The organism is Saccharothrix stipae (assembly GCF_054781895.1).
This window is the reverse complement of the sequence record NZ_BAAGTN010000017.1, coordinates 168,828-622,102: the sequence shown is the minus strand read 5'-3', so window position 1 is coordinate 622,102 and position 453,275 is coordinate 168,828. Positions and strand designations below refer to the sequence as shown.

Sequence of the window (453,275 nt, the reverse complement as noted above, 5' to 3'; positions counted from 1 at the left end):
CAAGGTCCTCGTCATCGACCTCGACCCGCAGGGCAACGCGAGCACCGCGCTGGCCGTCGAGCACCGCTCCGGCACGCCGTCGGTGTACGAGGTGCTGATCGGTGAGATCTCCGTCGCCGAGGCGGCTCAGGTCAGCAACCAGTCCCCCAACCTGTACTGCGTGCCCGCCACGATCGACCTGGCGGGCGCGGAGATCGAGTTGGTCTCGATGGTCGCTCGCGAGTCGCGGTTGAAGGAGGCGCTCAGCCCCGAGGCGCTGGACCCGATCCAGCCCGACTACGTGTTCATCGACTGCCCGCCGTCGCTCGGCCTGCTGACCGTCAACGCGATGGTCGCCGCGCAGGAAGTGCTGATCCCGATCCAGTGCGAGTACTACGCGCTGGAAGGTCTGGGGCAGCTGCTGCGCAACATCGAACTGGTGCAGGCGCACCTGAACCCGACGCTGAACGTGTCCACCATCCTGCTCACCATGTACGACGGCCGCACGAAGCTGGCCGACCAGGTGACCAGCGAGGTGCGCGGTCACTTCGGCGACACGGTCCTCAAAACGGTGATCCCGCGCAGCGTGAAGGTCTCCGAGGCACCAGGATTCGGTCAGACGGTGCTCACCTACGATCCCGGCTCACGGGGCGCGATGAGCTACCTCGACGCGGCACGGGAGATCGCCGAGTTCGGCGCGGAGATGGGGTCGGCATGACGGAACAGCGCAAGGGTGGCCTCGGCCGCGGGCTCGCGGCCCTGATCCCCAGCGGCCCGCCTCCGGGCACACCGGCGGCGTCGCCGGCCCGGTCGGTGGCCAACGGGTCGTCCGCCCCTGCGCCCTCCTCCTCGGCGCCGACCGGGGAGGTGGCCGGCGCGGTGTACCAGGAGCTGCCGGTCAACTCGATCCGCACGAACTCCAAGCAGCCGCGCCAGGTCTTCGACGAGGAAGCGCTGCGGGAGCTGGAGCACTCGATCCGCGAGTTCGGGCTGATGCAGCCGATCGTGGTGCGCGCGATCGGGCCCGACCTCTACGAGCTCGTCATGGGCGAGCGGCGGTGGCGGGCGACCCAGCTGGCGGGGCTGAAGACGATCCCGGCCATCGTGCGGCACACCGCCGACGACGTGATGCTGCGCGACGCGCTGCTGGAGAACATCCACCGCGTCCAGCTGAACCCGTTGGAAGAGGCGTCGGCCTACCAGCAGCTGCTGGAGGAGTTCGGCGTGACGCACGAGGAGCTGGCCGACCGGATCGGGCGCAGCCGGCCCGTGGTCACCAACACGATCCGGTTGTTGAAGCTGCCGCTGCCCGTGCAGCGGCGGGTGGCCGCGGGCGTGCTGTCGGCCGGTCACGCGCGCGCGTTGCTGGGGATCGAGGATCCCGGCGTGCAGGAGGAGCTGGCCACCCGGATCGTCGCGGAGGGGATGTCGGTCCGGGCGACCGAGGAAGCGGTGACGCTGGCCAAGGGCGCCGAGCCGGCGAAGGCGAAGGCCGCCCGGCGCAAGCCGATCCAGGCGCCCGGCCTGCAGGAGCTGGCGGAGCGGCTGTCGGACAACTTCGACACCCGGGTGAAGGTCGAACTGGGGCAGCGGAAGGGCCGGATCGTGGTCGAGTTCGGGTCGGTGGACGACCTCGAACGGATCATCCAGCTCATGTCGCCGGAAGCGGCGCAGCGAGGACGCGCGGCGGAGTAGCGGCGGCGTCGACCACCTGACGTCCCAGCGGACGCACGTGGTCGACGCCCGGCTAGCGGTTCACGGTCGCCCAGACGATCCCGGTCACGGTCACGCGCTTGCGGTCCGCGCCCGGATCGGGCATCTCGTCCACGCGGAGCAGCCCGCGCCGGCCGCTGACGGCGCGCAGGCACACGAAGCTGCCCTTCCGCACCTGCTGCCACGTCAGCGAGCCGGCCCAGTCGGCCTGGTCCCGGCAGCGCTCGAAGCTCTTCGGCTCGCCCTCGCCGACCAACGCGAAGCCGGTGCCGTCCCGGCCGATGATCCCGGACTCGCTGAAGGAGATGTCGCTGCGGGTGCCGTCCGCCGAACCACCCCACCCGCTGGACGTGCCCCACCGGTGGTGGGAGTCGAAGATCAACCCGTACCGGTCGAGCTCGATCTCGGCCACGCCGCTGCTGTAGACCTCCTCGCGCGAGGGCGCGAACTCGCCGAGTCCCGCCGCGGTCGTCGTGGCGGGCCCCGCCGAGGTGGTCGTGCTGGAGGTGGTGGACCCGGTCGTTGTGGTCGTCGCGCTCGGCGTCGGACCGACCGAGGAGCGGAGGGCGTCGAGCTGCCGGTCCCGCTCCCCCACCGCCAGCACCGCGTACCAGGTGACCAGACCGAGGCTCGCCGCGGTCAGCGCCGCGAACACCGGGTCCAGCCGGCCGCGGGCGAACGCCACCACCCCGCGCCACAGGAGCGCGGACAGGCTCGCCAGCAACACGGCGAGCACGAGCTTGCGACCCAGGTCCCCGGCCGGCAGCAGGAACGCCGCCACGCTGAAAGCCGCGCCGAAGATCCCCGCGAACGTCACCAAACCGGCCGTCACGTTGGGCCGCGAACGGTCGCTGTCGTCCGTTTCCACCCCGCACCACCGCCGCTCCGGCCGCTTGATGACCACGATAGCGATGAGCCCCAAAAATCGGACAAATGGGATTCGTTTTGCCCGCAAGGGATCACCCCGGGGTCTTATGTCACGGTGACGATAACGGCCCGTGTCCAATTGGACACGGGCCGTTATCGTTCAGTGAGAGGGTCTAACGGGATACCGCTCGCTCGACGAGGCCGGCGTAGATCTCGCCGAGGGACTTGCCGGCGGCCTCGACGGCCATCGGCAGCAGCGAGGTCTCGGTCAAGCCGGGCGAGACGTTCACTTCGAGGAAGTGGACCGTGCCGTCCGCGGCGACGATCGCGTCGGTGCGCGACACGTCCCGCAGACCGAGGAGGCGGTGGGCGGAGACGGCGAGCTCGCCGACCGCCTGCGCGGCCTTCTCGTCCAGGCGGGCCGGGGCGTGGAAGTCCGTGAGGCCCGCCGTGTACCGGGCGGTGTAGTCGTAGACGCCGTTCTCCGGGACGATCTCGACCGGCGGCAGGGCGTACGGCCCGTCCGGCCCGTCGACCACGGCCACGGCGACCTCGACCCCCTCGACGAACCGCTCGGCGAGCACGGTGTCGCCGTACGCCAGGCAGCCGACCATCGCGGTCGGCAGTTCGGCCGCGTCCCGCACGACCTGGGCGCCCAGTGCCGAGCCGCCCTGGTCCGGCTTGAGCATCAGCGGCAGGCCCAGCCGATCGACCATGGCGTCCAGCACCGGTTGGGCGCCCAGCTCGCGGAACGTGGCGTGGGGCAGCACGGCCCACTCGGGGGTGGTCAGGCCGGCCCGGGCCAGCTCGCCCTTGGCGGTCGGCTTGTCCCAGGCACGGCGGCAGGCACGCGAGTCGGTGCCGACGAACGGGACGCCCATCAGCTCCAGGATCGTCTGCACCGACCCGTTCTCACCCTCGCCGCCGTGCAGCGCGACCACGACGGCGTCCGGCCGGTGTTCCTTGAGACGGGTGAGCAGGTTGCCGTCGGCGTCCCACTCCTCCACGACCAGACCGACCCCGCGCAACGCCGCGGACAGCCTGCGACCGGATCGCAAGGACACCTCCCGCTCGTGCGAAAGGCCCCCGGACAGGACTGCGACCCAGCGGTTGGACAACTCTCTACTCCTGATCAAGCGGTGTCGGGCGACGGGCTGTTCGTGCCCGAGAACGGGTTACCCGTGACGGCGCGGCCCACGGTGGGACCGAACGTCTCGTGCAGCTCGATCTCGTCCTTGACGACGTTCGCGAGCCGCCGCACGCCCTCGCGGATGCGTTCGGGCGTCGGGTAGCAGTACGAGATGCGCAGCTGTCGGCTGCCGAGGCCGTCGGCGTAGAAGCCGGTGCCCGAGGCGTACGCGACGCGCTGGGTGATCGCCCGCGGGAGCATCGCCTTCGTGTCGATGCCCTCGGGCACGGTCACCCAGACGTAGAAGCCGCCGTTCGGCTTGTTCCACGTGGAACCAACCGGCATGTGCTGTTCGAGCGCGGAGATCGCCGCGTCACGGCGTTCCTGGTAGGCCTCGCGGTAGGTCTTGATCTGGCCCTTCCAGTCGTGCGTGGTCAGGTACCGCGACACGATCAGCTGGTTGAGCGTCGGCGGGCACAGGGTCGCGGACTCGGCGGCCAGCACGAGCTTCTCGCGCACCGCGTGCGGCGCGAGGACCCAGCCGACGCGCAGGCCGGCGGCGAAGGTCTTGGAGAACGAGCCCAGGTAGACCACGTTGTCCGGGTCGGTCGACCGCAGCGCCGGGTAGGTGACGCCGTCGAAGCCCAGCAGGCCGTACGGGTTGTCCTCGACCACGAGGATGCCGTGGGTGCGGCAGATGTCGAGGACCTCGGCCCGGCGCTGGACGGCGAGCGTCACGCCGGCCGGGTTGTGGAAGTTCGGGATCGTGTAGAGGAACTTGATGCGCCTGCCGGACCGCTCGACGGCGGCGACGGCCTCGCGCAGCGCCTCCGGCATGAGGCCGTCGGCGTCCATGCCCACGTGCACGACCTGGGCCTGGTAGGCGGTGAAGGAGCCCAGCGCGCCCACGTAGGACGGGCCCTCGGCCAGCACGACGTCACCGGGGTCGCAGAAGATCCGGGTGACCATGTCCAGGCCCATCTGGGAGCCGACGGTCACCACGACGTCGTCCGGGTGGGCGTTGATGCCCTCCAGCGCCATGACGTCGCAGATCTGCTCACGCAGCTCGGGCACGCCGTGCGCGCTGCCGTACTGGAGCGCGACGAGGCCTTCCGTGGCCACCACATCGGCCACTTCCGCGCTGAGGGAGTCCAGCGGCAGTGCTGCCAGGTGGGGCATCCCTCCCGCCAGGGACACCACCTCAGGCCTGCTCGCCACCGCGAAGAGCGCCCGGATCTCCGATGCCGTCATGCCCGCCGTGCGCGCCGCGTACCGGCGCAGGTGGGGGTCGAGGCTTCTGGCTCCCTGCTTGGGAGGCTGTCCGGGTAGGTTCACGGGAAACTCCGTAGGTGGGGCGTTACCGGCGGGTTTGTTCCCGCCCGAGTGTAACGGCCGTCCCGTTCGGGGCATCTGCCTTCCGGGCGGGGGTCACATCCGCCTATCCTCGTGGGGGGACGTGTTCGGGGGCTTGGAGGTCGGGGTGTCGCGTCGTGTCGTGGGCGTCACCTTGGACAACCTGGAGAACCTCTCCAAGCACACTCGGACCTGCGTGTTCTGGGAGCTCGCGCCGCACCTGAAGGAGCAGGCCGAGGAGTTCGGGGACACCGAGTTCGAGAAGGAGGCCTGGGTCTCCAGCGTGCTGTTGGAGTGGGGTTCCTGCGGTCGGATCATCTACGCCGACGGGATTCCCGCCGGCTCGGTGTTCTACGCACCGCCCGCGGCCGTGCCGAGGTCGTTGGCGTTCCCCACCTCCCCCGCCAGCCCCGACGCCGTGTTGATGACCGGCCTCGAGGTGCTGCCGGAGTTCCGCGGTGGCGGTCTGGGCCGGGTGCTCGTGCAGACGGTGGCCAAGGACCTCACCCGGCGCGGGGTCAAGGCGATCGAGGCGTTCGGCGACAACCGGCCGGAGGTCGACGGGCCGAGCTGCGTCACGCCGGCCGACTTCCTTCTCCAAGTGGGCTTCAAGACCGTGCGCCCGCACCCCCGCTGGCCGCGGTTGCGGCTTGAGCTGCGCAGCGCGTCCTCCTGGAAGGAAGACGTGGAGGCGGCGCTGGAGCGGTTGCTCAGCTCGGTGACCGTGTCCACGGCGGCAGCGGCCGAGCCCAGTCTCAAGCCTGTCTGACACCCGCTTCGACCTGCGGGTTCTTCACTGCGGGTTGACATGCAGGTATTTGCCTGCATAACGTGCGGTGTGGACAAGGTGTTCAAAGCCCTGGCCGACGAGACGCGCCGCTTCCTGCTGGACCGGCTGCACGAGGAGAACGGCCAGACCCTCGGCGAGCTGTGCGCGCGGCTGGGCATGACCCGGCAGTCCGTCACCCAGCACCTGGCCGTGCTGGAGGCGGCGAACCTGGTCACCACCGTGCGCCGCGGTCGGGAGAAGCTCCACTACCTCAACCCGGTGCCGCTGCACGAGGTGCAGGAGCGGTGGATCGACAAGTTCGAGCGGCCGCGGCTGCGGCTGCTCAGCGACGTGAAACGACGAGCGGAGGAACCGGTGAAGCCGGAGTTCGTGTACGTGACGTACATCGAGAGCACGCCCGAACGGGTGTGGCAGGCCCTGACCGACGCCGAGGTGACGGCCGAGTACTGGGGCCACCGCAACGTGTCGGACTGGCAGGTCGGGTCCACCTGGGCGCACCGGCGCACGGACGGGTCGGACGTCGACGACGTGGTGGGCCACGTCGTCGAGGCCGAGCCGCCGAGCCGCCTGGTGACCACGTGGGCCGACCCGGCCGAGCCGTCGGTGACGTCGACCGTGACGTTCCGGATCGAGGCCTACGGCGAGATCGTGCGGCTGACCGTCACGCACACCGGCCTGGCCGACGAGGCCGACCGCGCGGGTGCGGCGTCGGGCTGGGCGGCCGTGCTGTCGAACCTGAAGTCGTTGCTGGAGACCGGTCACGTGCTGCCGGGCATCCCGTGGGAGATGCCGGCCCGCTAGTAGCGGTCGACGTCGCAGCTCTCCAGCGTGCCGCCCTGGAACAGGTCGAGCGCCTGCTCGCTGACCACGAGCTGCCCCTGGTCGGTGACGCCGAGGTCGTCGACGCCCGCCTGGCCGGTCACCTCCAGCCAGTGGAAGGTCGGCAGCTCCGTGCCCTCCAGCATCTCCTGCGCCTCGTCGGAGAGGGTCACCGTGGCGCGCCGGATGCGGAACGCGTCCAGGCCGCTGTCGACCAGCGTGTCGGCCAGGTCGTCCGTGACCAGGTACACCGGGAACGCTTCGACCAGGTCGTCACCCGACCAGTCGGTGATCTCGTAGTGCACCGCTTCGATGCGCGGTGGGTGCGCCGCGGCGTCGATCACCGTGCCCTCGCCCAACACACCGGCGACCTCGGGTTCGAGGCGGTAGAACTCCATCGTGCTCCTCACCGGGCGGCGCCGGCCAATAAGATCGACTCGTGGACGTGGGGGTGGAGATCCAGGGCAAAATACTCGCGATCATCGAGGGATCGCGGGACTTCGAGAAGATTCGCACACTGCTCGACGGGTGGCAGGCCGAGGGCATCCCGCGCGGGCACCTGGTGGACGAGCTCACCGACCTGATGCTGGACCTGCGGGCCCAGAACCGCGCGGACGACGAGGACGCCGTCGCCGAGGTGCTGGACGTGCTGACGGGCTGGTAGGCCCCGTCCCGGCTCCGCGACGGGGCCGGGACGGCCGCCGGTGTCGGCGAGCTAGCGGATCTTGCCGGTGGCGACCTCGTGCCGCAGCAGGTCGTCCATGGTGAACGTGCCGGTCGGCTGGTCGTCCTTGCCCAGCAGGTACAGGCGCTTCACCGCGACCAGGATGCCCTCGGCCACGACGTCGCGGAACGACGGGTTCGCCAGCCGCTGCCGGTCGCCCGCGTTGGTCAGGTAGCCGACCTCGACCCGGACCGCCGTGCAGCGGGTCATCCGCAGCATGTCCCACGTCTTGGGGTGCGTGCGGCAGTCCAGCATCCCGGTCCGCGCCACGATCTCCCGCTGGATGAACCCGGCCAGCGCCTCGCCGACCGTGGACGACGTGCCGTTGCCCGTGCCGAAGTGGAACGTCGCCACACCGCTGGCCAGCGGTGACGCGTTGCGGTCGGCGTGCAGCGAGAGGATCAGGTCGGCGCCCGCCTCGTTGGCGAAGCGCGCCCGCTCACCCTCGTCCGGGTTGTGGTTCGGCCCGCGCGTGAGCAGGGCCTCCATGCCGGTGGCGGCCATCTTGCCCTCGAGCAGCCTGGCCAGGTCGAGCATGACGTCGGCCTCGGACACGCCGTCGACCACGACGCCGCGGTCCGCGCCACCGTGACCGGGGTCGATGATGATCCGCTTGCCGGACAGCCGCGGCCCGGCCCGGCGGACCCGCTCCTGCTCGCGCAGGAACACCGGCCGCCCGCCGCGCACCTTGGGCTGCAACTGGCGCAGCGCGCGGACCGTGTCCGGACCGCACATGCCGTCGACGATCAAGCCGTAGTCGCGCTGGAAGCTCCGCAACGCCAGTTCGGTCTGCTGACCGAACTCGCCGTTGGCCCGCCCGGCGTCGTAACCCAGCTCCAGCAGGCGCTCCTGCAACGCGGACACGTCGTCACCGGTCACCGGCTGCGCGATGAGGAACGCGAGCGGGCGGTCGCCGAGTCGGTAGGTCGCGTCGCGCAGCGCGCGGTACGTGGCCGGGCCGACGATGCCGTCGGTGATGAGACCCCGCTGCTGCTGGAACGCGCGCACAGCGTGCTCGACCGGCAGGTCGAACACCTGGGACGGCTGCGGATCGGACAGCAGACCGAGCTTCGTCAGCGTTGCCCTGACCTCGGCGACGTCCGGACCGAAGTCCCCGCGGCGGAGTAGCAGCATGCACCCCTCGCTCACTCAGGCGCCGACATCCGTCGACGCGACCTTGACGCCCTATTGTGCCTTGCTCCGGCCGACACCACGGACGGGGCTACTGCGAGTGGTCACGAGTCCACAAACGGGTGACCCGTCCGTCTCTGCGGAAGACGGACGGGTCACCCGTTCAGGTTGCGCTCAGAGCACGTCGGACAGGTCCTTGAGCAGCGCGGCCTTCGGCTTGGCGCCGACGATCTGCTTCACCGGCTTCCCGCCCTGGAACAGGATCATGGTGGGCACGGACATGATCTGGTAGTCCCGCGCGATCGACGGGTTCGCGTCGATGTCGAGCTTCGCGACGGTGATCTTCTCGGAGTGCTCGGCGGCGATCTCCTCGAGCACCGGGGCGACCATCTTGCACGGGCCGCACCAGGTGGCCCAGAAGTCGACCAGCACCGGCTTCTCGCTGGTGAGGACGTCGTCGGTGAAGGTCTGCGCGGACGTGACCACGGTGGAGCCTGCCATGTTGTATCTCCCTTGCGGAAAGTGGGTTCAGCTGGTGGAGACGGGCTCGCCGTAACCGCCGCCGACGTGCTCGGCGGAGACGGCGGCCTCCGTGGTCCCGTGCTCGGCGAGCCAGCGCTCCGCGTCGATCGCGGCGGCGCAGCCCGAACCGGCGGCGGTGATCGCCTGGCGGTAGGTGTGGTCGACGAGGTCGCCCGCGGCGAACACGCCGTCCACGTTCGTGTGGGTGGTCCGGCCGACGACCTGGACGTAGCCCTCGCCGTCCACCTCGACCTGACCCTTGACCAGTTCGCTGCGCGGGTCGTGGCCGATGGCGACGAAGAAGCCGGTGAACGGGTGCTCGGTCACCTCACCGGTGCGGGTGTCGCGGGTCTTCACCCCGGACACCGAACCCGAGGCCTGGCCCAGCACCTCGACCACCTCGGCGTTGAGCAGCCACCTGATCTTCTCGTTGTTCCGCGCGCGCTCCAGCATGATCTTGGAGGCGCGGAACTCCTCGCGGCGGTGGATGATCGTGACGGTCCGGGCGAACTTGGTCAGGAACGTCGCCTCCTCCATCGCCGAGTCGCCGCCGCCGATCACCGCGATGTCCTGGTCGCGGAAGAAGAAGCCGTCGCAGGTGGCGCAGGCCGACACACCGCGACCGAGCAGCTCCTGCTCGCCGGGGACGTGCAGGTAGCGCGCCGCCGCGCCCATCGCGAGCACGACCGCGCGGGCGGCGTACCGGGTGCCGTTCGCGGTGACGTACTTCACCGGGCCGTCGAGCTCCAGGGCGTCGACGTCCTCCGCGCGCAGCTCGGCGCCGAAGCGCTTGGCCTGCTCCCGCATCTGCTCCATGAGGTCGGGGCCCATGATGCCGTCGCGGAAACCGGGGTAGTTCTCGACTTCGGTCGTGGTCATCAGCGCGCCGCCGTACTGCGAGCCCTCGAACACCAGCGGTTCGAGCTGGGCACGCGCCGCGTAGACCGCCGCGGTGTACCCGGCGGGCCCCGATCCCACGACGATCAGGTTCCGAACGTCCGACACCCTCGACCTCCGTTAGTCGCTCCCGGACCTGGATCACCCGGCCCGGCTCTTCGCACAACGGATCGTAGGGTGCGGTAATTCCGCGCGTTCGCGGTGAGTTCGGCTACACGGCGCGGCTACGGCTCGATGGTGCTGTTCGCCAGCACGCCGTCGGGGTTGTCCGGGCCGCAGGTCTGGGGGTCGACCACCACGATGCGGTACGCGCCGGGCGTGCCGCCGGGCAGGATCGCCATCACGGCGGGCTTGTCGTCCAACGTGATGGGGCTGACACCGAGGGGCTTGCCCGCCGTGATGTTCGCGCCGCGCAGGCAGTCGGCCAGCTGGTCCTGGTTCTCCAGCGGGCCGTAGTTCTGCGCCTTGAGCACGTCGCCGAACACCGGGCCGAAGTTCTCGCCGCGCACCGCGGGCATCTTGTCGCTACCGGGCGGCAACGCGGTCGCGCTGACCGGCGTGTTCGTGGTCTTGTCCTGCTGCGCCACGCCACCGTCGCCCGCGGTGTTGTCCCGGGGGATCGCCACCACCGCGACGCCGACGGCGACCGCGGCCGCCGCGAGCAGCCCCGCGCCCCAGCCGAGTCGCTTGGCGCGGCGCGCCTTGGCCTGCGCGAAGTCGATCACCGGGGCGGTCGGTCGCGCCTCGTCGGCGAGGGCCGCGTCGATCCGCTCGGCCACGTGGCGCGGCATCGGGATCGGCGGCAGGTCGCGCAGGTCGTCGAGCGTCGCGTCGAGGGCGGCGAGGATCTCGCGGGCCTCGGGGTCGTTCTCGACCAGCGGCCGCAGCTCGGCCTCGGTCCGCGGGTCCAGAGCCCCCGCGTGCAGATCAGCCAGCAGGTCGACGGACCACGGCGGCCCTGAACGCCGCGCATTGCCGGTCATCGTTCCTCCAACTGACGTCCCTGTTGCACCTGCACATCGTTCACTGGGACGTTCGCATCTGCACTCTGGTTCCGGAGGTGTCCCAGAACTTTGGCGAGCTTGGCCCGCCCGCGGGCGCACCTGGACTTGACGGTGCCCTCCGCGATGCCCAGGAGCTGCGCCGTCTCGGCCACCGAGTAGCCCTCCACGTCGACCAGCACGATCGGGGCGCGCTGCTCCTCGGGCAGCTCGTTGAGGGCGGCCTGGACCACCAGGCGGGTCTCGCGCTCGGCCATCGCGTCGCGGGGCGCCACCGGCTCGCCGGGGCCCGCCTCGGGCAGGGGGACGGTCGGCCTGGTCTGACGCCTGCGCATCCGGTCGAGGCAGGCGTTGACGACTATTCGGTGCAGCCAGGTGGTGACCTGCGACTCGGCCCGGAAGCTCGCCGCCGCGCGGAAGGCCGAGATGAACGCCTCCTGCAACGCGTCCGCGGCTTCTTCCGGATCGCGCAGCGTGCGCAGCGCGACGGCCCACATGCGATCCCGGTGCCTGCGCACGAGCTCGGAGAAGGCGTGCGGGTCACCCGCGGCGTGCGCCGCGATGAGGTCTGCGTCCGAGCTGGCTGCGGCGGTCACGCCGGGAGCCTATCGGGCTCGGGCAACCCCACTGCTCTTCCCCTGTACGGGCGAGTGCCGACGCTCCGGCACTCGCCCGCCGCGACCGCGCGTCACAAGTTCACCCATTCGACGAGCTGGACGACGACGCCGTTCGGGTCGGTCACCTGGAACAGGCGCTCACCCCACGGTTCCTCGCGCAGCGGCATGGTGATCTCGACGCCCGCCGCGCGCAGCCGGTCGTGCTCGGCGGTCAGGTCGGCGACCGTGAAGGCGACGATCAGCCCGGCGGCGTGCTGGTCGCGGAAGCCCTCGGGCAGCACCTCGGTGCCCCGGCGCAGCAGCACCAGGTCGACCGCGTCCTCGTGGCCCAGCGACGCGAACCCGTCGGCCGCCATCTGCTCGGTGTAGCCGAAGTGGGTGGTGAAGAAGGTGCTGGACGCGGTGACGTCGTCGACGTTGAGCGACAGCGTGGACTTGGTGATCAAGCGGTCTCCTCGGAGCGGGGTCGGGTGGAGCGGGGTCGAGCAGCGACGTTCTTGCTACGAGTGCAATTATACATTCGTACTACCTAACGTCAAGAGGAAGTTTGCCACCGACGTAAAACTCTGCCAGGGTGGCGCCATGACCAGCACGAATACCGGCCTGCGCGAGCAGAAGAAGCAGGAGACCCGGCAGGCGATCTCCGACCACGCCACCCGGTTGTTCATCGAGCGCGGGTTCGAGGAGACGACGATCGCCGACATCGCCGAGGCGGCGCGGGTGGCCAAGAAGACCGTCACCAACTACTTCGCGCGCAAGGAGGACCTGGCCCTCGACCAGCACGAGGAGTTCACCGCCGGCCTCGCCCGCACGGTCGCCGCCCGGGCCGTCGGCGAATCGGCGCTGGCCGCGCTGCGCAGGGCGTTCCTGGAGGCCGCGGCCGCGCACGACCCGGTGATCGGGTTCTCCGGCCTGCCGTTCGCCCGGATGGTCGTGGACAGCCCCACCCTCACCGCGCGCCTGCGCGAACTGCACGAGGCGCGCGAGGAAGCCCTGGCCGCCGCCCTCGCCGCCGAGACCGCCGCCGAGCCCGACGACATCACGCCCGGGGCGGTCGCCACCCAACTCGGGGGCGCGCACCGGCTGCTGTTCGGCGAAGTGCTGCGGCTGACCGTGCAGGGGCTCGACAACGCCACCATCGCGGCCACCGTCACGCGGTCCGCGCACCGCGTCTTCGACCTGCTCGAACCGGCGCTGGGCGGCTACGCGACCCGCGCCTGAGGGCTACTGCGCGCGGGTGTAGACCAGTTCGGCGATCTCGGAGCGGTTGTTCTTGCCGCTGCCGGTGAGCTTGGTGATCCACACCAGCAGGTGCTGGGTCGGCTCGTGGTCGCCCAGCTGGATCTGGGTCTGCCCGGCCGACAGGGTCGCGTTCGCGATGACCTTCGTCTCCTCCAGCGGCGCGCCGGCGGCACCCGCGACGCGGATCTCCACCACCGTGCCCTCGCTGGGCGAGGTGATCGTCACCGACGACAGCTTCACCGGCTCCGCGAACCCCGCCATCAGCCCGATGCCCGGCTTGAGCGCCGGGAACGGCTGGAAGTAGTTCTCCGTCTGCCACACCGTGGTCGGGTTGTTGTCGGCCGCGCGGCTGGCCCGGTTGGCGTTGTCGGGCTGGTTGGTCACGTCGTACACGCCGACGGACGCGGGCTGCACGGGACCGGCGGGCTGGGGCGCGGGCGGCGCGGGTTGGCCGCTCTGCCCCGGCGCGGTGGACTGGCCGATCACCACCGTCGGCCCGCCGCCGCGCGACGGCTCGTCGCTGAAGAAGCTCACGATCTGCACGCCGAGCCAGACGACCACGGCCAGCGTGGCCACCGCGAGCACGGTCACGCTGATCATCAGCTTGTGCTTGCGGTCCTTGTCGCGGACCGGGCGCTGCGTGGTCCACACCGCGCCGTCGTCCGCCGCGTCGTCCTGGACCGGCTGGATCAGCGCGGTCTGCGCCTCGGACCGGGAGATCTGGTCCAGCACCTGGAGGATCGCGGCACTGGTCCGGATGCCGCCGACGCTGGTGTCCTCCAGGCTGCGCACCGCGACCGACGACAGCTCGTGCGGCACGTAGGGGTGCAGCGTGCTCGGCGCGAGCACCGCGCCGTCCGGACCCGTGGGCGCGGCGGGCACGCCGTCCGGACCGTTGGGCAGCGCCCACTTCCCGGTGAGCAGCAGGTACAGGATCGCGCCGAGGCCCTTGACGTCGTCACGGGCGATCGCGTCGGGCCGCGGACCGGGGAACGCCAGCCGCAGCCTGCCGTCCGACGTCACCCGGATGCGCTGCGGGTGGTCCGCGCCGAGCACGAGACCGGCGTGGTGCGCGCCCTCGATCGCCGCGCCGAGCGGCTCCAGCAACCGAGTCGCCGCACCCGCCGGCAGCGGGCCCTCGGCGATCAGGTCGAGCAGGTCGGTGCCCTGGGTCCACTCGGCCACGATCACGCCGAGGATGCCCTCGTCGGGCCGGATCCCGGCCCCGGGTGTCAACACGTCGATCACCCGGGACACGCCCGGGTGGGTGAAGCTGGAGGCGTGCATCGCGCGTTCGGCGGTCCGCTTGGCCCGCGCCGCGGCGGCGTGGTCGGCCGGGTTGCCCACCAGCACGGTCAGCGCCACGTCCCGGTTGAGCTGCCCGTCCCTGGCCCGCCACAGGTGCGCGTCGCACCGCCGGTCGACCCCGGACCGCGCCAGCAGCCGGTACCGGCCGTCGCCGATCACCCCGCCGGGCACCAGCGAGGTGTTCTGGATCGGACCGCTGCTCACGGGGCCGAGGGTACGTGACCGGGTCGGGTCAGAGGGGTCATCGGCGACCCACCAAACGACTGATCTTGCCGATCGCGGGCTTCACTTCCGGTACCCGGAACAGGGCGAGCAGCAGGAAGCTCAGCGGTAGCCCGACGATCGCCTGGATCACCACCTCGACCCAGGCACCCGCCACGCGGGACTCGATTCCCAGCACGCGGACGGCGAGCCACGCCAGGCCGGTCGCCGCCGCGAAGGCGATCGCGGACGCCACGACGGTGAGGCAGATCGTCCACGCCGTGTAACCGGTGCGCAGCCGGCCGAGCCTGATCCGCAGCCACAGCTGACCCACCAGGGCGCCGACCACGAAGCTCAGCGACATCGCGACCGACACGCCGACCGCCAGCTTGTCCGGCGGCGCGATCGCCAGGAACCCGTACAGCAGCGCGATCCGCACCGCCACGATGATCCCCTGGATGATCGTCGGCGTCCGCGCGTCCTTCAACGCGTAGAACACCCTCAGCTGCAACAACGTGATCGCGTACGGCACCAGGCCGAACGCCGACAGCGCCAGCGCCGTGCCGATCTCCTCGCCGCCACCGACGTCGGACTTGCCGAACGAGAACAGCGCCAGGCCGATCGAGACGCCGGAGACCGTCATCAACGCGCTGAACGGCATCAGCAGGATCGACGACATCCGGTTGCCGAACGCCAGGTCGCCGACCAGCGCGCCGGTGTCGTGCGCGGCCGCCGCGCGGCTCATCTTCGGCATCAGCGCGGTCAGCAGCGACACGCCGAGCACCCCGTACGGCACCTGCGCGATCAGCCACTGCATGTTGTAGACGGTGATCGCGCCGCGGTCGTGCGTGGCGACCTTGGTCAGCACGACCATGCTGACGAAGCCGAGCGCCACGTACAGCAGCACCCAGAACGCCAGGCCGCCGAACTCCGACAGCCGCCGGTCCCAGCCCCACCGCCAGCGGAACCGGAACCCGGTCCGCCGCAGCGCGGGCACCAGCACCGAGGCCTGCAACGCCACGCCCAGCATCGTGCCGAGGCCGAGGACCAGCAGCTTCGGCTGGCCCATCCGCACCGGGTCGAGCGAGATCTCCCCCGGCATCAGCCAGTACACGACCAGGGTGGCGATCACCACGACGTTGTTCAGCACGGGCGCCCAGGTGGGCAGGCCGAACACGTGCCGGGTGTTGAGGATCGCGCCGATCAGCGCGGACAGCCCGTAGAACACGATGCCCGGCAGCACCAGGTACGCGAACGCGGTGACCAGCTCGGGCTTGGCGTCGGACGAGTCGATGAACAACGCCGTCAGCAGCGGCGCGCACGCGATCGCGATGATCGTGCCGATGCCGAGGATCACCGCCGACATGGTGATCATCCACTGGGCGTAGGACTCGCCGCGGTCGCCGTCCTCCTTCTCGGCGCGCACCAGCAGCGGGATCGCCACGCTGGTCAGCACGCCGCCGAGCAGCAGCTCGTTGATCATCGTCGGCAACGTCGTGGCGACCTGGTAAGAGTCGTTGAGCACGTCGACGCCGACGATCGCGATCAGCAGCAGCTTGGACAGCAGCCCGGAGGCGCGGCTGACGATCGTGGCGACGGCCATCGAGCCGCTGGCGCGCGCCAGCGACGGGCCTGGGGGCTGCTCCTGCGTCACCGTGGTTGTTCCGCTCAACTCGTGCTCGACCTCTCCGGCGGCGTGACCCCGCTCGCGTCGTCCGGCACCTGTGCCGTGGCGGCCCGCGTGGCCCGCACCCGACGGTAGATGCGGCGGGCCGACAGCAGCACCAGCGCGGCCGCGGCCAGGCCGGTGATGACCACGGTGATCGTCCCGTACGCCGAGGACGACACCTCCAACCGGGCCCGTTCGCCCAGCTCCACGCCGCTGGTGGTGACCAGGCGGATGTGCACCGGGAACCGCCCGGACCGCTGCACCTCGACCGGCACCCGCACCAGGCGGTCGCCGCGCGCGGGCAGCTCGACGTCGGCCAGCTCCTTGGCCACGATGCCCGGCGTGTCCTCGATCACGATCCGCACCGTGATCCGCACGTCGAGCCGGTTCTTGATCGACAGCGGGATCGGGCTGTCGCCGGAGCCGAGCAGGATCGGGCTGTTCGGCTCGGTCACCGTGACCTGGCCCTGCAACCCGTCGATCTGCTCACGGCCGACCGCGAGCGCGGCGCGCGCCCCGTCCTCGTTGCCGCGCCACGCGCCGGACACCGCGCGCAGCAGGGTCATCCGCAGGGGGTCGATCAGGTCGCGCGGCTCGGCGGACTCCGCGTCCGGCTGGCTCATCGACTCCGACAGCTGCTGCAACCGCCGCCACGAGTCCGCCACCGACGCGGTGACCGCGGGCGGCACCTCGCGCGCGCCCGCCTCGACCGGGTAGCTCAGCGCGGCCGTCTGCTCCGGCGGGGCCGCCACCAGCGACTCCAGCGCGACCGGGGCCGCGAACCCCCCGGCGACCAGGGACTTCGTCGTGCGCAGCAGCATGTCGACCTCGCCGGTCGGCGCGTTCCACCGGCGCGGCGGCGCGATGACCACGTGCTGGCCGGTGTTCTGGAACCCGGCCCGGAACGTCAGCGCGGCCAGCGCGTTCTGCACCGACACCGGGCGGGTCTCGCTCGGCGTGGTGACGCCCGCGACCGGCCGCGTCGCCGCCGTGCCCTGAAGCGCGTCGGACACCATGCCGTCGATGCGCACGGCCGTGACCGGCTTGCCGTCGGCCACGTCGAACCGGACCGGTCCCGTGCCGGGGGTGCCCGCCACGGCCGACTGGTCGAGCACGAGGGAAGTGACGCCCTGCCCGGTCAGCGCCGCCAGCGTCTGCTGGTCGAGCACGCCGTCCTCGGGCCAGGTCAGGCCCTGGGTCGGCTGCACGCGGAGGATGTCGCGGATCACCTCGGCGCCGTCGAGCGCGAGGTCGCCGAGGCCGCTCAGCTCGGCGCGGGACAGCGCCACCAGGTCGGCGTCCGCGTCCGGCAGCGCGATCACGCACCGACCGGCGACCAGCAGGCGCAACCGGTCCAGCCACAGCTCGGCCCCGCTGCGGCCCTTGCCCGCGCCCTGGCCGCGCACCTCGTAGCCCTGGGCCATCGCGGCGACCGTGCGCAGCAGGTCGGGGTCGACGGCCAGGCACACGCCACCGGCCAGCGGGCTCGCCAACGCCGATTCGTAGGCCATGAGCAGCCCGTACAGCCGACCGCCCATGGACACCGAGCCCGCCAGCTCGTCGTCGGTCAGCACGGTCGGGTTCGCGGTGACGATGCGCGGCCGGTCGGCCAGTGGCCACAGCAGGGTGAGCTTGGCGGGGTTCGCGGGCGGGGTCGGCGCCTGCCCGCCGGGCATCGCGAGCACCGGCAGCAGGGTGCTCAACGCGGCCAGCCGGGCCCGCCCGCCGTACGCGGGCACGCCGTTGATGTTGGCCAGGATCGGGTAGATCCCCGGTTCGGTGATCCGCAGCGAGGTGGGGTCGGTGCCGCGCAGGGGGACGGTGAGCCGGAACGGCTTCGACTCGTTCTGCTCCAGGCGGTCGGTGACCGGGGTGAAGTTCGGTTGCACGAACTCCGCGTCGGTCGGCTCCCGCAACGCCTTGCGGACCTCGTCCTCGCTGGTCAGCGGCTGTCCGCGTTCCAGGCGCAGCTCGATGTCCTCCAGCGCCCGGTCGCCGACGTTGACGACCTTGCCGGAGATGGTGATCGAGTCGGGCCCGTCGGAGGTGATCACCCGCGGTGTCATCTCCTCGACGTCCAGGCGCAGCCACACCTGCGACTGCTGGCCGGGCTGGCTGGACAGCGCCCTGGTCGCCCAGACCTGGGTCGCGGGCGCCGGTCGGACGGGCAGTCGCCCGCTGTCGACGGGTGCCGCGGGGGCCGCGGACGCGGACGTCACGACCAGGACCCCCGCCGCCGCTAGTGCGGACAGCAGCCGTTTCACGCCGACTCCGCTCCGTCCGTCTGGTACTCGGAGAGCAGTTCGGCGGCTCGGCGCACCAGTCGCCGCTCGTCCGCGTAGGCGAGCCGGTCGTCCAGTTCGCCAAGGGGCACCCACGCCACCTCGGTGACCTCCACGTCTTCGTCGGAAAGCTCGCCCCCCACCGCTTCCAGCAGGAAGTGGTGGACGGTCTTGTGCACCCGCCGGTCCTCGGCGACGAACCAGTAGTCGATCGAGCCGAGCGGGCGCAGGACCCTGCTATGAATACCCGTCTCCTCGGCGACCTCGCGCACCGCGGTCTGTTCCGCGGTCTCACCGGCCTCGATGTGACCCTTGGGCAACGACCACAGCAGCCGGCCGCGGCGGTCGAGCCGCCCGATGATCGCGGCGACGTGCTGCTCGAAGTCCAGCACCAGTCCGCCCGCCGACGTCTCGTCGACGGTCTTCAGCCGCCGACCGCGACGCCGGTTCCGGCGCCTCGGCTTGGGACCGCCGGAGCGACCGGACGACTGGGGCATGCCCTGATGGTAGTGGCGACCAGCGATTACGGGACGTGACAGCGGGGTTGCCGGAAGTGATCAACAGCGACCGGCCCCTGTGGACAACTCGTTCGGGTCGCACCGCGCCGACCAGTAGGCTGGCTCCTCGTGTCCGTACCGATCGCCTCCGCCGCCACTTCTCTCGGGCAGGACGATGCCGTGGTGGAACTGCTGAGCGCACTCCCCGTCGCCGACGAGCTGGCCGCCCGCTTCACCGCGGCCGGTCATCGGCTGTACCTCGTCGGCGGCAGCGTGCGGGACGCCATGCTCGGCCGGCTGTCCGGCGACCTCGACTTCACCACCGACGCGCGGCCGCCGCAGGTCATGGCGCTGCTCAAGGGCTGGGCGGACGCGATCTGGGACACCGGCATCGCCTTCGGCACCGTCGGGGCGACCAAGTACGGGCAGACCGTCGAGGTCACCACGTTCCGCGCGGACAGCTACGACGGCGTGACGCGCAACCCCGAGGTGACCTTCGGCGACAGCATCGAGGGCGACCTGGTCCGGCGCGACTTCACCGTCAACGCGATGGCCTACGACGTGGTCGACCGGCGGCTCGTCGACCCGACCGGCGGGCGCGAGGCGCTGCGGACCGGGGTCCTGGACACCCCGGCGACCCCGCAGGAGTCGTTCTCCGACGACCCGCTGCGGATGCTGCGCGCGGCCCGGTTCACGTCCCAGCTCGGCTTCACCGTCGCGCCCCGCGTGCGCGAGGCCATGGCGGCCATGTCCGGCGAGCTGAGCCGCATCACCGCCGAACGGGTGCAGGCGGAGCTGTCCAAGCTGCTCACCGGCGCGCACCCGCGAGCCGGGGTCGAGCTGATGGTCGAGGCCAGGCTCGCCGACGTGGTGCTGCCCGAGCTGCCCGCGATGAAGCTGGAGATCGACGAGCACCACCAGCACAAAGACGTGTTCCACCACTCGCTGGTCGTGCTCGACCAGGCCATCGACCTGGAGGAGACCCCGGAACCGGACCTCGTGCTGCGGCTGGCGGCGCTGCTGCACGACATCGGCAAGCCGGACACCCGGCGGTTCGAGGAGGGCGGCGGGGTGTCGTTCCACCACCACGAGGTGGTCGGGGCGAAGATGGTCCGCAAGCGTTTGCGCGCCCTCAAGTACGCCAAGGAGATCGTCGAGGACGTCGCCCAGCTCGTGTACCTCCACCTGCGCTTCCACGGTTACGGCAGCGGCGAGTGGACCGACTCGGCGGTGCGCCGCTACGTCACCGACGCGGGCGACCTGCTGCCCCGCCTGCACAAGCTGGTCCGCGCCGACTGCACCACCCGCAACCGGCGCAAGGCCAACGCCCTCCAGCGCACGTACGACGACCTCGAGCGCCGCATCGAGCGGATCGCCGCCGAGGAGGACCTCAAGCGGGTCCGGCCGGACCTCGACGGCAACGAGATCATGCGGCTGCTGGGCGTGCCGCCCGGGCCGGTGGTCGGCCGGGCGTGGCAGTTCCTCAAGGAGCTGCGCCTGGACCGGGGTCCGCTCGAGCACGACGAGGCGGTCGCCGAGCTGCTCGAATGGGCCCGCGCGGAGGGCGTCGAGCCACCGCGTGACTGACACCAAGTGACCAATCTGGTGCTGTGGGCTTGGCCAGTGACACGCGGTTGCGGGACCATGACTGTGTGCGTCGAACGCGCACTGGGGGTGGTGTCGTATGAACGCTTGGGGATTGTCCGAGGGGGGCGCCCGGGCACAGGGGTTGGACGTGCTGTCGGACCGGCAGCGGGCCGTGCTCCGCTGCCTGGCCAGGGGGCTCGCGGACCACGAGATAGCGCGGGTGCTGGCGTTGAGCCAGCACCAGGTGGGGGCGGTGGTGTCGGAGATCCTGCGTGCGCTGAACCTGCGCGACCGAATGGCCGCCGTGGTCTACGCGCACGAGACGGGGATCATCCGCCTGCCCCTGCCGCGGTGACATGGCCGCTGCTCCGCAGACGGCGGCTCGGTCGCCTCGACGCGACCTTGCGGGGTGGTCAGGAGGTTTTCGAGCGCTTGATGAGCAGCAGGTAACCGAGCAGACCGAGCAGGTAGGCGGCCGTCGCGGCCAGCACGAGACCCGGCGCCCGTCCGTCCAGCGGGACGACGGCCGCCGCGGCGGTGACGGCTGCCACCTGCGTGACGTTGAACAGCGTGTCGTACAGGGCGAACACCCGGCCGCGGACCTCGTCGCCGATGTCGCCCTGCACGGCCGCGTCCACGCACAGCTTCACCACCTGGCCCGCGAACGTGAGCACGAACGACGCGGCCAGGATGGTGGGCAGCAGCATGGGCAGGCCCAGGCCGAGCTGGGTGGCCGCGGCCAGCAGCAGCGCGGCGCAGACCGTGCCGCGCCGGCCGAGCAGGTCCACGACCCGGTCGGTCACCAGGCCCGCGAGCAGGATGCCCGCGCCGCCGGCGACCGCGACCTCGCCGAGCCCCGCCATACCCGCCTTGAACGGCCCGTAGTCGGTGAACGAGTTGCGCATCAGCAGCAACGTCAGCAGCAACGACGCCCCGAACGCGGCCCGGTGCGCGAGCAGCGCCAGCAGGGCGGCGGCCACGCCGGGCGCGCGCCACGCGGCCCGCGCGCCGTCCAGCAGGCCCATGGCGACCGCCGTGAGCGTCCGGTTGGGCTCGTCCACCTCGTCGGGTCCCAGGGCACCACGCGCGAAGCGGGAGGCCAGGAACGCGGCGCCCAGCGACCCCGCGACGGCGAACGTCGTGGTCCACGCCGAACCGCCGTCACCGGAGCCCAGCACCGACCGCAGCCCCACCGCGCACCCCGCGCCGAGCACGGCGGTCAGCGCGCCGAGCGTGGTGACGAACGCGTTCGCCTCCACCAGGTGGTCGTCGTCGACCACGTGCGGCAGGGACGCGGACAGGCCGGAGCCGACGAACCGGCTGACACCGGTGACGAACAGCGCCGAGGCGTACAGCGGCACGCCGCCGAGCCCGAGCCCGACGGCCGTCGCGGTGAGCAGGATGAACACGGCGCGCGTGAGGTTCGCCACCACCAGCACCCGGCGGCGGTCCCACCGGTCCAGCAGGGCGCCCGCGAACGGTCCGATCACCGAGTACGGGAGCAGCAGCACGGCGAACCCGGCCGCGACGGCGAGCGGGTCGGTGTGGCGCTCGGGGTTGAACAGGACCGCGCCGGCCAGACCGGCCTGGAACAGGCCGTCGCCCCACTGGGCCGCCAGCCTGGATGCCAGCAACCTGCGGAAGTCCGCCACCGCGAGGAGTTTCCGGACACCGAGGTGGTGCTTCGCCGCGGTGGAGCCGGCCGTGGTCACGGGGTGAGCCTATGCCTCCTGGCGCGTCAACCACGAAGGCCGGACCCGCGTGGGGTCCGGCCTCCCTGGTGCCAGGCGCCCGGTCGCCTCTCGGCGGGTGGCACTACGCGGCTCCAGCCGGACGGTATTCCGCGTAGGCGTTTCAGTGGGCCCGGGGGACTCGATGGCGCCTGACGTTCCTTGCAACGAACACGGTAACCCGGATGTTCCGGCGCGGCGGACGTGCCGCTGTCGCCTGGGACACGCGCGTTGTCTGGGATCATGCGTGGTGTGCGCCCTGATGCCGACGTCGAACCGGGTTCCCTGCTGGTCGCGGCACCGAGCCTGACCGACCCCAACTTCCGCCGGACGGTGGTGTACGTCATCGACCACCGCGACGAAGGCAGCCTCGGCGTCGTGCTGAACCGGCCGAGCGAGGTCGCCGTCCACGACGTGCTGCCCGCCTGGGGCCCGCACGTGAGCCGACCGCAGGCGGTCTACATCGGTGGGCCGGTGGAGCAGAAGACGGCGCTGTGCCTGGCCGCGCTGCGCACCGGCGAGGACCTCGCGTCGCTCGAAGGGGTGGTCGGCGTGCACGGCCCGGTGGCCCTGGTCGACCTGGACGCGGACCCGGACGCGCTGGTGGCGAAGGTGCGCGGGATGCGCGTGTTCGCGGGCTACTCGGGCTGGGGCGAGGGCCAGCTGGGCAACGAGGTCGGCCGCGGCGACTGGATCGTGGTGAAGGGCCTGCCCGACGACGTCATGACGCCGCCGAACGTCGACCTGTGGGGACGGGTGCTGCGCCGGCAGGGGATGCCGACGGCGCTGCTGGCCACCTTCCCCACCGACATCCGCCGGAACTAGCCCCGAACCGGCCTCAGGCCCGGGTCAGCACGCCGCATCCGCCGCCCGCGCCGGAGCACGCGCACCCGCCGCAGCCGGCGGGTTCCGGCTCGGGCAGGGCGTCGGCGGCCCGGTGGCCGAGCACGCCGCCGGCGCTCGCGACGACCACGCTGCCGACCAGCCCGACCAGGCCGATGACCAGCGTCAACGCCGGGTTCACCGCCGCCGCGACGGCCGCGACGAGGGCGATCGCGCCCGCCGTCACGTTGGGCACGCCGGCGATCTTGTTGGCCAGCGCGAACGTCTCGTCGTCGCGCAGCGTGGCCTTGGTGCGCACGCCGAAGAAGCGGTTGCGGTGCAGGCGGCCCCGCACGCCGAGGAAGCCGACCGTCGCGAACGCGACCCCGATCAGACCCAGCACCACAGGCAGCACGATGTTCACCCTGACGAGGGTAGGCCCGTCTTTCGATCTTGGTCGAACCACCCCGGCTTCACCCGAAGGTGTCCTTACGGGGCTCGTTGCCGGTCGAGAAGCTCAAGGTCATGAGAATCCGATCACTCCTGGCCGCGTTGGGCGTCGTCGCCGCGCTCGTCCCGGCCGCGCCCGCCGCCGCGGTGCCCGGCGTCCGCTTCCTCGGCCAGACCACCCTGCCGAACGCCGTGCAGTTCGAGGGCACCACGGTCGGCGGCCTGTCCGGCGTCGACCGCGACCCGACCACCGGCGGGTACGTCCTGATCAGCGACGACCGCTCGTACACCACCCCGGCCCGCTTCTACACCGCCGACCTGACCGTCGACGAGACCGGCGTGCACGACGTCCGGATCACCGGCACGCGCGCCCTGCGCCACGCCGACGGCGGCACCTACTCGCCACCGGCGCTGGACGACGGCCGCACCGTCGACCCCGAGGACATCCGGGTCGACCCGGTGACCGGCGACTTCTGGTGGAGCCAGGAGGGCGAGCGGCCCAGGACCGCCGGGCCGGTCGTGGTCCAGCCCTCCATCCAGCGGGCCGACCGCGACGGCGGCTACGTGAGCAGCCTGCCGCTGCCCTCGAACTACGCCTACACGGCCGACCGCGGCCCGCGCCGCAACCTCGCCCTGGAGGCGATCGCGTTCTCCCCCGACGGCGTGCTGCTCACCAGCGTGGTCGAGGGGCCGCTCCTTCAGGACGGCGACGTGCCGACCGCCGACCGGGGCGCGCTCACCCGCCTCACCGTGCAGACCCGCGACGGCGTGGTCGTGCGCCAGCACGCCTACCCGCTGGAACCGCTGTTCGCCGAGCCCGAGCCCGGCCCGTGGGGTCCGGACACCGGCGTGCCCGCGATCCTCGCCGACCCGAAGGTGCCCGGCCGCTACTACGCGCTCGAACGCAGCTGGGTGCCCGGCGCGGACTACAAGGTGCGCCTCTTCCAGGTCGACATCGCGGGCGCGACGGACGTGCGCGACCAGGACGTGCTCGCCGACGACGTGCGCCCGGTCCGCAAGAGGCAGCTGGCCGACCTGCACGACTTCCCGCTGCCCGTGATCGACAACGTCGAGGGCCTGACCTGGGGCCCGCGCCTGCCCTCCGGGGAACGCACCTTGCTGCTGGTCAGCGACGACAACTTCGCGGCCGAGGAGTTCACCCGGTTCATCGCGCTTGCGCTGCGCTGATACCGTTGACGACATGAGCAAGGCCCGCCTGCTCCTTAGCTAGCCGCGCAGACCTCGACAGCCAGGTCCGCGCGGCAACCCCTCATGCCCTTCCGGGCTGGGGGGTTTCGTCATGTCAGGGGCAGGTACCGATGGAGAGGGACATCCCGATGAGCACCGACGCGGCGGACGCGACGCCCGCCTACCGCTACACCGCCGAGCTGGCCGGCGAGATCGAGCGGCGCTGGCAGCGGCACTGGGAGGAGCAGGGCACCTTCCACGCGCCCAACCCCGTCGGGCCGCTCAAGGGCGACGTGCCCGCCGACAAGCTGTTCGTGCAGGACATGTTCCCGTACCCGTCGGGCGCCGGCCTGCACGTCGGCCACCCGCTGGGCTTCATCGGCACCGACGTGTTCGCCCGGTACCACCGGATGAACGGCCGCAACGTGCTGCACACGATGGGCTTCGACGCGTTCGGCCTGCCCGCCGAGCAGTACGCCGTGCAGACCGGGCAGCACCCGCGCAAGACCACCGAGGACAACATCCAGACCTACCTGCGGCAGATCCGCAGGCTGGGCCTGGGCCACGACGAGCGCCGCCGGATCTCGACCATCGACCCGGACTACTACAAGTGGACCCAGTGGATCTTCCTGCAGATCTTCAACTCCTGGTACGACCCGGCGGCGGGCCGGGCCAGGCCCATCGCCGAGCTGGAGGCGCAGTTCGCCTCGGGTGAGCGGGCCACGCCGGACCGGCCGTGGGCGGAGCTGACCCGGCCCGAGCGGGAGAAGCTGCTGGGGCAGCACCGCCTGGTGTACCTGTCCGAGGCGCCGGTGAACTGGTGCCCCGGGCTGGGCACCGTGCTGGCCAACGAGGAGGTCACCGCGGACGGCCGCAGCGAGCGCGGCAACTTCCCGGTGTTCCGGCGCTCGCTGCGCCAGTGGATGATGCGGATCACCGCGTACTCCGACCGGCTGATCGACGACCTGGACCGGCTGGACTGGCCGGACAAGATCAAGGCGATGCAGCGCAACTGGATCGGGCGCTCGCACGGCGCCCGGGTCAAGTTCGCCGTGGCCGGGCACGACGGCGTCGACATCGAGGTGTTCACCACCCGGCCGGACACGCTGTTCGGCGCGACGTACATGGTGCTGGCGCCCGAGCACCCGCTGGTGGACGTGATCGCGTCGACCGAGCAGGCCGACACGATCGCGGCCTACCGCGCCGAGGTGTCCCGCAAGTCCGAACTGGACCGGCAGGAGAACAAGGACAAGACCGGCGTCTTCACCGGCGCGCACGCCACGAACCCGGTCAACGGCGCGCGGATCCCGGTGTACGTGGCCGACTACGTGCTGATGGGGTACGGCACCGGCGCGATCATGGCGGTGCCGGGCCAGGACCAGCGCGACTGGGACTTCGCCAAGACGTTCGACCTGCCGATCATCCGGACCGTGCGGCCGCCCGCGGACTTCGACGGCGAGGCGTACACCGGCACCGGCCCGGCGGTGAACTCCAGCCACGAGAGCAGCGTCAGCCTGGACGGCCTGGACGTCGACGAGGCCAAGAAGAAGATCATCGCCTGGCTGGAGGAGCAGCGGCGGGGCGAGGGCACCGTGCAGTTCAAGCTGCGCGACTGGCTGTTCTCCCGGCAGCGGTACTGGGGCGAGCCGTTCCCGATCGTCTACGACTCCGAGGGCACGCCGATCGCGGTGCCGGAGTCGATGCTGCCGATCGAGCTGCCCGATGTGGACGACTACTCGCCGCGCACGTTCGACCCGGAGGACGCGGACTCCGAGCCGTCGCCGCCGCTGTCGCGCGCCGACGACTGGGTCACCGTCGAGCTGGACCTGGGCGACGGGCCGAAGCAGTACCGGCGCGAGACCAACACCATGCCCAACTGGGCGGGCTCGTGCTGGTACCAGCTGCGGTACGTGGACCCGACCGAGCAGGACCGGTTCGTCGACGCGGAGAACGAGCGGTACTGGCTGGGCCCGCGCCCGGCCGAGCACGGCACGTCCGACCCCGGCGGTGTGGACCTGTACATCGGCGGCGTGGAGCACGCGGTGCTGCACCTGCTGTACGCGCGGTTCTGGCAGAAGGTGCTGTTCGACCTGGGTCACGTGTCCGGCGACGAGCCGTACCGGCGGCTGTTCAACCAGGGCTACATCGAGGCGTACGCGTACCGCGACTCGCGCGGTGCCCCCGTGCCCGCCGAGCAGGTGGAGGAGCGCGACGGCAAGTACTTCTTCGAGGGCGAGGAGGTGCGCCGCGAGTACGGCAAGATGGGCAAGAGCCTGAAGAACGTCGTCACGCCGGACGAGATGTGCGAGAAGTACGGCGCGGACACGTTCCGGCTGTACGAGATGTCGATGGGCCCGATGGACGTCTCGCGGCCGTGGGCGACCAAGGACGTCGTCGGCGCGCAGCGGTTCCTGCAGCGGTTGTGGCGCAACCTGGTCGACGAGACCACGGGCGAGCCGCGGGTGGTCGACGTCGACCCGGGCGAGGACGCCCTGCGGCTGCTGCACAAGACGATCGCGGGCGTGCACGACGACTTCGCGAACCTGCGCTACAACACGGCGGGCGCGAAGCTGATCGAGCTGAACAACCACGTCACCAAGCACTTCCCGGGCGGTGCGCCCCGCGCGCTGGCCGAGCCGATGGTGCTGATGCTGGCGCCGCTGAGCCCGCACGTCGCCGAGGAGCTGTGGTCGAAGCTGGGCCACACCGAGTCGCTGGCGCACGGCCCGTTCCCGGCGGCGGAGGAGAAGTACCTGGTCGAGGACACCGTGGAGTACCCGATCCAGGTCAACGGCAAGGTGAAGGCGCGGGTGGTCGTGCCCGCGTCGGCGTCGGCGGACCAGGTCGAGGCGGCGGCGCTGGCCGACGAGAAGGTGGCCGAGCTGCTGAACGGCGGCACGCCGCGCAAGGTGATCGTGGTGCCCGGCCGGCTGGTCAACGTGGTGCTGTAGCGAGGTTCACGGACGGGGCAACTGGGCGGCCACTTCGGTCATCGCGTCGAGCAGGTCCGGCTCGACGTGCCCGGTTGCCGGTTCGGACTCGGCGATGGTGATCGTGTTCCCCCTGGTCTCCGACCAGTAGTGGCGGGCGGTGAAGCGGATGTCCGCCATGCCCAGCAGGGAGCTGCCGAGCGGTCTCACGTCGCCGGTGCCGTAGACGTCGATGAGCCGTTCGAACCGCTTGGTCCGGGCGCGGTCGCCGAAGGACACCCACACCACCGACACGACGGCGGCGTTGCCCGCACCGTCGTCGGTCGCGAAGATCCAACGGTCGAGCGCCGTGCACGGTGTGTGCAGGAAGAACTCGCGGACCTGGCCGAACGAGTTCGACAGGCACTCCAGGTCCTGCTTGACCACCTTCTGGCGGATGCGCGTGCCCAGTCGGTTCAACGCGCCGTCGGCGTCACCGTCGCGCGCGTTCTTCTTGCTGTCCGCCTTGCGCGCGTTGAGCCCGGGTGTCGACCCGCTGGTCGCCGTGCTCGTGGACAACGCCGCTTCACCGGCGACACCGGCCGCGCCCGCCAGGGCCACCACGGCCGCCGCGCCGCCTTTGCCTGCTCCTTTGGCGGAACCGCCACCAGCGCCACCGATCCTACGTGCCATGCCGCCTCCTGGTCGTCCCGGCTGATGGGGATCGACCATGCAAGCGTGCGGTGGCGGGCGGTGTCGCGGATATCGGCCAGTACCGCTCGAAAGGTCCAGCGATCTTCCGCAATAGTGCTGCTCGTCGCGCGATGGGGCCCGGATTAGGGCCGGGGCAGTTGGGCGGCCACTTCGGTCATCGCGTCGAGCAGGTCCGGCTCGACGTGCCCGGTTGCCGGTTCGGACTCGGCGATGGTGATCGTGGTGTCCCTGGTCTCCGACCAGTAGTGCGCGGCGGTGAACTGGACGTCCGGCAGGCCGACGACCGCACCGCCCAGCGGTCGCACGTCGCCGGAGCCCGCGACGTCGATCACCCGGTCGAACTGCCGGGCCTGGTTGCGCCCCGGGAAGGTCACCCACACCACGGAGACCAGCGCGGCGTTGCCCGCCTGGTCGCCGACGGCCAGGAGCATGCGGTCGAGCGAGGTGCACGGCGTCCGGGCGAGGAAGTCCCGCACCTGGCCGAACGAGTTGCCCAGGCAGTCGAGCTCCTGCTTGAGCGCCTGCCTGCTGATCCCGACACCCAGGTGGCCCATCGCGCCTTCGGCGTCACCACCGCGTGCCGCGCGCTTCGCATCCCACTTGCGCACGCCGATGCTCTCCACCGGGGCCGCGCCGCCACCGCCGCTCGCGCCCGAGTTCAGCGCCGCGCCACCGGCCCCACCCGCGCCCGCGAGGACCACGAGCACGGCGGCCACCAACGCCACGCCGCCGGATCCCTTGTCGGAACTCTTCCGTGCCACCATCCCCCCGCCCCGAGACGTTCTCGCCGTGCGGCCCACCCATGCAACCCGCCCGAGCGCCGGTGGTTGCGGCGCGAACGCGAAAAGCGCTCGAACGGCCCATCAGGTATGCCCGGAAGTCGCACTTCACCGTTGCGCAGGGTTCGCCCGCCCGGGCGGCCGCCGTCACGGACGCGACAGGTGGCGGAACCCCATCTCGCCCAGGATCTGCGCCAGCATCGAGTCGAACATGGGCTCCGGGTTCGACACCGCGAACGGGAAGCGGCCGAAGACCTCCAGGGCCACGTGACCGTAGATGCGGACCCACGACTGCGTGATGTGGTAGACCGCGCCGAGCGGCAGCACGTGCTCGTCCACCACGACGCCGCGGTCGGTCACGGTGGCCAGCAGGACCTGCTGGAACGCGGTCAGGTCGGCGTGCAGCTCCGCCGGCACGTCCTGGTCGCCGAGGTCGTCGGGCAGCGGGTGGCTCGCGATCAACCGGCCCGCGACTTCGAGGAACACCCGGCCGAACTGGTCGCCCACCTGGCCGCGGTCGTCGGTCGGGGCGCACGAGCCGAGCGTGTCCTCGGTGGAGGCGAACACCAGCGTGAACTCCTGCGGGTGCGCGAGCGCCCAGCGGCGGAAGCCGCGGCACACCGCGTAGACCTGCGCGCTGACGTCGTCCTCGGCGATGCCGGTCAGGTCGGCGTCGAGTTCGGCGGCCAGGTCGGTGCAGATGTCGTCGGCGAGCCTGCGGAGCAGGTCCTCGCGCGAGTCGTAGTACCGGTAGAGGGCCGGAGCCGTGATACCGACCTCACGTGCGATGGCACGCAGAGTGACGGCGTCGCGGCCGTGCTCCACGAGTAGGGCACGCGCCTGCCGCCGGATATCACGCTCGGTCTCGGCACGGAGCCGTTCCCGGCGCGTGGCCTCGGTCATATTCACCCAATCAGGTTGTAAACGGTGTTCACCGGGGTATAGTTTCGCGACAAGTAGTGAACGGTGTTTACGGAGTTGACGCCATTCACGCAACGGTAACCCATCTGCCTTGGAGGACGCGTGTTCGCGAAGTGGGGGTCGTTGGCGTACCGCCGCAGGTGGGTGGTGTTGATCGCGACGGTGGCACTGGCGGTGGTCGGCGGCATCTGGGGACTGGGCGTGTTCGACCGGCTCAGCCAGGGCGGCTACGAAGCGCCGACGAGCGAGGCCGCGCGGGCCAACCAGGTCGCGCAGGACGCGTTCGGCCGCCAGGGCGGAGACGTCCTGGCGGTCTACGACACCACCGATCCGGCCCAGCTCCAGCGGATCTCCGCGGAGCTCGCCGATCTCCCGACCGACGCCGTGCTGAGGGTGCTGCCGCCGGTGCCGTCGCCGGAGAGCGGCAAGTCGCTCGTCGTGATCACGCTGCGCTCGGGTGACAACAACACCCAGCTCAAGCAGTACGAGCAGATCGCCGACCGGCTCCAGGTCGACGGGCTCGAGACGCAGGTCGGCGGCCTGGTGCCGACCCAGAAGGCGATCAACGACATGTCCGCCTCCGACCTGACCAAGGCCGAGGCCGTCTCGCTGCCGATCGTGCTCGTCCTGCTCATCATCATCTTCGGCGGCCTGGTCGCCGCGTCGCTGCCGGTGGTGGTCGGCGGCCTGGCGATCGCGGGATCGCTCGGCGTGCTGCACGCCGTCTCGCTGGTCGCCGAGGTGAACTCGTTCGCGGTCAACGTGGCCAGCCTGCTCGGCCTCGGCATGGCGATCGACTACGGGCTGTTCATGGTCGGCCGGTTCCGCGAAGAGCTGGCCGAGGGCCGTGCCACGCCGGACGCCGTGCGCCGGACCGTCATGTCGGCGGGCCGCACCGTGCTGTTCTCCGCGACGCTGCTGGTGATCGCGCTCGCCGGGTTGTTGCTGTTCCCCCAGGGCTTCCTGAAGTCCCTGAGCTACGGCGGCATGTCCGCGGTGGCGATCGCGGCGATCGTGTCGCTGACCCTGCTGCCCGCGCTGCTGGCCGTCCTCGGCCACCGCGTGGACAAGCTCGCCATGCCGTGGCGCAAGAAGAAGGCGGCGTCGGAGGGCGGCTGGCGCAGGCTGGCCGGCCGCGTGATGAAGCGGCCGGTGCTGTTCGCGCTGCCGATCGTGCTGGTGCTGCTCGCGCTCGGCTCGCCGTTCCTGGGCGTGAAGTTCGGCGAGGTCACCGAGAAGGTGCTGCCCGAGGGCAACCCGGCCCGCGTCGCCGCCGAGACGGTGAACAACGACTTCGCCGCGCTGTCCAACGCCGGCTTCAAGATCGTGATCACCGGCGACCCGTCGCCCGCCGACGTGCAGCGGTTCGTCGGCGAGGTCGGCGCGGTGCCCGGTGTCGGCGAGGCGCAGGTCGCGGCGGAGCCCGCCGACGGCGTGTGGCTGGTCAACGCCGGACTGGACCAGGACGCGTTGAGCGACGAGTCCAAGCAGGCGCTGCGGGACGTGCGCGCGTTGGCCGGCCCCGGTGACGAGGTGCTCGTCGGCGGCAGCACGGCGATGGTGACCGACAGCCTCGACGCCATCGGCGAGAAGCTGCCGCTGATGGTCGTGCTGCTGGTCGGCGCGACGTTCGTGCTGATGTTCCTGGCGTTCGGGTCCGTGCTGCTGCCGATCAAGGCCGTGGTGATGAGCGCGCTGAGCCTGTCGGCCACGTTCGGCGTGCTGGTGTGGGTGTTCCAGGACGGGCACGGCGCGTCGCTGCTCGGCGTCACGCCCGCGCCGCTGGAGTCCGGGATCGTGGTGCTGATGGCGGCCATGGTCTTCGGGCTGTCCACCGACTACGAGGTGTTCCTGCTGTCCCGGATGGTCGAGGCGCGTGGCCGCGGCGCGTCCACCGAGGAAGCGGTGACGGCGGGCCTGGCCAAGACCGGGCGCGTGATCACCGCGGCGGCGCTGCTGCTGATCGTGGTGACCGGCGCGTTCGCGTTCTCGCAGATCACGATGATGCGGTTCGTCGGCGTCGGCATGATCCTGGCTCTTGCCCTGGACGCCACGGTGGTGCGGATGCTGCTCGTGCCCGCGGTGATGAAGCTGCTCGGCGACGCCGTGTGGTGGGCTCCGGGGCCGCTGCGGCGGATCCAGGAGCGGATGGCGATCCACGACGAGGCGCCGGAGGACGACACCGCCGCCGCGGACCGGGCCAAGGTGACGCAGCCGGTCTAGGACGGCTAGGACAGGTCGACCGGTTCGAACGCGATGGCCGTGGCCGTGAAGCCGCGGCCATCGCCTTCCAGACCGCTCAGCTGGAACGTGCTCAGCACCCTGTTGTCCGCGCTGTCCAGCACGGTCGCGGTGTTGCCGCCGGACAGGAACACGCGGCGGTCGCCGGGCGCGACGGCCAGCGTCTTCGCCCGGAACCGCAACGTCTTCGCGGCCCGGGTCGCGGTGTCGACCACGGCGACCCGGCGGTTCAGCGCGACGTAGACCCGCCGTCCGTCAGGGGTGACCGCGATGCTGCCTGCGCCCTTGCCCACCGGCGTCGACCAGCGGACCTCGTCGGTGCGCGGGTCGATCATGGAGACGGTCCCCCGGCCCTCGCCGAGGTCGAGCGAGCTGACGTAGACCGCGCCGCCGTCCGGGCTCATCGCGACGTGCTGCGGCATGCCGCCGACGGTGATCGTGGTCTTCGGGCTGGCGGTCTCGGTGTCGAGCACGCTCACCGTGCCGTCCTGGGCGTTGGCCACGTAGAGCCGGCGGCCGTCGGGCGTGACCGCGATGCCCTGCGGCTGACCACCGGCCTTGATCGCGGCGATCAGGCGGAACGACGCCGGGTCCACCACCGCCACCGCGCCGCCGCCGGTGACGTAGAGGCGCTTGCCGTCCGGGCGCAGCACGGCCTGCGCCAGCTGCGCGCGGACGTGGATGCGGCCGACGACCTTGCCCGCCACCGGGTCGACCGCCGTGATGACGCCCGCCCAGCCGTTGACCACGTACACCCGGTGGCCGCCCGGCCCGACCGCCGCACCCGTGGTCCAGGCGCCGGTGTTCGCGCTCGCCACGACCCGGCCGTCGGAGGTGTCGAGCACCTGCACCCGCCCGCCGTGCGCGACCACGTACGCCTTGGGCGCTGGGGTGCCGGCCACCGTGACGACGTGCGAGTGCTCCTGCCCCGCGGCGGAGATCGCGGCGGCGACGAGGACAGCGGCGGTGCCCAGGGCCGCAGTGCGGCGTCGTCCCCACATGGCTGGATGGGAACACCGCGATGCGGTCGGGTGCCACCTTCGTCCTACGGACGAGTGCCTTTTGTGCCGGACCGGGTGACGGTGGCTCGGCTGACGGCGGTCTCGGCCCGGGGTGCCGCCCGCGGCGGCGGGACGGGCGGCATCGGCGGCGATGCGCCCGGCGCCGGTCGCTCGGGGGGCGAAACGACCGACGCCGGACTCCTGCCGGTGCCGGAGCACCGGTGGTCGAACCCCGACGACGTAGACCTCTACACCAGGTTGACGCAGTCCGCTGCGTTTTGGATCCCGAGAGCTACGAATCAGCCGAAATTCGTCGAGTTGCCACCAGCTTGGCGTAACGGGTGCCCGCCGTCAGGAGGACGAGGCCCGCGCCGATGAACGCGAGCACGCGCGCGATCCCGTCCAGCGCGGCCATGTCGAACAGCAGCAACTTCGCCACCGCCGCTCCGACCAGCACCAATCCGGCCACCCGCAGGGACTTCCGGTCGATGCCGCGCACCAGCAGCACCAGTGCGGCGACCGTCCACGACACCGTCACGATCGAGTGACCGAAGAGGAATCCGGTCACGTCCTGCGACACCAGCAGCGCACCGCACAACACGACCCCGGCCGCCGCGTACAGCAGCACGACGCCCGTCAAGATCCACGGGAACGGGTGCCTGCCCAGGACGCCCACGCTGGTGGCCGCCCAGGGCAGCACGACCATGAGGACACCGAGGACCAGCGCGGTCAGCATGCCGGACACCAGGAAACCAGTGGTCTCCACCCGCCACGGCTGGTCGAGCAGCAGCCGCGGCGGCACGGCCTGGGCGACGGTCAGCAGGAACCCGATGGCGCCGAACACCACCGACCCGAGCAGCGGACCGCGTGACGCGAGGACCTTGGCCAGGAACGCCAGCAACAACGCTTCGGCCAGCACCGCCGCCGCGCGCGTGCTGCCGTCCAGGGCCAGCGCCGTCGCCTGGAACAACGCGAACACGCCGACCGCGCCGACCGCCGCGCTGAAGTTCTTCGGCAACGAGCGCCGCCCGGCCGCCCACAGCGCGAGCATCATCACCGCGACCGCACCCGCCACGCCGGCGGCGAGGTCGAGGTCGAGGACCGCGGTGGTGAGCAGCGCGGGCATCGGCGAGCCGACGGCGAGGGCGAGCGCGGTGACGTCACCGGGCCGGGCCCTGACCGCGAGCACCGCGGTGGCCACGCCGATCACGGCGGCCAGCAGGGCGAGCCCGGCCAACGTGCGCTGGTCGGTGCGCCCGATCACCAGGACCGCGGCGATCAGCGGCGGCACGCCCGCGGTGACCGCGAGCCACGGCCAGTCGCGCTTGAGGTGCACCGGACTGGCCGCGATCTTCAGGACCAGCAGGAACGCGACGAGCAGCGGCGTGAAGCCTTGGGTGAGCACTGGTGCGCACAGGGCGCAGGCCGCCACCACGCCGATGGCCAGGACGGCCGAGTCCCAGCGCAGCGCGAGCAGCAGACCGCCGCCCGCGATGAGCAGCCCGGCGGCGAGACCGCCGCCCTCGGGCAGGTACTCGTAGATCGAGGTGGCCGCGATGACGTCCAGGTAGAGCACGGCGATGCCGGTGGCCGCGAGGGCGAACGCGCCGGTGCGGCCGGCCGGGGTGCGGTGCAGCCACAGGCCGAGCCCCACCAGCACCCCGCCCAGCGCGGCGCCGCCGAGGACGCGGGGCAGCGGGCCGAGGTAGCCGCGTTGCACGGCCAGCACGAGGAGCAGCACGACACCGAGCAACGTGACCGCGCCGCCGACCCAGGCGAGGAACTTGCTCCCCGCGCCGTCCCGGCCGAGGCGGTCGAAGAGGGTGGGGCCGGGCGGCGGCGGGGGTGCGGGCGACCAGTAGGGCGTGGGCGCACCCCAACCCTGACCGGTCCGGGGCGGCGGTTGCGCGGCCGGGCCGGTGGGCTGACCCGGGCCGTACGGCGGCGGAGAACCCGGGTGGAACACGGGTCCGCGCGCCGCGGTGGGCGCGGGGGCCTGCGGTACCGGGCTGGTCGGTGGGGCGGCGGTGTGCGGAGCCGGACCGGTCGGCTGGGCCTCGGCCCGGTCCTCGACGTGCTGCCGCGGCGTGGGTGCGCTCGGCTCACCGGCGGAGCCGACGGTCGCCGTGCTGGTGGCGGCTGTGCTGGTGGCCGCCGTGTTGGTGACAGCTGTGCTGGTCACCGGCGGTGTGGGTGCCGTGGCCACCGTCGACGCGCTGCCGACCCGGTGGAGTTCCAGTCCCACCGCCTCCAAGCGGCGGCCCAGGTGGCCCAGTTCGTCGGCCAGCCTCGTCAGGGGATCCTGCCCAGTCCCGGTCATGTGACCAGCGTCGCCCTGATCGGGTGTATCCGGAATCCGTACCACTACTCAGGCCGGGTACCGAACTGGTCACGCCGCCCGCCGCACCAGGGCCTGGCAGAGTTCCCCCGTGACTGTTCTCGTGCTCGGATCGGCCAACGCGGACCTCGTCGTGTCGGTGCCACGCCGCCCCGCCGGCGGTGAGACGGTGCTCGGCGGCGACACGGTCGTCCTGCCCGGCGGCAAGGGCGCCAACACCGCCGTCGCCGCCGCCCGGCTCGGCGCGCCGGTCGCGCTCGTCGGCGCGGTCGGCGCGGACCAGTACGGGGAACTGCTGCTGGGCTCGCTGTCGTCATCGGGTGTGCGGACCGACTTCGTCCGCACGTCGTCCCGCCCCACCGGCCTGGCGTACATCACCGTGACGCCGGACGGCGAGAACTCGATCGTCGTCGCCCCCGGCGCGAACTCCGACGTCGGCACGTCCGATGTGGACGCGATCACCTGGGACGACGTGTCGGTGCTGGTCTGTTCGCTGGAGGTGCCGGTGTCGACGGTGGCCCACGCGGTGCAGGCGGCCGCCGCCCGGGGCGTGCGGGCGGTGCTGAACCTGTCGCCGGTGGTCGAGGTGCCGGCTCGGACGCTGGCCCGGCTCGACCCGCTGATCGTGAACGAGCACGAGGCCGCGTCGCTGGCGCCGTCGTTCGAGGGGTTGCTGGAGTTGGGCCCGAAGTCGGCCGTGGTCACGTTGGGCGCGCGCGGCGCGGCCGTCGTCACGGCCTCCGGCGTGGTGGAGGTGGGCGCGCCCGAGGTGTCCGTGGTGGACACCACCGGCGCCGGGGACGCGTTCGCGGGCGCGTTGGCGTTCGGCCTGTCGACCGGCTCGTCGCTGGTGGAGGCCGCCGGGTTCGCCGCCCGCGTGGCCGCGGTGTCGGTGACGTCGGCGGGTGCGCAACCGTCGTACCCGACCCTGGAGCAGGTGCGGGCGGGTGAGCAAGCACCGGGGTAGCGGGTTCGGGTCCGGTGGCGTTGGCTTGTCCTCACGTCCCGCCGACCCGAAGGGGTATGGTCTAGACCATGTCGAGTGCGCGGCTGAGCGGTGTCGGGGTGAGTTCCGGTCGGGCTTCCGGTCCGGTGGTCCGGGTGGCCGAGCCCTTGGGTGAACCACCGGCCGGACCCGCGCCCGCGGACCCGGCCGCCGAGGCCGCGCGGATCAGGCCCGCCGCGCAGGTGGTCGTGGCGTGGTTGCGGGAACGGGCCGCCGCCACCAGCGGCGAGGCGAAGGACGTGCTGGAGACGACCGCGGCGATGGCGGCCGACCCGGCGTTGCTGTCCCAGGCCGAGAAGCTCGTGACGTCGGAGTCCTTGCCCGCCGCGCGGGCCGTGCACCAAGCCGCCGGCGGGTTCATCTCCGCCCTCGAAGCAGCCGGCGGGTACATGGCCGAACGCGCCCGCGACGTGCGCGACGTGCGGGACCGGCTGGTCGCCGAGCTGCTCGGCGTGGCCGCACCGGGCGTGCCGTCGCTGGCCTCGCCGTCGGTCCTGGTGGCCCGCGACCTCGCGCCCGCCGACACCGCCGGGCTGGACCCGGCCAAGGTGCTCGCGCTGGTCACCGAGGAGGGCGGCCCGACCTCGCACACCGCGATCCTGGCCAGGTCGCTCGGCATCCCGGCCGTGGTCGCGTGCCGCGGCGTCCTGGACCTCGACGCGCCCGCCCTGCTCGTGGACGGCGACACCGGCGTGGTGCAGGCCTCCGACGGCACGGTCCGCGCGGCCCACGTCGCCGGGCGGGCGGAGTGGAACGGCGTCGGCGCGCTGCGGGACGGGTACCGGGTGAAGGTGCTCGGCAACGTCGGCTCGCCCGCCGACGCGGCCGCCGCGGCCGCCGGTGGTGCGGAGGGCGTCGGCCTGTTCCGGACCGAGTTCTGCTTCCTGTCCGCGTCGTCGGAGCCCTCGGTCGACGAGCAGCGCGAGGCCTACGCGGCGGTGCTCGCGCCGTTCGCGGGCAAGCCCGTGGTGGTGCGCACCCTGGACGCGGGCGCGGACAAGCCGCTGCCGTTCCTGGCGCCCGAGCCGGAGCCGAACCCGGCGTTGGGCGTGCGCGGCCTGCGGGTCGCCTTCGACCGCCCCGACGTGCTGGAACGCCAGCTCGAAGCGATCGCCCTGGCCGCCGCCGACACCGACGCCGAGGTGTCGGTGATGGCGCCCATGGTCGCCACCGCCGCCGAGGCCGCGTGGTTCGTGGAACGGGCGCGTGCGGCCGGGCTCCGGCGCGCGGGCGTGATGATCGAGATCCCGGCCGCGGCGCTGGTCGCCCGCGAGATCCTGGCCGTGGTCGACTTCGTCTCCATCGGCACCAACGACCTGGCCCAGTACGTGTTCGCGGCGGACCGGCAGGTCGGCGCGGTGGCCGCGCTCAACGACCCGTGGCAACCCGCCCTGCTGCGGTTGATCGAGCTGGTCGGCGAGGCGGGCACGGCCCTGGGCAAGCCGGTGGGCGTCTGCGGCGAGGCCGCCGCCGACCCGCTGCTGGCGTGCGTGCTGACCGGGTTGGGCGTGACGAGCCTGTCGATGAACCACACCGCGCTGGCGGGCGTCGGCGCGAAACTGGCCTCCACCAGCTTCGACCTGTGCCAACTGTCCGCCCGCGGCGCGGTGGCCGCAGCGGACCCGGCCTCCGCCAAGCTGGCCGCCCGAGCGCCGCTGCATTGAATTGCCGCTGCTCCGCAGACGGCGGCGAGGTCGCCTGGAAGTCGCGAACGAGCGACGCGACCTCGCGTGGTGGCCCAGTTGAACCGCGGTCAAGCCACGGCGTCCAGCAGGGCGTCGCGCACCAACCTGATCAGCGGGTGGTCCTCGCTGCCCGCGCGCACCGCCGCGACCACCCGCCGCAACGGTGCGGTGCCGCGCACCGGTACGCCCGGGACGGCGTTGCGCGGGACCAAGGCCACGCCGGCGCCTGCTTGGACCAGGGCGCCGATGGCCCGGAAGTCGTCGGACGTGTGCGTGATCCGCGGCGCGAAGCCGGCGTGCTCGCAGGCCAGTTGCACCACGTCCCGCACGGGGTTGCCGGGCAGCGTCACCACCCAGTCGTCGGCCGCGAGGTCGGCCAGGTCGACGTCCACCGCACCGGCCAACGGGTGCGTGGGCGGCAGGAGCACGTCGAACGGCTCTGTGTAGAGCGGGAACCGGGTCAGCCGCCGGTCGTCGGTGCGCAGCCGGTACTCCTCGGTGATCGCCAGGTCGATCTCGCCGTCGAGCAGCAGCGGCACGCTGGCGTGCCCCTCCACGTCGCGCACCCGCAGCGTCACGCCCGGCGCGGACACCCGCAGCGCCGCCAGCGCGGGCGCCACCACCTGCGTGATCGCCGACGCGAAGCTGCCCACCTCGACCCGCCCGGTGGTGCCCGACGTGAAAGCGGCCAACGTCGCCTGCGCCCGCTCCAGCTCCGCGGCCACCGCGTTGGCGTGCCGGACCAGCAGCTCACCGGCCGCGGTCAACGACACCCGCCGTCCGCGCCGCCGCAGCAGCGGGTGCCCCACCTCCGACTCCAGGGCGGCCAGCTGCTGCGACACCGCCGAGGGCGTGAGGTGCAGCGCCTGCGCCGCCGCCGTCACGGTGCCGTGGTCGGCGAGCGCGCGCAGCACCCGCAACCGTCGTGGGTCGATCACCGGGACAGGTCGGGTCACATCCGGGCGCGGGCCGCCACGAACGCGTCCACCGCGCGGTGCACGTCCTCGGTCGAGTGCGCCGCCGACATCTGCGTGCGGATCCGCGCCTTGCCGTGCGGCACGACGGGGTAGGAGAAGCCGATCACGTAGATGCCCTGCTCCAGCAGCAGGTCGGCCATCCGGGACGCCTCCGCCGCGTCACCGATCATCACCGGGATGATCGGGTGCTCGCCCGGCAGCAGGTCGAAGCCCGCCTCGGTCATCCGCGAGCGGAACAGCGCGGTGTTCTCGCGCAGCCTGGTCAGCAGCTCGCCGGACGAGCTGAGCAGGTCCAGCGCGGCGATCGCGGCGGCGGTGATCGACGGCGCCAGCGAGTTGGAGAACAGGTACGGCCGCGACCGCTGCCGCAGCATCTCCACGATCTCCGCCCGCCCGGACGTGTAGCCGCCGGAAGCGCCGCCCAGCGCCTTGCCGAGCGTGCCGGTGACGATGTCCACCCGGTCCTGCACGCCGAACAGCTCCGGCGTGCCGCGCCCGTTCGGCCCGGTGAAGCCGACCGCGTGCGAGTCGTCCACCATGACCAGCGCGTCGTACCGCTCGGCCAGGTCGCAGATCTCGTCCAGCGGCGCCAGGTAGCCGTCCATGGAGAACACGCCGTCGGTCGCGACCAGCCGGTACCGGGCGTCGGCGGCGTCCTTGAGCTGCCGCTCCAGGTCGTCCATGTCCCGGTTGCGGTACCGGTACCGGCGCGCCTTCGACAGCCGGACGCCGTCGATGATCGACGCGTGGTTCAACTCGTCGGAGATGATCGCGTCGTCCGCGCCGAGCAGGGTCTCGAACAGGCCGCCGTTGGCGTCGAAGCACGAGCTGTACAGGATCGTGTCCTCGGTGCCCAGGAACGCCGACAGCCGGGCCTCCAGCTCCTTGTGCGGCTCCTGCGTGCCGCAGATGAACCGCACCGACGCCATGCCGAAGCCCCACCGGTCCAACGCCTCGTGGGCCGCCTCGACCAGCCGCGGGTGGTCGGCCAGGCCCAGGTAGTTGTTGGCGCAGAAGTTCAGCACCTCGGCGCCCGCGCCCACCCGGACCGCGGCGTTCTGCGGTGTGCCGAGCACCCGTTCGGCCTTGTAGAGCCCGGCCGCGCGGATCTCGTCCAGGCCGGTCCGCAGGTCCTCGCGCATCGCGCCGTACATCAGTGAGCTCCCGTCCAGTCGAGGATGACCTTCCCGCACTTGCCCCCGCGCGCCGTCGCGAACGCCTCGTCGAATGCCGTGTAGGCGAACCGGTGCGTGATCACCGGCGTCAGGTCGAGGCCGCGTTGCAGCAGCACGGACATCGAGTACCAGGTCTCGAACATCTCGCGGCCGTAGATGCCCTTGATGTGCAGCATCTTCAGCACGACGCTGCCGAAGTCGATTGCGAAGTCCTCGGCCGGCAGCCCGAGCACCGCGATCCGGCCGCCGTGGGCCATGTTGCCGATCATCTCCTGCAACGCGATCGGCTTGCCGGACATCTCCATGCCCACGTCGAAGCCCTCCGACATGCCCAGCTCGGACTGGGCCTCGGAGATCGTCCGCTCGGCGACGTTGAGCGCGAGGTCGACGCCGACCTTGCGGGCCAGGTCCAGCCGGTGCTCGCTGACGTCGGTGATCACCACGTTGCGCGCGCCCGCGTGCTTGGCCACGGCCGCCGCCATGATCCCGATCGGGCCCGCGCCGGTGATCAGCACGTCCTCGCCGATGACCGGGAACGACAGCGCGGTGTGCACGGCGTTGCCGAACGGGTCGAAGATCGCCGCCACGTCCAGGTCGACGGGTGCGCGGTGCACCCACGCGTTCTCCTCCGGCAGCACCACGTACTGCGCGAACGCCCCGTCGCTGTGCACGCCCAGGCCGCGCGTGTTGGCGCACAGGTGCCGCCGACCCGCCTTGCAGTTGCGGCACGTGCCGCAGACCAGGTGCCCCTCGCCGCTGACCAGGTCACCGACGTGCACACCGGTCACCGACCCGCCCGTCTCCACCACCTCGCCGACGAACTCGTGCCCGAGCACGAGCGGCGCGTGGATGTTGTGCGCGGCCCACTCGTCCCACGAGTCGATGTGCAGGTCCGTGCCGCAGATGCCGGTGCGCAGCACGCGCACGACCACGTCACCGGGGCCGGGGGTGGGGTCCGGGACGTCGGTCAACGACAGACCCGGCCCGGCGGTCGCCTTGACCAGTGCCTTCATGCGGGCGAGTGTGCCCCCGCCCCTTTGTGCAGTCCATCAGGACTTTCTGAATTCACTCGTAAGTTCAGCTTCACTGGCGATGTTGCGCACCATGCCGCCGAACACCAGCCCGTGGAACGGCCACACCAGCCACCAGTACACGTGCCCGGCCAACCCCCGCGGCACGAACACCGCGCGTTGCCGGTAGGTGGACCCACCGCCCTCCGCCGCCGCGACGCGCAGCTCCAGCCACGCCAGACCGGGCACCCGCATCTCCGCGCGCAACCGCAGCAGCCGTCCCCGGTCGAGCTCCTCCACCCGCCAGAAGTCGAGCGCCTCGCCGACCTGCAACCGCCGCGGATCACGCCGCCCGCGCCGCAGCCCGACCCCGCCGACCAGCCGGTCCAGCCACCCGCGCGCCGCCCAGGCCGGCGGGAACGAGTACCAGCCGTGCTCGCCGCCGATGCCCTCCACGACCTGCCACAGCCGTTCCGGCGAGGCGCCGGTCCGCCGTTCCCGCACGTCGACGTACGACGAGCCGCCCGACCAGTCGGGGTCGGTCGGCAGCGGGTCGGCGGGCGCGCCCGGCACCGACGCCCCCGACCAGCGGGTCTCCACCTCCGCGTCGCGGACCTTCGCCAGCGCCAGCCGCACCGCCCGGTCGTACCCGGTGTTCTCGCCCGGCAGGTACGCCTCGACGTCGTGCTCCCGGCACACCACCTCGTGCACCAACGACTCGATCAACGGCGACGCGATCGAGCGCGGCACGGGCGTGACCAGGTTGACCCAGTGCGCGGACAGGTGGGGCGTGAGCAGGGGCACCGGCAGCACGCGCCGCCGCCGCAGCCCGGCCACCCGCGCGTACCGGTGCATCATCTCCAGGTAGGTCAGCACGTCCGGGCCGCCGATGTCGAACGCCCGGTTCAGCTCGGCCGGCAGCCGCACCGCGTCGACCAGGTACCGCAGCACGTCGCGCACCGCGATCGGCTGGACCCGGTTGCGCACCCAGCGCGGCGTGACCATGACCGGCAGCCGCTCGGTGAGGTAGCGCAGCATCTCGAAGCTCGCCGAACCGGACCCGATGATCACCGCCGCCTGGAGCACCGCGGCGGGCACCGCGCTGCGCAGGAACACGTCCCCGACCTCCTTGCGCGAGGCCAGGTGGGGCGACAGCGCCGCGCCCGCCGGGTGCAGCCCGCCCAGGTAGACGATCCGCTGGACGCCCGCGTCCTCCGCGGCGCGCGCCGTGTGCTCGGCCGCCCGCCGGTCCGCGTCGGCGAAGTCGGGGTCGCTCAGCGAGTGGACCAGGTAGTGCACCACGTCGACGCCGCGCATCGCCGCGTCCAGCGACGCCGGGTCGAGCACGTCGCCGCGGACCACCTCGACCTGCCCGGCCCACGGCACGTCGCGCAGCTTGCGCGGATCGCGGACCAGGCACCTGACCCGGTGACCGGCCGCGACCAACCGGGGCACGAGCCGTCCGCCGAGGTAGCCGGTCGCTCCGGTGACGAGGCAGTGCACACCACGATCCTCGTCGGCCGGGTGGCGTCCCGCACGACGGAGCCCGTCACGCGTGCCGCAGCCAGCGGGCCTTCTTCATCTTGATCTCCACGTTGCCCGCGCGCACGTGACCGTGCACCACGAAGTGCGGCCGCCCGTGCGCGCCCGTGCCCACCTTGTCCTTCAGGTTGCTCGCGGCCAGCTCGACGCCCTCGGCGTTGACCGTCGCACCCTCCGGCAGCACCAGCTTCACCGACCCGGCGGTCACGTCCAGCTCGATGTCGACCACCGCGTGCGGGATGGAGGCCTGGCGGAAGTCCAGGTCCGCCGACCCCATCCGGTTGCGCACGACCAGCTGCCGCGGCACCGTCCAGTTGCCCTTGCGGTTGACCGTCGACATGGTGGCCTTCAGCTCCTGCCGGTCCTGCGGCACGGCCAGGACCTGCTCGTTGTGCACCATGCCGGGCAGGTCCATCAGCACCGCGTTGAGCTCGCCGCGGGTGCGTGCGGCCAGGGCCGTGTCGGTCCGCTCGGTGAACTCGTCCAGCGTGATCAGCCCCCGGCCGATCGCCTTCTGCAACAGGCCGACGACGTGCTCCCGCTCGGCGTCGGACACCCGGAAGTCCTTGGGGTCGGTCATGGCTCAGCCCTCCGGTTCGACGTCGAGCCCGTGCTCGATCGCGTAGCGCGCCAGCTCGACGCGGTTGTGCAGCTGGAGCTTGCGCAGGGTGGACTGCACGTGGTTCTCCACCGTGCGGTGCGAGATGACGAGCCGGTTGGCGATCTGCCGCGCCGTCAGCCCCTTGGCCACCAGCCGCAGCACCTCGGTCTCCCGCTCGGTGAGCTGCGGCTTGTCCTCGTCCGGCGTGGCGGCCATCCGCCGGTACTCGCCGAGCACCAACCCCGCGAGCCCCGCGGTGAACACCGCGTCACCGGCCGCGGTCCGGTTCACCGCCTCCACCAGCTCCTCGGCCGACGCCGACTTCACCAGGTAGCCGGACGCGCCCGCCTTCACCGCCTCCAGCACGTCGCTGTGCTCGCCGCTCGCGGACAGCACGAGCACCCGGGTGCCCTCCAGCGCCCCGGTGATCAGGGTGGTCGCCTCCACACCCGTCGTCTCGCCGAGGTTGAGGTCCATCAGCACCACGTCGGGCCGCACCGCGCGGGCGATCCGCACCGCCGAGGCGGCGTCACCGGCGGTCGCGACCACCTTGAAACCGCGCTCGGACAGGTCGCGCGCGACACCGTCGCGCCACAGGGGGTGGTCGTCCACCACCATCACGGAAACGCTCATCGGAAAACCCGCACCTCCCATTCGGTGCCCTCCCCCGGCCCCGTTTGCAGCTCAAGGGTGCCACGCAGGGCTTCCACCCGACCCCGGATGGACTGGGCGACGCCCATCCGGCCCTCCGCCTCGGCGGAGGCGAGCCGGCCCTCGGGGATGCCGGGACCGTCGTCGCGCACGCTGATCACGACCTCCTCGCCGAGGTCCTCGACCAGCACCCACGCCCGCGCCTGCGCGCCCGCGTGCTTGTCCACGTTGGACAGCGCCTCGCGCACGACGGCGGTGAGCTCGAACGCCGTCGCGGCCGGCAGCATCACCTGCGTGGCCGGCGTGGACACCTGGAACCGGGACGTGGCGAGCAGCTGCATCGCGGGTCGCAGGTCCGCGTCACCGTCCACGGTGGACTCCGTCGGCGCGGCGGCCACCAGCGACCGCAGCGCGACCTCCTGCTCGCCCGCCAGCTCGGCGAGCTCGGCCGCCTCGCCGCCGAGCTCCGTGCCGCGCTTGCGCACCCGCGCCAGCACTTGCAGCACACCGTCGTGGATCGACCGCGCGAGCCGCTCGCGCTCCGCCGTGGCCGCCTCGGTCCGCAACGCCTGCGCCAGCCGCACCGCCGACCGGCGCGCCGTGGACGACGCCATGCCGACGACGAAGCCCGCGCCCGACAGCAGCACCACGTCCCGCACCAGGTCGACGGTGAGCTCCACGCGGTTGAGGTAGGTGCTCAACCCGACGATGAACCCGGCCACCGCGCCCGCCACCTGCCCGCCGAGCGCGCCCGCCGCCACCGCGGGCCCGCACGCCCAGATCGTGGTGATCAGCGGGACGTTGTACAGGAACTGGGCATCGGTCATGATCAGCGGCGACAGCGACATCAGCCCGCACGCCACGACCAGGTCCGCCACCACGATCCAGGTGCGCCGCCCGTTCTCCCGGCTGTAGGCCTGGATGGTGAACGCCGACCAGAGGGCCATCGCGGCGATGGTCGCCCAGGCCAGCCACGGCCGCTCGTAGTCGTCGTGCTGGTCGATCGCGTTGCCCAGGGCGAACAGGAACGTCACTACCCGTAGCGCTACCGTTCCCCGCCAGAGGTGGGCGACGGGGTCCTCCATCACCGATGTGCCCTGGTCGGCTGGCTTCGTCTGCACGGCGTGCTCCCTTCACGCCCAATCTTGCCGTGTCGGAGTGGCGTGGCTAACCCCCAGGTGGCCGTCTGTTCCGATACCGACACATGTGGAAGGCTGGCGGGGAGTCACCGAGCGTGATCTCGCGGAGTCTGATTCTCTCCGGGGGTGAAGATCACGCCCGAAGGCCGTGGCGAGGGAGGGCCGACCGTGCGCCACTGGCCATTGTGGACGTTGCGGCGCTCCGCGCTGGCCTACTGGCTGCTCGTCGAGGTGCTCGCACTGGCCGTCGTGGTCTACGCGATCGTGACGTCGCCGCAGCCCACACCGGGTCAGATCGGCCGGTTCGCGGCCATCGCGGGCACCGCGGGCGCGGTGATCATCGGCAGCTCGATCTACAGCCACCGGGTCGGCGAGGCCGCGCGCAACCCGTGGGCCGCGCACCTGTGCTACCTCACCGCGGGCCTGGTCGGCCTGCCCTGCAACCTGCTCGTGCTGCTGCTCTTCGGCCCCGCGCTGCACGGCGTGCTCACCCAGCGCCCCGAGTCGCACCGCTGGGTGTTCACCCTGTCCGCGACGACGTTGGCGGTGTTCGCCACCCGCTTCGCCATCGGCTGGGCCGAGCCGAGCACCGACCTGGCGGTCATGGTGCTCGGCGCGACCGTGCTGCTGGTGCTCCGGGCGGGCCTGATCGCGCTCGGCCTGAAGCTGCGCAGCCCGCGCGCGCCGGGCGAGGAGGTCGTCGGCGAGCCGATCGACGTGGTGCTGGGCGTCGTCGCGGTGAGCATCGGTGGCCTCATGGGCTTCGTCGCCGTCGCCACCCCGGTGCACGCGTTGATGGCCGGACCGCCGTTGGCGCTGCTGGAGCGCGCCGCCCAGCTGCCGCAGTGGCGGCGTTCCGCGCAACGCGACGCCAAGACCGGTCTGGCCAACGCGGTGCACTGGGACGGCCGGGCCCGCTACGAGCTGTCGAAGGCCCGGGTGCGCAACCGGCCGGTGGCCGTGATGCTGCTCGACCTCGACCACTTCAAGCGGGTCAACGACGAGGTCGGCCACCTGGCGGGCGACTCGGCGCTGAGCGCGGTCGCCCTGCTGCTGACCAGCACCGTCCGGCGCGGCGACCTGGTCGGCCGCTTCGGCGGCGAGGAGTTCGTCGTGCTCCTGCCCGACGCCGAACCGGCCGTCGCCCGCGCGGTGGCCCAACGCGTGCGGCACGCGGTGGCCGACCTGGCCGTGCCCACCGTCGGCACGGACGGTCGCGAGCACCTGCTCACCGGCCTCACCGTGAGCATCGGCGTGGCGACCACCAGCAGGTTCGGCTACGAGCTGCCCGACCTGCTGGTGGCGGCCGACTCCGCGCTCCTCGCGGCCAAGGGCTACGGCCGCAACCTGGTCGAGATGGCCTGACCCCGCCGCCCGACCCCGCCGCCTGATCCCTACTGGCGGCCGCTGTGCCCCGCGGTCGGCCCCTCGGTGTCGTCGATGTCCTCCACCCGGTCCCCGCCCGTGTCGACCGGACCGCTCTCCTGCGGCTCCAGCACGTCGACGTCACGCGGCTCGACGCCCTTGTCCGACTCCGAGAGCAACGACCTGATCCCCGAGTTCAGCACCGCCAGCAGCGGCACGGACAGCAGCGCGCCCGCGATGCCCGCGACGACCAGGCCGGTGGTGATCGCCAGCACCACGGCCAACGGGTGCAGCTTCACCGCACGTCCCAGCAGCAGCGGCTGGAGCACGTGGCTCTCCAGCTGCATCACGCCGATGAGCACGGCCAGGATGATCAGCGCCTCCACCGGCCCGTTGGCCACCAGCGCCACCAGCACCGCCACCGCGCCGGTGATCACCGCGCCCACGATCGGGATGAACGCGCCGAGGAACACCAGCGCCGACAGCGGCACCACCAGTGGCACGTCCACGATCCACAGGCCGATGCCGACGCCGACCGCGTCCACCACGGCCACCAGCGCGGTCGCCCGCACGTACGACACGAGCGAGGCGAACCCGCGCCGTCCCGCGACGTCGGCCCGGCCGCGCACGTCGTGCGGCACGATCCGGATCACGAACCGCCAGATCGCGTCGCCGTCGTGCAGGAAGAAGATGAGCGTGAACAGCGCGAGGATCAGCCCGGTCAGCAGCTCGCCGACGGTGGCCGCCGTGGTGAGCGCGCCCGAGGTGATCTCGGCCTGGTTCTCCTTGACCGTCTCCAACACCCGGTCGAGGTACTGCTGGAGCTGGAGGTCGCTCAGGTGCAGCGGCCCGTCCTTGAGCCAGTCCTGGATGGTGTCCAGGCTCGCGCTGACCTGCTCCTGCAACTGCGGCAGGCCCTTGGAGAACTCGGTGATCACGAACGTGAGCACGCCGCCGACGATCGCGATGCCGCCGACCAGCACCACGCCCGTGGCCAGCCCGCGCGGGATGCCCGCCCTGGTCAGCTGCGACACCGCGGGCGACAGCAGCGCGGCCAGCAGCAGCGCCACCCCGGCCGGGATGACGATCGTGGCCAGGAACCCGACCACCTGGAACACCACGTAGAGGGCGGCGACCACGGCCACGAACCGCCAGCTCAACGCGGCCGACACGCGCAGCAGTCCCGGCACCCGGTCGCCGATCTTCGATTCCGTCCCCGTCACGCCGATCACGGTAGTCCGCCGCGGCCGCGCGAGGGGGCGGGTCGAACCCGCCCGGCACCCGGTCCGGGCATGTCGAACCCCACGTTTCGGATTGCCGCAAAGCCTGGCGCGGCCGGGGCCGCGGGTGATCGGATCGGCGGGTGACCGCCGAGACCGCCGAGGACGCCGTCCGCGCCGCGTTCGCCGAGGGGCGCCTGCTGCGGTTCGACCCGAGGGCGCCCAAGGGGGAGCGCACGGTCCGCGGCGAACTGCTGTCGTCGTTGCTCACCGGCGGCGCGCGGACCGGCGCGTTGCGGTTGGTCGGCGCGAACGTCGTCGGCTCGTTCGCGCTCGAAGGCGCACGGGTCGAGCACGTCGTCGACTTCCTGGACTGCTCCTTCGAACGGCCGCCGGACCTGCGCATGGCCCGCCTGGTCGGCCTGCGGATGCGCGGCTGCAAGGTGCCCGGCCTGTGGGGCCGCAACCTGCGCGTCGGCAGCGACCTGGTGCTGGAGGCCGGTTTCACCAGCGACGGCGTGGTCGACCTGACCGACGCCTCGGTCGACGGTACGTTCCGGCTGGCGGGCGCGGTGCTGCGGAGCAAGGGCGGCGACCACGCCCTGCTCGCCGCCCGCATCCGCCTGTCGGGTTCCCTCCAGGCCATCGCGGTGCGCGCGGGCGGCGAGGTGCGGCTGCGCGGCGCGAACGTCGGCGGCAACGTGCACCTCGGTGGCGCGCGCCTGCTCAACGCGGGCCAGAACGCGCTCGACGCCACCGGCGTCACCATCGCGGGCACCCTGTTCTGCGACGCCGAGGGCGGCCGGTTCACCGCCGAGGGCCGCATCCTGCTCGACGGCGCGCGGATCGGCGGCAGCGTGGTGTTCTCCGGCGCCCGCCTGCACGCCAGCGTGGTCGACCGCCCGGTCCTGGTGATCCCGCGCGGCACCGCCGACGAGGCCGCCGCGCTCGTGGCCGACCGGATGAGGGTGGAGGGCAACGTGGAGCTGGACGACGGCTTCACCTCCTCGGGCACGGTGCGCCTGCCCAACGCCGAGGTCGGCGGTTACCTGCGGCTGTCCGGCGCGGTGATCGGCCGCCGCGACGCCGTGCGGGAGCCCGCGGACCAGGCCGGCGAGGTCGTCCAGCGCATCCCGGTCGCCCTGCACGCCGACGGCATCCAGGTGCGCGGCGACCTCGAAGCCCGCGGCGCGGTCAACGGCGGACACCACGACGACGGCGAACGCGGTGCGGCGTTGACGGCCTACGGCCAAGTGCGCCTGGTGGACGCGCACGTGGGGGGAAGCGCGTCCCTGTCCGGCGTCCGGCTGCACGGTCCAGGCATCGACGTGCTGTTCGCCGACCGGCTGCGGGTCGGCGGCACCTTGTTCCTCCGCGGCCTGCGCGCCCACGGCTCGCTGCGCCTGCAGAACGCCGAGATCGGCTCGACCCTCGACTGCTCCGGCGCGTCCCTGCTCGCGCCGCGCCGCCGTCCGGACGGCACGCTGAAGCCGTCGCTGGACGCCCGCGTGGCGGGGGTCGGCAAGGACCTCCTGTGCAGCCACGGCTTCACCGCCGAGGGCGGCGTGCGGATCCGGCTGGCCGAGGTCGGCAAGATGGCCACGTTCGCCGGCGCCCGGCTGGGCGGTCCGGGCAGCGACATCGCGCTGAACGCCTACGGGCTCACCGTGAGCCAGCTCGTGCTGCGGCTGTCCGAGGACCGGATCCCGGTCGGTCGGGTCGTGCTCACCAGGGTCGGCGCGGCGACCGTGATGGACGGGCCGGGGCTGTGGGCCGCCACCGGCGGGGTGGACGTCGAGGACTTCACGTTCCGCTCGATCTCGTCCACGCCGCACGTCGACGTGCGGACCCGGCTGCGCTGGCTGCGCGAGGTGCAGCCGGACTTCGCGCCCGGGCCGTACGAGCAGCTGGCCGCGGTCTACCGCGACGGCGGCGAGGAGGAGTTGGCGCAGCGCGTGCAGCTGGAGAAGCAGCGCCGGCGCTACTCGGAGCTCGGCGTCGCGGGCCGGGTGTGGGGCTTCCTGCAGCGCTGGACGGTCGGCTACGGCTACCGGCCGTGGCTCGCGATCGCCTGGCTCACCGCGTTCTGGTTGTTCGGCGCGATCTGGTTCCTCGGCCACGAGATGCCGAAGCTCAACGAGGACGAGTCGCCGTCCTGGAACGCGTGGCTGCTGTCGATGGACCTGCTGATCCCGATCGTGGACCTCGGCCAGGACGGCAAGTGGCGGTTCGGCGGCGCCTCGCAGTGGATTTCCAGCACGCTGATCGCGGTCGGCTGGATCCTGGCGTCCACGGCCGCCGCCGGTGCGGCCCGCGTGCTCAAGCGGATCTGATTACCCGCTGTCATGCCCGAAAACACAGGGTGTTCGTCACACGATCCGGCGAACCAGGTGTGGAACGGGTGCGCACCCGCCTCGCCTGCTGGCACTCTCACGTCGTCGGCTTGATCACTTCGGTCACCTCGCCGGCGGATCCCAGTGCTTTCGGCGGAGGTAGCAGCGATGTCGTGCGTTGACCAGCGGGTGGGAACGGGGGCGAGCCGCGTTCGGCGGCTGCTCTCCCGTGCCCTGCTGGTCGTCGGCGGCACGCTGGCCGGCACCGCCGCGGCCTGGGCGCTGTCCACCGCAGCCGCGTCCGCGCAGGCCCCGATCGACCGCGACGCGGTCACCGAGGTCACGCGAGGTGTGCCGCAGGGCTCCCTCGCCCAGCACGCGACGCGGGAGTCGGTCGACGGCGCGTTGGCCCCGGTCGGCCAAGCCGTGCAGGACCTCGACTCGGCGCTGCGCACCCCGCGGGTGCCCGAGCCGAGCCCGCCCGACCTGCGCCGGGTCGCGGACGACATCCGCGGCACCGTCGGGGGCGTGCGCACCTGGTTCCAGCACCGCTCGTCCGAGCAGTCGTCCGTCGGCGTGACCGTCGGCGGCGTCGTGGCGCAGCGCGTCACCGAGACCACCCCGGCCGCCACCGCCGTGCCGGTCACCGCCGGCACCCCGGTGGTGCAAGGGGTGTTCGGCAAGCTCAGCCGGACGTGGCTGGACGCGCCGGGGCAGCCGATCACCGCGCTGCCCGGCACCGGCGGTCGCTCCCTGCCGGGAGACCCGTCCGGACTCCCGTCGATGCCGTTCGCGCCGCTCGGCGCGCCGGCCCACTGCTCCTGCGGTGGCGACGGCTCCGGTTCCTCCGGCGGCGGCAACGGCCCGTTCACGGCCGTCACCGCCGACCACATCGACGCCGCGGTGGCCCGGGCGCTGTTCGCCACCACCGAGCGGAACGTCGTCACGCCGGGCAAGCAGCCCGGCATCACGCCCGACTGACCTCAGCGCGCGGTCCGCGGCAGCTCATCGGTGAGCTGACCCGGTAATCGACCGTCGCGCCGCTTCGCGTGCGCTCTCCCACCGGTCGAGATGCCGCGCTACCCCACCCCTCTCAACCGGGTGGTCGTCGTCTCCGACGCGGGTTGCCGCGTCCGACCACCCTTCACCTCCCGCAAGGGAAACCAAAAGAAGGAGAACCCATGCAAACCTGGGCCAAGCGCGGTCTCCAGACCGCACTTGTCACGGGTGGTTTGCTGATGCTCGGCACGGGCATCGCTTCAGCCCAGGAGAACGTCAACCCCGACGCGAAACCGAACCCGCTCGACGCGAAGGTGCGCGTCCCGGTCGCCGTCGACCACAACAACCTGGGCACCCTCGCCGGCAACCACCAGCTGCCGGCGATCAACCAGGAGATCGGCACGCCGAGCGCGGCGGACCTCCCCGTCCGCGACGTCGCCGTCCCGGCCAACCCGCTGGTGCGCACCGCCCACGAGCGGCTGACCGGCGTCGACGCCACCAGCGCCACCCGCGGCAACACCGCCGACGCCGACGTCGTCGTGCCGGTCAGCGTCTGCGGCAACGCGGTCGCGGCGGGCGGCGACGCCTACAGCGACGGCGTGTGCACCCACTCCGCCACCAGCGCGGGCACCATCAGGACCGACGGCTCGTACGGCCCGCTGGCGGGCAACGTCGCGCACGGCGCCGCCGCCATCTCGCCCCAGGTCAACGGCAACGCGATCGCCGCCCTGGCCAACGCCGAGACCCGCACCACCTCCCGGCAGCGCGCGATCGCGGGCGACAACGTCAAGACCTCGGGCCGGGACGGCTCGCTGTCGGGCAACATCGCCGCCGTGCAGGGCGCCCTGCCGGTCCAGGTGACCAACAACGCGGTCGCCGCGGGCGGCAACTCCTACAGCGACGCCAGGTCGTCCAACGACGCGCAGGCCGCCGGCTCGCTGGACACCACCGGCGACCGCAGCACCGCGGGCGGCAACGTCCTCGGCGCGCCGGTCGCCCCGGTCGTCGCGGTCACCGGCAACGGCGTCGGCGCGGTGGGCAACGCGGACACGGCCACCGAGAACCGGGCGTCCTCCGACGCGGGCACCACCCACCGCGACCGGACCGACCTCCCGATGTGGTCGGCCACCTCCGGCAACGACGGCACCCTCGCGGGCAACGTGGTCCAGCCGGCGTTCGCCGGCCCCGTCGCCGCGGGCGACAACGCCCTGGCGGGCGGCGGCAACGCGCGCGTCGCCAACGCGATGGCCCACGACGCCGAGGCCGGTGGCAACAGCTTCACCTCCGGCCAGGACTCGGTGCTGTCCGGCAACTACGCCGACACCCCGCTCGCCCTGCCGGTGTCCGGCGCGGGCAACTCGCTCTCCGGCGTGGGCAACACCTCCGCCTCGCACGTGAACAGGGCCGGCGCGGTCGCGGGCGGCGACACGTTCACCAACGGCGACCGGTCCGTGCTGTCGGCGAACTCGGCGAACCTGCCGCCCGCCGGCGCGGCCGACCTGTGCGGCAACGGCCTGACCGGCGGTGGCATCGCCGAGGCCGACTGCCACAACGACGTCACCGCGGACGCCGGTGGCTACAACGGCACGACCGGCAACGACGCGGTCGGCTCCGGCAACGTCGGCCAGGTCCCGCTCGGCGCGCCCGCCGAGGCGTTCGGCAACGGCGTCGGCGCGGCGGGCACCCCCACCGGCCGGGCCACCGAGAACAAGACGGTCCGCTCCGGCCGGGTCGCGACCAGCGTCGACGACAACGGCACGGTGTCCAGCAACGTCGTGTCCGCACCGACCGCCCTGGGCGGCCAGGTGTTCGGCAACTCGGGCGGCGCGGTCGCCAACCCGACCTCGCAGACCGACAGCGACACCGAGATCGACCTCGGCAACCCGCCGCGCGCCAACGGCAAGCACGGCTCGGTCTCGGGCAACATCGTGCACCTCCCCACCTCGAACCCGGCCCAGGTCTTCGGCGACTCCGTGGTCGCGGTCGGCAACGGCTCGTCGGACACCACCAGCAAGCTCGACTCCCGCGCCGGCGGCTCGGCCATCACCACCGGCGACGAGGGTTCGCTGTCGGGCAACGTGCTGTCGGTGCCCGAGGCGTCCTCGCCGCAGGTGTTCGGCAGCGCGATCGGCGCGGGCAGCAACGTCGAGTCGGAGAGCCGCAACCAGTTCGGCTCGCACTCCGGCGGCGACGTGCAGACCTCCGGTGACGACGCGTCGTTCTCGGGCAACGGCATCGGCGCCCAGCCGTCGATCCCGTTGCAGGTGTTCGGCGACGCCGTCACCGCGGCCGGCAACGGCCAGTCCCAGACCGACAACAAGACCGGCCTGATCGCCGGTGGCGAGCACCTGACGTCGGCCGAGGACAGCTCGTGGTCGGGCAACCTGCTCACCGCGCCCGCCGGCGTCACGCCGTCGGTGCACGGTGACGCCGTCACCGTGGGCGGTCTCGCGGACGCGGCGACCGCCAGCCGGTCGCAGAGCCAGTCCGGTGGCGTGACCACCTCCACCGGCCGCGGCCCGGTGACCGCGTACGACCTGGAGGTGCCGACCGAGGCGTTCGCCCGCGTGTTCGGCATCCCGATCGACGTGCTGGGCACCGCCACCGCGACCGCGCAGGACCGCAACGACGTGCGGACCGGCGAGGACAAGGGCCACGGGCCGAAGGTCCCCGAAGGCGGCCGCGGCATCCAGCTGCCGGCCGGGGTGGACAGCCTGATGCGGGCGACGGAACTGCCGAACCTGGACGTCCTGGCCCTGCTGCGCAACTCCACCGTGCCGGTGGGCATGCCGGGTCTGGACGAGCTGCGCGGTCTGCCGATCCACGGCCTGCGCCAGGTCCGGACGCCGGCGGGTGACCTGCTGGCCAAGGCGCCGGTGCCGAACCTGCCCGCGCCGAAGCTCGCCGCGCCGAAGCTGGCCGCGCCCGACCTGGACGCGCCCGACCTCGACGCCCCGGACCTGGACGCCCCGGACTCCCCGAACGCCCCGGACCTGGACGCGCCGGACCTCGACGCCCCGGACCTGGGCGCGGCGAAGCCCGACTACCCCAGGGCTGAGCTGCCGACCGAGCAGCTGCCGATCACGTTGCCGGTCAGCCAGTTGCCGCTCAGCCAGTTGCCCACGGAGCAGCTGCCGGTGCTGCCCGCCCTCGCGGCGCTCCCGTACCTCGCCGAGCACCTGCCCCGCGTCGGCCAGGAGAAGCTTGAGGCCCTCGGCCAGGCCCGGCACCGGCTGCCCCGCCAGCTGGCCGACTCGGTCCGCGCCGCCAACAAGTCGTTGCCGCTGGTGACGCCGCTGTCCCGCACGGTGCGGCGCGGCGCGTCCGACGAGCGCTCGTTCGGCGGCACCCTGCCGCTGACCGGTGACCTCGTCACCACGCAGGGCCTCCCGGTGGACACCCTGCCGCTGCCCGGCCTGCCCACCCTGCCCACCGACGTCACCCCGGCCGGTCGCAGCCTGCCCGTCGCGGCACCGGCGGCGTTGCCGTTCGTCCTGCCGGTGCCCGGCGTGGCCCAGCCCCGCAGCGAGTCCTCGATGGTGCCGCCGCTGTCGCTGAGCGGGATGAACGTCAACCCCGTGCAGGGTGGCGCCGGCCCGGCCCGGTTCACCGAGGACCAGGCGCCCGCCCTGGCGGACATGGACGCGCGCAGCCTGTTCAACGCGCTCGAAGACACCACCGTGATGCCCCGCATCTGATCCACCGATCCACACCCCCCCGCGACCAGGCCCCCGGCACACCAGTGCCGGGGGCCCGGTCCCGTTCGGGGTCAACGGCGCAGGCGCTCCTCCACGTGGGCGATCACCGAGTGCAGCGGCGCCTCACCGTCGCTGGTCACCCAGCACACCCGCACCCCCGTGCGCACCCGCTCGCCGCCGAGCCGCACCGCCCGCCCGGCCAGCTCGCGCACCCGTGCCGCGACCGCCTCGCCGCTGCCGTCCGGGTGCTCCGCGATGACGGCGAACGAGTCGCCGCCGTACCGACCCACCGTGTAGTCCGCCCGTAAACCCTGCCGCAGCCGCTTCGCCAGCACGGCCAGCAGTTCGTCGCCGCGCTGGAAGCCGTAGGCCGCGTTCACCGCCGCCATCCGGTGCACGTCCGCCAGCACCAGCGACGCCAACGTGCCCCGCGTGCGCGCCCGGATCAACGCCTGGTCGAGGCGGTCCAGCACCAACGCCCGCCCCGGCAAGCCGGTCAGCGCGTCGAGCAGCCCGGCGCTGTGCGGCACGTCGGCCTGCACGGGCCGCAGCAGCACCAGCACCTGACCGCGCACCGCGATCGGGTGGTACTCGGCCCACACCCTGGTGTGCGGCAACACCATCGGGATGGTCAGCGGCTCCCCGGTGCGCAGCACCTGCCCGGCCAGCTCCGCGCACCCGGGCAGCGGCGCGCCGGAATCGTCGCGGGCCTGGGCGTCACCGAGCAGCGCGGACGCCATCGGGTTCGCCGCGAGCACCAGACCGTGCTCGTCCTGGAGCACGACCCCGACCGGCAGTTCCGAGACGAGCTCGTCCCACACCGCACGGGAAGCCGTCGTCCGTGCGGCACTCATCGGACGGGTACGCATAGGACTCGTGCCTTCCGCTGAGGCAGGGCCTGTCCGTGAAGAGCCTCCCCGCAGGTAACGGGCTTTTCAATAGCCCTGACGCCACCCGGTCCGGTGATCTTTGGCCGGCGGTGTAACGCCCAGCCCGGCGAGCATCCCGGCGAAGTCCTCCTCGGACACGATCGGCACCCGGTAGGCCCGCGCCCGCCGTGCCTTGACCGACAGCGAGAACGGGTCGGCGGCGACGACCACGCGGGTCGACCTGGTCACGTACCCCTGGCTGACCAGCCCGACCGACGCGGCCCGGTCGATCCACTCCTCGCGCGGCGAGTCCATCCGGCCGGTGAACACCACCCGGTCGCCGCGCGCCAACGTCACCGGATCCGACCGCCGCCGCACCGGCGTGGCCGCGCCGCGCCGCACCTCGGCCACGTCGCCGTCCAGCGACAACCGCGGCACGGGCACGGCCTCCGGCACGCCGGAACCCAGGTAGTGGGCGAACAACCGGGCCGTGGCGCGGGCGTCGTGCAACGCGGAGTGCGCCGACTCGGGCACCACCCCGGCCGCCTCGCAGCACGCCCGCAACGACCGCCCGGCGCGGTCGGGCAGGTAGCGGTCGGCGAGCCGCATCGTGCACAGCCCCGTCAGCGGCAGGTCCACCCCGGCGCGGGCGAACTCGGCGGTCAGGAACCGGGCGTCGAACGACAGGTTGTGCGCGACGACCACCCGGTCGGCCAGCCGTGCCGCCACCGCGCCCGCGGCCTGCGCGAACGTCGGCGCGTCCCACACGTCGGCCGCGCGGATCCGGTGCACGTGCTGCGGTCCGAGGTCGCGACCGGGGTTGAGCAGCGTGCACCACTCGTCGGTCACCCGGCCCGCGGCGTCCAACCCGACGACGGCCACCTCGACGATCCGATCCGAACCGCGCGCGGCGAACCCGGTCGTCTCCACGTCGACCACGGCGTACCCCATGATCGACGAACCTTACCGATCATGGTCAGGCCCGCAGCGCCCGGAGCACCAGATCCACGACCACGTCGGCGAACTCGCCCGTCAACGGCGCCGTGCGCAGGAACCACCGCTGGTAGACCGGCCCCAGCAACAACTCCACCGCCGCCGGCACGTCGACGTCGACCCGCACGTCCCCCAACCGCTGCGCGGACCGCAACCGCTCCTCCAACGCCACCCGGCGCGGCATCAGCAGCAACGTCACCAGGTCCGTGCGCGCCTCGTGCACCAGCACCCGGCACACCTGGTCGAACCGCCGCTCCGCCAACTCGTCGGCCGCGGCCCGCAACTCGCGCTTGAGGTCGACCGCCAGCACACCGCTGGGCAACGCGTCCGGCTCGGCCGGCCCGAACTCCAGGATGGCGTCGAACAACAGCGGCCCCTTCGACGGCCACCACCGGTAGATCGTCTGCTTGCCCACCCCGGCCCGGGCCGCGACCGCCTCGATGGTCAACCGCGAGTAGCCGAGCGCCTCGACCAACTCCATCGCGGCCATGAGGATCGCCCGCCTCGAACGGTCGCTGCGCCGCGCCGCGTCGGGTGGCATCTTCCGATGGTATGCGCACCTTCTGCGGTGCGGGAATGACTCACAACCGGACAAACCGGTGGCTCTCCGTCACCAGTACCGGTGCTGCTTCCCGTCGGTGTCGGTGATGAAGACGACCGCGTCGGCGCCGCTCAGGTCGGCCCGGGTCAGCGGGAGGTGGCCGAGCACGATCGGCTCGCCCGTGCCGAGTGACGGCGGAAGCGCGGCGCGCAGGGCCGGTGCCGGGAACAGCGCGCGTCGGGTGGTCGCCTCGGCCAGCACGTGCTGGAGGGTGCCCGGATCGGAGCCGAGGCAGGCGTCGGTCGCCAGGAACAGGTAGCGCTCGCCGAGGCGGAGCGCGACCATCGCGCCGGCGCTGCCCCACGTCACGTCGTCCGCGCCGGGCCGCAGGTGGGTGTTGTGCGCGAACACCAGGCAGGGACCGCGTTGCTGCTCCTGGTCGACGATCGCGAGCAGGTTCTCCGCCATCATCTCGCTGCGCACGCTGGACAACGTCGAGATGCGATCGGTCCCGGCGCCGGCCATGGCCGCGTGGTAGCGCAACAAGCCCTGGGCGGTGCGCGCGTGCGCGGCGGCGTGGGCGTGGCCGGTCGGATCGGTGGAGCGCAGGCCGGGTGCCGCGCGGCGCAGTGCGCTCGCCAGGTCGTCCGCGACGACGCGCAGGCCCCGAGCGCGGTCGGAGTCGCCGATGGACGCGGCCGGGTCGTACATGGCCGCCGGGTTCGTCCAGTCCGCCTCCGCGCCGAGCAGCGCGTCGAGATCGCGGACGGAGTCCGGTCGCAGCGCGGCGGGCAGGTGGTCGACGACCGAGAACAGCGCGTGTCGCGGGCTCGGCGCACCGGAGTACTCCACCGGCGCGTCGAAGCCGTAGAAGTGGACCCGGTCCTGCGGCGGCCGGCCGGCGTTGTGCTCGCGGAGCCACTCGACCAGCTCGCGGTTGCCCGGCACGGCGCCGAACCCGTGGCTGAAACCGGTGGCGAGCACCGCGTCGAGCTCCGTGGTCGCACCGTTGACGTAGTCGTCGACCGCGGCCGCGGCGAAGAAGTCGATCTCCAGCGCGATCGACCGGTACCCCCGGTCGACCAGGTGGCCGAGCAGCTCGTTGCGCAGCAACGGGAACGCCTCGACCCCGTGCGCCGGCTCGCCGAGGGCGAGCAGGGCGGGTGGCTCGGACCGCGCGGCGAGCAGCTCGTCGAACGCCCGGCCCAGGCCGGTCGGGCCGTCGAGTTCGCGGCCGAGCCCGCGCAGCGATGCGGTAGTGGACACAAGCACCCCTTCCAGGTGAACCTGCGCTCGACGCTATCGTTGAAGGTTCGTATGAGACTTCTGCGACGCTGAGCTGGGTGTTCCCGGCTGAAGCCTCAACCGGAGGTGCGCGCTGCGGCCCATCGACCTCGCCCGTGAGCACGGGTTGTCCGCCCAGGCGATCCGCAACTACGACGACGCCGGCGTCCTGCCGCCGACCGAGCGCGGCCGGACCGGCTACCGGAACTACACGCCCCTGCACGCGCAAGCCCTGCGCGCCTTCCTCGCGTTGCGCGCCGGCCACGGGCACCAGCCGGCGACGGAGATCATGCGTGCGGTCAACCGGGGCGACACCGAGTCCGCCTACCGGCTCGTCGACGCCGCGCACGTCGCCCTGCTCGCCGAACGCGACACCCGCACCGAGGTCGCGACGGCCCTCGGCGGCCTGTCCACCACCGCACCCACCCCGGTGCCCGGCCGACCGCTGACCGTGGGCGAGCTCGCGCGCCGGGTCGGCGTGCACCCGGCGACGCTGCGCACCTGGGAGGCCGAGGGCATCCTGCACCCCGACCGCGACCGGGCGACGGGGTACCGCCACTACGGACCCGAGTGCGTGCGCGACGCCGAGATCGCCCGGCAGCTGCGCCGCGGCGGTTACCCGTTGCGGCAGGTCGCGCGGTTCGTGGCGGCGCTGCGCGAGGCGGGCGGCGCGGACGCGTTGAGCGCCTTCCTCGACTCGTGGCAGGACCGGCTGAGCACGCGCAGCCGTGCCCTCCTCGGCGGCGCGGCCCAGCTCGACGGCTACCTCACCCTGCTCGACCAGGGCCGCCGGTGACGGTGCCGGCTCACGCCCGTCACGACGTCCGGTGTCGCCGATCCCTCTTAAAGTCTCCGCATGCGCGCCGACCGGTTGGTCTCACTGGTTCTGCTGCTGCGCCAGCGCGGCAGGCTGTCCGCGACCGCGTTGGCCCGCGAGCTGGAGGTGTCCACCCGCACCGTGCTGCGCGACATCGAGGCGCTGTCCGCAGCCGGCGTCCCGGTCTACGCCGAACGCGGCCGGCACGGCGGTTTCGCGTTGCAGCCCGGTTTCCGGACCGAGCTCACCGGGCTGAACCACGACGAGGCCCTCGCCCTGCTGGTCGCCGGCTCACGGCGCGGCGCGCAGGCGTTCGGCCTCGGCTCGGCGCTCGCCTCGGCCATGCTCAAGGTGGTCGACGCGCTGCCGGAGAGCCACCGGGACACCGCGGCCGGCGTGGCCGAGCGGTTGCTCATCGACCCGGAGACCGACCTCCTCTCGCGCCGGCCGGTCGCCGAGGAGGTACCCGACCCCGTGGCGGCCGAGGTGCGGCGCGCGGTGTTCGCCGGGCACAAGCTGCGCATCCACTACGCGGCGGTGGACCAGACCCCGAAGTGGCGCACGGTCGACCCGATCGGCCTGGTCACCGTGCGCGAGCAGGGCTACCTGCTGGCCACGCGGTCCGGTGCGGACCGCACCTACCGGCTGTCCCGGATCCTGGCCGCCGAGGAGCTCGCCGAACCCGCGCAGCGACCGGACCGGGTCGACCTGGACCGGGCCTGGCAGGAACGCGCCACGCGGTTCCGCGCCGGCGACGACCAGGTCACCGTGCTGGTCCGGGTGCACCCGGCTCGGCGGGAGGACCTGGTGGGCACCGCGGTGGCCGTCCTCGCCGAGGAGGCCGACGCGGACGGCCGGCTGCGGCTGGAGGTGACCTTCCAGGACCCGCGGCACGCCGAGTGGGCGCTGTGGCAGCTCTCCACGAACGCGGAAGCCCTGGCCCCGCAGTGGCTGCGCACCGCCCTGCGCGACCGCGCCGCCGCCGTCGCCACCCGCTACGAAGTGCCTTCCTGAGCGTCGAAGGCGGCCGGGTCAGCCCTGGGCCAGGTCGGCGAAGCGGCTGTAGTGGAGTTGGTGGGCGACGGTGATGGTGGCCGTCGGGCCGGCCCGGTGCTTGGCGATGATCAGGTCCGCCTCGCCCGCCCGCGGGTCGTCGCGCTCCCAGGCGTCCGGGCGGTTGATGAGGATCACCATGTCGGCGTCCTGCTCCAGGGAGCCGGACTCACGCAGGTCGGACAGCTGCGGGCGCTTGTCGGTCCGCTGTTCCGGGCCTCGGTTGAGCTGGCTGATCGCGATCACCGGCACCTCGAGCTCCTTGGCGATCAACTTCAGGTTCCGGGAGAACTCCGAGACCTCCTGCTGACGGGACTCGGTGCGCTTGCCCGACGACATCAGCTGGAGGTAGTCGACCACCACCAGCCGCAGGTCGTGGCGCTGCTTCAACCGCCTCGCCTTGGCCCGGATCTCCATCATGGTCAGGTTCGGCGAGTCGTCCACGAACAGCGGCGCCTCGCTGATCTCGCTCATCCGCCGTGCCAGCCGGGTCCAGTCGTCGTCGCTCATCCGCCCACCGCGCATGTCGCCGAGCCGGATCCGCGCCTCGGCCGACAGCATGCGCATCACGATCTCGGTGCGCGACATCTCCAGCGAGAAGATGGCGCTGGTCAACCCGTGCTTCACCGAGCACGACCTGGCGAAGTCCAGGCCCAGCGTGGAGTTGTGGGTCGGGATCATCGACCGTCCGGCGAGGTACAGGTGGTCGGGGTTGTCCACCTCGACGCAGCGGACCGGCACGCTCGGGACCGGCCGGACGTCGACGATGTACCGCGACCCCGTCCGGGTCGTGTTCGCGGCGCGCCGCCGTTCCTTCAACACCAGCCGCTTGCGGTCCAAGCCGAAGACGTCGTCGTCCGTGCCGAAGGTCAAGGTGTAGGCGATGGACGTCTGCTCATTTCGCCCCCGAGCCGGCTTGGTGCTGAACGAGCACCGGTAGCCGAGGCTCACGACCAGTTCGCGAACGTCTTCGGCGAGGCGTCGGTTGGTCACCGCGAACTGCACAGACCCGCCGGCGGTCACCGTGCCGTCCGTGTCGAGCAGACCGGCGAGCAGTGCGCGTCGTTGGGCGATCGACGCCCGGAGGTAGACCGCCGGTATGTGCTTGTCATCCAGCACGCCCAGGCCGCGCAGGAGCGCCTGAACGGTCCCGTGGCAGTCCTGGCACCGCCGCAGGCCGCACGACGGTCCACCGCAGTCCGGGCAGGTCGGGGCCGGTACCCGGACGGACGTGAAGCGGGACCTGCCACCGCAGCTGCGGCCGCACGTCTTGACCTGAGAGGTCTTCGGCGTGAAAGCGACACCGCAGACGACGCACTCGCGGATCTCCGGGGCATCCGCCACAGGCAGCTTGATGCTGTGGAGCAGCCCGCTCTGCGGCACCACGTCGTAGCCCTCGGCCTCGATGTTCCACACGATCTCGGGATCGGCGGTGGTGATCCTCGCGCCGGCGGAATGACCGTCACCGAGCCACGCGCCGAGCGTGTACGGACCGATCGGCAACGCCGCGTCGGGCAGGTCCAGTGCGCGGGTGTTGACCACCGAGTGGTTCAACCGCCGGTCGGCCGTCTCGCAGCGCAGGGTCTCGGCGATGTCGCGGGTGGTGCGGATGACGCCGACCGCGCGCTGTTTCCGTGCCGAGGCCGCCTGCGCCGATCGGCGTGAAGCCCGGGTTTCGGTGAGCCACTGGTGCTCCGCGTCGGCCACGAGCACCGAGCCGTCGGAGAACTCGACCTCGTAGCACGGCCTGCCGAGCATCACGTCGGTCGCGGCCACCACGGTCGTAGGCCGGCCGTCGGCGCCGATGAGCCGGTCGCCGACGGCGACCTCGCCCATGGTCGTCCACCCGGTGGACGTGGCGAGCGGTGTGTCCAACGCGAGCGCCTTGCCGACACCCGGTCGGGCCGCGACGATGATCATCTGGCCGGGGTGCAGGCCGTTGGTCAGCTCGTCCAGGTCCGCGAAGCCGGTGGGGATGCCCAGCGACGAGCCGCCGCGCGAGGCGATGGCGTCGATCTCGTCCATGGTCGGCTGGAGCAGCTCCTCCAGCACCACGTAGTCCTCGGTGGTGCGGCGCTCGGTGACCTCGTAGATCGCCGCCTGCGCCCGGTCGACCACCTCGTCCACGTCGGCGCCCTCGGCGCCGTTGTACCCGAGCTGGACGATCCGCGTGCCCGCCTCGACCAACCGCCGCAGCACCGCCTTCTCCGCCACGATCTCGGCGTAGTAGGAGGCGTTGGCGGCCGTCGGCACGGTCGCGATCAGGGTGTGCAGGTACGGCGCGCCGCCGACGCGCAGCAGCTCGCCCCGGCGTTCCAGCTCGGCGGACACCGTGATCGGGTCGGCCGGCTCACCCCGCCCGTACAGGTCGAGGACGCAGTCGTACACGGCCTGGTGCGCGGGCCGGTAGAAGTCGTTGGGCGCCAGGACCTCGACCACGTCGGCGATCGCGTCCTTGCTCAGCAGCATCCCGCCCAGCACCGACTGCTCGGCGGCGAGGTCCTGCGGCGGCTGCCGTTCGAAGCCGGGCTCTGCCATGCCCCGGTCGTCCACCAGCGCCACCGTGAGCTCACCCCAATCTGCTGCCGTGCGGATGTTGTACCTCGTGGGTCCGACAATTTCCGCCAAGCCACGCCCCGCGATCACGCGACGCTAGAGCCACCTGGATGGCGTAGGCAAACGAACCTGTGGACAACTCGGTGGACAGCCTGGGGATGGCCGCGCCCAGCTGACCACAGGCTCGGGCAAACCTGTGGACAACCTGGGTACAAATCGGGTCCAGACAAAAGTTCGCGCAGCTCAACCCCTGTGGATAACTTTGTGGAAAAGTCGTGCGTCACAACCCCGGCGTGTCGCGTGTAACCGGCGGCACGGCGTGTCGCGGACAACGTGTCACAAGAGTTGTCCACAGCCGGACGTGCGAAAGCGCCGCCCGACCAGAACACCTGGTCGAACGGCGCTTCCGGGTGGTTCAGCTCGCGTTCGCGACCTCGACGGACAGCGACACGGTGACCTCCGGGTGGAGCCGGACGTTCACCGAGTGCTTGCCGAGGGTCTTGATGTGACCCGCGATCTCGACGGCCCGCTTGTCCAGCGTGGGGCCGCCGGCCGCACGCACGGCCGACACCACGTCGGACGAGGTGACGGAGCCGAAGAGCTTCTTCGAGCCGGCCGCGGCCTTGGCCTTCAGCGTCACGGAGCCGAGGCCTTCGAGCGAGGCCTTGATCTCCTTGGCGTGGTCCAGGTCGCGGACCCGGCGGGTGTCCTGCGCCCGGCGGATGACCTCGACCTGCTTGGCCGCGCCCTTGGTGGCGATGATCGCCAGGCCGCGGGGCAGCAGGTAGTTGCGGCCGTAGCCGTCCTTGACCTCGACGATGTCGCCGGGGCCGCCGAGGCCGGTCACGTCAGCGGTGAGGATGAGCTTCACGATGCCGTCCCCCTTCTCAGCGAGCGGTCGAGGTGTAGGGCAGCAGCGCCATCTCGCGGGCGTTCTTGACGGCGACCGCGACGTCGCGCTGGTGCTGGGAGCAGTTGCCGGTGACCCGGCGGGCGCGGATCTTGCCCCGGTCCGAGATGTACTTCCGGAGCAGGGTGGTGTCCTTGTAGTCGATGAGGTTGGCGTTCTTGTCCTTGCAGAACGCGCAGACCTTCTTCTTGGGCTTGCGCACAGGCGGCTTGGCCATGTGTGGACTCCTGGTATTACGCAGTGAAGTGTGGAGTGGACCGGTGCCGGTCTAGAAGGGTGGCTCGTCGGCGAAGCCGCCACCGGAGCCGGCCGGGGGCGCGGAGCCCCACGGGTCGTCGGCCGGGGCGCCGCCGCCGCCGCCGCGAGACTGACCGCCGCCGCCGAAGCCGCCGCCGCCGTCTCCACGGCTCACCTTGTTGACCTTCGCGGTCGCGTAGCGCAGCGAGGGGCCGATCTCGTCGACCTCAAGCTCGATGACGGTGCGCTTCTCGCCTTCCTTCGTCTCGAAGGAACGCTGGCGCAGCCGCCCGCTCACGAGCACGCGCGAACCGCGGGTGAGGGACTCGGCCACGTTCTCCGCGACCTGCCGCCACACGTTGCACCGCAGGAACAGCGCCTCCCCGTCCTTCCACTCACCGCTCGCCTTGTCGAACGTGCGGGGGGTGGACGCCACGGTGAAGCTCGCCACCGCGGCGCCGGACTGGGTGAAGCGGAGTTCGGGATCGGCGGTCAGGTTCCCGACCACCGTGATCGTCGTCTCGCCTGCCATGTTCCGGTGGCTCCTAGGCCTTGGCCTTGGCGGCTGCCTTGGCGGCGATGCGCGCGGCGGTCTTCGCGGCCTTGGCGGGCTCGCGGCGGATGACCTTCGTCCGCAGCACCGTCTCCTGGAGGCCCAGCTGGCGGTCCAGTTCCTTCACCGCTTCGGGGGTCGAGATCAGGTCGAGGACGGCGTAGATGCCCTCGGGGTTCTTGTTGATCTCGAAGCTCAGTCGGCGCTTGCCCCACACCTCGACCTTCTCCACGTTGCCACCCGTGGTGCGGATGACGTTGAGGAACGTGTCAAGGGACGGCGCGATCGTGCGCTCGTCGAGACTGGGGTCGAGGATGACCATCACTTCGTAATGACGCATGAAGACCACTCACCTCCTGTGGACTCGGCGGCCACGGACGTTCCGTGGCAGGAGGGTCGTCGCGTCAGCAACCCGTGGAGGGTAACAGGCGTGCGGGGCGCGGCCCGCGGCGGCCCGTCGGCCCAGGCCGGAGCACTCGGGTCGGGGTGCCTGGGTCAGGTGCTCGCTCGGGTCAGGCGACCGCTCGGCGCAGCACCCAGGTGCGCACGAGCGCGCCCGTCACGCACGACAGCAGCAGCACGGCCAGCAGCAGCGGGAACGCCACGCCACCGCCCATCCGGCCGGTGCCGGGCAGCGCCTGGGCGCGGCCCGCGGTCTGCACGCCGCCGGTGTCGTCCGCGCCGGGCAACCCGTAACCGGACCGGTTGCCGTTCAGGCCGCCGCCGTAGCGCACACCGGGCGACGGCGCGTACTGGCCGGGCACGGCGAACGGCAGGGAGCCGTAGCTGAACAGCGGCACGCGGCCGAAGTTGCCGCCCCACGGGTTCGCGCTGTACAGGGGCACGTCCAGCCCGCCGACGCCGCCGACGGGGTGCTGGACCGGCGTCTGACCGGCCGGGGTGCCGCCGGGCTGCGAGGTGCCGGGGTTGCCCGGGGTGCCGCCGGGCTTGCCGGTCTGCGGCGGCGGGTTCGGCGACGGCTGCCCGCCCGGCAGACCCGGCAGGCCGGGCAGCTGCCCGGTCGCCTGCTGCGAGGCGTCCGCGATCGCCTTCGACCCGTCCTGGACGGGCGCGGCGGCGTTGTTGACGCCCTGCACGGTGACACCGCACAGCTTGGTCAGCTCGGTGCGCACGCCCGTGGCGAGGGTGACGATGATCGGTCCGAGCAACGGCAGCTTGGCCAGCTCGGCGTTGACCTTGTTCGCGATCTCGCCGCCGGTGATGACGCCCGAGCCGGTGGGGATGGCGCCGATCGGGATGGGCGGCAGGGCCGAGAACGCCTGGCGGAACGGGTCCGCGAGCGGCGGCCCGAGCAGCGGGATCGCGCGGATCAGCTGCACCACCGGGTCGAGCACCGCGGCCGGGCTCAACGCCACCGGCGTGCCCGGCACACCCTGCACGGTCGTCGCGCAGCTACCCACCACGACGGGTTCGGCGGCCACCGCCGAACCGGAACCCGCGGCGGCGCCGGCCGTGCCGACCGCGAGCACGACGACCGCCGCGCCCACCAGTCGAGTGAGCCGGATCCGCATGTGGGCCTCCAGGGCGTGCCGCGTGCGTTTCGCGTTTCCTACTTACAAGTAACGAGCCTAAGTGCTCATGGTGACGCGAGTCATCCCCCTTGATGACAATTTTGCTATCGGCGGCCGTCGGCAGGACGTTGCAGCGCCCGACTACCCTGCACAGTCATGCGCATCGGGGCCCACGTCCGCGACGACGACCCGCTCGGCGCCGCCGTCGAACGCGGTGCCGACGTGGTCCAGTTCTTCCTCGCCGACCCGCAGGGGTGGAAGGCGCCCAAGCCGCACCCCCAGACCGATGGGTTGCTGGCCTCTGACCTGGACGTTTTCATCCACGCGCCGTACCTGGCCAACGTCGCGTCGCTCAACAACCGCATCCGGATCCCGTCGCGCAAGATCGTGCTCCAGCACGCCGAGGCGGCGGCGAAGGTCGGCGCCAAGGGCCTGATCGTGCACGGCGGGCACGTCACCAAGGGCGAGGACCCGAACGAGGGCATCGCGAACTGGCGGAAGATGTTCGAGCGGCAGGCCGACGGCGGAGGCTTCGCGGTCCCGATCCTGATCGAGAACACCGCGGGCGGCGAGAACGCCATGGCCCGCACGTTCGACATGCTCGGCAGGCTGTGGGACGCGGTCGGCGAGTTCGACGCCGGGTTCTGCCTGGACACCTGCCACGCGTTCGCCTCCGGCGAGGACCTGGTCGGCATCGTGGACCGGGTCAAGGCGATCACCGGGCGCGTCGACCTGGTCCACCTCAACAGCTCGCGCGACGAGTTCGGCTCCTCGCGCGACCGGCACGCCAACATCGCGTCCGGCAAGATCGACCCCGAGCAGCTGGTCGCGGTGGCTGCCGCCGCGGGCTCGCCGGTGCTGGTCGAGACACCGGACGAAGGGCAAGCGGAGGACATCGCGTTCCTCCGCGAGCACCTGGGCCGATGAGCGTGACACGGGAGGTGGTGGCCGTGCCGGAGCGCGCGGACGCCGGGTCGCGGTTGCCGCGGTTCGGTCGGGTCGCGCTCGCCGCGGTCGTCCTCCTGTGCGGGCTGACGATGTTCGTCGGCTTCCTCAACAAGGACCGCTGCACCGGGCCGGAGTTCGACCAGTGGGGCCGCAGCGCGCCCGACTACGAGGCGCGCAACAAGGCCGAGGTCTGCTACTCCGACATCCAGCACCTGTGGATCGGCCGTGACGTGGACCGGCACGTGTTCCCGTACGTGCACGGCAGCATCAACAGCAAGGGCGTGCTGGTCGGCGGCGTGGTCGAGTACCCGGTGCTGACCGGGCTGATGATCTGGGCCGGTGCGATCTTCGCCCAGACCGACGCGGCGTTCCTGCTGTTCTCGGCGTTGCTGATGGCGCCGTTCGGGCTGGCCACCGGGTGGTTGCTCGGCAAGCTCAGCCGGTGGCGCGCGCTGATCTGGGCGCTCGGCCCGCCGATGGTGCTCTACGCGTTCCACAACTGGGACCTGCCGGTCGTGTTCTGCGCGGTGGCGGCGGTGTACGTGGTGCACCGGGGCTGGGGGCGGCGCGAGCGGCCCTTGGTTGACCGCGCCGTGGTCGCGTCGGTGCTGCTGGGCATCGGGTTCGCGTTCAAGATCTACCCGGCGATCTTCGTGCTGCCGCTGTGCCTGTACGTGCTGACCGGTGGTCCGGGCGGGCGGTCGTTGCCGCGCGGTGCCCGGTACGACGTCGCGGGCGCGGTGAAGGTCGCGTTGGCGTCCGTGGTGACGGTGGTGCTGATCAACCTGCCGTTCGTGGTGGCCGGGCTGGAGGGCTGGAAGGCGTCGTTCGCGTTCCAGGGCCTGCGGCGGGTCGACATCACCACGAACTCGGTCTGGTTCTGGTCGATGCGGCCGTTCATGCCCGACGACACGATGCAGTCGCTGGTCGGCGTGCTGTCGCCGGTCGGGATCCTGGTCTCGTTCGGGCTGGCGTGCTGGCTCGGGTGGCGGCGGTTCCAGCGCGAGGGCAGCTACCCGTGGGTGCCGGTGTCGGCCGCGATGCTGTGCGGCTTCCTGCTGCTGCACAAGGTGCACTCGCCGCAGTACACGCTGTGGCTGGTGCCGATGTTCGTGCTGCTGCGGGTGAACTGGGGTTGGGTGGCGGCCTACTTCGCGGCGGACTTCGCCATGGGCGTGGGCATCTTCCGCTGGTACTACGCGATCGAGTTCGGCGAGCCGTCGGGCATCTACGACGGGTTCTCGGCGCAGGCCGTGGTGATCGGCGTGTGGGGCCGGGCCGCCCTGCTGGTGGCGTTGTTCCTGGTGTTCCTGAAGTCGGAGGTCACCTTCACCGACCGCAAGTTCTCCCGCCGCCGACGGCCCGCGCCCACGACCACCGCCTAGCCGGCCCGGGAGCCGGCGCCGACGGCGGCGTCGGCACCGGCGTCGGGGCGTCGCTTGAACCGCCACGCGAACCGGTCCGGCGCGCCGTCGACCACGCCGCCGCACGGGTCGTCGTCACCGGCCTGGCGCACCTTGTCCAGCTCCGGCCGGTAGATCTCGCGCACGATCATCGCGCACAGCACGATCACCGCGACGTCCCGCGCCACCACCGCGCCGAGGAACCAGTCGATGGGCAGCCCCTTGTTGTCCTCACCGAGGTAGAAGAACATCCGCGGCGCCCAGACCAGCGCGTCCACCGCCATCCACGCCAGCAGCGGCTTCCACCGCGGCAGCGCCAGCACCGCCAGCGGCACCAGCCACAGCGAGTACTGCGGGCTCCACACCTTGTTCGTCAGCAGGAACGCGGCCACCACGAGGAACGCCAGCTGCGCGAACCGGGGCCGCCGCGGCGCGGACATGGTCACGAACCCGATCGCCGCGCAGCACACCAGGAACAGCACCGCGCTTACCGTGTTCAACACCTCGGGCGCCTGCCCGTGCAGCAGCCCCGGGTCGAAGCCCTGCCACCCGGTCCACTGCGCGACCACGTTGTAGAGCGAGTCCGGGTCGACCCCGCGCTCGGTGTTCAGCCGGAAGAACTCACGCCACCCGTCGGGGTACAGCCACGCGATCGGCGCGTTCACCAGCGCCCACGTCGCCAGCGTCGCGCCCAGCGTGGTGAACCCGGCCCGCAGCCGGTTCGACCGCCAGCACAGCAGCAGCAACGGTCCCAGCAGGAACAGCGGGTAGAGCTTGGCCGCGCCGCCCAACCCCAGCAGCACGCCCGCCAGCACGGGGTTCTTGCGCGCCCACGCGAGCATGCCCGCCGTGGCGAACGCCGTGGCCAGCGTGTCGAAGTTGGTGAACGCGTGCACGATCACCAGGGGCGACACCGCCACCAGCACCGCGTCGTACGGTCGTCGCCTGGCCAGCTGCGCCACCGCGTACGCGGTCACCAGCCAGGCCAGCGCCAGCCACAGCGCGGTGATGTTGAAGTACACGATCACCGTCATGGGGTTCGGCAGCCACCCGGACGCGGCGATCGCCGTCCAGCCCTGCGCCATGCGCGCGTTGAGCAGCTGGAACATGCCCGTCAGCACGGGGTACTCCATGTACCGCACGTGCGCCGTCGGCTTGCCCTCGTCGTCCACCCACGACGTCTTGTAGGGGAACGTGTCCGGCTTGTCCAACCGCTCCGCCGTGTACAGCGGCACGGTGTCGGAGTAGCACATCGCGGTGAACTGCTTGCTGCCCCGCCAGTCGAGCTGCACCACGCCGTTGTCGTCCACGTACTGCTGGATGCACGGCGACTTCTGGAACCACGACAGCGCCAGCGTGACGACCGCGAACAGCAGCACCACGCGCAGCGGCGTCCAGAACCACTGCCTGCCGACCGACGCGTGCCGGCCGACCGGACCGCCCAGCGGCTTGCTCGCCGTCCGGGCCAGCGGTTCGGTCCAGGTCGGGTTGACCCGCTCGTCGGGGCCGAGCGAGACGGTGTCGTCGGCGTTCACCTGCGGGTCGTCGGTGTTCGCCGCAGGGCTGTCGGCGTTCGCCTGCGAGTGCTGCGAAGGGCTGGCCACGGGGACGGATGCTACGGGCACTGGTCAACAGCGGTTGTGAGGTCCGCCCATGTCCCGCCGCCGGCTTCGGGCCCGCGAACGGCGGAGGGCCCGAACCGGCGTGCTGCCGGGTCGGGCCCTCCGCGTGGCTACGGTGCTAACCCGTCGGTGGTGAGCCGCCGTTGCCGATGCCCGGATCGGGCGCGTTCTCGTCCGTCGACGTGGTGGTCGTGGGCGGGCAGGCGATGCCCACGCACGGCCGGGGCGTGCGAGTCGTCGAGCTGGGCTGGGTCCGGGTCGTCGTCGGGTCGGTCGTCGTCGTCCGGTTGTCCTCGTCGCGCTTGTTCGTGGTCGTCGTCGTGGTCGTCGTGGTCGTCGGCGCGGGGTTGTCGAACTGGTTGAGCTTGCGCGGCTTCGGGAACGGCTCCGGGGGCGTGCCCGCCAGGGCCTTGTCCATGAACCGCTTCCAGACCTGACCGGGCAGGCCACCACCGAAGACCGGGTTGCCCTTGGCGTCCTTCAACGCCACGTTGCCCTCGTCGCGACCCACCCACACCGACGCGGACAGCGACGGCGTGTAGCCGACCATCCAGGCCTTCGAGTTCTGGCTGGCGTCGTCGGGGAGCTCGTGCGTGCCGGTCTTGCCCGCGCACTCGCGACCCGCGCACGGGATCTTCGAGTACGTGAGGACGGGCTTGAGCGACTCGGTGACGTTGTCGGCGATGTCCTGGTTCTTCTGCGGGTCCGGGTCGAACGCCGGCCGGGACACGTCGACGTGCTGGTAGACCGCCTTGCCCTCGGCGTTGGTGATCTTCGAGATGAAGAACGGCTCGTGGTAGGTGCCGCGCGCGGCGAACGTGGCGTAGGCCGACGCCATGTCGAACGGCCGGACCTGCGCCTCACCACCGCCGATCGCGATACCGACGTTGGGCGGTCCGCCGTTCTCGCCGACCAGCAGGTCCTTCTTCTGGCCCTGGACCTCGACCGTCGGCGGGATGCCCGCGGCGATGGCGGCGTCGGCGACCGGCTTGGTGCCGATCTCGATCACCATCTCGTAGAACACGGTGTTCAGCGACATCCGCATCGCCTCGCGGATGGGGCACTTCTCACCGCACGTGTTGCCCGAGTCCGAGGCGTTGCGGATGGTGATGTTGGTGCCGCCGAGCTTGAACGTCTTCGGCGAGCGGCCGTCGTAGGTCGAGCCGAGGCCCTTGCCCGCCTTCAGCGCGGCCACCAGGTCGAACGGCTTGAACGACGACCCGGCTTCCTGGAGCGTGTTGGTCGCGTAGTCCAGGCCCGTGCCGTCCGCGCCGGCGTAGTACGCCCGCACCGCACCCGACTGCGGGTCGATCGCGGTGAGCGACGACCTCAGCTCCTTGGGCTGCGGGCCCATGATGTCGGCCACCGCCTCCTCGGCCGCCTGCTGCTTCGGCGGCTCGATGGTGGTGTGCACGGTCACGCCGACCTTCTGCGCCTTCTCGACGTCCCACTCGACCTTGGCCATCTCCTGGAGGACCTGCTCGCGGATGTGCAGGCGGGTCCCGCTCAGGCCGGACTGGTCGGCCTGCTCGACGGGCGTCGGGAACGGCGTGGTCTCGCGGTAGCTCTGGTCGATCCACTTGTACTCGAGCATCTGGTTCATCACGTAGGTCCAGCGCTCTTCCCGGTACGCCTGCTGCTCCGAGCGGCTCGGGTTCTGCACCATGCCCGCGAGCAGGGCGGCCTGCGCGTGGGTCAGGTCCTTCAGCTCGTTCACGCCGAAGTAGGCCTTCGCCGCGGTCTTGATGCCGTAGGCGCCCCGGCCGAAGTACACCGTGTTCAAGTACGCGGTCAGGATGTCTTCCTTGTCCTGCTGCTGCGACATCTTGTACGCGGTGACGGCTTCGGTGAACTTGCGGGTCAACGTCATGTCGGCCTGGTCGGTGGCTTCCTTGACGTACTGCTGGGTGAGGCCGGAGCCACCGCTCTGCTCGCCCTTGAGCTGGTACCAGCCCGCGCGGGCGATGGCGGTCAGGTCGAAGCCGACGTTCGTCATGAACGTCGGGTCCTCCGCGCCGAACACCGCGTGCTTGATCGAGTCCGGCAGGTCCTCGTACTTGACCATGCTGCGGTTCGCGTCGCCCGGGGCGTACTTGGTCATCTCGGTGCCGTCGGCGTAGAGGATCGTGATCGCCTTGCCCTGCGAGGCCGCGACGGCCTCGGGGTTCGGCACCTCCACCACCTGGTAGGCGATGGCGAACGCGACGACGGGCGCCAGCAGCATCAGCCCGAGGGCCACGTAGGTGGTCCGGCGCACGCGGCGCCACACCTTCTTGCGACGCACGGCGCGGGCCTCCTCCTCGGTCAGCTCCTCGTCGTACTCGTCGTCGTAGAACGGTTCGAGCTCGACCTCGTCCTCGCGGTGCGTGAGCAGCTCGGGCTCGCGGGGCGTGGTCTGGTACACGGGCGGCAGCAGGTCGGTCGGCTCCTCGCCGGGACGCCGCTGGGCGCCGGCCGGGCCCGCGGGGCCGCCGGGACCTCCGGGTCGGCGCGGACCGCCGGGACCGGCTACCGGGGGACGGCCGCCGGGCGGCACCGGGCCTCCGGGTCGGCGCACGCCGCCGGGAGGAGTGTTCGGACGCTGCGGCGGGCCGCCGGGCACGCTGCCCGCGACACCGAGGCCGTCGAGGCTGCCCGGACCGCCGGGACGCGGGCCGGGACCGGCCGGGGGCGGGCCGCCGGGCCTGCCGTTCGGCACGGGACCCGCGGGTCCGCCCGGACCACCGGGTCCGGCCGGCCTGCGTGGCGGCTGCCCACCTCGCGGCAGGCCGCCGGGCGGGGTGCCGCCGGACTGCGGGATGCCTCCCGGCGGCGTCCCCGGGCGGGAGAACCCGCCCGGTGGGGTGCCGTGCCGGGGGCCGTCGCCGGGAGCGCGCGCGAAACCACCTGGTGGGGTGTTCGGACGCTCCGGCTGATCCCCGGCGCCGTGACGTGGTGGGTGCCCGCCGCCGTCCGGGTCCTCCCCGGTCGGCCACTGCGGCTCCCCGCCACGATGCCTGTCGTCATGCTGGTCGTTCACGAAATGGCCTCCCAGACCGGCGTGCCCTTGCACGCGGTTCGGTGGTCGTACGCCGCTGCTCCTCGCCGGAGCGGCGCCCGTGGCCGGAGCAGGTTCACTCCGCCGCGGTCCTCCTGCGCGGCTTGCGAGAGTTCAGGCCACGCGTTCCCAGGACGTATGACTGCACCAGGTGGTTCCAACTACATGTGCGGCAAACCTCGACCACGTACACGGTGAACTCCTCGAAGAGGGTCGCCATGCGGGCCAGCTCATCGACGGTGCGCGCGGATCCGGCCGCGTGCTTGAGCTCGTCGCCGTAGACCCAGGACACGAGGGTCAGCGGTTCCTTGCGGCAGACCGGGCAGGTCACCTCGCTCGGCCGGCCGTGGAACTTCGCGGCCCGCAGCAGGTACGGGCTCGCGTCGCAGACCTCCATCGTGCCCACTCGGCCCGCGTAGACCTCCGCCAGCAGCGCACGGCGCTGCAAGGCGTAGTCCACGACCTGGCGTTGGGTCGACACGACGACCAGAGTACGTGCCGCCCCAAGCCCACCGATGGGCCGTTCAGGGCAGTGGGCCGAAGGCAGGGGTGGTTGTGTGCCACGCGACACGGCATAGGCGTGCGCGGATGTATCGCACCGATATACTCAGCTCACCCATCGGCGCTCACCTGAGCGAGGAGGTGCTACGTGCTGGAGTTCGCGGTCCTCGGCCTGCTGCACGAAGCGCCCATGCACGGCTACGAGCTGCGCAAGCGCTTGCACGAGTTGCTGGGGGCGTTCCGCGCGTTCTCCTACGGGACGCTGTACCCCACGTTGCGCAAGCTGCAACGCGGCGGCCTCATCGTCGAGGAAGTGCCCGAGGAGGACTCGGCCCGCTGGGCCCGCCGGGCGCGCAAGGTCTACAAGCTCACCGCCGAGGGCAAGGAGAGGTTCGCCGAACTGCTGGTCAACGCGGGTCCGCAGACGTGGGACGACGACTCGTTCGGCGTCCACCTGGCGTTCTTCTCCCGGACGCCCGCCGAGATCAGGATGCGCATCCTGGAAGGCCGCCGGCGGCGGGTCGAGGAGCGCCGCGAAGGGCTGCGCACCTCATTATCGGCCACCAGCGAGCGCATCGACCGGTACACCCGGGAGCTGCACCGGCTCGGGCTGGAGAGCACCGAGCGCGAAGTGCGGTGGTTGAACGAGCTGATCGCCCATGAGCAGGCCGAACAGCGCGAGCGGGACCAATAACCCCCCGAATACGAGCACGGAAGAAACAAGGAGGACTCGGCATGGGCGACAACCGCCGCACCGTTCGAGTGGCCATTGTCGGGGTCGGCAACTGCGCGGCGTCGCTGGTGCAGGGCGTCCACTACTACCGCGATGCCGACCCGAGCACCCGCGTGCCCGGTCTGATGCACGTCCGGTTCGGTGACTACCACGTGCGCGACATCGAGTTCGTCGCCGCGTTCGACGTGGACGCCAAGAAGGTCGGCGCGGACCTGTCCGAGGCCATCGGGGCGAGCGAGAACAACACGATCAAGATCGCCGACGTGCCGCCGCTCGGCGTCACCGTGCAGCGCGGGCACACGCTCGACGGTCTCGGCAAGTTCTACCGGGAGACCATCGAGGAGTCCGACGAGCAGCCGGTGGACGTGGTGCGGGCGCTGCGCGACGCCGAGGCCGACGTGCTGGTGTCGTACCTGCCGGTCGGCTCGGAGGAGGCGGACCGCTTCTACGCGCAGGCCGCCATCGACGCCGGTGTGGCGTTCGTCAACGCCCTGCCCGTCTTCATCGCCTCCGACCCGGAGTGGGCGGAGAAGTTCCGCGCGGCGGGCGTGCCGATCGTCGGCGACGACATCAAGTCGCAGGTCGGCGCCACCATCACGCACCGCGTGCTGGCCAAGCTGTTCGAGGACCGCGGCGTGCAGCTCGACCGCACCATGCAGCTCAACGTGGGCGGGAACATGGACTTCCTGAACATGAAGGAGCTGGAGCGGCTGGAGTCCAAGAAGGTCTCCAAGACGCAGGCGGTGACCTCGCAGGTCGACCGCGACCTCGGCAAGCGCAACGTGCACATCGGCCCGTCCGACTACGTGGCGTGGCTGGACGACCGCAAGTGGGCGTACGTGCGGCTGGAGGGCCGGGCGTTCGGCGACGTGCCGCTGAACCTGGAGTACAAGCTGGAGGTGTGGGACTCGCCGAACTCGGCGGGGATCATCATCGACGCGGTGCGTGCGGCGAAGATCGCGCTGGACCGGGGGATCGGCGGCCCGATCCTGTCCGCCTCGTCGTACTTCATGAAGTCGCCGCCCGTGCAGTACTCGGACTCCGAGGCGCACGAGGCGGTCGAGGCGTTCATCCGCGGCGACGTCGAGCGCTGACACCCGCGCCCCCGCACCCGGCCCGTGCTCGCGCCGGGTGCGGGGGCGTGCTCAGCGCTTGGAGAGCCGCAGCGACTGCCACGACCCGTCGGCGGTCCACCCGCCGTCCACCGGCAGGGCGACGCCGTTGACGAACCCGCTGCGGGCCGGGTCGGCCAGGAAGGCGACGGCCTGGGCGATGTCGTCGGGCGTCGCGAACCGGCCCATCGGCACGTGGTCGGTGATGTCGCCGTCACCGTAGTGCCCGCCCGCCTGCGACTCGACGTCCATCTCGGTCTTCACCCAGCCGGGGCACACCGCGTTGACCCGGACCCCGCGCCCGCCCCACTCCACGGCGAGCGTGCGCGTCATCCCGATCAACCCGTGCTTGGTGGTGTTGTAGGCGGCCCGGTCCGCGACCCCGCGCAGCCCGGCCACGGACGCGATGTTGACCACCGCCCCCCGGCCGCGCGCCAGCATCGACCGCCCCAACGCCTGCGTGAGCAGGAACGGCCCGGTGAGGTTCACCGCCAGCATCCGGTGCCACAACTCCGGTGACGTGTCCTCGAACGGCGCGATCCCCGCGATCCCGGCGTTGTTGACCAGCACGTCCACCCGCTCCCCGACCCGTTCGGCCACCCTGGCCACGTCGTCGGGCGACGACACGTCCCCGACCACCCCGCCGTCGGTCTCCACGAGGTCGAACCCGACGACCTCGTACCCGTCCTCCCGCAACACCTCGACCACCCGCGCCCCGATCCCCTGCGCCGCACCGGTGACCACCGCAACTCGTCGCTCCATGGGCCCAACGCTAGGGCGTGGGCAGCGCCGCGGGCAGGTCCGAGAGCTCGCGCAACACGGTGACGTGCGCCAACACCGCCGGGTCCGGGGGGAAGTGGGGGTTCGGCACGGCGTAGACGGTCATGCCCGCGGCCAGGGCGGCGCGCAGGCCGTTGGTCGAGTCCTCGACCGCCGCGCTGCGGGTGGGGTCGGCGCCCAGCTTCGAGGTGGCCAGCAGGTACACGTCCGGCGCGGGCTTGCCGGCTCCCGCCTGCTCGCTGGAGACGGCCACCCGGACCACGTCGGTCAGGTCGGTCGCGGCGAGGAACGACTTGATCAGCACCGGCGGGGACGAGCTGGCGATGGCCACCGGGTAGTGGGACGCCACCTCGCGCACGACGTCCACCGCGCCCGGCAGCACGGGCGGGCCTTCGGCGTAGCGCTCGGCCATCTCGCCGATCACGCCGGCCGCCGCCCGCGCCGGGGTCAGCCGCACGCCCACCTCGGCCACCAGGTACGCCGCCCACTCGGGCGTGCTCATGCCCTGCATCGCCCGGGTCGCGGCGGGCGGCCACGTGCCGCCGTGCCGGGCGGCGAAGGCCTGCCGCACCTCGTCCCACATCCGCTCGGAGTCCACCAGCACGCCGTCGAGGTCGAACACCACCGAGTCCACACCCCCGACCGTAGTGCTCATCGCCGTCTTCGCCCGCCCGGTCGCCGTCCGCGACCGCACGACCACACGGGGTGCGAGCAGGGGATTGCGAGTGGGTGACGATCGAGGTGTTCGCCTCGCGTTCACCTCGAAGTCCGCTGTCGGAGGAGTTGCCCTCTTACGGTCGCCCGGTTCCCACTGAGCGATATCGGAGGTCCGCGTGTCCTCATCCACCGATCGGGGGCGGCGCCTGCTGCCCCTGCTGCCCAACCACCCCCTCGGGCGTTCGGCGATCACCTGCAAGTACCGCTGCGGCGACGCGTGCGCGCACGAGGCGCCCAACACGTCCGGCAACGCCTACTTCGGTGACGTCGTCGGCGAGGTCGTGCGTCGGCGCGGCCTGCTGAAGGCGGGCGCCGTCCTGGCCGTCGCGGGCGCGGGTGTCGGGCTGGTCGGTGCCGGCAGCGCCGCCGCGAAGCCCGAGGTCGAGATCGACCTCGACCTGGGCGGCGGGCGGCGCCGGGACGGCCTGAACTTCGCCGCCGTCGCGCCCAACACCGAGGACCGCGTCGTCACGCCCGAGGGCTACGAGCAGGGCGTCGTGCTGCGCTGGGGCGACCCGGTGGTGCCCGGCGCGCCCGCGTTCGACTTCGACCGCCAGAGCCCGGCGGCGCAGGCGAAGCAGTTCGGCTACAACTGTGACTTCGTCGGCCTGGTGCCGGTCGGCAGGCACGACCAGTGGGTGCTCGTGGCCAACCACGAGTACACCTCCGAGGAGTTCCTGTTCAAGAACTGGGACGCGGCCAACCCCACCCGTGAGCAGACCGAGATCGCCTGGGCCGCGCACGGCATGTCGGTCGTGCTGGTCGAGCGGGACCGGCGCAGCGGCAAGCTCGTGCCCAAGGTGGACCGGCGCTACAACCGGCGCGTCACCGCGACCACGGAGTTCAAGGTCACCGGCCCGGCGGCGGGTTCGGCGCACCTCAAGACCTCGGCCGACCCGACCGGCACGAAGGTGCTGGGCACGCTCAACAACTGCGCCGGCGGCGTCACCCCGTGGGGCACGATCCTGTCCGGCGAGGAGAACTTCAACCAGTACTTCGCCAACGCGGGCTCGGTCACCGACCCGGTGGCCAAGGCGCGGCTCGCCCGCTACGGCCTGTCCGGCGCGGCGTCCACCCGCAAGTGGGAGCGGTTCGACAAGCGGTTCGACGTGGCCCAGGAGCCCAACGAGGTCAACCGGTTCGGCTGGGTCGTCGAGATCGACCCGCTCGACCCGGACTCGACCCCGGTCAAGCACACCGCGCTGGGCCGATTCAAGCACGAGGGCGCGAACGTGATCATCGCCCGCGACGGCCGCGTGGTCGCGTACATGGGTGACGACGAGCGCTTCGACTACATGTACAAGTTCGTTTCCGACGAGAAGTTCAAGCCGGGCAACAGCAAGCACGCCCGCGAGCACAACAAGAAGCTGCTCGACAAGGGCACGCTCTACGTCGCCCGCTTCACCGGCGACAGCCCGGCCGCCGAGATCGACGGCACCGGCAAGCTGCCCGCCGACGGCGAGTTCGACGGCTCGGGCGAGTGGATCAGGCTGGCCGCCGGCGACCGGTCGTTCGTGCCCGGCTTCACCGCCGAGGAGGTCTACGTCTTCACCCGGCTCGCGGCGGACGCCGTCAGCCCGACCAAGATGGACCGCCCCGAGGACGTCGAGCCGAACCCGCGCAACCGCCGGGTGTACGCGGCGCTGACCAACAACACCGACCGCGGCAAGGCGGGCAAGGAAGGCGCGACCGAGCCGAACCCGCGGCTGAACAACCGGCACGGGCACGTGCTGGAGCTGGAGGAGCGCCGCGGCGACAACACCGCCACGTCGTTCTCCTGGAAGCTGCTGCTGGTGTGCGGCGACCCGACCTCGCCCGACACGTACTTCGGCGGCTACGACAAGACCCAGGTCTCGCCGATCTCGTGCCCGGACAACGTCGCGTTCGACGCGCGGGGCAACCTGTGGATCTCCACCGACGGCAACGCCCTGAAGTCCAACGACGGCCTGTTCGCGGTGCCGGTCGAGGGCCCGTACCGCGGCCGGGTGAAGCAGTTCCTCACCGTGCCGAAGGGCGCCGAGACGTGCGGCCCGGTCGTCGAGGACGACTTCGTGCTCGTGGCCGTGCAGCACCCCGGCGAGATCGACGGCGCGTCGGCCGGGAACCCGCTGTCGCACTGGCCGGACGGCGGCACCTCCCAGCCCCGCCCGTCCGTGGTCGCGGTGTGGAAGAAGGACAAGGGCCGCATCTGCGGCTGATCCCGAGGTGGGGGGCTCGCGCCGAGCGCCGGGCCCCCCACTCACCCCCGCGCGTGTCCCGAACGTGGGACACGCGCGGTTAGGGTTCGGGCATGAGTCGACCCGTTGCCCTGATCACGGGGGCGTCGCGCGGTATCGGTGCGGCGGTCGCCCGTGCCCTCGCCCCCACGCACGACCTGGTGCTCGGTGGTCGGGACGAGGGCGCGTTGGCCGAGCTGGCCGGGTCGTTGGGGTCCGCCCGCCCTTGGCCGGTGGAGCTGACCGACGCCGACGCCCTGGCCGCCGCCGTCGCCCGCCTCACCCGGCTGGACGTCCTCGTGCACAGCGCCGGCATCGCCGAACTCGGCCCGCTCGCCGAGGCGACCGCGGACGTCTGGCGCCGCACCCTCGACCTCAACGTCGTCGCCGTCGCCGAGCTCACCCGGCTGGCGCTGCCCCTCCTGCGCGCCGCGCGCGGCCACGTGGTGCTGATCAACTCCGGCGCGGGCCTGCGGGTCAACCCCGACTGGGGCGTCTACGCGGCGAGCAAGTTCGCCCTCCGCGCCTTCGGCGACGCCCTGCGCGCCGAGGAGGAGGACCTCCGCGTCACGTCCGTCCACCCGGGACGCGTCGACACCGACATGCAGCGCGGCGTCCGGGACCAGGAGAACGGCGACTACCAGCCGCACCTGTACCTGCACCCGGACTCCGTCGCCCGCGCCGTCGCCACCGCCGTGCACGCGGGCGACGACGCCCACTTCACCGAGATCGTCGTCCGACCCCGGCCGCGCACCGGCTGACTACCGCAGCCGGGCGGCCACCTCGCGCACGCCGGCCTGCGCCGCTTGCCGGTCCACGTTCGTGGTCTCGCCGTCGGCCACCACCTGCTTGCCCGCCACCCACACGTCCTTGACCCGCCGCGTGCCCGACGCCCACACCAGGTTCGCCAGCACCTGCTCGTCCGGCGCGTCCAGCCCGGTGGCGAACGCCGGGTCGTCCACGTCCACGTGCACGACGTCGCCCCACCGGCCCGGCTCCAACGCGCCCAGGTCGTCCCGGCCCAACGCCGCCGCCCCACCGCGCGTGGCCAGCAGCAACGCGTCCGCCGCACGCATCGCCGTCGCGTCCCGCGTGGTCACCCGGGCGAGCAGGGCGGCCAGCCTGGCCTCCTCGAACAGGTCCAGGTCGTCGTTGGACGCCGGCCCGTCGGTGCCCAACCCGACCGCGACCCCCGCGTCCAGGTAGGACCGCAGCGGCGCGATGCCGGACGCCAGCTTGGTGTTCGAACCGGGGCAGTGCGCGATCCCCACCCCGTGCTTGGCGTAGATGGCCACGTCCTCCGGCGACAGGTGCACCGAGTGCGCCGACAGCACCCGCCCGCCCAGCACGCCGGCCTGCTCCAGCAGCCGCGGCACGGAGCCGTGCGAGGCCCGCTGCTCCAGGTCCTCCTCCTCCGACTCCGCCACGTGCACCTGCACCAGCGCACCGCGGTCACGCGCCTCGCCGGCGATCTCGCCCAGCGCCTGCGGCGTCAGGATGTACGCCGAGTGCGGCCCGTAGCTCAGCTCGATCCGCTCGTCCGGCCCGAACCGCAGCCCGTCGGCGTCGATCCACCGGGTGATCTCGTCGGTCATCGGCCGCCACGGCATCCCGGGCAGGTCCATGATCGCCGCACCGAACAGCACCCGGGACCCGGCGGCCAGCACCGCGTCCGCGAGCTGCTCGCCGTGGAAGTACATCTCCGCGCTGGTCGTCACGCCGTTGCGGAGCATCTCCACCGCGCCGAGCAGCATGCCGACCCGGATGTCCTCGGGCTTCATCTTCGCCTCGGCGGGCCACATCGCCTCGCGCAGCCAGCGCAGCAGCGGCAGGTCACCGCCCAGCCCGCGCAGCAGCACCATCGGGCTGTGCGCGTGGGTGTTCACCAGACCGGGCAGCAGGATCCCGCTCAACCGGCGGACCTCGCCGGTGAACTCCGGCGCGTCGGCCTCCGCGCCGACGTGCGTGACGCGCCCGTCGACGACGTCGACCACGGCGTCGCGCAGGACGGTGCAGGCGGGATCGCAGGGCAGGACGACGGGGGCGTGCAGGCGCAGCGACATGCCCCCGATCCTGCCGCACCCGATCGAGCGACACACAACGTGTCGGCGCACGCGTCGGGTCGTAACCCGAACAGTGGGTTTGACCTTCTTGGGCGGTGTTCACCCGCCAGGTGGACGTAATCTCCGAAAAGTTGGAAGAGGTGGTCGTCCCCCTGATCCGGCGAAGGAGTGGCAGTGGCTCGTGGCGGTGTAGGTGGTCGGTGCGGCGAGCGGCGCGGCAAGGGCCAGCCCGCGGTGGACGTCCTGCGGTCGGAGGCTGATTTCTCCGACCCGGGCCTGTCGCGGGAACGTCGTTGGCTCGCGTTGTTCCTGTTGGTGCACCTGGTGGATGAACACGGCCGGATGGGCACCGCGTACCGGCGGGTGCTCCGGCGGGCGGCGCGCACGCCCGGGCACTGGGCCCAAGGCCGGTCGTTGGGCGCGGTCCGGGCCGAGGTGACGCGCTGGATCGGCGTGCACGCGAAGGCCGACAGCGTGCCGCCGTGGGAGCGGCTGGCCGACCTGATCCACGCCGCCGTGCCGGTGCGGCACGTGCCCGACGTGCTCGCGACCGCGCGCCACCTGCACGGCCTGGTCACCGGGGAGGCGACCGACGCACCGCGGCCGAGCTGGTTGGACCCGGCCGTCGAGGACGTCACCACCGCGTTGATCGGCGGCCCGGAGTGGGCGCGCAAGCACGGCCTGCCCGTGCCCCGGAGCGCGCCGCAGATCGTGCCGGAGCCCGCGTGCGGGATCGCGCCGGCCGGCACACCGGTCGAGGTGCCGCGGCCCGGCACACCCGCCGACGAGGACCCCGCCGACGAGGGCCCGTCCCGGGACCGCGAGTCGAGCGCGTACGAGATGCTGTGGGCGGTGGTCCGGGTGCACCGCGACGCGGAGGCGCGGATCGCCCAGCTGGAGCACCAGGTCCGCCGGCTGCACGAGGAGAACGCCCGGCTCACCGGCGACGTCACCACCTGGCTCGGCGACTACCGGCCGAGCATCCCGGACCAGGACCGCGGCCCCCGCCCGCGCCGGCCGGTGACCGATCGCCACCTCTCGCTGGAGGACCCGGCACCGACCTTCACCTACCCGCTGCCCGCCGAGCTGCCCGCGACGCACCCCACCGCGGGCTGACCGGCGCGACACCCCACGGCGGGCCGGCCCGACCCGTCACCGCGTGACGGGCAGGGCGGCCCGCACCTCCCAACCGCCGTCGGCGCGCCGGCCCGCGCTGAACTCGCCGCCCAGCAGCTCGACCCGCTCGCGCATGCCCACCAACCCGTAGCCACCGGACCCGCCGACCGGCGCCGCCTTCCGCGCCCGCCCGTCGTCGGCCACCAGCACGTGCACCACGCCGTCGGACACCGACACCGAGACGTCCACCGAGGACGCGCCCTCGGCGTGCTTGCGGGCGTTGGTCAACGACTCCTGCACCAACCGCAGCACCGAGCGGCCCAACGACGGCGGCACGGGCGCCGGCAGGTCGACCCGCAGCCGCACCGGCTGACCGGACCGCTCCACCACCTCGCGCACGTCGTCGGCGAGGTCGCTGGACGCGGTCGGCGCGTCGGCCTCGGTGTCGCGCAGCGTCCCCACCAGGCGGCGCATCTCGGCCAACGCCTCGTCGCCGCTGCGCACGATGATCGGCAACGCCTCACCCGCGGCCGACGGCACGGCCTGCGCCGCCCGCGCGTGCACCACCATCCCGGTCACGTAGTGCGCGACCACGTCGTGCAGCTCGCGCGCCAGCGCCATGCGCTCGGCGTGCTGCGCCGCCGCGACCTCGGCCCGCACGGCGGTCGCGCGTTCCCGGTCGCGGGCGCGGAAGTACAACCCGGTGCCGACCGACAGCGCGAGCAGCACCGCGCCGCCGACCACCTGCTGCCACGGGCCGGGCCCCTGGTAGCCGTCCGGCCAGTACCGCGACCAGTAGTCCGGCCGCACCGCCCCGGTGCCCGCGGCCACCGCGACGAGCACGACCACCGCCACCGCCGCGCGCACGAGCGGCGCCTGCCGCACGACCACCGCGGTGATCGCCATCACCGCCGCGGTCTCGGAGACCACCAGACCGCTGATGGCCGGCACCTTGGGCGCGACGTCCAGCACCCGCAGCACCACCGACGAGGCGGCCACCGCCGTGGCGGCGCTCAGCGCGGCGTCGAACGGGCGCCGGGGCGCGAGCACGGCCAGCGCGCACACCACCGCCGTGCCGGGCAACTGCCACCAGCCGGCCTCGCCGAGCACCTCGCCGCCGAGGAAGAAGAGCAGGGCGCACGCCAGCGGCCACTGGCGGCGCAGCAGGGTCCGCCACCCGAGGTGAGTGCTCTCCACGGGATCCCACCGTAGGTCCTCGGGGTGGACGGCGCGTCCGACCCCGGTCGGGTGGGTCATCCACCGCGAGGCTGACCCGAACGCGTGCCGAAACACACCAGTGGCCGATGTCGGATGACGAATTGCGGGGTGACTCTTGAGTGGTGAGTCGGGGAACGGAGGAACACCATGTTCGGAGTGGTCGCTACTTGGGCGGGTGCCTTGTTGGGCCTGCTGGTGCTGGTCCTGATGGCGTTGTCCGGCGTGCTGGTTGATTCCCAGCGCTGATCGGGGTTGTCCCCGGGTCAGCCCCGGGCGCCTTCGACGCGCCGCCGGAGCAGTTCGGCGAGTCGTCCGGGTGAATGGGGTTGGGTCGTTTCCTCGGGGGCGGGGGAAAAGCGGGCCGGGCCGCCCGCGCGGGCGCGGCGGGCGGCCGACGGGTCGAGGCGGAACGCGGGTCGGTTGCCGGAGTGGCGTTGGCGCGAGCGCAGCCACGACAACCGGTGCAGCGATTCGGCGTGGTGGTCGGTGATGGTCACCGCGGCGAGGTCGAAGGAGTGCAGCACGGCCCGGTTGAGCTCCACCACGGCGCGGTCGCGCCACAGCGAGCGCTCGGTGGACGTGTCCAGGCCGAGGGCCTCGGCGACGGGGCGGGCGGCGCCGTAGGCGTTCTCGTCGGCCAGGCTCCTGGCGCCGATCTCGGAGCCGACGAACCACGAGTTGAACGGCGCGGCGGGGTAGGTGACGCCGCCGATGACCAGCCGCATGTTGGTGATCACGGGCACCGCGTGCCAGCGCAGGCCGAGTCGGCCGAACCAGGGCAGCTCGGGGTGTTCGAGGACCACCTCGTGCACCACGTCCGGTGGCACGGTGAACAGCTGCACGCCCTCGTGCGCGGTCTCCACCACCAGCGGCAGCAGGTCGAAGCGGCCGGGTGGTGCGGGCGGTCGCCAGCCCATGCCCTGCACCGCGTCGGTGAACTCCCGGTAGCGGCGGTCGCCGGTGCCGTCGCCGTGGCCCGCGTACCGGACCAGCTGCTCGTTCCAGATGCAGGGCCCGGGCGCGTCGGGCGCGTCCGGCGCGAACACCGTGACCAGCGGGCGGATCTCGCCGCCGTTGGTGGCCAGCCGCAGGTGCTCGACGCACTCGCCGGCCACGGCGGCGGCGTTGCGGAACCCGCGCAGGTCGCGCACCTTGAGCCGGCGCCACGGCACGCCGCTGGTGCACCAGCCGGAGTCGCGCAGCGCGATCCGCGCGCCGTAGGCCAGTTCGTGGGTCGTGTGGCGGTAGGTGCCGGTCTCGGCGACCTCCTCGCGGACCCGGGCCAGGCGCGGTCCGACGGGGCCTGCCTCGGGGTGGGCGATGTGGAACATGCGGAGGAACCCCTCCGCCGCGTCCACGTCGAACGTTATCGTTTCGTTGTCCATTGCGGTCACGGCCGGTAACCGTAGTTGCGAACCCGTGTCACACGTCACTGCCAGACGGGGCACATCGGGTGATCGACAAATCCCACCCGATCCGGTGACGAAACCACAGGCAGTCGCCGCGTCGTCCGCTCGGTCCCGTGACTTTATGACACGGTCAGGTGAGTTCGACCCGCTCGAACATCAGGTCGTGGCTGATCCGCTCCTCCTCGACCGCCCGCTGCTCGAACTTGGTCACCGGCCGCCAGTCCGGCCGCGGCGCCCACCCGTCGTGCCGGTTGCGCAGCAGCGGCTCGGCCGAGCACACCTGGAGCATCTGCTCGGCGTACTCCTCCCAGTCGGTGGCCAGGTGCAGCGTGCCGCCGGGCCGCAGCCGCGACGCGACGAGGTGCACGAACTCCGGCTGCACGAGGCGGCGCTTGTGGTGCTTCTTCTTGGGCCACGGGTCGGGGAAGTAGATCCGCACCTCGGCGAGCGAGCCGGGTTCGACGTGCTCGGTGAGCAGGTCGACCGCGTCACCGCGCAGGACCCGCAGGTTGGTCACGTCGAGCGCCTCGGCGCGCAGCAGCAGCTGCGCCAGGCCGGGCTTGTAGACCTCGACGGCCACGTAGTTGACGTCGGGCGCGGCGGCGACCAGCAGGGAGGTGGTCTCACCCATCCCGGAGCCGATCTCCAGCACCACCGGCGCGTCGCGCCCGAACCACTCGTCGAAGCGCGCGGGACCGGCCGGGAGCGCCTTGACCTCGTGGCCCAAGCGCTCCCAGTGGCGGTCCCATGCGCGCTGCTGCCCCACGGTCATCCGTTCGCCGCGTTGGACGTAGCTGACGACGGATCGGTGGTGCGGCGGTCGCTGGTGGCTGGACGTCACGGGCGTACAGCCTAGGTGGTGCGCTAAGCGATGTTCTCCAGGTCCTCGATCTGACGACGCAGCTCGGCGGGGGTGTACTCGATCGGTTGGCGCTGACCGTGGCCCCGGTGCGCGGGGAGCAGGTCCACGAAACCGGGGTGCCGGTCGGTGAACTGCACGGTGGTCGGCTCGGCGGGGCCGTACACGCCGCTCTCGGACGGCACGAACTCCCAGTAGCCGACCTCGCCCTCGGTCGCCCACGGGACGAACACCCAACCCGGTCGGCTGCCCAGCAACCGGGTCACCTCGTCCTCCAGGGCGAACGCCGCCGCGCGCGAGGCGATCCTGCCCCGGTCGAGGGCCCTCAGCCACCAGGGTGCCGGTGCGTCTGGGCCCACCGCGCGGAAGAGCGCGAGCACTTGCTGTTCGTCGGCCCGGTGGATCCAGGCGCGACGGGTCTGCGCGGGTGAGTCGGCGACACCGACCCCTCCCGCGGCTTCGATCGCGTGCGACCATTCCAACGCCAACATCGGTTCGACGCGAAGGGCGTGGTCGCGTTGACTGGGCAGGCTCTTGCCGAGCGGCTCATTGGACCGGGCCGACGTGTGATCGGCGTTCAGGTCCGGATCAAGCACCGTCACGGGTTCACCTCCGGGGGGTTCCTTGACGGGGGACATCCGAATTCGCGTGCGGGCAGGCGCCCACCTCACGATTCGCGCTTTCCATCTGACCCGGTTCAGATGCGCTTGTCATGGGGCTGTGCCGGAGTTCACGACGTCTTAACGAACGGCTTACTCCGACTGCCCGAATCGAGAAGTGTGAAACATGATTGCCTTGGAATATTTGTGATCCCGAGCACAGGGGGAATTCGGTGACGGGGAGAGCGGTTGTCGCCGCGATCTTGATCGCGATGGTCGTGCCGGGCACCGCTCGCGCGCAGACGATCGAGGAGCAGCAGTGGCACCTCGGCGCGTTGGGGGTCCAGGCCGCGCACGCCACCAGCCGCGGGGACGGCGTGGTCGTCGCGGTGGTCGACTCCGGCGTGGACGACACCCGCCCGGACCTCGCGGGCGCGTTGCTGCCCGGCACGGGCTTCGGCTCGGCGAGCGGCACGGACGGCACCGAGGACAACGACGGCCACGGCACCGCGATGGCCACCTTGATCGCCGGCCGGGCGGTGGACGGCGGTGCCCTGGGCGTGGCGCCCGGCGCGAAGATCCTGCCGATCTCGGTCGGCGCGGACGGCGACAAGTTCACCACCGCGTCCGTCGCCGAGGGCGTGACCTGGGCCGTCGACCAGGGCGCCGACGTGATCAACCTGTCCCTGACCTCGCTGGCGACGCTCACCCCGGACCTGCTGCGGGCGGTCAACCACGCGTTCGACAACGACGCCGTGGTGGTCGCCGGCACCGGCAACGACGGCGATGCGCACGTGGGCGCGCCCGCCAACATCAAGGGCGTCATCGCCGTCTCCGGCACGATCCAGGGCAACGGGCCGTGGCCGGAGTCCAACACCGGCCCGGAGACCGTGCTCGCCGCGCCCGCGCAGCGCATCGTCACCGCCGTGCCGCTGAAGGTCGTGGACACCGGCTACGCCGAGGTGGACGGCACGAGCGCGGCGACCGCGCTGGTCTCGGGCGTGGCGGCGCTGGTGCGCGCCCGCTACCCGGAGCTGGACGCGGGCAACGTGGTGAACCGGCTGATCACCACCGCGACCGACCTCACCGCGCCGGGCCGCGACGACGTGACCGGGTTCGGCCAGGTCGATCCGGTCGCCGCGCTGACCGCCGACGTGCCGCGGGTGGAGCGCAACCCGCTCGCGCCACCGCCGCGCACCTCGTCGGCCGCACCGCCGCCGACGTCGGCCGAGAGCCTGCCCGCGCCGCCGACCGACGAGGAGGGCGGCACGCGGCTGCTGGTCGCGTTCGGCGGTCTGACCGCGGCCGGGGTCGTGGTGACCGCGGTGAGCCTGCTGCTGGCCCGGCGCGGCCGAATCCGCCGGGCGCCCGCGCCGGTCATCACCGAAATACCGCCACCGTCCGACGACTTCTGGCGCAACGACCGGTTCTGACCGGTCGGCGATCCGTTTCCCGGTCCGGTCAGTCGGTCGCGTGGTATTCCACGGATTCCTTCGTGAGTTGCATGAAGGCCTCCTCCAACGAGCCCAGTTGCGGGCTCAACTCGTGCAGCGTGATGCCGTTCGACGCGGCCAGCTCGCCGATGAACGCGGGCTCCACCCCGTGCACGACCAGCGCGCCGTCGGCCGCCGCGGCCTCGGCGATGCGGGCGCGGCCGTCCAGCAGCTCGCGCAGCTTCTCCAGCTGCGGCGAGCGGACGCGCACGGTGTCCTCCGTGGCGTCCTTGATGAACTGCGCGGTGCTGGTCTGCGAGATGAGCTTGCCGCGCCCGATCACGATGAGGTCCTGCGCGGTCTGCGCCATCTCCGAGAGCAGGTGGCTGGAGACGAACACGGTGCGCCCGTCGTCGGCCAGCCGGTGCATGAACTGGCGGATCCAGAGGATGCCCTCCGGGTCCAGGCCGTTGACCGGCTCGTCGAACATCAGCACCTTGGGGTCGCCCAGCAACGCGCCCGCGATGCCGAGGCGCTGGGACATGCCCAGCGAGAAGCCGCCCGCGCGGCGCTTGGCGACCTGGGTGAGGCCGACCATGTCCAGCACCTCGTCCACCCGTTTGGTGGGGATCCGGTTGGACCGGGCCAGCCACTGCAGGTGGGCCCGCGCGGAGCGGTTGGGGTGCACCCACTTGGCGTCCAGCAGCGCCCCGACGACCCGCAGCGGCTGGTGCAGGGACCGGTAGTCCTGGCCGTCGATGGTGACGCGGCCGCGGGTGGGCGCGTCCAGGCCCAGGATCATGCGCATGGTGGTCGACTTGCCCGCGCCGTTGGGGCCGAGGAAGCCGGTGACCCGGCCCGCCTGGACGGTGAACGACAGGTCGTCCACGGCCACGGTCTTGCCGTAGTGCTTGGTGAGGCCGGTCGCTTCGATCATGACATCTCCCGTCCGATCAAACGCTTGTGGCGAAACCTAGGGCAGAGGAGCCCGGGCCACCCCCCGAACGGTGACCCGAGCTCCTCCCTCTCCCCCGTTGTCCGCGCGCCGACCCCCGACGCCGGCGCCGCGGACGTCCGCGTTACGCGTCCCGCCGCTTCACCACGACGAGCGAGATGACGTAGATCGCGAGCGCGATGCCGGCGAAGTACGCGAGCGAACCCCACGGGCTCAGCTCACCGATCGCGGGCGGCCCGGCGCCCTCCGGGATCGAGCTCGGGTCCGGGTCGCCGAAGATGAACTTGCTGGCCACGGTGAACGGCATCCACTTCTGGATGTCGTCGCCGATGTTCGGGATGAACCCGACCACGCTCTCCACGACCAGCGCGAACACCAGGATGATCGACACCGCGCCCGCGGTCTGCCGCACCAGCGCGCCGACGCCCAGGGCGAGCAGCGCGCCCGCCGCGAAGACGAGGCCGACGCCGGCGATGTGCCGCCAGTCGTTGGCGGTGGTCAGCGCGAGCTGCGAGTTGTCGTCCGCGAGCACCCAGCTCAGGCCCCACGACCCGAACGCCGAGGCGAGGCCGACCAGGGCCGACAGCAGCACCACCACGACCGCCTTGGCGATCATCGGCGAGATGCGGTCCGGCACGGCCTGGAACGTCGACTTGATGGTGCCGAAGCGGTACTCGGTGGTGACCGCGAGCGCGGCCATCACCATGACCACGTAGAGCCCGAACGTGTGGGTGAACACCGCGCCCAGCACGGGCATCGGCGAGTCGCTCCAGTTGGCCGCGATGATCGCGGTGATGCCGACGGTCAACCCGAGCGCCAGCAACATGCACCACCACGGCGAGCGGGTGGTGAAGAGCTTGATCCGTTCAACGGCGAGCAGAGTCATCGGTGGTCACTTCCCCGTCTCGGCGAGTTCGGCGTGGTACTCCACAGAATCGCCGGTGAGCTGCATGAATGCCTGTTCGAGCGAACCGCGCTGGGGGCTCAGCTCGTGCAGCACCACGCCGCTGCCCGCCGCGATGTCCCCGATCTCGTCGCTGCTCGCGCCCGACACGGTGAGCGAGCCGTCGGAGTCCTCACGGACCGTGAAGCCCTTGTCGATGAGCATCGCACCCAGCTTGTCCGCGTGCGGGCTGCGCACCCGGACGGTGTTCTCGGTCGACCGCTCCACGAACTCGGTGGTGCTGGACTGCGAGATGAGCTTGCCGCGCCCGATGACCACGAGGTCCTGGGCGGTCACCGCCATCTCCGACAGCAGGTGGCTCGACACCAGCACGGTGCGGCCCTCGGCGGCCAGGTTCTGCATGAACTTGCGGATCCAGAGGATGCCCTCCGGGTCCAGGCCGTTGACCGGCTCGTCGAACAGCAGCACCTTCGGGTCGCCCAGCAGGGCGCCCGCGATGCCGAGGCGCTGCGACATGCCCAGGGAGAAGCCCCCGGCGCGGCGCTTGGCGACCTTGGCCAGGCCGACCATGTCCAGCACCTCGTCCACCCGGCGGTCGGGCAGGCCGTTGGACTTGGCCAGCCACTGCAGGTGCGCCCGCGCGGAGCGGTTGGGGTGCACCCACTTGGCGTCCAGCAGCGCCCCGACGACCCGCAGCGGGCGGTCCAGCTGCGCGTACGGCTTGCCGTCGATCAGCACCTTGCCGCCGGTCGGCCGGTCGAGGCCGAGGATCATGCGCATGGTGGTCGACTTGCCCGCGCCGTTGGGGCCGAGGAAGCCGGTGACCCGACCGGGCTCGACGGTGAAGGACAGGTTGTCCACCGCCAGCGTCTTCCCGTAGCGCTTGGTGAGGCCGATAGCCTCGATCATGGTTTCTCCCCTGGACGACACATCCCCCGGACTGCGGTGAACCTTGCCCGATCCAGGGGGTTCGCACATCGGTCTGTAGTTGACTCGTCGGTGCGACTTCAGTCTTATCGTTGCCGATACCTCGGTCGTAGTAATCCGTGCTCACCCTGAGTTGTCCCCTAGGCCGTTGCCGGCTCGTTCTCAGGGATGGCTCGTTCCGAGGGTGGGACGGGCGAGGTGGCTACGCGGCGAAGTACCGGTCCAGCACGGCCGCCGCGCCGTCGTCCAGGATCGTCCCCGTGACCGCGTCCGCGACCTGCTGCACGGCGACCGGCGCCTGACCCATGGCGACGCCGTGCGCGGCCCACCGGAGCATCTCCACGTCGTTGGAGCCGTCACCGATGGCCAGGGTGTCCTGTTCGGACACCCCGAGCGCGCTCCGCAACGCCTCCAGCGCCGCCCCCTTGGTCACGCCGGGGGGCGAGAGCGTCAGCCACGGCTCGGTGTGGTCGCACGACGCCGTCACGTCGGGCAGCTCCACGTCCAGCATCCGCAGCGCGAGCTCCTCGGGCGTGCGGCCGACCCAGCGCACGACCAGCCGGGACGTCGGGGTGTCCACCAGCTCCTGGTACGACACCTCCCGCACCTCGCCCCACAGGTCACCGTCCGGGAACCGGCCGAACGACAGGTTCCCCACGCCGGTCAGCTCGACGGCGAACACCGCGTCGGGCAGCAGGGCGCGCAACCGGTCCACCGAGGGTCCCGGGTCGAACTCGACCTTCCGGACGACCTCTCGGGTGGTGGTGTCCCACCAGACCGCGCCGTTGGAGCAGATCGCCGTGGTGCCGCGCAGGTCGAGGTCGTCGACGATCGGCCGGGTGCCGACCAGGCTGCGGCCGGTGGACAGGACTACGCGGGCGCCATGGTCGACGGCCCGGTTGATGGCCGCGCGCACGGCGGGCGCCACGTCCTCACGGCCGACCGGGGTGATCGTGCCGTCGATGTCCAGGGCGATGAGGCTCGGTCTCCAGGTCACTGTCATCACCCTACTGGGCGACGATTAATGAACCGTGGTTCAATAACGGGGTGGCACGACCGAAGACGATCACGGACGAGCGGTTGCTGACCGCGGCGGCGGAGGTGATCGCCCGGCGCGGACCGGGGTTCACCGTCGCCGACGTGGCCGAGCGGGCGGGCGTCTCGGTGGGCACGGTGGCGGGGCGGTTCGGCTCGAAGAGCGGCCTGCTCCAGGCCCTGACCAGGCAGACCAGCGACGACAACGTGCGCCGGATGCGGGCGGCGGCGGCCGGGGCGGCGGACCCGGTGGACGGGCTGCGGGCGGCGCTGCTGACCTGGTTCGAGGGCGTGGTCGACCCGGCCGAGGCGCAGAACCACCTGGCGCAGCTCGGCGTCGACCTGATCGACCCGCGGCTGCGGGCGTTGCTCGCCGACCTGTACGCGACGACCGAGCAGACCGTGCTGGAGCTCACCCGACAGGTGGATCTCCCGCACGGCCCCCCACCGGAACGCGCGGCGCGGGTGCTCACCGGGTTGCTCCACGGCGTGTCGATGGACTGGTCGATCCGGCCTCGCGGGGAGCTGGCCGACCGGCTGGCGCAGGACGTGGACGCGGTGTTGGACGCGTGGAGAGGGAGACGATGAAGGCGTTGGACGGCAAGGTCGCGGCGGTCACGGGCGCGACGCGCGGAGCGGGACGTGCCATCGCGGTCGAGTTGGGCGCGGCGGGCGCGACGGTGTTCGTCGGCGGCCGGTCGACCAGGGAGCAGAGGTCGCCGATCGGCCGGGACGAGACGATCGAGGAGACGGCGGAGCTCGTCACGGCCGCGGGTGGCCGCGGTGTCGCGGTGCGGTGCGACTTCACCGTGCCGGCGGACGTGGACGCGTTCCGCGCCCGCATCGAGTCCGAAGTGGACGGGCGGTTGGACGTCCTGGTGGACGACGTGTGGGGCGGCGAGGCCGACACCGAGTTCAAGGTGTTCTGGGAGCAGGACCTGGACCGGCAGCTGCGGATGTGGCGCAACAGCGTGGAGGCGCACTTCGTCACGCTGCACCGCCTGCTGCCGCTGTTGATCCGCACGCCGGGCGGGCTGCTGGTCGAGGTCACCGACGGCGACAGCGACGACTTCTACAGCGAGTCGCTGGCCTACGACTCGGTGAAGGTCGCGATCCGCCGGATCGGCACGGTGATGGCGAAGGAGCTGGCGGCGTTCGGCGGCACGTCGGTCTCGGTGACGCCGGGGTTCCTGCGGTCGGAGCAGATGCTGGAGCACTTCGGCGTGACCGAGGGGAGCTGGCGCGACGCGGTCGCCAAGGAGCCGCACTTCGCGATGTCGGAGACGCCGCACTACGTGGGCCGCGCGGTGGCGGCGTTGGCCGCCGACCCGGACCGCCACCGGTTCACCGGCAAGGCGCTCGCGTCGTGGACCCTGATGCGGGAGTACGGCTTCACCGACCTGGACGGTTCGCGGCCGGACTGGGGCCGCTGGTACGAGGAGGTCTTCAAGCCGGGCGTCGACCCGACCACGGCGGACCCGTCGCGGTACCGCTGACCCGCGGGGCGTCCGGCCCGGCCAGGCGCCACCCGGCGAGACCGCCACCTGGCGAGACCGTCGCCGGGTCAGACGTCGCCGGGTCAGACGTCGCCGGGTCGGACGAGCCCCGTCTCGTAGGCCAGCACCACGGCCTGCACGCGGTCGCGCAGTTCCAGCTTCGCCAGGATGCGCCCCACGTGCGTCTTCACCGTCGCCTCGGACAGGAACAGCTTCCGCGCGATCTCGGTGTTCGACAGGCCCTTGGCGATCAGCACCAGCACCTCGCGCTCCCGCTCGGTCAACGCCTCCAGCACCGCCGCGTCCCGCAGCTCGCCGCCGCCCTCGCCGAGGAACCGGCTCAGCAGCCGCTTGGTCACCGAAGGCGACACCACCGCGTCGCCGCTGGCCACCGCCCGCAACGCGGACACCAGATCACCCGGTGGGGTGTCCTTCAGCAGGAACCCGGACGCGCCGTTGCGCAACGCCGACAACGCGTACTCGTCCAGGTCGAACGTGGTCATCACGAGCACCTTCGCGGTGCCCGCCTCGGCGATCCGCTTGGTCGCCTCGACCCCGTCGAGCACGGGCATGCGCACGTCCATCAGCACCACGTCGGGCCGCAGCCGTTCGGCCAGCTGCACGGCGTCGAGCCCGTTGGCCGCCTCACCGACCACGTCGACGTCCTCTTGCGCGCCGAGCACCATCCGGAAGCCCATGCGCATGAGCTCCTGGTCGTCCACGAGTAGTACGCGGATCACGCTGCCACCTTTTCCCTAGACGACCGGCACCCTATGACGGGACGAGCGGGAGCACGGCGCGGACCCGCCACCCGCCGCCGGGGTTGGGGCCCGCCTCGATCGCGCCACCGAGCACGCCGGCGCGTTCACGCATGCCGATCAGGCCGTTCCCGCCGGACACCGCGACCAGGTCGTGCGGCGTGCCGAAACCGTCGTCGGTCACCTCCACCTCCACGTGCTCGCCCGCCCGGGTGACGCGGACGGTCGCCGCGGCGCCCGAACCCGCGTGCTTCAACGTGTTCGTCAACGCCTCCTGCACGATCCGGTAGATGCCCAGGCCCAGGCCCGCGGGCAGCGCGTCGAGGTCGCCCAGCGTCTCCAGCCGCACCGGCAACCCGGCGGCCCGGCAGTTCTCGGCCAGCTCGTGCAGGTCGCCCGCGTCGGGCTGGGGCACCCACTGGGTGCCGGACTGGTCCTCCGACCGCAGCACGCCCAGCAGCCGCCGCAGCTCGGTCAACGCCTGCCTGCCGGTGTCGGCGATGGTCCGCACCGCGGCCTCGGCCAGGTCCGGGTTGGTCTTGATCGCGTAGCTCGCGCCGTCGGCCTGCACCACCATCACGCTCACCGCGTGCGCGACCACGTCGTGCAGCTCGCGCGCGATCCGCGACCGCTCCTCGCCCACCGCGATCCGCGCCTGCTGGTCGCGCTCGGTCTCCAGCAGCTTGAGCCGCTGCTCCAGCTCCCGGTTGTAGGCGCGGCGGGCGCCGACGAACTCGCCCATCGCCCAGCTGAACCCGAAGATCACCGCGATCACGAACACGATGAACGCGGCCTCGACGCCCGCGCCCATGGGCCACAGCGCCCACACGAACGTGCCGACGGCCAGCCAGATCGCGTACAGCAGGGCCTGCCGCCTGCCGACGTACGCGATGATCGTGTACAGCGCGATGGCCAGCGCGAAGTCCGCGAACCGGATCGGCAGCCCGGTCTCCAGGTCGCCGTGGGTGAGCAGCTGGAGGGCCCCGCCGAACAGGATCACGTAGGACGAGCCAAGCGGGTGCTTGCGGCGGAACCCGACCGGCACGATCATCATCGCGCCCACGAACAGCAGGGTGGGCACCGGCACGGCAGCCTCGTTGGCCGCCAGCACCCCGAGCTCGAACACGAGCAGCACCCCGGCCATCAGGGAATCCCCGAAGACCGGGTGCGCTCGCATCCACAGGCTCAGTCGCCGCACGTGACCAGGTTAGATACCGGTCGAAGCGCCGCGCGTCGCGCCACGGGTTGACCCCCGCTAATCCTCAAGGCGGATGAAAACCGCCCCGGTCGCGACCGCCTACCGAGTGGTCTTGATCTGCGTCGGGTCGACCTGGTCCTCGACCCTCGGCGCGGGCGCGCCGTGCACCGGCGGGACCGGCTGCGCCAGGTGTGCCGACGGCGCCGGCTGGGTGGGCTGGACCGACTCCACCGGCTCGACGCGCGTCTGCGCCGGCACGGCTCGCTGCTGCTCGTACTGGCGGTGGTCCTCGGACATCTCGTCGGCCAGCTGCTGCTGGAGCTGCCGGTCGCGGATGCGGCCGAGGATCATCATGGTCACCGCGTGCACCAGCGCCAGGACCAGGAGCATGACGCCCAGCTTCACCACGACGTCCTTGACCGGGTCGCCGGTGTTCACCGAGACGATCGACACGATGGCGAGCAGCCCGAGGACCACGAGGTGGAACAGCACCGTCGCCAGGCGGGTCATCGACCTGGCCGCCTCGGGGTCGCCGTACGCGCGGCTCATGTACCCCTTGCCGCTGCGATAGATCAGTTGGCCGTCGATCAGCACCAGCACCACGCCGAGCAGCAGGAACACCGCATATCCCTGTTCCATGGCGGACCTCCCTCGTCGGTCGCGGAAATACCCCGGTCGCCGCGTTCGCAAACCGCGCGTCACCCCCACGTGGCACGATCTCCGGCGTGACGACGCAGGCCCAGCAGCTCGCCGGTCCGCTCTCGGCGGCGGTCGCGAACCTCTGCGTCGGTCTGCAACCCCAGGTGTCCCCGTCGACCGCGGCGGGGTTGCGGGAAGTGCTGCGGCGGCTGTCCGCGCCGTTGCAGGTCGCCGTCGCGGGCCGGATCAAGTCCGGCAAGTCGACGCTGGTCAACGCGTTGATCGGACGTCGCGTCGCGCCGACGGACGTGGGCGAGTGCACCCGGCTGGTGACCCGCTTCCAGTACGGCACGGTGGACCGGATCGAGGTGGTGTTCACCGACGGCCGCAAGCAGGTGCTGCCGTTCGAGGCGAACGGCTCGATCCCGCCGGACCTGGGCGTGGACGTCGACCGGGTGTCGCACATCGAGGCCTACCTGACCAACGCGGTGCTGCGCGACCTGACCGTGATCGACACCCCCGGCCTGGGGTCGCTCGACGCGGCGTCGGTGGCGCGCACCGAGGCGTTGCTGGGCGCGGTGTCCGGCGCCGACGGCTTGGACCCGGTCTCGCGCAACGCGGTGGCCGGCGCGGAGGCCGTGCTCTACGTCGTCACGCAAGGCGTGCGCGCGGACGACCAGCAGGCGCTGGCCGCGTTCACCGCCGCCACCGCGAGCCGCGAGGCGGGCCCGGTGAACGCGATCGCGGTGCTGAACAAGGCCGACACGATCGCCGCCGAGACCGTGGAGGGCGCCGACGGCGACACGTGGCGGGCCGCCGTGCTGCTCGCCGAACGCCAGGCGCTCACCCTCAAGCCCCGGGTCGCGGACGTGCTGCCGGTGATCGGCCTGGTCGCCGAGTCGACCGAGACCGGCGGCTTCACCTCGGCCGACGCGGACGCGCTGCGCAAGCTGGCGGAGCTGGACGACGCGACCCGCGAGACCATGCTGATCTCCGCCGACCTGTTCGTGAGCTGGGAGTGCGACGTGCCGGTCGGCACCCGCACCCGGCTGCTGGAGAAGCTGGACCTCTACGGCGTCCGCAAGGCGCTCGAAGCGATGGACGCCGAACCGAACATCACTGCGGGCGCGCTGCGCCGCAGGCTGCTCGACTCCTCGGGGCTCGACGGCGTGCGGGCCAAGCTCAACGCGGTGTTCCGGTCGCGGGCCGACGGCATCAAGGCCGCCGCCGGGCTGGCGTCGGTGACCGCGCTGGCCGCCGCCTCCGGCGACCCGAACGAGCGGCAACGCGTGCACGACGCCATCGAGGTGCTGCTGGCCAAGCCCGAGGCGCACCAGCTGCGGCTGCTGGAGGCGTTGACCCTGGTCGCGTCCGGCGCCGTGGCCATGCCGAACGACCTGGTGGAAGAGGTGCTGCGGTTCGGCAGCTCGCCGGACGTGGCCGAGCAGCTCGGCCTGCGCGGCCGCCCGCCGCAGGAGCTGATGGCCTACGCGCTGGAACGGGCGGGCTGGTGGCGCTCCTTCGCCTCGTTCGGCGCCACGCCGGCGCAGAGCCGGGTGGCGCACGTGGTGCACCGGGCGTACTTCCTGATCTGGCAACAACTGCGGGGACGGCGATGAGCGGAACGGAACAGGGCGGCGCGGCGTCCGAGCACGCTGTGGAGACCCACCCAGGCGAGATCACGCTGGAGACCACCATCGCCGACGAGCTGCTCGACCAGGCGTTGGCCGAGCGGCGCGCTCTCGTGCAGCTCTGCCTGTACGCGCTGGACCGCGCCCGCAGCGCCGGTGTGGTGGAACGGCTCGAAGAGGGCTTGGCGGCCATCGGCGTGACCGCGTTGCGGCCCGACGGGGAGCGGTTCGACCCGTCGCGGCACGAGGCGGGCGGCACCGTGCCGACGCCGGACGCGTCGCTGGACGGCGTGGTCGCCGAGACCGAGGTGGTCGGCTTCACCGACCGCGGCCGGACGCTGCGCGCGCCGATCGTCACCGTCTACACCGCGCGCTGAGGGACCGATGAGCACCCTGCCCCAGACGGTCCGCCAGACCAGGGAGAAGCTGACGAACCTGGTGCGGGCGCTGGACCCGTCGGCCGCGTCGTTCGTGGAGACCCGTCGGGCCGGTCCCGCGTCGGTCGTGGTCGTCGGCGAGACGAACCGGGGCAAGAGCTCGCTGGTCAACGCCCTGCTGGCGACGCCGGGCCTCTCGCCGGTGGACGCCGAGGTGGCGACCGCGACCTACCTGGTGTTCCGGCACGGCGCGGAGTGGTCGGCCCGCGCCTGCTACGCCGGGTCGATGTCGCCGGTGCCGTTCGACCGGTCCGAGATCGTGAACTGGGTGTCGGCGGCGCACGAGCTGCCCGAGGGGATGCTGCCGCCGCGCTACGTCGAGGTCGAAGCGCCGATCCCGCTGCTGGAACGACTGTCCGTGGTGGACACGCCGGGCGTGGGCGGCCTCGACTCCGTGCACGGCGAGCTGGCCGCCGAGGCCGCCGCGACCGCGACCGCGCTGCTGTTCGTGGTCGACGCCTCGGCCCCGTTCACCCGCGGTGAGCTGGACTTCCTGCGCACGGTCGGCGAACGCGTCGAGACCGTGGTGTTCGCGCTGACCAAGGTCGACCAGTACCGGGGCTGGCGGCAGGTGCTCGAGGCCGACCAGGCGCTGCTGGCCGAGCACGCGCCGCGGTTCCGCGGCGCGGTGTTCCACCCGGTGTCGTCGCGGATGTTCGAGCTGGCGGCCAAGGCGCCGAACCCGGACGCGGCGGCGATGCTGCGCGAGCGGTCCGGGATCGGGGCGTTGCAGGAGGCGTTGCAGGAGCTGGTGGTCGGCCGGGCGGCGATGCTCGGCGAGGCCAACGGGCTGCGGGCGCTGGCGACCGTGCTGGACGAGTTGATCGCGCGCAACGAGGCGGACAAGCGCGCGCTGTCGTCGGGCGAGGAGGAAGCCGAGACGTTGCGCGAACGGCGGGACGAGCTGAACTCGCAACGCCGTTCGTCCACGCGCAGCTGGCAGGTGCGGCTGCGCGGCGAGGTGCAGCGCGCGCGGGTGGAGGGCGCGCACGAGGTCAGCCGCCAGATGCGGGACGTGCAGACGTGGTTCCGCACGGCCATCGACGCGGCTGACCGCGACCGGTTGGCGACGTTGCCGCACGAGGTCGACACGGCGTTGCAGGTGGTGTCCGGTCGGATCAGCGCCGGGCTGGCCGTGCGGCTGTCCCGCGTCGCCGACTCGGCGTTGGCGGACCTGTTCTCGCCCGAGGAGCTGGCCGTGATCCGCGGTCAGTTCGCGCGCGGCGTGACGCCGCCGGTCGTGCTGCGGCCACCGGAGAAGCGCGCGCCGACCGCCGAGGACAAGCTGCTGGTGTTCATGGGCGTGTCCGGCGGGTTGGGCGCGGGCCGGCTGGCCGCGTTGCCGCTGGCCGGGCTCGGGGTGGCCGCGCTGAACCCGATCGTGCTGCCGGTGACCATCGCGCTGGGGTTGGGCGCGGGCTGGTGGATGGCCCGCACGCGCAAGCACTCGGCCGACAAGCAGCACCTCAAGCAGTGGCTGTCGGACGCCATCGCGGACGCCCGGTCCACCGTGGACCAGCTGGTGGCCGAGCAGTTGATCGAGGCGGAGCAGCAGCTGTCGCTGGCGTTGGACGACGCGCTGGGCAAGCGGGTGGACGCGATCGAGGCCGAGCTGCGCGAGGTCGACAAGGCGCTGCGGATGGAGGCAGGCGAGCGCGCCAGGGCGCTGCAATCGGTGACCCGCCGGCTGGCCGAGCTCACCGCGGGCCGGACGAAGGTGGACGAGCTGCTGGCCCGGATCAGGGCCGTGCGCGACCGCCTTTGATTTTAATAACAATCCGTGACTGACGAGCTATTCTTGAGGTAAGTACGGCAGGTCACTCGAACGGCCTAAGATTGACACCGTTCGTGCAGGTGAGAGCCTTGTTGTGGGTGCAATTTAACGCGGTGTTGCCTAATTCTCCCTCCTTGTGGCGATTCCTGTGGCGATCCACTTAACAGGTGCTTGACCATTTCGACACGGTGGTCGTCGTCCTCGGGTTCGCCTCGGGGCTGGGTCGTGCGCCGACGGTGGCGGCGGAGCAGCAGGCGAGCGCGCACCCGCCGGCCCAGCCGGCGTCGCCGGACCACGTGACCGGCACGGCCGAGCCGGTCCCCGTGATCCGGGTCGGACAGCCGCAGCACCAGGGCACCGTCGTGCCGCGCCCGAACCCGACCCACCCCTCGCCCACGCACCCGGGCCACCCCGGCGGCGACCACCCGGACCCGACCCACCCGCCGACCACGCCACCGCCGACCACCACGCCCCCGCCCAAGCCGCCGTGCGACGTGGACGCGATCAGCGCCCTGCTGACGCGGCTCGGCGCGCTGGTCGAGGGGCTGCCGGTGGTGTCCGACCTGACCGCCGCGCTGCCGGTGCCGGGCGATGGCGGGCTGGTCGGCGGTCTGACGGGCGTGCTCGGCGGCCTGCTCGGCGGCGTGGTGCCCGCCGGTGGCCCGGCCGGCGCGGCGGTGATCGGTGTCGGTGGCCTGCCCGACCTCTCCGGGGTGGCGGGCACGGCGACGTCGACCGGCGCGCTGCCCGTCGCCGGCACCAGCAACGCCGAGCTCAACGGCCTGCTCGGCGATCGCTGCGGCCTGCTCGTCCAGCCGGCCGACGGTCGGGTCGTCGGGTTGCTGAGCACGCCGTGAGCCTCGCGCTGGCGGCCGGCGACGCCGCGAAGTCGTGGTTCACCCTGGCCCGGATCGTCGACTACACCGGCACCGTCCTGTTCTTCGGCGGCGCGGCGTTCCTGGCGTTCCTCTGGCCCGCCGGCGCGAACGAGCGCCGCCCGGCCCGCCTGCTCCTCGCCGCCTGGCTGCTCGGCCTGCTCGGCACCGTCGCCGGTCTGCTCATGGAGGCCGCCTGGATCGGCCAGGTCGCACCGGCGCAGGTCGACCTGAGCGTCGTCCTGCCGGTCCTCGACATCCCGTTCGGCCGGGTGTGGGTGGCTCGCGGCCTGTTGTGGGTGCTGGCGGGCGTCGTGCTCGCGGACCTGCTGCGCCGCGGCGAGCACGCCGTGACGTCGCTGCCCTGGCGGGTCGGCGCGGGCGCGGTCGCGTTCGGGGTGCTGCGGACCAGCGGCATGACCGGCCACGCCCCCGACCTCGGCTGGTGGGCGCAGGTGGCCGTGCTGGTGCACCTCGCCGCGATCTGCCTGTGGGTCGGCGGGCTGGCGCTGCTGCTGCTCGGCGTCCTGCCGCGCCGGGACCCGGCGACGCTGGCCGAGGTCGTGCCGCGCTACTCCAAGCTCGCCCTCGGCTCGGTGTCCGCGCTGGTCGTCGCCGGGGGCGTGCTCGCCTGGCGGCTCAACGGGTGGCGCTTCGACACCGACTACGCCCGGATCCTGGTGATCAAGCTCGGCCTGTTCGGCGTGCTGCTCGCCGCGGGCCTGTTCAGCAAGAGGTGGGTGGACCGCCGCCTCGCCGCCAACGCACCCGCCGGCGCAACCGCCAACGCCGCCACCTCCGTCGCGCCGTTCGCCCGCTCGGTCGCCTTGGAGACCGTGCTCGCGATCGCCGTCATCGGCGCGACGGGCTTCCTCGTCACCGCCAGCCCTGGCCGGTGATCCGAATGGAGAAGGAGTCCAGAGTGGACAGTACGGAACCCCGGCGGGGCGGTCGGTTCGCCCTCGTGACGGCCGTCCTCGGCATAGCCGGGGCGGTGTTCAGCCTGGCCGCGGTCAGCACCTCGGCGCCGACCGCCACACCGGTCGGCCAGGTCGACCTGGCCGCCCAAGCGGGCCACCACGCGGCGGCGGCGCAAGCCCCGGCGGCGGCCGCCGCCAAGTCGGTGACCATCTCCGGCTACGCCTACAGCCCCGCGACGCTCACCGTGACCGTCGGCGACACCGTGACCTGGACCAACCAGGACACCGCGCCGCACAACGTGGTGGTCACCTCCGGCCCGGAGAAGTTCACCTCGCCCACCCTGCAGAAGGGCCAGTCCTACACGTTCACGTTCACCAAGGCGGGCAGCTACCAGTACTACTGCTCGCTGCACCCGGACATGAAGGCCTCGGTCACGGTCACAGGCGGCGCCACCACGACCACCGCGCCGCCCGTCACGACCACACCGCCCACCACCGGTCACCCGACCACCCACCCGACCACGACGACCACGGCGCCGCCGACCGGTGAACCGCCCACGTCGTGCGTCCCCAAGGAGGCCCTGGAGCCGTTCATCGCGCACCTGAAGGCCGCCCACCTGGAGAGGTCGCCGTTGCAGCAGGTGACCGACGCGCTGGCGTTCGACCAGTACGTCAAGTCGCACACGGTGCTGCTGGGCCAGATGCTCGACCCGGCCCTCAACAGCTCGCTCAGCGCCGACGTGCTCGCGCCGCTCCTCGCCCACGTGAAGGCGGCGCACCTGGAGACCTCGCCGCTCCAGCAGGTCGACGACGCGCTGGCGTTCGACCAGTACATCAAGTCCCACACGGTGATGTTGGAACAGATGCTCGACCCGGTGTTCGCGCAAGCGACCTGCTGATCAGCCGGCGACCCGGTCGACGACGCCCGGGTCGCCCCGCTCCTGGGAGACCACCTCATGCGCGTCCTGCTCGTCGCCGTGTTCCTGCTGGTCCTCGGGTCGCCGGCCGCCGCGGCCGGTGCCGGTGCCGGTGCCGCCCAAGGCCACCACGTCCCCATTTCCCAATACGCCTACCAGCCCGGCGACCTGACCGTGCGCGTCGGCGAGGCCGTCACCTGGACCAACCACGACCAGGCGCCGCACGACGTGCTGTCATCCGCCGGGCCTGCGGTGCTCCGGTCACCGCTGCTGTCCCAGGGGCAGTCGTGGAGCTTCACGTTCACCCTGCCGGGCACGTACGACTACTACTGCTCGGTGCACCCGGACATGCGCGCCCGCGTCACCGTGCTGCCCGAGGAGACCACGACGACCCCGCCGCCCGCGGTCGACCAACCACCCGCCGCGGTCGCGGTCCCCCCGGCTCACGACACCGCACCGGCCACCGCCGTGCCCACGACCACGTCCGCCGCCCCGGTGCAGGTCGTGGCCGCCGCCCCGCCGCCGGCCAACGGCCTGGAACCCATGCTCCTGCTGGCCGGCCTGGTCGCCGCCGTGACGACGTTCTGCCTGCTCCTGATCGGTGCCCGGCCGGAGGGGCGGTGACGGGGTTCCGCAGCGGAACCGAACGGGCATAACGTGAGTCCTACCGGTACGGAACGCAGGAGGGTGGGACACAGGTGTACATCGACGAGACAGGCGCGGCCGACGGCGAGCTGAAGGTCACGGTCGGCGACGAGGAGTACACCGCCGAGGCGACCTACGACCTCGACCAGGACGGTGTCGAGGAGAGCGCGGTCGTGGAGACCGACGACGGTGGTCACCTCGCGTTCAGCGACACCGACGGCGACGGCCAGGCCGACCTGATGAGCACGTTCGACGCGGACGGCGAGCTCGTCGCCCAGGCCGAGTTCGACGAGGACTCCGGCGAGTGGATCGCCGCGGAGCCGACGGACGACCGCGACCAGCGGACGAACACCAACGCCGGCACGGCCATCGTGGTCGACATGGAGGACGGCGCCGACCAGAACGTCGGGCCCGCCACCGAGGACACCGACGGCGACGGCCGCGCCGACACGGCGGTCGTGAAGGACGAGGACGGCGACACCTGGCTCTTCACCGACGCCGACGGCGACGGCACCGCCGACCTGGCCACCGAGATCACCCAGGACGGCGAGGTCACGGTGTCGAGGCACACCGGTGACGACGAGTGGACCGAGGTCGAGCACGGGCGCATCGGCGAGGACGGCAAGTACACGCCGGACAGCGACGAGGCCTGGTCCGACGAGAAGGTGACCGTGTCGGGCGTGGTCCGCATCGACTCCGTCACCGGCCAGTGGATCAGCCCGAATTAGCGCGAGCCTGTCGAACGGCGTCCACAGGTGGTGGACGCAGGTGATCCGCCTGCCTACCTCCTGCTGGGCCAGATCATGTGCTCCGGATCCCACCAGAGCGCATAGAAGCGTGTGCCTTCACGGAAGCCGTACAGCCGACCCTGGCCGCTGATCCGCAGCCTGCTGATCTCGTCACGATCGTCGTACGTCAGCTCTTCCAAGCGCTTGCGGGCGTCTTTGTTGGGCAGGTCGGCAATCGCGTAGTCCTTGCCGGGTTCTTCGCCCTGGTTGAACGCTTCGCGGACCGTCATGCTCTCGAAGCCCTGGATGCGGCCGAGCAGGTGCCGGTGGTGGGCCTGGCTGATCTTCGTCAGGCACCAGGGACCGTCGAGGTCGATCCTGCTGAACAGCACGACCAGCTTGCCTTCCGGCTCCGAAGGCGTGAACGCTCGGCGCGGTTGCTTGTCGGTCGGGATGCCGCGTGCCTGAGTGGATCGCGGACGTTGCCGGGAATCAGCAGGGAGAGTGTCGGTCCTGGCCCGCGGTTGGCCCTTCCGGCCCACTCTCAGACTTCCTCGGCGGAGGTGCTGGTCAGGCTGTCGTAGTACTCGAACATGTCACTCTGATAGATGATGGCGCTGCCGCGCTCGCCATCGGTCAACCTCTCACGCTTGCGCGCGTTCTGCCACGGGTCCTCGCGGTGCGTCAGCTCACTCAGCCAGTTCGCCGGCTTGTCGCCGTAGGACCCAAGGACGATGTCGATCGTCTGGCGCTCGGTCTCGGTGAGCTTGGACGGATCGCCACCCAGGGCTTCGTCACGACCCAGCTGCCACCGCTGCCGGTGGTGCTTGTACAGCTCGCGCACCACGGGGCCGTTGGCCCACGCCTCGATGTCCTCGTCGAACAGCGGCTGCTCGTCCCAGACGAGGTGCCAGGCTTGGCTGTAGTAGACGAGCTTCTGGAGCTTCATGGCCGTCATCGGTCCCTTGCGGGACAGGATGTAGGCGGCCACATCCAAGACCTTCGCCACGACTCACCTCCCCTTCACCACCTGACGCGTCTGTCCGGGCATGCCGAACGTTACACATGCCGCCTGACTTGCCCGAGCAGCTCAAGCCGTTCGAACATCGAGTCGAACACAGTGCTAATTCTAGCCGCTGAGCTGCTCAAACGCTGCCCCTGAGTGGGTGTACCACCATGCCAGGCAGCAGCCCGATTTTGATCACACCACTCGATGGTGTGAAGCACCTTCGTCGGACGCGCGGCTGTTGGGTCTACGGCCCTGAGCGAGACCGGTGAGGAACGAGCCCCAGGAACGTGAGGTGAATCGGAAGCGCGGCCCATCGGGGTTCTTCGAGTCCCGGACCCGGACGAAGGCCGGCGTCATCCGCACCTCGACGCACCCGTTGCTGCCGCCAGAGCTGTAGCTGCTCTTGAACCACCCGGTGTCGCGCTCCACGACGTGACTCCTCACAACATCCCGATCAGCAGGGCGCGGGTGTCGTCGGCGCTGAGCGCCAACTCCTCGACACGGCCGATGGTCCGCCGCATCGGCGAGGACGGCAAGTACACGCCGAACAGCGACGAGGCCTCACCGGGCAGTGGATCAGCCCGAACCGATCCCGGAACCGACCTGAGCCAAGAACGCCTGCCACCCACGGGCCGCGAACACCAACCGCGGCCCTTCGGCGTTCTTCGAGTCCCGCACGCCGACCTCGGTCTCGGTGAACCGCACCTCGACACACCCGTTGCTGCCCGCTGTGCTCCGACTGCTCTTGAACCACCCGGTGTCGCGCTCCACGACGTGACTCCTCACAACATCCCGATCAGCAGGGCGCGGGTGTCGTCGGCGCTGAGCGCCAACTCCTCGACACGGCCGATGATCCGCCGCATCGGATCGGTGTCCGCCGGTTGATCGTAGTAGGTGTAAGGCCCGTGCAGCACCGACGCGAACGCGACAGGCGTGCTCTCCGCGAAGTCCAGGACCATCAGACCGCCGCCCAGCGCCGGGTTGTCGGGCACCGCGTTCGGCACCACCCGGACGCTGATCCGGGGATGCTGCTCGATCATCTGGAGCAGGTGGAGCACCTGTCCCCGCATCACCGACGGACCGCCGACCACGTGGTGCAAGGTGTCCTCCGTGAAGAGCAGCTTGATCGCGCGCGGGGCCGAGGCCGCCAACAACTGCCGCTGCTGCTGCAGGCGGAATTCGATGCGGTCGGCGGTCTCCTGCTCCGATGTCTCCCAGAAGATCGAGTCGGCGCTGCCCAGGAGGGCCCGAATGTAGTCAGGCGACTGGGCCAGGCCGGGCACCACACCGCACTCGTACCAGCTGACCACCGCCGCCGAGGCTTGCAGGTCGGTGAGCCGCTGGAAGGGTTGCGGCAGGTTGTCGACATATCCCCGCCGCTTCTGCCGCTTCCGGCTCACCGCCCCCAGCGCGAGGACGGTCTCCCGCTCCGACCCGTGGACGCCGTAGAAGTCGAGCAACCGGCCCAACTCCTCGACGCTCAGCGTCCCCTTGGCGTGCTCGATCTGGCTGATCCGGCCGGTGCTGAGACCGAGGGCCTCGGCCGCCTGCTGCTGCGACTTGTCCGCTGTCTCGCGCAGCCGGGCGAGGGCCGCGCCGAGTTGGAGGCGCTCGACCGTCTGCTGTGCCATGCCCACGGCGTCATCACCTTCACCCGATTGGGAGCCCGCTCTAAGCCTCGCAATAGGCTAGCTTGAGGCTTGCACTTGGCGTGTTCGATCACATACAACCAGCTAGGAGGCCGGCGTGGCGCAGAGGGTGATCCGCAAGGAGCGGGAGCGGCGGGAGTGGTTGCTCCGGTGCCAGACCGACCGGGGTGAGGCGGCCGTGTGCACGATCAACGTCAACAACGGGGTGGTCGAACTGCTCGGCCCGGAGGACAAGTTCTGCTTCCAGCTCGAAGACACCTCGATCGCGGACTTCCGGGCCGCCTTCGACGCGGCCATCGCCCGGGCCGAGGCGGACCTGACCGCAAATCCGGGTGCGGAGGTCGTGCGCCTGTCGCGATGATGGCCGCGTGGTCATCCGCCCGCTGACGGCCGACGACATCGGCACCGTGGTGGAGTTCTCGCTGCGCGCGTGGGCTCCGGTGTTCGACTCGTTCCGCGCCGTCCTGGGCGTTCCGATCTACACCGCGCTGTTCCCGGACTGGGAGTCGACGCAGGCCCGAGCCGTCGAGGACGTCTGCCGGGACGACGCGACAGCCGTGTGGGTGGCCGACCGGCTCGACCGCGTCGTGGGTTTCGTCGCGGTCCGGGTGGGCGACGGCGAGATCCACATGCTGGCCGTCGACCCCGACCACCAGCGGCAGGGCATCGGCTCCGCCCTGACCGACTTCGCCGTCGAGCGACTGCGCGAAGCGGGCGTCGCGCTGGCCGTCGTCGGCACGGGTGGCGACCCCGGCCACGCGCCCGCCCGCCGCACCTACGAACGCGCGGGCTTCACCCCGTTCCCCCAGGTCCAGTACTACAAGCGGCTCGACGGCGGGAATCCGTTGGGGCACAAGTAGAAGAGCCGTTCAAACTCCTTTCTGAAACGGTCGAGAAATTCGGGCATTTCGTCGCAGTAATTCTTGCGCCGTCCCCTGAGAGCGATCTCACAGCGCCACGTCGTGTACACCTGATCGTGTGGCGATCGACGCACCCGGCCGCCCTTGCATTCCGCCGACTAAAGCCCAGGTCACAGGCGGATTTGTGGTGATCGGGTGCTGAATCGATTCCAGAATCGGTTTTGTGAGCCAGCCGACAGGCCAGATGTGCGTTACCCGGGATTAACCCGGCTAACCTCCGTCTATCCCCTTAAACGGCACGCCCTCCACCGGGCGGGCGGAGCCATTCGCGAGGACGTCCCACCAGGACAACGGCGTCCACCGTGGGCTGGCGCTCAGCTAGGAGACGAGACGAGATGACGGCAGTGACCATTCCCGGTCTCGACCAAGCACCGACCAACCACGCGCGCCTGGTGTCCTGGGTGCATGAGGTCGCCGAGCTGACCTGCCCCGATGAAGTGGTGTGGGCCGACGGCTCCCAGGACGAGTGGAACCGGCTCACCGCCAAACTCGTGGACGCGGGCACCTTCGTTCCGCTGAAGAAGAAACCCAACTCGTTCTGGGCGGCGTCGGATCCCACCGATGTGGCGCGGGTCGAGGAGCGCACCTTCATCTGTTCGGTGGACCCGCAGGACGCGGGCCCCACGAACAACTGGATGGATCCCGCCGAGATGAAGGCGATCATGACCGAGCTGTACCGCGGGTGCATGCGCGGTCGGACGATGTACGTGATCCCCTTCTGCATGGGTCCGCTCGACGCCGAGAAGCCGATGCTGGGCGTGGAGATCACCGACTCCGAGTACGTCGTCGTCTCGATGCACATCATGACCCGCATGGGCACGAAGGCGCTGAAGCGATTCGGTGACGACACCGACTTCGTCCAGGCGCTGCACTCGATCGGCGCGCCGTTGGAGCCGGGCCAGGCCGACGTGCCGTGGCCCTGCAACGACACCAAGTACATCACCCAGTTCCCCGAGGAGCGGACGATCTGGTCGTTCGGCTCGGGCTACGGCGGCAACGCGCTGCTGGGCAAGAAGTGCTACTCGCTGCGCATCGCCTCGGTGATGGCGCGCGACGAGGGCTGGCTGGCCGAGCACATGCTGATCCTCAAGCTCACCTCGCCGGAGCAGAAGGCCTACTACATCGCGGCGGCGTTCCCCAGCGCGTGCGGCAAGACCAACCTCGCCATGCTGGAGCCGACCATCCCGGGTTGGAAGGTCGAGACCCTGGGCGACGACATCGCGTGGATGCGGTTCGGCAAGGACGGCCGGCTCTACGCGGTCAACCCGGAGAACGGCTTCTTCGGCGTCGCCCCCGGCACCGACTACCACACCAACCCCAACGCGATGCGCACCATCGAGAAGGGGAACTCGCTGTTCACCAACGTCGCGCTGACCGACGACGGCGACGTGTGGTGGGAGGGCATGGGCGAGCCGCCCGCGCACCTGACCTCGTGGAAGAAGCAGGACTGGACGCCCGGCGGCGACGAGCTGTCGTCGCACCCGAACTCGCGCTACTGCACGCCGATCGACCAGTGCGACATCAAGGCGCCCGAGTGGGACGACCCGAACGGCGTGCCGATCTCGGCGATCTTCTTCGGCGGCCGCCGCGCCACCACCGTCCCGCTGATCACCGAGTCGCGCGACTGGCAGCACGGCGTGTTCATGGGCGCGACCCTGTCCAGCGAGACGACCGCCGCGGCCGTCGGCAAGACCGGCGTCGTGCGCCGCGACCCGATGGCGATGCTGCCGTTCATCGGCTACCACGCCGGTGACTACTTCCAGCACTGGATCGACACCGGCAAGTCGGCCGACGCGGACAAGCTGCCGAAGATCTTCTACGTGAACTGGTTCCGCCGGGGCGACGACAAGCGGTTCCTGTGGCCCGGGTTCGGCGAGAACTCGCGCGTGCTGAAGTGGGCCGTCGAGCGCATCGAGGGCAAGGCCGCCGCGGTGGAGACGCCGATCGGGCACGTGCCGACCGCGGCCGAGCTGGACCTGTCCGGGTTGGACGCGTCGCGCGAGGACGTCGAGGCGGCGCTGGAGTTCGACGCGGACGAGTGGCGGGCCGAGATCCCGATGATCGAGGAGTGGTTCGCCAAGATCGGCGAGAAGGTGCCGACCTCGCTGCGCGACGAGCTGGAGGCGCTGAAGCTCCGCCTCGGCTGAGCCCTCAGCTCCTTGACCCCCCAGGCGGGAGACCCGGTGGCCAACGGCGTCCACCGGGTCTCTTTTTGGTTGCTCCCGGTGACATCCGGCTCGTCCGGAGGTACTACGGAGGTGTGAGCCAATCGGACGATTTTCTCGGCGGGCTGCACTACGACCGCCCGCGTGAGAGCGCACCTGGCACGGGAGTCGTGCGGTACCTCCCGACGGGTGACGCGGTGGAGCCCGTGCGAAGACGGGTATCACCTTGGTGGCACGTGGCCGGCGTCCTGCTCGGGGCGATCGGTGCCGCGGCCGCGGTGTTCGTCACGGCGTTCGCCCTCGACCTCCTCGCGGACGGTGCGCGGGTCGAGGGTCTGCTGGCGCTGGGAGTGGTGGGACTGCTGGTGGGTCTGGTGTGCGTGGGGAAGCTGTCCCCAGCCGCACCGCTGACCGTGGGGCTGGCCGCCCTCGCCGGTTCGGTGCTGTACGAACTTTCCGTCCTCCCGTTCTTGCCGGTGCTCAGGACCATGTTCGAGAGCGGGATCCCGGTCGTGTTGGGGGTGTTGCTGGTGTTGCTCTCGGGACGGCGGGAGTAGTTGTCCACAGGTTGTGGATGGAACTGTGCACAGCCTGTGGGTCAGTTGGGGAGGGGGTTCTTCCCGAGGCCCCACAGCCTGCCGGTGAACGGCCGGGTGGCTTCGGCGTAGCAGACCGCCGACGTGTAGCCCTCGGACCACGCCTGGCTGCCGAACGCGCGCCACGACGCGAAGACGTCCTCGCGTTGTGCGCCGACGTAGTTCGTGACGGCCTTGGCGCAGTGCTCGGCCGCCTTGGCGTTCACCTGGTCCAGCGACGGGGCGGGCTCCTGCGGACCGCCCAGCGCCAGCACGCCCGGCACGGCCTCGGCCTTGTGCGGCTGGTCGCAGGTGGTGATCCCGGCGTCGCGCGCCTGCCCCGGTGACGCGGTCGCGCACAGCTGCACGGTGCCGAACCCGGCCGCTTTGAGCAGGTCCTTGGCGCTGCCCTGGCGCCGCGCCCGGCTGCCGTCCGGCTTCAGCTCCACCACCGTGCACACGTGCCAGCGGTCGCCCTTCGCCCACCCGTCGCGGCTCGGCCAGTACGCGTGGGCCTGCAAGCGGGTGGCGTCGTGGTCGGGGCTGCCGAGGTAGGCGGTGAGCGCGGTGCGGCACGCCGGCAGGGCGGCCCGGCGCAGGTCGCGGTCGTTCGGGTACGCGTCGCCGAGACCGTCGAGCACGCCGATCGCGGTCACCTCGGCTTCGTGCTCGGCCGCGCAGTCGAGGACTTCCAGGCCGGTGTTCGTGCACTGACCGGCCTTGGGCAACTGGTCGGCGGACGGGGTGAGGGAGGGGCGGACGACCTCGCCGTCCGGCACGCCCTCCACCCGGGCCGTGCAGGCGGCGAGCGACAGCGCGGCCAGTGCCACCACCGCCGCCCGCCAGCCCCTCACGCGGTCAGATTACTGACACCAGGGCGACCACCTGGTCGACGATCGCCCGGCGGTCCCGTTCGAAGGCCGCGTCGGTGAGCGCGGTCGGGTCGGCGGGCTGGCCGAGCACCGGCGTGTGCAGGTGACCGCCCGCGGTCGTGGTGGCACCCAGCCCGAGCCTGACCCGGTTGGCCCGGTACATCGACTCGTTGGACAGGTAGTCGCCACCGCTCCCACTGGCCGCCGCCGCGCCCGGCGTCGGCTCGTCCACGCGGCAGTCGGGCACCCCCGTGCCGGGCGTGGTGCCGACCGGCCACTCGCAGAACTCCCGGTTGTAGCGCACCGGGAACGGCGTGGTCCCGGCCGCGACCATGCGCTGGTGCGGCAGGGTGGTCTCGATGAACTCGTGCGCGGGCTGCGGCCACCCCGCCGCGTCCGGCACGACACCGAGTGCCGACACGTCGTTGTTGTCGCCGAACCCGCCACGCCACCGCGCGGCCCACCGCTCGACGTCGAACTGGCCCGGCCTGCCCTGGCTGACCGTGACCAGCGCGGCGGGTCGTGACCGCAACGCCGTGCCGTAGAACCGCTCCACGATCCCCTGGTCGAACGCGCCCCACAGCACCGGCAGCACGGCGGCCTCCACCACCACCGGCCCGGACGGGGTGTCGAGCACCCGGCCGTCGAGCTGCAACGCCGCCGCGCCCGCCGGGTTGCTGCGCCGCACGGAGGTGCCGCTGAGCTGGAACGGGTCGAACCCGGTGACCGCGATCCGCCGAACCCCGTCACCGGTGCCCTGGTCGTCCACGCCGCGCGACGCGCGGTCGAACGACTCGACCAACCGCGCCCGGTCCGCCGCGCCGAGCCGCCACCCCGAGGGCTGCCACTGCCGCAGCGCCTTGGTCGCGAGCAGGCGGGCCCAGTACAGCGGCCGGTCGTCGTAGCGGTCCCAGGCCTGCGGCGACCGCGCCCGCAGCACCGCCGCCCGCCACAGGTCCGTGCCGGCGGTGCGGGTGAACTGGAGGGCCTGCGTGCGGGAGATCGGCTCGCACAGGCGGGCGGTGAACCGGCTGACGTCGTCCTCGAACCCGCCCGACCGGACCAGTTCGGGCCCGACCTCGGGGCCGGTCGGCGTGAGCCGGTCGTCCAACCGCTGCTCTTCCACGGTGGTGGGGGCGTTCGGGTCGAAGCACGGTGCGGGCTGCGCGTGCGCGATGCCCGGCAGGGTGAGGAGGGACAGACCGAGTGTGAGAGTCATCACTGCACGGAGTCGTCTGGTCACCCACAGATGCTCCCGGACCGGCATCGGGTGCAGGAACCCGCCGAACGGCCCCCACGGATTCACCCATCAGGCTTTTCACCCAATCGGGCACGCAGTAGCCGGTCGGCTTGCGAGTATGAGTCCCGCTCACCGGCGTCGCACGCGTCGCCGCAGATCGGGAAGTCGTCGGAGGTCCTGCCGTGTCGGCCGAGTTCGACCAGCTCGTCGCCCAGTTCGAACAGTTCCAGGCCAAACTGCACCGGGTCGACCAGCAGGTCGCCGGCATCGACCAGATGCAACAGGAACTGGCCACGATGGAGGTGGTCGCCACCTCACCCGACCGTGCGGTGACCGTCGTCGCCGGCCCGTCCGGGGCGATCAAGGACATCCGGCTGACCGACCAGGCCATGCGCCGGCCGCCGCACGCGCTGGCCGCCGCGCTGATGGGAACGCTGCGGCAGGCCGTCGCCGAGGCGGCGCGCCGTCAGGCGGGGATCGTGGAGAACGCGCTCGGCGACGACCTGCACCTCACCGACCAGGTGCTGGAGACCCAGGCCCAGCTGTTCGGCGTCACGCCGCAGGAGCTGCGCGCCATGACCGAGCAGGCGGCCCAGAACCAGCCGCCTGCCATCCCGCCCCACACCGCCCAGCCACCCACCGCCCCGCCCTACGCCGGCCCACCGCCGATGGCCCCGCCGCCTCCCGGGACGGGCCCGAACCGGGTGCCACCCGCCCCGCCGACCCGCCCCGCCCCACCGGCCCCGCCGCGCCGCCCGGAGCCCGAGGAACCCGACGACTTCTCACAACGTCGGTTCCTCCGTGACGACGACCAACCGAAGCCGCCCCCGCGCACGGGGCCGACGCAGAACCAGGACGGCCGCTTCTTGAACCTCTTCGACGACGAGGACCGGTGAGCACGCGATGAGCGGCGGATTCGACGTCAACCCGGACCAGTTGAGGGACTTCGCGGGCAAGCTCGACGGCCACCGCGGCACCGCCGGCGAGATCGCGGGCCTGGTGGCCAAGGCCGACGTGTCGAACAAGTCGTGGGGCGTGGTCGGCCTGTTCGTCAAGGACGACTACACGCGGATGCTCGGCGACCTCAACGACCTGTTCCAGGCCTTGCAGGACGGCCTGCAGTCGGGCGCGGACAAGTTCAACGGCGCGGCGCAGGACTACGACGAGCAGGAACAAGCCGTGAAGGACCTGCTCAACGGCCTGCAAGTCGAGCTGGACAACCAGTAGGGGCGGGGTACCCACCATGGCGGAAGTGAAGACCACGGCCGGCGGCGTCGAGATCACCGTCGGCGAGAAGGACACCAGCCAGAAGATGGCGGAGGCCGCCCCCTTCTACGGCAACTACCTCAAGACCGCGGAAGCGCTGGGCAAGGCCCAGAAAGATGGCGGCGCCGAGGTGACCGGCCTGGCCTCCGAGGCGACGGGGTTGATCGGGGCGCTCGGCACCTCCGCGTACGGCATCGCGACCGACCCGATCGGCTGGTTGGTCGGGCAAGGGCTGAACTTCCTGATCAGCGTCGTGCAGCCGCTTGAGGACGCGATCCACTTCGTCAGCGGCGACGGTCCCGCGCTGGCGCAGGCGGCGGAGAACTTCAACGCCATCGGCAAGGGCGTGGCCGACCTGCGGCAGAAGTTCGACGAGGACTTGCAGAACTCGGTGACCAACTGGGGCGGTCCCGCCTCGGAGGCGGCCGGCACGAAGCTGGGCGAGTTCGCGAGCGGCATCGACGGCGTCGCCGGACAGGCCGGCGAGCTGGCGCAGATGCTCCAGATCTCCAGCATGATCATGACCATCGTCGAGGACTTCATCAAGGCGATCCTCACCGAGCTGATCACCTGGCTGGTCATGATCTGGATCCCCGCCCTGGCGGCGGCCATCCCCAGCTTCGGCGCCTCTACGGCCGCCGCCGGCGCCGCGACCGGCGTGCGCGTCGCCACCACGGGCAGCCGGGTGGCCCGGATCGTGGCCAAGCTCAAGCAGTTCCTGACCAAGATCCTGGACTTCCTGCGCAACCTGGCCAAGCGGGTCGGCAACGTCAAGACCGCCTTCCGGCGCTCCATGGCCAACAAGCAGATCAGCCACGCGGCCGCGCAGGCCATGAGGGACGCCAAGCTCCCGGGCAGCAATTCGCCCATCGTGAAGCTGTGGGGCGACAAGGGCATGCTCGGCAGCCGGATGCAGGACGGGTTCGGCAAGTCCATGGGTACCGCCGCCATCGACGCCGCACGATCGCAACTCGGTGTCGGCGGCGGTGCGAACGCCGGTGTCGACAAGCCGATCCGCAACTACGGGGCCGGCCAGAAGGCGGCCGACTACGACGAGACCGGGGCTGATCAGTCCAAGCAGCAGACCGAGGGGTACCTGGACATCTGATGGAGTACCTCCTCGATCTCGCTCCCCTCATCGCGATCATGCTCGCGCTGGTCGGCCTCCTGGTCTGGTGGAGGTGGCGCGGCAACCGCAAGGAGGAGCGGCAGCACGCCGAGTCGCTGGCCGCGCTCGCCGCAAGCCTCGGCGGGCGGGTGGTCGGCCCCGACGAGGCCCGCGCGTGGTCGGCGGAACTCCTGCCACCACTGCAGGGTGAGGCCGAAGGCCTGGTCAACCGGGCCGGCACGGTGCGGCGACCCCGCTTCGAGACCGCGCTGGACTTCCGGCGGGGCAACTGGTCGGTGAGGGTGGGCGAGGCGTCGATCAGGAAGCAGGTGGCGACCGCCGGTACGACCACCATCCACCAGCACCGGATCGACGTGGCCGCCTCGATCCCGGCACCGATGAAGATCAGTCGCCGGATCCACGTGGACTTCCGAGGTCGCCCGTTGGCGCCGGATCGCGCCGGGGCTGCCGGGCCTGCCGCGGAGGTGCCGGTGACGGTGGAGCGCGAGCAGCGGCAGTGGCTGCAAGCCAGGTTGCCGGAGCCGATGGACCGGGAGTTCACCGTGTTCACCACCGACCCGGCCGCCGCGGCGCGGGCGTTCACCCCCCAGGCCGTCGAGTGGCTGCTCGGCCAGGCGGGTGCCAACCCCTTCCAGAGCGCGATGCCCCTCGTCCTGACCTTCGAGGCGGGCTTGGTCTACGCCACGGCGCCCCAGCGGATCGACCCGGCCCAGGTCATGGCGAAGGTCGACGTGATCCTCGGGTTGCTCGAACGGATGGGCGTGGCGCCGGCCGCCCCGCCCCGCTGACCCGACCTCACGCGCTCAGCCGGTCCACCCCACCGGCGAACGGTCCCAGCGGCACGCCCGCGTCGGTCAGCGCCGACCGCACCGCGCGGGCGATCGCCACCGCACCTGGGCTGTCGCCGTGCACGCAGATCGAGTCCACCGGCATCCGCAGCACCCGCCCGTCCACCGCCCGCACCCGACCCTCGGTCGCCAACCCCACGCACCGCGCCGCGATCTCACCGGGGTCGTGCAGCACCGCGCCCGGCCGCCGCCGGTCGACCAACGTGCCCACCGCCGTGTACGCCCGGTCCGCGAACGCCTCGTACCGGACCGGCAGCCCGGCGACCTCGGCCCGCTTCAACCACACCGCGCCCGGCAGCCCGAGCACCGGCAGCGCCGGGTCGTACGCCCGCACCGCGTCGACCACCGCGTCGGCCTGCGCCTCATGGAAGACCAGCGCGTTGTAGAGCGCGCCGTGCGGCTTGACGTACCCCACCCGTGTCCCCGCGGAGCGCGCGCACGCGTCCAGCCCGCCGAGCTGGTAGAGCACCTCGGCGGTCAGCGTCTCCGGCGGCACGTCGACGAACCGCCTGCCGAAGCCGTGCAGGTCCCGGTAGCCGACGTGCGCGCCGACGGCCACACCCCGGGCCGCCGCCCGCTCGCACGTCCGCCGCATCGTCTCCGGATCACCCGCGTGGAACCCGCAGGCCACGTTCGCGCTGGTCACCACATCGAGAAGGACCTGGTCGTCACCCAGGACCCAGCGACCGAAACCCTCGCCCAGATCCGCGTTGAGGTCCACGAGCCCTCCCCTCACCTGTCGTTCAATGTAAGGATTGTTCAACGATCCTTCAATACTCCATTTGACTTGTCGGGCATTAGACTCGCTCCATGACGACCGCCCAGGCCGACGGCTGGCTGAACGCCCTCGCGAAGGACCGCGGTGACCTGGACCGCTCCAGCACGGCCGAGCGGGTGGCGGACAAGCTGCGCACCAGGGTCCTCGACGGTGACATCAAGCCGGGCCAGCAGCTCAACGAGAAGGCCCTGGGCGAGGCCCTGCGGGTGTCCCGCAACACGCTGCGCGAGGCGTTCCGCCTGCTCACCCACGAACGCCTGCTCGTGCACGAGTACAGCAAGGGCGTGTTCGTCCGCCGCCCGGACGTGCCCGACATCGTGGACCTCTACGCCGCCCGCCGGGTCATCGAGTGCGGCGCGGTCCGCCGCTGGCCGGACGCGGGCGACCACGCCCAACGCGCGGTGCGCGACGCCGTCGACCTCGGCCTGGCCTTCCGGGAGACGGGCGACTGGACCGGCGTCGGCACCGCGAACGTCAAGTTCCACCAGGCCATCACCGCGCTGGCGGGCAGCGCCCGGCTGGACGAGGAGATGAAGCGGCTGCTGGCCGAGGTGCGCCTGGCGTTCCACGTGATGGGCGACCCGGAGGAGTTCCACCGCGACTACCTGCCGCTGAACCAGTCCATCGTGGACCGCCTCGACGCGGGCGAGGTGGGGCCGGCCGAACAAGCCCTGCTCACCTACTTCGACCGCGCGGAGAAGCACTTGGTCACCGGCCTGCGCGCGCAGCGGTAGTTGGTCACGATCCAACTACGTCATTCGTCGGTAACCCACCTGACATGGTGACTACTGTCCTCCCTCCGGCCTAGCATCGCGCGACACCGCGTCACCGCGACACCGCATCACCGGGCTGCCGTACGGAGGGGCACATGTCGTCTGCTCGAAAATCCAGCCTCCGCTGGAGCAACTGGAACCTGCTGCTGCTGGTTCCGCTGCTCATGCTCGTCACGCCGTGGTTCAACACCGACGAGCCGCGGGTGCTGGGGCTGCCGTTCTTCTACTGGTACCAGTTCGCCTGGGTGCCGGTGGGTGTGCTCTGCGTGGGCCTGGTCTACGTCAAGACCAAGGACGAACCCGTCGTCAAGGGCAAGCCGGACCTGCTCGGCGTGGACGACCTGGATGAGGGGGCCAAGTAATGCAGTGGACCGAGTTGGTCGTGTTCAGCGCGCTGTTCCTGCTGGTCACCGTCCTGGGCTTCGTCGCGGCGAAGTGGAAGGCCGGCGACACCCTGGAGCACCTGGACGAGTGGGGCCTCGGCGGCCGCAAGTTCGGTTCCTGGATCACCTGGTTCCTGGTCGGCGGTGACCTGTACACCGCGTACACGTTCGTCGCCGTGCCCGCGCTGGTCTTCGGCGCCGGCGCGATGGGCTTCTTCGCGCTGCCCTACACGGTGATCCTGTACCCGATCGTGTTCCTGCCGCTGGTGCGCATGTGGTCGGTGTCGCGCGTGCACGGGTACGTGACGCCGGCGGACTTCGTCCGCGGTCGGTACGGGTCGCACTGGCTCGCGCTGCTGGTCGCGATCACCGGCATCATCGCCACCATGCCCTACATCGCGTTGCAGCTCGTCGGCCTGGAGGCCGTGCTGCGCACGATGGGGCTCAACGGCTCCGGCATCCTCGGCCACCTGCCGCTGTTCATCGCGTTCGTGATCCTCGCGCTCTACACCTACCAGTCGGGCCTGCGCGCGCCCGCGCTGATCGCGTTCGTCAAGGACACGTTGATCTACATCGTGATCCTCGTCGCGGTGATCTACCTGCCGTCGAAGTTCGGCGGCTGGGGCGCGATCTTCGACACCGCCCAGGCGAAGTACGCCGCGACCGAGAGCAAGGCCGACGGGATCGTCCTCACCGGCAACAACCAGCTCCAGTACGCCACGCTGGCGCTGGGCTCGGCGTTGGCGCTGTTCCTGTACCCGCACTCGCTGACCGGCATCCTGGCCTCGCGCGGGCGCAACGTGATCAAGCGCAACATGGTCGCGCTGCCCGCGTACTCGCTGCTGCTGGGCCTGCTGGCGATGCTCGGCTTCGTCGCGATCACCGCGGGCGTCAAGCCGATCACCAACCAGGCCACCGGCAAGGCGGACAACAACACCATCGTGCCGGTGCTGTTCGGCCAGGAGTTCCCGGGCTGGTTCGCCGGTGTCGCGTTCGCGGCCATCGCGATCGGCGCCCTGGTGCCCGCCGCGATCATGTCGATCGCGGCGGCGAACCTGTGGACACGCAACATCTACAAGGAGTACCTGAAGAAGGACGCCACGCCCAAGCAGGAGGCCAAGCAGGCCAAGCTCGCGTCCCTGGTGGTGAAGTTCGGCGCGGTCGCGTTCATCGTGTTCATCAACCCGGAGTACGCCATCGACCTCCAGCTCATCGGCGGCGTGATGATCCTGCAGACGCTGCCGGCCGTGGCGATCGCGCTCTACACCCGCTGGTTCCACGTGTACGGCCTGATCGCCGGGTGGATCGCCGGCATGGGCTACGGCATGTACCTGCTCTACAACATCGCCAACCCGGCCGCGGGCAAGGCGCACTTCGGCGGGGCCGCGTTGCCGCTGGACAAGCTGTCGCTGCTCGGCTGGCACCCGTTCGCCGGCTCCACCGTGCAGATCTACGTCGGCGCGGTCGCCGTCGTGGCGAACCTGGTGGTCACCGTCGTCGTGACGCTGATCGCGAAGCGGTTGCGGGTGTTCAACGGCACCGACGAGACGCAGGGCGACGACTACCACGTGGACGAGGACAGCGACCGGGTCAAGCCCATCGCCGTCCACTAGCCGGCTACCGGGTGCGCGGCCTTCAGCCGAGCACCAACCGAGCGGCGCCGACGAGTCCCGCCTGGCCACCCAGCCGGGCGGGCTCCACGCGCAGGGAGCTCAGGTAGGACAGCCCGCAGTGGTCGGCGACGGTCCGGCGGATCGGGTCGAACAGCAGGTCACCGGCCTGCGCCACACCGCCGCCGACCACCGCGAGGTCCAGGTCCACCACCGCGGCCGTCGCCGCGATCGCCAGCCCGACCGCTCTCCCGGCCCGTTCGAACGCGGCCTTCGGGATCTCCTCACCCGTGCCGGCCGCGGCCGCCAGGTGCGCCGCGTCCGCCCCGTCCGGCCCCTGCCAGCCCTGCCGGCGCGCCCACGCCACCAGCCGCGGCCCGCCGGCCACCGTCTCCGCGCACCCGCGCCCACCGCACGGGCAGGGCTCGCCGTCCGGCTCGACCACCACGTGCCCGATGTGCCCGGCGTTGCCGGTCCGCCCGCCGAACGGCCGCCCGCCGAGCACCAGCCCACCGCCCACGCCGGTGCTCACCACCAGCCCGAGCACGAACCGGCTGCCCTGCCCCGCACCGAGCCAGTGCTCGCCCAACGCCATGCACGGCCCGTCGCCCGCCAACTCCACCGGCACACCGGGCAACAACGCCGACACCCGCTCGCGCAACGGGAAGCCACGCCACCCGCCGATGTTGATCGGGCTGACCGTGCCCGCGTCGACGTCCACCGGCCCGGCCGAGGCGATGCCGACCCCGGCCACGCCCTCGCCCTGCGCCACCTGCTCGACCACGGACGCCACCGCGCCCCAGACCTCTTCCGCCGACCCGGCCGGCGTCGCCACCCGGACCGCCCGCCGCACCGCGCCACCGCGGTCCACCAACGCACCGGCGATCTTGGTCCCGCCGACGTCGAGTGCGAGCACCAGATCAGTCACGGCGCAACCCTAAGTCACCGCTTCAACGTTCGGGTGACGCCCGCCGCCACCGTGGTGGCCAGCACCCACCCCATGACGATCATCCCGGACGCGATCCACTGCGACTCGTCCGGCGTGTGCCAGCGGTTCTTGTTGCCGAAGTCCACGATCGGCACCACCAGGTCGATGGTGAACAGCCACGGGTTCCAGGTCAGGTGGTCCTGCTCGTTGATCTCGGACAGCTCGGGCCCGGCGGCGAAGTAGGCGCTGCCCAGCAGCCACGTCACCACCAGCCACGCCAACGCGCGGGCCGGGCGGTAGCCGTAGCCGACCATCGCGCGTTGCAGCCAGCTCCACAGCAGCACCAGCGGCCGCAGCCAGCGGCGGCCCTCGGCGACCGCCCGGTACCGCAGCCGCTGCTTCTCCACCAGCACGGTGGCCGCGTGCTCGTCGTTGCCGCCCGCCCGGAGCATCTCGGCGAACTGGTCGTACGGCCCGGGCCGGTAGCTGCGCCGCATGGCCTGCCGCAGCCAGCGCAGCCGCCGGTCGATCTCGCCGTCGTCACGCAGGTCGATCGGGTGGCGCAGCGAGTCGTAGCGGAACTCCTCCAGGTCGATCCGGCCGGTCGCGCCCCAGAACTGCTCGTTGTCGTCCAACACCGTGCAGCGCACCTGGCGCAGCGTCACGTCGCCGCGCGGCGGGCTGACCGTCGTCACCACCAGCTCCTGCACCTGCATGCCCAGCAGGTTCAACGCGTGCGCGTCGAGCTTGTCGCCGAGCACCGCGCCCTCGAACGTGGCCATCCGGCCGACCTGCGCCCGGCGTGCGCGCACGCCGCCGTGCGCGACGAACTCCTTCGCGCCACGCGCGCAGATCAGGTCGCGCCCGATGACCGCACCGCCGACGTCCAGCGACGGCTTGCCCGCCGGCTGGTGCCGGTAGCGGCCCGGCCGGGTGATCCGGCTGCCGCGCAGGTCGAGGTTCGCGCCCACGTGCACACCGCGCAGCTCCAACCCGCCGGTCACCTCGACCTCGCGGGCGGCGAGGTTGCTGCCGATCCTGGACCGGTTGCCCAGCACGGCGTCCGCGCGCGGGTTGTCCAGGGTGGACCCGTCGAGGATGACGCTGCCCTTGGCCTGGAAGTCGACCATGCGCAGCTGGCCGCGCACCCGCGCCTGCCGGCCGATGATGTCACCGCCCACGGTCGTGCCGTCCAGGTGCAGCGCGCGCCCGAACCCCGTCGGCTCGGCGGTGTCGGTGGCCAGCGCGCGCCCGAAGCCGGTGGGCTCGCCGTCGGGTGCGCCCATGGCGTCGAACGCGCCACCGGACAGCGACAGCGTGCCGCCGATCGCGGCGTTGACCATGCGCACCGTGCCCGCGCTGGTGAAACCCCGGTCCAGCTGCACGTCGCCGTCCACCGTGATCCGGTCGAACACGAGCGTGGCGTCGGGGTCGGAGTGCGGGTCCAACGCGTCGTCGTCGGCCCGGCCGTCGGCGGCGGTCGCGCCGCGCAGCGTCAACGCCGAGTCGACCCGCGCGCCCGCGAGCAGCACGGTGCCGTGCACCTCGCAGCCGTTCATCAGCAGGTTGCCGCCCACGTGCAGGCCGGTGCCGTTGAACGCGTGGCCCAGCGGGTTGGTCAGCAGCCCACCGCTGACGTTGCAGTACCCGCCGACGTGCGCGCCCGCCATCCGCAGCTCGCCGGTGACCCGCACCCGCTGCGCCAGCAACCCGCCCGCCAGCTTCAACCGGTCGGCGTGCAACGCGATGCCGCCCGGCGCCCGCAAGTCGCTGTCCCGCAACGTCAACGACCCGGCCACGTCGGCGTCGACCAGGTCCACCAGGCCCTCGACCCTGCTGCCCGCCAGCGAGACCTCGTTGGCGCTGCTCAGGTTCCGCGCCGACAGGCCGGGCAGCCGGCAGTCCGCGAACTCGATCCCGGCCAGCTTGCCCTGCCGCAGGTCCGGCGGTTCCTCGAACCGGCAGCGCACGAACTCCAGCAGGTACGGGAACTCCACCGCGCGCAGGTCGAGCGCGCCGGTCAGGAACTTGTCCGCCACCCGCACCACCGGCGGCATCCCGGCCCGCCGCCGCGGTAACCGCCACGTCCCGTCCGGCTCGCCCAGCCCGCGCAGCACGTCGGCCGCGGCCATCCGGGCGGAGCGCGGCGGGCTGGGGTCGAACACGTCCAGCCGCCGCGCCCCCACCTCGGTCATGGGGGATGACAATAAGGGCACCGGCCGACACCCGTGACGGGTTCGGCCCACCGGGGTCGGATGCCGCCGAAGCTCGGGTGGCACCGAGGCTCAGGCGCCGCCCGGGTCAGGTGCTGCTGGGCCCTTGGTGCGTCGGGTCGAGCACGCGGGCCAGGAAGGACTGCGTGCGCTCGTGCTGCGGCGCGCCGATGACCTGCTCGGCGGGCCCCTCCTCGACCACGTACCCGCCGTCCATGAACAGCACCCGGTCGGCCACCTCGCGGGCGAACTGCATCTCGTGCGTCACCACGAGCATCGTCATGCCCTCGTCGGCCAACTGCCGCATCACCCCGAGCACGTCGCCGACGAGCTCCGGGTCCAGCGCCGAGGTCGGCTCGTCGAACAGCATCACGTCCGGGTCCATCGACAGCGCCCGGGCGATCGCCACCCGCTGCTGCTGACCGCCGGAGAGCTGACCGGGCATCGCGTTGACCTTGTCCGACAGCCCGACCCGCTCCAGGTTGCGCAGCGCGACTTCCTGCGCCTGCTTCGCGTCCCGCTTGAGCACCTTGCGCTGCGCGACCGTGAGGTTGTTCAGCACGTTGAGGTGCGAGAACAGGTTGAACGACTGGAACACCATGCCGATGCGGGTGCGCGCGGCGTCGATGTCCACGTCCGGGTCGGTCAGCTCGGTGCCGTTGACCACGATCCGGCCGCCGGTCGGCTCCTCCAACAGGTTCACGCAGCGCAGCAGCGTGGACTTGCCCGAGCCGGACGGCCCGATGATGCACACGACATCACCGCGGTTCACCCGCACGTCGATGCCCTTGAGCACGTCCAGCGTGCCGAACGACTTCTTCAACCCGGTGATCTCGACCGCCAGGTCGCTCGTCACGCCATCCACGCCCACCACGTCGTCGACGCTCACGCGGACACCCCCAACCCGGTCGATTCCGGCGTGCTGATCTTCTTGCCGCCGGTGCGCCGCTCCAGGTGCCGCGACAGGTGGCCGAGCGGCAGCGTGATCAGCAGGTAGCACAGGCCGACCACCAGGATCGGGGTCAGCGACGGCGACCGGCTCAGCGTCTCGCGGCCGAACTTGGTCAGCTCGTACTGGTCGCGGGCCAGGCCGATGATGTAGATCAGCGACGAGTCCTTGGTGAGCAGGATCAGCTCGTTGGTCAGCGGCGGCAGGATGATCCGGAACGCCTGCGGGATCACCACGGTCAGCAGCGTGCGGCCCTGCGACATGCCCAGCGACCGGGCCGCCTCGATCTGGCCCTTCGGCACCGCCTGGATGCCCGCGCGGATCGTCTCGGCCATGTACGCGGCGCCGACGATGCCCAGCGCCAGCATCACCGTCGAGTAGATGTCGAACTGCAGCCCGAACGCCAGCGGCACGCCGAAGCTCAGCGCGATGAACACCAGCAGCGCCGGCACACCGCGGAAGAACTCGATGTAGATCGTCGCCAGCCACCGGTACGGCGCGACCGGGGACAGCTTCATCAGCGCCAGCACCAGGCCGAGGGCCAGGCCGAACGCGAAGCCGAGGGCGGTGTAGACGAGCGTGTTCTTCAACGCCACGGTGATGGCGTTGGGGAACATCTCCGCGGCGATCTCGAGGTTGAAGAAGCTGCGTTGGATCTCGTTCCAGTCGGCGACGACGGCCAGCAGGACGGCGACCACGACCAGCAGCGCGTACTGGGAGAGGCGGAACGCCTTGGCCCGTTGTCGCTTGGAGAGTGCCATGTGGGTTACCTCGTGGGTGGGGTGGACAAGGCGCGGGGCCGGTGCTCGACGAACACCGGCCCCGCGGTCAGCCGCTTACTTCGACTCCGGCTTCTTGCCGAACCACTTCTCGTAGATCTCGTCGTACTTGCCGCTGTCCTTGGCCTTCTTGAGGACCTCGTCGACCTTGGCCTTGAGGGCGGTGTTGCCCTTCTTCAGGCCGATGCCGTACTTCTCCTGCGTGTCGAACTCCGCGACCACGGCGGTGTCCGGGAACTCCTTGACGTAGTCCAGCAGCACGCCGTTGTCGTTGATGGCCGCGTCCACCGCGCCGGTGCGCACGGCGGTCTCCATCAACGGCAGGTCCTCGAACTGCACGACCGTGTAGCCGTACTTCGCCGCGTTCTCGTTGGCGTAGATCTCGCCGGTGGTCTCCAGCTGCACGCCGATCTTCTTGTCCTTGAGGTTCTCCAGGGACTTGACCGGCGAGTCCTTCTTGACCAGCAGCGCCTGCGAGGCGTCGAAGTAGGGCTCGGAGAAGTCGATGACCTCGGCGCGGTCCGGCTTGATCGTCATGCCGGCCGCGGCCAGGTCGCACTTGCCGGTGTTGAAGACCTCGCCGGAGGTGATGGTCTCGAACGGGGTGTCGAAGATCTCCTGGGTGACGCCCAGTTCCTTGGCCACCAGATCGACCAGGTCGACGTCGAAGCCGACCGTCTTGTCGCCCTCGGAGAACTGGAAGGGCTTGTAGGACAGGTGGGTGCAGGTGACCAGCTTGCCGCTCTGGACCAGGGTGATGCCCGACCCGCTGTCCTGCGAGCCGGTGTTGACCTTGGTCGCGCACGCCGTCATCGTGGCCGCCAAGGCGAGCACGGGGAACAGGGCGAGCGCAGCGTGCCTGGTACGACGGGCCACGGCGTCACTCCTCGTAACTGTGTCGGTCGAGTGTTCGGCATACTGCCACTTGGGTGACGCGGTGCACAGCACGCGGGTGTTACAGAACGTCTGTGCGCATGAATCTTGCGTCACAAGGTGCGTATAACCGCAAATTGTTCAGCCATTTGGCCTTAATCACACAATTGATTCACCCAGAGCGCCTGTTTGGCGACGATCCGTCAACAGGCTCGCGACCAGCGCGGTCCACCCGGTCTGGTGCGTCGCGCCCAGGCCCTCGCCGGTGTCGCCGTCGAAGTACTCGCTGAAGGTGACGTGCTCGCGCCACAGCGGCGAGTCGGTCGACTCGATGCGCTTGCCGTCCGCGGGCCGGCGCCCGTCGTGGTCGGGCAGGAACAGCGTCACCAGCCGTCCGACCAGCTCGTCCGCCGCCCGACCCGCGGTCACGTGCCGCTGGCTGCGGGTGGGAAGTTCCACGTGGAACCGACCGCCGTGGAACTCCTCGATCGTGCGCAGGGCCTCCACCAGCAGGGCGTTGGTCGGGAACCACACCGGGCCGCGCCAGTTCGAGTTGCCGCCGAACATCGGCGTGCGCGACTCGCCCGGCTCGTAGCCCATCCGGTGCTCCTGGTCGGCGACCTGCACCTCCAGGCCCTCCCGGTGCGCCGCGGACAGGCTGCGGATGCCGTGCGGGGAGAGGAACTCGCCCTCGTCCAGCATCCGGCTCAGCACCAGCCGCAGCTTGCGCTCGTCCAGCAGGCTGAGCAGGGCGCCGCCGCCGCTGCGGCTGAGGAACTGCTGCAACTCCGGTCGACGGGACAGCAGGTGCTCCAACCGCCGGCTGAACTCCGGCAGCTCCTCGAACACCCACGGCTCCAGCACCGCGCACGCCAGCACCGGGATCAGGCCCACCATCGACCGCACCCGCACCGGCTTGGACTCCACGTGGCCGTCCGGCAGCCGCCGGGTGACCGCGTCGTAGCAGAAGCCGTCCGTCTCGTCCCAGATGCCGCGCCCGCCGGAACCGAACTGCGTGGACGCCTCGGCGATGCTCAGGAAGTGCTCCACGAACTTCGTGGCCACGTCCTCGTAGGACTCGTCGTGCCGCGCCAGCTCCAGCGCGATCTGCATCAGGTGCAGGCTGTAGGCCGCCATCCAGGACGTGGCGTCGGACTGCTCCAGCCGCCACTGGCCCAGCATCGGCTCCGACCGGTTCACCGGGCCGATGTTGTCCATGCCGAGGAAGCCGCCCTCGAACAGGTAGCTGCCGTCGGCGTCCTTGCGGTTGACCCACCAGGAGAAGTTCAGCAGCAGCTTGTGGAAGATCTTGGCCAGGAACTTGCGGTCCTTGACCTCCTCGGACCGGTAGACCTGCAGCGCCGCCCACGCGTGCACCGGCGGGTTGACGTCGCCGAACTCCCACTCGTAGGCGGGCAGCTGGCCGTTGGGGTGCATCAGCCACTCCCGGCACAGCAGGAGCAGCTGCTCCTTGGCGAAGGCCGGGTCGACCTTCGCGAACGGCACGGTGTGGAACGCGAGGTCCCACGCGGCGAACCAGGGGTACTCCCACTCGTCCGGCATGGAGATCACGTCGGCCACGTCGAAGTGGCGCCAGTGGGCGTTGCGGGCGTGCATGTTCTTGCGCGACTTGGGCGCGGCGGGCTGCGCCGGGTCGCCGTCCAGCCACTCCGCGGTGCGGAAGCGGTAGTGCTGCTTGGTCCACATCAGGCCGGCCAACGCGCGCCGCACGATCGCGGCCCGCTTGGGGTCCAGGTCGGTGTGGTGGAACTCGTCGGCCTCGGCCCGGCGCTGGTCGACGGTGTCCTGGAAGCTCGGCCCGAACGCGTCGAGGTGCCCGTCGCCCTCCACCAGCCGCAGCCGCACGGTGACCGACTCGCCCGGCTCGACCGGGTCGAACGAGTACCAGGCGGCGACCTTCGTGCCGGGCTCGCCGGTGTCGTCCGGCCCGACGACCTGGCACGCCCGCGAGTCCTGGCCGATGACGTACCGGTCGATGCCGTCCTTGGTGTAGCGGGTCGGGTTGCGCTCGGTGCCGAACAGCTCGACCTCGTTGGTCTCGTTGTCGGTGACCAGGAGCGTCGGCGTGCCCTCGACGTGCAGCGTGTAGCGGCCCAGCGCGCCGTGCTCGGCGGTGATCCGGCGCCAGCCGTCCCTGGTGCAGGCGCGCAGGCTCGGCTTGCGGTCGTCACGGCCCCACGCCCACGTGTTGCGGAACCAGAACTGGGGCAGCAGGTGCAGCGGCGCCGGGTCCGGGCCGTGGTTGGTGGCGGTCAGCTCGACGCAGATGTCCCTGGGGCCCGCCTTGGCGTAGCTGATCCGGACGTCGAAGAACCGGTTCTCGTCCAGGGCGCCGGTGTCGGACAGCTCCGGCTCGCGCTCGTTGCGGCCGGCGCGCCGGGCCATCTCGCGCAGCTCGGCGTAGGGGAACTCACCCTGCGGGTACCGGTAGACGACCTGCATCCACGAGTGCGTCGGCGTGCCGTCGGTGACCCACCAGTGCTCCTTGACGTCCTCGCCGTGGTTGCCCTCGTTGTTGGTGAGCCCGAAGTAGCGCTCCTTGAGGATCGGGTCGCGGCCGTTCCAGAGCGCGACGCCGAGGTTGAGGAAGCCGTGCACGTCGCAGATGCCCGCGATGCCGTCCTCGCCCCACCGGTAGGCACGTGAGCGGGCGTGGTCGAAGGGGAAGGACGTCCACGCGTCCCCACCCGCCGAGTAGTCCTCGCGAACCGTCCCCCACTGGCGTCCGGCCAGGTAGGGGCCCCAGAGACGCCAGGGTGCGGTCGGGGAGTCCGACTCCGCCAACCGCGTCCGCTCGGCTTGCCGGCTGTGCTCGTTCACTCGGCCAGTGTGCGGCATCGGTTCAGTAAACCGGTTACCGACGAGTTAGGTCACAGTCCTGACCGGTGTTTGCGAACCCTGTCCGTGGGGTGTCATCGTCACTCTCCGTGGAGTACGGCTTACCTGCCTGGTACAGCGGCGAGGACCGACCCGAGCGGGTCCGGGAACGCGCCGTCGCGGACGCCCTGGAGCGGCCGGAGGTGACGCGGGCGGTGGCCGAAGGGCTCGTGACGCGAGCGGACCTGCTCACCGCGTTGGGCGGGACGGAGACCGCGGTGCTGGCCGCGGCGGGCCAGGCGGAGCAGCGGTACCGGACCGAGCGGCCCGGCTGGTGGGCACTGTTCGAGGTGAACGCGCCGATCGGGCGGTGGGTGCTCCTCGTCGCGCCGGTGCTGGGCCTCGCGTCCCTCGGCTTGTTCATCACCTCCTTGCTCCACGTGCACCGGGACTGGGTGCTCACCGCCGCCGTGGGCGGGGTGGTGCTCGCGGTCCTGGTCGACGTGGTCATGGTGCTGAGCTGGTCCAAGGGCGGATTCAGCCGCCGGTTCGCGATCACCTGGCTGTGGTGCGGAGGGCTGCTGCCCGTGTTCGGTTGGGAGCCGCTGTTCGGGTCCTTGGCCGCGAGTTGGCAGGTGGCGGGGCTGATCGGCGTGTTCGCGGTGCTGCTGTCGGCCGTCTGGACAGTCCGCACGCTGTTCGACGGCTTCACGTACTCGGGCGAGAGCGAGGTGGCGCGCGCCGCGCTCCGGGCGTGGGAGGACCGCGTCGTGGTCGACGGTGTGCTGCCGGTGCTCTACAGCGTCTTGAACGAGGCGTTGCCGCCCGTGCACTCCACCACGCTCACGGCGCGGGAGGCGTTCGCCGTCGTCCGGGCCGACCCGCTGCGGATGCACGTGCCGACGCCGGCGGGCGCCGCGCTGGCCGGGTTGGTCGACCGGCTCGACGGCGGCAGCTTCGCCGTGGCCGGGCCGCGTGGCGCGGGCAAGACGAACCTGCTCCGGGCGTTCTGCGGCGGTCGGTACCGGGTCGCGGACGGTGCGCCCGACCTGGCCGTGCTGGTGTCCGCGCCGGTGGACTACGTGCCGCAGGAGTTCGTCGTGCACCTGTTCGCGGAGGTGTGCGAGGCGGTGATCGCCCGGTTCGGGTCGCGCGACCCGTTGGCGTCCGCCGCGCGGGAGCACCTGGCGGTGCTGAACTACGTGCGCAGTCGCACCGACGAGGTCAGCGGCAAGGGCGGGTTCAAGGGCTTCGAGCTGGCCGGCAAGCGCGCGGTGACCCTGACCGGCCGCGCGCTGACCTACCCGGAGGTGGTCAAGCGCTTCCGGGTGTTCCTCGGCCGGATCGCCGCCGAGCAGGCCACCGAGCGTGAGCTCCGACCCGGCCGGGTGATCATCGGCATCGACGAGCTCGACCGCGTCGGCACCGGCGAGCCCGCGCGGCGGCTGCTCAACGAGATCAAGGCGATCCTCGACGTCCAGGGCTGCTACTACCTGGTGTCGGTGTCCACCGAGGCGCAGCACGACTTCGAGCTGTCCGGCATCGGCCTGCGCAGCGTGTTCGACAGCTCGTTCGACGAGGTGCTCCGGGTCGACTACCTGGACTTCGGCTACGCCCGCAAGCTGCTGCGCCGCTACGTCCTGGACCTGTCCGAGCAGTTCCACGCGCTGGCCTACGTGTTCTCCGGCGGCCTGGCCCGCCAGCTGGTCCGCACCGCGCGCGCCATCGTGGAACTGGGCCGTGACCAGCCGGGACGTGAGCTGACCGACGTGGTCGAAGCCCTCGCGACCGCCGAGCTGACCCGTGCCTGCCAGGCCACCGCCGACGCCCTGACCGCCGCGGACGACCGAGACGGCGTCACCGACCTGCTCCGGCTGCTCGACGAACGCCCGGCCACCGACCTCAAGACCTACGGCGAAGCCGTCCGCGCCGCGTACCAGGGCCGTTCCGAGCGCGTGCGCCAACTCCGCGACGCGGTGGCCGCCCGCGTCCACTTCCTCGCCACGGTCACCGACACCTTCACCGCCGAGCTCACCGAAGCCCGCATGGCCGTGCTGGACTTCGACGACCTGGCCCGGGCCCGCCGCTACGCCGGCACGAACCCGGACGCGGGCCTGTCGCTGCTGCGCGACCTCGACCGCAGGTGGGGCGGGTAGCGCGGTGGCCGGGCTCCCCGACCACCGCCCCGCCTCCCGCTAACGCCGGGCGTGCGCGTCCAGCACCACGGCCACGGCCTCGGTGACCCGGGCCGCGTGGGCCAGGTGCAGCCACTCGTCGGGCACGTGGCAGTTGGAGTCCGGCCCGACCGCGCCCGTGACCAGGAACTGGGCCTGCGGGTACGCCTCGTGCAGCAGGCCCATGAACGGGATCGAGCCGCCCAGCGCCACCGTCCGCCACGGCGCGCCGAACACGTCCTCGCCGATCCGGTCCACCGTCTCGCGCAGCCACGGCGCGAGCTCCGGCGCGTTCCACCCGTCGGCGAACTCGACGCGGGACAGCTCCACCGAGGCCCCGTAGGGCACGTCGGTCGTCAACGTCCGCCGCACCGCGTCCATGGCGGCCTCGGAGTCGGCCGTCGGCGGCAGCCGGAAGCTCAGCACCAGCGTCGTGAACGGCCGCAGCACGTTGCCCGCGTCGTCCGGCGCGGGCAGCCCGGACGCGCCGGTGACCGACAGCGTCGGCCGCCACCCGGCGTTGAGCGCGAGCTCGACCTCGTCGGCGCCCATCGGCTGCGTCCCCGCCGCCCACGGCACGCTGCCGACCAGCACACCGGGCGTGCTGGACACCGCGTCGCGCACCTCCGCCACCCGGTCCTCCGGGATGTCGACGTGCATCTCGCGCACCAGCACCTCGCCGGTCGTGGAGTCCTCCAGCCGGTCGAGCAGCTGCCGGGCGATCCGGAACGACGACGGCACGATCCCGCTCGCCATCCCCGAGTGCAGCCCGCTCTCCAGCACCCGCACGGTCATCGCGACCTGCACCAACCCGCGCAGCGAGGTGGTCAGCCACATCCGGTCGTAGTCGTTGCCGCCCGAGTCCAGGCACACCACCAGCGACACGTCGCCCAGTCGCGGCCGCAGGTGCTCCAGGTAGGCGGGCAGGTCCGGGCTGCCGGACTCCTCACCGGTCTCCAGCAGCACCACGCACCGCGAGTGCGTGCCGCCCGCGTGCCGGACGGCCTCGATCGCGGCGATCGCCGCGTAGCCCGAGTAGCCGTCGTCGGCCGCGCCGCGACCGTAGAGCCGCCCGTCGCGCACGACCGGGGTCCACGGACCGAGCCCGTCGCCCCAACCGCCGACCGGCGGCTGCTTGTCCAGGTGTCCGTACATCAACACCGTGTCGGACGTGGGTGCGGTGCCGGGCACGTCGACCAGCAGCACCGGCGTGCGGTCGGGCAGCTCGACGACCTCGACGGTCGTGCCGGGCAGGTCGCGGTCGGCGAGCCAGGCGCGCACGTGCTCCACGGCGCCGGCCAGGTGCCCGTGCGCGGCCCACGCGGGGTCGAAGACGGGGGAGATCGCGGGGATCGCGACCAAGGCGGACAGGCTCGGGAGGATGTCGTCGTCCCAGAGCCCGCGAACGGTACGGGTCAGCGCTGAACGGTCCACCCCACGATCCTGTCACGGCGGCGACCCGCGACGTTCCGCCCGAACGGCGCCGTCCCGGCCCGCGCCGGCGGGTTTCGCTTGGTGGAAATGGTCGGTACGGCCGATGGTCGGTAGTCCATCCAACGCAGCGGGGCCGACGTGGGCCGTTCGGTCCACCCGGCGTGTCCACCGCCCTACGGAAGGTGGTTAACGAACGGTAACCGGGACGCCGGTGTTCGTCATCCGAACGTTCTACTCGGACTGCCGAAGATTGGCCGTCCAACCGTTACCGCACGTCAGACGGCTGTACCGGAGATTACAAACTGGGACAGGGCTCACCATGCCGGGTGACGCCATGTCAGGATGTGGATGAGAACACCGTCAGCGCCGACGGTTGCCCGACCCCCACACCCCGGGGGCGACAGCGACCGGCGGTGCAGCCGCGAGGATCGCCACAAGCGACCGGGCGGCCTCGTAGACGAGGAGACAAGGCGCATGTCGTCCCCCGAAGAATGGACGCACCCAGGGCCGGATGCCGCGCCGGCCACTGCTGCCACACCGACAGCGGAACAGGTGATCGCAGGCTTGCGAGCGACAGACGAGGGCGGCGCCGACCTGGTGCAGCTGCTCACCCCCGAGGGCGAGCGCGTCCAGCACCCGGATTTCGACATCGACATCACGGCCGAGGAGCTGCGCGGGCTGTACCGCGACATGGTCCTGGTCCGCCGGGTGGACCGCGAGGCCAACGCGCTGCAGCGCAAGGGCCAGCTGGGCATCTGGGTGCCGCTGCTCGGTCAGGAGGCCGCGCAGATCGGCGCGGGTCGGGCCATGCGGCCGGAGGACATGGCGTTCCCGAGCTACCGCGAGCACGGCATCGCGTGGACGCGCGGCGTCAAGCCGACCGACCTGCTCGGCATCTTCCGCGGCACCGACAACGGCACGTGGGACCCGGTCGCGACCCGGTTCCACCCGTACACGATCGTCATCGGCAACCAGGTGCTCAACGCCGCCGGTTACGCGATGGGGCAGAAGTTCGACGGCAAGGTCGGCGACTCCGACGGCGAGGCCACCATCTGCTTCTTCGGCGACGGCGCGACCAGCCAGGGCGACGTGCACGAGGGCTTCGTGTGGGCCGCGGTCTACGACGCGCCGCTGGTGTTCTTCTGCCAGAACAACCAGTGGGCCATCTCCGAGCCCACCGAGCGCCAGTCCCGCCTCCCGCTCTACCAGCGGGCGCGCGGCTACGGCTTCCCCGGCATCCGGGTCGACGGCAACGACGTGCTGGCCACCCTCGCGGTCACCCGCTGGGCGCTGGAGGAGTGCCGCCAGGGCAACGGCCCGATCCTGATCGAGGCGTTCACCTACCGGATGGACGCGCACACCACCTCCGACGACCCGTCGCGCTACCGGCTGTCCGACGAGCTGGAGCTGTGGAAGCTGAAGGACCCGATCGAGCGGGTCAAGGTGCACCTGGTCAAGCAGCAGTGGGCCGACCAGGCGTTCTTCGACTCGATCGAGGACGAGGCCGAGCAGATCGCGATCGAGCTGCGCGACTACTGCGTCACCCTGCCCGACCCGCCGGCCGGGCGGATCTTCAGCGAGGTCTACGCCGAGGGCAACCCCGTCCTGGAGGCGCAACGCGACGAGTTCCTGGCCTACCACGCCGGGTTCGCCGGAGGTGAGCACTGATGGCCGCTCCGACCATGGACCGCCCCACGTCCGCCGGGCCCGCCGCGGTGCAGACGCTGACCATCGCGAAGGCGTTGAACAACGGCCTGCGCGCGTCGATGGAGGCCAACCCCAAGGTCATCGTGATGGGTGAGGACGTCGGCAAGCTCGGCGGCGTCTTCCGGATCACCGACGGCCTGCAGAAGGACTTCGGCGAGCAGCGGGTGCTGGACACCCCGCTGGCCGAGTCCGGCATCATCGGCACCGCCGTCGGCCTCGCGATCCGCGGCTACCGGCCGGTGTGCGAGATCCAGTTCGACGGCTTCATCTTCCCCGGCTTCGACCAGATCGTGTCGCAGGTCGCCAAGCTGCACTTCCGCACCCAGGGCCGGCTCAAGGTGCCCATGGTGATCCGGGTGCCGTTCGGCGGCGGCATCGGCGCGGTCGAGCACCACTCCGAGTCGCCCGAGTCGTACTTCGCGCACACCGCCGGCCTCAAGGTCGTCGCGTGCTCGAACCCGGCCGACGCGTACTGGATGATCCAGCAGGCGATCGACTGCGACGACCCGGTGCTGTTCTTCGAGCCGAAGCGGCGCTACTACGAGAAGGGCGAGGTCGACACGACCGCCGCGCCCGGACCGCTGTTCGCCTCGCGCACGCTGCGCACCGGCTCGGACGTCACGCTCGTGGCGTACGGGCCGATGGTGCGCACGTCCCTGGAAGCCGCCGCGGCGGCCGAGGAGGAGGGGCGGTCGCTGGAGGTCATCGACCTGCGCACGCTGTCCCCGCTCGACCTCGCGCCCGTGTACGAGTCGGTGCGGCGCACCGGCCGGCTGGTCGTGGTGAGCGAGGCGCCCAGCGAGGCCTCCATCTCCGGCGAGATCGCGGCCAAGGTGCAGCAGGAGTGCTTCTACTCCCTCCAGGCGCCGGTGCTGCGGGTGACCGGGTTCGACACCCCGTACCCGCCGTCGAAGTTGGAGGAGGAGTTCCTCCCCGACCTCGACCGGGTGCTGCACGCCGTCGACCGCTCGCTGGCCTGGTAAGGGGATAGCTGTGCCGCAGTTCAAGCAGTTCCCCATGCCCGACACGGCAGAGGGGCTGACCGAGGCCGAGATCCTCACCTGGCACGTCGCGCCGGGTGACGCGGTGAAGGTCAACCAGGTCATCGTCGAGATCGAGACGGCCAAGGCGGCCGTCGAGCTGCCGTGCCCGTGGGACGGCGTGGTGACCGAGCTGCTGGCCGAGGTGGGCCAGACGGTCGAGGTCGGCGTCCCGATCATCACGATCGACGTGGACCCGGGCGGCTCGGCCCCGGCCGCCACGCCCGCGCCGGCGTCCGCGTCCGCGTCGAACGGCAAGATCGGCGAGGAGATGCCAGGCGGGCGGATCGCCACGTTGGTGGGCTACGGCCCGCGGGCCGGCGCGGCGAAGCGCCGTCAGCGCAAGGACGCCCCGGCCCCCGTGGCCGCCGCTCCGGTCTCCGCGCCTGCGGTCCCGGCCGCTCCGGTGTCCGCGCCGGCACCGGCTCCCGCGGTCGCGGAACCGGCGTCGACCCCGGCCGGCGGTTACGTGCCGCTGGCCAAGCCGCCGGTGCGCAAGCTGGCGAAGGACCTGGGTGTCGACCTGTTCGCGCTGTCGGGCTCCGGCCCGGGTGGCGTGATCACGCGGGAGGACGTCGAGCGGGCCGTGGCGCCCGCGCCCGCCGCGCCGTCCGTCGTGGACAGCGGGTCGCGGGAGCGGCGCGTGCCGATCAAGGGCGTCCGCAAGGCGACCGCGCAGGCCATGGTGGACAGCGCGTTCACCGCACCGCACGTCACGGAGTTCCTGACCGTGGACGTGACGCCGATGATGGAGCTGCGGGCGCGCCTGAAGAACGCGCCGGGGTTCCGCGACGTCAAGCTCACGCCGCTGGCGTTCGCCGCCAAGGCGGTCGTCCTGGCCGCCCGCCGCACCCCCGACGTCAACGCGACGTGGGACGCGGCGGCGCAGGAGATCGTCTACAAGGACTACGTGCACCTGGGCATCGCGGCCGCGACGCCGCGCGGCCTGGTGGTCCCGAAGGTCCGCGACGCCGACCGGATGTCGTTGCGCGAGCTGGCCGTGGCGTTGGACGAGCTCGCCACGACCGCACGTGAGGGCAAGACGACGCCCGCCGACATGGTGAACGGCACGATCACCATCACCAACGTCGGCGTGTTCGGCGTCGACACGGGCACCCCGATCATCAACCCGGGCGAGTCGGCGATCCTCGCGTTCGGCGCGATCCGGGACATGCCCTGGGTGGTGGACGGCCAGGTCGTGCCGCGCAAGGTGTGCCAGCTGGCGCTCAGCTTCGACCACCGCGTGGTCGACGGCCAGCAGGGTTCGCAGTTCCTGGCCGACGTCGGCGCGCTGCTCGCCGATCCCGGCGTGGCGATGACGTACTAGCCCGGTGGACGCCGGGAGCCCTCACCGGCTCCCGGCGTCGCCGATCCTGTTCAGCAGCTCCACCACGTGCGACGGCTGCGTGCCGGCCAACTCGACCGCGCAGTCGGTGAACTCCGCGTCGATCAGCCGGAGGTCGGCGTCCCACAGGCGGCTGCCGTCGAACCGGAACCGGCACTGCTCCGCCTCCACCGCGCGCAGCCCCACGACGGACCTCGTCCGGGCGGAGAGCACGTTCACCATCGACAGGTCCACGGTCGACCGGCTCAACTCGGCGCCGTCGAGCGCGATGGTCACGGACCGGCCGACGAGTCTGCGGAAGGTGAGGGTGGTGCCGCGCAGGACCGCGCCCGTCAGGTCGACCGTGCTGCTCCTGAGATCCGACGTCGAGAAGTCGACCGAGCCGCCGGTGAACTCGGCCTCGCTGAAGTCCAGCGTGGCGGACCGGGCCTTGATCTCTTCGAACGAGGTGACCGCCGCGACGAACCTGGCCCTGCGGAAGCTGACGTTCCCGGCGAACCGGCAGTTGGCGAAGTCGGTGCGCTCGCCGCGGAAGACGGCCTTGTCGAAGGTGAAGGAGCCGTTGAACGACCGCCGTGACAGGTCGAGGTCTTCGAACTCGACGCCGCGGAAGTCCATCCGCACCACTCCGGCCGGCCAGGTCTGGACGCGGTCGAGCAGGGTGGTGATGATCTCCTGCCTGACCTCGCGCTCCGTGCGGTCCGCCTCGGGGTAGGGCGTGCGCAGGTAACCGCACATCACGTCCACACAGATCTGGCGCTGCTCCGGCCAGTCGTCGGCCAGGCCGGCCATCGCGTACACCCCCGCCAGGCGGACCGCGAAGTTCTCGTGACCGAGCTGCTCGGCGGCCTTCCCGTAGCGCTCGTTGAAGAACTTCGTGCGTTCCCGCTCCTCTTGCAGGGTGGCGATGACGTGCGCGGCCTCCGACACCTGCTGCTTGCGGTATCCCACGGCCAAGGCCACGACCGCGCCCAGCCCGCCCACCACGGCCAAGCCGATCTTCAGCAGGTCCAGCAGCTCCGCGGTGGTGAAGCTGGTGGAAGCGGGCAGCGCCGGCCTGCCGAGCAGCCGGTAGAGCCCGTACCCGGTGGCCGCGGCGAGCAGCACGGCCAGCAGCACCCACTTGACCAGCGCCCACGCCATCGGCCCCTTGGCACCGGAGGGCAGGCGTTGGCCGGCCGGGACGACCTCGTCCAGCGTCGGCTTTTCCGCGCGTGACAGGCGGACGGCGAGTCTTGCCGCCAGCCATAGGCCGAGGAGCACGAGGAACGCCAGCCCGGCCGGCAGGTAAGGGGTCACGGAAGGCGGCACGTCGCGCCATCCTGCCCGACGATGGCGTTAATCGGTTGAAGTTCCAGTGACTGGAGAGTTCAGGGTGGTCCCCGTGACGCACTACTCGATCGGCGAACTGGCGCGGATGACCGGGCTGTCCACGCGGACGATCCGGTTCTACTCCGACTCCGGTGTGATCCCCGTGGCGGGGCGCACGGCGGGCGGGTTCCGCACCTACGACGTCGACGGGTTGGCGCGGCTGAAGCTCGTGCGGACCCTGCGCGAACTGGGCGTCGACCTGCCCACGGCGCAACGGGTGCTGGCGCGGGAGGTGTCCGTGGCCGAGGTGGCCCGGACGCACGCGGAAGCCATCGACGCGCAGATGCGCACGCTCCGGTTGCGCCGGGCCGTGCTGCGGGTCGTGGCACGGAACGGGGAGGTGGAGATGGTGCACGAGTTCGCGCGGCTGTCGGAGGGGGAGCGCCAGGCGATCCTCGACGACTTCTTCGACGACGTGTTCGGCGGGTTCGACATGGACCCGGCGTTCCTGGAACGGATGCGGTCGGTCCGGGTGGACCTGCCGGACGACCCGTCGCCGGAGCAGTTGGAGGCGTGGATCGAGCTGGTGAACCTGGTGCGCGACCCGGACTTCCGGGCGTCGGTCCGGCGGATGTCGCAGCGGCACCAGGAGATGCGGGCGGAAGGTGCCGACATGGCGCCGTCCTCGCCGGCGCAGCTGGAGGCGTTCCACTACGCGATCGGACAGGCCCGCGAGGCGTTGGACGCGGGCGTCGACCCGCGGTCACCCGAGGCGGCGGCGGTCGTGGCCCGGATCAACGACAGGTGGTCGTCCGCCCTGGACGTCCCCGTGGGCCCCGAGCTGTCCCGCCGACTGGAGGAGTTCGGCGATCCCAGGGCCGAGCGCTACTGGCAGCTGATCGCCAAGATCAACGGCTGGGAGCCGCAGGTGCCCGACACCACCGCAGAGCGGGCGTGGCTGGTCGAAGCGGGCCGCTGACCGTCACTCCCACACCAGGCAGAACGGGTGGCCGGCGGGATCGGCGAACACCCACCACACGTCGTTGGAGTCGTCCAACAACGTGGCGCCCAACCGGAGGACCTCGGCCTTGGCCACGCCGAGGTCCTCCACCCCGACGTCCAGGTGGAACTGCTGCGGCTTGGCCGGATCGGGCCACTCGGGCGCCAAGTACTCAACGGCCCGCTGAAAGCCCAGCACGATCGACTCGGTGTGCAACGTCGACCAGTTCTCGTCCAACGACCACCGCCGATCGGCCCGATCGACCTCACCACCGAGGAGCCCCCGGTAGAACTCGGCGAGCACCTTGGGCTCCGGACAATCAAGCACCACGCACTGCAACACCCCAACCATCCACCGAGCCTAACCGCGCCGAAAGCAGTGGACGGGGTCTTCCGCGTCCCGAAGACCCCGCCCGGACCCAGGCGAACCTGGGACGTCACCTCACCTGATGTACATGCCCGAAATGGCCCTGGCCACGACCAACCGCTGGATCTCCGACGTCCCCTCGAAGATGGTGAAGATCTTCGCGTCGCGGTGCATCCGCTCGACCGGGTGCTCGCGCGTGTACCCCGCCCCACCCAGGATGTGGATCGCACGCTCCGTCGCCCACACCGAGACCTCGCCGGCCTTGAGCTTCGACATCGACCCCTCGCCCGCCGTGAACGGGACGTTGTTGCGGCCCATCCAGGCGGCCCGCCAGACCAGCAGGCGGGCGGCGTCGATCTCCATCTTCATGTTCGCCAGGTCGAAGGCGATGGACTGGTTCTCGATGATCTTCCGGCCGAACGCCGAGCGGTCCTTCGCGTACTCCAGCGAGTACTCGTAAGCCGCACGCGCGACGCCCACGGCCATCGCGCCGACGGTCGGGCGGGTCGTCTCGAACGTCGCCATCGCCGCCTGACCACCGGCCTTCTGCCCCTCCCGGGCACGGGCGAGCCTGGCGTCCAGCCGCTCCTTGCCACCCAGCAGGCACCGACCCGGCACGCGCACGTCGTCCAGGAACACGTCCGCCGTGTGCGACGCCCGCATCCCGTGCTTCTTGATCTTCCCCGGCGACGACAGCCCGCGCGTGCCCGGCGGCACGACGAAACCGGCCTGGCCGCGGGCGCCCAGGGAGGAGTCAACGACCGCCGTCACGACGTGCACGTTGGCGATACCGCCATTGGTCGCCCACGCCTTCTGCCCGTTGATCACCCACTCGTCCGTGGCCTCGTCGTACACGGCCCGCGTCCGGTACCCCGCCACGTCCGACCCCGCCTGCGGCTCGGACGCGCAGAACGCCGCCAGCTTCGGGTCGTCCTCGGTGCCGAAGCACTCCGGCACCCACTCGGCCAACTGCTCCGGCTCGCCGGAGGCGAAGATGCCCGCCGCCGCCAGACCGGTGCCCATCAACGCCAACGCGATCCCGGCGTCACCCCAGAACAGCTCCTCGGTGGCGATCGGCAGCGACAACCCGATGGGGTCGGCGAACCAGGTCGCCAGCGACTCGAACCCGTACAGGCCGATCTTCGCCGCCTCCTGGATCACCGGCCACGGCGTCTCCTCGCGCTCGTCCCACTCCGCGGCCGCGGGCCGGATCACGTCCTTCGCGAAGCCGTGCACCCACTCGCGCAGGTCAAGCTGGTCCTCGTTGAGCTCCAGCGAAAAACCGCCCATGGTCCCCTCACGCCTTCGGAATGTTGAACAGGCTCATGAACCCCGCCGCGAAGCCGAGGTCGCCCTTGACCTTCAGCTTGCCGGTCATGAACAGCACCGGGGCCGACGCGTTGCCGGTCGCGAGTTTCAGGAACTCCACCGGTCCCAACGTGACAACGGCCCTGGGGTCACGGGTGGCGGCCTTGTCGATCGTGCACTCGGCGTTCTCGATGATCGCCTCGTACACGTCGTCGCCGTCGAACCCGCCGGTGAGCCGGAAGTGCACGACGGCGCGCGTGGCGCCCGCGCGGTCGCTGCGGAAGTGCACCTCCATGCGCCGGAACACCTCGTCGAGCACGCGTTCGCGCAGGCCGGGCCGGGACGTCACGGCCTCGATCTGGTCCTTGGCCGCGCGCGAGATGATCCGCGCGAAGTTCTGCGGGTCCATCTTGGCCAGGTCGAGGTCGGCGCCGCCGTCGGCCAGCGCGCCCAGCGCGCCCAGCAGGTCGGCGAACTCGTCCTTGCCGAGCTTCTTCGGGTCGATGCCGCGCGCGATGACGTCGATGTCGACGTCGTTGAGCGCCGGATCGGCCGGATCGACCTGCTTGAGCGTTGAGATCAGCTCTTGGGGGCTGAGCTTCGCGATCGCCTCGGTGGTGAGGTCGATGGTCATGTGGCACCTCCGCTACCTACTACACGGTAAGCCTACTGGCGAGTAGGTAAGGCGGCAAGGGGCTCAGAGTAATCTTGTGCCAGCCATCCAGGGGGTGCGATGCACGCAGAGCAACCGGTTCGCTCGGGTCGGGCCAAGAGGCTGCCACGCGCGGTGCGCGAGCGGCAGATCATGGACGCCGCCGTCGACGTCTTCTCGCGCTTGGGCTTCCACGCCGCGTCCATGGACGAGATCTCGGAGGTCGCGGGCATCTCCAAGCCGATGCTGTACGCCTACCTCGGTTCGAAGGAGGAGCTGTTCGCCACCTGCATCCGCCGCGAGGCGACCCGGATGATGGAGGCGATCGCGGACGGCGTCGAGGCCGAGGAGCCGCCGGACGTCCAGCTGTGGAGCGGACTCCGGGCGTTCTTCGGGTTCGTCGGCGAGAACCGCGCCAGCTGGCAGGTCCTGCACCGGCAGGCCTCGTCCCAGGGCGGGCCGTTCGCGGCGGAGCTGGCCGACATGCGCGGCCGGGCGATCAGCCTGGTGGCGGCGCTGCTGGTGCACTCGTCGGACTTCACCAACGTGCCGCGGGCCGGTGAGAAGGAGGCCGAGTCGCTGGCCGCCGCCCTGGTCGGCGCGGGCGAGTCGCTGGCCGACTGGTGGCTCGACAACCCCGAGGAGCCGGCCGGCGTCGTCGCCGCCCGGCTCATGAACCTGGTGTGGATGGGTTTCGGGGACCTGGTGGCGGGCGACGTGTGGCACCCGCCGTCCCGCAGGTCCGACCGCGGCCGGGAGGGGGACGGGACGGCCTAGGCCAGCGCGCCCTTGAGCACGGCGACGGCCTGGCCGATCGCGGCCTCGGCGGCGTGGGTCTCGCGCAGCGCGTCGAGCATCACGAAGTCGTGGATGACGCCCTGGTAGCGCACCGCGGTCACCGGCACGCCCGCCTCGCGCAGCTTGTTCGCGTACGCCTCGCCCTCGTCGCGCAGCACGTCGGCCTCGGCGGTGATCACCAACGCCGGCGGCAGCCCGGTGAGCTGCTCCACCGACGCCCGCAGCGGTGAGGCGGTGATCTCCGCGCGCTGCGCCTCGTCGGTCGTGTACTGGTCCCAGAACCACTGCATCGCGTCACGCCGCAGGAAGTAGCCCTCGGCGAACTCCCGGTACGACGGCGTGTCGAACGACGCGTCCGTCACCGGGTAGAACAGCACCTGCTGCGTGAACGCCACGTCGCCGCGCTCCTTGGCCAGCAGCGTCAGCGCCGCGGACATGTTGCCGCCGACGGAGTCGCCCGCCACGGCCAGGCGCGACGCGTCGAGTCCGCGCGCGGCGCCCTCGGTGACGATCCACCGCGCCACGGCGTAGCTCTCCTCCAGCGCCACCGGGTAGCGCGCCTCGGGCGAGAGGCTGTAGTCGGGGAACACCACGGCCGCGCCGACGCCGACGGCCAGCTCGCGGACCAGCCGGTCGTGCGTCTTGGCGTTGCCGAACACCCAGCCCGCACCGTGCACGTACAGGATCACGGGCAGCGTGCCGGTCGCGCCGGCCGGGCGCACGACCCGGACGGGCACCTCGCCCACCGTCACCCACTCCTCGTCGACCTCGGGCTTGAACACCTCGCCGGACTGCACGTCGTCCACGGCCAAGCGGCCCTCGACCGGGCCCAGGTCGAACAGGTACGGCGGGTTGGCGGTCGCGGCGGCGAACTCGGCGGCGGCCGGTTCCAGGACGGTCATCTCGGGCTCCTCGATGTCGTGCGGTCGATCCGGACGACACAAAACATAGCCCGCGATTACATCGTGCACAATCTAAATGGGCGCAGGTGTATCGTGGGCTCGATCACAAGTGGACGGAGGACGGCCATGCGGGACTTCAGCCTGGACCTGGACGACCAGCTCTGCTTCGCGCTCTACGCGGCCTCGCGGGCCGTCACCGCGCGGTACCGGCCGTTGCTGGACGACCTCGGCCTGACCTACCCGCAGTACCTGGTGCTGCTGGTGCTGTGGGAACGCGGCCCGGTCCCGGTCAAGGACGTCGCCGCCGCGCTCCAACTCGACTACGGCACGCTCTCACCGCTGCTCAAGCGCCTGGAGGCGGCGGGTCTCATCCGCCGCGAACGCCGTCCCGACGACGAGCGGTCGGTCCGGCTGGTGCTCACCGAAGCGGGCGACGAGCTGCGTGGCCGCGCCAAGGACGTGCCGCCCGCGATGGGCGAGGCGATGAACCTCAGCGAGTCCGACACCGCACGGCTGCGCGCCCTGCTCCGCACGTTGGCCGACAACGTCAGCCGCTGATCACGCCCTCCAGGTGCGGGCGACCCGACCACAGCGCGAACCGCCACCCGTCTTCGGTGCGCGAGGACGAGAAGTCGACCTCACCCGGCAGCAGGATGGGCGCCTTGAACCGCACGTCGACCTCGTACGCGTCGGGCAGCCTGCCCTCGAACGCGGCCAGGCACCGGGCCTTGGACCACATCCCGTGCGCGATGGCCCGGGGGAAGCCGAACAGCTTGGCGGCCAACGGGTTGAGGTGGATGGGGTTGCGGTCGCCGGACGCGTCCGCGTACCGCCGGCCGAGGTCGCCGGGCAGTCGCCACCGGGCCGTCGGCGCGGGCGGGTCGGCGCGCGACGCCCGTTCTCCCGACCCCGCACCCTCCCGGCGCAGATAAGTCGACACGTCGACCCACACCTCCTCGCCGTCCACCGACACCGCGGTCACCACGTCGAACTGCCGCCCGCGCTCGTGCGGTCGCAGGTTCGCCGCCGCCACGTGCAGCGACAGCGGTTCGGACGCCCACACCGGCCGGTGCTGCCGGATCCGGTTGGCCACGTGCACCAGGCCGGGCAGCGGGAACGGGAACCCGGGCCCGGTCATCAGCCGGATCTGCGACCCGAACCCGAGCACGTGCGGGTAGGTGATCGGCAGCTCGTCGCGCACGCCGAACCCGCAGACCTCGGCGTACCGGGCCAGGTGCCGTGGATCGACGGTCACCTCGGCGTCCAAGGAGGACGGGGGCAGCTCGCCACCGCGCCGGGTGAACGCGGTCAGCGCGGCCTTGGCGTAGAGCAGGGTCAGGTTCGCCATCACGCCCCCAGCAGGCTCTGCCCGCACACCCGCACGACGTTGCCGTTCACGCCGGCCGACGCGGGGTGCGCGAGCCACGCGATCGCCTCGGCGACGTCCACCGGCAGGCCGCCCTGCGACATGCTGTTCATCCGCCGACCCGCCTCGCGGATGAACAGGGGCACGGCGGCGGTCATCCTGGTCTCGATGAAGCCCGGCGCGACCGCGTTCACCGTGGCGCGGCCCGCGACCTGCCGCGACCGCGCGTCGACCATGCCGATCACGCCCGCCTTGGTGGTGGCGTAGTTGGTCTGGCCGACGTTGCCCGCGATGCCCGCGATGGACGACACGCCGATGATCCGCCCGTTGGGCCGCAACGCGTCCGCGGCCAGCAGCGCGTCGTTGACCCGTTCCTGGGACGCCAGGTTCACCGCGACCACCGCGTCCCACCGGCCCGCGTCCATCCGACCGAGCGTGCGGTCGCGGGTGATGCCCGCGTTGTGCACCACGACGTCGACGCCGCCGTGCCGCTGGGCGAGGTGCTCGACGATCCGCGCGGGCGCGTCGGGCGCGGTGATGTCGAGTTGGAGCGCGGACCCGCCCACCCGGTTGGCCACCGCGGACAGCTCGTCGCCCTGCGCGGGCACGTCCAGGCACACCGCGGTCGCGCCGTCCCGCCCCAGCACCTCGGCGATCGCCGCACCGATGCCCCGCGCCGCGCCCGTGACCAGCGCGACCTTCCCGGCCAGCGGCCGCTCCCAGTCCCGCGGCGCCTCGACCTCGGCCGGACCGATCCGCACCACCTGCCCTGACACGTACGCCGAGCGCCCGGACAGCAGGAACCGCACGGTCGACTCGATCGCGTCCTCGCCACCGGGCTCGACGTACACCAACTGCGCCGTGCCGCCCCGCTTGAGCTCCTTGCCGACGCTGCGCGTGAAGCCCTCCAGCGCGCGCTGCGCGACCTGCGACTCGGCCAGTTCGGGCGGCGTGCCGAACACGACCACCCGGCCGGACGGCCCGAGCGACCGGATCACCGGCTGGAAGAACTCGTACAGCTCGCGCAACCGCTCGACCGCGTCGATGCCGGACGCGTCGAACACCAGCGCGCCGTACCTCTCGCCGTGTGCCGCGCCCTCGCGCGTCGCGTCGCGGGCGGGAGCCGACTCCAGTCCCATCGACTTCACCGCCGCGCCGACGGGTTCGACCAGCCGACCGCCCCCGCCGATCAGCACGGGCCCGTCGAGCGGGGGTTGTCCGGGTGAGTGGCGGCGCAGCGGGTACGGGTCGGGCAGGCCGAGCTTGCCGACGACGAACCGCCCGAGGCCGGACCTGGCGAACGACTGGTATCGATCCATGCGCACCATCACACTCCCTACTCGCTAGTAAGTCTACTGATGAGTAGGTAACATTGGCGTCGACCTGCCCACCGGCCACGGCCCCACCCTGGAGGACGACATGGCGCGAGTAGCCATCCTCGGCGGCAACCGCATCCCGTTCGCCCGCTCGAACGGCCCCTACGCCACGGCATCGAACCAGGACATGTTCACCGCCACCCTGGACGGCCTGGTCAGCCGGTTCGGCCTCCAGGGCGAACGGCTCGGCGAGGTGGTCGCGGGCGCGGTGCTCAAGCACAGCCGCGACTTCAACCTCGTCCGCGAGGCCGTGCTGGGCAGCAGGCTGTCCGCCGAGACGCCTGCCTACGACATGCAGCAGGCGTGCGGCACCGGCCTGCAGGCCGTGTTCGCGGTGGCGAACAAGATCGCGCTCGGCCAGATCGAGGTGGGCGTGGCCGGCGGCGTGGACACCACCAGCGACGCGCCGATCGGCGTGCACGAGGACCTGCGCGGCGTGCTGCTGGAGTTCAACCGGGCGCGCACCGCCGGCGCGAAGCTCAAGGCGGCGCTGAAGCTGCGGCCCAAGCACGTGGTGCCGGACATCCCGCGCAACGGCGAGCCGCGCACCGGCCTGTCCATGGGCGAGCACGCGGCGATCACCGCGCGCGAGTGGGACGTCGCCCGCGAGGACCAGGACGAGCTGGCCGCCGCCAGCCACCGCAACCTCGCCGCCGCGTACGAGCGGGGCTTCTTCGACGACCTGGTCACCCCCTACCTGGGGCTGGCGCGGGACCAGAACCTGCGGCCGGACTCGTCGGCGGAGAAGCTGGCGACGCTCAAGCCGGTGTTCGGCCGGGGCGAGGGCGCGACGATGACCGCGGGCAACTCCACGCCGCTCAGCGACGGCGCGTCGGCCGTGCTGCTGGCGTCCGAGCAGTGGGCCGCGGCGCGGAACCTGCCGGTGCTGGCCTACCTGACGTTCACCGAGACGGCGGCGGTGGACTACGTGCACGGCGGCGAGGGCCTGCTGATGGCGCCCGCGTACGCGGTGCCGCGGATGCTCGCGCGTGCCGGGCTGGGGTTGTCGGACTTCGACTTCTACGAGATCCACGAGGCGTTCGCGTCTCAGGTGCTGGCGACGTTGAAGGCGTGGGAGGACGAGGACTTCGGCAAGGGCAGGCTCGGGCTGGACGGCCCGCTCGGCGCGATCGACCGGTCGAAGCTGAACGTCAACGGCTCGTCGCTGGCCGCCGGGCACCCGTTCGCGGCCACGGGCGCGCGGATCGTGGCCACGGCGGCGAAGCTGCTGGCGGAGAAGGGCGCAGGTCGCGCGCTGATCTCGATCTGTGCGGCGGGTGGTCAGGGAGTTACGGCGATCGTGGAGCGATAACGTGATCATTAGGCCGAACGGGTGTTGTAGGTAACACAACGCGTTCCCATTCCGTTTCCAATGCATGAACCACTCACGGCTCTTCGCCGCAGTCGTGCTTGTGGCGGCGTCTTGTGCTGCCTGCGGGGACACCTCCCGTGAAACCACCACCGTGCGCATCGGGGTCACCGCGTCGGCCAACGAGCCGCGGGTCGCGCTCACGTCGACCGTCGTCGACCGGCTGTCGGCCGCGGTCGAGCAGGGCGTGACCCGGGTGGTCGTGTACCGGCAGGGCGAGGCGTCCGGGAGCGCGTACTCGGACGAGGACTTCACCGTCCGGGACGGCAACGAGGTCGAGGGTGACGCGGCGTTGCGCGAGCTGGGCTTCGAGCAGAACCTGAACCGGCTCACGGGTCAGCTCAGCCAGCTCGGCGGCACCAGCCGGGACCTCGACCCGCTGTCCGTGCTGGCCGACATGGCCGCCGCGGCGGGACCGGCGGTGCTGGTGCTGCACAGCAGCGGGTTGCAGACCACCGACCCGCTCGACCTCACCCGGCTCGGCCTCGACCTCGACGTCGCCGCGGTGGTGGCCGCGGTGCCGGACGACGCCGTGCCCGAGCTGACCGGCAAGGACGTGATCTTCTCCGGGCTCGGCCAGGTGGCCGGTGACCAGCCGCCGCTGCCGGCGGGCGCCCGGGAGGCGTTGGTCGAGCTGTGGCTGGGCGTCTGCGCGAAGTTCGGCGCGAACAGCTGCGCGCACGACACCGACACGGTGCCCGGTGGCGCGTCGATCAGTCGCGCCGACGTGCCGGTCGTGGACGTCGGCGAGGTCGTGCACGAGGACGCGCTGGTGCACGTGCCCAACTCGATGCTGTTCAAGGCCGGGAGCGATGAGCTCGCGGCAGGTGCGCGCGAGGTGTTGCAGGAGGTGGCGAAGAAGTTCGACGGCCGCACGACCGCGCGCGTCGTCGCCCGCACGGCCAGCTCGACGTCCGCGGAGGCGGCGATCGACCTGACCCGGCGGCGCGGTCAGCGGGTGGTGTCGGCGCTGGTGGAGCTCGGCGTGAGCCGGTCGGCGTTCACCGAGGTGGTCGGCGCGGGCTTCACCTCGCCCCTCGCCGTCGACCTCGACGACGCGGGCGACCTGATCCCGGCCGCCGCCGCCCGCAACCGCTCCGTCGTGGTCGAACTGGCCGAACCGAAATCCCCCAGCTAACCCGAGAGTCCTACCTCCACCCCTCGTGAGTCCTACCTCCAGAACGCGCGTGTCCTACGTTCAGGACGCGCGTGTCCTACGTTTGCGTACCCCGAGTTCAACGCTCAGAACGCGCGCGGGCGTCAGTCGAGGAGCGTCCACGAGGCCGTGCAGCGGACCGTGACCACGATCTGCTGCGCCTCCAGGTTGAGCTGGTCCATCTGCGGCGGCACGCCGGGCGCGCCGCCGTAGCCGGCCGCCATCGACCGGTGCGACTCGGCCGCCCAGGCCTCGGCGTCACCGTCGGTCAGCCGCTGGAGCGGTCCCAGCCGGGCACCCAGCGCCTCGGCGTACCCCTCGGCACGCCGGCGCGCGTCCCGCACGGCCTCGCGCTGCGCCTCCCGAACGGCGTCCGCGTCGTCCCGGAGCTGCCACGTGGGCCCGTTCAGCCACGTCGGCTCGGCCGTCACGAGCGCGCCGAGCAGGTCGTCCAGGCCCGTGACGTCGTCGACCCGCACCACGTAGTTCTGCATGGCACGGCTGCCGGAACGGCGCTTGCCGTCCCAGTTGTCGTGCACGTTGAGCTGCCGCGACCGCACCTCGACGCCCGGCCGCTCGAACGCGGGCTCCACCGCGGCGACCCGCGCGGTCAGCCGGTCCACCGCCTCGTTGCGCGTCGAGCCCGTCGTCTCGAAGCTCACCTGCACCTCGGCGCGGTCGGCGGTCCGCTCGACCTTGCCGACGCCCTTCGTCACCACCTCAGCCATGACCTGACGCTACCGCCCATGTCACTCGATAGCGCTATCTAGATCAGAAGCTAGATTCACGAATACCGGACGACACGGTCCGAGTATTGGATCGGCCGTAGACACCTCGATACCGTCCGAGGATGGACCCGGTGCGCAACCCGTTCGCCCCCGGCGCGGGCCAACGGCCACCTGAGCTGGCGGGCCGCGACAAGGAGCTGGGCGCGTTCGACGTGGTGCTCGAACGGGTGGCGCGCGGCCGGCCGGAACGCAGCCTCGTGCTCACCGGGCTGCGCGGCGTGGGCAAGACCGTGCTGCTGGGCGAGCTGCGGTCGATGGCGATGAAGCGCGGTTGGGGCGCCGGGAAGATCGAGGCACGGCCCGAGGCCGGGTTGCGCCGCCCGCTGTCGGCCGCGTTGCACCGGGCGATCCGCGACCTGGCCGTGCGGCACCGCGCGCCGGACCGGGTCGAGGCCGTGCTCGGTGTGCTGAAGGCGTTCGCGCTGCGGGCCAACCCCGAGGACGCGAAGCTGCGCGACCGGTGGCAGCCGGGCATCGACGTGCCCGCGGCGGTCGGCCGGGCGGACTCCGGTGACATCGAGATCGACCTGGTGGAGCTGTTCACCGAGGTCGCGGAGCTGGCGCAGGACGTCGGCACGGGTGTCGCGCTGCTGATCGACGAGATGCAGGACGTGCCGGCGGACGACATCTCGGCGTTGTGCGCGGCGTGCCACGAGCTGTCGCAGTCGGGCGCGCCGCTGGTCGTGGTTGGCGCCGGGCTGCCGCACCTGCCCGCCGTGCTGTCGGCGTCGAAGTCGTACTCGGAGCGGCTGTTCCGGTACGTGCGGATCGACCGGCTCTCGCGGCAGGACGCGGACCGCGCGGTGCTGGCGCCGGTCGACCGCGAGGAGGCGGGCATCGAGCCCGAGGCATTGGACGCGCTGTTCGACGCCTCCGGCGGTTACCCGTACTTCATCCAGGCCTACGGCAAGGCGGCGTGGGACGCGGCGCCCGCCGACCCGATCACCGCGATGGACGTGGCGGTGGCCGCGCCGGAGGCGGACGCGGAGCTGGCGGTCGGCTTCTTCGGCTCGCGGTACGAACGGGCGACGCCGGCCGAGCGGGAGTACCTGCGGGCGATGGCGGAGCTGACCGACGGCAAGGACGCGGGCGTGAACACCGCGCAGGTGGCCGACCACCTGGGGCGCAAGCCGTCGTCGCTCTCGCCGGCCAGGGACAGCCTGATCAAGAAGGGGCTCGTGTACTCGGCGGAACGCGGGCAGATCGCGTTCACCGTGCCGCACTTCGGCCGGTTCCTGCTCGGTCGCGAGGACTGATCTGCTGGCTGACCTGGGGTTATCCGGTCGCTTCGGTCGCATTGGGTGGTCTAGCGTGCACGCTAGAGAGTGGGCCGGTGCGCGTCCGGTCAAGCAGGTGTACGTCAGGCGAATCGTCGGGGTCTATGGCGTTACAGCCGATGATTCGTCGGCGTGTGTGGCACCTCACCGGATAATCGGGTGCAATCGCGCTCGCGTGGGTGCATACTTGAGGCACACACCGAGGAACACCTTTGAGAGGGATGAACCCCCGATGAACTTCACTGCGAAGCTCCGCGCTCGTCGTGTCGAGGCTCGCAACCGCAAGGCTGTCGCCCGCGCGATCGACATGGCGCCCACCCCGGCCATGCGCTACGAGCTGATGGCGATCGCCCAGGCCCAGGGGACCAACCTCCGTTAAGGAGGGCCTCCTCCGGCGCGCGTGACGACCACCCGATCGACACCGGGTGCGCGCCCCGTCGTCCGCGCTCTGGCGAAGGGGGAAACGACGAAGCCCTGCCGCACCTCCCGCGCGGCAGGGCTTCGTCATATCAAACCGTGATCTACGTCACACCCTTCGGGGGATGTAACAGTCCCCGATCGTGTGTCGATGTTCCAGATGACCCCGCGGTGCTGTCGGACCCCCGACCTGGCAGCACCGCGGGGTTTCCCATGTCCGGCTACTTGGCCGTGGCCGAGCCGTTCCAGGTGTCGTCCGGCGTTCTGCGGGCGCGCCTGATCATCACTATCTCCCCCTGCGTGTTCATGTCTGTCCCCCAATGGACCACTCCATGGTGCCATCGGGGGACGACAGTTTCATGAGGGTTTGCTGAGAGCATGGATCGGTGACGCTGCCCCTCCTCGTCGTGGACGCGGCCAACGTCGTCGGCTCCGTCCCGGACGGCTGGTGGCGCGACCGCGCCGGCGCCGCCGCCCGCCTGCGTGACGACCTCGTCGACGTGGCCGAACACGGCCTGCCCGCCCTCGCCGGCCCCCTGGAAGTGGTCCTCGTGGTCGAGGGCAGGGCGCGTCACGTCGAGTCGGTCCTCGGCGTCCGCGTGGTCTCCGCCACCGGCTCCGGCGACGACGCGATCGTGGACGTCGTCCGCGCCAACCCACCGGACCGCCCGTGCACCGTGATCACCGCCGACCGCGCCCTGCGCGCCCGCGTGCAAGCCCTGAACGCCACCGTCCTGGGCCCCCGCACCGTCCGCCGGCCCCGTTGACCCCAGTCGTCCCAGTTGGTGGACAGCGAAATACCGGCGCGTGGGACTCGTGTTCACTTCGGACGTGACGACCGCACAACGACGCCGTGCCCGTGTCCGCGCCCCCGAACTGGTGGGCCGGGGCTGGCTGAACACCGGCGGGCAGGAGATCGGGCTCAAGGACCTGCGCGGCAAGGTGGTGCTGCTCGACTTCTGGTCCTTCTGCTGCATCAACTGCCTGCACGTCCTCGACGAGCTGCGCCCCCTCGAAGCCGAGTTCGCCGACGTCCTGGTCACCATCGGCGTGCACTCGCCCAAGTTCGTCCACGAGGCGGAGCCCGCGGCCCTCGAAGCGGCCGTCGAGCGGTACCAGGTCGAGCACCCCGTGCTGGACGACCCCGAGCTGACGACGTGGCAGAACTACGCGGTCAAGGCGTGGCCCACGCTCGTCCTGGTCGACCCCGAGGGTTACGTCGTGCACGTCGCCGCCGGCGAGGGCCACCTCGACGCGCTGCGCCAGGTCGTGTCCGAGATCGTCACCGAGCACGACGCCAAGGGCACCCTGCACCGCGGCGACGGCCCGTACGTCGCGCCGCCGCCCCGCGAGACCGAACTCCGCTTCCCCGCCAAGGCCGTCCTGACCGCGAACGGCACCCTGCTGGTCAGCGACTCCGCCCACCACGGCCTGGTCGAGCTCGAACCCGACGGCGAGACCGTGATCAGGCGCATCGGCACCGGCATCCGCGGTCGCCGCGACGGCCTCGAACCCACCTTCTCCGAACCCGCCGGCATCGCGCTCCTGCCCGACGACGTCGCCGCCGAGGTCGGCTACCACGCCGTCGTCGCCGACACCGTCAACCACCTCCTGCGCGGCCTGAACCTGGACACCGGCGAGGTCACCACCGTCGCCGGCACCGGCGAGCAGTGGCGCGACGGTGACACCGACGGCCCCGCCGACGTGATCCACCTCACCAGCCCGTGGGACGTCGCCTGGTGGGAGCCGGCGCGGGGCGTCGCCATCGCGATGGCGGGCAACCACACGCTCGGCCTGTTCAAGCCCCTGGAACGGCGCGTCGAACGGCTGGCCGGCACCACCGTCGAAGGCCTGCACGACGGACCGGCGCACGAGGCGTTCTTCGCCCAGACCTCGGGCCTGGCCGCCGACGGCGACCGGCTCTGGCTGGTCGACTCGGAGACCTCGGCGCTGCGCCGCCTCGACGCCGACCGCACCGTGCACACCGCCGTCGGCAAGGGCCTGTTCGACTTCGGCCACCGCGACGGCCCGGCCGACCAGGCGCTGCTGCAGCACCCGCTCGGCGTGACCGTCCTGCCCGGCGGCCAGGTCGTCGTCTGCGACACCTACAACGGCGCCATCCGCCGCTACGACCCGGCCACCGGCGAGGTGTCCACTTTGGCCACCGACATCGCCGAGCCGTCCGACGCGGTCCTGGTCGACGGCGAGCTGGTCGTCGTCGCCTCCGCCGCGCACCGCCTGGAACGCCCCGTCGCACCCGGCGCGCGGCTGGTCGACGGCGAGGCGCACCAGGTGCGCAGGCCGCCGTCGGTGATCGCGTCGGGCGAGGTCGAGCTCGCCGTCGTGTTCACCCCGCCGACCGGCCAGAAGCTGGACGACCGGTTCGGCCCGTCCACCCGCCTGGAGATCACCAGCTCACCGCCCGGGCTGCTGGCGGCGGGCGCGGGCGTCGGCACGGACCTGGTGCGCTCGCTGCGCGTCGCCGAGGGCTTCACCGAAGGCGTCCTGCACGTCGTGGCGCAGGCCGCGAGCTGCACGGACGACCCGACCGTCGAGCACCCGGTGTGCAAACTGGCCCGCCAGGACTGGGGCGTGCCGGTCCGCGTGGTAAGGGACGGGCCGCGGCGGCTACCCCTGATGATGGGTGGCCTCGACGAAGGCATCTAGACTCTGCTGGTGCCCGATGTCAAGCTTGAGATCCAGATGCTGCACGACCGCGTGATGGTGCGGATCTCGCCGGAGGACGGCGAACGTCGCAGCAGCGGTGGCATCGTGATCCCGGCGACCGCCCAGATGGCGAAGCGCCTGGCCTGGGGAGACGTGCTCGGGGTCGGTACGAACGTGCGGCACGTGAAGGTCGGCGACCGGGTGCTGTTCAACCCGGAGGACCAGTTCGAGGTCGAGGTGCAGGGCAGCACCTACCTCGTCATGCGCGAACGGGACGTGCACGCGACCGCGACCGAGCGGACGGAGCACGGGACCGGGCTCTACCTGTGACAACTGCGGTGAGACCGGGGCACTGCCCAACCGTGATCGACGTGTGACGACCGTCGGGTAAGCAGTCCCAGGACCTTGCGAGAGGCAAGAGGGGGAGCGGTGCCGGAGAACCAGCGACCGGAGTACGACGCTGAGCGGACCAAGGCCATGGAGCCGGTCCGCCCGTCGGGCACCGCTTCGGAACGGACGACCAAGATCACCGCGGGGTCGGTGCAGGAGGCCGCGTGGCCGCAGGAGGAGCCGGACAACGAGCCGGACGCCTCGGCCACGGTGCGTAATGTGACGCCCCCTTCGGGTGTCCCCGACAACGCGGCGGCCTCCCCGAGCGTCTCTCACGACGTGACGCAGCACCCGACGCGCAACGCGCAGCACAACCCGCCGGGCAGGGGCGCGGACGCCACCCAGGCGATCACGCCGTCCGGTGACCCGACGCGCGCCCTGCCCCAGCCGCCCCCCGCGGCCGAGCGGACCCAGATGATCACCACGCCGGCCGGCGGGTTCACCCGGCCGTCGTCGCCGTCGGAGGCCACCACGGTCTTCTCCGCGCCGGTGTCCGCACCCCCGTCTCCCGGCCAGGAGCCGGAGGCCACCGTCTACGGCCCGGTGATGGTCGACGGCGACACCGAGGCCGACGAGGCCGACACCCGCCGCAAGCGCCTGCGCAAGGGCGGCCTGATCGCCGCCGCCGTGCTCGGCGTGCTGGTCGTCCTCTACGGCCTGGACCTGCTCATTTCCGGCGGCAACGTGCCGCGCGGCGTGACCGTCGCGGGCGTGGACGTCGGCGGCATGAGCCACCCCGAGGCCGAGCAGAAGCTGCGCGACGAGATCGGTCCCCGCCTGGCCGCGCCGGTGAAGGCGCGCGCGGGCGACGTGGAGACCCAGGTCGACCCCAAGGCGGCTGGCCTGGAGCTGGACTGGACCGCCACGCTGGAGCGCGCGGGCAGCCAGCCGCTGTCCCCGATCACTCGCGTCACCTCCTTCTTCACCGCCCGCGAGGTCGGCTTCGCCACCCGCAGCGACGAGGCCAAGCTCGCCGCCGCCCTGGAGGGCCTGCGCGCCGAGACCGACCACGAGCCCGCCGAGGGCGGCATCCGGTTCGAGGGCGCCACCCCGATCGCGGTCGACCCCAGGCAGGGCCAGAAGCTGGACGTGCCCGCCGCCACGGACAAGCTGCTGGCCGGCTGGGCCGACGGCGGCACGGTCGAGCTGCCGGTGGCCACCACCCCGGTCAAGACGACCAAGGAGAGCGTGCAGAAGGCGCTCGAAGAGGTCGCCAAGCCCGCCACCTCCGCGCCGCTGATCATCCAGGGCGAGGGCAAGGACGCGACGCTCACGCCCGAGCAGCTGGCCACCGTGCTGGTGTTCGAGCCCGCCGAGGACGGCAGCCTGACCGCGAAGGTCGACAACGGCAAGGTCGTCGAGCACGCCGGTCCGCAGCTGAAGGACACGGAGAAGGAGGGCAAGGACGCCCAGATCGTGTTCGAGGGCGGCCGGCCCGTGGTGAAGGAGTCGGTGGACGGTCTCGGCATCGACTGGGACAAGTCCCTGGCCACCGCGCTCGACGTGCTCAAGCGCGACAACGAGCGCGCGATCAAGGCCGAGTACAAGCACACGCCCGCCAAGGTGACCACCGAGCAGGCGAACAAGATGGGCATCAAGGAGATCATCGGCGAGTTCTCCACCGGTGGCTTCGTGGCCACGTCCGGCACGAACATCCGCGTGGTGGCCGAGAAGGTCAACGGCGCGATCGTGAAGCCGGGCGAGACGTTCAGCCTCAACGGCCACACCGGCCCCCGCGGCACCGCGCAGGGCTACGTCGAGGCGGGCATCATCGAGGACGGCATCCCCGGCAAGGCGGTCGGCGGCGGCATCTCGCAGTTCGCCACCACGCTCTACAACGCCGCCTACCACGCGGGCATGAAGGACGCCGGGCACAAGGAGCACAGCTACTGGATCTCGCGCTACCCGAAGGGTCGCGAGGCCACCGTGTTCATGGACGGCGCCGGCAACAGCCTGATCGACATCAAGTTCACCAACCCGGACGACACCGGCGTGGCGATCCAGACGATCTGGACCCCGTCCTCGATCAAGATCGTGCTGTGGGGCACCAAGAACTACGACGTGACCGGGTCCACCAGCGCCGAGTTCAACCCCACCCAGCCGCAGGAGCGCAAGGTCAACAAGCCGGGTTGCCAGCCGAGCAACGGCGCGCCCGGGTTCTCGGTCACCGACACGCGCACCATCACCGACCGCCGCACCGGGCAGTCGCGCCAGGAGAGCCGAACGGTCCGGTACGACCCGCAGTTCAAGATCGTCTGCGAGCCGCCACCGGGCGGTTGAGCCCGCGGTCCACGGTTGGTGGTGGCCACGACTGGGTATCACCCATTCGTGGCTACCACCGGGCAAGAGGTGCGAAGACATCCCGCCGTGCAGGTTCTCGGGCGCGCCGGGATGGTCTGTTACGGGCTCGTCCACGTGCTCTTGGCGGCGTTGACGGCGCAAGTGGTCCTCGGTGACACCGGGGAGCGGACCGACCAGAAGGGCGCGGTCTCCACCCTGGCCCAGACCGCGGTCGGGCCGGTCCTGCTGTGGGTGCTGGCGATCGGCCTGTTCGCGTTCGCGGTCTGGCAGCTGACCATGGCCGCCGGCGGGTACGGGTGGGTGACCAAGAAGCGCAAGCGCGTCTACCGCCGGTGCGGCTCGGTCGGCCGCGCCATCACCGGCACGGTCATCGGCATCGCGGCGATCAACTACGCGACCGGCACGTCCCAGAAGAGCGGCACCGAGCAGTCCCAGACGTGGACCGCCCGCGTGCTGGCGCTGCCGTTCGGCCAGATCCTCGTCGGGCTGGTGGCGGCGTTCGTCATCGGTCTCGGCGTCATGGTGGCGCGCAAGGGCATCAAGCGGTCCTTCGAGGACGACCTGAACATGTCCGAGCTGCCCGCCGGCACCCGGATCTGGGTGGAGCGGCTGGGTCGGATCGGCTGGATCGGCAAGGGCGCGTCGTACGTGCTCATCGGCATCCTGGTCGCGTTCGCCGCGATCAACGCCGATCCGTCCGAGTCGGGCGGGATGGACAAGGCGCTGCACACGCTCGCCGCGCAGCCGTACGGCATCTTCGCGCTGGCGATCATCGCGGTCGGCTTCCTGGGCTTCGGCGCGTACTGCTTCGCCGCCGCCAAGGCGCACAAGGGCTGACCCGCGCGGTGCCGCACGGCGTCGCCCCGAACGCAAAAGCAGGGGTCCCCGCCAAGGGGACCCCTGCTTTTATTCTGCCCGAAGGGTCTGACAATTCCGGGTCGTGCGTGCGGTCAGGACCGAGGTCCGGGTCGTGCGTGCGGTCAGAACGAGGCCTCGTCGACGTCCATCAGGGCGTTGTCGGTGGCCTCGGTGATCTTGCGGCGGGCGGTCAGCTCCGGCAGCACGGACTTGGCGAAGAACGACGCCACCGCGACCTTGCCCTCGTAGAACGCCTTGTCCTTGGCCGAGACCTGGCCGTCCAGCTTGGCCAGCGCCACCTCGGCCTGGCGCAGCAGCAGCCAGCCGACCAGCACGTCGCCCGCCGTCATCAGCAGCCGGACGGTGTTCTGGCCGACCTTGTACAGGTTGCGGACGTCCTCCTGCGAGCTGGTCAGGAAGCCGACCAGGGCGCCGAGCATGCCCTGGAGGTCTTCGAGCGCCCGCTTGAGCAGCGCCCGCTCCTCCTTGAGGCGACCGTTGCCGCCCTCGTTGTCCAGGAACGCCTGGATCTCACCGTTGATGAAGCCCAGCCCCTGGCCCTTGTCGCGGATGATCTTCCGGAAGAAGAAGTCGAGCGACTGGATGGCCGTGGTGCCCTCGTACAGCGAGTCGATCTTCGAGTCCCGGATGTACTGCTCGATCGGGTACTCCTGCAGGAAGCCGGAGCCGCCCAGCGTCTGCAACGACTGCGCCAGCTGCTCGTACGCCCGCTCGGAACCGACGCCCTTGACGATCGGCAGCAGCAGGTCGTTGACCTTCTCCGCCAGCTCCTTGTCCGGGCCGCCCATCGCGATCTTGTCCTGCTGCGTGGCGGTGTACAGGTAGACCGCGCGCAGCCCCTCGGCGTAGGCCTTCTGCAGCATCAGGCTGCGGCGCACGTCCGGGTGGTGGGTGATGGTGACGCGCGGCGCGGTCTTGTCCGTCATCCGGGTCAGGTCGGCGCTCTGCACCCGCTCCTTGGCGTAGGCCAGGGCGTTGAGGTAGCCGGTCGACAGGGTGCCGATGGCCTTCGTGCCGACCATCATCCGGGCGTACTCGATGACCTGGAACATCTGCGCGATGCCGTCGTGCACCTCGCCGAGCAGCCAGCCCTTGGCCGGGACGCCGTGCTGGCCGAACGTCAGCTCGCACGTGGTGGACACCTTGAGGCCCATCTTGTGCTCGACGTTGGTGACGAAGGCGCCGTTGCGCTCGCCGGTCGACTCACCGGTCTCCGGGTCGAAGTGCCACTTCGGCACGAGGAACAGCGACAGGCCCTTGGTGCCCGCCTTCGGCTCGATGCCGGGGCCCTCGGGGCGCGCCAGCACCAGGTGCATGATGTTCTCGGTCATGTCCTGGTCGGCGGAGGTGATGAACCGCTTCACGCCGTCGATGTGCCAGGTGCCGTCGTCCTGCCGGGTGGCCTTGGTGCGGCCCGCGCCCACGTCGGACCCGGCGTCCGGCTCGGTCAGCACCATGGTGGCGCCCCAGCCGCGCTCGATCATGATCTCGGCCCAGCGCTGCTGCTGCTCGGTGCCGTTGCGGTAGACGACCGAGGCGAAGTTCGGACCGGCCAGGTACATGTAGATGGCCGGGTTCGCGCCCAGGATCAGCTCGGAGGCCGCCCACTGGACCGACGGCGGGATGCCGAAGCCGCCCAGCTCGTTCGGCAGCGACAGGCGGTACCACTCGCCGTCCCAGATGGCCTGGTAGGACTTCTTGAACGAGTCCGGCAGCGTGGCCGAGTGGGTCTTCGGGTCGAAGACCGGGGGGTTGCGGTCGGCGTCGGCGAAGGACTCCGCCAGCGGCCCGACGGCCAGGTTGTTCAGCTCGGCAAGCACGCCGCGCGCGGTGTCCTCGTCGGACTGCTCGAACGGCCCCGTGCCGAGGTGGTCCTGCACGTTGAAGACCTCGAACAGGTTGAATTCGAGGTCCCGGACGTTGCTCTTGTAGTGACCCATCTCGTCGCTCACTCCATGCTGGTCGGGGCGGTCCCCTACTGACCGGTAACAACAGGGTATTACCTGTCAGTAACCTCGGCAAGGCCGCGCACGGGGTTGTGGCGAATCAGACGGGTGGCGTGAGCTCGGCCGGCACCCCTCCGGTCAGACCGGTCGCACCATGCCGCCGGACAGCAGGCCCGCCTGGTAGGCCAGCGACACCGCGTGCGTCCGGTCGCGGGCGCGGAGCTTGCGCAGGATGTTCTTCACGTGCGTGCGCACGGTCTCCACCGAGACGTACAGCTCGTTGGCCACCGCCTGGTTCTCCATGCCGTCCGCGATGAGCTGGAGCACCTCGTACTCCCGGCGCGACAGCGACCGGCGGCTGCCCGCCTCGGCGGTCGGCGTGAAACCGGCCGCCAGCGGTGCGAGGGTCGGGTCCAGGTACATCCGCTCGGCGTGCGTGCGCGCGACGGCCCGCAGCACGTCACAGATCTCCCCCTCCCGCGGCACCATCCCCCGCACGCCCGCGGCCAACGCCGAGCGCACGAACTTCGCCGTCCGGTGCGGCTCGCGGACCAGGGACACCACGGCCAGCGCCGGGTCGCCGGCGGTGAGCAGCGTGGCCAGGTGTCCCTGCGGGTCGAGCAGGGAGTCCACCAGCAGCACGTCGGGTCGCAGTCGTTCGTGCAGCCGCACGGCCGTGTGCAGGTGCCCGGTGGCGCCCAGCCAGTGCATGGCGGGCGTGCGCCGGACCACGGCGGCCATCCCCTCGCGGAACAGCGGCACGGGGTCCACCAGCGCGACCCCCGGGCCGGGGGCGGGGGCGCGCCCATCACCGCCTGGTGTGGGCGGACGCGTGTCGAGGCCGGTTCGCATACGGGTGCGACCACCTCGGCGACCAGCCATGACGCGGATTTCGCGAACTAGTTTCCGAACAAACGCGATCCAACCTCGGTCATGTATGTGAACAACAGTCACGAATGTGACTCAATGCCCCCGCGCGGCCTTCCGCGAGCCGCAACGGGCTCGTAAGACGTACGTCACACACCCATGTGGAAAGCCGCGCACCGCCGCCGCCCGAACACGCGCTGCCACCCGTGGGCCGGACACTCGTGGAGGCCTCATGGAAACCCTCGACTGGATCGTCGTCGGTGGGTACTTCTTCGTGATGGTGGCGATCGGCTACTGGTCACGCGGGCGGATCAAGAACATCGCGGACTTCTTCACCGCGGGCGGCCGGATGCCCTGGTGGCTGTCCGGCATCTCGCACCACATGTCCGGTTACAGCGCCGTCATGTTCGTGGCCTTCGCCGCCGAGGCCTACCGCCTCGGGCTGACCGTCTACATCTGGTGGGCCCTGACGATCGGTGTCGGTGTCGGCATCGGCGCGTTCCTGTGGGCGGGCACGTGGAACCGGCTGCGCTCCAAGCACGGCGTCAAGTCGCCGCTGGAGTACCTGGCCCGCCGCTACGACGTGCCGACCCAGCAGGTCATGGCGTGGGCGGGCGCGGCGCTGAAGGTCGTGGACATCGCGGCCAAGTGGGTCGCGGTCTCGCTGCTGCTCCAGGGCTTCGCGGGGGTGCCGATCTGGCTCGGCATCACGATCGTCGGCGCCGTCACGATGGTCTACTCGGTGCTGGGCGGCCTGTGGGCCGACGCGCTGACCGACTTCGGCCAGTTCATCATCCAGGGCGCGGCGGGCATCGCCATGTTCGTCGCGGTGGCCGCGCACTTCGGCGGCATCGACTTCATGTGGACGATCTGGGACGAGCTGCCCGAGTCGCACTCCGAGCCGCTGTCCGGCAACTACACGTTGATCTTCTTCATGGCGCTGTTCCTGATCAAGACGCTGGAGTACAACGGCGGCATGTGGAACCTGGCGCAGCGCTACATGGCCGCGCCGTCCGGGGCCGCGGCCAAGCGGTCCGCCCTGCTGTCCAGCGCGCTGTGGCTGGTGTGGCCGCTGGTGCTGTTCTTCCCGATGTGGGCCGCGCCGCTGATCGTGCCGGGCATGGGTGCCAACGCCGAGCAGGCGTACGTCGAGATGGGCAAGCTCATGCTGCCCGCGGGCATGATCGGCCTGGTGCTGGCCGGCTTCTTCTCGCACACCATGGCGATGGTGTCCTCCGACGCCAACGTGATCTCCGCGGTCATCACCCGGGACATGCTGCCCCGGCTGTGGAAGGGCGTGCGGCGGTTCAGCGAGCCCGCGCAGCTGCAACTGGCGCGAATCACCACGTTCCTGTTCATCGGGCTGAGCATGACGATCGCGTTGACCGCGGACACCAAGGGTTTCGTGCTCAAGGTCGTGATCGCCCTGGTGGCGGCCACGATGGGCCCGATCGCGATCCCGCTGATGCTCGGCATGCTGCCGTGGTTCAAGAAGGTCGGCCCGACCGCCGCGATGAGCTCGGTCGTCGGCGGCCTCGGCACGTGGGCCGTGCTGTACGTGATGCAGCTGAACAAGGTGGAGTTCGTCACCCAGGCGGTGATCGTGTCCTGGCCGCTGCTGGTGTCGCTGGTGCTCTACCTGGTGGTCGGCCTGGTGCTCAAGCCGGAGCCGTCGGCGGACCGGGAGGAGCTCGTCGACTCGCTGCGCTCCGACCCCGACGAGGAGAAGGTCGCCGCCCGCGCCTGAACCGCGTGCGGGGTGGGTCGTCACCGCCGTGCGGGCGCCTTCGTGCGCCCGCACGGCGGACGAGGTGTAGTGTGTGTACTAATGATTAGTGCACAAAACATCGAGGACCCGCTGGCCCTGGAACGGCAGGTCTGCTTCGCGTTGTCCATCGCGTCCAGGAACGTGATCGCCGTCTACCGGCCGCTGTTGGAGCCGATGGGGCTGACCCACCCGCAGTACCTGGTGATGCTCGCCCTGTGGGGCAGTGCGCCGTTGTCGGTCAAGGAGCTGAGCCGCATGCTGGCGTTGGAGCCCGCGACCCTGTCGCCGCTGCTCAAGCGGCTGGAGGCGATCGGGTACGTGACGCGGTCGCGGGACGCGGCGGACGAGCGGATGCTCGCCGTCACGCTCACGGAGAGCGGTGCGGCGCTGCGCGAGCGGGCGTTGGCCATCCCGCCCGCGGTGGTGGAGCGGCTGGGCATGTCGCTGGACGAGCTGCGCGACCTGCACGCCGTGCTGACCGGGTTGATCTCCGCGACGGAGCGGAAGTGAAGCCCGCCGTGCCGTTGCGGGTCTGGTACCTGCTCGGCGGCCGGTTGCCCCAGCGGCACCGGGAGTGGGTGTTCCGGCAGGCGACCAAGCCGTCGTGGCTGGCTTGGTTCACCGTGCGGATGTTCCTGCAGGTGCTGCCGTTGACGGTGGTGATCACGCTGGCGTTGGTGCTCGGCCTGGGCTCGCCGTTGCCGCTGGCGATCGCGTGCGGGTCGTTGGGGCTGGTGGTGGGCGTGTACTTCGGCGTGTCGTACGCGATCGAGAGCACCGACCACCGGATGACGAAGTACGGCTACCCGGCCGGCGCGGCGGCGGCCGTGCGCAAGGAGCGGACGCGGCGGGACCAGGAGCGGTACGAGCGGGTGTGGCGCTCGACCGAAAACCAGGCCTGAGACCGCGGCCCGGTGGCCTAGCGTCCGGTGGCGTGGAGTGGCAGAGGGCGGTGGCGGCAGCGTTCGGGCTCGGTGACGTGGTCGAGCCGTGGACACCGGTGGCGGGCGGGCGTTCGCACCTGGTGTGGCGCCTGCGCACGATGCGGGGCACGTGGGCGGTCAAGCGGCTGAACCGGTCGCGCGAGGACTGGTGGCTGCGGGACTACCTGGTGTCCGCGGAGGTCCAACTCGACGCCTGGGCACGCGGTTTCCCCATGCCACGTCCGGTGCACCCGCTCGAACCGGCCGCGCCGCTGCTGGCCGACGTGCGGGTGGGCGACGAGGTGGCGAGCTACCTGGTGCACGAGTGGCACGACGGCGGCCCGGTGACGTCGGACGTGTCCGCGTGGGTCGGCCGGGTCCTGGCCTCGCTGCACCGGCTGCCCGCCGAAACGGCGCCCGGCTACCCGCCGCACCCCGTCGAGGAGTGGCGGGAGTGGTTGGACGAGGCCCCGAACGACTTCACCGACGCCGTCCGCGGCTACCTGCCCGACATCGCCGAGGCCGGGGTGATCGCGGCGCGGACCGACGGCCTGACGCCGGTCGCCACGCACCGGGACGTGAAGCCGGACAACGTCCTGGAGACCCCCGGCGGCCCGTTGCTGCTGGACTGGGACGGCGCGGGGCCGGACCACGCGGAGTGGGAGCTGACCCGCGCGGCGCTGCACTTCAGCCGGCTCGGCGAGGACCGCGCCGCGTTCGACGCCGTGATCGGGTCGTACGAGGCCGCGGGCGGTCGGCGACCTCCGGCGTCACCGACGTCGTTCGCCGGCCTGCTGCGCGTCTACCTCGGTGGCGCGGCGTGGATGGTGTGGCGCGCGCTGGGCCACCGCCCGGTCACCGAACCCGAACGTGCGGCCGCGCACACCCACGCGCTGGAACTGCTGTCCGACCTGCGCACGTCCCTGAACCGCCTGGACGGGTGGGTCGACCGCCTGCGTTGACCGAACGGCCCCCACCCGGCTTCGGGTGAGGGCCGTTCGGTCGCACGTCCCGCTACGGCAGGGACTCGCAGGCCACGCCGTCGTTGTCGGCGTCGAGCTGCGCGACGTCGCCGTAGTACGGGTAGTACCGGTCGAACCACGCCTGCGCGTCGCGCTGGTAGCGGAAGTCCGAGCAGTCCACGCTGTTGCCGGGGTTCGCGGGCGCTCCGCCGCCGCCTCCGACGACCTCCGGCCACGGGCTGCCGGCGGCGACCCACTCGTGGTAGCTGACGGCCCGGTGGAACGGGATGCCCTGGTAGTAGATCGTCGCGGTGCCGGCGTACTTGTAGAAGCGGTCGCCCGCGATCCGCTGCACGACCCGCGGCGTCGGGAACGCCTGCGCGCTCCACTCGCCGTAGCCGATCGAGTAACCGGCACCGGTCGCCAGGTTGGACATCCGCATGATGTTCGACGCCCACGAGAGCTTCAGGAAACCCTCGTTGGAACGCCGGTCGAAGTTCCGGAAACCGGAAGCGGCCCACTCGTCGTAGGTGAGCTTGTGGTGCAGCCGGTCCTCGCCCTCGACGAAGATCTCACTGGCCGTGCCCCACTGGTAGTAGTAGCTGCCCTTGATCCACCCCGCGGTGCGCGGGTACGGACTGCCGGACGCCCGCCACTGGGCCTCGGTGAGCCGGTCCCAGTCCCACGTCGAGTCCGGGTTCCCCCAGAACGTGACCGCGTAGATGGTGGGCGACCAGGCGTACTTGACGTAGTCCGTCGGCGACGGTGCGGGCTGCGGGAAGCCGGCGCTGGACCACTCGTCGTAGCTGATGCCGCGGGCGACGCCGTTGTCGACGCGCCACACCGTCGGGTCGAACGGCTGCTTGTAGTACCCGTTGGCCACCGCCGCGTTGGCAGGCGCCGCGACCGCGACCGCCAGCCCCAACGCCAAGCCGGCACCCATCAACGCCGCCGCCACCCGTGTGCTCAGTTTCACTGACCCGCCTTCCGTCCCACCCCGAACCTGATGTTGGTGGGACTGTCGGCACCCGCCGCCAGTCGTTACGCAGAGGAGTCGAGATCGGCCGTAGTTAACTCGTTTGGCCGAAAGAATCGGGCATTTCAATGAGCATCCGTCACTAAACGTGCAACGTCACCGGCCACCCCCGGCGACCGCCCTCGGCCCGGACGCGACGAAGGCCCAGGTCAACCGGAGCTGACCTGGGCCATCGGGACGGGTTGCACGGCGTTCGCCTCGCCGGATCCGTTGAGGCAGTCTCTAGGGAACCAGATCGGCCAGGTCGATCGGCACGGGAACAGGGCCCGGCAGCGCGGTCCGGGTGTCACCGCCACTTGGAGGCGCGGGTGTGCGGTCCCGGTAACTGCCACCTACCAGCTCGTAGGCGCGTACTGCGGCAGCTCGACGGACGGCGTGCATCTCCACCGTCCACAAGTAGGGCACACCAGCGATGGCGTACCCGGCGACCTTGGTCTCCCGCTCGTGCGCACTGTTTCCCGGTGACCAGACTTCGACAGCCAGCACCAGAGCTGACGCGGGGAAGCTGGTTGTCGTGGGAGGCGTGTTGAGCAGAGCGACGTCCGGGATCAACGCGGTGCGGATGGCGGTGGACATCTCGACACCCACTCCGGTCACCGCGTGCAGCCGGTCGTTCCCCTCCGCCGCACGCCAGAGGGCACGGTAGAGAGCGCCCAAGGCGTACCGGTGGGGACCGCCGGGTGGAGGAGACACGTGGTAGTAACCCCAGATCAACTCAAGCCGCGACCCTGACCTCGGCGCGACGAAGGCCCAGGTCAACCGGAGCTGACCTGGGCCTTCGTCGACGAGCGGGTGACGGGAATCGAACCCGCCTCTACAGCTTGGGAAGCTGTCGTTCTACCAATGAACTACACCCGCGTGTTGCGTGCCCGATCATACACATAGGCTGTGGCCGTGCTGCTAAGTGACCGTGATCTGCGCAAAGAGGTCGAGTCCGGCCGGTTGGTGCTGGAGCCGTTCGACGACGTCATGGTGCAGCCGTCCAGCATCGACGTCCGGCTGGACCGGTTCTTCCGCGTCTTCAACAACACCCGCTACACCCACATCGACCCGGCCATGCAGCAGGACGACCTGACCTCCCTGGTCGAGCCGGCCGACGAAGAGCCGTTCGTGCTGCACCCCGGCGAGTTCGTGCTCGGCTCCACCTTCGAGCTCGTCACCCTGCCCGACGACCTGGCGGGCCGGCTGGAGGGCAAGTCGTCGCTGGGCCGCCTCGGCCTGCTCACCCACTCCACGGCGGGCTTCATCGACCCCGGCTTCTCCGGCCACATCACGCTGGAGCTGTCGAACGTCGCGAACCTGCCCATCACGCTCTGGCCCGGCATGAAGATCGGCCAGCTCTGCCTGTTCCGGCTCAGCAGCTCGGCCGAGCACCCGTACGGCTCGACCCAGGCGGGCTCCCGCTACCAGGGCCAGCGCGGCCCGACGCCGTCCCGCGCCTACCTCAACTTCCACCGCACCGACACCAAGCGCTAGAGCTTCACGTCCCCGTACCTGGCCAGCACCCGCGACCGCAGCTCCGGGTCGTTGCGCGGCACGGGCTCCAGGAACACCTCGTCCAGCTCGGCGTGCGCGGCGCGCAGCTCGGCGTCGATCCGCACGCACGCCCGCTCCAGCTCGGCCGCGCCCAACGCGTCGTCGAAGTCGAGCCGCGCGCACACCAGCACCCGGTCCGTGCCGACCGCCATCGTCAGCAGGTCCACCACCTGCTCGACCTCCGGCGCCTCCCGCAGCGCCGTCCACACCGCCCGCACCAGCACCGGGTCGGCCTGCCTGCCGATCAGCAGCCCCCGGTTGGTCGACGCCAACGTGTACGCGACGACCGCGAGCAGCACGCCGATCGCCAACGACGCCACGCCGTCCCACACCGACGACCCGGTCAGGTGGTGCAGCCCGAGCCCGCCGAACGCGAGCAGCAGCCCGACCAGCGCGGCCGAGTCCTCCAGGAACACCGTCTTCACCGTCGGGTCGTCCGACACCCGCAGGAACGCGAGCACCGACCGCCCCTCGGCCCGCGCCTCCCGCCGCACCTGCCGCGCGGCCTGCGTCCACGACACCGACTCCAGCGCGAACGCGATGGCCAGCACCACGTACCCGACGACGGGGCTGCCCTGCTCCTGCGGCGCGCCGAACACCGTGCGGAAGCCCTCGTACAACGCGAACACCGCGCCGGACACGAAGATCGACACGGCGGCGAGCAGCGACCAGAAGTACCGGTCCTTGCCGTACCCGAACGGGTGCCTGCGGTCCGCGGGACGTGCCGACCGGCGCAACGCGGTCAGCAGCAGGGCCTCGGTGAACGTGTCGGCGACCGAGTGCGCCGCCTCCGCCATCATCGCCGCCGACCCGGTGATCACCCCGGCGATCGCCTTCATCACCGCGATGGCGAGGTTCACCGCCAGGGCCAGCAGGACGGTGAGCGTGCTGTCGCCGCCCTTCGCCTGCCCGCCCTGCGACCGCTCAGCTGCCATGCCCCGACGTTAGGCCGGACCGGCATGATCCGCTCGACGTGACCCCGGTCACGAAACGATCATGGACCCGGTGGCGACGACGAAGTGACACATTCCGTCTTCGGGGGGACTTTCAGGTGCGAACCTTGACAGGTCGGCTCACGGCCGTCATCGCGGTCGTGGGTGCGGCGGCACTGGCCGGCCCGCTCGCGGTGGCACAGGACGACACCGTCACGCTGGAAGGCCTGGTGTGGTTCGACCGCGACGCCGACGGCGTGGTCGACGCGGGGGAGCCGCCGCTGGTCAACCGCCTTCCCGTGGAGGTCTACAACGCCTCGACCAAGGCGTTCCTCGGCGAGTACCGCACCGACGCGAACGGCCGCTACAAGGCCGTCGACCTGCCCGACGTCCCGCTCGCCATCTACAACCGCAACGCCGGGATCTTCGAGGCGACGACCCCGGCGACGTTCAACCCCGTCAGCGGCGGTGGCACGTTCGACTTCGGCGTGCGCGGCGGGACCGTGCGCGGCTTCTCGTTCTTCGACCTCGACCGCGACGGCGTGCGGCAGACGCACGAGCCGGACGTGCCGGGCGCGCCGACGGTGCGGCTGGTCCACGGCATCGTCGACGTGGCGCCCGCGACGCGCGGCGTGGGGGGCGAGTACGAGTTCACCGACGTGCCGGTCGGCTCGGACGTGTCGATCGTGGCCGACAACGCGCCGGAGCTGAAGCTGGCGCCGCCGGTGACCGAGCACGACATCGACCCGGCGACGCGGCAGAAGAAGATCGTGGTGCGTGCCGGTGAGGCGACGCGCGTGGACGTCCGGTACACGTACCTGGACGCCGACTTCGTGGCCGGCGCACCGCGCCTGGAGCCCGCGCGGGACGCCTACCGCGTGGGTGACGTCGTCACGCTGGTCGTGCCGGTGACCAACCGGGGCGAGGCGTCGGACAACCCGGCGATGGTGGTGTTCGGGGCGACGCCGGAGTTCCTCTCGGCGAACGACCTCGTCAAGGTGATCTCGCCCGGCCAGGAGTTCAGCCTGCACCACCCGATCGCGGTCGGCGAGACCGTCGACGTGCGCTTGACCTACCGGCTGGACGACCCGGAGTTCGACCAGTTCCACCTGCTGATCCGGCCGTTCTCGGCGTTGGGGCACAAGGAGACCAACTTCGGGGACAACCACGCGAAGGTGCCGCTGAAGTACACGACCGGGGAGCAGACGACGACCACGTCCCCGACCGCGACCACGACAACCGCGACGACGACCACGACCACCACTGCGGCCGTGGCGCAGGTGGCGGGCGGCAGCAGCGGGTTGGCGAGCACGGGTGCGTCGCCGTTGTCGTTCCTGGCGGTCGGCGTGCTGCTGCTCGGTGCGGGCGCGTTGACCTTCTTGGCGGCACGCAGGCGTCGTCGCGCCTGACCCGAACGGAGCACCGCTGCCGTTAGCCTGCGGCATGGGCATTTTGGTGCACGTACTGCTGACGGCGGTGGCGGTCTGGATCGCCACGGTCATCCCGGGCATCGACCTGGAACAGGGCGCGTCGACGCCCGCGAAGATCGGCACGCTGATCGGCGTCGCCCTGCTCTTCGGCCTGGTCAACGCGGTCGTCAAGCCGCTGGTGAAGTTCTTCGGCTGCCTGTTCTACCTGGTCACGCTCGGTCTGATCGGCCTGGTGGTGAACGCCCTGCTGTTCTGGCTCACCGGCTGGCTGGCGGGCGAGCTCGGCCTGCCGTTCGACGTCACCGGCTTCTGGCCCGCGTTCTGGGGCGCGATCATCGTCGCCCTGACGAGCTGGGTCCTGAACCTCGTCTACGACCGCGTCACCGACTGAGGGACGACGACGCCCCCCGGTCCACACCGGACCGAGGGGCGTTCGTCCACACCCGACTAGTTCGAGGCGGCCTTGTCCTCGTCCGGCAGGGGGGTGCCGGTCGGCTTCTCGTCCGTCGGGATGTCGCCGCGCTCCGACGCCAAGCCCCGGCGCACGGACGTCAGCAGCAGCTGCGCCACGTCCACGACCTCGACGTGCGAACCCGCCGCGCCCTCGTTCTGCCGCGCCGTCACGCCGTCGGTCAGCATCACCCGGCAGAACGGGCAACCCGTCGCGATCTTCGACGGCGCCGTGCCCAGCGCCTCGTCCACCCGGTCGAGGTTGATGCGCTTGCCGATCCGCTCCTCCATCCACATGCGAGCGCCACCGGCGCCGCAGCACATGGAGCGCTCCTCGTGGCGCGGCATCTCGCGCAGCGTCGCGCCCGACGCGCCGACCAGCTCACGCGGCGCCTCGTAGACCTTGTTGTGCCGACCCAGGTAGCACGGGTCGTGGTAGGTGACGTCCTCCGCGACCTCGGCCACCGGCACCAGCCTGCGCTCGCGCACCAGCTTGTTGAGCAGCTGCGTGTGGTGCACGACCTCGAACTGGCCGCCCACCTGCGGGTACTCGTTGGCCAACGTGTTGAAGCAGTGCGCGCACGTGACCACGATCTTGCGCTGACCGGCGGGCCGGCCGTCGAACACGGTGTTGAGCACCTCGACGTTCTGCTGCGCCAGCATCTGGAACAGGAACTCGTTGCCCGCGCGCCGCGCCGGGTCGCCGGTGCAGGTCTCCTCCGGCCCGAGCACGGTGTACTTGACGTCCGCGGTGTGCAGGAGCTCGGCCACCGCCCGCGTGGTCTTCTTGGCCCGGTCCTCGAACGCGCCCGCGCAGCCGACCCAGAACAGGTACTCGGCGTCACCCAGCTCGCCGTCGAACACCGGCACCTCGAAGTCGAGGCCCTCGGTCCAGCTCAAGCGGTCCTTGGCGTTCTGGCCCCAGGGGTTGCCCTTGTTCTCCAGGTTCTTGAACATGCCGCCCAGCTCGGACGGGAAGTTCGACTCGATCAGCACCTGGTAGCGGCGCATGTCGACGATGTGGTCGACGTGCTCGATGTCCACCGGGCACTGCTCGACGCACGCGCCGCACGTGGTGCACGACCACAGCACCTCGGGGTCGATCACGCCGAGCTCGTCCGCGCCGCCGACCAGCGGCCGCTCGGACTCGGCCATCGCCAGCACGTCGACGGACTCCAGCCGCTTCTTGTAGTCCTCGTACTTGTCCTCGGTCAGCCCGACCTCGTCACCGGCCATGTCCCGCGAACCGCCGGCCAGCAGGTACGGCGCCTTGGCGAACGCGTGGTCGCGCAGCTGCGTGATGACGAGCTTGGGCGACAGCGGCTTGCCGGTGTTCCAGGCGGGGCACTGGGACTGGCAGCGGCCGCACTCGGTGCAGGTGCTGAAGTCCAGCCAGCCCTTCCAGGAGAAGTCCTCGACCTTGCCGACGCCGAACACGTCCGTGTCGGGGTCGGCCTCCTCCAGGTCGAGCACCTTGCCGCCGCTCATCATCGGCTTCAACGCGCCGAGCGCGACGCCGCCGTCGTCCTCGCGCTTGAAGTAGATGTTGAAGAACGCGCTGAACCGGTGCCAGGCGACGCCCATGGTGAGGTTCTTCGACACCACGATCAGCCAGACCATGCCGGACAGCAGCTTGGTGATCGCCATGATCGAGACCCAGTCCGGGCTCGCGGGCAGGATGTTCGACAGCGGCGCGGTGACGAACGACGTCCACAGCGGCGGGTCCTCCAGGCCGGAGGCCTGCTTGAACGCCTTCACGCCGAGGATGCCGAGACCCTCGATGACCACGACCGCTTCCACGAAGTACGCGGCCTTGAAGTCGGAGCCCGCGAACCTCGACACCCGGTCGGCGCGGCGCGGGTGGTTGAGCTGGCGGATGACCGCCAACGCCACGCCGCCGGCCACGGTGCCGATGCCGAGCAGCTCGACCAGCAGCGACCACAGCGACCAGGTGCCGATCACCGGCCAGTGGAAACCGGGGTAGAAGACCTCGCCGTAGGCCTCGAACAGCACCGCGGAGCCGATGAGGAAGCCCCACATCACCATCCAGTGCCAGGGCGCGACCTTGCGGAACTTGGCCATCCGGGTGTGCGCGACGAACTCGACGACCAACGTCCGCAGGCGTGGTCCGAACGGCCCGTTGCGGGTCGCGTCCGGCTGGCCGAGACGGATGATCTTGATCATCCGCAGGACACCGGCGACGAACAGACCCCAGGCGAACACGCTGACGGCGACGCCGATGGCGCCGAGGGTGAGCTGGAGGGCTCCCATTGTGGTGGCGGCCTTTCTACGTCCGTTCTCCTGGCTGGGCAGCCTACGCCCGATTACTGGCCGGTAACCACTTGGACGTGGTCGATCACATAGAGCCGGTAGACTAGTGGAACAGACGTTCAACTTGTCGGGGGGTCGCCCGTGCTCGTGTACCTGGTGTTGGCCGTGGCGATCATCGGCGAGGTCACCGCCACCGTGTTCCTCAAGTTGTCCGAGGGGTTCAGCAAGCCGATCCCGTCGGCCGTGGTCATCGTGGGGTACGTGGTCGCGTTCGGCGCGTTGAGCAAGGTGCTGCAACTGGGCATGCCGATCGGCGTGGCGTACGCGATCTGGTGCGCCTTCGGGATCGCGGCGGTCGCGGGCATCGGGGTGGTGCTGTTCGGCGAGCCGCTGAACGCCACGATGGTGGTCGGGCTCGTGCTCGTGGTCGCGGGCGTGGTGGCCATCGAGGTCGGCAGCGGTGCCGGCGCCTGACGGCAGGCGGGCCCGCGGCGACCGGCGTCGGCGGGCGATCCTGGAGGCGACGCTTCGGGTCGTGGAGCGCGACGGCGTGGCGGGGGTGAGCCACCGGTCCGTGGCGCGCGAGGCGGACGTGCCGACGACGTCGACCACCTACTACTACGCGACGTTGGACGAGCTGCTGATCGCGACGCTCACGTGGTCGGCCGACCAGATGGCCGCGAGCTTCCGCGAGGTGCCCCTGACGCCCGCGGCGGTGGCCCGGTTCATCGCCGACGCCGCCGGCGAGCACCGGGGGCGCACGCTCGCCGAGTACGAGCTGTACCTGTTGGCGGCACGCCGGCCGGAACTGCGGCCGGCGGCGCGGCGGTGGATCTCGCTCATGGCCGAGGTCGCCGGCCCGTGGGACCCGGTGGCGCTGCGGGCCGTCCTGGCGGGCCTCGACGGGCTGCTGATCCAGGCCCTGATCGCGGATTTCCCCCCAATGGCGGAGGATTTGGAGCCGGTCGTGTCCCTTCTGATGCCCGGCGGATGACCTTCGCGCGGGACACTGGTGGCATGAGGTTCGCCGGTCGTGAGTCGTGGCAGGTGTCGCACGGGACGAATCAGACGGTCAACACCGCGCTGTTCGTCCGCGACACGCTCGCGCTCTCGGTCGAGACCGTGCCCGAGCTGCCCGGGCTCGACCCCTCGGTGCCGGTCGTGGTGCCGCCGGGGGTCGACCGCGCCGGTGCGGCCGAGGAGTGGCTCGGCTGGTGGGCCGACGTGCTCGATCACGCCCGCGCCGAACCGCCCGTCGGCGCGCCCGGTGGCACACCCGCCGACCCGGCCGGGTCGTCGTTGCAGGTCAGGCCCGCGCTCCGGGCGGCCGTGCTGGCGCTGCGCCAGGCGGCGGCGGAGTACGACCAGCGCTACGTCACCTCCCGCGGCGCGTTGCCGATCGGCGAGGTGGTGCGCGGCGTCGAGGGGCGGATCGGGCGGTACGTGCGGCCGTTCCGGCTGGTGATCACCGAGGTGCCGGTGCAGGGCATGGTGTGGGAGCGGATGACCGACACGCACGTCATCGCCTCGCAGCGCTTCCTGGTCGACCCGGCCCGCTCCGCCCCGGCCCTGCGCGCCGTGGTCGAGTCCCTGGCCTGACCGGCTCGCCCCCGCCGACCGCCCCGCTGACCGATCGCCTCGCCCCGCTGACCGATCGCTGACGGCGGGGGTAGGGACAGCCCCCGTATCGGGTCGGGGGCCTTCCTGGTGGGCCGGTCGGTCCAGTACCCCTAACTTGAACGTCGACAACCTTGACGTCCGAGGGGGCAGTGGTGGTTAAGCGGATCGCGTTGGTGGCCGGCGTGGCGGTGGCCGCGGCACTGGCGCTCTCGTCGTGCGTGCGGCTCGTGCAGAACGGCTTCGACGACCAGCACTCGGTCTCCGACCAGGTGGCCGAGATCCGACTCCAGAACGGCTCCGGCAACGTCGTGGTCCGCAGCCGCGAAGGCGCCGCGGAGACCGAGATCCGCCGGCGCGTCGAGTACCCGAAAGACGCCGACAAGCCCAGCGGCGTGTCCCACCGCATGGAGGGCTCCACCCTCGTCCTCGACGGCTGCGGCAACCGCTGCTCGGTGAACTACGAGGTCACCGTCCCGTCCAAGGACGTCCGGATCACCGGCGAGAACTCCTCCGGCGACGTCCGCCTCGAAGGCGTCGCCAGCGTCGAGGTCGAGGTCGGCTCGGGCGACACGACCGTCCGCGACGTGGCCGGCGTGGTGCGCGTCGACAACAGCTCGGGCGACCTGACCGTGGCCGACGTCGGCGGCGACTTCACCGGCAAGGTCGGCTCGGGCAGCACCAAGCTGTCGAACATGGGTGGCACGGTCACCATCGACAGCACCTCCGGTGACGTGTCCGTGCAGCTGACCACCGTGACGTCGGTGCGCGCGGACGTGGGCAGCGGCAGCCTGACCGTCGACGTCCCGCAGGGCATGTACAAGGTCAACGTCGAGGCGGGCAGCGGCGACAAGGACATCAACGTCAAGAACGACCCGAACGCCGCCGCCGAGCTGGTCCTGCACGCGGGCAGCGGCGACGTGACCGTGCGCGCCGTCTAGGCGTTCTGCTCGTACGCCGCCACCAGCAACGCCTCCACCTCACCGTCGAGCTCGTCGGCCCCGGTCAGCGACACCTTGTGCGTCGACTGACCGGGGCCGCCCGGCGTCAACCGGTCGCTGTCGGGCACCTCGGTGAACCGCAGGCCCAGGTCGACCCGCGACGCCAACGCCTGGACGGCCGCGAACTGCCGGCCCCGCACGAACGGCACGTAGGTCGCCCGCCCCTCGGCCCGCACGTCCTCGCCCAGCCCGAAGACCAGGGTGGCGACGCGGTCGAACAGCGGGCGCAACGCCTCCTTGCGCCCCGAGTACTGCGACTCGACGTACTCCGCGAACGTCGGCTCGGTCCACCCGGCCCGCCGCGCCGCCGCGTCCGCGATCGTCCACTGCGAGTTCTGCCTCACCCCGTGCACGTCGCGCAGCCACGCCCGGACGGCCTTCCGGTCCACCGGGTCGAGCGAGCTCGCCTCGACCAGCGCGACCCATTCCTCCAGCGTGCGGCCGGTGCGGGCGCGCATGGACGCGGTGATGGCGGACATCATGTCGGCGGGTGACTCCATCCCACGAGTGTCCCGGATCACCCCCGGCCGGGAACACCCGAACGGCCCCGTCCGTTGGACGAGGCAGAAAGATTGAGCCTGGTGGACTCAAGTCCGCCGACGCCGGCTAAACTTGAGCCGGTCCCGCTCAACGCGGGGCTCTCACACACGCACTACCAGGAGGAATCCAATGGCGCGAGCGGTCGGCATCGACCTGGGGACGACCAACTCCGTCGTCGCGGTTCTCGAAGGTGGCGAGCCGACGGTGATCGCCAACTCCGAGGGGTCGCGCACCACCCCGTCCATCGTGGCCTTCGCCAAGAACGGCGAGGTGCTCACCGGTCAGCCCGCCAAGAACCAGGCGGTGACCAACGTCGACCGGACCATCCGGTCCGTCAAGCGCCACATCGGCACGGACTGGAAGACGCCGGACGTCGACGGCAAGGCCTACACGCCGCAGGAGATCAGCGCGCGCGTGCTGATGAAGCTCAAGCGCGACGCCGAGGCCTACCTGGGCGAGGAGATCACCGACGCGGTGATCACCGTCCCCGCCTACTTCGAGGACGCCCAGCGCCAGGCCACCAAGGAGGCCGGCCAGATCGCGGGCCTCAACGTGCTGCGCATCGTCAACGAGCCCACCTCCGCCGCCCTGGCCTACGGCCTGGACAAGGGCGACAAGGAGCAGACCATCCTGGTCTTCGACCTCGGTGGCGGCACGTTCGACGTCTCGCTGCTGGAGCTCGCCGAGGGCGTGGTCGAGGTCAAGGCCACCTCCGGTGACAACCACCTCGGTGGCGACGACTGGGACCAGCGCATCGTCGACTGGCTGGTCGAGCGGTTCAAGCAGACCAACGGCATCGACCTGACCAAGGACAAGATGGCGTTGCAGCGCATCCGCGAGGCGGCGGAGAAGGCGAAGATCGAGCTGTCCAGCTCGAACAACGCCTCCATCAACCTGCCCTACATCACCGTGGACGCGGACAAGAACCCGCTGTTCATGGACGAGACGCTGTCGCGCGCCGAGTTCCAGCGCATCACCAACGACCTGCTGGAGCGCACCCGCGCGCCGTTCAACAACGTGATCAAGGACGCCGGCACCAGCGTCGGCGACATCGACCACGTGGTGCTGGTCGGCGGTTCCACCCGCATGCCCGCGGTGGCCGAGCTGGTCAAGGAGCTGACCGGCGGCCGTGAGCCGAACAAGGGCGTGAACCCGGACGAGGTCGTCGCGGTCGGCGCGGCGCTGCAGGCCGGTGTGCTGAAGGGCGAGGTCAAGGACGTCCTGCTGCTCGACGTCACCCCGCTGTCCCTGGGCATCGAGACCAAGGGCGGCGTGATGACCAAGCTCATCGAGCGCAACACCACGATCCCGACCAAGCGCTCGGAGATCTTCACCACCGCCGACGACAACCAGCCGTCCGTGCAGATCCAGGTCTTCCAGGGTGAGCGCGAGTTCGCCCGGGACAACAAGAAGCTCGGCATGTTCGAGCTGACCGGCCTGCCGCCCGCGCCGCGCGGCGTCCCGCAGATCGAGGTCACCTTCGACATCGACGCGAACGGCATCGTGCACGTGTCCGCCAAGGACATGGGCACGGGCAAGGAGCAGCGGATGACGATCACCGGTGGCTCCGCGCTGCCGAAGGACGACATCGAGCGGATGATCAAGGACGCCGAGGCGCACGCGGAGGAGGACAAGCGCCGCCGCGACGAGGCCGAGGTCCGCAACCAGGCCGAGACGCTCGTCTACCAGACGGAGAAGGTCCTCAAGGAGAACGAGGACAAGATCCCGGCCGAGGTCAAGGAGAAGGTCACCGCGGCCGTCGCCGAGACCACCGAGGCGCTCAAGGGCGAGGACATCGCCAAGATCCGCACCGCGGTGGAGAAGCTGGCCACGGAGTCCCAGGCCATCGGCCAGTCCCTGTACGCCAACGCACCCACGGCCGACGCCGCGGGCGCCACCGGTGGCACGACCCCCGGTGACGCGCCGAAGGCCGACGACGTCGTGGACGCGGAGATCGTCGACGAGGACGAGAAGAAGTGACCAGGCCCGAGGAGCAGCCCCACGTGGTGGTGCGGGACCGCAGGCGCATCGACCCGGACACGGGTCAGGTGCGGCAGACCCCGGCGGACGAGACCCCTGTCGACGAGAACGGGCCGGCCGAGGCGTCGCGGGCCGACGCCCCGGTCGAGCCGGACGCCGGTTCGGTCGACCCGGCCGGTGTGCCCGAGGCCGGTTCGGAGGGCGGCGGCAAGCACGCCCTGCCCGAGCCGCCGGACGAGCCGCCGGCCGTGGCCGTCGACCCGTCGGTCGAGCTGAAGGCGCAGCTGGACGAGCGGACCGCCGACCTCCAGCGGTTGACCGCGGAGTACGCCAACTACCGCAAGCGGGTCGACCGCGACCGGGAACTGGTGATCACCACGGCCAAGGCGCAGGTGGCCGGCGAGCTGCTCGGCGTGCTCGACGACATCGAGCGGGCCGGCGCGCACGGCGACCTCACCGGTGCGTTCAAGGCGGTGGCCGACAAGCTGGTCGGCGCCCTGCACGGCACCGGCCTGGAGGCGTTCGGGCACGAGGGCGAGGAGTTCGACCCGTCCGTCCACGAGGCCGTGCAGCACAGCACGTCGCCGGACGTCAGCGGGCCGACCGTCACCGCCGTGCTGCGTCGCGGCTACCGGTACGGCGAGCGCGTGCTGCGGCCCGCGCTGGTCGCGGTGACCGACCACGAGCCGGCCGCCGAGCCGCCCGTCGTCGAGCAGTCGGTCCCAGCAGGGACGGCCGACGAGGCCGTCGAGAAGCCGGTGGAAGAGCAGCAGCAGGACTGAGGAAGGGGGCGGCGTCCGTTGAGCGCTCGCGACTGGATCGAGAAGGACTTCTACCGCGAGCTGGGCGTCACCTCCGACGCCTCGGCCGACGAGATCAAGAAGGCGTACCGGAAGTTGGCGCGGGAACTGCACCCCGACGCCAACCCCGGTGACGCCAAGGCCGAGGCGCGGTTCAAGGCGGTGTCCGAGGCGTACGGCGTGCTGTCGGACACCGCCAAGCGCAAGCAGTACGACGAGGCCCGCCGCCTCTTCTCCGGTGGCGGCGGGTTCCCCGGCGGTTTCGGCGCCGGCGGCGGGTTCGACGTGGGCGACCTGTTCGGCCGCCAGGGCGGCGCGCAGCCCGGCGGCATGGGCGGGCTCGGCGACCTGCTCGGCGGGCTGTTCAACCGCCGGGCCGGCGCGTCGACGTCGGCGACCAGGCCGCGGCGCGGCGAGGACGTCGAGACCGACGTCCGGATCGACTTCACCGAGGCCGTGAAGGGCGCGACCGTGCCCATGCGGCTGTCCAGCCCGGCGTCCTGCGGCACGTGCGCGGGTTCCGGCGCGCGCCCCGGGACGTCACCGCGGACGTGCACGAACTGCGGCGGCGCCGGCCTGGTGACGCGCAGCCAGGGCGCGTTCGCGTTCTCCGAGCCGTGCGCGGACTGCCGCGGCACCGGGCGGATCGTGGACGACCCGTGCCCCGAGTGCGGCGGCGACGGCGTGAGCACGAAGACCCGGACGCTGACCATCCGCATCCCGCCCGGGGTGGACGACGGCCAGCGGATCAGGCTGGCCGGGCAGGGTGAGCCGGGGCGCAACAACGGGCCCGCCGGCGACCTGTTCGTGCGCGTGCACGTCAACCCGCACGCGCTCTTCGGCCGGTCGGGCAACGACCTGACCGTGACCGTGCCGGTGACCTTCCCCGAGCTGGCGCTCGGCACGACGTTGACCGTGCCGACCCTCGAGGGCAAGGTGACGTTGAAGGTGCCCGCGGGCACGGCCAGCGGCCGGGTGCTGCGGGCCAAGGGCAAGGGCATCGCCAAGCGGGACGGCCAGGTCGGCGACCTGCTCATCACGCTGAACGTGGCCGTGCCGAACAACATGGACGCCGCTGCTCGGGAGGCGTTGGAGAACTACGCGTCGGCGACGGCGAAGCACGACCCGCGCGCGGAGCTCAACGCCCTTGTGGAGAAGAGGTCGGTGTGAGCTTCCCGTTCCCGCCCGGCACCGACGAGGACACGCCGTTCTTCGTCATCTCCGTGGCGGCCCAGCTGTCCGGTCTGCACGCGCAGACGCTCCGGGCCTACGACCGGCTGGGTCTCGTGTCGCCCGGCCGCACCTCCGGCGGCGGGCGCCGGTACTCGATGCGCGACATCGTGCTGCTGCGGGAGGTGCAACGCCTCTCGCAGGAGGAGGGCGTGAACCTCGCGGGCATCAAGCGCATCATCGAGCTGGAGAACGAGGTCGGCGCGCTGCGCGCCAAGGTGCAGGAGCTGAGCGAGCAGGTCGCCTCCGCCATGGCCGCGGCCGAGCACGCCGCCGCGTCGGTGCACGCGTCGTACCGCCGCGACCTGGTGCCGGTGCGCCACGAGACGGCCCTGGTCGTCTGGAAACCGAACCCGAAGCGCTGAGGACGTGCCGCCGGGCCGCTGTGTAGCTCAATAGGGTGATCATGGCCGGAAAATGTACGGAAACACTGTTCCCGTACCTCGGTTAGGAACGAGGAACCCCGCGACCACCACCCGCCCCCGACCCCCGGATCACGACCGCCCACCACGCCCCCCGACGCCGACCCCGACCCCTTGACCCGAACGACGCACACTCGACCGGCCGACCCGCGCCAGACTGGACCCCGTGGACTACGTCTTCGTGCACGGCACCACCCAGTCGCCGGCCGCCTGGCGCCCGGTCGAGGACCTGCTCCGCCGACGCGGCCACCGCACCGTGGCCGTCGACCTGCCCACCGACCGCCCCGAGCTGCGCGCCGTCGACTACGCCGCGATCGCCCGCGCCCAAGCGGGCGACGCGCTGGCCCCGGTCCTGGTGGGCCACTCCGGCGCCGGCCTGCTGATGCCCGCCATCGCGCGCGCCGTCGGCGCGTCCCACCTGGCCTGGATCGCCGCGATGATCCCCGGCCCGGTCCCGCTGGCCGACGAGCTCGCGGTCGACACGGGCGAGATGTTCAACCCCGAGTGGCGATCGCTCACCGAGCCCCCCACCGCGGACCCCGTGGTGGCCTCGTACTTCCTGTTCCACGACTGCGACCTGGCGGGTGTGCGCGCGGGTCTGCGGACGCTGCGCCTGTTCTACCCCGCCGCGACGTACCGCGAGGTGCACGAGCTGCCGGACCTGCCGTCGACCTACGTCCTGCCGCGCGACGACCGCACGCTGCGGCCGTCGTGGATGCGCCGCGCCGCGCGCGAACGGCTCGGGGTCGAGGCGATCGAGGTCGACGGCGGGCACTGCCCGCAGACCAGCCGGCCGGAGACGCTGGCGGCCGTGCTGGGCGCGGCCCGGCCAGGGCCGCCGTGACGCACGCGGACCGCCGCGAGCGCTGAGGCCCGCAGAACGTGAAGAATTTTCGGAAAGTGACTCAGTCCAGCGTGAACGGGTCGTACCTGATCCGGTCGAGCGGGGTGCCGGCGACCAGCATCCGCGACACGGTCGCCCGGATCATGGACGGCGAGCCGCACACCAGCACGTCCCGGTCCTCCCACGCCCCGTAGCGGGTGACCACGTCCGCCAAGGTGCCCTGCTCGATCCCGCGCGCACCGGGGTCGGACTCCAGCACCGGCACCACGGTCAGCCACGGGTTCGTCATGGCGAACCGCTGGAGGTTGTCCAGGTCGTACAGGTCCTCGCGGGTCCGCCCACCCATGAACAGGTGCACGCGCGGGTTCTCGCCCCACTGCGCCATCTCGTCGATGATCGCGTGCATGGGGGCGACACCGGTCCCGCCGGCGACCATCAGCACGTCCCGCCCGGACTTGCGGTCGACGCTGAGCCGACCCATCGGCGGGCCGATGCGCCACACGTCACCGGGCTGGGTGTGGCCGACGATCGACCGGCTGACCCACCCGCCCTCGACCGACCGGATGTGGAACTCGATGATCCCGTCGTCACGCGGCGCGTTCGCGGGCGAGTAGTACCGCCACAGCCGCGCGCGCTGCGGCGTCTCGACGCTGACGTACTGCCCGGCGCGGTACCCGACGGGGTGGTCGGGTTGCAGCCGCACGACCGCGAGGTCCCAGCTCACCCGCTGGTGGTCCAGCACGGTGGCGTGCCAGTAGGCGGGGCCGTCGTCGGCCGCCGCAGCCTCCTGCATGGCCCGCGCCATGATCGTGTACGCCTCGGCCCACGCCATCTCGACCTGGGGCGTCCACGCGGGCCCGGCGAACTTCTTCACCGCCGCCAGCAACGCCATGCCGACGGACTCGTAGTGCACGTTGACCACGCCGAACTTGCGGTGGTCGCGCCCGAGTTGGCGCAGGAACGGGATCAGGTCGTCCGGTCTGTCCACCATCTGGACGACGTGGACGAGGGCGCGCAGCAGTCGGCTGCGCTGGACCTCCATGTTCGCGGGGAACATCTCGCGGGTCGCCGGCGCGAGGCTGAAGAGCATGCCGTAGAAGAACTTGGCTACCTCTTCGGCGCGCGACTCCACCACCGCGAAGCTCTCCCGGATCATCCGCACCATAGCGGTGACACCAGGAGGAGGTTCTCGGTGTGGCGGGCTCGGGATGGGGCTCAACACGGCGTTCGCAGTCATGGTCCGGGCGCAGTCTCCACGTTTCTGGCGGCGCCAGCAAGGGCGCTACGTCCTCGTCAAGCTTCCATCCCCGACGAGGGGACACTAACCCGCCAACTGGCCGATCGACTCCTTGATGCCACCTTCGAGTGCAGTGCGATTACGGACGGTTGCTCAGCGCTCCCGCAAACGAGTGGACATTCCCTTCCACGTATACCGAACTCGGTGCTTGTGGCCCACCGCCAGACGCGCATCCCCTCACGGGATGTGGGCCACGCCGCACGTCAACCGACCCGTCCGGGTCCGCCGCCACGCCCGGCGGCGGACCTCCGGACCACGTTTCACCCCAGTGGCGGCCGGCAGACCGCACCGGTGCGGTGGGCCGCAGTCGCCTGTGGATTCCGACCTGCGGATTGTGGACAACTCGGGTGCCGGTGTGGACAACCGGCTGCGACATGTGGGTGACGTGCGTCAGGGCTGGGCGGACCGCTCGGCTGCGCTGCGTTCAACGCAGAACTCGTTGCCCTCGGGATCGGCCAGCACGACCCAGCCCTTGCCGTCGGGGCGGCGCATGTCCGACACGAGCGCGGCGCCGATCCCGAGCAGCCGTTCGACTTCGGCGTCCCGCGTGGTGTCGGGTTGCAGGTCGAGGTGGACCCGGTTCTTCACCGACTTGCCCTCGGGCACCTGGATGAACAGCAGGCCCGGCCCTTCGGGCAGCGCGACCAGTGCTTCGGGGTCGCCGGGTGCGTCGTCGTCGGAGATCGGCCGTCCGGTCACCCGGCTCCAGAAGCCGGCCAGCTCGTAGGCGTCCTGGCAGTCGATGGTGATGTGGTGCACGAGTGAGGTCATCCGCTGATCGTCGCGGCGGGGCCGATCGGGCGCACCCGAGTTTCGCCCGGGTGGCCCACGCCACACCGGTTCGACTAGGTTGAGCGGAACAGGCTCAACTTTTCTGACGTTGAGTCGGATGACGGCTGGTTGCGACGAGCCGGCCCTTGCGCTGGAACACCCGACCGAGGTGAGGAATGGACGCTTTCAACCCGACCACGAAGACGCAACAGGCCGTGTCGGCCGCCGTGCAGGCGGCGACCATCGCGGGCAACCCCGACGTCGGCCCGGTCCACCTCCTCGGCGCCCTCCTGGCCCAGGGCGACGGCCTGACCGCGCCCCTGCTCGCCGCCGTGGGCGCGGACCCGAAGCAGGTGCACAAGGAGCTGGACCAGCTGGCCAGGGCGCTGCCCGCGGCCAGCGGGTCGTCCGTGTCGGCGCCCCAGTTCTCCCGCGACGCGGTCCGCGTGCTGAGCAAGGCGCAGGAGCTGGCCACCGAGATGGGTGACGAGTACGTCTCCACCGAGCACCTGCTGGTCGGCCTCGCCCACCACGGCGGCCAGGTCGCCGACCTGCTCCGCCGGCACGGCGCGAACCCCGAGGCGCTCAGGGAGGCGTTCGGCAAGGTGCGCGGCTCGGCGCGGGTCACCAGCCCCGACCCCGAGGGCACCTACCAGGCGTTGGAGAAGTACGGCGTCGACCTGACCGAACGCGCCCGCAAGGGCGAGCTGGACCCGGTCATCGGCCGCAACACCGAGATCCGCCGCGTGGTGCAGGTGCTGTCGCGCCGCACGAAGAACAACCCGGTCCTGATCGGCGAGCCCGGCGTGGGCAAGACCGCCATCGTGGAGGGCCTGGCCCAGCGCATCGTGGCCGGTGACGTGCCCGAGAGCCTGCGGGGCAAGAAGGTCGTCGCGCTCGACCTCGGCGCGATGGTCGCGGGCGCGAAGTACCGCGGCGAGTTCGAGGAGCGGCTCAAGGCCGTGCTGAAGGAGATCACCGACTCCGCCGGCCAGGTCATCACGTTCATCGACGAGCTGCACACGATCGTCGGCGCGGGCGCGACCGGCGAGTCCGCCATGGACGCGGGCAACATGATCAAGCCGATGCTGGCCCGCGGCGAGCTGCGCATGGTCGGCGCGACCACGCTGGACGAGTACCGCGAGCACATCGAGAAGGACGCCGCCCTGGAGCGCCGCTTCCAGCAGGTCTTCGTCGGCGAGCCGTCGGTCGAGGACACGATCGGCATCCTGCGCGGCCTCAAGGACCGCTACGAGGTGCACCACGGCGTGCGCATCACCGACGCCGCCCTGGTCGCCGCCGCCACCCTGTCCGACCGGTACATCACCGCCCGCTTCCTCCCGGACAAGGCCATCGACCTGGTGGACGAGTCCGCGTCCCGGCTGCGCATGGAGATCGACTCCCGGCCGGTCGAGATCGACGAGGTCGAGCGCGCGGTGCGCCGGCTGGAGATCGAGGAGATGGCGCTGGCCAAGGAGTCGGACCCGGCCTCGGTGGAACGCCTGGCCGCGCTGCGCGCCGAGTTGGCCGAGCAGCGCGAGACCCTGGCCGGGCTGACCGCGCGCTGGCAGAACGAGAAGGGTTCGATCGAGAAGGTCCGCGACCTCAAGGAGCAGCTGGAGCAGCTGCGCGGCGAGTCGGAGCGGGCCGAGCGGGACGGTGACCTGGGCCGGGCCGCGGAGCTGCGGTACGGGCGCATCCCGGCGTTGGAGAAGGAGCTGGAGGCGGCGACCCGCACCACGCAGGACGCCGCCGTGATGCTGAAGGAGGAGGTCGGCCCGGACGACGTGGCCGACGTGGTGTCCGCGTGGACGGGCATCCCGGCCGGTCGGCTGCTCGAAGGCGAGACGGCGAAGCTGCTGCGCATGGAGGACGAGCTGGCCAAGCGCGTGGTGGGCCAGGCGGAGGCGGTCCGGGTGGTCTCGGACGCCGTTCGGCGCACCCGCGCGGGCGTGGCGGACCCGGACCGGCCGACCGGCTCGTTCCTGTTCCTCGGGCCGACCGGCGTCGGCAAGACGGAGCTGGCCAAGGCGCTGGCGGAGTTCCTGTTCGACGACGAGCGGGCGATGATCCGGATCGACATGAGCGAGTACTCCGAGAAGCACTCGGTGGCCAGGCTCGTCGGCGCGCCCCCCGGCTACGTCGGCTACGACCAGGGCGGGCAGCTGACCGAGTCGGTCCGCCGCCGGCCGTACTCGGTGGTGCTGCTGGACGAGGTCGAAAAAGCTCACCCGGACGTGTTCGACGTGCTGTTGCAGGTGCTGGACGACGGCAGGCTCACCGACGGCCAGGGCCGCACGGTCGACTTCCGCAACACCATCCTGGTGCTGACCTCGAACCTCGGCTCGCACGTCATCGCGGACGCCACCCTGGACGAGCGGCAGCGCGACGACGCCGTCATGTCGATCGTGCGGACGCACTTCAAGCCGGAGTTCCTCAACCGGCTGGACGACGTGGTGGTGTTCCACTCGCTGGCCACCGAGGAGCTCACCTCCATCGTGGACATCCAGGTGGACCGGCTCGCCCGGCGCCTCGCGCAGCGGCGGCTGGTCCTGGACGTCACCCCGGCCGCCCGCGAGTGGCTCGCGCTCAACGGCTTCGACCCGGTCTACGGCGCCCGTCCGCTGCGCCGGCTGGTGCAGTCGTCCATCGGCGACCAGCTGGCCAAGGAGCTGCTGGCGGGCGAGGTGCGCGACGGGGACACGGTCAAGGTGGAGGTCCTGGACGACAACTCGGGCCTGATCGTCGGCCGGTCCTGAGCCCGCAGGGGTCCCCCCGACCGGGGGACCCCTGATCTTCACTCTGCCGGCGAGCACCGACACCGGGCGGGTGGCCGGGCCGTGCCTGTGGACAAGGCCGGGGCCTGTGGATAAGTCCAAGTCGGGGCGCCGTGACGGGGCGCGACGGCCGCCGTGACCGACCCGCGCCCCCACCCGCGATCCGGGTAACAGCTTGATCCGTTCGCGCGAACCACGCCCCAAGTGATCTTCGTTTGTTCCCCGCCGCCCGCTACTCTCGCACCGTGGGCATACCGGCGTGGGTCTGGTTCACCGTCGCCGCGGTAGCGGGCGTCGCGGGGTTCGCCCTGCTCGCGACCGACCGGGCACAACGAACCGCGCGTAACCGCGAACGCCGCCGCTGGGCGGCGCTGCGCGGCTGGCAGTTCGAGGAGACCGACCACGTGCTGCCCACCCGCTGGGAGAGCGGCGCGATCGCCTACTACGGCACCGGCGTGGCCAAGGACGTGGTGGCGGGCTCGACCTTCACCGCCGACGGCCGCCGCCAGGTCTACGTGCTCGACCACGAGACCAGCGGCAAGGTCAACTCCGTGCTGGTCGGCGTGCGCTGCCGGCGGGCGTTGTCCGTGGTCATCGAGCTGTGGCTGCCCAGCGTGCCGTTCCAACGCGACCAGATGCCCGACCTGCTCGGCCCGGTCGGCTCGCGCTACGCGTTCGTCAGCGAACTGCCCGCCGCGCGCAAGCTCATCACCCCCGACCTGGTCGACGCCGCCGAGGAGATCGGCGCGGACGTCACCGTGGTCTGGCTGGAGGACGACTGGGTGCTGGCCGCCGCACCGCCGAACTCCACCCCGGCCCGCCTGGAACGGCTGCTGCGCGACCTCGGCGAACTGGCCGACGTGATCGACCCGTTCGAGGCCGACCCCGAGTCCGACACCGGTGGCGAGGTCCACCGCCCGCAGTTCGGGCGCAAGCAGTGACGCCGCCGACCGCGCTGGTGACCGGCGCGTCGTCCGGCATCGGCGCCGCGTTCGCCCGCCGGCTCGCCGCCGAGGGCCACGACCTGGTGCTCGTCGCCCGCGACGAGCGGCGGCTGGAGGAGACGGCGGCCAAGCTGCGCGCCGCGCACGGCATCACCGCCGAGGTGCTGCCCGCCGACCTGGCCACCGACGAGGGCCGCGACCGGGTCGCCGACTTCCTGGCCGCACGCGAGGTCGACCTGCTGGTCAACAACGCGGGCTTCGCCATCTCGGCCGAGTTCTTCACCGCCGAACCGGCCGACCTGCAGTCCCAGTTGGACGTGAACGTGACCAGCGTGCTGAGGCTGACCCGCGCGGCGCTGCCCGGCATGGTGGCGCGCGGGCGCGGCGCGGTGGTCAACGTGTCCAGCGTGGCCGGTTTCCTGCCCGGGCGCGGCACCACCTACAGCGCGGACAAGGCGTGGGTGACCGCGTTCTCCGAGGGCATGGCGATGGCCACGGCGGGCACGGGCGTGCGCGTGCTGGCGTTGTGCCCCGGCTTCGTGCGCACCGAGTTCCACCAGCGGGCGAGGATCGACATGTCCAAGACGCCCGACGTGCTCTACCTCGACGCCGACCGGGTGGTGCACGACTGCCTCGCCGACCTGCGCGCGGGCAAGGCGCTCTCGGTGCCGGGCGCGCAGTACAAGGCCATCACGTTGTTCGCCCGCCTGGTTCCGCGCGCGCTGGTCCGGCGGATAGCCTCCCGCGCGGCGGGTGGACGAGGTCGCACGTAAGAGCAGGGAACCCGAACCCGCTCCGGTCCGTCCCACTCCACTAGTTGGAACAGGGAGGAACCGTCCATGGGCGAGCAGTTCAGAGTGGAGCCCCCGGAGCTCCGCGGGTACGGCGAGTTGCTGACGCGCAACGCGCAGCACTTCATGACGATCAAGGACCACGCGATCACCAAGGGTGGCGACACCTCGGGGTTCACCGGTCTGCTCTCGCTGTTGCAGCCCATCGTCACCGGCGTGGCGTCCCTGTACGGGGAGACCCTCGACTTCGCGAACCAGATGATGGTCAAGGAGGCGGAGAGCCTGAACAAGGCCGCCGACATGTACGAGAAGAACGAGGAGATGGTGATGGGCATCCTCGACCGGGTGCTCGCCCAGCTGCACGCCGTGGCCGAGGCCCCGTCGCTCGGGGGTGGCGGCCGATGACCGCGTACGCGGACGTCGAGGACCCGTCGGTCGCGCTGAGCGCCGCCGCGGAGGACCGACCCGGTCGGCAGACGACCAAGGAGCTCATCGAGAAGGCCGGCTGGAAGATCCAGGGCGTCAACTGGATCTACGAGAAGGTCACCGGCGAGAACCTGCTGGACGCGCTGATCAAGCCGCTGCTCGGCGACTTCGAGAAGATCGACGAGAACGCCAACGCGTGGGACCGGGTCGCCAAGGCGCTGGACTCCGTGCGGCACAACGTGGACGCGGGCGCCGAGCAGCTGTCGTCGCACTGGGACGGTGACGCGGCCAAGGCGTTCGAGACGCGCATGGGCACCATGTGGGTGATCGCCATCGAGGCGGACTCGCAGATCGCGCGGATCATCGGCAACAAGTTCCGGTCGACGGCCAGCACCTGCCGCACCGCGTGCGGCCTGGCGTTGACGCTGCTGGACATGCTGGTCGGCAAGCTGATGGAAGCCGCGATGACGGCGTGGATCCCGGTCGTCGGCTGGGGTCGTGCGGTGTGGATGGTCTACGACGCGATCCAGATCGTGGACGCCATCCGCAAGATCATCATTTCCATCCAGACGCTGATCGAGGGCGTCCAGGGCATGATCGACGGCATCGTCGCCATGGGCACCGCGCTGTCCAAGCTCAAGGACGTGCGCGACGTCAGCGACCTGCTCGACGTGGTCGACGGGTACCAGGACGGCAAGGAGAAGTTCGACAACGGCCTGTCCGCGGCGAAGTCCGGTGCGCTCGGTGTCGGCTTGGGCGCCTACGGCCTCGGCAAGGCGGGGGTCGCCGCGAACGGCCGCTACACCCAGCCGCCGCCGACAGCGCCGACACCGCCGCCCGCACCGGCCCCGGCCGCCTCGGGTTCGGGTGGGGGTGGCGGGCAGTGACGTTCCCGTACGACAAGGCGCGGCTCGACGCGCTGGTCGCCGACGTGGACAAGCGCATGGCCGACGTCGAGCAGACCACGCGTGCGGCGAGCCAGGTGCAGCTGCGGTCGCGCGGGTTGACGCAGGCCGACTTCGCCGAGATCTCGCGGTTCGCCAACAGCCCAGGCGCGCCCCGGGAGCTGAAGGAGCTGGCGCGGCGGGTGGATTCGGGCGAGATGTCCTGGGAGGACATCGCGTCCGGGCGCGCGGTCGACGACGAGGGCGTGCAGCGGGCGTTGCAGACCGGTGTGCCGGACCTGCAGCGCGCGTACACGGCGATCCAGGAGGGCAACGACCCGGAGGACGTCATCTCCGCGGGGTCGCCGAAGCCCGGCGGTCGTGGTCCCGATGACGACGACGAGCCGAACAAGTTCACCGAGGACGCCTGGTAGGCGATTCGGCACGCGGTCAGGTCCGGCCACGGCGGTCCCCGCCGGGTTGTCACCGAGTTGTCCACAGGCCCGGACGTTGTCCACAGGCCCGGACCTGACCACCCCGATCCGTCGGACCGTTGGGGCAGAATAAAAGCAGGGGTCCCCTTGGCGGGGACGCCTGCGCAGCCCTGAATCCTTGGCTTGGGACGCCGTCGGCGGCGCGGTGTTGCGGCGAGGTCGCGCGGTAGCGCCGCGGTCAGGTCAACGTGGGGAAGTCGAACGCGCCGCCGCTGGTGTGGTTCGTCCCGACCCCGCGCACCACGTCGTACGCGACGGCCGCGGCGATCACCAGCGAGCGCACCGGGTCCGGTGTGCCCGGTCGGATGGTCAGCACGTCCCGCCGCACCCGTCGCCCGTCCCGCTTCGCGATCGTGCCCGGGCTGAACGACGCCACCTCGTGCAGCAGGCACAGCCGCTGCCCACCCGCGTCGAGCAGCCCGTACGCGCCACGCCCCTCGTGCCGCACCGAGCCGACCACGGCGCCGTTCGGCCACGTCACCCGCGTCGGCGGCTTGCCCGCTCCCTTGCGGATCAGCAGCAGCTGCTGCCCCCGGTCGGCCAGGACCAGGTCGAACGTGGTGCGCCCGGAGAACGCCGTGGCGCGCAACAACTTCCGCAACGGCCCGACGAACCCGCGCTCGGACACCGCGGCGACCGGCGCGCCGTGCCCGTCGTAGACGTCGTTGCGATACCGGGTGCCCAGCAGGTGGCGCAGCGCGCCCCAGGGCTGCTCGATGACCAAGGTGTCGGTACCGGGAAGGGTCACGGTGTGCCAGCGTACGGCGCGATGTGACACTCTTGGGACCCGTGGGAACAGATGTGGTCATCGACGCCGCGGCCAAGGCCGAGCTGGCGCGGTTGGTGAGCGAGTTGGCCGTGGTGCACGGCAAGGTGACGCTGGCGTCCGGCGCCGAGGCCGACTACTACGTCGACCTGCGCCGCGCGACGTTGCACCACGCCGCCGCGCCGCTGATCGGCAGGCTGCTCCGGCAGCTCACCGCCGACTGGGACTACGTCGCCGCGGGCGGGCTGACGTTGGGCGCCGACCCGGTGGCGTGCGCGATGCTGCACGCCGCGGCGGGCGCCGGTCAGGTGCTCGACGCGTTCGTGGTGCGCAAGGCCACCAAGCAGCACGGCCTGCAACGCCGGATCGAGGGCATCGAGGTCGCGGGCCGGCGGGTGCTGGCGGTCGAGGACACGTCCACCACGGGTGGCAGCGTGCTGGAGGCCGTCAACGCCCTCCGCGAGGGCGGCGCCACGGTGATCGGCGTCGTGACCGTCGTGGACCGCGGCACGGGCGCGCGCGAGGTGATCGAGGCGGCCGGGCTGCCGTACCGGTACCTGCTCGACCTCGCCGACCTGGGTCTGGCGTGACATGGTCTCGCTGATCCTGCTGCTGGTGATCGTGGCGATCCTCGGTGTCGGGGTGGCCGTGGGGTTGTCGCGCCGCAAGCGCAACCCGTTCACGAACCAGCAGTTCGTGAGCCAGTGGGAGCAGCAGATGCGCGCCCTGGAGGCCGCGCTGGGTTGGCGGTTCGTCGCCGAGGACCAGGGCTTCCAGGAACGGGTGCCGCAGATCGGCCGGATGCTGGAGGCCGACCGGAGCCGGGTCAAGTTCCAGCTCGTCGGCCACTGGCGCGGTGTGCCGGTGCTGGCGGTCGAGGTCGTCTTCCGCGCGGACAACGTGGTGACCTCGGAGTACCGCACCTACGCGGTGGTGGTCGTGCCGCGCCCGATGCCGGGGCCGTGGGTGCTGATCAGCCCGCGCAACGACAGCGTGTGGGGCCTGTTCGAGCAGTTCGTGGAGACCGGCGACCCGGTGTTCGACAGCCGCTACGAGGTGCGCCGCCGCAACCCCGCGTTCGCAACGGCGCTGTTTGGCTCGGGCCTCACGCAGGCTCTCCTGCAGGACCCGCGGGCGAACGGCGTCGCGATCGCGTTCGACGAGCACAACCTCGCCGCCGCCGTGCCCGGCCCGCTGCTCCAGGCGCCGCTGGCGCACCTGGCCGACCTGCTGCTGGACGTGGCGGGCCGGGTGCCGTGGCAGGCCCTGCCCCGGGGCTGACCGCGCCGGCGGGATCGGGCCCGCGGGATCGGACCGACGGCGAAATCCACGGGCGGGTGATCGCCGGTCGGCCTAGGCTGGTCGCAGGGAGGTCGCTATGGTCGCGCGCGCGTTCGCCGAGCTCGTCATGGTGGTGCACTTCGGCGTCTTGATCTTCCTCGTGGTCGGGGGTTTCCTGGCCTGGCGGTGGCCGAGGGTGCTGTACTTCCACCTCGCGATGGCCACCTGGGGCCTGCTGATCGTCCTGTTCCCCCTCGCCTGCCCGCTGACGTGGCTGGAGAACGAACTCCGCGCCGCCGCCGGCCGCCCGCGACTCCAGACCGGCTTCATCGACACCTACATCGACGGCGTCCTCTACCCGGACTCCGCGGCACGCCTAGTGCAGGTCTTCGTCGCACTCGTCGTAGTCGCCTCCTGGACCGGCTACTACCTCAAACGCCGCGATGAACAGACCTCACCGACACGCACGGAAGCTTGTCGCTGAATCGGTCCAACGGCGTGTTCGGCTGTTCGAGCTACACCTCCCCCGAATGTCATTCCCGAGTCCTACCCTGCGGGCGAGGGGGTGACGTGGTGGACTGGTTCCGTCGTCGAAGGAAAGCGTGGAGCGCCGACCTCTGCTCAAGTCTCCTGGCGTATTACTGCGACTTGATCGAGATGGAACGCGGGCAGCGCTGGAGCGTGCGGGCGTGGTCGCAGGAGGTTCACGTCAGTGAGAACGGCGACGTGAACCAGCGGATAGGTTTCACCGTCGTGGCCGAGTGCGATCGGCTGGACTTCGTGAGCCTGTACGACCGGGTGAACTGGGACTGGCCCGAGAAATACCGGGACAGGGTGCGCGTCGAGGTCCGCACGCCCGAACGGCACGGCGTCGGCGGCACGCGCCTGGACGTCACCCATCGCTGGATCCGCAAAGGTCAGATCAAGGCGTTCGTCCACTTCGACCGGCCGATCTTCCGCGGTGAGGAATTCACGTTGGTCGTCGACGTGTTCTGGCCGGAGAAGTGCTTGCCCTTCGTGCGCGGTGACGGGCCGGACAGCTTTCTCGTGTCGTTCAGCGAGATCACGCACGTGGTCGAATTCCGGATCGTGCTGCCGAAGCAGTGGGCGGTGAATTTCGAGCACCTCGGCCTCACGCCCGGTCGGGACGATTACGTCTTGACCGCATCCGTGAACCGGGAAGGGCGCATGGTCGCCTCCCTCACCGTGCGGGACCTGCCCGGCTACCGGAAGGTCGGCGTGAAGCTCGACACGCCGTCGGCAATGGCGTGACTAGGATCGCCACGGTCTTTCCAACGCCGGGGGTGACGTGGTCCAGCGAGTGGTCCTCGAAGGGTTTCACGCGGTCAAGCACGCGGTTCGGTTCGGGGCCGTGGTGGAGCCGGTGGTGGTGTTGGACCGGGAGAAGGCGGTCGGGTTGGCGAGGTCGCACGCGCCCGACCTGGTGGAGGTCTTCGAGCGCCGGGCCGAGGTGGTGGGCGCGGCGCGGTTCGAGCAGGTGATCGGGCGGTCGCACCCGACGGGGGTCGGCGGGTTGGCCGAACGGCCCGCGGTCGACCTGGCGGCGGTGTCGCGGAGCGCGCCGCTGGTGCTGCTGGACAACCCGCGCAACCTGGGCAACTTCGGCGCGGTGATCCGGGTGGCCGCCGGGCTCGGTGCCGGCGGGGTCGTGTCGCTGGGCGACGTCGACCCCTGGCACCCGAACGTGCTGCGCGGCAGTGCGGGTCTGCACTTCGCGCTGCCGGTCGGGCGATTGAACGGCATCGACGACGTCCGCGGCACGGTCATCGCCTTCGACGCCGACGGGCAGGACCTGCGGGACGTGCGGATCGCCGACGACGCCGTGCTCGCCTTCGGCTCGGAACGGCACGGGCTGTCGCCCGACCTGCGGGAACGGGCCGACCTGGTCGTCTCGCTGCCCATGCGGCCGATGGTCTCCAGCTACAACCTGACCACCAGCGTGGCCATGGGCCTGTACCACTGGGAGTTGTTCCGACAAGCTTCTTGAACGGTTCAGTGGGCACCCTGGTGAGGTGACCACGCCCAAGCTGCTCTCCGCGCGCGCCGGTGTCGCCGAACGCGCGGTCGAGTCCCGGCACCTGCGCCGGGTCTGGGGAGTGCCGGGCACGGCCCTCGGCGCGGCCGCCTGGCCGCTCGACTGGCCCGGCCGGCTGCACGTCCGGTTCGGCTACTGGTGGCAGGCGCACCTGCTCGACTGCGTCCTCGACGCCCAGCTCCGCTCACCCCGGGACGCCCGCCTGGCGCTGCTCAAGCGGCTCGTGCGCGGCATCCGGGTGCGCAACCTGGTCGGCTGGACCAACGACTACTACGACGACGTGGCGTGGCTCGGGCTGGCCCTGCTGCGCGCCCAGCGGGAAGCCGGGATCGCCAAGCCGAAGGCCATCGCCGCCATCGCCGACCGGCTGCGCGCCGGCTGGACCGACCACGGCGGCGGCGGGATCTGGTGGCGGCGCAACGACGACTTCAAGAACGTCCCGGCCAACGGCCCGGCCGCGATCCTGTTCGCCAGGCTCGGCGAGCGGGCAGACCTCGGCCGCGCCCGGTCCATCGTGGACTGGATCGAGGACAGCCTGGTCGACCCGGACACCGGGTTGGCGTGGGACGGGCTGCACGTCCACCCGGACGGCTCGGTCCGCGAGGTCGAGAAGAACTTCTACACCTACTGCCAGGGCGTGCTGCTCGGCGCGTGCGTGGAGCTGGATTCCGCGCGCTACCGCGACAAGGCGGCGCGGGTCGTGGCCGCCGTCGACAAGCACCTCGCCACCGACGGCGTGCTGCGCGGGCACGGCGGCGGTGACGGCGGCCTGTTCGGCGGCATCCTCACCCGGTACCTGGCGCAGGCCGCGCTGCGGCTGGACCGGCCGGAGGCGGCGCGCGCGGCGGACATCGTGTTCAGCTCGGCGAACGCGGTGTGGGCGAACCGGACCGCGGTGGTCAGCGGGCCGCTGTTCGGTCCGGAGTGGACGCGGCAGGCGGTCAAGCCGTCCGGCCGCGAGCCGGAGCGCGACCTGTCCGTCCAACTGGGCGGGTGGATGGCGTTGGAGGCCGCCGCCCTGTTGGAGCGCAACGGGATCCCGCCGCCGCGGACCTGAAATCCCGGCAGGACGACGTCAGTGGCAGCCGCAGGACCCGCGGTGCCGCAGCACCGGGGGCAGCCGGATCGTCTCCGGCGGCCGGGTCGGGTCCTCGATGCGGGACAGCAGCAGCCGCACCGCCGTGCGGCCGATCTCCTCGACCGGCTGCGCCATCGCGGTCAGCGGCGGGTCGACCAGCTCGGCCCACTCCACCTCGTCGTAGGTCACCAGCGCCAGGTCCGACCCGATCCGCACGCCACGCGCCCGCGCCGTGCGCAGCACGTCCACCAGCACCTGGTGGTCGTTCACCACGACGCCGGTGACCTGGCCGAGCAGCGGGTCCAACGACGGCCGCACCAGGTCCTCGTCCCACGCCAACCCCGCCCGACCGAGGCCGAGCCGGTAGCCGAGCACGCGTTCGTCGGTGGTCGCCAGGCCCGGCTGGCCGGACACCAGCCCGATCCGCCGGTGCCCCAGCTCCGCCAGGTGCCGGACCAGGGTGGAGGTGGCCTGCACGTTCTCCGGGCCGACCTGGTCCACGTCCTGCGCCACGGTGAGCCGGTCCACCAGCACCGTCGGCACGCCGAGCCGGCGCAGCTCGGGCGACGCGGCCGAGCCGGACGTCGGCGTGAGCAGCACCCCGTCCACCCGCCGCGAGCGCAGCATCCGCACCGCCGCCTGCTCGGACTCGGCGGTGTCGCGGGTGTCGATGAGCACCAGCGTGTAGCCGGCCCGGGTGGCCTCGCCCTCGATCGCCGCGATCAGCTCGGCGAAGTACGGGTGCGAGACCAGCGACACGGCGAGCCCGAGGGACTTCGTGCCGCCCGTGACCAGCGAACGCGCGATGGCGTCACCGGTGTAGCCGGTCTCCTCGATCGCCTTGAGCACACGCTCCTTGGTGGCCGGTGCGACCGGCCTGGTCTCGTTGATCACGTGTGAGACCGTGGTGATGGAGACGCCGGCGAGACTGGCGACCTCCCGCATGGTGACCATGGACTCGTCCCCGTTCGGGCTTGCGCAAGCGATTGCGGGGGACTCTACCTGCTAGGAGTGACGTGCCGTGGCTTCGGTGCTGTGTGTCGGGCTGACGACCGTGGACGTGAGCCAGCGGGTGGCCGAGTTCCCCGAGCCGGGGCAGAAGGTGCAGTCGCTCGGCGTGCACCTGGCGCCCGGCGGTCCGGCCGCGAACGCGGCGCGCGCGGTGGCGGCGCTGGGGCACCGGGCGGTGCTGCTGACCGCGTTGGGCGGCGAGCTCGGCGAGTTCGCCGCGTCCCGGCTGCACCCCGTGGAGGTGCACTCGGTCGGGGCGGGCGGGCCGGCGCTGAGCATGGTCGCGGTGCGCGAGCGCGACGGCGAGCGGACCGTGATCTCGCGCAACGCGGTCGGCTTCGAGGTGGCCGCCGAGGTGGACCCGGCGCTGGTCGAGGCGGCGGACGTGGTCCTGGTGGACGGCCACCTCGGTCCGTCGGCACTGGCGGCCGCACGGCACGCGAAACGCGCCGGTGTGCCCGTGGTGCTGGACGCGGGCAGTTGGAAACCCGTGCTGCACGACCTGCTGCCGCTCGTGGACGTCGCCGCGTGCTCGGCCGCGTTCGAGCTGTCCGAGGCCGAGGTGCACGCCCGCGGCGTGCCGCTGGTCATCCGCACGCACGGCCCGCGTCCCGTCACGTGGTCGTCCGGTGGTGTCACGGGCTCCCGACAGGTACCTGTTGTCGAGGTGCGCGACACCAACGGCGCGGGCGACGTGTGGCACGGTGCGCTGGCGGTCGCGGTTGCCGACGGGCTGGCGGTGGACGACGCCGTCCGGTGGGCGAACGAGGTCGCCGCGGTGCGCGTGCGCCACACCGCGTGGGACTGGGTGGAGGAGCTGGGACGGTGGCGGGACAGCGGGTGAAGTTCGACGAGCTGGTCGACCGGGCGCGGTTGCTGGTGGACACCGGCGAGCGCAGGCTGCTCGGCATCGGCGGCGCGCCGGGCTCGGGCAAGTCGACGCTGGCGCGCCGACTGGTCGACGCGCTGGGCGACGACGCCGCGCTGGTCGGCATGGACGGCTTCCACCTGGCCCAGCAGGAGCTGGCGCGCCTGGGCATCGCCGACCGCAAGGGCGCGCCGGACACGTTCGACGTCCCCGGCTACGTGGACCTGCTCGGCCGGTTGAAGGCGCGCGGGCCCGACGTGGTGTACGCGCCGGAGTTCCGCCGCGAGATCGAGGAGCCGGTCGCGTGCGCGGTGCCGGTCGACCCGTCCGTGCCGCTGGTCGTCACCGAGGGCAACTACCTGCTGCTCCAGTACGACAAGTGGAAGCGCGTGCGGGTGGTGCTGGACGAGGCGTGGTTCCTCGCGATCGACGAGGACCTCCGGGTGGCGCGGCTGATCGACCGGCACGTCCGGTACGGCCGGTCGGTCGAGGACGCGCGCGAACGCGTGCTGCACGGCACGGACCACGTGAACGCGCTCATGGTGAACGCGTCCCAGTCCGCCGCCGACCTGCTGATCACCGAGGTGCTGTGACCGCCGTCACGGTGCTGCGGTGACCTCTTCGTCCACCGGCTTGCGCATCTCCTGCCGGTACCGGATCAGGCCGTAGGCCGTGCCGCCGACGAAGAACGCGATGCTGAGGATCACCGCCGCCGTCTCCAGCCACGGCACGGCGGTCAGCAGGCCCGCGCCGTAGTAGCCGGCCAGCACCAGCGTCGGCACCCACGCGATCGCGCCGATGGTCGTGGCGAGCATGAACCGCTTCGGGTCCATCCGCGCCGCGCCCGCGATCATCGGCGCCAGCGTGCGCACCCACGGGATCCAGCGAGCCAGCACGATCGCCCAGAAGCCTCGTCGGTCGAGGAAGTCGCGGGCCTTGGCGAGGTTCTGCTTGTTGAGCACCTTGCCGCCGCGGCGGGCCAGCAGACGCGTGCCGGTGTGCCTGCCGATGTAGTAGCCGATCTGGTTGCCGACGACGGCCACGACCAGCGCGACCCCCGACAGCAGCCAGGCGGACAGCTCGGCCTCGTGCGACGCGAGCACCACACCGGCGGCGAACAGCAACGAGTCGCCGGGCAGGAACAAGCCGAAGATGAACGCGCACTCGAAGAAGATGAAGCTCAGCGTGATCAGCCACACGGCCAACGGGCCTGCGGAATCGAGCTGAACGAATGCGACAGCCTCGGACGATGCGGACAACACCACGAGATGCAGCCTACGTGGGACCGCGGCGTCGCCTGGGCGACATGGGGATAACGCCTTGCCGAAGCCTGGGCGTCGTCGCGGTTCGCGCACGTCCGGGCACGTGGTGCAGCGATCTTGCGCAATCTGCGCGCCGGCGTCGGCGGCTACGGCATTCCGCAACCCCGGACAGCCAGGTCGGTCCGGGCGCGAGGAGGCCCCCGCGGGCACGTTGCCCGCGGGGGCCCCTCACCGAGTCCGGCTCAGGCGGGCAGGACGGAGATGGCGTCCACCTGGACCCAGCTCTCACCGCCCGGACCCCAGTAGCCGACGAAGACGGTCATCTCCCCGTTCGGGCCGGGGTTGAACGGGATCTCGACCAGCCGGTACTGGACGTGGTTCGCGGCGGTGAAGTGGCGCTCGGTGTGCGGTGCCGCACCGGTGCCGGCGCGGACCCCGAAGAAGCCGCCGGTGACGTTGCCACTGGTCCGGACCCACCCGCGCAGCACGTGCACGCGGTGCGGCTGGACGGGGACGACCTGGGTGATGGCGTTCCAGGTGCGGCCGGCCGACCAGAGGAACCCGTTCTTGCGGCCCGACTGCTGCAACCCGAGGTTGATGTCGACGCCCTTCGGGTCCGGGCCCTCGGCGCGCCACGGCGCGGACAGGCCGCGGGTGGGCTGGCCCTCGAAACCGCCGTCGAGGACCTTGTCGACGCGGGCGGTGAACGGCCGGTTCTCGCCGGTGAACCGGACCAGCGGCGTGCCGGACGCCTCGTACAGCGTCGTCGAGGTGCCGGCCGGGCGGACGGCCAACCGGTCGACGTTCCAGTTGTCGCCGCCGAGACCGCCGCCGAACGTGGTCGTCAGTGTGACTCCGGTCACGTCACCGATGGGGTAGGCCATCGGCAGCTGCAACAGGACCACTTGGTCGTAGTGGTTGATCCAGCGCGCGCTGCGGTTGATGTTCGGGATGACCACCGGGTCGTGCGAGCGGAAGTGGACGGTGGCGTTGACGTTGTCCTGCCCGCCGCGCAGGTCGTCGCCGCCGGTGCGCACGTGGAGCTGCAACTGGGTGGTCCGGTCGCCGCTCGGCGGCACCACGTCCGGGAAGGCGGGCGGCGTCGCGGCCCGGTACCTGCGGTCCACGAAGTAGGTCTGCCAGGTCTTCTCCGGGTGCTCCAGGTACTGGTAGGAGGTGGTCGCCGGGCGCGGGACCATGGTGATGACCTCGTTGGGGAAGTTCGGGTCGTACACGAAGATCTTCAGGTCCTCCTTGAACGCGCCCAGGTCACCGGTGTAGCGGCCCATGTCGTAGCCGATCGCGACGACCTGGTGGTGCGGCTGGAGCCCGCCGTTGCCGTTCTTGAACAACCCGAGCGGCGCGGGCCGGCCGGCGTCGATCTCGCGGCGCAGCTCCTCCAACCGGCCGCCGTTGAAGCCCTGCAGGCCCCAGTTGAAGAATTCCGTCGTGCGCCAGCCGAACGGGTTGGCGATCAGTTCCAGCCACTTGTCGGCGTTGTCCTTCAGCGACGTTTCCTGGCGTTGGTAGATGTAGTTATAGAGGGGCGACCCGGTCGCGGGGAGGGTGTCCTGCCGGGGCGGCCGCTTGCCGGTGAAGAAGTGGTCGAGCGCCGCGTAGGACATGCCGCCGCACAGGCCGCCGAAGCGCCAGTCGGGCAGACCCACGTTCTGGAACGGCGTGGTCTGGAACTGGTTGGCGAACTGGAAGCCGTGCACCCGCGGGTCGAACGACGTCATCCGCGCGGTGCCCGGTGCGGCGGACGCGGGCGGTGCGAGGAGCGCCGCCAGCAGGGTGGTCAACAGCAGCAGGACGGCGGCGGCGACGCCGGGGCGTCGGTGCCTGGCCTTCGGGTTCATGCTCGCTCCGATCGGGGCGTTGGGACGTTGCCCGACCAGTCGTACGGCGGCGGGAATTGATCAGGAAGACGTGCCGGGAAGCCCTGGTCAACCAATCAAGTGGCGAGGTGTTTCCGCAGGTGGGCGGGTTGGTGCGGGTCATCTGGGTGAATGACCGGGCGTTCGCGGACCCGGCTCGGTCGGGTGCCACTAATCTGCCGGTCGGTCGGGCGAGAGGAGTGCGATGAGCAGCCGCGCGGTCGGTCGTCCGGAGGAGCCGCTCGACCCGGAGGCGGGGCCGGTGCAGGCGTTCGCCCACGAGCTGCGGGCGTTGCGCAAGGAGTCCGGGCTGACCTACCGCGCGATGGTGCCGCTGGCCAACTACTCGTACGCGGCGTTGCAGGCGGCCACGGCCGGGAAGGCGTTGCCGACCTGGGAGGTCACCAAGGCGTTCGTCTCGGCCTGCGGTGGGGACGTCGTGGGGTGGCGGGAGAAGTGGGAACGGGCGTCGAGCCCGCGTTCTCCGGAACCGCCGCAAGAGGGACCGCCGGAAGAGGAACTGTCGGCAGGGGAATCGTTGGCAGAGGAATCCCCGCAGGAGGTGCAACCGGGGCCGGAGCCGGTGGTTTTCGAGGCCACCGAGGAGCCGGCCGGAGGCAGGCGGCGGGTGCTCGTGATTTCCGCGGTGGTGGCGGTGGTGGTCGGCATCGTGCTCGTTTCCTCGCAAGTGGCCGGGAATCCGCGGGCGAGGCCCACGGTCACGGTGACCACCGGTGCGACCGCCATGCCGTTACCGGCGACGTTCGGTTCCTCGGCCGCGTCGAGCACCGCTCCCACGTCGGACGAGGCGCCGTCGTCGCAACCGAGCCGCCCGACCGTGCCGACGGGAGCCGGGCAACCGCCGGCGACCACGGGAACACCCGGGACGACGCGGACCACCACGCCCACGACGGACAAGCCGGATCCCGGCGAGAACCCCGGCCGGTTCGACGGCGTCCAGGAGCAGCGCACCGTCGAGCTGGTCCGGCAGCAGGGCTACAACTGGGTGGACATCGAGTACTGGCGGCACGACGCGGACACGCCCGGCGAGCTCCAGATCGACGCGTCGGGCGTCTTCACGGCCTACGGGGCGCGGCTCGCGGTCATCCCCGAGAGCACGCCGCCCGACCGCGCCCGGTGCGCCCGGATCACCGAGTGGCGCGACCGCGTGGAGTTCGCGGAGCTGCACGTCGGCAGCCTGCTCTGCGCGCGCAGCAAGCTCGGCCGCTACGCGTCACTCGAAGTGCGCTCGCTGCCCTCGGCCGGCGGCTCGTTCATCTTCTACGGGATCACGTGGCACTGACCCTGCTCCTGAGTCCGCGAAACGGTTAGCGTGGAGCGATGGAGGCTCTGCTCGCCGAACTCCGGTCCGCCGTCGGCGCCGACGCGGTGCTGACCGACGTCGACGTCACCGCGAGCTACCAGCGCGACATGATGCCGCTGGCGCCCTACGGGCAGCCGTTGGCGGTGGTGCTGCCGACGTCGACCGAACAGGTGCAGGCGGTCGTGCGGGCCTGTGCGGCGGCGCGGACGCCGATCGTGCCGCGCGGCGCGGGCAGCGGGCTGTCGGGCGCGGCGAACGCGATCGACGGCTGCGTGGTGCTGGTGACCACCAAGATGAACGCCATCGTGGAGATCGACCCGGACAACCGGCTGGCCGTGGTCGAGCCCGGGGTGGTGAACCTCGACCTGCGCGGCGCGGTGGAGAAGCACGGGCTGTTCTACCCGCCGGACCCGTCCAGCTACGACTGGTGCACGATCGGCGGGAACCTGTCCACCAACGCGGGCGGGCTGTGCTGCGTGAAGTACGGCGTGACCACGGACTCGGTGCTCGGGCTCGACGTGGTGCTCGCGGACGGCGAGCTGCTGCGGACCGGTCGGCGCACGGTCAAGGGCGTGGCCGGGTACGACCTGACCAAGCTGTTCGTCGGCAGCGAGGGCACGCTCGGCGTGATCACCCGCGCGACCCTGGCGCTGCGGCCGCTGCCGCAGGCGCCCGCCACGCTGGTGGCCGCGTTCACCAGCACGGCGGCCGCGGGCGTGGCGGTGAGCCGGGTGGTGACCGAGGGCATCGTGCCGTCGTTGATGGAGATCATGGACCGCACCTCCATCCGGGCGGTCGAGCAGTACCTGAAGACCGACCTGAACGCCGGCGCGGCGCTGCTGCTGTGCCAGTCCGACTCGGGTGGTGAGGCGGGACGGCGGGAGCTGGCCGCGATCGAGCAGGCGTGCGTGGCGGCGGGCGCCGAGCTCGTCTACGCGACCGAGGACCTGGGCGAGGGCCGTGACCTGCTCACCGCGCGGCGGTCCGTGCTGCCCGCGCTGGAGCTCTACGGCGCGTGGCTGACCGACGACGTGTGCGTGCCGCGGACGAAGGTCGCGGACCTGATCGCCGGGTGCGAGCGGATCAGCGTGTCGGTTGGGCTGCGGATCGCCGTGGTCGGGCACGCCGGTGACGGCAACATGCACCCGACGATCGTCTACGACCCGGCATCGGCGGACGAGTTCGCGGCGGCGCGCCGGGCGTTCGACGAGATCCTGGAGCTTGGCCTGGCGCTGGGCGGCACGGTCACCGGCGAGCACGGCATCGGCAAGATCAAGCGCGAGTGGCTGGCCCGGGAGATCGGACCGGTGGGCCTGCGGGTCCACCGCGAGATCAAGCGCGCGCTGGACCCACAGAACCTGTTCAACCCGGGCTCAATGTTTAGCGTTTGATTGCCGCTGCTCCGCAGACGGCGGCTCGGTCGCCCGGAAGTCGGTCGTCCGGCACCCATCCCGCGACGATCGAAAAGCGTGATCGCCGCAGGATGGGCACCGGACGACCGACGCGACCTCGCAGGGTCGGTGCGGCCGAGGCAGACGACCGACGGCGATCTCGCGGGGGTGGTGCTCAGTCGACGCGGCGGATCTGCTGGGTCTCGTCCATCCGGTCGTCCACGAAGTCGATGACCTCGGTGATGTCGGCCGCCTCCTGGGCGAGCAGCGACTTCTTCTCCCGCCGCGCCTTGATGATCTCGATGACGATCGGCACGACCGAGATCAGCACGATCAGGATCAGGATCATTTCCAGGTTGTCGCGCACGAACTGGATCTGGCCGAGGAAGTAGCCCAGCACCGTGAGGCCCGCGGCCCACGCGATGCCGCCGATCAGGGAGTACGTGAAGTACTTGCGCGGGTCCATCCGGCCCACGCCCGCCATCGCGGTGATGAACGTGCGCACGATCGGCACGAACCTCGCCATCACGATCGCGCGGGCGCCGTACTTGTCGAAGAACTCGTGCGTCTTGTCGACGTACTCCTTCTTGAAGATCTTCGACTCGGGCTTGTTGAACAGCGCGGGTCCGGCCCGGTAGCCGATCCAGTAGCCGACCACGTTGCCCGCCAACGCGCAGACCGTGAGCAGCAGGCACACCAGCCACAGCGGGTACTCCAGCAGCCCCGAGGCCACGAACAGGCCCGCGGTGAACAGCAGGGAGTCGCCGGGCAGGAAGAAGCCGACCAGCAGACCGCACTCCGCGAAGACGATGAAGCACAGCCCGACCAGCATGTAGGGCCCGAGTCCTTGCAGCAGGACCTGCGGGTCGAGCCATTCGGGGCCGAGGGCGAGCGTGGAGGTGGGGGCGACCGTCACGGCGCCCACGGTACAGGCACTACCTGAGCGTCATGACCGCCACGACCGTGCCGGCGGCCAGCCCGAGCAGCACGGCGAGCAGCAGCACCCACCCCGCGCCCAGCGACGGGCGGGCCCGCCGCGCGGGCACGGGGGCGTGCGCCCCGGTGCTGGTGGCCTGGGCGCGCAACGCGTCGGCCACCAGCTTCTCGTGGTCTTCGGGCACCCGGTCAGTCCCTCGTCAGATTGCCTGCTCCGGCAGAGGCTACCCACGCGCCCCGGCACATCACCTCGCGCGGCCTCAGCTCGGTGTCCAGCACCACGACGTCGGCGGCGAGACCGGCGCGCAGTTCACCCGTGCGGTCCTGCAGGCCGAGCAGCCGGGCGGGACGGGTGGACGTGGCGTGCACGGCTTCGGTCACGGTCAGGCCGCACGACTGCACCGCGTTGCGGAACGCGGCGTCCATGGTCAGCGTGCTGCCCGCGAGGGACGCGCCGCCGGCGAGCGTCGGCACGCCGTCCACCACCCGCACTTCGAGGCCGCCCACGTCGTAGACGCCGTCGCCGACGCCCGCCGCCGCGATCGCGTCGGTGACCAGGACGGTCCGGTGCACGCCCGCGTGCCGCGCGGCGAGGCGGACCGCCGTGGGGTGCAGGTGCACCAGGTCGCAGATCAGCTCGACGGTGACGCGTTCGTCGTCCAGCAGGGCGCCGATCGGGCCCGGCTCGCGGTGGTGCAGCGGGCGCATCCCGTTGAACAGGTGCGTGGCGACGGTCGCGCCCGCCTCGACCGCCGGGCGGATCTGCGCCTCGGTCGCGTCGGTGTGGCCGATCGCGGCCAGCACGTCGTTGTCCACGAGGTGGCGGACCGCGTCCACGCCGTGCTCCAACTCCGGCGCGACGGTGATCATGCGGACCGCGCCGTCGCCCGCGTCGAGCAGCTTGTCGATCGAGCCCCGGTCGGGCGGGCGGAGGATGGCCGGGTCGTGCGCGCCGCAGCGCGCGGCGGACAGGAACGGGCCCTCCAGGTGGATGCCCGCGACGACGTCGTCCCGCACGAGCTCGGTCAGGGCCTTGACCTGATCGGCCAGTTCCGGGACCGGCCTGGACACCAGGCTCGCCAGCAGCGTGGTGGTGCCGTGCCTGCGGTGCGCGTTCGCCGCCTTGATCACCCGGATCGGGTCGGCGCTGGTGAACGCCTCACCGCCGCCGCCGTGGCAGTGGATGTCCACGAAGCCCGGCACCAGCCAACCACCGCCCACGTCCCTGGTCGGGCCGTCCGGCGGCGCCCCCTCGCCGACGGCCGCGATCAGCCCGTCCCGCACCGCGACCCACCCCTGTTCGAGCACCCCGTCGGGCGTGACGACCCGACCACCGGTCAGGGTCACGTCCACGGGTCCACCCCACGTGCTCATCTGTCCTCCAGCATGTCGATGGCCAGCAGCGCGGCCCCGAGGCACCCGGCCTCGTCGCCCAACGCCGCCAACCGCAGTTCCGGGCGTCGCTGGAACGTGATCAGCTCGTCCAGTCGTCCGCCCAGCGGATCCGTCAGCTCCGGACCCGCCAGTGCCAGGCCACCGCCCAGCACCACGGCTTGCGGACCCAGCAGTGCCGCTATCAGCAGGATGCCCCTCGCGAGCGCGTCCACCGCCTCCCGCCACACCTCGGCCGCGTCGGGATCACCCTCGGTGAGCAGCCTCGCCACCTCCGCCGCGCCGTCGACGTGGCGGTTCGCGCGCTCGGTGTAGCGGCGGGCGATCGCGGCGCTGCTCGCCCGCGCTTCCACGCACCCCGTCTGGCCGCAGCCGCACGGGTCGCCGTGGCCCACGTCCACGTGCCCGACCTCGCCCGGCGCGGCCGAGACCCGGCCGTCCAGGACGAGGGCCGCGGCGATGCCGGTGCCGATCGGCATGATCACCGCGTCGGTCAGGCCGCGGGCGTTGCCCTGGCGCAGTTCGGCCAGGCCACCGGCCCGGACGTCGTGGCCGAACGCGGTGCGCAGGCCCGTGGCGGCTTCGACCCGGGTGCGGAACGGGTAGTCGGCCCAGCGGAGGTTCGCGGAGTACACACCGGTGCCGGTCACCTCGTCCACGATGCCCGGGACGACGAGCCCGATCGCGTCGACCGGGTGCGCCGAGGCGGCGCGCAACTCCTCGACCAGCGCGGCCACGTCCTCGACCACGGCGTCCCCACCGGGCCTGGTCGGCCGCCGCAGCCGCGTCACCGCCCGCACCCCGCCGGGACCGCCGCCGACCAGGGCCGCCTTGGTCCCGGTTCCGCCGACGTCGACGGCTATCACGTGTCTTGTGCGCGCCACGAGGACCGATACTGCGGCATCCGACCGCCATTGGTCTATACCAAGTCTCGGATTGGGCAGCTCCGCTGTGGCCGCGCGCGTGCCCGGGCCGTGCCGGAGCACCGCTGGAGCCCTGCCGGGGCGCTGCCGGATCCCTGTTCATCCGCGCGGCCCGAGTTGTCCACAGGCTGCGGCCGGCGAGGCGTTTCTGTCGGTGTGTGGTGGCAGGATCAAGAACAGGGATCCCCTGGGCGGGGACCCCTGCGAAGCGAACGCCGGTGGGTGGTGGCCGGTGGATGAGCGGCTAGTTGCCGGCCATGATCTTCTGCAGGGCGTCCAGCGCACGGCTGGCGGTGCTCTTCACCGTGCCCTTGCTGATGCCGGTGGCCTCGGCGATCTCGGCCTCCGAGAGGTCGCCGTAGTACCGCAGCACGAGCACCTCGCGCTGCCTCGGCGGCAGCTGGGACAGTGCCGCCACCACCGCCTGGTGCTCGGCGGTCAGCATGGCCAGGCTCTCCGCCGACCTCGCGTTGGCCACGTGCGGAGGGGTGTAGTCGCGGGCCGTCTTGCGTCGACGCAGCACGCTGCGCGAGCCGTTGACCACGGCGGTCCGCAGGTAGCCGACGGCGGCCTGAGCGTCCCGCAGGTTCTTCCAGTTGCGGTGCAGGCCGGTGAACGCCTCCTGCACCACGTCCTCGGCCGTGGCGGGCTCGTCGACCAGCAGCAGCGCCAGCCGGACCAACCGCATGCGGTGCTGGCGGTAGAGGTCCTCCAGGGTCAGCGGGCCGGTCGGGGCCGGTGCCGCGCCGTCCTGGATCCGCAGGTTCGTCAGCGTGTCCTGCACACGCGCGATGCCGCCGCTGTTCCGATCGGGACCGACCACGGAAATGACGTTACCTCCTCACCGGGTAGCTTCGGCGCGGCGCTGCACAACGGAGGTGGGGATTCGATGGCCCGGTTCGCGGTCGAGTTGGAGTTCGGGGACAACCAGGACGAGCGGATGGCGGTCCGGCCCGCGCACCGCGAGTACCTGGCGACGCTGGTGGAGCGGGGTGCGCTGCTCGTGTCCGGTCCCTACGCCGACCAGTCCGGCGCCCTGCTGGTCTACGAGGTCGCCGACGAGGCCGAGTTGCGAGAGGTCCTCGCCGCCGACCCGTACACGCGCGCCGGCGTGGTGGCCGGGACGCGCGTGCACGAGTGGCAGACGTTGACGGGCGTCTGGGTCTAGCGCTTCTTGGCGGCGGCCGTCCCGCCCGGTCCGACCAGGCCGGACAGGTCGTTCGCGGCCATCTCGCGGTCGGCCGCGGGCACCGACCCGGGTGCCTGCCGGTCGACGACCTTCGGGGTGAACGCGCGGAAGACCTTCAGGCCGCCGACCCACCCCGGCACGTGCACGGCCTTGGACCGCCGGGTGATCGCGCGGACCACCGCCTTGCCGACGTCGGAGACCGGGTACTTCTTGCCCGCCAGGCCCGGCATGCTGCGGCGCAGCGGGCCGAAGACCGGGTGCTCGTCGGCGCTCTCGACCATGTCGGTGGAGATCCACGAGAAGTACGCCACACCGACGTCCACGCCCAGGTGCCGCACCTCGGCGCGCAGGCTGTCCGCGAACGCCTCGCAGCCCGCCTTCGCGGCGGAGTAGGCGGCGTTGCCCGGGATGTGCACGATCGCCGCCAGCGACGACACGACCAGGCAGTAGCCCCGGCTCGCGATCAGGTGCGGCAGGCACGTCCGGACCGTGCGCCACACGCCGAGCAGGTTGACCTCGATGACCCGTTCGAACGCGGCGGGGTCCATCGACCGGATGAAGCCGGTGGCGGCGATGCCCGCGTTGGCCACGACCACGTCGATGCCGCCGTAGTGGTCGACCACGCCCTCGACCGCGGCCTCCAGCGCCTCCCAGTCGGTGACGTCGGCCTCCCACGCCCGGCCGCCGCACTGCTCGGCGACCTCCCGCAGCTGCTCACCCTCCAGGCCGACCAGTGCCAGCCGCGCGCCCTTCGCCGCCAGGCGCCGCGCCACCTCGGCGCCGATGCCCCTCGCCGCGCCTGTGATCAGGACAACCTTGCCCGCAACGTCCACGGTGACCTCCTCAGCCGGTCGGAGCCAGGAGGTCACCGTAACGCAACTTACCGCGAGTAAGCTACTGGAGAGTTAAACTCGACTGGCGTCGGTCAGGGCCGCCACCTCGTCCGCCTTGAGCTCCAGCCGCAGGGCTGGGAGCAGGTCGGCCAACTGCGCCGCGGTGCGGGCCGACGCGATCGGCGCGGCCACCGTCGGCTGCTCCGCCAGCCACGCCAGGGCGACCGCCGCCTGGGTGGTGTCGTGGCTCTCCGCGACCTCGTCCAGTGCCGCGAGGATGCGCAGGCCGCGCTCGTCGAGGTACTTCGACGCCCCCGCGGCCCGTGCGCTCTCGACCGTGACGCCCGGCCGGTACTTGCCGGTCAGGAACCCCTTCGCCAGGCCCCAGTACGGCGCGGACGCCAACCCGTGGTCGGCGACCGCGCGGGACAGCTCGCCCTCGTAGGAGCGGTCCACGAGGTTGTAGGCCTGCTGGAGCGCGACGAACTTGGCGAAACCCTCGCGCTCGGCCACGGCGAGCGCGGACGTGAGCCGCTCGGCCGAGTAGTTGGAGGCGGCGACGTGCCGCACCTTGCCGGCGGCGACCAGGCGGTCGAACGCGGCCAGCGTCTCCTCCTGGGGCGTGCCCGGGTCGTCCCGGTGCGCGTAGTACAGGTCGATGTGGTCCACGCCCAGGCGGCGCAGGGAGTCCTCGGCGGCCCGCTCGATCGTGGCGGCGCCGAGGTCGTCCAGCCCCCGCAGCATGCCGACCTTGGTCGCGACCACGACCGCGTCCCGGTCGCCGCGGCGGCGCAGCCACTTCCCGATGATCGTCTCCGACTCGCCGCCGGTGTGCCCCTCGGCCCACGCCGAGTACGAGTCGGCGGTGTCCACGAAGTTGCCGCCGGCGTCCGCGAAGGCGTCCAGCACGGCGAACGAGGCGTCCTCGTCGGCGGTCCAGCCGAACACGTTGCCACCCAGGCACAGGCGCGACACGTCGAGGTCGCTGGTTCCGAGTTTCGTCATGTCGCGAAGCTAGGTCGGGTGGTCCATTCGCGCCGAATCGAGAAGTCAGGACTAAATGGTGGCGCCGGGTGGTTGCCAGTCGTCAGCACCTAGTTCGTGGGGAGACGAAATGACGGTCGAGTTGGGCGGGTACGGCGTGTGGGACCAGGCCGCGCGGTGGGCCGGGCGCGGCGAGGACGCGGCGGAACTGGAAGAGCTCGGCTTCGGTGCGCTCTGGCTGGGCGGATCGCCCGACGGCAGCGTGCTGGCCACCGTCTCCGAGCTGCTCGACGCCACCGAGAAGATCACCGTGGCCACCGCCGTGCTGAACGTCTGGACGACCCCGGCCGGCGAGGTCAACGACGGCTACCGGGCGTTGGCGTGGACCGACCGGTTCCTGGTGGGCATCGGCGCCGGGCACCGCGAGCTGGTGGGTGAGGTGTATCACAGCCCCTACCAGAAGTTGATCCACTACCTGGACGAGCTGGACGTGCCGCGCGACCGCCTGGCGCTGGCCGCGCTCGGACCGCGGGTGCTCCGCCTCGCGGCCGCCCGGACGAGCGTCGCCCACCCCTACCTGGTGACGCCCGAGTACACGGCGCGGGCGCGCGAGGCCGTCGGCGCCGGCGTGCTGCTCGCGCCCGAGCAGCACGTGGTGCTGGAGGAGGACCCGGCGCGGGCCCGTGACCTGGGACGTCAGGCGCTGGCCCGGTACCTGGCGCTGCCCGACCACACCCGCACGTGGCTGCGGCACGGGTTCACCGAGGAGGACCTGGCGGGCGGCGGCAGCGACCGGCTGGTCGACGCGCTGGTGGCCTGGGGTCCGGTCGAACGGGTCGCGCGGCGCCTGCGCGAGCACCACGAGGCGGGCGCCGACCACGTGGCCGTCCAGGTGGTCGGCGCCCTCGACGCCTCCGACGCCCAGCGGGCGTTGCGCGACATCGCGGCCGCCGTGCGGGACCTGGTTCCCGTCGCCGACTGACCGCGGTCGGGGCCTAGTCGGCGGTGACCTCGACGCCCTTCCAGAACGCGACGTGGTCCTTGATGTTGGCCGCGGCCGACTTGGGGTCCGGGTAGTACCAGGCGGCGTCGGGGTTGTCCGCACCCTTCACGTGCAGGGTGTAGTAGCTCGCCGTGCCCTTCCAGGCGCAGACCGACGTCGTGTCCGACGGCCTGAGGTACTGGGCGTGCACCGACTCCAGGGGGAAGTAGTGGTTCCCCTCCACGATCTCGGTCTTGTCACTCTCGGCGATGATCTCGCCGTTCCACCGTGCGGTCGCCATGACACCACTATGCCGTTGATCATCTTCGTCCGGCGGGCCGTGGCCGTAGGATGCTGCCGACACCGCGTTCCGGGCACCCGAGGAGGACCCACCGATGCCCATCGCAACCCCCGAGGTCTACGCCGAGATGCTCGACCGCGCGAAGGCGAACGAGTTCGCCTACCCCGCGATCAACGTCACCTCGTCCGAGACCCTCAACGCGGCCCTGCGTGGTTTCGCAGAAGCCGAGAGCGACGGGATCATCCAGGTCTCGACCGGTGGTGCCGAGTTCGCCTCGGGCACCAAGGTCAAGGACATGGTGACCGGCGCGGTTGCGCTGGCGGAGTTCGCGCACGTGGTCGCCGAGAAGTACCCGGTGAACATCGCGCTGCACACCGACCACTGCCCGAAGGACAAGCTCGACGGCTACGTCCGGCCGCTCGTCGCGATCAGCCAGGAGCGGGTGGACCGCGGGCTCAACCCGCTGTTCCAGTCGCACATGTGGGACGGCTCCGCCGTGCCGCTCGACGAGAACCTGAAGATCGCTTCGGAGCTGCTCGACCTCACCGCCAAGGCGAAGATCATCCTCGAGATCGAGGTCGGCGTCGTCGGCGGCGAGGAGGACGGCGTCGCGCACGAGATCAACGAGAAGCTGTACACCTCCCCCGAGGACTACCTGAAGACGGTGGAGGCCCTCGGCGCCGGTGAGAAGGGCCGCTACCTGGTCGCGGCCACGTTCGGCAACGTGCACGGCGTGTACAAGCCGGGCAACGTGAAGCTGCGGCCGGAGATCCTCAAGCAGGGTCAGGACGTGGTGGCCGAGAAGCTGGGCCTGCCGGCCGGCTCCAAGCCGTTCGACCTGGTCTTCCACGGCGGCTCGGGCTCGCTGCTGGAGGAGATCCACGAGGCGCTGACCTACGGCGTGATCAAGATGAACATCGACACGGACACGCAGTACGCGTTCACCCGTCCGATCGTGGGTCACTTCTTCCAGAACTACGACGGCGTGCTGAAGGTGGACGGCGAGGTCGGCAACAAGAAGGCCTACGACCCGCGCTCCTACCTCAAGGCCGCCGAGCAGGGCATGGCCGCCCGCATCGCCCAGGCGTGCGAGCACCTGAAGTCGTCCGGCCGCATGATCGCCGGCTGAGACGCCCCGGTACGGCTGACGGCCCCCTCCGGCTCTCGGAGGGGGCCGTTGCGCTCTGCCTACTTGCCGTACATGCGGCAGACGGCCGTAGTGAAGAGCTCCAGCTCGATCTCGTTGTTCTCCGGGGCGAAGCGCTGTATCCGGGTGGTGAGGACGGTGACGTTCCGGGTGCCCGTGCGGTCGCTGAAGCTGTAGCTGGAGTAGCCCGGCAGGCCGCCGGTGTGACCCCAGACCGTGCCGCACCGGGTGGTGGCCTCCATCACGCCGAGGCCGTAGCGGACCGGGCCCGCGCCCTGCGGGACGGTGGCGAGCATGGCCTTCAGCTGGTCGCGCGGCAGCAGCCGGCCGGAGAGCAGCGCGGACTGGAAGCGCTGCCAGTCGCGGGCCGTGGAGGTCATGCCGGCCGCCGCCCACATCGGGCTGATGTCGATGTCGGTGACGTTCACGCGGTCGTGGTGCTCCGGGCCGGCGAAACCGAGGCCGGGCGGGGCGCCGGGCGGCAGGTGCGGCGCCAGGTGCTCGGCGTCCGGCTCGTAGCCGTGGGCGTGCCGGCCGGGGAACGTCGAGTCGGTGGGCAGGCGGGTGTCGGTGAGCCGCAGCGGCCCGGTGACGCGCCGTCGCACCAGCTCGCCGTAGGTCCGGCCGGTCGCGGCCTCCAGGACCATGCCGACCAGCGTGTAGTTGGTGTTGCTGTAGCCCCAGCGCTCACCCGGCGCGAACCGCGGCGGGTTCCCGACGGCGACGGCGACCAGCTCCGCAGGCGGCCAGTGGCGCGGCTGCTGCCCGGTGACGAGGCCGAACAGGCGCGGGTCGTCGATGAAGTCGAACAGGCCGCTGGTCTGCTTGAGCAGCATCTCCAGCGTGATGGCCCGGCCGTTCGGGAGGACGCCCGGCAGCCACTTCTCGACGGGGTCCGCCAGCGCCAGGACGCCCTCGGCGACGAGCTGGAGGGCGATCGTGGCGGTCACCGTCTTGGTGTTCGAGGCGACCCGGAACTGGTCGGTGGGCCGCAGGCGGTGGTCGCGGACCGTCCAGCGCGCCTGGCGGACCAGTTCGGTGACCCGGCGGCCGTCGTCGACCCGGACGATGACGCCCGGCGCGCCCGCCGCGACGAGCTCCTCGGCCAAGCCGGTGAGCTCGTCGGTGGCGGACGCGGTCACCGTCCCGGCGCCTACCAGTGCGACGGCGACGACGGCCGCTGTCGCGGTGCGTAAGAGTGTCGGCATGGCCTCCCCTTCGGGTTCGGGACGTGCCCGACCGATCCTCGGGGGAAGCGGGGTGCGGCGGAATCGGCCCGTCACTAGTGTTCGACGGGGGGTTGACCCCACCACGAACCGGTGAAGAGCCGGTCCTCGTGAGCTACTTGCCGTACATGCGGCAGACGGCGGCGTCCACCAGCTCCTGCTGCGCCGCGGCCGCGTCGGGCGCGGCGAGGGCGAACATCGTCGTCATCAGCACGGTGACGGTGCGGGTGCCGGTGGTGTCGGTGTAGTTGTGGCTGCGGTAGCCCGGGAAGCCGCCGGAGTGGCCCCAGACCGTCCCGCAGGACGTCTTCACCTCCATGACGCCCAGGCCGTAGCCGTTGGCGCTGCCGCCGCCCTGGGGCACCGCTTCACGCATCTGGGCGAGCAGGTGCCGCGGGATCAGGCGGCCGGACATGAGGGCGGTGAGGAACCGGTTCCAGTCCTTCGCCGTGGACACCAGGCCGCCTGCGGCCCACGCGGGGCTGAGGTCGAGTCCGGTCACGTCGACGTGCTCGTCGTGCTGCGGGCCCGCGAAACCGTCGCCGACGGGCGTGCCGGGCGGGAGCAGCGGGCCGAGGTGCGCGGCGTCGGGCTCGTACCCGTGTGCGTGCCTGCCGCGCCACCCCGTGCCGGTGGTGAGGTAGGTGTCCCGCAGGCCGAGCGGCCGGATGACCCGCTGCTCGACCAGGTCGGCGTAGGACCGGCCGGTCGCGGCCTCCAACACCATGCCGATGAGCGTGTAGTTGGTGTTGCTGTAGTCCCACCGCTCGCCGGGCGCGAACAGCGGCGGGTGCTCGGCGGCCACCGCGATCAGCTCGGCCGGCGGCCACGGCCGGGGGTGCTGCCCGGTGAGCAGGCCGAGCAGGCGCGGGTCGTCCAGGTAGTCGAACAGGCCGCTGGTCTGGTTGAGCAGCATCCTCAGCGTGATCCCCGCGCCGTCGGGCACCGCGCCCGGCAGCCACCGCTCGACCGGGTCGTCCAGGCCCAGTCGGCGCTCGGCGACCAGCTGCAGCACCAGGGTCGCGGACACCGTCTTGGTGTTGGACGCCATCTTGAACCCGTCGCCGGACCGCAGCCGGTGGTCCGACAGCGTCCAGCCGGCCTGCCGGACGGCCTCCACCGGCCGGCCCCGACCGTCGTCCACCCGGACCACGACCCCCGGCACGCCCGCTGCCAGGGCCTGGTCGACCGCGTCGGCCAGCCGGTTCGGCGTGGCGGTGGCGAGGCCCGCGGTGGTCGCGGTCAGGGACAGGGCCAGCGCCCCGGCCACGGTCGCGCGCAGTAGTCGGCGCATGAAAGTTCCCCCCAAGGATTCGGGTTGTACCCGGTTGATCCTCAGGGGGAACGAGGTCGATCGGAATCAGGCGGTCACCAGTGGTCGTCGTAGGGCTGGCCCCACCCCGAGCCGGTGGACGGCCAGCCACAGGGCGGTGAGCACCACGAACGTCACCGCCGCCGACGGGTAGAGGATCGGCGGGGCGGCGTCCAGCGCCTGCTGCGCCCAGATCCCGCCGTAGCCCAGGCCCGTGACGGCGGCCGAGCCGAGCACCGCGGCCACCGGCGCGGGTACCCGGCCCAGGTGGGCGGCGTCCACGGCCAGGCCGATGAGCAGCAGGAACATCGGCACGGTCGACAGCGGGAAGTCGGCGACCCCGAGCAGAGGCCAGATCAGCAGGCGGTAGGCGACGTAGCCGCCCGCCACCGCCGTCGCGGCCCACGGCGTGCCGATCGTGCGCCGGGCGACGAGCAGCACGATGGCCGCCGCGACCAGGCCCCACACCGGGTAGACCCAGTCCGGGATGGGCAGCGAGAACTGGACGATCGACTCGCGGTCGACCGGGCGGCCGATCTGGTCGGCGGCGAACTGCAGCAGGCTCGGTTCGGCGTACGGGTCGCCGCGGTCCCACGAGGCGATCTCCAGCACGCCGTACTCCTGGTGCTGGTTGGGGAACCACATGTTCTCCAGGAAGAAGAACCACAGCCCGGCCAGGCCGAGCACCCGCCACCGGCCGCCCGCCGGGTAGAGCTTGAGCCAACCCCGGATGGCGCCCGCGAGCATGATCGCGGTGCCCAGGTACAGCAGGGCGTGCGACCCGCTCCACGACGTGATGTCCAGGCCGTTGATCCGGTGGTTGATCAGGTCGATGGGCAGCGCGACCAGGAAGACGCCGGTGCCCCACTGCATCAGCCGCAGCGCGGTCTTGTCCGCGCCGTAGCCGGTGTAGGTGTGGAACAGCGTCAACCCGACCACGATCACCGTGCCCAGGGTGTTGATCAGGTGCGGTGGCGCCAGTTCGTCGCGCAGCCACTTGAAGTGCCAGGCCACGTCCCAGGAGGAGCCGATCAGCTTGAGCAGCAGACCGACGAGCCAGAGCCGGTAGAGCGAGGCGACGAGAGCGGGCGGCGTCTCGCGCCCCGGCTCGCCGCGCTCCCAGTACTGGTCCCGGAAGCGCGCGACGCGGTTGGTTACCCCCATGTTCACCCGCCCATGATGCGTCCCGACCCGAGCGCCTGGAAGGGTGACCCGCCCTGGTATTTCCGGGGACTTCCCCTAAGGGGTGCGATGAGCAGCTGTTTCCCGGTTGAGCTCATGCTAACAGGTGATGTTCGTTGCTCCGAATGGCTGCACGCGGAAAGGTGCGGCCTGAGAGTTCACTGAGAGCCCGAGGAGCGCGTTCATGGGCAAGAAGGTCGTGGCGGGCGTCATCGTCACCGCGTTGGTGCTGGCACTGGTCGCTGCCGTGGCGCGGGTATTCCTAAGCTGACCGCATGGAGAACCTGCTCGGTCCCGAACCCACGTTGCTGCCGGACCGCCCGGAGGCGCAGGCCGCCGCCGAGGCCGGCACCGACCCGGCCAAGATCGTCCGCGCCTACCCCGACTTCAGCGAGGCGTGGGCGCTGCTCGCCGAGCGGGCGTTGCAGACCGGCGACCCGGTCGCCGGCTACGCCTTCGCCCGCACCGGCTACCACCGCGGCCTCGACCAGCTGCGCCGCTCGGGCTGGAAGGGCCACGGCCCCGTGCCCTGGTCGCACCGCGCCAACCAGGGCTTCCTGCGCGCCCTGGCGGCCCTGGCGCGGGCCGCCGACGAGATCGGCGAGACCGAGGAGTACGAGCGCTGCAAGAAGTTCCTCGGTGACAGCGACCCCGCGGCGCCCGCCGCACTCGGCCTGAGCTGAGCACGTGGGAGCCGTGCGCGACGAGGTGGCGCGCAGGCTGAAGCGGTGGCGGAGCACGGCCTTGCCGATCGGCCAGGCCGCGCTCGCCGCCGGGCTGTCCTGGTTGGTCGCCACCGAGGTGGTCGGCCACGCGCACCCGTTCTTCGCGCCGATCGCCGCGGTGGTGTGCCTCGGCGTGTCCCTCGGGCAGCGGTTGCGGCGCGTCGTGGAGCTGGTCGTCGGCGTGTCGGTCGGCGTGGGCGTCGGCGACGTGCTGATCTCGCTGATCGGCTCCGGGCCGTGGCAGATCGCGCTGGTGGTGGCGTTGGCCATGTCCGCGGCGGTGCTGCTGGACGGTGGCGCGGTGATCGCGTTGCAGTCCGGGTCGTCGGCCGTGCTGGTCGCCACGCTGCTGCCGCCCAGCGCCGGTGGCGGGCTGGACCGGATGGTGGACGCGCTGGTCGGCGGGCTGGTGGGGCTGGCCGTGACGGCGCTGCTGCCGGCGAACCCGCTGACCGTGGCGCACCGGCAGGCGAAGGTGGTGCTGGGCGAGCTGACCGAGGCGTTGCGCGGGGTGGCGACGGCGGTGTCCGAGCACGACGCCGTGCAGGCCGCCGGGGTGCTGGCGCGGTTGCGCGACAGCCAGGAGGCGGTGGACGAGTTCGCGTCGGCGTTGAAGACCGGCGGCGAGATCGCGACCATCGCGCCGATCCGCTGGCGCAGGCGGCACGAGCTGGGCCGGTACGAGACGGCCGCGGTGCCGGTGGACTACGCGCTGCGCAACACCAGGGTGCTGGCCCGGCGGGCGTTGGCCGCGCTGCGGGACGGCGAGCGGATGCCGGACGTGCTGCCCGACGTGCTGCGGCGGTACGCCGACGCGGTGGACGTGCTGCGGGTGGAGCTGGGGCGCGGCGAGGAGCCGAAGCGGGCTCGTGCGGCGATCTGCGAAGCGGCCACCTGCGCCACGGCGCAACACCTGGGCGGCGAGGGCTTCTCCACGAAGGTGGTGCTGGCCCAGGTGCGTTCGGTGGCCGTGGACTTGTTGCAGGCCACCGGCTTGTCCCGGACGGACGCCGCAGGCTCGTTGCCGTCGCTGCGTTGAATTGCCGCCGCTCCGCAGACGGCGGGCTCGGTCGCCGGGAAGTCGGTCGTTCGCGTCCTGATTTCCCGACGATCGAAAAGCGTGATCGTCGGGAAATCAGGACGCGAACGACCGACGCGACCTCGCGGGTTCCTAGCCCTGGGGGCGGTTGAGCACGCCGAGCAGGACGGCGTGCACCGCCTCGTGGTCCTTCGGGTCGGCCAAGCGGCACGATGCGCCGGTGATGGCGTACCACTCCTCCGCGCCCTCGTAGCGCACGGTGGCGCGCAGGGCGCCGCCGTCCAGCGTGGTGCGCAACTCCAGATCGCCGGTCACCACGCCGACCTCGTCGGTCATGACGCCGCCGGGTCCGGCCACGAACGCGGAAGACAGGTCAGCCATCGGTCCTCAGCACCTCCCGAGCATGCTCTGCAGTGCAGACTTCTCCGCGGAGTTCACCGTCAAACCCCACTTGTACTTCGAGCGGGTCCACATCTTCGCGTAGGTGCACCAGTACGAGGTCAGCGGCGGCTTCCACAGGGCGGGGTCCTGGTCGCCCTTGGCCTGGTTCACGTTGTCGGTGACGGCGATGAGCTGCGGGTCGGCCAGGTCGTTGGCGAACGACTGCCGCCGCGACGTGGTCCACGACGCCGCGCCGGAGCGCCACGCCTCGGCCAGCGGCACGACGTGGTCGATGTCCACGTCGGACGCCTGCGTCCAGGTCGCGCCGTCGTACGGGCTGTACCAGCGGCCGGACGTGGCCGCGCAGCTGGAGTCGGTGACCACGTTCGTGCCGTCGCGCTTGAGGACCGTCTCCCGGGTGTTGCAGGCGCCCGAGACGGTGCTCCAGTGCGGGAACAGGTCACGCGAGTAGCCGCTGGTCGAACCCTCGGTGGCGACCCGCAGCGCGGCCAGCTCCGACAGGGCGGTGCCGGTGCTCGGGATGTTCGGCGGCGTCGCCTGGGCCGGGGTGGCCAGGCCGACCGCCAGCAGACCAGCCAGGAGCAGGGAAAGAGCCGGAAGTCGGAGTGCGGCAGGGAATCGTTTGTTAACTGTTGACATAATTCCGACCTTCCTAGTTGGAAGCTGTCGGAATTACCTTGGGCCAATTCTCCTTCCGCTACAACGCTTTCGAGTGACGCCTGAATGGCGCGGGAGGAAATTCCTCAGTCACTACATCCCGCGGATCAACCGCAGGTCCTCCGTGTGGCGGTACCAGGTCCACTTGCCCATCGGTCGCGGGTGCGCGATCCCGTCCGAGTTCACCTGCACCGGCAGGCAGCCGAGTTGGAACGCGCGCGCCGCCGTGCTGGTCACCTTCCGGCCGAGCAGCCGCTTGTGGATGACGTGCACCACCAGGCCCAGCCCGCCCGCCGGGTCGGGGGTGACCTCCAGTCGGGACGCCTGACCCCGGAGCACCACCGTGTCGTCCCCGTAGCCGACGCCGCGCACCGGGCCGAGCGAGCCGAGGCCGACGAGCACGCCGCCGACGTCGTCACGGACGAGTGGCACCCGGTCGGGATCGCCCGACAGGGCGAGGTCGAGCGCGCGGCCGGTATCGGTCGGCAGACCCCAGAGCTTGGCCACCTCGGACCGCGGGTCGGCGGGCACGTACCCCACCGGCACGTCGGCCAGCCGTTCGGTGCGCAGCAGTCGCAGCACCACCGCGTTGAGGTCCGCGTCCGTGCCGTGCACGACGAGACGTTTATCACCCGAATCGGCGAGAACCGCGTCCACCTCGGCTTTTCCGGGCCGTTCCGCCACTCGGCGCAGCTCGAAACGGTCACCGTCCGTGATCATTGGCGACTGCGAGTTTCCGCAGGCCAGCACGATTCCGCGCACCATCATCTCCTGGTCTACCCTCAACAGCCGTCCACTGACGGCTCGGCCGTCGCAGGCATTCGGCTCTTACCCGTCCAACCGCTTGGAGTTTCACATGCCGGCCGTCGTGCTGATCGGTGCCCAGTGGGGCGATGAGGGCAAGGGCAAGGCAACCGACCTGCTCGGTGACCGGGTGCAGTGGGTGGTCCGGTACCAGGGCGGCAACAACGCCGGGCACACCGTGGTGCTGCCCGACGGCCAGAAGTTCGCCCTGCACCTGATCCCCTCCGGCATCCTCACCCCCGGCGTGACCAGCGTCATCGGCAACGGCGTCGTGGTCGACCCCGGTGTGCTGCTGGAGGAGTTGGCGGGCCTGGACGAGCAGGGCGTCGACACCAGCAAGCTGCTCATCTCCGCGGACGCGCACTTGATCATGCCGTACCACGTGGCGATCGACAAGGTGACCGAGCGGTACCTGGGCAAGGCCAAGATCGGCACGACCGGTCGCGGCATCGGCCCGTGCTACCAGGACAAGATCGCCCGCGTCGGCGTGCGCGCGCAGGACCTGCTGGACGAGAAGATCCTGCGGCAGAAGGTGGAAGCCGCGCTGGACTTCAAGAACCAGGTGCTGGTCAAGGTCTACAACCGCAAGGCGCTCGACCCCGAGCAGGTGGTCGACAGCGTGCTGGAGCACGGCACCAAGTTCACCTCCCGGATCGCCGACACCCGGCTGCTGCTCAACCAGGCGCTGGAGCGCGGCGAGACGGTGCTGCTGGAGGGTTCGCAGGGCACGCTGCTCGACGTCGACCACGGCACCTACCCGTTCGTGACGTCCTCGAACCCGACCTCGGGCGGCGCGAGCGCCGGTTCCGGCATCGGGCCGACGAGGATCACGACGGTGATCGGCATCCTGAAGGCGTACACCACGCGGGTGGGCTCGGGGCCGTTCCCGACCGAGCTGAACGACGAGATGGGCGAGCACCTGCGCAAGACCGGTGGCGAGTTCGGCGTGACGACCGGGCGGTCGCGGCGCACCGGCTGGTTCGACGCGGTGATCGCCCGGTACGCGGCGCGGGTCAACGGCATCACCGACTACTTCCTCACCAAGCTGGACGTGCTGTCGGGCCTGGAGAAGGTGCCGGTCTGCGTCGGCTACACGATCGACGGCGAGCGGGTCGACGAGATGCCGATGACCCAGACCGACGTGCACCACGCCGTGCCGGTGTACGAGGAGCTGCCGGGCTGGTTCGAGGACATCAGCCACTGCCGCACGTACGAGGAGCTGCCCGCGAACGCGCGTGCGTACGTCGAGCACCTGGAGCAGATCTCCGGCGCCCGCATGTCCGCGATCGGCGTCGGCCCCGGCCGTGACCAGACCATCGTCCGGCACGACATGCTCGGCTGATCCTCTTCTTCGCACAAAGTGCCTCCGGGACCGACGCAATCGGTCCCGGAGGCACTTTCACAATTCGGGACGCGTTGACTTCCCCCGTCCGGATATCAAAACTCTGACTCGCTGATCAGCGCGTCCGGTGTCCGTTGGCTGCGGGGAGAAATCCGTGTCGATTTCCACCGCGGGTGTTGTCGCGCGTCCAGAATCGGTTGTCGCCGCGCGTGCGCCCGCAACAAAACAACGCAAGTGGCCCGATCTGCGGCGGTGGTTGAGCCCCATCGGGCTGGTGCTGCTGTGGCAGGCCGCGAGCAGCACGGGCGTGCTGCCGGAGGACAAGCTCGCGTCGCCGGTCACCGTGTTCCGGTCCGCCTACGAACTGGTCCTGGACGGGCAGTTGGTGGACGCGTTCCTGGTGTCGTTGGGCCGGGTCGCGGTGGGCTTCGCCATCGGCGCGGTCGTCGGCGGCGCGCTCGGCCTGGCGTCCGGGCTGTCCCGCTGGGGTGAACGGCTGCTCGACCCGCCGGTGCAGATGCTGCGCACGTTGCCGCACCTGGGCCTGATCCCGCTGTTCATCCTGTGGTTCGGCATCGGCGAGGAGCCGAAGCTGGCGCTGGTCGCGGCGGGCGTGGCGTTCCCGCTGTACCTGAACCTGCACGCGGGCATCCGGCAGACCGACCCGGCGCTGCTGGAGGCGGCCCGGGTGCTCGGCTACACCCGCTTCGACCGGGTCGCGCACGTCGTGCTGCCGTCGGCGGTGCCGCAGACGTTGGTGGGGCTGCGGATCGCGCTCGGCACGGCGTGGCTGTCGCTGATCGTCGGCGAGCAGATCAACGCGGACGCGGGCATCGGCTACCTGATCAACAACGCCCGCGAGTTCCTGCGCACCGACGTCGTCGTGGTGGGCCTGCTGGTCTACGCGCTCCTCGGGCTGAGCACGGACGCCCTGGTGCGCGCGCTGGAGAGGAGGGTGCTGCGGTGGCGGGCGCGGTGAGGATCCGGGGGTTGGTCAAGGACTTCGGGCCGCGGCGGGTGCTGGCCGGGTTGGACCTGGACGTCGCGGACGGCGAGTTCGTGGCGCTGCTGGGGCGCAGCGGGTGCGGCAAGTCGACGTTGCTGCGGATCCTGGCCGGGCTCGACCCCGACGTCGGGGGGACGTTCACGGTGCCCGAGCGGGTTTCCGTCGCGTTCCAGCAGCCCCGGCTGCTGCCGTGGCGGCGGGTGTGGCGCAACATCGCGTTGGGGCTGCGCGGTGACGGCCGCCGGCCGGACCGGTACCGCTCGGTCGCGGAGAAGGCGTTGGCCGAGGTCAGGTTGGCCGATCACGCCGACGCGTGGCCGTTGACGCTGTCCGGTGGCGAGGCGCAGCGCGTGTCGTTGGCGCGGGCGCTGGTGCGCGAGCCGGAGTTGCTGCTGCTGGACGAGCCGTTCGGGGCGCTGGACGCGTTGACCCGGCTCGCCATGCACCACCTGGTGGAGCAGCTGTGGCGGGAGCACCGGCCCGCCGTGCTGTTCGTGACCCACGACGTGGACGAGGCGTTGTTGCTCGCCGATCGCGTCGTGGTGATGGACGAAGGTCGGATCGTGGCCGAGCACCGCGTCGACCTGCCGCGGCCGCGGCGCCGCGCGTCGTTCGTCGACCTGCGGTCGGAAGTGCTGTCGAACCTGGGAGTGGACGATGTCGAAGCTGCTTAGCGCGCTGGTAGTCGTGGTGTTGGCGCTGTCGGGCTGCGGCACGGCGGAGTCGTCCGACGGCCCGGTGGTGCTCAAGGTGGGCGACCAGAAGGGCGGCTCCAAGGCCCTGCTGACGGCCGCGGGCCTGCTGGACGACTTCCCGTACGAGATCGAGTGGTCGACGTTCACCTCCGGTCCGCCGTTGCTGGAGGCCGCGTCGGCGGGCGCGATCGACGTCGGCGGGGTCGGGAACACGCCGCCGATCTTCGCGGCGGCGGCGAACGCGAAGATCGCCGCGGTGTACGCGGCGAAGGGCAGCGTGGAGGGCGACGCGCTGCTGGTGCCCGCCGACTCGCCGTTGCGGTCGGTGCGGGACCTCAAGGGGCGTGGCATCGCGGTCGCCAAGGGCAGTTCGGCGCACGGGCAGGTGCTGCTGACGCTCGCCGAGGCCGGGCTGACGACCAAGGACGTGACGCTGAACTTCCTCCAGCCGTCGGACGCGTACTCGGCGTTCACCCAGAAGCGGGTCGACGCGTGGGCGGTGTGGGACCCCTACACCGCGCAGGCGCAGCAGGAGGCCGGCGCGCGGGTGCTGACCGACGGGCGCGGCAAGTCGAACGGCTACACGTTCCAGGTGGCCGGTCGGGCGGCGTTGGACTCGCCGGGCAAGAGCGAGGCGGTCAAGGAGTTCGTGCGGCGGATCAGCCAGGCGCAGCGGTGGGCCGACACGCACCGCGAGGAGTGGGCGACGGCGTGGGCCGCGGAGACCGGGCTGAAGGTCGAGGTGGCGCGGGCGGCCGTGGCACGCGGCGGTGACCTGCCGGTGAAGCTGGACGACGTGGTGGTCGCGTCCGAGCAGGAGTTGGCCGACGCGTTCACCGCGGACGGCACGTTGCCCGGCAAGGTGGACTTCAAGAAGTTCGTGGACACCCGTTTCCAGGGAGAACTGTCATGAGCGTCGTGCCGCACTGGTTCCTGCCCACCTCCGGTGACGGCCGGACCGTCGTCGAGCGCTTCCACGCCAACCGGTCGGCGGGCGCGGCGGCGTCGCGGGAACCGGACGTCGACTACCTGGCGCAGGTCGCGCAGGCCGCCGAGCGCAACGGGTTCGCCGGCGTGCTGACGCCGACCGGCACGTGGTGCGAGGACGCGTGGCTGACGACGGCGGCGTTGATCGCGCGGACGTCGACGTTGAAGTTCCTGGTGGCCTTCCGGCCGGGGGCGATCTCGCCGACGTTGGCCGCGCAGATGGCCGCGACCTACCAGCGGATCTCGCGCGGTCGGCTGCTGCTGAACGTGGTGACCGGCGGGGACGAGGTGGAGCAGCGCCGGTTCGGCGACTGGCTCGACCACGACCAGCGGTACGCACGGACCGACGAGTTCCTGCACGTGGTGCGGGCGGTGTGGTCGGGGCGGCCGGTCGACTTCGCCGGCGAGCACTACCGCGTGTCCGGGGCGACCCTGCTCGCCGCGCCGGACCCCGTGCCGCCGATCTACTTCGGCGGGTCGTCGGACGCGGCGCTGCCGGTCGCGGCGCGGCGGGCCGACGTGTACCTGACCTGGGGCGAGCCGCCGGCGCAGGTGGCGGAGAAGATCGGCCGGGTGCGGGCGTTGGCGGGCGACCGGCCGATCCGGTTCGGCATCAGGCTGCACACGATCAGCCGGGACACGTCGGCCGAGGCGTGGCGGGAGGCGGAGAAGCTGCTGGCGGCGCTGGACCCGGAGCAGGTGGCCAGGGCGCAGGAGCAGCTGCGGACGTCGCAGTCGGTGGGGCAGCGGCGGATGGTGGCGCTGCACGGCGGCGACCTGAGCCGGGGCGTGCGCGGCCTGGAGGTCCACCCCGGGCTGTGGGCCGGCATCGGGTTGGTGCGCGGCGGCGCGGGCACGGCCCTGGTCGGCAGCCACGAGGAGGTGGCGGACCTGATCGAGGAGTACCACGCGCTGGGCGTGGAGGAGTTCGTGCTCTCGGGCTACCCGCACCTGGAGGAGGCCTACTGGTTCGGCGAGGGCGTCCGCCCGATCCTGGCCCGCCGGGGCCTGCTCGGCGGTCCGCGGTCGCACGAGGACCCGGAATTGTCAGACCCCGTCGGTAGAATTGCAGCAAGGGTTCCCCTTGGCGGGGACCCGCGCGAAGCCGTTCACGGCGGCTCCTGATCAACCGGTGGGACGCCCGCACGAGCGCGGGCGTCCCACCGGGGTGAACCTGCGTCAGCCCTTGCGGGCTTCCACGGCGGTGTCCGGGTTGTCCGCGAACACGCCGTCCAGGCCGGTCGCGTAGAACTTCGCGTACTCGCCGAACGCCCTGCCGTACGCGGCCGGGTCGGTGGAGGAGCGGAAGTCGGCCGGCAGGAACGTGTTCTCGTTGCGGAACGTCCAGGCGTGCACGATCAGGCCGCGGGTGTGCGCGTCGCGCACCAGGGTGGTCGGCTCGCGCAGGAAACCCGCCGCGTCACGCGGGATGATCCGGTCCTTCGCCGCACCGATGCCGGACGCGTAGGTGCGGATCTCGCGCAAGCCCTCCGGCGTCACGAGGTCGCTGTAGGTGCGCTTGTCGCCCGCCTTGACGAAGTCGTACGGCGCGCCCGACGAGTTGATCAGCTGCACCAGCGGCACCCGCAGCTTCGACTTGAGCTGCTTGAGGTTGGCCACCTCGAACGACTGCACGTACACCTTCGCGCCGTGCCGGTTCAGGCCCGCCCGGTTCAGCACGTCGACCAGGCGGGGCTCCAGCGGGAGGCCGATGTCCTGGAAGTACGTCGGGTGCTTGGTCTCCGGGTAGATGCCGATGTCGCGACCGAGCTCGCGGGACAACCGGCGGGACAGGTCGATGACCTCCTCCAGCGTCGGCACCGGGAACCGGCCGTCGTAGAGGGTGTTGCGCGGCCGGACCTCCGGGATGCGCTCCTTGGCCCGCAGGGTCTTCAGCTCGGCGAGCGTGAAGTCCTCGGTGAACCAGCCGGTGATGGACGCGCCGTCGATGACCTTGGTGGTCCGGCGCCCGGCGAACTCCGTCCGCGCGGCGACGTCCGTGGTGCCGCCGATCTCGTTCTCGTGCCGGGCGACGAGCTTGCCGTCCTTGGTGACCACCAGGTCGGGCTCGATGTAGTCGGCGCCCATCCGCGCGGCCAGCTCGTACGCGGCCAGCGTGTGCTCGGGCCGGTAGCCCGACGCGCCGCGGTGGCCGATCACCAGCGGGCCCTTGCGGGACGACGCCGTCTCCCCGTCACCGCTCGCCGACGCCGACGGCAGCACCACCGCCCCGGCCACCGCGAGCGCCGCGAGCGCCACCCCGACGATCCTCGTCCGCACCATCGCCGACCTCCCCAAAGGGTTACTGCCCAGAGACTTCAGACGCGCGGCAGCCTCGTCGCGCACCGCGACGTCCTGGACACGGTAGGGCGAAGCGCAGACCACGTCACGGTGAACGCGTGGTGGGAGGTTCGTTGTGGTCACTCCCTGGATATGGCCGCTTCCTCCAGGTCGAGCTCGCGCAGCACCCGGATCAGCACCTCGTCGTCGATCCGACCCTCGTCCCGCGCCTGGACGAACACCTGGCGCTCGGCCTCCAGCATCGTGCGCCGCAGCCGCCGGTACGACGCGGCGGGGCTCTCGTCCTCCTGCCTGCCCAGCCGCTCCCACGCCGCGTTGCCGCGGTGCTCGGCCATCACCCGCAGCCGGTCCACGACGTGCTCCGGCGTGCTCTCGTCGTCGGCGATCACCTCGTCCAGCCGCTGCACGGCCGCCTGCGCGGCGGCGTGCTGCACCTGTGCCTCGGCCAACGCGTCGGTGCGCTCCTCATCACCGCGGAAACCGAGCTTGCGGATCACGAACGGCAGCGACAGGCCCTGGATGAGCAGCGTGCCGACGGTGACCACGAACGCGCAGAACACGATCACCTCGCGGCCGGGCAGGTCGAGCGGCAGCGCGCTCGCCGCGGCCAGCGACACCACGCCCCGCATCCCGGCCCACGACAGCACGGTCACGCCGCGCCACCCCGGCGCGCCCTCGCGCTCCCGGACCCGTTTCGACAGCAGCCGGGGCAGGTACGCCGCCGGGTACATCCACAGGAACCGCACCACGATCGTGGCCGCCAGCACGGCCGCCGCCGCCCACACCAACCCGGCGGTGACGTCCACCTCGCGCACCACGCTGTTCAACTGCAACCCGATCAGCGCGAACACGAACGACTCCAGCATCGCGTCCACCGACCGCCACACCGCGGTGTCCTGCAAACGCGTGTAGTAGGAGCTGCTCGGCGCGTTGTGCCCGATGTAGAGCCCGGCGATGACGACCGCGAGCACACCGGAGGCGTGCAACTCCTCGGCGAAGATGTACGCGCCGAACGGCACCAGCATGCCCAGCGCGCTCTCCAGCACGCCGTCGTTCAGCCGGTCCCGCAGCCGGCGAACCCCCCAGCCGATCGCCAACCCGATGAGCACACCGCCACCCGCGCTGATCACGAACGTGCGCGTGCCGTCGACCCAGGTCGCGGCGACACCGGCGGCCGCCGCGACGGCCACCTTGTAGGCCGTCAGCGCGGTCGCGTCGTTGATCAGGCTCTCGCCGGTGAGCAGGGTCATCGTCCGGCGGGGCAGGTTCAGCCGCCGGCCGATCGCGACCGCCGCGACCGCGTCCGGCGGCGCCACCACCGCGCCGAGCACCAGCGCCGCGGGCACCGAGAGCTCCGGCAGGACCAGGTGCGCGACCCAGCCGACGGCGACCGTGGTCACCAGCACCAGGCCCACCGCGAGCAGCCCGATCGGCCTCAGGTTCGCCCGGATGTTGTGGTACGAGCTGTCCAGCGCGGCCGAGTACAGCAGCGGCGGCAGCACCAGGACCAGGATCAGCTCCGGTTCCAGGGCGAACTCGGGCAGGCCCGGGATGAACGACACCGCGAGACCGGCGCCCACCAGGACCAGCGGCGCCGACCAGTTGAGGCGTTTGGCGGCCGCGGTGACGAGCAGCGCGCCGACGAGCAGGAGGAGCAGTTGCGGTCCGTGCATGGCGCAATCTTGCGTGATGATGACCGGTATGACCTGCGCCCACGTCTCAGACCTCCCGGAAACGGTCGCCCCGGACAACCCCGAGGGCTGCGCCGACTGCCTCGCCGTCGGTGAGCACAACTGGGCCCACCTGCGGATCTGCCTGTCCTGCGGGCACGTCGCGTGCTGCGACTCCAGCCCCCGTCGGCACGCGACCGCGCACTTCGGCGCCTCCGAGCACCCGGTGATGCGCTCGTTCGAGCCGGGCGAGGACTGGCGCTGGTGCTACGTGGACGCCCGGATCGTGTGAATCGGGCCACGCCCGCCGTTCCCGGCCGGTCTTTACAGTCCCTTTAGACGGTGGGCCTATGGCTGTGACCGGCGACACAAGTAGCTTCGTGAGCGCTTCACCCAGCGCGACACGAAGGGGTGCGCGTGCCGACCAAGCCGCAGGTCGAAGTCGATGAACTGCTCGCCGAGCACGACGAGGAGCGCCCGTCGCGCACCTTGTCCCGGCGCTGGGAGCTGGGCGTGTGGGTGGCGGGCCTCGCCATCGCGCTGCTCGTGCTCAAGCAGGTGTTCTGGCCGTTCAGCAAGGGCGGCCAGTACTACCTGGTGATCTTCCTGGCGGTCACGCTGCCGCTGGTCTTCCTCTGCTACCGGCCGCGCGGCAGGCGCGGCGAGGCCGACGACCCCGGTGTCGTGGACTGGGTGGCGGCGGCGTGCGCGTTCGTGGTCGGCGCCTACCCGCTGTTCGGCGGGTTCGACGCGTTCCTGGACCGCCAGGGGCAGCTGACCGCGCTCGACGTCGTCGCCGGGTCCCTGCTGCTCGTGCTCGTCCTGGAGGCGTGCCGGCGGACCACCGGCTGGGTGCTGCCGATCGTCTGCGTCGGCTTCATCGCGTTCGCCTACTACGGCGGGTTCCTGCCGCCGTCCTGGTCGATCTCGCACGCCGGCGTGGACTTCTCGCAGATCATCAACGGCTTCTACAACGACGCCACCGGGTTCTACGGCACGCCGCTGGACGTCGCCGCGACCTACATCGTGCTGTTCACGATCTACGGGTCGGTGCTCAACGCGTCCGGCGCGGGCGCGTTCTTCGTGGACATCAGCTTCTCCGCGTTCCGCAAGTCCCGCACGGCGCCGGGCCGCACCGCCGCCACCGCCGGGTTCCTGCTCGGCACCGTGTCCGGGTCGGGCACCGCGACCACCGTGTCGCTCGGTGCGGTGACGTGGCCGATGCTGAAGAAGGCGGGCTACCCCAAGGAGAACGCGGGCGGGCTGCTCGCCGCGTCCGGCATCGGGGCGATCCTGTCCCCGCCGACCCTGGGCGCGGCGGCGTTCATCATCGCCGAGTACCTGGAGACGTCGTACCTCCAGGTGTTGATCTGGGCGATCCTGCCGACGCTGCTGTACTACCTGGGCATCGCGCTGGCCGTGGAGATCGACGCGCGCAAGTTCGGCGCGAAGCCGGTGGAGATCGACTCGCCGAGCCCGTGGGCGCTGCTCAAGCGCGGCGGGTACCACTTCCTGTCGCTCGCGGTGATCGTGCTGTTCCTGGCGCTGGACATCCCGGTGTTCTCCGCCGTCGTCTACGCCACCGGTGTCGCCGCGCTGTTCGCGCTGGTCGCCAAGCGCGGTGACGTGCGGGGGTGGCTGCGGGCGATGGCGGACTCGCTGTCGCAGGGCGTGCGGTCGGCGTTGCCGGTGATCGCGGTGTGCGCGGCGGCGGGCGTGATCACGTCGACGATCACCAAGACCGGGCTCGGCCAGGAGCTGGCGTCGGCGCTGGTCGACCTGGCCGGCGCGATCTCGTCCAACCCGACCGCGGTGCTGTTCGTCACGGTGGTGCTGGCGGCGTTCGCGGTGAGCCTGCTCGGCCTGGCCGTGCCGGTGACGGCCTCGTTCATCATCTCGTGGGTCGTCATCGGGCCCGCGCTGATCGAGCTGGGCGTGGCGCGCGAGGAAGCGGCCATGTTCATCTTCTACTACGCGGTGCTGTCCGAGGTGACGCCGCCGACGGCGCTCGCCGCCGTGGCCGCCGCCGCGATCACCGGCGGCGACGTGATGAAGACGATGTGGCGGACGTGGAAGTACACGCTGCCCGCGTTCCTCGTGCCGCTGGCGTTCGTGCTGACCGACAACGGCGCCGGCCTGCTGCTGCGCACGTCGTTCCTGGACGGCGTCTGGGTGTTCGCCGCCTCCGCTCTCGGCGTGGCCGCGCTGGCCGTGCTGACCGGCGGTTGGCTCTTCGGCCCCGCGCGGTGGCCGGAACGGGCGCTGTGCGCGCCCGCCGCCGTGGCCCTGCTCTACCTGCAACCCGTCACCATCGGCGTCGGCGTCGGCTTCCTGCTGGCCGCGGTGGCGGTGCACCTCGTACTACGCCGGAAGATCCACTCGGGAGGGGAACAGCATGCGCAGCTGGACGCTTAAGGTCGCCGCGGGCGTGCTCTCGGTCGGCCTCGTCGCCGCCGGGTGCGGCGGGAAGCGGACGCCCGACGCGCCGAGCGGCAACGCGGGCGGCGCCGCCTGCGAGGCCGCGGACGGGCGGATCACCATCGCGACCGGCAACTCCGGCGGCGTGTACTACGTCGTCGGCGGCGGGTTGGCGAAGCTGATCAGCGACAACACCAAGCTCAAGGCCACCGCCGCCGAGACCGGCGCCTCGGTGCAGAACATCCAGCAACTGGTCGCGGGCGACTACGACGTGGCGTTCTCGCTGGCCGACACGGCGGCGGACGCGGTCGCGGGCAAGGGCGCGTTCGACGGCAAGCCGCAGCAGGTGCAGGCGCTGACCAGGCTGTACCCGAACTACACGCAGGTGCTGGTCCGGGCCGACGCCGGGATCGACTCGGTGGCCGACATGCGCGGCAAGCGGATCTCCACCGGGTCGCCCAAGTCGGGCACCGAGGTGATCGCGCAGCGGCTGCTCACGGCGGCCGGGTTGAACCCGGAGACCGACGTGCAGGCGCAGCGGCTCGACCTGGCCAAGACCGCCGACGGGATGAAGGACGGCAGCCTCGACGGGCTCGTGTGGTCCGGCGGCCTGCCCACCGCGCAGATCACCGACATCACCACGTCGTTGAAGGACAAGGTCAAGTTCATCGACATCACGCCGCAGCTGGACGCGTTGAAGAAGGTGAACGAGGTGTACGACCGGGGCGTCATCCCGGCCGCGACCTACGGCCGGCCGGCGGACGTGCCCACGGTGGCGGTGCCCAACGTGCTGCTGGTGCGCACGGACTTCCCGGAGGGCGACGCGTGCGCCGTGACCAAGCTCATCTACGACAAGAAGTCGGACCTGGAGGCCGTGCACCCGGCGGCCAAGGACATCGTCAAGGAGAAGGCCACGATGACCGACCCGGTGCCGCTGCACCCCGGCTCGCTGGACGCACTGGGCGGATGACCGGGCGGGTCATCTAGGCTTCCGCACCGTGCGTGTCCTGGTCATCGGGTCTGGCGCCCGTGAACATGCCCTAGTCCTCGCGTTGTCGCGGGATCCTTCGGTGATCGCGTTGGCCTGTGCGCCGGGCAACGCGGGCATCGCCGGTGTGGCGGAGACCTACGGGGTCGACGTCACCGACGGCGGGGCCGTCGCGGCGCTGGCCGAGGAGTGGAACGCCGACCTGGTCGTGGTCGGGCCGGAGCAGCCCCTGGTGGCGGGTGCGGCGGACGCCGTGCGCGCCATCGGGATCCCCTGCTTCGGCCCCTCGGCCGCGGCGGCCCGGATCGAGGGCTCCAAGGCGTTCGCGAAGGACGTCATGGCCGCCGCGGGCGTGCCGACGGCGGTGTCGGAGATCGTCGACAACCCGGCCCGGCTCGACTCCGCGCTGACCCGCTTCGGCCCGCAGTGGGTGGTGAAGGACGACGGCCTGGCCGCCGGCAAGGGGGTGGTCGTCACCACCGACCGCGCCGTGGCCCGCGCGCACGCCATGACGTTGCTCGACCACGGCCACCCGGTGCTGCTGGAGTCGTTCCTCGACGGTCCCGAGGTGTCGCTGTTCTGCCTGGTCGACGGCGCCACCGTGGTGCCGCTGCTGCCCGCGCAGGACTTCAAGCGGGTCGGCGACGGCGACTCGGGCCCCAACACCGGCGGCATGGGCGCGTACTCCCCGCTGCCCTGGGCCGCGCCCGACCTCGTGGACACGATCGTGGCAACCTGCGTCCAGCCGGTCGTGGACGAGCTGGCGCGGCGCGACACCCCGTTCACCGGCCTGCTGTACGCGGGCCTGGCCCTGACCTCCACCGGGCCGCAGGTCATCGAGTTCAACTGCCGGTTCGGCGACCCGGAGACCCAGGCCGTCCTGGCGCTGCTCCGCACCCCGCTGGCGGGCCTGTTCCACGCCGCCGCGACCGGCGCCCTCGCCACCGCGCCGCCCCTGGACTGGGCCGATGGCTACGCCGTGACCGTCGTGCTGGCCGCCGAGGGCTACCCCGGCCGGCCGCGCACGGGTGACGTGGTGACCGGCGCCGAGGCGGACGGCGTGCTGCACGCGGGCACCCGTCGCCGCGAGGACGGCGCCGTCGTCTCCACCGGCGGTCGCGTGCTGTCGGTCGTCGGCACGGGCGACACCCTGACCGACGCGAGGACCGACGCCTACCGCCGCGTGGCGGGCGTCCACCTGACCGGCTCGCACCACCGCACCGACATCGCCCTGCGTGCGGCGAACGGCGAGATCACCGTCCCCTGACCGACCGCGACCGTCCCCGTGCGGGACCCGTCACCGAGCACCCCCAACCCGCGGGAACCGGGTCGGACGTTTCTTCGTCCAACCTCAGACCCGGCTCACGCGGTCGTTGGTAGCCTCGAACCGGGTTCATACCGTTACCGACCGTACGGGGGTAGGACGTCGTGGAACAGGAGACCGGCCTACTAGGAGCCGTCGCCGCGGCCGGGGGAGCCGTCGGCAGGGCGGTCGGCGAGATGTTCGCGGCGGAGAAGCGCCTGGGCGACACCATGGCCGCCGCTCCCGGCGGGAGCCGGGAGTTCAAGGTGGAGAAGGACACCGTCCTCCGAGCCGGTGCCGTCATCAGCGACCAGGTCGACGCGCTGCGCAAGAGCTACCGCGCGGCCCAGCGCGACCTCCGCGTCCCGCTCGACGGGCTCGACACCCTGAACAAGGACATCGCGGCAGCTTGGAACGACCGCTTGGTCGAGCACGACGACTCCTACGCCAACCGCGTGGAGCAGTACATCGAGAGCCTTACCGGTCTTGTCGAGCAACTCCGCGGCGCCGCCAAACAGTACGGTCACACCGACGAAGACGTTGAAGCGGCAATGGGGGCGGCGGGTGCTTCGCAGTAGCAAGGCTCTGATCGTGGTGGCGGCCGCGGTGGCGGTGGTGGCCGGTTGCACGACCACGAACACCCCCGGCGATCCGAGCCCTCAGTCGACGAAGACGACCGGTGGTCCGACTTCCGGCTCGTCGGAACCCACCGTCGATTTCCCCCCGAGGCCGGCCGAGATCAAACTCGACGGCATCGGCGATGCTTGCACCGCGCTGACCAAGGACCAGCAGCAGCAGTTGAAGATCGACGAGGCGATCAGCGAACCCCAAGACGTGATCAAGGGCAAGGATTCGCCGGGGTGCAGCTTCCAGGCCAACTCCCGGCCGCTGTTCAGCTACGAAGTCACTTTGATCGCCGACGAGGGCGTGGGCTACTGGGAAGGCGGGGGCAACCTGGACGTCGTCCAGAAGTCCGTTGCGGGGTTCGGCGCCTACCAGATCACCTTGACCGGTACGACGAAGAACGACTGCGCGCTCGCGGTCGACGTGGCGGACGGGCAGCAGTTGTTCGTCTCCTTCCTGCCGATCGGCGACGGCTTTACCCAGGACCAGATGTGCCAGAACGCCGCCAAGGGCGCGGAAATGGCGCTGACGACGTTGCAGACTTTGAAGTAAGGGGGAGGTATGGGCGGCTACCGACAGATCACCGACCACCGCTTCGAGGGATTTACCAACGACGGGTTGGCGAGGCTGGTCGCGGAGTTCTCGAGCAGTGACGCGAGTCAGAGGTTCAGCGATGCGTCGCACGCGCTGCGTCAGCTCGCGAGCACATTGGACGAGACCGACGAGACGTTGCGCCGAGAGCTGAAGAAGCTCGGAATCGACTGGCAGGGCGCGGCGGGCGAGAATGCGGGTCAGGCCGTCACCGTGTCGGCCGACGTGGCGACTTCGGGCACCGACGCCGCTCAGCAGAATTCCCAGGCCACCGCCGTGCAGGGGGCCAACCACAGCCAGGCCAGGAACGGGATGCCCGAGCCGCAGCAGTTGCGCGGTGACACGGAGACCAACATCGGTGACGATTTCCTCGGGTTCTTCGGGCACGAGACCGACCACGCCAAGGAAGTGAAGGCGACCCAGGCGGCGCGGGAGCAGACGATCCGGGGGCTCGACCAGTACACCGAGGCCAGCCGGGACGCGTTGAACCAGTACCAGGGCATGAACCCGCCCCCGCAGTTCGAGGTGACGACGGCCTCCAGCGTCAGCACGCCGGTGGCGGCGGTAGGGCAGCCCGGTGGGGCGACGCCCGGCATCCCGGGTGGCGTGACGGGCGGCTTGCCCGGTGGGTCCGGTCAGTTGCCCGGTGGCTCGGTCGGCGTTGCGCCGCAGCTGCCGGGGCAGATGCCCGGTGGCTCGACCGGCTTGCTGCCCCCCTCGCCGGGTGGGCAGACGATCGTGCCGCCCGCCGCCCTGGGCAAGGCCGGTGGGTCCAACTTCGGGTTGGGGCTCGGGCTCGGGTTGGCCGGTGGGTTGGGGCTCGGCCTCGCGGCCACGCAGGCGCGTGGCGGGCGGGTCGTGCGCAACCCCGCGCCGGCGATGCCCGGCGGCGGCAAGGTCCCGGAAGGACCGGCGGGCAAGGGCGGCACCGGTGGTGGTGGCGGTGGTGGCACCGGCAAGGGCGGTGTCCCCGGCATGCCCGGCACGCTGACCGGCAAGTCCGGCATCTCCGCGACGATCGGCGCCATCGACCCCGACGAGCGCATGCCCAACCGGGGCGCGGCCGGCGGTGTCGCGGGCAAGGGCGGCGCCGGTTCCTCGATGTTGCAGCCGGCGGCGAGCGCCAAGGGCGGCCCCGGCGAGGAGGACGGCGAGCACGTCCGCAAGTACGGCGTCGACTCCGACGACGTGTTCGGTGACGAGCGGATGGTCGTGCAGTCGGTCATCGGCGACGAGCCCGAGAAGAAGTGAAGTGAGCGGCACGGTTGTCCTGTCGACGCTCGAATTCGACGTCGCGTGGGAGGGCGAGCGGCTGGCCCGGCGCAACGTCGCGCTCGACGTGCCGAGCCCCGGCATCACGCACACCGAACGCGCCGTGTTCGTCGAGCAGGCCTGGGGCTCGCTCGCCGAGCGCGGCCTGGCGGCGAACCGGCGGTTGACGCCCGAGTTGGCCGACGCGTTCGCGCTGCTGGCCAACCCGCAGGTGTCGATCGACATCTGGATCTGGGTCGACCGCCGCAAGATCAAGGGTCTTGCGGCGGCGGCCGGTGACGAGGGCATCCTCGCCGTGGTCGACGGCGACGAGGTGTGGTTGATCGAGTCACGGGCCAGCGCGCTGGCCGAGGCGGCGGTGGCCGTCGCCGGTGAGATGCCCGCCGGGTACGGGCGGTCGATCAGCCTGCCGAACGACGTGCTGCGGGCGGCGGGCGACGAAGCCGGTCGGGACGCGGAGAAGCTCGTGCTCGCGTTGGAACGGCAAGGGCTGCCGCTGCACGAGGCGCAGGAGCTCGCCGGTATGTGCGACGGGATGAGCACCCGCGGCCAGTTCGGCGTCGAACGCGCCCAGCACGGCGGCGGGCCACCCGTGCGCGCCGGCCGCGTGGTCGCCTGGCACGACACGCCGTCCGGCCGCTACCTGCACCAGGTCCGGCCCAGTTCGGACGGCCGCAGCTGGAGCACGATCACCCCGATCGACAACGCCCGCCTCGCCGCGTGCGTGTGGGAGTTGTTGCAGGAGGTCTGAGATCCCGCTCGGTCGGGGGCGGCTAAACGGAACCCCGGCGTCCTCTTCGACGTCAGTTACCGGAGCGGGCCTGGGGGGCCGGGAGCAACGCCCGCCGTCATCCGGGAGTGACGACTGGTGACCACCGCGACCCTCAGCGCGACCGCGTTCCGCACCGCCTGGGAACACCTCGACCTCGGCGCCATGCCGATCGTCCTGCACGTGCAGGACGAACCCGCACCGTGGAGCCACCTCACCGCCCAGGGACTGGCCCGCGGCGGCGAGCTCGACCCGTGGCTGGGCGCGGCGTTCAAGCTGATCGCCAACCCGCCGCGTTCGGCGGACCTGCGGCTGGGCATCGGGCGGTCCGCGGTGCGCGCGCTGGCCGCGACCACCGGCACCGGTTCGGTGCTGGCGGTGCTGACCCGTGACCTGCTCACCGTGCGGGAGGTGGACGCCGACCTCGCCGCCGCGCTGGTGGGGCTGCTGCCGCGACTCCCGGACGGCCGAGTCGGCGGACCGGACCTGCGCGGCCAGTTCGGAGCCGCCGCGATCGACCAGAGCGGGCGGCGCAGGCGGGCGGCGGACGTGGTCGACTTCCACGGGCCGACGGATGCCGGTGTGCTGCGGACGAGGATCACCGCGCTGTTGGACGACTTCCTCCGGTGACGCGGGAAGCCGGTGACCCGTCGGGTCGGGTGGCGGGCTCGGCGGGTCAGGCCCAGGCGTTTGCCTGGGCCTCGAACTGGGCGGGGTCGGTGTGCACGGGCAGGACGCACATCAGGTGGCCGCTCGGTGCGCGCAGGACTCGGCACTCCAGCCACCGCGACACCTCGGTGGCCCCCAGCGCGAGCAAGCGGGCGGTTTCGGCCTCCACGTCGTCGGTCTCGATGTCCAGGTGGAAGCGGGGCTCGTCGTCCACCGCCTGCACGGCCACGGCCAAGCCCGGGATGGCGTCGTGCAGTGAGGTGAACTGCTCCTCCGACGGGACCGGGCGGGCGGTCGCGCCCAGGGCCGCTGACCAGAAGGCGGCGGCCTGGTCGGCCCGGTCTTGCGGTGTGTCGATCAGCAGGGCGGAGACACGGCTGCGGTGCATGGTCTCGACGGTAGTGGTGACCCGACACCTTCTCCCGCCCCGAGCCCGAGGACCGCCGCCTGCTGCCCCTGAGTGATCAGTTCAAAATGAGCGGGGCGTGTCGGCTTCGCTTGGAACGTCGAACGATCCAAGATCGCCTCGTGCGTGAGGAGGTCTGGACCGACGAGATATGGACTCGGCTGGAACCGGCTGCCCACCGCCCTGTTCGGCGCCTCGGGCGCGACCTGTTGGCGGCGGCTGACCGAGTGGCACGAGGCCGGCGTCTGGCAGCAACTGCACGATCATCTGCCTGCGAAAACTCACTCCGAGCCGATCGCCGAGTCCGCCGGCTCCGGATGCGACGGGCGGTGATCACTACCGGGCGGATTTGTTCACCTGCTTGGCCCACGGGGCGAGGGAACCGAAGATGGTGAACGCGCGTCGCATTGCCGGCGACTAGCAGCACGAAGGGTGGGGAATCGTGTTCGGTGTGCAACCGGAGACGTTGCGCGCGGCGTCGAAGCAGTTCCACGAAGGGGCGGACGCGACCGCCGACGGCGCCGAGATGATCTCCATGCTCAGGCTGGACGCCGACGCGCTCGGCCAGGTCCCGGCGGCCGCGCAGTTCGTGGACGCGTTGGCGAAGTGGTCCGGCGAGCAGTCGGACGACCTGCGCCGGGGCAGCGCCTGGTACCGCGACGCGGGTGACGGCCTCAACGAGAACGCCGACTCCTACCAGCGCGCGGACGACGACTCGCACACCTCGTTCCGCGGCATCGAAGGGGGCATGGCGTGAGCTTCACCGACCCCGAGGTCCTGTACGGCCGATTGGCTTCGGGCGACGCCGGCCGCGTGGCCGCCGCCGCGGACCCCATCACCGGCGCGATGAGCGCCGTCGACCGCGCCGGCCAGTCCGTCGCCACCGGCGGCAGCACCGCGACCGCGAGCTGGCAGGGCGACGCCGCGGCCAGGTTCGGCGCCCGGGCCGAGCTGTCCACCAGGTCCGCGACCGTGGCCGGTGAGCGGCTGGGCGCCGGCGCGGACATCGTCCAGGCCGCCTCGCGCGCCTACACGCAGATGCGCGGCAGCGCCGACCAGCTGATCGACTTCTGGCGTGGCCGCTCGCCCGCGTTGGACGAGGCGCAGACCCGTGAGCTGGCCAACCGGGTCAACGAGCAGCTCAACAACGTCAAGACCGGCTACGAACGCGTGCTGCGCTCGTACGCCGACGCCCTCACCAAGGTCCGCCCCGGCTTCGAGGAGACCGCGGGCAAGGACGCGGGCTGGAACACCGCCGTCGCGGCCGCGCGCACCCCCGCCGTGCCCGGCCCCGGCACGGACCCCAGGCAGGTGGCCGCCTGGTGGAAGTCGCTGACCAAGGAGCAGCAGGACGAGCTGCTGCGCACCAAGTTCCAGGAGCTCGGCCAACTGCGCGGCCTGCCGTCGGAGGTGCTCGACCAGGCCAACCGCCTGCGCATCCAGGACGACGCCCAGCGCTTCGGCGCGCAGCGCGACCAGCTCGACGCCCAGCTGGCCGCGCGGGCGCAGGAGTTGGGTCTCGACCCGGACAACTCCGAGGACATGACCAAGCTGCTGAACGACGAGCGGTACGCGTCGCTCAACGAGCAGCGCCAGGAAGCCGCCACCAAGGCCGAGAACGCCGAGAAGGTGCAGAAGAGCATCGAGCAGGCGGAGACCCTCGCCCGGGACAACGGTTGGCTCAACGCCCGGGGCGAGCCGGACGTCCGCATCCTGGCCTGGGACCCCTACGGTCCGCGCGGCGACGGCGGGACCGCCATCGCCTACGGCAACCCCGACACCGCCAAGAACCTCGCCGTCAGCGTCCCCGGCACCGGTTCCACGCTGGACGCCTTCTCCGTGAGCCAGGCGGGCAACCTGCGCGCGGCCATGGGCGCGGAGGGCAACGCCACCATCCAGTGGCTCGGCTACGACGCGCCCGGCTGGGCGCCCGGCGAGGTCGACAACCCGGCGCAGGCCCGCGAGGGCGGCGCGAACCTCGTCGCCGACGTCGCCGGCTACCGCGCCGCCGCAGAGGCCGCGGGTAACAACCCCCACGTCACGGTGATCGGCCACTCCTACGGCTCCACCACGGTCGGCTACGCGGGCATGAACGGGCTGGCCGCGGACGACATCGCGTTCGTCGGCTCGCCCGGCGTGGGCGCGTCGAACGTCAACCAGCTCTCCGCGGGCCCCGGTCACGTCTACGTCGGCGCGACCGAGCACGACCCGGTCGTCCAGGGCACGAGCCAGACCTGGTTCACCGAGGACGGCTCGTCGATCGGCCCGTACGACGACCGGTTCGGCGCCAAGACCTTCGGCACCACCGACGGGACCTCGGCGCTGGGCGCGCACTCCCAGTACTACGCCCCCGGTTCGGAGTCGGTGCAGAACCTGGCCCGGATCGCGACCGGTGACGGCGGCTCGGTGACCGCGCAGGAGTGGGACGAGAACCCGCTCGGCCCGTCGCTGCCCGGCTCGCACATCCCCGGCGTCGGGCCGGTGGTGGACTTCGTCGGCGGCACGGCCGTCGGCGCGGCGGACCTCGCGGTCGACGCCGGGACCGGGCTCTACAACGCCGGTCGCGACGCGTGGAACGGCAACTGGTCCGACGCGGGCACCGGCCTGCTCAACACGGGCAAGGAGGTCGTCAACGACACCGTGGACGTGGTCGTCGGCGGTGTCGGCGACGTGGTCGAGCTCGGTCGGGACGTGGTCGAGGGCGTCGGCAAGGCCTGGGACAAGACCGTCGGGTCCTGGTTCTAGTCAGCGCAGGCGGCAGGGTCCGACGTCGGTCTGGACGCCTTCCTGGTCGAAGCCGCTCCGGTCGGACTGGCGCACCGAGCACACCACGAGGTCGCCGACCTCGATCCCCTCCGGGAACTGGTCGAGGTCGGCGGCCTTCTTGTCGATCCGCTCGACCCCGCCCGGCTGGTCCTGGTCGATCTCCAGGTTCACGTACGACGGCTTGGTCTCGCCCATCGACTCGTACGGCGGGTTGATCTTGACGACCTTGAACGCCACCTCGCCCGACCACTCGCTGCCGCCGCAACCGACGAGGAGGGCTCCGACCGCGAGGACGGCGACACACGCCTTGAGCGCCTTCACGCGGTCGAGCTTAGCTAGAAGCGGAGGACCGGGAGCAGGCTTGAGAGATCCGCCCTGCTGCCCGACGCGGTGACCTTGGCGTCCCGCAGCGCCTCCGCCCACCCGAGCCGGCCGACGGCCAGTTCCAGCCACGTGCGCGGGTCGGTCTCGATCACGTTCGGCGGGGTGCCGCGGGTGTGCCGCGGGCCCGCCACGCACTGCACGGCGGCGAACGGCGGCACCCGCACCTCCACGCTGCGGCCCGGCGCGACCTGCTCCAGCGTCCGCAGGCTCAGCCGCACGGCCGCGGCGAGCACCGGGCGTTCGGGCTGCTCCGCCGCACCGGCGAGCCAGGGCAGCACGGCCTCGACGGCGGCGCGCACCTCGTGGGGGTCAACGGTCCTGGACGGCACCCGCCCAGGCTAGCGTCGCCGACACGACCGCCGACACGCCGCCGCACCGGGGTCAGAACTTCGCGGCGCGCACCGCTTCGGCGAGCAGCTCCTCCACCTGGTGCGCGAGTCGGCGCGAGTCGGTCGGGCTGAACGTGCTCCACGGCACGGACCCGTTCGCCGCCCGCCGTTGCTGGAGGTAGCGACCGTCCTCGGTGTCGAAGAACGCGACCACGCGGTCCGGTCGGCACCGCTTGCCGTACTTGTCGCGGGCCGCCGCGCCGAAGTTGCCGGTGTGCACGAGCCCGGTGAACATCTTCACCAGCGTGGTGGCGTCCTCCTGGCGCACGCCGTGCTCGCGCAACGAGTTCTCCAGGCTCTTGGGCGAGCCGTCGGACTTCTTGACCGCGGCCTCCAGGTCGGCGCTGGGCATGGTGACCGAGTGCCCGCTGCCGGCGGGGTGCGCGGGCAGCGCGCCCAGCACGGCCGACGGCAGGCCACTGCCCGCCGCGCGCCGGAACGTGAGCCGGTCGTCGGTCAACGTGGCCACCGCGCCCTCGTCGCCGTTGGCCACAGCCAGCACCCGCACGCTCTTGCCCACCCACACCCGGCCGTCGACCTCGCGCTCGGGCCGGTTGAACAGCCGCAGCAGGTAGTCGAGTTCCGGGTGCAGCCCGGTCGGACCGCCGAGTCCCCGCGCGCCGATGTCGTGCCAGACGCGTCGTTCCAGGTCGGCGCGCGCCTGGTGGGTCTTGCCCGGCGAGGGCACCTTGATCACCAGCGGCATCTGGCCGAGGTCGAGGCGCTCCCAGAGCACGTCGAACTCCTCGGCGGAGAGCTCGATCGGCTCCCGCTCCGCAGGCCCCCCGAAATACGTCACCGACATCCCCGTCCCCTGAACACCGGACACGGGCCCGCGCCGAGTCGACGCGAGCCCGTGCACCGGAGGATTCCTACTGCGGCGTTTCCCCGATCACCGGCGGTGCGACGAGCCGGTCGTCGCCGAACACGTCGTTCGTCTCGACCAGGTAGTCGGCTGCCTTGTGCTCGATGTCGTCCTCGCCGTTGCCGCCCTGCGCACCGGCCGCACCACCGGCCATGCCGGGGCCGCCCGCACCCGGACGACCGGCGGCGCCGGGGCCACCAGGACCGCCGGGGCCACCCGCGCCGGGGCCGAAGCCACCCGCGCCGGGCATGCCGCCGCGACCGGGCACACCGGAGGGGTGGTTACCGCCGGGCGCACCCGCACCGGGCATCCCGCCGGGCATACCGCCCGAACCGGGCATCCCCGGCATACCGGGACGCATGGGGTTGGGGCCGCCCTGACCACCGGGGCCGGGCATGCCGGGCATCCCCGGCATCCGGCCGGGCGGCAGGCCCGGTCGCTGGCCACCGGGGCCGGTGGGGACCTTCGGCGGGACCTGCGGGCCGCTGCCCGGGGGCTTCGGCGGGGTCCACGTGGGCGGCGGCACCGGGCCGACGGGCGGCCGGACCGGTGGGTTGACCGGCGGGGTCACCTGCGGCGGGAGCGGCGTCGGCTGGCCGGAGGTCGGCGGCGCCCACGACGGGGTCGTGGTGCCACCGGTGCCGGGCACCAGGCCGGGCTGCGGCACCGGGGTGCCGGCCGACGGCGGTGCCCACGACGTGGTGGTGGTGCCGCCGCTGCCACCGATCGGCGGCGTCCAGGTCGAGGTGGAGTTGTAGTTGGCGTTCGAGTTGTTGAACTCGCCCGCGCCAGCCGGCGGCGGCGTGTCGATCACGACCTTCGGCGGGGGGACGAACTGGCCGAGCGTGTTGGCGTTCCACTCGCTGCTCGACTGGTAGTTGTTCATCACCTCGACGGCCTTGGCCTCGGCGTTGTCCTGCGCCGCTTCCTGCCGCTCGTGGTCCTGCTGCTGCTTGATCACGTGCATCATGCCGACCGGGCCGGTCAGCCCGCCGACGATCGCGTCGCCGAGCGACGGCGCCTCGGTGGTCACCGGGAGTGGCTCGGGCATCTCCTTGCGGGCGTTCGCGATGTAGTCCGCCTGCAGCTGCGCGGAGGTCTCCATCGTGCTCGAACCCTGCTGGGCGTCCGCGGCCCAGGCCCCCAGGGGCGACAGCGAGGCCGTCGTCGTGTCGGCGGTGTCGCCCTCCCAGCTCGCGCCGAGCTTGGCCAGCCCGTCCTTGATCGTGGTGTCGATCTCCCCGAGGGTCTCGGACAACGACTTCCAGGAGTCTTCGAGCGGCCGGGACGCGGCGACGCCGGGCCCCTCGTTGATCATGCGGTGGAGATCGGGGTGGGCATACCCGCGCCAGCGGTGATCACCCATCGTGCTCGCCCCCCTCGGGTGCGTAGGTCAGCAGGTCAGCCGTTGTTGATGCGTCCCCAGGACGCGGTGTTGTCGCCTTCGACTCGCCGGTAGTCGGCCTCGATCGCGGTGAGCTGGTCGACCACGCCCGCGAGCTGCTCGCGGTAGGCCTTGAGGGCGGTCAGGCCGGCCGAGTCGCCGGCCTCGAAGGTGTCCTGGTTGAACCGGTCGGCGGTCTCGTTGCTCACCGGGTCGCCGGCCCACGGCTTCGCCCTCAGCTGCGCGATCGCCACCCGGAGCTTCGCGTCCAGCTGGTCCAGCGCGTCCGAGAACACCTTGCGCGCGTCCGGGATCGCCGAGGGCTCGATGCTCAACTTCCGCTGCGCGCCGGCGTAGTCGGGCAGCGTCGTCGGCGTCGATCCCCCGCCACCACCATCCGCGATGAACACGGCACACCCCTCCTCAGTCCTGCACATACCCCAGCGTGTGCATTCGGGACGACTTTAGCTCTGATGCGTGACGCGGGTGAACGGTTCCGTCCGCAAAGAGGTAGTTCTACTTGTTCAAGTTGGTCACGACGGCCGCCGCGACCGACTGGGCGATCCGGCAGAGGGCCGGGATGTTGGTCTCGCCGAGGCTGAACGCGCCCACGTCGACCACCTGGCCGTCCGAGACGTCCACCGCGACGGAGCAGGAGAGCCCGAGGTCGGTGTCCGCCTCCACCAGCAGCGCCGGGAAGCCGCCCACCTCAAGCTTGGTCACCTTGCCGTCGGACCCGGCGTAGTCGTCGATGCCCGCGGTGGTGTCGGCGGTCATGCCGACGAAGTACGTCCGGTCCTCGCGGCTGATCGTGCAGCCCTTCTTCCCCGGGTCGTCACTGGGCTGCGGCGGACGGTCCAGACCGAACTCCGCGCGCTGCGCCTCGGTCAGCAGGGTGCACGGGTCCACGTCGGCGATGTTGATCGTCTTCGGGCGCTTGGCCGGTTCCTTCGACGCCGACGTCGCCTTGCCCGACGTCCCGCTCGCCGCCGTGGTGGGCGTCGAACCACCCGGGTTCGCGGACCCGTCCGTGGCTTGCGAGCAGCCCCCGAGCAGGGCCAAGGCGGCGATGAGCGGCACGACACGGCGCATGAGCACCAACGTATCGGATCTACGTCACCCACAAGGCGCATTGCGGGCAACGTGACGCGGACGACCGCGTCACCGGCAACCGGTGTAGCGGCAGGCGACCGCGGCGGGCCGCTCCACCGGCTTGCCCGCGTCGATCGACCACGCCAGCCGCACGTACTGGGCGTGCGTCCAGGCCAACGGCGTGGCCGACGTGGTCCCCCGGCCGTGCCAGACCTGCTCGGGCAGCATCCGGCCGTCGTTCGCGGTGCCGGCGATGTCGGCCAGCCGGCGGCGGGCGTCGCCGACGTCACCGGCCAGCAGCTCGTACTCGCCGCGCTCACCGGCGAAGATCGGCCACAGCCTGCCGTAGGTGCGGCCGTGGCCGATGTTCCACGGCCCGCCGTCGGCGCGTTCGCCGTAGCCGTCGCCGTTGTAGCGGTGCCAGAACCGGTCCACGCCCAGCTGCTCGTCCACCACGCGCACGGTGTTGCGGACGACCGGGTCGTCGTGCGGGCGGACGCCGAGCCGCACGAGCTCCAGGAAGCTCGGGTCCACGGCGGCGCGCTGGTCGATCTCGGTGGGGTGGTTGTCGCCGGGGTTGTACGTGGTGCCGGAGTCCGGCCGACCGTCCTTGGTGAGCCGCAGGTAGTAGGGGTCGGGCGAGAACGGGCCGGTGGTGGTGACGGTCCAGCCCTCCAGCCGGCGCTCCCAGTCGTCGGCGACGGCGAGGTACCTCGCGGCACGCGGGTCGCCCGACCGCTGGAGCAGGTCGGCCAGGCACACCAGCCCGGCGATCTCGCTCGCGATCGTGCCCGGCGAGTAGCCGCTCTGGTTCTCCCAGCGCTCCTGCTGGGTGAACGGCGCGTTCGGCTGGGCGATCATGAACTCGGCCGCCGCCACCAGGGAGTCCACTGTGGACCGGTCGGCGCGACCGAGCAGCCAGGCCAGCAGCATCGGCGCGGCCTGCTCGTCCTGCTGGATGTTGGTCCAGTACGGCTCACCGTCGACCCTGGTGTTCTGCGGCAGGTGCCCGTCGGCTTGCTGCTGTACGTGCAGCATGAAGTCGAGCGCGCGCTCGGCCGCCCCGCGATCGCCGGCCGCGAGCATCGCACTGGCCACCTGGTACAGGTCGCGCGGCCAGACCAGGGCGTAGGAGCCGAACTCCGGGGCGATCGTGCGGTCGAACCCGAACGCCCACGGGAAGCTCGGCGACGCGATGAACGCGCCGGGGTGGCGTTTGTCCTCGGTCGCCGCCAGCACCATCATCGACGTGTCGTACAGGTCGCGGTCGGCGCTCTTCGGGCGCTTGAGCCCCTTGAGGTAGTCGTCCCAACCCCGGTCGTACCGGCGGGCGTGCCGGGGGAAGCCCTCGACCAGGGACGTCTTCGCCGTGGTCAACGCCTCCTCGACGTGGCTGCCGAAGCCCATCGCCAACGTGGCGCCGCGGTCGCGCACCCCGTCCACGCGCAGCGAACCGGTCTGGACGACGTTGCCCTCGGTGGAGCCGCGCGACGTGATCGGCTCGTCGGCGATCAGGGCGCTCGCGGACCGGGCGTCGTAGGCCAGCAGCGCCTCGGGGTGCCGGGCGGCCGAGTCGTCGTCGCCGTCGCGGGACAGGTTCGGGTCGAAGACCACCTGGACGTCCACCGGCCGGTCGGCGTGCAGCCGCAGGTCGGCCAGGACGGTCGGCCGCGCCGGGTCGGTGGTGTAGGTGATCTCGGCCCGCCAGCCGTCGCCCCGGAACTGCTGCCGGTAGCGGAGCCTGCCGACGGGCTCGGTGCGGCCCTCGGCCGTGCGGCCGTCCACGACCAGCCGCAGGTCACGGGTCGCCGGGGTGCTCAGGTCCGGGTAGAAGACCTCGGTGAGGCCCGTGCGGCCGAGGGTGAACCAGACCGGGCTCGTCGCCTGGCGGGCCGTGCCGAACCCCTGCTTGTCCGCGGGGGCGTAGGTGGCCGGGGGACCGGGGACGGTCAGCGCGCTCGCCAGCAGCACCGCGACTAAGGAGGTCATGGGAGTTGGGTGCGCAACAGCGCGCGCCGTCAAACGCGGGTACGTAGGGTCGGCGGGGTGGGAGACACGGGACCGGGACGGATCGAGGATTACGCGCTGCTGTCGGACCTGAGGACGGCGGCACTGGTGGGACGGGACGGGTCGATCGACTGGCTGTGCATGCCGCGGTTCGACTCGCCGTCGTGCTTCTCCCGGCTGCTGGGCACCGAGGACGACGGGCACTGGCGGATCGCGCCGACCGGCGAGGTGGTGTCGGTGCGGCGGTCGTACCGCGACGGCAGCCTCGTGCTGGAGACCGAGTTCGAGACCGTCGACGGTGTGGTGCGGCTGATCGACACCATGCCGCCCGAGCAGGACGACTGGGACGCCGACACCCGCGTGGTGCGGGTGCTGGAAGGCGTGTCCGGGCAGGTGGAGATGTCGTTGCGGTGGGTGCTGCGGTTCGCCTACGCCGACTCCGTGCCGTGGGTGCGGCGCGGTGAGCGGGACGGGCAGGAGTGCATCGTGGCGCTCGCCGGGCCGTCCGCCGTCGCGCTGTACGGCGACCGGCTGCCGTACCGGGTGCACGGCAAGCGGGCGCACGAGGCGGAGTTCACCATCTCGGCGGGCGAGCGGCTGTCCTGGGTGATGGAGTTCGCGTACTCGCCCGACGAGCCGCCCGCGCCGGTGGACGCGCTGTCGGAGGTGGCCCGGTCCGAGGCGTTCTGGCTGGACTGGTCGTCGCGCATCGACTACGACGGCCCGCACGCGGACGTCGTGCGGCGGTCGCTGATCACGTTGAAGGGCCTGTCGTACGCGCCGACCGGCGGCATCGTGGCCGCGCCGACGACGTCGCTGCCGGAGACGTTCGGCGGCGAGCGCAACTGGGACTACCGGTACTGCTGGCTGCGCGACGCCACGTTCACGCTGCTGGCGCTGGACAACTTCGGCTGCACGGGCGAGGCGCTGGCGTGGCGCAGGTGGCTGCTGCGCGCCGTGGCGGGCGACCCGGCCGACCTGCAGATCATGTACGGCCTCGGCGGCGAGCGGCACCTGGTCGAGTGGGAGGTCGACTGGCTGCCCGGGTACCGCGGCGCGCGGCCGGTGCGGGTCGGGAACGCGGCCTACCGGCAGTTGCAGCTGGACGTGTACGGCGAGGTGATGGACGCGTTGCACCTGGCGCGGGAGCGCGGGTTGGGCGAGACCGCGGACTCGTGGGCCATGCAGCGCGGCATGATGCGGCACTTGGAGAAGGTGTGGGAGCAGCCGGACAAGGGGCTGTGGGAGGTGCGCGGGCCGGACCGGCACTTCACCCACTCCCGGGTGATGCTGTGGGTGGCGTTCGACCGGGCGGTGCGGGCGGTGGAGCAGTTCGACCTGCCCGGTCCGGTGCAGCGGTGGCGGGAGCTGCGCGAGACCGTGCACGCCGAGGTGTTGGCGAAGGGCTGGAACTCCTCGCTGGGCGCGTTCACCCAGTACTACGGCGGCACGGAGCTGGACGCGGCCACGCTGCTGATCCCGGCGGTGGGCTTCCTGCCAGGCGACGACCCACGCGTGCTCGGCACCCTGGACGCGATCTCTGGCGTGCTCAAGCGCGGCGACCTGGTCGACCGGTACGAGACCTCCCACGGCGAGTCCGAAGTGGACGGATTGGCCGGTGTCGAGGGAAGCTTCCTGGCGTGCTCGTTCTGGTACGTCGACGCGCTGGCGTTGGCCGGGCGACGTGAGGAGGCGCTGGCGATGTACGACCGGCTCGTGGACCTGTGCAACGACGTGGGGTTGTTGGCCGAGGAGTACGACGCGGGCACCGGGCGGATGCTCGGCAACTTCCCGCAGGCGTTCAGCCACCTGGCGCTGGTGAACAGCGCGGCGGTGCTGTTCGGTGGCCACACCCGCGACGAGCGTCGCCGCAGCGGTGCGGCGTGAGGGCGGCGGAGGTCGTCCCGGGCGAGCCGGAGGCGTCCCGGGTGGTGGACCGGCCGGATCCGGGTCGTCCGGGTGAACTGCTGGTCCGGGGTTTGCTGGTGGGCATGTGCGGCACCGACGTGGAGATCATCCGCGACGGTTTCGGCTCGTTGCCGCCGGGTCGGGACCACATGGTGCCCTTCCACGAGTCCCTGGGCCGGGTCCTCACCGCGCCCGAGGACTCCGGCTTCTACGAGGGCGACCTGATCGCCGGGGTGGTCCGTCGCCCCGACCCGGAGCCGTGCCCGGCGTGCGCGGTGGACGCGTGGGACTTCTGCCGCAACGGCCGCTACACCGAGCGCGGCATCAAGGAGCTCGACGGGTACGGGATGCAGCGCTGGACCGTGCCGCCGAAGTTCGCGGTGAAGCTGGACCCGACGCTCGGTGACGCGGGCGTGCTGACCGAGCCGGCCTCGGTGGTGGCCAAGGCGTGGGCGCAGGCGGAGGCCGCAGCCGCCCGCGCCCACCTGCCGGTGCGCTCGGTGCTGGTCACCGGCGCCGGCCCGATCGGCCTGCTGGCGGCGCTGCTGGGCGTGCAGCGGGGGTTGGCGGTGCACGTGGTCGACCGCGTGACCGACGGCCGCAAACCGGACCTGGTGACCGCGCTGGGCGCGAGGTACTACCCGGACCTGGCCAAGGTCACCGCCGAGGTCGACGTGGCGATCGAGTGCACCGGCGTCGCACCCCTGATCTGGGAGTGCGTGCGGCGGGCCGCCGTCACGGTCCTGGCGGGCATCGCCGGCGAGCACGACCCCGTGCCGCTGGACCCGAGCGTGTTCGACGGCATCGTGATGGGCAACAAGTCGGTCGTCGGCACGGTCAACGCGGGCCTGCCGGACTACCTCGCGGCGGCGGAAGCCCTGTCCCAGGCCAGCCGTCCGTGGCTGCACGGCCTGATCACCAGGCGCGTGCCGCTCGACCGGTTCACCGACGCGTTGGAGAAGGAGCAGGACGACGTGAAGGTGATCGTGGACCTGGCGTAGCGGACCGGACCGGTCCGCTACGGGCCCGCCTAGCGGCGCAGCAGGTCGTCGATCTCCTCGGGCTTCATCGGCTTGGCGAAGAACCAGCCCTGGCCGGTGTCGCAGCCGATCCGGTGCAGCCGCTTGGCCTGTGCCGGCGTCTCCACGCCTTCGGCCGTCACGCCGAGTTGCAGCGCGTGGGCCAGCTGGACCAGCGTGGAGACGATCTGGGCGTCCACCGCGTCCTCTTCGTCGGCCGCGCGCAGCCCTTCCATGAACGAGCCCGCGATCTTCAGCTCGTGCACCGGCAGGTGCTTCAGGTACGCGAGGTTCGAGTACCCGGTGCCGAAGTCGTCGATGGCGATCCGCACGCCCATGTCCGACAGCGCCCGCAACGCCTCCAGCGGCTCGTCGGCGGTGCCCATGATCGCGCTCTCGGTCAGCTCCAGCTGGAGGTGGTGCGGCGGCAGCGCGCACTCGTCCAGGATCCGCTTGACGTCCCGGACCAGCTCCGGGTCGCGCGACTGGCGCACGGCCAGGTTCACCGACACGAACGGCGCGGACTCGCCGAACTCCTCCAGCCACCGCCGCGCCTGCTCGCACGCCCGCCGCAGCACCCACCGGCCCAGCGGCACGATCAGCCCGGTCTCCTCGGCCAGCTCGATGAACCGGTCCGGCGCCAACCGCCCGAACTCCGGGTGCTGCCACCGCACCAGCGCTTCCACGCCGACCACGGTGCTGTCCTCGAGCCGGACCAGCGGCTGGTAGTCCACGTAGAACTCGTCGCGCTCCAACGCCGCCGGCATGGTCGCCGACAGGGTGAACCGGGCGACCTCCTTGGCGTTGCGCTCGGGGTTGTACAACGCCCAGCGGGACTTGCCGTCCGCCTTCGCCCAGTACAGCGTGATGTCCGCGTCACGCATCAGGTCGGCGGCCGTGGTGCCCGAGAGCGCGCGCTCCACGATGCCGATCGACGCCGACACGGTCAGCTCGTGCCCGCCGATCCGGATGGGCGACTCCAGCTCCCGCAGCACCCGGTCGGCGACGTTGACGATGTCCTGCGTGTCCTGCGAACCCTCCACCAGGATGACGAACTCGTCGCCGCCCATCCGGGCGACCAGCTTCCCGTCGCCGGACACCGAGTGGTCCAGCCGCCGCCCGACCTCGACCAGCAGCTGGTCGCCGATGTCGTGGCCGAGGCTGTCGTTGATGACCTTGAACCCGTCCAGGTCCAGGTAGCACAGGCCGGCGCGGTGGCGTGCCCTGTTGTTGAACACGCGGCCGAGTCGTTCCAGGAACAGGGCCCGGTTGGGCAGGCCGGTCAGCGGGTCGTGCAAGGCCTGGTAGCGCAGCCGGTTCTGCAACAGGTGCCGGTCGGTGACGTCCTCGATCATCGCCACCTGGTACTGCGGGTCGCCGTGGTCGTCGCGGACCAGCGACAGCGTCAGGTGCGTCCACACCTGCTCGCCGTCGGCCCGGCGGAACCGCTTCTCCGCCCGGTAGTGGTCGCACTCGCCGGCCGTGAGCTGGTCGTAGAGCCGCCAGACGCTGCCGCCGTCCTCCGGGTGCATCAGGTCGCGGATGTTGTACTGCCGCATCTCCTCGACGCTGAACCCCAGCATGTCCTGCAACGCCTGGTTCACGTCCAGGATGCGGCCCTCGATGTCCGCGATGCCGATGCCGATGGCGGCCTCGGTGAACATCGCCCGGAACCGCGCCTCGGACGCGCGCAACGCGGCTTCGGCCTGGTCACGGGCGTCCAGCACGGCCGCGCGGATCGCCTCCTGCTCGGCCAGCGTCCGTTCGCGCAGGGCACGGGCGTACCCGGCGGCCAGCGCGCCCTGCAACGCGGCCAGCCGCGACCGCATCAGCTCGTCCGGCTGGATGCCCAGCTCGCCGAGCAGGTCGTCGCCGAGCAGCTGCACCGTGCGGCCCAGCGTGTCGGTGCCGGTGAAGTGGGCCTCGACCAGCCGCGCGCCGATCTCGTAGCCGGGCGCGGTGCGGAACGGGCTGGCGTGCAGCGCGTGCACCAGCACCTCGGTCAACGCCTGGAGGTGTTCGGCGACCTCGGCCCGCGTCATGGGCACGTAGCTGCTCCCGATGACGGCGGTCGCCCAGGTGCGGGCGAAGGACTCCGCCCCGGCCAGTACGGCGGGGTCGAGGTTCGATCGGCCCGGTGCTGCCACCCGATGGTCAACCTGTTCCGTCATGTCCGCCGGCCTACCGCCACAACCCAGAGGATACGGCCGGTCGCCGGGCGCGGTCGACTGCCCGGCCGGCCGCGCGAACGGCGTCGACCGCCGTCCATCAGGCCTTCTGCCCGACGCCGCCGAAGCTGATGAAGTGCGCCGCGTTCTCGTCCACGTCGTCGGGCGACTCCGGCCGCCACAGCGGCAGCCGCGCCACACCGGGCTCGGCCAGCTCGAAGCCGTCGAAGAAGGCCTGCACCTCGCGCTTGGGCCGGAAGCACATCTCGCTGACGCCGCGGTTGTAGACCCCCTTCGCGTCGTCCCACGCCGGGTCCCACTCGCCCTCCTCGAACCCGGCGTGCGAGATCGCCAGGTAGCTGCCGCCCGGGATGGCGTCGCGGTAGTCCGCCACCACCCCGCGCGGGTTCTCGGAGTCCGGCATGAAGTGCAGCAGCGCGATCATCAGCACGCCGATCGGCTGGTCGAAGTCCAGCAGGTCCTGCACCTCGGGCGAGGACAGCACCTGCTTGGCGTCCCGCACGTCGGTCTGCAGCACGTTCACCAGCTCGTTCCCGGTGAGGATGGCCCGGCTGTGCGCGACCGCGACGGCGTCCACGTCGACGTACACCACGCGGGCGGCCGGGTCGGTGGCCTGGGCGATCTCGTGCACGTTGCCGACCGTGGGGATGCCGGAGCCCAGGTCGAGGAACTGGCGGATGCCCTGCGCGAGCATGAACCGCACCGCGCGCCGCAGGAACGCCCGGTGGTTGAGCACGATGGTCTTGACCACCGGCACGTCGGCCAGGACCTTGTCCGCGACCGCCCGGTCGACGGCGAAGTTGTGCGCACCGCCGAGCCAGTAGTCGTAGACCCGCGCGATGCTCGGACGTGCCAGGTCGATGTCCCCCGGCGCCCAGGTCGGCCGTCCCACGCTGTCCACTCGGATTCTCTCCTCAGCCGTGCTCGTGTTCTCACCGTTGCGGTGACACCCACATCATGGGCCAATCCGGTGAGTTAGCACACCGTCGACTTGCGCGAGTTCTTCAATCACCCACCCCTGACTCGATCACCCGGAAGAATGACGACCTTGTGAAGCACCTCTGGATCGCGGGCGCGGTCGTCTCGGTGGCGGCGGGGGTCTGGCTCGTCGTTGCCCACCGCCGCGGGCGCAGTGTGGTCATACCCGTCGTGCTGGGCGCGGTCGGGGTGTTCTTGCTGGTCACGGGCTGGTTGTTCGCCACCGACCCGAACGCGCCGAAGCACGAGGCGATCAAGACCGGCGGGCTGGCGGGCGGCTCGGTGGTGGCGCTGTACGCGCTGTGGCTCAACGACCGGCGGCGGCGCACGGACGAGGAACGGCATCGGATCGAGCACCAGCGCCAGCAGTTGGAGAACGAGCGGGCCGGACACGATCGGTCGCGGGTCGCGGACGAGAGGTTCGCTCGATCGGTGGAACTGCTCGGTCACGACGCGGAGCAGGTGCGGGTGGGCGCCATGCACGCCCTGGCCGGTCTGGCCCGGTCCCGCGCCGAGTACGCCCAGACCGTGCTCGACGTGCTGTGCGCGTACCTGCGACGGCCGTTCGACGTGACGCGGGAAGGCGAGGAGGTGGTGCGGGACGACCGCGAGCTGGAGGTCCGGCTCACCGCGCAACGGCTGATCGCCGAGCTCCTGCCGCCCGCCGACGTCGCGGGCGCACCGCGCTACAACCTGGACCTGACCAGGGCCTACCTGGAGTACTTCGACATCTCGCACCGCCAGGTCGGCGACCTCGTCCTGCGGGCCGCGCGGCTGCGGGAGTCGAACTCCATGCACCACGCGGTCGTGCACGGCGGCGCGTGGTTCACCGACGGGCTGAGCCACAGCCGGCTGTACCTGCACGACGTGGTGTTCCACGGCAAGGCCTGGTTCAGCCGGTTCGCCTGCACGGACACCGCCGACTTCACCGCCACGAGGTTCCTCGGCCCGAACAAGTTCGCCGGGTCGGCGTTCACCGGTGCGGTGAGCTTCGAGGGCGGCGAGTTCGCCGAGCCGGCCGACTTCGAGGGCGCGGAGTTCACCGGCGGCGCGAACCTGCGGCTCGCCGAGCCCGTGCGAGCCCGCACGCAGGGCATGCGCCTGTCGCTGGAGCACGAGAACGCCCTGCCCGACGGCTGGGTGGTGGAGCGCCGCGGGGACGACGGCCTCGGACTGGTCAGGAGCTGACGTGCGCGGACGTGGATTGCTGGTGGCGAGCGTGCTCGCCGCGGTCGTGGTGACGGTCGTGACGACCGCCGTGCTCATCCTGGTGGACCCGAGGCAGCCGAAGGCGGAGGCGATCAAGACCGGCGGGCTGGCCGGCGGCGCGATCGTCGCGCTGTACGCGCTGTGGCTCAACGACCGGCGGCGGCGCACCGAGGAGGCGCGGCACGAGCTGGAGAGCGAGAAGGTCGCCGACGAGCGGTTCGCGCGGGCCGTCGAGCTCCTGGGCAACGAGGCCGACCAGGTCCGGGTGGGTGCGATGCACGTGCTCGCGGGCCTGGCCCACACCACGCCCCGGTACAAGCAGACCGTGCTGAGCGTGCTGTGCGCGTACCTGCGGCGGCCGTTCGAGCACGCGGCCGTCGAGGAGCTGCCCGAGGACCCGGACCAGGCGTTCTTCGGCAAGAAGCGCGAGGTGGAGCCCGCGCAGGACCACGAGATGACCGTCCGGATGACCGCCCAGCGGCTGATCACCGACATGCTGCCCTGGGGCAACGACCCGGACCCGACGCCGTACCACCTGGACCTGACCGGGGCGAAGCTCGTGCACTTCCGGCTGGAGGGCCGCCGGTTGGGCCGGATCGTCGCCCGGCGGGCGCAGTTCTACGGCATCACGCAGTTCGGCGAGGCCGTGGTCGGCAAGCCCGCGCTGTTCTCCGGCGCCACGTTCCACGGCCGGGTCAACTTCCGGGACGGCAAGTTCGACGGCGGCATCTCGTTCCAGGACACCACGTTCGAGCGGGAGGTCAACGTCACCGGGGCGAGGGTCGGCACGTTCCTGCACGTCTCGCCGGCGCCGCCGCTCGAACTCGTCGGCGCCCTGGAGGTGCTGGCCGGCACCGCGTTCCGGGTCGACCCGAGGGGCTGGCGGCTAACCGGCGACGGACAGTCCCCGACCGGCTTCGAGGACCATGTCGAGCAGCACTGACGCGGCGGCGCTCACCGTCGGCGTGGTGACCACGGCGGTGTCGGTCATCGGCGCGTCGACCAGCTCCACGAACCGCGCCCGGGTCTGCTTCGCCGCGAACGACGCGGGCACCAGGGCCACGCCGAGGCCGAAGCCGACGAAGTCCAGCAGCGAGTGCACGTCGTTGACCTCGACCGCGACCTTCCGGTCCACGCCGGCGGTGGCCAGCGCGCGGTCCACGTCGTCGCGCGTCCCCCAGTCGGGGTTGAAGTCCACGAACGGTTGGCCGGCCAGCTCGGCGAGCCGCACCGACTCCCGTTCGGCGAAGGGCAGCTCCGGCGCGCACGCCAGCACCAGCGGCTCGCTGGACAGGGTGGACACGCCCAGGTCGTCGCCCGCGGGCCCCGAGGTGACGAACGCCAGGTCCAGCCGCCCGGCGCGGACCAGGTCGACCAGCTCGCCCGAGCCGGCCTGGCGCAGCCGCAGCTCCACCCCGGGGTGCAGCTCGTGGAACCGGGCCAGCACCGCGGGCAGGTGCACGGCGTGCAGGCACTGGATGCTGCCGACGGCGAGCGTGCCGCGCAACAGGCCTTGGACGGCGGCCACCGCGTCCCGCGCCGCGTCGATCGTGCCCAGCACGCGCCGCGCCTCGACCAGCAGCGCGCGGCCGGCCTGGGTCAGCTCGACCTGGCGGGTGCTGCGCACGAACAGCGGCGCGCCGAGCTCGACCTCGAGCGCCCGGATCGACGCGGAAAGCCCTGACTGGGCGACGTGCATGCGCCTGGCGGCGCGGGTGAAGTGGCACTCCTCGGCCACGGCCACGAAGTACTCGAGCTGCCGGAGTTCCACGATTCATCACCCGTACTGCTGAATGGCATCAGCTTCTTCTGTTGGACAGCTTAATGCCTACCGCTCAAGCTGGGGTACGAGCCCGCCGCCTGCGCAGCAGCGGCCATCAAACACAGGAGGTACGTCGAAGATGCTGACTCGCCGGATCGGAGGAGTCGAGGTCAGCGCCATCGGCCTGGGCGCGATGCCGATGTCGCTGGAAGGCCGCCCCGACCGCGCCCAGTCGATCGAGACCATCCGCACCGCCGTGGACAGGGGCGTGACGCTGATCGACACGGCGGACGCGTACTCGGCCGACGACGGCGACTTCGGGCACAACGAGGAGCTGATCGCCGAGGCGTTGAAGGGCGTCGACGGCGTCATGGTCGCCACCAAGGGCGGCCACACCCGCACCCCCGGCGGCGGTTGGGGGCTCGACGGGCGCCCGGAGTACCTGAAGTCGGCGTGCGAGGCGTCGTTGCGGCGGCTCGGCGTGGACGCGATCGACCTCTACCAGTTCCACCGGCCCGACCCGTCCGTGCCGACCGCCGAGTCCGTCGGCGCGCTGGCCGAGCTGCTGGACGCGGGCAAGATCAAGCTCGCGGGCGTGTCCAACTTCGACCCCGCGCAGATCCGCGAGGCGAACGAGGTCCTCGGCGGCCGGCTGGCGAGCGTGCAGAACCAGTTCTCGCCCGCGTTCCGGTCCAGCGAGCCGGAGCTGGAGCTGTGCGCCGAGCTGGACATCGCGTTCCTGCCGTGGAGCCCGTTGGGCGGCATGAGCGCGGCCGGCCGGTTGGGCGAGCGGTTCGCGGTGTTCGCCGAGGTCGGCCGGGACCACGGGGTCAGCCCGCAGCAGGTGTGCCTGGCCTGGATGCTCGCCAAGGCGCCGCAGGTCGTGCCGATCCCCGGTTCGTCGCGGCCGGCGAGCATCTCCGACTCGGCCGACGCGGTGCACGTGCGGCTGTCGGAGGAGGAGCTGAAGCGCCTGGACGGGTGACGTCCTGCGGATGCGGCGGTGGACGTCCGGCCTGACGATCTAGGCCGGACGTACCAGCACCGCCGACCGAATGGGGGCGTCGATGGCCACGCACACCCGCCTGCGCACCTTGAGCACCCGACTGGGCGCACTCACCATCACGCTCGCGATCGTCCCGGCGCCCGCCGCCCAGGCGCGGCCCGAGGGGTCCGCCGACCACTTCGCGGGCTCGCAGATCGCCAAGCACGAGGGCTGGGACCGCACCGCGCGACACCGGCCGCGGGTCGGGGGCACCGTGCCGGGCATGGACGTCAGCAGCCATCAGGGTGACGTCGACTGGGTGAAGGCGTGGGCGGACGGCGCGCGGTTCGCCTACGTCAAGGCCACCGAGGGCACCGGGTACCGCAACCCGGACTTCGCCCAGCAGTACAACGGGTCCTACGCGGTCGGCATGATCCGGGGCGCGTACCACTTCGCGCTGCCCGACCGGTCCGGCGGCGCGGCGCAGGCGGACTTCTTCGCGGCCAACGGCGGCGGCTGGTCGCGGGACGGTAAGACCCTGCCCGGCGCGTTGGACATGGAGTACAACCCGTACGGCGACCCGTGCTACGGCCTGGACCAGGCCGCGATGGGCGCGTGGGTGCGGGCGTTCAGCGACCGCCTGGTCGAGCGGACCGGCAGGCACCCGACCATCTACACGTCCACGAGCTGGTGGCACCGGTGCGTCGGCCGGGCGGAGCGGTTCGGCGACACGAGCCCGCTGTGGGTGGCGCACTACGCCGACGTGCTCGGGCCGCTGCCGCACGGGTGGGACTACGAGACGATCTGGCAGTGGCAGGCGGCCGGGCGGTTCCCGGGCGACCAGAACCTCTTCAACGGCAACGGCGAACAACTGCTCAGGGTGGCACTCGGGTAGCGGCCGTTGCTCCGTTTCGTGACCAATTAACACGAACTCTGGTCAATTGGTTAGGCGTGTATCACACTGCCCAACGAGTCAACACCCTGCACTGGCTCAAGGAGTCACGATGAACACCTTCACACGCTCCGCCACAGCCATCCTGGCCGGCACCGCACTGGCCCTGCTCGGCTTAGCCGTGCCCGCATCGGCAGTGCCCGGATCATCAGGCACCGCGCAAGCCGCACCCGCCGTCGAGGACCACGCCATGGGGTCGCAGATCGCCAAGCACGAAGGGCGCGGCGACCGGCGCATCGTCATCCCCACCGACCCCGGCGCGCAGGCCGTCGTGTACGGCATCGACGTCAGCGGGCACCAGGGCAACGTCGACTGGGCCTACTGGTGGGGCCAGGGCAAGCGGTTCGCCTACGTCAAGGCCACCGAGAGCACCACCTACCGCAACCCGTACTTCGCCCAGCAGTACAACGGGTCCTACAACGTCGGCATGATCCGCGGCGCGTACCACTTCGCGCTGCCCGACCGGTCCGGCGGCGTCGCCCAGGCCGACTACTTCGTCAACAACGGCGGGGGTTGGTCGCGGGACGGCAAGACCCTGCCCGGCGCGCTGGACATGGAGTACAACCCGTACGGCTCGACCTGCTACGGGCTGTCCAAGGCCGGCATGACCGCGTGGGTCAAGGCGTTCAGCGACCACTACCACGCCCGCACCGGCCGCTGGCCCGTCATCTACACGTCCACGAGCTGGTGGAACCAGTGCGTGAGCGGGGACTTCAGCTCCACCAACCCGCTGTGGGTCGCGCGCTACGCGTCCACCGTCGGCACCCTGCCCTACGCCTGGCCGTTCTACACGTTCTGGCAGTACTCGTCGTCGCCGATCGACCAGAACCTGTTCAACGGCGCCTACGACCGGCTCCAGGCCCTGGCCAACGGCTGACCGGGAGGTGGCCGGCCGGGTCGCCCCGGCCGGCCACCGCCGGGTCTTCAGTCGAACAGCGCCGGGAGGGTGCCCTCCCAGGCCTCACGCAGCTCGGCCAGCGGCAGCGAGCCCAGCTCCTGGATCTCCAGCGCGTCGGACTCCGGGTCCACCACGCCGACCTTGCGCCACGGCAGGCCGCGCGCGGTGCACATGTCGGTGAACCGCAACTCCTCCGTGCGCGGCACGGCCACCAGCACGCGGGCCGTCGACTCGCTGAACAGCTCGGTGAACTTCTCGCCCTCCAGGAACACCCGGGCGCCGACCTCGCCGATCAGGCACGTCTCCACCAGCGCCTGCGCCAGGCCACCGTCGGACAGGTCGTGCGCGGCGGACAGCATGCCGTCGCGCGAACCCGCCACCAGCACCTCGCCCAGCAGCTTCTCCCGGGCCAGGTCCACCTTCGGCGGCAGACCGCCCAGGTGGCCGTGCACGACGTGCGCCCACTCCGAGCCGCCGAACTCCTCGCGCGTCTCGCCGAGCAGCAACAGCGTCTCGCCCGCCTCGGCGCCGATGCCGGTCGGGATGCGGCGGCGGACGTCGTCGATCACGCCGAGCACGCCCACCACCGGCGTCGGCAGGATCGCCGTGGCACCGGTCTGGTTGTAGAAGCTGACGTTGCCGCCGGTCACCGGGATGCCCAGCTCGACGCACCCGTCCGCGAGGCCCCGCACCGCCTGCTCGAACTGCCACATCACCGCCGGGTCCTCCGGCGAGCCGAAGTTCAGGCAGTTCGTCACGGCGACCGGCGTCGCACCCGTCGTCGCCACGTTGCGGTACGCCTCGGCCAGCGCCAGCTGCGCGCCCGCGTACGGGTCCAGCTTGGTGTAGCGGCCGTTGCAGTCCGTGGACAGCGCCACGCCCCGGTTGGTCGACTCGTCGATGCGGATCATCCCCGAGTCGGCCGGCTGCGCGAGCACCGTGCCGCCGCGCACGTACCGGTCGTACTGCTGGGTCACCCACCGCTTCGACGCCAGGTTCGGCGTCGCGGCCATGGACTTGATGAGCCCGAGCAGCTCGTCGTCGGCGGGCCTCGGCAGCCGGTCCGGCGTGTCGGCCTGCACCGCGTCCTGGTCGGCCGGGCGCTCGATCGGCCGGTGGTACACCGGGCCCTCGTGCGCGACGGTGCGCGGCGGCACGTCCAGCACGACCTCGTCGTGCCAGGTGATGACCAGCCGGTCGCCCTCGGTGACCTCGCCGATCTCGGTGGCGATGACGTCCCACTTCGCGCAGACCGCCATGAACGCGTCCAGGTCCTCGGGCCGCACGACCGCGCACATGCGCTCCTGCGACTCGCTGGACAGGATCTCCGCCGGCGTCATGCCCGACGCGCGCAGCGGCACCCGGTCCAGGTAGACGTGCATGCCCCCGTCACCGGCACTGGCCAGCTCCGACGTCGCGCACGCCAGGCCCGCGCCGCCCAGGTCCTGGATGCCGACCACGATCCGCTCGGCGAACAGCTCCAGGCAGCACTCGATCAGCACCTTCTCGGTGAACGGGTCGCCGACCTGCACGCTGGGCAGCTTCTTGCGCTTGCCGGCCCCAGCCGTGTCGTCGAACGTCTCGCTGGCCAGCACGGACACGCCACCGATGCCGTCCAGACCGGTGCGGGCACCGAACAGGATGACCTTGTTGCCGGTGCCCGAGGCGTGCGCCAGGTGCAGGTCCTCGACCCGCATCGCACCCACGCACAGGGCGTTGACCAGCGGGTTGCCCGCGTAGGACGCGTCGAACACGACCTCGCCGCCGATGTTGGGCAGGCCGAGGCAGTTGCCGTAGCCGCCGACGCCCGCGACGATCCCCGGCAGCACGCGGCGGGTGTCCGGCGCGTCGGCCGGGCCGAACCGCAGCGGGTCCATCACGGCCAGCGGGCGCGCGCCCATCGCCAGGATGTCGCGCACGATGCCGCCCACGCCGGTCGCCGCGCCCTGGTAGGGCTCGACGTAGGACGGGTGGTTGTGGCTCTCGGCCTTGAACGTGATCGCCCAGCCGTCGCCGATGTCGACCACGCCCGCGTTCTCGCCGATGCCCGCGAGCATCTTCGCGCGCATCTCGTCGGTGGTCGTGTCGCTGAAGTACTTGAGGTGCACCTTGGACGACTTGTAGGAGCAGTGCTCGCTCCACATCACCGAGTACATGGCCAGCTCGGCGGCCGTGGGGCGGCGGCCCAGGATGTCCTTGATGCGGGCGTACTCGTCGTCCTTGAGGCCCAGCTCCTTGTAGGGCTGCTCCTGGTCGGGCGTGCTCTCCGCGTTCTTGACGGTGTCGACGGTCATGCCTTCACCACCGAGTCGACGAGGGACAGGAACATGCCGAGGCCGTCGTCGGTCGGGCCGGTGAGCGCGTCGATGGCGTGCTCCGGGTGCGGCATCAGGCCGACGACGCGACCGTTGGCGCTGGTGATGCCCGCGATGTCGTTGCGCGAGCCGTTCGGGTTCTCGCCGACGTAGCGGAACACCACCCGGCCCTCGCCCTCCAGCTCGTCCAAAGTGGACTTGTCGGCCTGGTAGCCGCCCTCGCCGGACTTCAGCGGCACGAGGACCTCCGCGCCCTGGTCGTACCGGGTGGTCCAGGCGGTGGAGTTGTTCTCGACCTTCAACCACTGGTCGCGGCACACGAAGTGCAGCTTGTGGTTGCGGATGAGCGCGCCGGGCAGCAGGTGGGCCTCGCAGAGGATCTGGAAGCCGTTGCAGATGCCGAGGACCGGCATGCCCTTGCGGGCCGCGTCCACGACCTCGGTCATGACCGGCGCGAACCGGGCGATCGCGCCGCAGCGCAGGTAGTCGCCGTAGGAGAACCCACCGGGCACGATGACCGCGTCGACGTTCTTCAGGTCGTGATCGGCGTGCCAGAGCTTGACCGCCTCACCGCCCGCGTACCGGACCGCGCGCTCGGCGTCGACGTCGTCCAGCGTGCCGGGGAACGTGATGACCCCGACCCTCATGCCTCTACCCGCCTCACGACCCAGTCCTCGATCACGGGGTTGGCGAGGAAGGTCTCGGCGATCTTGGCGAGCGTGGCGTCGTCGACGTCGTCGGCGACCTCCAGCTCGAAGTGCTTGCCCTGGCGGACACTGGTGATTCCGTCGAACCCGAGACGGGGCAGCGCGTTGGCCACCGCCTGTCCTTGCGGGTCGAGGATTTCGGGCTTCGGCATGACGTCGACGACGACTCGGGCCACGACAGGCTGCTCCAAGCTAGGAGGGCTGCGGTACTGCCGAAGCCTACCTGACCAGGGTGTTCATCAACTTCACAGGTGGCGGGCGGCACACGTTCACCTCGGATCACCCGATCGTGACGCAGCGCTTCGGGGCCGGTTCTCGCTAACCTGATCGCAGCCGAGGCCAGTAGGCCGAGGAAGTGAGCGCGGTCCCCCTCCGGACGGTCGGGCGGCCGCGCTTCGCGCTGTCTACGGCCAGTCCAGCCTGACCACGGAGCCCATCAGGGGTGCCGCCCGCCGAGCCCAGTCACCGCCTGCACCGTGGCACCACGCGCCGATGTCGGCCAGCCAGAGCAGCGGTTCAGCCACGCTGTTGATGTGCTCGTAGACGAGTCGACTCTCGCCAGGGCGCTTGGCCGGCACATGACGGATGGTGCGCATGTCGAAAAGATCCCGTTCCTGACCTACCTGACTAGAACAATCCCGCCCGAACGTGTGTTCGCTTGCCCATCGGTCCAATATCGAGACGGATTCACCCGGCGGGAATGAGAATTCCGGCGTATTCCTTCGCTGAGGTCGAGGTAGCCGAGGCCCCGTAGGCGGAGGAAGTGAGTACGGCACCCGTCCGGACGGTCGGCGGCCGTGCTCGCGCCTTTTCCCCGCCCACCCGGCCGTTCGCTGTGGGCGGACGTGGTGGCGGCGCGGCCGGGTGGGACGCAGGGTGGGGATCATGCGCATCCTGGTACTGGGCGGCACGGTGTTCCTCAGCAGGGCGACGGCTGCCGAAGCGGTGCGGCGGGGGCACGAGGTGGTCTGCGCGGCACGTGGGGAGTCCGGCCAGGTGCCCGAGGGCGCCACGCTGGTCGCCGTCGACCGCGACGTCGACCTCGGACCGCTCGAAGGCGAGCACTTCGACGCGGTGGTGGACGTGGCCAAGATGTCGGTCACCTGGGTCCGCCGGGCGTTGCGATCGGTGACCGCGGACCACTGGACGTTCGTCTCCAGCTGCTCCGTCTACGCCGACCACTCCGTCCCCGGCGCCACGGCCACGCTCGCCCCGCTGGAGGACGACCCCGGCGCGCCGATGTCGCCCGACCGCTACGGCGCGGTCAAGGTGGCCAGTGAGCACGCCGTCCTCGACGCCGTCGGCGACCGCGCGTTCATCGTCCGCGCCGGCCTCATCACCGGCCCCGGCGACCCGAGCGACCGGTTCGGCTACTGGCCCAACCGGCTGTCCCGGGGTGGCCGCGTCGCCGTCCCCGACGCGCCCGACCAGCCCGCGCAGCACGTCGACGTGCGCGACCTGGCCGCCTGGATCGTGGACGCCGCCGAGCGGCGCACCACCGGCACCTACGACGCGATCGGCCCGGCCAACCCGTTGTCGCTGGTCCTGGGTGAGATCGCGGGCGCCGTCGCACCGCAGGGCACGGTGCTGGTCCGCATCCCCGAGCCGGTCCTCAAGCGGCACGAGGTGGAGCCGTGGACGGGGCCCCGGTCCCTGCCGCTGTGGCTGCCGCCGACCCACCGGGCGATGATGTTCCGCGACGCGGGTCCCGCGTTGGCCGCCGGTCTGCGGGTCCGGTCCACGGCCGAGACGGCGGTCGACGCGCTGGCGCACGAACGGGCCCTCGGCCCGGACCGCAACCGCCGCGCGGGACTGCCGCCGGACGTCGAGGACGCGCTGCTGCACGACGTGGGCTGAGCGGCTACCGCGCCCTGGTCGGCACCGCGCCCGAGGGCGTGGACGTCGTGCCGTGCGACGAGCCGTACGTCGCGGGCGACGCGCCGTGGTGCAGCGCCAGGTCGACGGCCTCCAGCAGCACCTCGCGCGGCCCGAGCCGGTCCAGGTCCGCCGCGTCCGCACCGATCCGCACGAGCCCGCCGCGCCGGGCCTCCCGACCGACGCCGAGCAGGTAGCTCCAGTGCTCGCCGACCACCCGCACCCGGCCCGTCCGCACGTCGCCGGTGCGCAGGTCGCGCACGCCCGCCATGTCCGCGCACACCGCGAACCGGTGCCGCCGCAGCGCGACCACGGTGCCCGGTGACGCCAGCCACCCCGGCGGCGCGAACAGGTCGGTGGCCAGCCCCAACCGCTCCAACGCGGCCCGTGCGGCGACCAGCCTCAGGCCTGCCTCGTGCGCGGGCAGCGCGGAGAACTCGGCGCGCCTGCGCAGCGACACGGCCCGGTGCGTCGGGTCCGGCTGGTGGTCGAAACCGTGCAGCACCAGCGCGTCACCGGCGGCCACGCGTCGGCGGACCCAGTTCAACGCCTCACCGGGCACGGCCTTGCGCGGTGCCAGGAGCAGCGACAGCGGCACCCGCCGCCGGTCCAGCTCGTCGGCGAGGTCGGCGCACCGGGCGAGCGTGCTCGGCCCGATGCCGGACAGCGAAACCACGAGTTCGGCGACCATGCCACCCAGTGCGCCTCATCGGCGTGTCGCCCGCTCTAAGTCGAGGTGACGGCCGGGTGCGGAGCCGGCGAACTATTCGGCGTCGGTCTCGGGACTGGGCCAGTCGGCGAACGACCGACCGGTGATCCGCTCGTACGCCTCCATGTACCGCGACCGGGTGGCGGCCACCACGTCGTCGGGCAGCGGTGGCGGCGGGGTGTCGGACGCCCGGTCCCAGCCGGAGGCGGGCGAGGTCAGCCAGTCGCGCACGTACTGCTTGTCGAACGACGGCTGCACCCGTCCCGGCTCGTAGCCGTCCAGCGGCCAGTACCGCGACGAGTCCGGCGTCAGCACCTCGTCGCCGAGCACCAGCGCACCGGACCGGTCCAGGCCGAACTCGAACTTCGTGTCGGCGAGGATCACGCCGCGCGACCGGGCGAACTCCCGCGCCGCGCCGTAGACCTCCAGGGTCACGTCCCGCAGCCGGCCCGCCAACTCGGCGCCCACCTCGGCCTCGACGTGCGCGAACGACACGTTCTCGTCGTGCGCGCCGAGCTCGGCCTTGGTCGTCGGGGTGAAGATCGGCGGCACCAGCTCCGAGGCCTCCACCAGCCCGGACGGCAGCTCCACCCCGCACACCGACCCGGTCCGCCGGTACTCGGCCATGCCCGACCCGGTCAGGTAGCCGCGGGCCACGCACTCGACCTGGACCATCTCCAGTCGCCGCACCAGCAGCGCCCGGCCGCGCACCTCGGCGGGGATGCGCGGGTCGTCCCACGCCACCAGGTGATTGGGCACCAGGTCCGCGAACCGTTCGAACCAGAACACGCTCATCGCGGTGAGCACCCGCCCCTTGTCGGGGATCGCGGTGGTCAGCACGTGGTCGAAGGCGGAGATCCGGTCGGACGCCACGAACAGCAGCAGGTCGTCGTCCACCTCGTGGACGTGACGGACCTTGCCGGCGGCGACCTGCCGGTAGTCGGCGAGCTTGGGCACGGCCGAAGCCTACTGGTGCCGGCTCGTGGGCAGCCCTTCCCACCTGCGGCAAGATTCACCCCATGCGTGCACCCGGACTGATACTCGCCGTGACCGCCATCCTCGCGGTCGGCTGCGCCCCAGCGGACCAGACCACGCCGCCGACCAACCAGGTGGACGGCGTGGCCTGCACGAAGGACAAGCTGCCCACCCTCACCCCGGGCAAGATCACCTTCGGCACGGACCAACCGGTGTACGAGCCCTGGTTCGTGGACGACGACCCGACCAACGGCAAGGGCTTCGAGTCGGCGATCGCCTACGCCCTGGCCGAGGAGCTGGGCTACGCCAAGACCGACGTGGTGTGGACGCGGGTGCCGTTCAACGCGGCGATCCAGCCGGGCAAGAAGACCTACGACATGGACCTGAACGAGTTCTCCATCACCGACGAGCGCAAGCAGGCCGTCGACTTCTCCGCGCCGTACTACGACGTGGACCAGGCGGTGATCACGCTGAACTCCTCCAAGGCCGCGTCGGTGAAGACGCTGGCGGAGCTCAAGCAGGTCAAGATCGGCGCCCAGGTCGGCACGACCAGCTTCGACGCCGCCGAGCGCCTCCAGCCCGAGCAGGACGTCGCGGTCTACAACACCAACGACGACGCCAAGGCCGCGTTGCGCGCCGGGCAGATCGACGCGCTGGTGGTGGACCTGCCGACCGCGTTCTACATCACGTCCGCGGAACTGGAGGACGGCCTGATCATCGGCCAGATCCCGCAGGGCGACGGCAAGCCCGAGCAGTTCGGCATCGTGCTGGACAAGGGCAGCCCGCTCACCGCGTGCGTGTCGACGGCGGTGGAGAACCTGCGCGCCGAGGGCACGCTGAGCAGGATCGAGCAGGAGTGGCTGGCGTCCGCGGGCACCGCACCCGAGCTGAAGTGACGAGCGAGCTGCAACGGGAGCGCCTGGCCTACAAGCGCTCCCGTTCGCGGCGGTCCACCCTGGTCGCCCTGCTGTCGACCGCCGTGTTCGCCGTCGCGGTCGGGGTCACCGTCGCCGGCGCGCCCGGCTGGCCACGCGTGCGGCAGTCGTTCTTCAACGTGGAGATCGCGTGGCGCTCGCTGCCCGCGATCCTCGAAGGGCTCTGGCTGAACCTGCGCGTGCTGGCCGTGTGCGGGGTGCTGATCCTGGTGCTGGCGCTGCTCGTGGCCATGTTGCGGACGCTGCGCAGCCCGGTGTGGTTCCCGCTGCGCGCGCTGGCCACGGTGTACGTGGACCTGTTCCGCGGCCTGCCGTTGATCATCCTGCTGTACCTGGTCGGGTTCGGCCTGCCCGCGCTGCGGCTGACCGGCGTGCCCAACGACTTCGTCGTGCTCGGCGGGGCGGCGCTGGTGCTCGCCTACACCGCGTACGTGGCCGAGGTGTTCCGCGCCGGCATTGAATCGGTCCACCCGTCGCAGGTCGCGGCGGCCCGGTCGCTCGGCCTCGGTCCGCGCAAGACGCTGCGGCTGGTGGTGCTGCCGCAGGCCGTCCGCCGGGTCATGCCGGCGCTGCTCAACGACTTCGTCGCGTTGCAGAAGGACTGCGGGTTGATCTCCGTGCTCGGCGCGGTGGACGCGGTGCGCGCCGCGCAGATCGAGCAGGCACGGGCGTTCAACTTCACCCCGTACGTGGTCGCGGGACTGCTGTTCGTGCTGCTCGCGGCGCCCACGGCGCGGTTCGCCGACGCCATGGGCCGCCGGTTGGAACGCCGCCAGGGGGGCCGATGACCGAGCCGGTGCTGAGCGTGCGGGGCGTCGTCAAGCGCTACGGCGGCGACACCGTGCTGGACGGGATCAGCCTCGACGTGCACGAGCACGAGGTGGTCACCGTGATCGGGTCGTCGGGGTCGGGCAAGTCGACCCTGTTGCGGTGCGTGAACCTGCTGGAGGAGTTGGACGACGGTCAGGTGCTGCTCGACGGCGTGGACGTGTCCGACCCGCGGGTGGACGCCGACCAGGCCCGGCGCGGCATGGGCATCGTGTTCCAGGCGTTCAACCTGTTCCCGCACATGAGCGTGCTGGACAACATCACCCTCGCGCCGCGCGTGGTGCACGGCGTGCCGCGTGACGCGGCCGAGCGCAACGCCCGTGACCTGCTCGAACGGGTCGGCCTCGGTGATCGTGCGGGCAGCTACCCCGAGCACCTGTCCGGTGGGCAGCAGCAGCGGGTGGCGATCGCGCGGGCGTTGGCCTACTCGCCGCGGTTGCTGCTGCTGGACGAGATCACCAGCGCGTTGGACCCGGAGCTCGTCGGCGAGGTGTTGGCGCTGGTCAGGGAGCTGGCGGAGGCGGGAAGGACGATCCTGATGGCCACCCACGAGATGGGTTTCGCCCGGCAGGTGGCCGACCGGGTGGTGTTCCTCGACGGCGGCCGCCTGCTCGAATCGGGACCGCCCGAGCAGGTGCTCGGCGAGCCGGTGCACCCGCGCACCCGCCAGTTCCTCCGGAGGATCGTCGACGCCGGCCGCCTGTAAGGGGCCCGTCTTTCGGGGGCCCGTGTCAGGCCGCTCGGGAGACTCCACTTGGGGTATCGGACGAGTGACCCCTACTCTGCTTGCCGTGGTCCATCGGAAGGCATTTGTGGCACCTGTCGCGGCGGGCGGCGGGCTGCTCGTGCTGCTGCTCACGGGCGCCTGCGCGAAGCCGTCGGCGAGCCCGGAGCCCGTGGTGCTCCCGACGATCTCCAGCACGGCGCCGGTCACCTCGATCCCGGCGGTGGCGAACATCTCGGTGCGACCGGCGGCGACGACCCCGCCGCCACCACCGCCGACGGTGGCCGAGACGACCGAACCGCCGCCACCTCCACCGCCACCACCGGTCCAGGTCCAGCCGCAGCCGACGGTCAAGCCGACCACGACACCTCCCCGCTTCGACGAGGTGGCCATCGAGGGCTTCCCGTGCGACGAGGAGGGCGCGACCGCGGTCGACCCGGCGGGCCGCAAGCTGGTGTGCGAGAAGACCCGCCGGGGCCGCCTGGTGTGGAACCGGGCTGGGTAGGTTGCCGCTGCTCCGCAGACGGCGGCCCGGTCGCCTGGAAGTCGATCGTTCGCGATCTCGCTACAGGATGGGCTCCGGGACGTAGCCGGCCGCGGTCGGGTGGTTCGCCACCACGTCCTCGACCTGCCGCACCACGTCCGCGACCTGCTGCTCGGCCACACCGGTGAACGACAGGCGGTCGGCCAGCAGGGCGTCCAGGGCGGCGCGGTCCAGCGGCAGGCGGTCGTCGGCGGCGAGCCGGTCGAGCAGGTCGTTCTCGGCCAGGCCCTGCTCGCGCATGGCCAGCGCCACCGCCACCGCGTGCTCCTTGATGGCCTCGTGCGCGGTCTCCCGGCCCACGCCGGCGCGCACCGCCGCCATCAGCACCTTCGTCGTCGCCAGGAACGGCAGGTAGCGGTCCAGCTCGCGGGCCACGACCGCCGGGTACGCGCCGAACTCGTCCAGCACGGTGATGAACGTCTCCAGCAGCCCGTCGAAGGCGAAGAACGCGTCCGGCAGCGCGACCCGGCGCACCACCGAGCACGAGACGTCGCCCTCGTTCCACTGGTCGCCCGCCAGCTCGCCGACCATGGACAGGTAGCCGCGCAGGATGACCGCGAAGCCGTTGACCCGCTCGCACGACCGGGTGTTCATCTTGTGCGGCATCGCGCTGGAGCCGACCTGGCCCGCCTTGAAGCCCTCGGTGACCAGCTCGTGGCCCGCCATCAGCCGGATCGTCTTGGCCAGCGACGACGGTCCGGCGGCCAGCTGCACCAGGGTGGACAGGACGTCGAAGTCCAGCGACCGCGGGTAGACCTGGCCGACGCTGGTCAGCACGTTCTCGAAGTCCAGGTGGCCCGCCACGCGGCGTTCGAGCTCCACCAGCTTGTCCCGGTCGCCGCCGAGCAGGTCGAGCATGTCCTGGGCGGTGCCGACCGGGCCCTTGATGCCGCGCAGCGGGTAGCGGGCGATCAGCTCGTCCAGCCGGCGGAACGCGACCAGCAGTTCGTCCGCGGCGGTCGCGAAGCGCTTGCCGAGCGTGGTGGCCTGGGCGGCGACGTTGTGCGACCGGCCCGCGAGCACCAGGTCGGTGTGCTCGGCGGCCCGCCGGGCGAGGCGCGCCAGGACGGCGGCGGTCTTGCCGCGCACGTGCTCCAGCGACCGCACGACCTGCAACTGCTCGACGTTCTCGGTGAGGTCGCGCGACGTCATGCCCTTGTGCACGTGCTCGTGCCCGGCCAGCGCGTTGAACTCCTCGATGCGCGCCTTCACGTCGTGCCGGGTGACCCGCTCGCGCTCGGCGATCGACGCCAGGTCGACCTGCTCGACCACCCGCTCGTAGTCCTCGACGGCCTCGGCGGGAACGTCGATGCCGAGCTCGGCCTGGGCGCGCAGGACGGCGAGCCAGAGCTGCCGCTCCAGCACGATCTTGTGCTCGGCGGACCACAGCGTGGCCAGCTCGGTGGAGGCGTAGCGACCGGCGAGGACATTGGCGATTCGGGGCTTGACCGTCACGTGACCAGCATATTTCGCCCGGACGGGCCGCCGGACGCCGGGGAGCGTCAGGACACCGCCAGCTTCGGGTCGGTGGCCAGCGCCACCAGCTGGTCGACCGTCAACGCCACCTCGGCCCGCACCACCGAGCCCGTGGTCGGGTCGAAGTTGTAGCCGCTGACCTGCACCGCCGAGCCGTCGGCACGCAGGTGCGCGACCGTGTGCGTGACGAGCTTCCGGTTCGACGCGGTGGTGGGCAGGGCGTACAGCAGGTAGGTGCCGTCCTGCCGGCGCACGGCCTCGTCGCACCCGATCTCGGTGCAGAACTCGTCCCGGGTCACCCGCGACGGCGGCGTGGTGAGCCGCACCAGCACCTGGCTCGAACCGAACCGGTCGACGAAGCTCACCCACCCGGTGAGGTACCCGGGCTGCTTGTCGACGTCGACGAACTCGGTGCCCTGCACCTTCACGTCGGGCACGACCTCGGCGAACCGCTGGGTCAGGTACACCGAGAGGCGCGTGCCGGCGCCCGCGGCGAGCTTCGGCGGGACGTCGGCCCGCTGCTCGGTGGTCGCCGGTTGCTCCGGCACCGGGTCCTGCGGCACCGCCGACGACGTCGGGCTCGGCGCCGGGGCTGCCGACGACGCCGGCGTGGTGGTCAGCACGTGCCCGCTCGCCGCGTCGAGCCCGGGCCGCGGCTCGAACAAGCCGGGCAGCGACAGCACCGTGCCGGTGAGGGCGAGCGTCACCACCGCCACGGCCACCAGCGCGCGACGCCGCTTGCGCACGTGCCGGGCGCGTTGGATCAGCTCGTCCGCGTCGAAGCGCAACGGCGGCTCGTCGCCGACCGCGGCCCGCAGGCCTTCCCGCAGTTCCGCCTCGCTCATGACGCCACCACCGCCCCCCGCTCCAGTTGCTCGACCGCCGCCCGCAGCGCCACGAGGCCGCGCGCCGTCTGGCTCTTGACCGTCCCCTCGGTGCAGTTCATCGCGACCGCGACCTCGCTCACCGGCAGGTCCTCGAAGTACCTCAGCACCAGCACGGCCCGCTGGCGCGGCGGCACGCGCAGCAGCGCCGCGTGCACCAGGTCGCGTGCCCACAGCTGCTCGCCCGCCCGGTCCGGGTCCGCCGCCGAGTCGGCCACGTCCGGCACCTCGCCGTCACGCTGCTCGACCCGCCGCCACGGCCTGCGCTTCTCGTCCAGCCACGTGCGCAGCAGCACCTTGCGGGCGTACCCCGACGGGTTGTCGCGCCACTCGATCCGGTGCCAGGCCTGGTACAGCTTGAGCAGGCTGGCCTGCATCAGGTCCTCGGCCATGTGCCAGTCGCCGCAGAACAGGTACGCGGTGCGCCGCAACGAAGCGGCATGGCTCACCGCGAACTCACGGAAGCCCTGCTCTTCCGCCTTGCGCATGCCGATCGGTCCCCTTCCGCGCCCCCACACCTTCTACGCGGTCGGGGGTCAGCGAGGTTGCATCGACTTGCTCAGCATGCGCCGGGCGGCGGCCCTGGGGTCCGGGCTGATCTCGATGAGCGCGTTCACCACGGCGCCGTCGACCAGCGCGATCAGCTCCTCCACGCGTTCGCGGCCGACCGGCTGACCGGCCCGGGCGAAGATGTCGACCAGCAGGGCGTGCAGCTCGCCGGACATCCGGCGCATCAACGGCCGCAGGTACGGCCGCCGACCGGTGGCGACGAGGCGTTCGTAGCGCAGCAGCACCGCCTCGGCGTCGCGTTCGCCGGACGGCCCGAGCAGCAGGTCCAGCACGAGCTCGATGAACGCGTCGCCGCCGCACTCGCGCGGGTCGAGCTCGTCGAGCCGTGCCTTGCCGTAGGCCAGCTCGGCGTTGCCGTGGAACTCCAGGGCGGCGATGACCAGCTCGTCCAGCGAGTCGAAGTAGTACGTGGTGGAGGCCAGCGGCAGGCCCGCGCGCTCGGCTACGGCGCGGTGCCGGATCGCGTCGAAGCCGCCGTCGGCCAGGAGGCCCGCGGCGGCTTCGACCAGCGCCTGGCGCCGGCGTTCGCCCTTCGGCGTTGCGGCTGTCATTGCAGGAAAGGTACTAGTGCCCGCCACCGGCCAGGTTGAGGCCGACGACACCGCTGACGATGAGGCCGATGGAGACCAGCTTGAGCGTGCTGACGCCGTCGCCGAGCCAGATCATGCCGATGACGGCGGTGAGCGCCGCGCCGATCCCGGTCCACACCGCGTACGCCGGTCCGGCGGGCAGCTGCTTCATGGCCCACGCCAGGCCCGCGAAGCTGACCAGCGCGAACACGGCGAACGCCACGGTCCACCACAGTCTGCTGAAGCCGTCGGAGAGCTTCAGCGCGACCGCCCAGCCCGCCTCGAAGAACCCGGACACGATGAGCACGGCCCACGCCATGACGACCACCCCCTCAATCTGGTACAAGCGTACCAAATTAGTGGTGCGCGAGTTCGGTGGTGGGTGGTGATCCGGGTCGCCGCGACTTCAGAACCGGGCCGCGAGCCGCTGCGCCAACCCGGCCAGGTCGTCCGCGAACGGCTCGTCCGGCGAGCCCTCCTCCGACCGGCTGAGCACGTGCAGCTCCTGGCCGCCGCGCGTCTTCGCGCTCGTGGCCACGTAGGAGCGGTCGGGCACCAGCCCGGTCGTGCCCGCCGGTGCGATCACGGCGGACACCGTGCCGTAGCGGTCCCCGTCGCGCACGAGGAAGCTCGCGCCACGCGCGTCGGTCGGGCAGTCGACGGGCGCGGGCGACGCATCGTCGGCGTTGGCGACCGAGAGCTCGTCGGCGAGGGCGACGGCGAGCTCCCGGTCCACCTCAACGCACCCGCGTTGGGCGCTGCCGACCTTGGAGCGGTCGGCACTCCCCGATGGCTCGTCCCCCTGCGTAGACGGGTCTTCGGGGATGATCTTGGGCGGGTTTCCACCGTTGCGGTCCGGTGAACCGTTCTCCGACAGCACCTCCGGCTCGCCCGCGCCGAAGGGTGTGAGGTTAGGGGACGAAGCGTCCTGAGCGGAACCCGCGGCGGCGCGATCGGCGCTCGTGTTCCCCACGAGGTCCGCGGTGACGACCAGGCCGCCGAACACCAGCACGACCGCCATGGCGGCGCCGACGGCGACGGCCGACCTGCGCCGCGCGGTCGCCCGCGCCGAGGCCGTCCGCACGGCGCCCACGTCGAAGGACGGGGGCGGCGCGTCCCGGGCCGCGTCGCGGAACAGCTCGGCGAGCTTGTGCTCGTCCACCTACCTCCTCCTCCCGCTCACGACGCCGGCCGCAAGTCTTCGATCGAGTCGCCCAACGCCTCGCGCAGGGCGTCCAGACCCCTGGAGGTCTGGCTCTTCACCGTGCCCTCGGAGCACCCCAACGCCTCGGCCGCCGCCGCGACGTCCAGGCCCTCCAGGAACCGGAGCACGAGCACCGCCCGCTGCCTCGGCGGCACCCGTCGCAAGCCCGCGACCAGCGCCTCGCGCGTCGCCACCGAGTCCGCCACCTCACCGTCACCCGAGGGCGTCTCCGGGACCTCGTCCACGAAGCGCTCCCGCCGCCACGGCCGGCGCGACTCGTCGATCACCGCGCGCACCAGGGACCGGCGGACGTAGGCGTCCAGGGCCTGCTTGTCCCGGACCTTGCGCCACCTGCGGTGCAACGCGACGAACGCGGTCTGCGCGAAGTCGTCCGCCCGGTGCCAGTCACCACAGAGCAGGAACGCCGTTCGGCGCACGGCCTCCCGGCGAGCTGCGAAGTACTCCGCGAACTCCTGCTCGTCGCGCTGATCCACGCGAACTGTCTCCACTCGTCGTGCTTGCACTGACCGGACGGAACCGGGGGCGCCCACGGTTGCACGCCGGTCCACCGAGACTTGCGTCACCCCCATCGTGGTACCGCCGGCACGACTGGGTCAGGGCTTGCCCGGTGTGATGTGATCCATTCGTGACCCAGCTCTCGCCGCTCGACTTCCGCTCCGACACCGTCACCCAGCCGGACGAGACCATGAGACTGGCCATGGCCGGCGCCGAGGTCGCCGACGACGTGCTCGACCACGACCCCACCATGCGTCAGCTCGAAGAGCGGGTCGCGGAGCTGCTGGGCGTGGACGCGGCGTTGTGGGTGCCGTCGGGGTCGATGGGCAACCTGATCGCGCTGACCGTGCACCTGCGCCCCGGCGACCGGTTCCTCGCGCCGCGCGGCGCCCACGTGCTCGACAACGAGCTGGGCACGGCGGCGTGGATCGCGGGCGGGATGCCGGAGCCGTTGGAGTGCGACGCGGGGCCGGGTCGGGCGTCACCCGATGCGGTGCGTGCGGCGGCGGGGACGTCCGGGCCCTACTACACGCTGCGCACGACGCTCCTGTGCCTGGAGAACACGCACAACGCCGCCGGTGGGGCCGTGACGCAGCCCGACGAGCACGCGCTGCTGGTCTCGGCGGCGAAGGAGACCGGCCTGCGGGTGCACCTGGACGGCGCGCGGTTGTGGAACGCGTCCGTGGCGCTGGGGCTGCCGCCGGCGGCGTTGACGGTCGGGGTGGACACCGTGCAGGTGTGCCTGTCGAAGGGGCTCGGCGCGCCGGTCGGGTCGATCGTGGCCGGGACCACGTCGTTCGTCGCGGAGGCGCGGCGGGTGCGGAAGATGCTCGGCGGCGGCGTGCGGCAGGGTGGCGTGCTGGCCGCGGCGGGCCTGGTCGGGCTGGGGCGCATCGACGACCTGGCGCAGGACCACGCGAACGCCCGCACGTTGGCGCGCGGCCTGGCCGAGCTGGGGTGGCAGGTGGACGAGCCGGAGACCAACATCGTGCTGGCCGGCGTGCCCGACCTGGAGGTGACGTTGACCGGCCTGCGGCACCTGGGGGTGTTCGCCGGGCCGATGGCGGGCAAGGTGCGGTTCGTGCTGCACCGCGACGTGGGCGCGGACGACGTGGCCGAGGCGTTGCGGCGGATCGGATCCGCGAGCTGACGCCGGGTGGTGTTCGACCACGGCGGGATGCGTGTCGGGAGAACGTCGCGGGCGGGCTCGTCGGCGTGCTGCGGCAGGGGCCGGCAGGTGCTCAGGTCTTGGCCGACCTCGCGGCGCGCAGCTCGTCGCGCAGCTCGGCCAGCTCCGCCCGGACCAGGCGCAGCTCGGCCGCGGTGGCCTGCTCGGCCTCGGTCACCGACTCCTCGACCCCGCTGAGCCGTTCGACCAGCCAGGACGCGATCGTGCCGGTGATGACACCCAGCAGGGCGATGCCGCCGATCATCAGCAGCGCGGCGACCAGGCGACCCTCCCAGGTGACGGGGTAGCGGTCGCCGTAGCCGACGGTGGAGATCGTGGTGAGCGTCCACCACGTGGCGTCGCCGAACGTGGTGATGGTCGCGTCGGGGTGGTGGCGCTCGGCGTCCAGCACGGCCAGAGAGGAGCACAGGCCGACCAGGACGGTGACGCCCGCGGCGTAGACGCCGACGCGTTGCCGGAACCGGCCCGCGAACCGCTTGTTCAGCACCTTGAGCACGGTGACCAGCCGCAGCACGCGCAGTTGGCGGACCATCGGCAGCAGCACCGCGAGCAGGTCGAACAGGTGCTTCACGACGAACTTGCGCTTGTCGGGCGCGAGCTTGAGGCGGACGGCGTAGTCGAGGGCGAAGACCAGCCAGACCAGCCAGAGGACGACCTCGAGCACCGTGTGCAGGCCGGGGGTCGAGCGGTCGTCGAGGACCTGCCAGGCGTAGGCCACCACGAACAGGACGGCCAGGCCGGTCAGCGGCCACTCGGAGCGGCGCTCCCAGTGGGCGAGTCGGCGCTCATCGGTCTCGAACACCGACCCATGGTGCGGGTCGAGCCGGCGTTTTTCCAGCTCGTGGGGGTAACGCGAGGTCCGTCAGGGTCCCTTGATGCCCTTGGGGCGCTTGTTGCTCTTGATCGCGCCGTACGCGGCCGTGCCCAGGAACAGCACGCCACCGATCACCGCGAGCCAGAAGACGCCCTCGATGACCGCGCCGAGCACGGTGATCACGAGCCAGGCCGCGAGCAGCCACAGGATTATCCGCACCATGGTCACTCGAACGAATGATCTACGGGTTCAGTTCCCCCACCCCGCCGAACCAGCGGGTAAAACTGTCATCATGATGACGACAACCAACCGCCCAACCGCCGCAACGCCTCCTCGATGTCGGGGGCGGCCCCGGCGAAGGACATCCGGATGAACTCGTGCCCGTGCACGGGGTCGAAGTCGATGCCGGGCACGATCGCGACCCCCGTGTCGTCCAGCAGGCGTCGGCAGAAGGCCATCGAGTCGTCGGTGAGGTGCGAGACGTCCGCGTAGGCGTAGAAGGCGCCGTCGGCCGGGGCCACCTTGTCGATGCCGAGGTCGGCCAGGCCCTTGAGCAGCACGTCGCGGTTGAGGCGGTACCCCTCGACCAGTCGCTCGGTCTGCGCGTAGGACTCGGGCTCGAACGCGGCGACGGCCGCGTGCTGGGCCAGGGCGGGCGGGCAGAGGGTGAAGTTGCCCGTCAACCGGTCCACCGCCCGGCGCAGGTCGGGTGGGAGCAGCATCCACCCCAACCGCCAGCCGGTCATGGCGAACGCTTTGGAGAAGGAGTTGACCACGATGGCGTCGCGGGAGGTCTGCCAGGCACAGGCGAGGGGCGTGCCGTAGCTGATGCCGTGGTAGATCTCGTCGCTGACCAGCCGCACGTCGTGCTCGGCGCACCAGGTCGCCAACCCGGCCAGCTCGTCCGGGGAGAGCACGGTGCCGGTCGGGTTCGCCGGACTGGCCACCACCAGCCCGTCGAGCGGGCCGGCGTCGTCCAGCATCGCCACCGTCGGCTGGAACCGGGTTTCCGGACCGCAGGCCAGCTCGACCACCTCGCAGCCCAGCGCGGTGAGGATGTTGCGGTAGGCGGGGTAGCCGGGCCGGGCCAGCGCGACCCGGGCGCCCGGGTCGAAGGAAGCGAGGAACGCCAACAGGAAACCGCCCGACGAGCCGGTCGTCACCACGACGTCGTCCGGCGAGACCGCCAGCCCGTACTGCCGGTGGTAGTGCCCCGCCAGGGCCTCCCGCAACTCCACGATCCCCAGCTGCTCGGTGTAGCCGAGGGTCTGCTCGCGCAGGGCGCGGTGGGCTGCCTCCAACACGGGCGTGGGCGCCGGACTGGACGGCTGCCCGGCCGCCAACGACACCACATCCCCCACCACCCGCTGCCGCCGTGCCGCAGCGGACAACACGTCCATGACGTGGAACGGAGGCACATCCGCACGACCGGCAACACCGAACATGCGCGCCAGGCTAATCGACCTGCCTCGAAGCTCCCGGCCGCACGCTGACCACCGAGCTTCGCCGGCCCACCAGCCTGCACACCAACGCCGGTGCCGTCGCAGCTCCCAACCCAGCCCGGCCTAGGCCGGGCCCTGCAAGCCGGCGATCAGGTCCCCTGGCAGTCCTCGGCCCTGGCGAAACGCGGCGAGCCAACCGATCGCGCGTGGGCTGCGATCAAGCCCCTGTCACCGGCGTCGGAGCGTGGAAACCGCGCACAAGCGGCTGCGCCTGTGGACCGCACCTGGCAACGCATCCCGGACCGGGTGATCATCAAGGACGACCCGGTCGGCGAATCGGAATGAATCATCGGTTTCGACTCCGGCCCTCGCCGTCGACGGGGAAGAACCCGGACGTTCCCGGGACGGACCGAACACCACAAACCACATCGCGGTGAACAGACGGGCCTGCCGATACGGATCCTGATCACACCGGGCCAGGCCGGGGACAACCCGCAACCGCCACCCCCGCCGGACGGCATCCGCGTCACCCGCCCCGAACACAAGGACCAGATCGCCCACCGCACGACCCCGCGCGGCCACCGACCATCGATGCGGCGGCCGTGGCAGTACCGGGATGCCGTGCGTGCGCCCGTAGGTCGCCGGGAGCCGAGCAAGTTTGAACCGATGCCCAGCCCTGAGCCGTGTGGCGGAGTAGTCCGACCTGGTCGAACGCGAAACACCGCGGTGGGCACCTGGCGAGACCTCGTCGATGTGGTCGAGCTCGGCGGCGTCGTCCCGGCCCGCTCAGCCGGCGCGAGGGCCCAGGCGGCGGGCTTTGAAGCCGTGGATCAGGTCCTGCATGGGGCGGCGTCCGTGGCGACCAGCCGTGCGATCGACGGTGCCGAGGTCCGCCCGATAGCGATCACTCGAAGGTGATCTTGCCGGCGTCGAACAGCAGTTCGACCATTGACGCATGACGATTTTGCTCCCGATACCCCGGAATTTGGCTTTCATCGCTTCCCTCGGACTGCTGGACAAGTTCCGCGGCTTCCTCGCCGCGCGGCTGACCCGAACACCGTCCCGTGCCCGCCACCGCGTGCTCTCACCCGGGCAGATCCGTTGGCAGCGCTGGAAGTTCGTCGTCGCGCACCACTTGTCACCCACGACGCCCGCCGGCCCCGCGCCGCGCCCGAGCACGCCCGTGCAACCGCGCGTCCAGGCGTTCCTCGCGCCGCGGTGGAGCGCGCTGCACCCACCACCCCGAACAGCCCAATCCACGGTGCCCGCCGAAGCCGTCACCGTCCGCTGGACGGTCCCGCCGGCCCTGGCCGCGACGCGCGCCCTGTCCTCGGCGGAGCCCGAGGTGTGGCCTGAGGCCTGGCCCGAGGTCTGGCCCGAAGTTCGGCCGGAGCAGGTCGACAACTGCTTCACGGGCCACCTCGACGACCTCGCCGCCGCCGAGCCCTCGGTCGGGAGGCATCGGCTCAGGAAGCCGGTCACCCTGCGGTACCTCGCCGACGCGATCGCCGAGTCCCGCGCCCCGGTAGGCCCGGCCGCCTCCGACGAGCCCGCTCACGACGAGCCCGTCTACAACGAGCGCGTCTACGACCAGCCTGTCTACGACCAGCCTGTCTACGACCAGCCTGTCTACGACCAGCCTGTCTACGACCAGCCTGTCTACGACCAGCCTGCCTACGACCAGCCCGTCTACTACGGCGAGCCCGTGGTTGCCGAGCCGGAGCCCGCCGAGCCGGCCGCTGATGAGCCGGCCGCCGCGGAACCCCTCGTCTGGGAGTTCCGGCCCGGCGATCTGATCGACTGGTGGGCGGCGGCCGAGGCGAGGTTGGACGCGGCCGCCCGCGACGAGGCCCGCAGCCGCCTGTGGTGACGAAGCCCGCGCACCGCTCGCCGGGAGCCGGTCGTGATCCGAGGGCACCGGCGGGGGCGTCCCTGCGTCGGTAGGTGGGAAGGTCGGCCTTCCGCCGCCGGGACGCCCGCCCGTGCGGCACGATGGCCGCGCAGCGATCGACAAGAGCGGGAGGCTGGACGTGCCAGGAGGTTGGACCACCCAGCGGTGGACCGAGGTCTTCACCGCCCAGGCGGAGATGTTCCGGGCGGCGGTCGGGAAGGCCGACCCCGCCGCCAAGGTGCCCAGCTGCCCCGGCTGGACGTTCACCGACCTGACGCTGCACGTCGGCAGGTTCCTGGAGACGTCCCTGGAGTACCTGCGCACCGGCAGCACCGTCCAGCTCCGGCTGCCACGCCCGCCCGCCGAGGTGGTGCCGCTGGAGTACCTCGACGCGCAGCTCGCCAAGGCCGCCGAGCTGCTCCCGGCCACCCCCGGCAACCGGACGGCCTGGACGTTCTCGCCCGCCGCCCCGGACCTGGCGTGGGTCTGGCACCGCCGCATCGCGCACGAGATGGACCTCCGCCGCTGGGACGCCCAGGCCGCCCTGCGCGAACTGGTGGTCGGGGACGCGGACTTCGCCGTCGACGGCATCGACGAGGCGCTGACCACGCTCCTCGCCGCCAAGTACGCCACCGACGTGCCGCTGACCACCAAGGGCACCGCCCTGGTCCAGCTCACCGACGTGCCCGAGGCGTGGGTGGTGACGTTCGCGCCGGGCGTCGTGCCGGAGGTCCGGGCGGCGTGGCCGGGCGAGGAGACCGACCTCCAGCTCGGCGGCGAGGCGCAACTCGTCCACTACGGCCTGTGGGGCCGCCTGCCGCTCAAGCGCACCGGTGACGAGCAGGTCTGGTTCGCACTGCGGCTCGACTAACCGCCACCGGCGGATCCGGCCTGGTCAGGAGCGGTCGCCGGCCGGTGTCGGCGACCTGAACATGAGTGAACTCACGCCGGCTCACCCCTCGCGCGACGGTGGTAGCACCCCCATCAGCCTTACACTCGTTGGTGCAGCTCGACCCTCGTCGCTAGGGAGCACCCGGTGGTCACCGACCATTCAGCAACCGGCCGCACCGACCCCGAAAGCCAGGAAGAACGAGAACCCCGCGAGGAATGCGGTGTGTTCGGTGTGTGGGCACCCGGCGAAGACGTCTCCAAGCTCACCTACTTCGGCCTCTACGCCCTGCAGCACCGCGGCCAGGAAGCCGCCGGCATCTCGGTCGGCGACGGCAGCCAGGTGGTGGTCTTCAAGGACCTCGGCCTGGTCAGCCAGGTGTTCGACGAGCAGGTGCTCCAGTCGCTGCGCGGCCACGTCGCGGTCGGCCACTGCCGCTACTCCACCACCGGCTCCACCACGTGGGAGAACGCGCAGCCGACGTTCCGCACCACGGCCACCGGCTCCGGCCTGTCGCTCGGCCACAACGGCAACCTGGTGAACACCGCCGAACTGCTGGTCAAGGCCCGCGAGGTGGGCGTGGACACCAGCCACGGCGCGACCACCGACTCCGACCTGATCTGCGGCCTGCTCGCCGCGCAGGCCGCCGACATCGGCATCGAGCAGGCGGCCCTGCAGCTGCTGCCGACGCTGCGCGGCGCGTTCTGCCTCACGTTCTCCGACGAGTCGACCCTCTACGCGGCGCGCGACCCGCAGGGCGTGCGCCCGCTGGTGCTCGGCCGGCTGGAGCGCGGCTGGGTGGTCGCCAGCGAGACGGCGGCGCTGGACATCGTGGGCGCGTCGTTCGTGCGCGAGGTCGAGCCGGGCGAGTTGATCGCGATCGACGAGAACGGCCTGCGGTCGAGCCGGTTCGCCACCCCCGAGCCCAAGGGCTGCGTCTTCGAGTACGTCTACCTGGCCCGACCGGACACCACCATCGCCGGCCGCTCGGTGCACGCCACGCGCGTCGAGATCGGCCGCCGGCTGGCCGTGGAGCACCCGGTGGAGGCCGACCTGGTCATCCCGGTGCCCGAGTCCGGCACGCCCGCCGCCATCGGCTACGCCCAGGCCAGCGGCATCCCCTACGGCTCCGGCCTGGTCAAGAACGCCTACGTCGGCCGCACGTTCATCCAGCCGTCGCAGACCATCCGCCAGCTGGGCATCCGGCTGAAGCTGAACCCGCTGCGCGACGTCATCCGCGGCAAGCGGCTGGTCGTGGTGGACGACTCGATCGTCCGCGGCAACACGCAGCGCGCGCTGGTCCGGATGCTGCGCGAGTCCGGCGCGCTCGAAGTGCACGTGCGGATCGCGTCGCCGCCGGTCAAGTGGCCGTGCTTCTACGGCATCGACTTCGCCTCCCGGGCCGAGCTCATCGCCAACGGCCTGGACACCGACGGCATCCGCCGCTCGGTGGGCGCCGACTCGCTGGGTTACGTGTCGCTGGAGGAGCTGATCGCGGCCAGCGAGCAGCCCAAGACCCGGCTGTGCACGGCGTGCTTCGACGGCGACTACCCGATCCCGCTGCCCGACGACGCGCTGATCGGCAAGCACCTGCTCGAAGGCATCCGGGGCGTCGCGGGCTCGGCCACCCCCGTCCTGACGAACGGGTACGGTGCCGAGGACGCCCTGCAACGCCCCTGAGTGACGGCGAGCCGGGCGCGCGCCCGGATGAACAGTTGCCCTGAAAGTGGAGCACAGAGACGTGACGGACAGCGCCAAGGCGACCTACGCCGCAGCTGGAGTAAGCATCGAAGCCGGCGACGAGGCGGTGGAGAAGCTCAAGCCGTGGGCGGCGAAGGCGCAGCGTCCCGAGGTGCTCGGCGGCATCGGCGGCTTCGCGGGGCTGTTCCAGCTCAGGCTCGACCGCTGGAAGGAGCCGGTGCTCGCGTCCTCGACCGACGGCGTCGGCACCAAGATCGCGGTCGCGCAGGCGATGGACAAGCACGACACGGTCGGCATCGACCTGGTCGCGATGGTCGTGGACGACCTCGTGGTGTGCGGCGCGGAGCCGCTGTTCATGCAGGACTACATCGCGATCGGCCGGGTCGACCCGGACAAGGTCGCGGCGCTGGTCAAGGGCATCTCGGAGGGCTGCGTGCTGGCGGGGTGCGCGCTGCTGGGCGGCGAGACCGCCGAGCACCCCGGCCTGATGGGCGCGAACGACTACGACATCTCCGGCACGGGCGTCGGCGTGGTCGAGGCCTCGGCCATGCTCGGCCCGGACCGGGTGCGCGAGGGCGACGTGGTGATCGCCATGGGCTCGTCCGGTTTGCACTCGAACGGGTACTCCTTGGCGCGGCACGTGCTGCTGGACATCGCCCGGATGCCGCTGGAGGGTCACGTCGAGGAGTTCGGCCGCACCCTCGGCGAGGAGATGCTGGAGCCGACCCGCATCTACGCCAAGGACTGCCTGGCGCTGGCCGCCGAGGCCGAGGTGCGCACGTTCGCGCACGTCACCGGCGGTGGCCTGGCCGCGAACCTGGCCCGCGTGCTGCCCAAGGGCCTGCGCGCCGACCTCAACCGCGGCACCTGGACGCCCGCGCCGGTGTTCGCCCTGATCGCCCAGCGCGGCCGGGTGGAGCGCGAGGAGATGGAGAAGACGTTCAACATGGGCGTCGGCATGGTCGCCGTGGTCGCACCCGAGGACGTCGACCGCTCCCTGGCCGTGCTCACGGCCCGCCACGTGCCCGCCTGGGTGCTGGGCGACGTGGTCCGCTCCGACGAGCCGGGCGCCGCCCTGGTCGGCGACCACCCGCGTTTCTAGGCTCCGGCAGCAACCTCCGGCGGTCGCCGATCCGTATCAAGCGGCGACCGAGGAGGGGCCGAGTGGATCGCGATCGTGAGTTCGACGAGTACGTCGACGCCCGTGCGCTGGTGATGCGGAGGACCGCGTACCTGCTGTGCGGGGACTGGCACCGCGCCGAAGACCTGGTGCAGACGGCGCTGACCAAGCTGTACGTCGCCTGGCCCAGGGTGCGGCGGGACACGTCGCCGGACGCCTACGCGCGGAAGGTCCTGGTCCGTGCGGCCATCGACGACTCACGGCGCGCGTTCCGGCGTCGGGAGACGGTGGTCGACGCGGTGCCGGACACACCGGTCGCGGGCGCCTCGTCCGACTTCGACGTGCGCCGCGCGCTGGCGTCGTTGCCGGTGGGGCAGCGGACGGTGGTGGTGCTCCGCTACTGGGAGGACCTGAGCGTCACGGAGACCGCGCGCCTCCTCGGGCGAACCGAAGGCACCGTGAAGAGCCAGGCGGCCAAGGGCTTGGCCGCGCTGCGCGACCTTCTCGGGCACGACGTCCTGGAGGAGCAGCGATGACCGACATCAAGCAGACCCTGGCCGCGGCGTTCACCGACGAACCGCCGTTGGCCATCGACAAGCCGGCGATCCGCCGTGCGGGCAAGCGCAAGGTGGCGACCCGGTACGCGTCCATCGGCACGGCGGTGGCCGTCGCGGCGGTCCTGGTCGCCGCGCCGATGACGATGAACCTCGGCGGCGGCGTCGGTGGCGGCGGTCCGGACGCGGGGCAGGCGAGCACGGCCGAGCCGCGGACGTCGGTCCGGCGATCCGGGCCTGGTCCGCACACCAAGCCACTGGACCCGGGCCTGTCGGACGAGCGGGCGGCGGAGCTGACCGGGGTCCTGCGCGACTCGGGCGCGATCCCGGCCATGCGGACGCACAGCCCTGCCGGGGCGGAGTACGGCCCCTGGGAGTTCGAGGCGTGGGGAGCGTTCTACAAGGCCCACGCGGAGGTGTTCGACGCCCGCGGCAGTGCCATCGTGACGGTGGAGCTGGTCGCGCGCCCGTACGAGGGCTGTGAGGCGATCACCTTCCAGTCGGCCGACCGCACGTGCGAGGTGCGGACCACGCCCGACGGCCGTGAGTACAAGGTCGAGCGCGGGCCGGACGTCCCGGGCGATCTCATCAGGGTCACCACGAAGCTCCCCGACGGTCGGAAGCTCGAAGTGTCGGCCCAGGGCATCGAGGACCGCAGCGAAGGCCCTTACGACACGACGCCGGCGGTGGGCGGGCCGCAGCCGATGACGGTGGACGAGCTGGTAAAGCTGGCGACTGTGCCCGGGCTGACCTTCTAACCTGTACGGGTGGCCGACGACCTGACCGTGACGCGGACGCTGGTGATACCGGCGGCCGAGTTGAGCGAGCGGTTCTCCCGGTCCTCGGGTCCCGGCGGACAGGGCGTGAACACGGCGGACAGCCGGGTCGAGCTGAGCTTCGACCTGGCTGCCTCGCCGTCGGTGCCCGAGTGGTTGCGCGCCCGGATGCTCGGTCGCCTCGAAAAGCGCCTGGTGGACGGCGTGCTCACGGTCGTGGCCAGCGAGCACCGGGCGCAGTTGCAGAACCGCCAGGCGGCCCGCGAACGGCTGGCCCGGCTCCTGGGTGACGCCGCCGCCGCGCCACCGCCCGTGCGCCGTGCGACCAAGCCGACCAAGGGCTCGAAGGAACGCCGGATCGCGGAGAAGAAGCGCCGCGCCCAGACCAAGCAGGGCAGGCGCGGCGGGGGCTGGGACTAGGGTTCCGGCGTGACCGAGCCGGAATTCCTCACCATGGCGCGCACCGCCTACGACACCGTCGCCCACAGCTATGCCGACCTCGCGCGCGACCTGCTCGCCGAGATCCCGGCGGACCGGGCGGTGCTCGGCCTGTTCGCCGAGCTGGTGCGCGGTCGGGTCGCCGACATCGGCTGCGGCCCGGGCCGGATCTCCGGCCACCTCAGGCAGCTGGGCGTGGACGTGTTCGGCGTCGACCTGTCGCCGGAGATGGTCGCGGTGGCCCGCCGCGAGCACCCGGACGTGCGGTTCGAGGTGGGCTCGATGCTCGACCTCGACCTGCCCGACGCCTCGCTCGGCGGTGCGCTGGCCTGGTACTCGGTGATCCACGTGCCGTGGGAGCGGCACCCGGCGGTGTTCGCCGAGTTCCACCGCGTCCTCGCGCCCGGCGGCTTGCTGCTGATGGCGTTCCAGGTGGGCGACGAGGTCCGGCGGTACGAGCAGGGCTACGGGCACGACATCCTGCTGGACGTGTTCCGGCTGAACCCGGACCGGGTGCTCGACCAGCTCGCCGAGGCCGGGTTCGAGCCGCACACCCGGCTGGAGCGGGAGCCGGTCGACCCGAAGTGGGAGAAGACCCGGCAGTGCTACCTGCTCGTGCGCAAGAGCGGCCGGCCCGACCGGCCCGACCAGCCCGGTCAGCCCAGCCAGACGTAGAGGCGTTCCGGGCGCCCGGTGCCGCCGTACTTCAGCCGCACCTCGGCCTTGCCCGTGCTCACGAAGTGCTCCAGGTACCGGCGGGCCGACACGCGGGCCAGCTCGGTGGCGTCCGCGCACTCGCTGGCCGTCACCGGGCGCTCCCGCAGCACGCGCTCCACCAGTGCGGCGGTCTGCGCGGTCAACCCCTTCGGCAGCACGGGAGAGCTGCGCGGCCGCGCGCCGAACACCTGGTCCACGTCCGCCTGACCGGCCGACGCGAGCTGGTCCAGCCGCCGGTCCAACGCGGCGAAGTGGGCCAGCTGGTCGCGCAGCGCCGCGTACTCGAACGGCTTGATCAGGTAGTGCAGCACCCCGCCGCGCATGGCGCTGCGCACCGTCTCCACGTCCGTCGCCGCGGTGATCACGATGACGTCCACGTCGTCGGCCAACCCGCGCAGCTCCCGCAGCACGGTCAACCCGTCGACGTCGGGCAGGTACACGTCCAGCAGCACCAGGTCCGGCCGCAGCTCCCGCACCGACCGCACCGCGTCCGCGCCGTTGTGCGCCACGCCGACCACCTCGAAGCCGGGCGTCCGCGCCACGTATCCACTGTGGACCTTCGCGACCATGAAGTCGTCGTCCACCACCAGGACCCTGATCACACCGGCACCTCCACCGGCAGCCGGGCGGTGAACACCGCGCCGCCCTCGTTGTGCACCCGCACGGATCCGCCACGCCGCAGGCAGGTCTGCCGGATCAACGCCAACCCGAGCCCCCGTCGACCCTGTTCGGCGGCCTTGGTGGTGAACCCGTGGCGGAACACCTCCTCGGCCAACCCGGCCGCGACACCGGGCCCGGAATCCCGCACCACCACGACCACCTCGTCGGACGTCGACCGCACCGACACCTCGATCCAGCCCCGTTCCGCCAGCGCGTCCAACGCGTTGTCCACCAGGTTCCCGACCACCGTGACCAGGTCGGTGGACAACGCCTCGTCCACCGCGCCGAGCGAGCTGTCCGGCGCCATCCGCAGCCCGATGCCGCGTTCCGCGGCCAGGCTCGACTTGGCGATCAGCAGCGCCGCCACCGCCGGGTCGGCGACCTTCGAGGCGACCTCCGCGCGCCACGCGCCCTGCGCGGTGTTGATGCGGCTGATGAACCCGCGCACCTCGTCGTACTCGCCCAGCTCGACCAGGCCCGCGATGGTGTGCAGGCGGTTGCTGAACTCGTGCGCCTGCGCCCGCAGGGTGTCGGTGGCGTGCCGGTTCGCGTCCAGCTCGTCCCGCAACGTGGTCAGCTCGGTGCGGTCGCGCAGGGTCACCACGGCGCCGTGCACGTCCAGCGGCATGTAGTTCAGCGTCAGCACCCGGCCGCCGGTCAGCGCGAGCTGGTCCACGCCGGTCGCCCGGCCGGTCAGCACGTCGCGCAGCCGTTCGTCCAGGTCCAGCTCGGCCACCGCGCGCCCCACCGCGTCCGGCGGCAACGCCAGCAGGTCGCGCGCGTGGTCGTTGACCAGGGTGATCCGGTGCTGCGGGTCGAGGGCGACCACGCCCTCCTTGATGCCGTGCAGCAGTGCCTCCCGGTACTCGACCAGCGCGGTGATCTCGTGCGGCTCCAGGCCCAGGGTCTGGTTCTTCACCCGCCGCGCGAGCAGCAGCGACCCGGCGACGCCGATGACCAGCGCGACGCCGAGCAGCCGCAGCGCGTTGTCCGGCGAGTCCAGCACACCGTCCCAGAACCCCGGCGCCTGCCGCCCGGCCGCGACCAGCCCGATCACCGCGCCGTCGTCGCCGATCACGGGCACGTGCGCCGCGGTCGCGCCGCCCAGCTCCCCCACCCACGACCGGCCGCGCAGCGCGGTGCTGCCGCCGACGTCGAGCGGTTCGCCGACCTGACCGGGGTCCGGCGAGGTCAGGACCTCGCGCGCCGGATCGGTGATGATCACGTAGCTGGCGCCGGACAGGCTGCGGGCGCTCTCCGCGAACGGCGCCAGCGCGTAGTGCCGCAGCGGGTCGGCCAACGACGCCCGCACGCCCGCCGTGGCGGCCACGTCCTCGGCCACGGACAGCATCCGCCGCCCCTCGGTCGTGCGGAAGTTGTTACCCGCTTGGACGACGGACAGCGCGCCCACCGCGCAGAGCAGCGCCACGACCACCACCAGTTGCCACCCGAGCAGCTGGCGGGCGAGCGACCCCCGACCACGCAGCACCTTCTTGGTCAACCAGCACCTCCCGTGACCACAAAGAACAAAAGAACCCTTAGGCGCGCAAGCGGGACTTCCCTGTTTACACGAGTGCAACATGTCCAACCACGCGGAAGAGAGGCGGGGATCACAGTGCGGATCAGGAACTGGCTCGCGGTCGGCGGCGCGTTGGCGGTCGTCGTCCTCGTGCCGCCGCTGCTGACGTCCGGCGCGGACACCACGGCGTCGTTGCGCAGCCTGCGCGTGCTGGTGCCGAACGCACCGGGCGGCGGCTACGACGTCACGGCGCGCACCGCCGCGAAGGCGATGGAGGACGCGGAGCTCATCCGCAACACCGAGGTGTTCAACCTGCCCGGCGCGGGCGGCACGGTCGGCCTGGGCCGCACGGTCAGCGAGCGCGGCAACGGCAAGCTCGTGATGTCCATGGGTCTGGGCGTGGTCGGCAGCGTCTACACGAACAAGGCGCCGTCGTCGCTGCTGGACACCACGCCGATCGCGAAGCTCATCGAGGAGCCGGACATCGTCGTGGTCGGCAAGGACTCGCCGTACCGGACGCTGGACGAGCTGGTGGGCGCCTGGAAGGCGAACCCGGGCGCGGTCACGGTCGGCGGCGGCTCCTCGCCCGGCGGCCCGGACCACCTGGCGCCGATGCTGATCGCCAAGGCGGTCGGCCTCGACCCGCGGCAGGTCAACTACATCCCGTTCGACGGCGGTGGCGAGCTGCTGGCGTCGGTGCTGGGCGGGAAGGTGGCGTTCGGCGTGTCGGGCGTCGGCGAGTACCGCGACCAGATCGAGGCCGGGCAGATCCGGGTGCTCGCGGTGACCGGCGGGTCGCGGCTGTCCGGTGTGGACGCGCCGACGCTGCGCGAGTCCGGAGTGGACGTCGAGTTCAACAACTGGCGCGGCGTGGTCGCGCCGCCGGGCATCGACGAGGCCGACCGGGCCCGGCTGGTGGACCTGTTCACCGACCTGCACGGCACACCGCAGTGGCGGGAGGCGCTGTCCCGCAACGGCTGGACGGACGCGTTCGCGCCGGGTGACGAGTTCGGCGCGTTCCTGCGCGAGGAGAACGACCGGGTGGCGACCGTGCTCAAGGACCTGGGGTTGGCATGAGTGGAGGGTTGGGCGTGCACGAAGCCGTGAACGAAGCCCGGAGCGGTACCCCGAGCAAGCCCTTGAGCAGGGCGTGGCTGCGGGAGCGCTCGGAGCTCGGCGTGTCCGCGGTGCTGGTCGGGTTGGGTGTGCTGGTCCTGGTCGACGCGATCCGGATCCACACCGACTTCGCGCAGCGCGGCCCGGTGGGGCCGAAGGCGGTGCCGGTGGTGGTCGGCGTCGGGTTGCTCGTCGTCGCCGCGCTGCTCGCGCGGGACGTGCTGCGCGGCGGGCGGGGTGAGGCGGAGGGCGGCGAGGACGTCGACCTCACCGCCCCGGCCGACTGGCGGACCGTGCTGCTGCTGTGCGGCGCGTTCCTGGCCAACGCGGCGCTGATCGGGGTGGTCGGGTTCCCGATCTCCGGCGCGGTCCTGTTCTGGGGCGCGGCCTACGCGCTGGGCAGCCGCAACCCCGTCCGCGACCCCCTGCTCGCCGCCGGGCTGTCGGTGGCGACCTTCCTGCTGTTCAACAACCTCCTGGGCGTGCCTCTGCCCGGCGGACCGCTGGTGGGGATGTTCTGACGTGGACTCGTTCAACAACCTGCTCGAAGGATTCGCGACCGCGCTGACGCCGACGCACCTGGCGCTGGCCGCGTTGGGCGTGCTGCTGGGCACGGCGATCGGCGTGCTGCCGGGGATCGGGCCGGCCATGGCGGTGGCGCTGCTGCTGCCCGTCACCTACGGCCTGGAGCCGACCGGGGCGTTCATCATGTTCGCCGGCATCTACTACGGCGGCATGTTCGGCGGCTCGACCACGTCGATCCTGCTCAACACGCCGGGTGAGAGCGCGGCGGTGGTCGCGGCGATCGACGGCAACCCGATGGCGCGCAAGGGACGCGGCTCGCAAGCGCTTGCGGCGGCCGCCATCGGGCACTTCGTCGGCGGCACCATCGGCACTCTGCTGCTCGTGCTGCTCGCGCCGACGGTGGCGAAGTTCGCCGTGGACATCGGCGCGCCGGACTTCTTCGCGATCATGGTGCTGGCGTTCATCGCGGTCACGTCCGTGCTCGGCGCGTCCCGCGTGCGAGGCTTCGCGTCCCTGCTCATCGGCCTCACCATCGGCCTGGTCGGGCTGGACGAGATGACCGGGCAGCAACGGCTCACGTTCGGGTCGCTGCACCTGGCCGACGGCATCGACGTGGTCGTGGTGGCGGTGGCCCTGTTCGCGGTCGGCGAGTCCCTGTGGGTGGCCGCCCACCTGCGGCGCAAGCCCGCCCGGCCCATCCCGGTCGGCCGGGCGTTCCTGGGCCGCGAGGACTTCCGGCGGTCGTGGAAGCCGTGGCTGCGCGGCCCGGTGATCGGGTTCCCGTTCGGCGCGATCCCGGCCGGCGGCGCGGAGATCCCGACGTTCCTGTCGTACGTGGCGGAGAAGCGGCTCTCCAAGCACCGCGAGGAGTTCGGCAAGGGGGCGATCGAGGGCGTGGCCGGCCCCGAGGCCACGGCGAGCGCGTCCGCGGCGGGCACGTTGGTGTCGATGCTGACCCTCGGCCTGCCGACCACGGCGGTGGCCGCGGTGATGCTGGCGGCGTTCCAGCAGTACGGCATCCAGCCGGGGCCGTTGCTGTTCGAGCGGGAGTCCGCGCTGGTCTGGGGCCTGATCGCGTCGCTGTTCATCGGCCTGTGCCTGCTGCTGGTGCTCAACCTGCCGCTCGCGCCGGTGTGGGCGAAGCTGCTGGGCATCCCGCGGCCGTACCTGTACGCGGGCATCCTGTTCTTCGCCGGCGTGGGTGCGTACGCGGTGAACGCCGACGTGTTCGACCTGCTGGTGATGTTCGTGATCGGCGTGCTCGGCTTCGTGATGCGCCGCTACGGCCTGCCGGTGCTGCCCGCGATCCTCGGGGTCATCCTCGGCCCGGCCGCCGAACAGCAGATGCGGCGTGCGCTGCAACTGTCCGACGGCTCGCTGACGGGCCTGGTCAACACCCCGTTCGCACTGGTCGTCTACGGCATCGTGGCGGTCCTGCTGGCCTGGCCCCTGGCCCGCCGCCTGTTCCGCAAGCCCACCCCGCCGACCGAGGCGCCACCGCGCCCCGACCGGCCGAAGGTGAACGCCTGACCCGACCCCGCCGGCCGGACTCCGTGCCAGGAGCCCGGCCGGCCGTCCCACGCCCCGGTGGTCCTGGCGATGTTCTTCGCGTGGTGGCGGCCGCTATCGTGGTTGTGTGACCGCAGCAGCAACTCCCGGACCGCGGCAGGGCCGGGGCGGGCCGTCGTTCGCCGACGCCTCGCCCGCCCGGGTGCGCGCGGCGCTCATTCCCGAAGAGGCGGCCGAGTTCGACCGGGAGTGGCGAGAGGTCATGGCCCGCGCCACCGAGTCGCTGGACCTGACGGAGCTGTTCGAGACGCTGGAGTCGTGGCGGTTCGTCGCCCGGATCACCGCTGCCCAGGGGGCTGAGGCCCACCGCGCCCTCTACCGCCGCGCCGCGGCGAAGCTCACCGGTGACCGGATCGCGGCCGACGAGCCGCTGGCCACCACCAAGGCCCGGCTCGGACTGGATTGACCGGCGCCTTCTTGTACACCGTCACCACCGACGACGTCTCGCAGCCGCAGGTCGACGCGCTCCCGCCCGAAGCCTTGGCCCCGTTCGCCGAAGCCCGGACCACGCTGGAGGTCGCACCGTGGCACGGTCGGCCGTACCACCGGCGCAGTCCTGATGGCCCGATGCGCGTCTTGGCCTTCGGACCCGATGGCCGGGGCAGCCTCGTGTACCTGGTCCTGGACGACCAGCGGCGGGTCGACTTGCTGCTGGTCTTGTGGATCGGCTGACTCGCGCCTAGCCGGTGAGCAGGCCGTCCAGCAGGGTGTCGAGGCCGGCTTTGACCGTGTCGGGCCCGGTGTTCCGGTGGGCGACCAGGTTGGCGGCCAGCGGGGCGAGCAGGGCGTCCGCGGTGAACGCGGCGTCCACGTCCGGGCGGGCTTGGGTGAGCAGGACGGTCAGGTGGCGGTGGTGGACGTCGTAGGCGCCGCCGAAGCGGGCGAACGGGCCGGTGGTCTCGGCCATCAGCAGCAGGTCCAGCTGCGCGAGCGTGCGGTCGACCAGGGCGTGCAGGAACGCCCGGATCCGGTCGGCGGCGGGCGCGCCGGGGCCGACCGGCGGCGGGCCGGTGAGGAACGCGGCCTGGAACTCGTGCTCCGAGGCGTCGATCAACGCGTGGGCCAGGCCTGATCGGTCGCCGAAGCGGCGGTAGAGGGTGCCGACCCCCACGCCGGACGCGGCGGCGACGTCGGCCATGGCCAGGCCTTCGATGCCCCGTGCGGCCACGATCTCGGTGGCGGCGGCCAGGATCTTCGCCCGGTTCTTGGCGGCGTCGGCCCGCTCCCGCGTCACCCCGGCAGCTTAACCCGCACCTCGACAACCGGAACTGATTCCGCTTATGCTCAAGCGGAACTAGTTCCGGTTACTTGGGGGAAGCGATGGGGCAGCTCGAAGGCAAGGCCGCGTTGGTCACCGGCGGCAGTCGGGGGATCGGGGCGGCGATCGCCAAGCGGTTGGCCCGCGACGGTGCGAACGTGGCCATCACGTACGCACGTGCGGCCGACCGGGCACATGCGGTGGTCGAGGAGATGACGGCCTCCGGCGTGCGCGCGCTCGCGGTGCGAGCCGAGGCCACCGACGTCGACGCCCTGCGTGACGCCGCGGCGCGGGCCGCGACCGCGTTCGGCGGCCTGGACGTCCTGGTCAACAACGCGGGCATCGCCCCGTGCGGGCCGTTCGAGGACGTCGCCGTGGAGGAGGTCGACCGGATCCTGGCGATCCACGCACGGGCCGCGTTCGTGCTGGTCCAGGCGGTCGTGCCGCACATGGCGGCGGGCGGGCGGATCGTCAACATCGGCAGCAGCCTGGCCGAGCGGGTGCCGTACCCGGGCTGGGCGCTCTACGCGATGAGCAAGTCGGCGCTGATCGGGTTGACCAAGGGCCTGGCCCGCGACCTCGGCCCGCGCGGCATCACGGTCAACCTGGTCCACCCCGGCTCGACCGACACCGAGATGAACCCGGCCGACGGACCGGACGCCGACGAGGAGCGCCGCCACACCGCGCTCGGCCGCTACTGCGACCCGGAGGACGTGGCCGCGACGGTGGCGCACCTGGCAGGCGACGGCGGGCGCAACGTCACCGGTGCGGCGTTCGTCGTGGACGCGGGCGCGGTGGCGTAGCCGTGGCCTGGTTGCTGCTGCTGGCCGCGGCGTTGTTGGAGGTCGTGTGGGCCACGGCCGTCGGCCGGTCGGCCGGCTTCACCCGTCCGGTGCCCACCGCGGTCGGGATCGCGGCGGCGGTGGCGAGCTTCGCGATGCTCGCGATCGCCATGCGCGACCTGCCCGTCGGCACGGCCTACGCGGTGTGGGTCGGCCTCGGCGCCGTCGGCGTCGTCCTGGTGGGCGTCCACGCCGGTGAGAGCGCGTCGCCGCTGCGGCTGGCGTGCCTGGCGTTGATCGTGCTCGGCGTGGTGGGGCTCAAGCTGACCTGATCGGCGGGGCGGTGGTCGAGCGGACGACCAGCGACGGGCGCAGCAGGTGGCGCACGGGCTCGGCCCGCTCGCCGCGCACCCGTTGCAGCAGGGCCGCGGCGGCGAGCCGGCCGAACTCGTTGCGCGGCTGGTCGATCGTGGTCAGCGAGACGTGCCGCAGGGCGGCCAGCGAGGTGTTGTCGTAGCCGACCACCGACACGTCCCGCGGCACGCGGAACCCGGCGTCCTCCAGCGCGGAGATCGCGCCGACCGCGTTGAAGTCGTTGCAGGAGACGATCGCGGTCGGCATGTCGCCCAGCAGGCCCCGCACGGCGCGCGCCCCGGCCGCGTCGGTGTACTCGCTGGCGACCACCCGCGGCGTGAGCCCGTGCGACGCCATCGCGGCCAGGTACCCGCGCCTGCGGGGCGCGGCCCGCGAGCCCTCGCCGCCGTCCAGGTGCGCGATCCGCTCGTGCCCCAACGACACCAGGTGGTCCACCGCCAACGCGATGCCGCGCTCACCGTCGTCGTTCACGGTGTCCACGGTGGCCAGCCGGGACGACCGCGCCACCAGCACCACCGGCGCCTGGTCCGCCGCACGGCCGATGTCCGCGGTCGGCACCACCGGCGACAGCAGGGCCAGGCCCGCCGGCCGGAACGACAGCAGGCTCCGCAACGCCCGCCGTTCCCGCGCCGGGCTGCGGCCACCGGTGTTGATGATCAGGTCGAAGCCGTGCTCGGTCGCGACCGAGTCCAGCCCGTCCACCACCTCCGCGAAGAACGCGTTGTGCAGGTCCGACACCATCACGCCGAGCACGTGCGACGTGCGGCTGGCCAACGAGCGCGCCATCGCGTGCGGCGAGTACCCCAGCTCCTCGGCCGCCTTCAGCACGGCCGCGCGCCGCTGGTCGCTCACCTTCGGTGATCCCCGCATGACCAACGACACCAGGGCGCGGGACACCCCGGCGCGTGCCGCGACGTCTTCCATCGTGGGTCTGGCCACCGGTGCCTCCCTCCTGCGGCCTGTGGTGGACCGGCCGAGCGGGAAACGCGCCCTTGACACCGGTGTGACGGACGTTACAGCATTGGAGCGCTCCAACAAATAGAGCGCTCTAACGCCGGAGCGCCTCTACCAGGACGGAGACCAGCCGGATGCGCATCGGAGTTGCCGGAGTCGGCCGGATCGGCACCATGCACGCCACCAACCTGGCCACCCTCGACGAGGTCGACGAGGTGCTGCTGTTCGACCCGGTGCCCGGCCGCGCGGCGCGGGCGTCGGCCGATCTGCCCGGCACCGGGAGCGTGGACGACCTCGACGCGTTGCTCACGGCCTGTGACGGCGTCCTGCTGGCCACGCCCACGACCACGCACCCGGCGTTGCTGCGCGCGGCCATCGCGGCGGGCGTGCCCACGTTGTGCGAGAAGCCGATCGCGAGCCACCTGGACGAGATGCGCGCGTTGGTGGACGACGTGGAGGCGTCCGGGGTGGAGGTGCTGGTCGGGTTCCAGCGCCGGTTCGACCCGGCGGTGTCCGAGCTGCACCGGCGCATCCGGACCGGCGAGGTCGGCGAGGTCTACCTGGTCCGCGCGCTCGGCAACGACGCCCAGCCGCCCGATTTCGGCTACCTGCCGCAGTCCGGCGGCATCTTCCGCGACCTGCTGATCCACGACCTGGACGCGGTGCCGTGGCTGGTGGGCGAGCCTGTGGTGGAGGTGTACGCGTCGGGGTCGGTGCTGGTCGACCAGGCGTTCGCCGATGCCGACGACGTGGACAACGCCGTGGTGCTGCTGAGGTTCGAGGGCGGCGCGCACGCCACCCTCGCGGGCGGCAGGCACGACCCGCTCGGCTACGACCACCGCATCGAGGTGCTGGGCAGCCGGGACTCGCTGGCCGTCGGCCTCGACCCGCGCACGCCGCTGACGTCGTTGGAACCGGAGGGACCGAAGGCCGCGGACGACGCCTACCCCGGCTTCGCGGAGCGCTTCCACCGCGCCTACCTGACCGAGGTGGCCACGTTCGCGCAGGTGGTGGCGGGCGCGGTGGCGAACCCGTCGCCCGCGCGGGAGAGTCTGATCAGCCTTCGACTCGCCGAGGCCTGTGAGCGGTCGCGGCGCTCGGGCGCTCCGGTCCGGATCCAGGCGGAGGTCGTGGCGTGAAGATCGCCGGTGCGCCGATTTCGTGGGGTGTCTGCGAAGTGCCGGGCTGGGGCAGGGTCCTCGAACCCGCGACCGTGCTCGCGGAGATGGCGTCGCTGGGCTTGCGGGCCACCGAACTCGGTCCGCCCGACTACCTGCCCGCCGAACCGTCGTCGTTGACAAGCCTGTTGGACGAGCACGGGCTCACGCTGGTCGGCGGGTTCCTGGCGGTCCCGCTGCACACCGGCGCGCGGTCCGCAGTGGACGAGGCCGACCGGGTCGCCGCCCTGCTGGCCGCCGCCGGCGCGGAGGTGCTCGTGCTGGCCGCCGCCACCGGCCTCGACGGCTACGACGAGCGCCCCGCGCTCACCGACGACCAGTGGCGCACCCTGATCGACACCGCCGCGCTCGTCCGCGACCGGGCCGCCGACCACGGTCTGCGCACCGTGCTGCACCCGCACGTCGGCACGCACGTCGAGCGCACCGCCGAGGTCGAGCGGTTCCTCGCCGACTCCGACCTCGACCTCTGCCTGGACACCGGCCACCTGCTCATCGGCGGCACGGACCCGGTCGACCTGGCCCGCCGCCACCCCGGGCGGATCGGGCACGTGCACCTCAAGGACGTGCGCGCCGACATCGCGGCCACCGTGCGCGACGGGGACATCGCGTACATGGCCGCCGTGCAGCGGCGGATGTACGTGCCGCTGGGCGAGGGCGACGTGGACGTGGCGGCCCTGGTCGCGTTCCTCCGGGACGCGGGCTACACCGGCTGGTACGTCTTGGAGCAGGACACCGCGCTCGGCGACGACAGCCCGCTCGACACACCGGTGCGCGACACCGCGCGCAGCCTCGCGCACCTGACCCAGTTCACCGCCAACTGAACCACCCCCGGCGAGGAGAGACGATGACGTCCACTCGAAAGGCTTTGCTCGCGGGCACCGCCCGCGTCGGACTGGCACTGACCGGCCTCGCGCTGCTCGCCGCGTGCAGCGGCCCCGGCGCGGAGAACACCGCGACGACGAACACCGGTGCGGCCCAGGCGCCGACGACCGGTGACCTGCGCGTCGCCGTCGTCACCCACGGCTCGGCGGGCGACGCGTTCTGGAACGTGGTGAAGAACGGCGCCACCGACGCGGGCAAGCAGCTCGGCGTCACGGTCGACTACAACTCCGACGGCGACCCCGGCCGGCAGTCCACCCTGATCGACAACGCGGTCTCGCAGCAGGTCGGCGGCATCGTGGTGTCGATGGCCAACCCGGACGCGTTGCGGACCTCGATCGAGAACGCGGTCAAGGCGGGCATCCCGGTCGTCACCATCAACTCCGGCTCGGACAAGAGCACGTCGTTCGGCGCGCTGGCGCACGTCGGCCAGGAGGAGGACGTCGCGGGCGAGCAGGCCGGGCAGAAGCTGAAGCAAGCCGGCAAGACCAAGCTGCTGTGCGTGATCCACGAGGCGGGCAACGTCGGCCTCAACCAGCGCTGCGACGGCGCGCGCACCGGCTTCGGCGGCACCGTCACCAACCTCCAGGTGGACATCAACAACCCCACCGACGTGGAGTCCCGGATCAAGGGCGCGTTGCAGACCGACCCGTCGGTCGACGCGGTGCTCGCGCTCAACCCGCAGGTCGCGGTGTCGTCGGTGAGCGCGGTCAAGGGCGCGTCGTCGAAGGCCGCGGTCGCCACGTTCGACCTCAACGCCGACGTCACCGCCGCGATCAAGGCCGGTGACGTGCTGTTCGCCGTCGACCAGCAGCAGTACGAGCAGGGCTACCTGCCGGTCGTGCTGATCAAGCTCTACCGCGACAACGCCAACACCGTCGGCGGCGGCAAGCCGGTGCTCACCGGGCCCGGTTTCGTCGACAAGTCCAACGTGGACAAGGTGGCCGAGTACGCCGAGCGCGGCACCCGCTGAGGAGGAACCTCCGTGACCACAGCGCCTTCGGCCGCACCACCGGACGAGCGGGTCGGCTCGGCTCGGCTGGTCGACCGGCTCGTGCTCCGACCCGAGATCGGCGCGCTGCTCGGCGCGTTGCTGGTCTTCGTGTTCTTCGCCGCGGTGACCGAGCGGTTCCTCAGCACGGGCGGTGTGGCGACCTGGCTGGACGACGCGTCCACGCTCGGCATCATGGCCGTCGCGGTGGCGCTGCTCATGATCGGCGGCGAGTTCGACCTGTCCGCCGGCGTGATGACCGCCTCCACCGCGCTGGTCACGGCCGTCCTGGCCACCCGGCTCGGCTGGAACGTGTGGCTCGCGCTGCTCGCGTCGCTGGTGTTCGCACTGGCGGTCGGCGCGCTGAACGGGTGGCTGGTGCTGCGCACCGGGCTGCCCAGCTTCATCGTCACGCTGGGCACGTTCCTGGCGTTGCAGGGCCTGAACCTCGGCGTGACCAGGCTGGTGACCGGCACCGTGCAGGTGTCGGGCATGCGGTCCGCCGAGGGCTACCCGTCGGCCGGGTTCCTGTTCGCCTCGACGTTCACCCTCGGCGGCGCGACGTTCTACGTGTCGATCGCGTGGTGGATCCTGGTCACGGTCGTGGCGGCCCTCGTGCTGGTGCGCACGCGGTTCGGGAACTGGATCTACGCGGTCGGCGGGTCGGCGCTGTCCTCGCGCGCCGTCGGCGTGCCCGTGGTGCGTACCAAGGTCCTGCTGTTCATGACCACGGCGGGCGCGGCGTGGCTGGTCGGGTCGATCAACATCCTGCGGTTCACCAGCGTGCAGGCCAACCAGGGCATCGGGCTGGAGTTCCAGTTCATCATCGCCGCGGTGATCGGCGGGTGCCTGCTGACCGGCGGGTTCGGCTCGGCGGTCGGTGCCGCGATCGGCGCGCTCATCTTCGGCATGGCCCGGCAGGGCATCGTCTACGCGAACTGGAACTCGGACTGGTTCCAGCTGTTCCTCGGCGTGATGCTGCTGGCCGCCGTGCTGGTCAACAACGCGTTGCGGCGGCGGGCGGAGAGGGTGCGGCGATGAGCCTCCCGACAGGTCGGACCCTGCTGGAGGTCCGCGGGATCGGCAAGACCCACGGCAGCGTGATCGCGCTGAACGACGTCTCGACCTCGGTCGACGCCGGCGAGGTGACGTGCGTGCTCGGCGACAACGGCGCGGGCAAGTCCACGTTGATCAAGGTCCTGGCGGGCGTGCACCAGCACGACTCCGGCGAGTACCTGGTGGACGGCTCGCCGGTCCGGTTCTCGTCGCCGCGCGAAGCCCTCGACCTGGGCATCGCCACCGTCTACCAGGACCTGGCCGTGGTGCCGCTGATGAGCGTGTGGCGCAACTTCTTCCTCGGCTCGGAGCCGACCGTCGGGTTCGGCCCGTTCCGCTTCCTGGACCGGCGGCGGGCCCGGGAGGTGACGCGGCGCGCGTTGGCCGAGATGGGCATCGACCTGCGGGACGTGGAGCAGCCCGTGGGCACGCTGTCCGGCGGCGAGCGGCAGTGCGTGGCGATCGCGCGGGCCGTGCACTTCGGGGCGAAGGTGCTGATCCTGGACGAGCCGACGGCGGCGCTCGGGGTCAAGCAGGCCGGTGTGGTGCTGAAGTACGTGGCGCAGGCGCGCGACCGCGGCCTGGGTGTCGTGCTGATCACCCACAACCCGCACCACGCCTACCCGGTCGGCGACCGGTTCCTGCTGCTCAAGCGCGGACGGGCGTTGGGGGCCTACCGGAAGTCGGAGATCGGCCTGGAGGAGCTGACCCGGCAGATGGCCGGCGGGGTGGAGCTGGACGCGCTGGCCCACGAACTGCGGGGTGTCGACGGATGACGGTCGAGGTGCTCACCGTCGGCCGGGTCGGGGTCGACCTCTACCCCGAGCAGAGCGGCGTGCCGTTGGCGGAGGTGCGGACGTTCGCCAAGTCGCTCGGCGGCACGGCGACGAACGTGGCCGTGGCCGCGGCGCGCCTGGGCCGTTCCGCCGCGGTGCTGACGAAGGTCGGTCCGGACGGCTTCGGCCCGTACGTCCGCTCCGCGCTGGAGTCCTTCGGCGTGTCGTCGTCCTACGTGGGCACCGCGCCGGACCTCCGGACGCCCGTGGTGTTCTGCGCCCTCGACCCACCCGAGGACCCACCGCTGCTGTTCTACCGCGCGCCCCTCGCGCCGGACCTGGCGCTCACCGAGCAGGACGTGCCGTGGGACCTGGTGGCCGACGTGCCGCTGCTGTGGGTCACCGGGACGGGTGTCTCCGCGATGCCCGCCCGTGCCACCCAACGGCGGATCCTGGAACACCGGGCCCGCCGCACGCACACCGTCCTGGACCTCGACTACCGGCCGATGTTCTGGCCCGACGTGCCGACCGCGCGCCGGGAGATCGCCTGGATGCTCGACCACGTGACGGTGGCCGTGGGCAACCGGGCGGAGGTCGAGGTGGCGGTGGGCACGGCGGACCCGGAGGAGGCCGCGGCTCGCCTGCTGGGCCGCGGCGTCGAGTTGGCCGTGGTGAAGAAGGGCGGTGAGGGCGTCCTGTTCGCGACCGCCGCGGGCTCGTGGTCCATCCCACCGCACCCGGTGGACGTCGTCTGCGGCCTCGGTGCCGGTGACGCGTTCGGCGGGGCACTGGCCCACGGCCTGCTGGCGGGCTGGGAACCGGGGCGGACCGCCCGTTACGCGAGCGTCGCCGGCGCCCTCGTGGCGGGCCGACTGGCCTGCGCCGACGCCATGCCGACACCCACCGAGATCGAGGACCACCTGTGACAACGCCGCGACGGGCGCACCCACGCCGAGATCGACCGATCCTCCGGGTGACGACCCCACCGTCCCGTGCACGCAGCCGTGCGGGAGGTGCCGGTTGATCACCGACGAGCAGTGGTGGGGGTTGCTGGAGACCAGGGCGACCGACCCGGCCGCCATCCGCCGGGCCTACCAGGCGCGCCGGCGGCGGACCCAACTGCTGTCCGGCTGGGGCACCCTGTTCCTGGTGGCGGCCGACCACCCGGCCCGCGGCGCACTCGGCGTCGGCGGCGACCCGTTGGCCATGGCCGACCGCCGCGCGCTGCTGGACCGGCTGCTCACGGCACTGGCGAACCCGGCGGTGGACGGGGTGCTCGGCACGCCGGACGTGATCGAGGAGCTGCTGCTGCTCGACGGCCTGCACGACAGGGTCGTCATCGGCTCCATGAACCGCGGCGGCCTGGCGGGCGCGGCCTGGGAGATCGACGATCGGTTCACCGCCTACGACCCCACGTCCATCGCGGGCAACGGGCTGGACGGCGGCAAGATGCTGCTGCGGCTGGTCGACTCCGACGCGGGCACCGCGCCGACGCTGGAGAGCTGCGCCGCGGCGGTGTCGGCGTTGGCCGACCGCAGCCTGATGGCGATGGTCGAGCCGCTGCCCTACGCCCGGAACGCGGCGGGTGAGCTGGTGCTGCAGACCGACGCCGCAGCGCTGGCGCGGGCCGCGAGCGTCGCGGCCGGGTTGGGCGCGACGTCGGCGTTCACCTGGCTCAAGCTGCCGCCGTCGCCCGACGAGGTGTTGGGCGCGACGACGTTGCCCGCGCTCGTGCTCGGTGGCGTGCCGTCCGCGCGGCTGAGCGACGACCTGGCCTCATGGGGCCGCTCCCTGCAGCACCCGACGGTGCGCGGGTTGGTCGTCGGGCGCGCCCTGCTCTACCCGCCGGACGGTGACGTGGCCGCCGCGGTCGAAGCCGCGGCGCGGGTGCTGCGCATGGCCCGGGAGTCCGCGAGCGAAGGGGTCGGCGCATGAGAAGGGGCCCGCGCATGAGAAGGGGAGGGGCGGGATGAGCCTGCACCGTCCGCTGGGCACGTTGTCGCACGGCGAGAACGCCGTCGAGCTCACCGCCGACACCGCCGGGTGGGATCACGCCGGGTTGCGCGTCCTGTTGCTGCACCCCGGCGGGACGACCACGTTCGAGACCGGTGACTACGAGGCGTTCGTGCTTCCGCTCTCCGGCGGGTGCGTGGTCGAGGTGGCCGGGGAGCGGTTCGAGCTGCGGGGGCGGGACTCCGTCTTCACCCGGGTGACCGACTTCGCCTACGTGCCGCGGGACGCCGAGGTGCGCCTGTCCACGAAGGACGGCGTCGAGGTGGCGCTGCCGATGGCCCGCTGCGACCGCCGGCTCACCCCCCGGTACGGCCCGGCCGAGGACGTCCCGGTCGAGGTCAGGGGCGCGGGCAACGCCACCCGCCAGGTCACCAACTTCGGCGTGCCCGGCGTCTGGGACCACGCCGACAAGCTCATCGCCTGCGAGCTGATCACCCCCGACGGCAACTGGTCGTCCTACCCGCCGCACAAGCACGACCACACGTGCGACGTCGTCAACGAGGAGATCTACTACTTCCGCATCGCCGGCCGCGACAAGATCACCCCGTCGCGTGACGGGTTCGGCTTCCACCGCACCTACACCGGCGACGGCGACACCGACACCGACACCATCGACGAGGACGTCGTGGTCCGCGACGGCGACGTCTTCCTCATCCCCCGCGGCTACCACGGCCCGTGCGTCGCCGCGCCCGGCTACCCGATGTACTACCTGAACGTGCTGGCCGGCCCGAACACCGAACGCTCCATGGCGTTCTGCGACGACCCCGCGCACACCTGGGTCCGGGACACCTGGGCGAGCCTGGAACCCGACCCCCGCTGCCCGGTCACCACCGCCGAAGGACGGGTCGGATGAGGCTCACCACCGCACAGGCACTGGTCCGCTGGCTCCTCGCGCAACGCACCGAGCTGTCCGACGGCACGCGGGCACCGCTGTTCCCCGGCGTGTTCGCGATCTTCGGCCACGGCAACGTGCTCGGCCTCGGCAACGCCCTCGAAGAAGCACGCGCGGACCTGCCGGTCTGGCGCGGTCACAACGAGCAGGGCATGGCGCTGGCCGCGGTCGGCGTCGCCAAGGCCACCCACCGCCGCCAGGTCGGCGTCGCCACCTCCTCCATCGGCCCCGGCGCGCTGAACATGGTCACCGCCGCGGGCGTCGCCCACGCCAACCGCCTGCCGCTGCTCCTGCTGCCCGGCGACACGTTCACCAGCCGCGCGCCGGACCCGGTGTTGCAGCAGGTCGAGCACTTCGGCGACCCGACGACCACGGTCAACGACGCGTTCCGCGCGGTCAGCCGCCTCTTCGACCGGATCACCCGGCCCGAGCAGCTGCTCAACACCCTGCCCCAGGTGGCGCGGGTGCTGACCGACCCGGCCGACTGCGGCCCCGTCGTGCTCGCCCTGCCGCAGGACGTGCAGGCCGAGTCGTTCGACTTCCCGGACGCCCTGTTCACCCCGGTCATGCACCGCCCGTCGCGCCCCCGCCCGGACACGCGTGACCTCGACGAAGCCGCCGCGACGATCCGCGCGGCCCGCCGACCGCTGCTGGTCCTCGGCGGCGGCGTCCGCTACTCCCGCGCCGCGGGCCGGGCGATCCGCTTCGCCGAGCGGCACGCGCTCCCGATCGCCGAGACGACCGCCGGTCGCACCCTCGTCCCGCACGACCACCCCCTGCACGCCGGTCCGCTCGGCATCACCGGCTCGACCTCGGCCAACGCCCTGGCCGCCGACGCCGACGTGGTGCTGGCCGTCGGCACGCGCCTGCAGGACTTCACCACCGCGTCGTGGACCGTGTTCGCGCCCGACGTCCGGCTCGTCTCCCTCAACGCCGCCCGGTTCGACGCGGTGAAGCACGGCGCGCTCGCCCTGGTCGCCGACGCCGACGAGGGCCTGCGCGAACTCACCGACGACCTCGGCGACTGGCGGGCCGACCCGACCTGGGCCGCACGCGCGGCCGACGAGCGCCGGAAGTGGGACGCGCACGTCGACGGGTTGCGCGCCCCCGGTGGCACGCCGACGTATGCGCAGGTCGTGGGCGTGGTGAACGAGGAGTCGACGCCGGAGGACTACGTGCTGACCGCCTCGGGCGGCCTGCCCGGCGAGCTGATCGGCGGCTGGCGCGCGGTCGGTGAGGCGACCATGGACGTCGAGTACGGCTTCTCCTGCATGGGCTACGAGCTGGCCGGCGCGTGGGGCGCGGCGATCGCCCGGCCCGACGGCGTGGTGACCACGCTCCTGGGTGACGGCTCCTATTTGATGCTCAACTCGGAGCTGTTCTCGGCGGCGTTCGCCGGGCACGGTTTCGTGGCCGTGGTGTGCGACAACGACGGGTACGCCGTGATCCACCGCCTCCAGACCGGTCAGGGCGGCGCCGGCTTCAACAACCTCTACACCGACGTCCGCACCGCGCACGCCCGGCCGCCGCGCACCGATTTCGCCGCACACGCCGCCGCGATGGGGTGTGCGGCGTTCCCGGTGGACGACCTCGACGGCCTGCGCGACGCCTACCGCAAAGCCCGTTCGGTCGCGAAAACCGAACACCGCCCGGCCGTGGTCGTGATTCGCACCCACCCGTCCTCCTGGACCGAAGCGGGCGCGTGGTGGGAAATCGGCGTGCCGGAAGTCGCGCACCGCCCGGACATCACCGCGGCGCGCGACGAAGTGGCCACCGGAAAGGCGAAACAAATTCGCTACCTGTGACCGCCGAGTTCCCCGAATCGCCGATCAACACCGGGTGCCGGCGCCGGCCGCGAAATCACCGACCACCCGCGGCAGGGCGGGGCTCACGTCGTGCAGCACCGCGCGCAGGGGGCCGGCGGCCTCGGGGCGTTCCCACAGCATGGTGTGGATCGAACCGCGCCACTCGGTGGTGAACTCGGCGCGCGCCAGTTCCAGCCGCACCCGCGGCACCGCGACGAGCCTGCGGCGCGCCTCGTCCATCCGGGCGCTGACCAGGTCGACCAGGTCCGGCGCGAGGATCGCGGCCACCCGCGTGCGCAGGTCGGGCCACTGCTCGGTGTCCACGACCGTCGCCAGCGCGCCGGCCGTCGCGCCGGCCAGGAGTCTCAGCGGTTCCTCACGCACCTCATGCCCTTTCGTCGGTGTCCTTGCGGTAGACCGGGCCGAAGTGCGAGCCCCGCTGGTCGTTGCGGTCGAAGTGCTGGATCACGTCGGCCTGCTGGGTCGACACGTGCGCGTCGTGACCGGCCTGGACCACCGTGGACCCGCCGGTGGCCACCGCGCTCTGGTTGACCGAGGGAGGCCCGCCCGCGACCGGCCCGCCCACGACCGGCGCGACCGCGTCCGCGTCGAGCGTGATCCCGGGCGCGGTGCCGGAGGCGGCCCCGTCGTCCAGCACCAGTTCGTGCACGTTCCCGCTCGGCAGCCACATCCACCCGTGGCCGCTGAAGGTCTTCACCCGCACGTCCACGCGTCGGAAGTCCTCCGGCCGCAGCGTGGTGTACCGGGCCGCGACCAGCGAGGTGAACAGCGTCTCGGACAGCACCACCACGAGGTCGGCCGGCGACTGCTCCAGCGCGGCGTGCGCGGCCGCGCTGTCGAGCAGCCTGCTGACCAGCACCGCGTCCTGGCCGGGGTAGCCGTTGGCGCCCTCGACCGTGGTGCCGAAGTGGATCGCCAGTCGCAGCCGCAGCCTGGCCTCCGGCACCCGGAACCGGTTGGTGGCGGCCAGCTCGGCGTCGAGCGCGCGGACGTACCGGTCCACCACGTCGCCCTCCGGCGTCGTGGCGGGCAGCACCGCCCACTCCTCGTCGCCCTTGGCCTGCCGCCGCCACGCCGAGCGGTCGAGACCGGCGGCCTGCCCCGCCCGGTCCAGGCTGCGCACCAGCAGCTCCTGCAGGTCGCGTTGGAGCAGGTCGTCGGCCGACCCGTAGCTCTTCAGGTCACAACACACCAGCAGACTGCGCTGGAAGCTCATGGGCTCGGCCTTTCGACGGGTGCTGACGCACTGCGGACACACGACTGCGCAGAGTCACTGTGGACTACTGCATCGGCGCGAATACCGCAGAAATGCGGTCTCGCGTCAGAAGCCCGCGAATTTACGCAGCCCCGCCAGATCGGGTACCAGCACGTCGCGCCTCAGGTGACTGACCACCACCCCCGCTTTGCGCAGATCGGAGAACGCCTTCTCGGCCGTTCTGGGCTTCATGCCGGCGATCGAGGCGAGTTCCACCTTCGTCAGCGGAATTCCCAACGTCCACCCGTGCGCCTCTTCGCGCCCGTAGGTCTGCACCAATTCGGCCAGCACCCTGGCCACCCGTTCGGCGGCCGGGTGGGACAGGAAATCCCGTCGGCGCTGGTTCGCCCACCGGAGCCGGTCGCTGATCATCCCGATCAATTCCACGAACACGTCGTTGCGCCGGTGCAGGAAGCTCATCAGCTCACCGCTGGTGATCAGCTTGGCGACCACGTCACCGCACGTGACGACCGTGGCCGACCTGGGCTTCTGGTCCAGCGCCGCCATCTCGCCGACCAGGTCGCCCGCGACTCTGATCGCGAGCAGCGCCGTGTCACCCGTCTCGTCGGTGGTCTGCACCTTGACCACACCGTCGAGCAGCAGCAGGACGTGAGTGTCTTTCGCGTCCTGTTCGATGACCTCTCGGTCGGCCGTGTACCGCACGACCGTGCCGATGTTCAGCAGTTCTTGTCGGGTGTTGTCTCGGAGGCGACCCAGGAGGCTGTTGCTGGGCCACCCTGGATCCTGCGTCATCGTGGTCGGCATGGGCAGCATGTGGATCCTGTTACTGTCGTGACCGGCGGGACTTCGAATGGGCCGACCTGCGTCGGGCGGCAAGTGATGGTCTCCCCGAACGTGCTGCGGACAGTACACCCGAATGGGCGTAACTGGCGTCCTCTTGTTCGGCGTTTTGTCCGGCGACCCCCATTGAAGATCACCTGGGAATGCGGGCGCAATACCGAATCGAATGGAATTGCGCAGCTCCGGCGAGGTGGGACGGGCGCCACAGCGGGGAACAAGGGGCCGATCCGGTGGACTTGCACGGGTTGACCCGCCGGCGGGCCGCTGTCGGGCCCGGACGTCTCCAGGAGCCGCACGTGAGCCAGCTGTTCAGCCCGCTGACCCTCCGCACCGTCACGCTGCCCAACCGCATCGCGGTCAGCCCCATGTGCCAGTACTCGGCGCGCGACGGCCACCCGAACGAGTGGCACCTGGTGCACCTCGGCTCGCGTGCGGTCGGCGGCGCGGGCCTGGTGCTCGCCGAGGCGACCGCGGTGCAGGCGGTCGGGCGCATCTCGCCCGCCGACACCGGCCTGTGGGACGACGCGCACATCGCCTCCTGGCGGCCGGTGGTGGACTTCATCCACGCCAACGGCGCCGTGGCCGGCGTGCAGCTGGCCCACGCCGGGCGCAAGGGCTCGACCCACCCGCCGTTTGCGTCCCGACGCGGTGGGGTCGCGGACGCCGACGGCGGCTGGACGCCGGTCGCGCCCAGCGCCGTGCCGTTCGACGAGAGCTACCGGGTGCCCGCCGAGCTGACCGGCGAGGAGATCGCGCGGGTGGTCGCCGACTTCGCCGCGGCCGCCCGGCGCGCGCTGGCGGCCGGCTTCCGGGTGGTCGAGGTGCACGCCGCGCACGGCTACCTCCTGCACGAGTTCCTGTCGCCGCTGAGCAACCACCGCACCGACGCCTACGGCGGCTCCCCGGAGAACCGCACCAGGCTGGTGCGCGAGGTGACCGCCGCCGTCCGGGCGGCGGTGGGCGAGGACGTACCGGTGTTCGTGCGCATCTCCGCCACCGACTGGGTCGAGGGCGGCTGGACCGCGCAGGACAGCGTCGAGCTGGCACGCGACCTCGCGGCCCTGGGTGCCGACGTGGTCGACGTGTCCACCGGCGGCAACGTGCCCGCGGCGGACATCCCGACCGGCCCCGGCTACCAGGTGCCGTTCGCCGAGACCGTGCGGCGGAAGGCCGACGTGCCCACCGGGGCGGTCGGCATGATCACCGATGCCCGGCAGGCCGAACAGGTCCTCGCCGACGGATCGGCCGACCTGGTGCTGCTCGGCCGGGAGTTCCTGCGCGACCCGTACTGGCCGCTGCACGCGGCACGCCAGCTGGGGGTGCAGGTCGACCCGCCGAGGCAGTACGCCAGGGCGTTCTAGGTGCCCGCCGCAAAGGTCGGGCTGCCGGTCTGGAGGACCGGCAGCCCAACCTCAGCAGCGGGTGTTGGTGTGTCTCAGCGACGGTAGTCGTCGTAATCGTCGTCCGACGGCTCGTCGAAGCGTTCTTCGCTTCGACGAACACCAGCGGACTCACCGCCGGACAGCTCGCGTTGCAAGGCGTCGACGTCGATGTTGTGAGAGCTGTATTTGAGCTCCCGCGCCACCTTGGTCTGCTTGGCCTTCGCTCGGCCGCGCCCCATGGCTCGACCCCCTCGCACAGGGACGGGGGCGGCCGGGGGAACGGCGGCCCCACTCGTCTCGACAACTAGTTCCTGGTAACTACCGTACCGTGTCGAAGGGGTTCCCCGCGACGCGGTAGGCGTGACACGTACCGCCAAATCTCACCGTGGGAGGATGCGCGGGTGCCTCGACCGTTCGTCGCCTACCTCAGGGTGTACGAACCGCTGTCGGCTCTTGACGCACCGTTGGCGGATCAGGTGCGGAAAGCCCTGGAGAACGGGGCGTTGAGCCGTGCGGACGTCGGCGCGCGCGAACGGGAGCTGTGGTTGCGATCACAGCTGGCCCGGCCGCGCCGCCTCCTGCCCGGTGAGCGGTCGGACGGCCGCGTCTCGCCCGACGCGCCGTTCGACGTGATGACCATCAGCCCCGCCGAGGTGCCGGGGGAGGTCGGTCCCGGCCCGCTGGTCTGCCCGCTCGACCTGCGCGCCCGGTCGGCCGCCGCGCTGGTCGGGTTCCTGGCCACGGCCACCGGCCCGCTGCGCGAGGAGGCGGTGGCGGTCGAGCCGGAGACGATCCGGGCCCGGGCGTCGGCGGTGATGGCCGAGCTGACCGGTGGCGCGGTGCACGTCATCTCGACCACCTGGACCGTGCCGCTGCCGTGGTTCGCCCTGGTCGAGCCGCAGGCGCGGCGGGTCGTGCTCGCCCCGAAGGGCGACCCGGAGCGCCAGGTGTCGTGGCGGGTGTCCATGGCGGACGCCCGCGAGCGGGTGGCGCGGGCGCACCGCGTGGTGGCGGGTTCGCTGGGCGAGGCGGGTCCGGCCAAGGTCCTCGCGGACACCGGGCGCTGGCTCGACCACTTCGCGCCGGACTCGGCGGTCGAGCTCGACTACGGCGGCCTGGTGCAGCTCATCGACGACCCGGACCTGCTCGAAGACAGCTCGGCCGCGGACGTGAACGCGATCGTGGACGCGCTGGAGACCGGTGACGCCGAGGAGGTCGCGCTCCGGTACGAGAAGCTACGGGAGTTCTGGGGCGAGCTCGCGCGCCACGAACGGCACGGATAGCAGCGCGCGGGCGGCCGCGGCCGCCGCCGCGGCCATGAGCAGGGCGGCGGGCCACCCGATGCCCACCGCGACCCAGCCGGCCAGCGGTGGCGTGATGGTGGCGCTGAGGTAGTTGGCGGTGTTCTGCATGCCGAGCGCGATCCCGGTCCTCCCGGGCGGCGCCAGCTCGCCCGCGGCCGTGATGGCGATCCCGTTCCAGCACAGCGCGAGCGCGGCCGTGGGGACGAGCACGGCGGCCAGCACCCACACCGGCGCCCGGTCGAGGGCCGCGCAGAGCACGAACCCGACCGCGATCAACACGCTGAGCACCTGCAACGGCCGGACCCGGGTGGTCGACCGGTCCGACCACACCCCGACGACCAGCCGGCCGACACCACCGGTGACCTGCGCGGCGGCGAACAACCCGGCGGCCAGCCCGACGGCCACGCCGCGGTGGTCGTGCAGCAGTTCGACCATCAGCGCGGCGGCGGTGAACTGCGGCACCACCAACAGGCCGCTCGCCGTGCTGAGGCGGATGAGGTTCGGGTCCTTGAGCACGACACCGTGCCGACCCCGGCCCGACCGCACCGCCCACGGCGGTTCGCGGACCCACAGCGCCACCGCGACCGCGACGAACCCGGTGAAGCCCGCCAGCGCGAGGAACGCCACCGGCACCCCGGCCCGCAGCGCGACCACCGGCAGCACCGCGGCGGCCGCGGCCGCGCCGAGCGGGGTGGCGGTCTGCCGCAGGCCCATGGCGAACCCGCGCCGTTCGGCGGGGAACCAGGTCAGCACCGCACGGCCGCTGGCCGCGTTCACGCTCGCGCCGAACAACCCCACGCCGACCAGCGCCAACCCGGCCGCCACGGGCCCGTCGAACGCGGCCAGCGCCAGGCAGCCGGCCGCGCCGAACCCGCCCACGGCCATCACCAGCCGCTCACCGCGCCGGTCGGCCGCCGCGCCCCACGGCACGAGGGCGAGCATCGTGCCCAGGTTGACGGCGCCGAGCAGCATCCCGACCTGCGGGAGGGACAGCCCGAAGTGCGCGCGCAGCTGCGGGGTGATCGCGGGCAGGCCGAGGAACACCGCGGCGTTGGTGCCCTGCGCGACCGCACCGACCGCGAGCACCACCCACCTGTACCCGGGCGCCGCGGACCGTTGGTGTGCCATCAACCGGCCACGTTAGGCGGCCCGTTCAGATGGCGGGAGTGCGGTCTTACCATGTGGTACGGCCCGGCGCGGCTACTCCTTGGTGCGGCCGGGGTTGGCCGGCCAACCCCGTTCCGCGGCCAGCAGCTCGTCCACCGAGGCGCTGCCGCTCTGGTACCGCCCGGCGATCTCGGCGTTGAGGAGGTCGACCACGGCCTGCACCTCGCGCCGCCGTGACGAGACCGAGGCCTCTTCGCCGATGAACACCCGCAGGGCCAGGTTCAGCTTGTCGTCCGAGAGCGCGCTCACGTCCGACAAATCGACGTCGGAGACCAGCGCCTCGACGTGCCGCCGGTGCGCCTCGGCCCGTGAGGGCTCCTGCGTCTGGTACCGCCCGAGACCGGTGGCCGGCCCCACGGCGTTCGACGCGAGGATGGTCGCCAGCTGGTCGACCACCGCCGAACCGCCCGACGTCCGCCGTTCCTGCTCGGCCCGCACGATGTCGATCCGCGCGTGCAGCAGTCGCCGCAGGTACGACAGGTCCGTCTCCTCCTGCGCCGCCTCGTCGCGCAACGCGCGCACCTCGGCGAGCGGGAGCCGCTCGACCCCCTCCGCGTAGTCGGGGGCGAGCACCCGGTCGATACGGCGGCGCCCGCCGGGACGCACCTCGATCACGTACTCATCCTGAGGTAGTTCGTGTCCACCCGCCAACACAAACCTGCTTCCAAAGTTGTCTCAAACCTGTACCGGACTGCGCACGCCGAGAAGTGCACGTGCGTCCGCGGGCGACAGCGGCGGCCGCTGCGCGATCTTCGCCAGTCCCGCCGCACGGGCGACCAGTTGGGCGTTGTCCCGGACCGGCTGGCCCTTCGCGTACGTGATGGTGTCCTCCATGCCCACGCGCAGGTGACCGCCGGCGGCCAACGCCGTCAGCATCACCGGCAGCGTGGTCCGCCCGATGCCCGTGGCCGAGAACGACGCGCCCTCCGGCAGCAGCCGCAACGCCGCCACCAGCGTTTCCGCGTCGCCCGGCATGCCTCCCGGCACGCCCATCACCAGGTCGACGTGCACCTTGCCGCCCGCGGGCAGCCCGTGCTGGTCCAGCAGCCGCCGCAACGACGCCAGCTGGCCGATGTCGAAGATCTCGTACTCGGGGACGATGCCCCGCTCCCGCATCCCCTTGTGCAGCGCGACGACGAACTCCCAGCGGTTCAGGAACACGTCGTCGCCGAAGTTCACCGTGCCCATGGTGCAGGACGCCGAGTCGGGCAGGGCGTCGAGCACCCGCAGCCGGTCGGCCTCCGGGTCGGTCACCGCGCCACCCGTGGACAGCTGCACGATCAGGTTCGTGTGCTCGCGCAGCGCGGCGACGGTCTCCCTGAGCCGACCGAGGTCCAACGTCGGCCTGGTGTCCGCGCCGCGGATGTGCACGTGCACCATCGCGGCGCCGACCTGCTCGCACGCCTGCGCGGTGCGGACCAGTTCCTCCACCGTGACCGGCAGGTTGGGGACGTCGGCCTTCGCGTGCTCGGCCCCGGTGGGAGCGACGGTGAGCAGCGTGCCGTGGGATCCGGGTCGGGACATGCCGTGATCCTGGCACAGAACCCGTTCGGACCAGCGACTCAGCGGTGCCCCCAGGACCCGGAACCGCAGGCAGGCGCGGTGTCCGGTTTTCCGGTCCGGATGATCAGCGGCCGAGGTTGCGCGCCGCCTCGCGGCCCAGGCCGGGGGTGTCCGGCGGCACCGAGTCCGGGTCGACGCTGGCCTGCACGCGGCGGTCCTCCGCGCCGACCAGCAGCTCCGTCTCCGGCGAGACCGACCGCTTGACCAGCGCCAACACGATCGTGCCCAGCTCGTGGTGCAGCGCCACGCTGCCGACCCGGCCGACCACGCGGTCGTCCACCAGCACCGGGTCGCCGGTCTCCGGCTGCACCTCGCGTGACCCGTCCAGGTGAAGCAGCAGCATCCGGCGCGGCGGGCGGCCGACGTTGTGCACCTTCGAGACCGTCTCCTGGCCCCGGTAGCAGCCCTTGTCCAGGTGGACGGCGTCGCCGATCCAGTTCACCTCGTGCGGGATGGTCCTCTCGTCGGTGTCCACGCCGAGCCGGGGGTGCAGGGACTCCACCCGCAGCGCCTCGAACGCCCAGCTGCCGGCCGGGCGGGCGCCCGCGCCGGTGAGCCTGGCCCACCAGTCGGCGATGTCGCCGCGCGGGACCACCAGGTCGACCGCGTCCTGGCCCGGCCACGTCGTGCGGCGGGCGAAGCCACCCTCCAGCGCGACCACGCCGTGCGGGCCGGCGGGCAGCGGCAGGTCCAGCCCGGTGAACAACCCGGCGACCTCCGGGCCGACGACGGTCAGCACCGCCAGCTCGGGCGTGGCGTCGCGCGGCTCGACCTTGGACCAGAAGACCATCCTGGTCAGGTAGGCCAGCAGCTCGGCCGCCCGGGACGCCTCGGTGTCGAGGTAGACGACACCGCCGACGTTCGCCACCACCACGTGGTGCTCGACCCGGCCCTGGACGTCCAGGATCAGCGCCTCGGTGCCCTGGCCCTCGCCGATCGCGGTGAAGTGCTGGCTGGTCAGCGAGTGCAGCCAGGTCAACCGGTCGTCGCCGGGCACCGCGAGCACGGCCCGGTTCGACCGGTCGAACACCGCCACCGACCGCGCCGCCGCGCGTTGCTCGGCGAACGGGTCGCCGAAGTGCCACGGCACGCCCTGGTCGGGAACGCCCTCGAACGGGGCGATCGCGCCGGGGGCGGTCAACAGCGGTGAGTTCACTCGGACTCCTCGGGGGCGTTCTGGGTCAGGCACTCGCGGCACGTGCCGGACAGCGCGAGGTGGCTCGCATCAAGTTCGAACCCGTACCTGTCCCGCAGTGTTCCCCCGAGCGGCGAGAGCAGCTCGCACGGCACCTCGTCCACCCGGCCGCAGCGGTGGCACACCAGGTGCACGTGCTCGTGCGCGTCGACCGAGTAGTTCGGCGCGCCGTGCCCGAGGTGCGTGTGCCGGACCAGGCCGAGCCGGTCCAGCAGGTCCAGCGTGCGGTAGACGGTGGTGATGTTCACCGTGGGCGCGGTGACCTGCACGCGCTGGCAGATCTGCTCCGGCGTGGCGTGCCCCAGCTCGCGCACCGCGTCCAGCACGAGCTGGCGCTGGGGTGTCATCCGCATGCCGCGTTCGTGCAGCGTCTTGCGCAGGGCTTTCGGAGCGCCGGCGGTGTCCACGGATCCGATGGTAGGCCGTGAGTAGTCTCACGGTATGCGTGTGCTCGTACTACTGGACGGAACGCTCGCCGACCCCGACGCCCCGTTGATCCGGGTGGACGACTACGGCCTGCTGCGCGGCGACGGCGTCTTCGAGACCATCCTCGTCGTCGACGGCAAGCCGCGGGAGCTCGGCCCGCACCTGGACCGGCTGGCCCGGTCGGCGGCCATGCTCGACCTGCCCGAGCCCGACCGGGCGGCGTTCGAGCGCGCCGTCGGCCTCGTGCTGGACAACTGGACCGGTGGCGCGGAGATCGCGCTGAAGCTGGTCTACACGCGCGGTGTCGAGGGCGGCGACGGCACGCCGACCGGGTTCGCCCTGGGCATGGACATCGCGCCGAAGGTGATGGCCCAGCGGGCCGAGGGCCTCGCCGCGGTGACCCTCGACCGGGGCGTCGAGCCCGGTCTGATGGAGCGCGCGCCGTGGCTGCTGCTGGGTGCCAAGTCGCTCTCGTACGCGGTGAACATGGCCGCGATCCGTGAGGCCGAACGGCGTGGCGCGGCCGAGGTGGTGTTCACCACGTCGTCCGGCTCGGTGCTGGAGGGCCCCACGTCCACGCTGCTCATGGCCCGCGGCCGGACGTTGACCACGCCGCCGGCCGAGCTGGGCATCCTGCCCGGCACCACGCAGGCCGCGCTGTTCCGGGCCGCCGAGCGCGCGGGCTGGACGGTCGAGGTGCGGCCGATCGCGGTGGACGAGCTGTACTCGGCGGACGGCCTGTTCCTGGCGTCGAGCGTCCGCAAGATCACCCGCTTGCACACGTTGGACGGCAAGACCCTGGCCGACTCCACCGGGCTGCACGCCGAACTGGCCGACCTCTACGAGTCGGAGTACTGAGTTCTGCGAGGTAGCGGTCCTCGGGGCCTCCTCCGCCCCGAGGACCGCCCTCGATCACCTCAGGCCGGCGTCCACGGCGTTGATCAGGGTGCCCGACGCGGTGTCGCCGGACATCTCCCAGATCATCGCCCCGAGCAGGCCGCGCTGCTTGAGCCACGCGGTCTTGCGCTGGATCGCCCACACGTCGTCGAACGTCCACCACTGCCCGCCGTTGCCGGTGAAGCAGGACGTGGCGATCGCCGCCTCGTCGTGGTGGACCGCGCAGCCCGGCACGCTCGCCAGCAGGTTCGAGTACCCGCGCGTGCCGGCCTCCTCGGCGAACTGCCCCGGCGCGGCGCCCGTCGCCGACTGCCACTCGCCGTTGCGCCCGCCGGCCTGCACGCCCTGCCAGCCGCGGCCGTAGAACGCCAACCCGACGGTGATCTTGCGCGGGTGCACGCCGGCCGACGTGTAGGCGTCCACCGCGTTCTCCACGCTGAAGTGGAACGGGTACGGGTCGTCCACGTCGGCGTGCAGGTTGCCCTGGTGGCCGGTCCGGCCGGGCTCCCACGAGTTGTCGCTGCCCGCGCCGTGGAAGTCGTAACCCTGCACGTTGAAGATGTCCAGGGACTTCGCCACCCGCGGCAGGTCCCACCCGGCCTCGATCTTCGCCGGGTCGGCCGGGGTGAACGCGGTCAGGTCGTAGCGCTTGCCGGTCTGCCCGCCCAGCTCGTCCAGCTGCCGGCGGAACTCGTCGATCAGCAGGGTGTTGTTCTGCTTGTCGTCCGGCCCGACGTGGTTGCCCGCGTGACCCTCCGCGCCCGGCCACTCCCAGTCGAGGTCGATGCCGTCGAAGATGCCCGCCGCCGCGCCGGGACCGCCCGCCGCGTTGTACACCGGCAGGTTGCCCTTGATGTAGGTGTCCAGGCAGGACCTGACGAACTTCTTGCGCGCCGCGTCCGTGGCCGCGACGTCGGAGAAGTACTTCGAGTAGGTCCACCCGCCCAGCGAGATCAGGATCCTCAGGTGCGGGTGCTTAGCCTTGAGCTTGCGCAGCTGGTTGTAGTTGCCGCGCAACGGCTCCCAGCCGGTGTCGCCGACGCCGTCGACGGACTGCGCCGCGCTGAACGGCCTGCCGTAGTCGGCCTCCGCGTCACCCGCGCCGTCGCCCTGGTTTGGATCCTGTGGATCGGGCGAGGTGCCCTTGGTGACGCCGTGCAGGCAGGTCAGGTTGACCGGGTCGATGTTGCCGAACGCGTAGTTCAGGTGCGTCAGCCTGGCCGCCGTGCCGCTGGTGTCCAGGTTCTTCACGAAGTACTGGCGGCCGTAGATGCCCCACTGCACGAAGTAGCCGACCCGCGCGTACCCGCCCACGATGTCCGAAGTGGACACGGTGATCGCGTTGCTCGCGGGTGACACGTTGTCGTGCAGGTCGCGGGCGCGGACGGTGAAGGTGTAGGCGGTCGACGGGGACAGGCCGTCCACCTTCGCGGTCGTGCCGGTGACGGTGGCCTTCACCGCGGTGCCCTGGTAGACGTCGTAGTTGGCCACGCCGCGGTTGTCGGTGGACGCGTTCCAGCTCAGCGTGACGCTGCCGGCGTCCTTGGCGGTGCTGCGCAGGTTCGTCGGCGCGGTCGGCGGTTGGGTGTCGTCGGCCGGGTTGTTGGTGGTCACCGCCACCGCGTTGGACGCGGTCGACAACGTGCCCTTGGTGTCCTTGGCCTTCACCGTGAAGCTGTACGCGGTGTTCGGGGTGAGGCCGGTGACGGTGGCGCTGGTCGACGTGACCGTGGTGGCGTGGTTCGCGCCGTGGTAGACCTCGTACCCGGCGATCGGCAGCGAGCCGGGGGTGGAGGCGGTCCACGCCAGCGAGACGGTCCGGGTGGTCTTCACCGGCGAGTGCAGGGCGGCCGGCGGGGTGGGTGGCGTGTCCGGTGTGCCGTCGCAGTTGGCGTTGTTCACCCGGCAGGTGACCGGTTCGGCGGCGGAGCTCAGCGTGAACGTGGGGCTGTACGGCTCGGTGGAACGCCGTGCTCCCACGCTCCGGTTGTAGTGCACCGGGTTGAGCGTGACGGTGTTGCCGGTCTGGCCGATCGTGGCGTGCTGCGCGCCGCTCGCCGTGACGCCGGCGGGCAGGGTGAAGGTGATCGACCAGTCGGCGAGCACGGCGTCGGTGTTGTTGTTGACGACGAACTTGCCGGTCGAGCCGGTCAGGCTGAAGTCGGCCGTGGTCGGCGCGGGCGGTGGTGGCGGTGGGCCGCTGCCGTCGCAGTTCGCGCCGTTGACCGTGCAGGTGGTCGGGTCGACGGCCTGGCTGAGGGTGAACGTCGGGCTGTACGGGTCGGTGTCGCGGCCCGCCTGGACGGTGCCGATGTAGAACGCGGGCGTCAGGGTCACCCGCGTGCCGGTCTGGGTGGTGGTGGCGTGCTGCGCGCCGCTGACGGTGACGCCGGCGGGCAGGTCGAACTTGATCGACCAACCGGAGATGGCGGCGGTGGTGGGGTTGGCGACCACGAACTTGGCCGCGGTGCCCGTTCTGCTGAAGGTGGCGGTGAGGCCGGTGGCGGCGGCGGCCGGTGCGGACAGCGCTGCGGTGGCCAGGAGGAAGGCCACGAGCGCGATGGCTGGTCGGCGCATCAGGGTGTGCCTCTCGATTGACAGGGAACAGTCGAGAACCACGGCGGCCTGTGGTGCCGGTCTTGCGCTGCTGAACGCCTCCGAACGTAGGTCGTGCGGCCGGCGTTGACAATGGGTCTAGACCAATTGCGTCCGTTCAGCCCCGTGCGCGTGGGTGGTCAGCTCTGTGGCGTCAGTTCTGGGGCGCGAAGCGCAGCCGCGTGCCGGGCCTGGCCTGCCCGAGCAGCGGGAGCACGTGCGGCGCGACCACGCCGATCACCGGGTAACCGCCGGTCGTCGGGTGGTCGGCGAGGAAGACGACGGGCCGTCCGTCGGCCGGGACCTGCACCGAGCCGGTGACCAGGCCTTCGCTCGGCAACTCCTGCCCGGCTCGGCACGCGGTCCGGTCGAGGGCGGTGCCGGTGAGGCGGATGCCGACCCGGTTGCTCCGGTCGGACACCGTCCAGCGGCCGTCGCGCAGTCGGCGCGCCGGGTCGTCGAACCAGTCGTCGCGCGGGCCGAGCAGCACGGGCACGACCAGGTCGTCCGGCACTCGCACGCCGACCAGCACGTCCACGCCCACCGGCACGCCGGTCGGGTCGCCGAGGGGGAGTTCGTCGTCGGGGCGCAGCGGGGCGGGACCGAGGCCGGAGAGCAGGTCGGTCGACCGGCTGCCGAGGTCGGTGGGGACCGTGATGCCGCCGGAGACCGAGACGTAGGACCGGAGGCCACCGGTCGGTGCGCCGAGCGTGAGCGTATCGCCGGCGGCCAGGTGCAGCGGGGAGTCGCGCAGGACGCCGTTGACCAGCGTCGGGGTCCACGGGCCGGTGACGGCGACGGTGCAGGAGGCGTTGGCGCGCAAGGACAGGCCGCCGAGGAGCACTTCCAGGCCGGCGGCGTGCTCGGGGTTGCCGACCAGGCGGTTGGCCAGCTTGAGCGAGGGGGCGTCCAGGGCGCCGGAGGGCGGGACGCCGAGGTGCGCGTTGCCCGGCCGGCCGAGGTCCTGGACCAGGGCCTGCGGGCCGGTGCGCAGCACGGTGAGGGTGCGCGAGTGGTGAACTCGGGGGTCCTGGACGTAGGACTCTCGGGCTCTGGGCGTAGGACTCTCGCGGGTCGGGGGTTGGGCTCTCGCGGGTCGGGGGGTCATCGGACGGCCTCGAAGCGGACGCGGTCGCCGGGTGCGAGCAGGGCCGGTGCGGTGCGGCGCGGGTCGAACAGCGGCGCGTCGGTGCGGCCGATCAGCCGCCAGCCGCCGGGGGTGGCGCGGGGGTAGGCGGCGGTGAACTCGCCCGCGACGCCCACCGAGCCCGCCGGGACGCTGGTGCGGGGCGAGTCGAGGCGGGGTTGGCGCAGCGGTTCGGGCAGGCCGGTCAGGTAGGCGAAGCCGGGGGCGAAACCGCAGAAGGCGACCCGGTAGTCGGCGCCGGTGTGCAGGTCGACCACCTCGGCGGTGGTCAGGCCCGCGGTCTCGGCGACCAGGTCCAGGTCGGGGCCGTCGTAGTGGACCTCGATGACGATCTCGTCGCCGTCGACCCCGGGGTGGTGCGCCAGGTCGGCGGTGGTCAGGAGGTCGCGGACGGCGCGCAACGTGCCGGAACCCGCCACCACCAGGACGGTGCGGGCGGCCGGGACGAGTTCGACCAGGTCCGGCAGGTCGGCCGCGGCGACGGCGGCTCGGACGGCCTCCACCTCGCCGAGTGAGTCGACCTCGACGAGCACCCCGTCCGTGCCGCAACGCCGCAGCTGCATGAGGTCAAGGGTAAGGGAGGATTGTTCAACAATCCAATCCTGCCGAACCCCGGGCCGGGTGGACCAGGGCGAGCGCGGTCACCCCACGATGCGCTTGAGGTGCGCGGAGGTGTGCGGCTGGAGTGGCTGGCCGACCATGGCCCGCTCCTCCACGTACGCCAGGTCGCCGTTGTTGACGATGCCGTACAGCCGCTGCGCGCCGGTGACGTCCTTGGCCGTCGCCGTGCGGACCACCGCGTCGGTGGCGAGCTCCCACGACGTCTGGTTGCGCGGCTTGCCGATGTACAACTCCGAGATCCCGGTGTTGTGCGCGATCAGCACCTCGATCGTGTCGTCCGGCTGCGGGCGCCAGAAGCCGGTCTCCCGGGCCGCCTGGCGGATCACGCCGCCGTTCTCGTCCAGCAGCCACGCGCGGGCCTCGTAGTACAGGAACGGCCGGCCGTCGTGCGCGAACGTGATCTGCTGCCCGTAGCGGAACGGGCCGTCGATCGTCGGGTACACGACCTCGCCCTCGCCGCGCCACACGCCGACCAGCGGCAGCAGCGCCAGGCAGGCGTCGTGCAGCGAGGGACCGGAGCGCAGGTTCGCCGTGTCCGCCGGGATCGGCAGGTCGTCGAACTGCGGCAGGTTGCGCGCACCGGTCACCGACGCGCGCGAAGCGGCGGCCTGCACGGCCGCGTCACCACTGCCCGGAACGGGCCCGTTGTCGCTCACCGCTGGTCGGAGAACAGGCGGTACACCACGTACCCGGCGAACCACACGACCAGCAGGGACACGAGGACCAGGAGTCCTGTGAAGAAGTGTTCCACCCGCCCAGTTTAGGCACCCGGCCCCGGAAGTCGCCGACCCCGGTGGCGAACGCCACCGGGGTCGGCGAGGGGTAGCGCCGGGACGGGCCCGTGCACTCCCCGTGTTTCGGGGCCCGTGTTCTGGGTCCTGGGTCAGGCCACCGCGACCTCGACCGGGTGCACGCCCGGCCCTTCCGCGTTGACCGACGCCTGCCCGTTGCCCGACCGGTGCAGCGCGCGGATGGTCCACGCGCCCGGCGCGGCGAAGAACCGGAAGTCGCCGTCGGCCGAGGACACGACCTCGGCGGTGAACTCGCCCGAGGCGTCCAGCAGGCGCACGAACGCGCCGCCGACCGGAGTGCCCTCGGACCGGACCTTGCCGGTCAGCACGACCTCGTTCGCGCCGACCTGGATGTCCACGCCCTGCTCGGGCGCGCCGCAACCGTCCAGACTCATGATCAGGCCTCCTTGCCGCTGCCGAGCTCGACCGGCACGCCGACCAGCGAGCCGTACTCGGTCCAGGAACCGTCGTAGTTCTTCACGTCCTCGTGGCCGAGCAGCTCGTGCAGCGCGAACCACGTGTGCGACGAGCGCTCGCCGATGCGGCAGTAGGCGATCGTCTTGCGCGAGCCGTCGAACCCGGCCTCGCCGTAGATCTCGGCCAGCTCCTCGTCCGACTTGAACGTGCCGTCCTCGTTGGCCGCCTTGCTCCACGGCACGTTGATCGCGCTCGGGATGTGGCCGGCGCGCTGCGCCTGCTCCTGCGGCAGGTGGGCGGGCGCGAGCAGCTTGCCGGAGAACTCGTCGGGCGAGCGCACGTCGACCAGGTTCTTGTTGCCGATCGCGTCCACGACCTCGTCGCGGAACGCCCGGATCGCCAGGTTCTGCTCCTGGGCGGTGTAGGTCGTCGCCGCGCGCTCGACCTGCTCCTTGTCCAGCGGGCGGCCGTCGAGCTCCCACTTCTTGCGGCCGCCGTCGAGCAGCTTCACCGCGTCGTGGCCGTACAGCTTGAAGTACCAGTAGGCGTAGGCGGCGAACCAGTTGTTGTTGCCGCCGTAGAGGATGACCGTGTCGTCGTTGGAGATGCCCTTGGCGGACAGCAGCTTCTCGAAGCCCTCGCGGTCGACGAAGTCGCGCCGCACCGGGTCCTGGAGCTCGTTCTTCCAGTCGATCTTCACCGCGCCCGGGATGTGACCCCCGTCGTAGGCGCTGGTGTCCTCGTCCACCTCCACGAACACCACGCCGGGCGCGTTGAGGTTCTCCTCGGACCAAGCGGCCGAGACCAGGACGTCTTCACGGCTCATCGAGCTGCTCCAATTTCTTCGTTCGTACTGCGACTACTGTCACTGGGGTCGGGCGAGCGCGGGTGCGTAGCGGCGCAGGAGCAGGAACATCTCGCAGCCCAGGCACAGGCCGACCGCGGCGTTGAGCAGCGAGGCGGCGAGCGCGGCGGACGTCGCGACGACTCCGAGCGCGGTGAGGCCGGTGGCGTAGCCGATCGTGCCGACCAGCGCGAGGACGAACCCGACGCCCTGCGCGAACCGCAGCGGGGCGGCTTCCTCGCGCTCGGTCGTCGGCTTGATCCTCGGCTGCACGGCGAACCGGTAGATGTGGCCCCACGGGTTGAGCTTGAGCGAGATGAACGCACACATCCCGAACAGCACGGTCTGCGCGCCGAGCAGGCGCCAGGACCCGGTCAGCAGCACGACCGCCAGGATGGCGGAGGTGATCCAGGCGCTGAACCGCGGACCGCGCGGGTCGACCGGCGCGTCCTTCGTGGCGGTGGCATCTTTCGGCACGGCGACCTCCTGACGGTGGACAGAACTGGCAGTCCGTCTCAGGCGGTGTTAGGGCAGCCGCGCACGCCCGTCAAGGGGTGCGCGTGGCCGCCGGGCCGCCCGGTTGGCGCGCCGCGCGACACAGGCTGCTGCGCACGCGGCACAGGTCCACCGCGAGTCGCTTGGTCAGCAGCGTGGTCATGGGTGCGAGGGTAGCCGGTCGTCCCTGCTGTCGGGAGTGGCGTCCAACTGGTGGGAGTTCCCAGGTTCACCCGATCGGTCCAGGTAGGTAGGGGCGCAGAGCCGCAATAAGCGTGTCCGGCTTCGGCACCCCGCCGACCCGCAGGAGCTCCGCGCCGGAGGGCGCCAACGCCAACGTCGTCGGCGCGCGCACCACCCCGAGTTCGGCCGCGACCTCCGGCAGGTCGGTGACGTCGAGCTCGACGTGCCGCAGCCCCTCGGTGCGGCCGGCGAGGTCGTCGAGCAGCGCCCGGGTCCGGCGGCACGTCGCGCAGAACGTCGTCGACACCTGCACCAGCGTCACCGGCGTGTGCAGGTCGAGCAGGTCGCGCACGGCCGCGGGCAAGCCCTCCCGCGGCTTGGCCGCGCGCACCCGGCCGTCCCGCGCGCGCAGCACCGCGGCGATCACGGCGACGACCGCCACCGCGCCGAGCAGGGCCCACGCACCGGTCACCTAGTTGCCGCCTTCGTCCAGGGGGATGTCGTTGATGGCACCTTCCACGATGAACGCGCCGCTCTCCACCTTGACAGCGGTCGGCGTCACCGTGAAGGGCAGCGCGCCCGGGTCGATGGTCACGCTCAACGCCTCGCGCACCACGCCGAGCACCGCGTCCAGCCCGTCCAGTGCCAGGTCGTCCAGCTCGACGTCGTTCATGCCGATCACCACCTGGCCGTTGACCAGCGACACCGTGCCGTACGCGGTGATCCGGATGTTGCGGCCCGCGACCTTGGTGTTGCCGGACAGCTTCACCGCCGCCACCGTGGGGTCCGGCTTCTGCCCGGCGGGCAGCTCGGTGCGGTGGTCCGGCTCGATCGCCATGTCGGTGAACGGCGTGACCTGGTTGACCAGTCGGTTCAGGTCGTTGGCCTTGATCTTGACGCTGCCCTTGACCTGGTCGATCTTCGCGCCGCGGGTGTTGCCCGCCAACAGGTCCGACAGGCCGATGCGGGTGTGGTAGAGGTTCGCCCGGATCTCCAGGTCGCGCAGCTGGTCGCGCACGGGCACGCCGCTGGCGCTGATCTCGATGTCCCGGTAGTCGCCGCCGATGGCCTGCGTGATGAACGGGAAGCCGTTGATCCGGACCGACGGGTCCTCGCTGAGCCCGAACTTCTCCCGCATCTTCTGCGCGACCTGGTACTCGCCCGCCGCGGCCAACCCGAAGTCGGCCGCGACCAGGAGCGCGCCGACCACGAGGGCGGCGATGATCAGCTTGCGCCCGCGCGTGGGACGGCGGCGCTTGGTCTCGGTCGCGGTCATCGCCTGCCCTCTGTCCGGTCTGCGTGGTGGTGCGGGGTCGGGTGCCGGGAGCGTTCGTCCAGCCAGGTCGCGATCCGGTCTACCAGAGCGGGCGTCATCGCCGACTCGGCGTGCCGGACGCCGGGCTCCACCCACAGCTCGGCGTCGCCGCCCGCCGCCCGGTGCAGCGCGACGGCGTGCGCCGGGCCGAAGTAGTGGTCCTGCTCACCGTGCACGATGAGCAGTGGGGTGGGGGTGATGCGGTGGACCACCTCCAGCGGGCTCTCCGGCGTGGTCGGCCACGGCGGGCCGAGGCGCACGCCGAGCGCGCGGGCGGCCAACCTGCCGTGCGGCTGTTCGAGCAGCCAGTGCACGCGGCGCATCGCCACCGTGTCGCGCACCCACCAGCGCGACGGCGCGCTGACCGCCGCGACGGCGTCCGGTTTGTCGTCGTGCAGGCCCGCGTGGCGCAGCGCGATGGACGCGCCCATGGAGAAGCCGACGGTCACCACCCGGCGGTACCCGAGCCGGCGGGCGAGCGAAACGCCCGCCGCCAGGTCGTGGATTTCGTCACTGCCGACGGTGGACCGCCCACCGGACCGGCCGTGGCCGCGGAAGTCCAGCGCGACGACCCCTCCGTGCCTGGCGAACCGCCTCAACACGCGTGAGACGACCGGCTTGCGCACGTGGTTGGTGAAGCCGTGACCCACCACGAATGCGAGATCCGTCACGGACGGTGTCGATCTCACATGCAGACCGTGCAAACGGACAGCGTCGTGTGACATGGATGTAACAGGCGTGACGCTTGTGGAAACAACTGTGACCCTGACCTGCTGACCTGGGTCTTTCGTGGCGTGCACCGGTATTGTCTCCGTCATCCGCAGGCAACGGGGCCCGGTCACCGTACTTCGCCTGTGCCTGGTCGGTGACCAAGCACCGGCCGAACGAGAGGGCCCGCGATGAGTATCGACGTGCTGCTGCTGACCACCGACTCCGACCCCGAGGCGGTTCTCCCCGCGCTGTCGCTCCTCCCGCACGAGGTGCGCCCGCTGCGGCCGGAGGTCTCGGCGCTGCTGGAAGCCGGTCCCCACGACATCGTCCTGGTCGACGCCAGGACCGACCTGGTGGCCGCGCGCAGCCTGTGCCGGCTGCTGGACTCCAGCGGGGTCGACGTGCCCGTGGTGGCGATCGTCACCGAGGGCGGCCTGGTTGCGGTCAACTCCGACTGGAGCGTGGACGAGATCCTGCTCCCCACCTCCGGCCCGGCCGAGGTGGACGCCCGACTGCGCCTGGTGCGCTCGCGGCGCGGCACCACGCAGCAGGGCGGCGACGGCTCGTTGCAGCTCGGCGAGCTGGTCATCGACGAGGCGACCTACACCGCCCGCCTGCGCGGCCGGCCGCTCGACCTCACCTACAAGGAGTTCGAGCTCCTGAAGTACCTGGCGCAGCACGCGGGCCGCGTGTTCACCCGCGCGCAGCTGTTGCAGGAGGTCTGGGGTTACGACTTCTTCGGCGGCACGCGGACGGTGGACGTGCACGTCCGGCGCCTGCGCGCCAAGCTGGGCCCCGAGCACGAGTCCCTCATCGGCACCGTGCGCAACGTCGGCTACAAGTTCGTCCGCCCCCCGCGCCCGGGCAGCTCCCGCCGCGTGGACCAGGTCATGGACGCGCCGGACAACACGATCGACGAAGCCGAGCTGATCTACCGCGCTTGATCGCCGCCGCGCCGCGGACGGCGGCGAGCTCCCCGCGGGGTCGACTAGGTTTCACCGCGTGGAATTGAGCTGGTACGAGGAGCTGTCCCCCGGGCAGGCCGACGAGATCTCCGGCCTGCTCGGGGCTGCCCAAGCCACCGACGGTGTCGCCCCCGTCGGTGAGGCCGTGATCCTTCGTCTTCGCCCTGATGCGCGGGGTAGCCGTCACCTGCTGGTCCGTGAGGGCGAAGCGCTGGTCGGCTACCTGCACCTGGATGTCTTCGGCGACTCCGACGGCAACGAGGTCGCCGAGCTGGCCGTGCACCCCGACCACCGCCGTCGCGGTGTCGGCACCGCGCTGCTCGACGCCGTGGCCGACCGCGCCAAGCCCCTGCGGATCTGGTCGCACGGCGGCCACCCCGGCGCCGAGGCGCTCGCCGCCAAGCTCGCCTACCGCAAGGTCCGCGAGCTGCTCCGGCTGCGCCGCCCGCTGGACGGCGACCTGCCCGCACCCGTGCTGCCCGACGGCGTCACGTTGCGCCCGTTCGTGCGCGGCCGGGACGAGGCGGCGGTGGTCTACGTCAACCACCGGGCGTTCGCGTGGCACCCCGAGCAGAGCGCGATGAGCATCGAGGACCTGCGCCAGAGGGAGGACCAGCACTGGTTCGACCCGGCCGGGTTCCTCCTCGCGGTCGACGGCGACGGCCGACTCCTCGGCTTCCACTGGACCAAGGTGCACACCGCCGACCTCGGCGAGGTCTACGTGGTGGGCGTCGACCCGGACGCGCAGGGCGGCGGCCTCGGCAAGGCCATCACCCTCGCGGGCCTCGCGCACCTGCGCGACACCGGGCTCACGCGGGTGATGCTGTACGTCGAGTCCGACAACGCCGCGGCGCTGGCCGTGTACGACCGGTTGGGTTTCACGCGCTGGGACTCGGACGTCCAATACGCCCGGTAGTGACAAACCCATCACGCCATGCAAACGTGCAGGTCACGGGACACCCAAAAGGCGGTGTACTCCGTCACTTCCCGTGTGGTGTTCACCCGTCGTTCACCTTCTCCTGGGCACCCGTCCACCCTCGCTACCTACCGTCCGTGTCGAGCGGCGGAGCTTCGCCGCGAAATCCGCTTCCGTAGCTGGAGGACTCCCAGGTGAAGACCAAGCGACACGGCGCCGTACTCGGCCTGATCGCGGCCGGTGCGCTTCTGCTCACCGCGTGTGGCAGCGACGCGAACACCCCACAGGGTCAGGCCCCGGCGACCGGCGAGTCGTCGACCCCGGTCGAGTGCGGTGGCAAGTCGAAGCTGAGCGCAGAGGGCTCTTCGGCGCAGAAGAACGCGATGGACACGTTCGTCCAGGCCTACCAGCAGAAGTGCCAGGGCTCCGACCTCGCCTACAACGCCTCCGGCTCCGGTGCGGGCGTCAAGCAGTTCATCGGCGGTCAGGTCGACTTCGGCGGTTCCGACTCGCCGCTGTCGGAGAGCAAGGGCGAGGTCGCCGGCGCGGCCGAGCGCTGCAAGGGCAACCCGGCGTGGAACCTGCCGCTGGTCTTCGGCCCGGTCGCGCTCGGCTACAAGCTGGAGGGCGTCTCCGACCTGACGCTGTCCGGCGAGGTCGCCGCCAAGATCTTCAACGGCACCGTCAAGAAGTGGAACGACCCGGCCATCGCCGCCCTGAACAGCAGCGCCAAGCTGCCGGACAAGGACATCAAGGTCGTCTACCGCTCGGACGAGTCCGGCACCACGGACAACTTCCAGCTGTACCTCCAGGCCGCCTCCAAGGGCGCGTGGAGCCAGGGCGCGGGCAAGCAGTTCAAGGGCGGTGTCGGCGAGGCCAAGGAGAAGTCCGCCGGTGTCGCGCAGGCCGTCGGCTCCGTTGACGGTGCCATCACCTACGTCGAGCTGTCCTTCGCGCAGGACAACAAGCTGTCCGTCGCCAAGATCGACAACGGTGCCGGTGCGGTCGAGCTGAACGCCGACTCGGTCGGCAAGGCCATCGACGGTGCCAAGATCAAGGGCAGCGGCAACGACCTGGTCCTCGACCTGAACTCGATCTACGGCTCCACCGCGGCGGGCACCTACCCGCTGCTGCTGGCCACCTACGAGATCGTCTGCTCGAAGGGCTACGACGCCGACACCGCGAAGGCCGTCAAGGCGTTCCTCACGGTGGCCGCGACCGACGGCCAGGCGGGTCTCGCGGACGCGGGTTACGCCCCCGTGCCCGACGCCTTCCAGGAGAAGCTGCTGACCGCCATCAAGGCGATCGCCTGACCAGGCCGGCACACTTCTCGGGAACGCCATCGCGATGAACGACCGCACAGTGGCCCCACGCCCCGCGGGCACCGGTTCGACCGGTGCCCGTGCGGGCGTTCCGGCCGCTCGACCCGACTCGGAGGCTCCGATTCCCCCGACCACGGAAGCCGATCGGAAGACCATCGTTCGGCCGGGTGACCGCATCTTCGCAGGTCTGGCCACCGGATCGGGCATCTTCATCGTGGTCCTGATCGCGGCGATCGGTATCTTCCTGCTGCTACAGGCCATCCCGTCGCTCGCGCTGGACAAGGTCAACTTCTTGACCAGCCGCGAATGGGCGACCGGCGACGTCAACGACATGCGGTACGGCATCCTGGACCTGCTCCTGGTCACCGTGGTGTCGTCCGCGTTCGCGCTGATCATCGCGATGCCGATCGCGCTGGGCATCGCGCTGTTCCTCACCCAGTACGCGCCGCGCCGGCTCGCCCGGCCGTTCGCCTACGTCATCGACCTGCTGGCGGCCGTGCCGTCGATCATCTTCGGCCTGTGGGGCCTGCTCGTGCTCGGCCCGGTGCTCACCCCGATCGGCGAGTGGCTGACGTCGACGCTGGGCTGGTTCCCGCTGTTCTCCGAGGGCAACGTCAGCATCGAGCTCGGCGGCACCATCTTCACCGCCGGCATCGTGCTGGCCGTGATGATCCTGCCGATCATCACCGCGGTCAGCCGCGAGGTGTTCGACCGCACGCCGGTCACCCACACCGAGGGCGCCATCGCGCTGGGCGCCACCAAGTGGGAGGTCGTGCGCACGACCGTGCTGCCGTTCGGCAAGGCGGGTTACGTCAGCGCCTCGATGCTCGGCCTCGGCCGCGCGCTCGGCGAGACGATCGCGTTGACGATCATCCTCAGCGGCACGGGTGCGGCGTTCGCGTGGAGCCTGTTCGACGGCGGCGCGACGTTCGCGTCCAAGATCGCCCTGGCCGCGCCCGAGTTCAACGACCCGCGCACGGCGGGGGCGTACATCGCCGCCGGCCTGGTGCTGTTCGTGCTCACCTTCGGCGTCAACGCCATCGCCCGGGCCATCGTCGCCGGTCACAAGGAGTACGAATGACCACCGACACGGCGGACCTGAACCGCCTCGCCACGCCGCCGACGTTCCAGAGCGTCAGCGGCGCGCGCAAGTTCAAGAACGGTGTCGCCACGGCCCTGGTGTACGGGGCGTTCCTGGTCGCGATCGTGCCGCTGATCTGGGTGCTGTACGTGGTGATCCAGCGCGGCTTCCCGGTCGTGCTGGACGGCGACTGGTGGCAGAAGTCGCTGTCCGGCCTGCTGTCCCGCCAAGAGGGCGGCGGCGTCTACCACGCGATCTACGGCACGTTGGTGCAAGGCCTGGTGTGCGGGCTGCTGTCCGTGCCGCTCGGCCTGTTCGTCGGCATCTACCTGGTGGAGTACGGCGGCCGGTCCAAGCTGTCCAAGGCCACCACGTTCATGGTCGACATCCTGACCGGTGTGCCGTCCATCGTGGCCGCGCTGTTCATCTACACCCTGTGGATCACGTACTTCGGCTTCGGCCGCAGCGGGTTCGCGGTGTCGTTGGCGCTGGTGCTGCTGATGGTGCCGGTGATCGTGCGGACCACCGAGGAAATGCTCAAGATCGTGCCGGACGAGCTGCGCGAGGCGGCCTACGCGCTCGGCATCCCGAAGTGGAAGACGATCGCGAAGGTCGTCATCCCGACCGCGCTGTCCGGCATCATCACCGGCATCATGCTGGCCCTGGCCCGCGTCATGGGCGAGACCGCGCCGGTGCTCGTGCTGGCCGCGTACGCGCCGTACATCAACTACAACCTGTTCGACGGCCCGATGGCGTCGTTGCCGCTGCTGATGACCTCGGAGCGGAACAACCCGACGCAGGCCGGTTTCGAGCGGATCTGGGGTGCGGCGATCACCCTGGTCATCATCATCACGCTGTTCAACCTGCTGGCTACCGTGATCTCGCGGTGGCTGGCTCCGAAGACGAAGTGAGCGGGCGGTCATGGCCAAGCGCATCGACGTGAAAGACCTGAACCTGTACTACGGCAAGTTCCACGCCGTGGACGGTGTCTCGCTCGCCGTGCCGCCGAAGAACGTGACGGCGTTCATCGGCCCGTCCGGTTGCGGGAAGTCCACCGTGCTGCGGTCGTTGAACCGCATGCACGAGGTGGCGCCCGGTGCCCGGGTGGACGGCACCGTGCTGCTCGACGGCGAGGACATCTACGCCTCGTCCGTCGACCCGGTGCAGGTGCGCCGGACCATCGGCATGGTGTTCCAGCGCCCCAACCCGTTCCCGACGATGTCCATCCGGGACAACGTGGTGGCGGGGCTGAAGCTCGCGGGCGAGCGGAACAAGAAGAAGCTGGACGAGGTGGCCGAGCGGTCGTTGCGCGGGGCGAACCTGTGGAACGAGGTCAAGGACCGCCTCGAACGGCCCGGCGGCGGCCTGTCCGGTGGTCAGCAGCAGCGGTTGTGCATCGCGCGGGCGATCGCCGTGCAGCCGGACGTGCTGCTGATGGACGAGCCGTGCTCGGCGCTGGACCCCATCTCGACCCTGGCGATCGAGGACTTGATCACGGAGTTGAAGAAGGAGTACACGATCGTCATCGTGACCCACAACATGCAGCAGGCCGCGCGGGTCAGCGACCAGACCGCGTTCTTCAACCTGCTGGGTGTCGGTCAGCCGGGTCGGCTGATCGAGGTGGACGACACGGAGAAGATCTTCTCCAACCCGAGCCAGAAGGCGACGGAGGACTACATCTCCGGCCGTTTCGGCTGATCGGGCCGTCTGCGCCGAAGCCCTCCCACCGCTGGTGGGAGGGCTTTCGCGCGTTCGGGTGACACGGGAACCCGGCGGTCGCCCCTACCGTCAAAACCGAGACATGGTCCTCCGTTCGGGGGTACCGTGACCGTTGGGATCGGCAGACTCGCAGGGGGTAGCGGTGGCGGCGGAAGGTGCGTGGAGCGCACAGTCCATGCAGGCGATGACGGCCAACATGGTCGGCTTGAAGCAGGCCGCCGAGTCGGGCTCGTTCGCCATCAGCGAGGCGGGGGCGCAGGAGTACCTGAAGGCCATCGACGGCGCTCTGATGGACCTCTTCAAGATGGACCGGGAGATCGGCCGCCTCCAGCAGGAGACCAAGCTGGGCACCAGTCCGGACGGCACCGCCATGGCCCGCTACAACGAGGAGAGCGTCATCGGTGGAGCCGGCACGACCGGCATCATCCCGGCGATCGAGCAACTGCGATCCGCGTTGAACGAGGCGCGGGAGGCGTTGCAGAAGGCGATCGAGAACTATCGTGAGGTCGACGGCTCGAACGCCAGCACCTACAAGCGCTACTGAGGGTGGGACAGTTGATCAAGGCATTGTCGGCTCGCGTGGTCCTGCTGTTGGCGGTGTCGAGCGCGATCGCCACAGGCTGCACGACCGGGGGAACCGCTACACCCGGGCCCACCACCGAGTCGACGTCGACCGGGTCGACGTCGAAGGGCACCACCAGCACCAAGCCGTCCAAGGGCGGTGACTCACTGGCCGATTTTGATTCGTGCGCAGTCCTGCAGTCGATCGCGTCGCAGCTCAACCTGTCGGAAATCGAGAAGGTGGACGAAAAGGAGTGCGGCGCCGAGGTCTCGACGATCGCGGCTCTCGGCCTCACGAAGCAGCCCGAACTTGCGATCGCTGACGCGGTAGGTACCGGGAAGAAGACCGACATTCCCATCGGCTCGCACAAGGCCAGGCTCGTCGAGGGGCCCGGTACCAACACGTCGTGCTTGGTGGCGGTGGAAGTCGGTCCGACGTCGAGGGTAGACGTCATCGTTGCATCCAGCTCCCTTGCAACCTCCTGTGAGACGGCGACTGCGGTCGCCACCGCCGTCGAACCTAAGCTGCCGAAGTAACCCGAGGGGGGAGAACGTCGTGACGCCGCCGAACTCGCAGCCGCCGTACGGACCGCCGTCCAACTCGCTGCCGCCGCAGAGCAACAGCCAGGCTTCCCAGGTCACCTACGCGGGGCAGACCGAGGAGCAGCTGCGCGCCGAGTACGAGCGTGAGCGGGCCGCCAACCCCGGGATCTTCGGCGCCATCACGACACTCGACGACTACCTGCGCTACAAGCAGCAGTCGGCGCAGTACCAGTCCACGCAGGAGCAGCAGCTCGAACAGGTGGTGGAGAACTACCGACCGCCGCTGACGCCCGCGGGCTCGCACTACATGGGCTACGACCACAAGGCCCTCAAGGACATGGTCACCACGAACATGTCCCCCAGCACCGCCAACGAGCAGGGCGAGGCCTGGACGAAGATCGGCAACACGCTCGCCGAACTCCAGTCCAACCTGACCAGCGCCACGGCCGCCAGCAAGGGCGCCTGGCAAGGCGCGGCGGCGGAGTCGGCGCAGGGGTACTTCACCAACGTCGCCGCCTGGTCCGGCAACGCGGCCCAGGGCGCGCAGCTCACCGGCAACAAGCTCTACACGCAGAGCCAGGCGGCCGAGCAGGCGAAGAACGCGATGCCCGAGCCGGTCGACTTCAGCACCGCCGACGCCTACAAGATGTTCTTCTCCGAGCCCAACCCGTTCAAGTGGGCCGAGACGATCGACCAGATCGAGCAGAAGTTCGAGGAGAAGCAGCAGGCCCACGAGCGGGCCGCCGAGGTCATGACGACCATGTCGCAGGACTTCCAGGAGTCCGGCTCGACCATGCCCGCCTTCTCCGCGCCCCCGCCCATGGACGGCACGGGCGGCGGTGGTGATCCCGGCAAGCCCGGCACGGGGGAGATCGGTGGCCGCCAGACCGTGCCCAGCGGCACGGGTACGGGCACCGGCAGCGGCACCGGGATGGGCGACCTCGGCATGCCCGGCGGTGGCGGCAGTGGCAGCGGCAGCGGTGGTGGCAACACCAACCAGTCCGGCTTGAACGGCCCCGGCCCCGGTGGCGGCACGACCCTGCCCGGCGGCGGTGGCGGCGGCAACAACAACCTGCCCGGCGGCGGTGGCGGCGGCAACAACAACCTGCCCGGCGGCGGTGGCGGCGGTCCCTACCCGCCCGGCTACTTCCCGCCCGGCGGCCCGAACAACCCGAACAACCGGCCGAACCTCCCGCCCGGCGGGCGTCCCAACCTGCCGAACGGCCCCGGCGGCGGTCGAGGCCCTGGTGGTCCCGGCGGCGGCGGCATGGGACGCGGTCCCGGCGGCGGCGGTGGTCCCGGTGGCCTGGCCGCGGCCGGTCGCGGTGGTATGGGCGGCGGCTTCGGCCCCGGCGGCAGCGCGGGCACGCTCGGCGAGGCCGGTCGGTCCGGCGCGGGCGGCTTCGGTCCCGGCGGCAGCGGCGGCCCCGGTGGCGCCGGTGCGGCGGGCCGCGGTGGTCCCGGTGCCATGGGTGCGGGCATGGGCGCGGGCGCCGGTGGCGCACGCGGCCAGGGGGACGAGGACAAGGAGCACAAGGCCGCGTCCTACCTGGTGGAGACCGAGGACGTCTTCGGCGACGGCACCATGGTCGCTCCGCCGGTCATCGGCGGGTGAGCGTGTTCTCGTTCGCCCTGTCCCACGCGGCGGCCGACATGCTCTGGGAAGACCTGAAGCTCGGCAGCCGTCCCTACCCGTTCGAATTCCCCTACCTCGGGCAGACGATCGACGAGCGGCGCGGCATCCGCAACGCCGTGTACCGCGACCTGGAGTCACGCGGCCTGGCCCAGCGGGGCCGGGCCGCGCCCGAGGTGGAGGAAGCGCTCACCCTGCTGATCCGCTTCGACTACTGCCTCAACGCGGTCGCCTCGCTGGACGCGCGCAACGTGGAGCGCCAACTGCTGGCGCGCGGCTGCGCGGCCGGTGAGAACGCGGCGCTCGCGGTGATGGACGACCGGCAGATCAAGGTCGACCTGATGCGGGCGCCCGCGTTGCTGCGCACGGTCGTGGACCTCGTCCCGCCGGCCCGACCGGGCCCCGGCCAGTCGATCACGGTGCCGATGCCCACGTCCGCACCGCCGCCGGCACCGCGTCGCGACGACGACTTCGGCAACGCCACGTTCACCCAGGCCATGGCACCGCGCTCGACCGCGTCCGCGCAGGTCCGCGCCTTGGAGGCGGTGTTCGAACGCCCCCGGCTGCGCGCCGGCCAGTTCGGCGTCACGGTGCGCGGCAGGCACGGCCGGGAGCAGCGCGCGCCGCAGGTCGCGTGGTTCGACAACGACCAGGGTCGCTACATGTCGCAGACGCGGCAGGGGCAGGACGGCCAGAAGTGGCTCACCCACGCCCCCGCCGACAACGCGCGCATCGCCGCCCAGCTCGCGCAGGAGCTGAACGGCCTGCTCAACTGACGCCTCAGGAGCCGGCGTCGCCGTGGTACCCGGGCATCCGGCCCGTGACCACGAAGACGGTGCGCTTGGCCACCGACACGGCGTGGTCGGCGAAGCGCTCGTAGAACCGGCCGAGCAGCGTGGTGTCCACCGCGGACGGCACGCCGTGGCCCCAGTCCTTGTCCATGATCACCGTGAACAGGTGGCGGTGCAGGTCGTCCATCGCGTCGTCGGCGTCCTCCAGCGACCGCGCCCGCGCCACGTCCTGGGTGCGGATGATGTCGGTCGCCTCACGCGCCAGCTCGACCGCGATGCGGCCCATCTCGGCGAAGTACGGCCGGACGGTGTCGGGCAGCACCGGGTTCGGGTGCCTGCGCCGCGCGGCCTTGGCCACGTGCAGCGCCAGGTCGCCCATCCGCTCGACGCTCTCCGCCGCGTGGATCACCGCGAGCACGATGCGCAGGTCGGTGGCGACCGGCGCCTGCAGCGCCAGCAGCGCGTACGCCTGCTCCTCGATGTCGGCCCGCACGTCGTCGATCTTGGAGTCGTCGCCGATCACCTGCTCGGCGAGGGCGAGGTCCGCCTGGAGCAGGGACGCGGTCGCACGCTCCATCGCATCACCGGCCATCCCGCACATGTCGGCGAGCTGATCGGCGAGTTGTCCGAGCTGGTCGTGGTAGGCCTCACGCATGGCCGTCAGCCTACGGTGACGTCATCGCGGTAGCGACCCGCCCCGGTGAACCGGTGGTGAACCCAAGACGTCCAGTCGGCCTAGGCGCACGGGTCCTTCCCCGCGTTCACCACGCTCAGGTCCACCGGCGGCGCCGCCTTGCCCGGTTCGGTGCCCGGCGCCTGCGGCGCGCGGACCTCCTCGTCCCACTCCGGCCCGATCAGCAGCTGCACCGCGCCGCCCATGTTGGCCTGGAACTGCAACGTCGCGGCGGGTACGGACGAGAGCAGCGTCGCCGCCGCGTCCTCCGCGCCGATGCCGTACTTGATGACGGTCTTGTCGGTCGACGGCGCATCGCCGGCGATGACCACGTCGTAGCCCAGTTCCCGCAACGCGTTCCGCGCCCGGTTGGCCGCGCCCGAGTTGTCCGGGTCGCCGTTGCGCACCTGGACCTTCAGTCCCTTGTGGTCGATGACCTTGCCCTGCTTGGGCTGGGCCGGCGGCGCGGAGGCCTGCGTCTGACCCTGGGACTGGTCCGGCGCCGGGTCGGCCGGGGTTTCCTCCGGCAGCGGCGTGCCGTCGATGATGGCCTGGAACAACGCCTTGGTCTCGGCCTTCTTCAACAGCTCCAGGTTGTCGTCGTGGGCCAGCGTCGGGCCCTCGGACCTCTCGTGCGGGATGGTGACGAAGGTGACGCGGCCCGCTTCGAGGCTCTGCAGCGACTGCGCGAGCGTCAGCATGTCGTTCACGCCGATGTTCTGGCCGACGGTCGACGAGGCGAACGCGTTGAGGAACCCGTTGAGCTTGCCCGGGTTCAGCAGGATCTCCGACGACAACGCCTTGCGCAGCAACGAGGACAGGAACTGCTGCTGCCGGTTGACGCGGTCGAAGTCGGTCTTCTCCTCGCCGGCGACCTTGCGGGCGCGCACGTAGTCCAGCGCCTTGGTGCCGTCGATCTCGAACCGGCCGGGCTGGTCGAAGATCACGCCGAGCTCGTCGTCCTTCATCGGTTTCGGCACGCACACCGGGACGGTGCCGATGGCGTCGACCATGCCCTTGAAGCCGTTGAAGTCGACGCTGATGAAGTGGTTGATCTCCAGGCCGGTCAGCTCGGTCATGAACTTGCTGACGCACTTGGGCCCGCCGACCGCGTACGGCTCGTTGGCCTTCACGTCCTCTTCGGCGTCGAGCTGCTCGCCGGTGTACTGGCCGGTGGAGGGATCCCACCGCTCGCACTCCGGCCGCGTGATGAGCAGGTCCCGCGGCACGGAGACCACGACCATGCGCTTACGGTCGGCCGGGATGTGCGCGAGCATCAGCACGTCCGAACGCGCGCCCGGCTCGGCGTTCGCGTCGCCGACGCCGTCCTGCGGCTTCGCGCCCGCGCGGGTGTCCGAGCCGACGATGAGGAAGTTCTCGTCGCCGAGCTGCTTCTCCGCCTCGTGCACCGCGGCGGAGTTGGTGTTCAACGCGTCGATCTCGGTGAACTTGCTGTCGATGTAGAACATCGCGCCCCAGCCGAGGCCGGTGGACACGAAGATCAGCACGGCGGCGGTCAGCGCGACGACCTTGATCGTGCGCACGATCTTGCTGTGCTTGGCCGTGCGACCGCGCCGGCGCGGGCCTTCCTCGTCCGGGTCGGCGACCGGTGACGCGTACTCGGTGGCGTCCTCGTCGTGGTCGGCCTTCCACGGCATGAGCTTCTGGCGGCGTTCCTTGCGCAGGCGTTCCTGCTCGGCCAGCTCGTCGTGCACGGCGGAGAAGCGGGCCAGGGTGTGGTCGACCTCGCGACGCTTCTTGACGTCGTCGCTGATGGCCTCCATCTCGGTGGTGAGGCTGGCCGGGTCGACCGCCTCGCGCCGTTCGGGGGCCGCGCTGGCGAGGCGGTCGGCGATGGCGGGTGCCGCCTGGTCCGGCGCGGCGTCCTCGGCGAACCGCCGGCCGGGCAGGTCCCCGACCGGCCGCGGGCCGCTGCCGTCCACCGGGGTGGGCGGGCCGTCGGCAAGTCGGCGCGGGCCGCTGCCGTCGACCGGTGCGACGGGCGGACCGTCCGCGAGGCGACGAGGCCCGCCGCCCTCGTTCGGCGCGAGGGGCGGGCCGTCGGCGAGCCTGCGCGGGCCGCCGCCGTCAACGGGTACGGGCGGGCCGTCGGCGAGTCGGCGTGGGCCGCTGCCCTCGACGGGTGCGACCGGAGGGCCGTCGGCGAGCCTGCGGGGGCCACCGCCCTCGGGACGGCGGCCGGTCGGGTCTTCGCCGGGCAGGCCGGGGCGCGGGGCGTCCGCCGGGCGGCGCGGGTCGACGGGCAGGTCTTCGGGACGCGGGCGCCGGGCGGGACGGGGTCCGCCGGTCAGGTCGTGCGGCCCGCTGCCGTCCGCGAGGCGGCGAGGGCCGTCGCCGACCGGGGCGTCCGGGCGCCGACGCGGTCCGGTGCCGTCGGCCGGGACTCCGGGGCGGGGCCGCTGGCCGGTGTGCTCGCCGGGCCGCGGCCCTTCCGCCAACCGCCGACCGATGCCGTCGGCCGCCGCACCTTCGGCGACCCGGCGGCCGACCTCGTCCGGCCGACGCGGTCCGCCGCCGTCCACCGGGCGCCGACCCGTGTCGGGCGCGAGGTCTTCGGGGTGCGCCGCACGGCGGGGAGCGCCGGGCGCGAGGTCTTCCGGTCGCTGACGCGGTCCGCTGCCCTCCGCCGCACGCCGTGGCGCGTCGGGCGCGAGGTCCTCGGGACGCCTGCCGTCCGCCGGGCGCCGGGACGTGCCGGGGGCGAGGTCTTCGGGGTGCGCCGCCCGGCGGGGTGCGCCCGGGGCGAGGTCTTCGGGGCGCGGGCGCGGTCCGCTGCCCTCGGCGACGCGCCGAGGTGTGTCGGGTGCCAGGTCTTCGGGTCGCTGACGCGGTCCGCTGCCCTCGGGGAGCCGTCGACCCGGCGGCGTGCCGGGGAGGTCGGGCTGCGGGCGCCGGCCGGTGTTCTCGGCGAGTCGCCGGGGCGGCGCGGCCGGGTCCTGCGGGACGCGTGGGCCGTCCGGGTCCGCGGGCCGCCGGCCACCTTCGGGGCGGGGCCGGGCGTCGGGCGGTACGGGTCGGCCGTTGGCCGGGAAGCGCCTGCTCGGCTCTCCGCCCACCTCACCGGGAGGCAGCGGGCGCGGTGCGGCGGGTGCGGGACGCCTCGGGTCGACGTCCTCGGGTCGGCCGGCGTAACCGTTGGCCGGGCGGCCGTTGCGCGCCGGGCCGGGCTCTTCGGGACGACGGCGGGTGCCGGTGTCCTCCGGCGTGGGCCGCGGCGTCCGGGTGCCGGTGCCCTCGCCCGTCGGGGCGAAGAAGTCGTTGGCCGGCGGAGGCGGCGGAGGCGGCGGAGGGGCGGACCGGCGACCGGCGACCGGCGGTGCGCCGTTCGTCGGCCTCGGCCGGGTGCCGGTGTCCTCGGGCGCCGGTGGCGCGTAGTCCGGCGGCGGTGGGGCCTGCCTGCGCGGCGGCTCCGGTGCGGCACGGCGGCCGGTGCCCTCGGGGGCGTGCCTGCCGTTCTGGGGCGGGGCGGGTCTGCGGGGCGGCTCGGGCTCGGGCGCGGCTCGCCTGCCGGTGTCCGACTGACCCGGTGGGACCGGGCGCGGGATGTTGGTGCGGCTGTGCTGCTCCAGCAGGTCGGACACGCTCAGCCCGCCGGCGTCCAGCGACCTGCGGCGACGGCCGGTCGGCTGGTCTTCCTGCGGGACCTCGTCACCTCCGGGTCCGGGGCCGCCACGGCGGGGCTCGTCGGGCACCCGGTCTCCCTTCAGCTTCGGTCATTAGTCGGTCGTCATCACGAGTTGACGACAGCAAGGACACATTGGTTGCACCAACGGCGTGTCACTTGCCTTGGCGATACTACGGATGACGGCCAGTCCTGACGACCACTCCCGGTGATACAGGGGTCGGCAGTACTCGGTTACGCGCAGCAGGCTACGTCCGAAAGGGTGAGTTGCCGTTCGGTGTCAGTAACCGGCGACCCGCGATTCGGCTATACCGCGTCGCCCGGAAGCGGCACCCGCGAGGCGGACGTGACCGTTCTCCCGGTAGGCGACGGCGTTGCGTCCTGACTGCTTGGCCGTGTACAGGAGGCTGTCCGCGCGCAGGAGCTGCTGCTCGGGGACGACCGGCGGACGCGTCGGTGAATCCGCCGTCGGGGGCTCATAGGCAAGTCCGATGCTGACGGTCACCCGCAACCCGGGCGCGAGCGAAGCCCAGGCGTGACGCTCGACACGCATCCGGGCCGACTCGGCGATCTCCACGGCCGGCGACGGCTCGACGCCGGGCAGCACGAGGACGAACTCCTCGCCCCCGTACCGCGCGCAGAACCCGCCCTCCGGCAGCTCCTCCTGAAGCAGCTCGACCACGCGCTGCAACACCCGGTCACCCAGGAGGTGCCCGAACGTGTCGTTCACCTGCTTGAACCAGTCCAGGTCGATCAACGCGATGGCGAGGCCGGAGGTGGTGGAGCCGCGCTCGGCGACCATGTCGAGCAGCCGCTCGTCCAGGTATCTGCGGTTGTAGCTGTCGGTGAGGCTGTCCCGCAGGCTCTGCTCGCGCGCCTCGGCGTGCTCGCGGCGCAGCCGGTCGACCTCCCGGCGCAGCTGCTCCGGCACCTGCGGCTGGTCGTCCTGGTCGGCGTAGACCAGGTCGAACGCGGACCGCAGGTGCTGGTAGGCCTGCCGCCACTGGCCCCGGGAGGCGAGCAGCGCGGCGATGGACTCGTGCAGCTGCACCAGACCGGTGCCCTCGCTCTCGGACGGGGGCGTGCCTGCACCGGGCCGGGCGTCGGCGTCGGGCTCGGCGACCTCGGGTCGCAGTGCGGTCATCGCGCTCACCTCCCTACTTGCCAAGGTGTCGTCTGATACGAGGCGACGCTTGAGCGGGCGGGACGCGTCATAGAGGGATTTCCCTCGACTGGTTGACCGTGCACTGCTCCGAACCAGTGACATTCGGTGATCGAAGTGCCGTGAAGCTTGCCGTGCGTGTTCGCGCGGCCCGGCGTCACCTCAATTGACGCAAGGAGCGAAGCCGTAGGCCTTGCCGTTGAGCAGGACGACGTGCTGCGAGCCGATCTGGCTGCCGATCTCGGAGCCCTCCTGCACGACGGTCAACGTGACCGCGACGACCAGCACGACACCGCGCGGGTGCTCGTCGTCGCCGGGTGGCGCCCACGCCGGGTCCAGGCGCAGCGTCGACATGGTCGGCTGCACCTTGATGGTGCCCGCGGGCAGTTCGCAGTCCGTGTCGCGGAAGTCCGGGTGCTGGGTGTCGTTGAGCAGGTCGTGCTGCTCGGACGTGCCCTGCCCGCCCGCCTCGTTGAGGTCGGCGAAGTACCCCGTCACCAGCTCGCGCTCCACGTCGGTGATCCGCAGGGGACGTGCGGTGCCGGTGGTGGTGGACGCGCAGCCGGCCAGCAGGAGGGCGCACGCCAGCGCCGCCGCGGCGCGTCCCGCCACCTCAGCCACCCGAGTGCAGCTCGTCGGCGCCCACCGGCACGGTGGCGTCCTCCGGGTCGTCGAGCCAGCCCTCGGGCAGCACCACCTTGCCGGGCGAGCCCTGCCTGCCGCGCGGCTCGTCGGCGTTGTCCGGGAACGGCAGCTCCGGGTCGAGCCTGCCGACCAGGTCGTCCAGCTCGGCGAGGGTGGAGACCATGGCGAGACCGCGCCGCAGCTCCGCGCCGACCGGGAAGCCCTTCAGGTACCAGGCCATGTGCTTGCGCAGGTCGCGCAGGCCCTTGTCCTCGCCGAGGAAGTCCGCGAGCAGCGCGCCGTGGCGGCGCAGGATCTCCGCGACGCGGCCCAGCCGCGGCCCCGGCGGGATCGGCTCACCCCGGAACGCCGCCTGCAACTCGCCGAACAGCCACGGCCGGCCCAGGCAGCCGCGCCCGACCACGACGCCGTCGCAGCCGGTCCGGGCAACCATGTCGAGGGCGTCCCGCGCGCTGAAGATGTCGCCGTTGCCGAGCACGGGGATGCCGGTGACGGCCTCCTTCAGCCGGGCGATGGCGGACCAGTCGGCCTGGCCGGAGTAGCGCTGGGAGGCGGTGCGCGCGTGCAGGGCGACCGCCTGCGCGCCCTCGTCCTCGGCGATGCGCCCGGCGTCGAGGTAGGTGAGGTGGTCGGCGTCGATGCCGATGCGGAACTTGACCGTCACCGGCACACCGGCGGGTTCGGCGGCGCGCACCGCGGCCCGCACGATCTGCCGGAACAGCTGCCGCTTGTACGGCAGCGCCGCGCCGCCGCCCTTGCGCGTCACCTTGGGCACCGGGCAGCCGAAGTTCATGTCGACGTGGTCGGCCCGGTCCTCGCCGACGATGATCTTCGTCGCTTCGGACATCGACTTCGGGTCGACGCCGTAGAGCTGCATCGAGCGCAGGCTCTCGTCCGCGCCGAAGGTGATCATCTGCATCGTCTTGGCGTCGCGCTCGACGATCGCCCGAGCGGTGATCATCTCGCAGACGTAGAGCGAGGTGGGGCTGCCGAACTCGCGGCAGAGCTGCCGGAAGGCCACGTTCGTGATGCCGGCCATCGGCGCGAGCACGACGGCGGGATCGACCGGGTACCGGCCGATCTTGAGGGGCTTGGTGGCGTGCAGGGCGGTGGACATCGCCGTCCATTGTCGCCCAGCGCAGGTAGTGGTGGGTGTCACAGCACCGAATCACCATTAACGGGCCAGGTCGGCGCCGACACGCGTCCGGTGGTCGACGTGGTGCCCGCGCGGGTCAGAACGGCACGGTGAGGCAGCCGACGCGGGCGCCGGCGGTGCCCGCCTCACCGGGTCCGGTGTGCGTGTGCTCCGCGTGCAGCACGACCGAAGCCGGCCGCCGTGCCCCGAACCGCCAGTCGAGCCGGGCGAACGCCACGCCGCGGCCCTGCTCGTCGGTGGTGAAGTCGAGCCAGATCTCGTTGCGCGGGTTGGCGAACGCCGGGTCCGTCGCCCCGCCCTGGACGTGCTGGTAGTGCGGCCCGGCGTCGGTCGGCGCCGGCCCGCACGGGTTCACGTGGGCGTGCGCGCCGTAGTCGCGGTCGGGCAGCAGACCGGTGGTCCGCAGCAGCACGACCGTGCCGCCGCCGACGGGCGCGGACACCACGTCGGCCCGCGCTCCGGCGGGCACCAGCGGGTCGTAGCCGGTCAGCTCCCCGGACGCGGTGGTGAACGAGGCCGCGAGCGCGAGTGCCACAGCGAGGTGCATGGCACCTGCTTATCGGCCACCCGCGACGACCGCCAGCGCGGTCACCCGTTCCGGTGTCGTTGCGGGTGACACCCCGGCCGGGCGTCGGTGCGGTCGGCGTTCGTTCCGCTGTTCGGGTCGCCGGCGCGTGGTTCGCGCGGCAACCGGGCTCGGTGGGGGCACGATGTGACGGGGTGCACGTTCGAGGGGTGGTGTCCGTGGCGGACGGGTGGGACTTCTTCGTCTCCTACACGCAGGACGATCGGCAGTGGGCCGAGTGGATCGCGTGGGAGTTGGAGGAGGCCGGGCATCGGGTGTTGATCCAGGCGTGGGACATCGTTCCGGGCAGCAACTGGGTCGCGACGATGCAGGAGGGCGTCCTGCGGGCGGAGCGCACGATCGCGGTGTTGTCGGCGGCGTATGCCAGGTCGGAGTACGGCGCGGCGGAGTGGCAAGTCGCGTGGCGCGAGGCGCCGTCGGGCGAGGACCGCAAGCTGCTGGTGGTGCGGGTGGAGGACTGCGAACGGCCGGGTCTGCTGGGTTCGGTGGTGTCGGAGGACTTGTTCGACCTGCCTGCGCACGTCGCCCGCGACCGGCTGCTGCGGGTGGTGAAGGGCGCCGTCGAGGGACGGCTCAAGCCGGCCGCCGCGCCCGCGTTCCCGGGACGCACCAGGGCGGTGGCCAAGCAGCCGCGGTTCCCGGGCGCGCTGCCCGACGTGTGGAAGGTGCCGGCGCGCAACCCGAACTTCACCGGTCGGGTGGAGTCGCTGGCGCGGCTGCGGCGCGCGATGCGGTCGCCCGGCACGGTGGCGGTGCACTCGTTGCGCGGCCTGGGCGGGGTCGGCAAGTCGCAGCTGGCCATCGAGTACGTCCACCAGTTCGCCACCGACTTCGACGTGGTGTGGTGGATACCCGCCGAGCAGCCGGCGCTGATCCCCGACCATCTGGCCGAGCTCGGCGCCGAGTTGGGCGTCGAGGCGCACACCGACCGCGCGGCGACGGCCGCCGCCGTGCTGGCGGAGCTGCGGAAACGACGTCACTGGCTGCTGGTCTTCGACAACGCCGAGGACGCGACCGACCTCCGGCCGTACGTGCCGTCGCGCGAGGGCCGGGTGCTGATCACCACCAGGCGCAAGGGTTTCCGCGCGTTGGGCCCGGTGCTGGACGTGGACGTGCTGGACCGGGCGGAGAGCGTGGCGCTGCTCAAGCGCCGCACCCCGTCGGTCACCGACGACCTGGCCGACGCCCTGGTGGAGTGGCTGGGCGACCTGCCCCTGGCCATCGAGCAGGCGTCGGCCTACCTGGAGGCCACGGACCTGCCCGTCGACGACTACCTGGACCTGCTGCGCACCCGCACCGACGAGATGATCGGGCTCGGCACGGTCTCCGACCGCGAGGAGAACCTGGCCACGCTGTGGGACCTGTCGCTGACCGCCCTGTCCGGGCAGGACGTGGCGGCGGTGCAGCTGCTGGACCTGCTCGCGTGGATGGCGCCCGAACCGGTCCCGCTGAACCTGTTCACCGCCCACGCCGACCTGCTGCCCGACCCGCTGGCCGGGGTGGCGGGCGACCCGGTCAGGTTCGCGTCGAGCGTCGGCAGGCTGGTCGAGTGGTTCCTGGTCCGGCGCACCGCGGGCGAGGTGACCATCGCCCACCGGCTGCTCCGGCAGTCGTTGCGCATCCACCGCACCTCCGCACCGCTGACGGAGGACTCCTGGTCACCGATCGCGGTGGTGCAGAAGTTGCTCGTCGCGGACCTGCCGGCCGAGATCTTCTCCGCCCCGCAGAACTGGCCGCGGTGGCGGGCGCTGCTGCCCCACGTGCTGGCCGTGCACGAGGACGTCCGGGTGGACCGGGCCAACATCACGTCGGACAGCGGGTGGCTGCTCGACCGCGCGGCCGGCTACCTGCTGACCCACGGCCGCCCGGCCGAGGCCCGACCGCTGTACGAGCGCGCGTCGTCCCTCTACGAGGAGGCTTACGGCACCGATCACCCGGAGGCCGCCACGAGCATGGCCGGCCTCGGCGCCGTGCTGGTCGAACTCGGGCGTCCCGCCGAGGCCAAGCCCCTGCTGGAACGCGCGTTGTCCATCTACGAGGCCGCCTACGGTTCCGGCCCGTACGTCGCCGCCGCGCTGGGCAGCCTCGGCCGGGTGTTGGTGGACCTGGGACGGCCCGCCGACGCCCAACCGCTGTACGAGCGGGCGTTGGCGATCTGCGAGGCCACCTACGGCCCGGACGACCCCGAGATCGCCACCGTGCTGGTCGGCCTGGGTCGGGCGTTGTCCGAACTCGGGCGTCCGGCCGAGGCCCAACCGCTGTACGAGCGGGCCTTGGCCATCGACGAGCGCGCGTACGGCGCCGACCACCCGTACGTCGCCGGCGTCCTGGTCGGGGCCGGCCGGGTGCTGGCCGGTCTGGGGCGTCCGGCGGAAGCCGAGCCGCTGCTCGAACGCGCGTTGTCGATCTGCGAAACCGTCTACGGCGGGGACCACCCGGATGTCGCCGGCGCGTTGGCCAGCCTGGGGCGCGTGCTGACCGACCTCGGTCGGAGCGCCGCGGCGAAACCCCTGATCGAACGCGCGCTGTCGATGTACGAGGCCGCCTACGGCCCGGATCACCCCGAGGTCGGCACCGGACTGGCCCGGCTCGGTGGCGTGGTGTCCGACCTCGGTGACCCCGCCGAGGCCAGGCCTCTGTTCGAACGCGCGCTGTTCCTGCACCGGGCCGCCTACGGCTCCGACCACCCCCACGTCGCCACCGATCTGGTGCTGCTGGGACGTGCGGTGGCCGACCTGGGGCGTCCGGCCGAGGCCCGCCCGCTGTTCGAGCGCGCGTTGTCCATCGACGAGGCCGCCTACGGCCCGAACCACCCGGAGGTGGCCGCCGACCTGCTCCAGCTGGGACGGGTGGTGGCGCAACTCGGGCGTGCCGCCGAGGCACGACTCCTGCACGAACGCGCGCTGTCCATCGACGAGGCCGCGTACGGCCCGAACCACCCGGAAGTGGCCGCCGACCTCGTGCACCTGGGACGTGCGATGGCCGACCTGGGGCGCCCGAACGAGGCCCGCCCGCTGTTCGAGCGCGCGTTGTCCATCGACGAGGCCGCGTACGGCGTGAACCACCCTTACGTCGCCGGGGACCTGGTCAACCTGGGTCGGGTGGTGGCCGATCTCGGGCGTCCGGCCGAGGCGCGGGCGTTGCTGGAACGCGCGTTGTCCATCGACGAGGCCGTTTACGGCCCGGACCACCCCGACGTCGCCGCCGACCTGGTCAACCTGGGACGCGTGGTCGCCGACCTGGGCCGTCCCGACGAGGCGCGACCACTGTTCGACCGTGCGCTGTCCATCGACGAGGCCGTCTACGGCCCGAACCACCCCGAGGTCGCCGCCGACCTGGCCCAACTCGGCTCGGCGTTGACCGACCTGGGCCGCCCCACCGAGGCCCGACCACTGCACGAACGCGCGCTGTCCGTCCACGAGACCGTCTACGGCCCGTCCCACCCCAGGGTCGCCGCCGACCTGAACCACCTCGGCCGTGCCCTGGCGGCCTCCGGCCACCCCACCGACGCCACACCACTGCACACCCGAGCCTTGTCCATCTACGAGGCGGCTTACGGTGGCCACCACCCCGAAGTCGCCAACAGCCTCGTCCACCTGGGCACCGTCACACCCGACCCCACCGAGGCGACCCGCCTGTTCGAACGCGCGCTATCCATCCACGAGACCGTCTACGGCCCGTCCCACCCGAAGGTCGCCGCCGACCTGAACCACCTGGCCCGGACCCTGGCAGCCTCCGACCACCCCACCGCTGCCGAGCCACCGTTCGAACGCACGCTAAAGACCCCCGACAACAATTCCGGGTCCTAATCACACCCAAAGCACCCACGAAATACCGGCGTGCCTGGCAGCAACGAACTCGGTGGGCCGCCAGGGACTCGAACCCTGAACCCGAAGATTAAAAGTCTCCTGCTCTGCCAATTGAGCTAGCAGCCCTTGCCCACAGCTTACCGAGGGCATGGCCGCCTGCCATCGGGGTGGTCGGATGGCAGGTGTGGCCGCCGTCACGTGGTCGGCAGCGCGGGGTGGTGTGGTTGGGCGCGAGGGTCGGTGGTGCGGACTACCGTGGAGTGGTGCGGGTGGTTACGTGGAACGTGAACTCGGTCAAGCAGAGGGTGCCCCGGTTCTTGCCGTGGCTCGACCAGCGGCAGCCCGATGTGGTCTGCCTGCAGGAGACCAAGCTCGCCGACGACGCCTTCACCGCGCTGCTCGGCGACGAGTTGGCCGGCCGCGGGTACGAGGTGGCGGTGCACGGGGAGGGCCGGTGGAACGGGGTCGCGATCCTGTCCCGGGTCGGGTTGGACGACGTGGTGACGGGGTTGGTGGACGGCCCCGGCTTCCCGCACCCGGAGGCGCGGGCGGTGGCGGCGACGTGCGGTGGGGTGCGGGTGCACTCGGTCTACGTGCCCAACGGGCGGGAGCCGGAGTCCGACCACTACCGCTACAAGCTGGCGTGGTTGGCGGCGTTGCGGGACGTGGTGGCGGCCGGTCCGGAGGATGCGGTGGTGTGCGGTGACGTCAACATCGCGCCCACCGACGCCGACGTGTTCGACCCGGCCGCGTACGTCGGCCACACGCACGTGACGGCACCGGAGCGGGAGGCGTTGGCGGCGTTGCGGGCGGTCGGGCTGCACGACGTGGTCCGCGACCGGTGGCCCGACGAGCGGGTCTTCACCTACTGGGACTACCGCGCCGGCATGTTCCACCAGGACCTCGGCATGCGCATCGACCTGGTGCTGGCGTCCGCCCCGGTGGCGGCACGGGTGCGGGCGGCGTGGGTGGACCGGCACGCGCGCAAGGGCACCGGGCCCAGCGATCACGCGCCCGTCATCGTCGACCTGGACCAGGCGCCGGACGGTGACATCGGGCCGGTGGTGCCGCCGCCGTCCGCGCCCCGCGCCCGCAAGTCGGTCAAGCTGCCCCAGGCCAAGCAGAAGCCGGCCCAAGCCAAGCAGAAGCCTGCCCAGGTCAAGCCGAGCGAGTCCTAGCCGGGAAGGACCCCGTCGTCACGCCGGCCATGTGCTCCTGGTCGAAGTGACCCAGCACCCCGAACTGCGGGGCCACGTGGACCGGGCCCACCGGCCGATCGCGACCGGGGCCCCACCCCTGATCGACGGCCTGCTCACCAACCGGCCGGCCAACCGCGGCCCCGCTTCGACCCCGCCACCACCGCCGTCCGCACGGTGCTTCGGGGGATTCTCGCCGGCTGACCGCTCCGCCATCATGTGCCCGATCCACGACCCGGAGGGTGGCGACGGTGACCGACCACGTGACGCAGGCTTACCTGGACGACGAGAGCCTGCACGGGGTGATGGGACGGCTCGACCTGCCACCCGCCCTGCGCGCCGCCTACGGCCACCGGCTGGTCGACCGGCCGTTCTTCCTGGACGAGTACACGGCGCACAGCATCGCGGCCGACGTGCTGGACTTCTTCGAGCTCCTCTTCGCCCTGCCGCGCAAGCTGTTCGACGGCAGCTTCACGCGGTTCGCCGAGGCGCTGGGCATCCCGCCCGCGGAAGCCGCGATCATGACCACCGAACGCCCGCCGATGCACGGCCGCGCGGACATCTACCGCGTCGGCGACGACTTCCGGCTGCTGGAGATCAACGCGGGCTCGCAGCTCGGCGGCCCGGACCTGGGCGAGCTCTCCCGCGTCATCCACGAGGACCCCGGGTTCCAGCCGTTCGTGCGCGAGCACGACCTCCGCTACTTCAACCCGATCGAGAAGCTGCTCGACGCCGTCGGTCGCGACCGCACCATCGCGTTCCTCGAAGAAGGCGGGATGCTGACCAGGTTCGCCAAGGGTTTCGCGAGCTTCCGGGAGACCTGCGCCCGGCTGGGCGTCGACCTGCTGCTGGGCGAACTCCACGAGCTGACCGAGCGCAACGGCTACCTGTACCTGCACGGCACGAAGCTGGACGTGGTGGTGCGCTACTTCTCCGCCACCCAGGCCGTGGGTTACGCCGAGCTGCTCACCAAGGGCCACCGCACCGAGCTCTACACACCGCTGTCGAGTTACTACTACGGCAGCAAGTCGACCATCGCCCTGCTGTCCGAGCGCCGCGAGGAGCTGACCGACGACGAGAAGGCGTTGGTGGACCGGCTGGTGCCGTGGACCCGCCACCTGCGCGACGTCCCGCGCGACCGGCTCCGCGCGGACCGGGAGAACCTGATCGTCAAGGCCGCGGGCGGGTTCGCGGGCGCGGGCGTGCACCCCGGCTGGCTGATGACCGACCGGGAGTGGGCGGAGATGCTCGACGACGTCCGCGGGCAGGCGTACGTGGTGCAGGAACGCGTGCGGCCCACGCCCGACGTCGTGCCCGGCGACGACCGGCCGTGGCTGACGACGTGGGGTTGGTTCGTGACCGACCAGGGGTTCGCGGGCATGAGCATCCGGTCCATGCCGTTCGCCGACGGCGCCGTGGTCAGCTACGCCGGCAACCCGGCGACGAGGGTGTCCGGCCTCCTCGTGCACTGATCGGGGCGGTCCGGCCGCGAGGGCCCGTTCGTGTCGGTCCGCGGGCGGTCAGTCGTTGCGTTCGCAGGCCAGGCCGTCGTGGTCGCGGTCCAGGTTGTGGCGGTCCCAGCCGACGACCTCGATGCGCGTGATGCCCTGGTCGTGCAACCAGTCGCACCGCCGCGACACCCCGCGCGGGAACCGCCACGGCACGCACGGGCCGTCGGTCACGTAGGCGCGGTCGCAGTTCTGCTCCCACGGCGGACGGGAGGACGTCGTGCTCTCCGGAACGCTGGACGACGAGGGCGGCGGCTGCGACGTCGTGACAGAGGTGGTGGTGGTGGTCGTGGTCGTGGTGACCGGCGGCAGCGGCCGCTGCTCGGGCGGCGGAACCGCCACGACCACCGTCGTGGACCGCACGACCTCCAACGTGGTGGTGTACGTGGCGCTGAGCACGCCCGGCTCCACCGGGCTCACGTGCACCTGGCGCACGTCCACCGGTCGCGGCTCGTTCACCGTGAGCGCCATCGTGACGAGCGCACCGGTCGCGAGTAACAGCGCCGTGCCGGCGAAGGCGACGCTCCTGCCACTGCTCATCCCTGCACCCGCTCCAACGCTCCACGGTGTCACGTGGAATCGTTCACGCTGTTTGACGCGTTACCTCCCGGCACGTTCCGGCCGGTCGCAAGGGTGACGGAAACGGCACCGCGTGACACGATCGGGTGGTGGACGTCGGGTTGCTCGGACCGGGAACGGTGACCTGGCAACTGCACGCCGACCCGGCCATGTGGGTCGCCGGCATCGCCAGTCTCTACCTCCAGTCGCTGCACCCGCGCGCGGTCGCGGCCGTGGTGCAGAACTCCGACTTCCAGCGGGATCCCCTGGGCAGGCTGATGCGGACCGCGGACTTCGTCGGCACGGTCAGCTACGGCTCCACCGACGAGGTCGAACGTGCCGCCGCCCGGGTGCGCGGCGTGCACCGCGCCCTGCGCGCGAAGGACGCCACCGGCAAGAGCTTCCGCATCGACGACCCCGAACTGCTGCTGTGGGTGCACTGCGCCGAGGTGCACTGCTTCGTCTCGGTGGTGCGCCGCGCCGGCTACCGGCTCACCGACGCCCAGGTCGACCGCTACTACGCCGAACAACGGCGCACCGCCGCCCTGGTCGGCCTGCACGAGGACGAGGTGCCCGGCAGCGCCGCCGAGGTGGCCGACTACTTCGCCGCCACGATCCCGGACCTCAAGCGCACCGCGGACTCCGAACTGGTCTACCGGTTCCTGCACCGTCCGCCCGTCGACGGCGTGCTGCGCCTGGGCCTGGACGCCTACGAGCCGCTGCTCGGCCACCTTTCGTACTCCGTGCTGCCCCAGTGGGCCATCGCCCTGCACGGCCACCGCCCGTACCCCGAACCCGCCGCCACGACCCTGCTGCGCGCCGTGCGCACCGCCGCGCTGCTCGTGCCCGCGCCGATCCGCTGGGGCGTGCCCGACGGTCACGTGAACAAGGCGATCCGCCGACTCGGCCTCCGGGTGGCGCCCAGGCGGGCCCTCCTGCCGTCCTGACGCGCAGTCGGCGGGCTCACAGCCGGTATTGCGCCGAACGGCTTAGCGGCGTGGACCACTGCGACCTTTATCGCATCAAGAGGACCGCTCGTCTTGCTTAGCATGAACAACGTCCGGTGCGTCGATCCGCGCCGCGTCCCCAAGCACCCGAGAGGTTCCGCAGCTCATGCTGTTCCGACGACTGCTGCCCGCGACCGCGCTGGTGACGGCCCTGTCCCTGATCGCCGCGTGCGGCGGCGCGAGCGACGACACCCTGGCCGGCAAGGCCGACGACGGCGAGTTGACCATCGGCATCCGGTTCGACCAACCGGGACTCGGGCAACGCAGGCTGGACGGCAAGTTCGTCGGCTTCGACGTGGACGTGGCCAAGTACGTGGCCGCCCGGCTCGGCGTCGAGGAGTCCGGCATCACGTGGCGCGAGGCGCGTTCCGCCGACCGCGAGAAGCTGATCACCTCCGGCGAGGTGGACTTCGTCGTGGCGACCTACTCGATCACCGACAAGCGCAAGGAGCAGGTGTCGTTCGCCGGCCCGTACTTCGAGACCGGGCAGGGCGTGCTGGTCCGCTTCACCGACGGCGAGATCAGCGGCCCCGAGACGTTGAACGGCAAGAAGCTGTGCTCGGTCACCGGCTCGACGTCCGCGCAGAAGGTGAAGGAGCAGTTCGCCCAGCACGTGCAGCTGGTCGAGTACGGCCAGTACTCCGACTGCGTCATCGGCCTGCTGGCGGGCAACGTCGACGCGGTGACCACCGACGAGGTGATCCTCGCCGGGTACGTGGCGGAGAACCCCGAACTGCTCAAGCTCGTCGGCGCGCCGTTCACCACCGAGCGCTACGGCATCGGACTTGCCAAGGATGACGCCAAGGGTCGGTCGGAGGTCAGTGCGGCCATCGAGCAGATGGTCGGTTCCGGCGAATGGCGGTCCGCGTTGGAGCGCAACATCGGTCAGGCCGGCGTGCAACTGCCGGAACCACCCAAGGTGACCGAGAAGTAGCTGTCCGGTGGACGAATGACTTCGGGGGTGTAGTGCTGGGCGTCACCAACCGATACGCTCAGCCACGCAGGCCGTGGTTTCTGTGTTCGTGTCTCACGCTCGCGGAACGACACGCGGGCGTGCCGTCCCCACCCTGAGCGGTGGGGGAAACGCCCCGGGACGGCCGGGGCTGCACGGTGCAGCCCCAAGCTTTCCTGCGATGGAGGCAGGTACATGGCACTGGGCACTGTCAAGTGGTTCAACTCCGAGAAGGGCTTCGGCTTCATCGCCCAGGAGAACGGCGGGCCGGACGTCTTCGTGCACTACTCGGAGATCCAGGGTCAGGGTTTCCGCACCCTGGAGGAGAACCAGCGGGTCGAGTTCGAGATCGGCCAGGGCACCAAGGGTCCGCAGGCCCAGAACGTGCGCAAGGTCTGATCGCTTCGGTTCCACCACTCTTCTTCTTCGCGGTAGACGACGCGGGCCCCCGACCGGGATGGTCGGGGGCCCGCGCCGTCGTGTCCGGGCCCGGCGTCGCGGCCGGGTCGTCGACTAGAAGCCGCGCTGGCGGGCTTCCCACTCCAGTCGCTGCATGACCCACTCGGTGGCCAGCGCCTGGGGGGACGTCTGCCGCTCGGCGGCCAGCTCCTTCAGCTGCTCGTTCGCCATCAGCTGGAGGCGGAGCTGGTAGACCTGCGCGTTGCCGAAGCTCGTGCCGGCGGTCGTCTCCGCGTCCGCGGTCTCCGGTGCGAGGGCGGCCAGGTACGACTCCAGCTCCTCGTCGGGCAGGGCTTCATCCTGTTCACGCGCGGGCGGGCGATGCCGGCCCGACTTCGACCGTCCAAGGGATCCAAGAGGCACGGCGACACGATAACGGTTGGATTGCGGAGCCGGCCAAAGTGTGGCCTGGGTCACAGATGTGTGCATGGAGAGGCCCCCGCGCCAGGGGGAGGAACGCGGGGGCCGGAGGGGATCTCCACAGGCGCTGACCGGGGGTGTGTCAGCAATTCGGATTCTTGCACGCGCACGTGGGCCTGGGGAGTGGGTTGACCCGAAATCTTCAGGTAGCGGATGGCTTCGGATCGTCCGGCGGCGCTTCGAGGTTGGTGATCTCGCCCTCCAGGCGCTGCACCAGCTCCTCCAGGCCCTCCAGCATCCCGTCGAGCTGGCTCATCTTGTCGCTCATCAGCCTGTCGATGTCCGCCTCGATCGCGGACAACGACAGGCTGCCGAACAACTCCTGCGGGTTCGCCGCCGCTGCCGGCCCGGGCGTCGGGTCGGGCCCCGACGGGCCGGGTCCGGCCGGCTCGGGCGCCGTCGGGGCGGCGGCCGCGGTGGGCTCCGGTTCGACGGGTCCGGGCTCGGCCGGCGCGGGTTCCGGGGCCTGCGGCGCGGTGGGTTCGGGGGCCTGCGGCGCGGTGGTCGCGGCGGGGGGTTCCGGCGTCTGGCCCGGTACCGGTTCGGTCATGGGTTGCACCCTCCTCGTTCGTGTCAAGCACATCACGCGACGCTTGACACCAAGTGGCCTACACGGAAAGTGACGCTCCGTCGCCCCTGAATCACTCTCCGGGGGGCTGCGGCGGTTCGATTGGCTCGCTTAGCCTCGCGCCAACCTCAAGTCGGGGAGGCGTCATGAGCGGGTCCCTAGAAGTGCGTCAGTTCCTGTGGAACCAGGACGACACGATGTCCAGGCCGGGCGGCGGTGGGGTGCCTGCCCAGCGAACCGGTGAACCGTCGCGAGTCTCGGACGAGCAGGTGCACCGGGCTCGGCTGTCGGTGGCGCGTGGTGCCACCAGTGCCGAGGACTGCCGGTTGCTGCTCGACATGCTCGGGTTGTCACCGGGTGAGGACGGGGGCGTGCCGCCTGTGCAGCGGTAGGACGCCACGAGCCGCGACCCCTCCGGGACCCGTCCCGGAGGGGTCGCCGTTTCGCGTCATCGGGACAGGATTCGCAGGTCAACAACTTGTGCCACCCCCGTTTTGGAGGTGTGCACCTCCGTGCCCTATGCTTACGATGCTTCCACCGGACAGCGTGGAGGGCCTGGGAAACAAGGTGGCCCAAGGGCTGCCGGAGGACTCAGGTCCCCATCGTCTAGCGGCCTAGGACCCCGCCCTTTCAAGGCGGTAGCGCGGGTTCGAATCCCGTTGGGGGCACGCAGTACAAATGCAGTAGAGTGACAAACGCAGTACGGTGACAAAGCAAGGCAGCAGTGAGCAAGGCCCAGTGGCGCAGTTGGTTAGCGCGTCGCCCTGTCACGGCGAAGGTCGCGGGTTCGAGTCCCGTCTGGGTCGCAAGGCAGTTCGGCCGGTTGGTCGAGTCGCTACCTGGCCAGGTAGCTCAGTTGGTACGAGCGACCGCCTGAAAAGCGGTAGGTCGGCGGTTCGACCCCGCCCCTGGCCACCAGAACGCCAGAGAAAGCCCCTCCGCCAGACGCGAGGGGCTTTTCTCATTTCTCGGCGGTGAATCTGATGACCGCGAGCGCTTGGTCGTCGTGCACTTTTGCCCGCAGCCACTTCGTGCGATCCGGATCACCCTCTTCCGCCGCGCGGATCTCGTCCAGCACCGCTTCCGGTCCTTTTTCCGACGTGATGCGCAACACGGTCGACCAGTCCGCGAACAAGCCGTAGTCGTCCACGCCGCAGGACACGCCGTCGGTCGCCATCAGCACGGCCCGGACCCGGTCACGCGGCCAACTCGCCCGGACGGCCCGGTGCGCGGCGGCCGGGTCCGCCTCGGCCACCCACCAGCCGTGCTCCCGGTTGCGCCAGTCGGTGATCCGCTCCACCTCGCCCCGCAGGTCGCGCAGCCGGGTGTCGGCGACGACCTCCGCGCCCTCGTCGGTGAACACCACGACCGGGCTGTCCGCGAGCACCAGCACGTCGACGTCCGCGTCGGTCCAGCGGGTGATCGCGACCGTGCTTGACGGGGAGTGCCCCGGGACCAGGCCGTGCTCGGCGGCGAGGCGACCGATGGCGGCGGCGAGGTCGTCGGCCAGGTCGCCGTCGAGGGCGGTCAGCTCCTCGGCCAGGTGGCGGGAGTGCCAGCCGCCGTCGCGGGCACGAGGGGTCGGCGAGGTCGCGCCGTCCAGCAGCACCACGGCGTTCGGCAGTCGGACGATGCGGTCCTCGGTGGGGCGGGGTAGGCCGTCACGGCCCACTCCGGCCCGTTCGGCGGTGGTGATCTCCGGCATCGGCACCGAGCCTAGCGCGTCAACTTGGGTTGACAAGTCGGCGATTGTCAACCAAAGTTGACGGCATGACGGAGGCAACAGAGCTCGCCTCGGCGGCGGGCGACCAAGACCCCAGGGTCGGGCTGCGAGCGGTGAGCGCGCTGCGCCGCCTACTGGAAACGCTCGAAGCCGTGCAGGTGCGCAACGCCCGCGCCCGCGGCTGGTCATGGCAGGAGATCGCGGCCGAGCTCGGGGTGACCCGGCAGGCCGTCCACAAGAAGCACGGGGGAGACCGATGATCGGGGAACGGTTCACCAGGGCCGCCCGCCAAGCCGTCCACAACGCCGTGGAACAGGCCGAACGCCTCGACGCGCCGGAGATCGGGCCCGAACACCTCGCGCTGGCCCTGCTCGACGCGCCGGTGCTGGCCGAGTTCGACCTGGCCCGCGACGAGGTGGTCGAGGCGTTCGCGGCCGCGCGGCGCAAGGGCGGGCTCAGCGACGCCGACACCGACGCGTTGCTCAGGCTCGGCATCGACGTCGACCAGATCGTGGCGTCGGTCGAACGCACCCACGGCGAGGGCGCGCTGGCCGGTTCGCCGACCCGTCGTCGCCGGCGGTTCTTCGGCAACCACCTGCCGTTCACGGCCGCGGCCAAGAAGGCGTTGGAGCGCAGCCTGCTCGAAGCGCGCGACCTCGGCCACGGCACCCTTCGCGAGGAGCACATGCTGCTCGCGCTGCTGGCCGGGCGCGGGCTCGTGGCCGAGGTGCTGGAGGCGCGTGGCGTGACCTACGTGGAGGTCAGGAAGCGGGCCGCTCGCGCACCCAGGTGACCAGGGGGAGGAACGCCTGGGTCAGCGGGCCGATGCCGACCGCGTAGAGGACGGTGCCGACGCCGATCGTGCCGCCGAGCAGCCAGCCGATCGCGAGCACGACCACCTCCACCACCGTCCGCACCAGGCGCAACGAGGTCCCGGTCCGCGCGCAGAAACCGGTCGTCAGGCCGTCGCGCGGGCCGGGGCCGAGGCGGGCGCCGATGTAGACGGCGGCGGCCAGGCCGTTCAGCACGATGCCGACCACGAGGAACAGGACGCGCGGCAGGAGCTCGGTCGGGTGCGGCAGGAGGAACAAGGAGACGTCCACCGCGACGCCGATGACGATCACGTTGCTGACCGTGCCGACGCCGGGCTTCTGCCTCAGCGGGATCCAGCAGAGCAGCACCACGGTGCCGACGATCGCGGTGATCAGGCCGAACGACAGGCCGGTGATCTTGGTCAGGCCCTCGTGCAGCACGTCCCACGGGTCCAGGCCGAGGGCGGCGCGGATCTGCAACGCCATGCTCGCGCCGTAGAGCCAGAGGCCCGCCAGCAATTGGGGGACGCGGCGCAGGGGCGAGACGGTGACGGACACCTGGGTGAGGGCGGCGAGCATGTGGCCATCCTTCGTGCAGATTGGCCTTGTATTCCAGGTCCAATCGGCAATAATTGGCCTTATGAACTCCGACGTCCCGCCAGGTGGACGCATATCGGGCTTCCGCCTGGCCCGATTGCTCGGCGAGTGGCGTCGTCGTGGCGCACGTCACGGCTCGGCGGACCTGGCCGCGGCGATCCGGCTGCTGGTGCTCGACGGCCGGCTGCCCGCCGGCACCCGGCTGCCCGCGGAGCGCGAGCTGGCCGAGGTGCTGCCGGTCAGCCGCACGATGATCACCGCGGCGTTGGACCAGCTGCGTTCGGAAGGGCTGGTGGCCAGCCGGCGTGGGGCGGGGTCGTGGATCAGCCTGCCCACGGGGATGATGGGCGTGGCCCCGGACACGCCTCTGGTGGGGCACAGCATGGTCGACTTCGCCCGCGCCGCGCCGCCCGCGCTGCCGGGTGTGCTGGCGGCGTTCGACCAGGTCCGGCGGTACCTGCCGGAGCACCTCGCCGATCACGGGTACTACGAGCACGGCCTGCCTGACCTGCGCAAACGTATCGCGGATCGGTACGCGGCGCGGGGTCTGCCGACCTCGCCGGACCAGATCGTGATCACCAGCGGCGCCCAGCACGCCCTCGCGTTGACCCTGCGCCTGTTCACCGGTCCGGGTGACCGGGTGCTGGTGGAGCAGCCCAGCTACCCGAACGCCCTGGACGCGATCAAGGCCGTCTCCGCGATCCCGGTGCCGGTCGCGATGACCGACACCGGCTGGGACCTGCCCGGCATGGCCGCGGCACTGCGCCAAGCCGCACCGCGCATGGCGTACGTGGTCGTGGACTTCCACAACCCCACCGCGCACCGCCTGGACGCCGGGGGTCGCGCCGAACTGGCCGACACGGCCCGCCGCGCCCGCACCCCGTTGGTGGTGGACGAAACGGTGGTGGAACTGGACCTGGACGGCGACCCCCTCGACGGCCCGCCGCCGGTGGCGAAGTTCGCCGACGACCTGGTCGTCACCCTGGGCTCGGCCAGCAAGTCCCACTGGGGCGGCCTGAGGGTCGGCTGGATCCGCGCGTCACCCGAGGTGGTCCACCGCCTGATCTCCACCCGCACCGCGCTCGACCTCGGCTCCGCGGTGGTCGAGCAGCTGGTCCTGGCCGAGCTCCTGGCCTACCCCGATCCGGCGCTGCGCGAACGGCGGGCTCAGCTGGCGGCGCAACGCGACGTGCTCATGGCGGGCCTGCGCGAGCACTGCCCGACCTGGCGCGTCCGCCGGCCGGGGGGCGGGCTCAGCCTGTGGTGCGAGCTGGATGCGCCGGTGAGCACCCGCATCGCGGTGGTGGCGCAGAACCACGGCATCCGCCTGGCGCCGGGTTCGCGCTTCGGCGTCCACGGCGGCTTCGAGCGTTGGCTGCGGCTGCCGTTCGTCCAGCCGCCCGACGTGCTCCGGGACGCGGCGCGTCGGCTCGGGCTCGTCGCGGCGGCGGTCGCCGGTAGCGGGATGGCCGACGCGGCCGATCTCGACGTGCCGGTCGCCTGATCGTTCAGCCGGTCCGGGTCTCGGGCCTGAGCCGGGGCTGGGGCGCTGGGGCGGGTGATCGGGAACGTGGGGGGTGGTTGGCGGCGGTCCTCATGGTTTAACCGAGGGGTGGTAACAGTGTTTCCGTACATATTCGGGCGATGATCACCCGATTGTGTGAGCCGAGGCCGTCGGGGGCCGGCGCAGCCCCTCGTTGGGCCGGACACCCCGACGGCTGTACGTGGACCTGCGGCGGGGACGCTCCAGGGATTGGCGTCCCCTGCCGCAGGTTCCCGTGCGGTCCCAACGCTCGCGGGGGCAGCGCGGCGACGGGACCTTGCCCGTTCCTGCCAGGGCGCGGTTGGCAGGACGGGAGTCCTGGGGTCGTGCGGGAATGCGAAAGTGACGTGCGAGAACGAAGAAACGACCTGGTCAGACGGTGTGCAGTCGCGCGTGCTCAGGGCACACGGATCCTGTCCGACTCAGTCGGGTGACGTGCTGGGCAGCCCCGGAATACTGCCCGGTGACCGTCCGTCGTCCCCCCGCTCGGCCGACCACGCGGTCGACGGCTTCGGGTTCGACTGGCCGGTCAGCGACGCGATCAGGCCACCTCGGTGGCCACCGCCGCTGTCCGCGCTGCCCGAGGACGCCGTCGGCGCGCTGGGCGCGGGCGCCTGCTTCGGCGTCGGCGCGGGGGCGCTCGGACCCGGCACCTCCCAGACCACCTCGGTGTCCGGGGTGACCTGGGAGGCGACGGGCGAAGCCTGGACCGGCCTGGGCGCGAACGGCAGCACGTCCACCCGCGCCGGGGCCGCCTCGGCCGGTGCCGGCGGCACCTCGGGTGCGGGCGACTGGGCGGCCGCGCGGGCGGCGACCTTCGCGGCCACCTTCGCCTCGTACATCGGGGCGGGCATGGTGTTGGACACCGCGCCCGAGTGGCTGTAGCCGCCCGAGTAGCCGGAGCTGCCGTAGCCGCTGTAACCGCCGGAGCCCGAGTAGGCGTCCGCGTCCGAGTACGAAATGTCCGGGAACGGGTGGCGGGCGCCGCCCGGGTCGGACATGGCGGTCGACGGGCGGGTGAGCACCCCGGTGGCGGTGAAGTCCACCGCGAACACCTCGATCGTCGAGACCGACGGTGACCCGACCGATGGCGAACCGACCGACGGTGACCCGGAAGGCTGCAGCGCGGGGGTGATGGACAGGAACGGCGCCACGCGCTGCGGCAGCGCGTCGGCGAGCAGGTCGGCGGTGGTCGCCTCCTGCTCGCCGAGCGTCACGTTCACCGTGTCGAGCGCCTGCGCCAACTCTTCCGAGTGGTCTTCGGTCGCCGACGCCACACCTGCGCACACCAACCACGCCGCCGTTGCCAACCCGCCCACGGCGAGTGTCCGGAGCAGCAGCGATCCGCCGCGCGGCGTCGCGAAGGGACTGGCCACCGTGGATCACCACCGTTCCGGGTAAGGCGAACGGGACGGACCGTTCGAGGTCTACGTTCTGCTATGTCTAGCACTGGTATCCGCATTTTCGAACGTTCTCCGGCGGAACCCACTCGGAAGGGCGGTGCGGTGCGGCTGTCCGTGTTGTCCCCGCGGTCTCCGAACACAGTCCGTCGTGTCCACCTGATGGTGTGATGGGCCTGATTGTCCGTTGTGGACGCGGGTGTCGTGTCCGGTGTGGACGTCTGACCGGCGGCTTCGCCCCCACGGTCCTATTGACCCGTTCGAGTGTCCCTCGATGGTATGACGCGAGCACGCGATCATCCCGAGCCCACGCAGACGAAGCCCAGGTCACCGTGCCGGGCCTGCGCGTCCGCAAGCGCTTGCGCGGGCTGTGCCAGGTTCGCGTGCAGGTCCACCATCAGGTCGACCACCCGGTCGTCCGGCACCGCGCGCACGCTCTCCACGACCACCCGCGCACCGCGCCGCAGCAACACGCTCGCCAACCCCGATTCGCACGCCGAGAGCACCACCACCGGAGGCACTCGCGCCAAATCGTCGAGTTCATACCCGTGCAGCGGCCCGTCCTCCAATTGCAGATACGAGAACAATTCGTTTTCCTGCCCTTGTCGCACACCGTGCGCGGCGATGTGCGCGACATCCGCGTCCGCCATTCCCCGCAACGCCTCGTCCACAGTGGACCGGATCCGCCCACCGTGCGCCTCGCGCAACGCCTCGACCTCCCGGTGCGCGTGCAGCAGCGACGGCCCGGCCACCCAGAGGCGGTTCGCCAGCGCCAACGGCCGGGTGTCCGCCCGGTGCCAGCAACTCGCCGACGGCGCCACCGAGATCGCCCGGCCGCGCCCGGACGGCAGCGCGGCCCACGGCATCCGCGCCAGTTCCGGGCTCGGCACGACCACCAGTGGCCGGTCGCCGGCCGGCCGCAGCAGGCGGTCCAGGTCGGCCACCGCGTGCGGCGCGTCGGCCAGCGACAGCGAGCGGACGTGCCGCGCGGCGGTCCGGGCCTCGCCGAAGTCGTGCAGCCCGACCCGGCGACCGACCACGGACACCGCGAACAACCGCCCGCGGTGGCTGATGAAGACCAGCAGCGCCCGGTCGCCCAGCGCGTCCACCACGTCGTTCAGCGCGACGGCCGGTCGCCCGGACGCCGGTGTCGAGCGCGCGAGCCCGCGGATCTCGCGTTCCAGCCGTGCGATCCGGTCCCGGTCACCCTGCACGCGGGCGAGGCGCAGCTCGGCCCGCGCCCGCGCGACCTCGGGTGCCGGCTGCGTCGGATCGGCGGGCCTGCGTTCGTTCCAACGCCACGCAGATCGGGCGTCCGCGCTGGTCAAGGCATGGTCGAGGGCGATGTCCACCAGGTCTCCACGGGTGTCGGGATCGTGCCGCGCCAGCCCTGCCCGGCACGCGGCCACGGCGTCACGTCGGGTCGGCGCGAGTCGGGCGCGGGCCAGCCAGCCGATGGCCCTGGACCGGGACGTGCCCCGGTCGCGGCGAGCGGCCGCCTGCTCGGGCGCGTGCCGGAGCCGCAGCTCGGCCGCGTCGTCGGGGAAGCCGTGCCGGTCGCACGCGTCGGCCACCTCGGTCGGCGAACCGGGAGCACCGGCGAGCAGGGCCACCGCGCGGGCGGCCGGCATCGACGACGTCCGGTTCTCGCCGAGGAACAGGTCCTCCGCCTCGGCGGCCAACGCGCGTGCGGCGGGGAAGTCGCCGTCCCGCAACGCACACCGCGCGGCGAGCAGCAGCGCTTCGGGCAGCCGCGAGCTCACCGCCGGCCGCAGGAGCACGTCGGCCTCCCGCACGAGACCGTTGTCCAGCAGCGCTTCCGCGCGGCTGACCAGGGCCAGCGAACGGTCGGACGTGACGTGGTCGCGCGGCGTCGTCCGGCGGGGCGTCATGCGACGAACCACGGCGTGGCCTGATCACGGCCCGTGCCCCGGAGCACGAACCGGACCGGCCCGAACGGCACCCGCTCCACGTGGAACCAGCCCGCCTCGTCCACCGCCGCCGTCACCTGACCTCCCGGCCAGCGCGCCACCGCGAGGACACCGGCGCGCGTCAGCCCGGTGACGTGCAGACCGCCCGCGAGGTGGTCGAGCCGCAGGTCGAGGTCGGTGAAGGTGACCCGGCGCGTGCCGCCGCGGCCGCGCATGCCGGGCGGGTCGACGCGGACCGAGTCGGACAGCAGCCGCAGCGCGGCCGCGTCGGTGCGTTCGACCAGCGCGGACCGCGCCCGGACGGCGAGGGCCTCGGGTGCCGGGTCGAGGTCGTCCACCAGGTGGGCCAGGGCGTCGAGCAGTTCCCGGTCGTCGGTCACCGGGCCGCCTCCACGCCGAGGCGGCGGCGCAGCACGGCCAGGCACCGGCCGCGGGTGGCGCCCAGGCTGTTCACCGGCACCCCGACGGCCTCGGCGACCTGCGTGAACGACAGCTCCGGCGCGAACGCGGCCAGCCGCAGGATCTCCCGGCAGCGGTCGGTCAACGTGGCGTACGCCCGCCACAGCCCGGCGTCACGCGCGACCGCCACGTCCTCCGGCGTCGGCCCGTCGTCGGGCGCCTCCCACAGGTCGAGCGGCGCTTCCCGGCCGCGCAGCCGCAGCACGGTCAGCGTCTCGCGCCGGGTGGTGGTGACCAGCCACGCGCCCAGCCGCTCCGGGCGGCGGATGCGGGACAGGTTCTCGGCCAGCGCCAGCCAGGTGGCCTGGCAGACGTCGGCCGCGTCGTCCGGTCCCAGCCGGTGCGACCGCGGCACCGCCCAGACCAGGCGCGCGTACCGGCGGACGATCTCGTGCCACGCCGCGGCGTCACCGCGGTGGGCGAGGGTCAGCAGCTCAGTGTTCGTCCGATCATGCATGCTCCTTGAGAGAACCCGGTCTGACCTGGGGATACCGGTGCCGCCCGATGGTGTGGTCGGGGGAACCGGCGCTGCTTCCCGTGCGTCGCTACTCGGTTCGCAGGCTCGCCGGCCGGATCGCCGAACGCAGCGCGGGCAACGTGCACAGCGACACCACGAGCACGACGACCGCCGCGGCGGCGACCGTGGTGGCGACCTCGGACCAGTCGACCCGGAACCGCCCGGCGGGCGCGACCAGCCACGCGGTGCCCAGGCCGATCGGGATGGCCAGGCCGATGCCGACCGCGGCGGGTATCGCCGACTGCCACAGCGCGGACACCGCCAGCACCTTCGGCGGCACGCCGTTCGCGGCCAGCACGGCCGTGGGCCGGCGGCGTTCGAAGACCTGGTCCACGGCCGCCGCCGCGAGCCCGATCACGGCCAGCAGGGTGAGCAGCACCGATCCGCCGATGACCCCGCTGCGCAGGGACGTGAACAACTCGACCTGCCCGGCCTCCGCCTGCCGGCGCAGCGTCACGCCCCGGTCGGCACGGCCGGTGGCGGCCAGCAGGCGGTCGCCGAACGACTCGTCCGGGTCGCCGCGCACGACGAGCTCGGTCGGCGGCACGGCGGCCAGCACCGGATCGGCCCCGCCCGCCACGACGAGGCCGGACACGTCGCCCCGCCCGGCCACCGCCCGGTACGGCGGCACGACCCACGGCTGCCCCTCGACGAGGAGCTTCGTGCCCGGCTCCGGGCCCGCGCCGACCAGGTAGGCGGCTCCGTCGACGCAGTCGGTCACCTCCAGGCGCTCGGCGATCTCGGTGCAGTCGGTGCTGGTGATGAAGCCGTTCCCGGAGCCGTACATGCGCACCTCGCTGACCTCGCGCACACCGCCGACCAGCGCGATCGCCTCCTCCAGCGGTCGGACCTCGGTGTCGGCGGGCAGGTCGAGCACCCAGCGGTCGGGCGTGTCCGACGGCTGCGCGGTGGTGAACTGGGCCGCCACGCCGAGCAACACCTGCAACGTCAGCGAACCGGTCAGCACGACCACGACGCCGGCCAGCACGCGGGGCGTGCCCGCGTCGAAGCGCAGGGTGCGCAGGGCGAGCAGCGGTGCGACGCCGTCGGGTTCGAGGCGGTGGGCGACCTGGCCGACCAGCCACGGCAGCACCGCGCCGGTGCCCGCCAGGACCAGCGCGATGCCCAGGCCGAGCCCGACGGCCAGGCGCGCGTCGGCCATCACCTGCCAGTAGCCGCCGATCGCGGAGATCACCACGATCAGCACCGCGCCCGCGCCGATCAGCCCGAACCGCCACCACGCGCGGTGCCGCGGCAGTTCGACCGCGCGGGACAGCCCGAGCGGGCCGACGTCCTCGGTGCGCAGCGCCAGCAGGGCGGACACCACCGCGACCACCGGCACACCGAGCGCGATCAGGGCGCCGAGCAGCGGGTCGGGCAGCAGGTCGGTGGGGAAGAAGCCGACGCCCTCGACCTCGATGAACCGGGCGAGCGGCCGGGCGGCGAAGAACAGCGCCTCGCCGACGAACAGCCCGAGCACCGCACCGGTCAACGTCTCGCCGCTGGCGATCCAGCGGATCTGCCGGCGGGACGCGCCCACCAGGCGGATCGCGGCCAGGCGCTGGGCCCGGCCGGTGGCGCCGAGGCGGGTGGCGACCAGGATGAAGATGCCGAGCGGGACGAGCAGGGCGCTGATCGCGGCCACCATGAGCAGCCGGTAGACCGGCAGCAGGGTCGACGGCGGCTGGTCGCTGCCGAAGCCGGTGGCCGGGTGGGCGTCGTCGAGGTGGGCGTCGGACAGGCCCGCGTAGAAGATCAGGGACTTCGGCCTGGGCAGGCCCGCGTCCGCGATCACGCCGATGACGCGCTCCGGGAAGCGGGCGCGGACCGAGTCCTCGGTGCGCATCAGGTCGAACAGCTCGGGTGAGACGACCAGTTCGCCCGGTCCGGGTATGCGGCCGACGCCGGGTGGCGCGGGGGCGTCCGGGGTGGTGGCGGCCAGTTCCACGCCGGTGATGCGGCGCCCCTGCCAGGAAACGCTGACGTGGCGTGCTTTCAGGGTCGCGTTGGTCGTCGCCGGGTCGAGGGACGCGGCCTGCACGCGTTGGGACTTCGCTTCCCGGGCCGGGCCGATGGAGGCGGCCAGCAGCAGGACGGTGACGCCGAGGCCCACGCCGGCGGCGGTGAGCGCCAACCTGGCCCACGACGTCCGGCTGCCCCCGACGGCCAGTCGGATGCCGAGGACCAGGTCGGCGGCCCACCTCATCGGAGCGCGTCCCGCGTGCTCCGGCCGCCCCGTTCGGGGCCGTGGTGGGTGTGGTGGGGAAATGGGGTCACATCTCCTCAGACGTCTCGGAGCGCTCGGACGTGGCTTCGGCGTGCCGAGTGAGACGGCGTCGCCGCCCCGGGCTTGGGGGCTTCGAGGGGCGGCGACGCCCGCCTCGGCCTACTCCGAACGCAGGCCGAGGGCGCCGGTGGCCCGTCGCAGGGACGGCAGCGACAGCAGGGTCACGACCACGACCATCAGGGCGGCGGCACCGCTGAGCAGGCCGATCCCCGGCCAGTCGAGCACGACCGGCTGGGAGATGATCCGCAGCAGCAGGACCGCCAGACCGCCGCCCACGGTCACCGCCACGACCAGCGCCAGGAGCAGCGGCACCGCGTTCTGCCAGAGCAGCGACCGGCTCAGCGCGCCGCGCGGGACGCCGCTCGCCGCCAGCACGGCCAGCGGCCGCCTGCGTTCGCGGACCTGCTCCAGCGCCAGCACCAGCAGGCTGGCGCCCGCCAGCAGCAACGTGATCAGCGAACCGGCCAGCAGCGCCTGCCGGATGCTCTGGAACTCCTGCACCCGTTCGGCCACGTCGACCTGGCCGAAGTACGACACGTAGGTGCGCCACGTCAGCGGGGCCAGGGCGTTGCGGACGTGCTCGGCGACGTCGGCCTGGGACTCGTCGATCCGCACGAGGATCCTGACGTCGCCCGCCCCGGCCGGCAGGTCCTTCACCAAGGACGGCGTGACCAGCAGTCCCGACAGCTGCCCGGGGCGGTCGTCGGGCACCTCGACGTCGGTGAACGCGGGCACCGTCCACGCCAGGCTCGGCTCCCGTTCCTCGGAGCTCGCGAACATCGAAACCCGTTGGCCCGCCTCGACCTTCGGGTAGCCGGAGCGGTGGGATGCGGCGGCGGCGAGGTGGAACGCGTCGCCGTCCCGGCAGCTCGGCAGCGCCACCATCGCGGTCAGCACCTCGCACGTGCCGACCGTCATCGAGTGGTAGTCCTGCTCGCCCGACTTGAACCCCACCGACCGCATGGGGTGCACCCCTCGGACACCGGCCGACCGTTCCACCAAGCCCACGGCCTGCTCGGTCATCTCGGGCGTCGACGCCTGGAGGTTGACCACCATGCGGCCCGGGTCCGCCTGCAACAACGGCCGCGCCATGACCTGGCTCTGCGCGCTGGCCATCACCGACTGCAGCGCGATCCCGCCCGCCAGGACGACGGCCACGCCGCCGACCACGCGCGCCGCCGTGCCGCTCTCCAGCTGCAACCTGCGGATCGCCAGCTGCCACGACGGCGCGCCGCCGCGCAGCCTGCCCACCGCCCGTTCGACCACCCACGGCAGCAGCACCGGGATGCCCAGCAGCAGCAGGATGATGCCGCCGATCACGATCTCGGACGACCCGTCGATCTCCGCGCCGCCGAACGCGCCGGCCTGGGTGAGCAGCGCCAGCACGCCGAGCCCGATCGGCACCGTGCGCCACCACAGCACCCGCCGCACCGGTTTGGTCCGGCGCACCACGCCCAGCGGCTCGACCACCGTGCGGCGCATCGCGACGACCGACGTCAGCACGGCCATGACCGGCACCAGCACCACGATCAGCGCCGCCAGTGCCGGCGCCGGGGTCAGGTCGCTGACGAACACGCTGATCCCCAGCAGCTGGATGTCCTTCACGAACTGCCGTGCGGCGAAGAACAGCGCCGCGCCGACGGCCAGGCCGACGGACGCGCCGAGCAACGCCTCGCCGGCCGCGATCCGGCGCACCCGTTGCGCGCCCGCGCCGACCAGCCGCAGCGCCGCCAGCCTGCGGTCGCGCTCGGCGCCCGCCAACCGGGTGGTGATGCCCACGAACACCAGCACCGGGAACAGCAGCGCGACCACGCCGACCATGATCAGCAGGGACAGGATCGGGTCGAGGGTGCGGTCCTGCCGCTGGCCGCCGAACCGGGTGATCACGTCGCCGGCGGCCTCGTCCACGGTCGCGTCACCGGCGTAGAACTTCAGGTCGTGCGGCGCGTTGAGCCCGTCCTGGCCGATCGTGCCGACCACCCGCTGCGGGAACCGCTCCCGGAGCAGCTCGCCCTCCGGCCCGGCCAGCAGCTCCGCCATCGCCGGCGACACCACGATCTCGCCGTCGCCGGGCACCCTCGACATGCCCGGTGGCACCGGTGCGCCCGGGCCGCTCGGCTTGACGAACCGGCCGGTGATCGACTCGCCCCGGTACTCGGTGTTCCAGAAGGTGGAGTACAGCACGTCGCCCGACGTCGCCTCGCCGGAGACGGGCTCGGCGCCGGCCTGCCGCTCGGCGCGTTCGGACAGCACCGAGGTCACCGACGACGCGGCGAGCAGCACGGCCACGCCGATGCCGATGCCCGCGCCGGTCAACGCGAGCCGGACCCACGACGTGCGACCGCCGCCGACCGCCAGCCGCACACCGAGCGCCAGGTCGGAGAACCACCGCCTCACGTGACCGGCTCCATCTCGCGGGACCGGCCGTCGCGGACCACGACCTCGCGGTCGGAGTAGGCCGCCACCCGCGGCTCGTGCGTCACCAGCACCACCGCCGCGTTCGCCTCCTTCGCCGCGGTGACCAGCAACTGCATCACGCGCTCGCCGTTGAGCGAGTCGAGCGCGCCGGTCGGCTCGTCGGCGAACACCACCCGCGGGCCGGTCACCAGGGCGCGCGCCACGGCGACCCGCTGGCCTTGGCCGCCGGAGGTCTCACCGGGGCGCTTGTCCGCGACGTCGGCCACCTCCAGCCGTTCCAGCCACTCGCGGGCCCGGGCCTCGGCGTCCTTGCGCTTGACCGAGCCGAGCCGCAACGGCAGCGCCACGTTCTCCAGGCAGCTCAGCTCGGGCACCAGCTGGCCGAACTGGAACACGAAGCCGAAGTCGGTGCGCCGCAACTCGCTGCGCGGGCCGTCACCCATCGCGCTGAGCTCCACGTCGCGGTAGCGCACCGTGCCGCGGTCCGGGGTGAGGATGCCGGCCAGGCAGTGCAGCAGGGTCGACTTGCCCGAGCCGGACGGCCCCATCACGGCCACCACCTCGCCCGCGCGCACGCTCAGGCCGGCGCCGTCCAACGCGGGCGTCGGGCCGAACGACTTGTGCAGGTCGAGTGCCTCCAGCAGGGGCTGCCCCGGGTCCGCCTCGGTCGTCAGGTCACTGCTCATCGGGTCACCGCCGTCTTGAGTCGGCCGAGGCGCGCGGCGGTGAGCTCCAGCCAGCGCAGGTCGGCTTCGAGGTGGAACAGGGCGTGGTCGCAGATCAGCTGGTCGGCGAGGTCGCCGTCCGCCTTGCGCTTGGTCAGCTCGCGCATCGTGCGCAGGTGCGCGGTGCGCTGGACGTCCAGCACGTCGTCGGCGCTGCGACCGGACAGCAGCGCGAGCACGACCTTCGCGTAGAGCGTGTTCTGGAGGTAGGGCTCCGGCTTCTCCGGTGTGCCCAGCCAGTGCTCCACGTCCGTCACGCCCGCGTCCGTGATCGCGTACCGCTTGCGCTCGGGACCGTCGCCCGCCTCGACGCCCGCCTCCTCGACCAGCCCGTTGCGGAGCAGGCGCGAGAGCGTCGTGTAGACCTGCCCGTAGTGCAGCGGCCGGTCGTGGCCGAAGCGCTCGTCGTAGGCCTTCTTGAGGTCGTATCCGTGCCGCGGACCTTTTTCCAACAGGCCCAGCAAGGTGTGTCCGATCGACATGCCAGGCACTATACACACGAGGTATACACACGGTTCATAGCCTGGTCGGCGTAGTGGTCGGGCTGGTCCGAACGGGCAGTAGGCCTAACCGATCACGGTTCTTCGACGGTTACTTCGCCACATCGCGAGGCTCCGACGCCTACAGTGGAGGGGTGACTGGTCTGGCGGCCGGCTGGGACCACGCGGCTTTCACGCAGGGTCGAGCCGGCGATGCGGAACACGATGTGGAGCTGCTGCTCGCTTTCCTGAACACCCGAGACCTCGAACTCGGCACGGACGTCTTGGACAGCGCCGCCGCTTGGCGCGCGTGGGTCACCGAACGCGGCCTGGGCCGGGCGGGTGACCCGCAAGACGTCCGCGCCGCTCGTGCGTCGCTGCGGGCATCGCTGGGTGAACGGCACGACGGCCCCGATCCCACCCCCGCCGCGGGCCTGGTCCGCGTCGACCTCAGCCACGGCGTGCCGACGATGTCCAGCACCGACGCGCTCGGCGCGGTGCTCGGCGCGGCGGCCCGGCTCGCGGTGCTCGGGTCGTGGGAGCGGTTCAAGATCTGCCAGGCGGACGACTGCCGGTGGGCGTTCTTCGACCGCTCGCGCAACCGATCGCGCACCTGGTGCTCGATGCAGACGTGCGGCAACCGGGAGAAGGCGCGGAACTGGCGGGAACGACGCGCGCTGAGCGTGACCTGAGCCCTCGGGCGCTCAGGTCACCAGCCGGCTCACGGTGTAGATCACCAAGCCCGCGAGCGCGCCCACCACCGTGCCGTTGATGCGGATGAACTGCAGGTCGCGACCGACCTGCAGCTCGATCTTGCGCGAGGTCTCCTCGGCGTCCCAGCGCTCGACCGTGTCGGTGATCAACGTGGTGATCTCGTCGCGGTAGTTGCTGACCACGTACCCGGCCGCGCCTTCGAGCCACCCGTCGACCTTGGCGCGCATCGACTCGTCGTCCACCATGCGCGCGCCGAACGAGATCAAGCCCTCGCGCACCCGCTTGCGCAGCTCCGAGGACGGGTCCTCGGCCGCGTCGAGCAGCATCTTCTTCGCCGTGCCCCAGGCCGACCCGATGAGCCGCTGCACGTCCGGGTGCGTCACCAGCTGCTGCTTGACCTGCTCGGCCCGCTGCATGGTCGCCGGGTCGGTGCGCAGGTCGCCGGCGAACTCGATCAGGAACTGGTCCACCGCCAACCGCATCGGGTGGTTGACGTCGGTCTTCACCGCCCACGCGAAGTTCAGCAGCTCGGTGTAGACCTTGTCGCCGAGCATCGAGTCCACGAACTTCGGCGACCACGACGGCGCCCGGTCCGACACCACGCCCATGACCTTGTCGTAGTTGTCCCGCACCCAGTCGTAGGCCCGGTCGCACACCAGGTCCACGAGCTTGTGGTGCGCGCCGTCGGTGAGCACCTGACCCAGCAGCTTGCCCAGCGGCGGGCCCCACGGCTGGTCGACCAACCGGCGCACCAGCGCCTGCTCGACCACGGCCTGCACGTCGTCGTCACGCAGCACGGTCACCGCGCCGCGCACCACGTTGGACAGCTCCGACGTCACCCGCTCGGCGTGCTCCGGCCGCGCGAGCCACTCGCCGAGCCGCCGGCCGATGCCCGCCCGGCGCAGCTTGTCCCGCACCACCGCCTCGGACAGGAAGTTCGTCCCGACGAACGACCCCAGCGCGTCGCCGAAGCTGTCCTTGCGGGTCGGGATGATCGCGGTGTGCGGGATCGGCAGGCCCAGCGGCCTGCGGAACAGGGCGGTCACGGCGAACCAGTCGGCCAACGCGCCGACCATGCCCGCCTCGGCCGCGGCGCGGACGTACCCGACCCACGCCGGGCCGCCGTCCTCCACCAGCAGGGCCACCAGGAAGATCGCGGTCGCGGCCAGGAAGAACCCGGTCGCCACGAGCTTCATCCGGCGCAGGCCCTGGCGCTTGAGCTGGTCAGCGGGGGTCAGTTGCTCCACGACGCCATTGTCCGTGAAGATTCGACGTTGTGCGGGTACCAGCGCTAGTCCCCAGGATGAGGCCGTTCACCTCGACGATCTTCGCCGAGATGACGGCGTTGGCGAACCGGACAGGGGCGGTGAACCTCGGGCAGGGCTTCCCGGACACCGACGGCCCGACCGGGATGCTGGAGGTCGCCAAGGCGTCCATCGACGCCGGGCTCAACCAGTACCCGCCCGGCCTCGGCATGCCGGAGCTGCGCCAGGCGATCTCCGAGCACCGCGCGCGCTACGGCACGCACTACGACCCCGACACCGAGGTCCTGGTGACGGTGGGTGCCACGGAGGCCATCGCGGCCGCGTTGCTGGCCTTGGTGGAGCCCGGTGACGAGGTCGTCCTCGTCGAGCCCTACTACGACTCCTACGCGGCTTCGGTGGCGTTGGCCGGGGCGACCCGCCGCACCGTCGGGTTGGTCGAGGAGCCGGGCACCGGGCGGCTCGGGCTGGACGTGGACGCGCTGCGCGCCGCCGTCGGCCCGCGGACCAGGGCGTTGCTGATCAACTCGCCGCACAACCCGACCGGCACCGTGCTCAACCGCGACGAGCTGGCCGCCGTGGCCGCGCTGTGCGTCGAGCACGACATCGTGGCGATCACCGACGAGGTGTACGAGCACCTGGTGTTCGACGGCCTGGCGCACGTGCCGCTGGCCACGTTCCCCGGCATGGCCGAGCGGACCGTCACGATCTCGGGCGCGGGCAAGACGTTCAACTGCACGGGCTGGAAGGTCGGCTGGGCGTGCGGGCCGGCCGAGCTGATCGGCGCGGTGCGCGCGGCCAAGCAGTTCCTGACCTTCGTGGGCGCCGCGCCGTTCCAGCCCGCCGTGGCGCACGCGTTGCGGCACGAGCTGAAGTGGGTCGAGGACCTGCGCACGTCGCTGGAGGACAAGCGGTCGCGGCTGGCCGGCGGCCTGGCCGAGGCCGGGTTCGCGGTGCGGCCGAGCGAGGGCACGTACTTCATCACCGCCGACGTCCGCCCGCTCGGGTTCACCGACGGCGCGCAGCTGTGCCGCGAGCTGCCCGGGCGGATCGGCGTGGCGGCCGTGCCGGTGCAGGTGTTCACCGACCACCCCGACCAGTGGCGGCACCTGGTGCGGTTCGCGTTCTGCAAGCGCGACGAGGTGCTGGACGAGGCGATCGCGCGGCTACGCCAGCTCGGCGTCTGACCTCACCGGGGACGGGCGGTCGCCCGCCAGCCGGTCCTGCACCAGCGCGTGCCGGAACTGGTAGGCGGCGCCCGCCTGGCGCAGCACGCCGAGCTTGCGCGCGTCCTCCAGGAACACCATCAGCTCCCACGGCAGCTTGCCGCGCGCCGCCAGCCAGATCCGCGCCACGGTGAACCACCACCAGCGCAGGTGCAGCACCGACAGCGTGAAGCCGAGCATGAGCCCGCAGGCCAGCCCGAGCCCGACCATGCCCGACTGGGTCGGCCCGAACACCAACCCGGCCGCCGCGCCGAACACCACGGCCAGCACCAGCGACCCGGTCCACACCGCGATCCGGTCGCGCGCCATCGTCCACCGCGGGCTCGACGGGTGGCTCAGCTCGGCGGTGCTGCCCAGCCCGAATCGCAACGCCACCGCCACCGCGATGCCCAGGCCCACGACCAGGCCCGCGGACAGCCCGTACAGCGCGCCGAACACCAGACCCGCCGCCGTGCCGAGCACGCCGCTGACCACCAGGAGGCTGCGCCACACGCCCAGCCGCGGTTTCGGCACGCGGTGCCCGGAGGCGTACAGCGCGGCCACCGCCACCGCGAGGCCGGCGGCCAGACCGGTGATCGGGGCCAGCCTCGGCGTGCTCGCGTAGGCCATCAGCCAGGCCACGCCGAACCCGCCGATCAGGCCGAGGACGACCGCGCCGAGCAGCGCCAGCCACGTGCTGGCGACCGAACGGCGCAGCTCCCACCACCCCAGCTCGCGCACGCCGCGCCGACGCATCTCGGTGGCCAGGAACGCGAGCCAGCGGGCCGCCTTCTCCCGTGGCCAGACCTGGCTCGCCCGGGCCTGGTGCGCCACGCCGCGGTCGCCGAACGCGCCGTTGACCAGCAGGTCCGCCAAGTGGTCCTCGATGGCGGGGCGGTCGGGGAACCGGGAGCGGTCCAGCAGCTCGCTCGGCTCGCCGTACCCGTAGACCACGCCCGCCAGCCACACCGCGAGCGGCGTGGACAGCGCCTCGGCCAGCCGTCCGTCCGGCTCGTCGCGCAGGTGCAGGAAGATCGGCTCCCAGCGGGCGGCGGTCACCGGGTCGGACACCGACCTCAGGTAGCCCGCGACCTCCTCCAGGTCCAACGGCTGGAGTTCGACGACCTGCGCGCCCGCCACCCGTCCGCCCACCTCGGCGAACTCGTCGACCCGGCTGGTCAGCACCAGCGGCTGCGTGCCGGGGAACGCGCGGTTGATGCGGTCCAGCGCGTCGGCGCGGCGCTCGGCCGGGATCTGGTCCAGGCCGTCGAGGACGGGGAACACGCGGCGTTGCTCGACCAGCAGGTCCGCCGCGTAGCTGCCGTACAGCTCGGTGTTGCGCAGCGCCGGGTGGTCCTCGTAGAGCCGCCGGGTCATCCAGGTGCGGACGTCCTCCGCCTCCGGGTTCCAGGTGGACAGCGGCAGCAGCACCGGCACCGGGCCGTCCACGTGGCGGTCGAGCAGGCCGATGGTCAGCATCATCGCCGTCGTGCTCTTGCCCGCGCCGGGTTCGCCGAGGAACACCACGCGCGGGTTGCGCAGGAACGTGCGCACGACCGCGTCGCTGTGCCCGGGTTCGCCGCCGATCGCGCTCCAGTGCAGGTCGAGGACGTGGTCGTGCAGGCCGCGGGCGTGGCACTCCTCGTTCCACTGGGCGTGCAGCGCGCGGGCCAGGGCGCTCGCGGCGGCGTCGAGGTTGTCGTCGGTGGCGAGGCCCGCGGCGCGTTTGCGGTGCAGCCACGGGTCCAGCGCGGCGAGCAGCGCCAGGAAGCCGAGGGCGAGGCCGGTCAACCACAGGTCGGGGTCGATGCCGTAGTCGGTGACGAACAGGCCGGCCGCGGCGAGCACGGCGGCCAGCACGCACCCCGTGAGCACGGCCCGCTGGCGGAATCTGGACACCACCGCATCATGACTGACCGCTCACGGATGGTGTTGGCGCGGTCACCCCTGTGTCGTGCGTACCCTCGGGTACGTGATCTGTCCGAAATGCCAGGACCTGATGCGGACCATCAGCCGCGGTGCCGTGCACGTCGAGCAGTGCGAGAACTGCAAGGGCGTCTTCCTGGACGGCGGCGAGTTGGAGCAGATCATCGCCGCCGAGCGGGCGCACTACGCGCAGCCTTACCGGCCGGAGGGCGTGCCGCCGTCCGTTCCGGTGCCCGCGTCCCTGCCCGTGCCGGTGGCCGTGCCCGCTCCCGTGCCCGCTCCCGTGCCCGCTCCCGTGCCCGCTCCCGTGCCCGCTCCCGTGCCCGCTCCCGCGCCCGTGTCCGGGCCGGCCGCCGATCCGACCGCGTCCGTGCCGATCGAGGGCACCCTGCCCGTGGACGAGGCCGAGTCGACCGACGGCGCACCGTCCACGCCGTCTGCGCCGCCCGCGCCCGCCGCCGGTCCGCCGCCGCCCTACCAGCCGCCCGGCGCGCCGTTCGCCGGCACGCAGCCGGCAGGTGCGCCGCCGCCGTACCAGCCACCGCCGCCGTACCAGCCGCCTCCCGGCACCGCGCCCGCCGCGCCACCGGTCGTCTACCCGGTCGGGTACCACGACCCGCACTACCCGCGCCGCAAGCGCAGCTTCCTGGAGGAGCTGCTCGACTGAACGCCCCGCGCCCGTTCTGAGCGTTGAATTCGGGTGTTCCGAACGTAGGACACGCGCGACGCGAACGTAGGACTCACGGGAGTGGCCAGGTCAGGGTGGTGCCGTCCAGGGCGAAGTGCTGCTCGGTCGGGGTGGCGGTGAAGGTGAACTGGTGGCGTCGCGGTTTGCCCAGCGCGCGCCACTGGCGGTAGGCGGCTTCGGCGACGTCCCACAGCGCACGCGGCCCGCCCTGGTCGACGACCGCGCCGCGGTGCCGCACCCAGGAGCCGTCGGCGTGCACGAGGCGGATCGGGTCGGTCGCCACCGCCACCTCGGCCAGCGCGAGACCGGCGAAGAACTCGAAGGCGCTGGACGGGTCCAGCACGCTGCGCGACGACAGCAGGGTCGTCCGGGACGTGTGCGGCTCCGCGTCCAAGGCCTCCAGCAGGGCGTCGTCGGCCCACGCCTGCCGGTGCGCGCGCAGCGGCATGAACCGGCCGTCCTCCAGCAGCACGCGGCCGGTGGCCTGCCCGTCGCGCACGGCCAGCCGCACCAGCCCGGCGCCGATGGGCCGGTTGAGCGTGGTCACGATCAGCCCGCCGGGCGCGGTCTGGTCGAGCCACGCCGCGGGGATGCGTGACACGGCACACGTGCCGAGGACCCGGTCGTAAGGGGCACGCGGCGCGTAGCCCTGCTCGCCGTCGCCCACCACGCACGTCGGGTCGTGCCCGGCGGCGGACAGCCGGGCCCGCGCCCGCGCCAGCACACCGGGGTCGACGTCGATCGAGGTCACCCGGGCGTCGCCGAGCACGTGGCCGAGCAGGGCGGCGTTGTAGCCGGTGCCGGTGCCGATCTCCAGCACCCGGTCGCCCGGCGCGACGGCCAGGGCCTCCAGCATGATCGCCATGATCGCCGGCATGCTCGACGAACTGGTGGGTACTCCCGTCACGACGCCGCGTGCGAGTGCTTGCTCCCAAGCCCGGTCGTCGCCGTCGAGCTGGGTCACGCAGACGTCGTTGCGGTAGACCAGCGCGAGGTGGTCCGGGTGGTCGGAGGTGACCGGCTCCCAGGCGCCGTCGGGCCGTTGGACGAAGAAGCCCGGCAGGAAGACGTGCCTCGGTACCTGGCCAAACGCGTCCACCCACCGCGGGTCGTGCAGCACGTCGGCGGCCAGCAGCGAGTCGACCAGCCGGGCCCGCAGGTTCGCCGCAACGTCCACGCGGTCCACGGTAGCGCTGTGGGCGAGCACACGTCCCGATCGCTAGCAGAGCGCTTGCAGGAGCTAGCACCTCCGCGTACCGTCGAACACGGATCGAGGAGGTGCCGCGAAGTTGGACAAGTCCATCGACGAGGCGGTGGCCGATCTCGGCCGCGACATCGGCGAGTACATCCGCCAGCAGCGCAACACGGCGAAGATCTCGTTGCGGCAGCTGGCCAGGCTCGCCGGGGTCTCCAACCCGTACCTGAGCCAGATCGAACGCGGGCTGCGCAAGCCGAGCGCGGAGATCCTGCAGCAGATCGCCAAAGGGCTGAGAATCTCGGCCGAGGCGCTCTACGTCGAGGCCGGGATCCTGGAGCAGCGCGAGGGCGGCGCCCTCGCGGACGCCATCGTCACCGCCCCCGACCTGACCGAGCGGCAGAAACAGGTGTTGCTCGACGTCTACGAGTCGTTCCGGCGGGAGAACACCGGAAACCAGGCCGCAACCGGCGACCAGACCACGAAGCCAGCAGACCAGACCGAGCCGGATCGAAGCCGGTCAGAGGAGTGATCCCGATGCCGAACCTGCCCACCACCGAGGAACTGCGCAAGGCGGGCGAGCAGGCCGTCGCCGCCGCGCGCACGCCGCTGCTCGCCGCCCTGGGCGCCGGTGACCTGGCCGCCAAGGCCGTCATCGAGGCGTTGAACAAGGCCCGCGAGCGCGCCGAGTCGGCCAAGACCGCGGCCGAGACGACCGACCTGCGCAAGGACCTGCGCGACAAGCTGGACCCGGCCGAGCTGCGCAAGGTCGTGGACGCCTACACGCAGTCCGCGCTGAACCTCTACCAGTTCCTCGCCCAGCACGGCGAGGAGGCGCTGGAGAAGCTGAAGACCCAGCCGGGCCTGCAGAAGGCGCTGCACCAGGTCGAGGAGGCCGTCGAGACCGCGCAGAAGCGCACCGGCGCCGCCGCCGCCGACGCCCGCGTGCTGGCCGACGACGTGCTCGGCAAGGTCTCCCGCCGCACCCGCGCGGTCGGCGAGAAGGTCGCCGACGACGTGGACGACGCGAGCGAGAAGCTGGCCGAGACGGTCGTCGAGGTCGGCGGTGACGTCGCCGCCGAGGTGCGCAGCACCACCCGCAAGGCCGCCGCGCCGCGCAAGCCCGCAGCGACGAAGCCGGTCACGGCCACCAAGCCCGCGGCCGCGACGAAGAGCACGGCCACCCGTCCCACCACGGCGAAGAAGCCCTCCGACAGCGGCAAGTGACCCGACCGACACGGGGCGTCCACCGAGGGCGCCCCGTTTCGGCTGTACCGCGACCGCACGACGCACGTAGGCTGGAGGCGTGTTGCCACCGTTCCCGGCCTTCAGTCCCCTCTACCTGGACGCCTGGGTCATGTTCGCGGCGTACTACGCCGCGCTGGTCATGGGCGTGTTCGCGTTCGCGCACGCGTTGTCGCAGCGCGCCGACGCCTACACGGCGGCCGAGCGCATGACCAAGCCCGCGTGGCTCGGCATCACCGGCGGCGGCCTGTTCGCGCTGCTGCTGTTCCACCCGTTCACCGCCGGCGCCATGTTCTGGCTCGCCGGGCTGGTCGCGGTCACGGTGTACGTGGTCGACGTCCGGCCCCGGCTGATCGAGGTCCAGCGCGGCCCGCGGTGGTGACGCACCGGAGCTTCGGCTCCGGCGCCCCCGTCACGCTCGTCGGCCACGGCCTGGGCGCGACACCGGGTGAGGCCCGTCTGCCCGCATCCGGGCTGCCCGGCACGAAGGTCGTGGTCACCCTCCCCTCGCACGGCGACGCGCCGGACGCGCCGGAGGGTTACTGGGACTACCGGCGCATCGCCGCCGACCTGCGCGACGTCGCCCGGGAGACCGGCGCGACCAGGGCGATCGGCGTGTCGCTGACGGCGGGGGCGCTGCTGGCCCTGCTCGCCGAGGAACCCGACGCGTTCGACCGCGTGGTGCTGCTGCTTCCCGCCGTGCTGGACGAGCCGAGGCGCTTGCTCGACCGCGAGGAGGCGATCACCGCCGTCGGCGGGCCGCCGGACTACCAGGCGCAGCGGCGGCAGGCGTTCGCCCGGCTCGACGGCGCCCTGACCGAGCTGCCCGGCCGGGTCGCGGTCGCCGACCGCGCGGTGTTGGCCCGGGTCACCGCCCCGGTGCTGGTGATCGGCGCGACCGACGACCCGCTGCACCCCGAGGACGTGGCCAAGCAGGTGGCCGCCGCGTTCCCGGGTGGTCGGCTGGAGCTGGTGCCGTCGTGGACGACCCACCGGGGTGACGTCCGCGGGTGGTTGTCCGACTTCCTGCGGGGGTAGCCGGAAGGCATGGCCGAACAGAAGAAGATCGCATTCCTGGTCGACACGGAGGGCATCGAGCAGGTCGAGCTGACCGAGCCCTGGCAGCACGTGGAGAAGGCAGGCGCGGTGCCGAGGCTGCTCGCGCCCAAGCTGGGGCAGGTGCAGGCGTTCGACCACCTGACGCCCGCCGACACGTTCGACGTCGACGTGCCGTTCGCGCACGCCGACCCGATGGACTACGACGCCGTGGTGATCCCCGGCGGGGTGGCCAACGCCGACTTCCTGCGGATGGACCGCGACGCGGTGCGGTTCGTCAAGCAGCACGTGGCCGCGGGCAAGCCGGTCGCGGCGATCTGCCACGGGCCGTGGCTGCTGGTGGAGGCCGACGTGGTGCGCGGGAAGGTGCTGACCTCGTTCCCGAGCCTGGCCACCGACATCCGCAACGCGGGCGGCGACTGGTCGGACGAGGAGGTGCGGGTGTGCGACAAGGCCGGGTGGACCCTGGTGACCAGCCGCAAGCCCGACGACCTGCCGGCGTTCAACCGCGAGGCGCTCAAGGCGTTCGGGCTCCAGGACATCTGACACGTCTCGCGAGGGTCGGGTCCACGGGGATGTGCACCTCCCCGTGGGCCTGCTCTTTACCGGCGGCTTGCGCTACAGGCGTGCCGCGGCGTAGGCCGCGATGGCGTCGCGGACGTACTCCGCCAAGCCCGCGCCGTGCTCGTCCAACTGGCTCTTGAACTCCGGCGCGTCGGCGTAGAGCTCACCGAGGCCGGTGTAGGACTCCCGGTTCGGGGTCCAACTCCTGGACAGCCAGGTGTGGTGCCGGTCGGTCACCTCCAGCGCCCGCGGCGCGTCGGCCGCGACACCGGCGCGGAACACGTCGGCGTAGGCCTGGACGATCGCCCGCCACTCGGCCAGGTAGCCGTCGGCGTCAGCCTTGGTCCAGCCCTGCATCCGGCGCTTGCCCTCGTCGATGTGCCGCCGCGCCTGGTCGCCGTAGCGCTCCACCAGCTCCGCCTCGTAGCGGGCCTGGCGGTCGGCGTCGAAGCCGTCGAACAGCTCTTCCATCTTCATCTCGTCACCCCCTTCCAGCTCGTCGATCGTGCGGGAGACGGTCCGCGCCAGCTTCGCCAGCCGTTCCTGCTCGGCGGCCAGCCACCGCGCGTGGTTGCGCAGCACGTCGACCGTCCGGTGCCGCCCGTCCAGGACCTCGGCGACGGTGTCGAGGCCGAGTCCCAGGTCGCGCAGCAGCAGGATCCGCTGGAGCTTGAGCAGCTGCTCGCGCTCGTAGTACCGGTAGCCGTTGCCGCCGATCCACGCCGGTTCGAGCAGGCCGATCGCGTCGTAGTGCCGCAACGTCCGCGAAGTCACCTTCGACATCCGTGCGACCTGCGCGATCGACCAGGCCATGACCGTGCTCCCTCCCTGTGCCGACCACGGTAGGGGTTGACGTAACGTCAACGTCAAGGCCGGCCGGCAGGATGGTCGGTGTGTGGACCATCGCAGGAACCCTGACCCCCGTGCCCGCGCTCGACCGACTGGACCTGGTGGCCGACCCGGTGGCCGCCGCGCTCCGGTCGATGGCGGACGGCGGACGGCTCGCGGTCGCGGAGATCGACCCCACGTTGGCGGACACGGCGGAGTTCTGCGCGCACTACGGCTCGCCGTTGGAGACGTCGGCGAACTGCGTCGTCGTCGCGGGCAAGCGTGGTGACACCATCCGGTACGCGGCGTGCGTCGTGCTGGCGACCACGCGTGCCGACGTGAACGGCGTCGTGCGGCGGAGGTTGGACGCACGCAAGGCGTCGTTCGCGCCGATGGACGACGCGGTGGCGCTCAGCGGCATGGAGTACGGCGGCATCACGCCCGTCGGCCTGCCCGCCGACTGGCCCGTGCTGCTGTCACCGGAGGTGGCCGCCGCGCCGGAACTGGTGATCGGCAGCGGCATCCGGGGCAGCAAGCTCCTCGTGCCCGGCGAGGTGCTGGCCAAGCTGCCGGGCGCCGAGGTCGTGGAGGGCCTCGCGCGCTAGCCGTACTGGCGCAGGAAGTCGACCGCCTCGTCGGTGTCGTCGGTGACCAGGATCCAGCGCTCGGCGTCACGTCCCCGGGCCAGCCGTCGCACCAGCGGGGCGACCGGGAGCTCGTCGACCCAGAAGTCCTTGCCCAGGAACACCATCGGCGCGGCCGGGCCGACCGAGCCGTAGTGGTTCTGGCAGTAGTCCTGGAAGACCTCCTGCACGGTGCCCGCGCTGCCCGGCGTGTAGATGATGCCGCCGCTGGCCACGGTGAGCAGGCCCTCCTCGCGCACCGAGTTGGCGAAGTACTTGGCGTGCAGCTCGCACGCCGGGTTCGGCGGCTCGTGGCCGTAGAACCAGGTCGGGATGCCGATCGTGCGGGGTTTGCCGGAACCCGACGGGTCGGACGTCGGCAGGTCGGGCGGGCACGCGGCGATCCAGCGGCCGATGGACTCGGCGTCGCCGCCGAACCTCGGCGCGGTGGCCAGGTCCTTCAGCGTCGGCTCGTCCACGCCGATCCGCACGCCGAGCGGCACGGCCTCCATCACGCCCGGCCCGCCGCCGGTCAGCACGGTGAACCCGGCCTCGCCGAGCGCCGCGCCCAACCCCACCGCCCGCCGGTAGCCGTCGGTGTCCCGGCCCAGCGCGTGCCCGCCCATCACGGCCACCGGCCGTTCGGGCAGGGCGTCCGCCAACGCCTCGGTGATCGCGTGGTCGTGCAGGCGTTCGGCCAACGCGTGCAGCGGGTCGGGGTTGTGGCCCTGCGCCCGGCTGTGCTGGTAGATCAGGGCGTCCGGGGTGTCGGCGTAGGTGATCGGGTCGTCCGGGTCGAACCCGGCGAACAGCTCCGCCGGCGTGTACAGCCGCGACCGGTACACGTCGTAGGGCAGGTCGGGGATGGCCGGGAAGACCAGCGCACCGGCCGCCGCCGCCCGCCGTTGGCCGACCGGCGAGAGCGTGCAGCCGAGGAAGAGCGCGCCGTCCATCGGCACGCGCAACTCCTCTTCGCTCAGGTCGAGCCCGACGAGCACGGCGTGCCTCAGCTCACCCGCCGCGCGGACCTGGTCGAGAGTGGTGAACTCGGTGCGCACCGGCGCAGCCTACGACGCCGGGCACGGCGGTGATCGCGACTCGTGCGATCGCGAGCGTTGAACTCGGGGTACGCGAACGTAAGACTCACGGGACGTGAACGTAGGACTCACGGGACGCGAACGTAGGACTCACGGGACGCGAACGTAGGACTCACGGGACGCGAACGTAGGACTCGCGCGATCAGAAGATGACGGTCTGGTTGCCGTGCACCAGGACGCGGTCTTCCAAGTGCCACCGCAGACCGCGCGAGAGCACGACCTTCTCGATGTCACGGCCCTTGCGCACCATGTCGTTGACGGAGTCGGTGTGGTCCACCCGGATCACGTCCTGCTCCACGATCGGCCCCTGGTCGAGGTCCGCGGTCACGTAGTGGCACGTCGCCCCGACCAGCTTCACGCCGCGGCCGTGCGCCTGGTGGTACGGCCGAGCGCCCACGAACGACGGCAGGAAGCTGTGGTGGATGTTCAACGCCCGCCCGGCCCAGTCCGCGCACAGCTCCGCGGGCAGGATCTGCATGAACCGCGCCAACACCACCGCGTGCGGGTCGTGCGCGTCGACCAGCTGCCGCAGCTGGGCGAACGCCGCCGCCCGGCCCTCCGGGTCGTTCGCCGGGAACGGCACGTGGTGGAACGGGATGCCGTGCGCCCTGGTGATCCCGGCCAGGTCGGCGTGGTTGCCGATGACCGCCGACACGTCCACGTCCAGCTCGTGCGACGCCACCCGGCCCAGCAGGTCGTACAGGCAGTGCCCCTCCTTGGACACGAGGATCACCACGCGCCTGCGCTCGCCGGAGTCGGCGACCCGCCACGAGCCGGGACGCGCGCCGAGGTCGCGGGCCACCTCGGCGAACCGCGCCCGCAGCTCGTCCACGTCGAACGGCAGCGAGTCCGCCCGGACCTCCTGGCGGGTGAAGAACCAGTTGGTGGTCGGATCGGTGTGGTAGGCCGCCTCGACGATCCAGCCGCCGTGCTCGGCCAGGAACGAGGAGATCCTCGCCACGATGCCGGTGCGGTCGGGGCAGCCGAAGGTGATCACGTAGCGGCGTTCAGGCAGGGGCACGACGGGAAGTATCTACGGTCGCGGCAACCCGTCCAGCAGTGACGTATCACCTGATGTGATGGCCCCGCTCGGCCGACCCCACGCCGCCCGGTACAGCGCGTCGGCCGTGCCGGCCACGGTGGCGTCCTCGTCGGTGCCGGAATCGGTGATCGGGCCGACCGCGGGCGGCTCGCCGCGGGTGAGCCGCAGCTCCCACGCCCGACCGGCGTCGGCGGCGTGGAACAGCACCCGGCCCGTCCGCTCGACCGGCTTGCGCCGGGCGCCGATCGGCAGCATCCAGGTCAGGCACTCGTCCACGCCGTCGGCCGCGAACTCGACGTCGAACAGCAGCGACGGCACGTCCGTGCCGTGCCGCGCGTGCTCGGCGTCCAGCCGGTGGATCGCCGTCTCGTGCGCCTGCCTGCGTGACCAGAAGGCGAAGGTCTTGGGCCCGGTGAACGTCCACGCGGGCATGTTCGAGGTGGTGCCGGCCAGCGTGTCGGTCAGCTCCGCGACCACCTTGTCCTCCCAGTCGAGCAGCTCGTCCCAGTCGGACGGGCGGTCCTGGAACGAGGGTCGCTCGCCGTCCGGCGGCGTGTGCAGGGCGCGCAACGACCAGGAGTGGGTGCGCCCCACGTGGTCGACCAGGTCGTGCACGGTCCACCCGGGACACGTCGGCACGGGTGCGTCCGGTCCGGCGGCCACCGCGGCGGCGCGCAAGGCGGCGTACTGGGTCCTCAGCTGCTGCACGAAGTCGGCGTGGTCCACTCCGCACAGCCTAGGGACTCACCACGTCCCAGGGCACGGTGAGTTCGCCGAGCCGCCACCGCTTCCGGTCGTCGGCCACCGGCCAACCGCGTTCGGCGAGCAGCCGCACGGTCTGCACCCACCGGGCCCGCGGCCCGTAGGGCGCGAACGGCGCGCACGTCGCCCAGCACGCGTCCAGCTCGCGGAGCAGCGCATGCACCTTCTCGCCCGGCACGTTGTGGTGGATCAACGCCTTCGGCAGCCGTTCGGCCAGGTCGCCCGGCGTCTCCAGGTCGGCGGGCAGGCAGGACAGGGTGAACGTCCGCGGCCCGTCGGCGGTCAGCGCCACCCAGGAGCAGCGGCGGCCGATCTCGTCGCACGTGCCCTCCACCAGCACGCCGCCGGGCGCGAGCCGGGCGACCATGGTGTCCCACGCCTCGGCCGCCTGCTCCTCGGTGTACTGGCGCAGCACGTTGAACGCGCGCAGCAGCACGGGCCGCGCCCCGGCCAGCTCGAACCCGCCGCGCCGGAAGTCCAGCCGCGGCGGGTCGGCGACCTCCTTGCCCGCGGCGACCCGCTCGGCGTCCAGCTCCAGGCCGAGCACGCGCACGTCCGGGTTGACCACGCGCAGCCGCGCGGCCAGCTCGACCGTGGTGATCGGCGACGAGCCGTACCCGAGGTCCACCACCAGCGGTTGCTCTTGGGAGAGCAGGTCGCGGTAGGCGTGCGCGACCCACCGGTCGACCCGGCGCAGGCGGTTCGGGTTGGTCGTGCCCCTCGTGGGCAGGCCGAGCGCACGGGCCCGGCCCGCGGCTAGGCGCGGCGTGCGAGCCATTCGGCGGTGAACTCGGTCTCGGCGTCCAGCAGCCGGGCCACCTGCTCGGCGATCACCGACTCCAGCTTGCCGCCCATGATCGGGATGCTCACCTTGACCTGGCCGGTGAGGGTGAGTTCGCTCCCACTCGCGGTGTCGGCGAGCGTGATCGTGCCGTCCAGCCGCCCCGGGACGCCGTTCAACGTCACCTCGACGGTGCCCGCGTGACCCGCCTCGGTCCACGACTCGGCGCGGTCGATGACGAGGTCGCCGCCCAGCAGACCACGTGCCACCGACGGCAGCTTGTCCGCCGGCACACCCTGCCTGAGCTGGTAGGACGTGCTCTGGTCGGTGGTGGTGAAGGCGACCAGCTCGGGGTTCGTGCCGCCGAGCCGGGCGAGCCGGTCCCTCAGGTACGTCTGGTCCACCAGCGCTGCGTACACGTCCCGCGCGGGCCAGCGTGACGTGGTTCGGTGCTCGATGCGGCGTGCCATGTCGCGGAGGCTACCGTTCTCGGTCGTGACCACCCCGCCCTCCAGTGCCCGTGTGCCGCTGGCCGAGTGCACCACGCTGCGGCTCGGTGGCCCCGCGCAGAGGTTCACGCGCGCCACCACCGCCGCCGAACTGGTCGAGGCCGTGCGCGCGCTGGACGCCGACGGCGAGCCGTTGTTGCTGCTCGGCGGTGGTTCGAACCTCGTGGTGTCCGACGCCGGGTTCGCCGGCACCGTGGTGGCCGTCGGCACGTCCGGCCGCCGGCTCGACCCGTTGGGCGACGGTCTGGTGCAGCTCACCGTCGAGGCGGGCGAGGACTGGGACTCCGTCGTCGCCGAGGCCGTGGCGCAGGGGCTGGGCGGGCTGGAGTGCCTGTCCGGCATCCCCGGCCTGGTCGGGGCGACCCCGGTGCAGAACGTCGGCGCGTACGGCGTGGAGGTCGCGCAGGTGCTCACGTCGGTCGACCTGCTGGACCGGCGCACGGGCCGGGTGCACCAGGTGCCCGCCGACGCCCTGGGCTTGGCGTACCGCACGAGCGTGTTGAAGGGCACCGACCAGGCGGTGGTGCTGCGGGCGCGGTTCGCGCTGACCGCGGGCGGGCAGTCCGCGCCGATCCGGTACGGCGAACTGGCCAGGGTGCTCGGTGTCGCGCCGGGCGACCGGGTGCCCGCCGACGCGGCCCGCAAGGCGGTGCTGGAACTGCGGCGCGGCAAGGGCATGGTGCTGGACGCGGCCGACCACGACACGTGGAGCGCGGGCTCCTTCTTCACCAACCCGCTGCTGGACGACTCCACCCTGGCCGGTGTGCTGATCCGCATCGCCGAACGCCTCGGCCCGCACGTCGAGGTGCCGACGTACCCGGCGGGTGCCGGGTCCTCGAAGCTGTCGGCGGCGTGGTTGATCGAACGGGCGGGCTTCGGCCGCGGGCACCGCGGACCCGGCGGCCGGGTGGCGTTGTCCGGCAAGCACACGCTGGCGTTGACCAACCGCGGCGGTGCGACCACCGAGGACCTGTTGGACCTGGCGCGCGAGGTGCGCGACGGTGTGCGGGCGGCGTTCGGGGTGGAGCTGCACCCGGAGCCGGTGCTGGTGGGCTGCGAACTGGGGTGATCGGGTGACCGACGGGATGGCCGGGTGACGCGGAACACGATCGCGGACTCCGTGGTCCACGGGCCGGTGGTGCAGCTCGGCTCGGGCAGCGTCACGCTCGCGCTGTCCCGCCCCGGTTACGCGCTCCAGTGGGTCGGCGCCGGCGGGACGCCGTGGTTGCCGGCGCACCAGCGCACACCCAGCTACCTGCTCGACACCCGCCGCGAGGTGGTGCCCTACCGGTCGCGGCCCGCGGTCGAACGGCGGCTGGAGGGCTGGCTCTCCGACGACGCCCCGATGTCCGTGCTGCTGGTCCACGGCGCGGGCGGGAGCGGGAAGACCAGGCTGGCCAACGCCTTCGCGGGGTTCGCGCACGCACGGGGCTGGGCGGTGGCGCAGGCCGTCGAGTCCGCGCCCGGCGGTGCGGCCGCCACCGGGACCGGACCGGTGCTCGTGGTCGTCGACTACGCCGAGCGCTGGGGCGTCGACACCCTGCTCACGATGATCGGCGCGTTGCCGGTCGACTTCCCCGGGCGTCCGCTCCGGGTGCTGCTGCTGGCCCGGTCCCCGGCGGTCTGGCCCGCGCTGGCCGACCGGCTGGACCGCCTGCCCGCGGCGTTACCCGAGCCGGTCGAGCTGGGCGACCTGGTGCCGCCCGCCGACCGGCACCGAGCTTTCACCGATGCCGCAAGGGCCTTCGCGCGGGTGCTGGGCCGGCCCGGACGCGAAGTCACCGGACCCGACCTGCCCGTGCCCGAGCTGCCCGTGCCGGACCTGCCCGTGCCCGACTTGTCCGCTGACGAGTACGGGTCGGCGCTGACCCTGCACATGGCCGCCCTCGCGGCCGCGTACGACGGCCAGCCCGACCCGGCCGGCCTGTCGGACTACCTGCTCCGCCACGAGGGCCGGTTCTGGCCCGCCGAACGGCGCGCCGAAGCCGCGACCGCCGTCTTCCTGGCCACCCTGCACGGTCCGCTGGACACCGCAGCCGCCCGCGAGTTGCTGGGGCGCGCCGGGGTGGCGGACCTGCTGGACTGGCACGCCTCCCTCTACCCGCCGCCGTCCCGGACCGCCCTGGTGCCGTTGCGCCCCGACCGGTTCGGCGAGGACTTCGTCGCCCGGCACCTGCGGGACGACCCGCGTGCGGTCGAGCTGTTCGACCGCGTGCCGCCGAACCGGCGTTGCCTGGTCGTGCTGACCGCCGCCGCCGAGCGCCACGAGCACGTGCGCGAGGTGCTGTTCGGCCTCCTGGAGCGGAACCCCGGGCTGGCGGACCGCGCCGGCGCGGCCCTGCTCGAACTGGTCGTGCGGCACGCGTCGCGCGAGCTGTGCGCGCTGGTGCTCGACCGCCAGACGGACAACCGCGTCGAGGTGGCCGACGTCGTGGTGCGGCTCACGCGGCGCGTGGTGGTCGGGCTCCCGCCCGACACGCCGGCCGCCGAGCGGGCGCGCCTGCTGTCCTTGCTGACCGTGCGCCTGGGCGAGGTGGGTGAGCACGAGGACGCGGTCGAGACGGCACGGGAGGTGGTGCGGATCTTCGAGCGGCTGGGCGACCGCGGCCCGTCGGGCCGGATGACGGAAGCGGCCATCGCCGCCCTCAACCTCGGCCGCGCGCTGCTGGACGCCGGGCGCCCGGACGAGGCGATCGAGCCCACGTTGCGGGCCGCGGACCTGTTCAGGGTGCTGCACGAGCAGGACGGGCGGCACTGGCTGTACGTGGCCCTCACGCTGAACCAGCTGGACTCCGTGATGTCCGTCACGGGGAACCCGGCCCAGGCCGTCACGCTCGGCGAGTTGGCGGTGGACGCGTTCCGGCGGCTGGAGGGCCCCGGCGCCCGGCCGCGGCTCGCGGAGACCCTCAACACCTCCAGCCTCGACCTGCTGTCCGTCGGGCGGTCGCGGGAGGCCGTCGCACGGGCCGCGGAGGCGGTGGAGCTGGCCAGGCTGGAGGTGGCCGAGGATCGCGCCGTCCACCTGGACATGCTCGCCAGGTGCGTGCGCACGCTCGGCCACGTGCGGACGGTGGCGGGTGACCGGCCGGGTGCGCTGGCCGCGCTCGCCGAGGCGGTCGAGCTGAGCCGCGAGCTGGCCGGGTCCACCGCGCTGCGCCTGCCGGAGCTGGCCGCCGACCTGGAGAGGTTCAGCCTGGTCGTGGCCGGCGACGACAAGGGCCGGGCGTTGGCGTCGGCCCGCGAGGCGGTGCGGATCCGGCGCGCCCGGGCCGCCACCGACACCGACCAGCGCCTGCTCGACCTCGCGCGGTCGCTGTGGTCCCTCGCGGCGGGACAGGTCGCCGCCGGCCCGCGGTCGGACGCGTTGCCCGAGGCGTTGGACGCGGCACGGCAGGCGGTGCGGATCCACGACCGGCTCCTCGCCCGCGGCCGGGCCGACGTCGAGGCCCTTCGGCGCGAGGCGGTGTCCACCTTGGTGGACGTGCTCACGGCGCTGGGGCGGCCTGCGGAGGCCGCCGCGATCCGGGAACAGCTCGAACCGCCGAACGGCCGAACGGGTGACTCCGTGTGACGAATCCTCACTACGCGCGTTTCATGGAGTGAGGGGCACCCGCTGGAGGTCGTCATGGCCTTTCCCGACGACGATCGCGCGGCCGTCAGGCCGATCAAGGAGCTGGTCGAGGACGACTTCCTGAGCCGGCCCGGTGTGGTGGGGGTCGACCTCGGCGTGAAGACCGTCGGCGGCCGGTCGACCGGCCGGGCCGCGATCGTCGTGTTCGTCCGCCGCAAGGGACCCGCCGCCCAGTTCACCATCCCGCCGGACGTGCTCGGCGTGCCGACCGACGTGGTCGAGGACACGTTCTGGCCGCACCACACCATCGCGTCACCGGAGGGCGTGAGCGGCGCGGAGCGGCACGAGTCGCTCGCGGGCGGCATCGGCATCGGGCCGAGCCGGGCGGTCCGGCTCGTGCCGCCCGACGTCGCCGAGGTGGACGACTACGTGGTCGCCGGGACGCTGGGCGCGCTGGTCACGCCCCGCCGACGGCGGCTGGTGATGGCGTTGACGGCGTTCCACGTGGCCTGCGTGGACGACGCCTGGGCGGTCGGCGACCCGATGGTGCACCCGTCCCGCGTCGACGGCGGGCACCCGGTGCGCGACCGGGTGGGCGCGTTGGCGCGGGCCGCGCTGTCCGGGCAGGTGGACGCCGCCGCGATCATGCTCACCACGCCGGGCGCGCGGCCCGAGGTGGTCGGGCTGGGTCCGGTCGCCGGTCGGGCGCGGGCGCGGGTCGGCCAACGGGTGCGCAAGCGCGGCCGGACGACCGCCGTCACCGAGGGCGTGGTGGCGTCCACGGATGCCGTGATCACGCTCGACTTCGGCGTCGGGCTGGGCGTGCGCACCCTGCACGACCAGATCCGCATCGAGACGCCGCGCTTCGCCGACCACGGCGACTCGGGCGCCGTGCTGCTGGACGACGCGAACCGGGTGGTCGGCCTCTACTGCGGCGGCAGCCCGGACCGGGGGTTCGCCAACCCCATCGGCCCGGTGCTCGACCAGCTCGACGTGGACCTGCTCACCCCCGGTGCACGCGGGTCGCCGACGCCTGCGCGCGGGGCTTGAGCACGATCTGGTCGAGGTTCACGTGCGCCGGCCGGGTCACCGCGAACGCGATCACGTCCGCCACGTCGTCCGCGGTCAGGGACGTCACGCCCTGGTAGACGGCGGCGGCCCGCTCGGCGTCGCCGTCGAACCGGTTCACCGAGAAGTCCGTCTCCACCATGCCCGGCAGGACCTCGGTCACCCGCACCGGCTGCCCGAGCAGCTCACCGCGCAACGTCCGGTGCAGCGCCGACTGGGCGTGCTTGGCCGAGGTGTACCCGGAGCCGTTGTCGTAGGCCTCGTACGCGGCGACCGAGGTCACCGTCACCACGTGCCCGTCACCGGAGTCGACGAGCTTGGGCAGCAGGCCCTTGGTGACCCGCAACGTGCCCAGCACGTTCGTCTCCCACATCCACCGCCAGTGCTCCTCGTCGGCCTCGGCCACGGTCGCCAGGCCACGCGCGCCGCCCGCGTTGTTGACCAGCACCCGGGCCGCGGGCACGGCCTCCAGGAACGCCTCCACCGACGGTGCGGAGGTCACGTCCAGCTCCACCGCCGTGCCGCCGATCTCATCCGCGATAACCTTGAGGCGGTCGACCCGCCGGGCACCGAGCACCACGTGGAAGCCCTCGGCGGCGAGCCTGCGGGCGGTGGCCTCGCCGATACCCGCACTGGCTCCGGTAACGACTGCGATAGGACGGTTCACATCGGCGATCCTAGGTGTGTGACACAGCTCACCCGCACCGGAAGTCGGGTGGCGCGTCCTTCGATCGGGAGGTCGTAACGTGCACAGGAGATTGGCTGCTCTGCTGCTCGGCTTGGCCCTGCTGGCCGGCTGCTCGGCCCAGGTCGAACCCGGCTCGGCCAAACCGGTCGGCGGCGACAACCCGCCGGTGGCCAAGTTCACCACCGCGCCCGCCGACGGCGCCACGGACGTGCCGGTGAACGTGCCGGTGCAGGTCACCGTCGCCGAGGGCGCCATCGACCAGGTCACGGTCACCAACCCGGAGGGCAAGCCCGTCGCGGGCAAGCTCGCCGAGGACAAGAAGTCCTGGGCCAGCACCGAGCCGCTCGGCTTCGGCAAGAGCTACACCTACGCGGGCCGGGCCACCGGCACCGACGGCAGGCCGGTCGACCTGAAGGGCGCGTTCACCACCCTGAACCCGGCGAGCCAGGTGCGCGCCACGCTGTTCCCCGGCGACAACCAGACGATGGGCGTCGCGGTCCCGATCAAGGTCGAGTTCGACGCCGACGTCGCGGACCGGGCCACCGTGGAGAAGGCGCTCAGCGTGACCAACTCCGCCGGCGTGCAGGGCAGCTGGGCGTGGCTGAACTCCCGCTCGGTGCACTACCGGCCGGAGACCTACTGGCCCGCGAACACCCAGATCCACGTCGAGGCGAAGCTGTACGGCGTGCCCTACGGCGGCGGCGCGTACGGCCGCGCGGACGTGACCAGCGACTTCACCATCGGCCGCAACCAGGTCGTGAAGATCGACACGCCGTCGCACCAGCTCGTGGTGCAGCGCGACGGCCAGACGGTGGCGACCTACCCGGCGTCGTTCGGCAGGGACGACGACCCGGAGCTGAACACGCCGAACGGCACGTTCGTGGTCATGCAGAAGGACCCGCAGTTCAGCTTCGACAACCCGCGCTACGGCTACACCAACGTGGTCAAGAAGTGGGCCGTGCGGATCTCCAACCACGGCGAGTTCATCCACGAGAACAACGACAACGCGGCCAACATCGGCAAGAACAACACCTCGCACGGGTGCGCGAACCTGCTGGAAGCGGACGCCAAGGCCTACTACGACAGCGCGTTGGTCGGCGACCCGGTCGAGGTGACGGGGGCGGTCATGACGCTGCCGGCGCAGTACGACTGGTACGACTGGCAGATCCCGTGGGCGCAGTGGCAGACGATGTCGGCCCTGTGAGGTCGGGCTCGATGGCGGAAATTCGCTTGCTTCGGGAAGCGATGGGTTGACCCGCGCGTTGTCGTAGGTCGTGCAGAACACTCTCCTCGACGCCGAGGGCGTCCGGCTGTCGGTCCGCGAGTCCGGCCCGGCGGACGCCCCCGCGGTCGTGCTGGTGCACGGATGGGCGCAGTCCGGGGAGGTGTGGCCGCCTGCTCCGTCGTTGCGCTGCTACGCGCCGGACCTGCGCGGGCACGGCGAGTCCGAGGTCACCGAGGGCGGTTACCGCGACTCGGCGTGCTGGGCGGCCGACCTCAAGGCGGTGCTCGACCACGTCGGTCGGCCCGCGGTGCTGGTCGGGTGGTCCTACGGCGGGCTGGTGATCGCCGACTACCTGCGTGCGCACGGCACGGCCGGCGTCGACGGGCTGGTGCTGGTCGGGGCGATCACCGAGCTCGGGCGCGACCGGCCCGGCGGGGTCACCGGGCGGTTGTCGAAGGCCACCCTGGCCGGCTCGCTGTCGGAGGACCCGGCGGTGGCCGTGCCCGCGTTGGCCGAGTTCTGCCGCGACCAGGCCCCCGGGCTGCCCGGTGAGCTGGTGCAACGCCTGCTGGGCACGGCGCTGCGGGTGCCGCCGCGGGTGCGCGGCGAGATGTTCCGGCGTGACGTGGACAGCGCCGCCGTGCTGAAGGCGGTGGACAAGCCGACACTGGTGGTGCACGGCACCGCCGACGAGGTGGTCGACCCGGCTGCCGGGGAGTACGCGGCGGCCCTGATCCCCGGAGCCGACTTGCGCCGCTACGACCGCACCGGCCACGCGCCGTTCCTGGAACGACCCGAGCGGTTCGCCGCCGACCTCGCCGGGTTCGTCGCCGAGGTCTCCCGGTGAAGCGGGTCGCGGTGCTCTCGGTGCACACCTCGCCGCTGGAGCAGCCCGGCACGGGCGACGCGGGCGGCATGAACGTCTACATCGTGCAGACCGCGACGCGGATGGCGCAGCGCGGCATCGAGGTGGAGATCTTCACCCGGGCCACGTCCTCGGAGCTGCCGCCGGTCGCCGAACTGGCACCGGGCGTGCACGTGCGGCACGTGGTGGCGGGGCCGTTCGAGGGCCTGGGCAAGGAGGAGCTGCCGGGTCAGCTGTGCGCGTTCACGGCGGGCGTGCTGCGGGCCGAGGCACGGCACGAGCCCGGGCACTACGACGTCGTGCACTCGCACTACTGGCTGTCCGGGCAGGTCGGCTGGCTGGCCCGGGAGCGCTGGGCCGTGCCGCTGGTGCACACCGCGCACACCCTGGCCAAGGTGAAGAACCTGGCGCTGGCGGCGGACGACACGCCCGAGCCGCGGATGCGGGTGATCGGCGAGGAGCAGGTGGTCGCCGAGGCCGACCGGCTGGTCGCCAACACCGACGTCGAGGCCGCCGAGCTGGTCAAGCTGTACGAGGCCGACCCGGCGAAGGTGCTGGTCGTGCCACCGGGCGTGGACCTGGAGCGGTTCGCACCCGGTGACCGGGACGGCGCGCGGACCGCGTTGGGGCTGCGGCCGGACTCCGTCGTGCTCGCGTTCGTGGGGCGCATCCAGCCGTTGAAGGCGCCGGACGTGCTGCTGCGCGCGGCGGCCGAGATGGTGGTGCGCGACCCCGGGCTGCGGTCGCGGCTGGTGGTGCTGGTCGTCGGCGGGCCGTCCGGTTCGGGCATGAGGACGCCCGACGAGCTGGTCCGGCTGGCGGCCGAACTGCGGATCTCCGATGTCGTGCGGTTCCTGCCGCCGCAGGGCGGCGAGGCGCTGGCGCGGGTCTACCGGGCCGCCGACGTGGTCGCCGTGCCCAGCTACAACGAGTCGTTCGGCCTGGTCGCGCTGGAGGCGCAGGCGTGCGGCACGCCGGTCGTGGCGGCGGCCGTCGGCGGGCTGCCGGTGGCGGTGCGCGACGGCGTGTCCGGCGCGCTGGTGGACGGCCACGACGCCGGGCCGTGGGCGCGGGCGCTGTCCGACATCGCGCTGAGCCCCGCGCGCCGGGAGGAGCTGGCCGGCAACACCGTGGGCCACGCCCGCCGGTTCTCCTGGGACCGCACGACTGATTCACTCCTCGCGGGGTACGCCGAAGCACGCGACGTGTTCCGCGAGGAGGTCTTCGCTTGAGCCTGGACGACGTCATCCGGTCCACGCTGGACGACCGGGAGCTGCGCTACGAGAGCAAGGAGCCCGGCCGGTTCTTCGTGACCCTGCCCGGCACCAAGAAGCTCCAGACGAACTGCTGGTTGGTGGTCGGCAGGCACGCGCTGGTGGTCGAGGCGTTCGTGTGCCGCAAGCCGGACGAGGCGCACGAGGACGTCTACCGGTTCCTGTTGCGGCGCAACGCCAAGCTCTACGGCGTGCACTACACGATCGACACGACCGGCGACATCTACCTGGTCGGCCGGATCGCGCCGCACGCCGTGACGCCCGACGAGCTGGACCGCGTGCTCGGGCAGGTGGTCGAGGCCGCCGACGGCGACTTCAACGCGCTGCTGGAGATCGGCTTCGCGGGCGCCATCAAGCGGGAGTGGGACTGGCGGGTCTCGCGCGGCGAGTCGCTGGCCAACCTCCAGGCGTTCCGGCACCTGGTGTCCGAATCGTGATCACCGCCGCGCAACGGGGGTGAGCCCGCGCCCCGTCCCACCGGTGACCGGGAACCAGGGAGGGACACATGGGCAGACGGGTGGGGTTGGTGGTCGCCGCGTTCGCGGTGGTCGTGCTGGCCGGGTGCGCGTCGAACTCGGCGGGGACGTCGGCCGACGCGCCGGCGATGGCGCCGCAGGACAACGCGATGCTGGGTGGCACACCGAAGGACGCCGCGGGCAAGGGCCAGGCGGGCGAGGCGCAGTCGGGTCAGGACCAGTCCGGCCAGGCGCAGCAGGCGGGCTCGTCGGCGCAGCTGAACCGGCAGCTCGTGCGCAACGCGACGGTCGAGCTCCGCGCGCCGGACGCCACCGAGGTGCTGTCCGAGGTCAAGGACCTGGTCATCGCGGCGGGCGGGTACTCGGCGCAGGAGAGCTCGCAGGCCAACCGGGCCTCGGTGACGCTGAAGGTGCCCGGCGACCGGCTGGACGGCGTGCTGGAGGCCATCACCGGGCTGGAGGGCGTCGAGGTCGGCAAGCGCGAGCTCAAGACCGAGGACGTGACCGAGCAGCTCGTCGACATCGAGGCCAGGCTGGCCAACCAGCGGGCCAGCGTGGAGCGGGTGCGCGGGCTGCTGGAGCGGGCCGGGAGCACGGCGGAGATCACCGACATCGAGGCGGAGCTGACCAAGCGGCAGTCCGAGCTGGAGTCGTTGCAGCGCCGGTACGAGACGCTCAAGGGCCAGGTCGCCATGTCGACGCTGAACGTGGTCATCTCGGCCACCGGCGAGCCGGCGCCCGTGCGCGAGGAGAACGACTTCCTGGACGCGTTCGCCGGCGGTTGGAAGGCGCTGGTGAGCGCGTTCGGCTGGCTGCTCGTGGTGCTGGGCGGCGTGCTGCCGTTCGCGGTGGTGCTGGGCGTGCCGACCTTCGCCTACCTGTGGTGGCGTCGTCGCCGGCGCAGCGCGGTCACCCCGCCGCCGATCGCCTCGTCGAGCACGCCGTAAGCCACCGTTCGAGCGGTGGTCGCCGGCGAGACGTCCACCGGAGCAACATCGCGCGGGAGCGCGGAGCGGCTTGGGAGAGAGGGGGAGTCGCAAGTTCAAGCCGCTCCGCGTCAGTCCCCGCTGAAACGGATCCGGGCGGGGGGAGCCCGGGTTTCCCAGCGGGCCGCGGTTCGACGGGGGGATGGCGAACCGCGGTCGTGCCGCGCGGGTCGTTCGGAGTGCGTCGGAACGCGACCCGCGGAGCTCTGCCAACTTGGCAGATGGCCGGCTCCCACCACAAGGGGCCGCGCTAGTCCATTCGTGTGTTCTTAGCCGAGTTAAGTAACGCTGTAGCGGGATTGCCGACTGCCTTGACCAGCGATGTGGCGTGACTCACGATGGCGGCAGCCCGCCCCCTGGATGAATGAGGCAGCCGCATGGTCTTCCGCAGTCCGTTCCCCGATGTCGCGGTCCCGGACGTCTCGCTGCACGAGTTGCTGTTCGCCGACCTCGGTGAGCGCGCCGACCGGGTCGCCCTGGTCGACGGCACCTCGGGCGCGTCACTGACCTACCGCCAACTGGTCGGGGCGGTCGATCGACTGGCCGCCGCGCTGGCCGCCAGGGGGATCGGCAAGGGCGACGTCGTCGGCATCCTCAGCCCGAACACCCCGTTCTACGCCGTCGTGTTCCACGGCATCCTGCGCGCCGGCGCGACCGCGACCACCATCAACGCCCTCTACACCGCCGACGAGGTCGCGCACCAGCTGACCGACGCGGGCGCCAAGATGCTGTTCACGGTGTCCGTGCTGCTGCCGAACGCGGCGCCGGGCGCGGAGAAGGCCGGGATCTCGGACGTGGTGGTGCTCGACACCGCCGAGGGCTACCCCAGCCTGTCGTCGTTGCTGGCCAACTCCGAGCCGACGCCGGAGGTCTCCATCGACCCGGCCGAGGACGTGGCCGTGCTGCCGTACTCGTCCGGCACGACCGGTCGGGCCAAGGGCGTGATGCTGACGCACCGCAACCTGGTGGCGAACATCGTCCAGTGCGGGCCGCTGCTGCGGGTGGGCGAGGAGACGAAGATCCTCGCCGTGCTGCCGTTCTTCCACATCTACGGCATGCAGGTGCTGATGAACAACGGCCTGCACGTCGGCGGCACGGTCGTGACGCTGCCGAAGTTCGACCTGCCCGAGTTCCTCCGGGTGATCCAGGACCACCGGACCGACCGGGTCTACATCGCACCGCCGGTCGCGGTGGCGCTGGCCAAGCACCCGTTGGTCGACCAGTACGACCTGTCCGGCATCGACACGATCTTCTCCGGCGCCGCGCCGCTGGACGTGGACCTCGCGGCGGCGGTCGCCAAGCGCCTCGGGTGCCGCGTCTCGCAGGGCTACGGGATGACCGAGATGAGCCCGGTCAGCCACGCGATCCCGGACGGCCGCGACGACATCTCCGTGGGCACGGTCGGCGTGATCGCGCCGAACATGGAGTGCCGCTTCGTGGACCCGGCCACCGGCGAGGACGTGGGTGTCGGCGAGCGCGGCGAGCTGTGGTGCCGCGGCCCGAACGTGATGAAGGGCTACCTGAACAACCCCGATGCCACCGCCGCCACCCTCGACGCCGAGGGCTGGCTGCACACCGGCGACGTGGCGGTGATCGACGAGCGGGGCCTGGTCAGCATCGTCGACCGGGTCAAGGAGCTGATCAAGTACAAGGGCTACCAGGTGCCGCCGGCCGAGCTGGAAGCCCTGCTGCTGACCCACCCGGAGATCGCCGACGCCGCCGTGGTCGGCGTGCGCGACCACGAAGGCGAGGAAGTGCCGAAGGCCTTCATCGTCCGCCAACCGGGCACCGCCCTGGACGAGTCCGCCGTGATGACCTTCGTCGCCTCCCAGGTCGCACCGCACAAGAAGGTGAGGGTCGTGGAGTTCATCGAAGCGATCCCGAAGTCGGCCGCGGGCAAGATCCTCCGCAAGGACCTCCGCGCCCGCGAGGCAGGCGCGTCGGCCTGAGCCGTCGACCGGGCCCCGGCGGCGGTCACGATGTCGGGGGTTCCGGTCGCGGTGGGGTTCTGGCCCGTTGTTCCAGTGGTTCGGCTTCGTGGGGCAGGTTCAGGGCGCGGAGGACGGCGGCGAGGTTTTTCAGGCGGACGGTGACGGCCGGGTGGTGGGGGCCGTAGGAGGCTTCAGCGGCGGTGACGGCTTGTTCCAGCAGTGGGCGGGCGTCGTGGTGCAGGCCCATGTCGTGCAGCAGGGAGCCGAGGTTGTTCAGGCGGGCGGCGACGATCGGGTGGGTCGTGCCGTAGGTGGCGGTGTCGATGGCCAGTGCGCGTTCCAGCAGTGGGCGGGCCTCGGCGGGGCGGCCCAGGGCGAGGGTGGCCAGGCCCAGGTTGCTCAGCCGGATCGCCACCTCGGGGTGGTCGGGGCCGGAGGCCGCCTCCTGGGTGGCCACGGCCCGGGCCAGCACCACCCGCGCCTCCTCGGTCCGGCCCACCCCGTGCAGGGCCAGTCCCAGGTTGTTCAGGCTGGTGGCGAGCGCGGGGTGGTCGGGCGGGTAGTGCGCCCGGTCGATGGCCAACGCGCGTTCCAGCAGCGGCAGCGCGTCGGTGGCGCGGTCGGCGTCGATCAGGGACAGGCCGAGGGCGTTCAGCACGCTCGCCACTTCCGGGTGGTCCGGGCCGGACGCCGCCTCGGTGCCGGCCAGCGCGCGTTCCAGCAGCTCACGGGCCTCCCGGTGGTGGCCGAGGCGGCGCAGCACCAGGCCGAGGTTGTGCGACCCGGCCGCCACGCCCGGGTGCTCGGGGCCGTGCTCCTGCTCGGTGATCCGCAACGCCCGCCGGAACAGCGGCAGCGCCTCGTCCAACCTGCCCTGGGTCTGGAGGAACGTGGCGGCGCGGTCGAGCAGCCACGCGGTGCGGTCGGGTGCGCCGATCACCGCCGCGGCGACCTCGTCGCAGACCGCCAGGACGTGCGTGAGCAGGGCGCGCCACCGCGGCCAGCTCTCCGGCGTGCCCACGATGCGCGCGGGCAGGTGGGACGCGAGCAGGTCGTGCGCGAGGGTGGCGGTGGCACGGTCGGCGTGCCGTGCGCGCAGCGACTCCCGGAGCAACCGGTGGGCGATGGTCACGTCGTCGTCCGTGCGCCGCACCAGGAACCGGTCGACCAGCGCGCCGACCGCGTCGGCCAGCGCGAGCGGGTCCGCCGCCACGTCCGACAGCGGCGCGGGCAGCAGGCCGGCGTGCTCGGTGAACAGCTCCAGCGGCACCGGTTCGGGCGCCGGCCACGCCAGCAGCTCCAGCAGCCGGGCCGCCGCCGGGTGGTGCTCGGCCACCTCGGCCAGCGAGAGGTCCCACAACGTGGCCAGCGTGCGCTCCCGGCCCGCCGCCCGCCCGCGGCCGATCACCTCCGCGGCACGGGTCCGCAACAGGTCCAGGTACGCGGTGACCGGCAGGCCCGTGGTGTCCAGGTAGGCCGACGCCTGCTCGACCGCCAGCGGCAGGTCGCCGAGCAGCTCGGCGAGCGCGGCGGCCGAGGCGTCCGACACCGACGGCAGGCGTCGCCGCAGCAGCGCCACGCTCTCCGGCCGGTCGAGCACGTCCACGTCCAGCACCGGGCCCAACGCGCGGAAGCCGCCGCGCCGGGTGGTGATCAGCACCCGGCCGTCGGCCGCGGGCAGGTGTGCGCGGACCTCGGCCGGGTCTTCGGCGTTGTCGAACACCATTAGCCAGCGGCGCGTCCGCAGCTCGGCCGCCAACGCGGTCCGGTCGACGTGACCAACCACGCCCAACGCGGCACCGAGCTCGGCCAGGTGGTCGGGAATGAGCGCGGGCTGCTCGGCCGGGATCCACCACACGACGTCGAAGTCGCGGGCGAAGCGGTGCGCGTACTCGACCACCAGCTCCGACTTGCCGACACCGCCGAGGCCGTGCACCGCCACCGCGCCGCCCGACCGCACCGACTCGTGCAGCCGCGCCAACGCCTCGGCCCGGCCGGTGAAGTTCGGGTTGCGCGGCGGCACGTGCCACACCGCGGGCCACGCGCCCGGGAACTCCGGCGCCGCCGATCGACCGACCGGCTCCGGCGACCGGCCGGGGAAGCCCGGCGCCGTCGCGGGCTTCAACCGCCCGTCCACGGCACCGCGCACGACCCGCCGCAACCGTGCCCGCGCGGTCGCCTCGTCCACGCCGAACAGGTCCTCCGACACCACCGAGCCCAACAACCCGGGCCGCTCGCACCCGTCCAGCCGGAGCACCAGGAGCCTGCGGTCCGCGCCCGACGGGTCGTCACGCCAGGCCGACCGCCACTCTGCGGCGCCGTGCAGCGACTCCAGGTACGCCGTCGACAGCAGCGCCACGGTCCGTTCCGCGCCGCGCACGCCGTCCTGCACCCGGCCGACCCAGTCCGTGCCCGGCACCATGTCCCACGCCTGGACCAGCACCCGGTGGCCGGCGGCTTCGAGCTCCCAGGCCACCCACTCCGCCCACGCCCGGTCCGCCGCCGTGTAGGAGACGAAGAAGTCCCACTCCGCCACCGGACGCCCCCTCCCCGCCTGCACCCGATCCCATCGTCGTCCCCTGAGACCTGACTACCACCCGATGGTGTTGTTGTCGGCTACTCAGCGAGCCGGACCGGTCACGCAGCACAACCATGTCGGGTGCAAATCGCGAATCACACACCGGAGGACCCACGCATGCGCATTCTCGGAAGGCTGGCCGTTTCGGCCGGCGCCACCGCCGTCATCCTGCTCGCCGCACCGGCCGCCAACGCGTCCCCGATGGACGCCGTTCCCGGCGGCAGCCCGCTGGCCGCCGCGCAGCAGGCGCTCGGTGCCGTGGTGGGCCAGCTGAGCAACGGCCTCGGCGGCCTCGGTGGTCTGGGCGGCGGCCTCCCCGGCGGCCTCGGCGGCTGATCCGGCTTCGGGTCGGGCCCGCGAGAGGCCCGACCCGGCCCGGTCGCTGCACCGATCAAGATCACAGCGACCACCGGGGTGAGCCCGCCCTGCCCATCTGGCAGGCTGACGCCCATGGCTGTCGGAACCCTGGTGCTGCTCCGCCACGGCGAGAGCGTCTGGAACGCGGAGAACCTGTTCACCGGTTGGGTGGACGTCCCCCTCTCGGAGAAGGGCGTGCACGAGGCGAAGCGCGGCGGCGTGCTGCTGCGCGAGGCGGGCGTGCTGCCCGACGTGGTGCACACGTCGCTGCTGCGGCGGGCGATCGGCACCGCCAACCTCGCCCTCGACGCGGCCGACCGGCACTGGATCCCGGTCCGCCGGGACTGGCGGCTCAACGAGCGCCACTACGGCGCGCTCCAGGGCAAGAACAAGAAGCAGACGCTGGAGGAGTTCGGCGAGGAGCAGTTCATGCTCTGGCGGCGCTCCTACGACACCCCGCCGCCGCCGATCGCGCCCGGCACCGAGTTCAGCCAGGACAGCGACCCCCGCTACGCCGACCTCGGCCCGGACCTGCCGCTCACCGAGTGCCTGCTGGACGTGGTCAAGCGGATGATCCCGTACTGGGAGTCCGCGATCGTGCCGGACCTGCGCACGGGCCGGACGGTCCTCGTCGCCGCGCACGGCAACTCGCTGCGCGCCCTGGTCAAGCACCTCGACGGCGTCTCCGACGAGGCGATCGCCGGCCTGAACATCCCCACCGGCATCCCGCTGCGCTACGAGCTGGACGACGAGCTCCAGCCGCTCAAGCCGGGTGGCGAGTACCTCGACCCGGACGCGGCCGCGGACGCGATCAAGGCGGTCGCCAACCAGGGTCGCGCGTAGCGCGGTCACCAGCTCCGCCACGAGACGGCGGCACGTGCGCAGGGTCCCACCCGGCGCGCGTGCCGCCGTCTCGTCCGTCCGGCCTCTTCCGCGCTGCCGGCACCCCCGGCACCCCCGGCGCGTCCTCCGCTCGTCACCTGGAGGAGAACCCGGCTTCCGCCGCTCTGCACCTGTCCGAACAGGACCCGGCTCAATTGGACACGATTGGGTGAACGCAGGTCGTCTGCCGGGAAAACATCGGTCCCGGACGGTGTCACAGGAGTCACGAACCACGCCTCGGTACTAGGCCGCACCCGCCCTGACCTGCTTACGATGCGCTTGTGACCGCAACGGGTTACCTCGTCCTGTCGATCGGCGCTCTGCTGATCGGCGGCGGTGCGTTTCTCGCCGGACGGACTACCGGCCGGACCCGCGAGACGCGTCCCCAAGGCCTGACCGTCGCCGACCTCATGGCCAGGGTGGTGCACAGCTCACCCAACGGCATCGCCGTGCTCAACGGCTTCGGCGACGTCGTGCTCCACAACGCCCGCGCCGAGGAGCTGGGCGTGGTGCGCAACAACCGCGTCGACGACCGCGCCAGACGCGCCGCCGAGATGGCCCGCCGCAACGGTGGCGTGATCGCGGTCGACCTGTCCTCGCTGGAGGTCATCAAGGGCCGCCAGCCGCAGGCCGTGCACGCCGCGGTCAAGGTGCTCACCGAGGGCTTCGTCGTGGTCGACGCCTCCGACGAGTCCGAGTCGGTGCGGCTGGAGGCGACCAGGCGCGACTTCGTGGCCAACGTCAGCCACGAGCTCAAGACCCCGGTCGGCGCGCTCGCGCTGCTGGCCGAGGCGGTGCTCGACGCCGCGGAGGACCAGGAGGAGGTCCGCCGGTTCAGCGCCAAGATCATGCAGGAGGCCACCCGGCTGGGCACCCTGGTCACCGAGCTGATCGCGCTGTCGCGGTTGCAGGGCGCGGAGAAGCTGCCGGAGCTCAGCCGGGTCGAGGTCGACGTGGTCATCGACGAGGCGATGAGCCGGTCCCGGCTGGCCGCCGAGTCCGCGGGCATCGAGATCTCCACCGACGCGCCGAGCGGCCTCGAGGTCGAGGGCGACCGGACGCTGCTGGTCACCGCGTTGAGCAACCTGCTCGACAACGCGGTCGCGTACTCGCCGCCGGGCAGCCCGGTGTCGGTCAGCCGCAAGTCGGCGGACGACGGTTTCATCGAGATCGCGGTCACCGACCGCGGCATCGGCATCGCCGAGGACCAGCAGACCCGCGTGTTCGAGCGCTTCTACCGGGTCGACAAGGCCCGGTCGCGCGCCACCGGCGGCACCGGTCTCGGCCTGGCGATCGTCAAGCACGTCGCCAACAACCACGGCGGCGAGGTGAGGCTGTGGAGCCTGCCCGGCACCGGCTCCACGTTCACCTTGCGCATCCCGGCCCACCCCGACGGGGACGAGCCCACGCAGGACCTGCCCCAGCAGGAGCTGGCGAGCCCCGTGCCGAGCGGCGCGGGCAGCAACCACGGAGGAGAGCTGTGACCAGGGTGCTCATCGTGGAGGACGAGGAGTCCTTCGCCGATCCGCTCGCCTTCCTGCTGCGCAAGGAGGGCTTCACCGCGGCGCTCGCGGCCACCGGCCAGGAGGCGTTGGAGGAGTTCGACCGCAACGGCGCCGACATCGTGCTGCTCGACCTCATGCTCCCCGGGATGAGCGGCACCGACGTGTGCAAGCAGCTGCGCGCCCGCTCCGCCGTGCCGGTGATCATGGTGACCGCGCGGGACAGCGAGATCGACAAGGTCGTCGGCCTGGAGCTGGGCGCGGACGACTACGTCACCAAGCCGTACTCGGCGCGCGAGCTGATCGCCCGCATCCGCGCCGTGCTGCGCCGCGGCGGTGAGTCCGAGGAGCTGTTGCCGCAGGTCCTGGAGGCAGGGCCGGTGCGGATGGACGTCGAGCGGCACGTGGTGACCGTGGACGGCGGCGAGGTGAGCCTCCCGCTCAAGGAGTTCGACCTCCTGGAGTACCTGCTGCGCAACGTCGGCCGGGTGTTGACCCGCGGCCAACTGATCGACCGGGTGTGGGGCGCGGACTACGTCGGCGACACCAAAACCCTGGACGTGCACGTCAAGCGGCTGCGCTCGAAGATCGAGCCCGACCCGTCGGCGCCGCGTCACCTGGTCACCGTGCGTGGACTGGGATACAAGTTCGAATCCTGATCATCCCGACCAGGTACGGTGCACCGCGTGCGCCTAGGGGTGCTTGATGTCGGGTCCAACACCGTCCACCTCTTGGTGGTGGACGCTCATCGGGGTGCCCACCCGACGCCGATGAGTTCGGAGAAGTCCGTGCTGCGCCTCGCCGAGCAGCTGGACGGCTCGGGGATGATCGGGCGCGAGGGCGCCGACCAGCTGGTGCGCACCGTCGCCGCGTCCAAGGCGGCGGCGGAGCGGCTGGGCTGCGAGGACCTGATGGCGTTCGCGACCTCCGCGGTGCGCGAGGCGGGCAACTCGGCCGAGGTGCTGGACCGGGTCCGCCGCGAGACCGGCGTCGACCTCCAAGTGCTGACCGGCGAGGACGAGGCTCGCTACACGTTCCTCGCGGTGCGCCGCTGGTACGGCTGGTCGGCGGGCAGGCTGCTGAGCCTGGACATCGGTGGCGGGTCGCTGGAGCTGGCGGTCGGCGTGGACGAGGAGCCGGAGGAGGCGTTCTCGGTGCCGTTGGGCGCGGGCAGGCTGACCCGGACCCGGTTCCGCAACGACCCGCCGAGCCGGACCGAGGTGCGCGAGACGACCGAGTGGCTGGCCGAGCAGTTGTCGCCGGTGGTGAAGAAGATCCGCCGAGTGGGTACCCCCGATCGAGTGGTCGCCACGTCGAAGACGTTCCGCACGCTGGCCCGGCTGACCGGCGCGGCGCCGTCGTCGGCCGGGCCGCGGGCGCGGCGCGTGCTCACCGATGCGGGCCTGCGGCAGCTCATCGCGTTCATCTCCCGGATGTCCGCGGCGGACCTGGCCGAGCTCGAAGGGGTGAGCGCCAGCCGTGCTCACCAGTTGGTGGCGGGTGCTCTGGTGGCCGAGGCCACGATGCGAGCCCTGTCACTCGGCGAGCTGGAGATTTGCCCCTGGGCACTGCGGGAAGGTGTCATCCTGCGTCGGCTGGACCACACTAATGGCTCGGACCTGACCACCCCGCCGGACCGCACCCGCCGGACGGGTGACACTGGACGGACTGGCCGCCACGGGGCACGGTGGAGTTGATGAGTCGAGAGAGCGAGTCGGAGCAGACCCAGCGCACCGTCGCGGAGTTGCTCGCCCAGTACGGCGGGGGCTCCGGCGAGGTGACGCCGCGTCGGCGACGGCGCCGTGCCGAAGAGGCCTCGGACACGGCTCCGCAGGCCATCATCGACCGGATCAACTCCGACAGCGGCAGCATGCTGCCGGTCCGCGACGAGCCCGAGCCGCCCGCCGCGCCCGCGCTGCCGCAGCGGCAGCGCTCCGTCGAGGCCGAGCGCACGGCCTACCAGCCGCCGATCGCGCCGCCCCCGATGTCCCGGCCGAAGCCGTCGGCGCCGCGCCCCGAACCGCAGGCGCCGCCCAGGGTGGAGCCGGGGTCCCGGTCGGACCTGTCCCGGCCGGACGTGTCGCGGCTGGAGCCGCCGAAGGTCGAGTCCGGGCGCAGACGGGCGCCCGACGTCGACCCGGCCGAGGAGACCAGGGTCGTGCCGCCGATCGTGGCCGACTACCAGGGCGAGCCGTCCCGGCCCAACCTGCCGAAACCGCCGGTCAAGCCCGAGCCGTCGCGCTCGAACCTGGTGCGCCCGGTGCCGCCCGCGGTGCCGCCGCCGGGGTTGAAGCCGCCGGGGGTGACTCCTGTCGGTGTGCCCGGTCGCGAGCCGGTGACCGAGGTGATGCCGCGCATCACCGACAAGCTCACGCCGAACGTGCCGCTGGAGTCGTTGCCGACCGAGTCGGTGCTGATCGTGCCGCCCGCCCCGCCCCGGCTGCCCGAGCCGCTGCCCGACCAGTCCGCCGAGGACTGGTTCGGCGACGACGAGCCCGAAGAGGTCGTCGAGCAGGAGAGCACCGCGTTCCACCCGTACGTCGACCTCGACGAGGAAGACGAGGACGACGACTACCCGCCGCGCCGCGACTTCAAGCGCCGCGACCTGGACGACGACGAGCCCGCCGGGCTGGCCGACGTCGACGACGAGGACGACGAACGCCCCGCCGAACGCTCGGCGGGCAAGGAGTGGCTGGTCATGCTCGGCCAGCTCGCGGTCGGCGTGATCGGCGGCGCGGCGCTGTGGCTGGGCTTCAACTTCCTGTGGCGCACGGCCGCGCCCGCCGCGCTGGTGGTCGCGCTGGCGGTGACGGTCGGCCTGGTGATGATGGTCCGCAAGATCCGCCGTGCGGACGACCTCCAGACGACCGTGCTGGCGGTGCTGGTGGGGTTGATCGTGACGGTGTCGCCGGCGGCGATGCTGCTGGTGAACTCTTGATCCCGGTCGGCCTGTCCACCGCGGCCGTCTGGCCGCAACCGGCGGGTGCCGCGTTCGAGGCGGCGTCGGAGCTGGGTTACGACGGCGTCGAGGTCATGGTGTGGGCCGACCCGGTGAGCCAGGACGTGCGGGCGGTGGACCGGCTGTCGAAGCGCTACGGGGTGCCGGTGCTGGCCGTGCACGCGCCGTGCCTGCTGATCAGCCAGCGGGTGTGGTCGCCGGACCCGTCCGAGCGGTTGCGGCGCAGCGTCCAGGCGGCCGTCGACCTGGGTGCGCGGACGGTCGTGCTGCACCCGCCGTTCGCGTGGCAGCGGCGGTACGCGGACGGGTTCGCCGACCTGGTCGCGTCGTTGGAGGACGCCAGCGGCGTCGCCATCGCGGTGGAGAACATGTTCCCGGTGCGCCGCCCGCTCGGGCGGGGGCGGTCGGTGCAGGTGACGGCGTTCCGGCCGTCGATCGACCCGACCGACGTGGGTCACCGGAACTACACGCTGGACCTGTCGCACGCCTCGGCCGCGCACGTGGACGCGATGGAGCTGGCCAAGCGCATGGGCGACGGGCTGACCCACGTGCACCTGGCCGACGGCTCCGGCTTGCCGAAGGACGAGCACCTGGTGCCCGGCCGCGGCACCCAGCCGTGCGCCGAGCTGCTGGCCCACCTGATCCGCACCGGCTTCACCGGCCAGGTCGTGCTGGAGATCAACACCCGCCGCGCCCGCACCGCCGCCGACCGCGTCGAACTCCTGGCCGAATCCCTCCTCTTCGCCCGCCTCCACCTCTGACCCCCGCGAGAGTCCAACCTCCAGCCCGCGCGTGTCCTACGTTCAGAACGCGCGTGTCCTACGTTCAGGACCCCCGAATTCAACGCTCAGGCGGCCGGGGTGTGAACTCGCACCCGCTCCCGCGCCGATCAGCGGCTAGGGTCTTGATCGTGAACCCGTTGCGCACGTTGATCCTCGCCGCCGCGGGCAACGACGTGGTGCGCCGGGTCGTCGCGACCGCCCCCGTCAGCCGTGACGTGGTACGCCGGTTCGTGGCGGGCGAGACCACCGCCGACGCGATCGACGCGACCGGACGGCTGATCGGCGACGGCCTGCGCGTCACCCTCGACCACCTCGGCGAGGACACCACCGACCGCACCACCGCCGAACGCACCGTGCGCGCGTACCTGGACCTGCTCGACCAGCTGCACGACGGCGGCCTCGCCCCGGACGCCGAGGTCAGCGTGAAGCTGTCCGCCGTCGGCCTGGCCCTCGGCGAGACGTTCGCGCTGGACAACGCCTCCCGCATCTGCGCCGCCGCCGAACAGGCGAACACCACGGTCACCCTCGACATGGAGGACCACACCACCACCGACGCCACCCTGCGCGTGCTCGCCGAACTGCGCCGCCACTGGCCGTCGACCGGCGCGGTGCTCCAGGCGTACCTGCGCCGCACCCTGGACGACGTCCGCGAGCTCGCGGGCACGCGCGTCCGGCTGTGCAAGGGCGCGTACGCCGAACCGGCGTCGGTGGCTTACGTCGACCCGCACGAGGTCGACCTCAACTACGTGCGCTGCGCCAACGTGCTGCTGGCCGGCTCCGGTTACCCGATGTTCGCCACCCACGACCCGCGCCTGATCGAGATCGTCTCCGAACGCGCCCGCTGGTACGGCAAGTCGGTCGAGGACTTCGAGTTCCAGCTGCTCTACGGCGTCCGGCCGGGCGAGCAGCAGCACCTCGCCGCGGAGGGGCACGTCGTGCGCGTTTACGTGCCGTTCGGCGAGCAGTGGTACGGGTACCTGATGCGCCGGCTCGCCGAGCGGCCGGCCAACGTCGCGTTCTTCCTGCGCTCGCTGGTAAGCCGTTCGTGAGGAGCCCTGTGTCCTTCTCGCTAGCCAGTGCGGTCCGCCCCCTGGGCGACGGCACGTACACCGCCTCCCTGCCCGCGGAGTGGACCGTCGGTCCCAAGCCGCACGGCGGGTTCCTGCTGGCCCTGGTCTCACGGGCGGCGGTGGACAGCGCGCGGGCGGTCGTGCCGGGCGCCGACGACCTGGCGCCGTTAGCGGTGAGCACGCAGTTCCTGCGCGCGCCCGAGGTGGGGCCGGTGCTGGTGCGGACGCAGGTGCGCAAGGCGGGGCGGACGGCGACCGTGGTGACGTCGACCTTGGAGCAGCGCGGGCGCAGCTGCGTGGAGGCGGTGGTGACGGTCGGCCGGATCCCGACGGCCGCGCCGGACTACGCCGACCTGCCCGACATGCCCGCCGCGCCGCCCGCGGACGCGATCGACCTGGCATCCATGGGGTCGGGCGGGGTGTACAAGCTCGGCGCGGTGTGCGACGTGCGGCTGGACCAGGCGGGCGCGGGGTTCCTGACCGGACGGGTGGGCGACCCGCTGGTGCTGCGGCTGTGGGTGCGTCCGCTGGGTGAGCGGCCGGACCCGTACTTCGCGCTGATCGCGGGGGACGTCTCGATGCCGGTGACGTTCAACCTTGGCCGGTTCGGGTGGTCGCCGACCGTGCAGCTGACCGCGTTGCTGCGGGCGAACCCGGCGCCGGGGTGGCTGCGCGTGCGGGTGTCGTGCAGCGCGGTGCACGGGCAGTGGTTCGACGAGGACGCCGTGGTGATCGACTCGGCGGGACGGCTGGTGTGCCAGGCGCGTCAGCTGGCGTTGACGCCGGCCACGTGACCTGAGCGTTGAATTCGGGTGTTCTGAGCGTTGGACTCTCGCGTTCTGAACGTTGGACTCTCGCGTTCTGGGAGTAGGACACGCGTGTTCTGGGGGTAGGACACGCCGGTGGTGGGGTGGGGTGAGGAGGTCGTGGCAGGCTTGGCGCATGACGACCATCGCCGTGTTGGGTGCCGGCAAGATCGGCGAAGCGCTGCTGTCGGGGCTGTTGCAGGGTGGGCGCAAGGCCGATGAGCTGCTGTTCACCGAGAAGCACCCGGAACGGGCCACCGCGCTGACCGAGCGGTACGGGGTGGAGGGGCTCGACGTGCCCGGTGCCGCCCAGCGGGCCGACGTGCTCGTGGTCGCGGTCAAGCCGCAGGACATCGAACCGCTGCTGGACGAGCTGGCCCCCGTGCTCAAGCCGGGCACGTTGGTCGTCTCGCTGTGCGCCGGCCTGCCGACCTCGCTGTACGAGCGCAGGCTTCCCGACAACACCCCCGTGGTCCGGGTCATGCCGAACACCCCGATGGTCGTCGGCGAGGCGATGAGCGCCATCTCGGCGGGCAGGTACGCCACCGACGAGCACCTGAACCTGGTCGAGCAGCTGCTGGGCACGGTCGGCAAGGTCGCCCGCGTCCCGGAGAGCCAGCAGGACGCCGTCACCGCGCTGTCCGGCTCCGGCCCGGCCTACTTCTTCTACCTGGTCGAGGCCATGATCGACGCGGGCATCCTGCTCGGCATCCCGCGCGACCTGGCCGGCCGGCTGATCATCCAGTCGGCGGTCGGCGCGGCCACCATGCTGAACGAGGGCGACCAGCACCCGGTCATCCTCCGCGAGGCCGTCACGTCACCCGCCGGCACCACCATCATGGCCATCCGCGAGCTGGAGAAGCACGGCGTGCGCGCGGCGATGCTGGCGGCCATCGAGGCGGCGCGCGACCGTTCGGTGGAACTGGGACGCGACCACGAGGCGGACTGATACCGCCATTGGCCGTCGCACCAGTCCCACGCGTCCCGTTACTCTCAAGGGAGCACGTGCGTGTCGAACCGTCGGTGGGGAAGCCGACGGCACGACGCGTGTCGAAGGACGCGGTGATCCATGCCTGCGGAGGAGAAGTCGCTCGGTCAAGTCAGATTCATGACGGTCGCCGAGGTCGCGCTGATGATGCGCGTGTCGAAGATGACGGTGTACCGCCTGGTCCACTCCGGTGAGCTGACGGCGGTGCGCGTGGGCAAGTCGTTCAGAGTGCCGGAGAAGGCGGTGCACGAGTACCTGCGCAACGCCTACTTCGACGCCGGGTGAAGGTGCGTGCGGACGAGCGGGTAAACTGATAGGCCGTTCGTGCCTGGTGTCGGCGCGCCCACTTGACGGGTGTCTCCACCGGCGCGTGGAGACCACCAACGTCTAGTAGTGAAGGAACCCGCATGGGCTCGGTCATCAAGAAGCGCCGCAAGCGCATGTCGAAGAAGAAGCACCGCAAGTTGCTGCGCAAGACGCGGGTCCAGCGCAGGAAGCGCGGCAAGTAACCCCTGCGGGTTCTAGCACCGCCAGTCCCCGGCGAGCAGGCCGCGGGACTGGCGGTGTCTTCGTTTCGGGGGGACGACCGCCGTCCCGCCATCCGGGTGATTACCGGTAAAGCCCTCGTGACCTGCGTCAAGAGGCCGTTCCCCGGCCGATCGCCGGGCCGGTTCCCGGCTAGCATCGTCGAGTCGCACCACCTGCACCGAGCCGCACCACCCGCACAGGGAGTCGCATGGCGCCCAAGGTCGTTCTCGTCACCGGTTGCAGCCGTTACCTCGGCGGTCACCTCGCCGCGCGCTTCGCGGCGAACCCCGACGTCGAACGGGTGCTCGGCGTGGACACCGAGCCGCCGTCGCGCGACCTGCTGCGCCGGATGGGCCGCGCCGAGTTCGTGCGCGCCGACATCCGCAACCCCCTCATCGCGAAGGTCATCGCCACCGCGCACGTCGACACGGTCGTGCACGCGTCGGTGACGGCGAACCCGGCCGGACCGGCGGGCCGCACCGCGATGAAGGAGATGAACGTCATCGGCACGATGCAGCTGCTGGCCGCATGCCAGAAGTCGCCGCACGTGCGCAAGCTGGTGGTGAAGTCGACCAGCGCGGTGTACGGGTCGAGCTCGCGCGACCCGGCGGTGTTCACCGAGGACATGGGCCCGAAGGAACTGCCCTCCAGCGGGTACGCCAAGGACGCCGTCGAGGTCGAGGGGTACGTGCGCGGCTTCGCCCGGCGCCGGCCGGACGTGGACGTCACCGCGCTGAGGTTCACCAACTTCATCGGCCCGCGCATCGACACGGTCCTGACCAGGTACTTCGCCCTGCCGATCGTGCCGACGGTGCTCGGGTACGACGCCAGGGTGCAGTTGCTGCACTCCGAGGACGCGCTGGCGGTGCTGGAGCGCGCCACGCTGCACGACCTGCCCGGCGTCTACAACGTGGGCGGTGACGGCGTGCTGATGCTGTCGCAGGCCATCCGCCGGGCGGGCCGGATCAGCCTGCCGGTGCCGAGCGCGGCGGTGCCGACGATGGGCCGGTTCTTCCGCGGCGCGCGGCTGGTGGACTTCTCGCCGGACCAGATGAGGTTCCTCAACTGGGGCCGGGTGGTGGACACGACGCTGCTGAAGCAGGAGTTCGGCTTCACCCCGAGGTGGACCACCCAGCAGGCGTTCGACGACTACGTGAGCGGGCGCGCCCTGCGGCCGCTGGTCGACCCGGGGCTGGTGGCGTCGGTCGAGCGGGGAGTGCTCGACCTGGCCGCCAGGTTCCGCTGACTCCCCCAGAGCCCGCCGGCGCGGTCGGCGATCAGATCGAGGAGGTGGACACGTGGCAGAGGCACGGGTGATCCCGCTGCACGGTGCGGACCGGGAGGCTCCCCGACGACGGCGCGGTGCGCACCCCGCGCCCGGGCCGGTTCCCGTGCCCGAACCGCCGGCGCCGCAGGCCGCCGCCTCGGTGCCGGAGAAGGCGAGCTGGGAGCACCGGCTGGCCGACCTGCTCGCGTTCGCCCGCAGGCGCATCCAGGGCGACTACGAGGTGGACGAGTTCGGCTTCGACCCGGACCTCACCGACAACGTGCTGATGCCGCCGCTCAAGCCGCTGTACGAGAAGTGGTTCCGGGTGGAGACGATCGGCATGCACAACGTGCCGGGCGAGGGCGGCGCGCTGATCGTCGCCAACCACTCCGGCACGCTGCCGCTGGACGCCACGATGACCGCGTTCGCGCTGCGCGCGGACCACCCGAAGCGCCGCCACCTGCGGATGCTGGGCGCGGACCTGGTGTTCAAGACGCCGGTGCTGGGCGCGTTGGCCCGCAAGTCGGGGCAGACGCTCGCGTGCAACCCGGACGCGGAACGGCTGCTCACCTCCGGTGAGCTGGTCGGTGTGTGGCCGGAGGGCTTCAAGGGCATCGGGAAGCCTTTCAAGGACCGGTACAAGCTCCAGCGGTTCGGGCGGGGCGGGTTCGTCTCGGCGGCGTTGAACACCGGTGTGCCGATCATCCCGTGCTCGATCGTGGGCGCCGAGGAGATCTACCCGAAGATCGGCGACATCAAGGCGCTGGCCAGGCTGTTCGGCTTCCCCTACTTCCCGGTGACACCGTTCTTCCCGCTGTTGGGCCCGTTGGGCGCGATCCCGTTGCCGTCGAAGTGGTACATCGAGTTCGGCGAGCCGATCCGGACCGACGTCTACGGCCGGCACGCCGCCGACGACCCGATGCTGGTGTTCAACCTGACCGACCAGGTGCGGGAGACGATCCAGCAGACCCTGTACCGACTGCTCACGCAGCGCCGGAACGTCTTCCTGGGCTGATCACGGCTCCTCCGTAGGGGTCACCGCACGCGTCAGGGGTCACCGCACGCGTCGGGGGTCACCGCACGCGTCGGGGTCGCGTTGTAAAGATCAAAAGCATGTCCTCGCCGGACGGGCAGATCAGCAGGATGACCCGGACTACGCGGTCCTGCGCCGGTCTCGTCGTCGGTCCGGGTTTCGTGCCATCCCACCGACCTCCACAAGGGCTACCACACGCGTCAAGGGGGGCGGGCACCAGTCGATGTGCCGGGCACTGGCTGGACACGCCCCCCTTGACACGTGCGGTAGGGCTGCGCCAGGTCGGCGGGATGACACGAAGCCCTCCCTATTGGGAGGTAGGGCAGCGGTGACGACGACACCGCTCCCGACGCGCGCCTCTGGCCGTCCACTGGCTGTCTCTTCCTCAAAGGAGGGCTTCGTGTCATCCCGCCGACCTGGCTTTGCCCTACCGCGCGTGTCAAGGGGGCGGGGTTCCGGCTTGCCCGGTGTGGGTCCCTTGCCGCCCCCTTGACGCGGGTGGTAGCCCGGAGGGAGGTCGGTGGGATGACACGGAGTCCGGACCCACGACGGACCCGGTGCAGGACCAGGTAGTCGGGGTCATCCTGCTGATCTGCCCGTCCGGCGAGGACATGCTTTTAAGCTCTTGATCTTTGATCTTTGAACAGCTGTGCCGGCGGGCCAGGCTGGAGGACCGCGTCAGCGGTCGCGGCGGCGGTAAGCCAGGGTGGCGGCCACCGCGCCCGCCAATGCGCCCGCGCCCAGCACGGACGGGACGCCGATCTTCGCCGCCTTGCGGCCCGTGCGGAAGTCGCGGATTTCCCAGCCGCGCTTGCGGGCTGTCTCGCGCAGGCCGGAGTCCGGGTTCACCGCGACCGCCGTGCCGACGACCGACAGCATCGGCACGTCGTTCACCGAGTCCGAGTACGCCGTGCACCGCCGCAGGTCGAGGCCTTCCCTGGCGGCCAGCGCCCGCACGGCGTGCGCCTTCGCCCGGCCGTGCAGCAGGTCACCGACCAACCGGCCGGTGTAGATGCCGTCCGTGCTCTCCGACACCGTGCCGAGCGCACCGGTCAGGCCCAGCCTCCGGGCGATGATCTGCGCCAGCTCCACCGGTGTCGCGGTCACCAGCCACACCCGCTGACCGGCGTCCAGGTGCATCTGCGCCAACGCCTGGGTGCCCGCCCAGATCCGGTCGGCCATGAGCTCGTCGTAGATCTCCTCGCCGAGCGAGACGAGCTCCGCCACCGACCGGCCGGCCACGAACGACAGCGCCTGCTCGCGGGACGCCGCCACGCTCTGCGGGTCCTCCCGACCACCGACGCGGAACTTGAGCTGCTGCCAGGCGAACCCGGCGAGGTCGGAGTTCCTGAAGTACTTGCGCGCCGCGAGGCCGCGGGCGAAGTGGAAGATCGACGCGCCCATCATCATCGTGTTGTCGACGTCGAAGAAGGCGGCGGCGGTGAGGTCGGTGGTCGCGCTCCCGGACGGCCCGACCGTCAGCGCGGCCTCGGCCGAAGCCGCACCGGCCAGCGCGGCGAGCCTCTCCCGCTCGGCCGAGCCCTCCACCACACGCCTTTTCACCACGTCAGCGCCTCCCGCGGTCCGATGGGGACAGGGTAGCGATCAGCCGCCGAGGCCGGGCAGCGGCAGCGACGGGACGGTCAACGTGGGCAGCGGGAGCAGCGGGCCGCCGGTCGTGGTGGGCGGTGCGGACGGCGTCGGCGTCGGCGCGCTCCCCGTGACGCCACCGCCCGGTGTGCCGGTGGGGCCGGGCGCGTCGCCGGACGTGGTGACGGCGACGGCGGTCGTCGGCGGCACGGACGGCGAGGCGCTCGGCGACGTGCCCGGTTCGGCGGACCGCGCCGCGCACTCGCCCTCGGCGGGCACCGGCCCGACCTGGTCGACCTGTCCCGACGTCACGGGCACGCAGTCCACCCGGGCGAGCAGCGCGGCCGCCCGTCCGGCGATCCGGTCGAGCAGGTCGAGCGACGCACCGGCCCGGTCGACGGCCTCGGTGGGCAGCGACTCGCGCACCTCGGCCAACCGGGTGGCCTGCGCGGTGGCCCAGTCGCGCAGGTTCTCCAGGGCGCGCTGATCCGAGTTCGAGCCGAGCGCGGTCAGCACGCGGGAACCGGCCGCGGCGTCGGCGTCGAAGTCGGTCAGCGCGGTCAGGTAGCCGCCGAGCGGTCCGCCGCCGGACTCGCGGTACCGGTCGACCAGCGTCTCCAGCTCGGCGACGCGCGCGGCGGCGAACTCCAGGCGCTTGTGGCCCTTCGACTCCTCGCCGAAGGTGAGGCCGAGCGAGGCGGACTCGGCGGTGCGCTTGACGCCGTACAGCGCGTCGCCCGGCAGCGCGTCCCGGCTGAGCAGCAGGCTCATCCCGGTCAGCGAGAACAGCAGGCACAGCGCCGCGGCGAGGGCTACCGCTAATCGGCCGCGCGCCCCGGTGCGGCGTTCCCGGACGGGTCGGTGGAGCTTGGTGGGCGGCGGCTCGGCCGCGCCGAGCACCCTGGCCCGCATCCGCGCCTTGGCGGCCTCGTCCGGTCCGGCCGTGACTGCGGCTTTCCGCAGCAGCGCCACGACAGCCAGCTCGTCGGCGAGGTCCTCGCCGTCACCGGGCGCGGCGTCGGGATGCGCGTCGACCGCGCGGGCGAACTGCTCGCGCTGCCTGTGACGCCATAGCGGCGTGATCCCTCTGCCTACCATCCTGCGTGGCCAACCATCCCGCACCGTCTCGACCGTTCCTGCCCCGAACAACGAACCGGGAGGTCCCGGGGTTACGCGGGTGACGAGTGGTGCGACGGTGATCTCACCGCAGCCACGTGGGCAGCAGTTGGGCCAACCGGCGCACCGCTCGGTGCTGCAGGGCCTTGATGGCGCCCTCGTTGCGCCCCATCTTCGCGGCCGTCTCGGCCACCGACAAGCCCTCGATGAAGCGGAACGTGATGCAGTCGCGTTGATCGTCACCCAGTTGGGCTACGCAGCGGAGCAGTTCGGCGTTGGCCGCGCCGGTCAGCACCTCCTGTTCGGGACCGTCCGTGACCTCGCGGTTGTCCGCGAGCTCGGCGGTCGTGACCTCCAGCCGGTAGCGGCTGGACTTCACGTGGTCGAACACGATGTTGCGCGCGATCGTGACGAACCAGGCGCCGACGTCGCGGCCCTGGTAGCTGATGGACCCGATGCTGCGCAGCGCGCGCAGGAACGTCTCGCTGGTGACGTCCTCGGCCAGCGTGCGGTCGCCCACGCGGAACAGCACGTACCGGTACACCACGTCGACGTACCGGTCGTAGAGCGCGCCGAACGCGTCCGTGTCGCCGCCCTGAGCGGCGCGGACCAGGTTCCACGGCTCCTCGGCCGCGTTGCTCTCCACGCTCTCGATCGTGCTGGACTGCCCTCCTGCACTCCACCTCGAGCGGAGTGACCGGATGGTTCGGACGGAGTTCTCGCGTGCCCGTGCGGTCATCGGCTCGCGGCACCTCCACAGAGTCGCCGTGCCGGCAGCATACGTGTTGTTACTCCGTAGTAGGTAGCGGCAAGTGGTCTCGAATCTGCGACGCGGATGGAGTCGGTGCATGACGCCGTCCGCGCGTGACAGACTGCGCAGAGGTCCGCCGTGGTTCACCAGGAGGTCGCGTTGACCGCTTCCGCAAGCAACATCGCCGACCTGGTTCGCGCCTCCGCGCACCGTGGACCCAAGCACGTCGCACTGGTCGATGTCACTGCCTCCGACGGAGTCGGGGACGAGGCGGGCGTGCGCAGCTGCACGTGGGCCGAGTTCGACGCCGCCGTGGACGGCGAGGCGCACCGGCTGGTCGCGGCGGGTGTGGAACCGGGTGACCGGGTCGTCGTGCGGCTGCCCACCGGCATCGCGTTCTGCGTCGCGGTGTTCGGCGTGCTGCGGGCCGGCGGCGTCCTGGTGCCCGCCGGACCGGGTCAGCCGACCCGCGAGCTCCAGCGCCTGGTCGCCGACAGCGGCGCGAAGCTGCTCGTCGGTGACGGCGGTGACGCGGACGTCGAGGTGCTGCCCGCGCCGACCATGGAACCGGGCGAGGAGTTCACCGCCGTCGGCTCGGGCGAGGACCTGGCCGTGCTCGGCTACACCTCCGGCACGTCCGGCTCGCCGCGCGGCGCGATGCTGTCGCACCGGGCGCTGCTGGCCAACGTCGCGCAGTGCGCGTCCCTGCGGCCCGCACCGGTGACCGCGGGCGACCGGGTGCTGCTGGCGCTGCCGCTGTTCCACGTCTACGGGCTCGGCCCCGGCCTGCTCCAGGTGGCGGGCGCGGGCGCGACGGCCGTGCTGCTGGAGCGGTTCGACGCCGACCGGGCGCTGGCCGCGATCCGCGAGCACCGGGTGAGCACGCTGGTCGGCGTGCCGCCGATGTACGCGGCGATCCTGGCCCAGCCGGTCGAACGGCTGCGCGAGGACCTCGCCACGGTCCGCCTGTTCACCTCCGGCGCCGCACCGCTGGCGGCCGGCCTGCTCGACGCCGTGCGCGACGCCGTCGGCCTGCCCGTCTACGAGGGCTACGGGCTGACCGAGACCGGGCCGGTGCTGACCACGACCCTGGCCGGCGGCGTGCCCAAGGCAGGTTCGGTGGGTCGGGCGCTGCCCGGCGTGCAGGTCCGGCTCGTCGACACCGACGGCCGACCGCTGGACCAGGACGAGGACGAGCCGGGCACCGGCCTGGTCGCGGCCAAGGGCGACAACCTGTTCAGCGGCTACTGGCCCGACGGCGCGCACGGGCCGGACGCGGAGGGCTGGTTCCGCACCGGTGACGTCGGCTACCTCGACGCCGACGGCGACCTGCACCTGGTGGACCGGGCGGGTGACCTGATCATCGTCAACGGCTTCAACGTCTACCCGCACGAGGTCGAGCAGGTGCTCGGCGAGCTGGCCGGGGTGGCCGAGGCGGCGGCGGTCGGCGTGCCGGACGAGCGGACCGGCGAGTCGGTGAAGGTCGTGGTCGTGCCCACCGAGGGCGCGGAGCTCACCGAGGACGCGGTGAAGGACCACTGCGCGGGGCGGCTGGCGAAGTTCAAGGTGCCGACCGTGGTCGAGTTCGCCACCACGCTGCCGCACTCGCCCACCGGCAAGCTGGCGCGAGCACGGCTGCGGCTACCCCTAGCCTGAGCGGTGTGAGCCACCACGTCACCTTGATGAGCCGGGTCGACTGCCACGCCTGCGAGCAGGCCGAGGCCGACCTGGAGCGGATCTGCGGCGAGCTGGGCGTGCCGTGGGACGTGCGCGACGTCGACTCCGACCGCGAGCTGCGCGCCGAGTACGGCGACCGGGTGCCGGTGATCCTGGTCGACGGCGAGGAACACGGGTACTGGTCGGTCGAGGAGGACCGCTTGCGCGCCGCCCTGCGCTGACGACCCCGGGCTGACCACCTCCGGGCTGACCACCCCCGGGCTGCCGACAGGCGGGGCCAACGACCGGTGGGGGTCTGTGGGCCGACGATTACCGGGCGCTTACGGATTGGGTGAACCGGATCGCGCAGGGTGTCGAATTACCCCTATGACACGCCTGACCGCCGCCCTCGTCGGACTCCTCGGCGTGGCCGCCGCGCTCGCGGCCGGACACCTCGTCGCCGGCGTGGTCGGGCCTCCGGCCTCGCCGTTCCTGGCGGTGGGCAACACCGCGATCGACTTCACGCCGAGCCCGCTGAAGGACTTCGCGGTCCGCACGTTCGGCACCAACGACAAGCTCGTGCTCCTGCTCGGCATGGCGGTCGTGCTGCTCGCGGCGGCCGTCGCCGCGGGCCTGCTGTCCCGCCGTTCGCCGCTGCCCGGCACGGTGCTCGCCACCGCGCTCGGCCTCCTGGGCGTGGCCGCCGTGCTGTACCGGCCGGACCTGGGCCAACTCGGCATCCTCGCGCCGATCGCGAGCCTGGTCGTCGGCGTCGTGGTCTTCCGCTGGCTGCACGCCAAGGCCTCGGCCACCGCGCCCTCCGCCACCGCGCCCTCCGCTACCACCCCGACAACCACCTCCCCGACCACCGACGGCCGCCGCGCGTTCCTCGTCGCCTCGGGCGCGACCGCCGTCGGCGCGGGCCTGTCGGCACTGGTCGGCCAGTTCGCGGGCGGCCGGGTGGACGTCGAGGCGTCGCGCCAGGCCGTCGGCGGGCTCAAGCCGACCACCCCCGCGCCGGCCATCCCGGCGGGCGCCGACTTCGCCGCCGAGGGCACGCCCACCTTCATCACCCCGAACGAGGACTTCTACCGGATCGACACGGCGCTGAGCGTGCCGCGCATCCGGGCCGAGGACTGGGTGCTGCGGGTGCACGGCATGGTCGACCGCGAGCTCACCCTCCGCTACGACGACCTGCGGCGACGTGACCTGGTGGAACGCACCATCACGATGGTCTGCGTCTCCAACGAGGTCGGCGGTCCCTACATCTCCACCGCGAACTTCGTCGGCGTGCCCCTGCGCGACGTGCTGCTCGAAGCCGGTGTCCGGCCGGGCGCCGACCAGCTGTTCTCCACCAGCGCCGACGGGTGGACCGCGGGCTCGCCGGTCGACGTCGTGCTGGAGCAGGAGCGGGGCGCGCTGATCGCGCTGGGCATGAACGGCGAGCCGCTGCCGCTGGAGCACGGGTTCCCGGCCCGCCTGGTCGTGCCCGGCCTCTACGGGTACGTCTCGGCCACCAAGTGGGTCGTCGACCTGGAGCTGACCACGTTCGACGCCAAGCGCGGCTACTGGCTGGACCGCGCGTGGGCGCGCAAGGCCCCGGTCAAGGTGATGTCCCGGATCGACCGCCCGGAAGGCCTGGCCACGGTGTCCGGCCGGGTCGTCGCCACCGGCGTTGCGTGGGCCCAGCCCACCGGTGTCGAGCAGGTCGAGGTCCGGGTCGACAACGGCCCGTGGCGGACCACCACGCTGTCCGAGGACGTGAACGGCTCGACCTGGCGCATGTGGCGCATCGAGCTGGACCTGCCGCCCGGCGGTCACACGATCGAGTCACGCGCCACCGACAAGTCCGGCACCACCCAGCCGCAGGCCCGCGTCGCCCCGATCCCGGACGGCGCGACCGGCTGGCACTCGATCTTCTTCACGGTCGCCTAGATCACCCGAAAGAGGGCGAACCGGATCGTCAGTCACGTCGAACGCCTTAGTGACTACCGAAAAGGTAAACACCGAGGAGTGATCCCAGTGCGGAACCGCAAGCTCGCCATCGTCGGCGCCATCGTCGCGGCCACCCTGTCCCTCGCCGCCTGCGGCGGCACCGACACCGCGTCGTCCGGCGGGAACGCCACCACGACGACCGCGGCCGCCACCACGACCACCGAGGCCGAGGCCATGGGCGACGGCGTGACCAAGACGTCCGACGTGTTCGGCGCCGGCTGCGCCCAGGTGCCCAGCGACCCGTCCAACAAGGGTTCGCTCGAAGGGATGGTGACCGACCCGGTCGCCACCGCCGCGTCCAACAACCCGCTGCTGACCAAGCTCGTCGCGGCGGTCGGCGCGGCCGGCCTCGGCGACACGCTCAACGGCCAGAAGGCGATCACCGTCTTCGCGCCCTACGACGGCGCGTTCGCCGAGCTCGGTGACGCGAAGTTCGCCGAACTCGCAGGTCAGCCCGCCGTGCTCGGCGACATCCTGAAGTACCACGTGGTCGGCGAGCGCTACGACGCCAAGGGCCTGCAGGACGCGGGCAAGGTCGACAGCCTGCTCGGCAAGGAGCTGACCATCGCCGGTTCGGGCAACTCGATGACCGTCAACGGCGCCCCGGTCCTGTGCGGCAACATCCCGACCGCCAACGCCACCGTGTTCGTCATCGGCAAGGTGCTCACCCCGCCCGCGATGTGACCCGACCCGCCGGTCGGCCGGATTCACCCCAAGGTGGGCCGCGCCTCCTCGTATCCACGGGGAGGCGCGGCCCACCTTTCCCCCAGGGGGTCGAGGTCCGATCCGTCAACTTTGTGCAAGCGTTCACAAGCGGTACGGTGGGTGCATCACTCCGCTGGTGGCGATACCCGGCGGGTCAGTGCGACGGATGTCGAGGAGTTCCAGCGTGGCGGCTCAGCGGGGCGAGGGTGACGGTGTCGTGACCCGCCCAGGCGAAGCGCCCGCGGACGTCCGGGAGCGGGCACGCGCGATTCCCGAGGCGGCGGTGGCGCGGCTCGCGGTCTACCTCCGCGTCCTGTCGGGCATGGTCGAGCAGGGCGTGACGACCATCTCCAGCGAAGAACTCGCGGGCGCGGCCGGGGTCAACTCCGCCAAGCTCCGCAAGGACCTGTCCTACATCGGCTCCTACGGCACGCGTGGCGTCGGTTACGACGTCGAGGTGCTCGTGAGCCACATCGAGCGGATCCTCGGCCTGACCCGCAAGCACTCGGTGGCGGTCGTCGGCATCGGTAATCTTGGTCACGCGCTGGCGAACTACGGCGGTTTTCCCAGCCGCGGTTTCCCGGTCGCCGCGCTGTTCGACATCGACCCGGACCTGACGGGAGTGCCGGTAGGTGGCATACCCGTCAACCACATCGACGACATCACGACCGTCTGCGCCGAGCGCGAGGTCTCGATCGGGGTCATCGCGACACCGCCGCAGGCAGCTCAGGCCGTCTGCGACCGTTTGGTATCCGCCGGAGTCCAGTGCATCCTGAACTTCGCACCCGTCGTGCTCCAAGTGCCGGACTACGTCGAAGTGCGCAAGGTCGACCTGGCGGTCGAGATGCAGATCCTGTCGTTCCACGTCGCGCGACGGGCTGACGAGGCCGCCGGTGACGTGGTCAACGGCATCGGTGTGGACGGGGTGGTGATTCGCCCGTGATCGTGCGGGTAGTGCGCCGGTCGGTGGTGCGCGCATGAGCGTGCTCGTCGTCGGTCTTTCCCACCGGACCACCCCGGTTCCCGTGCTGGAGCGCGTCGCGGTCGCCGACGCCGATCGCGGCAAGGTCCTCGACCAGCTGCTGACGGCGCCCAGCGTGTCCGAGGCCGTGCTGCTGTCGACCTGCAACCGGGTCGAGGTGTACGCGGTCGTCGAGACGTTCCACGGTGGCATGAACGAGGTCGTGGAGGTGCTCGCCCGCCAAGCCGGAGCAGAGCCCGCCGACCTGTTCGAACACCTCTACGTGCACTACTCCGCCGCCGCGGTCGAGCACCTGTTCTCGGTGGCCGGCGGGCTGGACTCGATGGTCGTCGGCGAGGCCCAGATCCTGGGCCAGCTGCGCAACGCCTACACCACCGCCGACGACCAGGGCGTGGTCGGCCGCACGCTGCACGAGCTGATCCAGCACGCCCTGCGGGTCGGCAAGCGCGTGCACACCGAGACCGACATCGACCACGCGGGGGCGTCCGTCGTCTCCGAGGCCCTCGCGGACGCCGCGGCGGCCCTCGGCGGCCTCGAACACCGCAAGGCCCTGATCGTCGGCGCGGGCTCCATGGGCGGCCTGGCCGCCGCCCACCTGCGCCGCGCGGGCATCGGCGAGGTCGTCATCGCCAACCGGACACCGGCCAACGGCGAACGCCTGGCCACGGCCCTGCGCGCGGACGGCGTCCACGCCACCTCGACCGGCCTGGACACCCTGACCGACGAGATCGCCGCGGCCGACGTGCTGTTCGCCTGCACCGGCTCGGTCGGCACGGTCGTCGGCGCGGAGCACATCGGCGACCGCGGCCCGGACCGACCGCTGGTCGTCTGCGACCTCGGCCTGCCCAAGGACGTCGACCCGGCCGCGGCGCTGCTCGACGGCGTCCGCGTGGTCGACCTGGAGACCCTCCAGCGCAGGCTGTCCGACGCCCCGACCGGGCAGGGCACGCTGCGCGCCGCGGAGATCGTGGCCGAGGAGGTCCGCGCCTACCTGGCCGGGCAGCGCTCGGCCGGGGTCACGCCCACCGTGACGGCGCTGCGCAAGCGCGCCGCCGAGGTGGTGGACGCCGAGCTGCTGCGGCTGGACTCGCGGCTGCCCGAGCTGCCCGGCCCGGTCCGCGACGAGCTGGCCAAGACCGTCCGCCGGGTGGTGGACAAGCTCCTGCACACCCCCACCGTGCGGGTGAAGGAGCTGGCCGCGGCGCCCGGTGGGGCCGGGTACGCCGAAGCGCTGCGCGAGCTGTTCGGGCTCGACCCGCAGGCGCCGTCCGCCGTCAGCACCCCCCATTCGACGCAACCCAAAGGTGAGAAGCGGTGAACCGCACCCTGAGGATCGGCACCCGCGGCAGCGCCCTCGCGCTCGCGCAGACCGGCCACGTGGCCGACGCGCTGCGCGCGGCAGGCGCGGACGTGGAGATCATCACGATCTCCACGCCGGGTGACCGCTCGTCCGCACCCATCGCCGAGATCGGCATCGGGGTGTTCACCTCGGCGCTGCGCGACGCGCTCGCGAACAACGAGATCGACGTCGCCGTGCACTCGTACAAGGACCTGCCCACGGCGCGCGACCCGCGCCTGTCGCTGGCCGCCGTCCCGCCCCGCGAGGACCCGCGCGACGCGCTCGTCGCCCGCGACGGCCTGACCCTGGGCGAGCTGCCCACCGGTGCGAAGGTGGGCACCGGCTCACCCCGCCGCGCCGCGCAGCTCGACGCCCTCGGCCTCGGCCTCGAGGTCGTCCCCCTGCGGGGCAACGTGGACACCCGCATCCGGAAGGTCGCCGACGGCGAGCTGGACGCCGTCGTGCTGGCGCGCGCCGGCATCGCCCGCCTCGGCCGCACCGCCGAGATCACCGAGACCTTGGAGCCCATCCAGATGCTCCCCGCGCCCGCACAGGGCGCCCTCGCAGTGGAGTGCCGGGTCGACGACGTCGACGCCGAACACCTCCTCCAGTCCACTTTGGACGACTCGGCCAGCAGGGCCGCTGTCGCTGCCGAGCGCGCCCTCCTGGCCGCGCTCGAAGCAGGCTGCAGCGCGCCGGTCGGCGCACTGGCCGATGTGGTGGAAGACCTCAGCGACGATGGGGCCGTGGTTCTCCGCCTGTCCCTTCGCGGGGTCATGGCGACGGAGGACGGCGACCTCCTCCGTGCGTCCGCCACCGGTGACTTGACCGCAGCAGAGGAACTCGGCCGCGCGCTGGCCGCCGAGTTGCTCGACCTCTCCGGCCACGCCACCGCGTCGCCGGCGGGGCGTAGTTGATGGGGAGTGCCCTGATGACCCGCGCACGCAAGACCCCCGGCCGAGTCGCGTTCGTCGGCTCAGGTCCGGGCGACACCGGGCTGCTCACGGTCCGGGCCCGCGACCTGCTCCACAAGGCGGAGCTCGTGGTCACGGATCCGGACGTCCCGGCCGAGGTGGTGGCGCTGGTACCCGACGGCGTCGAGGTGCGACCCGCCGTGGGCGATCCCGCCGACGTGGCGAAGGACCTGGTCGCCGAGGCGAAGAACGGCCACGCCGTGGTCCGCCTGGTGGCGGGCGACCCGCTGACCCTGGACTCGGTGGTGAAGGAGGCGCAGGCCGTCTCCAAGACCACGATCGCCTTCGACGTGGTGCCCGGCGTCCCCGCCGGCACCGCGGTGCCCGCCTACGCGGGCGTCGCACTGGGCGCCGTCCACACCGAGGCCGACGTCCGCGGCGCCGTGGACTGGTCCGGCCTCGCCGCCGCACCCGGAACCCTCGTGCTCCACGCGACCGGCGGCCACCTGGCCGAAGCCGCGTCCTCCCTGGTGGAGAACGGCGTGGCCCCGCAGACCCCGGTGGCCGTCACCTGTGACGGCACCGGCTTCGGCCAGCGCACCGTCGACACCACCCTGGCCTCCCTCGCCGCCGACGCGGGTGACCTGGGTGGCCCCCTGGTCGTCACCGTGGGCCAAGCGGTGGCCGGCCGGACCAAGCTCTCCTGGTGGGAGTCGCGCGCCCTCTACGGCTGGCGGGTCCTCGTCCCGCGCACCAAGGAGCAGGCGGGCGCGATGAGCGACCGCCTCCACTCCCACGGCGCGATCCCGGTCGAGGTGCCCACGATCTCCGTCGAGCCCCCGCGCAGCCCCGCCCAGATGGAGCGGTCGGTGAAGGGCCTGGTCGACGGCCGCTACCAGTGGGTCGTCTTCACCTCGACCAACGCCGTCCGCGCGGTCTGGGAGAAGTTCCGCGAGTTCGGCCTGGACGCCCGCGCCTTCTCCGGCGTCAAGATCGCCTGCGTCGGCGAGTCCACCGCCGCCAAGGTCCGCAGCTTCGGCATCATCCCGGAGCTCGTGCCGTCCGGCGAGCAGTCGTCCGAGGGCCTCCTCGCCGACTTCCCGCCCTACGACGACATCCTCGACCCGGTGGACCGCGTCCTGCTCCCGCGGGCCGACATCGCCACCGAGACCCTCGCGGCGGGCCTGCGCGAACGGGGCTGGGAGATCGACGACGTCACCGCCTACCGCACCGTCCGCGCCGCCCCGCCGCCCGCGGACACCCGCGAGATGATCAAGTCGGGTGGCTTCGACGCCGTCTGCTTCACCTCGTCCTCCACGGTCCGCAACCTGGTCGGCATCGCGGGCAAGCCCCACGCCCGCACCCTGGTGGCCTGCATCGGCCCCCAGACCGCCGAAACGGCCCGCGAGTTCGGCCTCCGGGTCGACGTCCAACCGGAAGACGCCAACGTCCCCGCCCTCGTGGACGCCCTGGCCCAACACGCCGCCCGACTGCGAGCCGAAGGCGCCCTGCCCCCACCTCGCAAGACCAAGCGCCTCCGCCGCTCCTGACACACCCACAACGGATCCACCGTGGCCCCAACCGGACCGACAACGGCCCCGGCACCGCCACACCGAGGCCCGATTCGACATGGGTTCGAGTGCCATGGGCTGGTCGGAGCCGGCAGGCTTGGCGGGACGCTCTTCCCCGCCATGCCTGCCGGCTGCGGCCTGCCTGGGGTGCTCGTAAGGGCCCCATGTCAAATCGAGCCGGACCCGCACCGGGACCGGACCTGCACCGGCCCGGCTTGAGCAGCTTGAGCAGACCAAGAGCAGCACCCGCCAGCCAGGGAGTACCCGCAGTGTTCCCAGCCCACCGCCCCCGCCGCCTGCGCACCACCCCGGCCATGCGCCGCCTGGTCGGCGAGACCACCGTGCGCCCGCGCCACCTGGTGCTGCCCATGTTCGTCAAGGAAGGCGCGGCAGCCCCGGTCGAGATCAAGAGCATGCCGGGCGTCGTCCAGCACACCCGCGAGTCGTTGCGCAAAGCCGCCGCCGAAGCGGTGCAGGCGGGCGTGGGCGGGATCATGCTGTTCGGCGTCCCCGCCGAGCGCGACGCCGTCGGCTCCGGTGCGACGGACCCCGACGGCATCCTCAACGCCGCCCTGCGCGACCTCCGCGACGAGCTCGGCGACACCACCGTCCTGATGTCCGACTGCTGCCTGGACGAGTTCACCGACCACGGCCACTGCGGCGTGCTCACCCCCGACGGCGCCGTGGACAACGACGCCACGCTCGAGATCTACGGCGAGATGGCCGTGGCCCAAGCCGAGGCAGGCGCCCACGTCGTCGGCCCGAGCGGCATGATGGACGGCCAGATCGGGTTCATCCGCAACGCCCTCGACGAGGCCGGCCACACCGACACCGGCGTCCTCGCCTACAGCGCCAAGTACTCCTCCGCCCTCTACGGCCCGTTCCGCGAAGCCGTCGAATCGCAGCTCAAGGGCGACCGCAAGACCTACCAGCAGGACCCGGCCAACGCCCGCGAAGCGCTCCGCGAAGTGACCCTCGACCTCGCCGAGGGCGCCGACATGGTCATGGTCAAGCCCGCGCTGCCCTACCTCGACGTGGTCAAGGCCGTCGCCGAGATCTCCGACGTCCCCGTCGCGGCGTACCAGATCTCCGGCGAGTACGCGATGGTCGAGGCCGCCGCCCGCAACGGCTGGATCGACCGCGAGCGGACCGTGCTGGAGATGCTGACGTCGATCCGCCGGGCCGGCGCGGACATCGTGCTCACCTACTGGGCCGCGGAAGCCGCGACCTGGCTGGACCGGGAATGACCCGGCCGACGCCCGCCCGCGCCCGCAAGCCGAAGGCGCCCAAGCCGACGCCGCCCAAGCTGGTCGACCTGGCCAGGTGGCTGTTCATCCTCAGCGCCGTGATCGGCATGGCCCGGTTCATGGTGCAGCTGTCCGACCGCCAGATGCTGATCGGCTGGCTGCGCGCGGAACAGTCCAGGCCCGGGTCGACCCAGCCGAAGCTCGGCCAGGACGAGTTGGACGCGGTGGTGACCGGCGGCATCACGTTCGGCCTGCTCCTGGCCGCCGGCGTGGTCCTGGTCTACACGCTGCTGGCGAACCGGATGGCGCACGGCCGGAACTGGGCGCGGGTCCTGCTGACCGTGCTGGCGGGCATCGGCATCGTCGTCGGCGTGCTGCGGCTGGTCGCGGTCGGCTCCGGCTTCACCGCGGCGAGCGGCCTGTCGGTCAGCGGCGTCGACCTGGCGTTCGGCGTGGTCACGATGCTCGTCGACGCGGCGGCCGTGGTGCTGGTGTTCCAGACATCAGTCGCCGGGTACTTCAGATCAGTGCGAACGGTCAGCGGAAATCCACCACAGGTAGCTAACGGATTGTGATTTCCGGTCGACTGGACCGACCATCACTCCTACGGTCCGTCGCATGACCATTCCGAACGATCCTAACAACCAGGGCGGGAACCCCCAGGGTGGTTACCCGCAGCAGCCCGGCTACCCGCCGCCGGCACCGCCGCTGAACGAGAGCGAGCTGCGCGCCCCCGTCCGCCCGAAGTCCGTGGACACCGCGTACATGCTGTGGCTGATCGCGGCCGGCGTCGGCATCCTGGGCAGCCTCATCAGCTTCATCCTCGCCGAGGACATCGCGCGCGAGACCGCGGCGGCACTGGGCGTGTCCGGTGCGGCCGCCCAGCCGAGCTACGGCGCGACGATCTTCGGCCTGGTCCTCCAGGTCGTGTGGATCCTGGTCGTGATGCAGATGCGCAAGGGCGCCAACTGGGCCCGCATCCTGCTGACCGTGCTGGGCGGCCTGTCGGTCATCGGCAACCTGCTCAGCCTGTTCGCCATCGGCCTGCTGTTCTCGCTGGGCTTCCTCGGCGTGATCTCGGCGCTGTTCGTGCTGGTGTCGCTGGTGACGATCGTCGGCGCCATCATCTTCATGTTCAAGTCCGACTCGAACCACTACTTCAAGGCCAGCTGACCTCCAGCCGACCTCCAGGTCACCGGTTGCTGTCCACCGCCTGTCGCGGTGGACAGCAACCCCTGGTCGCCCTAGCGTTCCCGGGCGTGACCACCCCACAGGACCCTGAGAACCGGCCTGCGCAGCAGCCGTACGAGCAGCAGCCGCCGCAGCCGTACCAGCAGCCGTACCAGCAGCAGCCCTACACCCCAGCCCCGCCGCCGCTGAGCGAGTCGGAGCTGTCGGGTCACGGCGGGCACGCGCCGGCCGTGGCCGAGCCCAAGGAAGTCCGCCTCTCCTTCTTCTTGTGGATCGCCGGCGCGATCCTGCTCGTCGTGTCGTCCCTGCTGGTGCTGACCCAGCGCGACGCGGCCCTGGAAGAGGCCCGCCGCCAGCCGCCGACCCCCGGCGTCACGCCCGAGCAGCTCGAATCCGCGGTGACCGCGGTGCTGGTCGTCCTGGTGATCATCGGCGTGGTGATGGCCGCCCTGATCGTGCTGTTCGCGTTCAAGGCCCGCGCGGGCCGCAACTGGGCGCGGATCACGTTGACGGTGCTCGGCGTGGCGGTGCTCCTCTACCACCTGTTCGGCTTCTCCCTGGTGGGCCTGGTGATCGTGCTCGTCGTGGTCGCCGCCGTGGTGACGATGTACCTGCCCGCCTCGAAGGCCTACTTCGACTCGGTGAAGCGCGCCGGATGACCGGGCAGCCGCCCCCGGTGGTGCGCGGTGCGGTGGCGGTCTGGTTCGCCCTCGGCGCGTTCCTGCTGTTGGAGAACCTGGTGCTCTGGCTGCGACGGGCCGAGCTGGAGCAGGCCGCCACCCGTGCCGGTGACGACCCGGCGGAGGTCAGCCGACTGCTCGCGCAGCTGACCGTCGTCGCGGTGGGCCTCGCGATCGGCTACGGCGTGTTCGGGTGGTTGCTGCGCGGCGGCAGGCGGTGGGCACGTGGTGTGCTCACCGCGGTGGCCGTGCTGCACGTGCTGTGGATCGTGCTGCCCGGGGCCAGCGCGGTGAACTTGGTGACGTTGCTGCTGATCGGTGTCGGTTTGGCGTTCACCTGGCTCCCCGGTACGGCACAGTGGGTGAAGCAGCACTGACCCCTGCGGAGAACCCATGTCCGAACCGGATCCGTTCGCCTCGCCCTACCACCGGGTAGACCTACCGGGGCAGGCGAACGCGCCCCACCCCGCCCACCAACACCCTCCCGCGCCCCTCCCGCCCGGCTACCACCCGCCCGTCCCGATGCCGCCGGTCGACCCGCGCGACGTCGGACCGCGCCGCCCGGTCACCACGACCGTCGCGTCCTGGTGCTGGATCGCCGGCGCCGTGCTGGTGGTGATCGTGCTGCCCGGCCTGGTCTACACCGGGGTCGACGGGCTGACCGCCGAGATCCTGCGCGACTCGCCGGACGCGAACGACCCCGCGGCCAAGACGGCGGCGGAGCTGGGCGCGCGGCTCACGCCCGCGTTGTTCGGGCTCGCGTTCGCGGTGCTGTCCGTGCCGTACCTGATCGCCGCGGCGAAGCTGCGGTCCGGTCGCGGGTGGGCGCGCACCGTGCTCACCGTGCTGGCCATGCCGAGCGCCGCCTTCGGGGTCGTCATGCTGCTGGTGTTCGTCTCCGGTTCCATGCCCTACGTGCACTGGGGGTTGGGCGTGGCGTGGTCGTGCGTGTTCCTCGGGGTCTGCGCGCAGGGCCTCGTGGCGATGTACCTGCCGGCGTCCAACGCCTACACGAGGTCGGTGATGAGATGACCCAGCCGCCGAACGGGCCGTTCGACCCCTACGGCCAGTCGATGCGCCCGGTCGACTACCCGCAGGCGGGGCCTCAGCCGCACGTGCCGTTCCCCGGTGGGATGCGCAACGTCGACCAGCACACCGCCGCGGTCTACCGGCCGGGCGCCGTCGTCGCGTCGTTCGTCCTGTGGGTGTTGGCGTCGCTCTCGTGGCCGGTGGGCTCGGTCGTGCGCACCCTCGCCGAGGGCGGGGCGATCGCCGGGTTCGGCCCGGTGATGGCGTTGTTCACCGGTGTGTGCCTCGCCGTCGCCGGTGTGTGGGGCGCGGTGATGCTGTTGAACGGCAGCTACCACGCGCGGCTGGGCCTCTGCGGCGGTTCGCTGGTGATCGGCATCCTCGCCCTGGCCGCCGCGATCATCGCCTCCCGGGACGGCGACACCGAGGCGCTCTCGTGGGTGGTGATCGTGCTGCGGCTGGTGCTGCCCGCGGCCGCCGCGGTCGCGAGCTTCCTCCCCGGCACCCGCCAGTACTTCTCCCGCTGAGAAACCCCCTCACCCCGCACCCGAACGAGACCGAGACCGTGGACCAACCGACCTTGTACACCGAACCCGGCGCGACCTGGTGGCCGCTGCTGTGGGGCCCGGTGTTCGCCGCGCTCGGGCTGGGCGTCGAGGCGTTGACCGGCGCGACGCGCCCGTTGCTGTGGCTCTTCGTCGCGCTGCTGCTGTTCCTGCCCACCGCGCTCTGGGTGAACGGCCGCCGTCGCATCTACGAGGTCCGCCTCACGCCCGTCGCCCTGCACCAGGGCCGCGAGGAGCTGCCGATCCGCGACGTCGAGGCCGTCGAGGGCGTCGAGCCGAGGTCCGGCGCCAGGGTCCTGGGTGGCGGCTGGACCCTGCCCCGGGGCACCGAGGCGGTACCCATCCGCCTCGCCGACGGCACCGTGGTGATGGGCTGGGCGCGCGACGCCGACGCGCTGCGGACCGGGATCGCGAAATTGTTGACCACGCGTGGTGGCGGGCACGGTGCGACGCGGGCGTGAGAAGCTGACCGGCGTGACTGCGGCCACGACCGACCCAGACCCGGGCCAGGACCCGGGCACCGGCCCCGCGAGCGCCACCGCGCCGACCACCTCCGCGCCGGAACCCGGACCCGACGCGCCCGCGCTGCACCAGCCGAAGCGGGCGTTCGTCGCGGCCGGCGAGGTGGTGCTCATCGCGCTGCTCGTGTGGGCCGCCGTGTGGTGCTGGAACCGGGGTGTCGTGCACTACAGCTACGCCGTGCCCGACCAGCCGCCGCTGGAATCCACCCGGTTCAAGGGCAACTGGATCGGCACGTCCGTCGGCCTCGTCACCATCGCGGGCGTGCTGCTGCTCGACGCGGTGCGCCAGACCCTGCTCGCCGTGCGCACCCGTGGTCGGAAGCAGGTCGAAGAACCCGGCGTGTGAGACTGGACCACGTGACAGCGACGCGATCCCAGGCACTGTTCGAGCGCGCGGCGGCGGTGATCCCCGGTGGCGTGAACTCCCCCGTCCGGGCTTTCCACTCGGTCGGCGGCACGCCGAGGTTCATGGTCCGCGGCGAGGGTCCGCACCTGTGGGACGCCGACGGCAACCGGTACGTCGACCTGGTGTCGTCGTGGGGTCCGATGATCCTGGGGCACGCCCACCCCGACGTGGTCCACGCGGTCCGCGAGGCGGCCGTGCACGGCCTGTCGTTCGGCACGCCCACCGAGGGCGAGATCGAGCTGGCCGAGGAGATCATCGACCGGGTCGCCCCGGTGCACCAGGTCCGCCTGGTCAACTCGGGCACCGAGGCCACCATGAGCGCGATCCGGCTGGCCCGCGGCTTCACCGGGCGCCGCAAGGTCGTCAAGTTCGCGGGCTGCTACCACGGCCACGTGGACGCGCTGCTCGCGCAGGCGGGCTCCGGGGTGGCCACGCTGGGCCTGCCCACCTCGCCGGGCGTCACCGGCGCGCAAGCGGCCGACACCCTGGTGCTGCCCTACAACGACGTCGAGGCCGTCCGGCAGGCGTTCGCCGCGAACCCCGACGAGATCGCGTGCGTGATCACCGAGGCGGCGGCGGGCAACATGGGCGCGATCGCGCCCAAGCACAACGCCGAGCTGAAGCAGCTCTGCCGGGACAACGGCGCGCTGCTGGTCATGGACGAGGTCATGACCGGCTTCCGGGTGTCCCGGGCCGGCTGGTACGGCCTGGAGAACGTCGAGGGCGACCTCTACACGTTCGGCAAGGTCATGTCCGGCGGCCTGCCCGCGGCGGCGTTCGGCGGCCGGTCCGACGTGATGTCGAGGCTCGCCCCGTCCGGCCCGGTCTACCAGGCGGGCACGCTGTCCGGTAACCCGGTCGCGGTGGCCGCGGGCCTGGCCACGCTGCGTGCCGCCACCGACGACGTCTACCGGATGCTGGACGCCAACGCCACGCGCCTGGGCGCGCTGTTCACCACCGCGCTCACCGAGGCCGGCGTCGCGCACCGCGTGCAGTTCGCCGGCAACCTGGTCAGCGTGTTCTTCACCGACGCCGAGGTCACCGACTACGCGGGTGCGCAGGCCGCCGAGACGTGGCGGTTCCCACCGTTCTTCCACGCCCTGCTCGACCGGGGCGTGTACGCGCCACCGAGCGCGTTCGAGGCGTGGTTCGTCAACGCGGCCATGACCGACGACGACTTCGAGGTCATCGCCGCCGCCCTGCCGCACGCCGCGCGTGCCGCCGCGGAGGCGACCAAGTGAGCCGGACCGTCGTCCACATGCTCCGGCACGGCGAGGTGCACAACCCGACGGGCATCCTCTACGGCCGCCTGCCGGGGTTCAAGCTGTCCGAACGCGGCCAGCAGCAGGCGCTGACCGTGGCCGAGCACCTGGCCGACCACGACATCGTGCACGTCGTGGCGTCGCCGCTGGACCGGGCGCAGCAGACCGCGTCGCCGATCGCCGACTCGCACCGGCTGGAACTGGACACCGACGAGCGGCTGATCGAGGCGGACAACCGGTTCGAGGGCCTGAAGGTGGCCGTCGGCGACGGCGCGCTGCGCTCGCCGAAGCACTGGCCGAAGCTGGTCAACCCGTTCCGGCCGTCGTGGGGCGAGCCGTACCTGGGTATCGCGCACCGGATGCTCGGCGCGGTGCAGCGGGCCCGGTCGGCGGCCGAGGGCCACGAGGCGGTGTGCGTGTCGCACCAGCTGCCGATCTGGACGCTGCGGCGGTTCCTGGAGGGCAAGCGGATGTGGCACGACCCGCGCCGCCGCGAGTGCTCGCTGGCGTCGTTGACCAGCCTGGTGTTCGAGGGGGAGCAGTTGGTGCGGGTGGTCTACACCGAGCCGGTCGGCGCGACGAACCCGAGGGTGACCGGGGCATGAGGGCACGATCCGCACTGGCCGGGCTCACCACCGCGTTCCTGCTGCTCACGGGCTGCACGTCCGGCGACGACGCGGTGGTGGCCGGTTCGGAGTTCCAGCTCGTCGCGCCCAACGGCGAGACGAGGCTGCGCTACGACGGCGACGAGCGCAAGAGCGTCACGGGGCTGGCCGGGCCGAGCCTGATGGAGGACGGCAAGACCGTTTCGCTGGACGACTACGCGGGCAAGGTCGTGATCGTCAACATCTGGGGCGCGTGGTGCGGGCCGTGCCGGACCGAGGCGCCGGAGCTGCAGAAGGTGCAGGACGAGACCGGGCCGCTGGGCGTGCAGGTGCTCGGGGTGAACGTGAAGGAGACCTCGACCGAGTCGCCCCGCGACTTCATGACCAACCGCGCCCTGTCCTACCCGTCGATCTACGACGAGTCCGGGCGGGCGATGCTGGCGTTCCGCGGGGTGCCGCCCAACGCGGTGCCGTCCACGTTCGTGCTGGACAAGCAGCACCGGGTGGCGGCGGCGTTCCTCGGCGCGGTGATCGCCACGGACCTCGTGCCGCTGGTCGAGGACCTGGCCGCGGAATCCTGACGGACCCCCGACCTCACCGCAGCTCGGGCATCACCGCAGCTCGGGCACCTTCGCCTTGAACGCGGCGATCATCGCGTCCCGACCGATGAGGTTGAACTCGCGACCGAGCGTGCGCATGATCGAGTTCTCGGTGGGCCGGTACAGGCCGAGCCGGTGGTACCGCGCCCCCTCGAACGCGCCGACCACGCCACCGTCCGGTGACGCCTGCCCCAGGTAGGCCGACCACTTCGCGCCGGTGGCGGTCGCGGTCACGTTGACCTCGGCCGGCTCCTCGCCGCTGTACCGGTCGTAGGGGTAGTCGTACTCGTCGGCCAGCTTGCCGATCGAGTGACCCAGCTCGTGCACGGCGATCTGCCCGGCCTGGTCGTTCGCGCCCGCGGCGGTCGCCACGCCACCACCCGCACCGCCGTACTTGGCCGTGTTGCCGAGCGCGATGACCTGGTCGGCCTGCGGCGCGAGCGCGGCGAACTGGGCGGCCTTGGTCTGGTTCACGCACAGCAGGCGTTCGGTCTGGGTGTCGCGGCCCTGGCACCAGAAGCCCATGTCGAGGGCGGTGTCGCGGTCCGTGCCGAGGGTGGGGTCGTGGTCCACGCCCGACTCGGCGGACACCACGTCGACCTGCCACACGTTGAAGTACTGGCGGTACGACTTGAACGGCTCCACCGCGGCCAGCTCGGTCCACTTGCCCACCACGTGGTCGTGGAAGACGCCGAGCTCGGCGGAGGTGTAGCCGTCGCCGACGAAGACCAGGTCGAACCGCTGGTCGGACGGGCCGGTCTCCTGGATCGGCACCACGGCGGCGGCGACCTCCGCCGCTGCCGCCCGCGTCTCGACGGCGACCGGCACGGCGGTCCGCGAGATCGTGCCGTCGGGGGAGAAGACCTCGACCCACTCCACGCCGGGCCCGTCCGGCGCGGCGGACTCCGCGGCGCCGCCGGGCAGGGGAGCGGCGACGACGGCGAAGACGACGGCCAGCACGGGCAAGGCGAGCCGGTGTGCGTACATGCAGTCACGCTATGGAGTTGCTCGCTAACCCACAAGGGTTGATGGTCGCGTTTAAACACTCACTGAGACGGGTAAAAGAGGCAAGCGATCACCCCGCTCGGACCAAACCGGGCACTTCCCGCCCTGTGACGTGGGTCGCCCATAAGGGACGCCGGTGCAAGCCGTCAAGGGCAACTACTTACGCTGAACCCGTGAACCCGACCGATCTGGCCACCTCCGGCCCGATCCTGCTCGCGACCGCGGTGGCGGTGCTGGCCGGTGTGATCTCGTTCGCGTCGCCGTGCGTCGTGCCGCTGGTCCCCGGCTACCTCGCCTACCTCGCGGGCCTGGTCGGCGCCGAAGCACCGGCGATCCAGGGCGACGAGGCGAGGAAGACCGGCCGCTGGCGGGTCGCGGGCGCCGCGCTGCTGTTCGTGCTCGGCTTCACGATCGTGTTCGCGCTGATGTCGTTCGTGGTGCTCGGTCTGACCGACCTGTTCGTGATCCAGGGCGACCTGCTCCAGCGCATCGGCGGCGTCGTCACGATCGCCATGGGCCTGGTGTTCATCGGCCTCGTCCCCGCCCTCCAGCGCGACGTCCGCCTGCACCGCACGCCCCGGGCCGGCCTGGTCGGCGCACCGCTGCTGGGCGGCGTGTTCGCGCTCGGCTGGACGCCGTGCCTCGGCCCGACGCTCACCGGCGTGATGGCGCTGGCCCGCAGCACCGAGGTCGGTCCGGTCTCCGTGCGCGGCGCGGTCCTCGTCCTGGCCTACTGCCTCGGCCTCGGCCTGCCGTTCATCCTCATCGCGGTCGGCGCGCGCTGGGCGGTCCGCACGACCGGCTGGCTGCGCTCGCACGTCCGCCAGGTGCAGGTCTTCGGCGGCGTGCTGCTGATCGCCGTCGGCGTCGCCCTGGTCACGGGCCTGTGGGGCGACTTCGTCGGCTGGCTGCGCGACGCCGTCATCAACGACCTAGAACTGCCGTTGTAGTGCGCGCCCTCCTCGCCTTCCTGCGCAACACGTGGCGCGGCCTGACCGCCATGCGCACCGCGTTGACCCTGCTGTTCCTGCTCGCCCTCGGCGCGATGCCGGGCGCGCTGCTGCCGCAACGCTCGCTGAACTCCCTGAAGGTCGACGAGTACATCGCCGACCACGGCTGGTGGGGTCGGTTCCTCGACGAGTTGCAGTTCTTCGACGTCTACGCCGGCTACTGGTTCTCCGCGATCTACGTGCTGCTGTTCGTGTCGCTGGTCGGCTGCCTGCTGCCGCGCACGTGGGAGTACTTCAAGCAGATGCGGGCCAAGCCGGTGCTGACACCGCGCAACCTGGCCCGGATGCCGCACCACGCGTCGACCGACACGACCGAGACCCCGCAGGCCGTCATCGAGCACGCGGAACGCCGGCTCAAGGGCTGGCGCACGGTGTCCCGCGAGGAGCCCGACGGCGTCCGCACGATCAGCGCCGAACGCGGTTTCCTGCGCGAGACCGGCAACCTGGTGTTCCACTTCTCCCTGCTCGGCCTGCTGATCGCGTTCGCGCTGGGCAAGATGTTCGGCTACGAGGGCCAGGTCATCGTGCAGTCGGGCGGCGGCCAGTTCTGCAACTCGGGCGTCTACAACTACGACACGTTCCGCCCCGGCCTGCGGGTGGACGGCACGCGGCTCAACCAGTTCTGCGTGCGGGTGGACGACTTCGAGGCCACGTACCTGCACAACGGCCAGGCCGAGAGCTTCCACGCGGCCATCCAGTACCAGTCCGGCGCGGACCTGGCGACCGGCACCTGGCGGCCGTACCCGCTGGAGGTCAACAGCCCGCTGCGCACCGCCGGCGACCGCCTCTACCTGCTCGGCCACGGCTACACGCCGCTGTTCACGGTCACCTTCCCCAACGGCGAGACCCGCACCGGCACCACCCAGTGGCGGCCGGTGAACCAGGTCACGCTGGCGTCCGAGGGCGCGACGAAGTTCGACCCGCCGAACGTGCCCGACGCCGAGCAGCGCCGCAAGAGCCAGCTCGCCATCACCGGCCTGCTCGCGCCGACCGCCGCCTTCCAGGGCGAGCTGCTCGACTCGGCGTTCCCCGCCGCCGACGACCCGGCGGTGGCGATCGACGTCTACCGCGGCGACCTCGGCACCGACTCCGGTCGCGGCCAGTCCATCTTCTCCATCGACCAGAAGATGGTGCGGGACGGGAAGCTGAACAAGGTCGCCCGGCAGAACCTCCGGCAGGGCGAGCAGCTGACCCTCGACGACGGCACCGTGATCCGCTTCGACGGCGTCCGCGACTGGGTGTCGTTGCAGGTGTCGCACGACCCGACGCAGGTGTGGGTGCTGGTGTTCTCGGTGCTGGTCATCCTGGGTCTGGCCGTCTCGCTGAGCATCAAGCGCCGTCGCGTCTGGGTGCGGGCGGCGCCGCGGGAGGACGGGCGTACCGTGGTCGAGGTCGGCGGTCTCGCGCGCACCGATCAAGCGGGCTACGGCGAGGAGTTCTCGGTGCTCGCCCATGATCTGGGCGTGGCCCGTGATCCGGTACCTGCCCGTGATGCGGGTGTGGTCCCCGGTCCGGACATCCCCCGCGACCCGCTCGCCGACAAGGAGGACAGCTGATGCCGGTCAACGCGACCCTGGCGACCTACAGCGACTGGACCTACGGCGCGGCCGTGGCGATCTACTTCTTCGCCGCCGCGCTGTACCTGTGCGAGGCGGCGTTCGCGCGGCCCGCGAAGGCCAGGGAGCGCGAACTGGCCGGCGCGGTCGCGGCCGGCGGCACGCAGGCCGACGGCACGTGGGCGCCGGGCCGGGTCACCCGGCCGGAACGGTCGCGCGTCGAGCGCCTCGGCCGGATGGGCGTGGCGCTCACCGTCCTCGGCGTGGTGCTGCAAGCGGCTTCGCTGGTGCTGCGCGGGTTCGCGACCGAGCGCGCGCCGTGGGGCAACATGTACGAGTACGGCTCGTTGCTGACGCTCGCCGCCGTGGTGACGTGGCTGGTGCTGTCCAGGACGTTCCCGGTGCGCAGGCTCGGCGGGTTCGTGCTCGTGCCGATCGTGATCCTGATGTTCCTCGGCGGCACCGTGCTCTACGCCGACGCCGCTCCCGTGCAGCCCGCGTTGCAGTCGTACTGGCTCGTGGTGCACGTGTCGGTGATCTCGGTGTCCAGCGGCATGCTGCTGGTGCCCGGTGTGGCCAGCGTGCTGTACCTGCTGAAGTCCTCGGGCCGCGCCCGGTTCCGCAAGCTGCCCGAGGCCGACGTGCTGGACCGGCTCGCCTACCGCAGCACGGTGTTCGCGTTCCCGCTGTTCACCATCGGCATCATCTGCGGCGCGATCTGGGCCGAGGCGGCGTGGGGCCGGTTCTGGGGCTGGGACCCCAAGGAGACCGTCGCGTTCGTCTCGTGGGTCGTCTACGCGGCGTACCTGCACGCGCGTGCGACGGCGGGTTGGCGCGGCAGGCCCGCCGCGTGGATCAACTCGGTCGGCTTCGCGATGACCGTGTTCAACCTGTTCTTCATCAACCTCGTAACGACTGGGTTGCACTCGTACGCCGGAGTCGGCTGATCCCGTAGACCACGGGGTAACGCGGTGTTCGCCGACCCGTTCCGGGGCGCTCGGGTGAGGCGCACACCCAGTGTCGTGGAACCACTGGTCGCCGACTACCGTCGGACGCGTGGGGTCGGGGAGGTCTCGATCCGCTTCGCTCAGGGAGGACCCCGCGGTGACCGGTCGCTACGAGAATCCTGAGCCGTCGTGGCCGCAGCAGGGCGGCGCGGAAGGGCAGCAGCCCAACCCGAACCAGTCCGGTGGCCACCAGGTCGAGCCGGGGTCCGGAGCCCACTACGTCGACCCCCAGACCGTCTACCTCGACCCGTCGGCGTCTGGCCCGGTGACCGGTCCGCCGTCGGGCGGTTTCCCGGCGCAGTCGGGTCCGTACCCGGTGTCCGGCCAGCAGTCCGGTCCCTACCCGGTGCATGGCCAGCAGTCGGGGCCCTACCAGGTCCAGGGCCAGCAGTCGGGCCCGTACCAGGTTTCCGGCGGCCAGTCCGGTCAGTACCAGGTCTCGGGCGGCCAATCGGGGCAGTACCAGGTGTCCGGTGGCCAATCGGGGCAGTACCAGGTCTCGGGCGGCCAGTCCGGCCCGTACCCGGCGCCCGGCCAGTCGGGACCGCACCAGTACCAGGGCGGGTTCCCCAACAACTTCCCGCAGAGCGTCCAGCCGCAACCCCAGCCCCAGCCGCAGCCCCCGCGGGCCGCCAACGCCAGCGACGTGTCCTCGCAGCAGCTGATCAAGCGCGCGAAGCGCCGCCCGCAGTCCGGCTGGCGCAAGACCGTGCACTCGGTCACCGGCGGTCTGGTCAACCTCGGCGAGAGCCCGGCCGACATCCGCAGGCGTGAGCTGATCGGTCGGATCAACCAGCCGCTGCGCGGTTGCTACAAGATCGCGATGCTGAGCCTCAAGGGCGGCGTCGGCAAGACCACGACGACGACCACGCTCGGCTCGACGTTCTCCTCGCTGCGCGGCGACCGGGTCATCGCGGTGGACGCCAACCCCGACCGCGGCACGCTGGCGCTGAAGGTGCCCAGGGAGACCACGGCGACCGTGCGGCACCTGCTGCGCGACGCCTCGAAGATCACCCGGTACAGCGACGTGCGCGCCTACACCTCGCAGTCGCCGAGCCGCCTCGAAGTGCTGGCGTCCGAGCAGGACCCGGCGGTGTCGGAGGCGTTCAGCGACCAGGACTACCTGCGCACGATGGCGTTGTTGGAGCTGTTCTACAACATCGTGCTCACCGACTGCGGCACCGGTTTGATGCACTCGGCCATGAAGGGCGTGCTCGACCAGGCCGACTCGCTGGTGCTGGTCTCGTCCGGCTCGGTGGACGGCGCGCAGACCTCGGCGGCGACGCTGGACTGGCTGGACGCCCACGGCTACCGCGACCTGGTCGCGAAGTCCGTCGCGGTGATCAACTCGGTGCGGCCGGGCTCGGGCAAGGTCGACCTGGACAAGCTGGCCGAGCACTTCGCCAGGCGCTGCCGCGCGGTGGTGCGGATCCCGTTCGACACGCACCTGGAAGAGGGCGCGGAGATCGAGCTGGACAAGCTCGGCCCGGACACCCGGTTGGCCCTGCTGGAACTCGCCGCCACGGTGGCCGACGACTTCCCGAACAACTAGCCGTACCGGCACGCGCCCGGGTCGACGCGCTGACGAGGGGGCCTCGGTGCGAGGCCCCGCCGCGGTGTCACTCTTCGTCGTCCGGCTTCTTCCTGGGCTGCTCACCGAGCTTGCGCAGGAAGTCCGGGTCGTCGTCCGGCGCCACGAAACGACGGCTGGGGGCGGTATCGACCCGGTCCGGTCCGAACGCACGCCACAGCAGCACGGCGATGGTGAGTGCACCGATCACCGCGAGCAGGTAGAGCATGGTCGCCACCTCCTTTGCCACGAGATTACTCGCGTCCGGGAGGTGCCCGTCGTCAGTGCCGGACCGGCTCGGTCGCCTCCGTGGTCAGCTGGGACAACAGCTGCTGCACCTCGGACTCGCGGAACCTGCGGTGACCACCCGGCGTGCGGATCGAGCCGATCCGGCCGGCGGTGGCCCAGCGGGTGACCGTCTTCGGGTCGACCCGGAACAGGTTCGCGACCTCACCCGGCGTCAGCAGGCGTTCCCCCTGGTGTCCCTGCGTCACGGTCACGGCATCCTCCCCGATGGCGAACAGACGTTCCGGACGCATCGTGGCACCCCACCCATCGGGTACTCGAACGCTTGGGTGATGGTAAAGAGGTAGTAAGGGACGAAGCGTGCGGTTCGGACATCGAGGCTGGTGGGCCTACGCTGTGACCGGTGGACGCTCTTGATCGCCAGATCATCGCCGCCCTGCGGGAGAACGGCCGGGCCACCTACGCCGACCTGGGCCGCAAGGTGGGCCTGTCGGCCTCCGCGGTGCACGAGCGGGTCGGCAAGCTGGAAGCCACCGGCGTCATCGTCGGCTACCACGCCGTGGTCGACCCGAGCGCCGTCGGCCTCGGGGTGACCGCGCTGGTCAGCATCCACCCGACCGACACGGCGGACGACGACGAGCTGGCCCTCTCGCTGGCCGAGCTGGTCGAGGTCGAGTCGTGCTACCGGGTGGCGGGCGACGAGTCGTTCATCGTGAAGGTGCGGGTCGCCACCGTGGACGACCTGGAGCGCTCGCTCGGCCGGTTGCGGCGCATCCAGGGCGTCGCGCGCACGCGCACCACGGTCGTGCTGTCCACCCGCTTCGAGGGCCGCCCGAACACCGCGGCGGCCGGCTCCGCGGCGGACTGACGCGGCGGGCAGCGTAACCTGGTCGACCGTGCACCTGAGTCGTGATGTGACGCTCTACATCGGCGCGCGCCTGGGCATGGTCGCCGCGGTCACCGCGCTGCTCGTGCTGGTCAACGTGCCGCTGCTGGTCGCCCTCGCGGTGGGCGTGGTGGTGGCGCTGCCGCTGTCGTTGTTCGTGTTCAGCGGCCTGCGCACGCGCGTCGCGCAGGGCCTGGAGGAGAAGCAGGCCGCGCGCCGCGCCGAGCGCGAGAAGCTGCGCGCCCAGCTGCGCGGCGACGCCACCTGACCCCGCCGGCCCTAGACGACCAGCAGGATCGCCCCGCCGAGGTTGGCCAGCACCATCACGGCCAGCACCGCGCCGATGTTCGTGCTCTCGCGCAGCCGCAGGGCCAGCGCCAACGGGCCGATCGGCAGCACCACCGGCCGGTGTTCGCGCCGCGCGATGCGGATGGCGCCGAACGCCACGCCCAGCGGGCTCAGACCCAGTTCCCGCGCGCCTTCCACGTCGGCGCGCCACTGCTCCAGGTAACGGTCCCGTTGCCCGCGGGGGAGCAGCACGGCGGCCGCTCGGACCAGGGTCAGGGCGAGTCGGGTCATCGGGCGACCTCCGGTCGGGTGACGGGCACGGGCCTGGCCTTCGTCCGGTCGCCGGCTCGGCCGGCGGCCCTCGCGCACACCTTGACCGCCTCCTGGGCGCCTCCCGGCGTGAGCGCGTACATGCGGCGGCGCGGGCCGCGGCGTTCGCTGTCGTCGTCCCAGGACGACGTGGCCCACCCGGCCCGTTCCAGGCGGTCGAGCAGCGGGTAGACGCTGCCGGACGGGCGTCCGGTCAGCTTGATGATCTCCAGGCCCCAGCGCGGCCGGTCGCTCGCGAGCAGCACTTCCAGCACGTCGACCGTGGCCCGTCCGATGCGTCCGAGTGGCTCCACGCGGCAAGGCTACCTATGTAGATTAAGGGTGTCCAGTGCGTGCCGCCCGGGGTTCCACGGCGCGCCGCTCGGGGACCGCGTCACCGGCCGAACGCGGCCTGCGCCCGATCGGCCAGGCTCTCCACCACGTCCCGCAGCTCCAGCGACTCCAGCCAGTGGCCGGGGATCGCCTCGACGCCGTCACGCGCGCCGAGGAGGTTCCCGCACAGCGCTCCCGTCGAGTCGCTGTCGCCGGAGTGGTTGACCGCGAGCAGCAACCCGTCCGCCAGGTCGCGCGCGGTCAACGCGGTCAGCACCGCGATCGCCAAGGCCTCCTCGCCGACCCAGCCGCCGCCCAACGCGGTCTCGATCAGCTCGGGCGTCGGCCGCACACCGCCCACGCCCAGCTCCACCGCGAGGTCCAGCAGGGCCAGCTGCTCCTCGTGGCCGTCCCACCCGACCAGCTCGGCCCGCGCCACCTCGATCGCGACCAGCAGCGGCACGCCCGCCAGGACCTGCTGCACCAGCACCGCCAGCACGCCCGCCGACAGGTAGCCGCTGGGGTGGCCGTGGGTCAGCGCGCCGGTGGCGGCGGCCAGGTCGAACACCTCGTGCACGTCGTCGGACCACAACGCCACCGGCGCCGCGCGCATCACCGCGCCGCAGCCCTTGGAGTCGTTGATCGGGGTGTCCACCGTGCCCAGCACGCCCGAGCGCAGCGCGGTCAGGCACGTGTTGCCGGGTGCGCGGCGGTCGTGCAGCTCGGGCACGTCCAGCAGCCACCCGTCCGGCCTGACCTCCGGCCCGCCCTGCGTGCGGAGCCACCGCGCGTACGCCACGCGCACCTCGTGCACCGGGTCGCTGCCGCGTTCGCGGGCCAGCACCAGGCCCTCCAGCGTGAACAGGGTCATCTGGGTGTCGTCGGTGATCGCGCCGAGCCTGCCGTAGGCGGGCGCGTAGTCGGTGAGACCCGAGGGGCCGAAGCGGCCGCGGATGCGGTCGATCCGGTCGAACTCGATCGAACCGCCCAGCGCGTCGCCGACGGCACCGGCGAGGAGGCTGGCGCGCAGTGAGCCGCTCATAAGTGAGTTCACGTCGCAGAAGTTATCGTGCCGGCGTGACCACTTCGGTAGACCGATGTAGCTCCCGGACCAGGGAGTGGGTGTGCGAGGCCGTCCGCATCATCGAAGCGGACGCCAACCGCAGCGCCGACACGCACCTGCTGACCTTCCCGCTCCCCCCGGAGTGGGGCATCGACCTGTACCTGAAGGACGAGTCGACCCACCCCACCGGCTCGCTCAAGCACCGGCTGGCGCGTTCGCTGTTCCTGTACGCGATCTGCAACGGCTGGGTCGTCGGCGGCACGCCCGTGATCGAGGCGTCGTCCGGGTCGACGGCGGTGTCCGAGGCGTACTTCGCGCGGTTGCTCGGGCTGCCGTTCATCGCCGTGATGCCCCGCTCGACCAGCCAGGAGAAGGTGGCGCTGATCGAGCGCCAAGGCGGGCAGTGCCACTTCGTGGACGAGCCGGGCGCGATCTACGACGAGTCCCGGCGGCTCGCGGCCGAGCTGGACGGCCACTTCATGGACCAGTTCACGCACGCCGAGCGGGCCACGGACTGGCGTGGCAACAACAACATCGCCGAGTCGGTGTTCCAGCAGATGGCGCTGGAGGCCGAGCCGGAGCCGGAGTGGGTCGTGGTCGGCGCGGGCACCGGTGGCACGAGCGCCACCATCGGCCGGTTCATCCACTACCGCAGGCTGCGCACCCGGTTGGCCGTGGTGGACCCGGAGCACTCGGTGTTCTTCGACGCCTGGCGGGACCGGGACGCGTCGCTGACCGGGACGCGCGGCTCGCGGATCGAGGGCATCGGCAGGCCGCGGGTGGAGCCGTCGTTCATCGGGGACGTCATCGACCGGATGATCAAGGTGCCGGACGCGGCGTCGCTGGCCACGATCCGGCACGTCGAGGACGTCCTGGGGCGGCGCGTGGGCGGGTCGACCGGCACGAACCTGTGGGGCGCGTTCCAGCTGATCGCGGAGATGCGGGCGTCGCGGCAGCGCGGCAGCGTCGTGACGTTGCTGTGCGACGGCGGCGAGCGGTACGCGCACACGTACTACGACGACGGGTGGGTGGCCGCGCAGGGGATGGACCTGGAGCCGCACCTGGCCACGTTGACGCGGTTCCGCGCCACCGGTGCGTGGGCCGGGTGAATCCTGTTTTCATGGGAACGCGCGGCGCGTCCCGTGCGTCGCAGCGGGATCGGCGTCGGAAGGGGTTTGCGGTGGGCGCGTGGCGGACGGCGGAAGTGCTCACGGCCGAGGACGTGCTGGCCCGGACGGTCGCCGATGCCGACAAGGCGATGCGCGAGGCGGCGAAGCTGCGGTACCCGCAGCGCGAACCTTCCGCCGACGACCTGCGGCGGGTGATGCAGTACGCGAAGTCGAACGCCGCGTCGCCGGAACTGCGGGCGTTGCAGCGCAGGATCGCGGGCGGTTACCTGAGCTGGCGGCAGGTGCTCATGGGCGAGGCCGCGCAGGACGGGGGCGTGAAGGCGGCCCTGGAGGCCGACCGCGAGGCCCTGGCCGCCCTGTGCCGCGGCGAGGAGCCCCGCGTCGACCCCCCGAAACCCGAGCCGCGCGACGACGACGAACCGGTGACGTTCACCGAGGACGCCTGGTAGGCCCGAGCCCCGGCCGGCTCGCCCTCGACCTCGTCGCCCGCCTCCACCGGCGTCACTGCGGGACGTGATCAGCCGAGCACCAGGGCGAGCGGGACGGTGATGCCCCACACCAGCATCGCCAGGCCCGTGTCCCGCAGCACGGGGATCAGGTCGCGGCCCTTGCTGCCGTTCAGGACCCGGCGGGCGCCGAGCACGACCAGCGGCAGGGCCAGGAAGCCGATCAGGGCCAGCGGCACGCGCAGGCCGATCGCCACCGTGATCACGAACGGGATCGAGACGAGCGCCAGGTACAACCGGCGGGAGTCGCGGTCGCCCAGGGTGGACGCCAGCGTCCGCTTGCCCGCCTGGACGTCCGTCGGGATGTCGCGCAGGCTGTTCGCGATCATCACGCCGGTCGAGAACGAGCCCATCGCGACCGCACCGCCGATGCCGATGCCGGTGACCTCCCCGGTCAGCACGTACAGCGTGCCCAGCACCGCCGCCGGCCCGAAGAACACGAACACGGCCAGCTCGCCCAGGCCCGAGTACCCGTACGGCTTGCGGCCGCCGGTGTAGTACCACGCCGCCGCGATGCACACCGCGCCGAACGCGACCATCCAGTACCGCCCGGACAGCACCACCAGCGCCGAGCCCGCCAGCGCGGCCACGCCCAACGCCGCGAACGCCGCCGTGCGCACCGCCCTCGGGTCGGCCGCACCCGAGCCGACCAGGCGGAACGGGCCGACCCGGTTGGCGTCGGTGCCCCGGATGCCGTCGGAGTAGTCGTTGGCGTAGTTCACGCCCACCTGCAACGCCACCGACACCACGAGGGCGAGCACCGCCCACACCAGGGTGAAGCCGTCGATGTGGTGCGCGGCACCCGCGCCGACCAGCACCGGCGCGATCGAGTTCGGCAGCGTGCGGGGGCGGGTCCCCGATACCCACTGGGCGACTGTGGCCATGCCGGACATCCTCCGACATGGTGAACGGGGACCCACTCCCGGGTGGCCGCGTGATCAGCAGGCAGTGGCGCCCGACACGCCGGACACGTACGCGCGGGCGATGAACTTGCCCGCCGCGATCCGGAACCAGATGTTCGACGTGCCCTGCGAGCCCGTCACCGACTGGCCGGTGACCTGGCACTCGACCCGCACCTGCGCGTAGTTCGCGGCCAGGCCGACCTGCGCGGCCGTGGACGTCGCGCCGCCGCGCACGTTGAGCGGGTCGCCCGCGGTCCGGACGAACCCGGCCGGGCCGGAACCGGTCCACTGGTAGGTGACGGTGACCCAGGCGTTGTCGGTCAGCTTCAGACCGTCCCAGAACGTGCCGTCGGCCAGGTCGATGCCCGCCGGGTTGGCCACGGTCCGGCCGAACTGGTCCTTGCCGCCGTTGTAACCGTCCTGGTAGGCGGCCTGGGCCTCGGGCTTGCCCTGTGGCAGGTCCTTCCACATCTCCCGGGTCGCGGCCGGGTTCCAGTAGTCGTCCTTGGTGTTCCACGGGCCGACGTCCCAGACCGGCGCCCACTCGCAGCGGCCGTTGGCCGCGCACACCCGGACGCTGTAAGTGCCTGTGGCCTTGGCGGACAGGCCGCGCCGCGACGGCAGGGCGACGAAGTGGTCCCGGCTGACGATCACGTGCCCGTTCGCGGTCGTGCCGCCGACCAGGCCCTCCCGGGTCGCGTAGACCCGGTAGGACAGGCCCGCGGCCTCCGCGACGACACCGGAGGCCGCGGGCGCGGTGAACGCGCGGAGGTCGACCCGGCTCACCTCGGGCGACGCCTTCTCGGCCGTGAGCGCCAGCCGGACCTGCACGGTGGTGACCGCCGTCGGCAGCACGGCCGGCGCGTCGGGGCGCGCCTCGACCCACTCGGTCCACTGCTCGTCGCCGAGCGCGCCGCGCACGTCCACCGCGACTTCCGCGCCGGCCGGGACGCTGCTGCGCACGGTCGCGGCGACGGCGTTGACGGTGGTGTCGAACGTGCGCGGGTCGAGTTGCAGGAACCCGGTGCGGATGGCGGCCCGCGCGCTGGCGGGCGTCGGTGCGGCGCGGTCGAGCCGCACCGTCCCGTCGTGCGTGGCCACGCCGTTGTCGTCGGCGTTCACGGTGGACAGGTCCGCTTGCCACCGCGCCTCACCCGCGGCGGCGGCCGGTGCGGCCAACCCCCCGGTCAGCACGGTGGCAAGGACGAGCGGTACCAGGTAGCGCCTGTTCATCGCAGCACTCCTCGTCCGGGCGCGCGGTGCGGAGGTGACCGCGGCAGGGCCGCGCGTCTCGGCGCTGCCGAGCCAATCGCCTGGTGTGGTTAGCTGTCAACCAACAACATGGCTAACTAGACAGAAACTCACCCAAACGAGCTAGCGACCGCTCTCCTGTCGACCTTGCCGGGCCCGCGCAACGGCAGTTCGGGCACGAAAACGACCCGCTTCGGCATGGCGAACCGCCCCACCACCTCGCCGACCGCCGCGCACAGCTCGTCCGCGTCGGGCGGGTCACCCGGATCTTCCGGCACCACGGCCGCGGCCACCACTTGACCCCACTCGGGGTCGGCCAGCCCCACGACGCACGCCTCGCGCACGCCCGGCTGTGCCACCAGCGCGCGTTCGACCCTGGCGGGCACGACGTTCTCCCCGCCGCTGATGATCACGTCGTCGGCCCGGCCGAGCACCTCCAGCGTGCCGTCGGCGCGGATGCGCCCCAGGTCACCGGTGCGGAACCACTCGCCGAACCGCTCGCCGCCCTGGTAGCCGAGCGCCAGCACGGGGCCGCCGACCTCGATCCGGCCGTCGGTCAGCCGCACCCGCACGCCGTCCAGCGGCATCCCGTCGTAGACGCAGCCGCCGGAGGTCTCGCTCATGCCGTAGGTGGTGACCACCCGGACGCCCAGCTCACGGGACCGTTCGAGCAGGGCGGGCGGGGTGGCCGCGCCGCCGATCAGCACGGCGTCGAACTGCCGCACCGCGGCCAGTCCCGGGCCGTCCGCGGCGACCAGGCGGGCCAACTGGGTCGGCACGAGGGCGGTGTAGTGGCGGCCGGGACCGGCCAGCACCGGGCGGGCCGCGGCGGCGAAGCCGGAGGCGCGGAAACCGGTGCCGAGGTCCATCACGCCCGGCTCGGTGCCCGCCACGACCGACCGGACGAGCACCTGGATGCCCGCGATGTGCGTGGTCGGCAGGGCGAGCAGCCACGTGCCGGGACCGCCGAGGCGGGCGTGGGTCAGCTCGGCGGACGTGGTGAGCGCGTCCGCGCCGAGCAGCACGGTCTTCGGCTCGCCCGTGGAGCCCGAGGTGCCGACCGCGAGCACGGCGTCGGTCTCCCAGCCGCGCAACGGTGCCGGGTCGCCGGGCTGGGCCACCAGCAGTTCGCCTCGGGCACCCAGCGCGGCGCGGAGCCGATCGAAGGTGATCATCGCTGGTCAGTAGTGGTAGGGGTAGTCGGACCAGTCCGGCGGGCGCTTCTCCAGGAAGGCGTCCCGGCCCTCCACCGCCTCGTCGGTCATGTACGCCAGGCGCGTGGCCTCGCCCGCGAAGATCTGCTGCCCGACCAGGCCGTCGTCGATCAGGTTGAACGAGTACTTCAGCATCCGCTGTGCCGTCGGCGACTTGCCGTTGATCTCCTTGGCCCACTCCAGCGCCGTCGACTCCAGCTCGGCGTGCGGCACGACCGCGTTCACCGCGCCCATCCGGTGCATGTCCTCGGCGGTGTAGGCGCGGCCGAGGAAGAAGATCTCGCGGGCGAACTTCTGGCCGACCTGCCTGGCCAGGTACGCCGAGCCGTAGCCGCCGTCGAAGCTGCCGACGTCGGCGTCGGTCTGCTTGAACCTGGCGTGCTCGGCGCTGGCCAGCGTGAGGTCGCACACCACGTGCAGGCTGTGCCCGCCACCCGCCGCCCAGCCGGGGACGACCGCGATGACGACCTTGGGCATGAACCGGATCAGGCGCTGGCACTCCAGGATGTGCAGCCTGCCCGCCCTGGCCGGGTCGATGGTCTCGGCGGTCTCGCCCGACGCGTACTGGTAGCCGCTGCGGCCGCGGATGCGCTGGTCGCCGCCCGAGCAGAACGCCCAGCCGCCGTCGCGCGGCGACGGGCCGTTGCCGGTGAGCAGCACGCACCCGACGTCCGAGCTCATCCGGGCGTGGTCCAGCGCGCGGTACAGCTCGTCGACGGTGTGGGGCCGGAACGCGTTGCGCACCTCGGGCCGGTGGAACGCGATGCGCACCGTGCCCTGGTCGACCGCGCGGTGGTAGGTGATGTCGGTGAAGTCGAACCCCTCGACCTGCTTCCAGCGGGTGGGGTCGAACAGCTCGGAAACGTCCTGATCTGCCACGGCAGGGACAATATGCCCGCACCGCGGCTGAGACCGGCCCCGGTCCGGCTCAGCGCCGGGAATCACCTGGTCGCGCGCTGAGCGACAATGTCGGGGTGAACCCGTCCACCGCCCAGGCCACGGTGCTCGTCGACGAGCTGATCCGCAACGACGTCCGGCACGTCGTGCTGAGCCCCGGGTCGCGCAACGCGCCGCTGTCGTTCGCCCTGCACGAGGCCGCCGCGGCCGGGCGCATCACGCTGCACGTCCGCGTGGACGAGCGCACCGCGGGCTTCCTCGCCCTCGGCCTGGCCAAGGGCAGCGGCCAGGTCACCGCCGTCACCTGCACGTCCGGCACCGCCGTGGCGAACCTGCACCCCGCGATGCTGGAGGCCAGGCACGCGGGCGTGCCGCTGGTCGCGGTCACCGCCGACCGCCCGGTCGAGCTCTACCGCACGGGTGCCAGCCAGACCGTGGACCAGCACCGCGTCTTCGGCGTGGACACCCTCCAGTTCCCCGTCGCCGAGCGCCGGGAGAGCCAGAACGGGCTGTGGCGCTCCCTGGTGTGCCGCGCCGTGGCCACCGCGCGCGACCAGGGCCCGGTGCACGTCAACGTCCCGTTCCGGGAGCCGCTGGTGCCCGACGCGGTCGACGACTGGCCGGAGAGCCTCGACGGCCGTCCGTTCGACGTGCCGTGGACGCGCACGGCCCGCCGCACCACCACCTCCCTGCACCCGGCCGACCACCTCGGCCCGCGCACCCTGGTGCTCGTCGGCGACACCGACCACGACCTGTCCGACCTGGCCGAACGCGCCGGTTGGCCGGTGATCGCGGAACCGACCGGGCACGGCTTGCGCCACGGCACGCTCGTGCTCAACGCGGGCGAGCTCCCCGGGCACCTCAAGCCCGACGCCGTGGTGGTGGTGGGCCGCGCAACGCTCTCCAGGGGCGTGCAGAAGCTGATCGCCCGCACCCCGGTCGTGCACGTGCTGTCCGACGAGCTCGACTGGCCGGACCCGCAGTTCGCCGCCACGCACACGTCCACCGACCTGGTCCTGGGTGAGCACGAGGTGGACCACGACTGGCTCACCGCCTGGCAGCACGCGGACAAGGCGGTCGCCGACGTGGTGGACGACCTGCTGGCCAAGCAGCCCTGGCCGACCGGCCTGCACGTGGCCCGCGACCTGGTGGCGGCGCTGCCCGGTGGCGCGAACCTGTTCCTCGGCTCGTCCAACCCGGTCCGCGACGTCGACCTCGTCGCCGAGCCGCGTCTGGACGTGCGCACCTTCGCCAACCGGGGCGTGGCGGGCATCGACGGCAGCGTGTCCACCGCCGCGGGCATCGCGCTCACCCGCGGCCCGACCTACGCCCTGATCGGCGACCTGACGTTCCTGCACGACGCCAACGGGATGCTCATCGGCCCCGGCGAGCCGCGCCCCGACCTGACGGTCGTCGTCCTCAACGACGACGGCGGCGGGATCTTCGCGTTGCTGGAGCAGGGCGCCAAGGAGCACGAGCGGACCTTCGAACGGGTATTCGGCACGCCGCACGGCGTCGACCTGGCGGCCTTGTGCGCGGCGCACCACGTGCCGCACACCGAGGTGCGCACACCGGACCAATTGAGACGCGCGCTCGACCGGCCGAGCGGAATCCGCGTAGTGGAAATCCGGGCGCAACGCCACGAATTGCGTGATCTGCACGCACGCTTGAAGGCCGCGGTGTCAACCGCATTCCAATAGTGGGAATCCTACCGACGGGGGTACAGCCCGCCGGGGGCCGCGACTAGCTTCTCGGCATGTCCCTGAGAGCGAAGCTGACCCTCGGTACCGCCGCCGCGGCGTCCCTGCTCCTGCTCGCCGGCACGGCGACGGCGGCCCAGCCAGGAGCACCGGGCATCGGCGACCCCTACTACCCGAATGCGGGTAACGGCGGGTACGACGTTTCCCATTACGACATCAGGCTCAACTACCAGCCGGCGAACGACAACCTTTCCGGCACCACGACGATCCTGGCCAAAACCACTCAGGACCTGAGTCGGTTCAACCTCGACTTCCTGCTCAAGGTCAGTTCGGTCCGGGTCAACAACAAGGTCGCCGAGTTCACGCAGTCCGGCGGCGAACTCGTGGTCGACCCGCGCGGCACGCTGCGCAAGGGCTCGGACGTGACGGTCGTGGTCACCTATTCCGACGCGCCCTCCACCCACGCGGTGAACGGCTACACGTCGTGGAAGCGGACCCCGGACGGCGCGCTCGCGATCGACCAGCCCGACATCGCGCCGTGGTGGTTCCCGAGCAACAACCACCCGACCGACAAGGCCAGGTTCGACGTGTCGGTGGCCGTGCCCTCCGGCGTCGAGGTCGTCTCCAACGGCCTGTTCAACGGCACCACCCAGCAGATCAACGGCTGGACCAGGTGGCGTTACCGCAGCCTCCAGCCGCAGGCCACCTACCTGGCGTTCATCGCCATCGGCCAGTTCGAGATCCGGCAGTCGACCGCGCCGAACGGCCAGCCGGTGCTCAACGCCTACTCGGAGCGGCTGGGCGCGGACTACGGCGCGTCGGTGGCGAGCATCGAGCGCACGCCCGAGGTGACGGAGTTCCTGGAATCGCAGTTCGGCCCCTACCCGTTCGAGGCGCAGGGCGGCGTGGTGACGCCGGGCATCGGCTTCGCGCTGGAGAACCAGACCCGCTCGACCTACGACGCCGGGTTCTTCCGCCGCGGCTCGAACACCTACGTGGTGGCGCACGAGGTCGGGCACCAGTGGTTCGGCGACTCGGTGTCGGTGCAGGGCTGGAAGGACATCTGGCTGAACGAGGGCTTCGCCAGCTACGCCGAGTGGTTGTGGTCGGAGCACGTCGGCGAGGGCACGGTCCAGGAGAACTCGGACTTCGTCTACGCGTCCTACCCGGACGACAGCCCGTTCTGGCAGGTGCTGCCCGGTGACCCGGGCGCCTCGAACCAGTTCCACGGCGCCGTGTACGACCGGGGCGCGCTGACCGTGCACGCGTTGCGCGGCGAGATCGGCGACGAGGCGTTCTTCCGGCTGTTGCAGGAGTGGCCCGCCGCCAAGCGCAACGGCAACGCCACGACCGACGAGTTCATCGCGTTCGCCGAGCGGCTGTCCGGCAAGCAGCTCGACGAGCTGTTCCAGACCTGGCTGTTCACGCCGGGCAAGCCGGCCGCCGCACCGGGCGCGGGCGACTTCTCGGCCCGTGCCGCCGCGGTGAGCGAGCCGAAGTCGTTCAAGAAGATCCAGGAGACGCGCGAACTGCTCGCGGGTCACCAGCACTGACCGAGCGGGAGGGCCGCCTTCGTGGTTGGGGGCGGCCCTCCCGCTGCACGCGGTCGGGGTCGTGGCCGTGCCGCCGCCGAAGTGCCCTCGGCCGTCGCGGTGAGGTGTGTCACATGCCTTCGAGGGCTTCGCGAAAGGGCAGCATCTTGGCGTGCGCCTCGTGGACCTCGGAGTCCGGGTCGGACTCGGCGACCAGGCCGCAGCCGGCGTAGAGGCGGGCCGTGCGGCCGTCCACCTGGGCGCAGCGCAACGCGATGCCGAGCTCGCCGTCGCCGTTGCCGTCGATCCAGCCGACCGGACCGGAGTAGCGGCCCCGGTCCATGCCCTCCAGCTCGTCGATCATGGCGATGGCGTCCGCGCGCGGCGTGCCGCCGACGGCGGCGGTGGGGTGCAGCGCCTCGCCGAGCGCGAGCAGCGACGGCGTGTCGCTGAGCGTGTCGCTGAGCGTGCCGATGACGTCGCTGGACAGGTGCGAGACGTTCGGCAGCCGCAGCACCGACGGACCCTCCACCGACATGGTGTCGCAGAACGGCCGCAGCGTGTCCACCAGCGAGGTCACCGCGTACTCGTGCTCGTCGCGGTTCTTGCCCGACGACAGCAGCGCGGCCGCCAGCTCGTCGTCGGACATCCCGTCGTGCGGCCACGTCGTGCCGGCGAGCACCCGTGAGTCGACCACGGACCCGCTGCGCCGCAGCAGCAGTTCCGGCGTGGCGCCGATGAGGCCGTCGACCGCGTACACCCAGCACTCGGGGTACCGGCGGGCCAGGCCTTCGAGCACGAACCGGTGGTCGATGCCGATGTCCGCGACCGCCAGCAGGTCGTGCGCCAGCACGACCTTGTCCAGCTCGCCGGCGCGCATCCGCTCGACCGCGGCGCGCACGGCCTCGCGGTAGCCGGTGACCGACACCTGCCCGTCGCTGTAGCGCACCTCCGACGGCTTGCGCACCGGCTCGACCCGCCGCTTGCCGCTGTCGCCGATGGTGGTGAGCCAGCTGTGCCCGTTGCGGCGGCCCACCACGACTTCCGGCACCACGAGCACCGAGCGGCCGGGCCGGTCGGAGAACGCCATGCTGACGAACGCGACCGGGCCCGTGCCCGGCACGCCGACCCCGTCCTCGACGTCGAGGTCGTCGGTGAACTCGCGCCACCACCGGTCGGCCGCCGCGAACCGGTCCGGTCCCGACACCTCGAAGCGGGCCGCCTCACCCCACCCGACCAGGCCCGTTCCGTCCCTCACCCAGCTCAGCGCACCGGTCGGCGCGGGGAGCCTGCCCAGCAGGTTGTCGCCGACGACGCGCCTGGTGTGCACGCGCAGCCGTTGTCGGGTCCGCGAGGCAGGAGCTGAGGTCACGGCGTCGAGGGTATGGACTCGTCGCTGAGATCCTCCAGCGGAGGCCGCCCTAGACTCCTCAGTTGTGGTGGACGACGCAGTGCGAACAGGTGCCGGCCCCAAGGTTCGGCTCCTGGTCAGCCGGGCGTTGGTGGTGTTGGGCGCGGTGGTGACGCTGATCGGCGTGATCCTGCTCGCGGCGTGCTGGCGCGACGACCTGATGATCGAGCAGCGGCTGGGCAAGGCCACCGCGGAAGTGGTGTCCGTCTCGTTCCAGCGCACGGTGGTGCGCTTCGCCACGCCGGACGGCGCCGTGCACAGCCCGTCCCAGGGCCTGCTCTACCCGGAAGGGCTGGAACCGGGTCAGCTGGTGCGCATCGAGTACGACACGGCCGATCCCGAGGTGGTGCGGGTCGCCGGGCGCACCGCGCTGCTCGCGTTGCTGCCGATCGGCACGTTCCTGCTCGCGGTGTGGGCGGTGCTGGCGCCGCTGATCTGGTGGCTGGGTCGGAAGAACGGGCGCCGGGGATGGTGGCCGCGGCCGTGACGGCACCACCGCGGTTGTGACAGTTCTGCCCAAGAACGGCCTCCAGGTGTAACATCGGTCGCATGGACCTGGAGGCGCAGTTCGAGCGCACCGTCGCGGCCGAGCAGCGCGTCGAACCGCGCGACTGGATGCCCGACGGCTACCGCAAGACGCTGATCCGGCAGATCGCGCAGCACGCGCACTCCGAGATCATCGGCATGCAGCCGGAGGGCAACTGGATCAGCCGCGCGCCGTCGCTGCGCCGCAAGGCGATCCTGCTGGCCAAGGTCCAGGACGAGGCCGGGCACGGGCTGTACCTCTACGCCGCGACCGAGACGCTGGGCGCGGACCGGGGCGAGCTGACCGAGAAGCTGATCTCGGGCAAGCAGAAGTACTCCTCGATCTTCAACTACCCGACGCTGTCCTACGCCGACGTCGGCGTGATCGGCTGGCTGGTGGACGGCGCCGCGATCTGCAACCAGGTGCCGCTGTGCCGCACGTCGTACGGTCCGTACGGGCGGGCGATGATCCGCATCTGCAAGGAGGAGTCCTTCCACCAGCGGCAGGGCTACGAGCTGCTGCTGACGATGATGTCCGGCACCGACGCCCAGCGCGCGATGGTGCAGGAGTCGGTGGACCGCTGGTGGTGGCCGTCGCTGATGATGTTCGGCCCGCCGGACGCGGAATCGTCCAACACCGAGCAGTCCATGAAGTGGCGCATCAAGCGCAACACCAACGACGAGCTGCGGCAGAAGTTCGTCGACATGACCGTGCCGCAGGCGGCGAAGCTGGGCGTGACGCTGCCCGACCCCGAGCTGCGGTGGAACGCCGAGCGCGGGCACCACGACTTCGGCCGGCCGGACTGGGACGAGTTCTGGCAGGTCGTCGGCGGCAACGGGCCGACGAACGCGCAGCGCCTCGCGCACCGGCGCAAGGCGCACGAGGACGGCGAGTGGGTTCGTGCGGCGGCCGCGGCGCACGCCTCCCGCCGCGCCGCCGAGGAAGGTGTGGCATGAGTTCGTCCTGGCCGCTGTGGGAAGTGTTCGTGCGCGGCAAGCGCGGCTTGAACCACGTGCACGTGGGGTCGCTGCACGCGCCGGACGCCGAGATGGCCCTCCGCAACGCGCGTGACGTCTACACCCGGCGCAACGAGGGCGTGTCGATCTGGGTGGTGCCCGCGACGGCGATCACCGCGTCGTCGCCGGACGAGAAGGACCCGTTCTTCGAGCCCAGCGGCGACAAGGTCTACCGGCACCCGACGTTCTACGAGATCCCGGAGGACGTGCCGCACCTATGAGCTTCGACAACGCCTACGAATCCCTGATCGACCACGAGGACGCGCACTGGGCGTTCGGCACCGGGTTCACCGAGCCGCTGGCCGGGGTCGACCGCCAGGTGCCCGACGTCGACCGCGCCGACCTGACCGCGTACTGCCTGATGCTCGGCGACGACGCGCTCGTGCTGTCCCAGCGGCTGGCCGAGTGGTGCTCCCGCGCGCCGGAGCTGGAGGAGGACGTCGCGCTGGCCAACATCGCGCTCGACCTGCTCGGCCAGGCCCGGATGCTGCTGACCAGGGCGGGCGAGGTCGAGGGCGCGGGTCGGGACGAGGACGCGCTGGCCTACCTGCGCGACGAGCGCGACTTCCGCAACGTGCACCTGGCGGAGATCGAGTGCGGGCCGTTCGCGGGCGGTGACTTCGCCACCACCATGGCGCGGCTGCTGGTGTTCTCGTCGTGGAAGCTCGCGCAGTACTCGCGGCTGCGCGGCAGCGCCGACCCGGTGCTGGCGGCGGTGGCGGCCAAGGGGCTCAAGGAGCTGGCCTACCACCGCGACCACGCGGCCCAGTGGGTCGTGCGGCTCGGTGACGGCACCGACGAGTCGCACCGGCGGATGCAGGCCGGGCTGGAACGGGTGTGGCCGTTCGTGGACGAGCTGTTCACCGCGCACGCCGTGGAGCGGCGGTTGGCCGGGATCGCGGTCGACCCGGCCGAGCTGCGCGCCGAACTGGACGGTGTGCTGGCCGCGGTGCTGCCCGCCGCCGGGCTGACCAGGCCCGCGGACGTGCCCGCGGCGCGGGTCAACGGGCTGGCCGGGCGCGACGGCGTGCACACCGAGGCGTTCGGCTACCTGCTGGCCGAGATGCAGCACCTGCACCGGTCGATGCCCGGGGCGACGTGGTGAGCACCGCGCTGGAGGTCGCGGCCCGGGTCCGCGACCCGGAGCTGCCCGTGCTGACGCTGGCCGACCTCGGCGTGCTGCGCGACGTGACCGAGTCCGACGGGCGGGTGTCGGTGACGATCACGCCCACCTACTCGGGATGTCCCGCGCTGGACGAGATGGCCGCCGACCTGCGCCGGTCGTTGCTGGCGGCCGGGTACGCGGCGGTGGACGTGCGGTTGTCGCTCTCGCCCGCCTGGACCACGGACTGGATCAGCGAGGACGGGCTGCGCAAGCTGCGGGAGGCGGGCATCGCGCCGCCGTCCCGGCTGGGGCCGCGGGCGGTCGGCCCGGTGCCGCTGAACCTGGCCCCGCCGTCGCGGAGGGTGGCGTGCCCGCGCTGCGGGTCGCCGCGGACCGCGGAGCTGTCGCGGTTCGGGTCGACGGCGTGCAAGGCGTTGCGCCGGTGCGCGGACTGCGCCGAGCCGTTCGAGCACGTGAAGGAGATCTGATGGCGCGGCCGGTGTTCCACAAGCTGACCGTGGCGTCGGTCGAGCGGCTGTGCTCGGACGCCGTCGCGGTGACGTTCGAGGTGCCCGCGGCGCTGGCGGCGGAGTTCGCGTTCGCGCCGGGGCAGTACCTGACCCTGCGCAACGGCGACGAGCGGCGGTCGTACTCGATCTGCGCGCCCGCCGGCGGTCCGCTGCGGATCGGCGTGCGACGGGTGGACGGCGGGCTGTTCTCCACCCTGCTGGTCGACCGGGTCCAGCGCGGTGACGTGCTGGAGGTCCTGCCGCCGCTGGGTGGCTTCACGCCGTCCGGTGGCGCGCACCACGCGTTGCTGGTCGCCGGGTCCGGCATCACGCCCGCGCTGTCGATCGCCGCGTCGGTGCTGGCGGACGGTGCGCGGGTGACGATGGTGTACGGCAACCGGCGTGCGGACACGGTGATGTTCGCCGAGGAGCTGGCGGACCTGAAGGACCGGTACCCGGCGCGGTTGCAGCTGGTGCACGTGCTGTCGCGGGAACCTCGGGACGTCGAGCTGTTCACCGGCCGGTTGGACGCGGCGAAGCTGCGGGCGTTGTTCGCGACGGTGGTGCCGTGGGCGGACGTGGACCAGTGGTGGGTGTGCGGGCCGTACGGGATGGTGCGGGACGCGGAGGACGTGCTCGCGTCGCTGGGCGTGCCCGCGTCGTCCGTGCACCACGAGCTGTTCTACGTCGACGAGCCGCCGCCCGCGCCGCGCCGGGAGGAGGCCTCCTCGGTCGCGTCGGCGACGGCCACCGTCATCCTGGACGGCCGGAGCACCGAAGTGCCGCTCCCGGCCGACGTGCCGATCCTGGACGCGGCCCAACGGGTGCGCGCCGACCTGCCGTTCGCGTGCAAGGGCGGTGTGTGCGGGACGTGCCGTGCGCTGGTCGTGTCCGGTGAGGTGGAGATGCGCCGGAACTACGCGTTGGAGCCGCACGAGGTGGCGGCCGGGTTCGTGCTCACGTGCCAGTCGGTGGCGGTGACCCCGGTGGTCACCGTGGATTACGACGCCTGATCTGGCACATTGGGCGCATGGGACGGGCCGCGCTGCTGGGACTGCTCATCGGCACGGCGCTGATGACGGCCCTGATCATGTTCGGCATCGCGTTGCCGTCCTCGGCCGATGACGAGCCCGGTCCGTCGGTGGTGGTGAGCCTCATCGCCTCCGGGATGCTCGGCGCGGTCATGGGCGGCGTGCCCGGCAGCCTCGTCGGCCTGGTGGTCGGCGCCGTGCGCCGCCGCAACCGCCCGGTCCTCCCACCGCCCCCGCCACCCCCACCCTCGGTGAACGACCGGTGGTCGGCGATGGTCGGCCGGTGCGAACTGGCCGTGCGGCGGGTGTACGCGGCGGTCGCGACGGTGCCCACCTCACCGGCCAGGGACTGGCTGGAGCGGATCGCCGCGCAGTTCGCCGGGGAGCTGGGGGACGTGCGGCGCATCGCCGACCTGGGCCGCGCCCTGGGCGCCGACCAGCACCACCCGGTGACCGAGCGGCTCAACGTCGCGGTCCGCGACTTCACCGCGTTCGAGGACGAGGTGGGCCGGGTGGCGCTCCAACTGCTCGACCAGACGTCCCTGGACGCCGTCCGCGCCCACCTGGAAGTGCTCGAACAGCAGCTGCCGCACCTGGGCACCGCCTAGGTCGCCCCTGTTCGCCCCCTCACCCCTGCCCCCTCACCCCTGCGACGTCGACGCCTGCCACCAGCCCAGGACTTCCTCCGCCACCTCCGGCATGGCCACGAGCAGGCCGTCCACCGGCAACGGGTCGTCCTCGCCCCTGCGGTCCAGCACCGCGGCGCCCGACTCGACCGCCAGCGCCACCGCGCCGGCCACGTCCCACTCGTGGTAGCTGTCCAGCACCGCGGCCGCGGCGTGACCCAGGGCCACCTGGGCCACCGCCAGGGCCTTGGAGCCCAGCACGCGCACACCCGTGCCCGCCACCGCGGCCCGGGAGATGAACCCGCCCATCCCCGGCCACGGGCCGGTCCGCGTCATCTCCGTGCACACGATCGAGCTCACCGCCTGGCCGCCCAGCCGCACCGGCGTGCCGTTCGCCCGCATGCCGCGCCCCCGTGCCGCGGCGTAGATCTGGGCCCGGTACGGGTCCGCGACCACCCCGACGACCGGCCCCCACCGGTCGACCAGCGCGAGGCTGTACGCGCACCACGGCACACCGGCGACGTAGTTCGCGGTGCCGTCCACCGGGTCCACGACCCAGCGGAACTCCGCGTTGCTCACCACGTCGGAGTCGGTGTCCTCGCAGAACACCGGGATGTCGGGGAACTCGGCCGTCAGCACCCGCCGCGTGTGCCGCTCCAACGTCCGGTCGGTGTCGGTGACCCAGTCGAACGGCGACGCCTCGTCGTCGGGTCGCGCGCCGCGGCCCGCGGTCGCCATGATGACGTCGGACGCGTCGTTGGCGAGTCGCCCCGCTATCTCCAGCGCGATCGACACCAGGCCGGGATCGACGGGCTGCGCGGGTCGGGACGACAAGACGGTCATGCCGACCTAGTGTCGGCGCACAGAGTGACCGCGCCACGTACTCCAGGTGAACCCGGGGCCAACGTCAACCGCGACGCGAGGAGTTCGACGTGCGTTCGCGGAAGTGTCACGCCGCCGTGTCCTTGGCACCGCATGGTGATCGGCGTGCGCGTAGCGATCGTCACCGAGAGCTTTCTGCCCCAGGTCAACGGCGTGACCAACTCCGTCCTGCGGGTCCTGGAGCACCTGAGAGCGCACGGCCACCAGGCGTTGGTCGTCGCGCCCGGCGCGGGTGCCGACCACCACCGCGGCACGCCGGTCGTGCGCGTGCCGTCGGTGGACCTGCCGAGGTTCAGCTCGCTGCCCGTCGGGGTGCCCACGCGCAGGGTGCTGACCGCGTTGGCCGACTTCCGGCCGGACGTCGTGCACCTGGCCAGCCCGTTCGTGATGGGCGCGCGCGGGCTGTCCGCGGCGCGCAGGCTGGGCATCCCGACCGTCGCGGTCTACCAGACCGACATCGCCGGGTTCGCCGGCCACTACGGCCTCGGCCTCACCGCCCGTGCCGCCTGGCGGTGGACGCGTCGGCTGCACGCCCAGGCCGACCGCACGCTCGCGCCGTCGACGTGGGCCGTCGATGCGCTCCGGGAGCACGGCGTGCCGCGCGTGCACCGGTGGGGGCGCGGTGTGGACGTGGAGCTGTTCCACCCTTCCCGCCGGGACGACGCGTTGCGCGCTTCGCTGGCGCCGGGCGGTGAGCTGCTGGTCGGGTACGTCGGCCGGTTGTCGCCGGAGAAGCGGGTGGACCGGCTGGCCGCGCTCGCCGACCTGCCCGGCGTGCGGCTGGTCGTGGTCGGTGAGGGACCGGAGGAGGCGCAGTTGCGGCGGGACCTGCCCGGCGCCGCGTTCCTCGGGTTCAAGAGCGGGGAGGACCTGGCCACGGCGTACGCGAGCTTGGACGTGTTCGTGCACACGGGGCCGCACGAGACGTTCTGCCAGGCGGTGCAGGAGGCGTTGGCCAGCGGTGTGCCGGTGGTCGCGCCGGACGCGGGCGGGCCGCGTGACCTGGTGCAACCCAACACCGGTTACCTGTTCGCCGACGACGCGCAGCTCCGGCGGGCCGTGGTGGAGCTGGGCGACCCGCTGCGCCGCCGGCAGTTCGGCCACGCGGCCAGGCGGTGGGTGCGCGGGCGGACCTGGTCGGCCGTGTGCGACGAACTGCTCGGCCACTACGCGGCCGTGCTCGACGTGCCGGTGCGCCGTGCGGCCTGAGGATCGGGCCCGCATGAGGATCGTGCAGTTGGCCAACTTCTACGGCCCGCGTTCCGGTGGGCTGCGCACGGCGTTGCACCACCTCGGCAGCGGTTACGCGGCGAGCGGTCACCAGGTCACGCTGGTCGTGCCCGGTGCCGCGCACGCCGACGAGGAGCTGTCGCCGGGCGTGCGGCGCATCACGTTGCCCGCGGCGCGCATCCCCGGGACCGGTGGGTACCGGGCGGTGGACCCGTGGCGCGTGCGGGGGTTGCTGGACCACCTGTCGCCCGACCGGCTGGAGGTGTCGGACCGGCTGACGTTGCGCGGGATGGGTCGGTGGGCGGCGGCGCGCGGCGTGCCGAGCGTGGTGATCTCGCACGAGCGGCTGGACCGGCTGCTGGAGCAGTTCCTGCTGCCGGGGGCGCTGGCGCGGCGGGGTGCGGACTGGGCGAACGCGCGGATGGCCGCGTCCTACGACACGGTGGTGTGCACGACGGAGTTCGCGCGGGAGGAGTTCGACCGGATCGGGGCGCGCAACGTCGTGCGCGTGCCGCTGGGCGTCGACCTGCGCACGTTCACACCGACCAGGCACGACCGGTCGTTGCGGGCGTCGCTCGCGCAGGGCGCCGACGCGCTGCTCGTGCACTGCGGGCGGTTGTCGCCGGAGAAGCACGTCGAGCGCAGCGTGGACACGGCGGCCGAGCTGCACGCGTCCGGGCACAACGTGCGGCTGGTCATCGCCGGTGACGGGCCCCGCCGTGAGGCGCTGGAACGCCGTGCCGCGGGCCTGCCCGTGACGTTCCTGGGCTTCCTGTCCGGGCGCGGCGAGGTGGCGACCCTCCTGGCCACCGCCGACGTCTCCCTGGCCCCCGGCCCGCACGAGACGTTCGGCCTGGCCGCCCTGGAGGCCCTGGCCTCCGGCACCCCGGTGATCGTCTCCGCCTCCTCGGCGCTGCGGGAGATCGTCCACCCGGACTGCGGCGCCGCCGTCCCCGACCACGCCCCGGCCTTCGCCGGCGCCGTGACGACCCTCCTGGACCACCCCGAACCAACCCGCCGCTCCGCCGCCCGTGCCCGCGCCGAGCAATACCCCTGGCAAGCCGCCGTCACCGGCATGCTGACCGCCCTCCGCGCCACCTGACCCCCTCGAGAGTCCTACCCCCACACCTCGAGAGTCCTACGTTCACGTCGCGCGTGTCCTACGTTCAGAACACCCGAGTTCAACGCTCAGAACACGGCCGCCTGTTCTGAGCGTTCAACTCGGGGTACGCGAACGTAGGACTCTCGCGTTCTGAGCGTTGGACTCTCGCGTTCTGGGGGTAGGACACGCGTGGAGTGGTGGTGGGTGGGGTGGGAGTTAGGCTGCCCGCATGTCGCGTGCAGGCCTGGACAAGAACCCCCGCGAGGTCGCCGAGATGTTCGACGGCGTGGCCAAGGGCTACGACCGGACGAACTCGGTCATGACCCTGGGGTTCGACCGGCGCTGGCGGGAGTGGAGCAGGCGGGTGCTCGACGCCAGGTCGGGCGAGAAGGTGCTCGACCTGGCGGCCGGCACGGCGGTGTCGACGGTCGAGTACGCGGCCTCGGGCGCCTGGTGCGTGGCGGCCGACTTCTCCCTGGGGATGCTGCTGGGCGGCGCGCACCGGCCCGTGCCCAAGGTCGCCGCCGACGCCCTGCGCCTGCCGTTCGCCGACGACTCCTTCGACGCCGTCACGGTGTCCTTCGGCCTGCGCAACTTCAACGACACCGAGGCCGCCCTGCGGGAGATGGCCCGCGTGGTCAAGCCCGGCGGACGGCTCGTGGTGTGCGAGGTCTCCACGCCCGCGTTCCGCCCGTTCCGCTTCGTCTACATGCGCTACCTGCTGCGCCTGCTCCCGCTCATCGCCCGGTTCGTGTCCTCCAACCCGGACGCCTACAAATACCTCGCGGAGTCCATGCGAACCTGGCCCGACCAGCGCGCACTGGGCGAGATCGTGGCCCGCGCCGGCTGGGAGGACGTCGCCTGGATGAACCTCACCGGCGGCATGGTCGCCCTGCACCGCGGCACCAAGCCCGCCCGACCCGCCCGGCCCGCCTGAGCCGGCGAGACCGCCCGGTCCACGAACCGGCCGAGTCCTCAGCAACGCGCAAGTAGACTCGCGCCGGACTTTGTGAACACGGGCACAAGGAGCGGGGATGACGACTCCAAGCCGCCGCAAGGCAGGCGAGGACGCCGAGGTGATCGTGGTCGGGGCGGGGCCCGCGGGTTCCACCGCGGCCACCTACCTGGCACGCGCGGGCCTGGACGTGGTGCTGCTGGAGAAGAGCACCTTCCCCCGTGAGAAGGTGTGCGGCGACGGCCTGACCCCGCGCGGGGTCAAGCAGCTCATCGACCTGGGCATCGACACCCGCGAGGAAGCCGGCTGGCTGCACAACCGCGGCCTGCGGGTCGTCGGCGGCGGCGTCACGCTCGAACTCGACTGGCCCGAGCTGGCCACGTTCCCGCCCTACGGCCTGGTCCGGCCGCGGCAGGACTTCGACGAGATGCTGGCGCAGACCGCCGTCGGGGCGGGTGCCCGGATGCACCAGCAGACCACCGTCACCGGCGCCCTCGTGGAGCACGGCCGGGTCGTCGGCGTCGAGGCCAAGCAGGGCCCGGACAAGACCCCGGTCACCTACCGCGCCCCGCTCGTGCTGGCCTGCGACGGCGTGAGCGCGCGCCTGGCCCTCAGCGTCGGCATCCAGAAGGACGACGCCAAGCCGATGGGCGTCGCGGTCCGCCGCTACTACGCCAGTCCCCGCACCAAGGACGACTACCTGGAGTCGCACCTGGAGCTGTGGGACCGCGCCAACGACGTGCTGCTGCCCGGCTACGGCTGGATCTTCGGCATGGGCGACGGCACGGTGAACGTCGGCCTCGGCATCCTCAGCACCTCCAAGGCCTACGGCACCACGGACTACCGCGCGCTGCTCAAGAGCTGGCTCGACGGCACCCCCGAGGAGTGGGGTTTCCGCGAGGAGAACGCCACCGGCAAGATCGGCGGCGCGGCCCTGCCGATGGGCCTGAACCGCAAGCCGCACTACCGCGACGGCCTGCTGCTGGTCGGCGACGCGGGCGGCATGGTCAACCCGTTCAACGGCGAGGGCATCGGTTACGCCATGGAGTCGGCCCGGATCGCGGCCGAGACCGTGGTGCAGGCGCTGGCCCGCCAGGGCGCGAGCCGTGAACGCGCGCTGCACGGCTACCCGGTGCGCATCGAACAGGCCCTGGGCAGCTACTACCGCCTCGGCAACGTGTTCAGCAAGCTCATCGGCAACCCCACCGTCATGCGCACCGCGACCAAGTACGGGCTGCCGCGCAAGACCCTGATGAAGCTGGTCCTGAAGCTGCTCGCGGGGCTTTACGACCCCAAGGACGGCGACTCGTTCGACCGCATCATCACCGCCGCGACGAAGTTGGCCCCAACGGCCTAAATCGGTTCCGCTAAACGACGCAGCGCCGTCCTCCGGGACGGCGCTGTTTCGTTTACGGTGTGCCCCCGTTCACCGCCGGGTCGTCCAACTGTTGATCTGCATGGCAAAAGAGCAGGTCAGGGGCTATGTCGGGGGTGCCCGTGACGCCGCT

Annotated in this window: 455 protein-coding genes, 5 tRNA genes and 1 pseudogene (1 of these 461 only partly in view); 255 read left to right on the top strand and 206 right to left on the bottom strand. The window is 71.9% G+C overall.

Translation table 11 applies throughout. The features are described 5' to 3' along the window. Together ACYVLT_RS31010 and ACYVLT_RS31005 are read left to right on the top strand one after the other, a co-directional pair. Positions 1-697 carry the 3' portion of a ParA family protein gene (locus tag ACYVLT_RS31010; RefSeq protein WP_461123703.1) on the top strand. Its footprint begins 212 nt before the window's first position, so 697 of the gene's 909 nt are visible here — the last part of the coding sequence; its start codon lies off the left edge, out of view; the stop codon is at positions 695-697. Further along, entirely contained in the window at positions 694-1,674 is a 981-nt protein-coding gene (locus tag ACYVLT_RS31005) for a ParB/RepB/Spo0J family partition protein (RefSeq protein WP_461123702.1), read from the top strand. Before ACYVLT_RS31010 ends, ACYVLT_RS31005 begins: the two co-directional genes overlap by 4 nt. A gap of 52 nt (positions 1,675-1,726) precedes the next feature. Here ACYVLT_RS31005 and ACYVLT_RS31000 read toward each other — a convergent pair whose 3' ends face one another. The 3 genes from ACYVLT_RS31000 to ACYVLT_RS30990 form a co-directional block, all read right to left on the bottom strand. Further along, on the bottom strand, positions 1,727-2,596 hold the full coding sequence (locus ACYVLT_RS31000; protein ID WP_461123701.1) for a hypothetical protein: 870 nt from the start codon (positions 2,594-2,596) through the stop codon (positions 1,727-1,729). 136 nt (positions 2,597-2,732) lie between these two features. Beyond that, positions 2,733-3,677, bottom strand: coding sequence for a D-alanine--D-alanine ligase family protein (locus ACYVLT_RS30995; RefSeq protein WP_461123700.1), 945 nt, complete (start codon positions 3,675-3,677; stop codon positions 2,733-2,735). 14 nt (positions 3,678-3,691) lie between these two features. Next, positions 3,692-5,023 carry an aminotransferase-like domain-containing protein gene (locus ACYVLT_RS30990; protein WP_461123699.1) on the bottom strand — a complete coding sequence of 444 codons (1,332 nt, stop codon included), beginning with the start codon at positions 5,021-5,023 and terminating at the stop codon, positions 3,692-3,694. A 145-nt stretch (positions 5,024-5,168) separates the two neighbouring features. Between ACYVLT_RS30990 and ACYVLT_RS30985 the strand changes: the two genes are divergently transcribed. After that, a complete protein-coding gene (locus tag ACYVLT_RS30985; RefSeq protein ID WP_461123698.1) occupies positions 5,169-5,810 on the top strand; it encodes a GNAT family N-acetyltransferase in 642 nt (213 codons plus the stop codon). Between the two features lie 69 nt (positions 5,811-5,879). Next, complete coding sequence (locus ACYVLT_RS30980; RefSeq protein ID WP_461123697.1) at positions 5,880-6,632, top strand: ArsR/SmtB family transcription factor; 753 nt, start codon at positions 5,880-5,882, stop codon at positions 6,630-6,632. Here the strand turns inward: ACYVLT_RS30980 and ACYVLT_RS30975 are convergent. After that, on the bottom strand, positions 6,629-7,048 hold the full coding sequence (locus tag ACYVLT_RS30975) for a hypothetical protein (protein WP_360448604.1): 420 nt from the start codon (positions 7,046-7,048) through the stop codon (positions 6,629-6,631). The two genes, ACYVLT_RS30980 and ACYVLT_RS30975, sit on opposite strands and share 4 nt — an antisense overlap. Before the next feature lie 41 nt (positions 7,049-7,089). Here ACYVLT_RS30975 and ACYVLT_RS30970 point away from each other — a divergent pair, with 41 nt between their 5' ends. Continuing rightward, a complete protein-coding gene (locus tag ACYVLT_RS30970) occupies positions 7,090-7,314 on the top strand; it encodes a hypothetical protein (RefSeq protein WP_461123696.1) in 225 nt (74 codons plus the stop codon). Between the two features lie 51 nt (positions 7,315-7,365). Here ACYVLT_RS30970 and ACYVLT_RS30965 read toward each other — a convergent pair whose 3' ends face one another. The 6 genes from ACYVLT_RS30965 to ACYVLT_RS30940 all read right to left on the bottom strand — a co-directional run bounded on the left by ACYVLT_RS30965 (position 7,366) and on the right by ACYVLT_RS30940 (position 11,988). Then, positions 7,366-8,508: an N-acetylmuramoyl-L-alanine amidase gene (locus tag ACYVLT_RS30965; RefSeq protein ID WP_461123695.1), complete on the bottom strand. Its 1,143-nt coding sequence runs from the start codon at positions 8,506-8,508 to the stop codon at positions 7,366-7,368. A gap of 171 nt (positions 8,509-8,679) precedes the next feature. Continuing rightward, positions 8,680-9,006 (bottom strand): thioredoxin, encoded by a 327-nt coding sequence (gene trxA, locus ACYVLT_RS30960; protein ID WP_360448613.1) that lies wholly within the window; start codon positions 9,004-9,006, stop codon positions 8,680-8,682. Between the two features lie 27 nt (positions 9,007-9,033). Further along, positions 9,034-10,032: a thioredoxin-disulfide reductase gene (gene trxB, locus ACYVLT_RS30955; RefSeq protein WP_461123694.1), complete on the bottom strand. Its 999-nt coding sequence runs from the start codon at positions 10,030-10,032 to the stop codon at positions 9,034-9,036. 116 nt (positions 10,033-10,148) lie between these two features. Further along, complete coding sequence (locus ACYVLT_RS30950) at positions 10,149-10,907, bottom strand: hypothetical protein (RefSeq protein WP_461123693.1); 759 nt, start codon at positions 10,905-10,907, stop codon at positions 10,149-10,151. Continuing rightward, entirely contained in the window at positions 10,904-11,521 is a 618-nt protein-coding gene (gene sigM / locus ACYVLT_RS30945; protein ID WP_077010621.1) for an RNA polymerase sigma factor SigM, read from the bottom strand. Before sigM ends, ACYVLT_RS30950 begins: the two co-directional genes overlap by 4 nt. Positions 11,522-11,613: 92 nt before the next feature. Continuing rightward, positions 11,614-11,988, bottom strand: coding sequence for a VOC family protein (locus ACYVLT_RS30940; protein ID WP_461123692.1), 375 nt, complete (start codon positions 11,986-11,988; stop codon positions 11,614-11,616). 136 nt (positions 11,989-12,124) lie between these two features. Between ACYVLT_RS30940 and ACYVLT_RS30935 the strand changes: the two genes are divergently transcribed. Beyond that, positions 12,125-12,763, top strand: coding sequence for a TetR/AcrR family transcriptional regulator (locus ACYVLT_RS30935; protein WP_461123691.1), 639 nt, complete (start codon positions 12,125-12,127; stop codon positions 12,761-12,763). A gap of 3 nt (positions 12,764-12,766) precedes the next feature. Here ACYVLT_RS30935 and ACYVLT_RS30930 read toward each other — a convergent pair whose 3' ends face one another. From ACYVLT_RS30930 to ACYVLT_RS30915, 4 genes are read right to left on the bottom strand one after another with little or no spacing between them, the layout of a single operon-like run. Further along, positions 12,767-14,296 carry a protein kinase family protein gene (locus ACYVLT_RS30930; RefSeq protein WP_461123690.1) on the bottom strand — a complete coding sequence of 510 codons (1,530 nt, stop codon included), beginning with the start codon at positions 14,294-14,296 and terminating at the stop codon, positions 12,767-12,769. Between the two features lie 37 nt (positions 14,297-14,333). Then, complete coding sequence (gene murJ / locus ACYVLT_RS30925; protein WP_461123689.1) at positions 14,334-15,965, bottom strand: murein biosynthesis integral membrane protein MurJ; 1,632 nt, start codon at positions 15,963-15,965, stop codon at positions 14,334-14,336. Next, positions 15,962-18,226: a DUF6049 family protein gene (locus tag ACYVLT_RS30920; protein WP_461123688.1), complete on the bottom strand. Its 2,265-nt coding sequence runs from the start codon at positions 18,224-18,226 to the stop codon at positions 15,962-15,964. Before ACYVLT_RS30920 ends, murJ begins: the two co-directional genes overlap by 4 nt. Continuing rightward, on the bottom strand, positions 18,223-18,741 hold the full coding sequence (locus ACYVLT_RS30915; RefSeq protein WP_366195909.1) for an NUDIX hydrolase: 519 nt from the start codon (positions 18,739-18,741) through the stop codon (positions 18,223-18,225). Before ACYVLT_RS30915 ends, ACYVLT_RS30920 begins: the two co-directional genes overlap by 4 nt. Positions 18,742-18,870: 129 nt before the next feature. Here ACYVLT_RS30915 and ACYVLT_RS30910 point away from each other — a divergent pair, with 129 nt between their 5' ends. After that, positions 18,871-20,328 (top strand): CCA tRNA nucleotidyltransferase, encoded by a 1,458-nt coding sequence (locus ACYVLT_RS30910; RefSeq protein WP_461123687.1) that lies wholly within the window; start codon positions 18,871-18,873, stop codon positions 20,326-20,328. 97 nt (positions 20,329-20,425) lie between these two features. Continuing rightward, positions 20,426-20,683 (top strand): response regulator transcription factor, encoded by a 258-nt coding sequence (locus tag ACYVLT_RS30905; RefSeq protein WP_461123686.1) that lies wholly within the window; start codon positions 20,426-20,428, stop codon positions 20,681-20,683. Between the two features lie 58 nt (positions 20,684-20,741). Here the strand turns inward: ACYVLT_RS30905 and ACYVLT_RS30900 are convergent, their stop codons facing one another. Further along, entirely contained in the window at positions 20,742-22,040 is a 1,299-nt protein-coding gene (locus ACYVLT_RS30900) for an MFS transporter (protein ID WP_461123685.1), read from the bottom strand. Between the two features lie 261 nt (positions 22,041-22,301). Between ACYVLT_RS30900 and ACYVLT_RS30895 the strand changes: the two genes are divergently transcribed. Continuing rightward, positions 22,302-22,883, top strand: coding sequence for a YqgE/AlgH family protein (locus ACYVLT_RS30895; RefSeq protein ID WP_461123684.1), 582 nt, complete (start codon positions 22,302-22,304; stop codon positions 22,881-22,883). Positions 22,884-22,896: 13 nt separating this feature from the next. On the opposite strand, the gene ACYVLT_RS30890 is transcribed toward ACYVLT_RS30895, so the two are convergent. Further along, on the bottom strand, positions 22,897-23,304 hold the full coding sequence (locus ACYVLT_RS30890; protein WP_461123683.1) for an SdpI family protein: 408 nt from the start codon (positions 23,302-23,304) through the stop codon (positions 22,897-22,899). 101 nt (positions 23,305-23,405) lie between these two features. Here ACYVLT_RS30890 and ACYVLT_RS30885 point away from each other — a divergent pair, with 101 nt between their 5' ends. Both ACYVLT_RS30885 and leuS read left to right on the top strand, forming a co-directional pair. Further along, entirely contained in the window at positions 23,406-24,518 is a 1,113-nt protein-coding gene (locus ACYVLT_RS30885) for an esterase-like activity of phytase family protein (protein WP_461123682.1), read from the top strand. 149 nt (positions 24,519-24,667) lie between these two features. Then, positions 24,668-27,469 (top strand): leucine--tRNA ligase, encoded by a 2,802-nt coding sequence (gene leuS, locus ACYVLT_RS30880; protein ID WP_461123681.1) that lies wholly within the window; start codon positions 24,668-24,670, stop codon positions 27,467-27,469. Between the two features lie 6 nt (positions 27,470-27,475). Here the strand turns inward: leuS and ACYVLT_RS30875 are convergent, their stop codons facing one another. From ACYVLT_RS30875 to ACYVLT_RS30865, 3 genes are all read right to left on the bottom strand, one after another. Beyond that, entirely contained in the window at positions 27,476-28,120 is a 645-nt protein-coding gene (locus tag ACYVLT_RS30875) for a hypothetical protein (protein WP_461123680.1), read from the bottom strand. Positions 28,121-28,263: 143 nt separating this feature from the next. Then, positions 28,264-28,866 carry a hypothetical protein gene (locus tag ACYVLT_RS30870; protein WP_461123679.1) on the bottom strand — a complete coding sequence of 201 codons (603 nt, stop codon included), beginning with the start codon at positions 28,864-28,866 and terminating at the stop codon, positions 28,264-28,266. 201 nt (positions 28,867-29,067) lie between these two features. Next, positions 29,068-29,823 carry a TetR/AcrR family transcriptional regulator gene (locus tag ACYVLT_RS30865; protein ID WP_461124157.1) on the bottom strand — a complete coding sequence of 252 codons (756 nt, stop codon included), beginning with the start codon at positions 29,821-29,823 and terminating at the stop codon, positions 29,068-29,070. Positions 29,824-29,943: 120 nt separating this feature from the next. On the opposite strand from ACYVLT_RS30865, the gene ACYVLT_RS30860 reads away from it, so the two are divergent. Beyond that, a complete protein-coding gene (locus tag ACYVLT_RS30860) occupies positions 29,944-32,064 on the top strand; it encodes an MMPL family transporter (RefSeq protein ID WP_461123678.1) in 2,121 nt (706 codons plus the stop codon). Between the two features lie 5 nt (positions 32,065-32,069). On the opposite strand, the gene ACYVLT_RS30855 is transcribed toward ACYVLT_RS30860, so the two are convergent. Continuing rightward, on the bottom strand, positions 32,070-33,083 hold the full coding sequence (locus ACYVLT_RS30855; protein WP_461123677.1) for an outer membrane protein assembly factor BamB family protein: 1,014 nt from the start codon (positions 33,081-33,083) through the stop codon (positions 32,070-32,072). Positions 33,084-33,375: 292 nt separating this feature from the next. Further along, positions 33,376-35,403 (bottom strand): DUF2339 domain-containing protein, encoded by a 2,028-nt coding sequence (locus tag ACYVLT_RS30850; RefSeq protein ID WP_461123676.1) that lies wholly within the window; start codon positions 35,401-35,403, stop codon positions 33,376-33,378. 109 nt (positions 35,404-35,512) lie between these two features. Here ACYVLT_RS30850 and ACYVLT_RS30845 point away from each other — a divergent pair, with 109 nt between their 5' ends. Together ACYVLT_RS30845 and ptsP are read left to right on the top strand one after the other, a co-directional pair. Further along, on the top strand, positions 35,513-36,388 hold the full coding sequence (locus ACYVLT_RS30845) for a ribokinase (protein WP_461123675.1): 876 nt from the start codon (positions 35,513-35,515) through the stop codon (positions 36,386-36,388). A 68-nt stretch (positions 36,389-36,456) separates the two neighbouring features. Next, positions 36,457-38,091: a phosphoenolpyruvate--protein phosphotransferase gene (gene ptsP, locus ACYVLT_RS30840; protein ID WP_461123674.1), complete on the top strand. Its 1,635-nt coding sequence runs from the start codon at positions 36,457-36,459 to the stop codon at positions 38,089-38,091. 89 nt (positions 38,092-38,180) lie between these two features. Here the strand turns inward: ptsP and ACYVLT_RS30835 are convergent, their stop codons facing one another. The 7 genes from ACYVLT_RS30835 to macS are packed head-to-tail and all read right to left on the bottom strand — an operon-like array spanning position 38,181 to position 45,153. Beyond that, positions 38,181-39,050: a LysR family transcriptional regulator gene (locus ACYVLT_RS30835; RefSeq protein WP_461123673.1), complete on the bottom strand. Its 870-nt coding sequence runs from the start codon at positions 39,048-39,050 to the stop codon at positions 38,181-38,183. A gap of 14 nt (positions 39,051-39,064) precedes the next feature. Then, entirely contained in the window at positions 39,065-40,243 is a 1,179-nt protein-coding gene (locus ACYVLT_RS30830) for a glycine C-acetyltransferase (RefSeq protein ID WP_461123672.1), read from the bottom strand. Beyond that, on the bottom strand, positions 40,243-41,277 hold the full coding sequence (gene tdh, locus ACYVLT_RS30825) for an L-threonine 3-dehydrogenase (RefSeq protein ID WP_461123671.1): 1,035 nt from the start codon (positions 41,275-41,277) through the stop codon (positions 40,243-40,245). Before tdh ends, ACYVLT_RS30830 begins: the two co-directional genes overlap by 1 nt. A gap of 36 nt (positions 41,278-41,313) precedes the next feature. Further along, positions 41,314-42,777, bottom strand: a complete 1,464-nt coding sequence (locus tag ACYVLT_RS30820; RefSeq protein ID WP_461123670.1) for an SDR family oxidoreductase — start codon at positions 42,775-42,777, stop codon at positions 41,314-41,316. A gap of 46 nt (positions 42,778-42,823) precedes the next feature. Then, positions 42,824-43,396 (bottom strand): DUF1707 SHOCT-like domain-containing protein, encoded by a 573-nt coding sequence (locus ACYVLT_RS30815; protein WP_461123669.1) that lies wholly within the window; start codon positions 43,394-43,396, stop codon positions 42,824-42,826. A gap of 3 nt (positions 43,397-43,399) precedes the next feature. After that, entirely contained in the window at positions 43,400-44,050 is a 651-nt protein-coding gene (locus ACYVLT_RS30810) for a response regulator (RefSeq protein WP_461123668.1), read from the bottom strand. Then, positions 44,047-45,153, bottom strand: coding sequence for a MacS family sensor histidine kinase (macS, locus tag ACYVLT_RS30805; RefSeq protein ID WP_461124156.1), 1,107 nt, complete (start codon positions 45,151-45,153; stop codon positions 44,047-44,049). Before macS ends, ACYVLT_RS30810 begins: the two co-directional genes overlap by 4 nt. A gap of 222 nt (positions 45,154-45,375) precedes the next feature. Here macS and ACYVLT_RS30800 point away from each other — a divergent pair, with 222 nt between their 5' ends. Then, positions 45,376-46,572 (top strand): GGDEF domain-containing protein, encoded by a 1,197-nt coding sequence (locus ACYVLT_RS30800; RefSeq protein ID WP_461123667.1) that lies wholly within the window; start codon positions 45,376-45,378, stop codon positions 46,570-46,572. Between the two features lie 29 nt (positions 46,573-46,601). Here ACYVLT_RS30800 and ACYVLT_RS30795 read toward each other — a convergent pair whose 3' ends face one another. Next, positions 46,602-47,795 (bottom strand): AI-2E family transporter, encoded by a 1,194-nt coding sequence (locus tag ACYVLT_RS30795; protein ID WP_461123666.1) that lies wholly within the window; start codon positions 47,793-47,795, stop codon positions 46,602-46,604. 140 nt (positions 47,796-47,935) lie between these two features. Between ACYVLT_RS30795 and ACYVLT_RS30790 the strand changes: the two genes are divergently transcribed. The 3 genes from ACYVLT_RS30790 (at position 47,936) to ACYVLT_RS30780 (ending at position 54,822) form a co-directional block, all read left to right on the top strand. Next, positions 47,936-50,125 carry a hypothetical protein gene (locus ACYVLT_RS30790; protein WP_461123665.1) on the top strand — a complete coding sequence of 730 codons (2,190 nt, stop codon included), beginning with the start codon at positions 47,936-47,938 and terminating at the stop codon, positions 50,123-50,125. A 168-nt stretch (positions 50,126-50,293) separates the two neighbouring features. Continuing rightward, positions 50,294-51,106 carry a hypothetical protein gene (locus ACYVLT_RS30785; RefSeq protein WP_461123664.1) on the top strand — a complete coding sequence of 271 codons (813 nt, stop codon included), beginning with the start codon at positions 50,294-50,296 and terminating at the stop codon, positions 51,104-51,106. 200 nt (positions 51,107-51,306) lie between these two features. Then, positions 51,307-54,822 carry a beta strand repeat-containing protein gene (locus ACYVLT_RS30780; RefSeq protein ID WP_461123663.1) on the top strand — a complete coding sequence of 1,172 codons (3,516 nt, stop codon included), beginning with the start codon at positions 51,307-51,309 and terminating at the stop codon, positions 54,820-54,822. Between the two features lie 71 nt (positions 54,823-54,893). Here the strand turns inward: ACYVLT_RS30780 and ACYVLT_RS30775 are convergent, their stop codons facing one another. The 4 genes from ACYVLT_RS30775 to ACYVLT_RS30760 form a co-directional block, all read right to left on the bottom strand. Further along, positions 54,894-55,676: a GGDEF domain-containing protein gene (locus tag ACYVLT_RS30775; protein ID WP_461123662.1), complete on the bottom strand. Its 783-nt coding sequence runs from the start codon at positions 55,674-55,676 to the stop codon at positions 54,894-54,896. Between the two features lie 81 nt (positions 55,677-55,757). Beyond that, complete coding sequence (locus ACYVLT_RS30770) at positions 55,758-56,642, bottom strand: exonuclease domain-containing protein (protein ID WP_461123661.1); 885 nt, start codon at positions 56,640-56,642, stop codon at positions 55,758-55,760. Positions 56,643-56,667: 25 nt separating this feature from the next. Beyond that, a complete protein-coding gene (locus tag ACYVLT_RS30765) occupies positions 56,668-57,225 on the bottom strand; it encodes a TetR/AcrR family transcriptional regulator (protein ID WP_461123660.1) in 558 nt (185 codons plus the stop codon). A gap of 69 nt (positions 57,226-57,294) precedes the next feature. Further along, positions 57,295-58,491 carry an erythromycin esterase family protein gene (locus ACYVLT_RS30760; RefSeq protein WP_461123659.1) on the bottom strand — a complete coding sequence of 399 codons (1,197 nt, stop codon included), beginning with the start codon at positions 58,489-58,491 and terminating at the stop codon, positions 57,295-57,297. 112 nt (positions 58,492-58,603) lie between these two features. Here ACYVLT_RS30760 and ACYVLT_RS30755 point away from each other — a divergent pair, with 112 nt between their 5' ends. Together ACYVLT_RS30755 and ACYVLT_RS30750 are read left to right on the top strand one after the other, a co-directional pair. Next, on the top strand, positions 58,604-59,305 hold the full coding sequence (locus tag ACYVLT_RS30755; RefSeq protein ID WP_461124155.1) for a TioE family transcriptional regulator: 702 nt from the start codon (positions 58,604-58,606) through the stop codon (positions 59,303-59,305). Between the two features lie 60 nt (positions 59,306-59,365). Then, entirely contained in the window at positions 59,366-60,340 is a 975-nt protein-coding gene (locus tag ACYVLT_RS30750) for a helix-turn-helix transcriptional regulator (protein ID WP_461123658.1), read from the top strand. Between the two features lie 18 nt (positions 60,341-60,358). Here the strand turns inward: ACYVLT_RS30750 and dnaB are convergent, their stop codons facing one another. From dnaB to ACYVLT_RS30720, 6 genes are all read right to left on the bottom strand, one after another. After that, positions 60,359-62,941 (bottom strand): replicative DNA helicase, encoded by a 2,583-nt coding sequence (gene dnaB / locus ACYVLT_RS30745; protein WP_461123657.1) that lies wholly within the window; start codon positions 62,939-62,941, stop codon positions 60,359-60,361. 409 nt (positions 62,942-63,350) lie between these two features. Then, the gene (rplI, locus tag ACYVLT_RS30740; protein ID WP_360449090.1) at positions 63,351-63,809 is read right to left on the bottom strand and encodes a 50S ribosomal protein L9; all 459 of its coding nucleotides are present in this window, start codon (positions 63,807-63,809) and stop codon (positions 63,351-63,353) included. A gap of 13 nt (positions 63,810-63,822) precedes the next feature. After that, positions 63,823-64,062 (bottom strand): 30S ribosomal protein S18, encoded by a 240-nt coding sequence (gene rpsR, locus ACYVLT_RS30735; RefSeq protein ID WP_015805710.1) that lies wholly within the window; start codon positions 64,060-64,062, stop codon positions 63,823-63,825. 51 nt (positions 64,063-64,113) lie between these two features. Next, entirely contained in the window at positions 64,114-64,614 is a 501-nt protein-coding gene (locus ACYVLT_RS30730; protein WP_360448716.1) for a single-stranded DNA-binding protein, read from the bottom strand. Between the two features lie 13 nt (positions 64,615-64,627). Next, positions 64,628-64,975 carry a 30S ribosomal protein S6 gene (gene rpsF, locus ACYVLT_RS30725; RefSeq protein WP_461123656.1) on the bottom strand — a complete coding sequence of 116 codons (348 nt, stop codon included), beginning with the start codon at positions 64,973-64,975 and terminating at the stop codon, positions 64,628-64,630. Positions 64,976-65,147: 172 nt separating this feature from the next. Beyond that, complete coding sequence (locus ACYVLT_RS30720) at positions 65,148-66,167, bottom strand: hypothetical protein (RefSeq protein WP_461123655.1); 1,020 nt, start codon at positions 66,165-66,167, stop codon at positions 65,148-65,150. A 156-nt stretch (positions 66,168-66,323) separates the two neighbouring features. On the opposite strand from ACYVLT_RS30720, the gene ACYVLT_RS30715 reads away from it, so the two are divergent. Next, on the top strand, positions 66,324-67,094 hold the full coding sequence (locus ACYVLT_RS30715; protein WP_360448720.1) for a deoxyribonuclease IV: 771 nt from the start codon (positions 66,324-66,326) through the stop codon (positions 67,092-67,094). Then, positions 67,091-68,500 (top strand): glycosyltransferase family 87 protein, encoded by a 1,410-nt coding sequence (locus ACYVLT_RS30710; RefSeq protein ID WP_461123654.1) that lies wholly within the window; start codon positions 67,091-67,093, stop codon positions 68,498-68,500. The genes ACYVLT_RS30715 and ACYVLT_RS30710 overlap by 4 nt, the downstream gene beginning before the upstream one ends. Here the strand turns inward: ACYVLT_RS30710 and ACYVLT_RS30705 are convergent. From ACYVLT_RS30705 to ACYVLT_RS30695, 3 genes are all read right to left on the bottom strand, one after another. Beyond that, positions 68,497-70,122 (bottom strand): glycosyltransferase family 87 protein, encoded by a 1,626-nt coding sequence (locus tag ACYVLT_RS30705; RefSeq protein WP_461123653.1) that lies wholly within the window; start codon positions 70,120-70,122, stop codon positions 68,497-68,499. The two genes, ACYVLT_RS30710 and ACYVLT_RS30705, sit on opposite strands and share 4 nt — an antisense overlap. Positions 70,123-70,258: 136 nt before the next feature. Continuing rightward, complete coding sequence (locus tag ACYVLT_RS30700; RefSeq protein WP_461123652.1) at positions 70,259-73,159, bottom strand: transglycosylase domain-containing protein; 2,901 nt, start codon at positions 73,157-73,159, stop codon at positions 70,259-70,261. 94 nt (positions 73,160-73,253) lie between these two features. Next, complete coding sequence (locus ACYVLT_RS30695; RefSeq protein WP_461123651.1) at positions 73,254-73,658, bottom strand: DUF5318 domain-containing protein; 405 nt, start codon at positions 73,656-73,658, stop codon at positions 73,254-73,256. A gap of 168 nt (positions 73,659-73,826) precedes the next feature. Here ACYVLT_RS30695 and ACYVLT_RS30690 point away from each other — a divergent pair, with 168 nt between their 5' ends. Then, on the top strand, positions 73,827-74,372 hold the full coding sequence (locus ACYVLT_RS30690) for a PadR family transcriptional regulator (protein WP_461123650.1): 546 nt from the start codon (positions 73,827-73,829) through the stop codon (positions 74,370-74,372). A 41-nt stretch (positions 74,373-74,413) separates the two neighbouring features. Next, the gene (locus ACYVLT_RS30685; protein ID WP_461123649.1) at positions 74,414-75,505 is read left to right on the top strand and encodes an inositol-3-phosphate synthase; all 1,092 of its coding nucleotides are present in this window, start codon (positions 74,414-74,416) and stop codon (positions 75,503-75,505) included. Positions 75,506-75,556: 51 nt separating this feature from the next. Here the strand turns inward: ACYVLT_RS30685 and ACYVLT_RS30680 are convergent, their stop codons facing one another. Next, positions 75,557-76,285, bottom strand: coding sequence for an SDR family NAD(P)-dependent oxidoreductase (locus tag ACYVLT_RS30680; protein WP_461123648.1), 729 nt, complete (start codon positions 76,283-76,285; stop codon positions 75,557-75,559). A 10-nt stretch (positions 76,286-76,295) separates the two neighbouring features. Continuing rightward, positions 76,296-76,937: an HAD family hydrolase gene (locus ACYVLT_RS30675; protein WP_461123647.1), complete on the bottom strand. Its 642-nt coding sequence runs from the start codon at positions 76,935-76,937 to the stop codon at positions 76,296-76,298. A gap of 199 nt (positions 76,938-77,136) precedes the next feature. On the opposite strand from ACYVLT_RS30675, the gene ACYVLT_RS30670 reads away from it, so the two are divergent. After that, on the top strand, positions 77,137-79,218 hold the full coding sequence (locus tag ACYVLT_RS30670; protein ID WP_461123646.1) for a PhoX family protein: 2,082 nt from the start codon (positions 77,137-77,139) through the stop codon (positions 79,216-79,218). A 92-nt stretch (positions 79,219-79,310) separates the two neighbouring features. Continuing rightward, entirely contained in the window at positions 79,311-79,997 is a 687-nt protein-coding gene (locus ACYVLT_RS30665; protein WP_461123645.1) for an SDR family oxidoreductase, read from the top strand. Here ACYVLT_RS30665 and ACYVLT_RS30660 read toward each other — a convergent pair whose 3' ends face one another. Continuing rightward, entirely contained in the window at positions 79,998-81,299 is a 1,302-nt protein-coding gene (locus ACYVLT_RS30660; protein WP_461123644.1) for an amidohydrolase family protein, read from the bottom strand. It lies immediately after the preceding gene. A 174-nt stretch (positions 81,300-81,473) separates the two neighbouring features. Here ACYVLT_RS30660 and ACYVLT_RS30655 point away from each other — a divergent pair, with 174 nt between their 5' ends. Further along, on the top strand, positions 81,474-82,415 hold the full coding sequence (locus ACYVLT_RS30655) for a hypothetical protein (protein ID WP_461123643.1): 942 nt from the start codon (positions 81,474-81,476) through the stop codon (positions 82,413-82,415). A gap of 36 nt (positions 82,416-82,451) precedes the next feature. Here ACYVLT_RS30655 and ACYVLT_RS30650 read toward each other — a convergent pair whose 3' ends face one another. The 4 genes from ACYVLT_RS30650 to ACYVLT_RS30635 all read right to left on the bottom strand — a co-directional run bounded on the left by ACYVLT_RS30650 (position 82,452) and on the right by ACYVLT_RS30635 (position 86,503). After that, positions 82,452-83,612 carry a sensor histidine kinase gene (locus ACYVLT_RS30650; RefSeq protein WP_461123642.1) on the bottom strand — a complete coding sequence of 387 codons (1,161 nt, stop codon included), beginning with the start codon at positions 83,610-83,612 and terminating at the stop codon, positions 82,452-82,454. Positions 83,613-83,896: 284 nt separating this feature from the next. Beyond that, entirely contained in the window at positions 83,897-85,018 is a 1,122-nt protein-coding gene (locus ACYVLT_RS30645; protein WP_461124154.1) for a nitric oxide synthase oxygenase, read from the bottom strand. A 154-nt stretch (positions 85,019-85,172) separates the two neighbouring features. Continuing rightward, the gene (trmB, locus tag ACYVLT_RS30640) at positions 85,173-85,814 is read right to left on the bottom strand and encodes a tRNA (guanosine(46)-N7)-methyltransferase TrmB (protein WP_461124153.1); all 642 of its coding nucleotides are present in this window, start codon (positions 85,812-85,814) and stop codon (positions 85,173-85,175) included. 92 nt (positions 85,815-85,906) lie between these two features. Then, complete coding sequence (locus tag ACYVLT_RS30635) at positions 85,907-86,503, bottom strand: hypothetical protein (RefSeq protein WP_461123641.1); 597 nt, start codon at positions 86,501-86,503, stop codon at positions 85,907-85,909. 230 nt (positions 86,504-86,733) lie between these two features. On the opposite strand from ACYVLT_RS30635, the gene ACYVLT_RS30630 reads away from it, so the two are divergent. Next, complete coding sequence (locus tag ACYVLT_RS30630; protein ID WP_461123640.1) at positions 86,734-87,933, top strand: S8 family serine peptidase; 1,200 nt, start codon at positions 86,734-86,736, stop codon at positions 87,931-87,933. Between the two features lie 28 nt (positions 87,934-87,961). Here the strand turns inward: ACYVLT_RS30630 and ACYVLT_RS30625 are convergent, their stop codons facing one another. From ACYVLT_RS30625 to ACYVLT_RS30610, 4 genes are all read right to left on the bottom strand, one after another. Beyond that, positions 87,962-88,870, bottom strand: a complete 909-nt coding sequence (locus ACYVLT_RS30625) for an ABC transporter ATP-binding protein (protein ID WP_461123639.1) — start codon at positions 88,868-88,870, stop codon at positions 87,962-87,964. Between the two features lie 142 nt (positions 88,871-89,012). Beyond that, positions 89,013-89,774: a hypothetical protein gene (locus ACYVLT_RS30620; RefSeq protein ID WP_461123638.1), complete on the bottom strand. Its 762-nt coding sequence runs from the start codon at positions 89,772-89,774 to the stop codon at positions 89,013-89,015. A 6-nt stretch (positions 89,775-89,780) separates the two neighbouring features. Then, on the bottom strand, positions 89,781-90,701 hold the full coding sequence (locus ACYVLT_RS30615) for an ABC transporter ATP-binding protein (RefSeq protein ID WP_461123637.1): 921 nt from the start codon (positions 90,699-90,701) through the stop codon (positions 89,781-89,783). 220 nt (positions 90,702-90,921) lie between these two features. Then, complete coding sequence (locus ACYVLT_RS30610; RefSeq protein WP_461123636.1) at positions 90,922-91,722, bottom strand: HAD family hydrolase; 801 nt, start codon at positions 91,720-91,722, stop codon at positions 90,922-90,924. Positions 91,723-91,766: 44 nt separating this feature from the next. Here ACYVLT_RS30610 and ACYVLT_RS30605 point away from each other — a divergent pair, with 44 nt between their 5' ends. Together ACYVLT_RS30605 and ACYVLT_RS30600 are read left to right on the top strand one after the other, a co-directional pair. Then, positions 91,767-92,342: a TetR/AcrR family transcriptional regulator gene (locus tag ACYVLT_RS30605; RefSeq protein ID WP_461123635.1), complete on the top strand. Its 576-nt coding sequence runs from the start codon at positions 91,767-91,769 to the stop codon at positions 92,340-92,342. After that, positions 92,339-93,250 (top strand): SDR family oxidoreductase, encoded by a 912-nt coding sequence (locus tag ACYVLT_RS30600; RefSeq protein WP_461124152.1) that lies wholly within the window; start codon positions 92,339-92,341, stop codon positions 93,248-93,250. Before ACYVLT_RS30605 ends, ACYVLT_RS30600 begins: the two co-directional genes overlap by 4 nt. Positions 93,251-93,333: 83 nt before the next feature. Here the strand turns inward: ACYVLT_RS30600 and ACYVLT_RS30595 are convergent, their stop codons facing one another. The 3 genes from ACYVLT_RS30595 to ACYVLT_RS30585 all read right to left on the bottom strand — a co-directional run bounded on the left by ACYVLT_RS30595 (position 93,334) and on the right by ACYVLT_RS30585 (position 95,845). Further along, positions 93,334-93,990 (bottom strand): response regulator, encoded by a 657-nt coding sequence (locus tag ACYVLT_RS30595; RefSeq protein WP_053714464.1) that lies wholly within the window; start codon positions 93,988-93,990, stop codon positions 93,334-93,336. 31 nt (positions 93,991-94,021) lie between these two features. Then, positions 94,022-95,185 (bottom strand): sensor histidine kinase, encoded by a 1,164-nt coding sequence (locus tag ACYVLT_RS30590; protein WP_461124151.1) that lies wholly within the window; start codon positions 95,183-95,185, stop codon positions 94,022-94,024. Positions 95,186-95,305: 120 nt separating this feature from the next. Then, complete coding sequence (locus ACYVLT_RS30585; RefSeq protein WP_461123634.1) at positions 95,306-95,845, bottom strand: hypothetical protein; 540 nt, start codon at positions 95,843-95,845, stop codon at positions 95,306-95,308. An 86-nt stretch (positions 95,846-95,931) separates the two neighbouring features. Between ACYVLT_RS30585 and ACYVLT_RS30580 the strand changes: the two genes are divergently transcribed. The 8 genes from ACYVLT_RS30580 to ACYVLT_RS30545 all read left to right on the top strand — a co-directional run bounded on the left by ACYVLT_RS30580 (position 95,932) and on the right by ACYVLT_RS30545 (position 103,772). Then, the gene (locus ACYVLT_RS30580) at positions 95,932-97,464 is read left to right on the top strand and encodes a dynamin family protein (protein ID WP_461123633.1); all 1,533 of its coding nucleotides are present in this window, start codon (positions 95,932-95,934) and stop codon (positions 97,462-97,464) included. Next, entirely contained in the window at positions 97,461-97,853 is a 393-nt protein-coding gene (gene grpE / locus ACYVLT_RS30575) for a nucleotide exchange factor GrpE (RefSeq protein WP_461123632.1), read from the top strand. The genes ACYVLT_RS30580 and grpE (ACYVLT_RS30575) overlap by 4 nt, the downstream gene beginning before the upstream one ends. Before the next feature lie 7 nt (positions 97,854-97,860). Then, positions 97,861-99,678 (top strand): dynamin family protein, encoded by a 1,818-nt coding sequence (locus ACYVLT_RS30570; protein WP_461123631.1) that lies wholly within the window; start codon positions 97,861-97,863, stop codon positions 99,676-99,678. A 176-nt stretch (positions 99,679-99,854) separates the two neighbouring features. Continuing rightward, positions 99,855-100,544, top strand: a complete 690-nt coding sequence (locus tag ACYVLT_RS30565; protein WP_461123630.1) for a hypothetical protein — start codon at positions 99,855-99,857, stop codon at positions 100,542-100,544. After that, positions 100,541-101,461 carry a copper resistance D family protein gene (locus ACYVLT_RS30560; RefSeq protein WP_461123629.1) on the top strand — a complete coding sequence of 307 codons (921 nt, stop codon included), beginning with the start codon at positions 100,541-100,543 and terminating at the stop codon, positions 101,459-101,461. The genes ACYVLT_RS30565 and ACYVLT_RS30560 overlap by 4 nt, the downstream gene beginning before the upstream one ends. A 23-nt stretch (positions 101,462-101,484) precedes the next feature. Next, positions 101,485-102,381: a cupredoxin domain-containing protein gene (locus ACYVLT_RS30555; protein WP_461123628.1), complete on the top strand. Its 897-nt coding sequence runs from the start codon at positions 101,485-101,487 to the stop codon at positions 102,379-102,381. A 57-nt stretch (positions 102,382-102,438) separates the two neighbouring features. Then, positions 102,439-103,023, top strand: coding sequence for a cupredoxin domain-containing protein (locus ACYVLT_RS30550; RefSeq protein ID WP_461123627.1), 585 nt, complete (start codon positions 102,439-102,441; stop codon positions 103,021-103,023). A 74-nt stretch (positions 103,024-103,097) separates the two neighbouring features. Continuing rightward, on the top strand, positions 103,098-103,772 hold the full coding sequence (locus ACYVLT_RS30545) for a hypothetical protein (RefSeq protein ID WP_461123626.1): 675 nt from the start codon (positions 103,098-103,100) through the stop codon (positions 103,770-103,772). A gap of 53 nt (positions 103,773-103,825) precedes the next feature. Here ACYVLT_RS30545 and ACYVLT_RS30540 read toward each other — a convergent pair whose 3' ends face one another. The 5 genes from ACYVLT_RS30540 to ACYVLT_RS30520 form a co-directional block, all read right to left on the bottom strand. Next, positions 103,826-104,314: a hypothetical protein gene (locus ACYVLT_RS30540; protein ID WP_461123625.1), complete on the bottom strand. Its 489-nt coding sequence runs from the start codon at positions 104,312-104,314 to the stop codon at positions 103,826-103,828. A 2-nt stretch (positions 104,315-104,316) separates the two neighbouring features. Then, positions 104,317-104,781 carry a Panacea domain-containing protein gene (locus ACYVLT_RS30535; RefSeq protein WP_461123624.1) on the bottom strand — a complete coding sequence of 155 codons (465 nt, stop codon included), beginning with the start codon at positions 104,779-104,781 and terminating at the stop codon, positions 104,317-104,319. A gap of 192 nt (positions 104,782-104,973) precedes the next feature. Then, positions 104,974-105,210 (bottom strand): DUF397 domain-containing protein, encoded by a 237-nt coding sequence (locus tag ACYVLT_RS30530; RefSeq protein WP_461123623.1) that lies wholly within the window; start codon positions 105,208-105,210, stop codon positions 104,974-104,976. A 147-nt stretch (positions 105,211-105,357) separates the two neighbouring features. Continuing rightward, positions 105,358-105,552, bottom strand: coding sequence for a DUF397 domain-containing protein (locus ACYVLT_RS30525; RefSeq protein ID WP_461123622.1), 195 nt, complete (start codon positions 105,550-105,552; stop codon positions 105,358-105,360). Between the two features lie 11 nt (positions 105,553-105,563). Then, on the bottom strand, positions 105,564-106,412 hold the full coding sequence (locus ACYVLT_RS30520; protein ID WP_461123621.1) for a helix-turn-helix domain-containing protein: 849 nt from the start codon (positions 106,410-106,412) through the stop codon (positions 105,564-105,566). 115 nt (positions 106,413-106,527) lie between these two features. Here ACYVLT_RS30520 and ACYVLT_RS30515 point away from each other — a divergent pair, with 115 nt between their 5' ends. From ACYVLT_RS30515 to ACYVLT_RS30500, 4 genes are all read left to right on the top strand, one after another. Further along, a complete protein-coding gene (locus tag ACYVLT_RS30515; RefSeq protein WP_461123620.1) occupies positions 106,528-106,791 on the top strand; it encodes a hypothetical protein in 264 nt (87 codons plus the stop codon). 7 nt (positions 106,792-106,798) lie between these two features. After that, positions 106,799-107,290 (top strand): GNAT family N-acetyltransferase, encoded by a 492-nt coding sequence (locus tag ACYVLT_RS30510; RefSeq protein WP_461123619.1) that lies wholly within the window; start codon positions 106,799-106,801, stop codon positions 107,288-107,290. A 395-nt stretch (positions 107,291-107,685) separates the two neighbouring features. Beyond that, complete coding sequence (locus ACYVLT_RS30505) at positions 107,686-109,497, top strand: phosphoenolpyruvate carboxykinase (GTP) (RefSeq protein WP_461123618.1); 1,812 nt, start codon at positions 107,686-107,688, stop codon at positions 109,495-109,497. Positions 109,498-109,751: 254 nt separating this feature from the next. Further along, entirely contained in the window at positions 109,752-110,072 is a 321-nt protein-coding gene (locus ACYVLT_RS30500) for a hypothetical protein (protein ID WP_461123617.1), read from the top strand. A 41-nt stretch (positions 110,073-110,113) separates the two neighbouring features. Here the strand turns inward: ACYVLT_RS30500 and ACYVLT_RS30495 are convergent, their stop codons facing one another. Continuing rightward, a complete protein-coding gene (locus ACYVLT_RS30495; protein ID WP_461123616.1) occupies positions 110,114-110,944 on the bottom strand; it encodes a septum formation family protein in 831 nt (276 codons plus the stop codon). A 4-nt stretch (positions 110,945-110,948) separates the two neighbouring features. Further along, positions 110,949-112,181 (bottom strand): hypothetical protein, encoded by a 1,233-nt coding sequence (locus tag ACYVLT_RS30490; protein WP_461123615.1) that lies wholly within the window; start codon positions 112,179-112,181, stop codon positions 110,949-110,951. Between the two features lie 203 nt (positions 112,182-112,384). Here ACYVLT_RS30490 and ACYVLT_RS30485 point away from each other — a divergent pair, with 203 nt between their 5' ends. From ACYVLT_RS30485 to ACYVLT_RS30470, 4 genes are read left to right on the top strand one after another with little or no spacing between them, the layout of a single operon-like run. Beyond that, complete coding sequence (locus tag ACYVLT_RS30485; RefSeq protein ID WP_461123614.1) at positions 112,385-113,098, top strand: YbaB/EbfC family nucleoid-associated protein; 714 nt, start codon at positions 112,385-112,387, stop codon at positions 113,096-113,098. A gap of 7 nt (positions 113,099-113,105) precedes the next feature. After that, a complete protein-coding gene (locus tag ACYVLT_RS30480) occupies positions 113,106-113,429 on the top strand; it encodes a WXG100 family type VII secretion target (RefSeq protein ID WP_461123613.1) in 324 nt (107 codons plus the stop codon). A gap of 16 nt (positions 113,430-113,445) precedes the next feature. Then, positions 113,446-114,576, top strand: a complete 1,131-nt coding sequence (locus ACYVLT_RS30475; protein ID WP_461123612.1) for a hypothetical protein — start codon at positions 113,446-113,448, stop codon at positions 114,574-114,576. Next, positions 114,576-115,385, top strand: coding sequence for a hypothetical protein (locus ACYVLT_RS30470; protein ID WP_461123611.1), 810 nt, complete (start codon positions 114,576-114,578; stop codon positions 115,383-115,385). The genes ACYVLT_RS30475 and ACYVLT_RS30470 overlap by 1 nt, the downstream gene beginning before the upstream one ends. 7 nt (positions 115,386-115,392) lie before the next feature. Here ACYVLT_RS30470 and ACYVLT_RS30465 read toward each other — a convergent pair whose 3' ends face one another. Then, the gene (locus tag ACYVLT_RS30465) at positions 115,393-116,166 is read right to left on the bottom strand and encodes a LamB/YcsF family protein (RefSeq protein ID WP_461123610.1); all 774 of its coding nucleotides are present in this window, start codon (positions 116,164-116,166) and stop codon (positions 115,393-115,395) included. An 89-nt stretch (positions 116,167-116,255) separates the two neighbouring features. Here ACYVLT_RS30465 and ACYVLT_RS30460 point away from each other — a divergent pair, with 89 nt between their 5' ends. The 3 genes from ACYVLT_RS30460 to mctP all read left to right on the top strand — a co-directional run bounded on the left by ACYVLT_RS30460 (position 116,256) and on the right by mctP (position 118,992). Further along, complete coding sequence (locus tag ACYVLT_RS30460) at positions 116,256-116,957, top strand: GntR family transcriptional regulator (protein ID WP_461123609.1); 702 nt, start codon at positions 116,256-116,258, stop codon at positions 116,955-116,957. A gap of 134 nt (positions 116,958-117,091) precedes the next feature. Further along, a complete protein-coding gene (locus ACYVLT_RS30455) occupies positions 117,092-117,358 on the top strand; it encodes a DUF3311 domain-containing protein (RefSeq protein ID WP_461123608.1) in 267 nt (88 codons plus the stop codon). Continuing rightward, positions 117,358-118,992 carry a monocarboxylate uptake permease MctP gene (gene mctP, locus ACYVLT_RS30450; protein ID WP_461123607.1) on the top strand — a complete coding sequence of 545 codons (1,635 nt, stop codon included), beginning with the start codon at positions 117,358-117,360 and terminating at the stop codon, positions 118,990-118,992. Before ACYVLT_RS30455 ends, mctP begins: the two co-directional genes overlap by 1 nt. Positions 118,993-119,014: 22 nt before the next feature. Here the strand turns inward: mctP and ACYVLT_RS30445 are convergent, their stop codons facing one another. The 6 genes from ACYVLT_RS30445 to ACYVLT_RS30420 form a co-directional block, all read right to left on the bottom strand. Next, complete coding sequence (locus ACYVLT_RS30445) at positions 119,015-119,917, bottom strand: ROK family protein (RefSeq protein ID WP_461123606.1); 903 nt, start codon at positions 119,915-119,917, stop codon at positions 119,015-119,017. 14 nt (positions 119,918-119,931) lie between these two features. After that, positions 119,932-122,112 (bottom strand): hypothetical protein, encoded by a 2,181-nt coding sequence (locus ACYVLT_RS30440; RefSeq protein WP_461123605.1) that lies wholly within the window; start codon positions 122,110-122,112, stop codon positions 119,932-119,934. A gap of 106 nt (positions 122,113-122,218) precedes the next feature. Then, the gene (locus ACYVLT_RS30435) at positions 122,219-123,019 is read right to left on the bottom strand and encodes an amino acid ABC transporter ATP-binding protein (RefSeq protein WP_461123604.1); all 801 of its coding nucleotides are present in this window, start codon (positions 123,017-123,019) and stop codon (positions 122,219-122,221) included. Further along, positions 123,016-123,840, bottom strand: a complete 825-nt coding sequence (locus tag ACYVLT_RS30430; RefSeq protein ID WP_461123603.1) for an amino acid ABC transporter permease — start codon at positions 123,838-123,840, stop codon at positions 123,016-123,018. Before ACYVLT_RS30430 ends, ACYVLT_RS30435 begins: the two co-directional genes overlap by 4 nt. A gap of 75 nt (positions 123,841-123,915) precedes the next feature. Further along, entirely contained in the window at positions 123,916-124,734 is an 819-nt protein-coding gene (locus tag ACYVLT_RS30425) for a transporter substrate-binding domain-containing protein (RefSeq protein ID WP_461123602.1), read from the bottom strand. A gap of 156 nt (positions 124,735-124,890) precedes the next feature. Further along, positions 124,891-127,572, bottom strand: coding sequence for an MGH1-like glycoside hydrolase domain-containing protein (locus ACYVLT_RS30420; RefSeq protein ID WP_461123601.1), 2,682 nt, complete (start codon positions 127,570-127,572; stop codon positions 124,891-124,893). Between the two features lie 107 nt (positions 127,573-127,679). Between ACYVLT_RS30420 and ACYVLT_RS30415 the strand changes: the two genes are divergently transcribed. Continuing rightward, entirely contained in the window at positions 127,680-129,725 is a 2,046-nt protein-coding gene (locus ACYVLT_RS30415) for a hypothetical protein (RefSeq protein ID WP_461123600.1), read from the top strand. 39 nt (positions 129,726-129,764) lie between these two features. Here the strand turns inward: ACYVLT_RS30415 and ACYVLT_RS30410 are convergent, their stop codons facing one another. Continuing rightward, positions 129,765-131,177 (bottom strand): M20/M25/M40 family metallo-hydrolase, encoded by a 1,413-nt coding sequence (locus ACYVLT_RS30410; RefSeq protein ID WP_461123599.1) that lies wholly within the window; start codon positions 131,175-131,177, stop codon positions 129,765-129,767. A gap of 474 nt (positions 131,178-131,651) precedes the next feature. Between ACYVLT_RS30410 and pdhA the strand changes: the two genes are divergently transcribed. From pdhA to ACYVLT_RS30395, 3 genes are read left to right on the top strand one after another with little or no spacing between them, the layout of a single operon-like run. After that, positions 131,652-132,845 (top strand): pyruvate dehydrogenase (acetyl-transferring) E1 component subunit alpha, encoded by a 1,194-nt coding sequence (gene pdhA / locus ACYVLT_RS30405; RefSeq protein WP_461123598.1) that lies wholly within the window; start codon positions 131,652-131,654, stop codon positions 132,843-132,845. Then, complete coding sequence (locus ACYVLT_RS30400; protein ID WP_461123597.1) at positions 132,845-133,867, top strand: alpha-ketoacid dehydrogenase subunit beta; 1,023 nt, start codon at positions 132,845-132,847, stop codon at positions 133,865-133,867. The genes pdhA and ACYVLT_RS30400 overlap by 1 nt, the downstream gene beginning before the upstream one ends. Positions 133,868-133,877: 10 nt before the next feature. Further along, on the top strand, positions 133,878-135,251 hold the full coding sequence (locus ACYVLT_RS30395; RefSeq protein ID WP_461123596.1) for a dihydrolipoamide acetyltransferase family protein: 1,374 nt from the start codon (positions 133,878-133,880) through the stop codon (positions 135,249-135,251). Between the two features lie 21 nt (positions 135,252-135,272). Here ACYVLT_RS30395 and ACYVLT_RS30390 read toward each other — a convergent pair whose 3' ends face one another. Further along, positions 135,273-136,568 (bottom strand): pentapeptide repeat-containing protein, encoded by a 1,296-nt coding sequence (locus ACYVLT_RS30390; RefSeq protein WP_461123595.1) that lies wholly within the window; start codon positions 136,566-136,568, stop codon positions 135,273-135,275. 85 nt (positions 136,569-136,653) lie between these two features. On the opposite strand from ACYVLT_RS30390, the gene ACYVLT_RS30385 reads away from it, so the two are divergent. Beyond that, entirely contained in the window at positions 136,654-137,559 is a 906-nt protein-coding gene (locus ACYVLT_RS30385) for a helix-turn-helix domain-containing protein (RefSeq protein WP_461123594.1), read from the top strand. Between the two features lie 3 nt (positions 137,560-137,562). On the opposite strand, the gene ACYVLT_RS30380 is transcribed toward ACYVLT_RS30385, so the two are convergent. The 3 genes from ACYVLT_RS30380 to ACYVLT_RS30370 form a co-directional block, all read right to left on the bottom strand. Further along, a complete protein-coding gene (locus tag ACYVLT_RS30380; RefSeq protein ID WP_461123593.1) occupies positions 137,563-137,931 on the bottom strand; it encodes a VOC family protein in 369 nt (122 codons plus the stop codon). 90 nt (positions 137,932-138,021) lie between these two features. Then, positions 138,022-139,236, bottom strand: a complete 1,215-nt coding sequence (locus tag ACYVLT_RS30375) for an acyl-CoA dehydrogenase family protein (protein ID WP_461123592.1) — start codon at positions 139,234-139,236, stop codon at positions 138,022-138,024. 7 nt (positions 139,237-139,243) lie between these two features. Beyond that, entirely contained in the window at positions 139,244-139,888 is a 645-nt protein-coding gene (locus tag ACYVLT_RS30370; RefSeq protein WP_461123591.1) for an SCP2 sterol-binding domain-containing protein, read from the bottom strand. 99 nt (positions 139,889-139,987) lie between these two features. Between ACYVLT_RS30370 and ACYVLT_RS30365 the strand changes: the two genes are divergently transcribed. After that, a complete protein-coding gene (locus ACYVLT_RS30365; protein ID WP_461123590.1) occupies positions 139,988-140,683 on the top strand; it encodes a TetR/AcrR family transcriptional regulator in 696 nt (231 codons plus the stop codon). Here ACYVLT_RS30365 and ACYVLT_RS30360 read toward each other — a convergent pair. Further along, entirely contained in the window at positions 140,680-141,606 is a 927-nt protein-coding gene (locus ACYVLT_RS30360) for an alpha/beta hydrolase (protein ID WP_461123589.1), read from the bottom strand. The two genes, ACYVLT_RS30365 and ACYVLT_RS30360, sit on opposite strands and share 4 nt — an antisense overlap. 126 nt (positions 141,607-141,732) lie before the next feature. On the opposite strand from ACYVLT_RS30360, the gene ACYVLT_RS30355 reads away from it, so the two are divergent. Beyond that, positions 141,733-142,164: a MarR family winged helix-turn-helix transcriptional regulator gene (locus ACYVLT_RS30355; RefSeq protein WP_360448884.1), complete on the top strand. Its 432-nt coding sequence runs from the start codon at positions 141,733-141,735 to the stop codon at positions 142,162-142,164. On the opposite strand, the gene ACYVLT_RS30350 is transcribed toward ACYVLT_RS30355, so the two are convergent. Further along, a complete protein-coding gene (locus ACYVLT_RS30350; RefSeq protein WP_461123588.1) occupies positions 142,154-142,954 on the bottom strand; it encodes a MaoC/PaaZ C-terminal domain-containing protein in 801 nt (266 codons plus the stop codon). The two genes, ACYVLT_RS30355 and ACYVLT_RS30350, sit on opposite strands and share 11 nt — an antisense overlap. Then, positions 142,954-144,291, bottom strand: a complete 1,338-nt coding sequence (locus tag ACYVLT_RS30345; RefSeq protein ID WP_461123587.1) for a 3-oxoacyl-ACP reductase — start codon at positions 144,289-144,291, stop codon at positions 142,954-142,956. Before ACYVLT_RS30345 ends, ACYVLT_RS30350 begins: the two co-directional genes overlap by 1 nt. Before the next feature lie 100 nt (positions 144,292-144,391). Here ACYVLT_RS30345 and ACYVLT_RS30340 point away from each other — a divergent pair, with 100 nt between their 5' ends. Next, a complete protein-coding gene (locus ACYVLT_RS30340; RefSeq protein WP_461123586.1) occupies positions 144,392-145,660 on the top strand; it encodes an acetyl-CoA C-acetyltransferase in 1,269 nt (422 codons plus the stop codon). Positions 145,661-145,811: 151 nt separating this feature from the next. Next, complete coding sequence (locus tag ACYVLT_RS30335; protein WP_461123585.1) at positions 145,812-146,855, top strand: OmpA family protein; 1,044 nt, start codon at positions 145,812-145,814, stop codon at positions 146,853-146,855. Between the two features lie 122 nt (positions 146,856-146,977). Here the strand turns inward: ACYVLT_RS30335 and ACYVLT_RS30330 are convergent, their stop codons facing one another. Continuing rightward, positions 146,978-147,601, bottom strand: a complete 624-nt coding sequence (locus ACYVLT_RS30330) for an SIMPL domain-containing protein (protein WP_461123584.1) — start codon at positions 147,599-147,601, stop codon at positions 146,978-146,980. 122 nt (positions 147,602-147,723) lie between these two features. Between ACYVLT_RS30330 and ACYVLT_RS30325 the strand changes: the two genes are divergently transcribed. The 7 genes from ACYVLT_RS30325 (at position 147,724) to ACYVLT_RS30295 (ending at position 155,550) form a co-directional block, all read left to right on the top strand. Further along, entirely contained in the window at positions 147,724-148,917 is a 1,194-nt protein-coding gene (locus tag ACYVLT_RS30325) for an AAA family ATPase (protein WP_461123583.1), read from the top strand. Positions 148,918-149,170: 253 nt separating this feature from the next. Beyond that, positions 149,171-149,317 (top strand): hypothetical protein, encoded by a 147-nt coding sequence (locus tag ACYVLT_RS30320; protein ID WP_461123582.1) that lies wholly within the window; start codon positions 149,171-149,173, stop codon positions 149,315-149,317. 424 nt (positions 149,318-149,741) lie between these two features. Further along, the gene (locus ACYVLT_RS30315; protein WP_461123581.1) at positions 149,742-150,122 is read left to right on the top strand and encodes an NTP pyrophosphohydrolase; all 381 of its coding nucleotides are present in this window, start codon (positions 149,742-149,744) and stop codon (positions 150,120-150,122) included. 64 nt (positions 150,123-150,186) lie between these two features. After that, complete coding sequence (locus ACYVLT_RS30310; protein WP_461123580.1) at positions 150,187-152,022, top strand: NHL domain-containing thioredoxin family protein; 1,836 nt, start codon at positions 150,187-150,189, stop codon at positions 152,020-152,022. A gap of 36 nt (positions 152,023-152,058) precedes the next feature. Beyond that, positions 152,059-152,352 carry a GroES family chaperonin gene (locus tag ACYVLT_RS30305; RefSeq protein WP_073886419.1) on the top strand — a complete coding sequence of 98 codons (294 nt, stop codon included), beginning with the start codon at positions 152,059-152,061 and terminating at the stop codon, positions 152,350-152,352. 99 nt (positions 152,353-152,451) lie between these two features. Further along, positions 152,452-154,692, top strand: a complete 2,241-nt coding sequence (locus tag ACYVLT_RS30300) for a VanW family protein (protein ID WP_461123579.1) — start codon at positions 152,452-152,454, stop codon at positions 154,690-154,692. Positions 154,693-154,740: 48 nt separating this feature from the next. Further along, positions 154,741-155,550: a DUF1206 domain-containing protein gene (locus tag ACYVLT_RS30295; RefSeq protein ID WP_461123578.1), complete on the top strand. Its 810-nt coding sequence runs from the start codon at positions 154,741-154,743 to the stop codon at positions 155,548-155,550. A gap of 143 nt (positions 155,551-155,693) precedes the next feature. On the opposite strand, the gene ACYVLT_RS30290 is transcribed toward ACYVLT_RS30295, so the two are convergent. Continuing rightward, positions 155,694-157,532, bottom strand: coding sequence for an acyl-CoA dehydrogenase (locus tag ACYVLT_RS30290; RefSeq protein WP_461123577.1), 1,839 nt, complete (start codon positions 157,530-157,532; stop codon positions 155,694-155,696). Between the two features lie 144 nt (positions 157,533-157,676). Continuing rightward, on the bottom strand, positions 157,677-158,309 hold the full coding sequence (locus ACYVLT_RS30285) for a LuxR C-terminal-related transcriptional regulator (RefSeq protein ID WP_461123576.1): 633 nt from the start codon (positions 158,307-158,309) through the stop codon (positions 157,677-157,679). Positions 158,310-158,637: 328 nt separating this feature from the next. Here ACYVLT_RS30285 and ACYVLT_RS30280 point away from each other — a divergent pair, with 328 nt between their 5' ends. The 4 genes from ACYVLT_RS30280 to ACYVLT_RS30265 all read left to right on the top strand — a co-directional run bounded on the left by ACYVLT_RS30280 (position 158,638) and on the right by ACYVLT_RS30265 (position 162,058). Further along, positions 158,638-160,152 (top strand): sodium:solute symporter family protein, encoded by a 1,515-nt coding sequence (locus ACYVLT_RS30280; RefSeq protein WP_461123575.1) that lies wholly within the window; start codon positions 158,638-158,640, stop codon positions 160,150-160,152. Positions 160,153-160,233: 81 nt separating this feature from the next. Then, positions 160,234-160,683: a MarR family winged helix-turn-helix transcriptional regulator gene (locus ACYVLT_RS30275; RefSeq protein WP_461123574.1), complete on the top strand. Its 450-nt coding sequence runs from the start codon at positions 160,234-160,236 to the stop codon at positions 160,681-160,683. Further along, a complete protein-coding gene (locus ACYVLT_RS30270; RefSeq protein WP_360448929.1) occupies positions 160,680-161,075 on the top strand; it encodes a DUF5313 family protein in 396 nt (131 codons plus the stop codon). Before ACYVLT_RS30275 ends, ACYVLT_RS30270 begins: the two co-directional genes overlap by 4 nt. Before the next feature lie 32 nt (positions 161,076-161,107). Next, positions 161,108-162,058, top strand: a complete 951-nt coding sequence (locus ACYVLT_RS30265) for a phosphotransferase family protein (RefSeq protein WP_461123573.1) — start codon at positions 161,108-161,110, stop codon at positions 162,056-162,058. Positions 162,059-162,110: 52 nt separating this feature from the next. On the opposite strand, the gene ACYVLT_RS30260 is transcribed toward ACYVLT_RS30265, so the two are convergent. From ACYVLT_RS30260 to ACYVLT_RS30250, 3 genes are all read right to left on the bottom strand, one after another. Continuing rightward, a complete protein-coding gene (locus ACYVLT_RS30260; protein WP_461123572.1) occupies positions 162,111-163,034 on the bottom strand; it encodes an excalibur calcium-binding domain-containing protein in 924 nt (307 codons plus the stop codon). 282 nt (positions 163,035-163,316) lie between these two features. Further along, complete coding sequence (locus ACYVLT_RS30255) at positions 163,317-163,853, bottom strand: Uma2 family endonuclease (protein ID WP_461123571.1); 537 nt, start codon at positions 163,851-163,853, stop codon at positions 163,317-163,319. Between the two features lie 28 nt (positions 163,854-163,881). After that, positions 163,882-163,952: transfer RNA gene (locus ACYVLT_RS30250), tRNA-Gly, on the bottom strand. 36 nt (positions 163,953-163,988) lie between these two features. On the opposite strand from ACYVLT_RS30250, the gene dcd reads away from it, so the two are divergent. Next, positions 163,989-164,570 carry a dCTP deaminase gene (gene dcd / locus ACYVLT_RS30245; RefSeq protein ID WP_461123570.1) on the top strand — a complete coding sequence of 194 codons (582 nt, stop codon included), beginning with the start codon at positions 163,989-163,991 and terminating at the stop codon, positions 164,568-164,570. On the opposite strand, the gene ACYVLT_RS30240 is transcribed toward dcd, so the two are convergent. Then, positions 164,567-165,565, bottom strand: coding sequence for a cation diffusion facilitator family transporter (locus ACYVLT_RS30240; protein WP_461123569.1), 999 nt, complete (start codon positions 165,563-165,565; stop codon positions 164,567-164,569). The two genes, dcd and ACYVLT_RS30240, sit on opposite strands and share 4 nt — an antisense overlap. 125 nt (positions 165,566-165,690) lie before the next feature. Between ACYVLT_RS30240 and ACYVLT_RS30235 the strand changes: the two genes are divergently transcribed. Continuing rightward, a complete protein-coding gene (locus ACYVLT_RS30235; protein ID WP_461123568.1) occupies positions 165,691-166,971 on the top strand; it encodes a hypothetical protein in 1,281 nt (426 codons plus the stop codon). A 34-nt stretch (positions 166,972-167,005) separates the two neighbouring features. Then, a complete protein-coding gene (locus ACYVLT_RS30230; protein ID WP_461123567.1) occupies positions 167,006-167,383 on the top strand; it encodes a phage holin family protein in 378 nt (125 codons plus the stop codon). A 56-nt stretch (positions 167,384-167,439) separates the two neighbouring features. Here the strand turns inward: ACYVLT_RS30230 and ACYVLT_RS30225 are convergent, their stop codons facing one another. Beyond that, positions 167,440-169,713: a (Fe-S)-binding protein gene (locus ACYVLT_RS30225; protein WP_461123566.1), complete on the bottom strand. Its 2,274-nt coding sequence runs from the start codon at positions 169,711-169,713 to the stop codon at positions 167,440-167,442. Between the two features lie 141 nt (positions 169,714-169,854). Between ACYVLT_RS30225 and ACYVLT_RS30220 the strand changes: the two genes are divergently transcribed. From ACYVLT_RS30220 to ACYVLT_RS30205, 4 genes are all read left to right on the top strand, one after another. Continuing rightward, entirely contained in the window at positions 169,855-170,187 is a 333-nt protein-coding gene (locus tag ACYVLT_RS30220; protein WP_461123565.1) for a DMT family transporter, read from the top strand. Further along, complete coding sequence (locus ACYVLT_RS30215; protein ID WP_461123564.1) at positions 170,174-170,707, top strand: TetR/AcrR family transcriptional regulator; 534 nt, start codon at positions 170,174-170,176, stop codon at positions 170,705-170,707. Before ACYVLT_RS30220 ends, ACYVLT_RS30215 begins: the two co-directional genes overlap by 14 nt. A 23-nt stretch (positions 170,708-170,730) precedes the next feature. Then, positions 170,731-171,312 carry a hypothetical protein gene (locus tag ACYVLT_RS30210; protein ID WP_461123563.1) on the top strand — a complete coding sequence of 194 codons (582 nt, stop codon included), beginning with the start codon at positions 170,731-170,733 and terminating at the stop codon, positions 171,310-171,312. Between the two features lie 173 nt (positions 171,313-171,485). Further along, the gene (locus tag ACYVLT_RS30205; protein ID WP_461123562.1) at positions 171,486-172,271 is read left to right on the top strand and encodes a DUF4097 family beta strand repeat-containing protein; all 786 of its coding nucleotides are present in this window, start codon (positions 171,486-171,488) and stop codon (positions 172,269-172,271) included. Here ACYVLT_RS30205 and ACYVLT_RS30200 read toward each other — a convergent pair. Next, positions 172,268-172,831 carry a DUF5655 domain-containing protein gene (locus ACYVLT_RS30200; protein WP_461123561.1) on the bottom strand — a complete coding sequence of 188 codons (564 nt, stop codon included), beginning with the start codon at positions 172,829-172,831 and terminating at the stop codon, positions 172,268-172,270. The genes ACYVLT_RS30205 and ACYVLT_RS30200 overlap by 4 nt on opposite strands. Before the next feature lie 169 nt (positions 172,832-173,000). Here ACYVLT_RS30200 and dnaK point away from each other — a divergent pair, with 169 nt between their 5' ends. The 5 genes from dnaK to ACYVLT_RS30175 all read left to right on the top strand — a co-directional run bounded on the left by dnaK (position 173,001) and on the right by ACYVLT_RS30175 (position 178,147). Continuing rightward, positions 173,001-174,851, top strand: a complete 1,851-nt coding sequence (gene dnaK / locus ACYVLT_RS30195; RefSeq protein WP_461123560.1) for a molecular chaperone DnaK — start codon at positions 173,001-173,003, stop codon at positions 174,849-174,851. Next, the gene (grpE, locus tag ACYVLT_RS30190; protein ID WP_461123559.1) at positions 174,848-175,633 is read left to right on the top strand and encodes a nucleotide exchange factor GrpE; all 786 of its coding nucleotides are present in this window, start codon (positions 174,848-174,850) and stop codon (positions 175,631-175,633) included. The genes dnaK and grpE (ACYVLT_RS30190) overlap by 4 nt, the downstream gene beginning before the upstream one ends. Before the next feature lie 18 nt (positions 175,634-175,651). Continuing rightward, positions 175,652-176,821, top strand: a complete 1,170-nt coding sequence (dnaJ, locus tag ACYVLT_RS30185; RefSeq protein WP_461123558.1) for a molecular chaperone DnaJ — start codon at positions 175,652-175,654, stop codon at positions 176,819-176,821. Then, on the top strand, positions 176,818-177,246 hold the full coding sequence (locus ACYVLT_RS30180; protein ID WP_360448977.1) for a heat shock protein transcriptional repressor HspR: 429 nt from the start codon (positions 176,818-176,820) through the stop codon (positions 177,244-177,246). Before dnaJ ends, ACYVLT_RS30180 begins: the two co-directional genes overlap by 4 nt. 223 nt (positions 177,247-177,469) lie before the next feature. Next, a complete protein-coding gene (locus tag ACYVLT_RS30175; RefSeq protein WP_461123557.1) occupies positions 177,470-178,147 on the top strand; it encodes an alpha/beta fold hydrolase in 678 nt (225 codons plus the stop codon). Positions 178,148-178,208: 61 nt separating this feature from the next. Here ACYVLT_RS30175 and ACYVLT_RS30170 read toward each other — a convergent pair whose 3' ends face one another. Together ACYVLT_RS30170 and ACYVLT_RS30165 are read right to left on the bottom strand one after the other, a co-directional pair. Beyond that, positions 178,209-179,312: an FAD-binding oxidoreductase gene (locus tag ACYVLT_RS30170; protein ID WP_461123556.1), complete on the bottom strand. Its 1,104-nt coding sequence runs from the start codon at positions 179,310-179,312 to the stop codon at positions 178,209-178,211. A gap of 522 nt (positions 179,313-179,834) precedes the next feature. Further along, positions 179,835-180,215, bottom strand: a complete 381-nt coding sequence (locus tag ACYVLT_RS30165; RefSeq protein WP_461123555.1) for a VOC family protein — start codon at positions 180,213-180,215, stop codon at positions 179,835-179,837. Positions 180,216-180,391: 176 nt separating this feature from the next. Here ACYVLT_RS30165 and clpB point away from each other — a divergent pair, with 176 nt between their 5' ends. The 6 genes from clpB (at position 180,392) to ACYVLT_RS30135 (ending at position 186,471) form a co-directional block, all read left to right on the top strand. Further along, positions 180,392-182,974 (top strand): ATP-dependent chaperone ClpB, encoded by a 2,583-nt coding sequence (gene clpB, locus ACYVLT_RS30160; protein ID WP_461123554.1) that lies wholly within the window; start codon positions 180,392-180,394, stop codon positions 182,972-182,974. A gap of 263 nt (positions 182,975-183,237) precedes the next feature. Continuing rightward, the gene (locus ACYVLT_RS30155; RefSeq protein WP_461123553.1) at positions 183,238-183,933 is read left to right on the top strand and encodes a type III secretion system chaperone family protein; all 696 of its coding nucleotides are present in this window, start codon (positions 183,238-183,240) and stop codon (positions 183,931-183,933) included. After that, complete coding sequence (locus tag ACYVLT_RS30150; RefSeq protein WP_461123552.1) at positions 183,930-184,709, top strand: SDR family NAD(P)-dependent oxidoreductase; 780 nt, start codon at positions 183,930-183,932, stop codon at positions 184,707-184,709. Before ACYVLT_RS30155 ends, ACYVLT_RS30150 begins: the two co-directional genes overlap by 4 nt. Before the next feature lie 66 nt (positions 184,710-184,775). Beyond that, entirely contained in the window at positions 184,776-185,132 is a 357-nt protein-coding gene (locus ACYVLT_RS30145) for a hypothetical protein (RefSeq protein WP_360448994.1), read from the top strand. Next, positions 185,129-186,040 carry a WXG100 family type VII secretion target gene (locus ACYVLT_RS30140; protein WP_461123551.1) on the top strand — a complete coding sequence of 304 codons (912 nt, stop codon included), beginning with the start codon at positions 185,129-185,131 and terminating at the stop codon, positions 186,038-186,040. Before ACYVLT_RS30145 ends, ACYVLT_RS30140 begins: the two co-directional genes overlap by 4 nt. Beyond that, positions 186,037-186,471, top strand: coding sequence for a hypothetical protein (locus tag ACYVLT_RS30135; protein ID WP_461123550.1), 435 nt, complete (start codon positions 186,037-186,039; stop codon positions 186,469-186,471). The genes ACYVLT_RS30140 and ACYVLT_RS30135 overlap by 4 nt, the downstream gene beginning before the upstream one ends. A gap of 238 nt (positions 186,472-186,709) precedes the next feature. Here ACYVLT_RS30135 and ACYVLT_RS30130 read toward each other — a convergent pair whose 3' ends face one another. Next, positions 186,710-187,279, bottom strand: coding sequence for a hypothetical protein (locus ACYVLT_RS30130; protein ID WP_461123549.1), 570 nt, complete (start codon positions 187,277-187,279; stop codon positions 186,710-186,712). 53 nt (positions 187,280-187,332) lie between these two features. Between ACYVLT_RS30130 and pyrE the strand changes: the two genes are divergently transcribed. From pyrE to ACYVLT_RS30100, 6 genes are all read left to right on the top strand, one after another. Further along, complete coding sequence (pyrE, locus tag ACYVLT_RS30125) at positions 187,333-187,887, top strand: orotate phosphoribosyltransferase (RefSeq protein ID WP_461124150.1); 555 nt, start codon at positions 187,333-187,335, stop codon at positions 187,885-187,887. A gap of 1 nt (position 187,888) precedes the next feature. Continuing rightward, entirely contained in the window at positions 187,889-188,578 is a 690-nt protein-coding gene (locus tag ACYVLT_RS30120; protein WP_461123548.1) for a hypothetical protein, read from the top strand. A gap of 97 nt (positions 188,579-188,675) precedes the next feature. After that, complete coding sequence (locus ACYVLT_RS30115) at positions 188,676-189,062, top strand: DUF2784 domain-containing protein (RefSeq protein ID WP_461123547.1); 387 nt, start codon at positions 188,676-188,678, stop codon at positions 189,060-189,062. Between the two features lie 86 nt (positions 189,063-189,148). Beyond that, entirely contained in the window at positions 189,149-189,850 is a 702-nt protein-coding gene (locus tag ACYVLT_RS30110; protein ID WP_461123546.1) for a hypothetical protein, read from the top strand. Positions 189,851-189,962: 112 nt separating this feature from the next. Further along, the gene (locus tag ACYVLT_RS30105) at positions 189,963-190,586 is read left to right on the top strand and encodes a TrmH family RNA methyltransferase (protein WP_461123545.1); all 624 of its coding nucleotides are present in this window, start codon (positions 189,963-189,965) and stop codon (positions 190,584-190,586) included. A 25-nt stretch (positions 190,587-190,611) separates the two neighbouring features. Then, positions 190,612-191,691, top strand: coding sequence for a glycoside hydrolase family 76 protein (locus ACYVLT_RS30100; RefSeq protein WP_461123544.1), 1,080 nt, complete (start codon positions 190,612-190,614; stop codon positions 191,689-191,691). Positions 191,692-191,709: 18 nt separating this feature from the next. On the opposite strand, the gene ACYVLT_RS30095 is transcribed toward ACYVLT_RS30100, so the two are convergent. After that, on the bottom strand, positions 191,710-192,666 hold the full coding sequence (locus tag ACYVLT_RS30095) for a LacI family DNA-binding transcriptional regulator (RefSeq protein WP_461123543.1): 957 nt from the start codon (positions 192,664-192,666) through the stop codon (positions 191,710-191,712). Positions 192,667-192,742: 76 nt separating this feature from the next. Here ACYVLT_RS30095 and ACYVLT_RS30090 point away from each other — a divergent pair, with 76 nt between their 5' ends. Next, entirely contained in the window at positions 192,743-193,567 is an 825-nt protein-coding gene (locus tag ACYVLT_RS30090; protein ID WP_461124149.1) for a PfkB family carbohydrate kinase, read from the top strand. Beyond that, positions 193,549-194,184 carry a nucleoside/nucleotide kinase family protein gene (locus ACYVLT_RS30085; RefSeq protein WP_461123542.1) on the top strand — a complete coding sequence of 212 codons (636 nt, stop codon included), beginning with the start codon at positions 193,549-193,551 and terminating at the stop codon, positions 194,182-194,184. The genes ACYVLT_RS30090 and ACYVLT_RS30085 overlap by 19 nt, the downstream gene beginning before the upstream one ends. 6 nt (positions 194,185-194,190) lie before the next feature. On the opposite strand, the gene ACYVLT_RS30080 is transcribed toward ACYVLT_RS30085, so the two are convergent. Together ACYVLT_RS30080 and ACYVLT_RS30075 are read right to left on the bottom strand one after the other, a co-directional pair. Then, positions 194,191-194,856, bottom strand: coding sequence for a DedA family protein (locus tag ACYVLT_RS30080; RefSeq protein ID WP_461123541.1), 666 nt, complete (start codon positions 194,854-194,856; stop codon positions 194,191-194,193). Between the two features lie 239 nt (positions 194,857-195,095). Then, positions 195,096-196,712: a hypothetical protein gene (locus ACYVLT_RS30075; RefSeq protein WP_461123540.1), complete on the bottom strand. Its 1,617-nt coding sequence runs from the start codon at positions 196,710-196,712 to the stop codon at positions 195,096-195,098. Positions 196,713-196,935: 223 nt separating this feature from the next. On the opposite strand from ACYVLT_RS30075, the gene ACYVLT_RS30070 reads away from it, so the two are divergent. Both ACYVLT_RS30070 and ACYVLT_RS30065 read left to right on the top strand, forming a co-directional pair. Beyond that, positions 196,936-198,033 carry a helix-turn-helix domain-containing protein gene (locus ACYVLT_RS30070; RefSeq protein WP_461123539.1) on the top strand — a complete coding sequence of 366 codons (1,098 nt, stop codon included), beginning with the start codon at positions 196,936-196,938 and terminating at the stop codon, positions 198,031-198,033. 38 nt (positions 198,034-198,071) lie between these two features. Then, complete coding sequence (locus ACYVLT_RS30065) at positions 198,072-199,445, top strand: FAD-binding oxidoreductase (RefSeq protein ID WP_461123538.1); 1,374 nt, start codon at positions 198,072-198,074, stop codon at positions 199,443-199,445. 175 nt (positions 199,446-199,620) lie between these two features. Here the strand turns inward: ACYVLT_RS30065 and ACYVLT_RS30060 are convergent, their stop codons facing one another. The 5 genes from ACYVLT_RS30060 to ACYVLT_RS30040 all read right to left on the bottom strand — a co-directional run bounded on the left by ACYVLT_RS30060 (position 199,621) and on the right by ACYVLT_RS30040 (position 203,519). Next, entirely contained in the window at positions 199,621-200,370 is a 750-nt protein-coding gene (locus ACYVLT_RS30060) for a DedA family protein (protein ID WP_461123537.1), read from the bottom strand. A gap of 10 nt (positions 200,371-200,380) precedes the next feature. After that, positions 200,381-200,566: a hypothetical protein gene (locus tag ACYVLT_RS30055; protein ID WP_461123536.1), complete on the bottom strand. Its 186-nt coding sequence runs from the start codon at positions 200,564-200,566 to the stop codon at positions 200,381-200,383. 4 nt (positions 200,567-200,570) lie between these two features. Next, positions 200,571-201,755 (bottom strand): N-acetylglucosamine-6-phosphate deacetylase, encoded by a 1,185-nt coding sequence (gene nagA / locus ACYVLT_RS30050; RefSeq protein WP_461123535.1) that lies wholly within the window; start codon positions 201,753-201,755, stop codon positions 200,571-200,573. Beyond that, positions 201,752-202,657, bottom strand: a complete 906-nt coding sequence (locus ACYVLT_RS30045) for an ROK family protein (protein WP_461123534.1) — start codon at positions 202,655-202,657, stop codon at positions 201,752-201,754. Before ACYVLT_RS30045 ends, nagA begins: the two co-directional genes overlap by 4 nt. Before the next feature lie 283 nt (positions 202,658-202,940). After that, complete coding sequence (locus ACYVLT_RS30040) at positions 202,941-203,519, bottom strand: SigE family RNA polymerase sigma factor (protein ID WP_360449039.1); 579 nt, start codon at positions 203,517-203,519, stop codon at positions 202,941-202,943. A gap of 66 nt (positions 203,520-203,585) precedes the next feature. Between ACYVLT_RS30040 and ACYVLT_RS30035 the strand changes: the two genes are divergently transcribed. After that, the gene (locus tag ACYVLT_RS30035) at positions 203,586-203,864 is read left to right on the top strand and encodes a YciI family protein (RefSeq protein WP_461123533.1); all 279 of its coding nucleotides are present in this window, start codon (positions 203,586-203,588) and stop codon (positions 203,862-203,864) included. Here the strand turns inward: ACYVLT_RS30035 and ACYVLT_RS30030 are convergent. Then, positions 203,861-204,718, bottom strand: a complete 858-nt coding sequence (locus ACYVLT_RS30030) for an SDR family oxidoreductase (protein ID WP_461123532.1) — start codon at positions 204,716-204,718, stop codon at positions 203,861-203,863. The two genes, ACYVLT_RS30035 and ACYVLT_RS30030, sit on opposite strands and share 4 nt — an antisense overlap. A gap of 72 nt (positions 204,719-204,790) precedes the next feature. Then, positions 204,791-205,723: an aldo/keto reductase gene (locus ACYVLT_RS30025; protein WP_461123531.1), complete on the bottom strand. Its 933-nt coding sequence runs from the start codon at positions 205,721-205,723 to the stop codon at positions 204,791-204,793. A 109-nt stretch (positions 205,724-205,832) separates the two neighbouring features. On the opposite strand from ACYVLT_RS30025, the gene ACYVLT_RS30020 reads away from it, so the two are divergent. Continuing rightward, entirely contained in the window at positions 205,833-206,684 is an 852-nt protein-coding gene (locus tag ACYVLT_RS30020) for a TIGR03620 family F420-dependent LLM class oxidoreductase (protein WP_461123530.1), read from the top strand. Positions 206,685-206,697: 13 nt separating this feature from the next. Here the strand turns inward: ACYVLT_RS30020 and ACYVLT_RS30015 are convergent, their stop codons facing one another. Continuing rightward, positions 206,698-206,985, bottom strand: coding sequence for a DUF427 domain-containing protein (locus tag ACYVLT_RS30015; RefSeq protein ID WP_461123529.1), 288 nt, complete (start codon positions 206,983-206,985; stop codon positions 206,698-206,700). Between the two features lie 94 nt (positions 206,986-207,079). On the opposite strand from ACYVLT_RS30015, the gene fbaA reads away from it, so the two are divergent. Further along, the gene (fbaA, locus tag ACYVLT_RS30010; protein ID WP_461123528.1) at positions 207,080-208,114 is read left to right on the top strand and encodes a class II fructose-bisphosphate aldolase; all 1,035 of its coding nucleotides are present in this window, start codon (positions 207,080-207,082) and stop codon (positions 208,112-208,114) included. Between the two features lie 59 nt (positions 208,115-208,173). Here fbaA and ACYVLT_RS30005 read toward each other — a convergent pair whose 3' ends face one another. From ACYVLT_RS30005 to ACYVLT_RS29995, 3 genes are all read right to left on the bottom strand, one after another. After that, entirely contained in the window at positions 208,174-209,340 is a 1,167-nt protein-coding gene (locus tag ACYVLT_RS30005; protein ID WP_461123527.1) for a serine hydrolase domain-containing protein, read from the bottom strand. 133 nt (positions 209,341-209,473) lie between these two features. Then, positions 209,474-210,652, bottom strand: a complete 1,179-nt coding sequence (locus ACYVLT_RS30000) for a serine hydrolase domain-containing protein (protein ID WP_461123526.1) — start codon at positions 210,650-210,652, stop codon at positions 209,474-209,476. Between the two features lie 66 nt (positions 210,653-210,718). Then, on the bottom strand, positions 210,719-211,834 hold the full coding sequence (locus ACYVLT_RS29995; protein ID WP_461124148.1) for a hypothetical protein: 1,116 nt from the start codon (positions 211,832-211,834) through the stop codon (positions 210,719-210,721). 293 nt (positions 211,835-212,127) lie between these two features. Here ACYVLT_RS29995 and ACYVLT_RS29990 point away from each other — a divergent pair, with 293 nt between their 5' ends. Both ACYVLT_RS29990 and ACYVLT_RS29985 read left to right on the top strand, forming a co-directional pair. Next, positions 212,128-212,535, top strand: coding sequence for a DUF3151 domain-containing protein (locus ACYVLT_RS29990; protein ID WP_360449064.1), 408 nt, complete (start codon positions 212,128-212,130; stop codon positions 212,533-212,535). 4 nt (positions 212,536-212,539) lie between these two features. Continuing rightward, positions 212,540-213,616, top strand: coding sequence for an FUSC family protein (locus tag ACYVLT_RS29985; RefSeq protein ID WP_461123525.1), 1,077 nt, complete (start codon positions 212,540-212,542; stop codon positions 213,614-213,616). Positions 213,617-213,748: 132 nt separating this feature from the next. Here the strand turns inward: ACYVLT_RS29985 and ACYVLT_RS29980 are convergent, their stop codons facing one another. The 3 genes from ACYVLT_RS29980 to ACYVLT_RS29970 all read right to left on the bottom strand — a co-directional run bounded on the left by ACYVLT_RS29980 (position 213,749) and on the right by ACYVLT_RS29970 (position 215,443). Further along, entirely contained in the window at positions 213,749-213,997 is a 249-nt protein-coding gene (locus tag ACYVLT_RS29980; protein WP_461123524.1) for a hypothetical protein, read from the bottom strand. A 6-nt stretch (positions 213,998-214,003) separates the two neighbouring features. After that, on the bottom strand, positions 214,004-214,657 hold the full coding sequence (locus ACYVLT_RS29975; protein WP_461123523.1) for an HNH endonuclease family protein: 654 nt from the start codon (positions 214,655-214,657) through the stop codon (positions 214,004-214,006). 111 nt (positions 214,658-214,768) lie between these two features. Continuing rightward, positions 214,769-215,443, bottom strand: coding sequence for a hypothetical protein (locus tag ACYVLT_RS29970; protein WP_461124147.1), 675 nt, complete (start codon positions 215,441-215,443; stop codon positions 214,769-214,771). 88 nt (positions 215,444-215,531) lie between these two features. Here ACYVLT_RS29970 and ACYVLT_RS29965 point away from each other — a divergent pair, with 88 nt between their 5' ends. The 5 genes from ACYVLT_RS29965 (at position 215,532) to ACYVLT_RS29945 (ending at position 220,634) form a co-directional block, all read left to right on the top strand. Then, positions 215,532-216,821: an adenylosuccinate synthase gene (locus ACYVLT_RS29965; protein ID WP_461123522.1), complete on the top strand. Its 1,290-nt coding sequence runs from the start codon at positions 215,532-215,534 to the stop codon at positions 216,819-216,821. 154 nt (positions 216,822-216,975) lie between these two features. Continuing rightward, positions 216,976-217,800 carry an ABC transporter permease gene (locus ACYVLT_RS29960; protein WP_461123521.1) on the top strand — a complete coding sequence of 275 codons (825 nt, stop codon included), beginning with the start codon at positions 216,976-216,978 and terminating at the stop codon, positions 217,798-217,800. After that, positions 217,785-218,501 (top strand): ABC transporter ATP-binding protein, encoded by a 717-nt coding sequence (locus ACYVLT_RS29955; RefSeq protein WP_461123520.1) that lies wholly within the window; start codon positions 217,785-217,787, stop codon positions 218,499-218,501. The genes ACYVLT_RS29960 and ACYVLT_RS29955 overlap by 16 nt, the downstream gene beginning before the upstream one ends. Then, positions 218,485-219,435 carry an ABC transporter substrate-binding protein gene (locus ACYVLT_RS29950; protein ID WP_461123519.1) on the top strand — a complete coding sequence of 317 codons (951 nt, stop codon included), beginning with the start codon at positions 218,485-218,487 and terminating at the stop codon, positions 219,433-219,435. Before ACYVLT_RS29955 ends, ACYVLT_RS29950 begins: the two co-directional genes overlap by 17 nt. Further along, positions 219,432-220,634, top strand: coding sequence for an LLM class flavin-dependent oxidoreductase (locus ACYVLT_RS29945; RefSeq protein ID WP_461123518.1), 1,203 nt, complete (start codon positions 219,432-219,434; stop codon positions 220,632-220,634). The genes ACYVLT_RS29950 and ACYVLT_RS29945 overlap by 4 nt, the downstream gene beginning before the upstream one ends. Before the next feature lie 54 nt (positions 220,635-220,688). Here the strand turns inward: ACYVLT_RS29945 and ACYVLT_RS29940 are convergent, their stop codons facing one another. Beyond that, complete coding sequence (locus tag ACYVLT_RS29940) at positions 220,689-221,792, bottom strand: glycerophosphodiester phosphodiesterase (protein WP_461123517.1); 1,104 nt, start codon at positions 221,790-221,792, stop codon at positions 220,689-220,691. 137 nt (positions 221,793-221,929) lie between these two features. Beyond that, positions 221,930-223,483, bottom strand: coding sequence for a Na+/H+ antiporter (locus ACYVLT_RS29935; RefSeq protein ID WP_461123516.1), 1,554 nt, complete (start codon positions 223,481-223,483; stop codon positions 221,930-221,932). Positions 223,484-223,499: 16 nt separating this feature from the next. Between ACYVLT_RS29935 and ACYVLT_RS29930 the strand changes: the two genes are divergently transcribed. The 9 genes from ACYVLT_RS29930 (at position 223,500) to ACYVLT_RS29890 (ending at position 232,075) form a co-directional block, all read left to right on the top strand. Next, on the top strand, positions 223,500-223,772 hold the full coding sequence (locus ACYVLT_RS29930; protein ID WP_461123515.1) for a UBP-type zinc finger domain-containing protein: 273 nt from the start codon (positions 223,500-223,502) through the stop codon (positions 223,770-223,772). Positions 223,773-223,897: 125 nt separating this feature from the next. Then, complete coding sequence (locus ACYVLT_RS29925; RefSeq protein ID WP_461123514.1) at positions 223,898-225,895, top strand: TRAP transporter permease; 1,998 nt, start codon at positions 223,898-223,900, stop codon at positions 225,893-225,895. Then, positions 225,876-226,868, top strand: a complete 993-nt coding sequence (locus ACYVLT_RS29920; RefSeq protein ID WP_461123513.1) for a TAXI family TRAP transporter solute-binding subunit — start codon at positions 225,876-225,878, stop codon at positions 226,866-226,868. The genes ACYVLT_RS29925 and ACYVLT_RS29920 overlap by 20 nt, the downstream gene beginning before the upstream one ends. Before the next feature lie 28 nt (positions 226,869-226,896). Further along, positions 226,897-228,153 (top strand): phosphoribosylamine--glycine ligase, encoded by a 1,257-nt coding sequence (gene purD, locus ACYVLT_RS29915; protein WP_461123512.1) that lies wholly within the window; start codon positions 226,897-226,899, stop codon positions 228,151-228,153. A 161-nt stretch (positions 228,154-228,314) separates the two neighbouring features. After that, positions 228,315-228,767 (top strand): hypothetical protein, encoded by a 453-nt coding sequence (locus ACYVLT_RS29910; protein WP_461123511.1) that lies wholly within the window; start codon positions 228,315-228,317, stop codon positions 228,765-228,767. Between the two features lie 13 nt (positions 228,768-228,780). Continuing rightward, positions 228,781-229,365, top strand: a complete 585-nt coding sequence (locus tag ACYVLT_RS29905) for a DUF3558 domain-containing protein (RefSeq protein WP_461123510.1) — start codon at positions 228,781-228,783, stop codon at positions 229,363-229,365. A gap of 9 nt (positions 229,366-229,374) precedes the next feature. Then, the gene (locus ACYVLT_RS29900; protein WP_461123509.1) at positions 229,375-230,655 is read left to right on the top strand and encodes a PPE domain-containing protein; all 1,281 of its coding nucleotides are present in this window, start codon (positions 229,375-229,377) and stop codon (positions 230,653-230,655) included. A gap of 1 nt (position 230,656) precedes the next feature. Next, positions 230,657-231,427 carry an ESX secretion-associated protein EspG gene (locus ACYVLT_RS29895; RefSeq protein ID WP_461123508.1) on the top strand — a complete coding sequence of 257 codons (771 nt, stop codon included), beginning with the start codon at positions 230,657-230,659 and terminating at the stop codon, positions 231,425-231,427. Between the two features lie 117 nt (positions 231,428-231,544). Continuing rightward, positions 231,545-232,075 (top strand): ESX secretion-associated protein EspG, encoded by a 531-nt coding sequence (locus ACYVLT_RS29890; protein ID WP_360463069.1) that lies wholly within the window; start codon positions 231,545-231,547, stop codon positions 232,073-232,075. Positions 232,076-232,121: 46 nt separating this feature from the next. Here ACYVLT_RS29890 and ACYVLT_RS29885 read toward each other — a convergent pair whose 3' ends face one another. Next, on the bottom strand, positions 232,122-232,502 hold the full coding sequence (locus ACYVLT_RS29885) for a VOC family protein (RefSeq protein ID WP_461123507.1): 381 nt from the start codon (positions 232,500-232,502) through the stop codon (positions 232,122-232,124). A 171-nt stretch (positions 232,503-232,673) separates the two neighbouring features. Here ACYVLT_RS29885 and ACYVLT_RS29880 point away from each other — a divergent pair. From ACYVLT_RS29880 to ACYVLT_RS29870, 3 genes and pseudogenes are all read left to right on the top strand, one after another. After that, positions 232,674-232,790, top strand: a pseudogene (locus tag ACYVLT_RS29880) (transposase); the annotation flags it as partial. Between the two features lie 172 nt (positions 232,791-232,962). Then, positions 232,963-233,277, top strand: a complete 315-nt coding sequence (locus ACYVLT_RS29875) for a hypothetical protein (protein ID WP_461123506.1) — start codon at positions 232,963-232,965, stop codon at positions 233,275-233,277. Further along, positions 233,274-235,265, top strand: coding sequence for an alpha/beta hydrolase (locus ACYVLT_RS29870; RefSeq protein WP_461123505.1), 1,992 nt, complete (start codon positions 233,274-233,276; stop codon positions 235,263-235,265). Before ACYVLT_RS29875 ends, ACYVLT_RS29870 begins: the two co-directional genes overlap by 4 nt. Here ACYVLT_RS29870 and ACYVLT_RS29865 read toward each other — a convergent pair whose 3' ends face one another. From ACYVLT_RS29865 to ACYVLT_RS29835, 7 genes are all read right to left on the bottom strand, one after another. Next, on the bottom strand, positions 235,266-235,607 hold the full coding sequence (locus ACYVLT_RS29865; protein WP_461123504.1) for a hypothetical protein: 342 nt from the start codon (positions 235,605-235,607) through the stop codon (positions 235,266-235,268). 14 nt (positions 235,608-235,621) lie between these two features. Then, positions 235,622-235,999, bottom strand: coding sequence for a sterol carrier family protein (locus ACYVLT_RS29860; RefSeq protein WP_461123503.1), 378 nt, complete (start codon positions 235,997-235,999; stop codon positions 235,622-235,624). Positions 236,000-236,051: 52 nt separating this feature from the next. Then, positions 236,052-236,858 (bottom strand): ESX secretion-associated protein EspG, encoded by an 807-nt coding sequence (locus ACYVLT_RS29855; protein WP_461123502.1) that lies wholly within the window; start codon positions 236,856-236,858, stop codon positions 236,052-236,054. A 73-nt stretch (positions 236,859-236,931) separates the two neighbouring features. After that, positions 236,932-238,242, bottom strand: a complete 1,311-nt coding sequence (locus ACYVLT_RS29850; RefSeq protein ID WP_461123501.1) for a PPE domain-containing protein — start codon at positions 238,240-238,242, stop codon at positions 236,932-236,934. 83 nt (positions 238,243-238,325) lie between these two features. Then, positions 238,326-238,718 (bottom strand): transcriptional regulator, encoded by a 393-nt coding sequence (locus ACYVLT_RS29845; RefSeq protein ID WP_461123500.1) that lies wholly within the window; start codon positions 238,716-238,718, stop codon positions 238,326-238,328. Positions 238,719-238,824: 106 nt separating this feature from the next. Further along, positions 238,825-239,400, bottom strand: coding sequence for a DUF3558 domain-containing protein (locus ACYVLT_RS29840; RefSeq protein ID WP_461123499.1), 576 nt, complete (start codon positions 239,398-239,400; stop codon positions 238,825-238,827). A 69-nt stretch (positions 239,401-239,469) separates the two neighbouring features. After that, positions 239,470-241,389 (bottom strand): glycoside hydrolase family 15 protein, encoded by a 1,920-nt coding sequence (locus tag ACYVLT_RS29835; protein ID WP_461123498.1) that lies wholly within the window; start codon positions 241,387-241,389, stop codon positions 239,470-239,472. A gap of 57 nt (positions 241,390-241,446) precedes the next feature. Between ACYVLT_RS29835 and ACYVLT_RS29830 the strand changes: the two genes are divergently transcribed. Together ACYVLT_RS29830 and ACYVLT_RS29825 are read left to right on the top strand one after the other, a co-directional pair. Next, complete coding sequence (locus ACYVLT_RS29830; RefSeq protein ID WP_461123497.1) at positions 241,447-243,294, top strand: glycoside hydrolase family 15 protein; 1,848 nt, start codon at positions 241,447-241,449, stop codon at positions 243,292-243,294. Further along, on the top strand, positions 243,291-244,316 hold the full coding sequence (locus tag ACYVLT_RS29825) for an alcohol dehydrogenase catalytic domain-containing protein (RefSeq protein WP_461123496.1): 1,026 nt from the start codon (positions 243,291-243,293) through the stop codon (positions 244,314-244,316). The genes ACYVLT_RS29830 and ACYVLT_RS29825 overlap by 4 nt, the downstream gene beginning before the upstream one ends. 29 nt (positions 244,317-244,345) lie before the next feature. On the opposite strand, the gene ACYVLT_RS29820 is transcribed toward ACYVLT_RS29825, so the two are convergent. Next, the gene (locus ACYVLT_RS29820; protein ID WP_461123495.1) at positions 244,346-246,505 is read right to left on the bottom strand and encodes a putative bifunctional diguanylate cyclase/phosphodiesterase; all 2,160 of its coding nucleotides are present in this window, start codon (positions 246,503-246,505) and stop codon (positions 244,346-244,348) included. 97 nt (positions 246,506-246,602) lie between these two features. Then, on the bottom strand, positions 246,603-247,424 hold the full coding sequence (locus ACYVLT_RS29815; protein ID WP_461123494.1) for an SAM-dependent methyltransferase: 822 nt from the start codon (positions 247,422-247,424) through the stop codon (positions 246,603-246,605). Positions 247,425-247,573: 149 nt separating this feature from the next. Between ACYVLT_RS29815 and ACYVLT_RS29810 the strand changes: the two genes are divergently transcribed. Both ACYVLT_RS29810 and ACYVLT_RS29805 read left to right on the top strand, forming a co-directional pair. Further along, positions 247,574-248,689 carry a pentapeptide repeat-containing protein gene (locus tag ACYVLT_RS29810; RefSeq protein WP_461123493.1) on the top strand — a complete coding sequence of 372 codons (1,116 nt, stop codon included), beginning with the start codon at positions 247,574-247,576 and terminating at the stop codon, positions 248,687-248,689. A 1-nt stretch (position 248,690) separates the two neighbouring features. After that, positions 248,691-249,653: a pentapeptide repeat-containing protein gene (locus ACYVLT_RS29805; protein WP_461123492.1), complete on the top strand. Its 963-nt coding sequence runs from the start codon at positions 248,691-248,693 to the stop codon at positions 249,651-249,653. Here the strand turns inward: ACYVLT_RS29805 and ACYVLT_RS29800 are convergent. Next, a complete protein-coding gene (locus ACYVLT_RS29800; RefSeq protein ID WP_461123491.1) occupies positions 249,597-250,481 on the bottom strand; it encodes a LysR family transcriptional regulator in 885 nt (294 codons plus the stop codon). The two genes, ACYVLT_RS29805 and ACYVLT_RS29800, sit on opposite strands and share 57 nt — an antisense overlap. 130 nt (positions 250,482-250,611) lie before the next feature. On the opposite strand from ACYVLT_RS29800, the gene ACYVLT_RS29795 reads away from it, so the two are divergent. The 3 genes from ACYVLT_RS29795 (at position 250,612) to ACYVLT_RS29785 (ending at position 253,286) form a co-directional block, all read left to right on the top strand. After that, a complete protein-coding gene (locus tag ACYVLT_RS29795; RefSeq protein WP_461123490.1) occupies positions 250,612-251,457 on the top strand; it encodes an aldo/keto reductase in 846 nt (281 codons plus the stop codon). Positions 251,458-251,539: 82 nt separating this feature from the next. After that, positions 251,540-252,352, top strand: a complete 813-nt coding sequence (locus tag ACYVLT_RS29790; RefSeq protein ID WP_461123489.1) for a lysozyme — start codon at positions 251,540-251,542, stop codon at positions 252,350-252,352. A 109-nt stretch (positions 252,353-252,461) separates the two neighbouring features. Then, positions 252,462-253,286 carry a lysozyme gene (locus ACYVLT_RS29785; protein WP_461123488.1) on the top strand — a complete coding sequence of 275 codons (825 nt, stop codon included), beginning with the start codon at positions 252,462-252,464 and terminating at the stop codon, positions 253,284-253,286. Positions 253,287-253,333: 47 nt separating this feature from the next. Here ACYVLT_RS29785 and purL read toward each other — a convergent pair whose 3' ends face one another. From purL to ACYVLT_RS29765, 4 genes are all read right to left on the bottom strand, one after another. Continuing rightward, positions 253,334-255,601: a phosphoribosylformylglycinamidine synthase subunit PurL gene (gene purL, locus ACYVLT_RS29780; protein ID WP_461123487.1), complete on the bottom strand. Its 2,268-nt coding sequence runs from the start codon at positions 255,599-255,601 to the stop codon at positions 253,334-253,336. Continuing rightward, the gene (purQ, locus tag ACYVLT_RS29775) at positions 255,598-256,269 is read right to left on the bottom strand and encodes a phosphoribosylformylglycinamidine synthase subunit PurQ (protein ID WP_461123486.1); all 672 of its coding nucleotides are present in this window, start codon (positions 256,267-256,269) and stop codon (positions 255,598-255,600) included. Before purQ ends, purL begins: the two co-directional genes overlap by 4 nt. After that, positions 256,266-256,505: a phosphoribosylformylglycinamidine synthase subunit PurS gene (gene purS / locus ACYVLT_RS29770; RefSeq protein ID WP_033428368.1), complete on the bottom strand. Its 240-nt coding sequence runs from the start codon at positions 256,503-256,505 to the stop codon at positions 256,266-256,268. The genes purQ and purS overlap by 4 nt, the downstream gene beginning before the upstream one ends. A 228-nt stretch (positions 256,506-256,733) precedes the next feature. After that, a complete protein-coding gene (locus ACYVLT_RS29765; protein ID WP_461123485.1) occupies positions 256,734-256,925 on the bottom strand; it encodes a hypothetical protein in 192 nt (63 codons plus the stop codon). Between the two features lie 289 nt (positions 256,926-257,214). Here ACYVLT_RS29765 and ACYVLT_RS29760 point away from each other — a divergent pair, with 289 nt between their 5' ends. Continuing rightward, on the top strand, positions 257,215-258,186 hold the full coding sequence (locus ACYVLT_RS29760) for an NAD-dependent epimerase/dehydratase family protein (RefSeq protein ID WP_461123484.1): 972 nt from the start codon (positions 257,215-257,217) through the stop codon (positions 258,184-258,186). A gap of 4 nt (positions 258,187-258,190) precedes the next feature. Here ACYVLT_RS29760 and ACYVLT_RS29755 read toward each other — a convergent pair whose 3' ends face one another. Continuing rightward, complete coding sequence (locus ACYVLT_RS29755) at positions 258,191-258,895, bottom strand: DUF2334 domain-containing protein (RefSeq protein ID WP_461123483.1); 705 nt, start codon at positions 258,893-258,895, stop codon at positions 258,191-258,193. 72 nt (positions 258,896-258,967) lie between these two features. Beyond that, entirely contained in the window at positions 258,968-259,870 is a 903-nt protein-coding gene (locus ACYVLT_RS29750) for a phosphoribosylaminoimidazolesuccinocarboxamide synthase (protein WP_461123482.1), read from the bottom strand. A gap of 62 nt (positions 259,871-259,932) precedes the next feature. Between ACYVLT_RS29750 and ACYVLT_RS29745 the strand changes: the two genes are divergently transcribed. The 4 genes from ACYVLT_RS29745 (at position 259,933) to ACYVLT_RS29730 (ending at position 262,880) form a co-directional block, all read left to right on the top strand. Further along, positions 259,933-260,784: an ABC transporter substrate-binding protein gene (locus ACYVLT_RS29745; RefSeq protein ID WP_461123481.1), complete on the top strand. Its 852-nt coding sequence runs from the start codon at positions 259,933-259,935 to the stop codon at positions 260,782-260,784. Beyond that, on the top strand, positions 260,781-261,611 hold the full coding sequence (locus tag ACYVLT_RS29740) for an amino acid ABC transporter permease (protein ID WP_461123480.1): 831 nt from the start codon (positions 260,781-260,783) through the stop codon (positions 261,609-261,611). The genes ACYVLT_RS29745 and ACYVLT_RS29740 overlap by 4 nt, the downstream gene beginning before the upstream one ends. Continuing rightward, the gene (locus tag ACYVLT_RS29735) at positions 261,608-262,357 is read left to right on the top strand and encodes an amino acid ABC transporter ATP-binding protein (protein ID WP_461123479.1); all 750 of its coding nucleotides are present in this window, start codon (positions 261,608-261,610) and stop codon (positions 262,355-262,357) included. Before ACYVLT_RS29740 ends, ACYVLT_RS29735 begins: the two co-directional genes overlap by 4 nt. A gap of 106 nt (positions 262,358-262,463) precedes the next feature. Continuing rightward, positions 262,464-262,880 carry a hypothetical protein gene (locus ACYVLT_RS29730; RefSeq protein WP_461123478.1) on the top strand — a complete coding sequence of 139 codons (417 nt, stop codon included), beginning with the start codon at positions 262,464-262,466 and terminating at the stop codon, positions 262,878-262,880. Between the two features lie 60 nt (positions 262,881-262,940). Here ACYVLT_RS29730 and purB read toward each other — a convergent pair whose 3' ends face one another. Genes purB through ACYVLT_RS29695 form a run of 7 tightly spaced genes read right to left on the bottom strand, consistent with a single transcriptional unit; the run spans position 262,941 to position 268,116 of the window. Then, positions 262,941-264,374 (bottom strand): adenylosuccinate lyase, encoded by a 1,434-nt coding sequence (gene purB / locus ACYVLT_RS29725; protein WP_461123477.1) that lies wholly within the window; start codon positions 264,372-264,374, stop codon positions 262,941-262,943. Between the two features lie 47 nt (positions 264,375-264,421). Further along, complete coding sequence (locus tag ACYVLT_RS29720; RefSeq protein ID WP_461123476.1) at positions 264,422-265,240, bottom strand: hypothetical protein; 819 nt, start codon at positions 265,238-265,240, stop codon at positions 264,422-264,424. Beyond that, positions 265,237-265,767: an RNA polymerase sigma factor gene (locus ACYVLT_RS29715; RefSeq protein WP_360463043.1), complete on the bottom strand. Its 531-nt coding sequence runs from the start codon at positions 265,765-265,767 to the stop codon at positions 265,237-265,239. The genes ACYVLT_RS29720 and ACYVLT_RS29715 overlap by 4 nt, the downstream gene beginning before the upstream one ends. Before the next feature lie 48 nt (positions 265,768-265,815). Beyond that, positions 265,816-266,400, bottom strand: coding sequence for a TetR/AcrR family transcriptional regulator (locus ACYVLT_RS29710; protein ID WP_461123475.1), 585 nt, complete (start codon positions 266,398-266,400; stop codon positions 265,816-265,818). A gap of 13 nt (positions 266,401-266,413) precedes the next feature. Beyond that, positions 266,414-266,764, bottom strand: a complete 351-nt coding sequence (locus tag ACYVLT_RS29705) for a DMT family transporter (protein WP_461123474.1) — start codon at positions 266,762-266,764, stop codon at positions 266,414-266,416. A gap of 60 nt (positions 266,765-266,824) precedes the next feature. Next, entirely contained in the window at positions 266,825-267,580 is a 756-nt protein-coding gene (locus ACYVLT_RS29700) for a hypothetical protein (RefSeq protein WP_461123473.1), read from the bottom strand. A 17-nt stretch (positions 267,581-267,597) separates the two neighbouring features. After that, the gene (locus ACYVLT_RS29695; RefSeq protein WP_461123472.1) at positions 267,598-268,116 is read right to left on the bottom strand and encodes a SigE family RNA polymerase sigma factor; all 519 of its coding nucleotides are present in this window, start codon (positions 268,114-268,116) and stop codon (positions 267,598-267,600) included. Positions 268,117-268,268: 152 nt separating this feature from the next. On the opposite strand from ACYVLT_RS29695, the gene ACYVLT_RS29690 reads away from it, so the two are divergent. Then, positions 268,269-269,288 carry a threonine aldolase family protein gene (locus ACYVLT_RS29690; RefSeq protein WP_461123471.1) on the top strand — a complete coding sequence of 340 codons (1,020 nt, stop codon included), beginning with the start codon at positions 268,269-268,271 and terminating at the stop codon, positions 269,286-269,288. Positions 269,289-269,379: 91 nt separating this feature from the next. On the opposite strand, the gene ACYVLT_RS29685 is transcribed toward ACYVLT_RS29690, so the two are convergent. The 3 genes from ACYVLT_RS29685 to ACYVLT_RS29675 form a co-directional block, all read right to left on the bottom strand. Further along, positions 269,380-270,129: a potassium channel family protein gene (locus ACYVLT_RS29685; protein WP_461123470.1), complete on the bottom strand. Its 750-nt coding sequence runs from the start codon at positions 270,127-270,129 to the stop codon at positions 269,380-269,382. Positions 270,130-270,189: 60 nt separating this feature from the next. Further along, positions 270,190-270,369 (bottom strand): hypothetical protein, encoded by a 180-nt coding sequence (locus ACYVLT_RS29680; protein WP_461124178.1) that lies wholly within the window; start codon positions 270,367-270,369, stop codon positions 270,190-270,192. A 62-nt stretch (positions 270,370-270,431) separates the two neighbouring features. Beyond that, positions 270,432-271,586: a pyridoxal phosphate-dependent aminotransferase gene (locus tag ACYVLT_RS29675; RefSeq protein ID WP_461123469.1), complete on the bottom strand. Its 1,155-nt coding sequence runs from the start codon at positions 271,584-271,586 to the stop codon at positions 270,432-270,434. 952 nt (positions 271,587-272,538) lie between these two features. On the opposite strand from ACYVLT_RS29675, the gene ACYVLT_RS29670 reads away from it, so the two are divergent. The 8 genes from ACYVLT_RS29670 to ACYVLT_RS29635 all read left to right on the top strand — a co-directional run bounded on the left by ACYVLT_RS29670 (position 272,539) and on the right by ACYVLT_RS29635 (position 279,627). Beyond that, complete coding sequence (locus ACYVLT_RS29670; RefSeq protein WP_461123468.1) at positions 272,539-273,453, top strand: hypothetical protein; 915 nt, start codon at positions 272,539-272,541, stop codon at positions 273,451-273,453. Positions 273,454-273,613: 160 nt separating this feature from the next. Next, positions 273,614-274,345, top strand: a complete 732-nt coding sequence (locus tag ACYVLT_RS29665) for a maleylpyruvate isomerase N-terminal domain-containing protein (protein WP_461123467.1) — start codon at positions 273,614-273,616, stop codon at positions 274,343-274,345. Positions 274,346-274,510: 165 nt separating this feature from the next. Next, positions 274,511-276,043: an amidophosphoribosyltransferase gene (purF, locus tag ACYVLT_RS29660; protein ID WP_461123466.1), complete on the top strand. Its 1,533-nt coding sequence runs from the start codon at positions 274,511-274,513 to the stop codon at positions 276,041-276,043. A gap of 61 nt (positions 276,044-276,104) precedes the next feature. Then, complete coding sequence (purM, locus tag ACYVLT_RS29655; protein ID WP_461123465.1) at positions 276,105-277,166, top strand: phosphoribosylformylglycinamidine cyclo-ligase; 1,062 nt, start codon at positions 276,105-276,107, stop codon at positions 277,164-277,166. 62 nt (positions 277,167-277,228) lie between these two features. Beyond that, positions 277,229-277,720, top strand: coding sequence for a SigE family RNA polymerase sigma factor (locus ACYVLT_RS29650; protein WP_461123464.1), 492 nt, complete (start codon positions 277,229-277,231; stop codon positions 277,718-277,720). Then, positions 277,717-278,496 (top strand): hypothetical protein, encoded by a 780-nt coding sequence (locus ACYVLT_RS29645; RefSeq protein WP_461123463.1) that lies wholly within the window; start codon positions 277,717-277,719, stop codon positions 278,494-278,496. Before ACYVLT_RS29650 ends, ACYVLT_RS29645 begins: the two co-directional genes overlap by 4 nt. A 9-nt stretch (positions 278,497-278,505) precedes the next feature. Beyond that, the gene (gene arfB / locus ACYVLT_RS29640) at positions 278,506-278,934 is read left to right on the top strand and encodes an alternative ribosome rescue aminoacyl-tRNA hydrolase ArfB (RefSeq protein ID WP_461123462.1); all 429 of its coding nucleotides are present in this window, start codon (positions 278,506-278,508) and stop codon (positions 278,932-278,934) included. A 9-nt stretch (positions 278,935-278,943) separates the two neighbouring features. Next, positions 278,944-279,627 carry a class I SAM-dependent DNA methyltransferase gene (locus ACYVLT_RS29635; protein WP_461123461.1) on the top strand — a complete coding sequence of 228 codons (684 nt, stop codon included), beginning with the start codon at positions 278,944-278,946 and terminating at the stop codon, positions 279,625-279,627. Here the strand turns inward: ACYVLT_RS29635 and ACYVLT_RS29630 are convergent. Both ACYVLT_RS29630 and ACYVLT_RS29625 read right to left on the bottom strand, forming a co-directional pair. Then, entirely contained in the window at positions 279,609-280,271 is a 663-nt protein-coding gene (locus ACYVLT_RS29630) for a response regulator (protein ID WP_461123460.1), read from the bottom strand. The two genes, ACYVLT_RS29635 and ACYVLT_RS29630, sit on opposite strands and share 19 nt — an antisense overlap. Further along, positions 280,268-281,815, bottom strand: a complete 1,548-nt coding sequence (locus tag ACYVLT_RS29625) for a sensor histidine kinase (RefSeq protein WP_461124146.1) — start codon at positions 281,813-281,815, stop codon at positions 280,268-280,270. The genes ACYVLT_RS29630 and ACYVLT_RS29625 overlap by 4 nt, the downstream gene beginning before the upstream one ends. Before the next feature lie 129 nt (positions 281,816-281,944). On the opposite strand from ACYVLT_RS29625, the gene ACYVLT_RS29620 reads away from it, so the two are divergent. From ACYVLT_RS29620 to ACYVLT_RS29600, 5 genes are all read left to right on the top strand, one after another. Further along, positions 281,945-282,925, top strand: coding sequence for a Bug family tripartite tricarboxylate transporter substrate binding protein (locus tag ACYVLT_RS29620; RefSeq protein WP_461123459.1), 981 nt, complete (start codon positions 281,945-281,947; stop codon positions 282,923-282,925). After that, a complete protein-coding gene (locus ACYVLT_RS29615) occupies positions 282,922-283,485 on the top strand; it encodes a tripartite tricarboxylate transporter TctB family protein (protein ID WP_461123458.1) in 564 nt (187 codons plus the stop codon). The genes ACYVLT_RS29620 and ACYVLT_RS29615 overlap by 4 nt, the downstream gene beginning before the upstream one ends. 1 nt (position 283,486) lies before the next feature. After that, on the top strand, positions 283,487-285,019 hold the full coding sequence (locus ACYVLT_RS29610) for a tripartite tricarboxylate transporter permease (protein WP_461123457.1): 1,533 nt from the start codon (positions 283,487-283,489) through the stop codon (positions 285,017-285,019). Between the two features lie 106 nt (positions 285,020-285,125). After that, a complete protein-coding gene (locus tag ACYVLT_RS29605; protein WP_461123456.1) occupies positions 285,126-285,464 on the top strand; it encodes a DUF6247 family protein in 339 nt (112 codons plus the stop codon). An 11-nt stretch (positions 285,465-285,475) separates the two neighbouring features. Next, positions 285,476-285,730 carry a hypothetical protein gene (locus tag ACYVLT_RS29600; protein ID WP_461123455.1) on the top strand — a complete coding sequence of 85 codons (255 nt, stop codon included), beginning with the start codon at positions 285,476-285,478 and terminating at the stop codon, positions 285,728-285,730. A 7-nt stretch (positions 285,731-285,737) separates the two neighbouring features. Here the strand turns inward: ACYVLT_RS29600 and ACYVLT_RS29595 are convergent, their stop codons facing one another. Next, positions 285,738-286,292, bottom strand: coding sequence for a TetR/AcrR family transcriptional regulator (locus ACYVLT_RS29595; protein ID WP_461123454.1), 555 nt, complete (start codon positions 286,290-286,292; stop codon positions 285,738-285,740). A gap of 86 nt (positions 286,293-286,378) precedes the next feature. On the opposite strand from ACYVLT_RS29595, the gene ACYVLT_RS29590 reads away from it, so the two are divergent. After that, positions 286,379-287,119, top strand: coding sequence for an SDR family NAD(P)-dependent oxidoreductase (locus ACYVLT_RS29590; protein WP_461123453.1), 741 nt, complete (start codon positions 286,379-286,381; stop codon positions 287,117-287,119). 2 nt (positions 287,120-287,121) lie between these two features. Further along, positions 287,122-287,430, top strand: a complete 309-nt coding sequence (locus tag ACYVLT_RS29585) for a DMT family transporter (protein WP_461123452.1) — start codon at positions 287,122-287,124, stop codon at positions 287,428-287,430. On the opposite strand, the gene ACYVLT_RS29580 is transcribed toward ACYVLT_RS29585, so the two are convergent. Continuing rightward, the gene (locus tag ACYVLT_RS29580) at positions 287,417-288,412 is read right to left on the bottom strand and encodes a LacI family DNA-binding transcriptional regulator (RefSeq protein ID WP_461123451.1); all 996 of its coding nucleotides are present in this window, start codon (positions 288,410-288,412) and stop codon (positions 287,417-287,419) included. The genes ACYVLT_RS29585 and ACYVLT_RS29580 overlap by 14 nt on opposite strands. Before the next feature lie 149 nt (positions 288,413-288,561). Between ACYVLT_RS29580 and ACYVLT_RS29575 the strand changes: the two genes are divergently transcribed. From ACYVLT_RS29575 to iolD, 9 genes are all read left to right on the top strand, one after another. Continuing rightward, positions 288,562-289,566 carry a Gfo/Idh/MocA family protein gene (locus ACYVLT_RS29575; RefSeq protein WP_461123450.1) on the top strand — a complete coding sequence of 335 codons (1,005 nt, stop codon included), beginning with the start codon at positions 288,562-288,564 and terminating at the stop codon, positions 289,564-289,566. Further along, positions 289,563-290,426, top strand: coding sequence for a TIM barrel protein (locus ACYVLT_RS29570; RefSeq protein WP_461123449.1), 864 nt, complete (start codon positions 289,563-289,565; stop codon positions 290,424-290,426). The genes ACYVLT_RS29575 and ACYVLT_RS29570 overlap by 4 nt, the downstream gene beginning before the upstream one ends. Before the next feature lie 23 nt (positions 290,427-290,449). Then, positions 290,450-291,457, top strand: coding sequence for a sugar ABC transporter substrate-binding protein (locus ACYVLT_RS29565; protein WP_461123448.1), 1,008 nt, complete (start codon positions 290,450-290,452; stop codon positions 291,455-291,457). Positions 291,458-291,469: 12 nt separating this feature from the next. After that, positions 291,470-292,516, top strand: coding sequence for an ABC transporter permease (locus ACYVLT_RS29560; protein ID WP_461123447.1), 1,047 nt, complete (start codon positions 291,470-291,472; stop codon positions 292,514-292,516). Then, positions 292,513-293,307: an ATP-binding cassette domain-containing protein gene (locus ACYVLT_RS29555; RefSeq protein ID WP_461123446.1), complete on the top strand. Its 795-nt coding sequence runs from the start codon at positions 292,513-292,515 to the stop codon at positions 293,305-293,307. The genes ACYVLT_RS29560 and ACYVLT_RS29555 overlap by 4 nt, the downstream gene beginning before the upstream one ends. Further along, positions 293,304-294,233 (top strand): 5-dehydro-2-deoxygluconokinase, encoded by a 930-nt coding sequence (iolC, locus tag ACYVLT_RS29550; RefSeq protein WP_461123445.1) that lies wholly within the window; start codon positions 293,304-293,306, stop codon positions 294,231-294,233. The genes ACYVLT_RS29555 and iolC overlap by 4 nt, the downstream gene beginning before the upstream one ends. Positions 294,234-294,327: 94 nt before the next feature. Then, complete coding sequence (locus tag ACYVLT_RS29545; protein WP_461123444.1) at positions 294,328-295,242, top strand: Cgl0159 family (beta/alpha)8-fold protein; 915 nt, start codon at positions 294,328-294,330, stop codon at positions 295,240-295,242. 34 nt (positions 295,243-295,276) lie between these two features. Further along, a complete protein-coding gene (iolB, locus tag ACYVLT_RS29540) occupies positions 295,277-296,173 on the top strand; it encodes a 5-deoxy-glucuronate isomerase (protein ID WP_461123443.1) in 897 nt (298 codons plus the stop codon). Further along, positions 296,170-298,017: a 3D-(3,5/4)-trihydroxycyclohexane-1,2-dione acylhydrolase (decyclizing) gene (gene iolD / locus ACYVLT_RS29535; protein WP_461123442.1), complete on the top strand. Its 1,848-nt coding sequence runs from the start codon at positions 296,170-296,172 to the stop codon at positions 298,015-298,017. The genes iolB and iolD overlap by 4 nt, the downstream gene beginning before the upstream one ends. A 24-nt stretch (positions 298,018-298,041) precedes the next feature. On the opposite strand, the gene ACYVLT_RS29530 is transcribed toward iolD, so the two are convergent. The 3 genes from ACYVLT_RS29530 to ACYVLT_RS29520 all read right to left on the bottom strand — a co-directional run bounded on the left by ACYVLT_RS29530 (position 298,042) and on the right by ACYVLT_RS29520 (position 300,046). Further along, entirely contained in the window at positions 298,042-298,401 is a 360-nt protein-coding gene (locus ACYVLT_RS29530) for a hypothetical protein (protein WP_461123441.1), read from the bottom strand. A gap of 1 nt (position 298,402) precedes the next feature. Then, entirely contained in the window at positions 298,403-299,254 is an 852-nt protein-coding gene (locus tag ACYVLT_RS29525) for a hypothetical protein (RefSeq protein WP_461123440.1), read from the bottom strand. Positions 299,255-299,359: 105 nt separating this feature from the next. Further along, a complete protein-coding gene (locus tag ACYVLT_RS29520) occupies positions 299,360-300,046 on the bottom strand; it encodes a Crp/Fnr family transcriptional regulator (protein WP_461123439.1) in 687 nt (228 codons plus the stop codon). A gap of 344 nt (positions 300,047-300,390) precedes the next feature. Between ACYVLT_RS29520 and ACYVLT_RS29515 the strand changes: the two genes are divergently transcribed. Then, positions 300,391-301,455, top strand: coding sequence for an NADH:flavin oxidoreductase/NADH oxidase (locus ACYVLT_RS29515; RefSeq protein ID WP_461123438.1), 1,065 nt, complete (start codon positions 300,391-300,393; stop codon positions 301,453-301,455). Between the two features lie 74 nt (positions 301,456-301,529). On the opposite strand, the gene ACYVLT_RS29510 is transcribed toward ACYVLT_RS29515, so the two are convergent. Next, entirely contained in the window at positions 301,530-301,715 is a 186-nt protein-coding gene (locus ACYVLT_RS29510; RefSeq protein WP_461123437.1) for a DUF3073 domain-containing protein, read from the bottom strand. Positions 301,716-301,877: 162 nt separating this feature from the next. On the opposite strand from ACYVLT_RS29510, the gene ACYVLT_RS29505 reads away from it, so the two are divergent. Then, a complete protein-coding gene (locus tag ACYVLT_RS29505) occupies positions 301,878-302,759 on the top strand; it encodes a hypothetical protein (protein WP_461123436.1) in 882 nt (293 codons plus the stop codon). Here the strand turns inward: ACYVLT_RS29505 and ACYVLT_RS29500 are convergent. From ACYVLT_RS29500 to ACYVLT_RS29480, 5 genes are all read right to left on the bottom strand, one after another. After that, positions 302,712-303,908, bottom strand: a complete 1,197-nt coding sequence (locus ACYVLT_RS29500; RefSeq protein WP_461123435.1) for an MFS transporter — start codon at positions 303,906-303,908, stop codon at positions 302,712-302,714. The two genes, ACYVLT_RS29505 and ACYVLT_RS29500, sit on opposite strands and share 48 nt — an antisense overlap. A gap of 72 nt (positions 303,909-303,980) precedes the next feature. Further along, positions 303,981-304,562 (bottom strand): RsiG family protein, encoded by a 582-nt coding sequence (locus ACYVLT_RS29495; RefSeq protein WP_461123434.1) that lies wholly within the window; start codon positions 304,560-304,562, stop codon positions 303,981-303,983. A 60-nt stretch (positions 304,563-304,622) separates the two neighbouring features. Further along, complete coding sequence (locus ACYVLT_RS29490) at positions 304,623-305,471, bottom strand: beta-keto acid cleavage family enzyme (RefSeq protein ID WP_461123433.1); 849 nt, start codon at positions 305,469-305,471, stop codon at positions 304,623-304,625. Between the two features lie 103 nt (positions 305,472-305,574). Next, a complete protein-coding gene (ygfZ, locus tag ACYVLT_RS29485; RefSeq protein ID WP_461123432.1) occupies positions 305,575-306,666 on the bottom strand; it encodes a CAF17-like 4Fe-4S cluster assembly/insertion protein YgfZ in 1,092 nt (363 codons plus the stop codon). Next, on the bottom strand, positions 306,663-307,112 hold the full coding sequence (locus ACYVLT_RS29480) for a Fur family transcriptional regulator (RefSeq protein ID WP_461123431.1): 450 nt from the start codon (positions 307,110-307,112) through the stop codon (positions 306,663-306,665). Before ACYVLT_RS29480 ends, ygfZ begins: the two co-directional genes overlap by 4 nt. Before the next feature lie 34 nt (positions 307,113-307,146). On the opposite strand from ACYVLT_RS29480, the gene ACYVLT_RS29475 reads away from it, so the two are divergent. Next, entirely contained in the window at positions 307,147-307,989 is an 843-nt protein-coding gene (locus tag ACYVLT_RS29475) for an aminodeoxychorismate lyase (protein WP_461123430.1), read from the top strand. A 54-nt stretch (positions 307,990-308,043) separates the two neighbouring features. On the opposite strand, the gene ACYVLT_RS29470 is transcribed toward ACYVLT_RS29475, so the two are convergent. The 11 genes from ACYVLT_RS29470 to ACYVLT_RS29420 form a co-directional block, all read right to left on the bottom strand. Next, positions 308,044-310,605, bottom strand: coding sequence for a glycosyl hydrolase family 18 protein (locus tag ACYVLT_RS29470; protein WP_461123429.1), 2,562 nt, complete (start codon positions 310,603-310,605; stop codon positions 308,044-308,046). 172 nt (positions 310,606-310,777) lie between these two features. Next, a complete protein-coding gene (locus tag ACYVLT_RS29465) occupies positions 310,778-311,620 on the bottom strand; it encodes a 5-oxoprolinase subunit C family protein (protein WP_461123428.1) in 843 nt (280 codons plus the stop codon). Positions 311,621-311,727: 107 nt separating this feature from the next. Continuing rightward, on the bottom strand, positions 311,728-312,333 hold the full coding sequence (pxpB, locus tag ACYVLT_RS29460; protein WP_461123427.1) for a 5-oxoprolinase subunit PxpB: 606 nt from the start codon (positions 312,331-312,333) through the stop codon (positions 311,728-311,730). A 78-nt stretch (positions 312,334-312,411) separates the two neighbouring features. Next, a complete protein-coding gene (locus ACYVLT_RS29455; protein ID WP_461123426.1) occupies positions 312,412-313,047 on the bottom strand; it encodes a heme-binding beta-barrel domain-containing protein in 636 nt (211 codons plus the stop codon). Between the two features lie 227 nt (positions 313,048-313,274). Then, positions 313,275-313,577 carry a DUF1416 domain-containing protein gene (locus tag ACYVLT_RS29450; protein WP_461123425.1) on the bottom strand — a complete coding sequence of 101 codons (303 nt, stop codon included), beginning with the start codon at positions 313,575-313,577 and terminating at the stop codon, positions 313,275-313,277. Positions 313,578-313,579: 2 nt separating this feature from the next. Continuing rightward, positions 313,580-314,425 (bottom strand): sulfurtransferase, encoded by an 846-nt coding sequence (locus tag ACYVLT_RS29445; RefSeq protein ID WP_461123424.1) that lies wholly within the window; start codon positions 314,423-314,425, stop codon positions 313,580-313,582. Between the two features lie 39 nt (positions 314,426-314,464). Continuing rightward, a complete protein-coding gene (locus tag ACYVLT_RS29440; RefSeq protein ID WP_461123423.1) occupies positions 314,465-314,920 on the bottom strand; it encodes a DUF4395 domain-containing protein in 456 nt (151 codons plus the stop codon). A gap of 70 nt (positions 314,921-314,990) precedes the next feature. Then, on the bottom strand, positions 314,991-315,101 hold the full coding sequence (locus ACYVLT_RS29435; protein WP_461123422.1) for a putative leader peptide: 111 nt from the start codon (positions 315,099-315,101) through the stop codon (positions 314,991-314,993). Between the two features lie 66 nt (positions 315,102-315,167). Continuing rightward, the gene (locus tag ACYVLT_RS29430) at positions 315,168-315,593 is read right to left on the bottom strand and encodes a TlpA family protein disulfide reductase (RefSeq protein ID WP_461123421.1); all 426 of its coding nucleotides are present in this window, start codon (positions 315,591-315,593) and stop codon (positions 315,168-315,170) included. Continuing rightward, entirely contained in the window at positions 315,594-316,397 is an 804-nt protein-coding gene (locus ACYVLT_RS29425) for an LmeA family phospholipid-binding protein (protein WP_461123420.1), read from the bottom strand. Continuing rightward, on the bottom strand, positions 316,394-317,107 hold the full coding sequence (locus ACYVLT_RS29420) for an alpha/beta hydrolase family protein (RefSeq protein ID WP_461123419.1): 714 nt from the start codon (positions 317,105-317,107) through the stop codon (positions 316,394-316,396). Before ACYVLT_RS29420 ends, ACYVLT_RS29425 begins: the two co-directional genes overlap by 4 nt. Before the next feature lie 228 nt (positions 317,108-317,335). Here ACYVLT_RS29420 and ACYVLT_RS29415 point away from each other — a divergent pair, with 228 nt between their 5' ends. The 10 genes from ACYVLT_RS29415 to ACYVLT_RS29370 all read left to right on the top strand — a co-directional run bounded on the left by ACYVLT_RS29415 (position 317,336) and on the right by ACYVLT_RS29370 (position 326,663). Further along, the gene (locus ACYVLT_RS29415; RefSeq protein ID WP_360462065.1) at positions 317,336-318,091 is read left to right on the top strand and encodes a winged helix-turn-helix transcriptional regulator; all 756 of its coding nucleotides are present in this window, start codon (positions 317,336-317,338) and stop codon (positions 318,089-318,091) included. 58 nt (positions 318,092-318,149) lie between these two features. Next, positions 318,150-319,028: a mycothiol synthase gene (gene mshD / locus ACYVLT_RS29410; RefSeq protein WP_461123418.1), complete on the top strand. Its 879-nt coding sequence runs from the start codon at positions 318,150-318,152 to the stop codon at positions 319,026-319,028. 194 nt (positions 319,029-319,222) lie between these two features. Further along, positions 319,223-320,341, top strand: coding sequence for a phosphate ABC transporter substrate-binding protein PstS (gene pstS / locus ACYVLT_RS29405; protein ID WP_461123417.1), 1,119 nt, complete (start codon positions 319,223-319,225; stop codon positions 320,339-320,341). A 34-nt stretch (positions 320,342-320,375) separates the two neighbouring features. Further along, on the top strand, positions 320,376-321,431 hold the full coding sequence (gene pstC, locus ACYVLT_RS29400; protein WP_461123416.1) for a phosphate ABC transporter permease subunit PstC: 1,056 nt from the start codon (positions 320,376-320,378) through the stop codon (positions 321,429-321,431). Beyond that, positions 321,428-322,342: a phosphate ABC transporter permease PstA gene (gene pstA, locus ACYVLT_RS29395; protein WP_461123415.1), complete on the top strand. Its 915-nt coding sequence runs from the start codon at positions 321,428-321,430 to the stop codon at positions 322,340-322,342. The genes pstC and pstA overlap by 4 nt, the downstream gene beginning before the upstream one ends. 10 nt (positions 322,343-322,352) lie before the next feature. Beyond that, positions 322,353-323,129 (top strand): phosphate ABC transporter ATP-binding protein PstB, encoded by a 777-nt coding sequence (pstB, locus tag ACYVLT_RS29390; RefSeq protein ID WP_461123414.1) that lies wholly within the window; start codon positions 322,353-322,355, stop codon positions 323,127-323,129. 196 nt (positions 323,130-323,325) lie between these two features. Next, positions 323,326-323,694 carry a hypothetical protein gene (locus ACYVLT_RS29385; protein WP_461123413.1) on the top strand — a complete coding sequence of 123 codons (369 nt, stop codon included), beginning with the start codon at positions 323,326-323,328 and terminating at the stop codon, positions 323,692-323,694. Positions 323,695-323,705: 11 nt separating this feature from the next. Then, a complete protein-coding gene (locus tag ACYVLT_RS29380; protein ID WP_461123412.1) occupies positions 323,706-324,248 on the top strand; it encodes a DUF3558 domain-containing protein in 543 nt (180 codons plus the stop codon). 19 nt (positions 324,249-324,267) lie between these two features. After that, the gene (locus ACYVLT_RS29375; protein ID WP_461123411.1) at positions 324,268-325,869 is read left to right on the top strand and encodes a hypothetical protein; all 1,602 of its coding nucleotides are present in this window, start codon (positions 324,268-324,270) and stop codon (positions 325,867-325,869) included. After that, the gene (locus tag ACYVLT_RS29370; protein ID WP_461123410.1) at positions 325,866-326,663 is read left to right on the top strand and encodes an ESX secretion-associated protein EspG; all 798 of its coding nucleotides are present in this window, start codon (positions 325,866-325,868) and stop codon (positions 326,661-326,663) included. Before ACYVLT_RS29375 ends, ACYVLT_RS29370 begins: the two co-directional genes overlap by 4 nt. Before the next feature lie 4 nt (positions 326,664-326,667). Here ACYVLT_RS29370 and phoU read toward each other — a convergent pair whose 3' ends face one another. The 6 genes from phoU to ACYVLT_RS29340 all read right to left on the bottom strand — a co-directional run bounded on the left by phoU (position 326,668) and on the right by ACYVLT_RS29340 (position 334,504). Beyond that, complete coding sequence (gene phoU / locus ACYVLT_RS29365; protein WP_461123409.1) at positions 326,668-327,333, bottom strand: phosphate signaling complex protein PhoU; 666 nt, start codon at positions 327,331-327,333, stop codon at positions 326,668-326,670. 80 nt (positions 327,334-327,413) lie between these two features. Then, entirely contained in the window at positions 327,414-331,064 is a 3,651-nt protein-coding gene (locus tag ACYVLT_RS29360; protein WP_461123408.1) for an LCP family protein, read from the bottom strand. A gap of 210 nt (positions 331,065-331,274) precedes the next feature. After that, on the bottom strand, positions 331,275-332,138 hold the full coding sequence (locus ACYVLT_RS29355) for a GGDEF domain-containing protein (RefSeq protein ID WP_461123407.1): 864 nt from the start codon (positions 332,136-332,138) through the stop codon (positions 331,275-331,277). Positions 332,139-332,318: 180 nt separating this feature from the next. Then, complete coding sequence (locus ACYVLT_RS29350) at positions 332,319-332,777, bottom strand: hypothetical protein (protein ID WP_461123406.1); 459 nt, start codon at positions 332,775-332,777, stop codon at positions 332,319-332,321. After that, a complete protein-coding gene (gene dusB, locus ACYVLT_RS29345; RefSeq protein WP_461123405.1) occupies positions 332,770-333,918 on the bottom strand; it encodes a tRNA dihydrouridine synthase DusB in 1,149 nt (382 codons plus the stop codon). The genes ACYVLT_RS29350 and dusB overlap by 8 nt, the downstream gene beginning before the upstream one ends. 115 nt (positions 333,919-334,033) lie before the next feature. Continuing rightward, on the bottom strand, positions 334,034-334,504 hold the full coding sequence (locus tag ACYVLT_RS29340; RefSeq protein WP_461123404.1) for a superoxide dismutase: 471 nt from the start codon (positions 334,502-334,504) through the stop codon (positions 334,034-334,036). Positions 334,505-334,677: 173 nt separating this feature from the next. On the opposite strand from ACYVLT_RS29340, the gene fxsT (ACYVLT_RS29335) reads away from it, so the two are divergent. Beyond that, on the top strand, positions 334,678-338,352 hold the full coding sequence (gene fxsT, locus ACYVLT_RS29335; RefSeq protein ID WP_461123403.1) for an FxSxx-COOH system tetratricopeptide repeat protein: 3,675 nt from the start codon (positions 334,678-334,680) through the stop codon (positions 338,350-338,352). A gap of 53 nt (positions 338,353-338,405) precedes the next feature. Here fxsT (ACYVLT_RS29335) and ACYVLT_RS29330 read toward each other — a convergent pair. Next, positions 338,406-338,478 (bottom strand) — tRNA-Lys (locus tag ACYVLT_RS29330). 137 nt (positions 338,479-338,615) lie between these two features. Here ACYVLT_RS29330 and ACYVLT_RS29325 point away from each other — a divergent pair. Continuing rightward, complete coding sequence (locus ACYVLT_RS29325; RefSeq protein ID WP_461123402.1) at positions 338,616-339,530, top strand: exodeoxyribonuclease III; 915 nt, start codon at positions 338,616-338,618, stop codon at positions 339,528-339,530. A gap of 269 nt (positions 339,531-339,799) precedes the next feature. Beyond that, entirely contained in the window at positions 339,800-341,020 is a 1,221-nt protein-coding gene (locus ACYVLT_RS29320; protein WP_461123401.1) for a hypothetical protein, read from the top strand. A gap of 48 nt (positions 341,021-341,068) precedes the next feature. Here the strand turns inward: ACYVLT_RS29320 and ACYVLT_RS29315 are convergent, their stop codons facing one another. Then, on the bottom strand, positions 341,069-341,596 hold the full coding sequence (locus ACYVLT_RS29315; protein ID WP_461123400.1) for an excalibur calcium-binding domain-containing protein: 528 nt from the start codon (positions 341,594-341,596) through the stop codon (positions 341,069-341,071). A 128-nt stretch (positions 341,597-341,724) separates the two neighbouring features. On the opposite strand from ACYVLT_RS29315, the gene ACYVLT_RS29310 reads away from it, so the two are divergent. The 3 genes from ACYVLT_RS29310 (at position 341,725) to ACYVLT_RS29300 (ending at position 343,972) form a co-directional block, all read left to right on the top strand. Next, positions 341,725-342,561 (top strand): oxygenase MpaB family protein, encoded by an 837-nt coding sequence (locus ACYVLT_RS29310; RefSeq protein WP_461123399.1) that lies wholly within the window; start codon positions 341,725-341,727, stop codon positions 342,559-342,561. Positions 342,562-342,727: 166 nt separating this feature from the next. After that, on the top strand, positions 342,728-343,555 hold the full coding sequence (locus ACYVLT_RS29305) for a glutamate ABC transporter substrate-binding protein (protein ID WP_461123398.1): 828 nt from the start codon (positions 342,728-342,730) through the stop codon (positions 343,553-343,555). A 213-nt stretch (positions 343,556-343,768) separates the two neighbouring features. Then, positions 343,769-343,972 carry a cold-shock protein gene (locus tag ACYVLT_RS29300; RefSeq protein ID WP_015105489.1) on the top strand — a complete coding sequence of 68 codons (204 nt, stop codon included), beginning with the start codon at positions 343,769-343,771 and terminating at the stop codon, positions 343,970-343,972. A 114-nt stretch (positions 343,973-344,086) separates the two neighbouring features. Here the strand turns inward: ACYVLT_RS29300 and ACYVLT_RS29295 are convergent, their stop codons facing one another. Both ACYVLT_RS29295 and ACYVLT_RS29290 read right to left on the bottom strand, forming a co-directional pair. Next, positions 344,087-344,395, bottom strand: coding sequence for a hypothetical protein (locus ACYVLT_RS29295; RefSeq protein WP_360452538.1), 309 nt, complete (start codon positions 344,393-344,395; stop codon positions 344,087-344,089). A 199-nt stretch (positions 344,396-344,594) separates the two neighbouring features. Next, positions 344,595-345,002 (bottom strand): hypothetical protein, encoded by a 408-nt coding sequence (locus ACYVLT_RS29290; protein ID WP_461123397.1) that lies wholly within the window; start codon positions 345,000-345,002, stop codon positions 344,595-344,597. Between the two features lie 164 nt (positions 345,003-345,166). On the opposite strand from ACYVLT_RS29290, the gene ACYVLT_RS29285 reads away from it, so the two are divergent. From ACYVLT_RS29285 to ACYVLT_RS29270, 4 genes are all read left to right on the top strand, one after another. Next, complete coding sequence (locus ACYVLT_RS29285; protein WP_360452542.1) at positions 345,167-345,412, top strand: hypothetical protein; 246 nt, start codon at positions 345,167-345,169, stop codon at positions 345,410-345,412. A 203-nt stretch (positions 345,413-345,615) separates the two neighbouring features. Further along, positions 345,616-345,688: transfer RNA gene (locus ACYVLT_RS29280), tRNA-Glu, on the top strand. 64 nt (positions 345,689-345,752) lie between these two features. Continuing rightward, positions 345,753-345,826 (top strand) — tRNA-Asp (locus ACYVLT_RS29275). Between the two features lie 35 nt (positions 345,827-345,861). After that, positions 345,862-345,938, top strand: a tRNA-Phe gene (locus tag ACYVLT_RS29270). A 43-nt stretch (positions 345,939-345,981) separates the two neighbouring features. On the opposite strand, the gene ACYVLT_RS29265 is transcribed toward ACYVLT_RS29270, so the two are convergent. Next, a complete protein-coding gene (locus ACYVLT_RS29265; protein ID WP_461123396.1) occupies positions 345,982-346,725 on the bottom strand; it encodes a protein phosphatase 2C domain-containing protein in 744 nt (247 codons plus the stop codon). Between the two features lie 65 nt (positions 346,726-346,790). On the opposite strand from ACYVLT_RS29265, the gene ACYVLT_RS29260 reads away from it, so the two are divergent. Both ACYVLT_RS29260 and ACYVLT_RS29255 read left to right on the top strand, forming a co-directional pair. Then, positions 346,791-347,003, top strand: a complete 213-nt coding sequence (locus ACYVLT_RS29260) for a helix-turn-helix domain-containing protein (RefSeq protein WP_077010893.1) — start codon at positions 346,791-346,793, stop codon at positions 347,001-347,003. Continuing rightward, positions 347,000-347,536 (top strand): Clp protease N-terminal domain-containing protein, encoded by a 537-nt coding sequence (locus tag ACYVLT_RS29255; protein WP_461123395.1) that lies wholly within the window; start codon positions 347,000-347,002, stop codon positions 347,534-347,536. The genes ACYVLT_RS29260 and ACYVLT_RS29255 overlap by 4 nt, the downstream gene beginning before the upstream one ends. On the opposite strand, the gene yczE is transcribed toward ACYVLT_RS29255, so the two are convergent. Continuing rightward, positions 347,505-348,134, bottom strand: coding sequence for a membrane protein YczE (gene yczE / locus ACYVLT_RS29250; protein ID WP_461123394.1), 630 nt, complete (start codon positions 348,132-348,134; stop codon positions 347,505-347,507). The two genes, ACYVLT_RS29255 and yczE, sit on opposite strands and share 32 nt — an antisense overlap. A gap of 61 nt (positions 348,135-348,195) precedes the next feature. Between yczE and yczR the strand changes: the two genes are divergently transcribed. Continuing rightward, complete coding sequence (yczR, locus tag ACYVLT_RS29245; RefSeq protein ID WP_461123393.1) at positions 348,196-349,656, top strand: MocR-like transcription factor YczR; 1,461 nt, start codon at positions 348,196-348,198, stop codon at positions 349,654-349,656. 461 nt (positions 349,657-350,117) lie between these two features. Here yczR and ACYVLT_RS29240 read toward each other — a convergent pair whose 3' ends face one another. The 8 genes from ACYVLT_RS29240 to ACYVLT_RS29205 all read right to left on the bottom strand — a co-directional run bounded on the left by ACYVLT_RS29240 (position 350,118) and on the right by ACYVLT_RS29205 (position 359,914). Next, a complete protein-coding gene (locus tag ACYVLT_RS29240; RefSeq protein WP_461123392.1) occupies positions 350,118-351,071 on the bottom strand; it encodes a hypothetical protein in 954 nt (317 codons plus the stop codon). A 320-nt stretch (positions 351,072-351,391) separates the two neighbouring features. After that, a complete protein-coding gene (locus tag ACYVLT_RS29235; RefSeq protein ID WP_461123391.1) occupies positions 351,392-352,987 on the bottom strand; it encodes a CHAT domain-containing protein in 1,596 nt (531 codons plus the stop codon). Next, a complete protein-coding gene (locus ACYVLT_RS29230; protein ID WP_461123390.1) occupies positions 352,984-353,406 on the bottom strand; it encodes a hypothetical protein in 423 nt (140 codons plus the stop codon). Before ACYVLT_RS29230 ends, ACYVLT_RS29235 begins: the two co-directional genes overlap by 4 nt. Further along, positions 353,403-353,942 carry an RNA polymerase sigma factor gene (locus ACYVLT_RS29225; RefSeq protein ID WP_461123389.1) on the bottom strand — a complete coding sequence of 180 codons (540 nt, stop codon included), beginning with the start codon at positions 353,940-353,942 and terminating at the stop codon, positions 353,403-353,405. The genes ACYVLT_RS29230 and ACYVLT_RS29225 overlap by 4 nt, the downstream gene beginning before the upstream one ends. Positions 353,943-354,030: 88 nt before the next feature. Continuing rightward, entirely contained in the window at positions 354,031-356,208 is a 2,178-nt protein-coding gene (locus tag ACYVLT_RS29220) for an FtsX-like permease family protein (protein ID WP_461123388.1), read from the bottom strand. Between the two features lie 180 nt (positions 356,209-356,388). Further along, positions 356,389-358,686 (bottom strand): FtsX-like permease family protein, encoded by a 2,298-nt coding sequence (locus ACYVLT_RS29215; RefSeq protein WP_461123387.1) that lies wholly within the window; start codon positions 358,684-358,686, stop codon positions 356,389-356,391. Then, entirely contained in the window at positions 358,683-359,393 is a 711-nt protein-coding gene (locus tag ACYVLT_RS29210) for an ABC transporter ATP-binding protein (RefSeq protein WP_461123386.1), read from the bottom strand. The genes ACYVLT_RS29215 and ACYVLT_RS29210 overlap by 4 nt, the downstream gene beginning before the upstream one ends. Further along, positions 359,390-359,914 (bottom strand): PadR family transcriptional regulator, encoded by a 525-nt coding sequence (locus tag ACYVLT_RS29205; protein WP_461123385.1) that lies wholly within the window; start codon positions 359,912-359,914, stop codon positions 359,390-359,392. The genes ACYVLT_RS29210 and ACYVLT_RS29205 overlap by 4 nt, the downstream gene beginning before the upstream one ends. Before the next feature lie 152 nt (positions 359,915-360,066). Here ACYVLT_RS29205 and ACYVLT_RS29200 point away from each other — a divergent pair, with 152 nt between their 5' ends. Further along, positions 360,067-360,603 carry a CGNR zinc finger domain-containing protein gene (locus tag ACYVLT_RS29200; RefSeq protein WP_461123384.1) on the top strand — a complete coding sequence of 179 codons (537 nt, stop codon included), beginning with the start codon at positions 360,067-360,069 and terminating at the stop codon, positions 360,601-360,603. 12 nt (positions 360,604-360,615) lie between these two features. Here ACYVLT_RS29200 and ACYVLT_RS29195 read toward each other — a convergent pair whose 3' ends face one another. Beyond that, positions 360,616-361,872: a DUF445 domain-containing protein gene (locus ACYVLT_RS29195; protein ID WP_461123383.1), complete on the bottom strand. Its 1,257-nt coding sequence runs from the start codon at positions 361,870-361,872 to the stop codon at positions 360,616-360,618. 29 nt (positions 361,873-361,901) lie between these two features. Here ACYVLT_RS29195 and ACYVLT_RS29190 point away from each other — a divergent pair, with 29 nt between their 5' ends. Beyond that, positions 361,902-363,074, top strand: coding sequence for a pyridoxal phosphate-dependent aminotransferase (locus tag ACYVLT_RS29190; RefSeq protein ID WP_461123382.1), 1,173 nt, complete (start codon positions 361,902-361,904; stop codon positions 363,072-363,074). Here ACYVLT_RS29190 and ACYVLT_RS29185 read toward each other — a convergent pair. Beyond that, positions 363,054-364,991, bottom strand: a complete 1,938-nt coding sequence (locus ACYVLT_RS29185; RefSeq protein WP_461123381.1) for an NACHT domain-containing protein — start codon at positions 364,989-364,991, stop codon at positions 363,054-363,056. The genes ACYVLT_RS29190 and ACYVLT_RS29185 overlap by 21 nt on opposite strands. A gap of 73 nt (positions 364,992-365,064) precedes the next feature. Between ACYVLT_RS29185 and ACYVLT_RS29180 the strand changes: the two genes are divergently transcribed. Continuing rightward, the gene (locus ACYVLT_RS29180; protein ID WP_461123380.1) at positions 365,065-365,685 is read left to right on the top strand and encodes a TFIIB-type zinc ribbon-containing protein; all 621 of its coding nucleotides are present in this window, start codon (positions 365,065-365,067) and stop codon (positions 365,683-365,685) included. Between the two features lie 73 nt (positions 365,686-365,758). On the opposite strand, the gene ACYVLT_RS29175 is transcribed toward ACYVLT_RS29180, so the two are convergent. Then, positions 365,759-366,883 carry a methyltransferase domain-containing protein gene (locus ACYVLT_RS29175; protein ID WP_461123379.1) on the bottom strand — a complete coding sequence of 375 codons (1,125 nt, stop codon included), beginning with the start codon at positions 366,881-366,883 and terminating at the stop codon, positions 365,759-365,761. 112 nt (positions 366,884-366,995) lie between these two features. On the opposite strand from ACYVLT_RS29175, the gene ACYVLT_RS29170 reads away from it, so the two are divergent. From ACYVLT_RS29170 to ACYVLT_RS29150, 5 genes are all read left to right on the top strand, one after another. After that, positions 366,996-367,433, top strand: a complete 438-nt coding sequence (locus ACYVLT_RS29170) for a helix-turn-helix domain-containing protein (RefSeq protein WP_461123378.1) — start codon at positions 366,996-366,998, stop codon at positions 367,431-367,433. A 5-nt stretch (positions 367,434-367,438) separates the two neighbouring features. After that, entirely contained in the window at positions 367,439-368,128 is a 690-nt protein-coding gene (locus ACYVLT_RS29165) for a hypothetical protein (RefSeq protein ID WP_461123377.1), read from the top strand. Between the two features lie 115 nt (positions 368,129-368,243). Continuing rightward, a complete protein-coding gene (locus ACYVLT_RS29160; protein ID WP_360452858.1) occupies positions 368,244-368,528 on the top strand; it encodes a DUF2516 family protein in 285 nt (94 codons plus the stop codon). After that, entirely contained in the window at positions 368,522-369,184 is a 663-nt protein-coding gene (locus ACYVLT_RS29155; protein WP_461123376.1) for an alpha/beta fold hydrolase, read from the top strand. Before ACYVLT_RS29160 ends, ACYVLT_RS29155 begins: the two co-directional genes overlap by 7 nt. A gap of 9 nt (positions 369,185-369,193) precedes the next feature. Beyond that, positions 369,194-369,748, top strand: coding sequence for a type 1 glutamine amidotransferase domain-containing protein (locus ACYVLT_RS29150; protein WP_461123375.1), 555 nt, complete (start codon positions 369,194-369,196; stop codon positions 369,746-369,748). A 72-nt stretch (positions 369,749-369,820) separates the two neighbouring features. Here the strand turns inward: ACYVLT_RS29150 and ACYVLT_RS29145 are convergent, their stop codons facing one another. Beyond that, positions 369,821-370,579: a MerR family transcriptional regulator gene (locus tag ACYVLT_RS29145; protein ID WP_461123374.1), complete on the bottom strand. Its 759-nt coding sequence runs from the start codon at positions 370,577-370,579 to the stop codon at positions 369,821-369,823. Positions 370,580-370,650: 71 nt separating this feature from the next. On the opposite strand from ACYVLT_RS29145, the gene ACYVLT_RS29140 reads away from it, so the two are divergent. Then, a complete protein-coding gene (locus ACYVLT_RS29140) occupies positions 370,651-371,199 on the top strand; it encodes a YbaK/EbsC family protein (protein ID WP_461123373.1) in 549 nt (182 codons plus the stop codon). On the opposite strand, the gene ACYVLT_RS29135 is transcribed toward ACYVLT_RS29140, so the two are convergent. The 5 genes from ACYVLT_RS29135 to ACYVLT_RS29115 all read right to left on the bottom strand — a co-directional run bounded on the left by ACYVLT_RS29135 (position 371,196) and on the right by ACYVLT_RS29115 (position 375,369). After that, entirely contained in the window at positions 371,196-372,275 is a 1,080-nt protein-coding gene (locus tag ACYVLT_RS29135) for an LOG family protein (RefSeq protein ID WP_461123372.1), read from the bottom strand. The genes ACYVLT_RS29140 and ACYVLT_RS29135 overlap by 4 nt on opposite strands. Before the next feature lie 181 nt (positions 372,276-372,456). Then, positions 372,457-373,335 carry a formyltetrahydrofolate deformylase gene (gene purU / locus ACYVLT_RS29130; RefSeq protein ID WP_461123371.1) on the bottom strand — a complete coding sequence of 293 codons (879 nt, stop codon included), beginning with the start codon at positions 373,333-373,335 and terminating at the stop codon, positions 372,457-372,459. A gap of 12 nt (positions 373,336-373,347) precedes the next feature. Then, complete coding sequence (locus ACYVLT_RS29125) at positions 373,348-374,082, bottom strand: maleylpyruvate isomerase family mycothiol-dependent enzyme (protein WP_461123370.1); 735 nt, start codon at positions 374,080-374,082, stop codon at positions 373,348-373,350. A gap of 10 nt (positions 374,083-374,092) precedes the next feature. After that, a complete protein-coding gene (locus ACYVLT_RS29120; protein ID WP_461123369.1) occupies positions 374,093-374,896 on the bottom strand; it encodes a class I SAM-dependent methyltransferase in 804 nt (267 codons plus the stop codon). Further along, positions 374,875-375,369, bottom strand: coding sequence for a DUF2505 domain-containing protein (locus ACYVLT_RS29115; protein WP_461123368.1), 495 nt, complete (start codon positions 375,367-375,369; stop codon positions 374,875-374,877). The genes ACYVLT_RS29120 and ACYVLT_RS29115 overlap by 22 nt, the downstream gene beginning before the upstream one ends. On the opposite strand from ACYVLT_RS29115, the gene ACYVLT_RS29110 reads away from it, so the two are divergent. From ACYVLT_RS29110 to ACYVLT_RS29100, 3 genes are read left to right on the top strand one after another with little or no spacing between them, the layout of a single operon-like run. Then, positions 375,368-376,477 carry a UDP-N-acetylmuramate dehydrogenase gene (locus tag ACYVLT_RS29110; protein WP_461123367.1) on the top strand — a complete coding sequence of 370 codons (1,110 nt, stop codon included), beginning with the start codon at positions 375,368-375,370 and terminating at the stop codon, positions 376,475-376,477. The genes ACYVLT_RS29115 and ACYVLT_RS29110 overlap by 2 nt on opposite strands. A 24-nt stretch (positions 376,478-376,501) precedes the next feature. Then, positions 376,502-378,979 (top strand): hypothetical protein, encoded by a 2,478-nt coding sequence (locus ACYVLT_RS29105; protein ID WP_461123366.1) that lies wholly within the window; start codon positions 376,502-376,504, stop codon positions 378,977-378,979. A 54-nt stretch (positions 378,980-379,033) separates the two neighbouring features. Next, positions 379,034-380,029 (top strand): chymotrypsin family serine protease, encoded by a 996-nt coding sequence (locus ACYVLT_RS29100; protein ID WP_461123365.1) that lies wholly within the window; start codon positions 379,034-379,036, stop codon positions 380,027-380,029. On the opposite strand, the gene ACYVLT_RS29095 is transcribed toward ACYVLT_RS29100, so the two are convergent. Further along, on the bottom strand, positions 379,983-380,714 hold the full coding sequence (locus ACYVLT_RS29095) for an SDR family NAD(P)-dependent oxidoreductase (protein WP_461123364.1): 732 nt from the start codon (positions 380,712-380,714) through the stop codon (positions 379,983-379,985). The two genes, ACYVLT_RS29100 and ACYVLT_RS29095, sit on opposite strands and share 47 nt — an antisense overlap. Positions 380,715-380,793: 79 nt before the next feature. Between ACYVLT_RS29095 and ACYVLT_RS29090 the strand changes: the two genes are divergently transcribed. The 6 genes from ACYVLT_RS29090 (at position 380,794) to ACYVLT_RS29065 (ending at position 387,510) form a co-directional block, all read left to right on the top strand. Then, positions 380,794-381,939 carry a L,D-transpeptidase gene (locus tag ACYVLT_RS29090; protein WP_461123363.1) on the top strand — a complete coding sequence of 382 codons (1,146 nt, stop codon included), beginning with the start codon at positions 380,794-380,796 and terminating at the stop codon, positions 381,937-381,939. A gap of 70 nt (positions 381,940-382,009) precedes the next feature. Then, complete coding sequence (locus ACYVLT_RS29085; RefSeq protein WP_461123362.1) at positions 382,010-382,807, top strand: alpha/beta fold hydrolase; 798 nt, start codon at positions 382,010-382,012, stop codon at positions 382,805-382,807. Further along, positions 382,804-384,057, top strand: coding sequence for a D-inositol-3-phosphate glycosyltransferase (gene mshA, locus ACYVLT_RS29080; protein WP_461123361.1), 1,254 nt, complete (start codon positions 382,804-382,806; stop codon positions 384,055-384,057). The genes ACYVLT_RS29085 and mshA overlap by 4 nt, the downstream gene beginning before the upstream one ends. Continuing rightward, on the top strand, positions 384,054-384,536 hold the full coding sequence (locus ACYVLT_RS29075) for a type III secretion system chaperone family protein (protein WP_461123360.1): 483 nt from the start codon (positions 384,054-384,056) through the stop codon (positions 384,534-384,536). Before mshA ends, ACYVLT_RS29075 begins: the two co-directional genes overlap by 4 nt. A gap of 68 nt (positions 384,537-384,604) precedes the next feature. Next, positions 384,605-385,522 carry a DUF4349 domain-containing protein gene (locus tag ACYVLT_RS29070; protein ID WP_461123359.1) on the top strand — a complete coding sequence of 306 codons (918 nt, stop codon included), beginning with the start codon at positions 384,605-384,607 and terminating at the stop codon, positions 385,520-385,522. A 416-nt stretch (positions 385,523-385,938) separates the two neighbouring features. Next, positions 385,939-387,510 (top strand): AMP-binding protein, encoded by a 1,572-nt coding sequence (locus tag ACYVLT_RS29065; RefSeq protein ID WP_461123358.1) that lies wholly within the window; start codon positions 385,939-385,941, stop codon positions 387,508-387,510. Between the two features lie 25 nt (positions 387,511-387,535). Here the strand turns inward: ACYVLT_RS29065 and fxsT (ACYVLT_RS29060) are convergent, their stop codons facing one another. Then, on the bottom strand, positions 387,536-390,028 hold the full coding sequence (fxsT, locus tag ACYVLT_RS29060; protein ID WP_461123357.1) for an FxSxx-COOH system tetratricopeptide repeat protein: 2,493 nt from the start codon (positions 390,026-390,028) through the stop codon (positions 387,536-387,538). Positions 390,029-390,187: 159 nt separating this feature from the next. On the opposite strand from fxsT (ACYVLT_RS29060), the gene ACYVLT_RS29055 reads away from it, so the two are divergent. The 14 genes from ACYVLT_RS29055 (at position 390,188) to ACYVLT_RS28990 (ending at position 402,226) form a co-directional block, all read left to right on the top strand. Next, positions 390,188-390,406 (top strand): hypothetical protein, encoded by a 219-nt coding sequence (locus ACYVLT_RS29055; RefSeq protein WP_461123356.1) that lies wholly within the window; start codon positions 390,188-390,190, stop codon positions 390,404-390,406. 114 nt (positions 390,407-390,520) lie between these two features. After that, positions 390,521-391,270 (top strand): phosphoglyceromutase, encoded by a 750-nt coding sequence (locus ACYVLT_RS29050; protein ID WP_461123355.1) that lies wholly within the window; start codon positions 390,521-390,523, stop codon positions 391,268-391,270. 320 nt (positions 391,271-391,590) lie between these two features. Further along, positions 391,591-392,793 (top strand): sensor histidine kinase, encoded by a 1,203-nt coding sequence (locus tag ACYVLT_RS29045; protein ID WP_461123354.1) that lies wholly within the window; start codon positions 391,591-391,593, stop codon positions 392,791-392,793. Then, complete coding sequence (locus ACYVLT_RS29040; RefSeq protein WP_230566366.1) at positions 392,790-393,470, top strand: response regulator transcription factor; 681 nt, start codon at positions 392,790-392,792, stop codon at positions 393,468-393,470. The genes ACYVLT_RS29045 and ACYVLT_RS29040 overlap by 4 nt, the downstream gene beginning before the upstream one ends. A 27-nt stretch (positions 393,471-393,497) precedes the next feature. Beyond that, on the top strand, positions 393,498-394,508 hold the full coding sequence (locus tag ACYVLT_RS29035; RefSeq protein ID WP_461123353.1) for a Ppx/GppA phosphatase family protein: 1,011 nt from the start codon (positions 393,498-393,500) through the stop codon (positions 394,506-394,508). Further along, a complete protein-coding gene (locus tag ACYVLT_RS29030; protein WP_461123352.1) occupies positions 394,508-395,749 on the top strand; it encodes a hypothetical protein in 1,242 nt (413 codons plus the stop codon). Before ACYVLT_RS29035 ends, ACYVLT_RS29030 begins: the two co-directional genes overlap by 1 nt. Beyond that, complete coding sequence (locus tag ACYVLT_RS29025; protein WP_461123351.1) at positions 395,746-396,531, top strand: sugar phosphate isomerase/epimerase family protein; 786 nt, start codon at positions 395,746-395,748, stop codon at positions 396,529-396,531. The genes ACYVLT_RS29030 and ACYVLT_RS29025 overlap by 4 nt, the downstream gene beginning before the upstream one ends. Positions 396,532-396,680: 149 nt before the next feature. Then, a complete protein-coding gene (locus ACYVLT_RS29020; RefSeq protein ID WP_461123350.1) occupies positions 396,681-397,601 on the top strand; it encodes a proline dehydrogenase family protein in 921 nt (306 codons plus the stop codon). Between the two features lie 8 nt (positions 397,602-397,609). Continuing rightward, entirely contained in the window at positions 397,610-398,416 is an 807-nt protein-coding gene (locus ACYVLT_RS29015) for a thioesterase family protein (protein WP_461123349.1), read from the top strand. A gap of 148 nt (positions 398,417-398,564) precedes the next feature. Continuing rightward, positions 398,565-399,377 carry a pyrroline-5-carboxylate reductase gene (gene proC / locus ACYVLT_RS29010; protein WP_461123348.1) on the top strand — a complete coding sequence of 271 codons (813 nt, stop codon included), beginning with the start codon at positions 398,565-398,567 and terminating at the stop codon, positions 399,375-399,377. A 120-nt stretch (positions 399,378-399,497) separates the two neighbouring features. Then, positions 399,498-399,701 (top strand): helix-turn-helix domain-containing protein, encoded by a 204-nt coding sequence (locus ACYVLT_RS29005; protein WP_053722699.1) that lies wholly within the window; start codon positions 399,498-399,500, stop codon positions 399,699-399,701. Between the two features lie 122 nt (positions 399,702-399,823). After that, positions 399,824-399,925, top strand: coding sequence for a 30S ribosomal protein bS22 (locus ACYVLT_RS29000; RefSeq protein ID WP_015105422.1), 102 nt, complete (start codon positions 399,824-399,826; stop codon positions 399,923-399,925). 227 nt (positions 399,926-400,152) lie between these two features. After that, the gene (locus ACYVLT_RS28995) at positions 400,153-401,190 is read left to right on the top strand and encodes an NAD-dependent epimerase/dehydratase family protein (protein WP_461123347.1); all 1,038 of its coding nucleotides are present in this window, start codon (positions 400,153-400,155) and stop codon (positions 401,188-401,190) included. A gap of 52 nt (positions 401,191-401,242) precedes the next feature. Continuing rightward, complete coding sequence (locus ACYVLT_RS28990) at positions 401,243-402,226, top strand: lysophospholipid acyltransferase family protein (protein ID WP_461123346.1); 984 nt, start codon at positions 401,243-401,245, stop codon at positions 402,224-402,226. 696 nt (positions 402,227-402,922) lie between these two features. Here the strand turns inward: ACYVLT_RS28990 and ACYVLT_RS28985 are convergent. The 3 genes from ACYVLT_RS28985 to ACYVLT_RS28975 form a co-directional block, all read right to left on the bottom strand. Next, positions 402,923-403,810: an HAD family hydrolase gene (locus ACYVLT_RS28985; RefSeq protein WP_461123345.1), complete on the bottom strand. Its 888-nt coding sequence runs from the start codon at positions 403,808-403,810 to the stop codon at positions 402,923-402,925. A gap of 39 nt (positions 403,811-403,849) precedes the next feature. Further along, positions 403,850-404,932, bottom strand: a complete 1,083-nt coding sequence (locus ACYVLT_RS28980; protein ID WP_461123344.1) for a DUF5667 domain-containing protein — start codon at positions 404,930-404,932, stop codon at positions 403,850-403,852. A gap of 103 nt (positions 404,933-405,035) precedes the next feature. Next, a complete protein-coding gene (locus tag ACYVLT_RS28975) occupies positions 405,036-405,689 on the bottom strand; it encodes a sigma-70 family RNA polymerase sigma factor (protein ID WP_461123343.1) in 654 nt (217 codons plus the stop codon). A 171-nt stretch (positions 405,690-405,860) separates the two neighbouring features. Here ACYVLT_RS28975 and ACYVLT_RS28970 point away from each other — a divergent pair, with 171 nt between their 5' ends. The 20 genes from ACYVLT_RS28970 (at position 405,861) to ACYVLT_RS28875 (ending at position 422,951) form a co-directional block, all read left to right on the top strand. Continuing rightward, positions 405,861-407,357 (top strand): class I adenylate-forming enzyme family protein, encoded by a 1,497-nt coding sequence (locus tag ACYVLT_RS28970; protein WP_461123342.1) that lies wholly within the window; start codon positions 405,861-405,863, stop codon positions 407,355-407,357. 5 nt (positions 407,358-407,362) lie between these two features. Next, on the top strand, positions 407,363-407,599 hold the full coding sequence (locus ACYVLT_RS28965; protein ID WP_461123341.1) for a glutaredoxin family protein: 237 nt from the start codon (positions 407,363-407,365) through the stop codon (positions 407,597-407,599). A gap of 145 nt (positions 407,600-407,744) precedes the next feature. Beyond that, positions 407,745-409,292: a molybdopterin-dependent oxidoreductase gene (locus tag ACYVLT_RS28960; RefSeq protein ID WP_461123340.1), complete on the top strand. Its 1,548-nt coding sequence runs from the start codon at positions 407,745-407,747 to the stop codon at positions 409,290-409,292. 87 nt (positions 409,293-409,379) lie between these two features. Then, positions 409,380-410,036 (top strand): fasciclin domain-containing protein, encoded by a 657-nt coding sequence (locus tag ACYVLT_RS28955; protein WP_461123339.1) that lies wholly within the window; start codon positions 409,380-409,382, stop codon positions 410,034-410,036. Between the two features lie 187 nt (positions 410,037-410,223). After that, the gene (locus ACYVLT_RS28950; RefSeq protein WP_461123338.1) at positions 410,224-411,000 is read left to right on the top strand and encodes a redox-sensing transcriptional repressor Rex; all 777 of its coding nucleotides are present in this window, start codon (positions 410,224-410,226) and stop codon (positions 410,998-411,000) included. Positions 411,001-411,034: 34 nt separating this feature from the next. Then, positions 411,035-412,357 carry a glutamyl-tRNA reductase gene (locus ACYVLT_RS28945; protein ID WP_461123337.1) on the top strand — a complete coding sequence of 441 codons (1,323 nt, stop codon included), beginning with the start codon at positions 411,035-411,037 and terminating at the stop codon, positions 412,355-412,357. Further along, positions 412,354-413,295 carry a hydroxymethylbilane synthase gene (hemC, locus tag ACYVLT_RS28940; protein WP_461123336.1) on the top strand — a complete coding sequence of 314 codons (942 nt, stop codon included), beginning with the start codon at positions 412,354-412,356 and terminating at the stop codon, positions 413,293-413,295. The genes ACYVLT_RS28945 and hemC overlap by 4 nt, the downstream gene beginning before the upstream one ends. A 14-nt stretch (positions 413,296-413,309) precedes the next feature. Further along, positions 413,310-414,842 carry a bifunctional uroporphyrinogen-III C-methyltransferase/uroporphyrinogen-III synthase gene (locus tag ACYVLT_RS28935; RefSeq protein WP_360452662.1) on the top strand — a complete coding sequence of 511 codons (1,533 nt, stop codon included), beginning with the start codon at positions 413,310-413,312 and terminating at the stop codon, positions 414,840-414,842. Positions 414,843-415,132: 290 nt separating this feature from the next. Then, the gene (gene hemB, locus ACYVLT_RS28930) at positions 415,133-416,110 is read left to right on the top strand and encodes a porphobilinogen synthase (protein WP_461123335.1); all 978 of its coding nucleotides are present in this window, start codon (positions 415,133-415,135) and stop codon (positions 416,108-416,110) included. Further along, positions 416,107-416,685 (top strand): hypothetical protein, encoded by a 579-nt coding sequence (locus ACYVLT_RS28925; RefSeq protein ID WP_461123334.1) that lies wholly within the window; start codon positions 416,107-416,109, stop codon positions 416,683-416,685. Before hemB ends, ACYVLT_RS28925 begins: the two co-directional genes overlap by 4 nt. Positions 416,686-416,728: 43 nt before the next feature. After that, on the top strand, positions 416,729-417,283 hold the full coding sequence (locus ACYVLT_RS28920; RefSeq protein ID WP_461123333.1) for a hypothetical protein: 555 nt from the start codon (positions 416,729-416,731) through the stop codon (positions 417,281-417,283). A gap of 86 nt (positions 417,284-417,369) precedes the next feature. Next, positions 417,370-417,960 (top strand): hypothetical protein, encoded by a 591-nt coding sequence (locus ACYVLT_RS28915; RefSeq protein WP_461123332.1) that lies wholly within the window; start codon positions 417,370-417,372, stop codon positions 417,958-417,960. Beyond that, positions 417,957-418,358 (top strand): hypothetical protein, encoded by a 402-nt coding sequence (locus tag ACYVLT_RS28910; RefSeq protein ID WP_461123331.1) that lies wholly within the window; start codon positions 417,957-417,959, stop codon positions 418,356-418,358. Before ACYVLT_RS28915 ends, ACYVLT_RS28910 begins: the two co-directional genes overlap by 4 nt. A 16-nt stretch (positions 418,359-418,374) precedes the next feature. Next, positions 418,375-419,013 carry a hypothetical protein gene (locus ACYVLT_RS28905; protein ID WP_461123330.1) on the top strand — a complete coding sequence of 213 codons (639 nt, stop codon included), beginning with the start codon at positions 418,375-418,377 and terminating at the stop codon, positions 419,011-419,013. Further along, positions 419,010-419,537 (top strand): hypothetical protein, encoded by a 528-nt coding sequence (locus ACYVLT_RS28900; RefSeq protein WP_461123329.1) that lies wholly within the window; start codon positions 419,010-419,012, stop codon positions 419,535-419,537. Before ACYVLT_RS28905 ends, ACYVLT_RS28900 begins: the two co-directional genes overlap by 4 nt. Before the next feature lie 38 nt (positions 419,538-419,575). Beyond that, positions 419,576-420,037, top strand: a complete 462-nt coding sequence (locus ACYVLT_RS28895) for a hypothetical protein (protein WP_461123328.1) — start codon at positions 419,576-419,578, stop codon at positions 420,035-420,037. Between the two features lie 13 nt (positions 420,038-420,050). After that, on the top strand, positions 420,051-420,443 hold the full coding sequence (locus ACYVLT_RS28890; RefSeq protein WP_461123327.1) for a hypothetical protein: 393 nt from the start codon (positions 420,051-420,053) through the stop codon (positions 420,441-420,443). Between the two features lie 11 nt (positions 420,444-420,454). Next, the gene (gene hemL, locus ACYVLT_RS28885) at positions 420,455-421,744 is read left to right on the top strand and encodes a glutamate-1-semialdehyde 2,1-aminomutase (protein WP_461123326.1); all 1,290 of its coding nucleotides are present in this window, start codon (positions 420,455-420,457) and stop codon (positions 421,742-421,744) included. A 17-nt stretch (positions 421,745-421,761) separates the two neighbouring features. Beyond that, positions 421,762-422,370 (top strand): histidine phosphatase family protein, encoded by a 609-nt coding sequence (locus tag ACYVLT_RS28880; protein ID WP_461124145.1) that lies wholly within the window; start codon positions 421,762-421,764, stop codon positions 422,368-422,370. Then, a complete protein-coding gene (locus ACYVLT_RS28875; protein WP_461123325.1) occupies positions 422,367-422,951 on the top strand; it encodes a TlpA disulfide reductase family protein in 585 nt (194 codons plus the stop codon). The genes ACYVLT_RS28880 and ACYVLT_RS28875 overlap by 4 nt, the downstream gene beginning before the upstream one ends. A 30-nt stretch (positions 422,952-422,981) precedes the next feature. Here ACYVLT_RS28875 and ACYVLT_RS28870 read toward each other — a convergent pair whose 3' ends face one another. After that, positions 422,982-423,956 carry a M64 family metallopeptidase gene (locus ACYVLT_RS28870; RefSeq protein WP_461123324.1) on the bottom strand — a complete coding sequence of 325 codons (975 nt, stop codon included), beginning with the start codon at positions 423,954-423,956 and terminating at the stop codon, positions 422,982-422,984. A gap of 191 nt (positions 423,957-424,147) precedes the next feature. On the opposite strand from ACYVLT_RS28870, the gene ACYVLT_RS28865 reads away from it, so the two are divergent. The 4 genes from ACYVLT_RS28865 to ACYVLT_RS28850 all read left to right on the top strand — a co-directional run bounded on the left by ACYVLT_RS28865 (position 424,148) and on the right by ACYVLT_RS28850 (position 429,099). Next, entirely contained in the window at positions 424,148-424,924 is a 777-nt protein-coding gene (locus ACYVLT_RS28865) for a cytochrome c biogenesis CcdA family protein (protein ID WP_461123323.1), read from the top strand. Between the two features lie 50 nt (positions 424,925-424,974). Beyond that, positions 424,975-426,540, top strand: coding sequence for a cytochrome c biogenesis protein ResB (gene resB / locus ACYVLT_RS28860; RefSeq protein WP_461124144.1), 1,566 nt, complete (start codon positions 424,975-424,977; stop codon positions 426,538-426,540). After that, complete coding sequence (ccsB, locus tag ACYVLT_RS28855; RefSeq protein WP_461123322.1) at positions 426,540-427,487, top strand: c-type cytochrome biogenesis protein CcsB; 948 nt, start codon at positions 426,540-426,542, stop codon at positions 427,485-427,487. The genes resB and ccsB overlap by 1 nt, the downstream gene beginning before the upstream one ends. 157 nt (positions 427,488-427,644) lie before the next feature. After that, positions 427,645-429,099, top strand: a complete 1,455-nt coding sequence (locus tag ACYVLT_RS28850; RefSeq protein WP_461123321.1) for a nucleotide-binding protein — start codon at positions 427,645-427,647, stop codon at positions 429,097-429,099. A 67-nt stretch (positions 429,100-429,166) separates the two neighbouring features. Here the strand turns inward: ACYVLT_RS28850 and ACYVLT_RS28845 are convergent, their stop codons facing one another. Beyond that, a complete protein-coding gene (locus ACYVLT_RS28845; RefSeq protein WP_360452696.1) occupies positions 429,167-429,346 on the bottom strand; it encodes a hypothetical protein in 180 nt (59 codons plus the stop codon). Between the two features lie 52 nt (positions 429,347-429,398). Continuing rightward, the gene (locus ACYVLT_RS28840; protein WP_360452698.1) at positions 429,399-429,656 is read right to left on the bottom strand and encodes a BldC family transcriptional regulator; all 258 of its coding nucleotides are present in this window, start codon (positions 429,654-429,656) and stop codon (positions 429,399-429,401) included. A gap of 110 nt (positions 429,657-429,766) precedes the next feature. Between ACYVLT_RS28840 and ACYVLT_RS28835 the strand changes: the two genes are divergently transcribed. Then, entirely contained in the window at positions 429,767-430,231 is a 465-nt protein-coding gene (locus tag ACYVLT_RS28835) for an Lrp/AsnC family transcriptional regulator (protein ID WP_461123320.1), read from the top strand. Between the two features lie 28 nt (positions 430,232-430,259). Continuing rightward, a complete protein-coding gene (locus ACYVLT_RS28830) occupies positions 430,260-430,517 on the top strand; it encodes a DUF4229 domain-containing protein (protein ID WP_461123319.1) in 258 nt (85 codons plus the stop codon). 11 nt (positions 430,518-430,528) lie between these two features. Here ACYVLT_RS28830 and ACYVLT_RS28825 read toward each other — a convergent pair whose 3' ends face one another. The 3 genes from ACYVLT_RS28825 to ACYVLT_RS28815 all read right to left on the bottom strand — a co-directional run bounded on the left by ACYVLT_RS28825 (position 430,529) and on the right by ACYVLT_RS28815 (position 432,233). Then, positions 430,529-430,828, bottom strand: a complete 300-nt coding sequence (locus tag ACYVLT_RS28825; RefSeq protein WP_461123318.1) for a hypothetical protein — start codon at positions 430,826-430,828, stop codon at positions 430,529-430,531. Then, on the bottom strand, positions 430,825-431,160 hold the full coding sequence (locus tag ACYVLT_RS28820; protein WP_461123317.1) for a PadR family transcriptional regulator: 336 nt from the start codon (positions 431,158-431,160) through the stop codon (positions 430,825-430,827). The genes ACYVLT_RS28825 and ACYVLT_RS28820 overlap by 4 nt, the downstream gene beginning before the upstream one ends. Before the next feature lie 80 nt (positions 431,161-431,240). After that, positions 431,241-432,233 carry an ADP-ribosylglycohydrolase family protein gene (locus tag ACYVLT_RS28815; RefSeq protein WP_461123316.1) on the bottom strand — a complete coding sequence of 331 codons (993 nt, stop codon included), beginning with the start codon at positions 432,231-432,233 and terminating at the stop codon, positions 431,241-431,243. 68 nt (positions 432,234-432,301) lie between these two features. Between ACYVLT_RS28815 and cds1 the strand changes: the two genes are divergently transcribed. Beyond that, positions 432,302-433,351, top strand: coding sequence for an L-cysteine desulfhydrase Cds1 (cds1, locus tag ACYVLT_RS28810; RefSeq protein WP_461123315.1), 1,050 nt, complete (start codon positions 432,302-432,304; stop codon positions 433,349-433,351). A gap of 71 nt (positions 433,352-433,422) precedes the next feature. Further along, positions 433,423-433,821, top strand: a complete 399-nt coding sequence (locus ACYVLT_RS28805; protein WP_461123314.1) for a hypothetical protein — start codon at positions 433,423-433,425, stop codon at positions 433,819-433,821. A 68-nt stretch (positions 433,822-433,889) separates the two neighbouring features. On the opposite strand, the gene ACYVLT_RS28800 is transcribed toward ACYVLT_RS28805, so the two are convergent. The 4 genes from ACYVLT_RS28800 to ACYVLT_RS28785 all read right to left on the bottom strand — a co-directional run bounded on the left by ACYVLT_RS28800 (position 433,890) and on the right by ACYVLT_RS28785 (position 438,124). Beyond that, positions 433,890-434,762, bottom strand: coding sequence for a 1,4-dihydroxy-2-naphthoate polyprenyltransferase (locus ACYVLT_RS28800; protein ID WP_461123313.1), 873 nt, complete (start codon positions 434,760-434,762; stop codon positions 433,890-433,892). A gap of 54 nt (positions 434,763-434,816) precedes the next feature. Further along, complete coding sequence (locus tag ACYVLT_RS28795; protein ID WP_461123312.1) at positions 434,817-436,013, bottom strand: hypothetical protein; 1,197 nt, start codon at positions 436,011-436,013, stop codon at positions 434,817-434,819. Positions 436,014-436,141: 128 nt separating this feature from the next. After that, the gene (menE, locus tag ACYVLT_RS28790) at positions 436,142-437,206 is read right to left on the bottom strand and encodes an o-succinylbenzoate--CoA ligase (protein ID WP_461123311.1); all 1,065 of its coding nucleotides are present in this window, start codon (positions 437,204-437,206) and stop codon (positions 436,142-436,144) included. Positions 437,207-437,212: 6 nt separating this feature from the next. Then, the gene (locus ACYVLT_RS28785; RefSeq protein ID WP_461123310.1) at positions 437,213-438,124 is read right to left on the bottom strand and encodes a 1,4-dihydroxy-2-naphthoyl-CoA synthase; all 912 of its coding nucleotides are present in this window, start codon (positions 438,122-438,124) and stop codon (positions 437,213-437,215) included. A 95-nt stretch (positions 438,125-438,219) separates the two neighbouring features. On the opposite strand from ACYVLT_RS28785, the gene menD reads away from it, so the two are divergent. After that, a complete protein-coding gene (menD, locus tag ACYVLT_RS28780) occupies positions 438,220-439,842 on the top strand; it encodes a 2-succinyl-5-enolpyruvyl-6-hydroxy-3-cyclohexene-1-carboxylic-acid synthase (protein WP_461123309.1) in 1,623 nt (540 codons plus the stop codon). A 56-nt stretch (positions 439,843-439,898) separates the two neighbouring features. Beyond that, positions 439,899-441,395: a M1 family metallopeptidase gene (locus ACYVLT_RS28775; RefSeq protein WP_461123308.1), complete on the top strand. Its 1,497-nt coding sequence runs from the start codon at positions 439,899-439,901 to the stop codon at positions 441,393-441,395. A gap of 109 nt (positions 441,396-441,504) precedes the next feature. On the opposite strand, the gene ACYVLT_RS28770 is transcribed toward ACYVLT_RS28775, so the two are convergent. After that, positions 441,505-442,746, bottom strand: a complete 1,242-nt coding sequence (locus ACYVLT_RS28770; protein ID WP_461123307.1) for an isochorismate synthase — start codon at positions 442,744-442,746, stop codon at positions 441,505-441,507. Positions 442,747-442,825: 79 nt separating this feature from the next. Between ACYVLT_RS28770 and ACYVLT_RS28765 the strand changes: the two genes are divergently transcribed. The 7 genes from ACYVLT_RS28765 to ACYVLT_RS28735 all read left to right on the top strand — a co-directional run bounded on the left by ACYVLT_RS28765 (position 442,826) and on the right by ACYVLT_RS28735 (position 447,580). Then, on the top strand, positions 442,826-443,272 hold the full coding sequence (locus ACYVLT_RS28765) for a DUF3592 domain-containing protein (protein ID WP_461123306.1): 447 nt from the start codon (positions 442,826-442,828) through the stop codon (positions 443,270-443,272). A gap of 62 nt (positions 443,273-443,334) precedes the next feature. Next, entirely contained in the window at positions 443,335-444,267 is a 933-nt protein-coding gene (gene paaA / locus ACYVLT_RS28760; RefSeq protein ID WP_461123305.1) for a 1,2-phenylacetyl-CoA epoxidase subunit PaaA, read from the top strand. Then, positions 444,264-444,548, top strand: a complete 285-nt coding sequence (paaB, locus tag ACYVLT_RS28755; RefSeq protein ID WP_158845120.1) for a 1,2-phenylacetyl-CoA epoxidase subunit PaaB — start codon at positions 444,264-444,266, stop codon at positions 444,546-444,548. The genes paaA and paaB overlap by 4 nt, the downstream gene beginning before the upstream one ends. After that, entirely contained in the window at positions 444,545-445,432 is an 888-nt protein-coding gene (gene paaC / locus ACYVLT_RS28750) for a 1,2-phenylacetyl-CoA epoxidase subunit PaaC (RefSeq protein WP_461123304.1), read from the top strand. Before paaB ends, paaC begins: the two co-directional genes overlap by 4 nt. Further along, positions 445,429-445,920: a 1,2-phenylacetyl-CoA epoxidase subunit PaaD gene (gene paaD, locus ACYVLT_RS28745; protein ID WP_461123303.1), complete on the top strand. Its 492-nt coding sequence runs from the start codon at positions 445,429-445,431 to the stop codon at positions 445,918-445,920. Before paaC ends, paaD begins: the two co-directional genes overlap by 4 nt. After that, positions 445,920-446,954, top strand: a complete 1,035-nt coding sequence (gene paaE, locus ACYVLT_RS28740) for a 1,2-phenylacetyl-CoA epoxidase subunit PaaE (RefSeq protein WP_461123302.1) — start codon at positions 445,920-445,922, stop codon at positions 446,952-446,954. The genes paaD and paaE overlap by 1 nt, the downstream gene beginning before the upstream one ends. Positions 446,955-446,971: 17 nt before the next feature. Further along, complete coding sequence (locus tag ACYVLT_RS28735; RefSeq protein WP_461123301.1) at positions 446,972-447,580, top strand: hypothetical protein; 609 nt, start codon at positions 446,972-446,974, stop codon at positions 447,578-447,580. 33 nt (positions 447,581-447,613) lie between these two features. Here ACYVLT_RS28735 and ACYVLT_RS28730 read toward each other — a convergent pair whose 3' ends face one another. Continuing rightward, positions 447,614-448,441, bottom strand: coding sequence for an inositol monophosphatase family protein (locus tag ACYVLT_RS28730; RefSeq protein ID WP_461123300.1), 828 nt, complete (start codon positions 448,439-448,441; stop codon positions 447,614-447,616). Positions 448,442-448,585: 144 nt separating this feature from the next. Between ACYVLT_RS28730 and ACYVLT_RS28725 the strand changes: the two genes are divergently transcribed. The 4 genes from ACYVLT_RS28725 (at position 448,586) to ACYVLT_RS28710 (ending at position 453,124) form a co-directional block, all read left to right on the top strand. After that, on the top strand, positions 448,586-449,689 hold the full coding sequence (locus tag ACYVLT_RS28725) for a glycosyltransferase family 4 protein (RefSeq protein WP_461123299.1): 1,104 nt from the start codon (positions 448,586-448,588) through the stop codon (positions 449,687-449,689). Between the two features lie 13 nt (positions 449,690-449,702). After that, complete coding sequence (locus ACYVLT_RS28720; protein ID WP_461123298.1) at positions 449,703-450,812, top strand: glycosyltransferase; 1,110 nt, start codon at positions 449,703-449,705, stop codon at positions 450,810-450,812. A gap of 229 nt (positions 450,813-451,041) precedes the next feature. Next, positions 451,042-451,749 carry a demethylmenaquinone methyltransferase gene (locus ACYVLT_RS28715; protein WP_461123297.1) on the top strand — a complete coding sequence of 236 codons (708 nt, stop codon included), beginning with the start codon at positions 451,042-451,044 and terminating at the stop codon, positions 451,747-451,749. Between the two features lie 97 nt (positions 451,750-451,846). Then, a complete protein-coding gene (locus ACYVLT_RS28710) occupies positions 451,847-453,124 on the top strand; it encodes a geranylgeranyl reductase family protein (protein ID WP_461123296.1) in 1,278 nt (425 codons plus the stop codon). Positions 453,125-453,275: the final 151 nt, after the last annotated feature.

Coding starts and splice junctions, on each gene's coding strand:
- ACYVLT_RS31005 (WP_461123702.1), top strand. CDS start 694: ATGACGGAACAGCGCAAGGGTGGCCTCGGCCGCGGGCTCGCGGCCCTG.
- ACYVLT_RS30975 (WP_360448604.1), bottom strand. CDS start 7,048: ATGGAGTTCTACCGCCTCGAACCCGAGGTCGCCGGTGTGTTGGGCGAG.
- ACYVLT_RS30965 (WP_461123695.1), bottom strand. CDS start 8,508: ATGCTGCTACTCCGCCGCGGGGACTTCGGTCCGGACGTCGCCGAGGTC.
- trxA (WP_360448613.1), bottom strand. CDS start 9,006: ATGGCAGGCTCCACCGTGGTCACGTCCGCGCAGACCTTCACCGACGAC.
- ACYVLT_RS30950 (WP_461123693.1), bottom strand. CDS start 10,907: ATGACCGGCAATGCGCGGCGTTCAGGGCCGCCGTGGTCCGTCGACCTG.
- ACYVLT_RS30935 (WP_461123691.1), top strand. CDS start 12,125: ATGACCAGCACGAATACCGGCCTGCGCGAGCAGAAGAAGCAGGAGACC.
- ACYVLT_RS30915 (WP_366195909.1), bottom strand. CDS start 18,741: ATGCCCCAGTCGTCCGGTCGCTCCGGCGGTCCCAAGCCGAGGCGCCGG.
- ACYVLT_RS30905 (WP_461123686.1), top strand. CDS start 20,426: ATGAACGCTTGGGGATTGTCCGAGGGGGGCGCCCGGGCACAGGGGTTG.
- ACYVLT_RS30895 (WP_461123684.1), top strand. CDS start 22,302: ATGCGTGGTGTGCGCCCTGATGCCGACGTCGAACCGGGTTCCCTGCTG.
- ACYVLT_RS30885 (WP_461123682.1), top strand. CDS start 23,406: ATGAGAATCCGATCACTCCTGGCCGCGTTGGGCGTCGTCGCCGCGCTC.
- leuS (WP_461123681.1), top strand. CDS start 24,668: ATGAGCACCGACGCGGCGGACGCGACGCCCGCCTACCGCTACACCGCC.
- ACYVLT_RS30875 (WP_461123680.1), bottom strand. CDS start 28,120: ATGGCACGTAGGATCGGTGGCGCTGGTGGCGGTTCCGCCAAAGGAGCA.
- ACYVLT_RS30865 (WP_461124157.1), bottom strand. CDS start 29,823: ATGACCGAGGCCACGCGCCGGGAACGGCTCCGTGCCGAGACCGAGCGT.
- ACYVLT_RS30855 (WP_461123677.1), bottom strand. CDS start 33,083: ATGTGGGGACGACGCCGCACTGCGGCCCTGGGCACCGCCGCTGTCCTC.
- ACYVLT_RS30850 (WP_461123676.1), bottom strand. CDS start 35,403: ATGACCGGGACTGGGCAGGATCCCCTGACGAGGCTGGCCGACGAACTG.
- ptsP (WP_461123674.1), top strand. CDS start 36,457: ATGTCGAGTGCGCGGCTGAGCGGTGTCGGGGTGAGTTCCGGTCGGGCT.
- ACYVLT_RS30830 (WP_461123672.1), bottom strand. CDS start 40,243: ATGTACGGCGCGATGCGCGAGGACCTGCGGACCGGCCTGGACGAGATC.
- tdh (WP_461123671.1), bottom strand. CDS start 41,277: ATGAAGGCACTGGTCAAGGCGACCGCCGGGCCGGGTCTGTCGTTGACC.
- ACYVLT_RS30815 (WP_461123669.1), bottom strand. CDS start 43,396: ATGACCGACCCCAAGGACTTCCGGGTGTCCGACGCCGAGCGGGAGCAC.
- ACYVLT_RS30810 (WP_461123668.1), bottom strand. CDS start 44,050: ATGAGCGTTTCCGTGATGGTGGTGGACGACCACCCCCTGTGGCGCGAC.
- macS (WP_461124156.1), bottom strand. CDS start 45,153: ATGGAGGACCCCGTCGCCCACCTCTGGCGGGGAACGGTAGCGCTACGG.
- ACYVLT_RS30785 (WP_461123664.1), top strand. CDS start 50,294: ATGTCGTGCGTTGACCAGCGGGTGGGAACGGGGGCGAGCCGCGTTCGG.
- ACYVLT_RS30780 (WP_461123663.1), top strand. CDS start 51,307: ATGCAAACCTGGGCCAAGCGCGGTCTCCAGACCGCACTTGTCACGGGT.
- ACYVLT_RS30775 (WP_461123662.1), bottom strand. CDS start 55,676: ATGAGTGCCGCACGGACGACGGCTTCCCGTGCGGTGTGGGACGAGCTC.
- ACYVLT_RS30770 (WP_461123661.1), bottom strand. CDS start 56,642: ATGGGGTACGCCGTGGTCGACGTGGAGACGACCGGGTTCGCCGCGCGC.
- ACYVLT_RS30765 (WP_461123660.1), bottom strand. CDS start 57,225: ATGCCACCCGACGCGGCGCGGCGCAGCGACCGTTCGAGGCGGGCGATC.
- ACYVLT_RS30750 (WP_461123658.1), top strand. CDS start 59,366: ATGCGCGCCGACCGGTTGGTCTCACTGGTTCTGCTGCTGCGCCAGCGC.
- rpsR (WP_015805710.1), bottom strand. CDS start 64,062: ATGGCCAAGCCGCCTGTGCGCAAGCCCAAGAAGAAGGTCTGCGCGTTC.
- ACYVLT_RS30730 (WP_360448716.1), bottom strand. CDS start 64,614: ATGGCAGGCGAGACGACGATCACGGTGGTCGGGAACCTGACCGCCGAT.
- rpsF (WP_461123656.1), bottom strand. CDS start 64,975: ATGCGTCATTACGAAGTGATGGTCATCCTCGACCCCAGTCTCGACGAG.
- ACYVLT_RS30720 (WP_461123655.1), bottom strand. CDS start 66,167: ATGCGGATCCGGCTCACTCGACTGGTGGGCGCGGCGGTCGTCGTGCTC.
- ACYVLT_RS30715 (WP_360448720.1), top strand. CDS start 66,324: ATGCGCATCGGGGCCCACGTCCGCGACGACGACCCGCTCGGCGCCGCC.
- ACYVLT_RS30710 (WP_461123654.1), top strand. CDS start 67,091: ATGAGCGTGACACGGGAGGTGGTGGCCGTGCCGGAGCGCGCGGACGCC.
- ACYVLT_RS30685 (WP_461123649.1), top strand. CDS start 74,414: ATGGGCGACAACCGCCGCACCGTTCGAGTGGCCATTGTCGGGGTCGGC.
- ACYVLT_RS30680 (WP_461123648.1), bottom strand. CDS start 76,285: ATGGAGCGACGAGTTGCGGTGGTCACCGGTGCGGCGCAGGGGATCGGG.
- ACYVLT_RS30665 (WP_461123645.1), top strand. CDS start 79,311: ATGAGTCGACCCGTTGCCCTGATCACGGGGGCGTCGCGCGGTATCGGT.
- ACYVLT_RS30660 (WP_461123644.1), bottom strand. CDS start 81,299: ATGTCGCTGCGCCTGCACGCCCCCGTCGTCCTGCCCTGCGATCCCGCC.
- ACYVLT_RS30645 (WP_461124154.1), bottom strand. CDS start 85,018: ATGGACAACGAAACGATAACGTTCGACGTGGACGCGGCGGAGGGGTTC.
- trmB (WP_461124153.1), bottom strand. CDS start 85,814: ATGACCGTGGGGCAGCAGCGCGCATGGGACCGCCACTGGGAGCGCTTG.
- ACYVLT_RS30625 (WP_461123639.1), bottom strand. CDS start 88,870: ATGATCGAAGCGACCGGCCTCACCAAGCACTACGGCAAGACCGTGGCC.
- ACYVLT_RS30620 (WP_461123638.1), bottom strand. CDS start 89,774: ATGACTCTGCTCGCCGTTGAACGGATCAAGCTCTTCACCACCCGCTCG.
- ACYVLT_RS30615 (WP_461123637.1), bottom strand. CDS start 90,701: ATGATCGAGGCTATCGGCCTCACCAAGCGCTACGGGAAGACGCTGGCG.
- ACYVLT_RS30610 (WP_461123636.1), bottom strand. CDS start 91,722: ATGACAGTGACCTGGAGACCGAGCCTCATCGCCCTGGACATCGACGGC.
- ACYVLT_RS30600 (WP_461124152.1), top strand. CDS start 92,339: ATGAAGGCGTTGGACGGCAAGGTCGCGGCGGTCACGGGCGCGACGCGC.
- ACYVLT_RS30590 (WP_461124151.1), bottom strand. CDS start 95,185: ATGCGAGCGCACCCGGTCTTCGGGGATTCCCTGATGGCCGGGGTGCTG.
- ACYVLT_RS30585 (WP_461123634.1), bottom strand. CDS start 95,845: ATGGAACAGGGATATGCGGTGTTCCTGCTGCTCGGCGTGGTGCTGGTG.
- grpE (WP_461123632.1), top strand. CDS start 97,461: ATGAGCGGAACGGAACAGGGCGGCGCGGCGTCCGAGCACGCTGTGGAG.
- ACYVLT_RS30570 (WP_461123631.1), top strand. CDS start 97,861: ATGAGCACCCTGCCCCAGACGGTCCGCCAGACCAGGGAGAAGCTGACG.
- ACYVLT_RS30550 (WP_461123627.1), top strand. CDS start 102,439: ATGCGCGTCCTGCTCGTCGCCGTGTTCCTGCTGGTCCTCGGGTCGCCG.
- ACYVLT_RS30520 (WP_461123621.1), bottom strand. CDS start 106,412: ATGGCACAGCAGACGGTCGAGCGCCTCCAACTCGGCGCGGCCCTCGCC.
- ACYVLT_RS30505 (WP_461123618.1), top strand. CDS start 107,686: ATGACGGCAGTGACCATTCCCGGTCTCGACCAAGCACCGACCAACCAC.
- ACYVLT_RS30490 (WP_461123615.1), bottom strand. CDS start 112,181: ATGACTCTCACACTCGGTCTGTCCCTCCTCACCCTGCCGGGCATCGCG.
- ACYVLT_RS30480 (WP_461123613.1), top strand. CDS start 113,106: ATGAGCGGCGGATTCGACGTCAACCCGGACCAGTTGAGGGACTTCGCG.
- ACYVLT_RS30475 (WP_461123612.1), top strand. CDS start 113,446: ATGGCGGAAGTGAAGACCACGGCCGGCGGCGTCGAGATCACCGTCGGC.
- ACYVLT_RS30470 (WP_461123611.1), top strand. CDS start 114,576: ATGGAGTACCTCCTCGATCTCGCTCCCCTCATCGCGATCATGCTCGCG.
- ACYVLT_RS30460 (WP_461123609.1), top strand. CDS start 116,256: ATGACGACCGCCCAGGCCGACGGCTGGCTGAACGCCCTCGCGAAGGAC.
- ACYVLT_RS30455 (WP_461123608.1), top strand. CDS start 117,092: ATGTCGTCTGCTCGAAAATCCAGCCTCCGCTGGAGCAACTGGAACCTG.
- mctP (WP_461123607.1), top strand. CDS start 117,358: ATGCAGTGGACCGAGTTGGTCGTGTTCAGCGCGCTGTTCCTGCTGGTC.
- ACYVLT_RS30440 (WP_461123605.1), bottom strand. CDS start 122,112: ATGACCGAGGTGGGGGCGCGGCGGCTGGACGTGTTCGACCCCAGCCCG.
- ACYVLT_RS30430 (WP_461123603.1), bottom strand. CDS start 123,840: ATGGCACTCTCCAAGCGACAACGGGCCAAGGCGTTCCGCCTCTCCCAG.
- pdhA (WP_461123598.1), top strand. CDS start 131,652: ATGTCGTCCCCCGAAGAATGGACGCACCCAGGGCCGGATGCCGCGCCG.
- ACYVLT_RS30400 (WP_461123597.1), top strand. CDS start 132,845: ATGGCCGCTCCGACCATGGACCGCCCCACGTCCGCCGGGCCCGCCGCG.
- ACYVLT_RS30380 (WP_461123593.1), bottom strand. CDS start 137,931: ATGGTTGGGGTGTTGCAGTGCGTGGTGCTTGATTGTCCGGAGCCCAAG.
- ACYVLT_RS30375 (WP_461123592.1), bottom strand. CDS start 139,236: ATGGGCGGTTTTTCGCTGGAGCTCAACGAGGACCAGCTTGACCTGCGC.
- ACYVLT_RS30370 (WP_461123591.1), bottom strand. CDS start 139,888: ATGACCATCGACCTCACCACCGAGGCGATCGCGAAGCTCAGCCCCCAA.
- ACYVLT_RS30365 (WP_461123590.1), top strand. CDS start 139,988: ATGCACGCAGAGCAACCGGTTCGCTCGGGTCGGGCCAAGAGGCTGCCA.
- ACYVLT_RS30360 (WP_461123589.1), bottom strand. CDS start 141,606: ATGACCGTCCTGGAACCGGCCGCCGCCGAGTTCGCCGCCGCGACCGCC.
- ACYVLT_RS30355 (WP_360448884.1), top strand. CDS start 141,733: ATGCGGGACTTCAGCCTGGACCTGGACGACCAGCTCTGCTTCGCGCTC.
- ACYVLT_RS30350 (WP_461123588.1), bottom strand. CDS start 142,954: ATGGCGAACCTGACCCTGCTCTACGCCAAGGCCGCGCTGACCGCGTTC.
- ACYVLT_RS30345 (WP_461123587.1), bottom strand. CDS start 144,291: ATGGATCGATACCAGTCGTTCGCCAGGTCCGGCCTCGGGCGGTTCGTC.
- ACYVLT_RS30340 (WP_461123586.1), top strand. CDS start 144,392: ATGGCGCGAGTAGCCATCCTCGGCGGCAACCGCATCCCGTTCGCCCGC.
- ACYVLT_RS30330 (WP_461123584.1), bottom strand. CDS start 147,601: ATGGCTGAGGTGGTGACGAAGGGCGTCGGCAAGGTCGAGCGGACCGCC.
- ACYVLT_RS30325 (WP_461123583.1), top strand. CDS start 147,724: ATGGACCCGGTGCGCAACCCGTTCGCCCCCGGCGCGGGCCAACGGCCA.
- ACYVLT_RS30320 (WP_461123582.1), top strand. CDS start 149,171: ATGAACTTCACTGCGAAGCTCCGCGCTCGTCGTGTCGAGGCTCGCAAC.
- ACYVLT_RS30305 (WP_073886419.1), top strand. CDS start 152,059: ATGCTGCACGACCGCGTGATGGTGCGGATCTCGCCGGAGGACGGCGAA.
- ACYVLT_RS30290 (WP_461123577.1), bottom strand. CDS start 157,532: ATGGGTCACTACAAGAGCAACGTCCGGGACCTCGAATTCAACCTGTTC.
- ACYVLT_RS30280 (WP_461123575.1), top strand. CDS start 158,638: ATGGAAACCCTCGACTGGATCGTCGTCGGTGGGTACTTCTTCGTGATG.
- ACYVLT_RS30275 (WP_461123574.1), top strand. CDS start 160,234: ATGATTAGTGCACAAAACATCGAGGACCCGCTGGCCCTGGAACGGCAG.
- ACYVLT_RS30240 (WP_461123569.1), bottom strand. CDS start 165,565: ATGGCAGCTGAGCGGTCGCAGGGCGGGCAGGCGAAGGGCGGCGACAGC.
- ACYVLT_RS30230 (WP_461123567.1), top strand. CDS start 167,006: ATGGGCATTTTGGTGCACGTACTGCTGACGGCGGTGGCGGTCTGGATC.
- ACYVLT_RS30225 (WP_461123566.1), bottom strand. CDS start 169,713: ATGGGAGCCCTCCAGCTCACCCTCGGCGCCATCGGCGTCGCCGTCAGC.
- ACYVLT_RS30210 (WP_461123563.1), top strand. CDS start 170,731: ATGAGGTTCGCCGGTCGTGAGTCGTGGCAGGTGTCGCACGGGACGAAT.
- ACYVLT_RS30200 (WP_461123561.1), bottom strand. CDS start 172,831: ATGGAGTCACCCGCCGACATGATGTCCGCCATCACCGCGTCCATGCGC.
- dnaK (WP_461123560.1), top strand. CDS start 173,001: ATGGCGCGAGCGGTCGGCATCGACCTGGGGACGACCAACTCCGTCGTC.
- ACYVLT_RS30170 (WP_461123556.1), bottom strand. CDS start 179,312: ATGGTGCGGATGATCCGGGAGAGCTTCGCGGTGGTGGAGTCGCGCGCC.
- ACYVLT_RS30165 (WP_461123555.1), bottom strand. CDS start 180,215: ATGACCTCACTCGTGCACCACATCACCATCGACTGCCAGGACGCCTAC.
- clpB (WP_461123554.1), top strand. CDS start 180,392: ATGGACGCTTTCAACCCGACCACGAAGACGCAACAGGCCGTGTCGGCC.
- ACYVLT_RS30145 (WP_360448994.1), top strand. CDS start 184,776: ATGGGCGAGCAGTTCAGAGTGGAGCCCCCGGAGCTCCGCGGGTACGGC.
- ACYVLT_RS30140 (WP_461123551.1), top strand. CDS start 185,129: ATGACCGCGTACGCGGACGTCGAGGACCCGTCGGTCGCGCTGAGCGCC.
- ACYVLT_RS30120 (WP_461123548.1), top strand. CDS start 187,889: ATGGTCTCGCTGATCCTGCTGCTGGTGATCGTGGCGATCCTCGGTGTC.
- ACYVLT_RS30115 (WP_461123547.1), top strand. CDS start 188,676: ATGGTCGCGCGCGCGTTCGCCGAGCTCGTCATGGTGGTGCACTTCGGC.
- ACYVLT_RS30095 (WP_461123543.1), bottom strand. CDS start 192,666: ATGGTCACCATGCGGGAGGTCGCCAGTCTCGCCGGCGTCTCCATCACC.
- ACYVLT_RS30075 (WP_461123540.1), bottom strand. CDS start 196,712: ATGAACCCGAAGGCCAGGCACCGACGCCCCGGCGTCGCCGCCGCCGTC.
- ACYVLT_RS30070 (WP_461123539.1), top strand. CDS start 196,936: ATGAGCAGCCGCGCGGTCGGTCGTCCGGAGGAGCCGCTCGACCCGGAG.
- ACYVLT_RS30065 (WP_461123538.1), top strand. CDS start 198,072: ATGGAGGCTCTGCTCGCCGAACTCCGGTCCGCCGTCGGCGCCGACGCG.
- nagA (WP_461123535.1), bottom strand. CDS start 201,755: ATGAGCACGTGGGGTGGACCCGTGGACGTGACCCTGACCGGTGGTCGG.
- ACYVLT_RS30035 (WP_461123533.1), top strand. CDS start 203,586: ATGGCCCGGTTCGCGGTCGAGTTGGAGTTCGGGGACAACCAGGACGAG.
- ACYVLT_RS30025 (WP_461123531.1), bottom strand. CDS start 205,723: ATGACGAAACTCGGAACCAGCGACCTCGACGTGTCGCGCCTGTGCCTG.
- ACYVLT_RS30020 (WP_461123530.1), top strand. CDS start 205,833: ATGACGGTCGAGTTGGGCGGGTACGGCGTGTGGGACCAGGCCGCGCGG.
- ACYVLT_RS30015 (WP_461123529.1), bottom strand. CDS start 206,985: ATGGCGACCGCACGGTGGAACGGCGAGATCATCGCCGAGAGTGACAAG.
- fbaA (WP_461123528.1), top strand. CDS start 207,080: ATGCCCATCGCAACCCCCGAGGTCTACGCCGAGATGCTCGACCGCGCG.
- ACYVLT_RS30005 (WP_461123527.1), bottom strand. CDS start 209,340: ATGCCGACACTCTTACGCACCGCGACAGCGGCCGTCGTCGCCGTCGCA.
- ACYVLT_RS30000 (WP_461123526.1), bottom strand. CDS start 210,652: ATGCGCCGACTACTGCGCGCGACCGTGGCCGGGGCGCTGGCCCTGTCC.
- ACYVLT_RS29995 (WP_461124148.1), bottom strand. CDS start 211,834: ATGGGGGTAACCAACCGCGTCGCGCGCTTCCGGGACCAGTACTGGGAG.
- ACYVLT_RS29990 (WP_360449064.1), top strand. CDS start 212,128: ATGGAGAACCTGCTCGGTCCCGAACCCACGTTGCTGCCGGACCGCCCG.
- ACYVLT_RS29980 (WP_461123524.1), bottom strand. CDS start 213,997: ATGGCTGACCTGTCTTCCGCGTTCGTGGCCGGACCCGGCGGCGTCATG.
- ACYVLT_RS29975 (WP_461123523.1), bottom strand. CDS start 214,657: ATGTCAACAGTTAACAAACGATTCCCTGCCGCACTCCGACTTCCGGCT.
- ACYVLT_RS29970 (WP_461124147.1), bottom strand. CDS start 215,443: ATGATGGTGCGCGGAATCGTGCTGGCCTGCGGAAACTCGCAGTCGCCA.
- ACYVLT_RS29965 (WP_461123522.1), top strand. CDS start 215,532: ATGCCGGCCGTCGTGCTGATCGGTGCCCAGTGGGGCGATGAGGGCAAG.
- ACYVLT_RS29950 (WP_461123519.1), top strand. CDS start 218,485: ATGTCGAAGCTGCTTAGCGCGCTGGTAGTCGTGGTGTTGGCGCTGTCG.
- ACYVLT_RS29945 (WP_461123518.1), top strand. CDS start 219,432: ATGAGCGTCGTGCCGCACTGGTTCCTGCCCACCTCCGGTGACGGCCGG.
- ACYVLT_RS29940 (WP_461123517.1), bottom strand. CDS start 221,792: ATGGTGCGGACGAGGATCGTCGGGGTGGCGCTCGCGGCGCTCGCGGTG.
- ACYVLT_RS29935 (WP_461123516.1), bottom strand. CDS start 223,483: ATGCACGGACCGCAACTGCTCCTCCTGCTCGTCGGCGCGCTGCTCGTC.
- ACYVLT_RS29930 (WP_461123515.1), top strand. CDS start 223,500: ATGATGACCGGTATGACCTGCGCCCACGTCTCAGACCTCCCGGAAACG.
- ACYVLT_RS29920 (WP_461123513.1), top strand. CDS start 225,876: ATGCGCAGCTGGACGCTTAAGGTCGCCGCGGGCGTGCTCTCGGTCGGC.
- ACYVLT_RS29900 (WP_461123509.1), top strand. CDS start 229,375: ATGGGCGGCTACCGACAGATCACCGACCACCGCTTCGAGGGATTTACC.
- ACYVLT_RS29885 (WP_461123507.1), bottom strand. CDS start 232,502: ATGCACCGCAGCCGTGTCTCCGCCCTGCTGATCGACACACCGCAAGAC.
- ACYVLT_RS29850 (WP_461123501.1), bottom strand. CDS start 238,242: ATGATCAACGAGGGGCCCGGCGTCGCCGCGTCCCGGCCGCTCGAAGAC.
- ACYVLT_RS29840 (WP_461123499.1), bottom strand. CDS start 239,400: ATGCGCCGTGTCGTGCCGCTCATCGCCGCCTTGGCCCTGCTCGGGGGC.
- ACYVLT_RS29835 (WP_461123498.1), bottom strand. CDS start 241,389: ATGACCTCCTTAGTCGCGGTGCTGCTGGCGAGCGCGCTGACCGTCCCC.
- ACYVLT_RS29820 (WP_461123495.1), bottom strand. CDS start 246,505: ATGACGGAACAGGTTGACCATCGGGTGGCAGCACCGGGCCGATCGAAC.
- ACYVLT_RS29795 (WP_461123490.1), top strand. CDS start 250,612: ATGCTGACTCGCCGGATCGGAGGAGTCGAGGTCAGCGCCATCGGCCTG.
- ACYVLT_RS29790 (WP_461123489.1), top strand. CDS start 251,540: ATGGCCACGCACACCCGCCTGCGCACCTTGAGCACCCGACTGGGCGCA.
- ACYVLT_RS29785 (WP_461123488.1), top strand. CDS start 252,462: ATGAACACCTTCACACGCTCCGCCACAGCCATCCTGGCCGGCACCGCA.
- purL (WP_461123487.1), bottom strand. CDS start 255,601: ATGACCGTCGACACCGTCAAGAACGCGGAGAGCACGCCCGACCAGGAG.
- purQ (WP_461123486.1), bottom strand. CDS start 256,269: ATGAGGGTCGGGGTCATCACGTTCCCCGGCACGCTGGACGACGTCGAC.
- ACYVLT_RS29765 (WP_461123485.1), bottom strand. CDS start 256,925: ATGCGCACCATCCGTCATGTGCCGGCCAAGCGCCCTGGCGAGAGTCGA.
- ACYVLT_RS29760 (WP_461123484.1), top strand. CDS start 257,215: ATGCGCATCCTGGTACTGGGCGGCACGGTGTTCCTCAGCAGGGCGACG.
- ACYVLT_RS29755 (WP_461123483.1), bottom strand. CDS start 258,895: ATGGTCGCCGAACTCGTGGTTTCGCTGTCCGGCATCGGGCCGAGCACG.
- ACYVLT_RS29745 (WP_461123481.1), top strand. CDS start 259,933: ATGCGTGCACCCGGACTGATACTCGCCGTGACCGCCATCCTCGCGGTC.
- ACYVLT_RS29735 (WP_461123479.1), top strand. CDS start 261,608: ATGACCGAGCCGGTGCTGAGCGTGCGGGGCGTCGTCAAGCGCTACGGC.
- ACYVLT_RS29720 (WP_461123476.1), bottom strand. CDS start 265,240: ATGAGCGAGGCGGAACTGCGGGAAGGCCTGCGGGCCGCGGTCGGCGAC.
- ACYVLT_RS29715 (WP_360463043.1), bottom strand. CDS start 265,767: ATGCGCAAGGCGGAAGAGCAGGGCTTCCGTGAGTTCGCGGTGAGCCAT.
- ACYVLT_RS29710 (WP_461123475.1), bottom strand. CDS start 266,400: ATGACAGCCGCAACGCCGAAGGGCGAACGCCGGCGCCAGGCGCTGGTC.
- ACYVLT_RS29675 (WP_461123469.1), bottom strand. CDS start 271,586: ATGTTCGGTGTTGCCGGTCGTGCGGATGTGCCTCCGTTCCACGTCATG.
- ACYVLT_RS29670 (WP_461123468.1), top strand. CDS start 272,539: ATGACGATTTTGCTCCCGATACCCCGGAATTTGGCTTTCATCGCTTCC.
- ACYVLT_RS29645 (WP_461123463.1), top strand. CDS start 277,717: ATGACCGACATCAAGCAGACCCTGGCCGCGGCGTTCACCGACGAACCG.
- ACYVLT_RS29615 (WP_461123458.1), top strand. CDS start 282,922: ATGAGTGGAGGGTTGGGCGTGCACGAAGCCGTGAACGAAGCCCGGAGC.
- ACYVLT_RS29590 (WP_461123453.1), top strand. CDS start 286,379: ATGGGGCAGCTCGAAGGCAAGGCCGCGTTGGTCACCGGCGGCAGTCGG.
- ACYVLT_RS29575 (WP_461123450.1), top strand. CDS start 288,562: ATGCGCATCGGAGTTGCCGGAGTCGGCCGGATCGGCACCATGCACGCC.
- ACYVLT_RS29565 (WP_461123448.1), top strand. CDS start 290,450: ATGACGTCCACTCGAAAGGCTTTGCTCGCGGGCACCGCCCGCGTCGGA.
- ACYVLT_RS29555 (WP_461123446.1), top strand. CDS start 292,513: ATGAGCCTCCCGACAGGTCGGACCCTGCTGGAGGTCCGCGGGATCGGC.
- iolC (WP_461123445.1), top strand. CDS start 293,304: ATGACGGTCGAGGTGCTCACCGTCGGCCGGGTCGGGGTCGACCTCTAC.
- iolB (WP_461123443.1), top strand. CDS start 295,277: ATGAGCCTGCACCGTCCGCTGGGCACGTTGTCGCACGGCGAGAACGCC.
- iolD (WP_461123442.1), top strand. CDS start 296,170: ATGAGGCTCACCACCGCACAGGCACTGGTCCGCTGGCTCCTCGCGCAA.
- ACYVLT_RS29525 (WP_461123440.1), bottom strand. CDS start 299,254: ATGAGCTTCCAGCGCAGTCTGCTGGTGTGTTGTGACCTGAAGAGCTAC.
- ACYVLT_RS29520 (WP_461123439.1), bottom strand. CDS start 300,046: ATGACGCAGGATCCAGGGTGGCCCAGCAACAGCCTCCTGGGTCGCCTC.
- ACYVLT_RS29510 (WP_461123437.1), bottom strand. CDS start 301,715: ATGGGGCGCGGCCGAGCGAAGGCCAAGCAGACCAAGGTGGCGCGGGAG.
- ACYVLT_RS29500 (WP_461123435.1), bottom strand. CDS start 303,908: ATGGCACACCAACGGTCCGCGGCGCCCGGGTACAGGTGGGTGGTGCTC.
- ACYVLT_RS29490 (WP_461123433.1), bottom strand. CDS start 305,471: ATGTCCCGACCCGGATCCCACGGCACGCTGCTCACCGTCGCTCCCACC.
- ACYVLT_RS29475 (WP_461123430.1), top strand. CDS start 307,147: ATGCGTGTGCTCGTACTACTGGACGGAACGCTCGCCGACCCCGACGCC.
- ACYVLT_RS29470 (WP_461123429.1), bottom strand. CDS start 310,605: ATGCGCCGACCAGCCATCGCGCTCGTGGCCTTCCTCCTGGCCACCGCA.
- pxpB (WP_461123427.1), bottom strand. CDS start 312,333: ATGCAGCTGCGGCGTTGCGGCACGGACGGGGTGCTCGTCGAGGTCGAC.
- ACYVLT_RS29450 (WP_461123425.1), bottom strand. CDS start 313,577: ATGAGTCTGGACGGTTGCGGCGCGCCCGAGCAGGGCGTGGACATCCAG.
- ACYVLT_RS29445 (WP_461123424.1), bottom strand. CDS start 314,425: ATGAGCCGTGAAGACGTCCTGGTCTCGGCCGCTTGGTCCGAGGAGAAC.
- ACYVLT_RS29435 (WP_461123422.1), bottom strand. CDS start 315,101: ATGACCACGCTGCTGACCAAGCGACTCGCGGTGGACCTGTGCCGCGTG.
- ACYVLT_RS29425 (WP_461123420.1), bottom strand. CDS start 316,397: ATGACCGCGACCGAGACCAAGCGCCGCCGTCCCACGCGCGGGCGCAAG.
- ACYVLT_RS29415 (WP_360462065.1), top strand. CDS start 317,336: ATGAGTATCGACGTGCTGCTGCTGACCACCGACTCCGACCCCGAGGCG.
- pstC (WP_461123416.1), top strand. CDS start 320,376: ATGAACGACCGCACAGTGGCCCCACGCCCCGCGGGCACCGGTTCGACC.
- pstA (WP_461123415.1), top strand. CDS start 321,428: ATGACCACCGACACGGCGGACCTGAACCGCCTCGCCACGCCGCCGACG.
- pstB (WP_461123414.1), top strand. CDS start 322,353: ATGGCCAAGCGCATCGACGTGAAAGACCTGAACCTGTACTACGGCAAG.
- ACYVLT_RS29385 (WP_461123413.1), top strand. CDS start 323,326: ATGCAGGCGATGACGGCCAACATGGTCGGCTTGAAGCAGGCCGCCGAG.
- phoU (WP_461123409.1), bottom strand. CDS start 327,333: ATGCGTGAGGCCTACCACGACCAGCTCGGACAACTCGCCGATCAGCTC.
- ACYVLT_RS29355 (WP_461123407.1), bottom strand. CDS start 332,138: ATGACCGCACTGCGACCCGAGGTCGCCGAGCCCGACGCCGACGCCCGG.
- dusB (WP_461123405.1), bottom strand. CDS start 333,918: ATGTCCACCGCCCTGCACGCCACCAAGCCCCTCAAGATCGGCCGGTAC.
- ACYVLT_RS29340 (WP_461123404.1), bottom strand. CDS start 334,504: ATGCACCTCGCTGTGGCACTCGCGCTCGCGGCCTCGTTCACCACCGCG.
- ACYVLT_RS29315 (WP_461123400.1), bottom strand. CDS start 341,596: ATGAGCAGTGGCAGGAGCGTCGCCTTCGCCGGCACGGCGCTGTTACTC.
- ACYVLT_RS29305 (WP_461123398.1), top strand. CDS start 342,728: ATGCTGTTCCGACGACTGCTGCCCGCGACCGCGCTGGTGACGGCCCTG.
- ACYVLT_RS29300 (WP_015105489.1), top strand. CDS start 343,769: ATGGCACTGGGCACTGTCAAGTGGTTCAACTCCGAGAAGGGCTTCGGC.
- ACYVLT_RS29290 (WP_461123397.1), bottom strand. CDS start 345,002: ATGACCGAACCGGTACCGGGCCAGACGCCGGAACCCCCCGCCGCGACC.
- ACYVLT_RS29285 (WP_360452542.1), top strand. CDS start 345,167: ATGAGCGGGTCCCTAGAAGTGCGTCAGTTCCTGTGGAACCAGGACGAC.
- ACYVLT_RS29265 (WP_461123396.1), bottom strand. CDS start 346,725: ATGCCGGAGATCACCACCGCCGAACGGGCCGGAGTGGGCCGTGACGGC.
- ACYVLT_RS29260 (WP_077010893.1), top strand. CDS start 346,791: ATGACGGAGGCAACAGAGCTCGCCTCGGCGGCGGGCGACCAAGACCCC.
- ACYVLT_RS29255 (WP_461123395.1), top strand. CDS start 347,000: ATGATCGGGGAACGGTTCACCAGGGCCGCCCGCCAAGCCGTCCACAAC.
- yczE (WP_461123394.1), bottom strand. CDS start 348,134: ATGCTCGCCGCCCTCACCCAGGTGTCCGTCACCGTCTCGCCCCTGCGC.
- yczR (WP_461123393.1), top strand. CDS start 348,196: ATGAACTCCGACGTCCCGCCAGGTGGACGCATATCGGGCTTCCGCCTG.
- ACYVLT_RS29235 (WP_461123391.1), bottom strand. CDS start 352,987: ATGACGCCCCGCCGGACGACGCCGCGCGACCACGTCACGTCCGACCGT.
- ACYVLT_RS29225 (WP_461123389.1), bottom strand. CDS start 353,942: ATGCATGATCGGACGAACACTGAGCTGCTGACCCTCGCCCACCGCGGT.
- ACYVLT_RS29220 (WP_461123388.1), bottom strand. CDS start 356,208: ATGAGGTGGGCCGCCGACCTGGTCCTCGGCATCCGACTGGCCGTCGGG.
- ACYVLT_RS29210 (WP_461123386.1), bottom strand. CDS start 359,393: ATGAGCAGTGACCTGACGACCGAGGCGGACCCGGGGCAGCCCCTGCTG.
- ACYVLT_RS29205 (WP_461123385.1), bottom strand. CDS start 359,914: ATGTCGATCGGACACACCTTGCTGGGCCTGTTGGAAAAAGGTCCGCGG.
- ACYVLT_RS29165 (WP_461123377.1), top strand. CDS start 367,439: ATGCCGAACCTGCCCACCACCGAGGAACTGCGCAAGGCGGGCGAGCAG.
- ACYVLT_RS29150 (WP_461123375.1), top strand. CDS start 369,194: ATGGCCGAACAGAAGAAGATCGCATTCCTGGTCGACACGGAGGGCATC.
- ACYVLT_RS29145 (WP_461123374.1), bottom strand. CDS start 370,579: ATGGCCTGGTCGATCGCGCAGGTCGCACGGATGTCGAAGGTGACTTCG.
- ACYVLT_RS29140 (WP_461123373.1), top strand. CDS start 370,651: ATGGTCGGTGTGTGGACCATCGCAGGAACCCTGACCCCCGTGCCCGCG.
- ACYVLT_RS29120 (WP_461123369.1), bottom strand. CDS start 374,896: ATGGCTCGCACGCCGCGCCTAGCCGCGGGCCGGGCCCGTGCGCTCGGC.
- ACYVLT_RS29110 (WP_461123367.1), top strand. CDS start 375,368: ATGTCGCGGAGGCTACCGTTCTCGGTCGTGACCACCCCGCCCTCCAGT.
- ACYVLT_RS29115 (WP_461123368.1), bottom strand. CDS start 375,369: ATGGCACGCCGCATCGAGCACCGAACCACGTCACGCTGGCCCGCGCGG.
- ACYVLT_RS29100 (WP_461123365.1), top strand. CDS start 379,034: ATGGCCTTTCCCGACGACGATCGCGCGGCCGTCAGGCCGATCAAGGAG.
- ACYVLT_RS29070 (WP_461123359.1), top strand. CDS start 384,605: ATGGGCAGACGGGTGGGGTTGGTGGTCGCCGCGTTCGCGGTGGTCGTG.
- ACYVLT_RS29065 (WP_461123358.1), top strand. CDS start 385,939: ATGGTCTTCCGCAGTCCGTTCCCCGATGTCGCGGTCCCGGACGTCTCG.
- ACYVLT_RS29055 (WP_461123356.1), top strand. CDS start 390,188: ATGCGCATTCTCGGAAGGCTGGCCGTTTCGGCCGGCGCCACCGCCGTC.
- ACYVLT_RS29050 (WP_461123355.1), top strand. CDS start 390,521: ATGGCTGTCGGAACCCTGGTGCTGCTCCGCCACGGCGAGAGCGTCTGG.
- ACYVLT_RS29030 (WP_461123352.1), top strand. CDS start 394,508: ATGAGTCGAGAGAGCGAGTCGGAGCAGACCCAGCGCACCGTCGCGGAG.
- proC (WP_461123348.1), top strand. CDS start 398,565: ATGACGACCATCGCCGTGTTGGGTGCCGGCAAGATCGGCGAAGCGCTG.
- ACYVLT_RS29005 (WP_053722699.1), top strand. CDS start 399,498: ATGCCTGCGGAGGAGAAGTCGCTCGGTCAAGTCAGATTCATGACGGTC.
- ACYVLT_RS29000 (WP_015105422.1), top strand. CDS start 399,824: ATGGGCTCGGTCATCAAGAAGCGCCGCAAGCGCATGTCGAAGAAGAAG.
- ACYVLT_RS28995 (WP_461123347.1), top strand. CDS start 400,153: ATGGCGCCCAAGGTCGTTCTCGTCACCGGTTGCAGCCGTTACCTCGGC.
- ACYVLT_RS28980 (WP_461123344.1), bottom strand. CDS start 404,932: ATGGTAGGCAGAGGGATCACGCCGCTATGGCGTCACAGGCAGCGCGAG.
- ACYVLT_RS28975 (WP_461123343.1), bottom strand. CDS start 405,689: ATGACCGCACGGGCACGCGAGAACTCCGTCCGAACCATCCGGTCACTC.
- ACYVLT_RS28960 (WP_461123340.1), top strand. CDS start 407,745: ATGACACGCCTGACCGCCGCCCTCGTCGGACTCCTCGGCGTGGCCGCC.
- ACYVLT_RS28950 (WP_461123338.1), top strand. CDS start 410,224: ATGTCGAGGAGTTCCAGCGTGGCGGCTCAGCGGGGCGAGGGTGACGGT.
- ACYVLT_RS28945 (WP_461123337.1), top strand. CDS start 411,035: ATGAGCGTGCTCGTCGTCGGTCTTTCCCACCGGACCACCCCGGTTCCC.
- ACYVLT_RS28935 (WP_360452662.1), top strand. CDS start 413,310: ATGACCCGCGCACGCAAGACCCCCGGCCGAGTCGCGTTCGTCGGCTCA.
- ACYVLT_RS28925 (WP_461123334.1), top strand. CDS start 416,107: ATGACCCGGCCGACGCCCGCCCGCGCCCGCAAGCCGAAGGCGCCCAAG.
- ACYVLT_RS28920 (WP_461123333.1), top strand. CDS start 416,729: ATGACCATTCCGAACGATCCTAACAACCAGGGCGGGAACCCCCAGGGT.
- ACYVLT_RS28910 (WP_461123331.1), top strand. CDS start 417,957: ATGACCGGGCAGCCGCCCCCGGTGGTGCGCGGTGCGGTGGCGGTCTGG.
- ACYVLT_RS28905 (WP_461123330.1), top strand. CDS start 418,375: ATGTCCGAACCGGATCCGTTCGCCTCGCCCTACCACCGGGTAGACCTA.
- ACYVLT_RS28900 (WP_461123329.1), top strand. CDS start 419,010: ATGACCCAGCCGCCGAACGGGCCGTTCGACCCCTACGGCCAGTCGATG.
- ACYVLT_RS28880 (WP_461124145.1), top strand. CDS start 421,762: ATGCTCCGGCACGGCGAGGTGCACAACCCGACGGGCATCCTCTACGGC.
- ACYVLT_RS28875 (WP_461123325.1), top strand. CDS start 422,367: ATGAGGGCACGATCCGCACTGGCCGGGCTCACCACCGCGTTCCTGCTG.
- ACYVLT_RS28870 (WP_461123324.1), bottom strand. CDS start 423,956: ATGTACGCACACCGGCTCGCCTTGCCCGTGCTGGCCGTCGTCTTCGCC.
- resB (WP_461124144.1), top strand. CDS start 424,975: ATGCGCACCGCGTTGACCCTGCTGTTCCTGCTCGCCCTCGGCGCGATG.
- ccsB (WP_461123322.1), top strand. CDS start 426,540: ATGCCGGTCAACGCGACCCTGGCGACCTACAGCGACTGGACCTACGGC.
- ACYVLT_RS28845 (WP_360452696.1), bottom strand. CDS start 429,346: ATGCTCTACCTGCTCGCGGTGATCGGTGCACTCACCATCGCCGTGCTG.
- ACYVLT_RS28840 (WP_360452698.1), bottom strand. CDS start 429,656: ATGCGTCCGGAACGTCTGTTCGCCATCGGGGAGGATGCCGTGACCGTG.
- ACYVLT_RS28825 (WP_461123318.1), bottom strand. CDS start 430,828: ATGACCCGACTCGCCCTGACCCTGGTCCGAGCGGCCGCCGTGCTGCTC.
- ACYVLT_RS28800 (WP_461123313.1), bottom strand. CDS start 434,762: ATGGCCACAGTCGCCCAGTGGGTATCGGGGACCCGCCCCCGCACGCTG.
- ACYVLT_RS28795 (WP_461123312.1), bottom strand. CDS start 436,013: ATGAACAGGCGCTACCTGGTACCGCTCGTCCTTGCCACCGTGCTGACC.
- menE (WP_461123311.1), bottom strand. CDS start 437,206: ATGATCACCTTCGATCGGCTCCGCGCCGCGCTGGGTGCCCGAGGCGAA.
- ACYVLT_RS28775 (WP_461123308.1), top strand. CDS start 439,899: ATGTCCCTGAGAGCGAAGCTGACCCTCGGTACCGCCGCCGCGGCGTCC.
- paaA (WP_461123305.1), top strand. CDS start 443,335: ATGGACCTGGAGGCGCAGTTCGAGCGCACCGTCGCGGCCGAGCAGCGC.
- paaB (WP_158845120.1), top strand. CDS start 444,264: ATGAGTTCGTCCTGGCCGCTGTGGGAAGTGTTCGTGCGCGGCAAGCGC.
- paaC (WP_461123304.1), top strand. CDS start 444,545: ATGAGCTTCGACAACGCCTACGAATCCCTGATCGACCACGAGGACGCG.
- paaE (WP_461123302.1), top strand. CDS start 445,920: ATGGCGCGGCCGGTGTTCCACAAGCTGACCGTGGCGTCGGTCGAGCGG.
- ACYVLT_RS28735 (WP_461123301.1), top strand. CDS start 446,972: ATGGGACGGGCCGCGCTGCTGGGACTGCTCATCGGCACGGCGCTGATG.
- ACYVLT_RS28730 (WP_461123300.1), bottom strand. CDS start 448,441: ATGACCGTCTTGTCGTCCCGACCCGCGCAGCCCGTCGATCCCGGCCTG.
- ACYVLT_RS28720 (WP_461123298.1), top strand. CDS start 449,703: ATGAGGATCGTGCAGTTGGCCAACTTCTACGGCCCGCGTTCCGGTGGG.
- ACYVLT_RS28715 (WP_461123297.1), top strand. CDS start 451,042: ATGTCGCGTGCAGGCCTGGACAAGAACCCCCGCGAGGTCGCCGAGATG.
- ACYVLT_RS28710 (WP_461123296.1), top strand. CDS start 451,847: ATGACGACTCCAAGCCGCCGCAAGGCAGGCGAGGACGCCGAGGTGATC.